The sequence below is a fragment of the Geothrix oryzisoli genome, assembly GCF_022808865.1.
In the GTDB taxonomy this organism is placed as follows: domain Bacteria; phylum Acidobacteriota; class Holophagae; order Holophagales; family Holophagaceae; genus Geothrix; species Geothrix oryzisoli.
The window spans coordinates 186,352-637,948 of the sequence record NZ_JAKZLB010000002.1; the positions used below are offsets into that span (position 1 = coordinate 186,352).

At 68.9% G+C, this 451,597-nt stretch carries 400 protein-coding genes, 6 tRNA genes, 1 pseudogene and 2 riboswitches (2 of these 409 running past the window's edge); of the genes and pseudogenes, 208 read left to right on the top strand and 199 right to left on the bottom strand.

What is annotated here, in order from left to right:
* From rrtA to MLE43_RS14805, 3 genes are all read left to right on the top strand, one after another.
* Positions 1-21, top strand: partial view of a rhombosortase gene (gene rrtA / locus MLE43_RS05585; protein WP_243302488.1) — the end only. 459 nt of this gene lie to the left of the window's left edge; 21 of the gene's 480 nt are visible here — the last part of the coding sequence; its start codon lies beyond the left edge, outside the window; the stop codon is at positions 19-21.
* Between the two features lie 131 nt (positions 22-152).
* Positions 153-929 (top strand): thiazole synthase, encoded by a 777-nt coding sequence (locus tag MLE43_RS05590; RefSeq protein WP_243302489.1) that lies wholly within the window; start codon positions 153-155, stop codon positions 927-929.
* A gap of 8 nt (positions 930-937) precedes the next feature.
* The gene (locus MLE43_RS14805; RefSeq protein ID WP_338029072.1) at positions 938-1,576 is read left to right on the top strand and encodes a YceH family protein; all 639 of its coding nucleotides are present in this window, start codon (positions 938-940) and stop codon (positions 1,574-1,576) included.
* Here MLE43_RS14805 and MLE43_RS05600 read toward each other — a convergent pair.
* Genes MLE43_RS05600 through MLE43_RS05610 form a run of 3 tightly spaced genes read right to left on the bottom strand, consistent with a single transcriptional unit; the run spans position 1,573 to position 3,795 of the window.
* Entirely contained in the window at positions 1,573-2,019 is a 447-nt protein-coding gene (locus tag MLE43_RS05600) for a barstar family protein (RefSeq protein ID WP_243302490.1), read from the bottom strand. The genes MLE43_RS14805 and MLE43_RS05600 overlap by 4 nt on opposite strands.
* Positions 2,019-2,423, bottom strand: a complete 405-nt coding sequence (locus tag MLE43_RS05605; RefSeq protein WP_243302491.1) for a guanyl-specific ribonuclease — start codon at positions 2,421-2,423, stop codon at positions 2,019-2,021. Before MLE43_RS05605 ends, MLE43_RS05600 begins: the two co-directional genes overlap by 1 nt.
* A gap of 49 nt (positions 2,424-2,472) precedes the next feature.
* A complete protein-coding gene (locus MLE43_RS05610) occupies positions 2,473-3,795 on the bottom strand; it encodes an MFS transporter (RefSeq protein ID WP_243302492.1) in 1,323 nt (440 codons plus the stop codon).
* A gap of 227 nt (positions 3,796-4,022) precedes the next feature.
* On the opposite strand from MLE43_RS05610, the gene MLE43_RS05615 reads away from it, so the two are divergent.
* Both MLE43_RS05615 and MLE43_RS05620 read left to right on the top strand, forming a co-directional pair.
* On the top strand, positions 4,023-5,693 hold the full coding sequence (locus MLE43_RS05615; protein ID WP_243302493.1) for a M4 family metallopeptidase: 1,671 nt from the start codon (positions 4,023-4,025) through the stop codon (positions 5,691-5,693).
* 98 nt (positions 5,694-5,791) lie between these two features.
* The gene (locus tag MLE43_RS05620) at positions 5,792-6,514 is read left to right on the top strand and encodes a hypothetical protein (protein ID WP_243302494.1); all 723 of its coding nucleotides are present in this window, start codon (positions 5,792-5,794) and stop codon (positions 6,512-6,514) included.
* 12 nt (positions 6,515-6,526) lie between these two features.
* On the opposite strand, the gene MLE43_RS05625 is transcribed toward MLE43_RS05620, so the two are convergent.
* The 3 genes from MLE43_RS05625 to MLE43_RS05635 are packed head-to-tail and all read right to left on the bottom strand — an operon-like array spanning position 6,527 to position 10,757.
* On the bottom strand, positions 6,527-8,458 hold the full coding sequence (locus tag MLE43_RS05625) for an APC family permease (protein ID WP_243302495.1): 1,932 nt from the start codon (positions 8,456-8,458) through the stop codon (positions 6,527-6,529).
* Between the two features lie 21 nt (positions 8,459-8,479).
* Positions 8,480-10,369 (bottom strand): APC family permease, encoded by a 1,890-nt coding sequence (locus MLE43_RS05630; RefSeq protein WP_243302496.1) that lies wholly within the window; start codon positions 10,367-10,369, stop codon positions 8,480-8,482.
* A gap of 16 nt (positions 10,370-10,385) precedes the next feature.
* Entirely contained in the window at positions 10,386-10,757 is a 372-nt protein-coding gene (locus tag MLE43_RS05635; RefSeq protein ID WP_243302497.1) for an EamA family transporter, read from the bottom strand.
* Positions 10,758-10,941: 184 nt separating this feature from the next.
* On the opposite strand from MLE43_RS05635, the gene lipA reads away from it, so the two are divergent.
* Entirely contained in the window at positions 10,942-11,868 is a 927-nt protein-coding gene (gene lipA / locus MLE43_RS05640; protein WP_243302498.1) for a lipoyl synthase, read from the top strand.
* 3 nt (positions 11,869-11,871) lie between these two features.
* Here the strand turns inward: lipA and MLE43_RS05645 are convergent, their stop codons facing one another.
* The 3 genes from MLE43_RS05645 to purB are packed head-to-tail and all read right to left on the bottom strand — an operon-like array spanning position 11,872 to position 14,831.
* Positions 11,872-12,519 carry a 4Fe-4S dicluster domain-containing protein gene (locus MLE43_RS05645; protein ID WP_243302499.1) on the bottom strand — a complete coding sequence of 216 codons (648 nt, stop codon included), beginning with the start codon at positions 12,517-12,519 and terminating at the stop codon, positions 11,872-11,874.
* A 7-nt stretch (positions 12,520-12,526) separates the two neighbouring features.
* Entirely contained in the window at positions 12,527-13,357 is an 831-nt protein-coding gene (locus MLE43_RS05650; RefSeq protein ID WP_243302500.1) for a hypothetical protein, read from the bottom strand.
* Between the two features lie 22 nt (positions 13,358-13,379).
* Complete coding sequence (purB, locus tag MLE43_RS05655) at positions 13,380-14,831, bottom strand: adenylosuccinate lyase (protein ID WP_243302501.1); 1,452 nt, start codon at positions 14,829-14,831, stop codon at positions 13,380-13,382.
* A 117-nt stretch (positions 14,832-14,948) separates the two neighbouring features.
* Here purB and MLE43_RS05660 point away from each other — a divergent pair, with 117 nt between their 5' ends.
* Positions 14,949-16,187: a serine hydroxymethyltransferase gene (locus MLE43_RS05660; protein WP_243302502.1), complete on the top strand. Its 1,239-nt coding sequence runs from the start codon at positions 14,949-14,951 to the stop codon at positions 16,185-16,187.
* Between the two features lie 74 nt (positions 16,188-16,261).
* Positions 16,262-16,693: a gamma-glutamylcyclotransferase family protein gene (locus MLE43_RS05665; RefSeq protein WP_243302503.1), complete on the top strand. Its 432-nt coding sequence runs from the start codon at positions 16,262-16,264 to the stop codon at positions 16,691-16,693.
* Positions 16,694-16,796: 103 nt separating this feature from the next.
* Here MLE43_RS05665 and gyrA read toward each other — a convergent pair whose 3' ends face one another.
* The 4 genes from gyrA to dnaA all read right to left on the bottom strand — a co-directional run bounded on the left by gyrA (position 16,797) and on the right by dnaA (position 24,798).
* Positions 16,797-19,403: a DNA gyrase subunit A gene (gene gyrA, locus MLE43_RS05670; RefSeq protein WP_243302504.1), complete on the bottom strand. Its 2,607-nt coding sequence runs from the start codon at positions 19,401-19,403 to the stop codon at positions 16,797-16,799.
* A gap of 54 nt (positions 19,404-19,457) precedes the next feature.
* Complete coding sequence (gene gyrB / locus MLE43_RS05675) at positions 19,458-22,019, bottom strand: DNA topoisomerase (ATP-hydrolyzing) subunit B (protein WP_243302505.1); 2,562 nt, start codon at positions 22,017-22,019, stop codon at positions 19,458-19,460.
* Positions 22,020-22,067: 48 nt separating this feature from the next.
* On the bottom strand, positions 22,068-23,201 hold the full coding sequence (gene dnaN / locus MLE43_RS05680) for a DNA polymerase III subunit beta (RefSeq protein WP_243302506.1): 1,134 nt from the start codon (positions 23,199-23,201) through the stop codon (positions 22,068-22,070).
* Positions 23,202-23,415: 214 nt separating this feature from the next.
* Positions 23,416-24,798 carry a chromosomal replication initiator protein DnaA gene (gene dnaA / locus MLE43_RS05685; RefSeq protein WP_243302507.1) on the bottom strand — a complete coding sequence of 461 codons (1,383 nt, stop codon included), beginning with the start codon at positions 24,796-24,798 and terminating at the stop codon, positions 23,416-23,418.
* A 232-nt stretch (positions 24,799-25,030) separates the two neighbouring features.
* Here dnaA and rpmH point away from each other — a divergent pair, with 232 nt between their 5' ends.
* The 9 genes from rpmH (at position 25,031) to thiS (MLE43_RS05735) (ending at position 32,139) form a co-directional block, all read left to right on the top strand.
* Positions 25,031-25,165: a 50S ribosomal protein L34 gene (gene rpmH, locus MLE43_RS05690; protein WP_026852422.1), complete on the top strand. Its 135-nt coding sequence runs from the start codon at positions 25,031-25,033 to the stop codon at positions 25,163-25,165.
* A gap of 10 nt (positions 25,166-25,175) precedes the next feature.
* Positions 25,176-25,544 (top strand): ribonuclease P protein component, encoded by a 369-nt coding sequence (locus tag MLE43_RS05695; RefSeq protein ID WP_243302508.1) that lies wholly within the window; start codon positions 25,176-25,178, stop codon positions 25,542-25,544.
* Positions 25,541-27,085 (top strand): membrane protein insertase YidC, encoded by a 1,545-nt coding sequence (gene yidC, locus MLE43_RS05700; RefSeq protein WP_243302509.1) that lies wholly within the window; start codon positions 25,541-25,543, stop codon positions 27,083-27,085. The genes MLE43_RS05695 and yidC overlap by 4 nt, the downstream gene beginning before the upstream one ends.
* Before the next feature lie 10 nt (positions 27,086-27,095).
* Positions 27,096-27,560, top strand: coding sequence for a hypothetical protein (locus tag MLE43_RS05705; protein WP_243302510.1), 465 nt, complete (start codon positions 27,096-27,098; stop codon positions 27,558-27,560).
* Positions 27,561-27,569: 9 nt separating this feature from the next.
* Positions 27,570-28,871, top strand: a complete 1,302-nt coding sequence (locus tag MLE43_RS05715) for a tRNA modification GTPase (RefSeq protein ID WP_338029073.1) — start codon at positions 27,570-27,572, stop codon at positions 28,869-28,871.
* A gap of 33 nt (positions 28,872-28,904) precedes the next feature.
* The gene (gene gatB / locus MLE43_RS05720) at positions 28,905-30,365 is read left to right on the top strand and encodes an Asp-tRNA(Asn)/Glu-tRNA(Gln) amidotransferase subunit GatB (RefSeq protein WP_243302511.1); all 1,461 of its coding nucleotides are present in this window, start codon (positions 28,905-28,907) and stop codon (positions 30,363-30,365) included.
* Positions 30,366-30,385: 20 nt separating this feature from the next.
* The gene (locus tag MLE43_RS05725) at positions 30,386-30,673 is read left to right on the top strand and encodes a hypothetical protein (RefSeq protein ID WP_243302512.1); all 288 of its coding nucleotides are present in this window, start codon (positions 30,386-30,388) and stop codon (positions 30,671-30,673) included.
* A 72-nt stretch (positions 30,674-30,745) separates the two neighbouring features.
* Positions 30,746-31,942 carry a trans-sulfuration enzyme family protein gene (locus MLE43_RS05730; protein ID WP_243302513.1) on the top strand — a complete coding sequence of 399 codons (1,197 nt, stop codon included), beginning with the start codon at positions 30,746-30,748 and terminating at the stop codon, positions 31,940-31,942.
* The gene (thiS, locus tag MLE43_RS05735; RefSeq protein ID WP_243302514.1) at positions 31,939-32,139 is read left to right on the top strand and encodes a sulfur carrier protein ThiS; all 201 of its coding nucleotides are present in this window, start codon (positions 31,939-31,941) and stop codon (positions 32,137-32,139) included. Before MLE43_RS05730 ends, thiS (MLE43_RS05735) begins: the two co-directional genes overlap by 4 nt.
* Positions 32,140-32,142: 3 nt before the next feature.
* Here thiS (MLE43_RS05735) and MLE43_RS05740 read toward each other — a convergent pair whose 3' ends face one another.
* The 8 genes from MLE43_RS05740 to MLE43_RS05775 form a co-directional block, all read right to left on the bottom strand.
* The gene (locus MLE43_RS05740) at positions 32,143-33,825 is read right to left on the bottom strand and encodes a hypothetical protein (RefSeq protein ID WP_243302515.1); all 1,683 of its coding nucleotides are present in this window, start codon (positions 33,823-33,825) and stop codon (positions 32,143-32,145) included.
* A gap of 121 nt (positions 33,826-33,946) precedes the next feature.
* Positions 33,947-35,074, bottom strand: a complete 1,128-nt coding sequence (ribD, locus tag MLE43_RS05745) for a bifunctional diaminohydroxyphosphoribosylaminopyrimidine deaminase/5-amino-6-(5-phosphoribosylamino)uracil reductase RibD (RefSeq protein ID WP_243302516.1) — start codon at positions 35,072-35,074, stop codon at positions 33,947-33,949.
* Positions 35,067-35,984, bottom strand: a complete 918-nt coding sequence (gene ftsY, locus MLE43_RS05750) for a signal recognition particle-docking protein FtsY (protein ID WP_243302517.1) — start codon at positions 35,982-35,984, stop codon at positions 35,067-35,069. The genes ribD and ftsY overlap by 8 nt, the downstream gene beginning before the upstream one ends.
* A 72-nt stretch (positions 35,985-36,056) precedes the next feature.
* Positions 36,057-36,428, bottom strand: coding sequence for a hypothetical protein (locus MLE43_RS05755; protein WP_243302518.1), 372 nt, complete (start codon positions 36,426-36,428; stop codon positions 36,057-36,059).
* A gap of 49 nt (positions 36,429-36,477) precedes the next feature.
* Positions 36,478-37,335 (bottom strand): tetratricopeptide repeat protein, encoded by an 858-nt coding sequence (locus tag MLE43_RS05760; protein ID WP_243302519.1) that lies wholly within the window; start codon positions 37,333-37,335, stop codon positions 36,478-36,480.
* A gap of 7 nt (positions 37,336-37,342) precedes the next feature.
* On the bottom strand, positions 37,343-39,772 hold the full coding sequence (lon, locus tag MLE43_RS05765) for an endopeptidase La (RefSeq protein WP_243302520.1): 2,430 nt from the start codon (positions 39,770-39,772) through the stop codon (positions 37,343-37,345).
* Between the two features lie 296 nt (positions 39,773-40,068).
* Positions 40,069-40,635 (bottom strand): transcriptional regulator NrdR, encoded by a 567-nt coding sequence (nrdR, locus tag MLE43_RS05770; RefSeq protein WP_243302521.1) that lies wholly within the window; start codon positions 40,633-40,635, stop codon positions 40,069-40,071.
* 5 nt (positions 40,636-40,640) lie between these two features.
* The gene (locus tag MLE43_RS05775) at positions 40,641-41,087 is read right to left on the bottom strand and encodes an OsmC family protein (RefSeq protein WP_243302522.1); all 447 of its coding nucleotides are present in this window, start codon (positions 41,085-41,087) and stop codon (positions 40,641-40,643) included.
* A gap of 119 nt (positions 41,088-41,206) precedes the next feature.
* On the opposite strand from MLE43_RS05775, the gene MLE43_RS05780 reads away from it, so the two are divergent.
* Positions 41,207-42,487 carry an RsmB/NOP family class I SAM-dependent RNA methyltransferase gene (locus MLE43_RS05780; RefSeq protein WP_243302523.1) on the top strand — a complete coding sequence of 427 codons (1,281 nt, stop codon included), beginning with the start codon at positions 41,207-41,209 and terminating at the stop codon, positions 42,485-42,487.
* A 100-nt stretch (positions 42,488-42,587) separates the two neighbouring features.
* On the top strand, positions 42,588-42,947 hold the full coding sequence (locus MLE43_RS05785; RefSeq protein ID WP_243302524.1) for a hypothetical protein: 360 nt from the start codon (positions 42,588-42,590) through the stop codon (positions 42,945-42,947).
* A 30-nt stretch (positions 42,948-42,977) separates the two neighbouring features.
* On the opposite strand, the gene MLE43_RS05790 is transcribed toward MLE43_RS05785, so the two are convergent.
* The 7 genes from MLE43_RS05790 to MLE43_RS05820 form a co-directional block, all read right to left on the bottom strand.
* The gene (locus tag MLE43_RS05790; RefSeq protein ID WP_243302525.1) at positions 42,978-43,544 is read right to left on the bottom strand and encodes a hypothetical protein; all 567 of its coding nucleotides are present in this window, start codon (positions 43,542-43,544) and stop codon (positions 42,978-42,980) included.
* 63 nt (positions 43,545-43,607) lie between these two features.
* Positions 43,608-43,958 carry a hypothetical protein gene (locus MLE43_RS05795; protein ID WP_243302526.1) on the bottom strand — a complete coding sequence of 117 codons (351 nt, stop codon included), beginning with the start codon at positions 43,956-43,958 and terminating at the stop codon, positions 43,608-43,610.
* Between the two features lie 73 nt (positions 43,959-44,031).
* Positions 44,032-44,454, bottom strand: a complete 423-nt coding sequence (locus MLE43_RS05800; protein WP_243302527.1) for a hypothetical protein — start codon at positions 44,452-44,454, stop codon at positions 44,032-44,034.
* Between the two features lie 143 nt (positions 44,455-44,597).
* Positions 44,598-45,659, bottom strand: a complete 1,062-nt coding sequence (locus MLE43_RS05805) for a medium chain dehydrogenase/reductase family protein (RefSeq protein ID WP_243302528.1) — start codon at positions 45,657-45,659, stop codon at positions 44,598-44,600.
* Positions 45,660-45,985: 326 nt separating this feature from the next.
* The gene (locus MLE43_RS05810) at positions 45,986-46,363 is read right to left on the bottom strand and encodes a VOC family protein (protein WP_243302529.1); all 378 of its coding nucleotides are present in this window, start codon (positions 46,361-46,363) and stop codon (positions 45,986-45,988) included.
* A 72-nt stretch (positions 46,364-46,435) separates the two neighbouring features.
* Positions 46,436-48,031 (bottom strand): M28 family peptidase, encoded by a 1,596-nt coding sequence (locus MLE43_RS05815; RefSeq protein ID WP_243302530.1) that lies wholly within the window; start codon positions 48,029-48,031, stop codon positions 46,436-46,438.
* 62 nt (positions 48,032-48,093) lie between these two features.
* Positions 48,094-48,828 (bottom strand): RsmE family RNA methyltransferase, encoded by a 735-nt coding sequence (locus MLE43_RS05820; RefSeq protein ID WP_243302531.1) that lies wholly within the window; start codon positions 48,826-48,828, stop codon positions 48,094-48,096.
* Positions 48,829-48,911: 83 nt separating this feature from the next.
* Here MLE43_RS05820 and MLE43_RS05825 point away from each other — a divergent pair, with 83 nt between their 5' ends.
* Positions 48,912-49,856 carry a TerC family protein gene (locus tag MLE43_RS05825; protein WP_243302532.1) on the top strand — a complete coding sequence of 315 codons (945 nt, stop codon included), beginning with the start codon at positions 48,912-48,914 and terminating at the stop codon, positions 49,854-49,856.
* On the top strand, positions 49,853-50,803 hold the full coding sequence (locus MLE43_RS05830; RefSeq protein WP_243302533.1) for a bifunctional riboflavin kinase/FAD synthetase: 951 nt from the start codon (positions 49,853-49,855) through the stop codon (positions 50,801-50,803). The genes MLE43_RS05825 and MLE43_RS05830 overlap by 4 nt, the downstream gene beginning before the upstream one ends.
* Before the next feature lie 7 nt (positions 50,804-50,810).
* Here MLE43_RS05830 and MLE43_RS05835 read toward each other — a convergent pair whose 3' ends face one another.
* The 3 genes from MLE43_RS05835 to MLE43_RS05845 all read right to left on the bottom strand — a co-directional run bounded on the left by MLE43_RS05835 (position 50,811) and on the right by MLE43_RS05845 (position 52,255).
* Positions 50,811-51,011: a hypothetical protein gene (locus tag MLE43_RS05835; RefSeq protein WP_243302534.1), complete on the bottom strand. Its 201-nt coding sequence runs from the start codon at positions 51,009-51,011 to the stop codon at positions 50,811-50,813.
* A 149-nt stretch (positions 51,012-51,160) separates the two neighbouring features.
* On the bottom strand, positions 51,161-51,472 hold the full coding sequence (locus MLE43_RS05840; RefSeq protein WP_243302535.1) for a hypothetical protein: 312 nt from the start codon (positions 51,470-51,472) through the stop codon (positions 51,161-51,163).
* A gap of 168 nt (positions 51,473-51,640) precedes the next feature.
* Positions 51,641-52,255 (bottom strand): acyltransferase, encoded by a 615-nt coding sequence (locus MLE43_RS05845; RefSeq protein ID WP_243302536.1) that lies wholly within the window; start codon positions 52,253-52,255, stop codon positions 51,641-51,643.
* A 28-nt stretch (positions 52,256-52,283) separates the two neighbouring features.
* Here MLE43_RS05845 and MLE43_RS05850 point away from each other — a divergent pair, with 28 nt between their 5' ends.
* Positions 52,284-52,970 (top strand): MarC family protein, encoded by a 687-nt coding sequence (locus MLE43_RS05850; protein WP_243302537.1) that lies wholly within the window; start codon positions 52,284-52,286, stop codon positions 52,968-52,970.
* Here the strand turns inward: MLE43_RS05850 and MLE43_RS05855 are convergent, their stop codons facing one another.
* On the bottom strand, positions 52,971-53,507 hold the full coding sequence (locus tag MLE43_RS05855; RefSeq protein ID WP_243302538.1) for a glutathione peroxidase: 537 nt from the start codon (positions 53,505-53,507) through the stop codon (positions 52,971-52,973).
* Between the two features lie 112 nt (positions 53,508-53,619).
* Here MLE43_RS05855 and MLE43_RS05860 point away from each other — a divergent pair, with 112 nt between their 5' ends.
* Both MLE43_RS05860 and MLE43_RS05865 read left to right on the top strand, forming a co-directional pair.
* Positions 53,620-55,008, top strand: a complete 1,389-nt coding sequence (locus MLE43_RS05860) for a two-component system sensor histidine kinase NtrB (protein WP_243302539.1) — start codon at positions 53,620-53,622, stop codon at positions 55,006-55,008.
* A 44-nt stretch (positions 55,009-55,052) separates the two neighbouring features.
* Entirely contained in the window at positions 55,053-57,938 is a 2,886-nt protein-coding gene (locus tag MLE43_RS05865; RefSeq protein WP_243302540.1) for a WD40/YVTN/BNR-like repeat-containing protein, read from the top strand.
* A 3-nt stretch (positions 57,939-57,941) separates the two neighbouring features.
* On the opposite strand, the gene MLE43_RS05870 is transcribed toward MLE43_RS05865, so the two are convergent.
* Genes MLE43_RS05870 through uppS form a run of 4 tightly spaced genes read right to left on the bottom strand, consistent with a single transcriptional unit; the run spans position 57,942 to position 61,819 of the window.
* Positions 57,942-59,078, bottom strand: a complete 1,137-nt coding sequence (locus tag MLE43_RS05870) for a M50 family metallopeptidase (RefSeq protein WP_243302541.1) — start codon at positions 59,076-59,078, stop codon at positions 57,942-57,944.
* Positions 59,079-59,092: 14 nt separating this feature from the next.
* Complete coding sequence (gene dxr / locus MLE43_RS05875; protein WP_243302542.1) at positions 59,093-60,247, bottom strand: 1-deoxy-D-xylulose-5-phosphate reductoisomerase; 1,155 nt, start codon at positions 60,245-60,247, stop codon at positions 59,093-59,095.
* Between the two features lies 1 nt (position 60,248).
* The gene (locus MLE43_RS05880; RefSeq protein ID WP_243302543.1) at positions 60,249-61,133 is read right to left on the bottom strand and encodes a phosphatidate cytidylyltransferase; all 885 of its coding nucleotides are present in this window, start codon (positions 61,131-61,133) and stop codon (positions 60,249-60,251) included.
* On the bottom strand, positions 61,133-61,819 hold the full coding sequence (gene uppS / locus MLE43_RS05885; RefSeq protein WP_243302544.1) for a polyprenyl diphosphate synthase: 687 nt from the start codon (positions 61,817-61,819) through the stop codon (positions 61,133-61,135). The genes MLE43_RS05880 and uppS overlap by 1 nt, the downstream gene beginning before the upstream one ends.
* Before the next feature lie 232 nt (positions 61,820-62,051).
* Between uppS and MLE43_RS05890 the strand changes: the two genes are divergently transcribed.
* Together MLE43_RS05890 and MLE43_RS05895 are read left to right on the top strand one after the other, a co-directional pair.
* Entirely contained in the window at positions 62,052-64,445 is a 2,394-nt protein-coding gene (locus MLE43_RS05890) for a response regulator (protein WP_243302545.1), read from the top strand.
* 57 nt (positions 64,446-64,502) lie between these two features.
* Positions 64,503-65,639 (top strand): hypothetical protein, encoded by a 1,137-nt coding sequence (locus MLE43_RS05895; RefSeq protein WP_243302546.1) that lies wholly within the window; start codon positions 64,503-64,505, stop codon positions 65,637-65,639.
* Positions 65,640-65,681: 42 nt separating this feature from the next.
* On the opposite strand, the gene MLE43_RS05900 is transcribed toward MLE43_RS05895, so the two are convergent.
* Positions 65,682-66,401, bottom strand: a complete 720-nt coding sequence (locus MLE43_RS05900) for a response regulator transcription factor (RefSeq protein WP_243302547.1) — start codon at positions 66,399-66,401, stop codon at positions 65,682-65,684.
* A 52-nt stretch (positions 66,402-66,453) separates the two neighbouring features.
* Here MLE43_RS05900 and MLE43_RS05905 point away from each other — a divergent pair, with 52 nt between their 5' ends.
* Positions 66,454-67,404, top strand: a complete 951-nt coding sequence (locus tag MLE43_RS05905; RefSeq protein WP_243302548.1) for a glycosyltransferase — start codon at positions 66,454-66,456, stop codon at positions 67,402-67,404.
* A gap of 14 nt (positions 67,405-67,418) precedes the next feature.
* On the opposite strand, the gene MLE43_RS05910 is transcribed toward MLE43_RS05905, so the two are convergent.
* The 3 genes from MLE43_RS05910 to MLE43_RS05920 are packed head-to-tail and all read right to left on the bottom strand — an operon-like array spanning position 67,419 to position 70,516.
* Entirely contained in the window at positions 67,419-68,831 is a 1,413-nt protein-coding gene (locus tag MLE43_RS05910; RefSeq protein ID WP_243302549.1) for a sensor histidine kinase, read from the bottom strand.
* A complete protein-coding gene (locus MLE43_RS05915; protein ID WP_243302550.1) occupies positions 68,821-69,495 on the bottom strand; it encodes a response regulator in 675 nt (224 codons plus the stop codon). The genes MLE43_RS05910 and MLE43_RS05915 overlap by 11 nt, the downstream gene beginning before the upstream one ends.
* Before the next feature lie 22 nt (positions 69,496-69,517).
* Entirely contained in the window at positions 69,518-70,516 is a 999-nt protein-coding gene (locus MLE43_RS05920) for an ABC transporter substrate-binding protein (RefSeq protein ID WP_243302551.1), read from the bottom strand.
* Between the two features lie 232 nt (positions 70,517-70,748).
* Between MLE43_RS05920 and MLE43_RS05925 the strand changes: the two genes are divergently transcribed.
* The 6 genes from MLE43_RS05925 to MLE43_RS05950 all read left to right on the top strand — a co-directional run bounded on the left by MLE43_RS05925 (position 70,749) and on the right by MLE43_RS05950 (position 77,391).
* Positions 70,749-72,026 carry a porin gene (locus MLE43_RS05925; RefSeq protein WP_243302552.1) on the top strand — a complete coding sequence of 426 codons (1,278 nt, stop codon included), beginning with the start codon at positions 70,749-70,751 and terminating at the stop codon, positions 72,024-72,026.
* Between the two features lie 171 nt (positions 72,027-72,197).
* Positions 72,198-73,964 carry an anion permease gene (locus MLE43_RS05930; RefSeq protein ID WP_243302553.1) on the top strand — a complete coding sequence of 589 codons (1,767 nt, stop codon included), beginning with the start codon at positions 72,198-72,200 and terminating at the stop codon, positions 73,962-73,964.
* A 69-nt stretch (positions 73,965-74,033) separates the two neighbouring features.
* The gene (locus tag MLE43_RS05935) at positions 74,034-74,615 is read left to right on the top strand and encodes a chromate transporter (protein WP_243302554.1); all 582 of its coding nucleotides are present in this window, start codon (positions 74,034-74,036) and stop codon (positions 74,613-74,615) included.
* A complete protein-coding gene (locus MLE43_RS05940) occupies positions 74,615-75,199 on the top strand; it encodes a chromate transporter (RefSeq protein WP_243302555.1) in 585 nt (194 codons plus the stop codon). Before MLE43_RS05935 ends, MLE43_RS05940 begins: the two co-directional genes overlap by 1 nt.
* Before the next feature lie 25 nt (positions 75,200-75,224).
* A complete protein-coding gene (locus tag MLE43_RS05945; RefSeq protein ID WP_243302556.1) occupies positions 75,225-76,418 on the top strand; it encodes a CaiB/BaiF CoA transferase family protein in 1,194 nt (397 codons plus the stop codon).
* A gap of 10 nt (positions 76,419-76,428) precedes the next feature.
* Positions 76,429-77,391, top strand: coding sequence for a hydroxymethylglutaryl-CoA lyase (locus MLE43_RS05950; protein ID WP_243302557.1), 963 nt, complete (start codon positions 76,429-76,431; stop codon positions 77,389-77,391).
* Positions 77,392-77,398: 7 nt separating this feature from the next.
* Here MLE43_RS05950 and MLE43_RS05955 read toward each other — a convergent pair whose 3' ends face one another.
* Entirely contained in the window at positions 77,399-77,587 is a 189-nt protein-coding gene (locus MLE43_RS05955; RefSeq protein WP_243302558.1) for a DNA gyrase inhibitor YacG, read from the bottom strand.
* A gap of 162 nt (positions 77,588-77,749) precedes the next feature.
* Here MLE43_RS05955 and dnaK point away from each other — a divergent pair, with 162 nt between their 5' ends.
* From dnaK to MLE43_RS05995, 8 genes are all read left to right on the top strand, one after another.
* Positions 77,750-79,648, top strand: a complete 1,899-nt coding sequence (dnaK, locus tag MLE43_RS05960) for a molecular chaperone DnaK (protein WP_243302559.1) — start codon at positions 77,750-77,752, stop codon at positions 79,646-79,648.
* Positions 79,649-79,891: 243 nt separating this feature from the next.
* Entirely contained in the window at positions 79,892-80,431 is a 540-nt protein-coding gene (locus MLE43_RS05965) for a hypothetical protein (protein WP_243302560.1), read from the top strand.
* Between the two features lie 211 nt (positions 80,432-80,642).
* Positions 80,643-81,710 (top strand): molecular chaperone DnaJ, encoded by a 1,068-nt coding sequence (dnaJ, locus tag MLE43_RS05970; RefSeq protein ID WP_243302561.1) that lies wholly within the window; start codon positions 80,643-80,645, stop codon positions 81,708-81,710.
* On the top strand, positions 81,703-82,077 hold the full coding sequence (locus MLE43_RS05975; protein WP_243302562.1) for a MerR family transcriptional regulator: 375 nt from the start codon (positions 81,703-81,705) through the stop codon (positions 82,075-82,077). The genes dnaJ and MLE43_RS05975 overlap by 8 nt, the downstream gene beginning before the upstream one ends.
* A 66-nt stretch (positions 82,078-82,143) precedes the next feature.
* Complete coding sequence (locus tag MLE43_RS05980; RefSeq protein ID WP_243302563.1) at positions 82,144-83,010, top strand: sigma-70 family RNA polymerase sigma factor; 867 nt, start codon at positions 82,144-82,146, stop codon at positions 83,008-83,010.
* Positions 83,007-83,894 carry a P-loop NTPase family protein gene (locus MLE43_RS05985; protein WP_243302564.1) on the top strand — a complete coding sequence of 296 codons (888 nt, stop codon included), beginning with the start codon at positions 83,007-83,009 and terminating at the stop codon, positions 83,892-83,894. Before MLE43_RS05980 ends, MLE43_RS05985 begins: the two co-directional genes overlap by 4 nt.
* 4 nt (positions 83,895-83,898) lie before the next feature.
* Complete coding sequence (locus MLE43_RS14810; RefSeq protein WP_275976086.1) at positions 83,899-86,466, top strand: MMPL family transporter; 2,568 nt, start codon at positions 83,899-83,901, stop codon at positions 86,464-86,466.
* Positions 86,463-87,518: an SAM-dependent methyltransferase gene (locus tag MLE43_RS05995; protein WP_243302565.1), complete on the top strand. Its 1,056-nt coding sequence runs from the start codon at positions 86,463-86,465 to the stop codon at positions 87,516-87,518. The genes MLE43_RS14810 and MLE43_RS05995 overlap by 4 nt, the downstream gene beginning before the upstream one ends.
* Here MLE43_RS05995 and MLE43_RS06000 read toward each other — a convergent pair.
* Positions 87,515-89,404: a CocE/NonD family hydrolase gene (locus tag MLE43_RS06000; RefSeq protein ID WP_243302566.1), complete on the bottom strand. Its 1,890-nt coding sequence runs from the start codon at positions 89,402-89,404 to the stop codon at positions 87,515-87,517. The two genes, MLE43_RS05995 and MLE43_RS06000, sit on opposite strands and share 4 nt — an antisense overlap.
* Before the next feature lie 178 nt (positions 89,405-89,582).
* Between MLE43_RS06000 and MLE43_RS06005 the strand changes: the two genes are divergently transcribed.
* Together MLE43_RS06005 and aguB are read left to right on the top strand one after the other, a co-directional pair.
* Positions 89,583-90,608, top strand: coding sequence for an agmatine deiminase family protein (locus tag MLE43_RS06005; protein ID WP_243302567.1), 1,026 nt, complete (start codon positions 89,583-89,585; stop codon positions 90,606-90,608).
* Positions 90,605-91,474 (top strand): N-carbamoylputrescine amidase, encoded by an 870-nt coding sequence (gene aguB / locus MLE43_RS06010; RefSeq protein ID WP_243302568.1) that lies wholly within the window; start codon positions 90,605-90,607, stop codon positions 91,472-91,474. Before MLE43_RS06005 ends, aguB begins: the two co-directional genes overlap by 4 nt.
* A gap of 23 nt (positions 91,475-91,497) precedes the next feature.
* On the opposite strand, the gene meaB is transcribed toward aguB, so the two are convergent.
* On the bottom strand, positions 91,498-92,436 hold the full coding sequence (meaB, locus tag MLE43_RS06015) for a methylmalonyl Co-A mutase-associated GTPase MeaB (RefSeq protein WP_243302569.1): 939 nt from the start codon (positions 92,434-92,436) through the stop codon (positions 91,498-91,500).
* Between the two features lie 102 nt (positions 92,437-92,538).
* On the opposite strand from meaB, the gene MLE43_RS06020 reads away from it, so the two are divergent.
* The 4 genes from MLE43_RS06020 to MLE43_RS06035 all read left to right on the top strand — a co-directional run bounded on the left by MLE43_RS06020 (position 92,539) and on the right by MLE43_RS06035 (position 96,094).
* Complete coding sequence (locus MLE43_RS06020; protein WP_243302570.1) at positions 92,539-92,943, top strand: hypothetical protein; 405 nt, start codon at positions 92,539-92,541, stop codon at positions 92,941-92,943.
* Between the two features lie 13 nt (positions 92,944-92,956).
* Complete coding sequence (locus MLE43_RS06025; protein WP_243302571.1) at positions 92,957-94,069, top strand: hypothetical protein; 1,113 nt, start codon at positions 92,957-92,959, stop codon at positions 94,067-94,069.
* A gap of 15 nt (positions 94,070-94,084) precedes the next feature.
* Positions 94,085-94,161 (top strand) — tRNA-Pro (locus MLE43_RS06030).
* Positions 94,162-94,720: 559 nt separating this feature from the next.
* Positions 94,721-96,094: a tRNA wybutosine-synthesizing protein 4 beta-propeller domain-containing protein gene (locus tag MLE43_RS06035; RefSeq protein ID WP_275976087.1), complete on the top strand. Its 1,374-nt coding sequence runs from the start codon at positions 94,721-94,723 to the stop codon at positions 96,092-96,094.
* Between the two features lie 370 nt (positions 96,095-96,464).
* Here the strand turns inward: MLE43_RS06035 and MLE43_RS06040 are convergent, their stop codons facing one another.
* The 6 genes from MLE43_RS06040 to MLE43_RS06065 all read right to left on the bottom strand — a co-directional run bounded on the left by MLE43_RS06040 (position 96,465) and on the right by MLE43_RS06065 (position 102,011).
* Positions 96,465-97,448, bottom strand: a complete 984-nt coding sequence (locus MLE43_RS06040; RefSeq protein ID WP_243302573.1) for an alpha-ketoacid dehydrogenase subunit beta — start codon at positions 97,446-97,448, stop codon at positions 96,465-96,467.
* Between the two features lie 9 nt (positions 97,449-97,457).
* Positions 97,458-98,420, bottom strand: a complete 963-nt coding sequence (locus tag MLE43_RS06045; RefSeq protein WP_243302574.1) for a thiamine pyrophosphate-dependent dehydrogenase E1 component subunit alpha — start codon at positions 98,418-98,420, stop codon at positions 97,458-97,460.
* Between the two features lie 28 nt (positions 98,421-98,448).
* Positions 98,449-99,423, bottom strand: coding sequence for a c-type cytochrome domain-containing protein (locus MLE43_RS06050; protein WP_243302575.1), 975 nt, complete (start codon positions 99,421-99,423; stop codon positions 98,449-98,451).
* 13 nt (positions 99,424-99,436) lie between these two features.
* Positions 99,437-100,006 (bottom strand): hypothetical protein, encoded by a 570-nt coding sequence (locus MLE43_RS06055; RefSeq protein WP_243302576.1) that lies wholly within the window; start codon positions 100,004-100,006, stop codon positions 99,437-99,439.
* Positions 100,007-100,149: 143 nt separating this feature from the next.
* The gene (locus MLE43_RS06060; RefSeq protein ID WP_243302577.1) at positions 100,150-101,496 is read right to left on the bottom strand and encodes a GAF domain-containing protein; all 1,347 of its coding nucleotides are present in this window, start codon (positions 101,494-101,496) and stop codon (positions 100,150-100,152) included.
* Positions 101,493-102,011 carry a hypothetical protein gene (locus tag MLE43_RS06065; protein ID WP_243302578.1) on the bottom strand — a complete coding sequence of 173 codons (519 nt, stop codon included), beginning with the start codon at positions 102,009-102,011 and terminating at the stop codon, positions 101,493-101,495. Before MLE43_RS06065 ends, MLE43_RS06060 begins: the two co-directional genes overlap by 4 nt.
* 143 nt (positions 102,012-102,154) lie before the next feature.
* Between MLE43_RS06065 and MLE43_RS06070 the strand changes: the two genes are divergently transcribed.
* Entirely contained in the window at positions 102,155-102,550 is a 396-nt protein-coding gene (locus MLE43_RS06070) for a bacteriohemerythrin (protein WP_243302579.1), read from the top strand.
* Positions 102,551-102,745: 195 nt separating this feature from the next.
* Here MLE43_RS06070 and MLE43_RS06075 read toward each other — a convergent pair.
* Positions 102,746-102,822, bottom strand: a tRNA-Arg gene (locus tag MLE43_RS06075).
* A gap of 91 nt (positions 102,823-102,913) precedes the next feature.
* On the opposite strand from MLE43_RS06075, the gene MLE43_RS06080 reads away from it, so the two are divergent.
* Positions 102,914-103,516 carry a DUF4337 domain-containing protein gene (locus tag MLE43_RS06080; protein WP_243302580.1) on the top strand — a complete coding sequence of 201 codons (603 nt, stop codon included), beginning with the start codon at positions 102,914-102,916 and terminating at the stop codon, positions 103,514-103,516.
* Positions 103,517-103,579: 63 nt separating this feature from the next.
* Here the strand turns inward: MLE43_RS06080 and MLE43_RS06085 are convergent, their stop codons facing one another.
* The 6 genes from MLE43_RS06085 to MLE43_RS06110 form a co-directional block, all read right to left on the bottom strand.
* Complete coding sequence (locus MLE43_RS06085; protein ID WP_243302581.1) at positions 103,580-104,413, bottom strand: hypothetical protein; 834 nt, start codon at positions 104,411-104,413, stop codon at positions 103,580-103,582.
* A 29-nt stretch (positions 104,414-104,442) separates the two neighbouring features.
* Positions 104,443-105,861, bottom strand: coding sequence for an NCS2 family permease (locus tag MLE43_RS06090; protein ID WP_243302582.1), 1,419 nt, complete (start codon positions 105,859-105,861; stop codon positions 104,443-104,445).
* A 28-nt stretch (positions 105,862-105,889) separates the two neighbouring features.
* On the bottom strand, positions 105,890-107,170 hold the full coding sequence (gene uraA / locus MLE43_RS06095) for a uracil permease (protein WP_243302583.1): 1,281 nt from the start codon (positions 107,168-107,170) through the stop codon (positions 105,890-105,892).
* A gap of 199 nt (positions 107,171-107,369) precedes the next feature.
* A complete protein-coding gene (locus tag MLE43_RS06100; RefSeq protein ID WP_243302584.1) occupies positions 107,370-108,881 on the bottom strand; it encodes a putative bifunctional diguanylate cyclase/phosphodiesterase in 1,512 nt (503 codons plus the stop codon).
* A 141-nt stretch (positions 108,882-109,022) separates the two neighbouring features.
* Positions 109,023-110,501 carry an aminotransferase-like domain-containing protein gene (locus MLE43_RS06105; RefSeq protein WP_243302585.1) on the bottom strand — a complete coding sequence of 493 codons (1,479 nt, stop codon included), beginning with the start codon at positions 110,499-110,501 and terminating at the stop codon, positions 109,023-109,025.
* A 62-nt stretch (positions 110,502-110,563) separates the two neighbouring features.
* A complete protein-coding gene (locus tag MLE43_RS06110; RefSeq protein ID WP_243302586.1) occupies positions 110,564-111,727 on the bottom strand; it encodes a TIGR03118 family protein in 1,164 nt (387 codons plus the stop codon).
* A 217-nt stretch (positions 111,728-111,944) separates the two neighbouring features.
* Between MLE43_RS06110 and MLE43_RS06115 the strand changes: the two genes are divergently transcribed.
* A complete protein-coding gene (locus MLE43_RS06115; RefSeq protein WP_243303118.1) occupies positions 111,945-113,003 on the top strand; it encodes a hypothetical protein in 1,059 nt (352 codons plus the stop codon).
* Between the two features lie 9 nt (positions 113,004-113,012).
* Here the strand turns inward: MLE43_RS06115 and MLE43_RS06120 are convergent, their stop codons facing one another.
* Positions 113,013-113,705: a cupredoxin domain-containing protein gene (locus MLE43_RS06120; protein ID WP_243302587.1), complete on the bottom strand. Its 693-nt coding sequence runs from the start codon at positions 113,703-113,705 to the stop codon at positions 113,013-113,015.
* 55 nt (positions 113,706-113,760) lie between these two features.
* Here MLE43_RS06120 and MLE43_RS06125 point away from each other — a divergent pair, with 55 nt between their 5' ends.
* Positions 113,761-115,923, top strand: coding sequence for a serine/threonine-protein kinase (locus MLE43_RS06125; protein WP_243302588.1), 2,163 nt, complete (start codon positions 113,761-113,763; stop codon positions 115,921-115,923).
* A 204-nt stretch (positions 115,924-116,127) separates the two neighbouring features.
* Here the strand turns inward: MLE43_RS06125 and MLE43_RS06130 are convergent.
* Positions 116,128-116,204 (bottom strand) — tRNA-His (locus tag MLE43_RS06130).
* 109 nt (positions 116,205-116,313) lie between these two features.
* Between MLE43_RS06130 and MLE43_RS06135 the strand changes: the two genes are divergently transcribed.
* The 7 genes from MLE43_RS06135 (at position 116,314) to MLE43_RS06165 (ending at position 125,609) form a co-directional block, all read left to right on the top strand.
* Complete coding sequence (locus MLE43_RS06135) at positions 116,314-117,819, top strand: trypsin-like peptidase domain-containing protein (protein WP_243302589.1); 1,506 nt, start codon at positions 116,314-116,316, stop codon at positions 117,817-117,819.
* A 92-nt stretch (positions 117,820-117,911) separates the two neighbouring features.
* The gene (locus tag MLE43_RS06140) at positions 117,912-119,207 is read left to right on the top strand and encodes a response regulator (RefSeq protein ID WP_243302590.1); all 1,296 of its coding nucleotides are present in this window, start codon (positions 117,912-117,914) and stop codon (positions 119,205-119,207) included.
* Positions 119,208-119,215: 8 nt separating this feature from the next.
* On the top strand, positions 119,216-120,538 hold the full coding sequence (locus tag MLE43_RS06145; RefSeq protein WP_243302591.1) for a hemolysin family protein: 1,323 nt from the start codon (positions 119,216-119,218) through the stop codon (positions 120,536-120,538).
* 96 nt (positions 120,539-120,634) lie between these two features.
* Complete coding sequence (locus MLE43_RS06150; RefSeq protein ID WP_243302592.1) at positions 120,635-121,618, top strand: phosphotransferase; 984 nt, start codon at positions 120,635-120,637, stop codon at positions 121,616-121,618.
* A gap of 58 nt (positions 121,619-121,676) precedes the next feature.
* The gene (locus MLE43_RS06155) at positions 121,677-122,120 is read left to right on the top strand and encodes a GNAT family N-acetyltransferase (RefSeq protein ID WP_243302593.1); all 444 of its coding nucleotides are present in this window, start codon (positions 121,677-121,679) and stop codon (positions 122,118-122,120) included.
* A 124-nt stretch (positions 122,121-122,244) separates the two neighbouring features.
* The gene (locus tag MLE43_RS06160; RefSeq protein WP_243302594.1) at positions 122,245-123,549 is read left to right on the top strand and encodes a hypothetical protein; all 1,305 of its coding nucleotides are present in this window, start codon (positions 122,245-122,247) and stop codon (positions 123,547-123,549) included.
* A gap of 122 nt (positions 123,550-123,671) precedes the next feature.
* Complete coding sequence (locus MLE43_RS06165) at positions 123,672-125,609, top strand: CocE/NonD family hydrolase (protein WP_243302595.1); 1,938 nt, start codon at positions 123,672-123,674, stop codon at positions 125,607-125,609.
* 3 nt (positions 125,610-125,612) lie between these two features.
* Here MLE43_RS06165 and cobB read toward each other — a convergent pair whose 3' ends face one another.
* Genes cobB through MLE43_RS06190 form a run of 5 tightly spaced genes read right to left on the bottom strand, consistent with a single transcriptional unit; the run spans position 125,613 to position 129,681 of the window.
* Entirely contained in the window at positions 125,613-126,317 is a 705-nt protein-coding gene (gene cobB / locus MLE43_RS06170) for a Sir2 family NAD+-dependent deacetylase (RefSeq protein ID WP_243302596.1), read from the bottom strand.
* Positions 126,318-126,324: 7 nt separating this feature from the next.
* The gene (locus MLE43_RS06175) at positions 126,325-127,947 is read right to left on the bottom strand and encodes an alkaline phosphatase family protein (RefSeq protein ID WP_243302597.1); all 1,623 of its coding nucleotides are present in this window, start codon (positions 127,945-127,947) and stop codon (positions 126,325-126,327) included.
* Positions 127,947-128,591 (bottom strand): hypothetical protein, encoded by a 645-nt coding sequence (locus MLE43_RS06180; protein WP_243302598.1) that lies wholly within the window; start codon positions 128,589-128,591, stop codon positions 127,947-127,949. Before MLE43_RS06180 ends, MLE43_RS06175 begins: the two co-directional genes overlap by 1 nt.
* Before the next feature lie 23 nt (positions 128,592-128,614).
* A complete protein-coding gene (thpR, locus tag MLE43_RS06185; RefSeq protein WP_243302599.1) occupies positions 128,615-129,160 on the bottom strand; it encodes an RNA 2',3'-cyclic phosphodiesterase in 546 nt (181 codons plus the stop codon).
* Positions 129,130-129,681, bottom strand: a complete 552-nt coding sequence (locus tag MLE43_RS06190) for a thioredoxin family protein (RefSeq protein ID WP_243302600.1) — start codon at positions 129,679-129,681, stop codon at positions 129,130-129,132. Before MLE43_RS06190 ends, thpR begins: the two co-directional genes overlap by 31 nt.
* 118 nt (positions 129,682-129,799) lie before the next feature.
* Here MLE43_RS06190 and MLE43_RS06195 point away from each other — a divergent pair, with 118 nt between their 5' ends.
* From MLE43_RS06195 to murI, 3 genes are read left to right on the top strand one after another with little or no spacing between them, the layout of a single operon-like run.
* A complete protein-coding gene (locus MLE43_RS06195) occupies positions 129,800-131,272 on the top strand; it encodes a sigma-54 interaction domain-containing protein (RefSeq protein ID WP_243302601.1) in 1,473 nt (490 codons plus the stop codon).
* A 23-nt stretch (positions 131,273-131,295) separates the two neighbouring features.
* Positions 131,296-132,165: a 50S ribosomal protein L11 methyltransferase gene (locus tag MLE43_RS06200; protein WP_243302602.1), complete on the top strand. Its 870-nt coding sequence runs from the start codon at positions 131,296-131,298 to the stop codon at positions 132,163-132,165.
* Positions 132,162-132,953 (top strand): glutamate racemase, encoded by a 792-nt coding sequence (murI, locus tag MLE43_RS06205; RefSeq protein ID WP_243302603.1) that lies wholly within the window; start codon positions 132,162-132,164, stop codon positions 132,951-132,953. The genes MLE43_RS06200 and murI overlap by 4 nt, the downstream gene beginning before the upstream one ends.
* Positions 132,954-132,963: 10 nt before the next feature.
* On the opposite strand, the gene MLE43_RS06210 is transcribed toward murI, so the two are convergent.
* Entirely contained in the window at positions 132,964-134,586 is a 1,623-nt protein-coding gene (locus MLE43_RS06210) for a sensor histidine kinase (RefSeq protein WP_243302604.1), read from the bottom strand.
* Positions 134,583-135,494: a CHAD domain-containing protein gene (locus MLE43_RS06215; RefSeq protein ID WP_243302605.1), complete on the bottom strand. Its 912-nt coding sequence runs from the start codon at positions 135,492-135,494 to the stop codon at positions 134,583-134,585. Before MLE43_RS06215 ends, MLE43_RS06210 begins: the two co-directional genes overlap by 4 nt.
* Positions 135,495-135,551: 57 nt before the next feature.
* Here MLE43_RS06215 and uvrA point away from each other — a divergent pair, with 57 nt between their 5' ends.
* Entirely contained in the window at positions 135,552-138,383 is a 2,832-nt protein-coding gene (gene uvrA, locus MLE43_RS06220) for an excinuclease ABC subunit UvrA (protein ID WP_243302606.1), read from the top strand.
* Between the two features lie 10 nt (positions 138,384-138,393).
* On the opposite strand, the gene MLE43_RS06225 is transcribed toward uvrA, so the two are convergent.
* Positions 138,394-139,338: a ribonuclease D gene (locus tag MLE43_RS06225; RefSeq protein WP_243302607.1), complete on the bottom strand. Its 945-nt coding sequence runs from the start codon at positions 139,336-139,338 to the stop codon at positions 138,394-138,396.
* Positions 139,339-139,393: 55 nt separating this feature from the next.
* Between MLE43_RS06225 and MLE43_RS06230 the strand changes: the two genes are divergently transcribed.
* On the top strand, positions 139,394-139,663 hold the full coding sequence (locus tag MLE43_RS06230) for a TMEM165/GDT1 family protein (RefSeq protein WP_243302608.1): 270 nt from the start codon (positions 139,394-139,396) through the stop codon (positions 139,661-139,663).
* A gap of 140 nt (positions 139,664-139,803) precedes the next feature.
* A complete protein-coding gene (locus MLE43_RS06235; RefSeq protein WP_243302609.1) occupies positions 139,804-142,062 on the top strand; it encodes an aconitate hydratase in 2,259 nt (752 codons plus the stop codon).
* Between the two features lie 73 nt (positions 142,063-142,135).
* Here MLE43_RS06235 and MLE43_RS06240 read toward each other — a convergent pair whose 3' ends face one another.
* The 3 genes from MLE43_RS06240 to MLE43_RS06250 form a co-directional block, all read right to left on the bottom strand.
* Positions 142,136-142,771 carry a trimeric intracellular cation channel family protein gene (locus tag MLE43_RS06240; protein ID WP_243302610.1) on the bottom strand — a complete coding sequence of 212 codons (636 nt, stop codon included), beginning with the start codon at positions 142,769-142,771 and terminating at the stop codon, positions 142,136-142,138.
* Positions 142,764-144,038, bottom strand: coding sequence for an amidohydrolase (locus tag MLE43_RS06245; RefSeq protein ID WP_243302612.1), 1,275 nt, complete (start codon positions 144,036-144,038; stop codon positions 142,764-142,766). The genes MLE43_RS06240 and MLE43_RS06245 overlap by 8 nt, the downstream gene beginning before the upstream one ends.
* A 232-nt stretch (positions 144,039-144,270) precedes the next feature.
* Complete coding sequence (locus MLE43_RS06250; RefSeq protein ID WP_243302614.1) at positions 144,271-146,778, bottom strand: ABC transporter substrate-binding protein; 2,508 nt, start codon at positions 146,776-146,778, stop codon at positions 144,271-144,273.
* 200 nt (positions 146,779-146,978) lie between these two features.
* Here MLE43_RS06250 and leuS point away from each other — a divergent pair, with 200 nt between their 5' ends.
* The 4 genes from leuS (at position 146,979) to MLE43_RS06270 (ending at position 151,717) form a co-directional block, all read left to right on the top strand.
* Entirely contained in the window at positions 146,979-149,405 is a 2,427-nt protein-coding gene (leuS, locus tag MLE43_RS06255; RefSeq protein ID WP_243302615.1) for a leucine--tRNA ligase, read from the top strand.
* 4 nt (positions 149,406-149,409) lie between these two features.
* Positions 149,410-150,348 (top strand): PLP-dependent cysteine synthase family protein, encoded by a 939-nt coding sequence (locus MLE43_RS06260; RefSeq protein ID WP_243302617.1) that lies wholly within the window; start codon positions 149,410-149,412, stop codon positions 150,346-150,348.
* The gene (gene pyrE, locus MLE43_RS06265; RefSeq protein WP_243302619.1) at positions 150,348-150,989 is read left to right on the top strand and encodes an orotate phosphoribosyltransferase; all 642 of its coding nucleotides are present in this window, start codon (positions 150,348-150,350) and stop codon (positions 150,987-150,989) included. Before MLE43_RS06260 ends, pyrE begins: the two co-directional genes overlap by 1 nt.
* A 170-nt stretch (positions 150,990-151,159) precedes the next feature.
* Positions 151,160-151,717 carry a cob(I)yrinic acid a,c-diamide adenosyltransferase gene (locus MLE43_RS06270; RefSeq protein WP_243302620.1) on the top strand — a complete coding sequence of 186 codons (558 nt, stop codon included), beginning with the start codon at positions 151,160-151,162 and terminating at the stop codon, positions 151,715-151,717.
* 75 nt (positions 151,718-151,792) lie between these two features.
* On the opposite strand, the gene MLE43_RS06275 is transcribed toward MLE43_RS06270, so the two are convergent.
* The 6 genes from MLE43_RS06275 to MLE43_RS06300 form a co-directional block, all read right to left on the bottom strand.
* On the bottom strand, positions 151,793-154,921 hold the full coding sequence (locus MLE43_RS06275) for a TonB-dependent receptor (protein WP_243302621.1): 3,129 nt from the start codon (positions 154,919-154,921) through the stop codon (positions 151,793-151,795).
* A gap of 392 nt (positions 154,922-155,313) precedes the next feature.
* Entirely contained in the window at positions 155,314-158,499 is a 3,186-nt protein-coding gene (locus MLE43_RS06280; RefSeq protein ID WP_243302622.1) for a TonB-dependent receptor, read from the bottom strand.
* Positions 158,500-158,808: 309 nt separating this feature from the next.
* The gene (locus MLE43_RS06285; protein ID WP_243302623.1) at positions 158,809-161,781 is read right to left on the bottom strand and encodes a TonB-dependent receptor; all 2,973 of its coding nucleotides are present in this window, start codon (positions 161,779-161,781) and stop codon (positions 158,809-158,811) included.
* 327 nt (positions 161,782-162,108) lie between these two features.
* Entirely contained in the window at positions 162,109-165,144 is a 3,036-nt protein-coding gene (locus tag MLE43_RS06290) for a TonB-dependent receptor (protein ID WP_243302624.1), read from the bottom strand.
* Between the two features lie 241 nt (positions 165,145-165,385).
* Complete coding sequence (locus tag MLE43_RS06295; RefSeq protein ID WP_243302625.1) at positions 165,386-166,690, bottom strand: thymidine phosphorylase; 1,305 nt, start codon at positions 166,688-166,690, stop codon at positions 165,386-165,388.
* A gap of 25 nt (positions 166,691-166,715) precedes the next feature.
* A complete protein-coding gene (locus tag MLE43_RS06300; RefSeq protein ID WP_243302626.1) occupies positions 166,716-167,396 on the bottom strand; it encodes a hypothetical protein in 681 nt (226 codons plus the stop codon).
* 105 nt (positions 167,397-167,501) lie between these two features.
* Here MLE43_RS06300 and MLE43_RS06305 point away from each other — a divergent pair.
* The 3 genes from MLE43_RS06305 to MLE43_RS06315 all read left to right on the top strand — a co-directional run bounded on the left by MLE43_RS06305 (position 167,502) and on the right by MLE43_RS06315 (position 171,697).
* Positions 167,502-167,577 (top strand) — tRNA-Phe (locus tag MLE43_RS06305).
* Positions 167,578-168,053: 476 nt separating this feature from the next.
* Positions 168,054-169,097: a hypothetical protein gene (locus MLE43_RS06310; protein WP_243302627.1), complete on the top strand. Its 1,044-nt coding sequence runs from the start codon at positions 168,054-168,056 to the stop codon at positions 169,095-169,097.
* On the top strand, positions 169,034-171,697 hold the full coding sequence (locus MLE43_RS06315) for a tetratricopeptide repeat protein (RefSeq protein WP_243302629.1): 2,664 nt from the start codon (positions 169,034-169,036) through the stop codon (positions 171,695-171,697). The genes MLE43_RS06310 and MLE43_RS06315 overlap by 64 nt, the downstream gene beginning before the upstream one ends.
* A gap of 79 nt (positions 171,698-171,776) precedes the next feature.
* Here MLE43_RS06315 and MLE43_RS06320 read toward each other — a convergent pair whose 3' ends face one another.
* Complete coding sequence (locus MLE43_RS06320; RefSeq protein WP_243302631.1) at positions 171,777-172,385, bottom strand: hypothetical protein; 609 nt, start codon at positions 172,383-172,385, stop codon at positions 171,777-171,779.
* Positions 172,386-172,440: 55 nt separating this feature from the next.
* Here MLE43_RS06320 and MLE43_RS06325 point away from each other — a divergent pair, with 55 nt between their 5' ends.
* The 7 genes from MLE43_RS06325 (at position 172,441) to ligA (ending at position 180,341) form a co-directional block, all read left to right on the top strand.
* The gene (locus MLE43_RS06325; RefSeq protein WP_243302632.1) at positions 172,441-172,737 is read left to right on the top strand and encodes a glutaredoxin family protein; all 297 of its coding nucleotides are present in this window, start codon (positions 172,441-172,443) and stop codon (positions 172,735-172,737) included.
* 213 nt (positions 172,738-172,950) lie between these two features.
* Complete coding sequence (gene mreB / locus MLE43_RS06330) at positions 172,951-173,994, top strand: rod shape-determining protein (RefSeq protein ID WP_338029074.1); 1,044 nt, start codon at positions 172,951-172,953, stop codon at positions 173,992-173,994.
* A 6-nt stretch (positions 173,995-174,000) separates the two neighbouring features.
* A complete protein-coding gene (mreC, locus tag MLE43_RS06335) occupies positions 174,001-174,888 on the top strand; it encodes a rod shape-determining protein MreC (RefSeq protein ID WP_275976088.1) in 888 nt (295 codons plus the stop codon).
* Positions 174,885-175,373 (top strand): hypothetical protein, encoded by a 489-nt coding sequence (locus MLE43_RS06345; protein ID WP_243302633.1) that lies wholly within the window; start codon positions 174,885-174,887, stop codon positions 175,371-175,373. Before mreC ends, MLE43_RS06345 begins: the two co-directional genes overlap by 4 nt.
* Positions 175,373-177,259: a penicillin-binding protein 2 gene (mrdA, locus tag MLE43_RS06350; RefSeq protein WP_243302634.1), complete on the top strand. Its 1,887-nt coding sequence runs from the start codon at positions 175,373-175,375 to the stop codon at positions 177,257-177,259. Before MLE43_RS06345 ends, mrdA begins: the two co-directional genes overlap by 1 nt.
* Complete coding sequence (gene rodA / locus MLE43_RS06355; RefSeq protein ID WP_243302635.1) at positions 177,256-178,341, top strand: rod shape-determining protein RodA; 1,086 nt, start codon at positions 177,256-177,258, stop codon at positions 178,339-178,341. Before mrdA ends, rodA begins: the two co-directional genes overlap by 4 nt.
* Positions 178,341-180,341 carry an NAD-dependent DNA ligase LigA gene (gene ligA, locus MLE43_RS06360; protein ID WP_243302636.1) on the top strand — a complete coding sequence of 667 codons (2,001 nt, stop codon included), beginning with the start codon at positions 178,341-178,343 and terminating at the stop codon, positions 180,339-180,341. The genes rodA and ligA overlap by 1 nt, the downstream gene beginning before the upstream one ends.
* 12 nt (positions 180,342-180,353) lie before the next feature.
* Here the strand turns inward: ligA and MLE43_RS06365 are convergent, their stop codons facing one another.
* Complete coding sequence (locus MLE43_RS06365; protein WP_243302637.1) at positions 180,354-180,779, bottom strand: hypothetical protein; 426 nt, start codon at positions 180,777-180,779, stop codon at positions 180,354-180,356.
* A 42-nt stretch (positions 180,780-180,821) separates the two neighbouring features.
* Between MLE43_RS06365 and MLE43_RS06370 the strand changes: the two genes are divergently transcribed.
* Positions 180,822-181,976: a trans-sulfuration enzyme family protein gene (locus MLE43_RS06370; RefSeq protein ID WP_243302638.1), complete on the top strand. Its 1,155-nt coding sequence runs from the start codon at positions 180,822-180,824 to the stop codon at positions 181,974-181,976.
* On the opposite strand, the gene MLE43_RS06375 is transcribed toward MLE43_RS06370, so the two are convergent.
* Positions 181,973-182,497: a class IV adenylate cyclase gene (locus tag MLE43_RS06375; protein ID WP_243302640.1), complete on the bottom strand. Its 525-nt coding sequence runs from the start codon at positions 182,495-182,497 to the stop codon at positions 181,973-181,975. The two genes, MLE43_RS06370 and MLE43_RS06375, sit on opposite strands and share 4 nt — an antisense overlap.
* A 50-nt stretch (positions 182,498-182,547) precedes the next feature.
* Here MLE43_RS06375 and MLE43_RS06380 point away from each other — a divergent pair, with 50 nt between their 5' ends.
* The 3 genes from MLE43_RS06380 (at position 182,548) to MLE43_RS06390 (ending at position 185,940) form a co-directional block, all read left to right on the top strand.
* Positions 182,548-183,852, top strand: coding sequence for a hypothetical protein (locus MLE43_RS06380; protein WP_243302641.1), 1,305 nt, complete (start codon positions 182,548-182,550; stop codon positions 183,850-183,852).
* A gap of 111 nt (positions 183,853-183,963) precedes the next feature.
* The gene (locus MLE43_RS06385; RefSeq protein WP_243302643.1) at positions 183,964-185,253 is read left to right on the top strand and encodes a response regulator; all 1,290 of its coding nucleotides are present in this window, start codon (positions 183,964-183,966) and stop codon (positions 185,251-185,253) included.
* 42 nt (positions 185,254-185,295) lie between these two features.
* A complete protein-coding gene (locus MLE43_RS06390; RefSeq protein ID WP_243302644.1) occupies positions 185,296-185,940 on the top strand; it encodes a hypothetical protein in 645 nt (214 codons plus the stop codon).
* Positions 185,941-185,958: 18 nt separating this feature from the next.
* Here MLE43_RS06390 and MLE43_RS06395 read toward each other — a convergent pair whose 3' ends face one another.
* Positions 185,959-186,864, bottom strand: coding sequence for a YoaK family protein (locus MLE43_RS06395; protein WP_243302646.1), 906 nt, complete (start codon positions 186,862-186,864; stop codon positions 185,959-185,961).
* 126 nt (positions 186,865-186,990) lie between these two features.
* On the opposite strand from MLE43_RS06395, the gene MLE43_RS06400 reads away from it, so the two are divergent.
* The 6 genes from MLE43_RS06400 to MLE43_RS06425 all read left to right on the top strand — a co-directional run bounded on the left by MLE43_RS06400 (position 186,991) and on the right by MLE43_RS06425 (position 195,139).
* A complete protein-coding gene (locus MLE43_RS06400; protein ID WP_243302648.1) occupies positions 186,991-187,998 on the top strand; it encodes an asparaginase in 1,008 nt (335 codons plus the stop codon).
* A gap of 512 nt (positions 187,999-188,510) precedes the next feature.
* On the top strand, positions 188,511-189,233 hold the full coding sequence (locus MLE43_RS06405) for a hypothetical protein (RefSeq protein WP_243302649.1): 723 nt from the start codon (positions 188,511-188,513) through the stop codon (positions 189,231-189,233).
* Positions 189,234-189,278: 45 nt separating this feature from the next.
* Complete coding sequence (locus tag MLE43_RS06410; RefSeq protein ID WP_243302650.1) at positions 189,279-192,335, top strand: TonB-dependent receptor; 3,057 nt, start codon at positions 189,279-189,281, stop codon at positions 192,333-192,335.
* Positions 192,336-192,372: 37 nt separating this feature from the next.
* Positions 192,373-192,990, top strand: a complete 618-nt coding sequence (locus MLE43_RS06415; RefSeq protein ID WP_243302651.1) for an outer membrane beta-barrel protein — start codon at positions 192,373-192,375, stop codon at positions 192,988-192,990.
* A 113-nt stretch (positions 192,991-193,103) separates the two neighbouring features.
* Positions 193,104-194,372: a serine--tRNA ligase gene (gene serS, locus MLE43_RS06420; protein ID WP_243302652.1), complete on the top strand. Its 1,269-nt coding sequence runs from the start codon at positions 193,104-193,106 to the stop codon at positions 194,370-194,372.
* Positions 194,373-194,401: 29 nt separating this feature from the next.
* On the top strand, positions 194,402-195,139 hold the full coding sequence (locus tag MLE43_RS06425) for an ATP-binding cassette domain-containing protein (protein ID WP_243302653.1): 738 nt from the start codon (positions 194,402-194,404) through the stop codon (positions 195,137-195,139).
* A 17-nt stretch (positions 195,140-195,156) separates the two neighbouring features.
* Here the strand turns inward: MLE43_RS06425 and MLE43_RS06430 are convergent, their stop codons facing one another.
* Positions 195,157-197,061 carry a peptidylprolyl isomerase gene (locus MLE43_RS06430; RefSeq protein WP_275976089.1) on the bottom strand — a complete coding sequence of 635 codons (1,905 nt, stop codon included), beginning with the start codon at positions 197,059-197,061 and terminating at the stop codon, positions 195,157-195,159.
* 77 nt (positions 197,062-197,138) lie between these two features.
* Between MLE43_RS06430 and def the strand changes: the two genes are divergently transcribed.
* Together def and fmt are read left to right on the top strand one after the other, a co-directional pair.
* On the top strand, positions 197,139-197,642 hold the full coding sequence (gene def / locus MLE43_RS06435; RefSeq protein ID WP_243302654.1) for a peptide deformylase: 504 nt from the start codon (positions 197,139-197,141) through the stop codon (positions 197,640-197,642).
* Positions 197,639-198,559 (top strand): methionyl-tRNA formyltransferase, encoded by a 921-nt coding sequence (fmt, locus tag MLE43_RS06440; protein ID WP_243302655.1) that lies wholly within the window; start codon positions 197,639-197,641, stop codon positions 198,557-198,559. Before def ends, fmt begins: the two co-directional genes overlap by 4 nt.
* 36 nt (positions 198,560-198,595) lie before the next feature.
* Here fmt and MLE43_RS06445 read toward each other — a convergent pair whose 3' ends face one another.
* The 3 genes from MLE43_RS06445 to MLE43_RS06455 form a co-directional block, all read right to left on the bottom strand.
* Positions 198,596-201,292, bottom strand: a complete 2,697-nt coding sequence (locus MLE43_RS06445) for a tetratricopeptide repeat protein (protein WP_243302656.1) — start codon at positions 201,290-201,292, stop codon at positions 198,596-198,598.
* Positions 201,293-201,369: 77 nt separating this feature from the next.
* Positions 201,370-201,786, bottom strand: a complete 417-nt coding sequence (locus tag MLE43_RS06450; protein WP_243302657.1) for a cytidine deaminase — start codon at positions 201,784-201,786, stop codon at positions 201,370-201,372.
* 20 nt (positions 201,787-201,806) lie between these two features.
* Complete coding sequence (locus MLE43_RS06455; RefSeq protein WP_243302658.1) at positions 201,807-202,751, bottom strand: DUF58 domain-containing protein; 945 nt, start codon at positions 202,749-202,751, stop codon at positions 201,807-201,809.
* Positions 202,752-202,992: 241 nt separating this feature from the next.
* On the opposite strand from MLE43_RS06455, the gene MLE43_RS06460 reads away from it, so the two are divergent.
* The 5 genes from MLE43_RS06460 to MLE43_RS06480 all read left to right on the top strand — a co-directional run bounded on the left by MLE43_RS06460 (position 202,993) and on the right by MLE43_RS06480 (position 206,576).
* Positions 202,993-204,591: an amino acid permease gene (locus MLE43_RS06460; RefSeq protein WP_243302659.1), complete on the top strand. Its 1,599-nt coding sequence runs from the start codon at positions 202,993-202,995 to the stop codon at positions 204,589-204,591.
* 28 nt (positions 204,592-204,619) lie between these two features.
* Positions 204,620-205,270, top strand: a complete 651-nt coding sequence (locus MLE43_RS06465; protein ID WP_243302661.1) for a riboflavin synthase — start codon at positions 204,620-204,622, stop codon at positions 205,268-205,270.
* Between the two features lie 107 nt (positions 205,271-205,377).
* Positions 205,378-205,788, top strand: a complete 411-nt coding sequence (locus MLE43_RS06470) for a hypothetical protein (RefSeq protein ID WP_243302662.1) — start codon at positions 205,378-205,380, stop codon at positions 205,786-205,788.
* 18 nt (positions 205,789-205,806) lie between these two features.
* A complete protein-coding gene (locus MLE43_RS06475) occupies positions 205,807-206,175 on the top strand; it encodes a hypothetical protein (RefSeq protein WP_243302664.1) in 369 nt (122 codons plus the stop codon).
* The gene (locus MLE43_RS06480) at positions 206,172-206,576 is read left to right on the top strand and encodes a hypothetical protein (RefSeq protein ID WP_243302666.1); all 405 of its coding nucleotides are present in this window, start codon (positions 206,172-206,174) and stop codon (positions 206,574-206,576) included. The genes MLE43_RS06475 and MLE43_RS06480 overlap by 4 nt, the downstream gene beginning before the upstream one ends.
* Before the next feature lie 18 nt (positions 206,577-206,594).
* Here the strand turns inward: MLE43_RS06480 and smpB are convergent, their stop codons facing one another.
* Complete coding sequence (smpB, locus tag MLE43_RS06485; protein ID WP_243287266.1) at positions 206,595-207,050, bottom strand: SsrA-binding protein SmpB; 456 nt, start codon at positions 207,048-207,050, stop codon at positions 206,595-206,597.
* Between the two features lie 44 nt (positions 207,051-207,094).
* On the opposite strand from smpB, the gene MLE43_RS06490 reads away from it, so the two are divergent.
* Positions 207,095-207,751: a DedA family protein gene (locus MLE43_RS06490; protein WP_243302668.1), complete on the top strand. Its 657-nt coding sequence runs from the start codon at positions 207,095-207,097 to the stop codon at positions 207,749-207,751.
* Here the strand turns inward: MLE43_RS06490 and pip are convergent, their stop codons facing one another.
* The 6 genes from pip to gmhA form a co-directional block, all read right to left on the bottom strand.
* Positions 207,752-208,714 carry a prolyl aminopeptidase gene (gene pip / locus MLE43_RS06495; RefSeq protein ID WP_243302669.1) on the bottom strand — a complete coding sequence of 321 codons (963 nt, stop codon included), beginning with the start codon at positions 208,712-208,714 and terminating at the stop codon, positions 207,752-207,754. It abuts the gene before it with no gap.
* 11 nt (positions 208,715-208,725) lie between these two features.
* Complete coding sequence (locus tag MLE43_RS06500) at positions 208,726-209,613, bottom strand: DMT family transporter (protein ID WP_243302672.1); 888 nt, start codon at positions 209,611-209,613, stop codon at positions 208,726-208,728.
* A gap of 84 nt (positions 209,614-209,697) precedes the next feature.
* A complete protein-coding gene (locus MLE43_RS06505; RefSeq protein ID WP_243302674.1) occupies positions 209,698-210,510 on the bottom strand; it encodes a CPBP family intramembrane glutamic endopeptidase in 813 nt (270 codons plus the stop codon).
* Between the two features lie 118 nt (positions 210,511-210,628).
* Positions 210,629-211,819, bottom strand: coding sequence for a radical SAM family heme chaperone HemW (gene hemW / locus MLE43_RS06510; protein WP_243302676.1), 1,191 nt, complete (start codon positions 211,817-211,819; stop codon positions 210,629-210,631).
* Positions 211,809-212,540 (bottom strand): DUF4124 domain-containing protein, encoded by a 732-nt coding sequence (locus MLE43_RS06515; RefSeq protein WP_243302678.1) that lies wholly within the window; start codon positions 212,538-212,540, stop codon positions 211,809-211,811. The genes hemW and MLE43_RS06515 overlap by 11 nt, the downstream gene beginning before the upstream one ends.
* A gap of 6 nt (positions 212,541-212,546) precedes the next feature.
* A complete protein-coding gene (gene gmhA / locus MLE43_RS06520; protein WP_243302680.1) occupies positions 212,547-213,110 on the bottom strand; it encodes a D-sedoheptulose 7-phosphate isomerase in 564 nt (187 codons plus the stop codon).
* Positions 213,111-213,199: 89 nt separating this feature from the next.
* Here gmhA and MLE43_RS06525 point away from each other — a divergent pair, with 89 nt between their 5' ends.
* A complete protein-coding gene (locus tag MLE43_RS06525; protein WP_243302681.1) occupies positions 213,200-214,162 on the top strand; it encodes a hypothetical protein in 963 nt (320 codons plus the stop codon).
* Between the two features lie 45 nt (positions 214,163-214,207).
* Here the strand turns inward: MLE43_RS06525 and MLE43_RS06530 are convergent, their stop codons facing one another.
* The 6 genes from MLE43_RS06530 to MLE43_RS06555 form a co-directional block, all read right to left on the bottom strand.
* On the bottom strand, positions 214,208-214,627 hold the full coding sequence (locus tag MLE43_RS06530; protein WP_243302682.1) for a hemerythrin domain-containing protein: 420 nt from the start codon (positions 214,625-214,627) through the stop codon (positions 214,208-214,210).
* 108 nt (positions 214,628-214,735) lie between these two features.
* Entirely contained in the window at positions 214,736-216,112 is a 1,377-nt protein-coding gene (locus tag MLE43_RS06535) for a rhodanese-like domain-containing protein (RefSeq protein ID WP_243302683.1), read from the bottom strand.
* A gap of 138 nt (positions 216,113-216,250) precedes the next feature.
* Complete coding sequence (locus MLE43_RS06540) at positions 216,251-218,797, bottom strand: FtsK/SpoIIIE family DNA translocase (protein WP_243302684.1); 2,547 nt, start codon at positions 218,795-218,797, stop codon at positions 216,251-216,253.
* Positions 218,798-218,845: 48 nt separating this feature from the next.
* A complete protein-coding gene (locus tag MLE43_RS15080; RefSeq protein WP_275976122.1) occupies positions 218,846-219,598 on the bottom strand; it encodes a polysaccharide deacetylase family protein in 753 nt (250 codons plus the stop codon).
* A gap of 668 nt (positions 219,599-220,266) precedes the next feature.
* The gene (locus MLE43_RS06550) at positions 220,267-220,617 is read right to left on the bottom strand and encodes a 6-pyruvoyl trahydropterin synthase family protein (RefSeq protein ID WP_243302687.1); all 351 of its coding nucleotides are present in this window, start codon (positions 220,615-220,617) and stop codon (positions 220,267-220,269) included.
* Positions 220,618-220,653: 36 nt separating this feature from the next.
* On the bottom strand, positions 220,654-221,331 hold the full coding sequence (locus MLE43_RS06555) for an HD domain-containing protein (protein WP_243302689.1): 678 nt from the start codon (positions 221,329-221,331) through the stop codon (positions 220,654-220,656).
* A gap of 88 nt (positions 221,332-221,419) precedes the next feature.
* Between MLE43_RS06555 and MLE43_RS06560 the strand changes: the two genes are divergently transcribed.
* From MLE43_RS06560 to MLE43_RS06570, 3 genes are all read left to right on the top strand, one after another.
* Complete coding sequence (locus MLE43_RS06560; RefSeq protein WP_243302690.1) at positions 221,420-221,692, top strand: (2Fe-2S)-binding protein; 273 nt, start codon at positions 221,420-221,422, stop codon at positions 221,690-221,692.
* Between the two features lie 60 nt (positions 221,693-221,752).
* The gene (bfr, locus tag MLE43_RS06565) at positions 221,753-222,229 is read left to right on the top strand and encodes a bacterioferritin (RefSeq protein WP_243302692.1); all 477 of its coding nucleotides are present in this window, start codon (positions 221,753-221,755) and stop codon (positions 222,227-222,229) included.
* Between the two features lie 85 nt (positions 222,230-222,314).
* Entirely contained in the window at positions 222,315-224,066 is a 1,752-nt protein-coding gene (locus MLE43_RS06570) for a protein-disulfide reductase DsbD family protein (RefSeq protein ID WP_243302693.1), read from the top strand.
* Positions 224,067-224,079: 13 nt separating this feature from the next.
* On the opposite strand, the gene MLE43_RS06575 is transcribed toward MLE43_RS06570, so the two are convergent.
* From MLE43_RS06575 to nth, 4 genes are all read right to left on the bottom strand, one after another.
* Positions 224,080-224,676: an outer membrane beta-barrel protein gene (locus MLE43_RS06575; protein WP_243302694.1), complete on the bottom strand. Its 597-nt coding sequence runs from the start codon at positions 224,674-224,676 to the stop codon at positions 224,080-224,082.
* 91 nt (positions 224,677-224,767) lie between these two features.
* A complete protein-coding gene (locus MLE43_RS06580; protein WP_243302695.1) occupies positions 224,768-225,808 on the bottom strand; it encodes a TlpA family protein disulfide reductase in 1,041 nt (346 codons plus the stop codon).
* A gap of 54 nt (positions 225,809-225,862) precedes the next feature.
* Entirely contained in the window at positions 225,863-226,624 is a 762-nt protein-coding gene (locus MLE43_RS06585) for a TlpA family protein disulfide reductase (protein WP_243302696.1), read from the bottom strand.
* A gap of 31 nt (positions 226,625-226,655) precedes the next feature.
* Positions 226,656-228,116, bottom strand: coding sequence for an endonuclease III (gene nth, locus MLE43_RS06590; RefSeq protein WP_243302697.1), 1,461 nt, complete (start codon positions 228,114-228,116; stop codon positions 226,656-226,658).
* 68 nt (positions 228,117-228,184) lie between these two features.
* On the opposite strand from nth, the gene MLE43_RS06595 reads away from it, so the two are divergent.
* Positions 228,185-229,045, top strand: a complete 861-nt coding sequence (locus tag MLE43_RS06595; RefSeq protein ID WP_243302699.1) for a bifunctional 5,10-methylenetetrahydrofolate dehydrogenase/5,10-methenyltetrahydrofolate cyclohydrolase — start codon at positions 228,185-228,187, stop codon at positions 229,043-229,045.
* Between the two features lie 34 nt (positions 229,046-229,079).
* Complete coding sequence (locus MLE43_RS06600; protein ID WP_243302702.1) at positions 229,080-230,228, top strand: TonB family protein; 1,149 nt, start codon at positions 229,080-229,082, stop codon at positions 230,226-230,228.
* Between the two features lie 30 nt (positions 230,229-230,258).
* Here MLE43_RS06600 and MLE43_RS06605 read toward each other — a convergent pair whose 3' ends face one another.
* Positions 230,259-230,807 (bottom strand): GNAT family N-acetyltransferase, encoded by a 549-nt coding sequence (locus MLE43_RS06605; protein WP_243302703.1) that lies wholly within the window; start codon positions 230,805-230,807, stop codon positions 230,259-230,261.
* 8 nt (positions 230,808-230,815) lie between these two features.
* Positions 230,816-231,646 carry a 3-deoxy-8-phosphooctulonate synthase gene (gene kdsA / locus MLE43_RS06610; protein WP_243302704.1) on the bottom strand — a complete coding sequence of 277 codons (831 nt, stop codon included), beginning with the start codon at positions 231,644-231,646 and terminating at the stop codon, positions 230,816-230,818.
* A gap of 119 nt (positions 231,647-231,765) precedes the next feature.
* Between kdsA and MLE43_RS06615 the strand changes: the two genes are divergently transcribed.
* The 3 genes from MLE43_RS06615 to MLE43_RS06625 are packed head-to-tail and all read left to right on the top strand — an operon-like array spanning position 231,766 to position 233,470.
* On the top strand, positions 231,766-232,269 hold the full coding sequence (locus MLE43_RS06615) for an Lrp/AsnC family transcriptional regulator (RefSeq protein ID WP_243302706.1): 504 nt from the start codon (positions 231,766-231,768) through the stop codon (positions 232,267-232,269).
* Complete coding sequence (locus MLE43_RS06620) at positions 232,266-232,604, top strand: antibiotic biosynthesis monooxygenase family protein (protein WP_243302708.1); 339 nt, start codon at positions 232,266-232,268, stop codon at positions 232,602-232,604. Before MLE43_RS06615 ends, MLE43_RS06620 begins: the two co-directional genes overlap by 4 nt.
* A complete protein-coding gene (locus MLE43_RS06625; RefSeq protein ID WP_243302710.1) occupies positions 232,604-233,470 on the top strand; it encodes an EamA family transporter in 867 nt (288 codons plus the stop codon). The genes MLE43_RS06620 and MLE43_RS06625 overlap by 1 nt, the downstream gene beginning before the upstream one ends.
* Here the strand turns inward: MLE43_RS06625 and MLE43_RS06630 are convergent.
* The 4 genes from MLE43_RS06630 to MLE43_RS06645 all read right to left on the bottom strand — a co-directional run bounded on the left by MLE43_RS06630 (position 233,409) and on the right by MLE43_RS06645 (position 238,639).
* Complete coding sequence (locus MLE43_RS06630) at positions 233,409-234,170, bottom strand: hypothetical protein (protein WP_243302711.1); 762 nt, start codon at positions 234,168-234,170, stop codon at positions 233,409-233,411. The genes MLE43_RS06625 and MLE43_RS06630 overlap by 62 nt on opposite strands.
* A complete protein-coding gene (locus tag MLE43_RS06635) occupies positions 234,167-235,372 on the bottom strand; it encodes a hypothetical protein (protein WP_243302712.1) in 1,206 nt (401 codons plus the stop codon). Before MLE43_RS06635 ends, MLE43_RS06630 begins: the two co-directional genes overlap by 4 nt.
* Positions 235,369-237,093 carry a DUF2339 domain-containing protein gene (locus MLE43_RS06640; RefSeq protein ID WP_243302713.1) on the bottom strand — a complete coding sequence of 575 codons (1,725 nt, stop codon included), beginning with the start codon at positions 237,091-237,093 and terminating at the stop codon, positions 235,369-235,371. Before MLE43_RS06640 ends, MLE43_RS06635 begins: the two co-directional genes overlap by 4 nt.
* Positions 237,094-237,172: 79 nt before the next feature.
* Complete coding sequence (locus MLE43_RS06645) at positions 237,173-238,639, bottom strand: GGDEF domain-containing response regulator (RefSeq protein ID WP_243302714.1); 1,467 nt, start codon at positions 238,637-238,639, stop codon at positions 237,173-237,175.
* Between the two features lie 139 nt (positions 238,640-238,778).
* Here MLE43_RS06645 and MLE43_RS14985 point away from each other — a divergent pair, with 139 nt between their 5' ends.
* Entirely contained in the window at positions 238,779-240,245 is a 1,467-nt protein-coding gene (locus MLE43_RS14985; protein WP_243302716.1) for an NFACT RNA binding domain-containing protein, read from the top strand.
* Positions 240,246-240,353: 108 nt separating this feature from the next.
* Here MLE43_RS14985 and MLE43_RS06655 read toward each other — a convergent pair whose 3' ends face one another.
* Genes MLE43_RS06655 through MLE43_RS06675 form a run of 5 tightly spaced genes read right to left on the bottom strand, consistent with a single transcriptional unit; the run spans position 240,354 to position 243,808 of the window.
* A complete protein-coding gene (locus tag MLE43_RS06655; protein WP_243302719.1) occupies positions 240,354-240,872 on the bottom strand; it encodes an SPOR domain-containing protein in 519 nt (172 codons plus the stop codon).
* Complete coding sequence (locus tag MLE43_RS06660; protein ID WP_243302722.1) at positions 240,869-241,963, bottom strand: beta-ketoacyl synthase N-terminal-like domain-containing protein; 1,095 nt, start codon at positions 241,961-241,963, stop codon at positions 240,869-240,871. The genes MLE43_RS06655 and MLE43_RS06660 overlap by 4 nt, the downstream gene beginning before the upstream one ends.
* Positions 241,960-243,138 (bottom strand): beta-ketoacyl-[acyl-carrier-protein] synthase family protein, encoded by a 1,179-nt coding sequence (locus MLE43_RS06665; protein WP_243302723.1) that lies wholly within the window; start codon positions 243,136-243,138, stop codon positions 241,960-241,962. Before MLE43_RS06665 ends, MLE43_RS06660 begins: the two co-directional genes overlap by 4 nt.
* Positions 243,135-243,542: a 3-hydroxyacyl-ACP dehydratase FabZ gene (gene fabZ, locus MLE43_RS06670; protein ID WP_243302724.1), complete on the bottom strand. Its 408-nt coding sequence runs from the start codon at positions 243,540-243,542 to the stop codon at positions 243,135-243,137. The genes MLE43_RS06665 and fabZ overlap by 4 nt, the downstream gene beginning before the upstream one ends.
* Positions 243,543-243,550: 8 nt before the next feature.
* The gene (locus MLE43_RS06675; protein ID WP_243302725.1) at positions 243,551-243,808 is read right to left on the bottom strand and encodes a phosphopantetheine-binding protein; all 258 of its coding nucleotides are present in this window, start codon (positions 243,806-243,808) and stop codon (positions 243,551-243,553) included.
* 139 nt (positions 243,809-243,947) lie between these two features.
* Between MLE43_RS06675 and MLE43_RS06680 the strand changes: the two genes are divergently transcribed.
* Genes MLE43_RS06680 through nuoD form a run of 4 tightly spaced genes read left to right on the top strand, consistent with a single transcriptional unit; the run spans position 243,948 to position 246,681 of the window.
* The gene (locus MLE43_RS06680; protein WP_243302727.1) at positions 243,948-244,328 is read left to right on the top strand and encodes an NADH-quinone oxidoreductase subunit A; all 381 of its coding nucleotides are present in this window, start codon (positions 243,948-243,950) and stop codon (positions 244,326-244,328) included.
* A 1-nt stretch (position 244,329) separates the two neighbouring features.
* Positions 244,330-244,938, top strand: a complete 609-nt coding sequence (locus MLE43_RS06685; protein WP_243302729.1) for an NADH-quinone oxidoreductase subunit B — start codon at positions 244,330-244,332, stop codon at positions 244,936-244,938.
* Positions 244,939-244,950: 12 nt separating this feature from the next.
* On the top strand, positions 244,951-245,469 hold the full coding sequence (locus tag MLE43_RS06690; protein WP_243302730.1) for an NADH-quinone oxidoreductase subunit C: 519 nt from the start codon (positions 244,951-244,953) through the stop codon (positions 245,467-245,469).
* Between the two features lie 57 nt (positions 245,470-245,526).
* Entirely contained in the window at positions 245,527-246,681 is a 1,155-nt protein-coding gene (gene nuoD / locus MLE43_RS06695; protein ID WP_420843176.1) for an NADH dehydrogenase (quinone) subunit D, read from the top strand.
* A 60-nt stretch (positions 246,682-246,741) separates the two neighbouring features.
* On the opposite strand, the gene MLE43_RS06700 is transcribed toward nuoD, so the two are convergent.
* On the bottom strand, positions 246,742-247,230 hold the full coding sequence (locus tag MLE43_RS06700; protein WP_243302732.1) for a MarR family winged helix-turn-helix transcriptional regulator: 489 nt from the start codon (positions 247,228-247,230) through the stop codon (positions 246,742-246,744).
* Between the two features lie 114 nt (positions 247,231-247,344).
* Between MLE43_RS06700 and MLE43_RS06705 the strand changes: the two genes are divergently transcribed.
* The 4 genes from MLE43_RS06705 (at position 247,345) to MLE43_RS06720 (ending at position 251,400) form a co-directional block, all read left to right on the top strand.
* On the top strand, positions 247,345-247,938 hold the full coding sequence (locus tag MLE43_RS06705) for a YceI family protein (RefSeq protein WP_243302733.1): 594 nt from the start codon (positions 247,345-247,347) through the stop codon (positions 247,936-247,938).
* A gap of 93 nt (positions 247,939-248,031) precedes the next feature.
* On the top strand, positions 248,032-248,607 hold the full coding sequence (locus MLE43_RS06710) for an NADH-quinone oxidoreductase subunit NuoE family protein (RefSeq protein ID WP_243302734.1): 576 nt from the start codon (positions 248,032-248,034) through the stop codon (positions 248,605-248,607).
* A gap of 9 nt (positions 248,608-248,616) precedes the next feature.
* The gene (gene nuoF, locus MLE43_RS06715) at positions 248,617-249,987 is read left to right on the top strand and encodes an NADH-quinone oxidoreductase subunit NuoF (protein WP_243302735.1); all 1,371 of its coding nucleotides are present in this window, start codon (positions 248,617-248,619) and stop codon (positions 249,985-249,987) included.
* Positions 249,988-250,056: 69 nt separating this feature from the next.
* Positions 250,057-251,400, top strand: a complete 1,344-nt coding sequence (locus tag MLE43_RS06720) for a metallophosphoesterase (RefSeq protein ID WP_243302737.1) — start codon at positions 250,057-250,059, stop codon at positions 251,398-251,400.
* Here MLE43_RS06720 and MLE43_RS06725 read toward each other — a convergent pair.
* From MLE43_RS06725 to argF, 4 genes are all read right to left on the bottom strand, one after another.
* Positions 251,384-252,847 carry an MFS transporter gene (locus MLE43_RS06725; RefSeq protein WP_243302739.1) on the bottom strand — a complete coding sequence of 488 codons (1,464 nt, stop codon included), beginning with the start codon at positions 252,845-252,847 and terminating at the stop codon, positions 251,384-251,386. The two genes, MLE43_RS06720 and MLE43_RS06725, sit on opposite strands and share 17 nt — an antisense overlap.
* 25 nt (positions 252,848-252,872) lie before the next feature.
* Positions 252,873-253,286: a nuclear transport factor 2 family protein gene (locus MLE43_RS06730; RefSeq protein ID WP_243302741.1), complete on the bottom strand. Its 414-nt coding sequence runs from the start codon at positions 253,284-253,286 to the stop codon at positions 252,873-252,875.
* A 29-nt stretch (positions 253,287-253,315) separates the two neighbouring features.
* Positions 253,316-253,804 carry a hypothetical protein gene (locus MLE43_RS06735; protein WP_243302744.1) on the bottom strand — a complete coding sequence of 163 codons (489 nt, stop codon included), beginning with the start codon at positions 253,802-253,804 and terminating at the stop codon, positions 253,316-253,318.
* A 93-nt stretch (positions 253,805-253,897) separates the two neighbouring features.
* The gene (gene argF / locus MLE43_RS06740; RefSeq protein WP_243302746.1) at positions 253,898-254,890 is read right to left on the bottom strand and encodes an ornithine carbamoyltransferase; all 993 of its coding nucleotides are present in this window, start codon (positions 254,888-254,890) and stop codon (positions 253,898-253,900) included.
* 210 nt (positions 254,891-255,100) lie between these two features.
* On the opposite strand from argF, the gene MLE43_RS06745 reads away from it, so the two are divergent.
* A complete protein-coding gene (locus MLE43_RS06745) occupies positions 255,101-255,529 on the top strand; it encodes a CBS domain-containing protein (protein WP_243302747.1) in 429 nt (142 codons plus the stop codon).
* Between the two features lie 16 nt (positions 255,530-255,545).
* On the opposite strand, the gene MLE43_RS06750 is transcribed toward MLE43_RS06745, so the two are convergent.
* Both MLE43_RS06750 and MLE43_RS06755 read right to left on the bottom strand, forming a co-directional pair.
* The gene (locus tag MLE43_RS06750; RefSeq protein WP_243302748.1) at positions 255,546-256,112 is read right to left on the bottom strand and encodes a hypothetical protein; all 567 of its coding nucleotides are present in this window, start codon (positions 256,110-256,112) and stop codon (positions 255,546-255,548) included.
* 95 nt (positions 256,113-256,207) lie between these two features.
* Positions 256,208-257,335, bottom strand: a complete 1,128-nt coding sequence (locus tag MLE43_RS06755) for a twin-arginine translocation signal domain-containing protein (protein WP_243302749.1) — start codon at positions 257,333-257,335, stop codon at positions 256,208-256,210.
* A 91-nt stretch (positions 257,336-257,426) separates the two neighbouring features.
* Here MLE43_RS06755 and MLE43_RS06760 point away from each other — a divergent pair, with 91 nt between their 5' ends.
* The 4 genes from MLE43_RS06760 to thrC all read left to right on the top strand — a co-directional run bounded on the left by MLE43_RS06760 (position 257,427) and on the right by thrC (position 263,703).
* Entirely contained in the window at positions 257,427-258,719 is a 1,293-nt protein-coding gene (locus MLE43_RS06760; protein ID WP_243302750.1) for an NTP/NDP exchange transporter, read from the top strand.
* A 225-nt stretch (positions 258,720-258,944) separates the two neighbouring features.
* Positions 258,945-261,428 (top strand): bifunctional aspartate kinase/homoserine dehydrogenase I, encoded by a 2,484-nt coding sequence (gene thrA / locus MLE43_RS06765; RefSeq protein WP_243302751.1) that lies wholly within the window; start codon positions 258,945-258,947, stop codon positions 261,426-261,428.
* On the top strand, positions 261,425-262,438 hold the full coding sequence (locus MLE43_RS06770; protein WP_243302752.1) for a homoserine kinase: 1,014 nt from the start codon (positions 261,425-261,427) through the stop codon (positions 262,436-262,438). The genes thrA and MLE43_RS06770 overlap by 4 nt, the downstream gene beginning before the upstream one ends.
* Positions 262,435-263,703, top strand: a complete 1,269-nt coding sequence (gene thrC, locus MLE43_RS06775; RefSeq protein WP_243302753.1) for a threonine synthase — start codon at positions 262,435-262,437, stop codon at positions 263,701-263,703. The genes MLE43_RS06770 and thrC overlap by 4 nt, the downstream gene beginning before the upstream one ends.
* Positions 263,704-263,733: 30 nt before the next feature.
* Here thrC and MLE43_RS06780 read toward each other — a convergent pair whose 3' ends face one another.
* From MLE43_RS06780 to MLE43_RS06820, 9 genes are all read right to left on the bottom strand, one after another.
* Entirely contained in the window at positions 263,734-264,171 is a 438-nt protein-coding gene (locus tag MLE43_RS06780) for a c-type cytochrome (RefSeq protein WP_243302754.1), read from the bottom strand.
* A gap of 242 nt (positions 264,172-264,413) precedes the next feature.
* Positions 264,414-265,070, bottom strand: coding sequence for a glycerophosphodiester phosphodiesterase (locus MLE43_RS06785; RefSeq protein WP_243302756.1), 657 nt, complete (start codon positions 265,068-265,070; stop codon positions 264,414-264,416).
* An 11-nt stretch (positions 265,071-265,081) separates the two neighbouring features.
* Complete coding sequence (locus MLE43_RS06790) at positions 265,082-266,422, bottom strand: FAD-binding oxidoreductase (protein ID WP_243302759.1); 1,341 nt, start codon at positions 266,420-266,422, stop codon at positions 265,082-265,084.
* 13 nt (positions 266,423-266,435) lie between these two features.
* On the bottom strand, positions 266,436-267,140 hold the full coding sequence (pyrH, locus tag MLE43_RS06795; protein WP_243302761.1) for a UMP kinase: 705 nt from the start codon (positions 267,138-267,140) through the stop codon (positions 266,436-266,438).
* An 87-nt stretch (positions 267,141-267,227) separates the two neighbouring features.
* Positions 267,228-267,878 (bottom strand): translation elongation factor Ts, encoded by a 651-nt coding sequence (gene tsf / locus MLE43_RS06800; protein ID WP_243302763.1) that lies wholly within the window; start codon positions 267,876-267,878, stop codon positions 267,228-267,230.
* Between the two features lie 88 nt (positions 267,879-267,966).
* Positions 267,967-268,719 carry a 30S ribosomal protein S2 gene (gene rpsB / locus MLE43_RS06805; protein ID WP_243302765.1) on the bottom strand — a complete coding sequence of 251 codons (753 nt, stop codon included), beginning with the start codon at positions 268,717-268,719 and terminating at the stop codon, positions 267,967-267,969.
* Between the two features lie 157 nt (positions 268,720-268,876).
* Entirely contained in the window at positions 268,877-269,269 is a 393-nt protein-coding gene (rpsI, locus tag MLE43_RS06810) for a 30S ribosomal protein S9 (RefSeq protein WP_243302767.1), read from the bottom strand.
* Between the two features lie 13 nt (positions 269,270-269,282).
* Positions 269,283-269,717 (bottom strand): 50S ribosomal protein L13, encoded by a 435-nt coding sequence (rplM, locus tag MLE43_RS06815; protein WP_243302771.1) that lies wholly within the window; start codon positions 269,715-269,717, stop codon positions 269,283-269,285.
* 108 nt (positions 269,718-269,825) lie between these two features.
* Positions 269,826-270,902 carry a hypothetical protein gene (locus MLE43_RS06820; protein ID WP_243302772.1) on the bottom strand — a complete coding sequence of 359 codons (1,077 nt, stop codon included), beginning with the start codon at positions 270,900-270,902 and terminating at the stop codon, positions 269,826-269,828.
* Between the two features lie 101 nt (positions 270,903-271,003).
* On the opposite strand from MLE43_RS06820, the gene MLE43_RS06825 reads away from it, so the two are divergent.
* Positions 271,004-271,741, top strand: a complete 738-nt coding sequence (locus MLE43_RS06825; RefSeq protein ID WP_243302774.1) for a hypothetical protein — start codon at positions 271,004-271,006, stop codon at positions 271,739-271,741.
* A gap of 9 nt (positions 271,742-271,750) precedes the next feature.
* On the opposite strand, the gene MLE43_RS06830 is transcribed toward MLE43_RS06825, so the two are convergent.
* Together MLE43_RS06830 and MLE43_RS06835 are read right to left on the bottom strand one after the other, a co-directional pair.
* Positions 271,751-272,332: a gamma carbonic anhydrase family protein gene (locus MLE43_RS06830; RefSeq protein WP_243303115.1), complete on the bottom strand. Its 582-nt coding sequence runs from the start codon at positions 272,330-272,332 to the stop codon at positions 271,751-271,753.
* A 20-nt stretch (positions 272,333-272,352) separates the two neighbouring features.
* The gene (locus MLE43_RS06835) at positions 272,353-273,306 is read right to left on the bottom strand and encodes a YeiH family protein (protein WP_275976090.1); all 954 of its coding nucleotides are present in this window, start codon (positions 273,304-273,306) and stop codon (positions 272,353-272,355) included.
* Positions 273,307-273,387: 81 nt separating this feature from the next.
* On the opposite strand from MLE43_RS06835, the gene MLE43_RS06840 reads away from it, so the two are divergent.
* From MLE43_RS06840 to MLE43_RS06860, 5 genes are all read left to right on the top strand, one after another.
* Positions 273,388-274,311 (top strand): LysR family transcriptional regulator, encoded by a 924-nt coding sequence (locus MLE43_RS06840; protein WP_243302776.1) that lies wholly within the window; start codon positions 273,388-273,390, stop codon positions 274,309-274,311.
* A gap of 8 nt (positions 274,312-274,319) precedes the next feature.
* On the top strand, positions 274,320-275,534 hold the full coding sequence (locus tag MLE43_RS06845) for a pyridoxal phosphate-dependent aminotransferase (RefSeq protein WP_243302778.1): 1,215 nt from the start codon (positions 274,320-274,322) through the stop codon (positions 275,532-275,534).
* An 81-nt stretch (positions 275,535-275,615) separates the two neighbouring features.
* Positions 275,616-275,690: transfer RNA gene (locus MLE43_RS06850), tRNA-Val, on the top strand.
* 76 nt (positions 275,691-275,766) lie between these two features.
* On the top strand, positions 275,767-276,333 hold the full coding sequence (gene efp / locus MLE43_RS06855; protein WP_243302780.1) for an elongation factor P: 567 nt from the start codon (positions 275,767-275,769) through the stop codon (positions 276,331-276,333).
* 183 nt (positions 276,334-276,516) lie between these two features.
* The gene (locus tag MLE43_RS06860; RefSeq protein WP_243302782.1) at positions 276,517-277,191 is read left to right on the top strand and encodes a Crp/Fnr family transcriptional regulator; all 675 of its coding nucleotides are present in this window, start codon (positions 276,517-276,519) and stop codon (positions 277,189-277,191) included.
* 38 nt (positions 277,192-277,229) lie between these two features.
* Here the strand turns inward: MLE43_RS06860 and MLE43_RS06865 are convergent, their stop codons facing one another.
* The 4 genes from MLE43_RS06865 to MLE43_RS06880 form a co-directional block, all read right to left on the bottom strand.
* Positions 277,230-278,369 (bottom strand): molybdopterin molybdotransferase MoeA, encoded by a 1,140-nt coding sequence (locus tag MLE43_RS06865; RefSeq protein WP_243302783.1) that lies wholly within the window; start codon positions 278,367-278,369, stop codon positions 277,230-277,232.
* Between the two features lie 37 nt (positions 278,370-278,406).
* Complete coding sequence (locus MLE43_RS06870; protein WP_243302784.1) at positions 278,407-279,912, bottom strand: MFS transporter; 1,506 nt, start codon at positions 279,910-279,912, stop codon at positions 278,407-278,409.
* Positions 279,913-279,942: 30 nt separating this feature from the next.
* Positions 279,943-281,475: an MFS transporter gene (locus MLE43_RS06875; RefSeq protein ID WP_243302785.1), complete on the bottom strand. Its 1,533-nt coding sequence runs from the start codon at positions 281,473-281,475 to the stop codon at positions 279,943-279,945.
* A gap of 98 nt (positions 281,476-281,573) precedes the next feature.
* Entirely contained in the window at positions 281,574-282,059 is a 486-nt protein-coding gene (locus tag MLE43_RS06880) for an RrF2 family transcriptional regulator (protein ID WP_243302786.1), read from the bottom strand.
* Between the two features lie 338 nt (positions 282,060-282,397).
* On the opposite strand from MLE43_RS06880, the gene MLE43_RS06885 reads away from it, so the two are divergent.
* The 10 genes from MLE43_RS06885 (at position 282,398) to MLE43_RS06930 (ending at position 296,895) form a co-directional block, all read left to right on the top strand.
* Positions 282,398-283,219, top strand: a complete 822-nt coding sequence (locus MLE43_RS06885; protein ID WP_243302787.1) for a c-type cytochrome — start codon at positions 282,398-282,400, stop codon at positions 283,217-283,219.
* 18 nt (positions 283,220-283,237) lie between these two features.
* The gene (locus MLE43_RS06890; RefSeq protein ID WP_243302789.1) at positions 283,238-286,864 is read left to right on the top strand and encodes a nitrate reductase subunit alpha; all 3,627 of its coding nucleotides are present in this window, start codon (positions 283,238-283,240) and stop codon (positions 286,862-286,864) included.
* Between the two features lie 131 nt (positions 286,865-286,995).
* Positions 286,996-288,492: a nitrate reductase subunit beta gene (gene narH, locus MLE43_RS06895; protein WP_275976091.1), complete on the top strand. Its 1,497-nt coding sequence runs from the start codon at positions 286,996-286,998 to the stop codon at positions 288,490-288,492.
* Positions 288,493-288,494: 2 nt separating this feature from the next.
* Positions 288,495-289,028: a nitrate reductase molybdenum cofactor assembly chaperone gene (locus MLE43_RS06900; RefSeq protein ID WP_243302790.1), complete on the top strand. Its 534-nt coding sequence runs from the start codon at positions 288,495-288,497 to the stop codon at positions 289,026-289,028.
* On the top strand, positions 289,018-289,692 hold the full coding sequence (gene narI / locus MLE43_RS06905; RefSeq protein ID WP_243302793.1) for a respiratory nitrate reductase subunit gamma: 675 nt from the start codon (positions 289,018-289,020) through the stop codon (positions 289,690-289,692). Before MLE43_RS06900 ends, narI begins: the two co-directional genes overlap by 11 nt.
* A 2-nt stretch (positions 289,693-289,694) precedes the next feature.
* Positions 289,695-290,273, top strand: coding sequence for a cytochrome c3 family protein (locus tag MLE43_RS06910; RefSeq protein WP_243302794.1), 579 nt, complete (start codon positions 289,695-289,697; stop codon positions 290,271-290,273).
* A gap of 9 nt (positions 290,274-290,282) precedes the next feature.
* Positions 290,283-293,195, top strand: a complete 2,913-nt coding sequence (locus MLE43_RS06915) for a 4Fe-4S dicluster domain-containing protein (RefSeq protein ID WP_243302795.1) — start codon at positions 290,283-290,285, stop codon at positions 293,193-293,195.
* Positions 293,185-294,585, top strand: a complete 1,401-nt coding sequence (gene nrfD, locus MLE43_RS06920; protein ID WP_243302796.1) for an NrfD/PsrC family molybdoenzyme membrane anchor subunit — start codon at positions 293,185-293,187, stop codon at positions 294,583-294,585. The genes MLE43_RS06915 and nrfD overlap by 11 nt, the downstream gene beginning before the upstream one ends.
* A complete protein-coding gene (locus tag MLE43_RS06925) occupies positions 294,572-295,756 on the top strand; it encodes a quinol:electron acceptor oxidoreductase subunit ActD (protein WP_243302797.1) in 1,185 nt (394 codons plus the stop codon). Before nrfD ends, MLE43_RS06925 begins: the two co-directional genes overlap by 14 nt.
* Positions 295,753-296,895, top strand: coding sequence for a hypothetical protein (locus MLE43_RS06930; RefSeq protein ID WP_243302798.1), 1,143 nt, complete (start codon positions 295,753-295,755; stop codon positions 296,893-296,895). Before MLE43_RS06925 ends, MLE43_RS06930 begins: the two co-directional genes overlap by 4 nt.
* A 186-nt stretch (positions 296,896-297,081) precedes the next feature.
* Here the strand turns inward: MLE43_RS06930 and MLE43_RS06935 are convergent, their stop codons facing one another.
* The 10 genes from MLE43_RS06935 to MLE43_RS06980 form a co-directional block, all read right to left on the bottom strand.
* Entirely contained in the window at positions 297,082-297,297 is a 216-nt protein-coding gene (locus tag MLE43_RS06935) for a DUF6755 family protein (RefSeq protein ID WP_243287160.1), read from the bottom strand.
* Entirely contained in the window at positions 297,294-297,854 is a 561-nt protein-coding gene (locus MLE43_RS06940) for a QcrA and Rieske domain-containing protein (RefSeq protein WP_243302799.1), read from the bottom strand. The genes MLE43_RS06935 and MLE43_RS06940 overlap by 4 nt, the downstream gene beginning before the upstream one ends.
* Positions 297,854-298,435, bottom strand: a complete 582-nt coding sequence (locus MLE43_RS06945) for a 4Fe-4S dicluster domain-containing protein (protein WP_243302800.1) — start codon at positions 298,433-298,435, stop codon at positions 297,854-297,856. Before MLE43_RS06945 ends, MLE43_RS06940 begins: the two co-directional genes overlap by 1 nt.
* On the bottom strand, positions 298,435-300,696 hold the full coding sequence (locus tag MLE43_RS06950) for a molybdopterin oxidoreductase family protein (RefSeq protein WP_243302801.1): 2,262 nt from the start codon (positions 300,694-300,696) through the stop codon (positions 298,435-298,437). The genes MLE43_RS06945 and MLE43_RS06950 overlap by 1 nt, the downstream gene beginning before the upstream one ends.
* Positions 300,697-300,698: 2 nt before the next feature.
* Positions 300,699-301,811 (bottom strand): hypothetical protein, encoded by a 1,113-nt coding sequence (locus MLE43_RS06955; RefSeq protein WP_243302802.1) that lies wholly within the window; start codon positions 301,809-301,811, stop codon positions 300,699-300,701.
* 100 nt (positions 301,812-301,911) lie between these two features.
* Positions 301,912-302,358 carry an RrF2 family transcriptional regulator gene (locus MLE43_RS06960; protein WP_243302803.1) on the bottom strand — a complete coding sequence of 149 codons (447 nt, stop codon included), beginning with the start codon at positions 302,356-302,358 and terminating at the stop codon, positions 301,912-301,914.
* Between the two features lie 71 nt (positions 302,359-302,429).
* Positions 302,430-303,197, bottom strand: coding sequence for a YwiC-like family protein (locus MLE43_RS06965; protein WP_243302804.1), 768 nt, complete (start codon positions 303,195-303,197; stop codon positions 302,430-302,432).
* Positions 303,198-303,297: 100 nt separating this feature from the next.
* Complete coding sequence (locus tag MLE43_RS06970) at positions 303,298-305,436, bottom strand: acetate--CoA ligase family protein (RefSeq protein WP_243302805.1); 2,139 nt, start codon at positions 305,434-305,436, stop codon at positions 303,298-303,300.
* A 1-nt stretch (position 305,437) separates the two neighbouring features.
* Positions 305,438-306,037 (bottom strand): indolepyruvate oxidoreductase subunit beta, encoded by a 600-nt coding sequence (locus MLE43_RS06975; RefSeq protein ID WP_243302806.1) that lies wholly within the window; start codon positions 306,035-306,037, stop codon positions 305,438-305,440.
* Positions 306,034-307,680 (bottom strand): thiamine pyrophosphate-dependent enzyme, encoded by a 1,647-nt coding sequence (locus tag MLE43_RS06980; protein WP_243302809.1) that lies wholly within the window; start codon positions 307,678-307,680, stop codon positions 306,034-306,036. Before MLE43_RS06980 ends, MLE43_RS06975 begins: the two co-directional genes overlap by 4 nt.
* Before the next feature lie 539 nt (positions 307,681-308,219).
* On the opposite strand from MLE43_RS06980, the gene MLE43_RS06985 reads away from it, so the two are divergent.
* The 8 genes from MLE43_RS06985 to MLE43_RS07020 all read left to right on the top strand — a co-directional run bounded on the left by MLE43_RS06985 (position 308,220) and on the right by MLE43_RS07020 (position 320,758).
* The gene (locus MLE43_RS06985; protein WP_243302810.1) at positions 308,220-309,602 is read left to right on the top strand and encodes a hypothetical protein; all 1,383 of its coding nucleotides are present in this window, start codon (positions 308,220-308,222) and stop codon (positions 309,600-309,602) included.
* Positions 309,602-310,075, top strand: a complete 474-nt coding sequence (locus tag MLE43_RS06990) for a hypothetical protein (protein WP_243303119.1) — start codon at positions 309,602-309,604, stop codon at positions 310,073-310,075. The genes MLE43_RS06985 and MLE43_RS06990 overlap by 1 nt, the downstream gene beginning before the upstream one ends.
* A 68-nt stretch (positions 310,076-310,143) precedes the next feature.
* A complete protein-coding gene (locus MLE43_RS06995; protein ID WP_243302812.1) occupies positions 310,144-310,761 on the top strand; it encodes a hypothetical protein in 618 nt (205 codons plus the stop codon).
* Between the two features lie 85 nt (positions 310,762-310,846).
* Positions 310,847-313,507 (top strand): OmcA/MtrC family decaheme c-type cytochrome, encoded by a 2,661-nt coding sequence (locus tag MLE43_RS07000; RefSeq protein ID WP_243302814.1) that lies wholly within the window; start codon positions 310,847-310,849, stop codon positions 313,505-313,507.
* A 177-nt stretch (positions 313,508-313,684) separates the two neighbouring features.
* Positions 313,685-314,083, top strand: a complete 399-nt coding sequence (locus tag MLE43_RS07005; protein WP_243302816.1) for a ComEA family DNA-binding protein — start codon at positions 313,685-313,687, stop codon at positions 314,081-314,083.
* Between the two features lie 248 nt (positions 314,084-314,331).
* Positions 314,332-317,034 carry an OmcA/MtrC family decaheme c-type cytochrome gene (locus MLE43_RS07010; RefSeq protein WP_243302818.1) on the top strand — a complete coding sequence of 901 codons (2,703 nt, stop codon included), beginning with the start codon at positions 314,332-314,334 and terminating at the stop codon, positions 317,032-317,034.
* Between the two features lie 447 nt (positions 317,035-317,481).
* A complete protein-coding gene (locus MLE43_RS07015; RefSeq protein ID WP_243302820.1) occupies positions 317,482-320,061 on the top strand; it encodes an OmcA/MtrC family decaheme c-type cytochrome in 2,580 nt (859 codons plus the stop codon).
* A 250-nt stretch (positions 320,062-320,311) separates the two neighbouring features.
* Positions 320,312-320,758 carry an RrF2 family transcriptional regulator gene (locus MLE43_RS07020; protein WP_243302822.1) on the top strand — a complete coding sequence of 149 codons (447 nt, stop codon included), beginning with the start codon at positions 320,312-320,314 and terminating at the stop codon, positions 320,756-320,758.
* Positions 320,759-320,822: 64 nt separating this feature from the next.
* Here MLE43_RS07020 and MLE43_RS07025 read toward each other — a convergent pair whose 3' ends face one another.
* The 5 genes from MLE43_RS07025 to MLE43_RS07045 form a co-directional block, all read right to left on the bottom strand.
* A complete protein-coding gene (locus MLE43_RS07025; RefSeq protein WP_243302824.1) occupies positions 320,823-321,368 on the bottom strand; it encodes an RrF2 family transcriptional regulator in 546 nt (181 codons plus the stop codon).
* Between the two features lie 140 nt (positions 321,369-321,508).
* The gene (locus tag MLE43_RS07030; RefSeq protein ID WP_243302825.1) at positions 321,509-322,501 is read right to left on the bottom strand and encodes a dihydroorotate dehydrogenase-like protein; all 993 of its coding nucleotides are present in this window, start codon (positions 322,499-322,501) and stop codon (positions 321,509-321,511) included.
* An 11-nt stretch (positions 322,502-322,512) separates the two neighbouring features.
* On the bottom strand, positions 322,513-326,073 hold the full coding sequence (gene nifJ / locus MLE43_RS07035) for a pyruvate:ferredoxin (flavodoxin) oxidoreductase (protein ID WP_243302826.1): 3,561 nt from the start codon (positions 326,071-326,073) through the stop codon (positions 322,513-322,515).
* Between the two features lie 142 nt (positions 326,074-326,215).
* On the bottom strand, positions 326,216-328,993 hold the full coding sequence (gene gltA, locus MLE43_RS07040; protein ID WP_243302827.1) for an NADPH-dependent glutamate synthase: 2,778 nt from the start codon (positions 328,991-328,993) through the stop codon (positions 326,216-326,218).
* 160 nt (positions 328,994-329,153) lie between these two features.
* The gene (locus MLE43_RS07045; protein WP_243302828.1) at positions 329,154-329,714 is read right to left on the bottom strand and encodes a response regulator; all 561 of its coding nucleotides are present in this window, start codon (positions 329,712-329,714) and stop codon (positions 329,154-329,156) included.
* 179 nt (positions 329,715-329,893) lie between these two features.
* On the opposite strand from MLE43_RS07045, the gene MLE43_RS07050 reads away from it, so the two are divergent.
* The 3 genes from MLE43_RS07050 (at position 329,894) to MLE43_RS07060 (ending at position 332,946) form a co-directional block, all read left to right on the top strand.
* The gene (locus MLE43_RS07050; RefSeq protein WP_243302829.1) at positions 329,894-330,340 is read left to right on the top strand and encodes a hypothetical protein; all 447 of its coding nucleotides are present in this window, start codon (positions 329,894-329,896) and stop codon (positions 330,338-330,340) included.
* A 183-nt stretch (positions 330,341-330,523) separates the two neighbouring features.
* On the top strand, positions 330,524-331,621 hold the full coding sequence (gene pheA, locus MLE43_RS07055; protein WP_243302833.1) for a prephenate dehydratase: 1,098 nt from the start codon (positions 330,524-330,526) through the stop codon (positions 331,619-331,621).
* A complete protein-coding gene (locus tag MLE43_RS07060; RefSeq protein ID WP_243302835.1) occupies positions 331,618-332,946 on the top strand; it encodes a 3-deoxy-7-phosphoheptulonate synthase class II in 1,329 nt (442 codons plus the stop codon). The genes pheA and MLE43_RS07060 overlap by 4 nt, the downstream gene beginning before the upstream one ends.
* A 54-nt stretch (positions 332,947-333,000) precedes the next feature.
* Here MLE43_RS07060 and moaA read toward each other — a convergent pair whose 3' ends face one another.
* On the bottom strand, positions 333,001-334,005 hold the full coding sequence (gene moaA, locus MLE43_RS07065) for a GTP 3',8-cyclase MoaA (protein WP_243302836.1): 1,005 nt from the start codon (positions 334,003-334,005) through the stop codon (positions 333,001-333,003).
* Between the two features lie 59 nt (positions 334,006-334,064).
* On the opposite strand from moaA, the gene MLE43_RS07070 reads away from it, so the two are divergent.
* The gene (locus tag MLE43_RS07070) at positions 334,065-335,294 is read left to right on the top strand and encodes a DUF1444 domain-containing protein (RefSeq protein WP_243302838.1); all 1,230 of its coding nucleotides are present in this window, start codon (positions 334,065-334,067) and stop codon (positions 335,292-335,294) included.
* 104 nt (positions 335,295-335,398) lie between these two features.
* On the opposite strand, the gene recA is transcribed toward MLE43_RS07070, so the two are convergent.
* Positions 335,399-336,457 (bottom strand): recombinase RecA, encoded by a 1,059-nt coding sequence (recA, locus tag MLE43_RS07075; protein WP_243302841.1) that lies wholly within the window; start codon positions 336,455-336,457, stop codon positions 335,399-335,401.
* Positions 336,458-336,553: 96 nt separating this feature from the next.
* On the bottom strand, positions 336,554-337,681 hold the full coding sequence (locus MLE43_RS07080) for a glycosyltransferase family 2 protein (protein ID WP_243302843.1): 1,128 nt from the start codon (positions 337,679-337,681) through the stop codon (positions 336,554-336,556).
* 69 nt (positions 337,682-337,750) lie between these two features.
* On the opposite strand from MLE43_RS07080, the gene MLE43_RS07085 reads away from it, so the two are divergent.
* A complete protein-coding gene (locus tag MLE43_RS07085; protein ID WP_243302844.1) occupies positions 337,751-338,383 on the top strand; it encodes a GNAT family N-acetyltransferase in 633 nt (210 codons plus the stop codon).
* A 12-nt stretch (positions 338,384-338,395) separates the two neighbouring features.
* On the top strand, positions 338,396-339,361 hold the full coding sequence (locus tag MLE43_RS07090) for a carbon-nitrogen hydrolase family protein (RefSeq protein WP_243302845.1): 966 nt from the start codon (positions 338,396-338,398) through the stop codon (positions 339,359-339,361).
* A gap of 3 nt (positions 339,362-339,364) precedes the next feature.
* Here MLE43_RS07090 and MLE43_RS07095 read toward each other — a convergent pair whose 3' ends face one another.
* Positions 339,365-340,750 carry a chloride channel protein gene (locus tag MLE43_RS07095; RefSeq protein WP_243302846.1) on the bottom strand — a complete coding sequence of 462 codons (1,386 nt, stop codon included), beginning with the start codon at positions 340,748-340,750 and terminating at the stop codon, positions 339,365-339,367.
* Positions 340,751-340,771: 21 nt separating this feature from the next.
* Here MLE43_RS07095 and MLE43_RS07100 point away from each other — a divergent pair, with 21 nt between their 5' ends.
* From MLE43_RS07100 to MLE43_RS07130, 8 genes and pseudogenes are all read left to right on the top strand, one after another.
* On the top strand, positions 340,772-342,001 hold the full coding sequence (locus tag MLE43_RS07100) for a cation:proton antiporter (protein WP_243302847.1): 1,230 nt from the start codon (positions 340,772-340,774) through the stop codon (positions 341,999-342,001).
* Positions 342,002-342,137: 136 nt separating this feature from the next.
* Entirely contained in the window at positions 342,138-342,785 is a 648-nt protein-coding gene (locus MLE43_RS07105) for a hypothetical protein (RefSeq protein ID WP_243302848.1), read from the top strand.
* Positions 342,786-342,999: 214 nt separating this feature from the next.
* On the top strand, positions 343,000-343,638 hold the full coding sequence (locus MLE43_RS07110) for a response regulator transcription factor (RefSeq protein WP_243302850.1): 639 nt from the start codon (positions 343,000-343,002) through the stop codon (positions 343,636-343,638).
* Positions 343,639-343,834: 196 nt separating this feature from the next.
* Complete coding sequence (locus MLE43_RS07115; protein WP_420843177.1) at positions 343,835-344,665, top strand: phosphate/phosphite/phosphonate ABC transporter substrate-binding protein; 831 nt, start codon at positions 343,835-343,837, stop codon at positions 344,663-344,665.
* A complete protein-coding gene (locus MLE43_RS07120) occupies positions 344,662-347,682 on the top strand; it encodes a PAS domain S-box protein (protein WP_243302854.1) in 3,021 nt (1,006 codons plus the stop codon). Before MLE43_RS07115 ends, MLE43_RS07120 begins: the two co-directional genes overlap by 4 nt.
* Before the next feature lie 3 nt (positions 347,683-347,685).
* Complete coding sequence (locus MLE43_RS07125) at positions 347,686-349,002, top strand: HDOD domain-containing protein (RefSeq protein ID WP_243302855.1); 1,317 nt, start codon at positions 347,686-347,688, stop codon at positions 349,000-349,002.
* 17 nt (positions 349,003-349,019) lie between these two features.
* A pseudogene (locus tag MLE43_RS15085) lies at positions 349,020-349,322 on the top strand (response regulator); the annotation flags it as partial.
* Between the two features lie 14 nt (positions 349,323-349,336).
* The gene (locus MLE43_RS07130; protein ID WP_243302856.1) at positions 349,337-350,020 is read left to right on the top strand and encodes an HD-GYP domain-containing protein; all 684 of its coding nucleotides are present in this window, start codon (positions 349,337-349,339) and stop codon (positions 350,018-350,020) included.
* Here MLE43_RS07130 and MLE43_RS07135 read toward each other — a convergent pair.
* The 4 genes from MLE43_RS07135 to MLE43_RS07150 are packed head-to-tail and all read right to left on the bottom strand — an operon-like array spanning position 349,950 to position 354,640.
* Complete coding sequence (locus MLE43_RS07135) at positions 349,950-350,675, bottom strand: ABC transporter ATP-binding protein (protein WP_243302857.1); 726 nt, start codon at positions 350,673-350,675, stop codon at positions 349,950-349,952. The two genes, MLE43_RS07130 and MLE43_RS07135, sit on opposite strands and share 71 nt — an antisense overlap.
* Before the next feature lie 55 nt (positions 350,676-350,730).
* Entirely contained in the window at positions 350,731-351,717 is a 987-nt protein-coding gene (locus tag MLE43_RS07140) for a FecCD family ABC transporter permease (RefSeq protein ID WP_243302859.1), read from the bottom strand.
* Entirely contained in the window at positions 351,714-352,568 is an 855-nt protein-coding gene (locus MLE43_RS07145; RefSeq protein WP_243302860.1) for an ABC transporter substrate-binding protein, read from the bottom strand. Before MLE43_RS07145 ends, MLE43_RS07140 begins: the two co-directional genes overlap by 4 nt.
* Positions 352,568-354,640: a TonB-dependent receptor plug domain-containing protein gene (locus MLE43_RS07150; RefSeq protein ID WP_243302862.1), complete on the bottom strand. Its 2,073-nt coding sequence runs from the start codon at positions 354,638-354,640 to the stop codon at positions 352,568-352,570. Before MLE43_RS07150 ends, MLE43_RS07145 begins: the two co-directional genes overlap by 1 nt.
* A 75-nt stretch (positions 354,641-354,715) precedes the next feature.
* A riboswitch (cobalamin riboswitch) is annotated at positions 354,716-354,914 on the bottom strand.
* A gap of 48 nt (positions 354,915-354,962) precedes the next feature.
* On the opposite strand from MLE43_RS07150, the gene mtnP reads away from it, so the two are divergent.
* Genes mtnP through MLE43_RS07165 form a run of 3 tightly spaced genes read left to right on the top strand, consistent with a single transcriptional unit; the run spans position 354,963 to position 357,099 of the window.
* Positions 354,963-355,835, top strand: a complete 873-nt coding sequence (gene mtnP / locus MLE43_RS07155) for an S-methyl-5'-thioadenosine phosphorylase (protein ID WP_243302864.1) — start codon at positions 354,963-354,965, stop codon at positions 355,833-355,835.
* Positions 355,835-356,281, top strand: a complete 447-nt coding sequence (locus MLE43_RS07160; RefSeq protein WP_243302868.1) for a hypothetical protein — start codon at positions 355,835-355,837, stop codon at positions 356,279-356,281. Before mtnP ends, MLE43_RS07160 begins: the two co-directional genes overlap by 1 nt.
* Entirely contained in the window at positions 356,278-357,099 is an 822-nt protein-coding gene (locus tag MLE43_RS07165) for a peptidoglycan DD-metalloendopeptidase family protein (RefSeq protein WP_243302870.1), read from the top strand. Before MLE43_RS07160 ends, MLE43_RS07165 begins: the two co-directional genes overlap by 4 nt.
* Here the strand turns inward: MLE43_RS07165 and MLE43_RS07170 are convergent.
* The 4 genes from MLE43_RS07170 to MLE43_RS07185 all read right to left on the bottom strand — a co-directional run bounded on the left by MLE43_RS07170 (position 357,096) and on the right by MLE43_RS07185 (position 360,385).
* The gene (locus MLE43_RS07170; protein ID WP_243302872.1) at positions 357,096-358,010 is read right to left on the bottom strand and encodes a DMT family transporter; all 915 of its coding nucleotides are present in this window, start codon (positions 358,008-358,010) and stop codon (positions 357,096-357,098) included. The two genes, MLE43_RS07165 and MLE43_RS07170, sit on opposite strands and share 4 nt — an antisense overlap.
* The gene (locus MLE43_RS07175) at positions 358,007-358,606 is read right to left on the bottom strand and encodes a non-canonical purine NTP pyrophosphatase (RefSeq protein WP_243302873.1); all 600 of its coding nucleotides are present in this window, start codon (positions 358,604-358,606) and stop codon (positions 358,007-358,009) included. The genes MLE43_RS07170 and MLE43_RS07175 overlap by 4 nt, the downstream gene beginning before the upstream one ends.
* A gap of 100 nt (positions 358,607-358,706) precedes the next feature.
* On the bottom strand, positions 358,707-359,711 hold the full coding sequence (locus MLE43_RS07180; protein ID WP_243302874.1) for a ThiF family adenylyltransferase: 1,005 nt from the start codon (positions 359,709-359,711) through the stop codon (positions 358,707-358,709).
* A 209-nt stretch (positions 359,712-359,920) separates the two neighbouring features.
* Positions 359,921-360,385 carry a DUF6941 family protein gene (locus MLE43_RS07185; RefSeq protein WP_243302875.1) on the bottom strand — a complete coding sequence of 155 codons (465 nt, stop codon included), beginning with the start codon at positions 360,383-360,385 and terminating at the stop codon, positions 359,921-359,923.
* 100 nt (positions 360,386-360,485) lie between these two features.
* Between MLE43_RS07185 and MLE43_RS07190 the strand changes: the two genes are divergently transcribed.
* A complete protein-coding gene (locus tag MLE43_RS07190; RefSeq protein WP_275976093.1) occupies positions 360,486-362,090 on the top strand; it encodes a bifunctional metallophosphatase/5'-nucleotidase in 1,605 nt (534 codons plus the stop codon).
* Between the two features lie 28 nt (positions 362,091-362,118).
* Here MLE43_RS07190 and MLE43_RS07195 read toward each other — a convergent pair whose 3' ends face one another.
* The 5 genes from MLE43_RS07195 to MLE43_RS07215 form a co-directional block, all read right to left on the bottom strand.
* Positions 362,119-363,018, bottom strand: a complete 900-nt coding sequence (locus MLE43_RS07195) for a hypothetical protein (RefSeq protein WP_243302878.1) — start codon at positions 363,016-363,018, stop codon at positions 362,119-362,121.
* A gap of 81 nt (positions 363,019-363,099) precedes the next feature.
* Complete coding sequence (gene dxs, locus MLE43_RS07200; protein WP_243302880.1) at positions 363,100-365,025, bottom strand: 1-deoxy-D-xylulose-5-phosphate synthase; 1,926 nt, start codon at positions 365,023-365,025, stop codon at positions 363,100-363,102.
* Between the two features lie 8 nt (positions 365,026-365,033).
* Complete coding sequence (locus MLE43_RS07205; protein WP_243302881.1) at positions 365,034-365,921, bottom strand: polyprenyl synthetase family protein; 888 nt, start codon at positions 365,919-365,921, stop codon at positions 365,034-365,036.
* Entirely contained in the window at positions 365,918-366,157 is a 240-nt protein-coding gene (xseB, locus tag MLE43_RS07210) for an exodeoxyribonuclease VII small subunit (RefSeq protein ID WP_243302882.1), read from the bottom strand. The genes MLE43_RS07205 and xseB overlap by 4 nt, the downstream gene beginning before the upstream one ends.
* Positions 366,158-366,199: 42 nt before the next feature.
* The gene (locus MLE43_RS07215; protein WP_243302883.1) at positions 366,200-366,934 is read right to left on the bottom strand and encodes a DUF4412 domain-containing protein; all 735 of its coding nucleotides are present in this window, start codon (positions 366,932-366,934) and stop codon (positions 366,200-366,202) included.
* 87 nt (positions 366,935-367,021) lie between these two features.
* Between MLE43_RS07215 and MLE43_RS07220 the strand changes: the two genes are divergently transcribed.
* From MLE43_RS07220 to MLE43_RS07250, 7 genes are all read left to right on the top strand, one after another.
* Positions 367,022-368,392, top strand: a complete 1,371-nt coding sequence (locus MLE43_RS07220; RefSeq protein ID WP_243302884.1) for a sigma-54-dependent transcriptional regulator — start codon at positions 367,022-367,024, stop codon at positions 368,390-368,392.
* 171 nt (positions 368,393-368,563) lie between these two features.
* A complete protein-coding gene (locus MLE43_RS07225; protein WP_243302885.1) occupies positions 368,564-369,538 on the top strand; it encodes a hypothetical protein in 975 nt (324 codons plus the stop codon).
* 92 nt (positions 369,539-369,630) lie between these two features.
* On the top strand, positions 369,631-370,467 hold the full coding sequence (gene deoC / locus MLE43_RS07230) for a deoxyribose-phosphate aldolase (RefSeq protein ID WP_243302886.1): 837 nt from the start codon (positions 369,631-369,633) through the stop codon (positions 370,465-370,467).
* A gap of 42 nt (positions 370,468-370,509) precedes the next feature.
* Complete coding sequence (locus MLE43_RS07235) at positions 370,510-371,007, top strand: roadblock/LC7 domain-containing protein (RefSeq protein WP_338029075.1); 498 nt, start codon at positions 370,510-370,512, stop codon at positions 371,005-371,007.
* 15 nt (positions 371,008-371,022) lie between these two features.
* The gene (locus MLE43_RS07240; RefSeq protein ID WP_243302887.1) at positions 371,023-371,607 is read left to right on the top strand and encodes a GTP-binding protein; all 585 of its coding nucleotides are present in this window, start codon (positions 371,023-371,025) and stop codon (positions 371,605-371,607) included.
* A gap of 80 nt (positions 371,608-371,687) precedes the next feature.
* Positions 371,688-371,763: transfer RNA gene (locus tag MLE43_RS07245), tRNA-Asn, on the top strand.
* Between the two features lie 284 nt (positions 371,764-372,047).
* On the top strand, positions 372,048-372,422 hold the full coding sequence (locus tag MLE43_RS07250) for a pyridoxamine 5'-phosphate oxidase family protein (RefSeq protein ID WP_243302888.1): 375 nt from the start codon (positions 372,048-372,050) through the stop codon (positions 372,420-372,422).
* A gap of 83 nt (positions 372,423-372,505) precedes the next feature.
* Here the strand turns inward: MLE43_RS07250 and MLE43_RS07255 are convergent, their stop codons facing one another.
* Positions 372,506-372,946 carry a helix-turn-helix domain-containing protein gene (locus MLE43_RS07255; protein ID WP_243302889.1) on the bottom strand — a complete coding sequence of 147 codons (441 nt, stop codon included), beginning with the start codon at positions 372,944-372,946 and terminating at the stop codon, positions 372,506-372,508.
* Positions 372,947-373,291: 345 nt separating this feature from the next.
* On the opposite strand from MLE43_RS07255, the gene MLE43_RS07260 reads away from it, so the two are divergent.
* From MLE43_RS07260 to MLE43_RS07275, 4 genes are read left to right on the top strand one after another with little or no spacing between them, the layout of a single operon-like run.
* The gene (locus MLE43_RS07260) at positions 373,292-373,624 is read left to right on the top strand and encodes a hypothetical protein (RefSeq protein ID WP_243302891.1); all 333 of its coding nucleotides are present in this window, start codon (positions 373,292-373,294) and stop codon (positions 373,622-373,624) included.
* A 13-nt stretch (positions 373,625-373,637) separates the two neighbouring features.
* Complete coding sequence (locus tag MLE43_RS07265; protein WP_243302894.1) at positions 373,638-374,492, top strand: MbnB/TglH/ChrH family RiPP precursor modification enzyme; 855 nt, start codon at positions 373,638-373,640, stop codon at positions 374,490-374,492.
* Entirely contained in the window at positions 374,485-375,261 is a 777-nt protein-coding gene (locus MLE43_RS07270) for an HvfC family peptide modification chaperone (protein ID WP_243302896.1), read from the top strand. Before MLE43_RS07265 ends, MLE43_RS07270 begins: the two co-directional genes overlap by 8 nt.
* Before the next feature lie 52 nt (positions 375,262-375,313).
* Entirely contained in the window at positions 375,314-375,799 is a 486-nt protein-coding gene (locus MLE43_RS07275) for an FKBP-type peptidyl-prolyl cis-trans isomerase (protein ID WP_420843168.1), read from the top strand.
* 3 nt (positions 375,800-375,802) lie between these two features.
* On the opposite strand, the gene MLE43_RS07280 is transcribed toward MLE43_RS07275, so the two are convergent.
* The 4 genes from MLE43_RS07280 to thiC all read right to left on the bottom strand — a co-directional run bounded on the left by MLE43_RS07280 (position 375,803) and on the right by thiC (position 380,737).
* Positions 375,803-377,071, bottom strand: a complete 1,269-nt coding sequence (locus MLE43_RS07280; RefSeq protein WP_243302897.1) for a trans-sulfuration enzyme family protein — start codon at positions 377,069-377,071, stop codon at positions 375,803-375,805.
* Between the two features lie 103 nt (positions 377,072-377,174).
* Positions 377,175-377,275, bottom strand: a riboswitch (SAM riboswitch).
* Positions 377,276-377,348: 73 nt separating this feature from the next.
* Positions 377,349-378,218 (bottom strand): diaminopimelate epimerase, encoded by an 870-nt coding sequence (gene dapF, locus MLE43_RS07285; protein WP_243302898.1) that lies wholly within the window; start codon positions 378,216-378,218, stop codon positions 377,349-377,351.
* Positions 378,219-378,231: 13 nt separating this feature from the next.
* Positions 378,232-378,813, bottom strand: a complete 582-nt coding sequence (locus MLE43_RS07290) for a DJ-1/PfpI family protein (RefSeq protein ID WP_243302899.1) — start codon at positions 378,811-378,813, stop codon at positions 378,232-378,234.
* A gap of 94 nt (positions 378,814-378,907) precedes the next feature.
* On the bottom strand, positions 378,908-380,737 hold the full coding sequence (thiC, locus tag MLE43_RS07295; RefSeq protein WP_338029076.1) for a phosphomethylpyrimidine synthase ThiC: 1,830 nt from the start codon (positions 380,735-380,737) through the stop codon (positions 378,908-378,910).
* Between the two features lie 156 nt (positions 380,738-380,893).
* Between thiC and MLE43_RS07300 the strand changes: the two genes are divergently transcribed.
* From MLE43_RS07300 to gluQRS, 7 genes are all read left to right on the top strand, one after another.
* Entirely contained in the window at positions 380,894-381,208 is a 315-nt protein-coding gene (locus tag MLE43_RS07300; protein WP_243302901.1) for a hypothetical protein, read from the top strand.
* Positions 381,205-382,173 (top strand): ATP-dependent 6-phosphofructokinase, encoded by a 969-nt coding sequence (locus tag MLE43_RS07305; protein ID WP_243302902.1) that lies wholly within the window; start codon positions 381,205-381,207, stop codon positions 382,171-382,173. The genes MLE43_RS07300 and MLE43_RS07305 overlap by 4 nt, the downstream gene beginning before the upstream one ends.
* A gap of 66 nt (positions 382,174-382,239) precedes the next feature.
* On the top strand, positions 382,240-383,307 hold the full coding sequence (locus tag MLE43_RS07310; protein ID WP_275976094.1) for a mannose-1-phosphate guanylyltransferase: 1,068 nt from the start codon (positions 382,240-382,242) through the stop codon (positions 383,305-383,307).
* A gap of 28 nt (positions 383,308-383,335) precedes the next feature.
* Positions 383,336-383,695 (top strand): phosphomannose isomerase type II C-terminal cupin domain, encoded by a 360-nt coding sequence (locus MLE43_RS14830; RefSeq protein WP_275976095.1) that lies wholly within the window; start codon positions 383,336-383,338, stop codon positions 383,693-383,695.
* The gene (locus MLE43_RS07315; RefSeq protein ID WP_243302903.1) at positions 383,695-384,384 is read left to right on the top strand and encodes an outer membrane lipoprotein-sorting protein; all 690 of its coding nucleotides are present in this window, start codon (positions 383,695-383,697) and stop codon (positions 384,382-384,384) included. Before MLE43_RS14830 ends, MLE43_RS07315 begins: the two co-directional genes overlap by 1 nt.
* A 236-nt stretch (positions 384,385-384,620) precedes the next feature.
* Positions 384,621-385,607, top strand: a complete 987-nt coding sequence (locus MLE43_RS07320; RefSeq protein WP_243302904.1) for a deoxyhypusine synthase family protein — start codon at positions 384,621-384,623, stop codon at positions 385,605-385,607.
* A 69-nt stretch (positions 385,608-385,676) separates the two neighbouring features.
* Positions 385,677-386,576 (top strand): tRNA glutamyl-Q(34) synthetase GluQRS, encoded by a 900-nt coding sequence (gene gluQRS / locus MLE43_RS07325; protein ID WP_243302905.1) that lies wholly within the window; start codon positions 385,677-385,679, stop codon positions 386,574-386,576.
* Between the two features lies 1 nt (position 386,577).
* On the opposite strand, the gene MLE43_RS07330 is transcribed toward gluQRS, so the two are convergent.
* Both MLE43_RS07330 and rpsT read right to left on the bottom strand, forming a co-directional pair.
* Positions 386,578-386,913, bottom strand: a complete 336-nt coding sequence (locus MLE43_RS07330) for a DUF5329 family protein (RefSeq protein ID WP_243302906.1) — start codon at positions 386,911-386,913, stop codon at positions 386,578-386,580.
* 60 nt (positions 386,914-386,973) lie between these two features.
* The gene (rpsT, locus tag MLE43_RS07335; RefSeq protein ID WP_243302907.1) at positions 386,974-387,237 is read right to left on the bottom strand and encodes a 30S ribosomal protein S20; all 264 of its coding nucleotides are present in this window, start codon (positions 387,235-387,237) and stop codon (positions 386,974-386,976) included.
* Positions 387,238-387,412: 175 nt separating this feature from the next.
* On the opposite strand from rpsT, the gene MLE43_RS07340 reads away from it, so the two are divergent.
* From MLE43_RS07340 to MLE43_RS07360, 5 genes are all read left to right on the top strand, one after another.
* Complete coding sequence (locus MLE43_RS07340) at positions 387,413-388,243, top strand: transketolase (protein WP_243302908.1); 831 nt, start codon at positions 387,413-387,415, stop codon at positions 388,241-388,243.
* A 19-nt stretch (positions 388,244-388,262) separates the two neighbouring features.
* Positions 388,263-390,062: an arginine--tRNA ligase gene (gene argS / locus MLE43_RS07345; RefSeq protein ID WP_243302909.1), complete on the top strand. Its 1,800-nt coding sequence runs from the start codon at positions 388,263-388,265 to the stop codon at positions 390,060-390,062.
* A 31-nt stretch (positions 390,063-390,093) separates the two neighbouring features.
* The gene (locus MLE43_RS07350) at positions 390,094-391,704 is read left to right on the top strand and encodes a CTP synthase (RefSeq protein WP_243302911.1); all 1,611 of its coding nucleotides are present in this window, start codon (positions 390,094-390,096) and stop codon (positions 391,702-391,704) included.
* A gap of 265 nt (positions 391,705-391,969) precedes the next feature.
* A complete protein-coding gene (locus tag MLE43_RS07355) occupies positions 391,970-393,247 on the top strand; it encodes an ATP citrate lyase citrate-binding domain-containing protein (RefSeq protein WP_243302913.1) in 1,278 nt (425 codons plus the stop codon).
* A gap of 9 nt (positions 393,248-393,256) precedes the next feature.
* Positions 393,257-395,983 (top strand): citrate/2-methylcitrate synthase, encoded by a 2,727-nt coding sequence (locus MLE43_RS07360; RefSeq protein WP_243302915.1) that lies wholly within the window; start codon positions 393,257-393,259, stop codon positions 395,981-395,983.
* 66 nt (positions 395,984-396,049) lie between these two features.
* Here MLE43_RS07360 and MLE43_RS07365 read toward each other — a convergent pair whose 3' ends face one another.
* Entirely contained in the window at positions 396,050-397,360 is a 1,311-nt protein-coding gene (locus MLE43_RS07365) for a citrate (Si)-synthase (RefSeq protein WP_243302917.1), read from the bottom strand.
* Between the two features lie 210 nt (positions 397,361-397,570).
* Between MLE43_RS07365 and MLE43_RS07370 the strand changes: the two genes are divergently transcribed.
* From MLE43_RS07370 to MLE43_RS07380, 3 genes are read left to right on the top strand one after another with little or no spacing between them, the layout of a single operon-like run.
* Entirely contained in the window at positions 397,571-398,509 is a 939-nt protein-coding gene (locus MLE43_RS07370) for a DUF3187 family protein (protein ID WP_243302919.1), read from the top strand.
* A gap of 37 nt (positions 398,510-398,546) precedes the next feature.
* Entirely contained in the window at positions 398,547-400,061 is a 1,515-nt protein-coding gene (lysS, locus tag MLE43_RS07375) for a lysine--tRNA ligase (RefSeq protein ID WP_243302920.1), read from the top strand.
* Between the two features lie 53 nt (positions 400,062-400,114).
* Entirely contained in the window at positions 400,115-401,242 is a 1,128-nt protein-coding gene (locus MLE43_RS07380; protein ID WP_243302922.1) for a DegT/DnrJ/EryC1/StrS family aminotransferase, read from the top strand.
* A gap of 16 nt (positions 401,243-401,258) precedes the next feature.
* On the opposite strand, the gene MLE43_RS07385 is transcribed toward MLE43_RS07380, so the two are convergent.
* Positions 401,259-401,642, bottom strand: coding sequence for a PilZ domain-containing protein (locus tag MLE43_RS07385; protein WP_243302923.1), 384 nt, complete (start codon positions 401,640-401,642; stop codon positions 401,259-401,261).
* Between the two features lie 214 nt (positions 401,643-401,856).
* On the opposite strand from MLE43_RS07385, the gene rplI reads away from it, so the two are divergent.
* From rplI to MLE43_RS07400, 3 genes are all read left to right on the top strand, one after another.
* Positions 401,857-402,306: a 50S ribosomal protein L9 gene (gene rplI, locus MLE43_RS07390; RefSeq protein WP_243302925.1), complete on the top strand. Its 450-nt coding sequence runs from the start codon at positions 401,857-401,859 to the stop codon at positions 402,304-402,306.
* A 108-nt stretch (positions 402,307-402,414) separates the two neighbouring features.
* On the top strand, positions 402,415-402,714 hold the full coding sequence (locus MLE43_RS07395) for an HU family DNA-binding protein (RefSeq protein WP_243302928.1): 300 nt from the start codon (positions 402,415-402,417) through the stop codon (positions 402,712-402,714).
* A gap of 421 nt (positions 402,715-403,135) precedes the next feature.
* On the top strand, positions 403,136-403,762 hold the full coding sequence (locus MLE43_RS07400) for a YqiA/YcfP family alpha/beta fold hydrolase (RefSeq protein WP_243302930.1): 627 nt from the start codon (positions 403,136-403,138) through the stop codon (positions 403,760-403,762).
* 1 nt (position 403,763) lies between these two features.
* Here the strand turns inward: MLE43_RS07400 and MLE43_RS07405 are convergent, their stop codons facing one another.
* Entirely contained in the window at positions 403,764-404,675 is a 912-nt protein-coding gene (locus tag MLE43_RS07405) for a LysR family transcriptional regulator (protein WP_243302931.1), read from the bottom strand.
* 83 nt (positions 404,676-404,758) lie between these two features.
* Between MLE43_RS07405 and amaB the strand changes: the two genes are divergently transcribed.
* Both amaB and MLE43_RS07415 read left to right on the top strand, forming a co-directional pair.
* Complete coding sequence (gene amaB / locus MLE43_RS07410) at positions 404,759-406,273, top strand: L-piperidine-6-carboxylate dehydrogenase (RefSeq protein ID WP_243302933.1); 1,515 nt, start codon at positions 404,759-404,761, stop codon at positions 406,271-406,273.
* A 56-nt stretch (positions 406,274-406,329) separates the two neighbouring features.
* Entirely contained in the window at positions 406,330-408,090 is a 1,761-nt protein-coding gene (locus MLE43_RS07415; RefSeq protein WP_243302935.1) for a sensor histidine kinase, read from the top strand.
* Here MLE43_RS07415 and thiS (MLE43_RS07420) read toward each other — a convergent pair.
* The 8 genes from thiS (MLE43_RS07420) to MLE43_RS07455 form a co-directional block, all read right to left on the bottom strand.
* Entirely contained in the window at positions 408,077-408,274 is a 198-nt protein-coding gene (gene thiS, locus MLE43_RS07420; RefSeq protein ID WP_243302937.1) for a sulfur carrier protein ThiS, read from the bottom strand. The genes MLE43_RS07415 and thiS (MLE43_RS07420) overlap by 14 nt on opposite strands.
* A gap of 59 nt (positions 408,275-408,333) precedes the next feature.
* Complete coding sequence (locus tag MLE43_RS07425) at positions 408,334-410,559, bottom strand: aldehyde ferredoxin oxidoreductase family protein (RefSeq protein ID WP_243302938.1); 2,226 nt, start codon at positions 410,557-410,559, stop codon at positions 408,334-408,336.
* 13 nt (positions 410,560-410,572) lie between these two features.
* Positions 410,573-410,995, bottom strand: coding sequence for a 4Fe-4S binding protein (locus MLE43_RS07430; RefSeq protein ID WP_243302939.1), 423 nt, complete (start codon positions 410,993-410,995; stop codon positions 410,573-410,575).
* Positions 410,996-411,105: 110 nt separating this feature from the next.
* The gene (locus MLE43_RS07435) at positions 411,106-412,224 is read right to left on the bottom strand and encodes an ABC transporter ATP-binding protein (RefSeq protein ID WP_243302940.1); all 1,119 of its coding nucleotides are present in this window, start codon (positions 412,222-412,224) and stop codon (positions 411,106-411,108) included.
* Positions 412,221-412,919, bottom strand: a complete 699-nt coding sequence (locus MLE43_RS07440; RefSeq protein ID WP_243302941.1) for an ABC transporter permease — start codon at positions 412,917-412,919, stop codon at positions 412,221-412,223. The genes MLE43_RS07435 and MLE43_RS07440 overlap by 4 nt, the downstream gene beginning before the upstream one ends.
* Before the next feature lie 6 nt (positions 412,920-412,925).
* Entirely contained in the window at positions 412,926-414,557 is a 1,632-nt protein-coding gene (gene pruA, locus MLE43_RS07445) for an L-glutamate gamma-semialdehyde dehydrogenase (protein ID WP_243302942.1), read from the bottom strand.
* 23 nt (positions 414,558-414,580) lie between these two features.
* Entirely contained in the window at positions 414,581-415,417 is an 837-nt protein-coding gene (locus MLE43_RS07450; protein WP_243302943.1) for an ABC transporter substrate-binding protein, read from the bottom strand.
* A 77-nt stretch (positions 415,418-415,494) separates the two neighbouring features.
* A complete protein-coding gene (locus MLE43_RS07455) occupies positions 415,495-415,854 on the bottom strand; it encodes a winged helix-turn-helix domain-containing protein (protein ID WP_243302945.1) in 360 nt (119 codons plus the stop codon).
* 63 nt (positions 415,855-415,917) lie between these two features.
* On the opposite strand from MLE43_RS07455, the gene MLE43_RS07460 reads away from it, so the two are divergent.
* The 3 genes from MLE43_RS07460 to MLE43_RS07470 are packed head-to-tail and all read left to right on the top strand — an operon-like array spanning position 415,918 to position 417,986.
* The gene (locus MLE43_RS07460) at positions 415,918-416,361 is read left to right on the top strand and encodes a hypothetical protein (RefSeq protein WP_243302947.1); all 444 of its coding nucleotides are present in this window, start codon (positions 415,918-415,920) and stop codon (positions 416,359-416,361) included.
* A complete protein-coding gene (locus MLE43_RS07465; RefSeq protein ID WP_243302950.1) occupies positions 416,361-417,587 on the top strand; it encodes a molybdopterin molybdotransferase MoeA in 1,227 nt (408 codons plus the stop codon). The genes MLE43_RS07460 and MLE43_RS07465 overlap by 1 nt, the downstream gene beginning before the upstream one ends.
* A gap of 12 nt (positions 417,588-417,599) precedes the next feature.
* Positions 417,600-417,986: a DUF488 domain-containing protein gene (locus tag MLE43_RS07470; RefSeq protein WP_243302952.1), complete on the top strand. Its 387-nt coding sequence runs from the start codon at positions 417,600-417,602 to the stop codon at positions 417,984-417,986.
* On the opposite strand, the gene MLE43_RS07475 is transcribed toward MLE43_RS07470, so the two are convergent.
* Positions 417,976-419,169 (bottom strand): amidohydrolase family protein, encoded by a 1,194-nt coding sequence (locus MLE43_RS07475; RefSeq protein WP_243302953.1) that lies wholly within the window; start codon positions 419,167-419,169, stop codon positions 417,976-417,978. The genes MLE43_RS07470 and MLE43_RS07475 overlap by 11 nt on opposite strands.
* 72 nt (positions 419,170-419,241) lie before the next feature.
* On the opposite strand from MLE43_RS07475, the gene MLE43_RS07480 reads away from it, so the two are divergent.
* From MLE43_RS07480 to MLE43_RS07490, 3 genes are all read left to right on the top strand, one after another.
* Complete coding sequence (locus MLE43_RS07480; RefSeq protein ID WP_243302954.1) at positions 419,242-420,606, top strand: MFS transporter; 1,365 nt, start codon at positions 419,242-419,244, stop codon at positions 420,604-420,606.
* Between the two features lie 154 nt (positions 420,607-420,760).
* Positions 420,761-421,903, top strand: a complete 1,143-nt coding sequence (locus MLE43_RS07485; RefSeq protein ID WP_243302955.1) for a homogentisate 1,2-dioxygenase — start codon at positions 420,761-420,763, stop codon at positions 421,901-421,903.
* A gap of 12 nt (positions 421,904-421,915) precedes the next feature.
* Positions 421,916-422,839 (top strand): mechanosensitive ion channel family protein, encoded by a 924-nt coding sequence (locus MLE43_RS07490; RefSeq protein WP_243302956.1) that lies wholly within the window; start codon positions 421,916-421,918, stop codon positions 422,837-422,839.
* Here the strand turns inward: MLE43_RS07490 and MLE43_RS07495 are convergent.
* The 4 genes from MLE43_RS07495 to MLE43_RS07510 are packed head-to-tail and all read right to left on the bottom strand — an operon-like array spanning position 422,836 to position 427,287.
* A complete protein-coding gene (locus MLE43_RS07495; protein WP_243302958.1) occupies positions 422,836-424,302 on the bottom strand; it encodes an amidohydrolase family protein in 1,467 nt (488 codons plus the stop codon). The two genes, MLE43_RS07490 and MLE43_RS07495, sit on opposite strands and share 4 nt — an antisense overlap.
* A 27-nt stretch (positions 424,303-424,329) precedes the next feature.
* On the bottom strand, positions 424,330-425,187 hold the full coding sequence (locus tag MLE43_RS07500; RefSeq protein ID WP_243302960.1) for a flavin reductase family protein: 858 nt from the start codon (positions 425,185-425,187) through the stop codon (positions 424,330-424,332).
* An 8-nt stretch (positions 425,188-425,195) separates the two neighbouring features.
* On the bottom strand, positions 425,196-426,233 hold the full coding sequence (locus MLE43_RS07505) for a proline iminopeptidase-family hydrolase (RefSeq protein WP_243302962.1): 1,038 nt from the start codon (positions 426,231-426,233) through the stop codon (positions 425,196-425,198).
* Between the two features lie 34 nt (positions 426,234-426,267).
* Positions 426,268-427,287: a fumarylacetoacetate hydrolase family protein gene (locus MLE43_RS07510; protein ID WP_243302963.1), complete on the bottom strand. Its 1,020-nt coding sequence runs from the start codon at positions 427,285-427,287 to the stop codon at positions 426,268-426,270.
* Between the two features lie 90 nt (positions 427,288-427,377).
* Between MLE43_RS07510 and MLE43_RS07515 the strand changes: the two genes are divergently transcribed.
* Positions 427,378-428,274 (top strand): MBL fold metallo-hydrolase, encoded by an 897-nt coding sequence (locus MLE43_RS07515; RefSeq protein WP_243302964.1) that lies wholly within the window; start codon positions 427,378-427,380, stop codon positions 428,272-428,274.
* Positions 428,275-428,279: 5 nt separating this feature from the next.
* On the opposite strand, the gene bioA is transcribed toward MLE43_RS07515, so the two are convergent.
* From bioA to MLE43_RS07535, 4 genes are all read right to left on the bottom strand, one after another.
* Positions 428,280-429,647 carry an adenosylmethionine--8-amino-7-oxononanoate transaminase gene (gene bioA, locus MLE43_RS07520; RefSeq protein ID WP_243302965.1) on the bottom strand — a complete coding sequence of 456 codons (1,368 nt, stop codon included), beginning with the start codon at positions 429,645-429,647 and terminating at the stop codon, positions 428,280-428,282.
* A gap of 24 nt (positions 429,648-429,671) precedes the next feature.
* Complete coding sequence (locus MLE43_RS07525; protein ID WP_243302966.1) at positions 429,672-431,537, bottom strand: hypothetical protein; 1,866 nt, start codon at positions 431,535-431,537, stop codon at positions 429,672-429,674.
* A gap of 143 nt (positions 431,538-431,680) precedes the next feature.
* The gene (gene bioD, locus MLE43_RS07530; RefSeq protein ID WP_243302967.1) at positions 431,681-432,289 is read right to left on the bottom strand and encodes a dethiobiotin synthase; all 609 of its coding nucleotides are present in this window, start codon (positions 432,287-432,289) and stop codon (positions 431,681-431,683) included.
* 16 nt (positions 432,290-432,305) lie between these two features.
* Entirely contained in the window at positions 432,306-432,953 is a 648-nt protein-coding gene (locus tag MLE43_RS07535; protein ID WP_243302968.1) for a tetratricopeptide repeat protein, read from the bottom strand.
* 151 nt (positions 432,954-433,104) lie between these two features.
* Here MLE43_RS07535 and MLE43_RS07540 point away from each other — a divergent pair, with 151 nt between their 5' ends.
* On the top strand, positions 433,105-435,705 hold the full coding sequence (locus tag MLE43_RS07540) for a CHASE domain-containing protein (protein ID WP_243302969.1): 2,601 nt from the start codon (positions 433,105-433,107) through the stop codon (positions 435,703-435,705).
* Position 435,706: 1 nt separating this feature from the next.
* On the opposite strand, the gene MLE43_RS07545 is transcribed toward MLE43_RS07540, so the two are convergent.
* Entirely contained in the window at positions 435,707-436,846 is a 1,140-nt protein-coding gene (locus MLE43_RS07545) for an aminotransferase class I/II-fold pyridoxal phosphate-dependent enzyme (protein WP_243302970.1), read from the bottom strand.
* A gap of 90 nt (positions 436,847-436,936) precedes the next feature.
* Between MLE43_RS07545 and MLE43_RS07550 the strand changes: the two genes are divergently transcribed.
* The 6 genes from MLE43_RS07550 to MLE43_RS07575 all read left to right on the top strand — a co-directional run bounded on the left by MLE43_RS07550 (position 436,937) and on the right by MLE43_RS07575 (position 441,706).
* Entirely contained in the window at positions 436,937-437,617 is a 681-nt protein-coding gene (locus tag MLE43_RS07550) for a Bax inhibitor-1/YccA family protein (protein WP_275976098.1), read from the top strand.
* 26 nt (positions 437,618-437,643) lie between these two features.
* Positions 437,644-438,678, top strand: coding sequence for a peptidylprolyl isomerase (locus MLE43_RS07555; RefSeq protein WP_243302976.1), 1,035 nt, complete (start codon positions 437,644-437,646; stop codon positions 438,676-438,678).
* Complete coding sequence (locus MLE43_RS07560; RefSeq protein ID WP_243302978.1) at positions 438,675-439,664, top strand: peptidylprolyl isomerase; 990 nt, start codon at positions 438,675-438,677, stop codon at positions 439,662-439,664. Before MLE43_RS07555 ends, MLE43_RS07560 begins: the two co-directional genes overlap by 4 nt.
* A 4-nt stretch (positions 439,665-439,668) precedes the next feature.
* The gene (locus MLE43_RS07565) at positions 439,669-439,992 is read left to right on the top strand and encodes an RNA-binding S4 domain-containing protein (protein ID WP_243302980.1); all 324 of its coding nucleotides are present in this window, start codon (positions 439,669-439,671) and stop codon (positions 439,990-439,992) included.
* A gap of 51 nt (positions 439,993-440,043) precedes the next feature.
* Positions 440,044-441,036: a 3'-5' exoribonuclease YhaM family protein gene (locus MLE43_RS07570; RefSeq protein ID WP_243302982.1), complete on the top strand. Its 993-nt coding sequence runs from the start codon at positions 440,044-440,046 to the stop codon at positions 441,034-441,036.
* Between the two features lie 184 nt (positions 441,037-441,220).
* Positions 441,221-441,706 carry a hypothetical protein gene (locus MLE43_RS07575; RefSeq protein ID WP_243302984.1) on the top strand — a complete coding sequence of 162 codons (486 nt, stop codon included), beginning with the start codon at positions 441,221-441,223 and terminating at the stop codon, positions 441,704-441,706.
* A gap of 92 nt (positions 441,707-441,798) precedes the next feature.
* On the opposite strand, the gene MLE43_RS07580 is transcribed toward MLE43_RS07575, so the two are convergent.
* Complete coding sequence (locus MLE43_RS07580; RefSeq protein ID WP_243302986.1) at positions 441,799-443,166, bottom strand: tetratricopeptide repeat protein; 1,368 nt, start codon at positions 443,164-443,166, stop codon at positions 441,799-441,801.
* A 64-nt stretch (positions 443,167-443,230) separates the two neighbouring features.
* Positions 443,231-444,046: a uracil-DNA glycosylase gene (locus tag MLE43_RS07585; RefSeq protein WP_243302987.1), complete on the bottom strand. Its 816-nt coding sequence runs from the start codon at positions 444,044-444,046 to the stop codon at positions 443,231-443,233.
* Positions 444,047-444,110: 64 nt separating this feature from the next.
* Here MLE43_RS07585 and MLE43_RS07590 point away from each other — a divergent pair, with 64 nt between their 5' ends.
* Both MLE43_RS07590 and MLE43_RS07595 read left to right on the top strand, forming a co-directional pair.
* A complete protein-coding gene (locus MLE43_RS07590; RefSeq protein ID WP_243302988.1) occupies positions 444,111-444,626 on the top strand; it encodes an RNA polymerase sigma factor in 516 nt (171 codons plus the stop codon).
* Positions 444,613-445,134, top strand: a complete 522-nt coding sequence (locus tag MLE43_RS07595) for a hypothetical protein (protein WP_243302989.1) — start codon at positions 444,613-444,615, stop codon at positions 445,132-445,134. The genes MLE43_RS07590 and MLE43_RS07595 overlap by 14 nt, the downstream gene beginning before the upstream one ends.
* 66 nt (positions 445,135-445,200) lie before the next feature.
* Here the strand turns inward: MLE43_RS07595 and MLE43_RS07600 are convergent, their stop codons facing one another.
* The 4 genes from MLE43_RS07600 to MLE43_RS07615 all read right to left on the bottom strand — a co-directional run.
* On the bottom strand, positions 445,201-447,111 hold the full coding sequence (locus MLE43_RS07600) for a helicase-associated domain-containing protein (protein ID WP_243302990.1): 1,911 nt from the start codon (positions 447,109-447,111) through the stop codon (positions 445,201-445,203).
* A gap of 84 nt (positions 447,112-447,195) precedes the next feature.
* The gene (locus tag MLE43_RS07605; protein WP_243302991.1) at positions 447,196-450,399 is read right to left on the bottom strand and encodes an IPT/TIG domain-containing protein; all 3,204 of its coding nucleotides are present in this window, start codon (positions 450,397-450,399) and stop codon (positions 447,196-447,198) included.
* A 98-nt stretch (positions 450,400-450,497) separates the two neighbouring features.
* Positions 450,498-451,094 carry a hypothetical protein gene (locus tag MLE43_RS07610; protein ID WP_243302992.1) on the bottom strand — a complete coding sequence of 199 codons (597 nt, stop codon included), beginning with the start codon at positions 451,092-451,094 and terminating at the stop codon, positions 450,498-450,500.
* A 10-nt stretch (positions 451,095-451,104) separates the two neighbouring features.
* A protein-coding gene (locus tag MLE43_RS07615; RefSeq protein ID WP_243302994.1) for a dockerin type I domain-containing protein crosses the window boundary here: on the bottom strand, positions 451,105-451,597 show its 3' portion. The gene runs 2,231 nt beyond the window's last position; the window shows 493 of its 2,724 coding nt (coding positions 2,232-2,724); its start codon lies beyond the right edge, outside the window — the gene reads right to left on this strand; the stop codon is at positions 451,105-451,107.

Genomic DNA, 451,597 nt, shown 5'->3' on the forward strand with positions numbered 1-451,597 from the left:
CCCCGTCCCCATCCCGCCTGACCGCGACGCCGGCTCTGCAGGTCATCGCCCGGAGCCACGACGGGAAGCGGACTCCGGCTTTGCCCGCCCGGGGGGGGTCCTCCGCTCTGAGCCGACCCGGCCGAGGCTAGACTGGAGCTCCGGAGCGCCCCATGTCCCTCGTCATCGCCGGCAAGACTTTCAGCAACCGCCTCGTCCTCGGCACAGGCAAGTACAAGGACTTCGCCACCATGCAGGCCTGCTACCGGGCGGCGCGGGTGGAAATGGTCACCCTGGCCGTGCGCCGCTTCGACCTGAGCGCCCAGGGCGAAGACAACATCCTGAACTGGATCCCCAAAGACATCACCCTGCTGCCCAACACGGCCGGCTGCTACACCCGCGACGAAGCCCTGCGCGTGGCGCGCCTGGCCCGGGAGGCCCTGGACACCCCCTGGGTGAAGCTGGAGGTCATCGGCGATCAGAAGAGCCTCTACCCCGACAACGAGGAGACCCTGGAGGCCGCGAAGATCCTCGTGAAGGAGGGCTTCACGGTGCTGCCCTACGTGAACGCCGATCCCATCCTCGCCAAGAAGCTCTGCGACGCGGGCTGCGCCGCGGTCATGCCCCTGGGCAGCGCCATCGGCTCGGGCCTGGGCGTGCAGAACCCCATGACCCTGCTCCTCATCAAGGAGGTCGTCGAGGGCTACCAGCTGCCCATGATCGTGGACGCCGGCGTGGGCACCGCCTCCGATGCCGCCCTGGCCATGGAGCTGGGGGCCGATGGCGTCCTGCTCAACACCGCCGTGGCCGAGGCCGGCGAGCCCACCAAGATGGCCCAGGCCATGGACCACGCCGTCCAGGCCGGCCGTCTCGCCTTCGAGAGCGGCCGCATGCCCAAGCGCCTCTATGCCAGCGCCAGCAGCCCCCTCGCGGGCGTGGTGGGGCGCTAGGCGCTTCCGTGTCCGGCTTCGACCTCGCCCCCCTGGAGCGCCGCGTCCTCGGCTGCCTGCTGGAGAAACAGCTCAGCACGCCGGATGTCTATCCCTTGTCGTTGAACGCCCTGGTGAACGCCTGCAACCAGTCCAGCAACCGGGATCCCGTGCTGGCGGTGACGGAAGCGGAGGTGCAGGCCGCGGTGGAGGCCCTGATCGGCTGCGGCCTTGCGGAGACCTGGCCGGGCCGCGTACTGAAGGTCGCCCACACCGCCAAGCCCACCTGGAACCTCTCGGTCCAGGAGGCGGCCCTGCTGGCGGAGCTTCTGTTGCGGGGTCCGCAGACTCCGGGCGAGCTCCGCACGAACACCCGCCGCATGTATGCCTTCCCGGATCTGGCGGAGCTGGAGGGCTGCCTGGGCAGCCTCCTGGAGGCCGAGCCGCCCCTGGTCCTGCGCCTGGCCCGGGCCCCCGGCGCGCGGGAAGCCCGGGTGACGCATCTGCTGGGCGGCCCCGTCGAGCCGTCCGGAGCACCCGATCCGGCCCCAGTCCGGTCCGCCCGCCAGGATCCCCGCGTCGACCAGCTGGAAGCGGACCTCTCCGCCCTGCGCGAGGAGTTCGAGCACCTCCGGCAGGCCTTCGAGGCCTTCAAGGCCCAGTTCTAGAGGTCCCCGTAGGCCACCTTCAGGGCCCGCAGGCCTTCCACCAGGTCCGCCCGCCGCGTGGGCTCCACCTGCATTACCAGGTGGAAGGGCTGGGGGGCCAGATCCTCGGCCGCATCGGCGAGGACCGCCATCAGCGTGGTCCCGTCCTCCGGAGGCGCGTCCCGGAGCAGCTGGTCCGCTTCCAGGATCAGGAAGGTGCCGCCTTCGGGCAGATCCGAGAGGCAGTCCCGCAGGCTGTCCCAGGTGCCGCCGAAGTGGGGTGGGAATTGGGCCGCGGCGGCCCACTCATCCATGAGTCCCTCGCGGGTCCGCATGCGGCTCCCCCGCAGCCAGCGGAACAGGCAGCCCGGCTCCGCCGGCGTCGCATCCACTAGGCCGGAAGGGGAACCCGACCACACGTGCACGCGCGGCCGCTGGGTCGAGGTCAGGAAGGACCAGTCCATCAGCGGACCTCGGTGAAGGTGCGGTAGTGGTCCGCGGTGTACCAGGCGCGCCCGTCGCTGCCGGTGACCAGCCGTTCGGCCCCGCGGTTGCGCCCCTCGGCCTTGGGCTGCACGTCCCATTCCCGGTACTCGATGCGCTTGCGGCGGGTGTCGTAGCGGGGCAGCACCCCTTCGTAGTTCCCGAAGATGCGCCCGCCCACATAGCCCGGGGGGGCGTAGCCATGCTGCCGGACATAGGCCAGGGTCTCGCGGGCATGCGCGGGGACCGCGTCCTTCGGGGCGGTCTGGGCCTGGGGCTGGGCCGGCGGAGGGGCCTCCGGACCGCAAGCCATGGGCGCCAGCAGGGTGGCCAGAACGAGGAGGCCGCCGGCCAGGGGCGCCAGGATTCTCCGCCAAAACACCATGCGGCCTCCGGAAATCGGTCCCCAGTCTACTCGCGCCGGTGTCACGGGATCAGCCCTGCGAGGAGGAGCCGGCCTCGAGCACCCCGCCGTGCCGCCGGTCCGCCCGCAGGAGCAGGAAGGCGAAGACGAGCCCCACCAGACCCAGCCCCGCGAACATGACCTGGGTGGACGTGTAGGTGCCCGTCTTGTCGCGCAGCCAGCCGTTGAGCAGCGGGAACAAACCCAGGCCGAGGTTCTGGATGGCGGTCATCAGGCCGAAGGCCGTGCCCACCCGGGACTCCTCCACCACGAGCGGAACCGAGGGCCACATGGCCGCGGGCACCAGCACGAACGCCGCCCCCAGGACCACCATCATGGGGATGGGGTTCCAGTGGGTGATGCCCAGGAGGAGGTGCGCGGGAATGAGCAGGAGGGAACCCAGGACCATGAGCGAAGCCCGCCGTCCGATCCGGTCCACGAGCCCCCCGGCGAAGGGCGCGAAGACCATCGAGGCGGCGATCACGATGCTGGTGATTCCAGGCGCCGTGGTGAACATGTGGGTGAAGTTGTAGAACACCTTGGTCAGGAAGCCGCCGGTCACGGCGCTCACGGAGGGCAGGCCCCATTTGTCGTGGAACATGTCCGCGGCGAGGTCGGTAAAGGGGAAGATGGCGCTGTAGAAGGTCACGCAGAGCAGCACCACGAACCAGTAGGACGAGGTGAACTTCTTGATGTCCGAGAGGACGATCTTGTCTCCGGCGCCCGCCTTGGGCAGAGCCAGCTCCTGTTCACCGTGACGGTCCATGACGATGAAAACGAGGTTGCAGACGACCGAGAACAGGCAGAGCAGGGCCGCGGCCCAGAGGGCCGTGCGGAAGCTGTGGAAGTGGTCCGCGATCAGCTCTTCGGTGTTGAAGGCGAAGAGGGTGCCCAGGCGGCTGATGGCCAGGGCGATGCCGAAGGCCATGGCCATCTCCTTGCCCTTGAACCAGCGGGCGATGATGGCGCTCTGGACCACGATGAGCGACTCCGAGCCGGCCCCGAAGATGAGCCGGCCCGTGAACAGCATCCACTTGGTCTTGGCCGCGGCCACGATGACCGCACCGAGAAACACGAGGCAGCTGAACAGAAGGCTGGCCCTGCGCGGCCCCAGCTTGTCGTAGAGCATGCCGCCGAAGAAGACGATGGCGATGGCGGCCACGGAATAGGCTGCATAGAGCTTCCCGATGGTGGCGCGATCGATGTGGAGTTCCTTGATCAGGGTCGTCGCCAAGGCCCCGATGCTGTCGTAGGCGAAGTAGCTGCCCACCACCAGCAGGCTGATGAAGATCAGGATGGTGAAGCGGTAGAGCCGGGTGCTCGGGTGGAAGGCACCGGGGATCGCGGTCGTCATCGGGGGTCCTTGTTTCAGCCGGGGCGTGGGCAGGGGCCAGGGCGCGTTGGCCCAAAGCCCGATGGTGACAGGGCTCCTGCCCGAGCTCTAAACAGAATTGATTCTCATAAAAATTCATAACTCTTAACAGGGGCGTTTTGCCTTCCAGCACCTAGGATTCATCCACGCACCTCAGTCCTTGTCATCCCCATCCACCCATCTGGAGCTCAGGCTCCCTGGAGGTCCCCTTGCCGTCCCGTCTCGCCCTTCGCCTTGCCGCCGCCGCGATCCTCGTGGTCCCGGCCTTCGCCGCGCGTCCCGTGGACAGCGCCGTCGCTGACGAGGCCCGCCGCCACCTGGATGCCCGCGTCTTCCAGCTCGGCCTGGACCGGAATGCCAGCTTCGCCACCAAGAACGTGTTCGAGGAGGCCACCGGCGAGGCCCACGTCCGCATGAACCAGTTCTACAAGGGCGTTCGCGTGTTCGAGGGCGAAGCCATCGTCCACCTGCGCGGTGGGGCGGTCACCGGCCGCACGGAGGCGCTGGTCCGGGGCCTCAACCTGAACGTGACTCCCACCCTCGGCGCCACCGAGGCCCTGGCCGTGGCCCACCAGTCGCTGGCCCCCCAGGGCGCCTACGCCCACACGCCCACCACCGAGCTGGTGGTCGCCACCGTCGGACAGCCCGTCCTGGCCTACCACATCCATACGGAGCTGGAGAACGGCGCCGCCGAGACCCGCCACACCGATTTCCTCGTGGACGCCCACAGCGGCGCCATCCTGGAGCAGTGGAGCACCCTCCACACCACCGCCGCCAGCGGCACCGGCAACAGCCAGTACTCCGGTGTGGTGACGCTGAACACCAACAGCCTGGCCAGCGGCTATGAGCTGCGCGACACGGTCCGCGGCATGAACTTCGACACCCGCGACCTGAACCACGCCACCACCGGCAACGGCACCACCTACACCGATGCCGACAACACCTGGGGCGATGGCGCCAACTACGTCTCCGGCGCGGTCACCACCTCCGCCAACGGCCAGACCGCGGCCGTGGACGCGCACTATGGCGTGGGCCTCACCTACGACTACTACAAGAACATCTTCGGCCGGAACGGCATCGACGGCATCGGCACCGCCACCTACAGCCGGGTGCACTACAGCAGCGCCTACGACAACGCCTTCTGGTCCGACAGCTGCTTCTGCATGACCTACGGCGACGGCTCCTCCTTCAAGTCCCTCGAGTCCATCGACGTGGCCGGCCACGAGATGAGCCACGGTGTCTGCGCCCGCACCGCCAACCTCACCTACCGCGGCGAGTCGGGCGGCCTGAACGAGGCCAACTCCGACATCATGGGCACCATGGTCGAGTTCATGGCCCACGGCGGCGGCACCACCACCGTGCCGAACTACTCCAACATCGCCTCCACCATCAATGTCTACTGGACGGGCACCACCACCCCCACCCCCTCCACCAGCAAGGCCGTGCCCGCCGCGAACTACCTGATCGGTGAACAGCTGGCCACGAGCAAGTTCACCCATCCCCTGCGCTTCATGTACAAGCCCAGCCTGGACGGCTCCAGCCCCGACGCCTGGTCCAAGACCCTCGGCCGCCTGGATGTGCACTACAGCTCGGGTGTGGCCAACCACTTCTACTTCCTGCTCTCCCACGGTAGCCAGATCGACAGCTTCTCTGATGGCATCCAGTCCCCCATGGCCAATGGCGTCACCAGCGTCGCCGGCCTGGGCAACGACAAGGCCGCCCGCATCTGGTTCCGTGCCCTCACGGTCTACATGACCAGCAGCACCAACTACGCCGGCGCCCGCACCGCCACCCTCAGCGCCGCCACGGACCTCTACGGGGCCGGTTCCGCCGAATACAACTCGGTCAACACCGCCTGGCTCGCAGTGAACGTAAAGTAGTTCTTCGTTCCACCCGCCCCGACGCCCCGGCCCCAGGCCGGGGCGTCGGCCGGTCCGGCCGGGCGTCCCACCCGAACGGGGCTGGGCGATAGTGGTGCATGATTAAACACTACACCCCGCGCATCTGCCCCAGTTGCCAGACCCGCCTCTCCCCGCTCGCGGCGGAGTGTCCGGAGTGCGGCCTGGCCCTGGCCCCGCCTCGGCAGGGGCGCCCCCTGCTCTTCCAGGCCTCGGCCCTGGCCAACATCTCCTTCGAGGTGCCCCCCCGGGCCCTCACGGCCCCCGCCCTGGGCCGCGTGGCGGCGGTGGCGGTGGAGGTGACCCCGGAAGAACTGGAGCGCCCCGGCGAGGGGGTCCCCCCGCCCTCCCCCGGGCCGCCTTCGCCCTCCGCCCTGGGCTTCCAGGAGCCCGTCTCCACCTTCTGGCCCCTGGTGAAGGTGGAAGCCGCCGAGGCTCTGCTGCTCTTCACCGCGCAGGGCATCGCCCTCGCCCTCCCCTCCTGGGTCCTGGGCGTCTCCCCCTCCCGCCTGCTGACGGGAGGCTGGTACCTGGTGGTGCCCTATCTGCTGGCGGTCTCCTGGGTCCTGTTCATGGCCCCCCTGGTGCTGACTGGGCAGTCGCCCCTCATGGTGACCTTCGGCGTGACCCTGCCGGAGAACTCCCCTGAGCGGCGGATGACCTTCTCGCTCGTCCACATGCTGTCGGTGCTCTGCTTCCCCCTCAGCTTCCTCTGCATGGTGCTGGACCCCCGTCACCGGACCCTGGGCGAGCTGCTCAGCGGCCAGGAGCTGCTGGCCCGCCCCACGGGCCGGATGCGCTGATTCCCCCTCCCGCTACTCGGGCAGGTGCATGGGCACGGAGGTGACGATCACGTCCTCCTTCACCAGCAGCGCCGCCTTGATGCGCAGGGCGCTCTGGTTGTGCAGGAACTGCTGCCACCACTTGTGCGTGATGAACTCCGGCAGGATGACCGTGATGGCCAGCTCCGGCTCGGCCAGGCGGAGGCGGTCGACCTCTTCCAGGATGGGCTCCACGATCTTGCGATAGGGACTGGGCACACAGCGCAGGGGGATGCCCATGCCATAGATGGTCCAGTCGGCCCGCAGCTTCTCGATGGCCGGGCTCTCCCGTGTGCCATCGGAACCCAGGTCCACGGTCAGGGCCTCCACCCGGTCCCCCGCGATGAGCCGACCGTAGAGGAGGGCCTGCACCACCCCCCGGTGGATCCCGTTCACCAGCACCAGGGCGTGATGCTTGGTGGGCAGGAAGGCGTCCGTGCGGCTCGCCGCCAGCTTGGACTTCACCCCCACGTAGTGGCGCCGGATGTTGAAGTGGATCACCACCAGCACGGGCACCAGCAGGATCACGATCCAGGCCCCGTGGATGAACTTGGTGATGGCGATGTCCAGCAGCACCACGCAGGCGGTGGCCGCGCCCAGACCATTGATGGCCGCCTTCAGGTGCCAGTGGGGTCCCCGAACCTTGCGCCAGTGCATCACCATGCCCGTCTGGCTGATGGTGAAGCCCATGAACACGCCCGCCGCGTAGAGGGGCAGCAGCACGTCCGTGTTGGCATGGAAGAGCCAGACCAGGAACCCGGAGAAGAAGAAGAGGATGAGGATGCCGTTGGAGAACACCAGCCGGTCGCCCTGGCTGGCGAACTGGCGGGGCAGGAAGCCGTCCCGGGCCTGGAGGGCCGCCAGGCGGGGGAAGTCGGCGAAGGCCGTGTTCGCGGCCACCACGAGGATGGCGAAGGTGAAGCCCTGGACCACGTAGTAGACCAGCTTGGAGAAGCCGTGGCTGACATCGCCGAGGATGGCCTTGTTCAGCTTGGACATGAGGGTTTCCGCCACCACGGACGGATCGGCGCTGTGCTGGTAGGTCACCCCCAGCCGGTGCGCCAGGAGGGTGATCCCCAGGAACATGACCGCCAGCAGCCCGACCATCCAGAGCATGGTCTTGGCGGCATTGGGACCGGCCGGATCCCGGAAGGCGGTGGTGCCGTTGCTGATGGCCTCCACGCCCGTCAGGGCCGTGCAACCGGCGCTGTAGGCCCGCATGAACACCCACACCATCGTGAGGCCCGCCAGGTGCGAGCCCTGCTGGGCGGCCTGCTGCACCTGAACGGGAGAGGGCCCCCCATGGAGGGCCAGCTTCAGCGTGCCGTAGCCCAGCATGAGGAACACGCAGAAGACGAACCCGTAGGTGGGGATCGCGAACACCGCGCCACTCTCCTTGACCCCCCGCAGGTTCATCAGGGCGATGAAGCCGATGGCCAGCAGGGTCAGGGAGACGTTGTGGCCCTCCAGGGCCGGCAGGGCCGCCGTGATGGCCGCCACTCCCGACGAGACGGATACCGCCACCGTCAGGATGTAGTCGAGCAGCAGGGAGGCGCCCGCGGTCAGCGCCGCCAGGTCGCCGAGGTTCTCCATGGCGACGATGTAGGCGCCCCCGCCGCCCGGGTAGGCCAGGATGGTCTGCCGGTAGCTCACCGCCAGGATGGCCAGCAGGCCCACGATCCCCAGGGCCACGGGGATGGACCAGCCGAACACCGCATAGCCCGCCACACCCGCCAGGGCCCCGACGCCGAGGGCCTGGCCCATGGTGCTGGAGAGGGAGGCCATGATCTCCTGGGTGGCATAGGCCACCGAGGACAGCGCGTCCGAGCTGAAGACCGCCAGGGCGATGGGGTTGCTGATCTTGGTGTGCTGCGTTTCTTCGCTGGACAGTCGCCGCCCCAGGAGGATCCGCCTCAAGCTCTGCATCCGTGTCTCCCGGACAGCAAGCTACTCCAGTATGGGCTCCAGGTGGTAGGGGATCGAGATCACCACGGTCTTGGGCTTCATGAGCAGGGTGCCCTTGATGCGCCAGGCCGTCTGGTTGTGCAGCAGGTTCGCCCACCAGTGGCCCGTCACGAATTCCGGCAGGATCACCGTGATGGTGTATTCCGGTTCCGCGCGCCGCATGCGGTCCAGCTCCTCCACGATGGGCTCCACGATCTTCCGGTAGGGGCTGCGGATGGACCGGAGGGGGATCCCCTCGCAGTAGCGGGGCCAGTCGGAGCGCAGCTTCTCCAGCGCCGCGCTGTCGCGCCCGTGCTCATCGGGGAAGTCCACGGTGAGGGCCTCGACTTCGCCGTGATCGGCGATCACCTTGGCGTAGTTCAGGGACTGAACCACGCCGGAGTGGATACCCGAAACCAGCACCACCACCCGGTTCTTGCGGGGGCTGATGAAGTCGGCGCGGCTGCCGGCCAGGATGGACTTCACGCGGATGTAGTGCCGGTGGATGTTGAAGAAGCCCATCACCATCAGGGGCAGGACCAGCACCACCACCCAGGCGCCATGGGCGAACTTGGTCACGATGATGACCGCCATCACGACCAGGGTCGTGAGGGCGCCGGCGCCGTTGATGGCGGACTTGAGGGCCCAGCGCCGCCCGCGCAGCTTGAGCCAGTGGCGCACCATGCCGGTCTGCGAGAGCGTGAAGCCCAGGAAGACGCCCACCGCGTACAGCGGCAGCAGGTGGTGCTCCCGGGCGTTGAAGATCCACAGCAGGACGCCCGACAGGAACGACAGGATGAAGATCCCGTTCGAGAACACCAGGCGGTCCCCCTGGCTGGAGAACTGGCGGGGCAGGAAGCCGTCCCGGGCCATCATGGCCGCCAGGCGCGGGAAGTCCGCGTAGGCCGTGTTCGCGGCCAGGCAGAGGATCAGCATGGTGAAGGCCTGCATGACCAGGTAGGTGACATGCGGAAGGCCGGGGCCGCTCCCGAGGATCCGGTGTTCCAGCATGGAGAGCAGGGATTCACCTTCGCCGGTGTACATGATGCCGAAATGGTTGGACAGCCAGGTGATCCCCAGGAACATGGCCCCGAGCATCATCACCATGGCCACCATGGTCTTGCCGGCGTTCCGTGCGGTGGGCTCCCGGAAGGCCGAGACACCATTGGAGATGGCCTCCACCCCGGTCAGGGCCGTGCAGCCCGCGCTGTAGGCCTTCATGAACACCCAGATGGCGATCCACCCGGGCAGGGGCGGGGCCGCCACCGCGTGATGTTCGCCGACGGTCACCCCTCCCGCGAAGTAGCGCCAGAAGCCCAGGCCGATGATCGCGAACATCGAGATCACGAAGCCATAGGTCGGCACCGAGAACACCGCGCCGCTCTCCTTGACGCCCCGCAGGTTGATCAGCCCGATGAGGGCCACCACGGCGAGCGCGAGGGCCACCCGATGGGCATCGGCCGCCGGAAAGGCGCTGGTGATGGCCGTGACGCCCGCGGAGACGCTCACCGCCACCGTCAGCACGTAATCCACCAGCAGGGAGGCGCCCGCCACCTGGGCCGGGACCTCGCCCAGATTCTCCTTTGCCACGATGTAGGCGCCCCCCCCGCTGGGGTAGGCGAAGATGGTCTGCCGGTAGCTGATGGTGAGGATCGTCAGCAGCAGGACGATGCCCACGGCCACGGGCCAGGACCAGGACAGCACCGCCGGCCCGAAGGCCGCCATGGCCATGTACGGCCCGAGGACGGCCATGATCTCGCCGGTGGCATAGGCCACCGAGGAAAGGGCGTCCGAGCTGAACACCGCCAGGGCCACCGGGTTGCTGATGCGGGCTTCGTGGCTTTCTTCGCTCGCGAGGCGGCGGCCCAGCAGGAAGCGTCGGACGTTGGCCATCTTCGGGGCTCCAGGTTCAGCGGGCCATCAGCCAGAGGCCAGATAGGGTCGCGGCAAGTCCCACCAGCTTGGAGGGCTGGAGCTGCTCGCGGAAAAGAAAAAAGGCCAACAGGGCGACCAGGGCGAAATTGGCGTTCATGACCCCGATGGCCACCGCCGCCTTGGCCCCGCGGAAGAAGCTCTCGTTCACAGCGATCAGGGCCGCCGCGGTGAAGAGTCCCGCCGCCAGTCCCCAGGCCGTACCGCCCGCGGTTCCGCCCGGGCGGCCCCGCCACAGCCAGTAGGTCAGGGCCAGGGGCACCTCGCCCATCACCACCCAGAAGAGCACGCCTGCCGGCGGGACCCCGTGCTGCCCCGCGGCCTTCATGCCCAGGTTGCCCAGGCCCATGAGGACCATCGATGCCAATGCCCAGCCAAACCACGCCATACCCATCACACTCCGAGGGAACTCATTATGGCGGTTGCTGCAGCCTGTGGGGACAAGGGTTGACGGAGGCCACAGCGGCCGGGGCCCCGGGGAAGCGGTTGGCGATCCGGGCCCCCTAAGGGAAACTGGAGGGCCAGGAGGCCTCATGGCCCGTTTCTCCAAGCGCGTGGGCCGCGAAGTGCTCGACGGGCACCCCCGGTTGCCCGAGTGGATCACCAAGGAGCGGGTGAAGCTGGGCGGCCTGCACGCCATGAAGAAGGATCTGCGGGATTCACATCTGCACACGGTCTGCGAGGAGGCCCGCTGCCCCAACCGGACCCACTGCTTCACCCATGGGACGGCCACCTTCCTGCTCATGGGCGAGGTCTGCACCCGGGCCTGCGGCTTCTGCAGCATCCAGAGCGGCAAGCCCCGCCTCCTGGACCCCCAGGAACCCCGGGAGACGGCCGAGCGCGTGGCGGCCCTCAACCTCCGCTTCGCCGTGCTCACCTCCGTGAACCGCGACGACCTGCCGGATGGCGGGGCCGCCCACTTCGCCGACACCGTGCTGGCCATCCGCCGCCGCAACCCCGGCGTCGGCGTGGAGGTGCTGGTGCCCGACTTCCTGGGGGACCTGGAGGCGGTGGCCCGGGTGGTGGCCAGCGGCCCCAGCGTGTTCAACCACAACACCGAGACCGTGCCCAGCCTCTACCCCGAGGTCCGGCCCGCGGGACGGTTTGAGCGCAGCCTTCGCGTGCTGGCGCACGCGAAGGAGATGGGAAAGGCCCTGTACGGCGAGGCCTTCCGCACCAAGAGCGGCCTCATGCTCGGCCTTGGCGAAACCGAGCCCGAGCTGATGCACACATTCGAGGCCCTGGCCAAAGCCCATGTGGACATCCTCACCCTGGGCCAGTACCTCCGCCCCACCCGCCACCAGCTGCCCGTGAAACGCTATGTCCCGCCCGAGGAATTCGCCGAGCTGGGCGCCAAGGCCAAGGCCTTCGGCTTCCAGACCGTCTACGCCGGCCCCCTTGTGCGCTCCAGCTTCAACGCCCATGAGGTGGCTGAGATGCAGGGGATCAGCATCGCCTGACCCTCAGCCCCGCCGTGGCTCCACGACGATGGCCGCGGGCTCGGCGGGGCAGGCGAAGACGCACAGTCCGCAGCCCGTGCAAACGTCTGCGTCCACCGCTGGGTGGCCCACGGTCTCGCCCTCCCGGGGCGCCGTGATCCGGATCGCCTCCTCGGGATAGGGACAGCGGTCCACGCAGACGCGGCAGGCGCGCGGTTCCCGGTCCAGATCGCCCCAGGTGACGCAGAGGCTGGGTTTCACGCGGGCCGTGCCCATGCGCACGGCCCTGGGCCCTTCGATCACGGTGCCATCCTTCCGCGTGAGCTGAGGCCAGACCAGGGCCTCGTCGTCGCACTCGGCGATGCAGGGCAGCGTGGTGCAGAGGAAGCAGGGGACGCTCCTCGGATCGAGGTAGGGGGTCTTCAGGCCCAGTCCGGCGCTGGGGCCGGCCCGGAGGATGGCGTTCTCGGGACAGGCCCGCATGCACTTGTCGCAGCGGGTGCACTTGGTGAGGAACTCCAGCTCGTCCAGGGCGCCCGGGGGCCGCAGCAGCTTGGGGCCCAGGTTCGTCACTGCCTCTTCCACGCGGTTCGCCACGAAACCCGCAAAGAGGGTCCCCAGGGACTTGAAGAAGTCGCCACGTTCCTGGGGTTCTTCGAGCTTCTTGGCCATGGTGCCTTCAGTCCATCAGGCCCAGCACCCGCATGGTGGGCCGCAGGGTCCCCCACAGCACCGGGTCGAAGCCCAGCGTGAGGACGGCGGCCTTCGCGTCACCGGTGAGGTCCAGGTGGGCCAGCAGATCGGCGCTGACGGCCACGTCCCGGGAGCTGGGGGCGGCCTCCACCCAGACGACACCGGCGGGGACCTCCTTCTTCACCAGGGACCGGCCCTCCTGGGCGCGGATCTGGAGGATCAGCAGGTCGCCGTGGAACGAGGGCACCCGGACCTCCATGAGGCGGCCCTTGCCCGCGGCGGGCGTCACGGGCACCACCTCGAAGGCCTGACGGTAGCCCAGCTTGGCCAGGTCAGGGTCCTCGCCGTTGAGGACGGCCAGGGTCTGCTCCACCAGCCCATCCAGACCCCGATCCCCCAGCCAGGCCACGGAACGGAGGTGGGTGCCGCCCACCTCGCCCAGGCCTTCGATCAGAGAGGGCAGAAGGGCCAGCACCTGCTCCAGGGCCGGGCGGGCCTTCAGGGACTTCGTCCCTTTGGGCCAGGGCCCCGCCAGGGGGATGGGATCGATCCGGGGCTCCGGTTCAGAGCGCAGGTCCAGGATGCGGCCCGGGAACCCCTCCAGCAGGGCCGGATCGGGGGTATCGGCCAGGATCACCGCGTCCAGGCCTTCCAGGAGGAGGCGGCTCGGGGCGAACACCACGAGGTCGCCGACTTCCTCCTCCACCGTGAGGGCGCCGATGGAAAGGGGCAGCACGGAGGCGTCGCGGGCTTCCAGGGCGCTCACGAGTTCGCGCCCCAGCAGGGTCTGGGCGCCGATGACGGCGAGTTTCAGCATGTCAAACCTTTCAGGGTCAATGTCAGACGCGGACAGCGGCTTCCTCCGCCGGGGCATGGTCCTTCAGGGCTGCGGCCACGGGGCCCGCCAGGAAGCCACGCACCTGGTCTCCGGCCCGGCCGGTGAAGCGGCGGGCATCCAGCAGGGCCGCCAGCTCGGCTTCGGTCATGGCCCAGGCGGGATCCGCCGCCAGCAGCTGGAGCAGGTCGTTGGGTCGTCCCTCGGCCTTGATGCGGCGACCCGCCTCGAGAGCCGCACCCCGGAAGCGTTCGTGCAGATCCTGGCGATCACCACCGCGCTTCACGGCCTCCATGAGCAGCACCTCGGCGGCCATGAAGGGCAGCTCCTGGGCCAGGCGCGCCTCGATCATCCTGGGGTACACGACGAGGCCCGACGCCACGTTGCGGAAGAGCACCAGAATGGCGTCCGCGGCCAGCAGGCCCTGGCTGATGGTGAGGCGGCGGTGGGCGCTGTCGTCCAGGGTGCGCTCCATCCACTGGCTGGCGCTGGTCTGGTAGCTGGAGGGCATGAGGCCCAGCACGAAGCGGGCGAGGCTGTTGATGCGCTCACTGCGCATGGGGTTGCGCTTGTAGGGCATGGCGCTGGAACCGATCTGCTTGGACTCGAAGGGCTCCTCGACCTCTTTCAGGTGCTGGAGCAGGCGCAGGTCGCAGGCGAACTTCGAGGCACTGGCCGCGATCCCGCAGAGCACCTGGCCGATGCGGTCCTCCAGCTTGCGGGTGGCCGTCTGGCCGCTGACGGGAATGGCCGGGAAGCCCACCTTCTCGCAGAAGCGCCGTTCCAGGGCCTCGACCTTGGCGCCGTCGCCCTCGAACAGCTCCAGGAAGCTGGCCTGGGTGCCGGTGGTGCCCTTCACGCCACGCACCGGCGTGGTCCGGATCAGGTGGTCCAGGTCCTCGAGGTCCAGCAGCAGGTCCTGGATCCAGAGCGTCGCCCGCTTGCCCACGGTGGTGGGCTGGGCCGGCTGGAAGTGGGTGAAGCCGAGGGTGGGCTGGTCCTTCCACTGGTCCGCAAACCCGGCCAGGGCCGCGATGACATCCTGGAGGCGGCGGCGGAGCAGGAGGAGGGCCTCCTGGGCGATGAGCAGGTCCCCGTTGTCGGTGACGAAGCAGCTGGTGGCGCCCAGGTGGAGGATGGGCCGGGCACTGGGCGCCTGGTCGCCCCAGGCGTGGATGGCGGCCATGACGTCGTGGCGCAGGGCGGATTCGTGCTTCGCGATGGCGTCCAGGTCCACGGCGTCCTGGGTGGCCTTCAGTTCCGCGATCTGGGCGGCCGTCACCGGCAGGCCCAGCTCGGCTTCGGCCTCTGCCAGGGCGACCCAGAGCCGGCGCCACACCCGCTGGCGGTACAGCGGCGACAGCAGGCGCACCATGGCCCGGCTGGCGTAGCGGCTGGCCAGGGGGTGCTCGAATCGCTCCAATTCGGAACCGTCGTGGGGCGGAAGGAAAGGCATGGGAACTCCGGCCCTTCAGTGTCTCACAGGCTCCGACCTGTGATCCGGCTCACGAAGTGGCTTCCATGGCCCCTGCGGACCGCGGCTAGGATAGGGCATTACCCGGGAGTCTCCACCATGTACGAAGTCATCCGAACCTCCGACCCCGCTGTGTTCCAGGCTCTGGAACTGGAGGTGCAGCGCCAGCGGCACCATCTGGAACTCATCGCGTCGGAAAACTACGCTTCGCGCGCGGTGATGCAGAGCATGGGCTCCCACTTCACCAACAAGTACGCGGAGGGCTACCCGGGCAAGCGCTACTACGGGGGCTGCAGCCAGGTCGACATCGTCGAGAACCTGGCCCGCGACCGCGCCAAGCAGATCTTCGGCGCCGAGCATGCCAACGTGCAGCCCCACAGCGGGGCCCAGGCCAACATGGCCGTCTACCTCGCCGCCCTGAAGCCCGGCGACACGGTCATGGGCCTGGACCTGGCCCACGGCGGCCACCTCACCCACGGCCATCCCCTGAACAGCTCGGGCATCCTCTACAAGTTCGTCCCCTACCACGTGCGCAAGGAAGACGAGCGGGTGGACATGGACGAGGTCCGCGACCTCGCCCGGCAGCACAAGCCGAAGATGATCGTGGTGGGCGCTTCGGCCTACAGCCGCACCTGGAACTTCCCCCTCTTCCGGGAGATCTGCGACGAGGTGGGCGCCATGCTCATGGTGGACATGGCCCACATCGCCGGCCTGGTGGCCACGGGCCACCACCCCAGCCCCGTGCCCCACGCGGATTTCGTCACCACCACCACCCACAAGACCCTGCGCGGCCCCCGCGGCGGCATGATCCTGTGCAAATCCCAATATGCCAAGGATTTGGACCGTGCCGTCTTCCCGGGCATCCAGGGCGGCCCCCTCATGCACGTCATCGCCGCCAAGGCCGTGGCCCTGCACGAGATCATGCAGCCCGAGTTCAAGGCCTACAGTGGCCAGGTGATCCGCAACGCCCACGCCCTGGCCAAGGGCCTCCAGGAGCGCGGCTGGCGCATCGTCAGCGGCGGCACGGACAACCACCTGTTCCTGGTGGACCTGCGCGACCACGACCTCCTGGGCCACGAAGCCGAGTCCTGCCTCCACCGGGCTGGTATGACCACCAACAAGAACGGCATCCCCTTCGATCCCAACCCACCCCTCAAGCCCTCGGGCGTGCGCCTGGGCAGCCCCGCCCTCACCACCCGCGGCATGAAGGAGGAGGAGATGGATCAGATCGCCCGCTTCTTCGACGTCACCCTGCGGCACCGGGGCGATGAGAGCACCTTCGCCCGCATCCGCCAGGAGGTCTTCCACCTGACGGATCAGTTCCCCATCCCTGAATAGTCCGTTCACGCCCGAGCGACTCGACCACCGCCAAAACGCCCTGCGTTTTGGCGGTATGTTTTTCGGGGGGTGCCATGCTCGCCGCAGATGGGTTGTTCGTGTACGGGACGCTTCGGGAAGGTGGGTCGCACCACGGCTGGCTGCTGCGGACCCATCCCGAGGGCCTGACCCGGGCCTGGGTGGCCGGGCGGCTCTTCCACCTGCCCTCGGGCTACCCGGCCCTGGTGCCCGGACCGGAACCCGCCGTGGCTCCGCCGGGTTCCGGCTGGGTGCGGGGGGACTTCGTGGGCTATGACGACGAGCCCGACCTGGACTCGGCCCTGGCCGACCTGGACCCCCTCGAGGGCGTGGAGGAGGGCCTCTTCACCCGCGCCATCCTGCCCGTGGTCCTCGAGGGGGGCCACCACTACCGCGCCTGGGTCTACGTGTTCCATGTGGAACGCCTGCCCAGACTGGAGCGGGAGGCCCTCGAATTGCCGGGCGGCGACTGGGCGGTGTACTTCTAGCGGCAAGGCCACCCGTCGACCGCGAACAAGCAAAGGACCGGCTTTGCCGGTCCTTTGCGCGGGGGTCCGGGGGTGTGCGCGCCAGCGCGGGACCCCTGGAGGATTACAGCCCCAATTTGGGTTGTTCGCCGCTCTCGTCGGGGCCCGGGTGGGCCGCTTCGGCCTCCAGGAGTTCGTCTTCTTCGTCCAGGGCCATGGCGCTGGCGTCGATCTTGGCCAGGCCCACCACGCGGTCCTCGGCGCTGGCCAGCTTGAGGAGGCCGACCCCCTGGGCGTTGCGGCCGGTCTTGCGGACCTCGTCGATGAGGAATCGGATGACCATGCCCTCCTGGCTGATGAGGAGGCACCCTTCCCCGGGCTTGACGAGCTTGAAGCCCACCACCTGGCCGTTGCGGACCCCGGCGCGGATGTTGATGACCCCCGTGCCGCCCCGGCCCTGGAGCCGGTAGTCCTGGAGGAGGCTCCGCTTGCCGTAGCCCTTCTCGCAGACCGTCAGCAACATGCCGTGATCCTCGGTGCTCTCGTCGGGCTCGACGCCTTCCGGCAGGTCCGGCAGGGGGTCGGCCACTTCCATGTCCACGATGTGGTCGCCCTTGGCCAGCTTCATGCCCCGCACGCCCGTGGTGGCTCGACCCGTGGCGCGGACGTCCTCTTCGGGGAAGCGGATGGCCTTGCCCTGGGCCGTGGCCAGGACGATCTGCTGGGCGCCCGTGGACCGCCGCACCGCCACCAGGCTGTTGCCATCCTCGATGTTGAGGGCGATGAGGCCATTGGTCCGGATGTTCGAATAGGCCGCCAGGCTGGACTTCTTCACGGTGCCGTCGCTGGTGGCGAAGACCAGGGTCTCGCCTTCGGGGAAGTCCCGCAGGGCCATGAGGGTCACCACGTTCTCCCCGTCCTTCAGGGAGATGAGGTTGCGGATGTGCTTGCCCCGGGTGGAGGCGGCGGCTTCCGGAAGGTCGTAAACCTTGAGGGCGTATACGATACCCTTGTCTGTGAAGGCCATGAGGGTGTCGTGGGCCTTGGTCATGAAGAGCTGCTCGACGAAGTCCTCGTCCTTGGTCTTCATGCCCACCTTGCCCTTGCCACCCCGCCGCTGACGGCGGTAGGCGGTGAGGTCCGTGCGCTTGATGTAGCCCGCCTTGGACATGGTGACGACCATGGGATCGTCGGGCACCACGTCCTCCATGCGGATCTCACCGGAGTAGCCCACGATCTCGGTGCGGCGGTCGTTGCCGAACTGCTCGGCCACCTGCTGGAGCTCTTCCTTGATGACCTTCAGGAGCAGGGACTCGTCCGCCAGGATGGCCTTGAGCCGGGCGATGAGCTTTTCGAGTTCGGCCAGCTCGTCGAGGATCTTCTCCCGCTCCAGGCCGGTGAGGCGCTGCAGCCGCATGTCCAGGATGGCCTGGGCCTGCAGGGCCGAGAGGCAGAGGCTGGGGTCCTTCTTGATCGCAGTGGCCGAGGCGAAGGCGCCCGCCATGAGGCCGGCCTTGGCCTCCTCGGGGGTCTTGGCGGCCCGGATGAGCTTGATGACCGCGTCCAGGTGATCCAGGGCGATCTTGAGGCCCATGAGGATGTGGTGGCGGTCCTCGGCCTTCCGCAGCTGGAACAGGGTCCGGCGGGTCACCACCTCGCGGCGGAACCCGATGAACTCCCGCAGCACCTCCCGCAGGGTGCAGATGCGGGGCTGGCCGTTCACGATGGCCAGCATGGTGATGGGGAAGCTGTTCTGGAGCTGGGTCAGCTGGTAGAGCTGGTTCAGCACGATGTCGCTGGGCTCGTTCTTCTTCAGCTCCACCACCAGACGGATGCCCTCGCGGTCGGACTCGTCCCGCAGGTCGCTGATGCCGTCGATCTTCTTCTCGCGGACCAGCTCGGCGATCTTCTCGATGAGGGTGGACTTGTTGACCTGGTAGGGCAGCTCCGTGAAGACCAGCTGCTCGCGGTCGCCCGCGCGCTTGATCTGCTCCACGTGGGACTTGGCGCGCACCACGCAGCGGCCGCGGCCCGTGCGGTAGGCCTCCACCACGCCCTCGGTGCCCAGCATGATGCCGCCGCCGGGGAAGTCGGGGGCCTTGATGTGGGCCATGAGGCCCTCGAGGTCGAGGCTCGGGTGATCGATCAGGTCGACCAGGGCGTGGCAGCACTCCCGCAGGTTGTGGGGGGGGATGCTGGTGGCCATGCCCACGGCGATGCCCTGGGAGCCATTCACGAGAAGGTTGGGGAAGCGGGCGGGCAGGGTCAGGGGTTCCTGCATGCTGCCGTCGTAGTTGGGGCCGAAATCCACCGTGTCCTGGTCGATGTCGCCCATCATCTCGTTGGCGAGCCGGGACAGGCGGGCCTCGGTGTAGCGCATGGCGGCGGCGGAATCGCCGTCGATGGAGCCGAAGTTGCCCTGGCCGTCCACCAGCACGTGGCGCATGGAGAAGGGCTGGGCCATGCGGACGAGGGTGTCGTAGATGGCCGAGTCGCCGTGGGGATGGTACTTACCCATCACGTCGCCCACGGTGCGGGCCGACTTCTTGTAGGCCCGGTTCCAGTCGTTGCCCGCCTCCTTCATGGCGAACAGCACCCGGCGGTGCACCGGCTTGAGGCCGTCGCGGACGTCGGGCAGGGCCCGGCCCACGATGACGCTCATGGCGTAGTCCAGGTAGGACTTCCGCATTTCCTTTTCAATTTCCAGGGGCTCGATTCGGTTCGGGTTCATGTGTCTTCCGGTGTTCTACGTGGAACTCTGCTCGACATCTTGCAAAAACAGAACTTAGATGTCGATGTTCTCCGCCAGGAGGGCGTTGGTCTCGATGAAGCGGCGTCGGGGTTCCACGGCATCGCCCATGAGGACCGTGAAGATCTCATCGGCCGCCACGGCGTCGTCCACCCGGACCTGGAGCAGCGTGCGGCGCTCGGGATCCATGGTCGTCTCCCAGAGCTGCTCGGGGTTCATTTCGCCCAGGCCCTTATACCGCTGGATGCCCAGGCCCCGCTTGCCCTCCTCGAGGACCATGGCCAGCATCTCCTCCGGGTCCGTGAACACCTGCTCCTTGCCGAGCTTGGGGGCGCCCTCCTCGGCCTCGTCGTCCCCGTCCTTGTCCTTGGGGACATCCTTGATGTCCTTGAGGCGGCGGAGCCGCAGCTCGCCCCCGCGGAACCCGGCCAACTCGACCTGCAGGGCGGCCAGGCGGCGGAATTCGCCCCAGTGGGCCACCTGGCTGTCGATCCAGAGGGTGATGGGGCGGCTCAGGTGCATGCGGACCAGGCGAAGGCGGTGGCTGGCAGGGGTGGTCACCGCGGGTTCGTCGCCTTCGGCCGGGCGCTCCTCGCCCTCGATGGTCTCGATCTCGCAGGTGCCGAGCTTCTGCTTCACGAGGGCGGCGGCCAGCTGCTCCAGCCCTTCCCGGTGTGTGAAGCGGTCCTCGTCCAGCAGGCCTTCGGCCAGTAGGGCGCGCACCAGGGGGCGGGCATAGCCGCGGCGCTCCAGCTTGCCGAAGAGCTGCTGCACCTCGCCCCACTTCTTCATCTCGCGCACCAGGGTGGCACCCTTGTGCTCCGTGCCGTCGGGCAGGCTGAGGGTCCAGCCGTCCAGGGCCTTCTGGAAGAGGAACTCCTCCAGGGCGCGCTCGTCCTTGAGGTATTTCTCCGTCTTGCCCTTCTTCACCTTGTAGAGGGGCGGCTGGGCGATGTAGAGGTGGCCGCGCTCCACCAGCTCCGGCATCTGCCGGTAGAAGAAGGTGAGCAGCAGGGTGCGGATGTGCGCGCCGTCCACGTCGGCGTCGGTCATCAGCACGATCTTGTGGTAGCGGAGGTTCTCGACCTTGAACTCCTCCTTGCCGATGCCGGTGCCCAGCGCCTGGATCAGGATCCGGAGCTCGACGGCGCCGATGATCCGGTCGAAGCGGGCCTTCTCCACGTTGAGCACCTTGCCCTTGAGGGGCAGGATGGCCTGGGTGGCGCGGTGGCGACCCTGCTTGGCGCTGCCGCCGGCGGAATCACCCTCCACCAGGAAGATCTCCGAAAGGGCCGGGTCCTTCTCCTGGCAATCCGCCAGCTTGCCCGGCAGGCCGCCCCCGTCGAGGGCACCCTTGCGGCGGGTCAGCTCGCGGGCCTTCCGGGCGGCCTCGCGGGCGCGGGCGGCCTCGATGGCCTTCTCCAGGATGGCCTTCGCCTCCCGGGGGTTCTCCTCGAAGAACGCGGAGAGCTTCTCGTAGACGATGGTCTGGACGATGCCCTTGACCTCGCTGGACACAAGACGGTCCTTGGTCTGGCTGGAAAACTTGGGATCAGGCACCTTGGCACTCAACACCGCCGTGAGGCCCTCGCGGACGTCCTCCCCGGAGAGGCTCACCTTGGCGCTCTTCAGCAGGTTGTTCTTCTCGGCGTAGGCGTTGATGACGCGGGTCATGGCGGCCCGGAAGCCCTCCAGGTGCGCGCCGCCGTCGCGGTTGCGGATGTTGTTCGTGAAGCAGTACAGGGTCTCCTGGTAGGAGTCGTTCCACTGGAGGGCCACCTCCACCGTGGTGTCCTGCTTCTCGTCCTTGATGTAGATCGGGGGCCTGTGGAGGACCGGCTTGTTGCGGTTCAGGTGCTCCACGAAGGAGCTGATGCCCCCGGCATTCATGAAGTCCTGGTTGTCTCCGGTGCGCTCGTCCGTGATGCGGATGTGGACGCCCTGGTTCAGGTAGCTCAGCTCCCGCAGGCGCTGGCTGAGGGTCTCGAAGCTGAAGTCGAGGACGTTGTTGAACACCTCGGGATCCGGCTGGAAGCGCACGCGGGTGCCGCGCCGGGCCGTGGGCCCGACGGGCTTCAGGGGGGCATCGGCCTTGCCCTGGGAGAAGGTCATGGCGTATTCCTGGCCATCCTTCCACACCGTGAGCCAGAGCTTGGAGGACAGGGCGTTCACGCAGGAGACGCCCACCCCGTGCAGGCCGCCGGACACCTTGTAGGCGTTCTTACCCTCGGTGCTGGTGTTGTCGAACTTCCCGCCCGCATGGAGCACCGTCATGATCACTTCGGCGGCGCTGCGGCCCTCCTCCTTGTGGATGTCCACGGGGATGCCGCGGCCGTTGTCTTCCACGCTGCAGCTGCCGTCGTTGTGGAGGATGACGTCCACCCGGGTGCAGAAGCCGGCGAGGGCCTCGTCGACGGAGTTGTCCACCACCTCGTAGACCATGTGGTGCAGGCCACTGCCGTCATCGGTGTCGCCGATGTACATGCCGGGCCGCTTGCGGACGGCCTCGAGATCCCTCAGGACCGTGATGTTGTCGGCGGTGTAGCTGTCGGTTTCCAGGGGGGTGTGAACACGGGCGCGGGAGACTTCTTCAGACATCAAAACTCACTTGGTTGGGTACGGTGGAATGCGGTGCTGCGGCGCCGATCAGGCGGTGGCGCTGGTGGCGAAACGGACGGGCATGAGGACATAGCGGAAGCTGAAATCCTCGAGGCTGGGGGACATGAAGACGCCCTGGCCGACTTCATCCTTGAACTGATAGACCACTTCGTCGCCCGGGAGGCGCTCCAGCAGCTCGGTGAGGTAGTCGATGTTGAAGGCCAGCTCGAAGGGCTGTTCCTCGCCCGTGAAGGGCAGCGTGGCCTGGTTCACGCCCTCGTCCGGATGCTGGAAGACGGTCCGCAGGCTGGGGAATTCGTAGAACAGGCGCACGTTCTTGTTGTAGTCGTCCTTCTTCAGCCCCACGAAGCGCAGGGTGCGCAGGAAGACCTCGCGGTCCATGATCACGCGCTTGGGCAGCTCCGCAGGCAGCACCTTCTCGTAGGCCGGGTAGTTGCCCGTGACGAGGCGGGTGCTGAACTTCAGGCCCGGCTGATCCAGGAAGAGCGTGGTGCCGTCCCAGCAGAGCTCCACCTCGCCCTCGTCGCCCAGCAGGGTGGGGATGAGGTCCAGGGCCCGCTTGGGGACGATGAGGCGCACTTCGTCCTTCAGGTTCGTGTCGCAGGGCACCTCGGCCACGGCGAGGCGGAATCCGTCCGTGGAGACCACACGCACGTGGTGCTTCGAAAGGTGCACCAGCACGGCCGACAGGGTGGGCTTGGTGGCGTCCTTGCTGACGGCAATGGAGCCCAGCTGGATGGCCCGCTTGAACCGGAGCACGGGGATCTTCACCACGGGAAGCTGTTTGCCGGGCCCTGGGAGCTCCGGGAAGCCCTCCCCGGGCTGGATGTTGTGCTCGGAGTTCATGCCCTTGGCGCGGAGCCACAGACGGCCCCCGGCGTCCGGGCATTCGAGGCTGAGGATCCCTTCGGGAAACACCCGCACCGTTTCGATGAACTTCTTGCCGGGTACGGCCATGGTCCACTCGCCCTGGCCTTCGCCCGGCACTGTGGCCTCAAAGGCCAGCTCCATGTCCGTGGCCTTGAGGATGACCTCCTTCGGCCGCACGTCCACGAGGATGTGCTGGAGGATGGGCAAGGTGACCCGGCGGTCCAAGGCGTGCTTCAGAATCCCCAGGGTGCGATCCAGACGATCCTTGGAAACCTGTAACTGAAGACTCATGAATCACCCTTGATGATGCTGAAGCCCAGGACAACCTGTGGAAAGACGTCTCAAAGCCCTATCCTACCGGAGTTTCCCTGCATGGGACAGGCTGTGGAGAACCCCTGGGGAGGTGTGGAACGAGGGGGTTTTGCGGGATTCCGGGAGGGGCTGGGGGGGGCCTGTGGATTCCCGGGGGTCCCTGCCTGTGGAAAAAGATGCAACCCTTTTTTAATCAATGAATGCTATTCAGGAGGGCCTGGACCATCCTGTGGAATTCGGAATCGCGCTTCATCCGTTCCCGCACGGAATCAATGGCGTTCATGACGGTGGAGTGGTGCATGCTAAACGACCGCCCGATGTCCGTGAACGGTGCGGAGGCGATCTCCCGGGCCAGGTACATGGCCACCTGGCGGGGCACGAGCACGGCCTGCTGCCGCGAGCGCTTCTTCATCAGGTCCTGGAAGGACAGGTTGAAGGTCTCGGCGGTCATGCGGTAGATCCGCTCCGGGGGGACGGCCGCCGTGGGCTCTTCGCCGCTCTGGCCCTGGAAGGCTGCATGGGCCACTTCCAGGGTGGGGGGGATGCCGATGAGGCTCGCCTGGAAGATGACGCGGGTGAGGAAGCCCTCCAGATCGCGCACACTGCCCTTGGCCTTGTGGGCGATGAAGGTGAGCACATCCTCGGGGATGGGGGGGACGTTCGTGAAGTCCGCATCCTCGAGCTTCTTCTTCAGGATGGCGATGCGCGTCTCGAAGTCCGGGGGCTGGATGTCCGCCGTGAGGCCCCACTTGAAGCGGGTGATGAGCCGCTCGTGGCAGCCCTCCAGGCGCTGGGGCGGCTTGTCCGACGTGAGGACAATCTGTTTCCCGTGCTGGAGCAGGTACTCCAGGATGTAGAAGATCTCCTCCTGCGTGCGCTCCATCTTGCCGAGGGTCTGCACGTCGTCCAGCAGCAGCACATCGTTCTGCTGGTACTTCTTCCGCATGGGCTCGGTGTTCTTGGCCTTGATGGCCACGGTGAGCTCGTTGAAGAAGTTGTCGACCTTGAGGTAGGCCACGCGGAGCTTGGGATTGCGCGCCAGCAGGCCCTTGCCGATACCCACCATGAGGTGGGTCTTACCGAGGCCCGCGCCGCCGTAGATGAACAGCGGGTTCATGCTGAGGGGCGTGGCGGCCTTGCCGTAGCTGTCCACCACCGCCTTGGCCGCCGCGAAGGCCAGCTGGCTGCCGGGCCCCACCACGAAACGATCCAGGGTGTAGCGGTTGAAGAGGTAGGGGAACGAGGTGTTGGGCGGCTCCACCAGGGCCGCATGGCCGCCGGATTCGCCCTTCCGGGGCGCCGCCTTCGGCTCCACCGCGGGAATGCCGGTCACCTGGAACACCAGCTGGAGGTCCGCAAGCCCGCCCTGCGCCAGGGCGTCGTTGAATTCCTCGGGCAGCTGCTGCTCGATCCAGAGTTTCGCGGCGGCGCTGGGGACCTGGATCCACAGCGTTCCGTCCTCGACCTTCAGGGGCGCGCAGGGGGCGATCCACTCCTTGAAGCTGGCTTCGGGAAGCTGCTTGGACAGCCCGAGTCGGATGGTGTCCCAGAGGGCGGCGGGATCGGCGGAGCGCATGAGTTCACCGGGTGCGGTGGTGGGGGCGGCTGTCGTGGCGGGGCGCGCAGGCGCGCAACATCGGGGGCGGGCATCGCACGCCACCGGCCACGGGAGACTCGCGGGGAGGACCCCAAATCTAGCACCCCGGGGGGTGGATGGGACGATGGAATTGGCCTTGAGCGGGAGCCCCACCGCTGATACCCTCGAAGGTTCGTCCTCCTCCCCGGGAGGGGACCCCCGAGGTGGAACCATGAAGCGCACCTTCCAGCCCAACAATCGCCGCCGCGCGAAGACGCACGGCTTCCTGAGCCGGATGAAGACCAAGAACGGCCGCCTGGTGCTCAAGCGCCGTCGCGCGAAGGGCCGCCACGTCCTGGCGGTCTGACGCCGGTCCCGTGATCTTCAAGGGCCGCTTCCGTACGGTCCGCCAGCGGGACCACGCGGTACCCACGCCCCTGCCCCGGCCGCTGCTGGGGCATGAGGCGTATCTGGACATCCGCGCCTGGCGCCGCTCCGGCGAACCCGGCCCACTCCTGCTCGTCACCTCGCCCCGGAAGACCGGTCCGGCCGTCCGCCGCAACCGCTTCCGCCGCCAGGTCCGCATGGCCTTCCTGTCGCTTTCCGGGCGACTCACCGGCCAGTCCTGGGTGGTCTGGGTGCGTCCCGCGCGGAACGCACCCCCCCTCGACCGGCTCACCTTCCGGGACATCGAGGACCAGCTCGGGCTGGCCCTGCGCCGTCTCCCCCCCACGGACACGCCATGAAAAACCGCAACGTCCTCTACTTCGTCATCGGCAGCGTGATCCTGCTGGCCGCCCAGTTCTGGCTCAGCTCGCGCTATGCCAAGCCGGTTCCGCAGGCCCAGGCCCAGCCGACGACGGCCGAGGCGCCCAAGCCCCAGGCGCCTGCGGCGCCCGCCCCGGCTCCGGCGGCCCAGGCCGCCCTGGAACCCGGCGTGAAGGCCGCGGACCCGGCCGCCACCCACACCCTGGCCACGGCGGACCTCCGCCTGACCTGGCAGGTGGCCACCGGGGCCCTGAAGCAGGCTATCTGGCTGCAGGACGGCACCCCGTTCTTCCCCGACGCCTTCCCGGGCCTGAGCGCCTTCCGGGGCGCGGGCTTCGAGACGGTGCGCGAGGAGAAGACCGCCGCGGGCACCCGGGTGATTTTCGAGAACGCCGCGGGCGACCGCCTGGGCTACCTCGTGCCCGAGAAGGGCCACGAGATCCGCGTGGAAGGGCTCTCCCCCCGGAACGCCGCCCTCCAGCTCATCACCAATCCCGGCACGGACGAGGCCGTGAAACACCTGGGCCGCGTCTTCACCCTGTCCGAGAAGTCCGTCGACGCCGTGACCTGGGCCGAGATGCTGCATGATCCCTTCTTCAGCTTCCTGGGCGCCAAGCGCAAGGAGTTGCCGCCGTCCGCCGCCCGCCTGGGCCTGGACGCGGGCGTGGAGAAGGACGCCAAGAGCCAGCGCAACCACTACTTCGCCGCACTCTGGAAGCTCCCCCGCCCGGCGGGCCGCGACGCCTCGGGCTACCAGCTGCTGCCCGAGAACGGTCGCCTGGATGCCGCTCTCTACCTGGGCCCCAAGCAGGCCGAGCCCCTCCTGGCGTTCGAGAAGCCCTTCACCCGGGTCATCGACTACGGATTCTTCGGCGCCGTGGCCCAGCTCCTCTTCTGGGTGCTGCGCATGGTCTACCGCGTGGTGGGCAACTGGGGCTGGGCCATCGTGCTCTTCACGGTGATCATCCGCCTGGCCACCTGGCACCTGAACACCAAGCAGACCATCTCCATGTTGCGCATGAAGGATTTCGAGCCGCACCAGAAGGCCCTCCAGGCCAAGTACGAGAAGTTCGGCGGCGACATGACCAAGAAGGCCGAGATGCAGAAGGAGCTCATGGCCCTCTACAAGAAGAACGGCCACAACCCCATGGGCGGCTGCCTGCCCATGCTGCTCCAGATGCCCATCTTCCTGGCCCTCTGGTCCATGCTGAACGCCGTCTTCGAGCTGCGCCACGCCCCCTTCTTCGGCTGGATCACGGACCTGTCGGCCAAGGACCCCTTCTACATCTTCCCGGTGCTCATGGGCGCGTCCATGTTCGCCCAGCAGGCCATGACGCCCGCCGTGGGCGATCCCGCCCAGCGCAAGATGATGCTGGTGCTCATGCCGGCGATGATGACCTTCTTCTTCGCGCAGAGCCCCGCCGGGCTTACGATCTACTACTTCGTGTTCAACATGATCGGCCTCGGCCAGACCTGGTGGATCATGCGCACCTATCAGCCCCAGCCCATCAAGGTCTAGGAGTCCAGCCATGCGGAAGAGCGGCGCCAGCCTGGAATCCGTACCCGAGCTCATCGCCCGCTGGACGGCCCACCTGGGCCTGTCCGTGGAGGCGAAGGCCGCGCCTTCGGGCGACGAGGAGGCCTTCCCCAACCGCCTGGCCGTGTCCGGCCCCGACGCCGGCTGGCTCGCGGCCGACCGGGGCGCGGCCCTGGATGCCCTCCAGTTCCTGGTCCACGAGGCCCAGGGCGAGCGCGATGACGCGAAGCTGGCCTACCTGGACGTGAAGGGCGCCCGCCTCTTCCGCATGCAGGAGGTCATGGCCATGGGCCGCTTCGCCGCCGACCGGGCCCGGGAGCTCGGCAGCCACACCCTCGGGGCGCTCAGCGCCCGCGAGCGCCGTTGGGTGCACCTTGTGGTGAGCCGTGAGGAGGGCCTGGGGACCGAAAGCGAAGGCATCGGCACCTTCAAGCCGGTCAAGGTGTTCCGGAAGTAGACTGGCCCGGTGGTCCCGGAACCGATCTGCGCCCCCGCCACTCCGCCGGTCCCTTCGGCGGTGGCTCTGGTGCGCGTGTCCGGGACCGGGTTGGCGGCCCGCCTCGCGCCCCTGCTGAGCCTGCCGGAGCCCCGCCGGGCCTCCCTGCGGACGCTCCGCTGGGAGGGGTTCCGAGAGCAGGCCTTGGTGTTGTTCTTCCCGGCCCCAGCCAGCTATACGGGGGAGGACCTGGTCGAGTTCCAGGTGCATGGCAACCCCCTGCTGGTGCGGCGCCTGGTGGAGCGCCTCGGTTCCCTGGGCGTCCGCCTGGCGGAACCCGGTGAGTTCACCCGCCGGGCGCTCCTGAACGGCAAACAGGGTCTGCTGGAGGCCGAGGCCCTCCGCGACCTGGTGGGGGCCGAGACCGACACCCAGATCCGGTTGGCCCAGGCCCGGGCCGGGGGCCTGCCCTCCTGGCTCCTGGAGTCCCGCCAGGCCCTGGCCCCCTGGGTGGCCCGGGCCGAGGCGGCCGTGGACTACGGGGAAGAGGAAGGCATCTTGCTGGATCTCTTGGTCTTGAACGGCGATCTCGCCCCCCTCCGAAGCCGGTTCCACGTGGAACAATCCCGCTCCCGGGCCGCGAGGCACCTCCAGGATGGCCTCCGCCTGGCCCTGGTGGGCCGCCCCAACGCCGGCAAGAGCACACTCTTCAACGCCCTGGCGGGGGAGGACCGCGCCATCGTCACCGAGATCCCCGGCACCACCCGGGACGTGCTGGAGGTCCGCTGCGAGTGGCGGGGCCTGCCCCTCCGCCTGTACGACACCGCCGGCCTGCGGGACACGGAGGATCCCGTAGAGCGCCTCGGCGTGGCCCGGGTGCACCCGGTTCTGGAGGGGGCGGACCTGGTGCTGCACCTCTGGCCCGCGCCGGACCCTGCGCCGGATCCGGTCCTCCAGGCGGCCCTGGCACCCTTCGCGGGCAAGGTCCTGGAGGTCCGCACCTTCGGGGACTTGGCCGGGGCCCCGGGCGTGGCCATCGCCGCCCACCAGGGGGACCTGGATGCCCTGGAGGTCGCCCTCCGGGACCGCATCCTGGGTGGACTGGCGCCCGATGCCTGCCTGGGGGCCCTGGCCACGGCCCGGCAGGTGGCGCTCCTGGACGACCTGGCCCGGCAGCTGGACCTCCTCGCCGGCCTGGCGCCCGGATGCCCTCCCGAGTTGCCGGCGTCCCTGCTCCAGGGGGCCTGGGGCCTTCTGGCCCGCCTCACGGGCGAGGATCGGGCCGAGCGCACCCTGGATGAACTCTTCAGCGGCTTCTGCCTCGGGAAATAGGCCCGGCGAAGTAGACTGGCCCGGGGAGGCTGCGTGAAGCCAGGGTTGGAAGCCATCATCGGTCTCGAGGTCCATGTCCAGCTGAGGACCCGGTCCAAGATGTTCTGTGCCTGCCGCACCACCTACGGGGCCCCCCCGAACACCCAGACCTGTCCCGTCTGCCTCGGACTTCCGGGCGCCCTGCCCGTCCTCAACCGCGAGGCCGTCCGCCTGGGCCTGGCCCTGGGCCTGGCGGTGGGGGCCCGGATCCGCGAGCACAGCACCTTCTACCGGAAGCAGTACTTCTACCCGGACCTGCCCAAGGGGTACCAGATCACCCAGGGGCCGGTCGCCCTGGTGGAGGGCGGGGCCCTGGAGATTCCCGGCGACCCGGTGGTTCGGGGCGCGGCCGGACCGGTGCGCATCGGCCTGGAGCGTGCGCACCTGGAGGAGGACGCCGGCAAGAGCAGCCATGACCAGCGGCCGGACGCCACCCTGGTGGATCTGAACCGGGCGGGCATCCCGTTATTGGAAGTGGTGGGATCACCAGACTTGAGAAGTCCCCAAGAGGCCTCTGACTTTCTGAAGGCCTTGCACCGCCTGGTGGTCTTCCTGGGCCTTGGCGAGGGCAACCTGGAGGAGGGTGGTTTCCGCTGCGACGCCAACGTCAGCCTGCGCCGGGTCGGGGAAGCCGCCTATGGCACCCGGGCGGAGGTGAAGAACCTCAACTCCTTCCGTTTCGTGAAGCAGGCCCTGGCCTTCGAGATCGAGCGGCAGGCGGCCCTGCTGCAGGCGGGTGGCCGCGTGGCCCAGGAGACCCGGGGCTGGGACGCCGAGAAGGGCGAGACCCGGGCCCAGCGGAGCAAGGAAGCGGCCATGGACTACCGCTATTTCCCGGAGCCGGACCTGCCGGCCCTGGCGGTGACCGAAGCCGAGATCACCGCCGTGCGGGCTGCCCTGCCGGAGCTGCCGGAGGCGCGGAGCCGCCGCTGGCGCGCGGCCTTCGATCTGGGCGAGGAGGAGATCGCCACCCTGCTCCAGGACCCCGCCTTCACCGGGTACTTCGAGGCGCTGGCCGTGGCCTGCGGCAACGGCAAGGCGGCCGCCACCTGGATGCTCGGGGAGGTGAGCCGAACCCTCAACGAACAGGGACGGGGCATCGGGGCCTTTCCCGTGCCGCCGGAGGCCCTCGGGGAGCTGGTGGGCCTCGTGGAGGCCCGCACGATCAGTTTCGGCACGGCCAAGGAGCAGGTCTTCCCCGCCCTCCTGGCGGGCGAAGGCAGCGCCGGGGCCATCGTGGCCAAGCGGGGGCTCGCCCAGGTCAGCGACCGGACAGCCATCGAAGCCCTGGTGGCCCAGGTGCTGGCGGCGAACCCCGGCCCCGTGGCGCAGTTCCGGTCCGGCAAGACGGGGCTCCAGGGCTTCCTCGTGGGCCAGGTCCTGAAGGCCGGCGGCGGCCGACTGGACCCCAAGGTGGTGAACGAAGTGTTGGTCGAGGGACTGGCCAAGGGCTGATCCGCACCGCATGCTGGGCCATGAGCAACGAGATCCCCCCCTCCCTCTCGGCCTGCCTCCCCGGCGTGGGTCACGTGTGCCAGGGCTGTGGGCGGATGATCGTGGACGCCGTGGAGGTGCCCGGCGAGGCCTTCCGCTGTCCTGACTGCCGGCACCTGGCCTCGGCCCCCGAGGAGGAGTTGACCCAGGCGGCCCTGTCCGACCAGGAGCCCACGGGTCAGTCCCACAGCCAGCCCACGGTGTGGCGGCTGGTGGCGGTCATCGCCTTCGCGGTGGTGGCCCTCGCCCTGGTCTTCTGGAAGTGGTAGGCCAGGCAGGGCTTCCGCGCCTATGCTGGGAGGCGGGAGCCCTGCTGCTCCGCCGAACCTGACGAGGCTGACATGCCCACGCCCTGGGGACCCACCACCACCGCCATCCATGCCGGGAGACACTTCAACCCCACCCGGGCCGTGACCACGCCGATCTTCCAGACCTCGGTGTTCCAGCTCATGGAGAACCGCGAGGGCGCGGAGTTCGCGGCCAGCATCGAGCCGCCGGCCTTCTATACCCGCTGGGGCAACCCCAACAGCAGCGAGGTCGAAGCCGTCCTGGCCGAGCTGGAAGGCGCCGAACGGGCCCTGGTGACCGCTTCGGGCATGGCGGCCTTCGCCCTCGTCTTCGAGGCCTTCCTGAAGAACGGCGACCACCTGGTGGCCCCCGCGGCCATCTACCTGGGCACCGAGCAGCTCATCCGCCGCTGGGAGGCCGAGCGGGGCCTCCAGGTCACCTGGGTGCAGAACACCCTGGACCTGGGCGAGTGGGAGGCGGCCCTCCGCCCCGAGTCGCGGATGATCTGGGTGGAGACGCCCTCCAACCCGACCCTGGCCCTCACGGACCTGGCCGGTGTGGCGGCCCTGGGCCGCCAGTACGGCGTCCGCACCGTGGCCGACAACACCTTCCCCAGCCCCATCCACACGAAGCCGGTGCGTCTGGGCATCGACCTCAGCGTGGCGTCCGCCACCAAGTACCTGGCCGGCCATTCGGATGTGGTGGCGGGAGTCATCGCCGGGCGGGACGCCGACGTGGTGGCCTGCTGGCACCTGACCAAGGTCATGGGCCCCACCCTGGACCCCATGGCCGCCTGGCTGCTGCACCGGGGCCTCAAGACCCTCGCCCTGCGCGTGCGCCGCGCCTCGGACAACGCCCAGGCCCTCGCCCAGTGGCTGCTCTGGCAGCCCCATGTGGCGCGGGTGGACTTCCCCGGCCTGCCCACCCATCCGGGCCACGAGATCGCCCTGCGCCAGATGGAGACGGGCTTCGGCGCCATGATCAGCTTCGAGCTCCGGGCGGGCCTGGAGGCCGGCCGCCGCTTCTGCGAGGCCCTGGAGATCATCACCCGGGGGGTGAGCCTCGGTGGCGTGGAAAGCCTCATCCAGCACCCCGCCAGCATGAGCCACCTGAAGACCCCCCCCGAGGTGAAGGCCCGCCTGGGCATCACGGACGGCCTGCTGCGGTTCTCCGTGGGCATCGAGGACCAGGCCGACCTTGTTGCGGACCTGGAGCAGGGCTTCCAGGCCGCCGCCCAGGGGGCCCCGTGAAGCTGCACCTCAACGGCGAGGTCCGGGAGGCGCCGGACCTGGCGACCCTGGCCGACCTGGCCGCCTGGCTGGACCTCCCGGCTTTCGGGAGCGCGGTGGAGCTGAATGGCGAAGTCATCCGCCGGGCCGACCACCCGGCCACGCCGCTCCGGGAGGGCGACCGGCTCGAGGTGGTGCGGCTGGTGGGCGGGGGCTGACGCTCAGTTCACCGTCAGGCCGAAGGAGATGGTGCCGCTCGTGTAGGTGCGGAGGGGATCCACACGCACGCGCACCACATAGGTCCCGGCGGGGAGGCTCGTCCGGTTGATGACGCCGTTGGCGCCGCTGGAGGCCTCGGCCCAGGTCAGCAGGCCGTAGGAGTCGAAGAGCTCCATCAGGAGGCCGCTGCCCGGGGTGGAGAGGGTCAGGGTCCGGGGGCCCGTGGAGCCCTGGACGAAGCGGAAGGCCTGTGCGGTGTCCCAGTCATAGAAGTAGCCCTGGGCGGGCCAGGTGGTGGAGAAGCTGCCGGAGGTGCCGATCGGGAGCGGAGACACGGTCCACAGGGTGGGCCCTTCCAGGTAGATGGACGAGGTGGGGTCCGTCCCGTTGCCCACGTTCTCCAGGTTCAGCTCGTTGGCGAGGGGCGTCGCGGCGGCCACGCCGGCGAGGCGCTTGAGGCCCGTGAGGTAGGTGGGATAGCAGGCCAGCGGGGTATTCCCGAATTCGTAGGGGTTCGGGGTGAAGGCGGGATTCGTGGCCTTCCACATCGTCTGCAGGCCCGCCTGGGTGCCGCTGAAGATGGCGGCATCCTTCCAGATGCCCCACAGGGTGCGGGCCACGGATCCCGGGTAGAACTCGCCACCGCCCGTGGGGGTGTAGCCCGTGTGCTGGTCCAGGCGGAAGACGGTCGGGAGGCCCCCGCCCGCCGGGATGTCATAGGACGCCGGATCGTTGCGGAAGGCGCTGGACAGGAAGCTGCTGAAGCCGCTCACGAAGGCGACGGCCGGCTCGGAGGGGTCGGCGGGAAGGACGAACGCGTTGTCGTTGTCGCGCCGGATGATGGTGCCGTAGCTGCCGTTGCTGTAGGCCAGGCTGTCATCGGAGAAGAGCAGGCGGGCGAAGGCCTCCTGCAGGACGCTGTCGTTGTAGGCGTCGGCGCCCCGATCCGCGGCGGCCGGAGCGGCGTACCGCACCTCGTGCTGGAAGATGGCGCGGCCGCCCAGGGTCGAGCTCTGCGTGAGCACGGCCGTCCCACCGGGGCCCGTGGCCGCGCTGGGATAGGTGGTGGCGGGGGTACCCGTATTCCAGAACGCGTAGAGCTCGGGGAGCTGAAGGGTCGGCTCGAGGCTGCGCATGCCCAGGGCGAAGGTCGTCATCTGGTCGGTGATGGCGAAGGCACCCGCTTCACCGGTGGACTCCAGGGCCCGCAGGGTGAGGTTGCCGCTGCTGTTGGCGGAGAGGTCGGCACTGGTGGTCGCCCAGGTCGTGATCTGGTTGAAGGCGTCCGCACTGGCGTAGGAGGCGGTGGGAACGGCCTTTTTGGCCTCTCCGTAGAAGTAGAAGCCAGTGCCGGAGGGGGCCGGGACCTCGGTACTGGCGTAGAGGGCCACATAGAAGGTGATGCCCTTGGGCACGCTGAACAGGCCCGTGCCGGCGGCATCGAGGACCCCCGAAGCCTCCACCCGGCCCGACGTGCTGTTCACCACCTGGGCATAGCTGTACCGCGTGGGGAGGGTGGCGACGGTCGTGCTGAAACCCGAGGCGGACAGGATCCGCTTCTCGTACTGCCCCTGGACCGTGACCGTGATCGTGTTGGAACCGCCGTTGCTGCCGCCCCCGCCACAGGCGGCCATGAGCAGGAGGCCAAGGAGGCCGGTGAGGACTCGCCAGGTGGGTCGACGCATGGAAACTCCAGGAGGGGGAACCCCAGTATGGATCAAGGGTCGTGCCAGGAGGGGGCGGGGGCCAGCCCAGGCACATCCAGACATTCCGGGTACGACCCTGGTCGACGGCTTGGACGCACCCCTAGCGCCAGACCTCCCAGCAGCCCTCCGCCCACCGGGCCTGGGCCCGCAGTCGCCAGGCGAGTGGGAGGGGCAGTTCCAGCGGGACGCCCCCCGCGGGAAGGTCGCTCTGGAAGCGGTGGAACTCATCGCCGAGCCCCTGGTCCAGGAAGGCCTGGACGAGGGTTCCCCCGCCCTCCACCAGCACCCGCCCGACCCCCCGGGCGGCGAGTTCGTGCAACAGATGGCGCAGACTGCAACCCCGGGGACCCGGAGGCAGGCGGAGGTCCTCCACCCCGCGCAGGGGTTCAGGATCGCCGGTGACGGCCCGCAGGGCGGGCTGCCCGGCCACGGGCTGCCAGACCCGCGCCCCGGCGGGCACTTGGCCGGCGTTGTCCATGACCACCCGGTGGAAGATCCGGTGGGGCGCCGTGGGCGCGGGCCAGCGGTCGGTGAGCTGGGGATCGTCCACCTCGGCCGTGTGGCGCCCCACGACGATGGCCTCCGCGGCCCGGCGCAGGGCGTGGCCCAGGCGCTGGACGGCGGGCGGCGTGATGGGGGTGGTCCGCCCCGCGGGGCCCAGGGACCCATCCGAACCCAGGGCCAGCTTGAGGCTCACCCAGGGCAGGCCCGTGCGGATGAGCTTGAAGAAGGGGGCATGGAACCGGGCGCAGGCCTCGCCGAGCACACCCTCTTCCACGGCGACCCCCTGGGCCCGCAGGATGGCCAGGCCACCGCCGTCCACCCGCGGATTGGGGTCGCGCACCCCCACCACCACCCGGGTTACGCCCGCCTGGAGGAGGGCCAGGGTGCAGGGGCCCGTGCGCCCCTGGTGGCAGCAGGGCTCCAGGGTCACGTAGGCGGTGGCGCCCCGCACGTCCTCGTCCCGGGCCTCGGCATCCCGCAGGGCCATGATTTCGCCGTGGGGATCCCCGGCCCGGGTGTGGACCCCGGCGCCGATCACCCGCCCCGCCTTCACCAGGACGCAGCCCACGGGAGGATTGGGGCTCGACAGACCCACGCCCTTGAGCCCCTCCCGCAGGGCCAGGGCCATGAAGCGGGCATCCCCGGAGAGGGCGTCTGGATCCGGCCAGGGGCCCCCTGTGGCCAGGGCCCAGGCCGTGTCCGGTGTGAGGGTCAGGTCAGGCATCCAGCAGCCCGTCCACGAAGGCCTCGGCCTCGAAGGGGATGAGGTCGTCCACGCCCTCGCCCACGCCCACGAAGGCGATGGGGAGCTTCAGGCGGTCCAGGATGGGCACCACCACCCCGCCCTTGGCGCTGCCGTCCAGCTTGGTGAGCACCAGGTCCGTGACTCCGGCCGTGCGGGCGAAGACCTCGGCCTGCTGCAGGCCGTTCTGGCCCGTGGTGGCGTCCAGCACCAGCAGCACCCGGTGGGGCGCATCCGGGATCACCTTCTGGAGGCTGCGGTGGATCTTGTCCAGCTCCTTCATGAGGTGGTCCTTGGTGTGCAGCCGCCCAGCGGTGTCGATGAGCACCCAGGGCGTCCCCTTGGCCTGGGCGCTGGTGGCCCCGTCGAAGGCGATGGCCGCGGGATCGCCGCCCATCTGGTTGCGGATCACCGGCACCCCGGCTCGCTCACCCCAGCGCTCCAGCTGGTCGATGGCGGCGGCCCGGAAGGTGTCGCCGGCCACCACCAGCACGCCCTCGCCCCGGGCCTTGAGGTGGGCCGCCAGCTTGCCCAGGGTGGTGGTCTTGCCCACGCCGTTGACGCCCACCAGGAGCACCACCTGGGTGCCAGAGGCCACGAAGGGGCGGGCCGGGCGCTGCCGGAGCTGCTTGAGCAGCTCGTCCTTCAGCACGGCCTTGGGGTCGATCTCGGACCCACCGCGCAGCTCGAAGCGGAGCCGGGCCATGAGCTGGTCCACGGCCCTCACTCCCAGGTCGGCCTGGAGGAGAAGATCCTCCAGCTCCTCCATCTGATCCTCGTCCAGGCGCCGCAGGCCCAGAAGGCGGCCCATGGGCGCCAGCACCAGGTCCTGGGTGCGTTTCAACCCCTGCTTGAATTTGTCGAACAGGCCACCCAGAAGACCCACGCCCACCTCGCCGCTCCAGTCTACCGAAGCGAGCTGGTTCCCGGGCCCGGATCGGGCGTTCCACGTGGAACAACCGGTCTAGAACCCCGGCTTTGCCCATGAACCCGAGGTCGGGGTGGGGGTGTACACGGGGGTGCGATCGGCCCAGGGCCAGGGATTGAAGTTCACGGTTCCCCCGGTACTCGAGGCCCATCCGGCCAGGGCGAAGAGCAGCAGGATGTCCGCCAGGGGGTTCACCAGGTGTGGCGGCTCGGGAGGGCGCAGGCTGCGTGGATCCACGGCGACCCGGGTGGACCACAGTGGCCGGGGTGCGGGGGGCGACCAGGGTCGTCCCAGCGCCTCGACCGGGCAGGTCAACTCCCGCGGCGGCCGGAAGGCTGGAACTGGCGGGGCCGCGTTGAAGGCCAGGGGCGGGAGCTGGAGGACGAGGGCGAAGGCTTCGGTGAGCATGGACCACCCCGCTGAAGCATGGGTTCCCCCGGCAAAGAGGACAAGGTTGTCAGCGTTCCTGGGGGTAGGCTGCCGCCATCTTCTCCGCCTGGCGGAGGTTCTCCTGGAGCACCGGATCGCCGGGCCGCAGGGCCAGGGCGGCCTTGAAGTCATCCCGGCTGGCGGCGTACTGCTTCAGGTTGAAGCGGGCGATCCCGCGGTTGAAGAGCGCCTCCATCTGGCCCGGGTCCAGCTTCAGGGCCTGGTCGAAGGCCGCCTGGGCCTCGGCCCAGGCTTTGTGCTGCAGCGCCGCGCGCCCCAGGTTATTCCAGGCATAGGCGGCCTTGGGGTTGGCCTGGACCGCCTGCTTGAGCACGGCAGTCGCCTCGTCGAACCGCCCCAGGTGGGAGAGCGCCTCGCCCTTCCAGCCCAGAGCCTCGGCGTCCTGGGGCTTCCGGGCGAGGAGCGTCCCAGCATGGGCGAGGAGGGCCTTCCAGTCCCCGGCCAGCCGTGCCTCGACGCAGGCGTTGGCATACCCTTCGACCTGGCCCAGCCGGCCGTTTTCCGCATGGGCCGCCATGGCCTCCCGGTGCCGCCCCAGCTGGCTGAGGGCCTGGGCTCGGTAGAGCCGGGCGGTGCTCAGGCGGGGCTTCCCCTTCCCTTCGAGCTGGGGGAGGAGGATCTTGCAGGCGTCTGCGAGGCGGGCCCAACGCTGGCTGCGGTTCAGGGCCTGGAGCCAGTACTCGTAGTGTTGGCGGCGGACCTTGGGAGGGGCCTTCTCGAACCAGTTGGCCAGGCCCGGCCAGTCGTCGGCCTGGATGAGTGCCTCCATGGCGGGCGGTAGGCCCTGGTTGGTGCTCATTTCCAGCACCTGGGTCTGGACGGCCGGGGGTTTGGGCGGAGGGACCGCGGCGAAGGGCATCAGCATGGGGATCTCAGCGCCTGGCCTTGGACTTGACCTTGGGCTTGACCTTGGGCTTGACCACCGGCGCCCCAGGCCGCTTCCAGCCCACCAGGGCCTGCTCGAAGACCTCCTCCACATGCTTCACGGGGTGGAAGCGCAGCTGCTTTCGCAGTTCGGGATCGATCTCCTCCAGGTCCTTCTGGTTGGCGTGGGGGATGAGGATGTCCTTGATGCCCAGCCGGAGGGCCGCCAGGGCCTTCTCCTTGAGCCCGCCGATGGCCAGGGCCTCGCCCCGCAGGTCGATCTCGCCGGTCATGGCCAGGGTGTTCTTCACCGGGATGTCCTTGAGCACGGACAGCAGCACGGTGGCGATGGCCAGGCCCGCGCTGGGGCCGTCCTTGGGGATGGCGCCCTCGGGGAAGTGGATGTGGAGATCCTGCTTCTGGAACACCTCGGGATCGATCTGGAAGGCCTCGCCCCGGCTGCGGATGTAGCTGAGAGCCGCCTGGGCGCTCTCCTTCATGACGTCGCCCAGCTGGCCCGTGAGGGTGAGCAGGCCCTTGCCCGGCATCTTCAGGGCCTCCACGAACAGCACGTCGCCGCCCACCGAGGTCCAGGCCAGGCCGGTCACGACGCCCACTCGGGGCGCCTTCAGCCGCTCGTCCTGGAGGAGCTTCACGGGGCCCAGCAACTCGTGGATGGCGTCGTCCGTGAGCACGAGCTTCTTCTTCAGGGCGTTCTCGGCCACCCGGCGGGCCACCTTGCGGCAGACGGCGCCGAGTTCGCGCTCCAGCTGGCGCAGGCCCGCCTCACGCGTGTAGCCCGTGATGATGGCCTTCAGGGCCTTCCTGGGGATGGACAGCTGCTGGCGCGTGACGCCGTGCTTCTCCAGCTGCTTGGGGATCAGATGCCGCTCAGCGATGCCCAGCTTCTCCTCCAGCGTGTAGCTGTTGAGGTAGATGATCTCCATGCGGTCCTTGAAGGCCGGGTGGATGGGCTCCAGTTCGTTGGCGTTGGCCAGGAAGAGCACCTGGCTGAGGTCCAGGGGCACGTTCAGGTAGTGGTCGCGGAAGGTGTGGTTCTGCTCGGGGTCCAGCACCTCCAGCAGGGCCGCGCTGGGGTCGCCGCGCTGGTCGCGGCCGATCTTGTCCACCTCGTCGAGCATGATCACGGGGTTCATGCTCTTCACCTGGTGCAGGGCCTGCACGATGCGACCGGGCATGGCGCCGACATAGGTGCGGCGGTGGCCCCGGATCTCGCTCTCATCGTGCACGCCGCCCAGCGAGATGCGCGAGTACTTGCGCCCCAGGGCCCGGGCAATGGACTTGCCGAGCGAGGTCTTGCCCACGCCCGGGGGGCCCACGAAGCAGAGGATGGTGCCGCGCAGATCCGGCTTCAGCTTGCGCACCGCCAGGAACTCCAGCAGGCGGTCCTTGATCTTGGCCAGGCCGAAGTGGTCCTCGTCCAGCACGGCCTGGGCCTGCGTGAGGTCCAGGTTGTCCTCGGTGAAGGTGCCCCAGGGCAGCTCCGTCATCCATTCCAGGTAGGTCCGCGTCACGGCGGTCTCGCTGGAGTCGGGATGCATGCGCTCCAGCTTCTTGAGGTTGCGCTCGATCTCGACCAGCGGCTCGTCGGGCACCTTCATCTTGGCCAGCTTGTCGCGGAAGGCCGTGACCTCCTCGGCCAGTTCCGACCCCTCGCCCAGTTCCTGCTGGATGGCCTTGAGCTGCTGGCGGAGGTAGTACTCCCGCTGGCTCTTGTCCATCTCGCCGCGGGCCTCCATGGTGATCTTCTGCTGGACCTCCAGGAGCTGGATCTCCCGCATGAGCAGCTCGTTCACGCGCTTGAGCCGCTGCCCGGGGTGGGCGATCTCCAGCACCTCCTGGGTCTGCTGCAGCTTGAGGTCCAGGTTGGAGGCCACCAGATCCGCCAGGCGACCCGGATTGTCCAGGTTGCCCGCGATGACGAGCACCTCCTGGGGCAGGGTCTTGCCCAGGGCCACGGCCTTCTCCAGCGTCTGCTTCACGCTGCGCAGGAGGGCGTCCTGCTCCAGATCCGGGGATTTCATCTCCGGTTCGGCCAGGGGCTCCACCCGGGCCTTGAAGAGGTTTTCCGTCTCGGTGAAGTACTCCACGCGGACCCGCTGCAGGCCCTGCACCAGGGCCCGGATGCGGCCGTCCGGCAGCTTCAGCACCCGCATGATGAGAGCCGCCGTACCCACCTGGTACAGGTCCTCGGGCTTGGGGTTGTCCATCTCCGTCTGCTTCTGCGACAGCAGCAGGATCATGCGGTTCTCCACCAGGGCCGTGTCCACGGCCCGGATGGACTTCTCCCGGCTGACGCTGAGGGGGAGGATCACGTAGGGATAGACCACCACGTCCCGCAGGGGCAGGACCGGCAGCTCTTCGGGCAGCTTGGGCTGTTCCTCGGTGGGAGTGGGCAAAAGAACGTCGTCGGCCACGGAAACCTCGGCCTTCAGGATACCCTCAGAGCGCCCAACAAGACCCGACGATGCCGCGAGTAAGCCAGGCGGGATGCACCGGAAGGAAGGGCCCGCAGGGCGATGCGGGACATCGTTCAAGGGCCCTGACCCCACGGGGCGCCCGCCTGGCTTTCTCCCTCCGGGCGAGGGGTGGCGGGCGTCGCGATGCTTCGTCACACTCGTCGCGCGTAGGGCCCGCTACGCATCGACCCGCGTTCCTCGCCGCCCTCGCCCGGCACCCCTCGCGCGGTGTCGTGGGGTCTTGTTGGGCGCTCTTACTTCTTGCGGGTCCTCAGGGTCGGAGCCTCGGCCTCGCCGGGGAACAGCGCGGGAGAGATGGGTTTGACGGGTTCCGGCGCCGCGCCCCGCTCCATGGCCTCTTTGTGGGCCTCCTTGTGCATGAGGCCCTCCAGGGCCTTCACGAAGTCGGGCAGGTCCTTGAAGTCGCGGTACACGCTGGCGAACCGCACATAGGCCACCTGGTCCAGGGCCTTCAGCTCGTCCATGACCAGCTCGCCCAGTTCGCGGCTGCGGATCTCGCGGTCCGGCCGCTCCATGAGCCGGGCCTGCACGTCGGCCACCAGCTCCTCGATGCGGGCCAGGGACACGGGCCGCTTCTGGCAGGCCAGCAGCAGGCCCTTCATGAGCTTCTGCCGGTCGAAGGGTTCGCGCCGCCCGTCCTTCTTGAGGATCACCAGGGGCACCTCCTCCACCCGCTCGTAGCTGGTGAAGCGGCGGGCACAGGACAGGCACTCCCGGCGGCGGCGGATGGAATCGCCCTCGCGGGACTCGCGCGAGTCCACCACCTTGTCCTCGATGTGCCCGCAGAAGGGACAGCGCACGGAACCTAGACCTCCACGACGCGGGGTTCCATGACCACCTCGCAGGTGACGGAATTCGCCACGAAGCAGTACTTGTGGGCCTTCTCGAAGAGTTCCACCACCTTGGCCATGCCGGTGCCGCGGGGCACGCGGATGGTCGGACGCAGATGCACCTGGGTGATGCGCGTGACCTTGTCCACCGTGTCGAGCACGGCCTCGGCGTGGTCCTCGTAGCCCACCACATCGACCTTGGCCTTCGCGCAGAGGGCCAGGAAGGTGAGCATGTGGCAGGTGGCGAGCGCCGAGCCGAGGAGGTCCTCGGGGTTCCAGCGGCCGCCGTCGCCGGCGTATTCCGGCGCGCTGCTCACGGCCAGGGGGTGCTTGCCGGGGGTGGTGACGGTGGCGTTGCGGGAATAGCTGGCGTCGTGGGTGTTGCCGGTCCAGGAGAGGGTGAGGGGATAGCGGTGGGCCATGGGGTTCTCCTCGGGGAAGCCTGCGCCCAGGATGCCACAGCCGGCGTGCCAGGCCGGATTCTCCCGGCCGGCGTTCGCGCCCTTCGCGGTTCCGGCCTTTCCAGCGATGATGGGACTCCATGCCGACCCCCGCCCGCCTCCACGTCGCCCACGCCCTTCACGAAGTGTTCGGAGAGAAGGGCCGCGTCCCGGACATCTGGGATCGCGACCTGGGGGAGGACGCCGCCCTGGCCCAGGCCCTGCTGGGGCTCTGCCTGCGCCGCTGGGGGCGGCTCCAGGCCTGGGTGAAGCCCAAGCTGAAAGATCCCGCCCGGGGCGTGCCTCTGGGCACCCAGGTCGCCCTGGCCATGGGGCTCGTGCAGCTGGCCTGGCTCCCCGGCGTCAGCGACCACGCGGCCGTGAACGAGGCCGTGGAGCTGGCCGCCACCCGCGACCTGGGTTTCGTGCCCCACAAGGGGCTCGTGAACGCCATCCTGCGCCGGGCCGCCAAGGACCGCGCCGGTCTTGCCGCCGAGCTGGAGGCCCTGCCCGCCACCCTGGACCGTCCGCCCGCCGCCGAGCGGGCCCTGCGGGCCGCGCTCGTCCCCCATGGCGCAGTGGCCGACCTGGAAGTCCTCTGGGCCCGGCTTCAGCAGCCCCCCCGGCCCAGCTTCCGGGTGCTGGCGGGCGAGCCCCCGGAGGGGCTGGTGCCGGATCCCCAGCTGCCGGATTGCCTCCGCCTGGCGGAAGGGCTGCCCTTCCCCCGCCCCTGGCTGGAGGCAGGCCACGGCATGGTGCAGGACCGCAGCTCCCAGGCCCTCCTGTCCTACCGCTGGGACCGTCCCGTGACCCGCATCCTCGACGCCTGCGCCGCTCCGGGCGGCAAGACCACGACCCTGGCCCGGCGCCACCCCGGGGCCCAGCTCACGGCCCTGGAGGTGCATCCCCGGCGGGTCGCCCGCCTGCGGCAGACCCTCCAGCAGCGGGGGATCGAGGCCCAGGTCGTCCAGGCCGACGCGGCCGAGTGGCTGGAGCGCAGCGAAGGGGCCTTCGACCTCATCCTCCTGGATGCCCCCTGCAGCGGCAGCGGCACGATCCAGAAGCATCCCGAGTGGCCCTGGCTGGTGCATGACGACCTGCCCCGCCTCACTGGCCTCCAGCGGCGCCTCCTGACCGCTGCCGCGGAGCGCCTCGCCCCCGGGGGCCTGATCATCTACGCCGTGTGCTCCTGGCTGCCCGAAGAGGGCATCGCCCACCGCGACTGGCTGGCGGAGGCCCGACCCGACCTGCGGCCCACGGCCGTGTGGCCCGCCGCCCTGGGGGCGCCCGCCGAGGTCGAAGGCGAACTCACCGCCTGCTTCCGGCCGCATCCCCTCCGCTGGGAAGGGGAGGGCTTTCAGGCGTTCGCCCTGACCCGCTGAGCGGCGGAAGCCGGACGGAAGGATCTTCGGGCCGCCCTCCTCATCCCGGGGCTATGATCGTTCCGTTTCTTCGTCCCGGACCTGCCCGGCAGGGGTTCCCATGTTGCGGATCAAGCGGATCGACGACCTGGATGAGCTGCGCGCCCAGTCTTTTCCCCCACCCTATGCCCTGGTGGAAACCCTCGAGGACACCCAGGAGCGGGGCGAGGCATGGTGGGTTCTCATGGCCTATGAGGAGGGCGCCTGCCGGGCCGGCTGGGTGGTCGGGTTCCCGGAATCCGGGGCCTCGCGGTTCTTCACGGAGGGGGATGAACTGATCGGCCACTGGGATGGGGAGCGCGAGCTCTTTCTCCCGGAGGATGGCCCGCCCCTGGATCTCCGGGGCCACCCGGTATCCCTGGCCGCCATCGAAGAGGACGAAGAAGAGGAGGATGCCGAGGAGGAGGAGCGGAGGCGCTAGGACGCAGGACCGGGCTCCTCCGCCGGGAGGTCAGTCCGCCGGCGGGCGCTTCAGCTCCGGCAGTCCGGGCTGGCGGCGCCAGAAGTGGTTGCGGCTGTAGACCGCATAGGGCCTGTCCGTCTGGGCGATTTCGAACGTCTCGATGAACTCGTGGTTCGAAATCAATTCGTAGGTCTCCCTGGCCTTCCACGAACTTGGAACATTTTCGAGTTGCTCGCTTTCGAACACCAGCTTTGAAGGCGTGCTCAAGGTGGAGTTCAGGGCATAGGTGACCACAAAGCCTTCCTGGTGGAATTGCCTGAAGAGAAAGGTCTTCCGCTTGCGGTCATAGCTGAAGAGGCTCCAGTGTTCATGCACTTCGCCCGTCTTGTTCTTGGCTTGAGGGGGAAAGGCGGAGGTGTTCCGCTCATGGAGGAAGCGGTGGTTCAGGATGAACTCATAGCGGCGGTCGGCCGTGCCCGCGCCGGGTTCACCGGTGGCCACGCCTTGCCACTCACCGACCAGGAACCGGAGGGGCGCCCAGGCATCCGGCTTCGGGTCCTGGGCCTGGGTGGTGGATCCGACCAGGCAGAACAAAGCCAGCGCGAAGGGGACCATGTGGACTCCGGGGTGATTGTTGAATGGCGGATGGCGTGAAGGATCAAGCCGCCGAGGAGGGCCTTAAAGGGAGGCTTCCAGGAAGGAGAGAACCCGCTCGACGATCACGAGTGGGTGGCCGGTCGGTTCCACTCCGATGGACACGTGCCCGCGGGACACCGGAATGACCAGTTCGTAGAAGTTGCCATACCGGATAATGACCCACCTGGCCCCGCCGCAATCAATGTTGCCTCGCTGGGTCACCAGCTTCAACAGGGTCGGATTCACGATCAGTTCTTCGTACTTGTCCGATTCCGAGCTGCTCGCGCCCGCGATCCCCGGCCGTTGCGCGGACAGATGGACCCCATCCAGGTAGGTGGCGACATACCGAATCTCGGGCGCCTGGGCGAACAGGCCTTCAATGAGGATGGACATGGCGCCTCCTTGATGGGGTGGCATCGCAAGGGAACCCGGGAGCGCCGGCCTCGAGGCGCGGAGCCAGGGGAGGTCAGGCTGCGATCCCCATTTTAAACAGGCGTCGCGTGTTTGGTAGAACGAGGTAGATAAATTGGAGCGTCAGGACCATTACCATGGACACCATGATCCATTTCATGGACCGCGGGGTGACCTCCACAAGAAGGTAGCTGAATATGAGATTTTCGCCCATAAGGGCTTCATTTTTAATAACAGAACTCAGGGCCCAGACGCACATGGCATTCTGCATGATCAAAGAAGCCAGGGTCAGCCATCGCACGATTTTGTTTAATTTTAACAACCCGAACCCAAACAATACGGAGGCAAGGGTCAGATCCATGCTGAAGCGATGCTGAACGACAGATAAGACGGTACCCGCAAGGCTCAAGACGCCTTGAAGGAGCAGGAACCAGGCCGTCAGTTTCAATGGCGGTGGAATGGGGGGATTCAGGAGCATGGGAGGCCGGAGGAACGGGGCCCCCCGGACCCACTGGCACGGGGTGCGGGGCGGAGCCGAGGCGGCGGGAGGACGAGAAAGAGCGGAGGGCACGCGGGCGGGTTTGGACTCGAGCGGACGATCGGGAAGGTCGGAAGCACGGCTCAGGCCCCCTTCCCAGAGGCATCCTGGCAGAGGAGCACGATCTTGCCGACCACGCCCCCCTTCTCCAGCAGCTCCTGCGCTTGTCTCGCCTCGGCCAGGGGGAACCGGCACGCGACGATCGGGGCGATCTGCTGCCGCTGGAGGAGGTCGAGCAAGGCGATCAGATCCTGGCGGAACAAGTCCGGCTTCAGCCGCTTGAGGGTCTGGATGCTGTAGGGGACCACCCGCTTCCGGCCCGGGAGGAGCCAGCCCCCGAGGATGTAGAGCCCGAAGATGGCCGTGCCCCGAAAGCGCTGACGGCGCCCCGGGCGGCTGGAGGTCAATCCTTCCCCGCGCAAGGAGGTGGCAAGGCCATAACCCACCACCCTCCCGCCCGGGCGAAGCGCCTGGCGGGATCTCCAGAGGTGGGCCCCCCCGATGGGGTCGAAGACGACATCCACGCCCCCGTCCGTCAGGCGGTGGATCTCTTTCACGAAGTCCTGGTGCCGGTAGTCGATCGGGGTGGCGCCCAGTCCGGACACAGTCGCCGCCCCTCGCGCCGAGCAGGTCCCGTACAGCTCCAGCCCGGCGAGGCGCCCCAGCTGCAGGAGCGCCGTGCCGACGCCGCCGGCCGCGCCGTGGATCAGCGCCCGCTGGCCCGCCTGGACCTTCGCGGCATGGCGCAGCATCTGATAGGCCGTGATGTAGTTGAGCACGAGGCTCACGGCTTCCGCGGCATCCAGTCCCGGCGGCACCGGGACGAGTTCCCGTTGCGGCAGGCAGACGAACTCCGCGTAGGCCCCGTGGATCGGCATCGCGGCCACCAGCTGGCCCGGCTCGAGGCCAGAGACACCATCGCCGAGCCGGTCCACCTCACCCACGAGATCCCACCCCGGCGTGAAGGGTGGCGTAGGCGTTTCGGGATGGATGCCCTCGCGTGCCAGCACGTCGGGCAGGGCCACACCTGCGGCGTGCACCCTCACCCGCACCTCACCGGGCCCGGGCTCGGGGCACGCCTCCTCAAGGACCTGGAGGACCTGGGGCCCACCGTACTGAGTCACCACGATGCGCGTGTGTCTCATAGACCCCCCCTCCTCCCTCGCCGGGTCGAAGCTCCTGCGGCCTGATGGGTGAAGATAGTCCGGTCAGGCGCCTGCGCCCGGATCCCTTTGAGCCCGAGGGGGATCAGGCCGCGGCCTTCCCCGGCTCAGCCAGGGGGGCTGGAACGGCCATCCAAACACGGTGGCGCAGGGCCGGCGGGTCACCTCCGCGTCGGGAGTGACGAGCTCCAGGTCGTGGATCGGGCTGGCGGTGGATTCCAGGAGAGAGGCTTCTTCAGTCCTGAATCCTGGCGATGATCCAGCCCTTCACGACGGCCTCGCGGACGAAGCCAAGCGCAAGGATGAATTCAGCCTCCGGGGGAGTCTGGAGGTTGCCACAGTTCAAGGCGATTCCCCTCGGGATCCATGACCCATCCGAATTTTCCGAACTCAGATTCATCAACCTTGGAATCAACCTCGCAACCTTCGGAGCGCAGGGCCGCGAGCACAGCGTGGAGGTCTTCGACCACATAATTCACCATGAAGGGCGCCTTGCTGGGGGCGAAGGCTTCGGATGAATCCGGGGAGATGCTCCAGACGGTGGCCCCGTTTGGACGGTTCCATGGGAAAGCCGCGCCGCCCCAGGCTTGAACCTCGATGCCCAGGTGGGCCTGGTACCAGGCCCGAAGCGCCTCTGGATCACGGGCCTTGAAGAAAATCCCACCAATTCCGACGACTCGTTTCATGAGGGCACCTGGATGGGTTGTGGCCTTGAGAACGGGCCTGGGTGGGCGGGGCCGCAAGACGGAAAGGGCGGGCTAGCGGGCGGCTTTGAAGGCGGGTCTGGTGGGGGCGCTGGCCACGGCCTGGCCGAGGTCGAAGGTGAATTGGGCCTGCTGTACCATGCCGCGCAGGTCCCAGGCGGGGTCGTACTCGTCGGTGACCTGGTGGTACCGCTGGCCGTAGGCGGCGGCCTTGGCCCTTAGGGCGGCGGGATCCTGACCCAGGAAATCCCGGCCGCCCCCCACGGACAGGGCGGGCACGCCGGCCTGCACGAAGCTGTAGTGGTCGGAGCGGAAGTAGCCGCCGCCGAGGTCGGGCCGGGGGGGCGCGACGGCGAGGCCCGAGGCCTTGGCCACGGCGAGGCCCAGGTCGCCCAGGGTGCTGCGGTTGGCGAAGGGCAGGCCGATGTCCCGGGTGGGGGCCACGAAGTTGAGGCTGTCCAGGTTGAGATCCGCCGCGGTCCTGGCGAGGGGCCAGAGGGGGGCGGCGGCATAGGCCTTGGAACCCAGGAGCCCCTGCTCTTCCCCGCACACAAAGAGGAACATCTGGCTGCGGCCCGCCGGGGCCTGGATGGCCGCCTGGGCCATGGCCAGCAGGGCCGCGCAGCCCGAGGCGTTGTCCACGGCGCCGTTGTAGATGCCGTCGGCCTCCTGGCCGGGATGGGTGTCGGGGGCCGGGGCCGCGCCTTTGCCCAGGTGATCCCAGTGGGCCGAGTAGATGACGACCTCCTCCTTCAGGGCCGGGTCGGAGCCGGGTACCACGCCCGCCACATTGAACTGCTCGACGGTGCGCACCGCGCTGGCGAGGGTGCCCTTGAGCCGCAGGTCCAGGGGGATGGGCCGGAAATCGCGCTGCTGGGCCTGGGCCCGCAGGGCATCGAGATCCTGTCCCCCCTGCTTCACGAGGGCCCGGGCGACGGCTTCGGTGACCCAGCCTTGGAGGGGGGTGCCCTCGGGGCCCCGGGCCAGTTGGAAGCGCTCGGCGTCCCAGCCGTTGCGCACCACGGGCCAGCCGTAGCTGGCGGAGGCCGTGGTGTGGACCAGCAGGATCCCGGCGGCCCCCTGACGGGCGGCCTCCTCGAATTTGTAGGTCCACCGGCCGAAGTAGCTGAGGTCGGGGCCCTCGAACAGGTTCGGCTCGGCCGCCGTGGGCGCCGGCTCGTTCACCAGCACCAGCAGGAGCTTGCCCTTGAGGTCCACACCCTTGAAGTCGTCCCAGTGGTCCGCGGGCGAGTGGATGCCGAAGCCCGCGAACACCACGGGCGCATCGAAGGCCTGGTCGGCCTTTGCGACGCCGGAGCCGTAGACGATCTCAGATCCGAAGGCGGGGGTGGCGCAGGCGCCTCCACCCAGGAAGCTAACGGTGCTGCGGCCCGTCAGCGTGCGGAGGCCCAGGAGGGCGACGGGCTGGCGGTACGAAGCGCCCCGGGCGGGCTTCAGCCCCAGGGCCTGCAGCTGGGTCTCCAGGTAGCGCACGGTCAGCTCGGCCCCGCGCTGGCCCGTGCCCCGGCCCTCGAGCAGGTCGTCGGCCAGGAAGGCCAGGTGGGCGCGCAGTGGGCCCTCCTGCACCGGAGGCGGCGCCGCCTGGGCGAAGAGAGGGAGGGCGGCCAGGAGGGTGGGCAGGGCGCGCATGGAGGCTCCGGGGATCCTCCCCAGTTTACCTCGCAACACGTGGTTTTATCCGGAAGAGAGCCCTAGAGGGTTTTTCCCAATTCGAACTGCACGGCTCCCAGCAGCGCCACGGGAGCCGTGACGGCCCGGAGGATGCTGCGACCCAGGCTGACGGGCTGCCAGCCCGCGGCGGCCAGGGCCGTGAACTCGGCCTCCGTGATGCCGCCCTCGGGGCCGCTGGTGAAGGCCAGGGGCTCCCGGCGCAGGACCGGGTTGGTCTGGCCGGTGGCCAGCTCGTAGGCGACCCACTTCTGGGGCGCCTCCCAGGCCGCCAGGGCGGCGAAGGGGACGGGCGGCCGGAGGTCGGGCCGGCGGCTGCGGTGGCTCTGCTCGCAGGCGGACTGGATGAGGCGGGCCCAGCGCTCCATGCGGGCGGCGGTCTTGGCGGAATCGTACTCGCTGCGGGCGTAGACGACGGGCTGGATGAGGGTGGCGCCCAGCTCCACGAGCGGGGGCAGCCACTCGTCGAAGAGGCTCAGCTGCGCGGGCAGGGGCAGGCAGGCCTGGAGGGCGATGGGCGGCTCCCGGTCCTCGTGCAGGGGCGCCACCAGGCGCGCCAGGGCCTGGCCCCGGTCCAGTTCGGCGAGGTCCGCCCGCCAGACCTGGTCCCCCAGCACCAGCTCCAGGGCATCGCCGGGCTTCAGGCGCAGGGCCTTGAGGTGCCGGGCGGCCTCGGCACCCAGGGGCACGGCGAGGTTCTCGACGGCGGGCGGCGAACCGGCAAGGGGCGCATCGAGGAAGAGGCGGGGGACGCTCACGGGGACCATCTTCCCACGAGGTCTGGCCCGCCCCCACCGCGGGGACTTCCCCCTCTCGATAAGCTGGATGTTCTGGAGGACCTTTGGTCGACGCTCTGCTGCAAGCCGCTCCCTGGTGGGCCTGGGGGGGCTTTACTGCCTTCGTGTTCCTGATGCTCACCCTCGACCTGGGCGTGTTCAACCGGAAGATCCACGCCCCCAGCATGCGCGAGGCGGGGATCTGGAGCGCGGTCTGGATCACCCTGGCCCTCGTCTTCAACGCGCTGATCTTCCAGGCGGAGGGCACCCAGAAGGGGCTGGAGTGGTTCACGGGCTACGTGCTGGAGAAGTCCCTCAGCGTGGACAACCTCTTCGTGTTCGTCCTGGTGTTCCAGAGCTTCCAGGTGGACCTGCGGCATCAGCACCGGGTGCTGTTCTGGGGCGTGCTGGGGGCTCTCGTCATGCGGGCCGTCATGATCCTGGCCGGCACGGCCCTGCTCAACCGCTTCGAATGGATGATGTATGTCTTCGGTGGCTTCCTCGTCTACACGGGGGTGAAGATGCTGCTGGTGAGGGGCGAGGACTCCGATCCCACGCAGAACCCGCTGGTGCGAGCCTTCCGCCGCTTCGTGCCCTATGACGAGAAGGGTGGCCACGAGCACTTCTGGTCGTACCGGAACGGCCACCGCTTCGCCACGCCCATGCTGCTGGTGCTCATCACCATCGAGGTGACGGACCTGGTCTTCGCCGTGGACTCCATCCCCGCCGTGCTGGCGGTGACCCGCGACCCCTTCGTGGTCTACACCTCGAACATCTTCGCCATCCTGGGTCTGCGGAGCCTCTACTTCCTGCTGGCCAAGATGATGGACCGCTTCCACCGCCTGAAGACGGGGCTGGCCGTGGTGCTGGCCTTCGTGGGCGTGAAGATGTGCATCGCGACCTGGGTGCACATCCCGGTGCAGTACAGCCTGCTGGTCATCGCCGCCGTGCTGGGGGGGAGCGTGGTGGCCAGCCTGGCCTGGCCCGTGGAGCAGGACGGCGCGGAATGATGGAGGTCTGGCGCCACACCCTGGAGGCGGCTCCGGTCGCGGGTCCCTTCGTGGTCACCCTCGGCACCTTCGACGGCGTCCATGCGGGCCATCGGGAGCTGCTCCGCACGGCCGCCCAGCGGGCCCGGGCCGCGGGCCGGCGCTCCGCGGTGGTGACCTTCGACCCGCATCCCACCGTGGTGGTGGCCCCCCAGCGCAAGCCCAAGCTGTTGATGACCCTGGAGCAGCGCCTGGAGGCCTTCGAATCCGAAGGCATGGACCTGGCCTGGGTCATCCCGTTCAGCCGCGCCTTCTCGGAGCTGAGTCCCGCGGCTTTCCTCGAGGGCATGCACCGGGCTCTCTCCCCCGTGGAGCTCCACGTGGGCAGCGCCTTCTGCTTCGGCCGCGACCGCAGCGGCACGGTGGCGACCCTCGAGGCCTGGGGTGCGGAGCACGGCTGCGCGGTGCACACCCTGGCCCTGCGGGCTCCCGATGGCGGGCGCCTCTCCAGCACCCGCATCCGCGAGGCCCTGGACCGGGGCGAGATCGAGGCTGCGGCGGAGCTGCTGGGTCACCCCTACACCCTGACCGGCGTGGTGGTGGAGGGGGACCGGCGGGGCCGCCACCTGGGTTTCCCCACGGCGAACCTCGCCTGGGAGCAGGAGCAGCTGCCGGCCTATGGCGTCTATGTCACGGAGGCCTTCCTTCCGCACCACCACCCTTCGCTGGGGGGCCCCCGCCTGGGGCTCACCAATGTGGGCGAGAAGCCCACCTTCGAGGGCCAGCGCCTCACCGTGGAAACCCACCTGCCGGAATTCGAGGGCGACCTCTACGGGGCCCGGCTGCAGCTGCGCTTTCTCCACCGCATCCGCGGCGAGGCCCGTTTCGCCTCCGTCGACGAACTCCGCGCCCAGATCACCCGGGACGTGGCGGCCGGACAGGCGTGGTGGGCGGCCCGGCGGACCTGAGCCACCCCTAGCTGGCGGTGGCCACCCGCCAGCGGGTGAGGGGCCGCTCCGCCAGGTCCCAGACCTGGAAGCCCAGGGGGAGGCGGCTCACGCCCAGGCGCTTGCGGATCTGGGCCTTGGCGGCTTCCAGGCTTTCGGCCTCGAGAGGGCCGTACTCCATGAAGTAGCCGCTGAACTTGTAGCCGAAACTATGAAGAGGGGTCCGCATGGGGGGCTCCGTCTGTCCCGTTTCGATAGTATTCGTCTTTTTTTCGCTCAAGTCAAGGTCTGCAGGCGAAAAAAAGAGCGGAGGTGGACCGGGCGGATTCCCCAGCTTCCCCCCGCCGCCTGGACAGGGGGTGTCGAATCCACCCGGGATCAGCGGAGCCAGAGTTCCACGCGGGCCTGGAAGGGGGGTGCCAGGGGCCGAGGCAGGGGGCAGGGCAGCGGCCGGAGGACCACGCGGCCCTCTCCGCAGTCGTCGTCGCGGTAGGACCGGACGTAGCCGGGATAGCAGCGGTCGTCGCGGTCGCGGCGCTCCCAGCGGTCGCCCTCCCAGCGTCGGTAGGTGTCACCGTAGACGTCCCGTTCCACCACCACCACGCGGCGGGAGGGACGGCGCCAGGGGCCGTGGGCGGAGAGGGGGAAGGCGGCGAGGGCCACGAAGGCGAGCAGGACCAGACGGCGCATGGGACCTCCTTGCGGGAGCGGGGTGGGTCCACCCCGCACGGAGGACATCTCACGAGCCGTGCCATATCCGGAAGTGAAGTCGTTAAATCGGTTGACTGTTGAAGGAGGCCGGAAGCGCCGCGCGAAATGCAACATCGGAGGCCACCGGCGTGGCAGGGGGCGACGCGCTCAGCGGTTCCGCCGGTCCCCCACCACGAGGGCGGGAACTCCCGCCACGATGGCCCACTCCGGCACATCCTTCGTGACCACGGCGCCCATGGCCACCACGGCGTGATCGCCAATGGTGACGCCATCGGTGATGCCCGCGTTGGCGCCGATCCAGACGTCGCGCCCGATGCGGATGCCGCGGGACCGCACGGGCTGGTCCCTGAGGTCGCGGTCCGGCTTCAGCCCGTGGTCGAAGGCGTAGATCGCCGTGCCGCTGGCGATGCGCGTGCCGTCGCCGATGGTGATGCCCTTGCGGCCGCCGTCCAGCCGCGCCCCGGCGTTCACGCTGACCTCGTCGCCCAGGGCGAGGGGGCCATGCAGGAAGGCCTGGGCGGCGATGGCGCAGTGGTCGCCCAGCCTCACGCCCCGGCCCGGCTCCCCGAAGATGGCCGCGTCCGGCGCGATGAAGCAGCCCGTCCCGAGGGTCACGGTCTCCTGGGCCACCAGCCGGGCCTGCACCTCGGCCTGCCAGGCCTCGGCCCAGGCCCGGTGCCGGGGCTTGAGGGCGAAGTAGAGCCAGGGCATCCAGGCCAGACGCCGCTTGTGCTGGTCCCGCAGGGCCTCGAGGTCGCGCATGGAAGAAGTCTAGCGGCTACAGTAGGCCATGCCCCACCTCGGCCCCCTGCCCACCTTATCGTTCGCCCTCGGTGTGGCGACCTCGCTGTTCTCGGTGCTCAACCCCATCAGCGCGGCGGCCATCTTCGCCAGCGCCACGGCGGGCATGGATCAGCCGGCCCTGCGCCGCAGCGCGAAGAAGGCGGCGCTCACCGCGGGCGCGGCCATGCTGGCCTTCGCCCTGGTGGGCCAGTTCATGTTCAGCCTCTTCGGCTTCACGGCGCTCGCCATGCGCTTCGTGGGCGGCGTGCTGGTGCTCTACCGCGCCATCGCCATGCTCTACGGCGAGGACCCCCGCGAGCGCAGCACCGAGGACGAGAAGGCCGAGGCCAGCCGCAAGCTGCCCGAGGACTTCGCCATCATCCCCTTCGGCATCCCGCTGGTGGCGGGGCCCGGCACGCTCTCCACGGTGATGGGTATGATCGCGGGCATCAGCTGGCTGGAATACGGTGTGGTGCTCCTCGCGATCCTGCTGAACACCTGGATCGTCTACCTCTTCCTCCGCAAGGCGCCGGCGGTGTTCGCCCGCCTGGGGGCCATCGGCACCAAGGTGGTGAACAAGCTCATGGGCCTCATCCTCGCCGCCGTGGCCATGCAGTTCCTCATCAACGGCGTGAAGGCCCTCTACCTCGAGATGCGCGAGACGCCGCCGGCGGCCATCGTCGCGACGAAGTAGCTACTTCAGCGCCGCGTCGAGGGCGGCCCGCAGCTCGGGGCTGTCGGGGGCGACCTTGCTGGGGAAGGCCTGGAGCACCTGGCCGTCCTTGCCCACGAGGTACTTGTGGAAGTTCCAGGCGGGCTCGCCGTGCTTGGCGGTGAGGAACTGGTACACGGGCGCCTGGTGTGCACCCTTCACGTCCAGCTTCTCGAACAGGGGAAAGGTCACGCCGTAGTTCGTCTGGCAGAACGACTCGATCTGGGCGGCGGTGCCGGGTTCCTGGGCGCCGAACTGGTTGCAGGGGAAGCCCAGGATCACCAGACCGCGATCCCGGTAGTCGGTGTAGAGCTTCTGCAGGCCCGCGTACTGGGGCGTGAACCCGCATTCGCTGGCCACGTTCACGGCCAGCACCACCTTGCCTTTGTAGGCCCCCAGGGACTGGGATTTGCCATCGAGGGTGCGGAGGGTGATCTCGTGCAGGGACATGGGGACCTTCCTTTCGGTGCCGGACAGGGCGAGGGCGGTGAGGAGGACGAGGGTGGACGCAGCGTGCATGGAGGCTCCCGGTGGGTAGTCCTTGGATGCTGCCCCCGCCCCGGCTGTTCCAGGCCCGGGGGGTCGGCCCGGCGGGGGAACTGCGCTAGCCTCTTGGGCGAACGGACGGTCCATGCCCGACCCCAGCCCGAAGCCAGCACCGCCCCCGAAAGCCGCCACCGCCGGGGCCGCGAAGGTCGCCCTGGGCTACGCGCTCCTCTCCGCGGTGTGGATCCTGCTCTCCGACCGCCTGGTGCAGGCCCTGGCGCCGAATCCCGCCTGGATGACCATCCTGAGCATCCTCAAGGGCTGGGCCTTCGTGGCCGTCACCGCCACCCTCCTGTTCGTCATGGTGAAGCGCCTCGTGGCCGGCCTGGCCAGCCGCGAGGCCCAGATGCGGACCTTGCTGTACGCCATTCCCGACCTGGTGTGGCTGAAGGATCCCGAGGGCGTCTACCGCGCCTGCAACCCGGCCTTCGAGCGCTTCTTCGGCGCCCGGGAGCCGGAGATCCTGGGCCGGACCGACTACGACTTCGTACCGAAGGACCAGGCGGACTTCTTCCGCCAGAAGGACCGCGAGGCCATGGCCGCGGGGGGCCCCCGGGTGAACGAGGAGTGGGTCACCCTGGCGGACAGCGGCGCCCGCGTCCTTCTCGAGACCCTGAAGACCCCCATGCTGGACCCGTCCGGCAGGTTCGTCGGCGTGCTGGGCATTGCGCGGGACATCACGGAGCAGGACAGCCACTCGCGGGAGCGGGCGAGGCTCCAGGCCCAGCTCTACGAGGCGCAGAAGCTGGAAGCCCTTGGCCGCTTCGCCGGCGGCGTGGCCCACGACTACAACAACATGCTGAGCGTGATCCTCTCGAACGCGGATCTGGCGCTCTTCCAGATGGCCGAGGGCCGCCCCGAGCGGAAGCACCTGGAGGAGATCGTCAAGGCCGCCCGGCATTCGGCGGATCTCACCGCCCGCATGCTGGGCTTCGCCCGCCGCCAGCCGATGGTGCCGGAGGCGGTGGACCTCAACCAGGTCGTGGCGCACCTCCTGCCGGTTCTGGGCCGGTTGGCGGGCGAAGCCATCGAGCTCACCTGGAGCCCCGGCGGGGAGCTGTGGACGGCCTGGGTGGACCGCATCCAGCTGGAGCAGGTGCTCACGAACCTGGTGGTCAATGCCCGGGACGCGATGCTGGGCCCGGGCCGGATCACCCTGGCCACGGCCAACTGGACGCTGGCCGACGGGGACTGCGGGGCCTGGACCGAGGCGGCGCCCGGCCAGTATGTGGGGATCCAGGTATCGGACACCGGGAAGGGCATGACCCCCGAGGTGGCGGCCCAGATCTTCGAGCCCTTCTTCACCACCAAGCCCTCGGGCCGCGGCACCGGGCTGGGGCTGGCCATGGTCCACGGCATCGTCCGCCAGCACCGGGGGGCCCTCCAGGTGGACACCGCCCCCGACCGGGGGACCACCTTCCGCATCCTGCTCCCCCGGGCCGGCGCTCAGGTGCCCGTGGAGGCACCCCGCTGAAGGGGCAGGATCCGGCTATGCTGGCCTCAACTCACGAGGCTTCCATGCGACCTGCCGGTTTGGCCCTGCTTCCCCTTCTGCTCACGGCCGGGGAGGCGCCCCTCACCAAAACCCAGGCTGCGGCAGCCTTCCATCCGAAGGTGGCGACGCCAGCCTCCGCCCGTCCGGGCGCCTTCGAGCAGCGCACCGCCCTGGAGGCGACCACGCCCTTTGCGGCGATCCCCCTCCGCAACGTGGGTCCCATGGGCCAGGGCGGCCGGGTGGTAGCTCTGGCGGTGGATGACCGGGCGCCCCAGCACTGGCTGGCCGCCTTCGCCACGGGGGGCCTGTGGTGGACCGACACCGAAGGGGCCACCTGGACGCCCCTCTTCGACCACGGCCCGGCCATCGCCCTGGGGGATGTGGCCGTGGTGTGGGGCGCGCCCGGGGTGCCCAAGGTGATCTGGCTGGGCACGGGCGAGGCCAACGCCAGCCGCAGTTCGTACGCCGGGGCGGGGGTGTTCCGTTCCCTCGACGGCGGCAAGACCTGGCAGGCGGCCGGCCTGGCGGACAGCCACCGCATCGCCCGGATCGCGCCCCATCCGACCAATTCGGACGTGGCCTACGCGGCGGCCCAGGGTCCGCTCTACACCGAAGGAGGGGAACGCGGTGTCTTCAAGACCACGGATGGCGGGAAGACCTGGGCCCAGGTGCTGAAGGCCCCGGCCCGCACCGGCGCCACGGACCTGCTCATGGATGCCGCCGACCCCGACACGCTCTACGCCGCCCTCTGGGAGAAGGACCGCAAACCCTGGGACTTCCTGGAGAGCGGGCCGGGCTCGGGCCTGTTCAAGACCACGGATGGCGGGAGGACCTGGGTTCGCCTCGAGGGCGGGCTGCCCGGGGGCGAAGGGCTGGGCCGCATGGGCCTGGCCCAGAGCCGGCAGGATCCGAAGAAGCTCTACGCCTTCGTGGACAACCAGACGCCGCGGCCCGAGGGGGAGCAGGATCCCTTCGAGGATCCGGAGCACCTCACGGCCAAGCGCCTGCGGGGCCTGGACGAGGCGGCGCTGGCCAAGGTGGAACCGAAGCGCCTGAAGGCCTTCCTCAAGGAGAACGGGTATCCCAAAGGCCTGACGGCCGAGGGCCTCCAGGCGGATCTGAAGGCCGGCAAGGTGAAGGTGAAGGACCTGCTGGACTGGCTCGGCGACGCGGACCAGGCCCTGTTCGACACGGACATCGTCGGGGCGGAGCTGTACGCCACCGAGGACGGCGGGGCCACCTGGAAGCGGACCCACTCGGGCCGCCTGGAGCAGTTCACCTACACCTACGGCTACTACTTCGGCCAGGTGCGGGTGGATCCCACCAACGACCGCAAGGTCTACCTGCTGGGCATGCCGGCCATCCAGAGCGAGGATGGGGGGCGCACCTTCAAGGGCATCAACGGCGAGGACTGGAGCGTCATGCACCCCGATCACCACGCCCTGTGGATCGATCCGCGGGACGGTCGCCGCCTGGTGCTGGGCAACGATGGTGGGCTGAACGTCTCCACGGACGGCGGCGGCACCTGGCGCAATGTGAAGAACCTGCCCGTGGGCCAGTTCTACGCCATCACCACCGATCGGGCGGAACCCTACAAGATCTACGGCGGCCTCCAGGACAACGGCGTGATGGCGGGTCCCGCCACGCCCTTAAAGCCGAGCCAGCAGACGGACACCTGGCGCGCCATCTACGGCGGCGACGGCGGCTTCGTGCAGGTGGACCCCCGGGACAACACCACGATCTACACCGAGAGCCAGTTCGGCCACATGAGCCGCCTGGAGAAGTCGGGCCGCACGGCCATCCGGCCCATCCACCAGCTGAAGGAGACGCCCCACCGCTTCAACTGGATGACGCCCATCCTGATGTCGCCCCACAGCCCGGACATCCTCTACACGGGCACCCAGAAGGTGCTGCGGAGCCTGGACCGGGGCGCCACCTGGACGGCCATCAGCGGAGACCTCACCAGCCATCCGAAGGCCGGGAACGTGCCCTTCGGAACGCTCACCACCCTGGCGGAAAGCCCCAAGCGCTTCGGCCTGCTCTACTCAGGCACGGACGACGGTCAAGTCCACGTGAGCCGGGATGGCGGCTTCACCTGGCACCGGGCCGACAAGGGCCTGCCCCGGGACCGCTGGGTGACGCGGGTGGAAGCCAGCGCCCACGAGGAGGGCACCGCCTACGCCACCTTCAGCGCCTACCGCCAGGACGCCAGCGAGGCGCTCGTCTTCCGGACCACGGACTACGGCGCGACCTGGAACTCCATCAAGGGCAACCTGCCGGCGGAAAACGTCAACGTCATCCGCGAGGATCCGGCCAACCCGAGGCTGCTGTTCCTGGGCTCGGACTTCGGCGTCTTCGCCTCCCTGGATGGCGGCCAGCGCTGGGAGGTGCTGGGGCGCGACCTGCCCCATGTGCCCGTGCACGACCTGGCCATCCAGCCCAAGGCGAAGGATCTAGTGGTGGGGACCCACGGCCGCAGCGCCTTCGTGGCGCCCATCGGGGCCCTGGAGCAACTCACGCCGGAGGTCCGCGCCCAGGCCGCCCACCTCTTCGAGCCCGCCAAGGTGAAGGGCCAGGCCTGGTGGAAGCAGGACCGCCCCGGCTGGTTCGGCACCCGTGAGCCCGAGCCCTGTGTCTTCTGGTTCCACCTGGCCCAGGCCGGCGCCGTCACCCTGACCCTGCGGGATGCCAAGGACGCCGTGCAGCGCACCTGGACCCTGCAGGCGGGCGCCGGGCTGGGCCGGGTGGACTGGGACCTCCTGGTGGACCCGGCCGCGCGGCCCGGCCTGCCCGCGGGCCGCCGTCCCTTCGTCCTGCCCGGTGAGTACGGCCTCACCCTTGAGGCCGCCGGACAGGCCCTCAAGGCCAAGGTCGTGGTGGAGGCGCCGAAGGAGCCGAAGGACGAATAGGCGTTATTTCCGCAGCTTCATCAGGTCCAGGAAGATCACCAAGGCCATGAGGGAGGCCAGCAGCAGGAAGCCGCCCGTGAGGATCTTCTCCTTCAGCTCGATGGTGAGGTCCTTCCGCCGCGCCTTCTCGAAGGCCAGCAGGGCCATGTGGCCGCCGTCCAGGGCGGGGATGGGCAGCGCGTTGAGGATGGCCAGCTGCAGGCTGATGGCGGCGCACATGAAGAGGAAGGTCTCCCAGCCGTGCTTGGCGGCCCGGCTGCCCTGCTTGATGATGCCGATGGGTCCCGCCACCTCGGCGCTCTTGGCCTGGAAGGTGACGAGCCGCTTGAGGAAGCTGAAGACCTGGCCCGTGAGACGCCAGGAGGTCTCCACGGCGTAGCGGCCGCCGGTCAGGAGGTCGCCCGCCTGGAAGGGGCGGAACGCCAGGGGCGTGGCCACGGGCAGGGGCATGAAGCCCAGGCGGCCCTTCCCGCCTTCGGCGCGGGGCGTGAGGGGGAATTCCATGGCCTTGCCGTCGCGGGTGAGGCGGAAGGGCACGGGCTGGTCCGGATGGGCCTGGATGTAGGCCACGGCGGCCTCCCACTCGGCGCCGGGGAAGCTCAGGTCGCCGATGCCCCGCAGCTCGTCACCCACCTTGAGGCCGCCCTGTTCCGCGGCGCCGCCGGGAACGAGCTCCACCACGGTCCAGGTCTCCTGCACCTTGGTGACGCGGGCCTGGTGGATGCCCACCGCCGCGAAGAGGACCAGCGTGGTGGCCAGGTTGGCCAAGATGCCGCCGCTGTAGAAGAGCATGCGCTTGCCGAAGGGCTGCTGGAGGAAGCCGTAGGGGTCGTCGGCTCCGGGCTCCTCGGGGTTGAAGCCCGCCAGCTTCACATAGCCGCCCAGGGGCAGCAGGGAGAGGCGCACATCGGTCTCCCGCCACTTGAAGCCGAACAGGCGCGGACCGAACCCCAGGGAGAAGACCTCCACGGGCATGCCCATCCACTTGGCGGCCAGGAAGTGCCCCCCCTCGTGGAGGAAGATGAGGCCCCCCAGCATGAGCACGGGGCCCCAGAATCCGGCCCCGGGCAGCTTGAAGGCGAAGAGGAAGGCGGCGGCGAAGGCGAAGCTGAAGGACAGGGACAAGCGGAAGCGGTTCATGGATGTCCGAAAGGTCAGGTCCGGGCTTGGACCCATCCTTCAGCATGACGCCTCGCGGCCCGATCTGCATCCAGCACCTGGGGCAGGGACTCCAGGGGCCGGGCGGGAATCCGGGCCAGGGTGTCCCGGTTGCAGGCCTGGATATCCCAGAAACCCAGCTGCCCTTGGAGGAAAGCGGCTACGGCCACCTCGTTGGCGGCATTCAGCAGGGCCGGGGCCGTGCCGCCCTCCCGCAGGGCCTCGAAGGCCAGGCCCAGGCAGGGGAAGCGGTCCAGGTCCGGGGCCTCGAAGGTCCAGGCGCGGGCGGCCTCCCAGGGGTACGGGGCCACCGGACCGGGCTGCTTGTCGGGGTAGAGCAGGCAGTACTGGATGGGGAGCTTCATGTCGTTGGCGCAGACCTGCAGCTGGTAGCTGCCGTCGTGGAAGCCCACCATGGCGTGCACCTGGCTCTGGGGGTGGACGGTCACGGCCACCTGGTCGGCGCTGAGCCCGAAGAGCACCGAGGCCTCGATGACCTCCAACCCCTTGTTCATGAGGGTGGCGCTGTCGATGGTGATCTTGGGCCCCATCTTCCAGGTGGGGTGGTTGAGGGCCTCCTCGATGGTGGCGGCCTGGATGCGGGCCAGGGGCCAATCGCGGAAGGGGCCGCCGCTGGCGGTGATGCGCACCTCGCGGATGGAGGCGGGATCGCGCCTGTCCAGCAGCTGGTGCAGGGCCGCGTGCTCGCTGTCCACGGGCAGCAGCTCGCCGCCGCCCGCGCGCGCCGCCTCGTGCATGAGCGCGCCGCCCACCACCAGCGATTCCTTGTTGGCCACGCAGACCCGGCGGCCGCCGCGTAGGGCGGCTTCCGTGCTGGCCAGCCCCGCGCTGCCCACGATGGCGGCGACCACGGTATCGGCGTCGGCCTGGAGGGCGCAGGCCAGGAGGCCGTCGTCACCCCAGTGGACCTCCGGCCGGTAGGAGAGGCTCGTCCGCAGCCACGCGGCATCGGCCTGGGTGCCCACGGAGACGCAGCGGGGCCGGAAGGCGTCGCACTGGGCCCGCAGCAGCTCCCGGTTCCGCCCCCCCGCCAGCGCCACGACCGAGAGACGGTCCGGATGCGCCCGCACCACGTCCAGAGTGGAGGTGCCGATGGAGCCGGTGCTCCCCAGGAGGGCGAGGTGCCTCACGTCAATTGAACCCGTGGACGAAGTGCACATAGGCGAACAGCACCGGCGCCGCGAACACCAGGCTGTCCACGCGGTCCAGCACGCCGCCGTGGCCGGGGATGCTCACGCCCATGCAGGAGTCCTTCACGCCGGCGCTGCGCTTCCAGGTGCTTTCCACCAGGTCGCCCAGCTGGCCCACGAGGCCCAGCAGCAGGCCCAGGGCCACCACGTCCACCCAGGTCCACCTCGGGCAGACCGTGGCCTGCATGAGGAAGGCGCCAAGCAGGTTGCCGCCCAGGTTGCCGAAGGCGCCCTCCCAGCTCTTCTTGGGGCTGACGCGGGGCGCGAGCTTGTGCCGGCCGAAGAAGGTGCCCACGAAGTAGGCGGCGCTGTCGCCGAACCACGTGATGATGAAGAGGGCGAGGATGAGCCGGCTGCCGGTCCGGGGCAGGGTGTCCTGCAGCATGAACAGCTTCTGCTGGAAGCCCAGGCCGAAGCCCAGGTAGAGGGCGCCGAGCCAGGTGATGGCCTGGCTCGGCAGCGCCTCCTCCAGCTTCCGGTCGAAGAACAGGGCGCCGAAGTGGATCACCAGGGACCCGACCGTGAAGACCAGCCAGAGCGGCAGGGGATCCTGCCCGCCTGTGGCCAGGAAGAAGTGGGCAAGGATGCCCCAGCCCACCAGGGTTCCCGCGGTCAGGGAGGGGTTGAAGCCCCGCACCCGGGCCATGAGGGTCATCTCGCGGACGCCCATGAGGATGGCGAGAGCCATGACGGCCAGGTAGGTCCAGGGGGCCCAAGGGCGGTCGCCGAACCAGAGGAGGCTGAAGAAGAAGACGCCGAAGACCAGGGCCGTGGTGATGCGCACGGACATGTTCTTCGTGTCCACCTTGGGCGTGGTCCGTTCCATCAGATCCCCCCGAAGCGGCGTTCGCGCTGGGCGTAGTCCTCAAGCGCATCGTTCAACTCCGCGGGGCCGAAGTCGGGCCACAGGAGGTCGGTCATGTAGAGCTCCGCGTAGGCGGACTGCCAGAGCAGGAAGTTGGAGATGCGATGTTCGCCGCTGGTGCGGATGAGGAGGTCCACGTCGGGCACCCCGGCGGTCCAGAGGCGGGCGCCCAGGGCGGCCTCATCGACCTGGTCCGGACCCAGGCCGTCCTCCACGCAGCGCCGGGCGGCCTGGGCCAGCTCCAGGCGCGAGCCGTAGTTCACCGCCAGGTGGAAGGTCATGCCGGCGTTCCCGGCCGTCGCCGCCTCCAGGGCCTTCATGTCGGCCTGGATGCCGGCGGGCATGCCCGCCAGGGCCCCCAAATGGTGGAAGCGGATGCCCTTCTTGGTGAGCTGGTGGACGAACATGCGGAGGTACATGCGGAGAAGGGCCATGAGGGCGGCCACTTCCTGGGGCGGGCGCTTCCAGTTCTCGGTGGAGAACGCGTAGAGGCTCAGGTGCCGGATGCCCGCGTCGGAGGCGGTCTCCAGGATGCGCTCCACGGCCTGCACGCCGGCCTTGTGCCCCTTGATCCGGGGCCAGCCCCGCTGGGCGGCCCAACGGCCGTTGCCGTCCATGATGATCGCGACGTGGGTCGGGATGCTCATCGCGTGCCTAGAGTCCAGTCCGGCCGGCTGGTTCCGCGTGGGTGGCCTCGCGCATCCCCAGCGGGGATGCCGAGATGATCACGGCGACATGGGTCGGGACGGTCATCGCGCCGGAAACCTCGGAAAGGTGTAAAAGGTCATGCTAGCACGGGGTCTGCCGTAAAGCTGGGGAGCGCCTTGTCTTCCAGGCCCCCATGCTAGGCTTGACTCCATCTTTTTCCCTGGCGAACCCATGGTTCAGTTCAATACCCGAGCCAACGAGATCCTGCTCAAGCTGGTCTACTATGGGCCGGGCCTGTCGGGCAAGACGACCAATCTGCAGTCCCTGCACGCCATGTGCTCCGACCGGCAGCGGGGGGAGTTGTTCTCCGTCAACACCCAGGAGGACCGCACCCTCTTCTTCGACCTGCTGCCCATCAACCTGGGCTACGTCTACGGGAACTCCATCCACCTGCAGATCTACACGGTGCCCGGTCAGGTGCAGTACGACGCCAGCCGCCGGGTGGTGCTGGGCGGGGCGGATGGGGTGGTCTTCGTGGCGGATTCCAGCGAGTCCAAGATGCAGGACAACGTGGACTCGCTGTCGAACCTGTACCACAACCTCAACGCCAACCGCTTGAACATCAAGCAGATCCCCTTCGTCCTCCAGTACAACAAGCGGGACCTGCCGGACGCCATGGCCGTGGGCGTCATGAACCGCCGGCTGAATTTCCGCAGCGTCCCCTACTTCGAATCCGTGGCCAACCGGGGCACGGGGGTGCTGGACACCTTTCTGGCCATCACCCGGGATACGGTGGCCTACACCTTCAAAAAGTACCACCTGGACAAGAAGATCAAGGACTTCGACGAGATGCTCGCGCTCATCGAGTCCAATGTGCGGACGACCCTGCACGAGCTCCCGCCCCCTCCGGAGCCTTCCGCGCAGCCCGAGGAGCCGTCCGCCCCGGCGCTGCGCACGACGGTGCTGAAGCATGGCAGCGTGAGCATCGACGACCTGCAGCCCGGCCGGGCGGCCGATCCCCAGGAACTGCTGGAGAACGCCCTCAAGTCGAACATGGAGACGGCCCGCCTCTATTCGGAGCTGAAAGAGGCCAAGGAGTCGCTGGAGCAGAAGAACGAGGAGCTGGGCAAGCTCTACGCGCAGCTGGAGCGCGTGAACCAGGACAACCAGAAGACCCGGAAGTACCTGGAGGGCCTCATCCAGAACATGGGCGAGGCGCTGATCTCCTTCGCGCCGGACGGGAAGATCCTCACCTGGAACGCGGCGGCCGAGCGCATCTTCGGCTACACGCGGCCTGAAATCGTGGGCCGCAACATCTCCCAGCTCGCGCCGAGCCACCTGGTGGGCGAGCTGGATCAGATCACCCACCAGGTCGGCCGCGGCCAGGTGGTCCGCGACAAGGAGACGATCCGCGTCCGCAAGGGGGGCGAGACCTTCTCGGCCAGCGTCACCTACGCTCCGGTGCGGGGCGCCGACGACCGCGTCATCGCCCTCTCGGCCCTGATGCGCGACACCAGCCAGACCCAGGCCCTGGAGGACCAACTGGTCCACTCCCAGAAGCACGAGGCCCTCGGGAGGCTGGTACCGACCCTCTTCCACGAGGCCGCAAACCGGCTGACCCCGGTGCTGCTGGAGGCCCGGCTCATTTCAGAATCCGCCCTGGACCCCTACCAGGCCGAGCAGGCGGCCCGCCTGGTGAAGGCCGTGGACTCGGTGCAGAGCCTGCTGGATCCCCTCCAGACGGTGTTGAATCCGCCCAAACCGGCCCGCGTTCCGACCCAGCTGAACCAGGTGATCCAGGAGGCCGTGGGCTTGGTGGACCTGAAGGCGCGGCGCATGGGCGCCACCCTGGACCTGAACCTGGACGCCAACCTGCCCGAGGCGCCCTTCGATCCGTGCCTGCTGCGCCAGGCCCTCACGAATCTGCTGCTGAACGGGCTCCAGGCCATGGCCACCAGTCCGGCCAAGCGCCTCCGCATCGCCACCCGGGTGGTGGACGGCCAGGCGCAGGTGGTGGTCCAGGATTCGGGAACCCCGATTCCCGAGGCCGTCCTGGCGGATCTCTTCGATCCCGTCTCGGCCGCCACGCCGGAGGCCCTGGGCCTGCCGGTGGCCCACATCATCGCGCGCCAGCATGGCGGCCGGCTGACGGTGCGGAGCCAGGAGGGCCTGGGGAATGCGTTCCTCCTAGAGCTCCCCCTCCAGACCACGCCTGCCGCCGTCGCCTCCGAGGCCACGGGCTTGCAGGGCCGCCGGGCCCTGGTGGTGGACGATGAAGCCTTCCTGCTCGAGTGCCTGGTGGACGCGCTCCAGATCTGGGGCATGGAGGTCGTCTCGGCCAGTCAGGGCGAGGAGGCCATCCAGCGCCTCGAGGCGGGGGAGTTCGACCTGATCGTCTCGGACATCCGCATGCCCGGGCTGTCGGGCGTGGACCTCTTCAAGTGGCTGCAGGCCCACCGTGCGTCCATGACGCGGCGGATCCTCTTCACCACGGGCGATTCCTTCGACGCGAAGACGCGCGACTTCCTGGAAACGAGCCAGGTGCCCTATCTGGGTAAGCCTTTCGATCTAGCGCCACTGAAACAAAGCCTTGAGCAACTGCTAGAGACTCCGATCGAGGCGTGAGACTTCCCCCTGCGTCATAATGGGGACTCTCATCGCACCCTCAACGAGGAGCCTCCTATGCAGCGCCGCTGGGTTTTGGCAGTCATCGTGGGATCGGGCCTCCTGGCCCAGACACCCCCTCCCGTACCTCCGCCCGCACCCGCCCCCGCGCCGGCCCCCGAGCCGACACCCGCTCCCGCGCCACCCCAGGCGCCCGAGCCCAAGCCCGTGGAGGTGAAGGCCGAGGCGCCCGTGGCGCCGCAGCCCGAGGCGAAGGCCTTCGATCAGCTCCGTCCCAGCCAGCGGAAGCTGGCCTACACCCTGCACCGGGCCGCCCTCTCCGCTCATGAGTTGGGCTACTACCGCAGCCACCCCAAGGCGGTGGAAGTGCGGGATGCGCTGGAGACCCTGGTGAAGGCCAAGGCCGAGCTCCCGGAAAAGGCCCAGGCCGCGCTGCCGGCCGTGGAGGCCTATCTGACGAAGGTGCACGCCAACCACGGCCTCTACGACGCCGAGGGGAAGAAACTCCTGCTGGAGGGGTCTTGGAAGGACCTCCAGATGGCGGCCCGGGCCGCCGCCAAGAGCGGCACCAAGGGCCTGGAGCCCCGGCTGCTCAAGCTCAAGGGCCTGCTCTTCGATGCGAAGGTCGACGCCACCGCCCCCACCTGGGCCGCGCCCGAGCCGCCCGCCAAGGGCAAGAAGGCCAAGGCCGCCAAGGGGCCGAAAGCACCCGAGGGCTTCGCCAACCAGAAGGCCATCACCGCCCTGTGGGTGAAGCGGGCCCAGGCCTGGGTCGACAACACCCGCCAGGAGGTGGAGGTCAAGGGCGAGAAGAAGCTGCGCAGCGTGCCGGATCCCGCGCAGACCAAGGCCCTGAATGCCCTGCTCATCTGGCTCGAGAACGAGGATCTCGACCTGCTGCGCGATCCCGGCTTCGGCTGGCTGGACCTGCGCCGGCTCGGCACCGCGCCCGGTACCGCCCTGCTGGCCCACGCCAATGACATCGCCACCTCCAAGGCCCCTGAAGGCCCTGCGGGCGAGCTGGCCCTGCTGCCGGTGCTGGAGCCCGTGATGGCGGAAAGCAAGTTCAGCAAGGGCGAGGAGAAGCGCCAGGTGCTGTCCAACGTCAAGCAGGGTGCCCCTGCCGCCAGCCTCGCCGAGCAGATGACCACCTTCGAGACGCTGGCCCGCAGCCGCGAGTTCGACGCCAAGTAGCTCTTTTTCCCGGAAAAACGGGGCGCGATGCGCCCCGTTTTTCTATTCCTCGCCCTTGCGCTGCTTCCCTTCCGGGTCGAACTGGTAGCCCACGCTGCGGATGGTGTGGACCCAGCGGGGATGGTGGGGATCCTGCTCCATCACCCGCCGGATGCGGACGATGAAGTTGTCGACGGTGCGGCTGGTGGGATAGGCGTCCTCGCCCCACACCTTGTCCAGGATGTCCGTGCGGCTCACCACCTGGCCCGGCCGCTCCATGAGCAGCCGGAGGATCATGCATTCCTTCATGCCCAGCTGGAAGGGGCCGTTGGGACCCTCGCCGCAGTAGTTGTCGAAGTCCACCCAGTGGGAGCCGTAGGCCTGCCGGCTGCTCATCTCCCGGCCCCGGTACCACGCCTCGCGCCGGAGGATGGCCCGCACCCGCAGGAGCAGCTCCCTCACCTGGAAGGGCTTGCCCAGGTAGTCGTCGGCGCCGGTCTCGAAGCCGTGCACCCGGTCGTCATCCGTGTTTTTGGCGGTGAGGAAGAGGACCGGGGTGAAGTTCTTGGCCTCCCGCACCTTCTCGCAGATGGTGAAGCCGTCCATGCCCGGCAGCATCACGTCGAGGATCACCAGGTCGAAGGTCTCCGCCAGGATCTGCTTGAGGGCCTGGTCGCCCCGGGGGATCCAGGTGCAGGCGAGGCCCTCCATCTCCAGGTTGAGCTTGATGCCCTCCGCGAGGCTGAGCTCGTCTTCCACCAGCAGGATCTTGGGCTCGGGCATGGGAAACTCCAGCAACCTGTTGATCCTACTAGAATGAGGGGTTGGAGCGCCCATGGACCCCTATCTGAGCATCGTCATCCCCATCTACAACGAGGAGGAGAACATCCCCACGCTGTGGGCGCGCCTGTCCAAGGTGCTGGCGGAGCACTTCGCAGACCCCGCGAAGCCCTGGGAGGTCGTCCTCACGGATGACGGCAGCCGGGACCGCAGCCTGGCCATGCTGGTGGACATCGCCAAGACGGAACCCCGCGTGAAGGTGGTGGAGTTCAACCGGAACTACGGCCAGCACAGCGCCATCTTCGGGGCCTTCGCCGAGGTGCAGGGCCGGATCGTGGTCACCCTGGATGCCGACCTCCAGAACCCTCCCGAGGAGATCCCCAAGCTCGTGGCCAAGGTGGAGGAGGGCTACGACGTGGTGGGCGGCTGGCGCCAGGGCCGGCAGGAGAACGACAGCTTCTTCCGGACCATGCCGAGCAAGATCGTCAATGCCGTCACCCGCAAGACCACCGGCGTGAAGCTCCACGACTACGGCTGCATGCTGCGGGCCTACAGTCGCGAAGTGGTGGACGCCATGCTGCTCTGCAAGGAGCGCTCGAGCTTCATCCCCGCGCTGGCCAACAGCTTCGCCAAGCGCATCACCGAAGTGCCCGTGGCCCACGCGGAGCGGGCCGCCGGCGAGAGCAAGTACGGCCTCTGGAAGCTCATCAACCTGCAGTTCGACCTGCTCACCAGCTTCAGCCTGATTCCCCTCCAGGCCCTCAGCGTGTTCGGTGTCATCACGGCGGGCTTCGGGTTCATCCTCTTCCTGGGCCTGGTGATCTACCGCTTCCTGCACCCGGAAGGCACGGCCCAGGGCGTGTTCACCCTGTTCGCCATCCTCTTCTTCTTCGTGGGCTGCCAGTTCATCGCCTTCGGCCTGCTGGGCGAGTACATCGGCCGCATCTACCAGGAGGTGCGTGACCGGCCCCGCTACATGGTGAAGAAGGTCCACCAGGCGAAGTAGGGCACGGACCCCGGCTATCCGGCCAGCCCGGCCGGGAAGGCCACCGTGACGACCAGGCCGGGGCCCGCGTCGGGATCCCCCAGCCGGACCTCGGCGCCCAGGGCGCGGGCCACTTCCTGGACGATGGACAGGCCCAGGCCGCACCCGGGCGTGTCGTCGCTGCCGAGCCGGCAGAACCGCTCGAACACCCGGAGGCGGTCGGCGGGGGGGATGCCCGGCCCATTGTCCTCGACGGTCAGGACAGGACCCCCCTCCGCCGTCCGGAGCGAGAGCGTGACCCGGCCGCCGGGGGGCGTGTAGCAGAGGGCGTTGTCCACGAGGTTGGCCACCAGCTCGTGGAGCATGGCGGACGGGGCGGCCAGAGTCAGGGGCCCCTCCGGGCGGTCGAAGCCGAGGTCGATGTTCCGCGACTGGGCCAGGGTCGCCTGCTCCTCGAGCACGCGCTGGGCGAGGTCCGCGAGGTCCACCCGCTCGCCGGAGCGGTGGGCCAGGGTCCCGGCCTCGGCCCGGGACAGGGTGAGCAGCTGGTTCACCAGGCGGGTGCCCTGGCGCACGCCGTCGGCCATGGCCCCCAGGGCTTCGTCCTTGAGGGCGGGATCGGCGCTGCGAAGGCCGTGGCTGGCCTGGGTCTGGAGTACGGCGAAGGGGGTGCGGAGCTGGTGGGAGGCGTTGGCGATGAAGCGGCTGCGGACCGCCATCTGGGCGTCCAGGCGCTGGATGTAGCCGTTGAGGGCCCCGACCAGGGGCTGGAGCTCCTGGGGCATGGGACCGGCCTGCAGCGGTTCGAGGGAGCCGGGCGTGCGCCGGCCCACCTCGTCCCGGAGCCGGAGGATGTCCTTCAGGCCCCGGCGCAGGGCGAACCAGATCAGGAGGCCGGCGAGGGCCAGCGTCCACAGGTCCTGGCGCAGGGTGGTGGTCCAGAGCTTGCGGACCAGCTGGTCGTGGTCCTGGAGGGTCTGGGCCACCTCGATGATCACCGGGCCCTCCGCGGGAGCTGCGAACACAGGCTGGGCGTAGGCCACCACCCGGACGGGTTCGCCCCGGACCTCCGCCTGGAAGTACACCGACTCCTCGGGCCGGGGCGCCTCGGCCGGGGACGGCAGCTCCGCATAACCCGAGAGGAGCACGCCCCTGGGCGAGGCGATGCGGTAGTACACCCGGTCCTGGGCCCTGGACTGGAACAGTTCGAGCGCCGCCGGGGGGATGGCCACGTCGAGGAGGCCATCCTCGAACTGGATCTGCTGCGCGATGATGCGCGCGGAGCCGAGCAGCAGGCGGTCCTGCACCATGTCGGCCGTGTACCGGGCCTCCCGCCGGGCCAGGGCGAGGTTCGCGAGGGCGAGGACGCCCAGGGGCACCAGCAGCCACAGCAGCAGGCGGGCCCGGAGGCTGAGGGTGGACTTGGAGTACGACCTCTTAGGCGTCATGGCGTGGCTTCAGAAGGTAGCCGAGGCCCCGGAGCGTCACGATCACCGCGTCGCCGGGTTCGAGCTTGCGGCGGAGCCGGTGGACGTAGATCTCGATGGCGTCCGGATTCACGTCCTGGTCCAGGGAGTACAGGCTCTCGGCGAGGGCCTTCTTGCTCACCGTCTTCCCGGCCTTCATCATCAGCACCTCCAGCACGGCGTGCTCCCGGGGCGTCACGGCCAGGGGCGCGCCCGCCAGGGTGAACTCGCGGCGGTTGCTGTCGTAGACCAGGGAGCCGCAGGCGAACACCGGGTCCTTCTGCTGGTTGACGCGCCGGAGCAGGGCCCGGATGCGGGCCTCCAGCTCATGCACTTCAAAGGGCTTGACCATGTAGTCGTCTGCCCCGAAATCGAGGCCCTCCACCCGGTCCCGGGTGGCGTCGAAGGCCGTGAGGATCAGCACCGGCACGGCATTGCGCCGGCTCCGGAGGCGCTTGAGGACCTCCCGGCCATCCAGGCCGGGGAGGGCCAGGTCCAGGACCACCAGGTCGTAGACCTCCGTACGGAGGAGTCCATCCGCCTCCAGGCCGTCCAGGGCGCACTCCACCGTGTACTTGTCCGCCCGCAGGGTCCGGGCCAGCCACTCGGAGAGGGCGCGGTTGTCCTCGACCAGCAGGAGTTTCATGGGCAGTGGGTTCCGGGGAGGGTCACTTGACGGCGTTCACGAATTCCAGGGTGTAGGTGCTGGCGAGATCCACGGCCTTCCCCTGCAGGGAGCGCTCCGTGTGGGTCAGGATGCGGAGGACATTGGCGGGGCCGTTGGCGGGCATCCGCCCGTCCGGGATGAAGATGGGTTTGCTGCGCGCCAGGGCCTTGATGTAGATGGCCTTATCCTGGCCGTAGTAGTCGGCGGGGACATGAGCCGCGAGCTCGGCCGCCGTGTGGCCCTGGATGTAGCGGAGGGCCTTCACCAGCGCGTTGACGAGCTTCTGCACCTCGGGCTTGTGGCGGTTCACCCAGGCCGTCTGCATGTAGAGGCAGGAGGCCGGATAGGGGCCACCCAGCGCCCTGGCCGTGTCTTCCGGCGTGCGGAGGTCCACCAGCACCCGCGCCCTGCCGCTGGCGAGCAGCCGCGAGGCCGTGGGTTCGGTGGTCATGCCGGCGCCGATGGCCCCGCCTGCCATCGCCTCGATGAACGAATCGCCCGTGCCCACGGGCTTGAAGGTCACCTGGTTCAGCCGCAGCCCCGCCGACAGGGCGAGGTAGCGGGAGAGGAACTGGGTGGACGAGCCGAGCCCGGTGACGCCGAGGGTCTGGCCGCCGAGGTCGGCCATGGTGCGCACCCTGGGCAGACGGGAGGACACCAGTTCCACTTCGCCGGGAGCCTGCGAGAACTGGACCACCGACACCACGGCCTTGCCCTGGGTCTGCATGTAGACGGTGTGATCGTAGAACCCGACCACGCCCTGGGCCCCGCCCACGAGGAGCATGTCCACCCCGCGGACGCCCGCCCATTCGCTGCGGACCTCCACCGTCAGGCCTTCCTGTTCGAAGTAGCCCAGCTGCTGGGCCAGCTTCACGGGCAGATAGATGATCTTCTCGATGCCGCCCACCATCAGGACGATGCGCTCGGCGGCGCGGCCGGGCCAAGCGGCTCCCGCCAGCAGGACAGCGGCAAGAGCAAGGGATCTGGATGGACGCGTCATGGCGGCTCCGGACCGGGTTCATGGGTCTTCCAGGATGATCGCACCGGGGCGGGTCGGAGGTCCCGCGTGACCGTACGCACATCCGGAGCCGCTGAAAGCGGGCTGAAAGGTTGGGCTCCTAGATTTCCAGTGAACCATCCCGCTTCGCCCCGATCCCTCCCCCGGGAGGCGGCCTCCGGCTGCCCATCCCTCTCGATCCCGCTGTACCCATCCCCCACACCAAGGAGTCCCCATGCACCTCCGCACTCTGGCCTGCCTGATCGCGGCCACCCTCCTCCCCGCCCAGGAGGTCGACGTTCAGGCCGAGCTGGCCCGGCAGAACGCGCGCATCGCCGAACTGGAGAAGAAGGGCAGCACCAAGGCCGAGGGCCCCGCCCTGGCCTTCCCCGAGGGCCTGACCCCCTATGTTCTGATCGACCTGACCCTGGTGGGCAAGTCCAACGCCACCGCCGATGGCCGGACCAAGGTGGACATCGGCGAGCCCTTCTTCAGCGGGAACCGGTGGGGCCTGAAGGGCCTGCTCAAGACCAACGTCGACGGACTGGACATCATCTACAAGCTGGAGAGCGAGTACTTCCTCTACGACGGTGAGCAGGGCAAGAGCAACGCCCTGTTCAACCGCGATGCCTGGGTGGGCATCAGCGGCAAGTCCTTCGGCAAGATCACCATCGGCCGCCAGAACACCCTGGCCCGGGACTTCGCCGTGATCTACTGCGACCCCTTCAACCACGCGGAAGTGAACTACGACGAGGGCGGCTGGACCAACAACTCCAACTTCAAGTCCCTGGTCTACTACGCCGGCGGCGTCAGTGTCAGCCCCGTCAACGGCGGCCCCGCCCAGACCCGCATGGACAAGGGCATCGTGTGGAAGAAGGCGAACGAGGAGGGCCTGTGCCTCGGCGCGGCCTTCGACCTGAACTACGAACCCAACACCTCGGTCCGCAACTCCACCGCCTCCTTCGCCCTGGGCTGGAACGCCCGCACCTGGCACCTGTCCGGCTTCTACACCCAGGCCAACAATGCCGGCAGCACCGCCACCAGCGCCACCTTCGCCACGGCCTCCACCGGCTACACCCAGAAGTCCATGTCCTTCGGAGGCAATGTCAACCTGACCCCCGCCCTGAAGATCAATGCGGGCTACTTCCACTACACCGCCGAGCAGGGTACGGGCCACCCGGACCGCTCCGACAATGCCTACACCTTGTCCGGTTCGTACAAGCTGAACCCGAAGTGGACCCTGTATGCCGGTCTCCAGTCCATCCGGGTCGAGAACGCGGGCATGGCCACGGCCACGGGCGGCATCCCCAATGCCTTCACCAACGGTGCCAACGCCGCCTTCTACACCATGGGCGGCAAGGACTCCATCTACGCCGCTGTGCGGCGCCACCTGAACAAGAAGATCGAGGCCTACGCCGTCTACGACTACATGAAGCTGAAGGACGCCTACTACATCAACACCCGCCAGGGCCAGGCCGAGTACGGCCTCGGCCTGCGGATCTCCGCGCTCTAGATGGCAGGGGGAGGCAGGGTCCCATGACGGGGACCCTGCCGGCCGCCGGGCCCGGCCCTGCCGGGTCCGGCGAGTTCCCCGCCACCGGGGGCGCCCACCTCAGCGCACCTACTGCACCACCGATCCCCAAACCCGGCGCCGGACCTCCGGCCCTTTCTCGCGGGCAGCAACATGTCGAACCCAGATCCCAAGGGCCGCGGCTGGCAGGGCGCCAAGCCCATGCAGCTCCTGGTCACCCTAGCCGTCGGATGTCTCCTCTACTTCGGCCTGCCGAAGATCGCCCGGATTCCCGACGCGAAGTTGTTCGCGGGCGCCGCCGCGGCCAAGGCCAAACCCGGCGACAAGGCCGCGAAGCCCGGCGAGAAGGCGGCCAAGCCCGCCGACAAGCCCAAGCCCGTGGAGGCCAGGACGGCCGAGCCCAAGGCTGAGCCCAAGCCGGCGGCCGCGGCCAAGAAGCCGAGCGCCAGGGAGCTCGAGGTCCAGCGCATCGAGGCCGAAGCCAAGCTCAAGTTCGAAGCCGCCGCCAAGGCCAAGGCGGACGCCGAGGCCAAGGTGAAGGCGGAAGCGGACGCCAAGGCAAAAGCCGAGGCCGAGAAGGTCCGCCAGGCGGACTGGATCCGCGGGCTGCACCTCTTCGCCATCTTCGTGGCCACCATCCTCGGCATCATCCTGAGGCCGCTGCCCATGGGCGCCGTGGCCATGGTGGGCGTGGGCCTCACGGCCATCACGGGGACCCTGCCCATCGGCGACAGTCTCAGCGGCTTCGCCGAGAAGACGCTCTGGCTCATCATCGTGGCCTTCATGTTCGCCCGGGGCTTCATCAAGACGGGCCTGGGCACGCGCATCGCCTACTTCTTCATGCGCCTGCTGGGCAAGCGCACCCTGGGCCTGGCCTACGGCTTCGCCGCCACCGAGTTCGTGCTGGCACCCGTGGTGCCCAGCAACACCGCCCGCACCGCCGGCATCATCATGCCCATCATGCGCTCCCTGGCCCGGGCCTACGGCAGCAACCCCGAGGACGGCACCGCCCGCAAGATCGGCGCCTACCTCACCATGACCTGCTTCAACCTGGACCTCATCGTCAGCGCCATGTTCCTCACGGCCATGGCCGCCAACCCCATGACCCAGAAGTTCGCCGCGGACTTCGGCATCAACATCACCTGGAACAGCTGGTTCGTGGCCGCCATCGTCCCTGGCCTCGTGGGCCTGCTGGTGATTCCCTTCTTCTTCTACAAGCTCTACAAGCCCGAGATCACCGAAACGCCCGAGGCGGTGGAGATGGCCACGGCCAAGCTGAAGGAGATGGGCCGGCCTTCCATGGCCGAGTGGCTGATGGTTGCCGTGTTCGGATTCGTGCTGGTGCTCTGGGTCATCGGCGAGAAGACCTTCGGCATCGACGGCACCACCGCGGCTCTGCTGGGCCTGGCCCTGCTGCTGCTCACGGGCGTGCTGACCTGGAAGGACGTCCTGGAGGAGCACAATGCCTGGGACGTGCTCATCTGGACCGGTGGTCTGATCATGATGGCGGGCTTCCTCAACAAGCTGGGCATGATCCCCTGGTTCAGCAAGGTGGTGGGCGCCTCCATGGCGGGCCACAGCTGGCAGTTCGGGTTCCTGGTCCTGGCCGTGACCTACTTCTACGCCCACTACTTCTTCGCCAGCATGACGGCCCACGCCGGCGCCATGTATGCGGCCTTCCTCGGCGTGGCCATCACGCTCGGCGCGCCGCCCATGCTCGCCGCGCTCGTGCTGTGCTTCTTCTCCAACCTGCACGCCAGCATGACCCACTACGGCACGGGCCCCGCCCCGGCCATGTTCGGTCTGGGCTACGTGCCCATCGGCACCTGGTGGCGCCTCGGCTTCATGGTCAGCGTCGTGAACATCCTCATCTGGGTGGTCGTCGGCGGTGCCTGGTGGAAGGTGCTGCACCTCTGGTAGGTTGCAGTCACCGAGAGGGGCCCGTCTGGCGCGGGTCCCTCTCACGCTTCCTGTTCCCAGCGGATGACCATGACCGAACGCGAGACCCTCCCCGAGGATCAACCAGGGCCCCGGTCCCTGACGGACCTCTTCCTCACCTTCACCTGGCTGGCCGTGCAGGGCTTCGGCGGCGTGATGGCCGTGGCGCACCGGGAGCTGGTCGAGCGGAAGCGGTGGCTCACCCAGGCCGCCTTCGTCGAGGAATGGGCCGTGGCCCAGATCATGCCCGGCCCCAACGTCATGAACCTCTCGCTGGTCATCGGCGGCCGGCGCTTCGGCTGGCGCGGCGCCCTCGCCGCCATGGCCGGGATGCTCGCGCTGCCGCTGGGGCTGGTCCTGCTGCTGGCCCTGGCCTACGGCCGGTTCGGCGGGCATCCCGCCGTGGCCCGGGCCCTGCGCGGGATGGGCGCCGTGGCCGCGGGGCTGATCCTGGCGGCGGGCCTGCGCCTCTTCGGGGCGCTGCGGGCCCATCCCCTCGGCGGGGCCACCTGCGGGGCCCTGGCCGTGGGCGCTTTCGGAGGGGTGGCGCTGCTGCACTGGCCCATGCCCTTCATCCTGCTCGGACTCGGCACCGTCGCGTGTGCGGCCACCTACGCCCGGCTGGATCCGTGATGGCCGGCCCGGGACCGCTCGCCCTCCATGGGTGGGACTGGCTGCAGCTGCTCGGCCACTTCCTCCTGCTCTCGCTGCTGTCCGTGGGCGGCGCCCTCACCACGGCGCCGGAGATGCACCGCTACCTGGTGCTCCAGCAGCGGTGGCTCAGCGAGACCCAGTTCAGCAGTTCCATCACGCTCGCGCAGGCCGCGCCGGGCCCGAACATCCTCTTCGTGGCCCTCCTGGGCTGGAACCTGGGCATGAACTCCGGCGGGCCGCTGCTGGCGCTGGCCGGGGTGGTCCTATCCCTCACGGGCATCCTCCTGCCCAGCACCGTCGTCACGCACCTGGCCTCCCAGTGGGGGCACCGGAACCGGCACCTCCGGGCGGTGCGGGCCTTCAAGCAGGGGATGGCCCCCGTCGTCATCGGCCTCATGCTGGCCACCGGCTGGATCCTCGCCCGCGCCTCCCAGGCGGGCGGCCGGGGCTGGCCCCTGTGGCTGCTCACCGCCACCACGGCGCTGCTGATCTGGCGCACGCGGCTCCACGTGCTCTGGCTCCTGGCCGCTGGCGCGCTCCTCGGCATCCTCGGCGTGGTCTAGACCCCGCCCCTCTCACGAGTCCTCCATGCAGCCCTCCGTCCTCAGCGGCATCCGCGTCCTCGAACTGGGCCAGCTCATCGCCGGACCCTTCGCGGCCAAGATCCTCGGCGAGTTCGGGGCCGAGGTCGTCAAGATCGAGCCGCCGGGCGCGGGCGACCCCCTGCGCAAGTGGCGCCTGCTGAAGGATGGCACCTCCGTCTGGTGGCAGGTGCAGTCGCGCAACAAACAGTCCGTGGCCCTGGACCTGCGGCAGCCCGAGGCCCAGGCCATCGTCCGCGACCTGGCGAAGGAGGCGGACGTCCTCATCGAGAACTTCCGCCCGGGCACCCTCGAAGGCTGGGGCCTGGGCTGGGAGGAGCTGCACGCCCTCAACCCCGGCCTCGTGATGCTGCGGATCTCCGGCTACGGCCAGACGGGGCCCTACCGCGACCGCCCGGGCTTCGGCGTCATCGGTGAGGCCATGGGCGGCCTGCGTCACCTCACGGCCGAGCCCGGCCGCACGCCCGTGCGGGTGGGCGTGTCCATCGGCGACTCCCTGGCGGGCCTGCACGGCGCCCTCGGCGTGCTGCTGGCGCTCTACCACCGCAAGGCGAATGGCGGCGAGGGGCAGGTCATCGACGTGGCTCTCTACGAGGCCGTCTTCCACATGATGGAGAGCCTGCTGCCCGAGTACAGCGCCTTCGGCGTGGTGCGGGAGCCCTCGGGCAGCGCCCTGCCGGGCATCGCACCCACCAACGCCTACCGCTGCGCGGACGGCGGCTTCGCCCTCATCGCGGGCAACGGCGACGGCATCTTCAAGCGCCTGATGGTCCGCATCGGCCGGGAGGATCTGGCCGAGGATCCCGGGCTGGCGGGCAACGAGGGTCGCGCCGCCCGGGCCGCGGAGCTGGATGCGGCCATCGGCGCCTGGTCGGCCACGCGGTCGCTCGACGAGGTGCTCGCGGCCCTGGACGAGGCCCGGGTGCCCGCGGGGCGCATCTACAACGCCCGGGACATTGCCGAGGATCCGCATTACCGGTCCCGGGACATGATCCTCCAGGCCCGCCTGCCCGACGGCCAGTCCCTCGAGGTCCCCGGCATCGTGCCCAAGCTGAGCCTCACGCCGGGCCGGGTGGAACGCCCCGCGCCGGCCCTGGGGGCCGATACGGAGGCCGTGCTGCGCCGGGCGGGCGTGTCGGACTCAGCCATGACGGAACTGCGCGCCAAGGGCGTGATCTGAGGAGGATCCGATGTTCGAGACACGCTCGTCCCAGCAGCTGTTCATCCAGGAAGTGGGACCCCGCGACGGGCTCCAGATCGAGGATCGCTTCGTCCCCACGGCCGACAAGATCGAGCTGATCGACGCCCTGAGCCTCTGCGGCCTGGCGAAGATCGAGGTCACCTCCTTCACCTCGCCCAAGGCCATCCCCGCCCTGGCGGACGCCGACGAGGTCATGCGCGGGATCCGCCGCGTCCCTGGCGTGGTCTACACGGCCCTGGTGCCGAACGCGCGGGGCGCCGAGCGGGCCCTCGCCGCGGGGACGGACGAGCTGAACCTGGTGATGTCTGCCAGCGAGACCCACAACCTGCTCAACCTCCGCATGACCCGGGAGCAGTCCGCGGCGCGGCTCCTGGAGGTGGTGGACCTGGCCAGGGGAACTGGCGCGGGCCTGAGCGTGTCGATCTCCACCAGTTTCGGCTGCCCCATGGAGGGCGCGGTTCCCGAAGCCACGGTGCTGGGCCTCGCCGAGCGGTTCCTGGCCCGGGGCGTGGCGGGCATCACCCTCTGCGACACCACGGGCATGGCCCATCCCGGCCAGGTGGCCGCCCTCTGCGGGGCCTTCCGGGCGCGGTTCCCGGAGGCCGAGCTGACGGTCCACCTCCATAACACCCGGGGCATGGGGCTGGCGAATGCCCTGGCCGCCGCGGAAGCGGGGGTGGTGTGCTTCGACGCCTCCCTGGGCGGGCTGGGGGGCTGCCCCTATGCCCCCGGCGCCACGGGGAACGTCTGCACCGAGGACCTGGTCCACATGTTCCAGGCCATGGGCCTCCCGGTGGCCGTGGACCTGCCGCGGCTCCTTGCGGCCGCCCGCAGCCTGCCGGAGCTGGTGGGCCACGATGTGCCCGGCCAGGTGCTGCACGCGGGGCGCAGTCGGGACCTGCATCCGGCGCCCGCCAGCCTGGAGGAGATCCGGGCCCGGGCCCTGGCCTGAGGCTGGATCAGTCGCCCTCGCCCTCGCCGCTCCAGCCTTCGCCGTCTTCCTCCTGGGGCTTTTCCGGGATGCGGTAGCTCTCGGTGGCCCAGGCCCCCAGATCGCGGAGCCGGCAGCGCTCCGAGCAGAAGGGCTTGAAGGGGTTCCCCTCCCAGGAGGTGGGGGTGCGGCAGGTGGGGCAGGGGCGAAGCGTCATGATGTCAGCATATCTCCCGATGGATTTTATTCAATCACGAAGAAAATATGAGTCAAAAATAGAAGATCGTATTGACGAGGGACTTCTTTCCTCTATCCTAGAGGGACAGGGTGGGCGCCGCCCGGCCTGTCCCCCACAGCCACCCTCAGAAGGAGCGACCCCATGGGCAAGATCATCGGCATTGACCTCGGCACCACCAACAGCTGCGTGGCCGTCATGGAAGGCGGGCAGCCCAAGGTGATCCCGAACCCCGAGGGTGCGGACACCACGCCCTCCGTGGTGGGCTTCAACCCCAAGACCAGCGAGCGGCTGGTGGGCGCCCCGGCCAAGCGCCAGGCCGTGGCCCAGCCCAAGAGCACCATCTATTCCATCAAGCGGTTCATGGGCCTCCCCTACGCCGACTCCGACAAGGAGCAGAAGCTCGTCCCCTACACGGTGGAGCGCGCCGACAAGGGCGGCTGCGCCGTGGTGGTGAACGGCAAGCACCTCAGCCCCGAGGAGATCAGCGCCGCGGTGCTGACCAAGATGAAGGAGGCCGCCGAGGCCTACCTGGGCGAGAAGGTCACCGAGGCCGTCATCACCGTGCCCGCCTACTTCAACGACGCCCAGCGGCAGGCCACCAAGGACGCCGGCGCCATCGCGGGCCTGGATGTGAAGCGCATCGTCAACGAGCCCACGGCCGCGGCCCTGGCCTACGGCCTGGACAAGAAGAAGGACGGCACCATCGCCGTGTTCGACTTCGGCGGCGGCACCTTCGACATCAGCATCCTCGAAGTCTCCGAAGGCGTGGTCGAGGTGAAGTCCACCAACGGCGACACGCACCTGGGCGGCGACAACGTGGACCAGGCCATCATCGATTGGCTGGCGGACGAGTTCCAGAAGGCCGAGGGCATCGACCTCCGCAAGCAGGCCGACGCCATGCAGCGCCTCAAGGAGGCCGCCGAGAAGGCCAAGATCGAGCTCTCCAGCACCACCCAGACCGACATCAGCCTGCCCTACATCACGGCGGACGCCAGCGGCCCCAAGCACGTCAACCAGACGCTCTCCCGCGCCAAGTTCGAGTTGATGATCGAGCCCATCCTGCAGAAGCTCAAGGGCCCCTGCGAGAACGCGGTGAAGGACGCCAAGCTGGCCCACCACGAGATCGACGAAGTGATCATGGTGGGCGGCTCCACCCGCATCCCCCGGGTGCTGGAGCTGGTGAAGCAGATCTTCGGCAAGGACCCCAACCACAGCGTGAACCCCGACGAGGTCGTGGCCCTGGGCGCCGCCGTGCAGGCGGGCGTGCTGGCGGGCGACGTGAAGGGCGTGCTGCTCCTGGACGTGACGCCGCTCAGCCTGGGCATCAACGCCAACGGCGGCCAGATGAGCGTCATCATCCCGCGCAACACCACCATCCCCACCAAGCGCAGCGAGATCTACACCACCGCCGTGGACAACCAGCCCGGCGTGGACATCGAAGTGTTCCAGGGTGAGCGCCCCGTGGTGGAGGGCAACAAGCTGCTGGGCCAGTTCCACCTCGGCAACATCGCGCCCGCGCCGCGCGGCATGCCGCAGATCGAGGTCACCTTCGACATCGACGCCAACGGCATCGTCCACGTCACGGCCAAGGACAAGGGCACGGGCAAGGACGCCAGCATCACGCTGACGGGCAGCACCGGCCTCTCCAAGGAGGAGATCGACGCCAAGGTGAAGGACGCCGAGGCCCACAAGGCCGACGACGAGGCCCGCAAGGCCCTGCTGGAGGAGAAGAACCACCTCGACCAGATGGTCTACCAGGTGGAGAAGCTCCTGAAGGACAGCGGCGACAAGCTGCCCGAGGCCGACAAGAAGGAGGCCGAGGAGGCCATCGTCGAGGCCAAGGCCGCCCTGGCCAGCCTGGACCAGGAGCGCATCAAGAAGGCCCTGGAGGGGCTCACCGCCAAGAGCCACAAGCTGGCGGAAAGCCTCTACAAGCAGGAGCCTCCCCAGGACGGCGGGGCCACCCCCGGCGCGCCCGGCGCCCAGCCCGGCGACAAGAAGGGCGACGACAACGTCATTGACGCTGAAGTGGTGAGTTGATTCTGTCCGGGGGGGCTGTGCAGCGCAGCCTCCCCGGCCCTTGCGCAGAGGTTCTGCGGAGCCCGGATTCCGGTATTTGACAGGTTGTAGCGCAAGCAGGCGGCTAACGTGTAGCCGACCGCCGAGTCGCCGCACGTGGTGCCAGGACCCAGCAAGAATCTGGTGTCCCAGGTTGTCCTTGAGCTCTTCGATATATGGGCAATAATGGCACCATCAAAACCATATAATACGGGGAGGTCGTGCATGCAACCGAGAGCCCGAATCACCTTTCTTGCACTCAGCGTTGTTCTGCTGCCTTCTTGCAAGCGCCCCGATCCAACGGGCTCAGAAGCCGCCTCAAGCCAGATGTACGTGATGAAGAAAGACGAAAAACCCTTCCTCCGGGAGTTTCCGCAATACGTGGTGTGTCAGCCCATCAAGCCGGATGTCAAATGGGAAGAACTCGAGGCCGAGGTGAAAGCGTCTGACGCTCGACACGCGGCCTTCCTCGAATTTCGGTCCCTGTACCAAGCGGGAGATGAGGTCCTCAGTTGGACAGACCAGAAGGGGTTCATCCAATCCAAGGCACCCGAATCGCTGGTCCATCTGGATCCAGACGACCCGTACGGCCATCGGTGGACCCCGTTGAGTGCGAAGTATCGCTCCAAGGAACCCACGTACGGTTCTGTGCCACCGGCCGGGACTGTGCTGACCTTTCGCAAGATCCCCCGCGGGGTCTGCCTCATGCGGAATCATGAAGTGGTGGCCATCCTGATCCTGGGTGTCCACGAGTCGTCCCGTTAATTCCCAGTCCGTTCACGCCCCGGCCCCGCTGAACCCACAGGCCCGGAACCTCCGACTGCGATGGTCCGCCCTGCGTCCGTCTTTCGCAGGTCGTGTCGCCCATCCGCGCAGCAATCCGAGCCGGGAACCTCGGATCAACAACTGCGGATGGAGGGAATCCGGCCTCTCCCTTTTTTTCGCGAATCAAATCTTAGTGCCTTAGACTAAACCCATGTCCCACCCCGACTACTACAAGATCCTGGGCGTCCCCCGAACGGCCTCGGAGGAGGACATCAAGAAGGCGTACCGGAAGCTGGCGCGGAAGCACCATCCGGATCTGAACCCCGGCGACGCCAAGGCGGAAGCGGAGTTCAAGAAGCTCACCGAGGCCAACGAGGTGCTGTCGGACGCCGAGAAGCGGAAGAACTACGACACCTACGGCGATCCCAACGGCCCCGGCGCCCAGGTCCCCCCGGGCTTCGAGCAGGGCGGAGGCATTTCCATCGAGGACATCTTCGCGGGGTTCGGGGGCCGGCCCATGCGGCACGGGCCCGAGCGCGGCGAGGACCTGGTCCACTCCGTGCGCCTGGGCTTCCGGGAGGCCTTCGAGGGCACGCGCCTGAGCCTGCGCGTGAACCGCTCCGAGCCCTGCATGGCCTGCCGCGGCACTGGCGAGGCCGCCAAGAAACAGGAGCTGTGCCGCACCTGCCACGGCAAGGGCAAGGTGGGCGGCGGTTCCGGCTTCCTGTCCTTCGGCCGCACCTGCCCCGACTGCCAGGGCCGGGGCACGCGCGCGCCGGTCTGCTCCGAGTGCGGCGGCGCCGGCCGGCATCCCCGCCAGGAGACCGTCACCATCGCCATCCCCCCGGGCGTGGAGGATGGCGCGCGGCTGCGCGTGGCGGGCAAGGGCGAGGCGGGCCGCCGCGGCGGCGGACCGGGCGACCTCTACCTGCAGATCAGCATGGAGCCCGATGCCCGCTTCGAGCGCAAGGGCCCGAACCTCTACGTGAAGCTGCCCGTCAGCTTCTCCGAGGCCGCCCTGGGCGCCAAGGTGGAGGTGCCCACGCCCGAAGGCCACCAGACCATCAAGGTCCCCCCGGGCACCCAGACCGGGGCCCGGCTGCGCCTCAAGGGCCAGGGCATGCCCATCCCCAGGGGCAGCCAGCGGGGCGACCTCATCGCGGAAGTCGCCGTGGTGACGCCCCAGATCCAGGATGAGCGCAGCAAGGAGCTCCTCCGCGAGCTGGCGGAGCTGAACGATGCGGACGTGCACAAGCAGCGAGGGCAGCATCATGGCTAAGGACCCAAGGCTCGGCGCCTACATGATCGGCGTGGTGTCCATGCGCTACGGCGTGCACCCCCAGACCCTGAGGCTCTACGAGCGGGAGGGCCTGCTCGCGCCCAGCCGCACCGAAGGCAAGACCCGCCTGTACAGCGACGAGGACCTGGAGCGCCTGGAGTTCATCCTCAACCTGACCCGCGACCTGGGGGTGAACCTGGCCGGCGTGGAGGTGGTGCTCACCCTGAGGGACCGCCTGAACCGCATGCAGGAGGATCTGGAGCGCCTGGCCCAGGCCCTGGAGGCCGCCGGCGTGAAGGACGTGCCCCGCCCGGCGTCGGGCACGGGTCTGGTGAAACTCACCCCCCACGGGCTGCGCAAGCGCTGAAGCAGGTCGCAGTTGCCCTTGGGGTGCGGATCGCTTGCTATGCTGATCCTTCTCCCTGGGTGATCTGTGCCCCTCCGGCATCTCGAAGAGCGTTCGCTCGACAAGTACTTCGACTCGATCCGCCACCTGCCGCTGCTCACGGCGGAGGAGGAGCGCATCAACGGCCGTCTGTGGCAGAACGACCGCAATCCGGAAGGCCTCCGCAAGCTGGTGGAGGGCAACCTCCGCTTCGTGGTGAAGGAGGCGCGGAAGTTCGAGGGCATGGGCCTGGACCTGCTGGACCTCATCAGTGAGGGCAACCTGGGACTCATCGAGGCCGCCAAGCGCTTCGATCCCGAGCGGGAGAACAAGTTCCTCACCTACGCATCCTGGTGGGTGCGGCAGGCCATCTTCCACGCCCTGGCCGAGCACGGGAACAAGATCCGCCTGCCGCAGAAGGTGGCAGGCCACCTGGTGCAGCTCAACCGGGTCACCCAGAAGCTCAGCCAGTCCCTGGGCCGGGTGCCCATGCTGCAGGAGATCGCCACCGCCGCGAACCTCACCGTGGAGGAGGTGGAGCGCCTGCAGCTGCTCCAGCAGACCACCTCCACGGTGTCCACCGAACAGGGCCTGGGCGATTCCGACCTCACCGTGGGCGACAGCCTGGAGCAGGAGGTGGAACCCTCCGCCATGCACACCCTCGACCAGGAGGCCTTCCTCGAGCAGATCGAGGCCAGCCTGGCCACCCTCAGCGAGAAGGAACGCAAGATCATCGCGCTGCACTTCGGGCTGGGCGGTCACGATCCGCTGACCCTCGAGCAGATCGGCAAGCAGTTCGACCCGCCCATCTCCCGGGAGCGGGTGCGGCAGCTGGAGGAGCGCGCCTTCTCCCGCATCCGCGAGCGGCGCCGCGAAGTGCTGGGCGGCTTCCTCCGCGGCGGAGACGGGCCATGAAAGGCCGTCCCGACTGCCCACGCTGCCAGGGGCAGGGCCTGATCTTCGATCCCGATCCCCAGAAGCCGGTGCTGGTCTGCGGCTGCACGGCCGAGGTGGCGCCGGATGCGGAGACGCTGGGCCTGCCCGCCCGCTACCGCGAAGCGGATTTCGCCCGGTTCTGGAAGTGGTGGAACAACGTCCAGGCCTGCCACGCCCGCGCCCTGCTGGATCGCGTGGCCGACCTGGAGGACCTGCTGGCCCGGCCCGCCGAGGAGGTGGGCGAGTTGGAGGGCCGCGAGGAGCTCGTGAAACTCCTGGCGGCCCTCAAGCGCCGCCCGGAGCACGGCATCCGTCCTGCCGGGGCGGACACCCTCTTCCACTGGGCCGCGAACGGCAAGCACAAGTTCCGCCACGGCTGGGAGCTGTGGTGGATCCACGGTCCCGCCCAGAGCGGCCGCAGCACCCTCGCCGCCGCGGCCCTGCGGGCCTGGACCGAGCGCACGGGTCGGGGGGGCCGCTTCGTGCCCGTGCGGACCCTCAGCCAGTCCATCAAGGATGTCTACCACGACATCCGGAGCTACCAGAACCAGACCTTCCAGAGCGTGCGGGACCTCATCGAGCCCCTCCAGGATCAGCCCCTGCTCGTCCTTGACGACTGGGACCGCATGGACTCGGACCTCCGGGTCGCCCAGGCCCTGGCCCAGCTGCTGGACCACCGGTACAGCGAAGAGCTGCCCACCATCCTGACCTCCGCCGGTCCCCCGGAAGCTCTGGACCGCCGGGAGAACCATCCCCTCGCCCGGCTGGAGGACAGCAGCCTCCTGGAGCGGCTCCGCGGCGCCGAGCGCGTGGAGATGGTGCCCGCCCTGAAACCCTGGATCGAGCGCATGGAGCGGGGCTAGGCGCATGAAAGCCCTGTTGCGCGGCCTTCTCCGCCTGCACCTGTCCCGGTCCTCGGGGCTCTGGCTCCTCACGGCCGGCCTCACCCTGCTGCTGGGGTGGGGGACCCTGCGCGTGGAGCGCGCCCTGGATCTCATGAGCCTGCTGCCGGCGGAGAACCCCGCCGTGCGGGCGAACCTGGAGGCGGGGGTCGGCCAGCAGGAGCTGCTCTGGCTGGTGGCCGAAGGGAACGAGGCCGACCTGGAGGCCCGCCGCGCCTGGGCCGAGGGCCTGGTGGACCGCCTGCTCACCGGTGGCAACCTTCCCCTCAACGGCCTGGCCGCCGAGGGCCGCCTGTCGGATCCCGTGCCTGTGCCGGGCCCCGGCGGGGTGAGCCCCTGGCCGGCCCTCCTGGCCGTGGGCGCCATCACCGAGGGTGACGCCGCCGTGAGCCGCCTCACCACCGAGACCCTCTACGCCCTGGCTCCGGCCTGGCTGGGGGACCGCCTGGCGCCGCTGAAGGATCCGGCGGAGGTCCGGCGGCGCCTGGTGGCCACGGCCCGGAGCCTGGCCTCGCCCGAGCCCCTGCCCGCGGCCCTGGCCCGGCTCGATCCCCTGGGCCTCCGCGATCTGGCCCCCCAGACCGGGGAGGGCATGGCCAAGGCCCAGGCCCTGGGCCGGGCCTTCTCCCTGCACATGCGGACCGGGTACCTGGAGACCAAGGACGGCCGCTTCGTCCTGCTGCCCCTGGTGGCGGGGTTTCCGGCGACCGAGGTAAAGGCCACCACCCGCGCCCTGACCTGGCTGGGCCGGGGTGCCGAGGGCCCCCTGCCCGGGGCCGCCACCCTGAAGGATGCCGAGGCTGCGCTCGGACCGCAGGCGGAGCGCCCGTTCCCCCTCCAGGTCACCGGCGCCCACGCCATCACCGCCTGGGAATCCCACCGGCTCACGATCGAGGTGCTCCTCAGCCTGGCCCTCAGCTTCGTCCTCATCGGCCTGGTGTACTGGCTGGGCTTCCGGACGCTCGCGGGCTACGGCTTCGTCATGGGACCGCTGCTCATCGGCATGGTGTGGGCCCTGGGCCTCACGGGCTGGATGCTGGGCCGGGTGAACCTCATGGCCGCGGGCTTCGGCGCCGTGCTGCTGGGCGTGGGCGATGACGTGGGGATCCTGCTCTTCAGCCGCTACCGGGAGGAGCGCCGGGCGGGCCGGATCAAGGCCCGGGCCCTGCGCGCGGCCCTGCTGGGCACGGGTCCGGGCGTGGTGGCCGGCGCCCTGGCCACGGCCCTGGCCTTCCTGGCGCTGGCCTTCGCCCCCTTCCCCGGGATCCGCGACCTGGGCCTCACCACGGGCCTGGGCCTGCTGGCCTGCCTCGCGGCCACCTTCCTGGTGATGCCCCCGCTGCTGCTCTGGCTGGATCACGGCAAGGGCACCTTTGCGCCGGGGCCGCCGCCGCCCCTGCCACACCGCCGAGCCTGGGCCCCCTGGGCGGCCCTGGGCCTGCTGGTCCTGGCCCTGCTGGGCGCGCCCCGCACCCGCTGGGAGGAGGACCTGCGCCGCTTCCGGGCCCAGGGCAACCCCGCCCTCACCCTCCAGACGCGGCTGACCAAGACCCTCGGCGCCAGCCTCCAGCCCCTGGCCCTCCAGATTCCCCTCGAAGATCCCGATCGCCTCCCGGCCCGCTGGAACCGGCTGAGCCCCATCCTCCGCGAGGCGGGCCTCCCGGTGCCGGACTGGCAGGCCATGGATCCGGAACTGCGCCACACCCTGGGCTCCGAGACCTGGCGCCGCCAGGTGCTGGAGGCCGCGGCCCGGGCGGGCCTGGATCCGGCGGGCCTGGAGGGGTCCCTGTCGGCCCTGGCCCTGGCGGCGGCTGATCCGGGCGAGCCAGTGCGGGCCCTCCAGGCCCTGCTGCCCCGGGCCGCCCAGCCGCCGGAGGCCGCACGCCGGTGGAACCTCTGGGACCACCTCCATCACGAGCGGGCACCGGTTTCCCTGGCCCCGGCCCTGACGGTGCCCATCCGGCTGGACGAGGCCTCCCTCCTCCGGCTCACCCCGGAGGTCGAGGCCGCGGGCGGGCGGTTCGTGGGCACCCAGCCCCTCTTCCGGGTGGTGAAGGGCATCGCCCGGGAGGCGGTCCAGCAGGCCGTGCTGCTGGCCCTGACGGGGATCTTCGCCGTCATCGCCATCTTCGGCCGCAGCCTGCGCTTCGCCTTGTTCGCCCTGGTGCCCCTGCTGGCCAGCCAGGCCGGCGCCCTGGGCGCCCTGGGCTGGGCCGGCGAACCCCTCACGTTCCTGTCCCTCATGGCCATCCCCATCGCCTTGGGCGTCAGCGTGGACACGGCCTTCAACCTTCTCCACCGCGCCCGGGGCGAGGTCGATGCCCCCCAGCGCGTGGCCCGGGTGAACGCCGTGTGCGCGGGGACCACCCTCGCGGGCTTCGGCGGCATGGTCTTCAGCGGGTACCGCGGGCTGCGGGGGCTGGGCCTCGCCTGCCTGGGCGGCGTGGCCCTGGCCCTGCTCCTCACCCAGTGGCTGCTGCCCGTGCTGCTGGAGCGGTGGCCCCTGGACAGGAAATCCCCGGAGAAGCCGTGAATCCACTGAACGACCTCCTGCAGACCCGCCTCCGGGAGGGTTCCGTGCCCGCCGCCGAGGTCATGGCGCTGGGCCTCTACCACCCGGAGCACGGCTACTACCGGCGGCAGGAAGGCCCCTGGGGCTTTGACGGGAAGGACTACTACACGGCCCTGGACCTGGGCCCCCTGCTGGGCCAGACCCTCGCCTTGCGTCTGGAGGCCGCATGGGAACGCCTGGGCCGGCCGGCGACCTTCACGGCCCTGGAGCCCGGTGCGGGCCGCGGCTGGCTGGGCCGCGACGTGCTGAACGCCGTGACGGGCCCCTTCGCGGAGGCCCTGATCTACGTCCACCGCGACGACAATCCCGCCGCCAGAAGGGCCGCGGAGGAATCCCTGGCGCCTTTCCTCGCGGCGAAGCGCGCACGCTTCGCCGCCGAAAGGGACACGCTGGAGCCGTTCACCGGCGCCGTGTTCAGCAACGAACTCTTCGATGCCCTGCCCGCCCAGCCCTGGCGCTGGGATGGTGAACGCTGGACTCGCGAGGTGCTGACGGCAGCCGGTCCCCAGTGGCAGGCCGCGGACCCCGGCGAGGCCGGGGCTTGGTTCGCGACGCAGACCGATGGCCTGGAGGTCCGGGACGGCAGCATCTGGTGCGAGGGCCTGCCGGGCCTCGTCCACGAGCTGGCGGCGCCCCTGGAGGCGGGCCTCTTCCTGGCGGTGGACTACGGCGAATCCGCCGACCGCCTGCTGGCCAAGGGCGCGGACCTGCGGCGCTTCAAGGCCCATAGCGTGGACGGCAACTGGCACGAGGACCTGGGCGAGGCCGACTTGACAGCGGATGTCGATTTCACCCGGCTGGCCGCCCTGCTCGAATGCGAAGGATTCTCCGGTCTCGGCCACATGGAGCTGAGCAAATGGATTCGCACCCACGCCCCCCTGGACCAGTGGGGCGCCGGGTGGATGGCTTTGCCCGCCCCGGAGCGCATGAAGCGCACCGAGAACCTGCTCCAACTCACCCTGCCCGACCTGATGGGCAGCCGGTTCCGGGTGCTGGAGGGGTGGAAGGGCTAGGGTTTCAGGACCCCCACCCCGAGGCTGCTGGGCCGGGCGGCGTCGTGGAAGACGGTGTGGGTGGCCTTCTGGTAGTCGGCGGCCTTGGCCTGGTTGATGTCCATGAAGACCTGGGGGTTGCGGTCCATGAGCGGGAACCAGGTGCTCTGGATCTGGATCATGACGCGGTGGCCCTTCTTGAACGTGTGGAAGATGTCGTTCATGGACCAGGCGACGCGCGTGGACTGGCCGGGGACGAAGGGCGCCGGGGTGGACAGGCTGTCGCGGAACTTGCCGCGCATGACCTCGCCGCGCACCAGCTGCTGGTAGCCGCCCATGGGGTTGGGCGTGCGGTCCCAGGGGGAACCGTCCTCCCTGAAATCCGGGTTCCGGAAGTCGTCCGGATAGACATCGATGAGCTTCACCACCCAGTCGGCGTCGGTGCCCGTGGTGGCCACGAAGAGCTCCGGGCGCAGGGGACCGGCGAAGGTCAGGTCCTCGGCCAGGGGTTCCGTCTGGTACACCAGCACATCCGGTCGGCGGCCGGCGAAGCGCTGGTCGGCCGTCATGTACTCCCGGGGCATGCCGATGGCGACCTGCTCGACGAAGGGCACGGGCTTGGCGGGGTCCGAGGGGAAGGCGTCGGCGCCGCCGTCGGCCGGCGGCGGCGTGAAGGCCAGGCGGCCGGCGGGTTCGAGGTAGAGCCGGGCGTCGCGGGCCTGCTTCGGCGGCCAGGCGTCCAGCTGGCGCCAGCGGTTGGCGCCGGTCTCGAAGACGGTGGCCTTGGGCAGGGCGGGTCCCTTGGCTTCCTTCAGGTGCTGCATGAAGAAGGGGAAGAGGACTTCGGTCTGGAACCAGGTGGAGGTGTCGGCGCCGAACTGCACGGGCCCCAGGTGGTCGCCCTTGCTGCGCTCCCAGCCGCCGTGGAACCAGGGGCCCATGACCAGGCGGCTGTCCGTGGCGGGGCTCTGGCGGCCCAGGGTCTGGAACACCTGGAGGGCGCCGTACAGGTTCTCGGCGTCGAACCAGCCGCCCACGGTGAGGATGGCGGGCTTCACCCCCTTGATCTGGGGACGGAGGTTGCGGGCCTGCCAGAAGGCGTCGTAGGTCGGGTGGTCCAGCATCTCGTTCCAGAAGGCCACGTCCTTGGTGTACTGCCGCGTGTCGCCCGTGGGGCCGAGGCGCAGGAACCACGCGTAGCCATCGGAGGTTCCGTGGTGGAAGGCCTTGGACCACTCCGCGGTGGGCTTCGGCCTCGGCTTTCCGAAATTCACCATGAAGTTGAAGGCGTGGGGCAGCCACAGGGCGCCGTTGCGGTGGAAGTCATCCCCCGCGAACCAGTCCACGATGGGGGCCTCCGGCGAGACGGCCTTGAGGGCCGGATGGCCCGACAGCATGCCCACGGCGGAGTAGAAGCCGGGGTAGCTGATGCCCCATTGGCCGGCGCGGCCGTTGTTCCCGTCGACATGCCTCAGCAGCCAGTCCAGGGTGTCGTAGGTGTCGGTACTCTCGTCCACGGCCGCCCCGCTGACGGCGCGCTGGGGGCGCATGTTCACGAACTCGCCCTCGGACATCATCCGGCCGCGCACATCCTGGTACACGAAGATGAAGCCTTCGGTCTGGAAGGGCTCCGAGGGGCCCAGGTGCTCCGGATAGGCGTCGGCGCCGTAGGGATGCACGCTGTAGGGGGTGCGCTGGAGAAGGATGGGGTAGGTCCGGCTGGTGTCCTTGGGCGCGTAGATGGCCGTGAAGAGCTTCACGCCATCGCGCATGGGGATCTGGACCTCGCGCTTCGTGTAGTGCGCGCGCACCGCCGCCTGCCCGAGGACCGCCTTCTCGGGCGGAGGAGGCCCCCCGAGGAGGGTGACCGTGACGAGCGCAGCGCGAAGGGCGCGGATCAGGGACATGGAGGCTCCGGGGGTGAGGCATCATGATAAGCGGCATGGAACCCCTCCGGGGAATTCCTGTCATCGCACCAAATAAGGCTTGGGGCCGAGCAATAAGCCTCGACGGGAGAAGGCCCTTTTGCTGAACTGGAGGGTGCTCCCACCGGGAGCCGCATCGTCCTCCCAGGGGTTTTCCGCCATGTCCCGACCGACCGACCGCCAACCTGCCGAGTGGGATCGCCACAGTGCCTGCTGGCTGGCCTGGCCCAGCCACGGCCACCTCTGGCGGGAGAACCTCGCCCTGGCCCAGGCGGAGTGGGGGGCCCTCGCCCTCGCCATCGCCGAGGAGGGTGGCGAGGCCCTCGAGGTCCTGGTGCAGGACGCCGCCGCCGAAGCCGAGGCGGGCGCGGCCCTGGCCCCGGTGCTCGGCCAGGTGCGCTTCCACCGGGTGCCCGTGGGCGACATCTGGCTGCGCGATACGGCGCCGATCTTCGTGAGGCAGGGCGCGGACACCCTGCGCGCGGCCTGCTTCGGCTTCAACGGCTGGGGGGGCAAGTACCTGCTGCCCGGCGACGACCGGGTGGCGGGCCGGGTGGCGGCGCTCAGCGGGGTGCCCCGCGTCGATCATGCCTGGATCCTCGAGGGCGGGTCCGTGGAGGTGGACGGTGAAGGCACCGTGCTGACCACCCGCCAGTGCCTGCTGAACCCCAACCGCAACCCCGGACTGGACCAGGCGGAGCTCGAGGCGGCCCTGGCCGACGGCCTCGGCGCCGAAAAGGTGCTGTGGCTGGATGAGGGGCTGCTCAATGACCACACCGATGGCCATATCGACACCCTGGCCCGCTTCGTGGCGCCGGGCGTGGTGGTCTGCATGGAGGCCCGGGAACCCAGCGATCCCAACGCGGCCACCCTGGACCGCCTCGCCGCGGATCTGGCGGCCATGACCGATGCCCGGGGCCGGCGGCTCCAAGTGGTGCGCATCCCCTCGCCGGGCGTGGTGCGGGACGAGGAGGGCGAGCTGATGCCCGCCAGCTTCGTGAACTTCTACATCGGCAACCGCAGCGTGGTGGTGCCCATCTACGGGACGGCGTACGATGACGGAGCCGTGGCCGCCCTGGCGCGGCTCTTCCCGAACCATCGCGTGGTGGGCCGCTCCGCCCGGGCCATCCTCAGCGGGGGCGGCGCCTTCCACTGCATCACCCAGCAGCAGCCGGAGGTACGATGAGCGAATCCAGGAGCCAGCCGGCGAACCTCGTCCGCATTGCCGCCCTCCAGTGCGCCTTCACAGACAGCCTCGAGCAGAATGTCGCCCAGGTGGAGGGCCTCGTGCGCGAAGCCGCGGCCACCGGCGCCCACGTCATCCTGCCTTCGGAATTGTTTGAGGGCCCCTACTTCTGCCGCGAGGAGAAGGATGCCTTCTTCGACTGGGCCCGGCCCGTGGCGGGTCATCCCACCATCACCCGGTTCCAGGCCCTGGCGAAGGAGCTGGGCGTGGTGCTCCCCGTCTCCTTCTTCGAGCGGGATGGCCACGCCTTCTACAACAGCCTGGCCATGGTGGACGCGGACGGCGCCCTGCTCGGCGTCTACCGCAAGAGCCATATCCCGGACGGCCCGGGCTACGAAGAGAAGTTCTACTTCCGCCCCGGGAACACGGGCTTCAAGGTGTGGGCGACCCGCTTCGGCAAGCTGGGCGTGGGCATCTGCTGGGACCAGTGGTACCCCGAGTGCGCCCGCGCCATGATGCTCATGGGGGCGGAGATCCTGCTCTATCCCACGGCCATCGGCACCGAGCCCGAGAACCCGGAGCTGGATACGAAGGACCTGTGGCAGCGGGCCATGATCGGCCACGCCGTGTCGAACGTGGTGCCTGTGGTGGCGGCCAACCGCATCGGCACCGAGGGGGGGCAGACCTTCTACGGCCATTCGTTCATCGCCAATCACCGCGGCGACAAGGTGGCGGAGCTGGGCCGCACGGACACCGGCCTCATCACGGCGGACCTGGATCTCGATGAGATCCGCCGGAACCGCGCCTCCTTCGGCTTCTTCCGGGACCGCCGGCCGGAACTCTACGGGATCATCACCCAGGCCTGAGCGGCAGGGATCCGCCGCCGGACTCAGCCCTCGCCGAGGATCTCGGCCACGGCCGTGTAGGGGTCCAGGCTGCGGTCGGCGATGGCCTGGATGGCGGCCTCCACGCGGGCGGGGCCGGCCTGGGCCCGGGCCCGGCGGAGGGCGGCCTCGGCCAGCAGGGACTCGAAGCGCAACCGGGCCCGCTCCCGGGCCTTCCGGGCCTGGCCCCCGTGGGCCCGGAGCCAGGCGCCGTGCGCCCGCACCTGGGCCAGCAGCTCCGCCACGCCCGCGCCCTGCTGGGCGATGGTGCGCAACACCGGCGGGTCCCAGGGCCGCGTGGCGGCCATGGACTTCATGGCCGTCAGCTCCTGCTCCACCTGGTCGGCCCCGTCGCGATCGGCCTTGTTGATCACGAAGAGGTCGGCCACTTCCATGATGCCGGCCTTGATGGCCTGGATCTCGTCGCCCATGCCCGGCACCAGCACCACGCAGCAGGTCTGGACGCAGCTCACCACGTCGACTTCATCCTGGCCCACCCCCACGGTCTCCACGAGGATGGTGGCGAAGCCCGCCGCATCCAGCAGGTCGATGGCGTCCTGGGTGGCCCGGGCCAGCCCGCCCAGGGCCCCGCGGGTGGCCATGCTGCGGATGAAGATGCCGGGGTCGGCCGCGATGCGCTGCATGCGGATGCGGTCGCCCAGGATCGCGCCGCCGCTGAAGGGCGAGGTGGGGTCCACCGCGAGGATGCCCACCTTCTGGCCTTCGGCCCGCAGGGCCCGGGCCAGCTGGTCCGTGAGGGTGCTCTTCCCGGCCCCCGGCGGGCCTGTGATGCCGATCACCGATGCCCCGCCCAGATGGGGCCAGAGCCGGGCCATGAGCGGCCGGGCCTCCGGGTGGCCATTTTCCATCCAGGAGATGGCCCGACCCAGGGCCCGCGGCTCACCGCGGCGCAGGGGCTCGAGGAGATCGGAACAAGAAGGCATGGGCCCAGGATGCCAGCACCCCGCCAGGACCGGAACTCGCAGGCGGGATCTGGTTGCGGTACCCTAAACCTTCCGGCCCGGGCCGCAGTAGGACTATCAACGATGATCAAAGGGCTGAAACCCTCCGACGACCCTGCCTCCGGGAGCCCGACGCCGGAGGTTTCCGCGGCCAAACCTGCCGTCCGCCTCACCAAGCGGGCCCCCGTCCCTCCCCCGGACCCCAAGGCCCCCCGGGAGAAGATCTGCGCCGAGTGCGGCCTGCACTTCAAGGTCGAAACCGGCCAGAAGTTCTACCTCTGCCCCGATTGCTACCGCCGCTCCTTCACCTACAAGCGGAAGGGGGGCAAGGATGCCGCCCGGGTCCTGACCCACATCACCTGTGCGGCCTGCGGGGCCCAGGAATACCTCCCCTTCATTCCTGAGGATCCCGCCAAGGCCCTCTGCCGGGCCTGCTTCGCCAAGGAACGGCCGGAACCCCGGCCCGCTCCCCGGCACTCCCGTTCATGACCAGGAGATTCTGATGCGTTCCACCCTCCTCCCCTTGCTGCTCAGTGCTTCCCTCCTGCCTGCCCAGGGTCCGTCCCCCAAGCCGGCGCCCCGGACCGCCAAGGTGGATCCGACCGCCGATTCGGCCCGGCAGGCCTTTCGGCAGGTGCTCGACGCGGTGGACGCGGGCTGGTTCGGCCAGCCCTACCAGGGCATCACCTCCGTGGAGATGCAGGGCACCCTCGGCATCGGCCTCAGCGGCGCCGCGGTGAACCAGAAGGTGGACAGCCTCAGCCAGGGCCAGGTCAAGGGCAACAGCCAGGGCGGCCAAGCCAACCTGCGGGTGAAGGGCACCTACTTCGCCAACGGCGACTTCCGCACGGACCTGGCCGGGGACTTCGGCACCCTGCTCTACACTCGCCGCGGCACCCGGGGCTTCCTCTACAGCAAGGAGCAGAACGCCTACACCACCCGCGTGGACCTGCCCCCCTCCGACGCGCCCCGGACCTACATGGCCTGGTTCCGCCAGACCCTGAATGACATCAAGGCCGTCTACATCGACGCCCCGACCTTCAAGGCGAGCCTGGCCGGGGAGGAGACCAGCGGCGGCCGGACCCTCCAGCGCCTCGTGTTCGACGCCCCCACCAAGCCCTGGGACGCCAAGCGGCGGGAGCAGAGCATGGCCCAGAGCCTCGGCTTCTGGAAGCGGGGCCGCCTGGAGATCCTGGTGGACAAGGCCACCCGGATGCCCCAGCGCGTGAACTTCCGCAACGACGAGCAGGGCGTCCAGACCCGCATGGACTTCAGCTACGGCGCCGGGAACAAACTCCAGGCCGTGAACCTCTCCAACAGCAGCCGGGGCATGGAGGGGCCGGGCTGGCTCCGCCTGGGCTATGGCGGTGACGGCCTCATGTCCCATGTGGCCGGCGAGCTGACCAGCCAGGACAAGAAGGTCTCGTTCGCCATGGATCTGGCCTGGTCCAGGACCCGCACCCCCAACGAGCTCATCGCCGTACCCCCCGCCGGCGCCACCAAGCGCGGCCGCGAGGACATGGAGATCCAGCTCATGGTGGGCCTCGCCTCCAAGATCTTCGACCTCCAGCGCGCCGGCCTCAACCTCCGCAGCGTCGCCATCGGCGGAAAGTAAGTAGACTGGACCCATCGGAGCGTGGCGCAGCCTGGTAGCGCATCTGCTTTGGGAGCAGAGGGTCGCGAGTTCGAATCTCGCCGCTCCGACCAAATAGAATCAATCATTTGACAATAAGGCCCGGCAAATGCCGGGCCTTATTCATACACTATTCATACGCTCGTGAACGACCTTGCATTACTTCGCCGAGCCAGGGCACGGAAAGGTTCGCTCGATCGATGCGCCAATCGAGTATTGGGTGAACCTCCTGGTTGTGGAGAATCCAGATTCCGCTCTGACAACGGCGCCTTGGCGGTTCAATTTGTTGCAGGTGTCACCTTGGGGGTCGCACCACTCTGCTACGGCGTGGGGCCCTCCTGGTCATTGGGGAGCCTGGAAAAGCTTCGGGCGGGCCTTGAACGAGACAGCACCAGAAGTCATCCGCGTGAACCGCCTTGTGGTGGAGACCTGCTAGGGCACCCCCCACCAAAAGATGAAGCCCTTCGAGAAGGCCACGAACGAAGTCCGATCTAAGGCTCGGATCTAGCCCGAGGTGGAAGCGCTGGACAGGGCGGGCTCCTGGAAGTAGCAGGCTCGGCAATTCGCATTGAAGACCCGCAGGGTGTTTGTTAGAATCCAGCCTTCACGACATGACTTCGAGGACTTCCCCTGATGAGATCAGTGTTCTTGTGCTCGCTTCTGGCTGTAAGCAGCCTCTTCCTGGGTTGTGGTGGTGGTGGGGGGGGAGGGCAGACCCCGGCGGTAGCCGCCCCCTCATCGCTCTCCTACTCCTCACCCACCCCGGTCTACCTCCAGGGCACTGCCGTACCGTCGAACACGCCAACCTGCGGTGGTGGGCCGGTGGCGAGTTACTCCGTCACGCCGACCCTCCCGGATGGTCTGAGCCTCAACACCTCCAGCGGCGTCATCACTGGCACTCCGAATCAGCCTGCCGCCGCTGCCGACTACGTGGTGACGGCCCGGAACGCATCCGGCATGACCCAGGCGACCCTGAGGATCACCGTGAACCAGGCCTCCGGGCATTGGGCGACCCTGCCCAGCATGGCCGCCCAGCGCAGCGTGGTAACCACGGCGGTTCTCCAGAACGGGAAGCTCCTGGTGGTCGGGTGCGATGGCTCCTGGGCCGCTATCGCGACTGCAGAGATTTACGACCCCGCAACGAACCAGTGGGGCCCTGCGGGCAGCATGGGTCTCGGCTTCCGCGATTTGGCCTCCACCGTGTTGCCAGATGGCAAGGTGATGGTTGGTGGGACGACGATCGCTGGGCCTACCAACATCCAGATTTTCGATCCGTCGAACCTGACTTGGACCCAGTCCGGGTACCAGGCTGTGTTCTTCTCGATACCCCTCAGCACGCTCGACGGGAGGGTCGTCGTGTTCTCGACTCAAGGCTTCGTGATCTATGATCCATCCACAAATTCTTGGGGCCCTATCCAGTTTGTATGGTCCGAGGGTATTGGCGCTTACACAGCCACCAGGTTGATGGATGGCCGAATCCTGGTCGCTGGCGGTGGCACAAATACGATGCTCGTGGGACAGATCAGTCCTCTGAAGACCTCCTACCTGATCGATCCCGCCACAAATGCCATGGTCCCTTCCGGTGACTTGCTGGGGTATAGGTCTCAGCACACAGCCACCCTGTTGCAGGACGGCAAGGTTTTGGTGGTGGGAGGCCGGAGCAATACACAGACAACCCTCGCGACGGCGGAACTCTACAACCCCTCGACGGGCACCTGGTCCACCACAGGGGCGATGGCCGCGCCCCGCTACGGACACACAGCCACCTTGCTGCCCGATGGGAAAGTCCTGGTCGTAGGCGGCTCAAGTCCCACCACTAGCGCGGAACTCTACGACCCGGCGACCGGGGCCTGGTCGAGCACGGGAGGCCTCAATACGGCTCGGGCGAAACAGGCTGCGGTTTTGGTGCCAGGCAAGGGCGTGCTTGCCCTAGGTGGCATCGAGCCCGTGCCGGGGAGCAATGGCGGGACTACCGACTCGAAGGCCGCCGAGAGTTACCTCCCCTAGGGATAGACTCGGCGCCACGCGCCGGGTCTCCCCGGCCCCGTGGGCCGTCCAACCTGCGGAGGTGGTTCCAGACTATGGAGGCCACACGCCCCCAAGGGACCTCATCCCTGAGGATGATGCCGAGGTCTTCGACGAGTACCACTAGCAGAAGGGGATTCGGTGCCCCTTCGGCCGCCTCCTGGCCCACTACAACCCCAAGACCAACGAGACGCGCGATTGCCACGGTGATCTGCTCGGAATCGGCAATCGGCTCTACCGGATCCTCCTGTCGCTGGGGCCCATCCTGCATCCTGGATCAGTGGATCACTGAGGCTGGCCTCCCGAGGCCCGCCGCCGGTGGAACGGCAGCGGGCACGAGCTCCGAACCTCCTCACCAGATGGGCGCCGCCTCCAGGGTCCGGGTGACCAGGTCCTTCGCCGCGGCCACGATGCCTGCCGCCTGGGGGGCGAAGGCCTGCTCCAGGGGGTAGCTGGCAGGGGCCGGGGCGTCGGGACCCGTGAGGCGGACGATGGGGGCCCGCAGGGCCTCGAAGGCCTGCTCGGAGATCAGGGCCGCGACCTCGGCGCCCACGCCGCAGAGGCGGCTGGCCTCGTGGACGATGACGGCGCGCCCGGTCTTGCGCACGGAGGCCAGGATGGTGGCCTCGTCCAGGGGCTTGAGGGTGCGCAGGTCGATCACCTCGGCGGAGACTCCCTGCTCCGCCAGGGTCTCGGCGGCGGCCAGGCAGGTGTGCACGGTCTTGGCGTAGGAGATGAGGGTGACCCCCGTCCCCTCGCGGCGGACGGCGGCCTGGCCCAGCGGGATCGTCGCCTCGCCCTCGGGCACCTCGCCGGGCGTGAAGGCCAGGCCGATGTCCACGAAGAAGAGGACGGGGTTCTCGTCGCGGATGGCGGCCTTCATGAGGCCCTTGGCGTCCGCGGGCGTGGACGGCATCACCACCTTGAGGCCCGGGGCGTGGACGAACCAGGCCTCCAGGTTGTGGTTGTGCTGGGCGCCCACGCTCCAGCCGCCGCCAGTCATGGCCAGCGCGACCATGGGGAAGGAAAACTGGCCGCCAGACATGTAGCGCAGCTTGCCCGCGCTGTTCACCAGCTCATCCATGGCGAAGCAGAGGAAGGGCGCGAAGAGCAGATCCACCACCGGGCGCAGGCCCGTGGCTGCCGCGCCGGCCGCGGTGCCGGCGATGATGCCCTCGGCCAGGGGCGTGTTGCGCACGCGCGCGGAGCCGAAGGACTTGAGCAGGCCCTTGCGCTTGGTGGCGGTGCCCTCGCCGAACATGAGCACGCGGGAGTCGCGGGCCATCTCCTCGTGGAGGGCCTGGTCGACGGCGTCGTGGAAGGTCATCTGGGTCATGTCGGCTCCTCAGGCGTAGACGCCGGTGGCGAGGTCGGAAGGGTCGGGATAGGGGGAGGCGGAGGCGAACCCGGCGGCCTCCTCGATGGCGCGGCGGGCCTCGGCGTGCAGGGTCTCGAGCTCGGCGGTGGTGCACTCGCCGTCGGCCAGGAGGCGGGCCTCGAGGCGGGCGATGGGATCCTTGGCCATCCAGGCCTCGAGCTCGGCGGGGTCCACGTAGGACTGGTCGTGGGGCTCCATGTGCCCGCGCTGGCGGTAGGTCCAGGCCTCCAGCAGGAAGGGCCGGCGGGTCTCGCGCACCTGGGCGGCGGCGTGCAGGGCGGCCTTGCGCACGGACTCCACGTCGTTGCCATCCACGGTGAGGCTGTCGATGCCGTAGGGCGCCGCCCAGGGGGCCACATGGTCGCCCACCATGGTCTCCTTCCGGTGGACGAAGGCCTGCCACTGGTTGTTCTCGCAGACGTAGAGTACGGGCAGGTTCCAGACCGAGGCCAGGTTCAGGGACTCGTGGAAGATGCCCTCGCAGGCGGCGCCGTCGCCGAAGAAGCAGACGACGATGCCCTCGCCGCCCAGCATGGCCCGCGACAGGGCGACGCCCGGGGCCAGGGACAGCTCGCCGCCCACGATGGTGGAGGTGAGCACCACGCCCAGCTCCTTCACGGAGATGTGCAGGGTGCCGCTGCGGCCCTGGCAGTAGCCTGTGCTGCGGCCCATGACCTCGGCGAGCATGCGGCCGGGGTCGGCGCCCCGGGCCAGCAGGTGGCCGGCGCTGCGGTGGTTGGTGAGGATCTGATCCTCGGCGCGCAGGGCGGAGACCACGCCCACGGCGGCGGCCTCCTGCCCCACGGAGGTGCAGACATTGGGGAAGGGGCCCGCGGCGTGGAAGGCCACGATCTTTTCTTCGTAGGCCCGGATGCGCAGCATGGCCGCGAGCAGGTCCAGGCGGGTGGACACGGTTCCAGAAGGGGTCATGGGACCTCGCAGGGAAGGGGGTTGAGGTTCAGTGGGACGGGGCGACAGGGAGGTCGGCGATCCAGCGGCGGAGGTGATCCACGGCGGCCTGGTCCACGCGCACGGTGCCCAGTGGGGGCATCTGGGCCACGGGGTTGCGCGAGGCCAGGCGGTGGAGCAGGGCGCTGCGCTCCGGGTGGCCGGGGCTGAGGATGCGGCTGTCCGGCTGGCCGGGCACGGGGAAGCTGCCGGGGACCAGGGCCGTGCGGAACACATGGGTGGGGCGCAGGTCCAGGCCCAGGCCCGGGATGGGCCGGTCCGCCCGGTGGCAGGTGGCGCAGTTGGCCTGGAGGTAGCCCAGGGCGGTGCGGGTGGCGGGATCGCCCTCGAGGCGGGGCGGCCGGGTGAGGAGGTCCGGCCGGGCGCCCCGCAGGAGGCGCCGGGCCACCAGGTCGTCCAGGGTGATCAGGCCGGGCCGCAGGGGTTCGCCGTGGAGGGCGTTCGGATCCCGGTCCGGGGAGAGCTGGAGGGCCGTGAAGCCCAGGACTTCCACCCGCTCCTGGCCGTGGCAATCCCGGCAGTCCATCCGCGAAGGGATGGCGTGGCGCAGGCCCGGGGCCACTTCGGCGGCGTCCGGCCGCCCGCCCTCGGGCACGAGGCCGGCGTCCGTCTGCGCCTCGTTCCAGGCGTAGCTGGCGAAGACCCAGGTCCTGGGCCCGGTCTTCCAGAGCAGGCGCGTCTCCACCTTGCGGCCCCCGAAAGCGAACTCCTTCCAGGCCTTGGTGCCCACGGGGAACACCCAGCCCGCCTCGTCGCGGCCGTCGATGGCCGCCGGCAGGTGGATCCACCGGGCCTTGGCCGCGCCATCGGTCCACAGCGGGTACTGGGGCGCATAGGCCAGGTTCCGGGCCGCCACCACGCCCGGTGCGGCGTAGAGGCCGGTCTGGGAGAGCAGGCGGGGCGGGGCCGGCGCCTTCGCCAGGAGGGGCATCAGGGCCAGGGCCGGAAGGAGAAGGGCGCGCATGGCGAGGTCCGGCTCAGTGCATGGGGATGGGCGTGGCGGCCGGCTCGACTGGCGCGGGCACGCGGTTGTGGACGGCGGGGATGGACTGCAGGTAGGCGAAGATGGCCCTCAGGTCCGGCTCGCTGACGAGCTGGAGGTTCTGGATGGGCATGGGGGGCAGGATGGGGCGGCCCTGGCCCAGGTGGCGGCGCGTGCGCACCATCCGGAGGAACTGGGCCTCGGTCCAGCTGCCCAGGCCGGTCTCCTTGTCCGGGGTGAGGTTGGCGGAGTAGCTCACGCCCCAGGGCCCGGTGAAGGCCGTCATGGTCAGGGAGCCGGCCCAGCCCCAGGGGCCCTCGGGCAGCTTCGGCGCCGGCGGCATCTTCAGGGAGTCGGGATGGCCGGACAGCAGGCGCGTCAGGTCCGGCTCGGGGCCCTTGGGGCCCATCTTCAGGGGCGTGTGGCAGTCGTGGCAGCCCGCGATCGAGACCAGGTAGGCGCCGCGCTGGATGAGCTTCGGCTGGGCGGGGGCCGCGGCCTGCGCCGGGCCGGCGCCGAAGAGGAGGCCGAGGACGGCCAGGGGGAGGAAGCGGTTCAGGGTCATGGTGTGCCTCATCAGGAAGGTCGGGACTCGAAACCCGATGAGGGATATATGCCACCGATGACGAACGGTTTATTTGTTTTTTCCACCCTTAAGAAAGAATTAGCAAGCCTTTAAGAAGGTTTTAAGAAATGGCAGGTCTGGGGTCAGGTCCCCGGGTCCATGTCCTCCAGCTCCAGGGGCCGGGCCACCAGCAGCCGGAAGCGGCCCCGGCCCGTCTTCTCCAGCTGCACGCAGGCCCGCCGCTCCGCCAGGCGGCGGTGGAGGAGGACGAGGCGGGCCTCCAGGTTGTCGCTCTGGTCCGGCAAGCGCACCCGGGGGTCGGCGCGCAGCTCCCGGTTGCTGAACTGGGTGCGTCCCAAGGCCTGGTGATCCTGCAGGAGCGTCCAGAGGATGTTCCCCGCCACCCCCTTGATGAGGTAGTCGTCCCCCAGGAAGACGCTGTCGTTGGCGGCGTAGTGCCGCACGCGCAGGGGGACCCCATCCGGCCGTGGTTCCCGGGCCGAGGCGGGCTGGCCCTCCTCACCCAGTTCCAGCTCCGCCAGGAAGAGGCGGAAGAGGCCTCCCACCTGGGTGGCCAGGGCCACCAGGGCGTCCTCATCGGCGTGGGTGAAGCGCATCTCCGTGGGGCTCTCCACGAAGAGCACGCCCAGGGGATCGTGGGCCCCGGGGATGGGCACGGCCAGCTGGCTGCCGGGGGCCGCCAGGCCCGGGAAGGGGATCTCCGTCTCCAGCCGGTCGCCGAGGCCCTGCCGCTCGGCCCCCTCGCGCATGGCCAGGCCGTAGGCGTACTCGGAGGTGACGTGCGAGATGCGGATGGGCACCCGCTCCCGGGCCGCCACACCGATGACGCCATCACCCACCGGGAGCTCCGATCCCACGCCCGAGGTCGGATAGCCGCGGCTGGCCACGGTGTAGAGTTGGCCCCGACCAGGATCCAGCATCATCACCAGGGCGTGCTCGATGGCGAAGTGGGCCTGCAGGCCGTCCAGCAGCGCATCGAGGAGGGACTCGGCATCGGGGCTCAGGGGCAGGCGCGCCATGCAGGTGCGCAGGGCCAGGAGCGGATCCACCGCCGGAGTCGGGGCGGGCAGCGTGCTCCCCGGCACCCCTTCCGATCCCTCGATGCGGTAGATGTCGGAGCCCAGCAGGCGGAACACCCCGCTCATCCCCGTGTGGGATGCGATGCCCGCCAGCTTGGCCTTCATGGATTCGAAGACGGGCCCATGGGTCTCTGTGCGCTCGTAGACCAGGTGGAGGCGGTACTGCTGGGCCGTCTGCGGATGGATGAGCCCCAGCGTGACCCGGGGGTTGGCCAGGAGGTTCTGGCGGGTGCGGTTGAAGAACTGGTAGGAGAGGGCCAGGTGCTGGTCGTCCAGGTACTGGCCCTGGGACATGTAGGCCACGTTGGGTGTGCCATCCGCCGCGCAGGTGGAGACCACGCCGGGGATGATGCCGTCCAGGCAGTCGCGGAGGGCGCGGACGGGGATCATGCGGCCCCCGGCGCCCGGGGTGGGGTCGGGATCAGGGGCGCTCCGGCCTGGGCCCCCGGCGTCACGTTGAACAGGGCCGAGGGCGTGAAGGTCAGGGCGACCAGCGCCTCGTCGGGGCAGTCGAGCAGGGTCCGGACCATGACTTCCGTGAAGCCCAGGAAGACCAGGCATTGGGCGAAGGCCGCGCGGTAGGCCTCGACGCAGGCGAGATCGCCCTCGCCAAGGGGGGCGAGCCGGGCGTCCCCACCCTTGATCTGGAGGGTGCGGTGGGTGGAGGGCTCGCTGAAGACCACGGCCAGGGCCCCGCTCCGCGTGGCGTCCCGGACTAGGTCCACGGCCTGGGGCGCGGCGAAGAAGAGGGTGAGGCGGTTCGTGCCGGAATCCACGCGGCAGCCGAAGGCCAGGCAGAGGCTGGGGAGGCCCTCCGCGCTGCCCGAACCCGCATTGATGGAGACGCCCCCCGTGATGAAGCGGGCCAGATCCGGATCCAGGAAGAGGGGTGGGGGGGCGGGCATGGGAGGATGATTTTATCCAATCTTCCCTGGCGGATGGGGCCGACGGGCGGAGGTTGGGCCCCCGTCCGGGCGCGGGCTTCACGATGCTCTGGTATTCTTTGCGGGTGGATCCCGCCCCTGCCCTTCGACGCGCGTGCCCGCTCGTGCGCTGGCGCCGACAGTTCGAAACCGGACTGGAGCCCATCGACCAGCAGCACCGGGAGCTCTTCGACGCGCTGGCCCGGCTGGGCGGCGAACTTGCCGCCGGAGCCCCGAAGGACCAGCTGGACGAGGGGCTGGCCTTCGTGGCGCGGCATCTCATCAAGCACTGCCAGACCGAAGAGACCCTCATGAAGGAGGCCGGGTTCCCTGGGCGCATCGTCCACGCAAACCAGCACCAGGACCTCGTCCTCCGGGTCCGCGACCTCCAGTACCGGCGGGCCAAGGGCCAGGAGCTGGGCCCGGAGGCGGTGGCCCTGGTCGGGGAGTGGCTGGACCACCACATCTGCGAGTCGGACCTGGCCATGGCGGGCTACCTGAAGAGCCTTCACACGGCCTGAGCTCGCAGGCCCGGATCCAGCTGGGCACTCGGGTGGGCGCCGACCCATTTAACGCTGGACTCGAACTGTGCTCGGCTGCACCGATCACCGGTCTCGTTCCGACAGCGCCCCGCGCTGTCTCCACGATCCCACTCGACGCTGGACCCCGGCCGCATCTGTGCGGCTGGGGCTGGTCCGAGTCCAGCTAGGCGCACTTGGTGCGCCTAGCTGGACTCGAACCAGCGACCTACGGCTTAGAAGGCCGTTGCTCTATCCACCTGAGCTATAGGCGCGCGAGGGATAGTCTAGCGGGTCGGGGTGGGGGTGGACGGGTTCGGCGGGCGGGAGGCCTTGCCCTAGACTGGGGGCCTCAAGGAGGCGGCCATGCCCGAGACCCTCGACCCGATCCAGGATGAGGTGCAGGACCACGCGCGGGACAGCCGCTTCAACGGGTTCATCGCCCTCTTCGTGGCGGTGGTGGCCACCTTCATGGCCCTGTGCAACGTGAAGGACGGCAATGTCGTCCAGGCCATGCAGCAGTCCCAGGCCAAGGCGGTGGACCAGTGGGCCTACTACCAGAGCAAGAGCACCAAGCAGCACATCGCCGAGAACGCGGTGGAGATGCTGAAGGTCCAGCTCGACATGAGCCCGGGGTTGAAGCCGGAGGCGCGCGCCAAGGTGGAGGCCCGGATCGCCGCTCAGGAAGCGGCCGGCAGGAAATACGAGCAGGAGAAGGAGCAGATCAAGGCGCAGGCGGAGCAGGCCGCCAAGGACTACGACGCCATGAACGTCCATGACGACCAGTTCGACCTCGCCGAGGCCTGCCTGAGCGTGGCCGTGGCGCTGGCGGGGGTCACCGCCCTGACCCGGAAGCGGTGGCTCTTCGCCGTGGCCGGAGTCTTCGCCGGCATCGGCTTTGTCTTCGGTCTGGCGGGCTTCCTCCACTGGAACCTGCACTCCGAGATGATGGCGAAGCTCCTGGGCTGAAGCCTGTCGCCTGAACGAAAAAGGGGGCCCGGCGGGGCCCCCTTTCCGTTGGTTCCGAATGGCTCAGAAGTGGATCTGAAGCTGGGCCATGGGCGCGGTGACGCGCTTGTTGGTGGCGGGAGCGGGGCCGTCGTTGTTCGGGCCGCCGAACTTGTTGTTCCAGTACTCGAAGCCGGGGCCCACGTAGACCTTCTTCTTGGTGCCGAAGAGGGGGCTGATGTCGAACATCAGCGTCAAGTTGGCGAGGGTCTCGGGCTTGGTCTCGATGCCGAAGCCGTCCTTGCCCTTGGCGCCCTCGTAGTTGGCGTAGCCCTTGAACTCGGCGCCCACCTCGCCCATCTGGAAGGGGATGCCCCAGGCGGCGGTGAGGTAGTAGGTGGTCTTGAAGTCCACGGACCGGCCCACGATGCCGTTGTAGTTCTGCTCGTGGCAGGCGAGGAGGCCCAGGTCGAAGAAGCCGGCCGGCACCTTGAAGTTGAAGGTGGGACCGGCGACCAGGAAGCGCTTCTTGGAGGCGAAGGCGTTGTCCTTGGAGTTGAAGTCGAAGCCGGCGGTGAGGGAGATGTCGCGCACGGGGCCGAAGCCGAGGTCGGTCTTCGTGAGCTTGCCGAGGCTCAGGGAGCCGCGGTAGAGCGCGTAGACCTCGTTGGCGCCGCTGTTCCCGCTGGCGGTGGGGTCGTTCCGGTCGGACATGAGCATGTCCACGTTGAAGAAGTTCGTGCCGTAGGCCCAGCCGCTGACGTGGCCGAGCTGGACGATGTTCTTCTTCACGGTGCCGTCGATGCCGGGCTCGCGGAACTGGGTGCCGGTGCGGTAGCCGATGAAGGTGTCGCTCCAGTCGGCGGCGGCGGCGGGCAGGGCCACCAGGGCCACGAGGGCGAGGGCGAATTTGGACATGGAAACTCCGTGGAAGGCAGCCACTGAGGCTAGGCGGACAGGAAGAGGAGCTTGAGCAGGAAGATGGCCGAGAGCACGAGGATGATCGGGTTGATCTCCTTGAAGCGCCCGGTGGCGGCCTTCAGCACGGTGTAGGCGATCATGCCGAGGGCGATGCCGTTCACGATGGAGAAGGTGAAGGGCATGACGATGACGGCCAGGTAGGCCGGGATGGCGTCGGTCACGTCGTCGAACTTGATCTCCTTGATCTCCGACAGCATGAAGAAGCCGATCATCATGAGCGCCGGGGCCGTGGCCTGGAGCGGCACCATGAGGAAGAGGGGCGAGAGGAAGAGAGCCAGGGCCAGCCAGCCCGCCACCACCAGGGCCGTGAGGCCCGTCTTGCCGCCCTCGGCCACGCCCGACGCGCTTTCGATGTAGGCGGTGATGGCCGTCGTGCCGAACATGGACGCGAAGGTGGTGCCCACGGCGTCGGCCATGAAGGCCTTGGACGCGCCGGGGAACTTGCCCTCCTTGTCCAGCAGCTTGCCCTGGGCGCCGATGCCCATGAGCGTGCCGATGGTGTCGAACATGTCCACGAAGAGCAGGGTGAACAGGATGATGAAGATGTTGATCATGCCGCCCAGGGACTTCGTCCAGGTCCAGTCGTACTGGAACATCTTCGGCCAGCTGGGAATCTGGAAGAGCGTGCCCTTGGGCAGGTGGGTGAAGCCGCCGCCGAAGCTCACGGGCAGCAGGCCCACCAGGGTGATGGCGAGGATGCCCAGGAGGATGGCGCCCTTCACGCGCTTGGCCACCAGCACGGCGATGAGGAAGAGGCCCACCACGGACCAGAAGGCGGGGGTGAGGTGGCCGTGGTCCCAGAACTTCGCGATGAAGAGGTTGTTCACGTCATGCAGGCCGAAGAGGGCCGCGGGGTCGTTCTTCAGGACCGGGAAGATCGTGTCGGGCTCGAACTTCAGGCCCACCTGGGTCACGCCGGAATCCACGAAGCCGATGATGGCGATGAAGAGGCCGATGCCCACGGAGATGCCCTTCTTCAGCGAGAAGGGGATGGCGTCCATGAAGGCCTCCCGCACCTTCATGGCGCTGAGGGCGATGAAGACGAGGCCCTCGAGCAGCAGGGCCGTGAGGGCCACCTGGATGGTGTAGCCCATGCCGCCCTGGTTGGCCGGGGCACAGACGGTGAATGCGAAGAAGGCCGAGAGGCCGATGCCCGACGCGAAGGCGATGGGCAGGTTCGCGTAGAAGGCGCCGATGAGGGTCGAGAGGATGGCGCACACCACGAAGGCCGTGAACCCCACATGGGGCGCGATGCCCGCCACCTTGAGGAAGGCGTTGGGGATCAGCGAGATCACGTAGGCCATCGAGATGAAGGTGGTGGTGCCCGCAAGCACCTCCGTGGCCACCGTGGTGCCCTTGGCCTTCAGACCAAAAAACCGTTCCATGCGGTACTCCTCGAAAGGGGTGAAGGGATCAGGATTGTGTTTCGGTGTCGTTGCTGAGGCCCAGGTGGTCGAGACCCCAGAAGAGCAGGCTGAGGGCGATGGCCACCACCGTGCCTAGGGCCATGCCCTTGAGCTCCACGGTGCCCAGCTTCACGGCCGCACCGCTGATGCCGCTGATGAGCACCACGGAGGTGAGGATCAGGTTGCGGGACTGGGTGTAGTCCACCTTCTTCTCGATGAGCATGCGGATGCCCGCGGCGGCGATGACGCCGAAGAGCAGGATGCAGACGCCGCCCATGACGGGCACGGGGATGCTCCGGATGAGGGCGGCCAGCTTGCCGGAGAAGGACACCAGGATGGCGATGACCGCCGTGCCGCCGATGACCCACACGCTGTAGACCTTGGTGATGGCCATGACGCCGATGTTCTCGCCGTAGGTGGTGTTGGGCGTGGCCCCGACGAGGCCCGACAGCACGTTGGAGAGGCCGTCGCCCAGCAGCGAGCGGTGCAGGCCGGGGTCCTTCATCAGGTCCTTGCCCACGATGTTGCCCGTCACCACCAGGTGCCCCACGTGCTCGGCCAGCACCACCAGCGCGGCGGGCAGGATGATGAGGATGGCCTGCAGGTTGTAGGTGGGCGCATAGAGGGTGGGCACCTGGAACCAGGGCGCCAGGCGTACGGACTCGAAGTTCACCACGCCGAGGCCGAGCGAGATCAGGTAGCCCGCGATGACGCCCAGCAGCACGGGGATCACCGCCAGGAACCCGCGCAGGAGGATGGAGGCCAGGATGGTCACCGCCAGGGTGGACAGCGACACCACCAGGGCCAGGCGCAGCGGCATGCCCAGCACCGCGGGGCCGGCGGTGAGCCCGGCCATGTTGGTGGCCACGGGGGCCAGCTCCAGGCCGATGATGGCGACGATGGCGCCCATGGCGGCCGGGGGGAAGATGACGTCGATCCACCGGGTGCCCGCAACGCGCACCACCTGGGAGAGCAGCATGAAGATGAGGCCGAAGACGATGAAGCCGCCCTGGGCGGCCGAGTAGCTCAGCCCCGCCGCCAGCACGGCGAAGACCGGCGAGAGGAAGGCGAAGCTCGAGCCCAGGTAGGCGGGGATGCGGCCCTTGGCCACGACCAGGTAGATCAGCGTGCCCACGCCGTTCATCAGCAGGCAGGTCGCGGGATTCACCTTGAAGAGGAAGGGCACCAGCACCGTGGCGCCGAACATGGCGAAGAGGTGCTGGAGGCTCAGGGGCGCGGTCTGCAGCAGGGGCAGGCGTTCGTCGACGTCGATGGTGCGGCGCTGCATGGGGGCCTCGGCAGGGTGGGTCCCTGCGAGGGCGCAAGAAGGATGCGCCGATCTCCGGGGGCCGGGGAGGGATCCGCCCGGTCCGGAAGCACAAGGACAGCTCAATTCTTCCGTGTCCGGGAGTTTGTGCGCATCACATTTTGTTTTTTACAAGGCTCATGGGCCGTGACCGGTGCCCGGTGGAGGGACGCCCGGGGGCCTACCGGGAGCCGCGGCTGCGACCCGCAGGGACCACCCGCTGGACTTTGACCTCTTCCTGGGCCCGCGCGGCCTTCTTCAGGAACTGCTTCGTGGACATGAACTCGAGCATGGCTTCGAAGGCATCTGCCGGCAGGGGCCGGCCCAGCAGGAAGCCCTGGAGGCAGTCGCAGCCCAGCAGCTCCAGCATGTCGCGCTGGCCCTCGGTCTCCACGCCTTCGGCCACCACCGTGAGGTTGAGGCTGTGGGCCAGCTGGATCACCGCCCGCACGATGGCCTCGGAGGAGAGGGCCGGGTCCTCGGACTGCAGCGCGGCAATGAAGGACTGGTCCAGCTTCAGGGTGGTGATGGGCAGGCGCTGGAGGTAGCCCAGGGAGCTGTAGCCCGTGCCGAAATCGTCGATGGCGATCCGGGTGCCGATCTCGCGCAGGCGGTGGAGCGGGGCCAGATCCTCATGCCCCTGGCGCATCACCAGGCTTTCGGTGAGCTCCAGCTCCAGGCAGCCGGGTTCCAGGCCGGTATCCGCCAGGGCCCGCGCCACACAGGTGTCCCAGTCCCCGTTGGCGAACTGGAGGACGGACACGTTCACGGCGAGGAGGAGCGGGGAGGGGGTGATGGCCTGCCACTTGGCCATCTGGCCGCAGGCCTCGCGGAGGGCCCATTCGCCGATGGGCAGGATGAGGCGGCTCTCCTCGGCCAGGGGGATGAACTTCACGGGAGGGACCGCGCCGAGGAGGGGGTGGTTCCAGCGCATGAGCGCCTCGGCCCCGGCGAGGCGGCCATCCATGAAGAACTGGGGCTGGTAGTACATCTGCAGCTCGCCGTTCTGGAGGGCGCTCCGCAGGCAGCTCTCCAGTTCCTGGCGCTCAAGGGAGACCTCGTTGAGCGTGCTGGTGAAGCACTCGATGCGGTTGCCGCCCCGTTCCCGGGCCCGGCACAGGGCGGACTCCGCGTGGGCCTCCAGCGCATGGGCGTCCATCCCGTCGTTGGGGTAGACGCAGACGCCGATGCTGGCGGTGAGGTCCAGCTCCCTGGATCCGGCGTGGAAGGGCGTCTGGAGGGCCTCCAGCAGCTTCTGCCCCACCCGGGCGGCGGCCACGACGTCCTTGATCTCCTGCAGCAGGACCATGTAGCGGTCACCGCCCATGCAGGCCAGCGTGTCGCCCTCGCGCAGGGTCTCCTTGAGCCGCTGCGCCACCTGCCTCAGCACCTCGTCGCCGCCCGAATGCCCCAGCAGGTCGTTGACGCGCTTGAAGCGGTCCAGGTCCAGGAAGAGGATGGCGACAATGTGCCCGTGGCGCTGGGCCATGAGCAGGGCCTGGGACAGCCGGTCCTCGAAATGCCGGTGGTTGGGCAGGCCGGTGACGTTATCCAGCAGGCTCAGTTCCGACACGCGCTGCTCGAGGGCGCCGATGCGCCGCTCCGCATTGCGGAGACGGCCGATCGCGTCGAGACGGTCGATCTTGAGCATGAAGCCCTTGAGATCCAGACCGTGGGGGCGCTCGTTCGGCAAATGCACTCCAGTTGCTGGAGGAATCCTAAGGGCGGATTGGGAATTTCGCCAGTCTTAATGACCAACTGAATGAGGAAAAATCGACCCATCGCGTGAACGCTGAATCTTTGATCCCCCGGGCCGGCGGCCTGCCTTCCGGGCTCAGGGGCGCCGGGCGCGGACCTCGGCGAGGGCCAGGGCCATGCGGGCGCACGCCTCATTCTGCTCCTCCACCGAGTGGGCCGCGAAGCCCAGGCAGATGTACGGAAGGGCCCGGCGGTGAAGGTCGTAGAGGCTCCCCGGGTAGAACACCACCCCATGGGCGAGGCACCGCTCCGTCCAGGCCTCCAGAGGCACGCCGTCGGCCACCCGGACCCAGAGGGACAGGCCTTCCCGTGGGTTCTTCACGGAGACGGCGGGGTGCAGGTGGAGGAGCAGGCGATCCACCATGGTCTCCCTCCGCTCATCCGTGAGTTTCCGCACCCGCCGCAGGTGGCGCACGATCTCGCCATCGCGGAGGGTCTCCTCGATGGTCGCCTCCTGGACGAGGTTCCCGGGCCAGTCGACCAGCTGGCGCTGCTGGGCGAGGGTCTTGATGAGGCCGGCCTCTCCGGCGAGGAAACCCACCTGGAGGCCGGGGGCGAGGATCTGCTCGAAGCTGCTGAAGTAGAGCACTCGGCCGTGGTGGTCTTCGCTGGCCAGGGGAAGGCGGGGATTTTTCTCCCGGTGGAAGCCCAGGCTGGGATCGCCCTCCAGGATCCGGAAGCCGTGGGCGACGGACAGCTCCAGCAGGCGCCTGCGGCGGGCGGGATCCAGGGCCGCCTGGGTCGGGAACTGGGGGCTGGCGGTGAGGTAGAGGAGCCGGATGGGCTCCTGGACGAGCAGGGCCTCCAGCGCCTCCACGTCCAGCCCCCGGGCATCGACGGGCACGGGGAACAGGCGGGCCCCGGCGGCGCGGAAGGCCTCGGCGACCCGGAACTGCCCCGGATTCTCCATGGCCACGGCATCCCCCGGGGCGAAGAGCACGCGGGAGACCAGGTTCAAGGTGCTCATCAGGCCCCGGGTGAGCAGGAGGTTTCCCGCCTCGACCGAGAGCCCCCGCATGTCCCGGAGCATCTTGCAGAGCGAATTCCGCAGATCGAGGAGCCCCCGGGGATCCCAGCCCGGCTGGAGGAGCCGCTCCGGGTGGAGCCGCAGGACCCGGCCGTAGGCCCGGTGGATGGCCTCGGTGGGGGCGAGCCTCAGGTCCGGCGTATCCGGGATGAGCTGGAAGGACTCCAGCGCCGGGGCCCCGGGCTGGAAGAAGACCTCGTTGGGGGGCGAGGCCCGCTTCCAGGAGGCGGAATCCTGGGCCGAGATGCCCGCGGGGACATCCAGGACGATGGGGAGCCGCCGGGCGACGAAGGTGCCGCGGTCGGGTGCCACCTCGATCCAGCCCTCGGCCTCCAGCTCCTTGTAGGCGGCCAGAGTGGTGTTCCGGTTGACCCCCAGCAGATCGGCCAGCGCCCGGGTGCCGGGAAGGGCATCCCCGGGCTTGAACCGCCCGTGACGGATGCCCTCCTCGAGCGCCCCCACCAGCTGGAGGTAGAGGGGCTCCGGATTGGATCGATCCAGCGCGATGGCGAGATCCCAGCTACCCAAGGAGAGGCTCCCTACTGAGAATCAGCATCCGGAATGGCGTGGGCCGCGTCAAGGCGCGGGGCTCAATAGCCGTACCCCCCGCCGCCCGTGCCGCCCCCGGTGCCCGCCGAGCCGTAGCTGATGATGCCGAACACCCCGTGCGCCTGCGCCTGGGGGCCCGCCGTCACATAGAGCAGGTTGGATTGGCCGGCCGAACCATCGTTGCCGAAGGTCATCCCCCAGAGCCCGCTGAGGGCCAGGGGGGCGCCACTGGGCCCCGAGAGCTGGCCCAGCTGGGCGCCCGTGGTGGCGTCGAAGGCCGTGATGCGCCCGTCGCCGAAGTTGCCCACGAGGAGGGCCCCGCCGTAGGTGCCGAAGGTGGCCGGCGCGAGCGCGAGGCCCCACGGCGCGTTGAGCAGGCCGCCGGCGGCCACGCGCCGGACGAAGGTGCCGTCGAGGTTGAAGACGTCCAGGACGCCGAGTCCCGCCCCCGTCGTTTCGCGCATGGCGGGCGGATCATGCTTGGCATAGGCCACGTAGAGCTTGCCGGCCAGCACCTGGACGTTGAATGGGGCGTAGCCGGCCGGGAGGGCCGGATCCACCCACGCCGCGGCCCCGAGGTTGACCGGAGCGTAGGAGGAGTCGAAGACCTCGATCGCGCCCCCGTTGAAGTTCGCGGCGAACAGGTAGGTGGCGGTTCCGTTGGTGCCGATGGCAAGCCCCGTGTAGACGGCCGCGCTGCCGGAGTGGTCCACGCGGCGGACCGCGGTCGCACCTGCGCTCCACCCGCTGAGGCTCCCATCCAGGGAGGCCAGGATGAAGGTATCGCCGGCAAACCCTGTGGTCCCGCTGAAGACGATGCCTGTGGGGCCGCCGAGCGCGGCTCCGGTCACGGGGGGATCGGAGACCACCAGGGGCGTGGTCAAGGGATGGCCCAGCCCGTCATACACGGTGGTCGTGGCCGTCCCCTGGTCGGCCACCCAGAAACGGGTGGTCGGCCCATAGGCCAGCCCCCAGGGGTTCACCAGGTTGGGATCCACCGTGGTGGCCCCCGCACTGGCCTGATCGGCGACCAGCGCGGTCCATTGGTAGGTTGGCGGGGCGGCGGGCATGGAGGAGCCGCCGCCAGAGCCGCCACCGCAGGCGGCCAGGCCCACCAGCAAGGATGCGGCACCCGCGAGGAAGAGCGGGCGGCGGCTCTGGCGCACCGAGGCGCATCGGGTGGATTCAGGAAGGGGTTGGAGCATGGGAACCTCCAGCTCGCTGGCGCGAGCGAAATCCGGGACGGAGCGGGTTCCGGGGTGGGGGAACGCGGGGCGAAGGCCGGTCTGTCCAGCTTCGGGCGGGAGGCGTCCGACACCAGATCCGGTTCGGAGATGGGGAGCCCTCCGGTGCCCAGAGATCGTTGGCCGGCGCGAGAACGGTGGGATACCATCCTCGGGATCCGCAGGCTCCCGGAGGGTGATGCCGATCCCACGCTGGTTCCTCTTCTTCGCCGCCCTGGCCGCTTCGGGCCAGGAGGCGGCCCCCTTCGCCCCGGAGCCGAGGGATCCGTGGCGTCCCGCCTGGGAGCTGACGGTGCGGGGGGACCGGCTGGCCGATCCCGGCGATGCCGCCGAGTCCTTCCGCCGTGCTGGCGTCCAGCTCAGGCTCCGCTGGGCCTGGGACCTGGACGCCCTCCACCTCGAAGCCGGGACGCGCTCGGCCATGGGCTCCGACGGGAACCAGTTCAATGCGCCCCGGTGGGACCAGCAGCCCTCCAACGGGACCCAGCTGGACCTCCTGCGGGGCGCCGTGTCCTGGGTGTCGGAGCGGGCCTTCGCCACCTTCAGCGTGGGCCTCCAGGAAAATGGCCTCCTGGGCTCCCAGGCCATCTGGGACCGGGATCTGCGCGTTCTCGGCGCGGAAGGACGGCTGGGGGTCCGGGATGCCTCGGGGTGGGTCCAGGAAGCGGGCCTGCGCGCCGTGGCCGGCCGGGTCCGGACCGTCCTGGGGGGAAGGGTGGACCTGGCCGCGGGCCAGGCCGTCCTGAAGCTGGATACGGGTCCCTGGTCCTGGACTGCGCACGCCGGCCGCTGGACCCTCGCCTGGGATCCGGCCGGGGAGCGCCTCCGCCGGCTGCCGGGGCACGACCCCTTGGCCCGGCAGCGCCTGGTGCTGGACACGGCAGGGGCCGCCGGGCAGTGGAACCGGGTCTTCCCGCTGGAAGCCCGGTGGTTCGGGGCCCGGAACCGGGAGACCGGCGAGTCGAGCGAAGAGGTCCAGGCCGTGGCCGGGAGCCGCGAGCGGGTCTACTGGCCCCAGCTGACCTTCACCTGGCAGCGCCTCTCCTCCACGGGCACCCTCTACCCGGTGAACGGCGACGAGTGGTGGTTCTACCGCCGGGCGCGCGGGCCCCGGCTCGACCTGGCCCTGCCCCTGCCGGGCCACTGGGTCGCCACCCTCGTCCATCTGCGGCAGACCGCCGACGGTGAGGACTACCGCATCACCCGGACCATGGTGGTCCTCCAGAAGCGGTTCTGAAACACACTCTCAGTAGTTCCGCTCGTCGGCCGGGGGCGGGTAGTCCCTTCCGAACTTGTTCTTGTGAGGCTCGAGGGCCGGCAGGGAGAGGTCCAGGTTCCAGGTGCCCGTGGTGACGCCCGCGCCGACATTCAGGGTCCAGGCCTTCTCCCCGGCTTCCGGATGCCAGAGGACGAGCCGGTAGGTGCCCGGGGGGACCTGGTCGAACGCCACGCCGGTCCGGCCGTCGAGCAGCTCCGCGAAGGGGGTCGTCACCACCCACAGGAAGGCGTTCATCTGGTGGTGGATGTTGCAGTAGAGCTTCACCAGCCCGGCATGGGCCACCTTCACCCGGGGAGCGTCGCCGGGCTGGTACTGGCCGGTGTCGAACCGGTTGCCCTGGGTCACGCTGAACACGTTGTGGACGAGGTGGTCCAGGTTGGGGAAGGCCACCTCCGTTCCCGGCGTGGCGATGGAGACGCGGGGCAGGAACTGCTTTCCGACCGTGCGGATGGAGACGGGCTTCGAGGGGCCCACGGCCGGGACGACGGCATCGAGGGGCTCGAGGATGGCCACGCAGTCCTTCAGCGAGGCCCGGATCCGGCCATCCTTCTCCCGGAGGCGCACGGTCCCCCGAACGCTTCCCGCCTGCGCCGGCAGGGCCGCGGCCAAGGTGGCGACCAGGGCGACGACCGGCAGACCGCGTGCAATCGCTCGAATCATGCTTGGCTTCCGGGGTAGATTCGTGGCCAGTATACCGGTGGATGAGGGAAGGCCCATGCAGCCAACCATGAGGTGGTACCAGACCCTGGCCTGGACCCTGTTCATCCGCCAGGCGGCGGCCGTGCTGGGGATCCTTGCCGTGATCCTGTGGGTGGCCTACAGCGAGGCCGAGCGGGGGGCCCGGGCCACGGCGGCCACGAGCCTCTCTGCCGGCGGGTATGTCCTCGAGCGGGCCTTCGAGCAGCAGGGCCATTCCCTGGATGCGGGCCTGGATGTCTTCACCCAGTACTCCGGGAACGTCGCGCTCGTGGAGCAGACCCTCGAGTCGGGCGCCGCCTCCAGCCTCACCGACACCCTGGTCGACAACCTCCCCCGGCTGAACGCGGAGATCGCGCTCGTGGTGAAGCCGGACGGGTCGCTCCTGGCCTCCAGCGCCAAGGGTGCCGGGCCGGCGTTCCTCGACGTGGGGATCCTGCAGATGGCGCTGGCGCCAGAAGATGCCCAGGTCGCGGGCCACCCGGGCCCCTCGTACCGGGGCTTCCTCCGGGTGAACTGGGGGGACCGTCCCGGGGTGTACCACGCCGTGGCCCGGCCCCTGCGGTCGCCGGGGGGCCGACCATTGGGGGCCATGCTCGTGGGGGTGCGGGTGGACGATCGCGCGGCCACGGACCTCCGGAGGCTGGCTGTCGCCGGGCCCCAGCGTGACGATCCCTCCCCCCACCTGGCGCTGCTGAGCCAGTTCCAGACCCTGGGCGCCACCCTTCCGGAGGCGGACGCCCTCGACCGCCTGCTGGCCCGGGATCCGGCCCTCCTCGCGGTCCGCTACCGCGTGCTCGACGGCCAGCGTTCCCCCGTCGTGCCCTTCCGCGTGGGCGGCCTGACCTACCTGGGGATGATCTCCCCGCTCCGGGGCGTGAACGCGCTGGACCTGCAGATGGCCGACGTGCTGCTGATGCCCGTGGACCCGCTGTTGGCACCCTTCCGCAACCTGCAGCGGGCCATCCTGGCCGTGGGTGCGGCCGGCCTGCTCGCGGCCCTGGCCCTCAGCCTCCGGTCCGCCCGGAAGGTGACGGCCCCGCTCAAGACCCTCGCGGATGCCGCGGAAGCCCTGGCCGGAGGGGATCGGCCCGAGACCCTGGCCCTCGTGCCGTCCCAGGACGAGGTGGGAGTGCTGGCCCGCATCTTCAAATCCATGCTGGCCGAGCTGCGGGCCAAGGATGATCTGTTGGCCCTGCTCGAGGGCCTTCACCGGAGTCCCGGCGGGGCGGCCGCGGGCCCCGGCCCCAAGGACGTCCCGGGGGTCCTGTCGCCTCCGGACGACGCCACCCGGCGCCTCGACCCGGCGGCTCCGCGGCGGGAGGAGGACCCCCTGCCGTCCACCCTCCAGGAGGGCAGGGTCTTCGCCGCCCGCTATCGGGTGGAGGGGGTGCTGGGACGCGGCGGGATGGGCGTCGTCCTGAAGGTCCGGGACCTGCAACTGGACGAAGAGGTCGCCCTGAAGGTCATCCGCGCGGGCCTGGCCTCGAATCCGGACTTCCTGGCCCTCCTCAAGCAGGAGATCCGCCTGGCCCGGAGGATCACCCACCGGTACGTGCTCAGGACCCACGATTTCGGGGAGTTCGATGGCATCCCCTACGTGACGATGGAGTACCTGAAGGGCATCACCCTCCGGAGCCTGCTGGACGGCCGGGGGCGCCTGCCCCTCCCGCTCGTGCTGCGCATCGCCCGGCAGGTGGCCGAGGGTCTGGAGGCGGCCCACGCGGTCGGCGTGGTCCACCGGGACATCAAGCCCGCGAACGTCCTGTTCGATGTGCGCGGCGACGCCAAGATCATGGACTTCGGCCTCGCCGCTCCCGCCACCACGGTGGGGCAGGCGGGCCTCCTCCTGGGCTCCCCCCGGTACATGGCGCCGGAGCAGATCCGGGGCGAGGGCGTGGATGCGCGGACCGACCTGTACTCCCTGGGCGTGATGCTGTTCGAGCTGTGCTCCGGTGTTCCGCCCTTCGACAGTCCCCGCATCGACGACCTCCTGGCCCTGCACCTCGAGGCGCGGCCGCCGGCCCTGGCCGCCCTGGTGCCGGACCTCCCCGCGGATGTGGGGGCCCTGGTGGGCCGGCTGCTGGAGAAGCGCCCCGACCACCGCCCGCAAACCGCCGCCGAGGTGTCCGAGATCCTGAAAATCCTCGCGACGGCGGGCGGGGAGAGCTCGCGGGTGTAAAGGGGGCACCGGGGATGTCGGGAGCGGCCGACCCATCATCCGCTTCGGCCCGCTCGGCCGGACTCGAACCGCATCCCGCTTTGCGGTCTGCCGGTCCCGCTCCCGACAGCCCACCGGGCTGTCTCCGCGGTCCCACTCGTGGGTTCGAGTCTCGTCAGAGGACTTCCCCAATAGCAAAGGGCCCCAGTTGGGGCCCTTTGCTATTGGGGCGGCTGATGGGACTCGAACCCACGACACCTGGAATCACAATCCAGTACTCTAACCAACTGAGCTACAGCCGCCGTCGGACCATCCAGACTATCCTGGGCGGCCCGGGAAGGCCAGTGGGAACCTTCAGGGGACTGCGGTCATCGAATGGCATGCCGGAGGATCCGGCGGAGTGAGGGTTGCATGAATCGTCAGGTAAAGCAGATCTTGGGGTTGTCGGCCTTCGCGGCCGGCTGCATGGCCCTGGGGATGGGGCTCAGCCACGGCTGGCAGGCCCAGGCGCAGGAAGAGAAGCCGGTGATGGTGGAGGCGAAGGGCTTCGACCGCCTGCCGCCCATCGCGGACGTGGCGGAGAAGCTGAATCCCACGGTGGTGGCCATCACCAACACGAGCTTCGTGAAAAACCAGCGCTTCCAGCATCCCCAGCTCGGCGGCGATGACTTCTTCGACTTCTTCTTCGGCCCCGGCGGGCCGCAGCAGCGGCGCACGCCCCGAGGCGGCAACGACGGCGAGCAGCGGGCCGTGTCCGGCGGCTCCGGCGTGATCATCAGCCCCCAGGGCGAGATCCTCACGAACTACCACGTCATCGCCAGCATGGGCGATGGCGACAACGCCCTGGAGGTGAAGACCTCCGACGGCCGGAGCTTCAAGGCCACGGTGCTGGGCAAGGACAAGGAGCTGGACATCGCCCTCATCAAGATCGATGCGGCCCACCTGCCCTTCGCCAAGCTGGGCGAGTCGGATTCCCTGCGCATCGGCGAGTGGGTGGTGGCCATCGGCAACCCCTTCGGCCTGGAGCACACCGTCACCCAGGGCATCATCAGCGCCAAGGGCCGCAAGCTGGATACGGGCGTGAGCTCCTTCCTCCAGACGGACGCCGCCATCAACCGCGGCAACTCCGGCGGCCCGCTGCTCAACCTGAAGGGCGAGGTGGTGGGCATCAACACCGCCATCAACCCCGCGGGGCAGAACATCGGCTTCGCCGTGCCCATCAGCCAGGTGAACCGCATCCTCAAGGACCTCCGCAGCGGCAAGCCCGTGAGCCGCGGCTACCTGGGGGTCGGCCCCACCGATCTGGACCAGGCCTACCAGGACGCGCTGGGCGTCAAGGAGGGGGTGGTGGTCAGCACGGTGGAGAAGGGCCAGGCGGCGGACAAGGCCGGCGTGCTGCGGCTGGACGTGATCACCGCGGTGGACGGCCACCCGGTGCGCAGCCAGGACGAGCTGGTGAGCGTGATCTCCAGTCGCCGGGCAGGCGAGACCATCAAGCTGTCCATTTGGCGCGACGGCAAGACCCTCACCCTCACCGTCACCCTGGGCGATCGCAAGGCCCTCGAGGCCCAGCGCCGGGGTGACTCCGGAGAGGATTCCGAGGACGAGGGCGGCCCGAAGCCCCAGGGGGATGTGAAGGGCGTCAACCTGGAGAAGCTCTACGGCTTCACGGTGGAACCCATGGACGTGAAGCACCGGCTCAAGGGCGTGGTGGTGACCTCCGTGGATCCCCGCTCCCCGGCCGCCGAGCGCGGCATGGCTCCCGGCCTGGTCATCACCGAGGTGGGGCGTCAGCCGGTGAACAGCCTGGCCGAGTTCAACGCCCAGGTGAAGAAGGCCGGCGGCAGGACCCTGCTGCTGTTCATCCAGAGTCCCAATGGCAGCCAGAAGGTCACCCTGGCGATCCCGCCGCGCTGACCGGGCCTGAAGTCCCGACCCGGAGCCCCGGCCTGCCGGGGCTCCGGCCGTTCAGGGTAAACTTCAAGGTTCAACCAGAGCAGGGATCAACCATGGGCCAACGCCTCCTTCTTGTGGACAGCGACCGGAGCTTCCTCAAGGAACACCAAGTCAGCCTGGAGGCGGCCTTCGATCTGGAGGTGGCAAGCTCGCCCGAAGGGGTGGTGTCCCGCCTGGAAGAGGGCGACTTCGCGGCGGCGCTCATCTGCGTCGAGGTGGCCGACAACAAAGGGTATGCGCTCTGCTCCACCCTGCGCCGGCACCCCTTCCTCGGGGGCCTGAAGATCGCCCTCATCAGCGCGAAGGCCACTGAGGAGGAGTACCGCCGCCACCGGAGCCTCAAGGGCCGGGCGGATCTCTACCTGAACAAGCCCATCGCCCCCAGCGCCCTGGTCGCCGCCCTGTCGCCCCTGGTGCCCGGCCGCGCCGTGGACCCCGACAACCCCCTGGGCGACCTGATGGATACAGAGCTGGGCGAAGACTGGCTCGATGGCATGAAGGGGGCCATGGAGGCCCCATCCTCCCGGCCGGTCCCGGAGTCCGTCCCGGTGCCCCCCGCCCCTCCGTTCCTGGCGCCTGAACCTGCCAGGGCTGTGGAGACCAGGGCCACGGCGCCGACCGACACCCCCCGGGCCCGCCTCCTGGAGGCCCAGATCGACGCCCTTCGCGAAGAGCTGCGCACCAAGGAGCTGCGCCTTCGGGAGGCCGAGAGCGAGGTGCAGAAGCGGACCAGCTCCGTCACGCTGAACCTGGACGAGGCGGCGGCCGCCAAGCGCGAGGCCCAGGCCCTGAAGGCCCGCCTGGCGGAGACCGAGGCGGCCCTGACCGCGCGGGACCGGGAACTGGCCGATCACAAGGAGAAGGGCCACGTCCTCCAGCTCAACCTGGCGGGCCTCGAGGTCGCCATGCGGGCCCAGGAGCGCGATCTGGCCGAGCTCGGGGATCGCCTGCGCCAGGCGGAGGCGGAGCTCGGGGCCAGCCAGGCCTCGCTCCGGGAGGCGGAAGCGCGCATCCAGACCCTGCACGAGCGGCTTCAGGAGCGCCAGGAGGAGATCACCCGGCTCACGGCCGAGGCCTCGGGGCTCCGCCAGCGCCTCGACGAGACCACCGTCCAGCACGACGGGGAGCGCCTGGAGCTCATGAACGGACTGGACCAGAAGGACGCCCAGCTGGCCCGCCTGACGGAGACGCTGGCGGAGCAGCGGGAGGCCTCCGCGGTCCTGGAACGGGAGAAGCAGGCCGCCTACGGTCAGCTCTCCGAGCACCGCGATCGCCTCCGGAACCTGGACACCCTGCTCCAGGAACTCCAGGAGCAGCTGCGGCGGGGATCCGACCTCGCCCGGGGCTGAGGACCGGCATGTCCCTCCTCGCAGTCCTCATCTGCATCGCCCTCCTGCTGGCGAGCGCCTTTTTCGTGATGGCCGAGTTCGCCGCCGTGCGGGTCCGGCCCACCCAGCTGGAGGCCCTGGCGGATACCGACCCCCGGGCGGCCACGGCCCTGGAGGTCCACCGCGGCCTGGGCCACCACCTCTCGGCCATCCAGGCCGGCATCGTGCTTTGCGCCCTGGCGCTGGGCGCCGTGGGCGAGGAACTGTTCAGCCACATCTTCCGGGGCCTGTTCGGCCACCTCCCCTGGCCGGCCCTGGTCGTGCCCGTGAGCTCCGGCCTTGCCCTGCTGGTGATGACCACCCTCGACGTGGTGCTGGCGGAGCTGGTGCCGCGCAGCCTGGCCATCCGGGCCGCCCTGCCCTGGGCGCTCCGCACCGCCGCCCCCCTGCTGGCCTGGTCCCGGCTGGTCCGCCCCCTGACCTGGGTCCTCATCCGCCTGAGCCGCCTGGTGCTGCGGGCCGTGGGGGTCCACCCCGAGGCGGAGAGCGAGGATCTGCTCCCGTCGGAGGCCGAGTTCCGGCGCATGCTCGAGCGCAGCCAGGCCGAAGGCCGCCTGGACCTCGACCGCAAGGAGCTCATCGAGAATCTGTTCGACTTCAGCCGCCGCACGGTGAAGGAGATCGCCGTGCCCCGGGCCCAGGTGGTGTCCTTCGACCTCCACCAGAGCCTGGAGGCGAACCTCGCCCTGGCCCGCACCACCACCCACACCCGCATCCCCCTGGTGGAGGGCGACCTCGACCGGGTGGTGGGCGTCATCCACCTCAAGGAGCTGCTCTGGGCCATGCAGGATGACCCGGCGCCGCTGGATCTGCGGGCCCTGGCCCGGCCCGCCTTCTTCGTGCCGGAGATGAAGCCCATCCAGGGCCTGCTCCTGGAGTTCCAGCAGCGCAAGCAGCACCTGGCCCTGGTGGTGAACGAGCACGGCGGCGTGGATGGGCTGGTGACGCTGGAGGACGTGCTGGAGGAGCTGGTGGGTGAGATCCAGGACGAGTTCGATCGCGAGGCCATCCAGCTCCGGCGCACCCGGGGCGGGGCTTGGCTCGCGCAGGGCGACGTCATGCTGGAGCAGCTGGTGGACCACCTGCAGCTGGACCTTCAGGCCGAAGCCGGCTCGGTGAGCCTCGGGGGCTTCTTCCAGGAGCGCCTGGGCCGGGTGTTGCGCCCCGGCGACGAGCTGCGTCTCCAGGGCTGGCGCATCCGCGTGCTCTCCATGCGCGGTCTGGCGCCCGGCCAGTTCCTGCTGAAGCCCCTGCCGCCGGAAGCCGCGACTCCGGAGGCCGACCAGGCCTGAGGGAAGCGACCGCGGCGGTGCGCCCGGGCTGCACCCGACGGCACGGCAGGGGAAGTCCCCGCCACCCGCCCGGGCTTCCGGGAGTACCCTTGAGGCATGGACTCCCGCCTTCAACGCGCCCTGGAGCGCTGGAACCTGTCCGATCCGCACCCGCTGGCGGGAGATGCGGGCGCGCGGCAGTGCGTCCGCGTGGCCCACCCCCAGCTGGGCACGGCCCTGGTGGTGCTCCACCCCCTGGACACGCCGGAGAAGGCCGACGACAGCTACTTCGAATTCCGGGCCCTGCAGGCCTACCTGGATCCCGTGCTGCGGGTGCCCACGATCCTCCAGTGCGAGGACGAGGACCGGTGCCTGCTCATGGAGGATCTGGGCGACACGCTGCTGGAGCACCGCCTGGTGGAGCATCCCGAAGAAGAGCGGGCCTGGGCCGAACGGGCCGGCTGGCTGCTGGCTACCCTGGCGGGTCCGCTCACCCTGGGCGCCCCGGCCCACGCCTTCTTCATGGGGCGGTCCTCCGACCAGGCCAAGTTCACCTTCGAGTGGGAGTACTGCCGCGTCAATTTCTTCCGGGAGTTCCTGCAGAAGGACCCGCCCCGGTGGCTGGACCGGATGATGGAGGAAGCCCACGCCAGCCTGGAGACCCGGGCCCACTTCTTCACCCATCGCAACTTCCACGTGCGCAACCTCATGGTCCACGGCGACCGGCTGGTGGTGATCGACTTCCAGGACGCCCGGCGCGGTGCGGCCACCTATGATCTGGCCAGCATCCTCTACGACGGCTACTGGGACTGGTCCCGGGAGGCGGGACGCGCCCTGACCGGGCCGCTCCAGGAGGAACTGGGCTGGAACCACGAGGCGCTGCTCGAGGAACTGAACCTCAGCGCCCTCCAGCGCAACCTCACGATCCTGGGGGCCTTCAGCCACCAGATCATCCACCGCCACAAGGCCCGGTCCGCCCCCGCCATCCCCCGCACCCTGCGCCACCTGCGCGGGCACTTCCAGCGCATGAACCACCAGGACGGCGTCCTGGCCACCGAACACATGCTGCGCCTGGCGGAGGACCGCCTGCTGAAGGGGTGAGGTCCGGCCGACCCAGAGCCCCATCCCGCCCAGGGGCAGCCATCCCCGCGAGAATCCCATGTCTCCTGTTTCCATCCGACCGGCCAGGCTCCAGGATGCGGCGCCGCTGGCCGACCTCGCCGGGCACCTGGGCTACCCGTCCACGGAGCGGGACCTGGTGGATCGCCTGACCACGATGCTGGCCCGGGAGGACCACCTGGTCCTCGTCGCGGAAAAGGAAGGAGAGGTCCTCGCCTGGCTCCACGCCTTCGTCGCGCTCCGGGTGGAGTCCCCGCCCTTCGCCGAGATCGGCGGGCTGGTGGTGGCCCCCGCCGCACGGGGCCAGGGGGTCGGCGGCAGGCTCGTGCGCGCGGCCCTGGCCTGGACCGACCAGCAGGGACTCGGGTCCCTCCGGGTGCGCTCCAACGAGGTGCGCCGGGAAACCCATGCGTTCTACCTGCATCTTGGCTTCACCGCCGCGAAGACGCAGAGGGTCTTCTCCCGGCCGGCTTCTGCGGAGTGAACCCCCCGCCGGCGGTCCAGAAGCATCTGGGCCCGCCGCTGCGATTGGAGGGGGGCAGGATCGGGCTCCTCGCGGTAGGATCGGGAGGCATTTCCGACCGAGTCCGGTTTTCACGAGGGCACCCATGTCGCTCCGTACGCTCTTGAACCGGTTGACCCATTCCCACGAGCCGGGTCCGGCGGGGGGCTGGGGCGCGCCCCGGGTGCTGGACCACGGCCGGGTCGGCCGGCCGCAGATCGCCGTGGACGACCACGGGAACGCGATGGCGGCCTGGCACCACCGGGGCGATGACCACGAGGGGGTCTACATCTGCCGCTACCACGCGGACCAGCGGTCCTGGGACGTGGTCCCCCGCCGCCTCGACAGCGCCCGCACCCAGGCCCACGCCCCCGAGATCGCCATGAACGTCCGGGGCGAGATGGCCGTCGTCTGGCAGGAGCAGGAGGGTCCCCAGGCCCGGATCTGCGCGCGGCACATGCTCGGCTCGGAGGACACCTGGGTGCCGTACCCCCTGACCCTCCAGGCCCTGCCCGGGGAGGTCCACAGCCTGCACACGGGAATGGACCTCGCCGGGAACATCCACGCGGTCTGGTGCCTGGGCCAGCCCGGGGAGTACCGCGTCTACACCTGCGGCTACCGGGCCGAGGCCGGCGCATGGGATCCCGAACCCACGCGCCTGGGCGATGCGTCGCCGGCCCCCCTCTTCCCCCAGCTCGCCGTGGATCGGGGCGGCCAGGGCCTGGTGGTCTGGAGCGAGGAGGTGGCCGATGGCGGGGACCACCGCATCGTGGCCTGCCACTACGATGTGGGCGGCCGATGCTGGAGTGACCGGCCGACGCTCGTGGCCCAGGGCCGCGCCTCGTACCTCCGCATGGCCCTGGATGGCCGGGGCAACGCGATTGTCCTCTGGGTGGAGGAAGGCGAGGCCGGGATCCGGTCCCTCCACGCCAGCCACCTGAACGGCCAGACCATCGAGTGGAAGCCGGCCCCCCGCCTCACCACGGGACTGGTCATCCTCTGGCCCCAGGTGGGCCTGGACGCCCAGGGCCGGGCCCATGCCGTGTGGCGGCAGGAATCGGCGGGCACCATGAAGCTCTTCGCCAAGCGCTTCGCCGCGGGCCTGTGGGACGAGCACCGCACGCCCCTGGTGGAGGACCTGGGCCAGAGCCGGGCCCACGCCCTATCCGTGAACGCCCAGGGACAGGCCCTGGTCATCTGGTCCCAGCTGCAGGAGGCCCAGTCCTCGGTGTGCCTGCGCCGCTTCGATGGCGCGACCTGGGGGTCCCACCCCATCCTGCTGGGCACCCCGGGCCGGAAGGAGATCGTGGACCCCGGCGCCGTGCTCTCGCCCGGCGGCCATGTCGCCGCCATCTGGCGCCAGGGCGGCGCCGCGGACGGCGTCATCGTCAGCGCCGTGGGCCAGGCCTAGCCCCCGCCCGGGACGATCGGCTTCCTGCGCTAGACTGGCAGCCATCCATCCCGCGGCAGGTCCGGTTCCCAGCGCCCCTCGCGCCAGAGTCCGTCCACCCCCGGGAAGGGCAGGAGGCGCTCATGGCATTCCGACGGACACTGGGTGTGGTGGCGACGCTGCTGGCGGCGGGATGCAGCCTCGGGGCCCAGGTGACGGTCCCGCCCGCGGGCCTGCCCGGCGAGATGCCCGCCGAGTTCAAGGTGGCCTCCGAAAGCTGGGACCATGCGCGCCGCGAGGTGATGATCCCCATGCGCGACGGCGTGAAGCTGCGGACGATCATCCTCGTGCCCAAGGGCGCCCGGGAGGCGCCGATCCTGCTCACCCGCACCCCCTACAACGCCGCCGAGCAGACGGGCCACGCGGCCAGTCCCCACCTGGGACCCGTGCTCCAGGGCTACGACAACGTGGCGGACCTCATCGTGGAGGGCGGCTACATCCGGGTGATCCAGGACATCCGCGGCAAGTACGGCTCCGAAGGGGAGTACGTGATGAACCGGCCGCTGCGCGGACCCCTCAACCCCAGCGCAGTGGACCACAGCACGGACACCTACGACACCATCGACTGGCTGGTGAAGCACCTGCCGGAAAGCAACGGCCGCGTGGGCATTCTCGGCATCTCGTACGACGGCTTCCTGCCCCTGATGGCGCTCGTGGATCCCCACCCGGCCCTGAAGGCGGCCGTGCCCATGAACCCCATGGTGGATGGCTGGCGGGGCGACGACTGGTTCCACCACGGCGCCTTCCGGGCCCAGAACCTCAGCTACATCTACGAGCAGCAGGCCACCCGGGGCAACGACCTGAAGTGGTGGAGCGGCTACCACGATGACTACGACCTGTTCCTGCAGGCCGGTTCCACGGGCGCCCTGGCGAAGAGCCACGGCATGGAGCAGCTGGGCTTCTGGCGGAAGCTCACGGAACACCCGGCCTACGATGCCTTCTGGCAGCAGCAGGCCATGGACCGCGTGCTCGCCGCCCGCACCCTGACGGTGCCCACCCTCCTGGTGCACAGCCTCTACGACGCCGAGGACATCTACGGCGCCCTGGCCGTGTGGAAGGCCCTGAAGCCGAAGGATGCGGGCCATCACCTGGTCTACCTCGCCATGGGCCCCTGGAGCCATGGTGGTGAGATCGGCGAGGGCAGCGGCCTTGGGCCCCTCCGGTTCGGCCAGGACACGGCCCTGCAGTTCCGCCGCGAGATCCTGAAGCCCTTCCTCGACCAGTACCTGAAGGGCGCGGGGAAGGCCGACCTGCCATCCGTGAGCGCATTTGAGACGGGCACCAACACCTGGAGAAGGCTTCCGGCCTGGCCCGTAGCCGGCGAAGGCACGGCCGTCCGCGCCACGCCCTTCTACCTGGAGGCGGGCTTGAAGGTGTCCACCACTGCGCCGAAGGCTGCGGACGCCCCGTACGAGGAGTACGTGTCCGACCCGGCCAAGCCGGTGCCCTTTCGGGCTCGCCCCATCCAGCCCGTCGGCTACGATCCTTCGCACACCTGGCCCCAGTGGCTCACCGACGACCAGCGGGAGCCCTCGGGCCGCACCGATGTGGTGGCGTTCGTGTCCGAGCCCCTGAAGGCGCCCCTCCGCATCGCCGGAGAGCCCGTCGCGAACCTGGTAGCTTCCACCAGCGGCACGGACTCCGACTGGGTGGTGAAGGTCATCGACGTCTACCCCGACGAGGTGGCGAACCAGCCCCCGATGGGTGGCTACCAGCTCATGGTTTCGGCGGACATCTTCCGGGGCCGGTACCGCGAAAGCGTGGAGACCCCCAAGGCCCTGAAGTCCGGCGAGCCCCTGGTCTACCGCTTCGCCCTGCCCGCTGCCAACCATGTCTTCCTGCCGGGCCATCGCGTCATGGTGCAGGTGCAGTCCAGCTGGTTCCCCCTCTACGACCGAAACCCCCAGACCTTCGTGCCCAACATCTTCTTCGCCCAACCCGGCGACTACCGTCCCGCCACCCAGCGCATCTACCACACCCCCGGCCAGGCCAGCTGCGTGGAGCTGCCGGTGGTGAAATAGGGCTCAGCTCCCCAGCAGCTCCGCCACGAAAGCCGGCACCAGGTCCGTGGCCCGGCCGGCCCGATGCTCCCGGAAGGCGTCCGCCACGCGGCTGGGCTCGAGGTTGAGCTCCACCGTGCGGGTCTCGGGGCCCACGGCCCCCACGAAGCCGGCGGCGGGATAGACGTGGCCGCTGGTGCCGATGGCGGCGAAGAGGGCGCAGCGCTCCAGGGTGCGGTAGATGCTCTCCATCTCCAGGGGCACCTCCCCGAACCAGACGATGTGGGGCCGCACCCGGCCGCGGCCACAGGCGGGGCAGCGGCTGTCGGAGTCCATGTCGCCGGGCCAGTCCAGCACCGCGTGGCAGCCCAAGCAGCGGCCCTTGAGCAGTTCGCCGTGCATGTGCAGGAGGTTCCGCGAACCCGCGCGGTCGTGGAGGTCGTCCACGTTCTGCGTCACCAGCAGCACCTCGCCGGCCCATTCGCGCTCCAGCCGGGCCAGGGCCAGGTGGGCGGCGTTCGGCTGCACGCCCGGGAGGCTGCGCCGCCGCTCGTTGTAGAAGCGGTACACCAGGGCCGGGTTCCGGTGGAAGGCCTCGGGCGTGGCCACATCCTCGACCCGGTGGTTCTCCCAGAGCCCGTTCGCGTCCCGGAAGGTGCGCAGCCCGCTCTCCGCAGAGATGCCCGCGCCGGTGAGGATCACGAGGGTGGCCTCGCGGGGGAGGGTCATGGAGCATCTACCTCGGAGGCTGGAGATCGAGCACCTTCCCGTCCACAGGGCCAGGCCTGAGGCCCAGCTCCCGGGCGAGGGTCGGGGCCAGGTCCACGGTGCGGACAGGCTCGGGGCGCTCACCCCCCTTCCAGGGGCCCCAGAAGATCAGGGGCACGCGGCGGTCGTAGGCGTAGGGCGTGCCGTGGCCCGTGGGCCAGTCCGTGGGAGGGACGCCGAAGACCGTCCAGGGCTTGAAGACCACGAGGACATCGCCGCTGCGCTCGGGCTGGAAGCTGCGGCGCAGCAGCACGCGCAGGCTGCTGTCCCGGGGGCTGCCCGCGGCGGCGGGATCCGTGGCCAGCAGCTCCTCGGCGGTGAAGGCGTCGGCCACTTCGGGCCGGGAGCGGAGCCAGGTCTGGATCCGGGCGACCAGGGCCTTCCGGTCGAGCCCGGCGGCCTTCACGGCGGCGTCGCGGAGATAGACGGTGTTGGGATCAGCGCCCTCCCGCACGAGGTCCGCCTGGACCTTGAAGGCGGCCTTCAGGTCGGCGCGGAGCGCCTCGAAGAAGGGGCCGGTCGCGACCCGATGGGTGGGGAAGCCACTCTCGGCCAGGGCCTCGGGGAGGTCCATGCCGCCGTGGTCGGCGCTGAGCACCACCCAGGCCTGCGGATCGCGACGGCGGACATCGTCCAGCAGCCGGCCCACGGTGCGGTCCAGGCGGTGGAGCTGATCCCGCATCTCGGTGCCGAGGGTGCCGTAGCTGTGGCCGATGTAGTCCGTGGCGGAGAAGCTCACGGCCAGCAGATCGGTGGCGGGGCCCCGGCCCAGGTGCTCGCCTTCCAGCAGGGCCTCGGCGGCCTCCAGGGTGACCTCGTCCAGGAAGGGCGACTTGCGGAACCGGGCCTCGAAGGTCTTGTCGAGGGGCATCCCCGCGCCCTGCACGAGCCGGGGCAGCGCCCCATTACGCACCACCTGGCCGGGGAAGGTCCAGGTGGCCACGCGGCCCTCGGGCGTCGCGGGCTCCTTCGCCCACAGCCAGCTCCGGGTGGCGAAGCGGGTCTTCAGGCCGTCATCGAAGCGGACCAGCCACTCCGGGAGGCGGGCGGCATAGGCCGAGGAGGTGGTGAACCCGCTGGTGCCGGCGAACCAGAAGACCCCCGTGGGCTTGCGCCCGGCCATGAGGATGGCGGCCCGGTCCTTGCCCGAGACGGCGAAGGCGCGGCCACCCGGCACCTGGGCCTGGAGCCAGTCGCCCAGGCCCTCACCCAGGAACCGGAGGTTGGACGAACTGGCCTGCCCGGTGGCCTCCAGGGCCCTGGCGCCCGCATCCTCCACGCAGTACACGAACCGATCCGAGGCGCGGTCGTACCAGCGGTTCTCCACGATGCCGGTGTGCGCGGGGAAGCGCCCCGACAGCAGCACCGAATGGCCCGGGCCGGTCTCGGTGAAGCCGTGGTCGTGGTAGGCCTCGGTGAAGAAGACGCCCTCCCGGCGGAGGCGGGCGAGCCCGCCCGTCAGCTCGGGGCCGTAGGTCTGCATGAGCTCCGCGGAAAACTGGTCCACGGAGATCACCACCACCAGCCGGGGCCGCTCGGCGGCAGCGAGGCCCAGGGCCAGGGTCGCGGCGAGGATCGGGAGGGCACGCATCAGAACGTCACCCCCACGCCGAAGGTCCACAGCCGCTCGAACTCCTGGCCGCTACCCTGGGCCGAGAAGTAGGCGGCCAGGTCCGACGCGCTGTTGAGCTCCACGGGATGATCCTTGCTGGTGGGCTGCTGATAGCTGGCGGCCAGGTAGGGGTGCACCCCCACCGAGGGGATGCGCCAGCGGGCGCCCACCCGCAGCCAGGTGCGGCTCAGGTCCTTGGCGCTGGAGGCTCCGGCGGTGTCCACGGTATACCGCTGGAGGCGCTGGATGAGGCCGATCTCGCCGGCGATCCCCACGAAGGGGACCCAGAGCTGGGCGTTCAGGTCCAGGCCCAGGCCCTGCTGCTTCAGCTTCGTGCCCTGGGTGGCAGTGCCCGTGGCCAGGCTGCCGTCCGCCGTGAACTGCGAGTACTCGAGCCCGGCCTCGAACTTGAGCAGGGGGCCCACCTGGAAGAGCTGCCGGTTCGCGGTGGCGATGAAGCCCTTGCCGGTATCGAAGTCCCCGGCCACCAGCTGGTTCGTGCCGGAGAGGATCGTCTGGGGCAGGTTCTGGCCCGAGGGCCGCGGCAGCTCCAGGCGCAGGTCCCACTGGGCGCAGAGGGGGAGCGCGGTCGCGAGGCAGAGGGGTAGGAGGGCGAGACGCATCAGGGGCTCCGGCAAAACCTCGATCATACCCGTCGCAACGGCCAGGTCCGCACGGGCGCGTAACCACCGTGGGTCCGGCTTTCGAACAGCACGAGATCGCTTGCGGCGAAGGGGGTGGGCGGGGGCTCGGGGAAGGCGGCCAGAGGCCGGGGCTGACGCAGCCGGGCCAGCGTGATGTGGGCCCGGAAGGGCTTGGTGTCGAAGGCCTCGCCCGCGGTGGCCAAGGCGTCCCGAAGATCCTGGGCCAGGCTTTCGAGGGCCGGGGAGGGCGCCAGGCCCAGCCACAGGATCCGGACCCTGCCGTTTCCGGGGAACCCGCCCAGACCCGCCGTGCGCAGGGCGAAGGGGGCGTGCCTCGCCGCCACGGCGGCGGCCAGGGTGTCCAGGGCGAGCAGGGCCTCTGCGGACCGGTCGCCCAGGAAGGCCAGCGTCACATGCAACCCGTCCGTTCTCGACGGGCGCGCCAGGGGGCGGGCCGGCTGCCAGCGCCCCAGGGTCTCCCGCAGAGCCGGAGGCAGCGGCAGGGCGAAGAAGAGCCTCAGGCCCCCGCCTTCCACTTGATGCTGCATCCCATGCTCGGATGCTGGACCTTCAAGGGACCTTCGCCCGCCAGCACGCGCTCGATGGCGACCCTCAGCTCCTGCCGGGTGACATGGGCGGCGTCCTTCCAGTTGTCGTCCAGTCGGCCGCGGTAGGTGAGGCGGCGGTGGCCATCGAAGAGGAAGAAGTCCGGCGTGCAGACGGCGCCCAGGGCGCGGGCGACCGTCTGTTCCTCATCCCAGAGGTAGGGGAACGCATAGCCTTTGGCCTGGGCCCGGACCCGCATGGCCTCGAAGCTGTCGTCCGGATAGGTTTCCGCGTCGTTGGGGTTGATGGCCACCACCGCGCAGCGCCCGGTGTAGATCCGGGCCAGCGTGTTGATGCGGTCGTCCACGGCCTGCACGTAGGGGCAGTGGTTGCACATGACCACCACCAGCAGGGCCGGGCAGTGGAAGTCGTGCAGCGACCAGAGCCGGCCATCCACGCCGGGGAGGGTGAAATCCGGACAGGCCGTGCCGAGCGGGACCATGGTGGATTCCGTCAAGGCCATGGGAACCTCCGGAGGCTGCTTCCATCGTACGCCTGGGGGCAAGCGAGCGGGACCGAAGTCATTTTTTTGACTTGACCCATGCCAGCCTGCCCCTAGGCTGATCTCAACCTAGGAGCCCATGACCCAGCTGTTGCGCCTTCACTGGTCCACCCTCGGCGAGGACACGGGGGGGCTGGAGCATCGGTGGGCCGCCTTCTGGGAAGTGACTGTGGACCGCGGGCCCTCGCCAGCGCTGCCGCCGCGGGACGTGGACCTGTGGGTGATCAGCGCCCGGGGCGCCTGGCCGCCACCGGAGATGAACCGCATGATGGCGGAGGTGGCGGCCCTGCCCATCCTCCTGGGCCTGAAGGCCGATGCGCCGCCCATGGATGCCAAGGCCCTCACCGAGTGGGGCGCCCTGGGCAGCGTGCGCTGGGGCGTGCTGGGGCCCGAGCCGCCCATGCCGGGCCTGCGTCCGCGCTCGGGAACCACCACGCAGCTGAGCGCCTCCCAGGCCCTGGCCTTCGGCCTCATCGGGACCAGCCCCGCCATGCAGGAGGTGCTGGCCCGCGCCCGCAGCGCCGCCGCCACGCGGGCCACGGTGTTGCTGCTGGGCGAGAGCGGCACGGGCAAGGAGGTCATCGCCCGGGCCATCCACCGCATGAGCGCCGATGCCGCCGAGCCCTTCGTGGCCGTGCACTGCGGCGCCATCCCCGAGAACCTCCTGGAGTCGGAGCTCTTCGGCTACAACAAGGGCGCCTTCACGGACGCCCGCAAGGACACGCCGGGCAAGTTCCGCGAGGCCCAGGGCGGCACGATCTTCCTGGACGAGGTGGGCACCATGCCGCTGGGCGCCCAGGTGCGCCTGCTGCGCGTGCTCCAGGAGCGGGAAGTGCAGCCCCTGGGCGGCGGCGCGCCGGTGAAGGTCGACGTGCGGGTGGTGACCGCCTCCAACGTGGACCTGTGGCGGAAGGTGCAGGACGGCAGCTTCCGCGAGGACCTCTTCTACCGCCTGGAAGTCGTGCCCATCACCATGCCGCCCCTGCGGACACGACGGGAGGAAGTGCCCTTCCTGGCCCAGCACTTCCTCAACCGCAAAGCCCGGGAGCATGGCCTCTACCCCAAGGCCCTGCACCCCAGCGTGGATCCCCTGCTGATGTCCCTGCCCTGGCCCGGGAACGTGCGCCAGCTGGAGAACGCCATCGAGCGGGCCATCGTGCTCTCGGGCACGCGACCCGTGCTCACGCGGGAGGACTTCACCTTCCTTGCGGAGCGGATGGGAGAGTTGGAGCGCCTGGGCGAACCGGCGGGACGCGGGGCCGGAACGGCGGAGCGTGGGGCTGAACCGGCACCGATGCCCCCGGGCGCGATGGCCGCGGCCTTTGCGCCGCCGCCTCCCGCCGCCTTCGGCATGGATCTCCCGGCCGAGGGCATGGACCTGAACCAGGTGGTGTCGGACATGGAGAAGACGCTCATGCTCCAGAGCCTGGCCATCACGCGGGGCAACAAGAAGCGCGCTGCCGATCTGCTGGGCCTCAAGCGCACGACCTTCCTGGAGAAAATGAAGCGGCTGGACCTGGAGGATGCGGACAGCGCTGAAGCCGAGGCCTGATTCGCCCCTGTTAATCTGAGGGCATGGCGAATGCGACGCATCTGAGGTGGAAGCTGGAGGTCCCCGACCCCCAGGAAGAGGCGCTGTGCGCCTGGCTGGAGACGCGGGGCTCGTCCGCCTTCTACCGGGAGGCCGATCCGCCCCGGGCCTGCTACGCCTACTTCCCGCCGGACCAGCCGCCGCCGGAGACCACCGGCCTGGCCGCCTTCCCCGGCGTGCGCCTGATCGAGGCGGAGGCCTTCGGCGACGAGGACTGGCTGGCCAAGAGCCGCGAGGGGTTCGGGGCCTTCGAGGTGGGCACGCGCTTCCATGTGCGCCCCCTCTGGGATGAGACCCCCGGGCCCGCGGACCGCCTGGACCTGGTGGTGAATCCCGGCCTGGCCTTCGGCACCGGCGGCCACGAGACCACGCGGCTCTGCATGGAGCTGCTGGAGGAGCTGGCGGCCGCCGGCCGCCTCCGGGGCCCCATCCTCGACATCGGCGCGGGCACGGGCATCCTCTCCCTGGCCGCCTTCCTGCTGGGCGGGCGCGATCTCACGGCCTTCGACATCGATCCTGACTGCGGGCCCGCCATGACGGAGCTCATGGCGTTGAACGCGCACCTGCTCAAAGACTCCACACCTTACGACAGCTTCGTCGGCACCCTGGAGCACCCGAAGGCGCAGGGCCCCTACCGGGGACTGCTGGCCAACATCCTGCTGGAGACCATCCAGGAGCTGCTGCCCCGCATGGCCGAGGCGGCCGCCCCGGGCGGCTGGCTGGTGGCCAGCGGCATCCTGGCGGAGCGCACGGACGAGGCGCTGGTGAGTCTCGTCTCGCACGGGTTCAAGCCGGAGAAGGTGCTGAAGGAAGGCGAGTGGATCGCGGTGCTGGCGACGCGGGAACCCTCATGAGCCGTGCGGACCATCCGATCGGTGTCTTCGACTCGGGCATCGGGGGCCTCACGGTCATCCATGCCCTGCGCCAGATGCTGCCGCAGGAGGAACTGATCTACCTGGGTGACACGGCGCGTCTGCCCTACGGCAGCAAGAGCCACCACACCATCGAGCGCTACACGCTCCAGATGGGCGAGCTGCTCCAGCGCCACGACCCCAAGCTCATCGTCATCGCCTGCAACACGGCCAGCGCCCACGGGCTGCCGGCGCTCCAGGCGGTGAGCCCCTGCCCGGTCATCGGCGTCATCGAACCCGGCGCCGAAGCCGCCGCGGCGGTGCCGGGTCCCGTGGGGGTCATCGGAACCCTGGCCACCGTGGGCAGCGGAGCCTACGAGGCGGCCATCCTCCGCCGCGATCCGACCAAGGTCATCCACAGCGCGGCCTGTCCTCTGCTGGTGCCCCTGGCGGAAGAGGGCTGGTTCGACGATCCCGTCACCGACACCATCTGCCGCCGCTACCTCGACCTGCTGCCCGCCGAGGTGCAGACGGTGGTGCTGGGCTGCACCCACTATCCGACCCTGCTGCCCAGCCTGGAGCGCTGCCGGCCTGGCACCTGCTGGATCGACAGCGGCCGCGTCACGGCCAAGGCGGTGGACCGCATGCTGCAGGGGGCCCTGGGCTACCGGACCCGCAGCGCCCGCGGCACCCTCCGGGTCCAGCTCACCGACGCCAGCAGCCGCCTGAAGGAAGTGGGCAGCCGCTTCCTGGAGGAGGAACTGGGGGACGTGGAGGTCGTGGAGATCTAGGTCCGCGGCCCTAGGTGCGTGCGCCCGGCAGCGTGAACGCCACGCAGGTGCCCTTCCCCTCCGTGCTCTCAAGGCGGATCTCGCCGCCGTGGCTGCGGACGATCTCCCGGCAGATGCTGAGGCCCAGGCCGGTGCCCTTGCCCTCGGGCTTGGTGGTGAACATGGGACGGAAGACCTGGCCCATCAGGTCGGCGGGGATGCCTTGCCCCGAATCCTGGAACCGGACCTCCCACCAGAGGCCGCCGGGCGTGCTCTCCTCGGCGGGTCTCGCGGACAGGCGCACCGTGCCCCCCTCGGGCATGGCGTCCACGGCGTTCTTCATGAGGTTCAGGAAGAGCTGCTCCATCTGTTTGCGATCGACATTCAGAAGGCAGCCCGGAGGCACCTCGGCTTCCACGGTGATCCCGTGGGACGTGAGCGTGGGGGCCCAGAGCTCGCGGAGGTCCGCCAGGAGATCCGCGAAGGACTGGGCCTCCTGGTGCAGCTGGGGACGGCGGGTGAGGTCCAGCATGCGGCGCACGATGCCGCTCACCCGCTGGATCTGGGCCTGGATGACGCCGAGGCGCTCGCGCACCTTCTCGGGCAGATCCTTCCGCCCCTCCATGAGCTGGAGGTGCCCGTTCACCAGGTTCAGGGGGGTGCCCACCTCGTGGGCGAAGGTGGCTGCGAGCTGGCCCGCCACGGCGAGCCGTTCCTGGGCGCCCAGCTCCTCTCGCAGCAGCGCGTTGCGCTCGGCCATGGCCGCCAATTCTGCATTCTTTGCCTGGAGCTCCGCCAGGGCGGCGTCGATGCGGTCCTGGAGGTTGGTGTTGAGGCCGCGGATCTCGTGGATGAGGGCCTCGCGCTCCTCGCCGGCCCGCTGGAGCTGGACCGCCATGCCGTTGAACTGGGCCGCGATGAGGCCCAGCTCGTCGCTGCGCTTGACGGGGATGCGGGCCCCGGCCTCGCCCCGCTCCAACTGCTCCATGGCCAGCACCGTGGCCTCGATGGGATCGCTGATGAGCACCCGGAGGATGAGCCAGAGGAGGATGAACTCGCCCAGGAGGACGCCGGGCAGGGTGCGCAGGGTGCGCTTGAGGTTGTTGTCCCAGACCACCTCCCACCGCTCCAGGTCGCAGTAGACCCGGATGAGGCCCAGGGGCGGCTGGCCGGGCCGGTGGGGGCGGATGGGCTGGTAGACCTTCCAGGCCCGGCCGCCGGTGTTCAGGTCCACCAGTTCCGCCTGGGGCTTCGCGAGGGTCAGGTAGGAACCGATCTCCGGGCCCCACTCCACGGTGGCTTCGTCCCCGGAGGAGCGCACAAGCTCCACCTCGTTGGTCTTCCCCACGCGCTTGAAGACGTCGATCTGGAAGATGCTGCGGTCGGGGCCGGCGATGCTCTCCAGCAGCTGATCGAGCTTGTCGGGATCCTTGAAGGCGGGATCGCGCTCCACGACGTCGGTCTCCACCGTTCCCGCCGTGTCGATGGTGAGCTGGCGCGAATAGCTCTCCAGCTCGCGGCGGCTGTTGCGGACGATGTTGTAGGCCACGGCCACGGTGAGCACGCTGGTGACCAGGCCCAGCAGGAGGAACAGCTTGGCGTGCACGCTGCGCAGCCAGGCCAGGGGGCGGATCCGCACGCGCCAGAAGCTCATCGGGAATCCGCCTCCCCAGCCGGGAGGCCCAGGGCCGGCCGGACGGCCTGCGCGAAGGCGCCGGGGTCCTGGCCCACGGCGGCGGCCTGGAAGCGGCCGAAAGCGGCCCGCCGCGCCTCGGCCACCTCCCCCAGCAGGTCCAGGACGCCGGCGGCGAGGAGGGCCCGGTCCCGGCTGCGAAGCGGGCCTTCCTCCTCCCAGAGCAGGGCCTCCAGGGCGGCGAGGTCGTGGTGTTCGCCCAGGGCGGCCTGGAGCGCCTTCAACTGGGCCAGCACGGTCTCCGGCACCACCGGGAAGGCGCCTTCCAGGGCCTCCACGGCGTAGCGCAGCTTCTTGATCCGCACCCGGGCCTTGTGGAGGGCCGGGGCATCCTCCTGGGTGGCGAGGGCCGCCAGGTCGCCCAGGGCGTCCGCGGCGCGGGGTTCGAGGCAGGCCCAGGCGGCTTCCTGGAGCGAGGCGTGCTGGAAGGGGGCCGGCAGGCTGGGCACCTCCAGGAGCTTGTCCAGGTCGGGCAGGCGCAGCTCGTCCAGTTCCTTGTGCATGGCGCGTCGCGCCTTGGCCCGGGCCCGGTCGACGCGCTCCAGCAGGTGCTCCAGCACCGCGCCCTGGCCCGGGGTGGTCGCCGATCGCCGGTGCCGCTCCAGCTGTGCCACGTGGACATCAAGCTCCCGCGGCAGGCCGAGGACATCCACGAGCCGTTTCAGGGCCCGGCGCTGGCCCTTGTGGCCGGGATAGGCCCCAGGGTCCACGAGGTCCAGCACGGCGCCGAGGCGCCGGGCGGAGACGCGCACCTGATGCAGGGGTTCGTCCCCGTCAGCCCAGTCCTCCGTGGCCAGCAACGCCTGGAGCGCCGCCAGCCGCACCTCCAGGGCGCGGTGGAGCAGGATCGCCAGCTCGGCCGGATGCATCTGATGATTCTAAGCGCAATCCGCGAAGGCGAAAAAATGGCGTAAACTGGGAGACCTATGGAACACATTCACATCAAGGGCGCCCGCGAGCACAACCTCAAGAACTTCGACCTCAGCCTGCCGCGCAACCAGCTGGTGGTGATCACGGGGTTGTCCGGCTCCGGCAAGTCCAGCCTGGCCTTCGACACCCTTTACGCCGAGGGCCAGCGGCGCTACGTGGAGAGCCTGTCGGCCTACGCGCGGCAGTTCCTCGATCAGATGGAGAAGCCCGACGTCGATAGCATCGAGGGCCTCTCCCCGGCCATCTCCATCGAGCAGAAGACCACCAGCAAGAACCCCCGCTCCACCGTGGCCACGGTGACGGAGATCTACGACTACCTTCGCCTGCTCTTCGCCCGCACGGGCAAGCCCACCTGCGTGGCCTGCGGCGAGCCCATCGCCAGCCAGACCATCCAGGAGATGGCGGACCAGATCCTCGCGAAGCCCGAGGGCACGAAGCTGCAGATCCTGGCCCCCGTGGTGCGGGGCCGCAAGGGCGAGTACAAGAAGCTGCTCCAGGACCTCATGAAGCGCGGCTACATCCGGGCCCGCGTCAACGGCCAGATGCTGGACCTCACCGAGGGCGTCCCCGACCTGGACAAGCAGAAGAAGCACACGCTGGAGGTGGTCATCGACCGCCTGAAGGTGAGCCCCGCCATCCAGTCCCGGTTGGCGGACAGCCTGGAGATCGCCTGCAACCTGGCCGAGGGCTCGGCCCTCGTGGACCTGGACGGGGCGGAGCAGCTCTTCTCCAGCAAGCTCGCCTGCAACAACACGAAGTGCGGGAAATTCGGGCTGGGTCTGCCGGAGCTGGAGCCGCGCTCGTTCTCGTTCAACACCCCGTATGGCGCCTGTCCCGCCTGCGACGGCCTGGGCTTCAAGCGCCAGTTCGCGGAGGAGCTGATCATCCCGAACCCGGCCCTCTCCATCAACGAGGGCGCCATCCAGGCCAGCGGGTGGAAGAGCGTCTCGGACGATGGCTGGCGCTCCCAGATGCTGGACCAGCTGGCGCGAAAGGCGAAGTTCAGCCTGGACACTCCCTGGAAGAAGCTGCCCGCGGACATCCGGCGCCTGCTGCTGCACGGCACCGAGAAGGAGATGCGGTTCACCTACGAGAACAAGAAGAACCGCTACGACTTCGTCCACCACTTCGAGGGCATCGTCGGCAACCTCGAGCGCCGCTACCGCGAGACCACCAGCGAGGAGATCCGCGCGGAGCTCGAGGAATCCATGCAGATCATCCCCTGCGAGACCTGCGCCGGCCAGCGGCTCCGGCCCGAGGTGCTGGCGGTCTATGTGGGCGGGCTGAACATCGCCCAGGTGGTGGCCCAGAGTGTGCGCCTGGCGCGGACCTGGTTTGCGGACCTGGCCCTGGAAGGCAAGGATGCCGTCATCGCCGAGAAGGTGCTGAAGGAGATCCGCGAGCGCCTGGGCTTCCTGGACGATGTGGGCCTCGGCTACCTGACCCTGGATCGCAGCGCGGCCACGCTATCCGGCGGTGAGGGCCAGCGCATCCGCCTGGCCACCCAGATCGGCAGCAAGCTCCAGGGCGTGCTCTACGTCCTGGACGAGCCCAGCATCGGCCTCCACCAGCGGGACAACCTGCAGCTCATCCACACGCTGAAGGAGATGCGCGACCTGGGCAACACGGTGCTGGTGGTGGAGCATGACCTCGAGACCATCCTCGCCGCCGATCACGTGGTCGACATGGGTCCGGGCGCCGGCGAGCATGGCGGCTTCGTGGTGGCCCAGGGCACGCCCGACGAGATCGGCCGCATGCCAGGATCCATCACGGGCGACTTCCTCTCGGGCCGCGACGTCATCCCCGTGCCCCGCACCCGGCGCAAGGCCAAGCGCGGGCACCTCTCCGTGGTGGGCGCCGAGGAAAACAACCTCAAGAAGGTGGATGCGGACTTCCCCATCGGCCTCTTCACCTGCGTCACGGGCGTCTCGGGCTCCGGCAAGAGCACCCTGGTGAACGAGATCCTCTACAAGGCCCTGGCCAACCAGCTGCACCAGGGCGTCCACATCGTCGGCAAGCACAAGGCGATCAAGGGCCTCGAGGCCATCGACAAGGTCATCGACATCGACCAGGCCCCCATCGGCCGCACGCCCCGCAGCAACCCCGCCACCTACACGGGCCTCTTCACGCCCCTGCGGGAGCTCTTCGCCCAGCTGCCCGAAAGCAAGGCGCGCGGCTACGCGCCGGGCCGCTACAGCTTCAACGTGAAGGGCGGGCGCTGCGAGAAGTGCGAGGGCGACGGCGTCCTCAAGATCGAGATGCACTTCCTCCCGGATGTCTACGTCACCTGCGAGCAGTGCAAGGGCAAGCGCTACAACCGCGAGACCCTGGAGATCCACTACAAGGGCCACAGCATCTCCGAGGTGCTGGCCATGACCGTGGAGGAGGCCCTGGCGCTGTTCGCGCCCATCCCCGTGCTGGCCAACAAGCTGCAGACCCTCATGGACGTCGGGCTCGGCTACATCCGGCTGGGCCAGAGCGCCACGACGCTATCCGGCGGCGAGGCCCAGCGCGTGAAGCTGGCCAAGGAGCTGAGCAAGCGGGCCACGGGACGCACGGTCTACATCCTGGACGAACCCACCACGGGCCTGCACCTCAAGGACATCCAGAAGCTGCTGGAAGTCGTCAACCGGCTCGTGGAGACGGGGAACACCCTCATCGTCATCGAGCACAACCTGGACGTGATCAAGACCGCCGACTGGATCCTGGACCTGGGCCCGGAGGGCGGCGGCGAGGGCGGCCGCGTCATCGCTCTCGGCACGCCCGAAGAGGTGGCCCGGAAGAAGGCCAGCGTGACGGGACGGTACCTGGCGCCGTACCTGAAGTAGGTCCGGGCCTTCAGCGCCGTCCGCTCTCCCAGATGATCTCGTCGGCGGCATCGCCGTTGTCCACGGTCTCGTGGGCGCCCTCCTCGAACACCGCCCAGAGGGCATCCGCGCGCTTGCGCCGGAAGCGCGGGTTGGGGATGGTGCGCTCCAGGGCCTCCTTGGTGGCGGGGGGGTGCTCCAGGCGGGCCATGAGCCAGCGATTGCCCAGCTCCATCACGGCCCCCACATCACCCTCGTTGCCCCAGGCCCAGCGCAGGGCCGTGAGCTTCTTGGCCCGGTCCACGGCCAGGTCGCCCAGGTGCCTGACCTTGTCCACCACGGGGTCGTGCTTGGGCGGGACATAGGCCCGCACGCGCTTCAGGAGGTGGCGCATGTCCTTGGGCAGGGCGGCGAGGCGCGGACCGATCTCCGGATGGTCCCGCTTCGCATCGGCCTCGTCGGCCAGGATGCGCAGCAGGGGCAGCAGCAGGGCCGCATCGCGGCTGGCGTAGCTGATCTGCGTGTCGCGCAGCGGGCGCAACATCCAGTTGGAGTCCTGCTCCTCCTTGGGGATGTCCAGGCCCAGCTTGAGCTTGGCCATGGTCTTGAGACCGGGCTGGGGATAGCCGAGGGCGCGGGAGAGCAGCATGGTGTCGAAGATGCTGTCGGGCACCACGTCGTAGAGGCGCTTGAAGACGATGCCATCGCCGGAGAAGTCGTGGACGATCCAGGGCACCTGGGCCATGGCCTGCAAGGCCGGCCGCATGAGGCCCTCCAGGGCCAGCGGATCCACCAGCCAGGCCTGGTCGTGGGTGGCCACCTGCAGCAGCGCGAGCAGGCAGTGGTGCATGCCCGTAAGGCTGCATTCGATGTCCACCGACAGCACCCCCGCGGCGTGCCACAGGGGCAGCGCTTCCTGGAGTTTCTCGGGGGTGTCCACGTAGGTCGTGGGGAGGTCGAAGTGATCGAGCACCATCCCGCCAGTATGGCAGTCCGGTACCATGAACCTTCGTCACGATCTGCGAGGCCTCATGAACCGATCCCTTTTCTGGACCACCTTCGCCACCGTCTTCCTTGCGGAGGTGGGCGACAAGACGCAGCTGGCGGCCATGACGGCCACCGTTCGCAGCGGCCAGATCTGGACCGTGTTCCTCGCCGCCAGCGCGGCCCTGGTCTGCGCCACGGCCATCGGTGTGGCCGTGGGCGGGGTGCTGTTCCGCTACATCCCCGAGGCCGCCATCAAGTGGATCGCCGGGACGGCGTTCATCGCGGTGGGCCTGTGGGTGCTGATCAAGGGTTAGGCCGGACCGCCTGAAAGGACGGCTGCGCCGCCCCGGCCCCCCGGTGGGCCTGGATTCTTCGCGTCCATCCTCGGGTTTGTCCTAAGTCCGTGCCGCCCAGCGCGATCGGGACTACACTTCCCTCCCCGGAGGGTTCCGCCATGGCGCAGATCGAATCCACTCCCGCGTTCGTGAAGGCCGCCTACGACCGGATGGCCACCAACCTGAGGGCGGTGCGTCCGCGCCTGGGACGGCCGCTCTCCCTGGCGGAGAAGATCGTCTACGGCCACCTCGACCACCCCGATACGGCAGAGATCCTGCGGGGGAAGAGCTACCTGGAGCTGCGCCCCGACCGGGTAGCCATGCAGGACGCCACGGCCCAGATGGCCCTCCTCCAGTTCATGACCTCGGGCTTGTTCGAGGTCGCCGTGCCGTCCACCGTGCATTGCGACCACCTCATCCAGGCCGAGGTGGGCTCCAGCCCGGATCTGGCCCGGGCCAATGCGGAGAACAAGGAGGTCTACGACTTCCTCTCGTCGGTGTGCGACAAGTACGGGCTCGGCTTCTGGAGGCCCGGCAGCGGCATCATCCACCAGGTGGTGCTGGAGACCTACGCCTTCCCCGGCGGCCTCATGATCGGCACCGATTCGCACACGCCCAACGCGGGCGGCCTGGGCATGGTGGCCATCGGCGTGGGCGGCGCGGACGCCGTGGACGTCATGGCGGGGCTGCCCTGGGAGCTGAAGGCGCCCAAGCTCATCGGCGTGAAGCTCACGGGTGAGCTCAAGGGCTGGACCTCGCCCAAGGACGTCATCCTGAAGCTGGCGGGCATCCTCACCGTGAAGGGCGGCACCGGCGCCATCGTGGAGTACTTCGGACCCGGCGTGGATTCCATCTCGTGCACGGGCATGGGCACCATCTGCAACATGGGCGCCGAGATCGGCGCCACCACCAGCCTCTTCCCCTTCAACCACCGCATGGCGGACTACCTGCGGGCCACCTCCCGCGGCGAGATCGCGGCGCTGGCCGAGGGCTTCGCCGAGCACCTGAAGGCCGACGAAGGCTGCCAGTACGACCAGGTGATCGAGATCGACCTCGGCACGCTGGAACCCCACATCAACGGCCCCTTCACGCCGGACCTGGCCTGGCCCCTCTCCAGGTTCGCCGCCGCCGTGAAGGAGAAGGGCTACCCCGAGGAGTTGAAGGTGGGCCTCATCGGGAGCTGCACCAACTCCAGCTACGAGGACATGGAGCGGGCCGCCAGCGTGGCGAAGCAGGCCCTGGACCATGGGGTGAAGGCCAAGTCCACCTTCACCATCACGCCGGGCAGCGAACAGATCCGCGCCACCATCGAGCGCGATGGGCAGATGGCGGTCTTCACACAGGTGGGCGGCACGGTGCTCGCCAACGCCTGCGGCCCCTGCATCGGGCAGTGGAAGCGCCATGACATCCAGAAGGGCGAACGGAATTCCATCATCACGAGCTTCAACCGCAACTTCGCGGCGCGGAACGACGCCAATCCGGAGACCTGCGCCTTCGTGGCCTCGCCGGAGATCGTCACGGCTTTCGTCCTGGCGGGCCGTCTCACCTTCAACCCCGAGACGGACACCCTCCCGGGGGCCGACGGCAAGCCCTTCAAGCTGGCGCCTCCCAGCGGCGACAGCCTGCCGAAGAAGGGCTACGACCCCGGCCAGGCCACCTACCAGGCCCCGCCCCAGGATCGGCACCGCATCGAGGTGAAGGTCGATCCCGCCAGCCAGCGCCTCCAGAGGTTGGAGCCCTTCAAGGCCTGGGAGGGCACGGACCTGACGGACCTGCGCATCCTCATCAAGGCCCAGGGCAAGTGCACCACCGACCACATCTCCGCCGCCGGGCCCTGGCTCCGCTTCCGCGGACACCTGGACAACATCAGCAACAACCTCCTCATCGGCGCCACCAATGCCTTCAACGGCTCCGTCAACCGCGTGAAGAACCTGCTCACCGGCACCTACGACGAGGTGCCCAAGGTGGCCCGGGCCTACAAGGCCGCCGGCATCGGCTGGGTGGTCGTCGGCGACGAGAACTACGGGGAAGGTTCCAGCCGTGAGCACGCCGCCATGGAACCCCGGCATCTGGGGGGCCGCGCGATCATCGTGAAGAGCTTCGCCCGCATCCACGAGACCAACCTGAAGAAGCAGGGCATGCTGCCCTTGACCTTCGCGGATCCTGCCGACTACGACCGGCTGCAGGAGAGCGACCGGCTCACGATCCTCGGCCTGGCCACCTTCGCGCCCGGCCTGCCCCTGACGCTGGTGGCGAGGCACGCGGATGGCCACGAGGATCGGATCATGCTGAACCACACCTTCAACGAAGGCCAGATCGGCTGGTTCAAGGCTGGCTCGGCGCTCAACCTCATGGGCGGCCACGCGAAGAAGCCGTAAGGCACCGAGGCCTGCCCATGAGAGGGCGCCACCGCAAGTTCCATCGCCCCCCTGGGGCTTCGGTGCCTCCGGATCAGTCGCCGGGACCCGTCACCCGCCGGCCGAAGCGGGGCATGTTCCACCCGTACCGGAGCGACAGGTAGCGCAGGCCGAAGCAGGCCAGGAGGCCGGGCCAGGTGGTCCCGGCCGGGCCCCAGTGGAAGCGATCGCCCACCACCACCAGCAGCGACCCCAGCAGGGCCGCGGAGGCGTAGATCTCCCGCTCCAGCACCACGGCCACCCGGCTGAGCAGCATATCGCGGAGGATGCCGCCGCCCACGGCCGTCATCACCCCGAGGAGGATGGCGGTCTCGGCGTTGCGGCCCAGCCCCAGCGCCTTCTGGGTGCCAGCCACGGCGAACATGGCCATCCCCACCGCGTCGAAGAGGAGCACCGGATAGCGCAGGCGCCGCACCCAGCCGTAGGCGCCGAGGGTGGCCAGGGCGCCCAGCGTGGCGCAGGCCAGGTAGCGCCAGTCCGCCAGGCCCACGGGGGGTAGGGCGCCCAGGCAGAGGTCGCGCACGATGCCGCCGCCGCAGGCGGTGACGAAGGCCAGGGCCACGATGCCGAACAGGTCCAGGTCCCGCTCCCGGGCCGCCGCAGCGCCGCTGATGGCGAAGACGAAGATGCCCGCCAGGTCGAGGAACTCGAAGAGCGCGCGCTCAGGCATGGCTGGTGGGCTCCTCGGGGCCGAGCCAGGCGCCGGCCGCGGCCAGCATGGCCTGGAGGCCGGTCTTCAGGGTGGGATGCAGCACGGGGGCGTACCGCGACGAGTGGTTGCTGGGGAGGCGGTTGATCTGCCCCTCGGCCTTGGCCTTGGCGTAGACCTCCGGATCGGTGCCGCCCACGATCCAGAACACGTAGGGCGTCTTCCAGGCGCGGCCGAAGAGGCTGAAGTCCTCGCTGGCCGCGGCGGGCGCCGTCTCGTAGGCCCCCTCGCCGAACTGGGCCCGGAAGGCCTTCGCCACCCGTGCCGTGGCTTCCGCATCGTTCACGGTCATGGGGTAGCTGTTCAGGGGGGTGAACTCGGGATCCCGCGGGGCGTTCGAGGCCGCACACTCGGCGCAGCAGATGCGCTTCACCGCGGCCAGGACGTGGTCGCGGACACCCTCGTCATAGGTGCGGATGTTCAGCTTGAGGGTGGCGTCCTCGGGGATGATGTTCTCCTTGGTGCCGGCCTGGAGTGAGCCGATGGTCAGCACCACGCTGTCCAGGGGGCCGACCTCGCGGGAGACGATGGTCTGGAGCCGCAGCACGGTCGAGGCCGCCATGACCACGGGATCGATGGAGGTCTGGGGCTGGGAGCCGTGGGAGCCGCGCCCGAAGAGCCGGACCTTCAGGCTGTCCCCCGCCGAGAGGATGGTGCCGCTGCGGGTGCCCACGGTGCCTGCCGCCCCCACCATCACGTGCTGGCCCAGGATGACGTCGGGACGCGGGAAGCGCGTGGTCATGCCGTCGTCCACCATGGCCTGGGCGCCGCGGGCGACCTCCTCGCCGGGCTGGAACACGGCCAGGAGGGTGCCTTTCCAGAGATCCCGGTGCTCGCTGAGTGCCCGGGCCGCGCCCATGAGCCAGGTCACATGCAGGTCGTGGCCGCAGGCGTGGGACACGCCCACCTCCGCGCCCTCATCGCTCGTGGCCCGGAGGGTACTCGCGTAGGGCAGGCCCGTGGCCTCCACCACCGGCAGGGCGTCCATGTCCGCCCGCAGCATCACCGTGGGCCCGGCCCCGTTGCGCAGGAGCCCCACCACCCCCGTGCCGCCCACGCCGGGGGTCACCTCGAATCCGTGCCGGGCCAGATACTCTGCCGCCAGCTTCGCGGTGCGCACCTCCTGCATGGACAGTTCCGGGTGGCGGTGCAGGTCCATGTAGATGGCTTCCAGCTCCGGCAGGAGGACGTCCAAGTGGGGATCGAGCGCCTTGGCCAGTGGGTCCATGGATGTCCTCCCTCCAAGCTGGATGCGCATTCACGGCCGCCCCTTCGAGCCATGACCGGGCGGGGGCTGTTTCCCGCGCGACCTTCCGTGGGCAGATATCTTGCGCTGGATCCGGAAACGGGTGGGGGTTCTTCTGCGGCGATCGGCATCCCAGGGAGGTGGCCGTGACCTGGGCCCGGAGAGCCCTCGTGCGGGGCTTTGGCCCGGAGGGCCTGGGGCTGTACGGGAGCCTCTAGGTGGCCCCGATCAGGTCGAAGAACTCCCGGTCCTCCTTCAGCATGTGCACGGCCACCACATCCTGGGCGAGGAACTGGAAGAGGCGGCCGCTGGAGAGGGTTCCCGCGCGGAAGGCTCGCTCCACCTCGGTCGCCTCCGCAAGGAGGTCGGCATGCTTCCGGGCGTGGTCCGGGAGGCCCGGGAAGCCGAGTTCCCGGAGGATCTCCTCCTCGTCCCGGAAATGCTGGCCGACCTCTTCCAGCAGGCCGTTGACCAGGTGGGACAGCTCCTGGGGCGGCCGGGCGGCGAGGACGCTGTCGAGGAGGTCGTTCGCCACCTGGAAGAGGCGCTCGTGCTGGGCGTCGATCACCGGATGGCCGGACCGGTAGGCTTCCTTCCAGACCAGCTTCAGGAAGGATCCTTCGTCGGGCGCCACCGGCTCCTTGGTGTAGGTCGGGTCAGGCTGGACCTGGTTCCGGCCGCCCTGCTTGGCCAGATAGAGGGCCCGATCAGCCCGTTCCACCCACTCGTCCCGGGATGCGGGAGGCCGGTACGCGGCCAGGCCGACGCTCACGGTGACCTGCCCGATCCCCTCGAAGACATGGCTGGCGATGGCTTCCCGGAGGCGTTCCGCCAGGACCAGGGCGCTCGGGAAGGGGGTGTTGGGCATGAGGACGATGAATTCCTCGCCTCCCCAGCGGGTGAGGGAATCGGAAACCCGGATCACGCCCCGGACGCAGTCGGCGACCTCCCTCAGGACCCGGTCTCCCTCGGGATGCCCATGGGTGTCGTTGACCCGCTTGAAGTGATCGATGTCGAACAGCAGGAGGGCCAGAGGGTGCCCATGCCGCCTGGCCCGGTGCATCTCCCCCTCGACCGACGCCTCGAAATGCCGGCGGTTCCAGGCATTGGTCAGCGGATCCCGGCTGGCGAGCTGCTCCAGGGAGGCCAGGGTCTGGCGCAGCTTCTCCTCCGCGCGGCGGCGCTCGGTGATGTCCCGGCTCACGCCGAGGACCGAGACCGGCCGGCCAGCCGCGTTCGCATGAAGGGTCGTGACCACTTCGGTGGGGACGAGGTGGCCGTCCTTGTGCGGCTGGTCGACCTCGGTGACCTGAGGGGTGTGGGGACCCTCCGGCTTCCATTCGGCCAGGGTCTCCGCGAGCACCTGCTGCACCCGTACCATCGATTCGGGCGTCAGGGCCTCCGCTGCGGACTGGGCCATGACCTCCTCCGCGGTGTAGCCCCGGAGCTGGTAGACCGAGGGGCTGACATAGGTGAAGGTCCCCTTGAAGAGATCCATGGTCCAGATGACATCGGCGGAGTTTTCGGCCATGAAGCGGAACTTCTGCTCATTCTGCTGAAGCTCCCGGCTGAGCTCCTCTGCCGCCGCCAGGGCGTGGCTCAGGCGCCGATACTGCCGGAAGAACACCAGGGCCAGGACGGCGAGGAGGAGCACGATCGGCAGGATCACGGTCAGGATGACTTTCATGCGCTGCCGCGTCAGCCGGTCGCTGGCCTCCGGATCGTAGAGGAAACCCTCGAGGGTGAAGTCCTTGGGGAGCAGCCCCAGATCCGCGTAGGTTCCGGCGATGTGCTGCCACCGGCCGGTGTAGGTGTAGCCCATCTCCACCAGCCTGGGCTGGGCCAGATCCGCCATCTCCCGGGCTTCGTTGAGCAGGAAGTCCCGGTCGTGCCGCTGGCTGTACCGGGTGAGGATCAAGTCGGCGAGCTCCTCGGGATGCTGCAGGGCGTATTTCCAGCCCTTGAGGCTCGCCTCACGGAAGGCCTTCACCCGGGCGGGATGCGAACGGAGCTCCGCCTCCGAGGTGAAGAGGTTGTCGCCATAGAAATCGATGCCGCCGGAGCGGGGCGTGAACATCAGGTACCGGAAGCCCGCACGATCCAGGAAATAGGGCTCGTCGGTGCTGTAGGCGGCCATGGCGTCGACCTTGCCGCTCATCAGGTCCGCGATCTCGAAGCTGTGGTTCACCAGGTGGAGGGATTGGACGGGCGCCTGCTCATCCGCCAGGTAGGCCAGGAGCTCCTCGGAGTGCGGCTCGAGCATCACGCGCCGGCCGGCCAGATCCTGGACGGACCGGATGCCCGCATCGGCGCGGGCGATGAGGACCAGGGGCGAGTGCTGGAGAATCACCGCCAGCACGACGACGGGGTAGCCCTGGTGGCGCGCGAGGAGGAGGGCGCTGTTGCTGGTGCCGAACTGGGCCCGGCCCGTGGCCACTTCCTGCACGGGGTCCACGGCCGGATCGCCTTCGACGAGCTTCACGTCCAGGCCCGCATCCCGGTAGTAGCCCTTCTCCTGGGCGGCATAGTAGCCGGCGAACTGGAACTGATGCCGCCACTTGAGCTGGAGGGTGACCCGCTCGGGGGGAGCGGCTTGCAGCGCGGCGCCCAGGCTGAGGGTGAGGCAGAGGAGGAGGCGATGGGGCCAACCGCCGGGGCCAGTGGGTCGGAAGCCCGGAGCGGGTGGGACTCGCTGGCAGCTGCCGAGGGGCTCGGGGTTCATGGGATCCGTGGTCGAAAGAGGGTCTTCGGTTGTGCCAGCATAAGCGCGGTCCGGCACCATGTCTTTGCATCGGCAGGACGAAGGGCCAGGCTGAGATCCACGCAGGGCCGGCCCTCCGGCGAGGAGGCGGGGTCCTTGAGGCAAAGGCTGGAGGGGGGCCGGTTTCCTTGTAGAATCAAGGGTTCTACCGGAGTTTCGCCATGCCCTTCCAGCCCCTGACCCAGGAACCCGAGATCCAGCGCCGCTGGCTCGAGTCCGGCGCCTTCCGCGCCAAGCGGTCAGGGGAGCTGCTGCCCGGGTCGAAGACCTTCTACATGCTGGTGATGCTGCCCTACCCCAGCGGCCGCATCCACATGGGGCATGTGCGCAACTACACGCTCGGCGACGTGACCGCCCGCTTCCGGCGAATGAAGGGCTACGAGGTCATGCATCCCCTGGGCTGGGACAGCTTCGGCCTCCCGGCGGAGAACGCCGCCATCAAGCACGGCATCCATCCCGCCATCTGGACCCGCAAGAACATCGAGGAGATGAAGGGCCAGATCCAGAAGATGGGCATCAGCTACGACTGGGACCGCGAGATCGCCAGCTTCCAGGACGACTACTACCGCTGGAACCAGTGGCTCTTCCTCAAGATGTGGGAAGCCGGCGACGTCTTCCGCGCCATGCGCACCGTGAACTGGTGCGAGGCGCTGGGCACCGTGCTGGCCAACGAGCAGGTGGTGGACGGCAAGGACGAGCGCACGGGGCATCCCGTCACCCAGAAGCCCCTGGAGCAGTACTTCTTCAAGACGACGAAGTACGCGGACGAGCTGCTCGAGTGCCTGGACGGCCTCGACTGGCCCGAGAACGTGAAGACCATGCAGCGCAACTGGATCGGCCGCTCCGAAGGCGCGCGCCTGGCCTTCGACCTCGAAGGTGATGGCCAGATCGAGGTCTTCACCACGCGCCTGGACACGCTCTTCGGCGTCACCTTCATGGCCCTCAGCACCGAGCATCCCGCCATCGAGAAGGCGAGCGAGACCGATGCAGCCCTGAAGGCCTTCTGCGACCAGGTGGCCGCCGTGAGCCGCGAGGAGCGCCTCACGAGCGATGTGAAGCTGGGCCACCGCACGGCCCTCTCCGTGATCCACCCCTTCACGGGCGAGAAGGTGCCCGTCTTTGCCGCCAACTACGTGCTCATGGACTACGGCACGGGCGCGGTCATGGGCGTGCCCGCCCACGACGAGCGGGACCATGAGTTCGCCCTGAAGTACGGCCTGCCCATTCCCCAGGTCATCGCGGCGGAGAGCGAGTGGGACCTCGGCACCCTGGTGAACAGCGGCGAATTCACGGGCATGAAGAGTGAGGATGCCGTCACCGCCATGGTGGCCAAACTCGACGGCCGCGCCGAGAAAACCACCACCTACAAGCTCAAGGACTGGGGCCTCAGCCGCCAGCGCTACTGGGGCACGCCCATTCCCACGGTGCATTGCGCTTCATGCGGTGTCGTCCCAGAGAAGGCCGAGAACCTGCCCGTGCGCCTGCCGGAGGATGTGGCATTCACGGGCCATGGCCCCTCGCCGCTGACGACCTCGAAGTCCTTCCTGGACTGCGCCTGCCCGTGCTGCGGCCAGCCCGCCCGGCGCGAGACCGACACCATGGACACCTTTGTAGACAGCAGCTGGTACTGGCTGCGCTACCTCGATCCCAAGAACACGGAGCTGCCTTTCGCCAAGGCCGAGAGCGACGCCTGGATGCCGGTGGATCTCTACGTGGGCGGCATCGAGCACGCGACCATGCACCTCATCTACGCCCGCTTCTTCTACAAGGTGCTGCGCGACTTGGGCCTGGCCTCGGGGCCCGAGCCGTTCCAGAAGCTCATCTGCCAGGGCATGGTGCTGAAGGACGGCTCGAAGATGAGCAAGTCCAAGGGCAACATCGTGGATCCCGACGAGGTCATCTCGAAGTACGGGGCCGACGCCCTGCGCCTGTTCATGATCTTCGCCGCCCCGATCGAGAAGGAGATCGACTGGACCGGCTTCGAGGGCATCGAAGGGGCCAGCCGCTTCCTCAAGCGCGTCACGCGCCTGGTCGAGGATCATGCCCTCACGGCCAAAGCCCTGCCGTCCAAGGACCAGCTCAGCGCCGAGGAGAAGACCCTCCTCATCAAGCTCAACCAGACCATCGCGCGCCTCACGGACGACCTGGAGCGCCGCTACCAGTTCAACACCGTGGTCTCAGGCCTCATGGAGCTGTCCAACGCGCTGGGCGACCTGCCCGCGGACGCGCCGCACCGCAGCGAGGTCCTGCAGCACGCGCTCGACGCCTTCGTGCGCATGCTGTCGCCCGTGGCGCCCCACCTGGCGGAGCAGCTCTGGAGCCAGCTCGGGAAGCCCGGCCTCTGCATGCAGGCCCCGTGGCCCGAGGCGGATCCCGCCTTCCTGGAGGCCGACGAGGTCCTGGTGGTGGTGCAGGTGAACGGCAAGGTGCGCGGCCGCATCACCGTGCCCGTCCACGCCGGCGAGGAGCAGCGCCGCGCGGCCGCCCTGGCCTGCGCGGAGGCCCAGCCCCACCTGGCGGGCAAGGAAATCGTGAAAGTGGTCCTTCCTCCGGGCGGCAAGCTCGTGAGCATCGTGGTGAAAGGCTGATCCTGTGGCAAAGACCCTCCCTCCCGTCGTCGATACCGTCCTGGACCTGGTGGGGAACACCCCCCTGCTGCGCCTGACCCGCTTCGCCCCGGACCTCCAGCTCTTCTCCAAGCTGGAGTACCTGAACCCCGGCGGCAGCGTGAAGGACCGCATCGGTGTGGGCATGATCAAGGCCGCCGAGGCCCTGGGCCAGATCCAGCCCGGCGTGAGCACCATCATCGAGCCCACCGCCGGCAACACCGGCGTGGGCCTGGCCATCGCGGCCAAAGCGCTGGGCTACCGTTGCATCCTCTGCGTGCCCACGAAGTACAGCCGCGAGAAGATGATGCTCATGAAGGCCCTGGGCGCGGAGCTGGTGCTGATCCCCAAGGAAAAGGGCATGGTGGGGGCCATCGAGAAGTGCAAGGAACTGGCCGCCAGCATCCCGCATGCCTTCGTGCCCCAGCAGTTCGACAACCCCAGCAACCCCGACAGCCACTACGCCACCACGGGCCCCGAGATCTGGACGCAGATGGAAGGCCGGGTGGACGCGGTGGTGCTGGGCGCAGGCAGCGGTGGCACCTTCACCGGCATCGCCCGCTACCTGAAGGAGAAGAACCCCGCCATCCAGGCCGTGGTGGTGCAGCCGGTGGGCTCGGTCTACTGCGGCGCCCCCCTGAAGGAGTGGGTGGTCGAGGGTGTGGGCAACGGGTTCATTCCCGCCAGCCTCGACCTCGCCCTGGCGGACCGCATCATCGATGTGGCCGACGCCGACAGCCTGGCCACGGCCCGGGAGCTCATCGCCACCGAGGGCTGCCTGGTGGGCGCTTCCGCCGGCGCCAACGCCTGGGCTGCCCGCGAGTTCGCCAGGACCCTGCCCGCCGGCGCCCGCGTGGTGACGCTCTTCCCCGATGGTGCCGAGCGCTACATGTCCAAGCAGCCCGTGGCCGATCTGGAGCTGTGATGGCCCTCACCCCCCGCGACCTGGCCGCCTGCCTGCTGGATGCGGGTGCCGTGCGCCTGCAGCCTCAGGATCCCTTCACCTGGGCCAGCGGCCTGAAGTCGCCCATCTACTGCGACAACCGCCAGCTGCTGGGCTTCCCCGAGGCCCGCGGCCAGATCGTGGCCGCCCTGGCGGCCAGGGCGATGACGCTGGGGCCCACCCTGATCACCGGGGCCGCCACGGCGGGCGTGCCCTGGGCGGCCATGGTCGCCGACCGCCTGGGCCTGCCCATGGCCTACGTGCGGCCCACGCCCAAGAACCACGGCATGGGGCGCCAGGTGGAGGGCCCCCTGGCGAAGGGCCACCGTGCCGTGCTCATCGAGGACCTGATCTCCACGGGCATGTCCAGCCTCAAGTGCGCGGATGCGCTCAAGGCCGAGGGCGCGGAGGTTTCCGCCGTGCTAGCCCTCTTCAGCTACGGCCTGCCCCAGGCGGAGCAGGCCTTCGCCTCGGCCCGCATCCCGTTCGAGGTGCTCGGTTCGTTCCAGGTGCTGTCCGAGGAAGCTGAACATCGCGGCCTCCTGGACGCCGCCGGGCTGGCGGCCCTGAAGGCCTGGCGGACCGACACCGTGGCCTGGAGCCGCGCCCACGGCGGGGCGTAGGCGCTGACCTATCCTGGCGAATAGCGTGGACAGGACTAACAGGGTGAAAAGATGGATTAACCGGATGAAAGCAGTAAAACGGTTCTGAGGCTGCTTCCGTGATTTGTGGTTGAAGCCTGCTCATCCTTCAAAATCCTGTTCATCCTGTCCCTGTTTTTCGAGGTCCGACCATGAAGCTCTACACGCGCACGGGTGATGATGGCTCCTCGGGCCTCTTCGGCGGGGACCGGGTCAGCAAGGCGCACCTGCGGTTGGTGGCCTACGGCACCCTGGACGAGCTGAACAGCGTCATGGGCCTGCTGCTCCTCCACGCCACGGCTCCCTGCGCCACGCCGGAGGCCCTGCAGCGGATCCAGCACGACCTCTTCGTGCTGGGGGCCATCCTGGCCACGCCGGCCCATCGCCAGGAGCTGCTGGGGGCCCGCATGAGCGCGCCCACCTGGGCCCTGGCGGACATGGAGGCCGACATCGACCGCCTGACGGCCCTCGCCCCGGCCATGACAGCCTTCGTGCTGCCCGGGGGCACGCCCGCCTCGGCCCATGCCCACCTGGCCCGCACGGTCTGCCGGCGGGCCGAGCGCGAGGTGGTGGCGCTCACCCGCGAAGAGGCCCTGAATCCGGCGGTGGTGGCCTATCTGAACCGCCTCAGCGACTGGCTCTTCGCCCTGGCCCGGGCCGAGAATGCCACCGCCGGCGTGCCCGACATCCAGTGGGTGCCGAAGGATTGATGGCGCCGTTCCGAAGCGGCTGTACATGGCTCGGCCCCCAGTTGGGGGCCGAGCTTTGCGGATCGGAGATCCGGGCTAGAAGGAGAACTTCACGCCGACGTTCCAGCGGCGGGGCGGAATCCAGGCATAGGACTGGCCGACGCTGAGGCCGCTGAAGGGGAAGTTCTGGGCCGCGGCCACGTCCGTGGCGAGCTGCCGGTTGAAGAAGTTGAACACATCCAGGGACACGGCACCCTTGGTCTGCTTCCAGACCTTGAAGTCGTACTGGAGGTGGACATCCATCGTGTCGTACCGGGGGCTCATGTTCTTGCCGAGGGTCTCGGTGTCGACCATGGCCGGGTCCTTCGGGGCGAGCAGCAGCAGGCGGCTGGAGAAGACCTGGCCGTCGCTGTAGTGGTAGCCGGAGACCACGTTGTAGGTGGCGCCGATCAGGAAGCCGTTGTCCCACTTGTAGTAGGCGTAGGCCTTGCCCATCCAGTCGAGGGAGCCCTCGAGGCTGCCGTTGTTGTAGCCCAGGCGCGGGTCGAAGCGGGCCAGATCGCCCTGGTAGTCGGCATTGCCCGAGCTGTTGGAGTTGCCGGTGGCGCGAATGCGGCTGAAGGTGGCGAAGCCGCCCCAGTGATCCTGGAGTCGGCGGGTGACGGTGAGGTCCACCGTGTTGTAGTAGCGGAAGCCGCCGGGCAGATTGGCCAGCACGAAGTTCAGCTTTCCAGTGGCCACCCGGTTGACGTTCTGGGCACCACTGTAGCCGCCGCCCGCGAAGTAGTTGGGGTCGATGACCAGGGAGCGGAACCGCATGATGGCATTCAGCTGCGCGGACGTCAGATCAGCATAAGGGATGGGTAGATCAATTTTCTGGGTGGCGGGATTGAATTTGTATAACCCATACTGTGACCGGGCTTCGCTTTCCAGGTTGTCGGCGCTCGTATAGAGGGTGGGATCCCAGTCCTCCACGAGGTCGTAGTCACGGCGGTAGGTGTAGGTGGCCTCGGCCGTCCAGGCATTGCCGAAGTCCTGCGCGAAGCCCAGGCGGAACTCATCGGTCTTGGGCAGCTTGAAGGTGTCGGCGAACACGGCGTCTACGACCTTTGGCCCGCCGCGGGTGTTCTCCGTGACCCACACGCCGGCGAGGCGGATGTCCTCGGTCTGCACGGAGCTGGTGAGGCTGCCGGTGAACCGGACCATGTCCAGCTTGATGGGATCGATGTAGCGGCCGAAGTACGCGTAGGCCTTGGAGCGGCCATTGCCCTTCACGTCCCAGGTGATGCCGAAGCGGGGCGCCCAGTTGGCGCCGGTCTTGAAGAGGGACTGGCCGTTGTCGGCCTTGTACTCGTAGGTGTCGACGCGGACGCCGGGGCTGAAGGTCCAGGTCCCGAGCTGCCACTGGTCCTGGATGTAGCCGCCCTGGGTCTCCATGCGGGGAGAGGAGGTGTTCTTGCTGGCCAGGTTGCGGCGGTAGCCGAAGTAGCCGAGGTAGGGTCGGGCGGGATCGAAGAGCTCGTTGAACTGATAGGCATTCAACTCGCTCGAAGAGACCGTGCCATCTCCATTGGAATCCAGCGCGCTGCGGACGCTGTTGTAGTTGCCGCTGTTGATGGCAGCCAAAAGGCGGCTGCTCGTGCCGGGCACGAACCCGCCGTAGGGGGGGATCTTGGGGTCCACGGTTTTGTCGCCCTGATCCACCAAGCCGAAGGTCGGACCGTTGCTGCCTGTCGCGGCCGCGTTCTGCGAGGCCGTCAGGTTGTCGTACCAGGTGTTGTTGACGATGAAGATGGTCTGCGTCAGTTCGGACTTGCCCTTCTGGATGCCCAGCTTGAGGGTGTGGCTGCCGGCGGCCTCGAAGAGGTAGGTGAAGTCCACGCGGCCGTTGTCCACCTGGTACTTGCGGGCGGTGCCGGCGGAGCCGCCACCGAAGGTCCGCTGGATGGAGGGGATGGCCACATTGGATTCCAGGATGATCTGGGGGCCCAGATCCGCACGGAGGGCCTGGGTGGTGTCCGCCTCTTCATGCCGCAGGAAGCGGGCGTCGAGGATGAACTTGGACTCCTGCCAGGTGTAGGACAGGTTGTAGTTGTTGCCGCCCCGCTCGGTTCGCGTGGACTGGCTGCTCACCACCAGGGGGCTGGCGAGGTTGTCGAAGGTGCCGGGGTTCCGACTGAAGCCGCCCACCAGGGTGTGGCCTGGGGCGATGGCGTAGGTCAGCTTGAAGAAGTAGCGGGACTCGTCATTGATGACCGTGCCGCGGGTCTCGCCGGGCGTCAGGGTGGCGGAGGGATCCACCGTGGCGATGCCGTCTTCCTTGACCTTCTGGCCGGAGGCGACGATCCACAGCTTGTCCTTGAGGATGGGGCCGGAGAAGTAGAGCGTGGTGTCGTTCAGCTGGGAAGGCACCACGGACAGGCGGTAGCGGCCGACCGCGTTCCACCAGTCCGAGGAGCGGTGGTAGTAGTTGATGCCGCCGGACCACTCGTTGGAGCCGGAGATGGTGGTGGTGTTGGAGAACAGGCCGGCGCGGGCCGTGTACTCGGCCGTGATGGCGCCGGTCTTGATGTCCTGGGCGGCCACGAGCTCGGGGGCGATGGTCGTGCGGTACAGCCCCGTCTCGGGGCTGGTCACGTCGATGCCGTCGATGAGGTAGGTGTTGTTGCGGGCGCCGTTGTTGCCGAAGTTGTCGCGGTTGAGGCCGGCGGCCAGCGCGGGGTTGCCGCCAACGCTGACGACGCCGGGAGCGAGGTTGATGGTGGCCATCTGGTTGCGGGCTACGGGCAGGCTGGTCAGCTCTTCCTGGGTCAGCTGGGTGCCGGCGGTCACCGTGGTGACGTCCACAGCGCTGATGGTGCTGACGACCTCGACCACCGCAGCCCCGGCGGGCGCCAGGCGGGCGTTCACGCTCTGGGTCTGGTCCACCAGCACGTCCACCTTGTCGATGGTCGCCGTCTGGTACTCCTTGGCCGAAACCAGGACGCGGAAGCGGCCAGGGATCAGGCGGAGGAAGCGGGCCTTCCCGTCATGATCCGTGACTTCGGTGCGCGCGCCGCCGATCTGGGTGGGGCTCGAGATGATCACCGTGGCGCCGGCGACCGGGGCACCGGCGGTATTGGTCACGGTGACGGTGATGCCGCCATCGCCAGCCGCACTCAGCGTGGCGCCCATGGCCACGAGGAGGGCCGTGGTTCGGGCCATCCGAAGGGGTGAAGGGTACATGCAGGACTCCTGATGGGTGCGGAAAGCCGCACGGGGGAAGGGAGATCGACACCCCGTCTTCCCTCATCTGAGTCGCGGCCAGCCTCCCTCCGGGATTCATGGAGGTGGGTCGGCGGGGCCCTGAAGGAAGGGGACGGCGGTGTCCAAAGAGCGGAGAGTGCGTAAAGGATAGGCGAGGTTCGGAGAAAGTTTCATTTTTTTATAGACCTTTTGGCGCGTTGCATCGCAACACGATATCGATTTCAGTCAGGGGGCACATGCCCAGGAAAGACAAGGGGATTGGCGCGGTCTTGGTGAAACAATTGACGATTAATAGATCGCGTATGAGTGAAGTTTTTTCAATGAAAACGGGCCCCGAAGGGCCCGTTTCTTGAGTGGTCGCGAGGTTCTGATTAGAACTGGAACTTCACGCCAAACCGGTAGCGACGGCCGATCTGCCAGGCATTGGCGGAGCCGAAGCGGATGTCGCCGTTGCCGCTCTGGTCAGCAGCCTGCTGGAGCTGGCTGGTGGCGAAGCGGGTGTTGAACACGTTGAAGATGTCCACGCTGGGGATCAGCTTGTACTTCTTGCCGATCTTGTAGGCCCAGTCGAGGTGCAGGTCCACGTTGTTGAGGGCGGGGGTGCGGCCGTAGTCCCCCTGGGCGCCCTTGGTGGGCACACCGTCGCCGTAGAAGCCGATGTCCAGGAACTTGTAGGTCTTGTCCATGGAGCCGATCCACTGCGTGCCGATGCCGTAGCCCGGGCCGGACTGCCAGTTGGCGGGGTTGTTGTACTCGGCATCCGACGCCACGACGATGGGATTGCCGCTCAGGGTCGTGTTGTTGTCGTAGTCCAGGTAGCCCAGGTGGGCGGTGTCGTAACCCGCGGGCTTGCCGTGGGTCAGGGAGCCGTCATCCCAGGCGCTGTTGGGGGTGCCGCTCTGGTAGGTCCAGTTGAAGCCCACGTTCAGGTCGCCGCCGAAGAAGTCGAAGCGGTGGCTGGCGTAGAGCTTGACCACGTGGGTGCGGTCGTTGGGCAGGAGGCCGTAGCCCACATAGGGGAAGTAGTCGAAGCTGGCGGTGATGTTGCCGTCAGACTGGCCGTTGGAGCCGGACACCACGCCCTCGTAGTTGCCCTCCAGGCGGCTCCAGGTGTAGCTGAAGCTCAGGGTGTCGCGGTCGGTCTTCTTGTCCAGGGTGAAGTCCACGCTGGAGTACTTGTTGCCGGCCTTGGGGAAGCCCGTGTCCTGGACCGTGAAGAGGCCCGTGGCGGCGTTGTAGTAGTCCGAGATCTTGACGCCGTAGTTGTTGTAGCCGGTCGGGTAGCCGTAGTACGAGCCATTCGCCAGGATGATGTTGGTCATGCTCTTGGGATTGGGACGCCACTGCTGGAAGGCCCCGGGGTTGCCGATGACCGCCGCGCCGGCGCCGTACTTGGGCGTGCCGCTGCCGGTGTAGGAGATGGCCGGACCCTCATCGTAGGGATTGCCGTAGGCGTCCGTGAACACCATGTCTTCCATGGGGTTCTTCAGCTCGCGGTACTTGGCGTGGATGCCGGCGGTCCAGCCGCTGGCGAAGGTGTGGTCCACACCCAGGATGTACTCACTGCGCTGGGGGAGCTTGGTGCCCTCGGCGATGGGATCGAAGCTGAAGGGCGTGCCGTAGTCGGTGATGCTGCTCGGGGCGGCGCCGTAGGTGTACGCGCCCGTCGTCGTGTCGTAGGTGGAGTTGTTGGGCTTGTAGTTGTAGCGCAGATAGGTCTCATTGGCGTAGACGCGAATGGCCATGCGCTGGGGGATCTGCTCGAAGTAGCGGGCGTAGTTGCCGCTGATCTTCGTCTTGCCATCCTGGTTCACGTCCCAGGTGAAGCCCAGGCGGGGCTGGACGTAGTCGCTGAACTTGTCGAACTTCATGAAGGACTTGTCGTGGAGGTCCCGCTGGTCCTGGGTCTCGAAGCGGAAGCCATACATCGCCTTGAAGCCGGCGCCCATGTCCCAGGTGTCCTGCACGTAGGCGGCGTTGATGATCGCCTTCACGGTGGCGTTGGTGTGCAGGAACTGGCGGATGATCTGGTTGGTGGACCCGGTCGGATTGATCGACACGCGCTCACCACCGGAGGTGGCGGCGATCTCGCTGTACTTGGAGACGAGCTGGGACAGGCCGAACTTCATGTTGTGGTTGCCCACGAACCAGCTCAGGTCCACGCGGGCCTGGGTGGTCTGGGTCTTCTCCTCGGCGGAGTAGTAGCCGGCGCCGCCGCGGACGAAGGCCAAGCCGTTCAGCGGGTTGTTGCCCGTATTGTTATGGATCGGGTCCGCAGCGATCCAGGCGTTCATGCCAGGGCCCGTCTCCTCCCACAGGTAGTCGGTGACGCGGATGTGGCTGGTGTCCGTGGGGTCGTTGGTGGTCTTGTACTGGCTGGTGCCCAGCTTGGCGCTGAGGAACAGGCTGGGGCTGATGTTCCAGTCGTAGTTGAGGACGAAGTTCTGGACCGTGTCCTTGCGGTTGTAGCCCAGCTGGGCGTCGCCCAGGGTGCCGGGGTAGACCTTCGGGAAGTCGTCCTTGTGGCTGTTCACGTTCGCCGAGAAGGTGAACTGCTGGTCCTGGGTGAGGTACCAGTTGATCTTGCCGATGACCTGGAACTCGTCGATGGTCTCATCGCCATTGCGGAGGCCATTGGCATTGGGAAGGTTGTTCTTCTCGGGGGACTCGGTCTTGCTGCCGTCCACGCCCACGAAGAAGAAGAGCTTGTCCTTGATGATGGGACCGCTCACTTCGCCGCCGAGGTCGTAGCGGCTGCTGGGGGCGGTCTGCTTGAAGTAATCGTTGTGCTTGGGCAGGGCCTGGATGCCGATGGCGTCCCAGGTCGCCCAGGCGGAACCCTTGAAGGCGTTGGTGCCGGACTTGGTGATGGCGTTGATCACGCCGCCGAGGGCGCTGAACTCGGGCTTGAAGCCGCCGGTCTGGATCTCCACCTGGTCGATGAAGTCGGTGACGAGGGAGGCGCCCTGGAAGCCGCGGGCCAGGTTGGTGGTGGACAGGCCGTCCACGACGTAGCTGTTCTCAGCCGCGGAACCGCCGCCGATGGAGGGGTCGTTGCCGAAGCCGCCGGTGACCACGCCAGGAGCCAGCATGGCCACGGTGCTCATGTCGCGGCCCTTGGGAATGGCCGAGAGGTTGTCCATGGAGGTCACGAGGCCGGTCTGGGTGGTGGTGGTGTCCACCGTGGCCGTGGTGCCGAGCACTTCGACCACCGTCGAGGCCTCGGAGGCCATCTTGAAGGTCACGGGCTGGGTCTGGTTCACCAGCACGGAGACGTTCTGGGTGATCTTCTGGAAGCCGCTCTTCGTGACTTCGATGGTCCAGGCGCCCGGATTCAGGAGGCCGAGACGGAAGGCGCCATCGGCGCCCGTCACCGCCTGGCGGGTGGTCTGGGCGGAGGTCAGGCGGACGGTCGCGCCTGCGACCGGGGCGCCCTTGCCATCCGTCACCGCCCCGTTGACGGCACCTGTGGTGGCCGTCTGCGCGTGAGCGACAATGCCGCTCCCGGCAACGATGGCGGCGGCTGTGAAGCCCAGCCGGGTCAAGATTCGATTCATAGAAACTCCTTTGGGGGGGAAGGCGGCCGAAGCCGCATGGTGCAGGTGCGGACTGCGGAATGACGAAAGCAAACCCGCCGCAGGACTCTGCGGCGGAGGGGGTCGTCATCAGAAGGGACTACCAAAGACCGGGGAGAAGTGTGGAAAGAATAGGCCAGGTTCCAAGGTCTTTACAAATATTTTTGACTCTGGATCTCAAATGATGCATCGAATCATGATGATTGGGCGTTTTTAGCCCATTTCTAAAAAGGTTCCCTTTCCCAAAAAGAAAGAGGCCCTTGCGGGCCTCTTTCTTTGGAGCGGCGTTCCTTAGAAGCGGAAGCCGGCGGATGCGGTGATCGTACGGGCCGAGCCGTAATAACTCGAAGAAGCGGGGACCGTGCCGTACGTGGAGAGGGGGATCCAGGGGGAATTCAGGCCCTGGTTGGCAACACCGTAGCTGCCAGCCGCCGCGTTGTAGCTGGCGCTGTAGTTAATAATCTGCTGGTGGTTCAGCACGTTGCTGATGTACAGCTTGCCGAAGGCGGTGACATCCTTGCCCGAGACCTTGAAGAGCGGGAAGTCGTGGGTGAGGGCCAGGTCAAGGTAGGCCGCGCCGGGAAGGACGCCCTGGCCGCGCTGCTGGTCCTTGTACTGGGTGAAGGAGGTACCCGCCTGGTCGGGAAGGCCGGGGTTGAGCTGAGAGACATCGAGGCTACGGGTGTAGCTGAAGTGGGAGCCGGTATCAAAGCGGTAGACCCAGCCCACGGTGCTCTTGCCGAACTCGTTGATGAAGGTCTTGCTGGCGTTGAAGCGCATGCGCGTAGCCACGTGGCCCGAGAGGTAGCCCTCGGGGTGCAGGTCGTTCTTGTCGAACATGGCCACCCCGTCGGTTACGTTCCAGGAATTGATGGACTCACCGCGGGCGGGGGTGGAGGAGCCTTCACCCTCGTAGTTACCCTTCAGGCTGCTCCAGGTGATGTTGCCACCGATGGTCCAGCCGTTGCGGTTGAGCTGGCCCTCAAGTTCCAGGCCCTTGTACTTGCGGGTGGCATCCGGGTTGTTGTCCCAGACCTTCACGTAGAGGTCGTCGCCAGCGGGGCTGATCACGTGACCGCTGTTGCCGACGGTGACGTCGATGAGGTTCTTCCAGTTCTTGTAGACGCCGGTGACCTTCACGAAGCCTTCACCCAGGCCGGCCACGTTGTAGGTGAGGGCGTAGCTGCCCTGAACCTCGTCCACGGTGGGGGCCTTCATCTTGTCGTTCAGCTTCACGTTGAGGCTGGGATCGTTGTAGCCCACCATGACAGTGTAGAGGGCCGGGTTTTGCAGGGCTGCGAATGAAATACGGTCGGCGTTCGTGCGGCCATGAGCCGCGTAGGTGGTGGCAAGGTAGTCGATCTCGGTGGGGTTGCCCTGGCCGGTGACCGAGTTGGTGATGCCTTCCAGCACCTTGGCGTTGTAGCGGGCGTAGCTCAGGCCGAAGATGTGCTTGCTATCGCCGAACAGGTCGTACTTGAGACCCAGGCGGGGGGACAGGCCGTTGGCGCCGGCAGTCTTGCTGCCTGACTCGTTCTCGGCCTTGTAGCTGTCAAAGCGCAGACCGACCTGGAGGTTCCAGTGCTGGTCGATGCTCCACTTGTCGTTGACGTAGAGGCCCGTGGAGAAGTTGCTCGCCTCGCCGGCCTTGCTAATGTAGGTCTCCATGACATACGGGATAGCGGTGCGGCCCGGAATAGTGATGGCCCCGAGCGGGTTGGTGGCGGGCAGGGTGGTGTCGACCAGGACGGCACCGTACGCATCGAAGATGTACCCGGTGGGGCTCTGGTCGTTGCGGGCGCGGCGGATGCCCTTGTAGTAGTCGATGCCGAAGTCCGTCTGGTGGCTGCCAGCGGCATTCCAGAAGAGGCTGGCCTTGAGGTTCAAGGTGCGGTTGTCGCGGTTGTCACCGCCGTCCGCGCTGTTGAAGATGCCGTTGTTGTAGAAGCCGCCCGACTCCATGGAGTAGATGGGGCTCTGGCCGTTGGCGGCGCCGCCGGCGGAGAGGTTCTGGTGCTTCTTGCCGAAGCGCAGTTCCGTGGTGAAGTTGGAGGACCAAGCCGACCGCAGGGCGATGTTGAGGAAGTCGGACACGGACACCTGGGGCACCAGGGCTTCCAGTTCGCCAGCATAGTAGTTGCGGTTGGTCTGGTTGACGGCGTTCTTCATGTACGAAGCCACCAGGGTGTGGTCCTGGTTGATGGACCAAGTCAGCTTGGCCTGGCGCCGAATCTCGTTGTTGTGACGGGTATAGCCCGCACCAAGGCCCTCAGGACCGTTCGCGATGGGAACGCCACGGGAGCCGTTGCCGTTCGCGCCGGGGGTGAGGTTGGCGGAAGTGCCGGAGCTGCCTTCACCGATGGTCCCGAACACGTCAGATTTGGTGGTGAAGTAGGACGCCGCGAACCAGAGACGGTCCTTGAGAATGGGGCCGCTCAACTGCAGAGTCTTGGTCTCGCCCAGAACGTTCTGAACGGCCGTGCGGTTCGTGAAGGGCTGGGTGGCGTTCCAGGAGGGATCGGACAGTTCCCAGCGGAGGGAGCCGCTGAACTCGTTGCCGCCGGAGCGGGTGATGGAGTTGATGATGCCGCCTTCCACGTCGCCGTACTCGGCGGACATGGCACCGGTGATGACCTGGGTCTCTTCGATGGAGTCATCGATGAGGGCCACACCGCGGTTGTTGTAGGCGTTGTCAGCGATGTTCTGGCCGTCCAGCAGGTAGAGGTTGCCGGAGGTCATGGCGCCGCGGATCTGGACGCGGCCGCCCACGCCGACGGTGACACCGGGGGTGAGGAGGGCCACGCCTTCCTGCGTGCGGGCGTTGGGCAACATGTCGACAGCGTCGGCGCGGTAGTTCGTCGCGGTCTTGACGTCGGTCTTGTCGACGGCGGGGGCGGCGGCGACGACTTCAACCACAGCGCCACCGACCTTGGTCAGGGTGACCTTGGGGGTGAAGGTCTGGTCGATGCCGAGCTGTTCGGTGATCTTGCGGGTTTCGAGACCGTCCTTGGTGTACTGGATGGAGTACAGGCCGGGAGGCAGCAGGCGGGCAATGAACTTGCCGTTCGCGTCCGTCACGTAGGTGCGCACGCCCTGCAGCGCGGGCGAGGTCAGGCGGACGGTGACGCCGGCGAGGGGAGCGCCGGCAGCGTCGACCACCAATCCGGTGACGTTCGCGGTCTGAGTGCCCTGTGAGTACAGAGCAGCCCCGCCCAGGGCGATGAGGGCCGTAAGGCGGCCCAGGCGGTTGTTCAAGAGATGCATAGCATCCTCCAGGAAACCAGAGCCGGACAGGTGCGGCTCCGTGGTGAAAAAAGCATCTGTGGCCCCGGGTGGCGCGCGCAGAATTGCTCGAGCTTGGGGTGTGACAGAAGGAACGATGGGGAGAAAGATCCGAGACTGATGATGCAACCATTGTATTGCGAGGGGCGTTAATTTTTGTGAAGTTCCCAAAAAACAAAGGAACCGATCCGGCAAAAGCGGCATCTTCCCTCGCGCTTGAGAAACAGTTGCAATACGGGGCAGTTTCATGGAGGGGCATGGAAAAGGGGGAGGGTCGCCCCTCCCCCTTTTCCTGGTGCCTGGCGGAATCTAGAAGCTGAACTTCACGCCGAGGCGCACGCGGCGACCGGCATCATAGGCGGGCGTTCCGCCGACCACGCCAGTGGGTCGCATGTAGTTGGGATTGACGGTGTTGATGCCCAGGTCGACGTTGGTGTCCAGGGCGGTGACCTTCTGCTGGTTGAAGGTGTTGAAGACATTCGCGATGAAGATCAGGCGCTTGGCCTTGCCCACCTTGAAGGTGTACTGGGCGGCCAGGTCGAGGAGGAACCGGGAGGGCAGGCGGCCTTCCACGCCGCGGCCGTAGACCGGAATCTCACCCGCGTTCTCATACACGGGGTGGGCCAGGTATGAGGTGATGGGGGTGCCGGTCAGATAGCGGGCGGTGAAGCCGACGTTGAGCCCCATGTCCCAGTTGTAGCTGCCCCCGGTGTTGATTACGAGGGTGCGGTCGGAGGGCAGGGCGCCGATGAGGAACTGTTCCTGGCCCGTCAGGCCACGGGCGGGATCCGCCAGCAGTTCCACCGGCAGGTCATAGAGGCTGGAGATGTTGGGGTCGGACTGCCCGTTGTCGTTGCGGAACAGGCCCTCGTAGTTGCCCTCCAGCTTGGAAAGGCGCATGTTCATGAAGGCGCTGTACTTGACCGTGTTCTTGCGCATCTCGAACTCGAAGGCGTAGTAATTGCGGGTCGGCGCCGGGAAGGTGGCCGTGCCGGTGAACCCGGTCAGGGCGGCAATGGCCCCGTTGTTCTCGCCGGGGTTGGCGATGAAGTAGCTGTCGCCATCCAGGGACATGTCCTCCAGGATCCGGCCCAGCTTGCGGTAGATGAACCGGTTGCTGAGGGCGACGCCGTTCGTGAGCTCGACGTCGAAGCCGAAGACCATCTCATCCTGATACATGGACTTCGTGCCGGGGATGACGAGGGTCGTCTGGTCGCCGGTGGTGCGGAAGTGGGTTGTGGTCACACCGGTCGGATTCGCCGAACTGATCCCCACCTTTTCACCTGTGAGCGGATTCACGTCATAGGTCGATGTGCCATTCACGATGGGATTGGAAAGGCCATTAAATCCGGGGGCCAGGGTCATGAAGTCGGACCGGTTCACGCCTCTTTCGTTGGAGAAGGCGCGGACGCAGATGTCGTTGGGGACCTTCTCGAAGTAGCGGCCCCAGAAGGCGTAGAGCTTCGACTTGCCGTCGCCGCTCATGTCATAGGTGACCCCGAGGCGGGGGGCGATGTTGTCACTGGCCTTGAACTTGTAGGTCTGATCCTGGCCGATCATCTCCTGGCCTTCCATGCGGACGCCCAGCTTGAAGTTGAGCCGGTCCAGCTTGATGGCGGTCTGCAGGAAGTAGGCGTCGTACTTGGTCTTCGTTTTGATCTGGGGGCTCGAGATGTCGCCCCGGACGATGCGGTAGTAGGGGGTGATGTTGTTGGGTCCCTCCGGCTGCGTGGGATCGGCCATCATGTAGCGTTTCTGGATGGAAAGACCCTGGGAGAAGACGATCCCGGTGGCGTGGGGGTCCACGAAGCCCAGCGGGCCGGACCGCTGCAGGTTGGACTTGTAGTCCACATCCTCATGGAGGTAGCCGATCTTGAAGTCGAAGCGGCCCCAGGTCCGGGACAGCTTGATGTCGAACTGCTTGTTCTCGCCCTTCAGCTTTTGTTCATAGAGGCCGGCCGAGTTGGGGGAGATGGTGGCGCCACCTCGGGTATCGACCACCGACCATTCGGTGTTGCCCAAGGCTGAAATCGAGGTCTCGAAGGTGTTCTCAGTGGAGGTGGCGCGGGCTTCCAGGAAATACTCATTGGCGAAGGTGGCGTTGTACTTCAACGTCAGGGTCTGGCTGCCGAACTTCAGCTCGGTGTCCTTGCCCTCGGTGCCCCGGAAGGCGCTGAAGAGCTGGGGACCCAGGTCCCGCTTGCCGGGATCGCCGAACGCGCTGAATTCCAGGATCTGATCCGTCGCCACCACCCACTGCAGCTTGCCGTAGTAGGAGTCGGTCTTGTTCTTGTTTTCGAGGGTCTGACCCGTCCTCGGCCAAAGGTAGGTTCCGGGAACCCTGGGGTCGTCCACAGTGGCCGGAGTGGTCTTGATGTTGTAGGGCGCGATCCGCTTCTGGGTTTCCGAAACAGGGTTGTAGCCCACGAAATAGAACAGCTTGTCCTTGATGATGGGGCCGGAGACAAAGAAGCCCAACTCCGCGCGGTCGTACGATTTCCAGGTGGGCTGTTCTGTGCCGTCCGTACGGAAGACCTGCCGGTCCGCAGCCTGGAGGCTATCGATGTCCAGGAAGGCGAAGACGCTGCCCTGGAAGGTGTTGGAGCCTGATTTGGTGACGGCGTTGATGATGCCGCCCGTGCTCTGGCCGTACTCGGCCTCCATGGCGAAGCTCTTGACCTGGACTTCCTGGATGAAGTCCGAGTTGATGCCCGTGCCGAGGGAGCCATAGATGATGGAGAAGGAGCCGCTGCCGCCGAAACCGGTGTTGGTGGTGTTGGCGCCGTCGATCACGTACTGGTTCTCGAGGCCGGTGCCACCCGAGATGGAGGGGTTGTTGGCTCCGGTGCCGCCGCCGTCGACCACGCCGGGCGCCATCGAGGCGATGGCGGTGAAGGAGCGACCGAGGGGCATGGTGCTGAACTCGTCGGAGCTGAAGGAGGTGCCACTGGTCACCGCGGTGGTGTCCAGAGCCTGGGTGGTGGCCACCACCTCGACCACCGCGCCCGCGGCGCGGGTCATGGTGATCCGCAGGGGCGTCAGGGTGTTGATGGAGGCGGTGGCGGTGAGCTTCGTGGCCGTCTCATAGCCGGCCGCCGTCACCGTGAGGTGATACTGGCCGGGAATCAGGGCGGACGCCTTGAAGGTGCCGTTGGCATCGGTCACGCGAACGACCTGGCCGCGGCCACCGTCGAGGATGACCTTCGCGCCGGCGACCGGGGTGCCGTTCGGGGCGGTCACCGTCCCGGAGATGGCGCCTGTCGTGGCGTCCTGCGCACACAGCATCACCCCGCCGAGGGCGATGAGGGCCGTCAGGCGGCCGATGGAAGAGATGGTTCCATGCATACAACCTCCGAATGAAATCGGGGCCATGCACAACAGGTCCCGAGGATGAACACGGGTCCTTCATCAGAGGTCGCTTCGTCAGAGCCCGCCCGGGCTCACATTGATGACCTCTGAGACATCTGCTTAGAAAAGATCGGGGTTCTCGGGCCGGATTTTAGCTGAAGTCCCCAAAAAGGGAAATTTTTTTGAATGGGTCGGGAACCCTTTGTGGTACGGGCGCACTTCGAATGGTTTTTGAGACTCAGCAGCCGATGGTATCCAACAGCCAGGATCCCTGGCTGGGCGGGCCTTCCATGAGTTCCAGGGTGGCTCGGTAGGCTTCGTCATGAAGCCGGTACCCGGCCTTGGCGTAGGCCGTGAACACCTTGTCGCCCTTCTCGAGCCGCTGGCCCACCCGGGCATGCACCCGGATGCCCACACCCAGATCGAGGACATCGTTCCGGTCCTTGCGCCCGGCCCCCAGCTCCATGGCGAGGAGCCCCAGGGCGCGGCCGTCGATGGCGGCCACCACCCCGGCCCGGTCGGCCAGGACGTCGATGGTCTGGCCGGCCTGGGGCAGGCGGCTGAAGTCGTCCAGGGCCCGGGCGTCGCCCCCGTTGAGACTGGTGAAGCGCCGCAGGGTCTCCAGGGCGGAGCCATCCCGGATGCTGGCCTGCACCTTGGCCAGGGCCTCGGGCAGGGTCTGGGCGGCGCCGCCCATGATCAGCATCTCGGCGGCCAGGCGGAAGCTCATCTGGGCCAGCTCGGAATCCGCGTGCTCGCCACGGAGGATCTCGACGGATTCCATGACCTCCAGGGCGTTGCCGATGGCCCAGCCCAGGGGGGCGTCCATGCGGGTGATGAGGGCGCGGATCTGCATGCCGTGGGCCGTGCCCACGGCCACCATGCTCCGGGCCAGGGTGCGGGCGTCTTCCAGGGTCTTCATGAAGGCGGTGGGGCCGCACTTCACGTCGAGGACCAGGGCGTCAGCGCCGCCCGCCAGCTTCTTGGACATGATGCTGGCGGTGATGAGGGGGATGCTCTCCACCGTGGCGGTGACATCGCGGAGCGCGTAGAGCTTCTTGTCCGCCGGGGCGATGTCGCCGGTCGGAGCGGAATTGGCGAAGCGGGTTTCCTTCAGGCTGCGGAGGAACTCGGCATCGGTGAGCTCCACCTTGAGCCCCGGGATGGCGGCGAACTTGTCCACGGTGCCGCCGGTGTGGCCCAGGCCACGGCCGCTGAACATGGGACAGGGCACCCCGCAGGCGGCCACGATGGGGCCGAGGATGAGGGTGGTCTTGTCGCCGACGCCGCCGGTGCTGTGCTTGTCGACCTTGGTGCCGGGCACCGAGGAGAGATCCATGCGCTTGCCGGAATCCCGCATGGCCAGGGTGAGGGCCAGGGTTTCGTCCGTGGTCATGCCGCGCCAGCAGGTGGCCATCAGCAGCGAAGCGCTCTGCTCATCGGGGATGCTGCCGTCGGCGGCCCCCTTCACCCAGAAGGCGATCTGTTCGGGCGACAGGGCGCCGCCCAGCTTCTTGGTGTAGATCAGGTCGTACATCCGCATGGGATGACTCCTCGTCGGGAAGGCCTCAGATGCTCTGGATCAGCCCTTCAAAGGCGCTGGCATCGCCGCGCCCCTTGAAGCGGGCTTTGTACTCGGCCAGATCCTTGAGGGCCTGGGCCCGGTCCCCGGCCAGGCGGTCGGCGTCCAGCTGGCTGGCCCAGAAGGCCTCGGCCCAGGGCTCGCCGGGCGCGGCCTTGGCCCGCAGGCCGTCCAGCTGGGTCCGGGCGGCCTGGGCCTGGCCCAGGGCCAGGGCCCGCTGGGCGAGACGGATCTTGCCCCAGGCATCCTTGGCTTCGGCGGGGGCCTGCTCCTTGCCGCCCAGAGCCAGGCGCCAGCTGGCCAGCAGCCCGGCGGTGGCAGCCTTGCGCGACGAAGGCGCCTGGTTCACCAGGGCCTCCAGGCGACCCAGCCGCTCACGCATGCGCTTCTCGACGTCGGCAGGCGCGACGGGCGTAATGCCATCCCCCTCGACTTCCATCTGCAGGGCCGAAAGGGCCGCTTCGTGCTTCTCGGCGGCCTGGGTCTGGTAGGCGCTCCAGCCGCCGTAGATCACTCCCACCATGACCACCGCGGCGACCCCGATGAGGACGGGTTTCAGCAGCCCGCCATCCTCCTCCTCGCCCTTGCCCAGTTTGGTCTGGAAGTGGGCGAGACTCTGCGCGGGCTTCTGGACCTGGATCTCACGGTTCTTGGTGGGCTGGGCCATGACGGACCTCTCTGATGGAGCATCACTCAAACCATTGAGGATGCACCAATCTCCTCCGTTCCGGCACTTGAAAATGCGCCTGCGCCTGATATCCTGGACCTTCCTGCCTGGGTAGCTCAGTTGGTAGAGCAATGGATTGAAAATCCATGTGTCGGCGGTTCGATTCCGTCTCCAGGCACCAGTGAAACCCCCATGCCTTCTAGGTTTGGGGGTTTTTCGCGTGCGGGGGATGCTGTCTCAAAGAGCCTGATTTCCTGCCTCAATTCTAGCATTTAGGGGTGTGATTCCCTACAAAATCCCTACATCGGACCGGACCCCAAACCCGCACCGATGCTGACAAAAGGTAGCCCGGGCAGGGGTTCGCCGGAGCGTGGTCACCGAAGTCAGGAGGACCGGGGTGGTCCGCCTAGATTCCGCTTTCCGTCACCTTGGGACCCCGGGAGGGGTTTTCCTAGCTGGTCTGACTGCATCTGCCAGGGGCACCGGGTGTTCGACCTATGAACCGGGGTCATGACCAGAGACGAGTTCGGGCTTTACCAGGAAGGGTGGATAAGTAGGGAGCGGAGTTTCTGGCAGAAAGGAACCCAGTGGTGAGCATCGAGTAACCTTCAAGCCCCCCTTTCTTAGCAGGTGATGGGTCCCAGCCAGAGCTTGACCGTGCTTATGCTCGCGATATTGCTCGGTGTTGTGGGGGGCTGCTCGAAAAAACCCCTCCCGCCACCGAACGGATGGAAGGTTGCCCAGTTTCCCGTCTGGGACGACCTGCGTCACGCGGACACCTACCTTGAAGATCGTTCCCTCTGTTGGGCTGTCTCAATGCGCAACGGCACCTTGGAGGTTCGTGACTACAGTGACCACTTACGCGGCGAGGAATCTGCATCCTGGGAGAAGTCGGGAATCGATCCTGCTGCAAAGGCGATGGCACTCAATTTTGGGAAATACTTGGTCGAGGTCCCACCTCAGCACGCCCTGAGCCAGCTTGTGCGTGTGAGTGACGGTTGGCTTGTGGGCTTCAATGCTGGCGAGTGGTCGGGTGGACTCTGCTGGGTGAGCAGCGATGGCAGCAAGGGGAAGTTCTTAATGACCGACTCGCATTTGAGTCCACCTCCTCCACCTCCCCCACCCCCTTGGGCGAAACTTCAAAAGGTCGATAAAGAGGCAGAGGGATGGCGTAGAACTGACCCGAACCTCCCCGGTTGGATTCCTAGAAAACAGTTCCGGGTGGGTGTCAGTTCTTCAGAAAATGTTCGCATCCTCCTGAAGCACCAAGATGACTACTTGGCATTTGAGGGACTCGCGCACATGAGCCTGGATATGGGCAAGGTGGTGAAAATCTCAAGGGATTCTCATGGAGAGTGGTTTGCCAGTGATCTGATCAGGCTTGGAAGCGAGCCCAAAGCTGTCTCGAATGACGGTCCCGATGCCTGGATCGTCATCACCAACAAAACCCTGACCCGATTTGATGCCTCGGGGAAGGTGACGGTTCAGTTAACGCTTCCCGATGCTCTATCTCATGGTCCTGTCGCTGCGGTGGTCCCGGAATTTGCTGGAAGCTGGTTGGTGTTGACGACTTCAAACCTCTACCGAGTCTCGGAGCATGGAACATCCCGCCTGCTGATGTCGGGGACCCGACCCGGTTGCGGGAAAACCTCAAGGAATACGTCAAGACGACCTACCGGGCTGAAGCCCTCGGAGAGCTGACCATCTCGGACACCCTGGAGCTGGGAAGCCCCTTCCAGCTCAGGCTGGAAGCCAAGCAGGCCGCCAATGCCTACACCTCGGCGAAGGATGCCCGGGTTGCCATGAACCCGTGGTCGCTGATGACCGCCTTGAATCAGTATCTCAAGCCTGGCGAGCAGGATCCCCGAGACTCGCACGCGGAGGAGGGGGCCAAGGCCGACCCAAGGTCGCGGCGTACGCAGCTGCAGCTGCCCCATCCCTGGTCGGGCGAGCTGAACTGGATCCTCCACGCACCCGATGGTTACGCGATTGAGGTCCTGCCGGAGCCCCGCACCTGGACCTTCGGGCCCGCGGCGCTGCGCGCGATCTGGCGGAGGGGGAAGAACGGGACCGTGGAGGTGAACTTCCGTTTCGAATGTGACCAATTGCGCTGGACCCCCCGTGAAGTGGACGAGGCCCGCGCCGCGCTGAAGACCTTTGGAGAGGAGTCCATCCCCGTCCTCGTCTTCCAGAACCTGGGTGAGGCCCACTTGGAGGCGGGAAGGCTCAAGGAGGCCATGGCGGAGTTCCGGAAACTTTCCACGCGGCAGCCCCAAGCGCCCGCTCCGCTCGTCCGTCTGGCGCAGGCTCAGCTATCGGCCGGACTCGCGGAGGCGTCCAGGATGACCCTCCTTAAAGCCATCTCCCTGGATCCGAATGCGGAGCACCCGCACCGGCAGCTCGGATGGACCCTGCAGCACGACGCCATGGGCCGGAGGTTCAAGGGGGACTGGGACCGGGCCGGGGGCGCCGCCGAACTGCGGAAGTCCATGGAGTTGGCCCCAGACCTCCGGATGGCCCGGCTGGACCTCGCCATCCTCCTCGGTCACGACGAGCACGGGGATTGGTGGGCTTCCCGGGATATGGACACCGTGATCCAGCTCTATCGAGATCAGCTCGTTCGCGGGAAGGATGAGCGAGCTCAGGAACACCTCACCATCGCCTTGGCCCGCAAGGGGAAGCTCCCCGAAGCCCGGGTTTCCGCCCAGCTTCTTGAGACCGTGGTCGACCGGAATGGCTGGACCATCACCCTGGATGCCTGCTTGAAGGGGCCGGACTTCGCCCTCCAGGAAGCGAAACGGTCCATCCAGGATCCCGAAGCCCGCCGGAAGGCCCTGCAGGAGGCTTCGGACCTGCTGATGTCCCTCCGGCGCTACCCTGAGGCTGGCGTCGTGTCCCGCGAATGCATTGTCGGAACAGAGGCGGCCAAGTATCAGGCCCGCGCTGGCCTGGCTCCGAGGATGAAGCTGTACGAGAGCCTGCCGGTCGACCTGAAAACACCTGTGGGTGCTGTGCTGGCGCTGGCCCGAGCCACCGCCGAGCAGGGCTTCGACCCGGACAAGGCCCTGGCCCTCCTCAGTCCCGCCCAGCGCCCGGACACCCGGGACGAGGCGACGCTCCTGAAGGTCATGGCTGGATTCCATTACTTCCGAACTAACTCAAGGAATTGGCGGCTGCAGAAGCTCGACGAGATCCACTCGGCCGTCGAGTTCGGCATTGAGGGCACCGAACGGACGGGCTATCGCATCAAGGTTCCAAGGCCGAACCCCATTCCCGGGACCGTGTTCGTGAGCAGCCAGGACGGCACCTGCCGTGTGGTCGGCTGGGGCGTCCAGCCCGCGAGGCTCGGGAAGGAGGCACTCTGGGAGGCTGAGCGCGGCAACCTCGAGGCCGCCAGGGCCTGGCTGGACCGCGCCATGGATCTGGTGATCCTGCCCACCGTCCAGGATCCCCTGAGCGGGCACCCTGTGGGTCATGTCTGGACCAGGGGCAGCGCAGGCGACCTGGGGAAGATCCGGCTTGCCGCAGCCCTCCTGATCCTGGATGAAGAAGAGCATGGGCCCGCCCGGAAGATCGCAGAGGAAGCCCTCGGAAAGACCTCCGACCCGGCCCTGCGGGGCGCCCTGCTGAGGGTTCTCCCGCTTCGCCGAATCGCGGATCGGAACGCTGCCGACCACTACACATCCGAGTTGCTGAACCTCTTCCCCGACAAGCCGAGGGCGGGGCTCTTCCGGACGATGATCCTGAAGGAGGACAAGCGCTTCGATGAAGCCCTGACGGTCATCCGCGCCGCCCGGAAGCTCCATTCCACTGACGAGTCGCTGTTCCTGGATGAAGCGAACACCCTCTCCCGAATGGGCCGTCTGGGGGAAGCCCGGGATCTCCTCCTGCAGGCGGTTCGCGAAGGGAAGGACTCGGCTCCCGTTCTGAACAACCTGGCCTGGTACGAGTTCTGTCTGGGGCAAGTGACCGAGCAGACTGCAGGCTGGGCTGACCGGGCGGTGCAGCTTGGCAAGAACAAGACCCACTACCACACATTGGCTTGCATCCAGGCCGGACTCGGCCGCTACGCCCTGGCCCGGGAGGCGCTCCTGGAATCCATTCCGGAGGAGGGGGCGATCGGTCCCGCGACCTGGTTCGCCTTGGGCCTCATCGCACAGTCCATGGATGAGCTGGATTCCGCCCGGATCTACTTCGGCCGTGTGGACACCCCCGAGAACGAGGAGGATCCGGCCAATCCGCTGACCTGCAAGGCCATGGCCCGGAAGCACCTCGCGGCGCTGGGGAAGGGACGCTCCTGACCGGAGGCTTCCGTCTCGAGGCCTCCCGGATAGAGGAAGGGCCCCCTTGGGGGCCCTTCCTTGAAGGTCGAGTCGAGGACTACTCGGCGCCGGCGGGACGGTAGTCGTCGGCGAGGGTCACGGGGACCTTCTGCTTGACCTCGTTCTGGATCTGGTCGCTGAGAGTCTGCATCTGCTGCTGCTTCCAGAGTTCCGGCAGCTGGGCCTTGACGGTCTCGAAGGGGGGCACGCCCTGGGCGCGGCCCTGGGCCTGGAGAGCGGCCACGCGCTCCTTGTAGAAGGCCTGGAGCTGCTCGTCGGTGGGGGTCATTCCCGCCATGCGCTTCTTCATGAGGGCCTGGAAGTAGATGTTGGCCTGCTGCTGCTCCAGCTGGCGCCGCACCGAGGGCTCTTTGTCGAGGCCGGTCTGGGCCGCGTAGGTCGTGATGGCCCTGGACATGGCGATCCGCTGGGCCAGCTGGGCGCGGTCGTTCCGGGCACTGGCATCCGTGAGGAAGGCCTGGGCCTCCTTGGGATCCGGGGAGAGGCTCTTCACGATGTCCTGGAACTCGGCCTCGGTGAGCTTGCTGCCCCCGATGTTGGCAATGACGCGGCTGGCGTCCGGCGTGCTCTTGCCGCAGCCCAGGGCGAAGACAAGGGTGAGGGCCGACCCGGCGAGGAGGGCGGCAGGATGGATCGGCTTGGACATGGAATCTCCCCGAAGAGCATCAAAGGATCCAGAATGACAGGTCCGGGAGGATCCCATGAGCCGAATTGAGGGACTGGAGGGCCTGGATCTGGCGGTCTACGGCGCCACCTGGTGCCCGGATTGCCGGCGGCTGGAAGCCTGGCTGACGGGGCATGGCGTGACCTACCGGAAGGTGGACATCGAGGTCGAGCCCGGGGCGGCGGAGAAGCTGGAGGCCGAGACCGGGAAGCGGGCCATACCGTATGTGCTGGTGAACGGGGGGCGCTGGGTCCGGGGCTACCACAAGGAGCTGCCCCAGCGGCTGGACGGGGATCTGTTGGTGGAGGAGTTGGCGGCGGCCGGGAAGGCGTAGGCGCGGGGCGCATCCGAGCCTGATTCCCTCCCTGTGGGGCCCCGCTCCGCAGGCTGCCCCGCAGCCTGCTCCGCGACCCACATGGTCGGGAGGTGGAGGAGCTGGTGGTGGCCGGGAAATAAGGCCGCCACGGGGCCACGGACCCCCGGGCCCACCTCGGCTGGCCGAGGGGGGCGGTTCGTGGCACCCTAAGAGGTTCCAGGGGAGCAGCCAGTGGCCAGCATTTTTTCCAGTCAGTTCTGGTCCAATATCTTCAATTCGGACCTCGCCATCGACCTCGGTACGGCTTCGACCCTGATCCATACCAAGCAGGCGGGCCGCATCGTCATCTATGAACCCTCCATCGTGGCGGTGAACACCGTCACCCACGAGGTCGAGGCGGTGGGCGACGAAGCCAAGCAGCTGCTGGGTCGCGCCCCCCAGGGCGTCCGGACCATCCGCCCCATGAAGGACGGCATGATCTACGAGGTGGATGCCGCCGAGAAGATGCTGGCCCAGTTCATCTCCAAGGCCCGCCCGAACCGCGGCATCGCCCGCACCCGCATCGTGGTGAGCGTCCCCCCCCGGGCGCATCAGGTGGCCCGCCGGGCGGTGAAGCAGGTCTGCTATGACGCCAAGGCCGGTGAGGTCTTCCTGGTGGACCAGACCATGGTCGCCGCCATCGGAGCTGGGCTGGCCATCAACGAGAAGCGCGGCTGCATGATCGTCGACATCGGCGGCGGCACCACCGACGTGGCCGTCATCAGCTACAACGGCAAGGTGTTCTCGGATTCCATCCTCATCGCCGGCGACGAGATGGATGAGGCCGTCATCAAGTACATCCGCGAAAAGTACAACGTGCTCATCTCCGAGGCCTCGGCCGAGGAGGTGAAGTGGACGCTGGGCTCCGCGTTCCCCTCCGAGCTGACCCGCACCATGGAAGTCAGCGGCCGCGACCAGTTCGAGGGCCTGCCCAAGACCCTCACCCTCAACGATGCGGAGATCCGCGAGGCGCTGGCCGAGCCCATCAACGCCATCATCGACCTGGTCCGCAAGGCGCTGAACGAGACCCCGCCCCAGCTGGCGGCGGACCTCATCGACCGGGGCATCTGCCTCACCGGCGGCGGCTCGCTCATCCAGGGCCTCGACGAGCGGCTGCGCAAGGAGACCCACCTGCCGGTCTTCCGCGCCGAGGATCCCCAGACCGCCGTGGTGCGGGGCACCGCGCTCCTTCTGGAGAATATCCCGCTCCTGCGCCGCATCCAGATCCTGGACTAGCGGGCCATGCCCATCCGCGCCGCCAAGTGGGGATGGAGCCGCGCGAGGGGGCAGCGCTTCCTCATCGTCGTCCTCTGGTTGGGCCATGGGATCTGGGTCCTGCTCGGACCCGCGCCCGGCCGCCACTGGACGCGAGTGGCCGATGCGGTCTCGCGCCCTTCCCAGAGCCTGGCCTCCCGCTGGGCCCAGTGGCGGGTCAACCGGCGGGAAGCGGCTCGCAGCTTCACGGAGACCCGCGCGGAGAACGCCCGGCTGGTCGCCGAGCTCGCCCAGGTCCGGACCCAGGCGGCCCAGGAGGCACCCCGGTTGGCGGAAGCGGACGAGGCCGTGCGGCTCCTGGGCCTGAAGCGGCAGATCCCCCTGGACCTGAAGGCCGCCCGGGTGCTCTTCAGCACGCGGCCCGCCGCGTTCGGCGGGCTCATCCTCGACCGGGGCCAGGACCTCGGGCTGGTGCCCGACCAGGGCGTGCTGGTGCCCGAGGGCATCGTGGGCCGGCTCTGGTCCGTGGGGCCCACCCAGGCCAAGGTGCTGCCCGTGGACGCCCCCAATGCCTCCGTGGCCGTGATGCTCATGCGCAGCCGGGCGACAGGGGTGCTCCAGGGCCTGGGCTCCGGGCGGGCCCTGATCCGCTACATCAGCAACCAGGAAGTGGTGCAGGTGGGTGAGGCCGTGCTGACCTCGGGCCTGGACCGCGTATTCCCCCGGGGTCTCCTGGTGGGCTATGTGGCCGAGGTGACCAAGGGGGATCTGGAGCTGAGGGTGCAGGTCAACCTGTCCGCGCCCCTCGACCGGCTGTCCACGGTGCTGCTGCTGCCGTCCCAGCCGCCCCTGGAGGTGCAGCCGCCCTTCGTGGCGCCGGAGCAGAAACCGCAGCGCAAGCGGGGTACGCCATGAGGATCTCGCCACCGTCCCTGCTCCGGCAGAACCTGCTGTGCGCCGCGGCCCTGGGCCTGGTGTTCCTCAGCGCGCCCTTCCCGCGCCTCCAGGCCGTGGTGCACATCCTGCTGGTGCTGGCCCTGGCGCCCCGGGCCGGCTCCCCCCTCACGGGCGTCCTCTGGGCCGCGGCCGCGGGCTGGGCCCTGGAAGGCTCCTTGCGGCTCTATCCCCACATGGGCGGCACGGCCTGGGCGGACATGACCCTGGCCCTGGTGGCGGGCGGGCTCGCCGGCCGCTGGCCCCTGGAGGGCGTGAAGGGCTGGCTGGCCCGGCTGGCGGGGCTGCTGGTGGCGCACACCCTGCTGGTCCACCTGGCCGTGCGTCTCGCCTCGGGTCCGCACGCCTGGGGCTCCGGCTGGTTCTGGGCCCTGCTCAGCCTGCCCCTCTGGGGCTGGGCCATCTGGCGCGCGATGTACACCGGGCCCTCCCCTCGGCTGGGCTGATGGATCCCCGGCAGCGCCCCCTCCTCCACCGCCGCCTCGGGGTGTTCAAGGCTCTGGCCTGGAGCCTGGTGACGGTGCTGATCCTGATCTATGCCTGGCTCCAGTTGGTGCGGCATGGCGAGTTCCAGCAGCTGGCCATGCAGCAGGCGGTCAAGGTGCGGCCCATCGCCGCCCCCCGGGGGCTGGTGCTGGACCGCAACGGCCATCGCCTGGTGGACAATCGCCGGGCCCTCCACCTCGTCATCCAGCGGGAGGACCTGCCCACCCGGCCCGAGGTGATCGAGTCGCTGGCCCTGGCCCTGGAACTGGAGCCCGCCGCCCTCGCCCGGAAGATCCAGAGCTACCGCTTCGCCGGCAAGGGGCGCCCCCTGGTGCTGAAGGAGAACCTGGACGACGCGGGCATCGCCCTGGCGGAGCGGGTCCGGGCCCGCTTCCCCTTCCTCAGCGTGGATGTGGCCCCCCGGCGGGTCTACCTCGGCGACGAGCTGGCGGGCCATGTGCTGGGCTATGTGGGGGAAGTGGACGAAGAGCTGATGAAGGCCAAGCCGGGCGTCTTCCGATTGGGAGAGACCATCGGCAAGGAAGGGTTCGAGGCGAGCGGCAACGACAAGCTCAAGGGGGTGGACGGCCAGAGGCGCATCCTGGTGGACCAGCTGGGCACCGAGGTCGCCCACTTCGGCCAGACCGATGCGGCCCCGGGCCGCAGCCTCTACCTCACCCTGGACGCGGGCCTCCAGAAGGTGATGCAGGACGCCTACGGCGAGGAAGCCGGTGCGGCCGTGGTGCTGGACCTGCGCGACGGGGGCATCCTGGCCATGTACTCCAGCCCCTCGTACGACCCGAACCTGTTCCTCAACCGCCTCAGCCAGGAGATGGTGGACCGCTACCTGAACAACCCGACCCGGCCGATGCTGAACCGGGCCATCCAGGGCATCTACGCGCCGGGCTCCACCTTCAAGCTGCTGGTGGCGCTGGCCGGCCTGGAGAAGGGCGTGATCACGCCCCAGACCGTCATCTACTGCGCGGGGAAGAAGAACTTCTACGGCCGCGATTTCCGCTGCGACAAGCCCTCGGGCCACGGCGGCCTGAACCTGGTGCAGGCCATCGCCCAGAGCTGCGACGTCTACTTCTACGAAGTGGCCTCGCGCCTGGATATCGATGATATCTATGCCACGGCCGAAAAGTACGGGTTCACGGACCGCACGGGGGTGGACCTGCCCCAGGAGAAGCGGACCCGCATCCCCAGCCGCGCCTGGAAACGCAAGGCCGCCCCCCGGGATCCGAAGTGGTATGCCGGCGAAACCATCAGCGTGGGGATCGGCCAGGGGGCCGTGGGCGTCACGCCCATCGGCCTGGCGCGGTTCTACGCGACGCTGGCCACGCGGGGGAAGGCGCTGACGCCCCATCTCTTCTACGGCTTCCGCAACGATCAGAGCAACGAACTGGAACCAGCGCCACCGCCGGCGCCCCGGGACACGCCCCTGGACCCCCGGATCTGGGCGGTCCTGGATGAGGGGCTCTACGAGGTGGTCCAGAGCGGAACGGCCGCGGCCAACCCCTTCATCCGGGAGATCGCGCGGGAAGCCCCCTTCGTCGGCAAGACCGGCACGGCCCAGGTGGCCACCTTCGTGGACAAGAGCCACTACGCCCGCCAGGCCAAGCACCTGAAGGACCACGCCCTCTTCGCGGGCTACGCGCCCCGCGACAAGCCGCAGATCGCCTTCGCCGTGGTGGTGGAGAATGCGGGCTTCGGCTCCACCGCCGCCGCGCCCATCGCGGCCAAGCTCGTGAAGTACTGGTTCGTGGACCGCGTGAAGAATCCCCTGCCGCCGCCCCGCGGCCGCATGGTGGATCCCTTCGCCCCTCCGGTGGAGGCGGCGGAATGAAGGATCGCGTCCGGGCCCTGGATTCGCGGCTGCTGTGGGTCATCCTGGCCCTGGTGGTCCTGGGCACCCTGACCCTCTACTCCGCCGGGCGGAATACGCCCCAGGCCACCATCTGGCTCAAGCAGAGCGTCTGGAACCTCATGGGCCTGACGCTGATGCTGCTGCTGGCGGCCACGGATCCGCGCCGCATCTTCCGCTACAGCTTCCCCGCCTACCTGCTGGGCCTGGTGGCGCTGGCGGCCGTGCTGGTGGTGGGCAAGAAGATCGGCGGGGCCACGCGCTGGTTCGTCCTCGCCGGCCAGACCTTCCAGCCTTCGGAGCTCATGAAGTGGGTGACCCTGCTGTATGTGTCCCACCGCCTCGGCTCGCGGCCCGCGGACAGCATCGGCCGCCTCGAGTTGCTGGGCGCCTTGGGCCTGGTGGCCTTCCCCATGCTGCTGATCCAGCGCCAGCCGGATCTCGGCATGGCCCTGAGCTTCCTGCCCATCCTGCTGGTCATCCCCCTGATGAAGGGGCTGCGGGCCCGTTGGGTGATCGCGCTGCTCCTGCTGGTCACCGTGGGGGGGCTCGGCGCCTGGAAATTCGCGCTCAAGCCCTATCAGAAGCAGCGGGTGTTGATCTTCCTGGATCCCTCCGCCGACCTCCAGGGCAAGGGCTACCAGGTCAACCAGAGCCGCATCGCCATCGGCGCGGGCGGCCTCGTCGGCCGGGGCTTCACCAGCGGTTCCCAGACCCAGCTGAACTTCCTGCCCGTGAAGACCACGGACTTCGCCTTCAGCGTGTGGGCGGAGGAGCGGGGCTTCCTGGGGGTGCTCCTGGTCCTGGGGCTCTTCGGCCTTCTGCTGAGCCGGATCCTCGATGCCGCCAAGGCCGCCCACACGAACGTCGAGGCCTACTTCTGCGCCGGGGCCGCGGGCATCTTTGCCCTGCATCTGATGGTGAACGTGGGCATGGTGGCCGGCGCCCTGCCCAACAAGGGCATGGTGCTGCCCTTCTTCAGCGCCGGGGGCAGCAGCACGCTGAGCTTCTTCCTCGCGCTGGGCCTCATCATGGGCATCCTGTACCGGTCGAGGGTGAAGTGATGGATCTGCGAGCCCGCATGAAGCAGCTGGCCGACCAGGTGCGGAGGCACCGGCACCGGTACTACGTGCTGGACCAGCCCGTGGTCTCCGACGCCGAATACGACGCCCTGGAGCGCGAGCTGCGCGAGCTGGAGGCCGCCCACCCGGAGCTGGCGGATCCCAACAGCCCCACCCTGCGCGTGGGGGCCCCGCCCATCGACGCCTTCGAGAAACGGCGCCACGCCACGCCCATGCTCAGCCTCGACAACGCCTATTCCGAGGGCGACCTGCGCGAATGGGAGGCCAAGTGGCGCAAGCTCGCCCCGGAGGCCGGGCCCTGCTACGCCGCCGAGCTGAAGGTGGACGGTCTGTCGCTGTCGTTGCGCTACGAGGACCGCAAGCTGGTGGAGGCCCTCACCCGTGGCGACGGCGAGACCGGCGAGCTGGTGACGGAGAACGCCCGGACCATCGCGGACATCCCCATGCGGCTCCCCGCGGACGCTCCGGCCGCCCTCACGGTGCGCGGGGAGGTGTTCCTCTCCCGCAAGCGCTGGGAAGAGCTGAACCGGCAGCGGGACGGCCGGGGCGAAGCGCGCTTCGCCAATCCCCGCAACGCCGCCAGCGGCACCATGAAGCTGCTGGACAGCCGGGAGGTGGCCGCCCGCGGCCTCTCCTTCCTCCCCTGGCAGGCGCTCTGGGGCGAGGGCCGCGAGGAGGACCACGCCCGCTCCATGGCCCACCTGGGCGAGTGGGGCTTCGGAGTCATGCCCGGCCACGCCACCGGTGACCTGGAGGCCATGCTGGCCTTCATCTCGACGCAGGCGGAGGCCCGTCTGCAGCTGCCCTTCGACACGGACGGCGTGGTGATCAAGGTGCTCGACGCCGCCCTCCAGCAGCGGCTGGGCGCCACGGACCGGGTGCCGCGCTGGGCCATCGCCTTCAAGTACCCGGCCACCCAGGTGACCACGACGGTGCTGGGCATCACCTGGCAGGTGGGGCGCACGGGCAAGCTCACACCGGTGGCCGAGCTGGAGGCGGTGGAGGTGGCGGGCTCCACGGTCCGCCGCGCCACGCTGCACAACGCCGACGAGCTGGCCCGGCTGGGGCTTCGGGTGGGCCATCGCGTGTTCATCGAGAAGGGCGGCGAAGTCATCCCCAAGGTGGTGGCCCTGGTCCCCGGCGAGGCGGACCGGGATCTCCCGCAGTCCCCCATCCCGGCCAGGTGTCCCGTATGCGGAGGCGAGGTGGGCAAGGTGGATGACGCGGAAGTGGCCATCCGCTGCCTGAACCCCGAATGCCCCGCCAAGCTGGAGGCCCGCCTGCTCCATTTCGGAGGCCGGGCGGCCCTGGATATCGAGGGGATGGGCGAAGCGCTCGTGGAACAGCTCGTGGCCTCCGGCCGCTTCGAGCAGCCCTGGGAGGTCTTCACCCTGCTGGAAGATGCCCGCGGAGGCCTGGCCTACCTGTCGGGTCTGGAGCGCATGGCCGAGAAGTCGGCCCAGAACCTTCTGGACGCGCTGGCCGCCGCCCGCACGAAGCCGCTGTCGCGCTGGCTCCATGCCCTGGGCGTTCCCATGGTGGGCGCCCGCACGGCGGAGCTGCTGGCGGAGGCCTACCCGTCCCTGGATGCCCTGTGGGGGGCCGACGAAGGACGCCTCCAGGCGGTGGAGGAGGTGGGACCCAAGGTCGCCGCCGCCCTCCGGGCCTTCGCGGCGCTGCATCCGGAGCTGCCGGCCCGGCTGGCTGCGCTGGGGGTGCATCCCACGCCGCCGGAACCTCGCGACCGGGGCGGCCTGCCCCTCTCCGGCCAGGTCGCGGTGGTCACCGGCACCCTGCCCTCGCTCTCCCGGGAGGAGGCCGAAGGCCTGCTCAAGCAGCTGGGCGCGAAAGTCACCGGCAGTGTGAGCGCGAAGACCACTCTGCTCGTGGCCGGGGAGAAGGCCGGCTCCAAGCTCGCCAAGGCCGAGGCCCTGGGCATCCCCGTGCGGGACGAGGCCTGGCTCCGGGCGCACGGCGGCTGAGGCCGGGGCGGGTCAGCGCTCCTGGATCTCCACGATCCGCCAGTCCCCCTCGGTCTTCCGCCAGCGGAGCCCGAAGGAGCGGCGGGACGCATCCTGGGGCAGGAGGCCGCTGCTGCGGCCCGTGAGGAGCAGGTCCACCTCCTGGAAGGCCTCGCGGTCCCGCACGGTGACCTCGCTGCGGACCACGGTCACGCCCACCTTCTCCTGCCTCAGGAGGCCCAGGAGGAAGAGGCGCGCGGCGGCCTTGTCCATCCCCTCGGGGCCCCGGAAGGCGGGATCCAGCGGCGCGGCGGCGGCCGCGGCATCCCCGGCCTCCACGGCGGCCACGCAGGCGCCGAAGGCCTTCCGCACCTGGTCCTCCGGGTTGTCGGATCGGCAAGCCAACCCGGTCGCCAGCAGGGCCAGAACCATAGATGCCGAAGCGATGCTTTTCCTCATGGCCGCTCCCCCTCACACTGGTGGATCACGAAGGATGGTCCCATGAACCTCGAAGGCCGTTTCGACACCCGTTGCATCCATGCCGGCCAGTCGCCGGACCCCACCAGCGGCGCCATCATGACGCCGGTCTTCTTCACCAGCACCTATGTGCAGGAAGGGCTGGGGCAGAACAAGGGCTTCGACTACGCCCGCGTGCGCAACCCCACCCGTGACGCCCTGGAGGCCAACCTGGCGGCGCTGGAGGGCGGCGCCCACGGCATGGCCTTCGGCTCGGGCATGGCGGCCATCCAGGCCATCTTCGAGCAGCTCTCCAGCGGCGACCATGTGGTGCTGGGGGACAACGTGTACGGCGGCACCTTCCGCCTGCTGGACAAGGTGATGACCCGCTTCGGCCTCACCTACACCCAGGTGGACACGGGCGACCTGGCGGCCTTCAAGGCGGCGCTGCGGCCGAACACGAAGCTCGTGATGCTGGAGACGCCCACCAACCCGATGCTCGGCCTCACGGACATCGCCGGCGTGCGCCAGGTCATGACCCTGATGGGCTCGAAGGCCGTGCTGGCCGTGGACAACACCTTCGCCACGCCCTACAACCAGCGGCCCCTGGAATTGGGGGCCGACCTGGTCTTTCACTCCACCACCAAGTACCTGAACGGCCACAGCGACTCCATCGGCGGCATCGCCATCACTAACCGCGAGGACATCGCCGAGGGCCTGCGCTTCCACCAGAAAGCCGCCGGCGGCATCCTGTCGCCCATGGAGTCCTGGCTCATCCTGCGGGGCACCAAGACCCTGCACCTCCGCATGGAGCGCCACAACCAGAGCGCCCTTCAGATCGCCCGCTGGCTGGAGGGGCGCAAGGACCTGAAGGCCGTCTACTATCCCGGCCTGGAGTCCCATCCCCAGCATGCCCTGGCGAAGCAGCAGATGAAGGGCTTCTCGGGCATCGTGAGCTTCGATACGGGCGACGCCGAGCGCACCCGGCGCATGGCCTCCTCGTTCAAGGTGTTCTCCCTGGCCGAGAGCCTGGGCGGCGTGGAGAGCCTGGTCTGCCACCCCGCCAGCATGACCCACGGCAGCGTGCCCGAGGCCGACCGCCAGCGCCTCGGCATCAACGACAACCTCCTGCGCCTCAGCGTGGGTGTGGAAGATGTCCAGGATCTGATCGAGGATTTGGAGCAGGTGCTGAAGGTCTAGCCGAGGCCGTTCGCCTGGTACAGTTCGGGGTAGCTGCGGGGCTCGGCGCGGTCGGGGGCGAGGCCCAGGCCCTCCATGGCGGCGCGGATGGCCTGGGGTTCACCCTCCAGCTCCAGGTAGCAGCCGAAGGGCGTCTCGTCGAGGCAGGCCTCCAGCTCCTCCCGCTCCCACACGGCCCGCACCTTCTCCATGCGCAGGACCGGGGCGTAGCCCAGGGCGCGGAGGATGGCCTCCAGGGCTTCGCCATCCTCGATGCCGGTTTCGTGTTCGGGCCGGATCTTCAGCATGGCGTCGGGGACCTTGGGGCCCTTCCAGGTCAGGCGGAAGGCCCCGGCGAAGCGCCGCGTCCGCAGCGCCGAGCCTGCGGCCCGCAAGTCGCCGTCCCGGTCCCAGAGCAGGCTCAGCTCCGGCTGGGCGGGGATGGTCTCCCGGAAGCCCAGGGCCTCCAGCAGGGGCCGGTAGGGTCCTGTGGCGGGGATGCGCAGCTTCAGTTCGGTTTCCACGGCGGGTTTGTGCCTCATCGCGGTGCGTCTCCAATCAGTCATGATGGTTCTGTTTCTGCGGCCGCCACGTGATCCCCCAACGGTACATCATCGCCACCCTCTTCATTGCCGCCATGCTGCTGCTCTTCGCGGTGGTGCAGGCGCCGCGTCCCGTGAGCGCCGGCGGGGTCTCGGCGGTGGAGGTCCCGGCGGTCATGAACCTCGGGAGCTACGAATCCCTGGCCGAGCTGCGCCTGGACGACGGCTGGGCCCCCCGGTTCCAGGGGACCTTGGACCCTGACCAGTCCGAGCCCTGGCCCTTCGAAGGGGGCTTCGGCACGCCGTGGGAGCCCGCTTCGCCCTACCTGGGCGACCAGGGCTTGGCCTTGAACGGTCCCCAGGGACGCAGCGAGGTCGTTCTGTGGCGGGGGCTGGAGTGGCGCCGCTACCGCTTCGACGCCCCTCTCTGCTCGGCGCGGCTCGACCCGGTGAAGGGCAGCCGCCTGCTGGTGACCCTGCAGATGGGGGACGGCCGGTTCGAAACCCGGCTGCTGGAGGTGCCCGAGGGCCGCGTGATCTGGTCCACGGAATCCGGCCCGTGGAGCCGCTTCAGCTGGGACGGGAAGGCCGTGCTGCTGGGGTTCTTCGAGAAGGCGGAACCCCATGGGGAAGCTCACCTGCTGGTCAGCACCCTGCCCCTGGAGGCGGACCCGGGCGAGGCCACCCTCGCCGCCTGGGACGAACCGGGCCTTCCGGCGCCGCCCCGCGGCCTGGCCACCAAGCCCGAGGCCCTGTCGGACGATGGCCGGGACCTGCCGGGCGCCCGCCTCGAGCTGCCCTGGCACGCCGGGGACCAGCTCTGGTTCCCCCGGGCGGATCACCTCTGGCACGGCGGGAGCCAGGGCTGGACGGCCTGGGCCCTGCAGGGCGGCCGCTGGCGGCGGGCCGCCGCGGGGCCCGGACTGCTGACGGCCCATCCCCCTGAGCGCATGGCACTGGTGTCCCCGCTCCCCGAGGAGGGCATGGCCCGGCGCACCAGCCCGCTGACGGCCGTCGAGTGGACTCCGGTGCCCGACGAGACCCTGCCCTGGCCCGCCTGGGACGCGGCCTGGGCCTGGCGGGGAAACGGGGCCTTCGATGCCTGGGACCAGCGCTGGAACGAAAGCACCCTCCCGCCGGAACGCCAGCGCCAGGCCCTGCTCGAGGTCTACCGGCCGGAGTGGCGCACGGCCACGAACCTGCGGGCCTCCGTGAAGGGCTGGCTGCCGGGGGGGCCCGAGGTCGCCCTGCGGGAGCCCCTGGGCGCCGCGTGGATCTGGGTGGGCGACCGCGTGCTGCTGGTGCGGTTGGTGGAGGCGGAACGGGTGCGCCTCCTGAGGAAACTGCTGCACTAGAGGCCAGATTGAATCTGGGTCGGGATCCATTCACTTGCGTTGGAAGTGCGCATTTCTGGTAGCGTTGTGCCCAGCCACTCTTTCTTCCTCCCGGCCTCCCGAGGTACCCAGATGCCGCGCCTCCTCCTCGTGGACGACAATCCCAGCATCCACCGCATCGCCGAATCCCTGTTGGCTCCCACGGATGTGGAACTGGTCTGTGTCGATTCCGCCGCGGAGGCCCTGGACCGCTTCACGCGGGGAGAGCGCTTCGACGTGGCCCTGATCGACACCACCATGCCGGGCATGGATGGCTGGACGCTGCTGGCCCGCCTGAGGGACATGGCGGCGACGGCCAACCTCCCCATCGCCCTGATGGCCGGGGTGCTGGACCCCGTGGACCCCAACCGGCTGGCCAAGGCGCCGATCCAGGGTTTCCTGAAGAAGCCCATCGAGCTGCGCGAGCTGGGCGACCGGGTGAGGGCCCTGCTGGCCACGCCGGTCACGCTTGCCGCCGAACCTGGTCCGGCCGCCGCGAGTCCCGCGCAGACCGCCGAGTTCACCCTGCCTGAGATCCTGTCGGACTTCCCGTCCGCTGGAGGAGGCGGGTCCCTGCCCCCGCTGGAACCGGCACCCGCTCCCGAGGTCGTGGCCCCGGAGCCCGAGGAGGACCTGCTGATCCTCACGGCCGAGGATCTCTGGCCCGAGGAAAGCGCGGCGGAGCCGGTTTCCGCCCTTGCCGCCCAGCCCGCGGTGCCGGAGGTGCACCTCGAACTGGAGGAGCTGGACCTGGACGGCATCCACGATTTGACCTCCACCTCGCTGTCCACCGAGCCGGTGGCCCTGTCGCCGTTCGCCGAGCCTCCGTCGGCCCCATCCGAACCGCCTCCGGTGGAGGCGATGGCCCCTCCTGCCGAGCCTCTGGCCGAGGAGAGCCTTTCCTTCACGGGCCTGGAATCCTTCGATGAGTTGGAAGGTGGTCTCGAGCTGCCGCCCCTGCCCGAACCTCCCGCCGCAATCGAGGCGCCCTCCGCGCTCGCCGAGGTGGGCGGCGTGGCCGCCCTCGCCGGCCTGGCCGCTGCCGCCCTCCCGGTTCTGGAGACGTCCCACACCACTCCTGTGGCCCCGGCCGAGGCCCTCGCCGCCCTTCCGGCTCCCGAGCCCGCGCACGAACCCACCGGAGGGCCGTGGACTGCGCCGGCAGCGGCACCCCAGGCCGAACCGGCTCCTGCCGCTCCTGGGCACGCGGATGCCGCACCGGGTCAGGCCGCCCTCACCCCGGACCAGGTTCAGGCGCTCCTGGCGGACCCGGCTCTGATGGATGCCCTGGTGAAGGCCGTGGTGGCGCGTATGGGCGATCAGGTGGTCCGGGAGATTGCCTGGGAAGTCATGCCCGAAGTGGCCGGAAGATTGCAAAGGTAGGCCCATGACCCGCCCTGCCTTCCCGCCCTCCAGGCGCTTCCCATGATCACCGGCTACAACACGGACGTCCGCCACGGCAACCGCGTCTACCACGTGCAGACGGAGGACAAGGGCCTGTCGAATCCCAGGATCGAGACCCTCATTTACGTGGGCGGCGAAATTCTCGACAGCTACCGGTCGTCCTATGAGGATCTGACGGCCGCTCCGCCCATTTCCGATGGCGCCATCCAGGGCCGCATGGACGAGCAGCACCGGGCGGTGATCCGGGACATCAAGAACGGCAAGTACGATCAGACGCCGCCTGACCTGCTGGAGCAGCAGGCCTTCAACGATCGGCCTCTGGACCAAGCCATCCTCGAGTTCCTCCAGCTGGAGGGCGATGTCGACACCCTGGAGCTGGTGGTGGACCAGCCCATGAAGCCGGCCTTCGGGGCACCCTTCCTGGTGCAGGTGCGGGCGCGCCTCTGCCAGAGCCAGAGCCCCGTGGCCGATGCGGAAGTCACCGTGAAGCTCGTGTCCAGCCTGAAGAAGGCGAGCAACCTCCTGACCGGACGCACCGCGGCCGATGGTCGCTTCGCCGGAGAGGTCCACCTGCCGCCCAGCCAGCCGGGCCAGTGCGCCGTGGTGGTCAGCTGCAACAGCGAGCAGGGGTTCGATGAGGTGAAAGCGGTGGTCGTCGCGGTCTAGGCGGCCCTTGGTCCGCCCTCAGGTGGCGGGGTGGTCGGGATCCCACTGGCGGCGCAGGCGGTGCAGCAGCAGGCGCACTTCCAGCAGCAGGGGACGCGTGGCCAGGAAGCAGAGGAAGCCCGCCAGCGGCACGGTGACCTTGAAGCCGATGTGCCGGAAGCCAAGAGCGCCCGTCACGCCGCCGGCCAGGAAGGCGATGAGGATCAGCAGCAGGAGGGTCAGCTTCTGGCGGTTGGCCACGATGCGTTCCCGGCCATGCCGATGGTGGACGTTCACGTAGGTGAGGCGGCTCAGCTCGATGCCGATGTCCGTGACCGTGCCCGTGAGGTGCGTGGTGCGCACGGCCGCCCCGGAGATGATGGAGGTGACCGTGTTGTGCATGCCCATGATGAAGCAGAGCAGCATGACGGTGGTGGGCAGGGTGAAGCTGATCTCCTGCTGGAGGCGGTTCCCCATGAAGCCGAAGACCATCATCAGGACGGCTTCCAGGACCAGGGTCAGCGCATAGCGGCTGCGCATGCGCCGGCGCTGGCCGAGGCTGATCAGGGTGGTGCAGACGAAGGCTCCGGCGAGGAAGCTCAACATCATGGAGAGGGCCGCGAGTGCGGTGGTGAGGTCGCCGTCGGCCAGTTCATCCGCCATGGAGGAGACCACGCCGGTCACGTGCGAGGTGTAGTGGCTGACCGCCAGGAAACCGCCGGCGTTGACCGCTCCGGCCACGAAGGCCATGGCCCAGGCCAGCTGGCGGTTCAGGCTTTCGGACCTCAGGGCCCCTTCGCGGACCAGGAGTTTCTCCTGGATGGGCAGGGTGGCCAGGGCCGTTTCGACCGCCGCCTGCAACTGATGGCCAGACAGGCGTTTCCTCAGCAGCCGCTGGAGGTAGCGGCCAGCGATCAGCTGGAAATAACGGGGAATGCGGCGCATGGGATGGCGAAGTGCCTGTTTCAGTTAACCATCCGGGAGCCCCGCAGGCCAACCGCAGGGCAGGCTCCAGGGCCCCGGCGGGCGCCTCGATGGAGAAGTCCGCCCCGTTTCGATTAGGGTGGAACCATGCGGACGATCCTCCTCCTCCACACCGGCGGTACTCTGGGCATGATGCCCAGTGGTGATCCGGCTGCCTTGGCCCCGGGGCGGTTCCTGGACCACCTGCTGGAGCAGGTCCCCGAGCTGGGCCAGATGGCGAAGCTGTCCGTGGAGGTCCCCTTCAACCAGGATTCCTCCTGTCTGGAGCCGGAGCACATCCTCGCGCTGGCCACCCGCGTGCGGGCCGAGGCGCAGGCGGTCGATGGGTTCGTGATCATCCATGGCACGGACACGATGGCCTTCACGGCCTCCTGCCTGGGGTTCCTCCTGGCGGATCTGGGCAAGCCCGTGGTGCTCACGGGCAGTCAGCGGCCCCTGGCCTTCGTGCGCAGCGATGCCCGCAGCAACCTCGTCAATGCGGTGGACCTGGCCTGCCGGGGCATCCCCGAGGTGGGGATCTGCTTCGGCACCCACTGGATCCGCGGCGTGGCGGCGGACAAGCTGAGCGTCCACCAGTTCGAGGCCTTCCAGAGCCCCAACCTGCCCCCGCTAGCCGAGATCGGGGCGGAGGTGCGGCTCCACCCCGAGGTGGGGCAGTTCGTCCGACAGGTGCCTCCGGATCTGGGCGACCGCCTGGACCTGGCCATCCACACCCTGACGCCCCACCCCGGCATGGCCTGGTACCCGGCCCCGCACGGGGCCCGGGCCATCCTGATCCAGGCCTTCGGAGCCGGCAACCTGCCCATGGGCCGGGAAGACCTCCGCGCCACCCTGGAGGACGCCCGGGAGCGGCGGTTGCCCGTGGTGGTGATCTCGCAGTGCCCCTATGGGGGCGTGGACCTCTCGGCCTACGAAATGGGGCGGCGGATCGAGGAGATGGGCGCCATCTCCGGCGGCCTGCACACCCGCTGGGCGGCGCTGGCCAAGCTGGGCCTCGTGCTGGGCGCCGGCGGCGGGATCAACGAGGTGCGGGAGGCCTTCGGGGTAAGGTGGGCCGGAGAGCCCATGCCAGAAGGAGCGTGGGCTCAAGCCTGAACGCCGCATGATTCCCTCCCTGTGGGGCCCCGCTCCACAGGTCCCCCGCAGCCTGTTCCGCGACCCACATGGTCGGGAGGGCCGGAGAGCCCATGCCATAAGGAGCGTGGGCTCAAGCCTGAACGCCGCGTGATTCCCTCCCTGTGGGGCCCTGCTCCACAGGCTGCCCCATAGCCTGTTCCGCGACCCACATGGCCAGAGGCTGCGAGGCCCCCCGCGCCTCCGGGGGGCTGTTCGCCCCGGCGGCACCCTTGGGCACAGCCCTGGATAGTATTGGCCGGAAGTATTGTTTTTTACCAATGACGAGTTGCAGGTCTTGATTTGATTGCTGGTTGTCAATTCGAAAGGCCCTTAGTGTGCCCAATTCCGAAAAGGTTTAATTTTTTTTGATGGACCGGTGGAAAATCCCTTTGCTCCAGGTGCATACTCTCGGGATTCCCAATTACACCTCATGAGTCGATGGCTCATGAACAGCCCAGTAATTCCCACCCATTCCACAGGAGGAAGGTTCCATGAAACTACCTTTCAAGCAGGCATCCCTGGTGGCTCTGCTGGCCATGGGCGTGGCGCTTCCCGTAGGCGCCCAGGACATCCAGTACGGCGTGAAGTTCGGTGGCGGCGCCGTGGTCGGGGCCATTGGACCCCAGGCTTCGCGCGCGACGATGAACGCGGCGTTTTTCGCGGAGCGCCCCTTCGGCAAGACCAGCGAGATCTTCGCTGAGTTCAACTACCGGGTCTATCGCTCGGTGGATCACGAAGTGACCCAGTTCATCACGGGATACAACATCAATGGGACGACGGGCGCCATCATTCCCGCCACGTCCGTGGACATCCGGAAGGACAACCTGGATGGGTATTCCCTGAGCGTGGGCTATCGCCAGCAGATCTTCGACTCCGTCTTCTGGTGGCACGGGGGTCTCTCCCTGAACAACCTGACCTCCCAGCAGGAGGTTACGGGCCAGCTCGCTCCCGGCGTGGCCACCACGGCCGGCGTGAACAATACGAACCGGGAAGGCCTCAATTTCACGCCGGGCAAGAGCTCCCTCCGTCCCGGGTTGTTCCTCGGCGCGCAGGCCAAGCTCACCCCGAACTTCTTCACCGAAGTGAACCTCACCGGCGTGGGCTACCAGTGGGTCAACTACGTGCCCTACGCCTACACCGGCCAGCCCGCCCATGTGGAGACCACCAACAAGTTCAAGGTGTCGATCGACATCAACGTCGGATTCCGGTTCTAGTCCAGCGCCCCAACCCATTTTTCGAAATGATTCGGAGGTAGGAACATGAAAACGTTGCAGCGACTGACGGCGCTGGGCGCGGTGCTCGTGGGCACGTCGCTCATGGCACAGGAAAGCGTCGGCACCATTGTGGGAATCGTCCGGGACGCCAATGGCGCCCCCATCGCCGGCGCCCATCTCGACTTGACCGGGCCCAAGCTGGTGGGCCAGCGGGCCGCGACCACCAATGAGCGGGGCGAGTATCGCATGCCGCTCGTTCTGCCGGGTGAATACCAGCTCTCCGTGAGGAAGGAGGGCTACATCGGCTCCAAGAGCGAGTTCCGCCTGGGGGCAGGCCAGACCCTGCGCCAGGAGTTCGGCCTCAAGGCCATCGCCACCGCCGGAACGCAAGTGGAAGTGGTGGCCGCCTTCGCCGCCGGGGTCGACAAGACCGAGACCAAGACCTCGACCAACATCTCCGCCGAGACCCTCCAGGCCCTCCCCACCGGATCGCTCAACTCCTATGGCGCGCTGTATACCGCGCCGGGTGTGGTGGGCAGTACTCAATACCCGGTGGTGCGCGGCGGTCTGACGGGTGAAACCCAGTTCACGGTGAACGGCATCAGCGTCCGCGACAGCGTGGTGCGCCAGGGCCGCCAGTTCGAGGTGGTGATCGACGACCTCATCGAGGACATCTCGGTCATCCAGAGTCCCCTGAACGCCAAGTACGGCAACGCCTCCGGCGGCATCGTCAACGCCGTCACCAAGACCGGCGGCAACGACTTCAGCGGCAGCCTCCGCGTGAAGCTCAGCAAGGGGTCCTGGGGCGCCCTCTCGGGTCCCGTCATCGGCCGCGGAGGAGCCACCTGGTTGTCCAACGGCAGTGTCCAGTCGGACGACCTATCCAAGACCTACGAGTACACGATCACGGGTCCCATCATCAAGGACGTGCTGACCTTCACCTATGCGGGCCGCATCAACCCCGTGACCTATCCGGTGGCCACCAGCACCAACATCGTGGACCTCGGCCGGAACTACCTTCCGGGACTGGGTGCGACGGCTTGGACCTATGGCGCCAGTTCCGGGAACCCGATGGTCGGCACCGGCCCCCGCAAGTCGTCCACCAACCAGTACAAGCTGTTCTGGCTGCCCGCCCAGGGCCACCAGGTGGAAGTCTTCTACACGGATGACAAGCTCGGTCCCTACTTCGACACGCAGTACGGCAACCTCGACCAGGCGAACCAGAGCCTCGCGGCCTCGAACCAGTCGTCGGAACGGCCTTTCTACGGCATCAACTACCGCGGCATCTTCGGCTCCAACAGCATCCTGGACGTGAAGTACGGCAAGAAACGGTCGGCCGTGCACTTCTCCTCGGGCCCGCTGGATCCGGTCACGGTGAGGGTCTGGACCAACGCCGCCACCAGCTTCTTCAGTACCACGGGTTCGTGGGGCACCTATGCCACCAATGGCGACTACCTCAGTCCCGCCGCCGAAGTGCGGCAGGCCGAGACGGCCAGCGCGAACTTCAACTGGTTCAGTGGCGCGCACAACGTGGATGTCGGCGTGGAGATGCTGAAGGAAACGGCCTTCCTGCCTGAGCAGAGCGGCCCCAACCGCCGCGTGTTCTACATGCCCGGCCGCGACCTGACCGGGAACTATGTGGTCTACAACTACGTCGGGTCCACGGCCCAGACCATGACCTCGGCCACCCTGCGCAACAGCAACGCCTACATCCCGGAGATGCGCACCTACCAGGACGGCGGATCCGGTGACACGCAGAACTACGACACCACCTGGTCCATCTACGCCAACGACCTCTGGACGCTCAGCAACCACTGGAGCGTGATGGGCGGCCTCCGCTTCGACCGCTGGGAGGACAAGGACCGGGCCGGCACCAACATCAAATCCAACGCCGTGTCCCCGCGCCTGGAGGTGAAGTACGACATCCAGGGGAACAATGTCCACCTGCTGAACCTGTCCTACGGAGAGTTCCGCGGCACCATCGGCCAGGGCAACCTGGGCGGTCTCTTCGCCCATCGGCCCGGCAACCAGATCGCGCGCCGCTTCTGGAGCGTGGGCTCCACCCTGCCCGCGGCCACGGCGACCCTGGCGGATATCACCAACCCCGCGAACTACGGCTACGTCTATACGGTCCAGGACGCTGATGCGCTGTATACGGTCAATCACGGTCTGAAGCCGGAAAACACCCATGAGATCCAGCTGGGCTACCGCCGGAATTTCGGCAACGGCGGGTTCTTCCGCTCCACGCTCGTCTACCGCTGGTTCACGGACCTCTGGTACCGCACGGGATTCGATGCCGTCGTCACCATCCCCGACTTCACGGGGCAGGCGGCCACGGTGCCCACGGGCTACCTGAGCAAGCTGGATACCGATCCGCAGGGCAAGCGCCGCTTCCGCAGCCTGGAAACTGAGTGGAAATACCCCATCGTCCGGGGCACCAGCTTCACCCTGGACTACGCCGGCAACTGGACCTTCAGCCGGCTCTATTCCACGGAGACCTGGCGTGAAGGCAACGTCGCCAGCTCGGGGACCCGCTTCATCGACAAGTACAACGCCTTCGGCATCTCCCAGGATTCCTACAACCCCTATGGCCCCCTCGAATACCTGAGCACCGCCAACGTGGTGAAGGGCTGGCTGTCGGCCGCCATCACCTCCAAGCGGGGCATCAAGAACGAAGTCACCCTCATGGGCAGCTACACCAGCGGCGCGCCGTACAGCATGGCGATGACGCAGAGCCTGCCGGCCGGATACTTCACCAGCGGCGCCACGGGACTCCCCACGACCATGCCGGAGTACCTGAACGGCCGGGGCCGGTTCACGAGCCCGGACTACTTCCAGTGCGACCTGCAGTGGAACGTCACCGTGCCCTTGAAGGGGAAGCTCCAGTTCTTCACCTACGTGAGCATGTACAACATTTTCAATACGATCATGCCGAACGGCGCCTACAACTATGCAGGGGTCTACCGCGACTCGAGCACGGCGATCCGGCCCTATCCCGACACGAACCCCACCCTGCAGGTGGGCACGCCGTCCGGGTTCGGCCTCCCCAACAGCCTGAGCGGCCGTCGGTCCTTCGGGATCGACATGGGCATCAAGTTCTGAGTCAACCAGCTGATATCACCAGGAGGATGATGTGAACATGAAACACGCTCGGTACCTGCTGGCCGGCCTCGTGGTCACCAGCGCCTTCGCTCAGGAGGCGAAGCCCAAGCCGCTGTATTTCGGCGCCACCTACGTCTTCAACGAAGGCGACCTCCGGAAGTACGCCGGCGGCAAAGCCTGGTCCTACGCCTTCGAGTTCGGCTACGAGATGATTCCCTCGAGCGAGGGGATTGGCGCCAACCTCTATGGACGCTACATGCGGACCTTCGGAGACCGCCGCTACTCCACGCCGACCCTGAACGTCTTCCCGGCCGGAGGCGTGAAGCTGCAGCTCGATACGGTGACCGTGGGCCTGGATCTCACCTTCGCCACGCCGATCAAGGGGCTGGTTCCCTACGCCGGACTGAACTTGAACTACTATGACGGCACCAAGACGGACTCCTTCCTCGCACCGAAGTACTCCTTCGAGGATTCCAAAGCGAAGGCTGGTGTCCGGATGGGCATCCAGTACCGGTTCAATGATTCCTGGTCGGCTGCCGTGGACTACAACTTCACGGAATGGCGCTCGGCCCGGACCGAGACCCGGATTCCCGGTGTGAACCCGATGAATCCAAGCTGGGTCGGGCTGACGGCCCGCTACAACTTCTCGTACTGATCCCGTCGGTTCTTGCAGGAGGGGGGCCTGGCAACAGGCCCCCTTTCCCTGTCGGCGGGCGTGCAGCGGGAGAGCCTGGAGCCCGGTAGAATGGAGGTTTCCGGGACACTTCCATGCTTGACGCCAACCTCCTGCGCAACGACCTCGACGCCGTGGCGGCGCGCCTGTCCGAACGCGGGTACACGCTGGACCGCGCCCGCTACCAGGACCTGGACCAGCGCCGCCGCGTCGCCTTGCAGGAGGCCGAGGCCCTGAAGGTGGAGCGCAACCGCGTGAGCGAGGAAGTGGGGCGCCTCAAGCGGGCGAAGGAGAACGCGGACCACCTCATCGCCCAGCAGCGGGAGGTGGGCGACCGGCTCAAGGCGCTGGAGGCCGCCGAACGGGAGATCGAGGCCGTTTTCAGGGACTTCCTGGCGGGCATTCCCAACCCCCCCCACGCCAGCGTGCCCTCGGGCCGTGATGAGCACGCGAACGTGGAGATCAAGCGCTGGGGCCGGGTTCCGGAGATCGCCGCCCCCCGGGATCACGTGGACCTGGGTACCGCTCTCGGCATCCTGGACCTGGACCGGGCGGCCAAGCTCAGCGGCGCGCGCTTCGCGGTGCTGAAGGGCCTGGGCGCCAAGCTGGAGCGGGCCCTCATCGCCTTCATGCTCGATCGCCAGACCGCCGCGGGCTACACCGAGGTCATCCCGCCCTACCTGGTGAACGCGGACAGCATGTACGGCACGGGCCAGCTGCCCAAGTTCGAGCAGGACCTCTTCAAGACCTCCCGCGGGGACGGGGCTGCGCTGTATCTCATCCCCACCGCGGAAGTGCCCGTCACCAACCTCTACCGCGATGAGATCCTGCCCGCCGAGGCGCTGCCCATGCGCCACTGCGCCTTCACGCCCTGCTTCCGCAGCGAGGCGGGCAGCTACGGCAAGGACACCAAGGGCATCATCCGCCAGCACCAGTTCCACAAGGTGGAGCTGGTGACGTTCACCGCCGCCGACCAGGCCGAGGCCGAACTGGAGCGCCTGACGGAGAATGCCGAGGCCATCCTCGAGGCCCTGGGCCTGCCGTACCGGCGCGTGCTGCTCTGCACGGGCGACATGGGCTTCAGCAGCCAGAAGACCTACGACCTGGAGGTGTGGCTGCCCTCGCAGAACACCTACCGGGAGATCAGCTCCTGCAGCTGGTTCGGGGATTTCCAGGCCCGGCGCGCCAACATCCGCATGAAGGGGAAGGAGGGCAAGCCCGCCTTCGTGAACACCCTGAACGGCAGCGGCCTGGCCGTGGGCCGCACCTGGGTGGCCATCCTGGAGAACTACCAGCAGCCCGATGGCAGCATCGTGGTTCCGGAGGCTCTACGGCCCTACCTCGGCGCTGAGGTGATCCGCTGAGGACCGGGCCCGTCCTTTGCGCTGAAGGCTTGTGCCTTCAGCGCCTGGGAAAGGATGTGCTCAAGGACCTGTCTTTCTCCATCGCCCAGGGCGAAGCCCTGGGCGTGGTGGGACCCAGCGGCGTGGGCAAGACCAGCCTGCTGAACCTGGTGCTGGGGTTGCTGGAACCCACCGGGGGTCGGATCCTCCTCGAGGGCGCCCCCTGGTCGCCCCTGCCGGAGCGCGAGCGCCGACGGCGCCGTCCGCGGATCCAGGCCGTGTTTCAGGACCCCCAGGCCAGCCTGCCGCCGCATCGCACGGGCTGGGAGATCCTCCAGGAACCCCTGGAGATCTGGCAGCGCGGAACACCGGGAGCGCGCCGCGAGGCCGCAGCCCGCATGGCAGCCCACGTGAAGTTCCCGGAGCCGGCCCTGGAGCAGCATCCCGCGGCCTGGTCCGGCGGGCTGGCCCAGCGGCTCTGCCTGGGCCGGGCCCTCATGCTGGAGCCCGCCCTGCTGGTGCTGGACGAGCCCTTCTCGGCCATGGACCCCACGCTGGCGGGCCACCTGCTGGCCCTGCTGCTGGACCTGAAGGCCCGTGGCACCGCCTTGCTCTGCGTGAGCCACGACCTGGCTTCGATCCAGGTCCTCTGCGACCGGATGCTCGTGCTGAGGGACGGCCAGTCCCTGAGCCAGGGCCCTGTCGGCCAGCTGCTGGCCGACCCGCCCCACCCGGATCTGGAACGGCTTGCGGCGGTCAGCTCCCGGCTATCCGTGCCTGAGAGCTGACCGCCGGGAGCTGGAGGCTACTCTTCCACCGAGACCTGGGTGGCGCCGGTGTTGATGTAGATGCCGTCGAAGTGGCCCCAGAAGCTGCTGAGGCCGGAACGCAGGCGGCCCTGCTGGTCCAGGGACTGGAGTTCGGCGGAGAGGAGCTTCTGGGCCTCGCTGGTCTGGACTTCCTGGATGAGGGCCCTACGGCCTTCAAAGTCGAGGGCCGGGGCGGGCTCCCGGGAGACGATGCGGGCGACCCAGAGCTTCCCGTCCTGGGCCCAGAGCAGGGGCGTGGTCTGGCCCACCGGCGTCTCGAGCAGGGCCTTGCGGATGCCGGGGTGGGCCACCAGGTCCCGCAGCCCGCTGAGGGGGGCGGCAGCCTGGTCCGTGACGGGCCCCACGGCCTGCAGGCCGCCGGAGGCCAGGGCCTGCTGCGCCTTGGCCAGGGCCTGCTTGCGGCCTTCTTCGAGGCGGTAGGCGGCCAGCACCTTGGCGCGGATCTCCTTGAAGGGCGGCACGGCCTCCGGCAGCTCCTCCTGCACCCGGAAGAGGAGGTGGCGATCGGCGAAGCGCAGGGGCTTGGAGACCTCGCCCACCTTCAGGCGGAAGGCCTCGGCGGCGATCTGGGGCAGCTCGGGCAGGCCCTCGGACTCGGCGCCCGCCTCGTTGCTGAACGGCTGGCTGAGCTGGGCCTGGCTGCCCAGGCTCTTGGCGGCCGCGGCGAGGTCGCCGCCGTTGGCACGCTTGCGGAGCTGCTCCAGGCGCTCCTGGGCCCGGGCGTTGAAGCGGTCGTCGGAGATCTCCTTGGCGAGCTGCTCCTTGACGTCCTCGAAGCGCTTCTCGCGGCGGCCTTCCAGCTTGATGAGGTGGATGCCGTAGATGGTCCGCACGGGCTGGCTGATCTCGCCGGGCTTCAGCGTGGCGGCGGCCTCGGAAAAGGGCTTCTGCATCTGGGGGAACCGGAACCAGCCCAGGTCGCCGCCGTTGCCCTTGGCGCTGGGATCCTCGCTCAGTTCCTCGGCGGCCTTGGCGAAGTCCTGGCCCTTGACGAGGCGCTCGCGCAGCAGCTGGGCCTTGGCCGTGGCCTCCTGGGCCTGGGTGTCGCCCTCGGCCTTGAAGAGGATGTGGCGGGCCTTGAACTCGATGAAGTCGTTCTTCCGGGCTTCAAAACCAGCCTTGAGGGTGGCGTCGTCCACCTGGACTTCCTTGCCCAGGGCGGCGCGGTCCACGGCCACGAACTGGATCACGCGACGGGGGGGCTGGAGGAAGCGGTCGCCGCCGGCCTTGTAGAAGGCCTCCAGGGGGCCGTCGCCGGGATCGGCCACGGCGGCGGGGGCCACGGCCAGGGTGGCCTGCTGGAAGGCGACCTTCTCGTTGCGCAGGCGGTTCTCCACCGCCAGCCAGGCCTCGTCCACGGGCACCTGGAAGGCCGCCTGCTGGATCAGCTTGGTGCGCAGCAGCTCACTGCGCAGGTTGCGCTCCTGGAGCGTCGGGTTGAAGCCGGTCTCCTGGAAGATCTGCTTCAGCTCCGCGGTGGACTTCAGGTTGCCCTGGGGGTCCAGGAGGATGGGGTACTGCTTCAGGTAGGCCCGCAGACGGGCGCCCACCTCCTCGTCCGTCACCACCACGTGGTGGCGCTCCGCCAGCTCCTCCATGAGCTTCTGGTTCATGAGGTCCTTCAGGGCCTGGGACTGGACGAAGGGTTTGAGGGCCTCGGGGCTGGCCTGCTTCCCGTAGCGCTGGTAGAGCTCCTGCATGTGCTCGGCCAGGTCGCGGAGCAGCACCTCGCGGCCATAGACCCGCGCCACGACGGTATCCGGCGTGTCCACCCGGCCGGATGGGGCCAGGTAGGCCACCAGGCCCAGGAGGACCACGATCATCACCGCCGCCATGGGCGTGCGGTTGGATTTGAAAACCTGACGGAAGGAACGCAGCATGCGGGGCTCCGGTGGACGGACCTCCCAGATTAACAAGGGATGGGCGATGGATTACACTGGAATGCTGGAGCGTTTGCATGGCCGTCCTGCCCGTACTGACCTGGGGCGATCCCCGACTGAAGAAGAACAGTGAGGATGTGGGGGCCTGGACCCCCGAGCTGGAGCAGCTCGTGGCCGACCTGTTCGAGACGACCCTCGACGAGGAGGGCGTGGGCCTCGCCGCGCCGCAGGTGGGGGTGAACCTGAACCTCGCGGTCATCGACTGCTCGGCCGGCGAGGACCCGGCCCAGAAGCTCATCCTCATCAACCCCGAGATCATCCGGGAGGAGGGCAGCCAGGTGGGACCGGAGGGCTGCCTGTCGATTCCCGGCATCCGGGAAGTGCTGGAGCGCCCCCAGAAGGTGACGATCCGCAACCGGGCCAAAGATGGAACCTGGCACGAACTGCAAGGCGAGGATCTGCTGGCCCGGGCCTTCTGCCATGAGATCGACCACCTGCGCGGGCGCCTCTTCGTGGAGTACTTCGGCCCCGTCAAGCGCCAGGTCATCCAGCGCAAGTACCAGAAGCAGGCCCGGGGATGACCCGCATCGCGTTCCTCGGCACCCCGCGCGCGGCCGTCCCGGCCCTGCGGGCTCTGGCCGAGGAGGGCGTCGAGGCGGTGTTCTGCAACCCGGACCGGCCGGCGGGCCGGGGGCGCCACCTGGAGGCCCCGCCGGTGAAGGCGGCGGCCCTGGAACTGGGCCTGCCCATCCACCAGCCCCTGAGCTGGAAGGCGCCGGAGACCCGGGTTCTCTGGGAATCCCTGAAGATCGACCTGGCGATCGTCGTGGCCTACGGGCACCTGCTGCCCCGCTGGATGCTGGAGTCCTGCCCCCAGGGGGTGTGGAACCTGCATTTCTCCCTGCTGCCCCGCTGGCGGGGCGCCGCCCCGGTGAACCACGCCCTCCTGGCGGGGGACGAGGAGACGGGCGTCAGCCTCATGAAACTCACGGAGGGACTGGACGAGGGTCCCATCCTGGCCCAGTCCCGCCGGCCCATCGGGCACGCGGATACGGCCGAAAGCCTGCTGGCGGTCCTCTCGGCGGATGCGGTCGACCTGCTGATGGACCAGCTGCCCCTGCTGCTCTGCGGCTGCGGCCGGCCGGTGGAACAGCCCCCCGAGGGGGCGACCTACGCGTCGAAGCTCCGCAAGGACATGGGCCATCTGGATTGGCGGCTCCCCGCGGCGGACCTGCACCGCCAGGTCCGCGCCCTCTGGCCCTGGCCCGGCTCTGAGCTGCAGCTCGAAGGCCAGCCCCTGAAGGTCTGCGGCGTGGGGGCCCTCCGGGCCTGCTACCGCGATCCGGGCCAGCTGGTCTGGAGCCGGGAGGGCGCCTGGCTCACCACCCCCGATGGCGCCCTGGAGCTCACCCAGCTCCAGCGCCCCGGCAAGCCCGTCCAGCCCGCCCTCCAGGCCCTCCAGCCCTGGGGCGCGAGCGGCAGTCGGACGATCGGATGATCTGAAGCCCTGATGGTCGCGGGCCCGGGGGGTCCGCTACGCGAGCCTGGCGGCCACGTCCCGGTAGTCGGGGTCCATGTCGTGGACGGTCTTGAACTCGGCGGCGGCGAGCGCGGTCTGGCCCTGCAGGAGGTAGGTTTCGGCCAGATCGTAGCGCAGGCCGATGCTGTCCTCGGGGGGGAAGCCCGGGGCCTCGATGCCCTGGCGCAGCCACTCGACGGCGGCCTTGAGGTCGCCCCGGGCCTGCTCGCAGATGCTGAGCATGGAGCAGCACTCCAGGGTCCGCTCAGGGTCGCCCATGGCGATCTTGAACTCCTCGATGGCGGGGTCGATGAGCATCATCTCCTTGTAGGCGATGCCCAGGTTGTAGTGGGTGTCATAGTCGTCGCCCTTGACCTGCTTCTCCACCCCCTCCCGGAAGGCGCTGAACAGCTCGTCGACGCTCTGGATCTTCTCGACCACATGGGTGGCGTCGTGCATCTCCTCGTCTTCGCCCGTATCCATGAGGGCGGTGCCCAGCACATCGGTGAGATCGAAGAAGGAGTTGGTGAAGTCGCCCTCGTTGAGGGCGCTGGCCTTGGCGCTGAGCCCCAGCTTCTGGAGGTCCCCCTTGGCGCGTTCCAGGCGGGCTTCGAGTTCGGGGTGGTCCGGGAACTGCTCGAGCGCGGCCTCGATTTCGGTCTTGGCCTCCTCCGGGCTGCCGTAATCCAGCTGGAAGTCGATGTCGCCGAGCAGGCTCATGAGCTCGTCGGGGATGGGTGCGGGCCCGGCTGCGGAAAGGGGCGGCAGGGCCTCGATCACCTCGGGCGGGAGGAACCCCGTGGGCATGGGGGGGAGCGGCGTCGTGGGGGCCGCGAAGGGCACCGGCTCCGTTTCCAGCTCCGTGAGGGTGTCGTCCATCCAGCTCAGGTCGGAGGCATCCAGGGCGGCCGGTTCGGGTTCCGGCGCAGGCAGGCTGGGGGCCGGGGCGGGGGCCTCCGGCAGGAGGGGCAGGCCCTCGCCCAGGGGGATGGCCTCCCGCGCGGGGGGAGCGGGGGCCTGGGCCGGGGGGGCCGCCATGGGAAGGTCGAGCGCGATGCTCGGCTCCGCCGGGCTGGGCGGGGCCGGCAGGGCGATGGGTGGCGCCGCGGCCATGGGCGGGGCCGGCGCCGGGGCGGGCGGGGTGGGCACCGGCGGGCGGGCGCCGGGCTCGGGCAGGCCCAGGGTCCGGCGGTGGATGCGGGTGGAGCCGGGGAAGAGCTGCTCCGCCATGTCCAGCAGGTGGGTGGCTTCGTACTTCTTGCCGAGCTGGACCAGGGCCTGGGCGCTCTGCACATACTGCATCTGCACCTTGGTCAGGTGGCCGGTGCTGCGGTGCACCGCGACGATGGCTTCGATGAGCGTCAGGTCGGAGGGCTCCAGCTCCAGGGCCTTCTTGTAGGTTTCCACGGCGCGGTCGGCGCTGCCGCTGCGGAGAAGGGCCTCGGCCTCCCGGGAGAGCTGGTCGATGCGCAGGCGCCGGATGGGGTCGAGTTCGGTCTCGCCGCCGCGCCAGGTGCCTTCCTGGACCGCCGGAGCCTCGAAGCCCCCCGAGAAGCTGGGCTGGGCGGGGATCGAGGAGGTCGAGGCGTCGGGCACCGCGCCCAGGGCCCGCAGCTGGCCGGAGAGGTGGCCGATCAGCGACTGGTCATTGGCCTGGTGGGCCAGTCCATAGGCGCTCTGGAGGGCGTGGATCTGGTCGGCCCGGTTGCCGCTCTGGTGGGCGATCTCCGCGAGGAGCGTCCAGGCCTCGACGCTCATGTGGTTCTGCATGGCGGCCCGGAGATTCCGGCCCACCGCGTCCCCGGAGCCCCGGCGGGCGAGCTCACGGGCAATGGGGGCGAACAGCCGGAGTCCCTCTTCGGCCCGATCCATGTTCACCAGGTTCCGGAGGGCCTTCTCGGCGAGCGGGAGCGATTTCTCCGGGATCTGCGCGATCTCGCCCAGCGCTTCCAGGGCGTGCTCCGGATGGCCGCTGCGGAGTTCGATCTCCGCCAGCGCCTCCAGCAGCTCCGTGTCCTTGGGATTCTTGGCCAGACCCTCGCGCAGGTGGTTGGCCGCCAGCGCGTAGTCGCCCTGGATCACCCCGAGCCGGCTCTGGGTGAGGAAGACCTGGGGCGTGGAGATCATCGACTTGGCGCGTTCGAGGATCAGGTTCGCCTCGCCGTGCATCTGCTCCATGGCGAAGGACTCGGCCACCTCGAGGTAGATGCCCGCCGCGCGGTCCTTCATGCCCTCCTTGTTGTAGAGGTCCGCGAGCTTGACCTTCATCTTCAGGTTCTTGGGGTCGAGGTCGACGACTTTGTTGAACTCCTCCAGGGCCCGCTTGATGAGGCCCTTCTTCTGGAAGTGCTCGGCCACCTGCAGGTGCACCTTCACCGCATCGGTGACCTTGTTCATCTGGCGGTAGAGGTCCGCCAGGCGCTGGGCCGCGTCGATGTCCTCCGGCGCGTTCCGCACGACTTTCTGGAAGATGGCCGCCGCCCGGGCGTGGAAGCCGTCCCGCTCGTAGGCGGTGCCCAGGCGCTTGTGGATCTCGACGCCCTCCCGCGTCCGGCCGATCTGCACGTAGAGGTCGCCGATCTGGTTGAGGGTCGAGTAGTCCTTGGGGTTGTCATCGACGAGTTTGTGGAACTCCTCGATGGCCCGGTCGACCTTTCCCGCCGTCAAGAGCTTGTCGGCTTCCTTCTTGACTTTGACGCGATCAATGGCCATTCACTGCCTCGGGATGCCTGGCTGGGTTCGGAAAGTGTAGGCGGGGGGGAGAGGCTTGGATAGATCCATGGACGTAGTTACAGGAAGTTGCGGCCCGTGAAACTGTGGGGCAGCAGCTCCTCCAGTCGGTGGAGCTCCCGGGAACTGCGGTTGGCGAGGAGGACCGGCAGGCCCTCGGCGAACTCGGCCAGGGCCTGCCGGCAGGCGCCGCAGGGCGGAGTCAGCGCGGGCACATCGGTCACCACCACCGCGGCCACCAGACCCCCGGGGCGCAGACCCGCGGCGACGGCCGCACTGAGGGCCCCCCGCTCGGCGCAGAGGGTGACGGGGTAGGCGGCGTTCTCCACATTGCAGCCGGCGACGATCTCGCCGGACGCGGTCAACAGCGCCGCCCCGACCTGGAAGTGGGAGTAGGGGGCGTGGGCGTGGGCCCGGGCCTTCCAGGCCGCCTCCAGCAGGGGGGTCCAGGCGGGGGATTGGGGATGGTCGAACACCGGCGCCTCCTGCGTCGCCTTCAGCTTAACGGAGGTTCCGCCGAGGCAGGCTGCTCCCGGGCCTCCTCCGCCTGGACCAGGGCCAGGGCCCGCCAGCAGGGCGTGTGCCCGCGGATCTCGCGCGCCTGGGTGGCGCCGTGCAGTTCCAGGCTGACCTCCCGCTTCTGGAGCCGGGCCTGGAGGACGGCGCCGGAGAGCCGCTCCAGCTCCCGCTCGAAGGGCCGGCCCGGGGCCCAGGCTGTGAGGTCGAGCCTCAGGTGCAGCCCCTGGGGTCGCTCCTCCTGGAACGTGCGCACCCATAGCTGGCCCCGCTGGGCTGTCCGCTTCCAGTGGACGCGGCCAGGAGGGTCCCCCGCCCGCCAGGGCCGCGCCCCCTCCGGGCTGCTGGTCCCCTCCTGGGTCACGGTGCGACGGCCCTCGCCCCGCCAGCCCGCGGGCGAGGCCGGGGGCGTGCGGGGATGGGGCAGGATGAGCAGTTCCTGGTCCAGGTCGAGGAACCGGGCCTTCTCCACGAGCCCGAAGGGGTAGCGGGTGCGCAGTTCGAGGCGGCGCGCCCGGCTCCACCCGCGGTGGCCGGCCCGGGCGTGGAGGACCACGAGGGTCTCCCCGTCGCCGGCGGTCCGGTCCAGGAAGCCGGGATCCACCTGGGCGTCGTCCAGCGAGAGGTGCAGTTCCAGGCCCCGGATCCGGGCCCGGCCCTGGTGCTGGAGGCGTAGCCGGAGGCCGCCGCGCACCCGGGCGAACAGGTTGCCCTCCTCCAGGCCCGCGACCCGGAGGCCCTGCAGGGCCCGGCGGCTCAGCACCCCGGACACCAGGAACAGGCCCAGCATCAGGGAGAACACCAGGTAGAGGAGGTTGTTGCCCGTGTTCACGGCGAAGGCCCCCACGGCCAGCAGAGCCAGCACACACTCCACGCCCAGCCCCGTGAGGGAGAGGCGCAGGCGGCGGTCGCTCCAGAGCCTCACGCGGCGCCTCCGCCTGATGCACGCCGCGCCAGCTCCGGCGCGCTCAGCTTGCCGGGGCGGAGCCCCCCTGCGCTGCGCCGTTCGGGCTTCGGCTTGACTCGGACCCTTGGCGCTCGACCCTTCGGGACCGCCTGCTTCGCGGCCGGTCCCATCCGCCTCCGGTGGATGGTTGCCCAAGTGGCACTTCGCTCCTGCTTCGTGCTCATGGTCTCCAGCCTACCCTCCGGAGCCGCCTGCTAGCATGGACCTTCTCCCCAAGGCTCCCATGTACAACCGTCTCTTCCGGACCAAGACTTTGGAACAGCTGCGCGCCAGCGCAGAGGAGCCGGAGCACCAGCTCAAGAAGAACCTCACGGCCTTCGACCTCACGATGTTCGGCATCGGCGCCATCATCGGCGCGGGCATCTTCTCGAGCATCGGCACCGCAGCCGCCGGGAACATGGCCGACGGCCGGCTGCCGGCCGGTCCCGGTCTCGTGCTCAGCATCCTCATCGTGGCCCTCATCTGCGGCTTCACGGCCCTGGCCTATGCGGAACTGGCCTCCATGATCCCCGTGTCCGGCAGCGCCTACACCTACGCCTACGCCACCCTGGGCGAGCTGATGGCCTGGATCATCGGCTGGGACCTGCTGCTGGAGTACGCCATCTCCAACGTGGCCGTGGCCATCTCCTGGGGCGACTACGCCCGCAGCTTCCTGTCCACGGTGCTGCACGTGGACATTCCCGGCTGGCTGGGCATGGACCCCCGGAGCGCCCTGAAGCTGGTCCAGGGCGTGCCCGCCATGGAACTCGGGACCAAGCTGCAGGTCCTGGCGCAGGCCAAGGCGGGGTTGGCCGACGGCGCCGCCATCTTCGCCAACTGGGAGGTGGTGAAGGTCGCGCCCGCGGTGGCGGGGTTCCCCATCACCATCAACCTCCTGGCGGTGATCATCACCATCCTGATCACCTGGCTCTGCTACATCGGCATCAAGGAAAGCGCCCGGGTGAACGGGGTCATGGTGGTCATCAAGGTGATCATCCTGCTGGCGGTGGTGGGTCTCGGCATCAAGTTCATCAGCCCCGCCAACTGGCATCCCTTCGTGCCCCACGGGTGGCGCGGCATCCAGGCCGGTGCCGCCATCATCTTCTTCGCCTTCATCGGCTTCGACGCCGTGAGCACCACCGCGGAGGAATGCCGGAACCCCGGGAAGGACCTCCCTCGGGGCATTCTCGGCTCCCTGGTCATCTGCACGGTCATCTACGCCGCCGTGGCGCTGGTGGTGACGGGGATGCTGCACTACACCAAGCTGGGCGGCATCGCGGATCCGCTGGCCTACATCTTCACCCAGCACAAGATGGCCGGCATCGCCGCCGTCATCAGCTTCGGGGCCGTCATCGCCACCACGGCCGCCCTCCTCGTCTACCAGGTGGGCCAGCCGCGCATCTTCCTGAGCATGAGCCGCGATGGCCTGCTGGGCTCCTGGTTCGGCAAGGTCCACGACCGCTACAAGACCCCTTCCCACGCCACGGTGCTCACGGGCTTCCTGGTGGCCATCCCGGCGGCCCTGCTCAACATCGACGAGGTGGTGGAGCTGGCCAACATCGGCACCCTCTTCGCCTTCGTCATCGTCTGCCTGGCAGTGCTGATCCTGCGGAAGCGCCGCCCGGAGGCGCCCCGGAAGTTCGTCATGCCCTTCGCCTGGATCGTGGCGCCCCTGGGCATCCTGGGCTGCTTCTGGATCGCCCGGGGCCTGCCCGCCCTCACCTGGTACCGGTTCTTCGCCTGGCTGGGCATCGGGCTGGTGATCTACTTCTTCTTCGGCTCGCGGAACAGCCGGCTCGCGACACCGGCCGGTTCCTGAGGACCAATTGCGGCATGATGGAAGGGTCATGTTCACTGGCCTGATCCGGCACCTCGGCACCCTTGAATCCCGCTCGGCCCGGCCGGGCGGGGCGCGGTTGCGGATCGGGGCCCCGGCGGACCTGCTGGCGCGCGCCGAGCTGGGTGCCAGCATCGCCGTGAACGGGGCCTGTCTCACCAGCGTGGCCGTGGATGGCCGGGCCTGGGAGGCGGACCTCAGCGAAGAGACTTTGGCGAAGACCACCCTGGGCCGCCTGCCCCTGGGCGCCGCGGTGCATCTGGAACCGGCCCTGCGGGTGGGCGATCCCCTGGACGGGCACCTCGTCTCGGGCCATGTGGATGGAGTCGGACAGCTGGTGTCCCGCCCGCAGGGCCAGCGGGGCGTGGACGAGGGTATCTGGCGCTTCTCGATGCCCCTGGACCTGGCGCCCATGACCGCCGCCAAGGGCTCCATCGCCGTGGACGGCATCTCCCTGACAGTGGTGGACTGCGGCACGGACTGGTTCACCGTGGCCCTCATCCCGGAGACCGTGAAGCGCACGGCCATGGATGGCCTGCGCCCCGGCGAGGCCGTGAATCTGGAGGCCGATCCCATCGGGCGCTTCGTGGCCCGCGCCCTGGCCCTCCACGGCAGCGGCGAGAAGCTGGCCCGCTTCGCCCAGGGTGGCTGGAACGGCTGACCCGCAGAGGCCGTGCTGGGCCACCCGCATGCCGGGCTGATTTTGACGGGGATGCCGCCGCGCAGTAGATTGACGGCAGCACGCCCATCCTCCTGCCCCGAGACCCCGTGTCCCCTCGAGCCCTCCTCCCGATGCTCTCCTTTGGTTTGGTCCTGGGGGTGGCCTGTGTCAGCCCCAGCGTGAGGCAGGAGAAGGCGCGGGCTTTCGAGACCGGGCTGCTGGGACCCATCGAGGATGGGCGGACCACCCGCCAGGAGGTTCTGCTGCGGCTCGGCTCGCCTTCCTCGGCCTTCGAGGGGGGCCGGATCCTCACCTACGATTTCGTGGTGGATCTGGATGGGGAGTGGCGCCGGGCCGGGAGCGGCCGGGCGAGCGACTGGGCCTATCCCCATCCGCGCACCGCAAGCCTGGTGCTGGTGTTCGGCCCGGATGACCGCCTGGTCCGGCACAGCCTGGTGAAGGATCTGCGCCAGCCTGATCCTCCCATCCAGGAGGCGGCGGCCCCGCCGCCCAGCTAGCTTCCCATGGAGTCTGCCTTGGGCCTCTCCCTTCCCCTCGGTCCCTGCCTGGGCCTGGCCCTCCTGGTGGGCTGCGCTCCGCCGCAGCTGAGGCAGGCGGCGCCGGCGGAGATCCAGGCGGAGTGGCTGGCCTTCCTGAGCGACGGGAAGACCACGCGGGAGGAGGTGCTGCTCCGGCTCGGAACGCCCAGCGCACAGCTCGAGGGGGAGCGGATCCTCACCTATGCCTTCGCGCGGAACGCGGCGGGCGCCCGGAACTCCGTGGGGCGGCGCTGGGGCCAGGCGCAGAAGATGCCCGTGTTCACCGATCCCCACATCGGCAGCCTGGTGCTGGTCTTCGCGGCGGACGGCCGGCTGGTCCGCCACAGCCTCGTGGTGTCCGAATGAGGCGCCCTCCGGGACTGCTCCTGGGCATCCTGGCCCTGTCCCTCCAGACCGGATGCCTGATCTGGCCCTTCCCGACCGGAGACATGCTCGCCGGACGGGGCCGGATCACCCCGCAGTATGTCTCCTCCCTCCAGGTGGGCCGGTCCACGCGGGAGGACGTGCTGCTCCACCTGGGGGAGCCGGACGAGGTGGTGGACGGCGGGAGGACCCTCGTCTACCGCTGGACCGAAGTGCGGGGCTTCCTCGCCGCAGGGGGCTATGGGGGAGCGGTGGCGATTCCCTTCTCCGGCCACCGGGCGCTGAGGCTCGAGTTCGGGCCCGACGCACGCCTGGCCCGCCTTGCCTTCGAGCATGGCGCGCCCGGATCGCCAGCCGGGCCGGTTCCCGCCGCGGAGCCCTGAGGCCGCGCCCGGTGCCGGCTACTCCCGGGCGCCCTTCCGGATGCGGTCCATCTCGCGCTTCTGCTCGCGCTGCTTCAGGGCTTCGCGCTTGTCGCCGACGGCCTTGCCTTCGGCCAGGGCGACCTTCACCTTGATCTTCCCCTGCTCGTTCAGGTAGATGGCCAGGGGGATGATGGTGAGCCCCTTGCGCACGACCTTGGCGGTCATCTTGGTGATCTCGGCCTTGTGCAGCAGCAGCTTGCGGGGCCGCAGCGGGTCATGGTTGGCGTAGGTGCCGAACTCGTAGGGCGAGATGTGGGCCTGCTTGAGCCACAGCTCCCCGGCCACCGCATCCACGTAGGCATCCTGCAGCTGGCCCAGGCCCGCCCGCAGGGCCTTCACCTCGGTGCCCTGGAGCGCGATCCCCGCCTCCCAGGTCTCCAGGACGTGGTAGTTGTGCAGGGCTTTGCGGTTGCGGACCAGATCCTCACTCATGGGTCCAGTGTATCCGCCGGTAGACTGGGGTTTTCGGATCGCCCATGCTCCAGAAGCTCCTCGCTCCCGTCATTGCCTGGATGGTGGCCCTCATGGCCGCCATGGGGCCCCTGGGCGTCATGCTGCTCATGGCCATCGAGAGCGCCTGCATCCCGCTGCCCAGCGAGGTGATCATGCCCTTCGCGGGCTACCTGGCCTACAAGGGGCAGCTCACCTTCTTCGGCCTCGGTGCGGGCAGCCCCGTGGCCCAGATCTGGATCGCCGGCGTCTTCGGGGCCCTGGGCTGCAACCTGGGCAGCATCCCGGCCTACGAGGTCGGCGCCTGGGGCGGCCGCCGCGCCATCGAGAAGTACGGCCGCTACATCTGGCTGCACACGGGCCACCTGGACCAGGCCCACCGCTTCTTCGAGCGCTTCGGCTCCGAGGCCATCATCATCGGCCGCCTGCTGCCCGTGGTGCGCACCTTCATCGCCCTGCCCGCCGGCATCGCCCGCATGGACCGCACCCGCTTCCACCTCTACACCTTCATCGGCAGCCTGCCCTGGTGCCTGGTCCTCGCCTGGATCGGCTACAAGCTTGGCGAGAAGTGGAACACCCTGGGCCAGTACTTCCACAAGCTGGATGCGGTCATCGGCGTGCTGATCGTGGCCGGCGTGGCGTGGTTCGTCTACGACCACCTTAAGCACAGAAGCAAGGGCTGATCAGCCGGCGAAGCGATCCGTGGCCGCCACGAGGGCCCGCGAGATGCCGGGCTCGTAGGCGCTGTGGCCAGCATCGGGGACGATGACGAGGTCGGCTTCGGGCCAGGCCTTCGACAGGGCCCAGGCGCTCTCGATGGGGCAGACCATGTCGTAGCGGCCCTGGATGATGGCGCCGGGGATGCCCTTCAGCTTTCCAGCGTCGCGCAGCAGCTGGGCCTCGTCCATCCAGCCCTTGTTCAGGAAGTAGCTGCACTCGATGCGGGCGAAGGCCAGCGTGGTGGCCTCGTCGCCGTACGAGGCGATGAAGTCGGGATCGGGGATGAGTTTGCTGGTGGCGCCCTCCCAGATGCTCCAGGCCTTGGCCGCGGGCAGGTTCACGGCCGGATCCTCGCTCAGCAACCGCTTCGCATAGGCCTGCAGGAAGTCGCCGCGCTCGGCCTCGGGGATGGCGTCGCGGTAGGGTTCCCAGGCGTCCGGGAAGATGCGGCTGGCGCCCTCCTGGTAGAGCCAGTCCACCTCGCGCTGGCGCAGCAGGAAGATGCCCCGGAGGATCAGCTCGGTGACGCGCTCGGGGTGGGCCTCCGCGTAGGCCAAGCCCAGCGTGGCGCCCCAGGAGCCGCCGAAGACCATCCAGCGGTCGATGCCCAGGTGCTCGCGGATGCGTTCGATGTCGGCCACCAGATCCCAGGTGGTGTTCTCGCGGACCTCGGCATAGGGCGTGCTCTGGCCGCAGCCCCGCTGATCGAAGAGGAGGATGCGGTAGACCGTCGGGTCGAAGTACCGCCGGTGCTTGGGGCTGGTGCCGCCGCCAGGCCCCCCATGAAGGAAGATGACGGGCTTCCCGGCCGGGTTGCCGCTCTCCTCGACATACAGCTCGTGCAGGTCCGACGCCTTCAAGCGCAGCACCCGGATGGGTTCGATGGGGGGGTAGAGCCAGCTGACGGGATCCTTGCGCAGAGACATGGGAACGCTCCTTACACGAAGAACAGCGCCGCCGCGCCCGCAAGGGCCAGCAGGGTGCCCAGGATCGCATGGCCGCCGACCTTCTCCTTGAAGATGAGGTGGGAGACGGGCAGCAGGATGACGGGGGAAAGCGACATCAAGGTGGCGGCGACGCCCATGGGTGCCCTGGCGATGGCCACCAGGGAGAGCACCACGCCCAGCACGGGGCCCGTGGCCGCGCCGAGGCCGATGAAGGCGGCGGCCCGGCCATCCCGGAGGCCGCCGAGGAGGCCGGGCAGCCGGCCGGCGGCGCCGAAGTAGACCAGGAGAGCCCCCAGGCCCGCCGTGACGCGGATGAGGTTGGCCGAGATGGGCGGGAAGCCGCCCGCCAGGCCCTTCATGCTGAAGACGAGGCCCACGGCCTGCCCCAGGGCGCCGCCTACGCCCAGCAGGACACCGCGCCAGAGGTGGGGATGGGCCTGATGGTCGCCGCCATCCCACACCACCCAGGCGATGCCGCCCAGGGTGACGGCCATGGCCAGGGTCTTGGCCAGGCTGAGGCTCTGACCCAGGAACAGCCAGGCCAGCAGGGCGCTGAAGACGGGGGAGAGGGTCATCAGGAGCATGGCGAGGCGGGGACCGATGAGCAGGAACGACTCGAACAGCACCGCGTCGCCCAGGGCGAAGCCGATGAGGCCCGAGGCGCCCAGCCAGCCCAGGCGCGCGGCTCCCGCGCCCAGAGGGAAGGGACTCCCGTAGAGGCCGAGGTGCAGGAGCGCCAACAGGCCCCAGGCCATGAGCAGGCGGGCCAGGTTCACGGAGGCCGAACCCACGCGGCGCCCCGCCACGGTGAAGCAGATGGAGTTGAGCGACCAGCAGAGGGAGGTGAGGAGGGCGGCGCTTTCGCCGAGATAGAGCAAGGGGACTCCGCGGCATTCCCCCGGGCGGCGGGGCCAACCTTCATCCTACCGTCCCAGACGGTGGCCCAGGCTGTCCGCGAGGGATCAGACCGCCTCGCCGGCGGCACTTTCCGGGGCCGGGAGGTCCGAGGTCACACGCGCCAGCGCCGCCAGCCCGAGCCCCAGCAGCAGGAAACCGAGAGCCCACATCCAGAAGGGCTGGAATCGATCGTCCGCGAGGTAGGGAATCCGGTAGGCCTGGGCGAGGGCGACGGTCAGGTTGTTCAGGGCATGGGCGAACACCGCCGGCCAGAGGGAACCCGTGCGCAGCGTGAGCCAGCCGAGGGCCATCCCCAACGCCAGGACCGTGGGGAACTGCCAGGGATTCAGGTGGACGAAGGCGAACAGCAAGGTCGAGTAGGCGATGGCCCTGCGCGCCCCGTAGCGCAGCACGAAGCCGCCGAGGATCAGCCCGCGGAAGAGCGATTCTTCGGCGAGGGGTGCGCCGAGCACGGCGCTGGGCCAACTCACTTTCGTTAGGGTTTGCCGAATCCAGGCCGAGGGAGGCATCAGGTGTGCAAGCCAACCATCTACGCCGCTGATGACCAGTATGAGCCCCGCCATGGTGACCAGGAGGACCGGCCAGACGCCAAGAGGTACAGAGGCGGTGGGGCAGGCGTCCTTCCAGGCCTTTTGGCCGAGGGGAAGGCAAACCTTCAACACCAGGAGGGTGCCCCCGAGCTGGCCTAGGAGCAGGGTCCAGGCCGCCCAGCCCGGATGGTTCAGGTCCGATAGCCTGAGCGAGGGGAGCGTGAGGAGCCAGGTGAGCAGGGTCCAGAGGAACACCACCAGCAGTGACTGGGCGAAGCCGGGATAGGGCCTTGGCGTCGGGACAGGGGAAGGTTCAGAGGGGTTCATGAAGACGTCCGCGAACAGTTGGACGGGCTGCGGGCTGAGGGAACGGGGCGTTCCGATTCCAATCCGTCGCCGTGGTTTCGCTGAGGGTGCGTGGCTCCAGCCTACCGGAAGGAGTGCCTCATACGAACATCTGCAAAATCCCGTTGCTCATGAGCATGCCGCGCGGGCTGAGGTGCACCCGGTCGCCCTCCCAGACTGTGAGGCCTTCCTTCGCAAGGGCCCGGAGCTGCGCCTCCCAGCCATCCGTCAGGGGCCGCAGGTTCAGGCTCTCTGCCTTCCGCCGCAGGGCCCCCCAGTCCACGCCGCGATGCAGGCGCAGGCCCAGCAGGGGGATTTCCGAAAGGGCCTCGGCCGCGTCCAGCTCCTGGATGTCCACCTCGCCGCGCCCTCCGGTCCAGGCGGGGATGACGGAGGATTCGGTCCACCGATAATCACCCAGCTGCGAGGCGGCGCTGGGGCCCAGGCCCAGGTAGGGGCGGCGCTCCCAGTAGCGGGTGTTGTGGATGGATTCACCGCCGGGCCGGGCGTAGTTGCTGATCTCGTAGGGTGCCAGTCCCAGGCGGGGAAGCTCCTCCTGGAGGGCCTCGAAGACATCCGCCACCTCGTCCTCCGAGGGCAGCGCCAGGCGGCCGGCGTCGATCTCGGCGCGCAGGGGGCAGGCCTTGTCCAGGTCCAGGAGGTAGATGCTGAGGTGGTCGATGCCCGTGGCCGTCAAGGTATGGGCATCGCCGACCACCTTGGACAGCGACTGTCCAGGAATGCCCACCATGAGGTCCGCGCTGCGGCGCCGGAACCCGGCCCGCTCAGCCAGATCCAGGGCTTGCAGGGCCTGGGCGGCTCCGTGGATGCGGCCGAGCCGGTCCAGCAGGGCATCGTCCAGGGCCTGCACGCCCAGGCTGACCCGGTCCCAGCCCAGGTCCCGGGCGCCCTGGAGCCAGGCCAGGTCCACGGTTCCGGGGTTGGCCTCGAAGGTGGCCTCGACGAGCGGACGGAGGTCGAAAGCCTCCCGGATCGCTCCGGTGAGATCGGCCAGCTCGCGCGGGGAAAGCAGTGAGGGCGTGCCGCCGCCCAGGTAGAGCGTGTCCACCGCGGGCCGCTCCAGGCCCGCGCCCCAGGCCCGCACCTGGGCGATGAGCCGGGCGGTGGTCTCCGGCTGCAGGCTCCGGTCCCGGGTGGTGGCGAAGGAGCAATAGGTGCAGCGATCCAGGCAGAAGGGGATGTGCAGGTAGAGCCCCAGGGGTTCCGCGTGGGCGGCGGCCCTGAGCGCCGGCAACCGCTCCGCCAGGGGGAGCGGCAGGTCAGGGATCAACCATCACCTGCTTCATGGCCTCGCGCAGGGCGCGGACCTCCCTCGGGAACCGCCAGGGGGCCTGGGTGGGCTCGGCGGCCTGCTCCAGGGCCTGGTAGTGCTGCTGCATCAGGGTGTGGCGCTCCGGGCGCGGGACCCGGCCCCCCATGTGGAGCTCGAGCAGTTCAAGGTTCTGCTGAAGGCGGACCGACTGGGGGTGGTAGAGGAAGACGTTCAGGAGCAGGTGCCCCAGGGCGAGGCCCAGGACGAGGAAGCCGCCCACCAGGGGGAGGCGGAGGCTGGAGTTCAGCCCCAGGGCCAGCCACCAGCCGAGGAGCCCCATGAGGGCCAGGGCGAGCAGCGGGGCCAGGGGCATGGCCCACAGGCCGCTGCCCCAGAGGCAGTCGTGGATGAGCGAGTCGGTCACCGCTTCGAGGGTGCGCTGGTCTCCGGCGGTCCGCGCCTTGATCAGGTGCTGGTCCAGGGCCTCCCAGGCCTGCTTCTGGACGGGATTGAGCACCACATGGCGGTAGCCGGGATTCTGGCTCTGGCGGACGGGCTGCACCCGGTGGGGTCGACCCGGTTCCACCGCGGGTGGGGGCGGAGGTTCCAGGATCTCGGCATCCGGCGGCGGCGGCGTGTTGGTGACATGGGTCTGCCCGCCGGCATCGCGCCAGTAGTAGGTCCGCCCCGGCTGGCCGAGGAGGGCCAGGACCAGCAGCCCCGCGGCGGCGGTCACCATGCGGACTCAGAACTGGGCATCGAGGGCCTCGCACCAGAAGTGGTAGATCATCTGGTGGATCTCCTGGATGCGCGCCGTCACGGTGGAGGGCACCACCAGCGCGTCATCCATCAACCCCGCCAGCTGGCCGCCGTCGCGGCCCAGGAGCCCCAGGGTGCGGACGCCCAGTTCCTTCGCGGAGGCCACGGCCCGGACGACGTTGGGGCTGTTGCCGCTGGTGCTGATCCCGATGAGGAGATCCCCCGGGCGGCCCAGAGCCTCGACCTGCCTTGAGAAGACCTGGTCGAAGCCGTAGTCGTTGCCGATGGCCGTGAGCGCCGAGGTGTCCGTGGTGAGGGCGATGCCCGCGAGGGCCCGGCGCTCCTTCAGGTAGCGCCCGCTCAGTTCGGCCGCCAGGTGCTGGGCGTCGGCGGCGCTGCCGCCGTTGCCGCAGATGAGGATGCGGCCCCCGCGCCTCAGCCGCTCGGCCATGTCGTCCGCCTGGGCGAGGATGTGCTCCAGCTCCTGGGCGAAGAAGGCCTGCTTCAGCTGGATGGACTCCTGGACGTGCTGGAGGAGGATCTGCTTCATGCCGGCGATTGTGACAGGAATTCCACTCCCGCAGGCTGCCAAGCCCTGGCAGACTGCGGGGAGCATTGCCCCTTACGAGTGTGGGTCCCATGGAATGGATTGCCCTCAAACACGCCCTGCTCTCCCACCTCCCGGTGGCGACCGGACTGTTGCTGCCCTGGGCGCTGTTCGCCTCCCAGCGGGCCGGCCGGGGCATGCGCCCGTGGTGGACCGTGTGCCGCTACCTGGGGTGGGTGGGCCTGCTGGGCCTGCTCGCCGCGCTCATCAGCGGCCCGGCTGCGGGTCGCCTGCACGGCCTGATCTCCGCCGGGCGGATCTTCCCCCTGCCGGCTTCCGGCTTCGGGGCCGATGCCCTGCTGTTCCGCCATGCGGTCACCGCCACCCTGGCGGCCCTGGCCTCGGTGCCGGCGCTCTGGGCCCTCAACCGGGCCCGCAAGGACCACCAGAGCCTGGGCCTCCTGGCCCTGGCGCTGGGCCTGCTCTGGTCGGCGGCGCTCCTGATGACCGGCTACACCGGCTACACGCTGGCCCACCCGAACCGGCCGGCCCCCATCCTGCCGGTGCCCGTGAAGGTCGCGGAGGCGCCCGCCCCGCCGGCGGATCCGGAAGCCCAGGCGCCCCTCCGGGCCCTGGACTACGCCGCGCTGGAGGCCCTCCACGCCGAGCCCGTGAAATCCCCGGCCCATGGCGGCCGCTGGATCCGGGTTTGGGCCAATCCCACTGCCGCCTCCGCCTACCGTGCAGGCCGGGCGCTGCCGCCAGGGGCCCTGGTGGTCATGAGCACCCTGGAGGACCGCTGGGGCCGTCCCGGCACGGAACCCGGCCCGCTATACGCGCTGGAAATGAAGGGGGAGGCGCCCTCGCTCACGTTCTACTGGCCTCAGGTCCCTCTGGACCGTCGCCGCGAGACCGGAGGCGAGACCCGGGCCTACTGGCGGGGGCAGGATACGCACCTGGAGGCTTGCCGGGCCTGCCATGCGGGCGGCATGGCCGACCCCGCCCAGCGCAGCCGCTGGCGAGTGCCGCGCGTCCGGGTCAGCCCGGCGGAATAGGGCGCCCGACCAGACGCCTGCTCGCCTCGCGTTCCGCTGGTGCGCTCAGGCCCGTTCCACCAGGGGGAACAGTCGGGTTTCCTCGAGGTCGATGCGCTGCCGGAGGACCTGCAGCAGGTCGTGGGAGGCGCTGATGAAGGCGTCGGGCGCCAGGTGGATGGTCTCCGCACTGGCCCAGTGATGGCTGAAGGCGCGCAGCCGGGACTTCAGGTCGGCCAGGCCGGCTTCCAGCCCCCGCGCGGCGGCCTGGATGTCGGCATCCGTGACTCCCAACAGGGCCGGGTACAGGACGGCGTTCTCCATGGACAGGTGGGCCTTGATCGAGGCGGCCAGGCGCTGGGCTCCGGCCAGGCACTGGTCCGGATGGTCCCGCACCAGGGTGGGGGCGAGCCGGGCCTCATGCTCGCGGGCCAGGCGCAGCAGTTCCTGGTGGCGGTGATGGTAGGGGGCGAGGCTGGCGTCCACGGCAGATCCTTCTGCCACGCGGTATCGGCACTTCCCGGCAGGGCTTGAATACCGATGGCGGAGAAAGGGCCGGCCCGGCGGCCGGCCCTTTCCCGGGCGAAGGCGCTCTCAATCGATGGTGAATTCCCCGCTGTCGATGATGGTGATCTCCGCGGGCAGGAACCGCACGTCGTAGCCCTTCTCCTTCAGCAGGTGGTAGGCCAGCTCGGCGCGGATCCCGGTGGAGCAATGGCAGAGGATCCTGGCGTCCCTGGGGAGCTCGGAGAGGCGGGCCTGGAGCTGCGGCTCGGGGATCGTCAGGGCTCCCTTGATGATGCCGTTCCGGGTCTCATCGGGGTTCCGCACATCCAGGATGATGACGCCGCGCTGGGCGGGCGGCAGCTCGGCGAGCTTCGTGAACTCGGCGGGCGAGATGGAGCCCGGGCGGGGCTTGGGCACGAAGGTGGCCTTGGCGGCGAGGGCGCCGGTCTCCACGGGGAGCGCCGCGGCCTGCCAGGCCCGGAAGCCGCCGGACAGGATGTTCACGCCCACGTAGCCGGCCTTCACGAGGTCCGTGGCCACGGCCTTCGCCGCGTCACCGCCGGTGGCGTCCACCACCACCACGGGGGGCTTGAGCCGCGCGAGGGGGAAGGTCTTGAGCAGGTCGGCGGTCTTGGCGGGATCGGCGGCCACGGCGCCCTTCAGGAAGCCCTTGGCGGCTTCGGCGGCGGGCCGGGCATCGAGGATCACGAGGGGGGTGCTGGTGTCCAGGTAGGCGGCCTTCAGGGAGGCCGGGCTCAGGACGCCGAAGTGCTTCTTCGTCCAGGCTGGCATGCCCTCCACGAACACCTTGGCATGGGTGTAGCCCAGCTTCTTGGCCTTGGCCAGCGAGCCGGGGCTCATGTTGCAGGTCTTCCCGCTGCAATAGAAGATCACCAGTGCACCCTTGTCGGCGGGCAGCTTGTCGAGGTTCTTGTCGAAGGCGGGGAAGGGCAGGTTCACGGCGGTGGGAATGGCGCCCTCCATGAAGCGGGGCGCGGGGCGGGAGTCGAAGAGGAAGTACTTCCCCTTCTCGGGTCCCAGGGCCACCAGCTTCTGGACCTCGTCCAGGGTGATGACCTCGTCCGCCGCAAGCTTGACGGGGGGTTTGACGAACACGCCCACGGCGGTCTTGATGCCGTCCTTCTCGGTGTACTCCACCCGCACTTCGTGGCCCTTGGCGATGGACTTCAGGGCCGCCTCGGCGTTGGCGGCGGGCTCGGGGGTGACCACCTTCACCTGGTCCTTGTCGAAGCGCAGCACCTCCGTGCGCTCGTCGATCTTCATCTGGAACGAGTTGTTCTTCAGGACGAGGTTGTCGAAGTGGCCGCGCAGGTTGTTGGCGGCGGTGGTGTGGCAGGTGGTGCAGAGCTTGGCGGAGGCGGGCTTCGGAGCCGGCGCGTCGGCGGCGGACACCAGGGTGCAGCTGGCCGCCAGGGGAAGGATGAAATGAGCTCGGAATGCCATAAACTCTCCCTTGGTCATGTACGATTGGAGTCTATGGTTGTTTGTCCATGAATGCAGACAGATTGTGACCATGGTCTACGGACACCATGCTGGAAGCTTCAGCCCACCTTGCGAGGGGGTGAAAATACAGGCGGTACCTTACTCGGCCTGGGCGAAGACTTCCCGCGGTTTCCCGGCGCCCCGGTCCGGACCCACGATGCCTTCTTCCTCCATGCGGTCGATCAACCGGGCGGCGCGGCCGTAGCCCAGGTTCAGCTTGCGCTGGAGCAGGCTCGTGCTGGCCTTGCGCTCGCGGGTGACCACGGCCACGGCGCGCACGTAGATGTCGTCGCCGCCGCCCAGCTCGGCCTCGTCCAGGAGGGCCGTCTCCTCCTCCGTCTCCATGGCGCTGATGAGGGCCTGGTTGTAGTCGGGTCGGCCGCGCTCCCGCAGCCAGGTGACGAGGCGGAGCGTCTCATCCTCGGTGAGGAAGGGCGCGTGGATGCGCTTCGGATGGCTGGCGCCGTTGGGCAGGAAGAGCGCGTCGCCCGCGCCCAGCAGCTGCTCGCCGCCGCCGGAATCCAGGATGGTGCGGCTGTCGATCTTGGTGCGCACGCGGTAGCTGAGGCGGCTGGGCAGGTTGGCCTTGATGACGCCCGTGACCACGTCCACGCTGGGCCGCTGGGTGGCGAGGATGAGGTGGATGCCCACGGCGCGGGCCTTCTGGGCGATGCGCGCGATGCTGTCCTCCACTTCGCTGCGGGCCACCATCATGAGGTCCGCCAGCTCGTCGATGACCACCACCACGTGGGGCATGGGCTCCAGCACCGCGGGACGGTCCGGCCAGCGCGGGTTCGGTGTGCGCTCCGAGATGTCCAGCGAGCCGCCGGCGTCGGCGATCTTCGTGTTGAAGCCCTTCACGTCGCGCACGCTGAGCAGGGCCAGGCGGCGGTAGCGGTCCTCCATCTGGGCCACCACCCACTTGAGCACGCGGCCCGCCTCCTTCATGTCCGTGACCACCGGCGCCCACAGGTGCGGGATGTCCTCGTAGACGCCCAGCTCCACCATCTTGGGATCGACGAGGATGAGCTTCACCTCGTCGGGCTGGGCGCGCACGAGGCAGGAGCAGATCATGGCGTTGACGCCCACGCTCTTGCCGCTGCCGGTGCTGCCGCCGATGAGCAGGTGGGGCATCTTGTTGAGGTCGGCCACCACGGGCTTGCCGGCGATGTCCTTGCCGAGGGCCAGCTGGAGCAGGCCCGGCGCGTCGCGGAAGGCCGGACTGTCGATGACCTCGCGGAAGGTGATGATCTCGCGCCTGGGGTTGGGCACTTCGATGCCCACCAGGTTCTTGCCGGGGATGCGGTCCATGCGGACGGCCTCGGCCTGGAGGGCCAGGGCCAGATCCTCCTCCATGCCCAGGATGCGGGACAGCGGGATGCCCGGATCGGGCTGGAACTCGAAGACCGTCACCACGGGGCCCGGCTGCATGCCGGTGACGGCGCCCTTGATCTTGAATTCGGACAGTTTCTGTCCAATCACATCCTTGATCGTTTCCAGCGCGGCCAAATCGGCCTTGGCGTGCTGGCCTGGCGGATCGAAGAGGCGGCGGGGCGGCAGGGTCTCCCGCGCCGCGAGGCCCGGCTCCGGGTCGGGCGGCACGGGGGGCAGCGGGCGCGAGGGCGTGGGCTCGGTGAGCGGCAGGGGCGGCTGGACGATCTCCCGGCCGTAGCGGTCCTTCGCCACCTGGGGCTTGGCGACGGTGGGCCTCGGCTTGGGTGGCGCCGGAGCCTCGGCGAGCAGCTTGGCCCGGAAGGGGGCATCGGACGCCAGGGCCGGGGTCGGCGCGGAGGTGGACGGAAGCGGCTGGGCCTCGAGCAGGGTCTGGGCGGCGTCGAGGTTGATGGATTGGATGGGCGGCAGCAGGTCCTCGGCCCGGATGACCGGTCGTTTCTTCCGGACCTCCGCCGTTTCCAGCTCGGCCTTCAGGAGGGCCTCGCGCTGGGCCTCCAGGGCATCCTGGCGCTGGGCCAGGGCCGCCAGGGCCGCGCCGTCCGCCGCGTCGAGGTCCGGCTGATTGGGGTTGCGGCCGCGGAGGAAGGGGCGCTTCACCATGCCGAGGAACCGCTGGATGCCCTTGGCCGGCATGGGCTTCATCCAGGGCCAGGCGGTCTCGCCCAGCCAGCGGTGGAGCAGCTTGCCGAGGGCCCGCGTGAGGGCCGGGGCCAGCACCAGGGCGCAGGTGAGCACCACCAGGGCCAGCAGCAGGGGCAGGCCCACGGGACCGAGGAAGCGGCGCTGCGTGGGCCAGAGGGCGCTGCCCAGCCAGCCGCCCCAGCGGAACTCCACGGTGCCTACGCCTTCCAGGCCCGTCCAGGTCCGGCTTCCGAAGGCGCCGAGGGCGGTCCACAGGGCCAGGGCCAGGAACAGCCAGGCCAGGCGGCCGGGCCAGCGATGGCCTTCCCCGGGCCAGGCCTCCCAGAGCAGGTAGGGCGGTATGACCCAGGCGCCCATGCCCATGAGGGTCTGCAGCAGGCCGGCCACGGCCGCGCCCACGATGCCGCAGAGGTTCTGCACGCCGGCCCCGGCGGTGCCCTGCATGAACGGATGCGGATCCAGCGGATGGAAGCTGGCCAGGGAAAGCAGCAGCACCAGGGCCACGAAGCCCAGCACCGCCCTCAGCATCCAACGGCCGATCCCCTGCAACGCGCCTCCACGGTGTCTGGGCATCAGTGTAGCCCAGCGCCGGGATCGTCAGCGGCCCTGGGAGGCGGAGACCGGGGGTTGCAGGAGCGCGAGGCGCCGCTGGGGGTCCCAGGCCGGCTTGCCCAGGTCGTGCAGGAAGGCGCCGACGGCCACGAAGGTCCAGCCCTCCCGGCTCGCCCGATCCATGAAGGCGCCCAGGCCGGCGGAGGGCCGGTCCTTTTCGAGCCGTTCCGAGCCCAGGTGCATGAGGACGATCAGGCCGTCGCCATCGCGGTCCAGCCGCTGCCGGAGCCGGCGGAGGATGGCATCGCCGCTGCGGTAGAGCCGCCGCTCCTTCGGCGTGGCCCAGTCCAGGGTGTCCGCCCCCTCGCTCCAGCCCACATGCCGGTAGCCCAGCTCCTCGGCCCAGCGGCGGATCTCGGCGGTGTGCTCCCCGTAGGGCGCCCGCCAGTAGGGATCCATGGGGCGGCCCAGGAGCCGCACCAGTGCCGCGTCGGCTTCCAGAAGCTCGCGCTGCACCCGCTCGCGGGTCCACTTGGGATCGCGCTTCATGCCCGGTGCGAAGTGCGGGTGGTTCATGGTGTGGTTGCCCAGCTCGTGGCCTTCGGCCGCCATGCGCTTCACCAGGGCCGGAAAGCGCTGGATGAAGGCGCCCGTGAGGAAGATGGTGGTGTGCACGCCCCGGGCCTTCAGGGTGTCGAGGATCTCGGTGGCGACCTCGGCCTTGGACCCGCCGTCGAAGCTGAGGAGCAGCCGCTTCTGCCCGCCGGGACCCCGGGTGAGGTTGAGGGCTTCGCCCATGCCGGGCCAGGCGAGGGCCTGGGGAAGGGCCGCGAGGCCTGGCTCCGTCTCAGGGGCGGGCGCGCTGGGGAGGATGGGGCTGCTGAACCGGCTGGAGGCCGCCGCCGGAGCGGGCGCCAGGGCCGGGGCCGGCGGCAGGGATGGGGGCCGGCGGTCGCCCAGGGGCCCCACCGGGGCGCTCCGGAGCCGGACTTCACTGCGGACGCGGGGCTCGGGCCGGACCGGAGTTGCGGGATCCGCGGGCGCCGGGTGCGTCGGCACCGGAGCGGGCTGCCGGGCCACTTTGGGGGCGTGCCCCCCCTTGGGCGTGGGGGCCTTGGCGAGTTTCCGGCTGAACTGGAACCGCGCCAGCTCACGGCCTTCCACCGTGCGCAGCACCGCGATCTCCCCCTCGGGAGGACGGAAGAACTCCCAGCGCACGGGGCCGGGCTCGGCGTGCCGGGCCTCGCGCACCGAGCGGCCCTCGAGCACCAGGCTCGTGGGCTCGGCAACCTCGCCCTCGATCACCGCCAGGCTGCCCACGGGGTGCCAGGTCCAGGCGGTCGCCGGGGCCGGAGCCTGCGCGGCCGGGGGTGCGGGCGGGGTGGTCTTGGAACAGCCTGCGAGGCCGAGGACGAGGCTGAGCGTCCCTCCGACGAGGGCCGCCAGCACCGTCGGCCGGGGATCCCTCACCGGGCCTCTCCGGCACGGCAGAGCGCCCAGTAGTTGGCCTTCTCGCGGATCCGCACCCACCGGGGGTTCAGGGTCGCACCCTGCAGGTGGTGGAAGGCATGCTCGGCGAGCAGTTCCGCGGTGGGATTGCGCCCGGCCAGGGAGGCGAGGTCGTTCAGCAGGTGGTAGTCGACCAGTTCCACCCAGGTGTCCAGGGCCTTGGCGAAGGCGGTTTCATCTGCCTCTGATGCGAGTTCCACGGCGGCCTCGACTTCCCAGTTATGCCCATGGCGATCTTCCTGGAAGCCTGGAAGATCGTGGAAATGATCGGCCACGAAGGGCCTGCGGAGAGAGACGGTGAAAGTCATGGCTGAGTATAGCTATCGGCCATTCGGGAACGGGGATTAGCTCTGGCTTCCAGGGGCCGGATCGAGCTCGCTGCGGAGCGCGTCGAGGTAGGCGGCCATGGTGCGCTGCCGGGCCTCGGCCCGGCGGCGCCCTGCGGCCGTGGTCATCCCGGTGGCCAGCTTGAGGAGCTTCCGCTCGAAGTGATCCAGGCTCCAGGCCTTGTCGTCCAGCTCCCGCCCCTCGGCCCAGGGGTCCTCCGGGTGCCACAGGCCCGCGCCGAAGCTGGCGCCCGTGGCGAAGACCCGGGCGATGCCGATGGCGCCCAGGGCCTCCAGGCGGTCGGCATCCTGGAGCACGGCGGCCTCCAGGCTGCCGGGGGCCTGCCCCCCACTCCAACTGTGGGTGGCCACGGCGGCGGCGACGGCTTCCGCCTTCGCCGCCAGACCCGGCGCCTCCCGGCACCAGAGGGGCACCAGCTCCGCGGCCAGGCGGGCCGTGAGGGGCGACTCGGGGTGGTTCTTGGGGCGGTAGACCAGGTCGTGGAGCAGGGCCGCGGCCACACAGACCTCGACCTCAGCCCCCTCCTCGGCGGCCAGCTCCCGCGCCAGGCGGGCCACGCGCAGGATGTGGCCCAGGTCGTGGGCCGCGTCCCGGGGGAAAGGCTCGCTGGCCAGGTGGGCGCGGAGCTTGGCCAGCAGCGGGTGGAACCAGGGGAAGGGGAGATCCGGCAGCATGGCTCCAGGCTACCGGTTGTGTCGGGGATCACGATATTTAATATTGAGACTCTATCTCTTTTGTCTAGACTGGAGATGGAGGTCGGGCATGTTCCTCTGCGTCTGCAACGCCATCACCGAGGACCAGGTCACCTGGGCCGTGCGGGAGCGCGGTGCGGAGTCGGTGGCGGCGGTCTTCGAGACCCTGGCCGCCAAGCCGGACTGCGGCCGCTGCCTGGGCGCCATGGCGGAGGCCGTCCTCGCCATCCGGGCCGGGGAGCCCGTCCGGGTGGGCCCGGATCCGCTGGCCACCCCCTGGGGTTGCCGGGGCCGCTGCCGGCCCACCTGGGGGGAAGCGGCTGGAATCGCCAAGGCCAGCTGAAAGTCGTTGTGAAGAACCGGCAAAGATGGCTATGGTGATGGCCTTTCCCGAGGAGGCCCCATGCAAGGCGACGCCACCCTCATCCAGCACCTGAACCGGCTGCTCCGCAACGAGCTCACGGCCATCAACCAGTACTTCCTCCACGCCCGCATGTGCCGGAACTGGGGCCTGAAGGAGATGGGGGAGCACGAGTACCGGGAATCCATCGATGAGATGAAGCACGCGGACCGCCTGATCGAACGGATCCTCTTCCTGGAGGGTCTGCCCAGCATGCAGGACCTGCACAAGCTCCGCATCGGACAGAACCCCAAGGAGGTCCTCGAGGGCGACCTGGCCCTGGAGATGGACGCCATGAAGGACCTGCGGGAGACCATCGCCTACGCAGAGGGCATCCGGGACTATGTGAGCCGCGACCTCGCCCGGGAGATCCTGGCCAGCGAGGAGGAGCATGTGGACTGGCTGGAGACCCAGCTGGACCTCATCGGCCAGATGGGGCTCCAGAACTTCGTCCAGCGGGCCGCCGGTGGGTTCTCCTGACGCCAGTCCCACCGGGGGTTCCATCCGGGTGGCCGGTGGAGCGGCTCGAATCCGGCCATGTAAGATGGGCCTTCCTGGAGGACCCATGCGGAGCCTGACCACGCTGCTGATGAGCCTGCTGTTGGCGACGGTCGCCTGGGCCCAGAGGGCGGATCCCACCTTCGATGCGGTGAGGAGCGTGAGCCTCGCCTTCCAGAATGGGGCCGTGGTGCTCACGGTGCCTGCGGGCGCCCACCTGAAGGCCTCGTTCATGGAGGTGGCGAAGAAGGGCGGGCCGGGCACCGTGAAGGTCGGGCCGCTGCCCGCCACGGATGCCAAGGACGAGATCGGCGACGGCATCTGGCACGGCACCGTGCGCATCCCCCTGCGCGGCGAGGGCCTCAGCGGCACCGTGAAGCTCGAGGTCACCTACCAGCCCTGCACCGAGGGCGACGGGGGCGTCTGCTTTCCGCCGACCACGCGGATGCTGGAGGTGAAGGCGGCGGAGATTCCGGCCGCCGCACCCACGCCCACTGCTGCGGAGAAACCTGCGGCTTCCCCGGTGGGAAAAGCGGCAGAGCCTGAGGCCTCTGTGGCTTCATCTTCTCCCACGGTACAGGCGGCCCCGCCTGCGCCTGCTCCGACTCCGAAACAGGACGGTCTGATCTGGTCCCTGCTGCTGGTGTTCCTGGCGGGCATGGGGGCCTCGCTCACGCCCTGCGTCTACCCGATGATCCCCATCACCATGGCCATCGTGGGGGCCAAGGGCAGCGGCAAGGCCAAGGGCTTCGCGCTGTCGGCCATGCTGGTGCTCGGCATGGCAGTCACCTACACGACGCTAGGCGTGCTGGCGGCCCGCAGTGGTGCGGCCTTCGGCGCGTTCGCGCAGAAGCCGGCCTTCCTGATCCCGGTGTCCCTGCTCTTCGCGGCCTTCGCGCTGTCGCTGTTCGGAGCCTTCGAGATCGCCCTGCCCCAGAGCCTCGCGCTGAAGCTGCAGGGGGATGGCACCCGCAAGGGCTTCGGCGGCGCCTTCCTAATGGGCCTGGTGCTGGGGCCGCTTTCGGCTCCTTGTGTGGGTCCCGTGATCGGCGCCGTGCTGGTGGGCATCGCCCAGCGGGGGGATGTCTTCCTGGGCGGGCTCCAGCTCTTCGTCTTCGCCCTGGGCATGGGCGTGCTGTTCCTGGCGGTGGGGACCTTCTCGGCGGCGCTGCCCAAGAGCGGTGACTGGCTCACGCGGTTCAAGCAGGGCATGGGCCTGGTGGTGCTGGGCTTCGCAGCCTGGAACGTGCGGCTCGTGGTGCCCGAGTGGGCGAACTTCGCCATGTGGACGGTGGTGATGCTGGCGGGGGCGGCGGTCTTCGGTGCCTTCGAGGTGGCCGGCGGCCTGGTGGGCCAGCTCCGGAAGGGCGTCGCCCTGCTGATGCTGGCGCTGGCGCTGCTGCTGGGCGTGCGGACCGTGGAGACCTACCTGAAGGTGGACCTGCTGCCGAAGGGTGGCAGTGCCGCGGCGGCCCAGGAGGAGCATGCGGGCTGGATGGAACAGGATCTCGAAGGGGCGCTCGCCAAGGCCAAGGCCGGGCACAAGGTCGTGCTGGTGGACATCTACGCCGACTGGTGCGCCCAGTGCAAGGAGCTGGACGAGAAGACCTGGCCCGACGCCGCGCTGAAGCAGTGGATCGCCGCGAACGCCGTCCCCATCCGCATCGACACCGACGCCAAGCGCAAAGACCTGGCGACGAAGCTCCAGATCCGCAGCTACCCGACGGTCCTCCTGCTGGACGCGGACGGCCGGGAGCTGCGCCGCATCCTGGGCTTCCAGAAGCCCGAGGCCATGAGGGCCTGGCTGGAAGGCAAGTGATGGGGGTCGGCGACTAGAAGCGCCAAGCCGCGCCCGCGTTCACCCGGACGAGGCGGTGATCCAGCACCCGGGGAAGCAGGTTCCCCTCCAGGCGCAGGATCCAGGCCCTCCCCATCGCCACCTCGATCCCGAGACCCAGATGGCCCGTGAGTCCTGAGACCTTGGTCCCGTTCGTGTCGACGAGGAAGGCGTAGCCTCCGTCGGTGGTGGCCGTCCAGTAGGCCACCCCCGCCCGGGCGTAGGCGGACGCGGAGACCCCAAGGGGAAGCCAGGCCATCCCCGTGAGGCTGGTGGTGCAGAGATCCCGGTCGCTGGGGACGCCCCCGGCATTCACCTTGAAGTCTCCGTAGAAGGTCTCGTCCAGTTCGAACCCCCAGGTCCTGCGCCAGCGCCCGCCGCCGTAGACCGTGAAGCCGGCTGTGGTGCGGGAAGCCGGCTCCCCGGCGACGGGGAAGGCGGGCCGGTAGTCCGCCCAGAGGAGGGAGAGCCCGGCGAACCCCTCCCAATCGGACGTCGGGGCCGGGGTCTGGGCGTGGAGCGGGGCCATCAGGGAGAGGAGAAGCCATCCGCACGACCAGCGAAGGATGGGCCTGGATGAGGGTACGGCCATGGAACCTCCCGGCTCTGGACCTCCAGATGCACGGAAAATAACCGATCGGTCGCTTTTGCGGAAGCCCCGGCCAGAGAGGTTCCGGAAGGACTCACTTCCCCAGGAACGCCTCCAGCGTTCTCTCCAGGCTCCCGCCGCGCAGCTGGGCGCCCTGGGCCACGATCTTCCCGTCGGGTCCGATGAGCAGGGCCTTGGGGATGCCCATCACGCCGTAGGCGTCGGCCAGGGGGCTCCGGAATCCGCCCTCGATGTAGGCGTGCTTCCAGGGCATGGGCGTGGCGGCCTGCAGGCGGAAGGGGGCCACGTGCTCGACGCGGCGGTCGAAGGAGAGCGACAGGAAGTCGATGGGCTTGCCGTGGAAACGCGCCCAGGCCGCGTGGAGGGCGGGCAGCTCGGCGCGGCAGTCCGGACACCAGGTGGCCCAGAAGTCGATGAGCACATACCTGCCCTTGAAGGTGTCCAGGGTGTAGGTGGTCTTCGGATCGTCCAGGGCCTTCAGGCTGAAGCCCGGCGCAGGGCGGCCCACGCCGGTCTTGGCCTCGGCGTCCAGGAAGGCCTGGGCCTTCTGCTGCAGGGGGCTGTCGGGGAACTGGGCCTGGATGGCGCCGAAGGCGGCCTTCCAGCCGGGCTCATCGCCGGCTTCCAGGCGCTCCAGGAAGTGATCGAGAAGGAGGATCCGGCGCAGGGCGGCATCGGGATGCTGGGCGCGGGCCTCGGCCACATAGGCGCCCCAGCCCTTGGGATCGGCCTGGGAACGGGCCGAGAGCAGGCCGGGATCCAGACTCCAGGCGGCGGCGACAGGCGGCACCTCCCGGCGCACCTGCTCGAGGAGGGCCGCATCCGGCTGGGTCTTGGCCAGCTGCAGGTGGAACAGCTTGCTGATGAGGAGGGCCTGGCGCAGGTCGGGCGCCCGTTCGACGGCGAGGCGGGCCTCCAGTTCGGCCAGCTCCCTCGAGCAGTCGCCCTTGAAGTCCTTGGTGTTGCCGCCGGCCCGCATGAAGGCGGTGCGGGCGTCCATCACCGACTTGGCCTTGGCCTGGGCCTTGGCCAGCACGGCCTGGGCACCGGCTCCGGGTGCCGGCGCCTGGAGGGCGGGCAGGGCCGTCATCAGGCAGATCAGGGGCAGGGACATGGCTCCTCCGGCAAGCGGTCTGGCGGACCGGACAGGATACCTCGATTCATGAGGTCAATGCTGGGCGGGCTCCGTGGCGGGGGCCGGGGCGGGGACTGGCGGCGCGGTCCGTTCACGGAGCGCTCGCATGAGGGCTTGGCCCACGAAGCCATCCTGGTAGCCGATGTGCAGCTCGGCGAGCTTCCCCTGGCGGTCCACCACGAAGAGCACGGGCACGGAGTAGACCATGTCCATGAAGGTGGAGGGGCCCTCCTTGCCGAGGCCCGGGGTGTAGACGGGCATCTTGCTGGCGTCGAAGAACTGCCGGTTCCTCAGGCGGAACTTGTTGATGGCGCGCCAGCCGCCTTCGATGGCCACGTCGACGTTGGGGGCGACCTCACCGCCCTGCTGATTCTCATCGAAGTTCACAGAGAGGATCTCGAAGCCGTACTGGACCCGCTTGGCGTAGAGGCTGGCGAACTCCATGAGCATCTTGGCGGAGGGGTCGCAGCGGGTGCTCCAGAGCCCCACCAGCACCACCTTGCCCTTGAGGCTGGCCACGGAGGTGCCCCTGCCCTTCTCGTCGTAGGCGGCGAAGGAGGAGACATCCTTGCGCTCCGCCGGCGGGAAGTACTGGTTCCCCCACTGGGAATAGCGCACCGCCGAGGCATCCGCCCCGTTCCGGCCGTACTGGCTCTTGTAGTTCAGCTCGGTCTTCTCCTGCATGATCCTGGGGCAGGTGGGATCGCTCGGGCTGTTGGCGTTGCCGAACACGCCCTGGGCGCCCAAGGCGAGGCCGGACAGGAGGCAGAGAAGGCTCGATTCCAGGCGGCTCATGGCGTTCCTCTCGGCGGGGATTGCCCACACCCTACCGGAAGCTCCGCACCAGGTCGAGGCCGGCTTCCGTGCGGCTGAGGTACCAGGTGAGGACCTGGCCATCCACGAGGTGCACGGCGGCCTGCGGGAAGCGTTTCTGCAGGTCGGCCTGGTGGCGGCGGTGGAAGCGGTAGGGCTCGGTGGGAAGCAGGATCACCTCCGGAGCCAGGACCTCCAGCTCCCCATCGGAGAGCACGGGGTAGCGGTCGGGTCCTATGGGGGTGAAACCACCCTGACGCAGCAGGTCGCCCAGGTAGGTGTCGGGGCCGGCGCTCATCCAGGGATCCTTCCAGATGAGGACCAGGGCCCGGGGACCCTTGAAGCGACGGCCCTTGAGCCGGGTCTCCAGCGCCAGGGCCCGGGCCTCGGCGGCCTCCGCGGCACCCACCCTGGCGCCCAGCTGGCGCAGGGCGCCGATGCAATCCTGGACTGTGCGGATCTCCAGGGCCAGCCAGGGGATGCCGAGGGCCGTCAGCGCCTCGGCCACCTCTTTCGGATTCTCGTCCCGCTCGAGGATCACGAGGTCCGGCGCCAGGTCCTTGATGCGGCCCAGGTCCGGATCCTTGGTGCCGCCCACGGCGGGCACGGTGTTGCGGATCCAGCGGGGCTCGATGCAGTAGCGGGTGCGCCCGGCCAGCCGCGCCGCCAGCCCCCACTGCACCAGCAGCTCCGTCACCGAAGGCACCAGGCTGACGATGCGTTGGGGGCCTTTGGCGGTGGGGAACTGCACATCGGGTGCGGCAGCCTGAAGACCAAGGACTGGATATCGGGGACTGGAGGCCGGCGGCGTCAGCCGGACTCCCAGGTGCGGGTCCTTGATCTGTCCGAGTCCCGTGGGGCAGAGGTCCAGCAGGGGGCAGGCCGCGCAGTCCGGACGGCGGGCGTCGCAGGTGCGGCGGCCGTGGAAGATGAGCTGATGGTGGAGCTCGATCCAGTCCTCGCGGGGGAAGAGCCGGCAAAGGTCCGCCTCGACCTTCTCGGGGGTGGGCGCCTTCGACAGGCCCAGGCGCCGGGCCACGCGGAAGATGTGGGTATCCACGGCCAGGGCCGGTACGCCGAAGGCGTTGGCGAGGACGACGTTGGCGGTCTTCTGGCCCACGCCGGGCAGGGCCCCCAGCTGGGCGGGGTCGGAGGGGACCCGGCCGCTGTGTCGCGCCAACAGAGCCTGTCCGAGTCCGATAAGGTTCTTCGCCTTGTTGCGGAAGAAGCCCGTGGACTTGATGAGGGTCTCCACCTCGTCCTGGCGTGCCTCCGCCAGGCTCGCGGCATCGGGGAACCGGGCGAAGAGGGCCGGGGTGGTGAGGTTCACCCGGGCATCCGTGCACTGGGCACTGAGGATCGTGGCCACCACCAGCTGGAAGGGGTCCCGGTGATCGAGGGCGCAGCGGGCGTCGGGATAGGCGGCGCGGAGCCGGGCTTGGAGCTCACGGGGCTGGGGCTTGGGGGCGCGCATGGCACCAGGATAGAGCCTCGTCCTGCGGAAGCGGGGCCGGACGGATAAACTGGAGGGTGAGGTGCCGCATGCCCACCACGCTCACGGGGAAACTCGACTGCCAGGAGACCGCCCGCCATTACCTGGAGCTGGTGCGCTCGAACGTGAAGAAGCTCGACTTCTCGCCGGGCCTGGGCGTCATCCTCGGCAGCGAGGATCCCGGCAGCGTCACCTACCAGCGCTGGCTCATGAAGGACTGCGAGGATCTGGGCATCAACGCCGCGGACCTGCGCGTGGAGAACGGCATGCAGCTGGTGAAGCTCATCGCCCGCCTCAACCAGGACGAGAAGACCCACGGCGTGTTCATCTTCTATCCCCTGCGCTACCCGGAGATCAAAGATGACGAGGTGATGGACCTGGTGGACCCCAGCAAGGACATCGAGGGCCTCCACTCCATCAACATCGGCTACCTGAACAAGTACCGGAAGCGCATGGACGACGGCACGCAGCACCGCTGCATGACGCCCTGCACGGCCCGGGCCATCGTGAAGACGCTCAAGCGCGGGTTCGGCGACCAGTGGCTGGCCGGCAAGACGGTGCTCGTCATCAACGACAGCCTGCGCATCGGCCGCCCCCTCACGGCCATGGTGGCCAACCTCAAGGCCACCCCCATCCTCTGCCACGCCGCCACCAACCAGTCGCACCTCGAAGGCTTCATCCGCATGGCCGATGTCATCGTGAGCGCCGTGCCGGCCCCCGGTTACCGCATCAACACGGACTGGATCAAGGACAGCGCCCTCTGCTTCGATCTCAGCGGCGAGGGCAACTTCGACTACGAGGCCCTGGACCGGCGCGGGATCCCCTACACCGACACCACCAAGAACAGCGTGGGCAAAGTGACCCGGGCCATGGCCCTGCTGAACCTCACCTACGCGGCGGGCGTGGAGTAGGCTCCTATACTGGCCGGTGCTCACCGAGGTTCCCATGCGTTCCGCCGCCGCCCTTCTGGCCTGCCTCTGCTCCTTGCCGGCCCTGGCCCAGCCCGCGTCGACGGTACCAAGCGGCTCGACGGCCCTCCTCGGCGGGTCCTCGGACCCCGTGCCCTACGACTTCCAGCGTCTGGTGGTCCGGAAACAGGCCGAGCCGCCGCCGTATCCTCCCCTGGCCCGCTTCGCGAACCTGGAGGGGGAGGTTCTGCTGCGGCTGACCATCTCGCGGCTCGGGTGGGTGGAGCGGGCGGAGGCCCTGGAGGGCCCCAGGTTGCTTCGAGAGGCCGCCGTGGCCTACCTCCGGGCCTGGACCTTCCAGCCCGTCCTCGTCGACGGGAAACCCGCGCGGGTGCAGTGTGACCTGCGGGTGCCCTTCCATCTCGACGGCGCGTCGGGCGTGCCCCAGCCCCCGCCCGCCAAGGTGGTGGTGGAGGTCGTGCAGAACCCGACGGACGGGCCGGCCCTCCTCGGGGCGGATCGCCTGGAGGCCGAGTTCGGGCGCTTCCTGGACCGGAGCGGCCTGACCCGGGTGGCCCCCATGGAAGCGGGGCCGAAGGACACCTTCCACCTCGGGCTGCAGATCCAGGTCGTGCGGGCGGAGGGTCTCGCCCTCTGCCAGGTCCGTGAGCGCTGCTCGCTCTGGGAGGACCGGGACCTGGTCGAGAACACACCCGGGAAACCGCCCCGCATCGCCTTCCTCAACCGGGTGGTGGGGCAGAAGGGTGACGACGGCCTCCAGGACCTGGTCGCCGGGGTGCTCAAGCAGAGCCTGGATGAAGTGCTGGCCCCCCCGCCCCGGATCCGGGAGGTCCGGCCCTCGGCGGCACCTGTGGCCTCCGATCCCGTTCAGAAGGCCAAGGGGGTGGTGGACTTCGACTTCAGCCAGATCCGCGTGAAGCGCCAGCCGCCCGCGCCGCGGTATCCGGCCGCGGCGAAGGAGGCCCGCGTGCAGGGCACGGTGGTCCTGGACCTGATCATCAACCCGCAGGGCGAGCCCATCCGGGCGGAGGCGCGGGAGGGGCCGGTGCCCCTCCTGCCCACCGCCATCAGCTACGCGCTGGCCTGGCAGTTCGAGCCAGCCAAGCTCAACGGGGTGCCGCAATATGCGCGGTTCCGCTTGACCATGCCTTTCCGGCTCCGCTGAAAGGCGGGCCGGAGTTCCGGGCCGGGCGGTCTACCGCGCCCGCCACTCCCCGGCCAGCATGCCGTACACCGCGTGGTCCACGAAGCGGCTGCCCAGGCGTTCGGACTGCCGCAGGGTGCCTTCGTGGCAGAACCCCAGGCGCTCTGGGATGGCGCGGCTGCGGCGGTTGCGGACGCCGGCCCGGATCTCGATGCGGTTGAGTTTCAGCGTGTGGAACCCGTGGCGCGTCAGGGCCGACACGGCCGCGGTCATCAGGCCATGCCCTTCGGCCTCCCGGGCCAGCCAGTAGCCGATGCCGGCGCTGCGGTTGGCGGGATCGATCCACACGAAGCCCGCCACGCCCACCAGGCTCCCCTTCCACCAGAGGCCGAAGGAGAGCGCGGTGCCCAGCTTCTCCTGGGCGCGCACCCGCAGGATGTAGGCGCGGGAATCCAGCAGGCTGCGGTTCGCATCGGGCCAGGGCAGCCAGCGCCGGAGGCGATCGCGGTTGGCGTCCACCAGGGCGAACAGCGGCCTGGCATCGCGCAGGCACAGGGGGCGCAGTTCCAGGGTCCGCCCGGCCTTGATCGCCTCGGTCATCGCCGCCCTCACTTGCCGGCAGGGTCCGACTGGGCTGCGCCCCGGCCGGCCCGCCACAGGACGAGCAGCTCGTCCAGCAGGGCGCCGAACTGCTCCAGCCGCATGGCATTGGGACCGTCGCTCCAGGCCTTTTCCGGGCAGTCATGCACCTCGAAGAAGAAGCCGTCCACGGCCGTGGCGGCGGCCCGGGCCAGGGTGGGGATCATCTCCCGCGCCCCGCCCGTGGCGTTGCCCAAGGCGCCCGGCTTCTGCACGCTGTGGGTGGCGTCGAAGATGACGGGACAGCCGGTCTTCCTCAGGTGGGGGAAGCTCTGGAAGTCCACCACGAGGTTGCCGTAGCCGAAGCTGGAGCCGCGCTCGGTCACCCACACGGGACCGTGGCCCGGCACGGACTGGAGCTTCTCCACGCCATGCTTGAGGTCCCAGGGGGCGAGGAACTGGCCCTTCTTCAGGTTCACCGTGCGGCCCGTGCCTGCGGCGGCCAGGAGCAGATCCGTCTGGCGGCAGAGGAAGGCCGGGATCTGAAGCACGTCCACGGCCTGGGCCGCCGGGGCGCACTGGTCGCTCTCGTGCACGTCCGTGAGCACAGGCACGCCGTAGCGGCTGCGGATCTCGGCCAGGATGTCCAGGCCCCCTTCCATGCCCGGTCCCCGGTGGCTGTCGCGGCTGGTCCGGTTGGCCTTGTCGAAGCTGGATTTGTAGATGAAGGGGATGCCCCGGGCCTCCGCCAGGTCCCGCAGGCTCGACGCCATCAGGTGGGCGTGCTCCCGGCTTTCGATGACGCAGGGCCCCGCGATCAGGAAGAAGCTCTGGCCAGTGAAGGGTCGGGTGAAGTCCATGTGCACCTCTGCCTGCATTTTACCTCTATCGATGCCATTTACGGGTTGTCATCCGTATTGCTGGGTAGTCTTGCACAGTGTTCAATGGATCCATCCAACCCCATTTTTCGGAGTCCAGCATGGCGAAGACGTTGATGGAAGACGATCTGAACCGGCGTCTGGTGGCCCTGCTCCAGCAGGAAGGCCGCATGAGCCACGCCGAACTGGCGGAGCGGCTCGGCGTGAGCCGTCCCACCATCATCGACCGCGTGAAGCGCCTGGAAGCGGAAGGCGTCCTGGCGGGCTACGCGGCCCGGGTGGCGCCGGCGGCGGTGAACAAGCCCAACGTGGCCTTCGTGGCGGTGCGCTACAAGGACAACAACGAGGCCATCGAGCAGCGCTTCATCAAGGCCCTGGAGGATGAGCCGGACATCCTGGAAGCCCACACGGTGGCCGGTGAGGACGCGCTCATGCTGAAGGTGGTGGCGGACACGCCGGCGGGCATCGCCGAGCGCCTGCGGCGCATCCGGGCGCTGGGCCCCATGGTCACCACCCGCACCACCATCGTCCTGGAAACCCACTGGGAGAAGGCCGGCCCAAGCCCCTTCCCTGCCGACGGCCAGGGGAAGAAGGCCAAGAAGTGATCGCGGCCACCCCCGAGCCGCCCTACCTCGCCGTGATCTTCAGCAGCCAGCGGACGGACGGCGATCAGGGCTATGGGGCCATGGCCGAGCGGATGGTGGAACTCGCCCGCACGCAGCCGGGCTTCCTCGGCGTGGAGAGCGCCCGGGACGCGGAGGGCTTCGGCATCACCGTGTCGTACTGGAAGGACGAGGCCTCCATCGCCGCCTGGAAGGCCCACGCGGAGCATGCCGTGGCCCAGCGCCTGGGCCGGGAGCGGTGGTATGGCGCCTTCCACCTGCGGGTCTGCCGCGTGGAGCGTGCCTCCGGTTCCGGATCCACTCCGGAGAGGGCCTGATGCTCGCCTGGCTCGCCTACCTCACCGTGGCCGTGGTGTGGGGCTCGACGTATTTCGCCATCGCCCTGGGGCTGGAGTCCTTCACGCCCTACGGCATGGTGGCGGCGCGGTTCTCCGTGGCCGCCGTGCTGGCCCTGGGCCTGGGGCGTTTGCGCCGCGAGTCCTGGCCTGCCGCCAAAGAGGTCGGCCACCTCATGATCGTGGGGGCCCTGCTGCTGGGCGGGTCCAACGCCCTGATTACCTGGGCCGAGCTGCAGGTCTCCTCCGGGCTGGCCGCGGTGCTGGCCGCCCTGGTGCCGCTCTGGCTGGCGGTCTTCTCCATGGCGAAGGATCCCCTGGGCCCGAAGGGCTGGGCCGGGCTCGCGCTGGGTCTGGCCGGCGTCTGTGTGCTGGTCTGGCCCACGGGCAGCGTGCATGTTCCCGCCGGCGGTCTGGCGGCCCTGGTGGCTGCGCCCATGATCTGGTCCTGGGGCACCCTGCACGGCAAGCGCTTCGTCCACGGGGGCGGCCTGCTCACCAACGTGGGCATCCAGATGGCCACGGCCGCCGTCATCGGCCTTGTGGCCGCGCCCCTGCTGGGCGGCTACCTGCGGGCCCCCCTCACGCACAAGGCCTTCCTGGCCGTCGCCTACCTGGCGCTCTTCGGCTCCATGCTGGCGTTCTCCGCCTACATCTACCTGGCCAAGGCCTGGCCGCCGGCGAAGATGGGCACCTACGCCTACCTGAACCCCCTGGTGGCCGTGCTGCTGGGCAGCCTCGTCCTGCGGGAGGCCTTCGGCCTGCGCCAGGTGCTGGGCATGGCCATCATCCTGGGTGCGGTGGCCCTGGTGCAGGTACGGGTGAGGACGGCGCCTGCGGAGGCCTGACCGCGGGGGGGAAGCCGGGAATGGCCTCGAGATCGTGGAAGAGTTTCCCCTCCACTTTCTGGAGGGAGGCCTGGAGCTGGCGTTCGCGCTTGGCCTGCTCGGCCGGGGGGAAGGCCGCCAGCTCCCGGCGGGCCCACAGCACATAGTAGGTCTCCTGCCACCGAGGCTTGTCCGAGGCGCCCTGGTAGAGGCGCGCCTCGACCACCGCCGGCGAGGACCATCGGCCCATGAGCATGGACCCGCCGATCCAGAAGGCGCTCTCCTCCGCCAGCTCATAGAGGCCGAGGCCCACCGCCAGTCGCGGATCGTGGGCCAGCAGGCCCACCCCCGCGCCCCAGCCCACACCGCTGGCGATGCCCCAGGCGATGTACTTGGTTCGGACCTCGCCCAGGCTGGTGATGGTCAGGTCCAGGCGGAGGTCCGCGGTTGGATCCAGGCGCAGGCCCCGGACCGCGGCTTCCGCGCGCAGGTCGGCCTCGAAGGCTGCGCGCTGGGCCTCCAGGGCGGTCCGGCGCGTGGCGGGCGTGTCCGGCTCCCCTTCAGAATCCTTGAGGTGCGCCAGCTTCCGGCTGTGGTCTTCGACCCGGACGCCCAAGTTCAGGGAGGGCGGGCCTTTCTCGCGCCTCAGGTCCACCAGGGGCGAACGGCAGGCGAGGCCCGCCAGCCCGAGGAGGACCAGCAGGTGGGAGCGGAGCCTCATGGGGCGGGCTGTCCCTTCACGAGCCTCCAGGCCACGGCGGCCAGGATCGCCGCGGCGAGCCCCGCCACCCAGGGCATCCAGGGACGGGCCCGCTCATCCGCGCCGATGCGGCGGGGAAGGCCCTGGGGATCGGGTTCGCTGGGCCCGAGGACCAGAGGCGCGGCCGAAGCGAGGGTGCGCAGGGATGGCAGGGCGCCCAGGCTGCCGGGAGCGGGCTTGGCCTCGCCGCCCAGATGCAGCGCGTAGGCCTGACCGGCCTCCATCGGAAGGATCAGAGTCTGCCGCCGGACCAGGACCCGCAGGCTCTGGGGCGTGGCTCCGTCCGGAAGGGTGAGGGTGATCGTCTTCGTCTGCACGGGCGTGAGGGCGATGCGGGTGGCGCGGGTGTGCAGGGCCGGGAGGTTCCACACCAGATCGCCGCCGGCCCAGGTCCGTCCAGCCTCCGGGTCGTCCCCCGTGCGGATCTCCGGCGCAAGCGGGGCCGCGGGCGGTGCCAGCACCAGGTCCAGGCCCACCAAGCGCTCCGTGTCCGGCAGCGTCAGGCGCCAGGTGCGGGGCTTTCCCGGCTCGGGGGCCAGGGCCCCCTCGAGTGCCAGCTCCGCCTCAAGCGCCTCAGGCCGGGTCTCCGCCCGGACGGAGAGCCCGCGGATCCGCGGGGCTTCGCCTTGTGCCGCCAGCAGCGTCAGACGGTACCGCTGGCCGTCCCAGGGCAGGTCGAGGGTGTGGCGACTGCCCGAAGGCGCCAGGTCGTAGAGGTGCAGGGGCGTGGCGGGATCGTAGGCGATGAAGGCCCCGCCATCCAGCTGGCGCTCGGCCTTCACCTGGGACACCCAGGGGGCGCGCCCGTCGAGGTCGAGGTCGAGCTTCAGCGTCTCGCGCTCGCCCACCTGCCAGCCCTCGGGGAGGCTCAGGGAGAACTCCACGGTGGGCCGGCCCTCGGCATCCCGGCCCGTCAGCAGGTGCTCCAGCGGCAGGGTGCGGGCTTCCCACAGGCCGTCGCGGGCTTCCAGGAAGGGGACGCTCCGGCCGGCGGCATCGCCGATCCAGGCGCCCTTCAGCTGTCGCTGGGCCTCCGCGTCGAGGGGCAGGCGCGCCCATCCGCTGGCGGCGGCTGGTGGGAGGTTGCGGCGATGCAGGGCGGCGGTGTCCTCGCGGGTGCAGGCGAGGCCGAGGATGGCCGTGAGGAGGAGGAGCGGTCTCATGCGTGTTCCTCGGGATGGTGCCGATGGGCGAGGATGGCCGCCGCCATGCCGATGGCGCCGACGCCGAGGAAGGCCAGGGCGCGCAGCGGCGTATCGGCGCGGTCCAGGTCGGACAGGATGAGCTTGATGCTGGCGATCCCCATCCAGGTGTAGCCGGCCGCGAGCAGGGCGCGGCGCGCCGTGTCGCGCTGGCCCAGACCGCGCATCCACTGCCAGGCTCCGGACAGGGCCCACACCAGCGTCATGGCGATGGAGGCGGCGCGGGAGGGCCCCCAGCCCATCGTGGGCCTGGGCGTCTGGAGCCACTGCACCAGCCGGGCCGCTTCGAAGGCCAGGGTCACGTTGGCCGTCAGTTGCAGGGCAAGGAAGCTGATCAGGCCGAGGGCGCCGCCCCGGCGGGTGAGCAGCCACCAGGCGCCCGCCGCCAGGGCGCCCTCGGCGAAGGCCGCGTTGAGGAACGGAGGCAGCACGGCATTCTGGAAGAAGAGCCCATCCAGACCGTGGAAGGCCCAGCGCAGGGTGGTGAGGAGGGCCAGACCCGCCGCCAGCCATCGCAGGGCGGCGGCCTCCTCGGCGAAGGCGCCGGCCTCGGCTTTCAGGGAGGCCCAGGCCATGCCCAGGGCGAAGGCGCCCCAGAGCGGGCCCACCCAGCGCCAGGCCAACGCCACGGGTACGGCCAGGGCCACGTGGCCGACGGCCAGGGCCAGCAGGCCCCAGTCCGCCTGTCGGCTGCCCAGGCGCTGGCGCAGGGGCTTCACCAGGCCCAGGTTCAGGGCCGCCAGGATGAGCACCGGCAGGGCGAAGGTTTCGGGGGCGAGGTCGAGGCGCTTCCAGAGGAGCCCGGCATAAGAGGTGCCCAGGATGGAGGCGATGAGCCAGAGCACCGTCGGCGTTCCGGGCTGCTCCTCCCGGCCCGGCAGCCAGGCCCAGCACCCGGCGAGCGCCAGGTGAAGCATCAGCAGGCCCGCCAGCCAGGGAGCGTCGGCCCTCGTCACCTCGGCGCAGGCGGTGAGCAGCAGGAACCAGGTGCCGAGGAGCGCCGTCCACCGGGCGCCATGCCAGACGTGGCCAGCGCCCGTGAGGTAGGGCACCGCGAGGGTCGCGGCCATGAGCACGGCCAGATAGAGGGTCAGAGCCACTTCGTGGTGGCCGCCCTGGCTGAAGACCAGGGGCGCGACCAGCCCCGAGACCAGCGCCACGGTCAAGGCTCCACCGCTGCGGCTTCGGGCTGCCAGCCCCCCGGCCACCAGGGTGACCAGGGCGACCGCAGCCAGGCCGAGCGGGGCCGGATAGAAGTGATAGGCCATGGCTCCGGCACGGAAGGTGAACTGGAGCGTCCCCAGGCCCGCCAGGAGCAGGGCCACCCCCAGGCGGCGGTTGCCCCCGAGGATGTACCTCCCCGCCACGGCGGCGATGGCGCCACCCGCCAGCAGGCCGAGGAGGAAGCGCAGCTCGGCCCCCAGCCAGCCCCGCTGGATGGCCCAGTGGAAGAAGAAGATGGCGCCCACGAGGAAGATCGAGGCCCCGGCCCCGGCGATCCAGACCACGGGGGACAGCTCCTTCCGCGGCGTGGCGACGGGAACGGGGCGTGGCCTCGAGGGCACCGGCGGCGGCGCGGGCGCCTGCTGCCGCTGGAGGAGCCAGGTCACCTGGGCTTCCAGACGGGCCACCCGGTCGGCGAGTTCCTGTGATCCGGCTTGATCCTGCGGAAGGTCGGTCATGCTGTCTCCATACGGATGCGTATGGAATCATGCAGCGGGATTCCAGGCCCTGTCAAGCGGCCCGAGGCGTTCCGAATGATCAGCCGATGACGCGGTTCCGGCCCTCGGTCTTGGCCTGGTACAGGGCTTTGTCCGCCCGGGCCAGGAGGCGCTCCAGGGAATCCCCGGTCCCCTCCCAGGTGGCCAGGCCGACGCTCAGGGTCACGCGGTCGTTCTGGGGAAGGCCCGGCAGGGGCTCCAGGATGACCTGTTCGCGCAGCCGCTCAGCCAGCGCCCGGATGCCCTCCAGCTCCGTCTGGGGGCCGTAGGCGAGGAACTCCTCGCCGCCGATGCGGCCGAGCTGATCCACCTTCCGCAGGGCGAACGACATGCGCTGGGCCATGACGCTGAGCACCTGGTCGCCGGTGGCGTGGCCGAAGCGGTCGTTCACGGCCTTGAAGTGGTCCAGGTCGATGAGCATCAGGGAGAGGCTCTGGCCGAAGCGCCCGCACTGGTCCACCTCGATCTTGAGCATGTCCAGGATGTGGCGGCGGTTGAAGAGGCCCGTCAGGGGATCCCGGATGGCCTGGTGGTACAGGCGGAGCCGGGAGTCCTCCAGGGTGAGGAGGCGGCCCAGCTCCTCGTTGGCGATCTCGAACAGGCGCTCGTATTCCTCGACGGAGCGGCGCTCGGCGAAGAAGCCGAGGGCCCCCACGGCCGGGTAGCCGGGCAGGAGGGCGGGCAGCACCCGCATCACGGGATCCCGCAAGGTGCGGCGGCGCTCATCGCCGTCATCCGTGGGGTGCCAGTGGCACTCGGTCGGGATCTCGGGGGACGCGAGCTGGAGCACGGCGGATTCGAGGGCCCTCCGGTCCTCCTCGCTGGTGGAGGCGCCGTGGACACCGTGGCAGACGGTCCCTTCCTCGCCCATGTACGCCACGAGGAGGGCGCCGGGCAGGACGAGCTCCTGGAGGATCTCGATGAAGCCCCGGATCAGCCGCAGGGTGTCGTGCTCCACGGTGTAGAGGCGGGAGATGGAGTCGCGCAGCGCGGTCTCCACCACCCGCTGCTCCAGGGCCTGGGCGAGGCGGCGCTGGATGGCGTCCACGCCGAAGTTCTCCTGGGCCAGCCGGGGCGTGCCGGGCAGGGGGCGCACCCGGTCGGTCTGCTCCACGAGGGACGTGGCGGCCTCCACCACATGGTCGAGATCCCGTCCCTTCACCAGGAAGCGGTCGGCTCCGCAGGTCTTGGCCCAGAAGCGGGCCAGGCCCACGCCCTGGGCGGTCAGCAGGAGCACGGGCAGGTTGCGGGTGGCCCGGTCGTCCTTGAGGAGGCGGCAGAGCTGGTAGCCGTCCAGCAGGGGCATGACGCAGTCGCTGACCACCACGTCCGGGCATTCCGTGGCGAGGACGATGAGGGCCTCGGCCCCGTTCTTGGCTTCGAGGGTGGTGTGGCCGTGACGCTGGAAGAGGTGGTGCAGGAGGCTCAACTGGATAGGGTTGTCGTCCACCAGTAGGACCTGGAGGGTCTTGGCGGCCTTGGGGGCCTTGGGGGCGGCAATCGTCATGGGGTCCAGTATCGGCGGAAGTGGTACCAACTGGGAACTGCGGGCCTGATCATCCCTGAGCCGGGCGTGGGATGCTGGGGCAGGGAGGATGCCCCATCATGGCCATCGTCGGGTGGAAAGAACAGGGAAAGGTGAGTTCGTGGATGCGCCCCTGATTCTAGCCCTGGGGCGGGCCTGGCTCCACGAACGGGGGGATGTCCCCCTGGAAGCGGTCTGGGCCTCGGGGCGGGCCCTGGGCCTGCGCTGGGCCGGGCGGAAGGCCGCCGAGGGCTGGGTGCTGCTGCTCCAGCCGAAGCCCGAGCTGTGGCTGCTGGGGGCGGGCCATCCCGCCTGGACGCGCCTCCAGGCCGAGGCGCCCAGGGACAGCGGGAGGGCCTGGGCCCCCTTTCTGACCGGGGCCCGCCTGAAGGCCGTGGAGGGGGATCCCCGGGAACGCTGGCTGGGCCTCGTGTTCCAGCGGCGGGCCATCACGGGTCGCCTGGAGACCCTGCGCCTCGCCTTCCAGGCCATTCCGGGCCGCGCCGGCATCCGGGTGGATGGCCTGGATGTGCAGCTCTCCCGGCTGGGGTTGGGCTCCCCCTTCCCCGCCGCGCCGCCGGAGCCACAGGAGGACCCGCCTCCCTTCCGCCGCTGGCGGGAGCGCTGGGGCGCCGACCTCGACCGCGCCCTGGCGGGGGAGATCCCGGCGGTCCTGGACGGCGAAGGCGGTCTGCTGGACCGCCACCGCGCGTGGTCCGAAGCCCGGGCGGAGGAACTCGTCCTCGGCCCCGCCAGGGCCGCGATCGAGCGCAAGCGGCAGGCCGAGGCCGCCCGCCTCGACCGCCTGGCCCAGGCCCTGGCCCGGGACCGTGCGAAGCATGAGGCGGTGGTGCCGCTGAAGATCCGGGCCCAGCGTCTGGCCGGTGAGCTCTATCGCCTCAAGGGCGCGACGGGCGAGGCGGTGCTGCTGGATGGCGACCGGATTCCGTTGCCCGAAGGCCGGAATGCCGAAGCCGCCGTCCAGGCCTGGTTCGCTGCCGCCAAGAAGGCCGAGCGGGGCCTGGCGCGGGTGGCCGACCTGGAAGCTGAGCTCGCGCGCGAGCGGGCCGCCTGGACCAAGCGGCTGGGGGCCGAGGGCGAGGGCCTTGCGCCGGAACCGCCCTCTGCGCGACAACCAAACGGTATGGGCGCGGCGAAGCCGAAGGGCGCCCCGAAGGACAAGGGGAAGGGACGGATGGGTGCAGCAGAGGCGAAACGCAAGGACGGCAAGGGCGTGGCCTTCCGCAGCGTCATGGTGGATGGCTTCGAGGTGCTCATCGGCAAGGGGGACGCGGAGAACGACCAGCTCACCTTCAAGGTGGCCGACAACACGGACTTCTGGCTGCATGTGGCCAGCGTGCCCGGCAGCCACGTGGTGATCCGCAATCCCGACAAGCTGAGCGAGCTGCCCCGCCACGTGCTGGAGCGCGCCGCCGAGTTGGCCGCCTACCATAGCAAGGCCCGGGATGGCGGCAAGGTGGAGGTCCACCTCGCCCGCATCGCCGACATCAGCAAGCCCCGCGGCTTCGCCCCGGGCAAGGTGATCCTCAAAAAGTGGATTGGCATCCGCGTCTATCCCAAGCCGTGACCTGAATCGGAGACGGGGGGATGGAGCGCGAGCGATGTCTCGCGTATCGCCGCAGGCGATACCGAGAAAAAGTGGATTGGCATCCGCGTCTATCCCAAGCCCTGAACGCTAATCCACCTTCACCGCAAAGGGCTTGAACCCGGCCTTCTTCAGCTTTTCTGCGGCCTTGTCGATGGCGGCGCGGTCCGCGGACTTCGCCAGGCGCACCTTCAGCTGGCCCTTGTCCTTCCGGGTGGTGGTGGGGAATCCTGCGGCCTTGGCCTTGTCGGCCACGCGCTTGGCTTCAGCCGCATCGGAGGTGGCCACCAGCTGGAGGGTCCAGGTTCCGGCTTCGGCGGGGGCGGGCTCTGCCTTGGGTTCCGCCGGGGGAAGGGTGGCATCCACCCGCGGCGTGGCCACGAGCTTGTCCGGGCCATCGCCCTCGAAGATCTTGAGCTGGTCCACCAGGGGCTCGGGGAGATCCTTCAGTTCCTCCTCCACGCCCCGCTGGGCCGGGCGCCGCAGGGCCGCCCCCTGCTTGCCCACCTGGACGCCGAGGACGAACGCCAGCGTCACCAGGCCCACACCCACACCCGCCACCCAGAGGATGGACTGGCTGCCGATGCTGATCTGATCGCGGGCATTCATGACGGGTCCAGCCTAACGCCTTCGAGGTGTGCCGCGAACTGGGCGCCGGAGCTGGCGGGGGCGGTGACGAGGATGCGGTGCCGGGGTTCAAGCAGGGCTGCGGCCAGGAGTTGGCCCCCGGAGCCGCCGAATTCCCCCCAGAGGTTTTTGGGGTGGCGCGGTCCCGGCCAGTCCGGGTGGGCCGCCGCCAGACTGGCCTCCAGCGCGTCTACGCGGGCCAGGCCATTGCTGCCGCCGATCCAGTGGTCGGGGCGGCCTTCGCCCAGGACCCGCGCCACCGCCAGGGCCAGGGCGCCGGTTCGTCCCTCCACGCTGGCGTCCGGTGCGGAGCGGTCTGCCAGGGCGCGGAGGAAGGCCCGGGGGCGGGCGCCCCGCGCCTCCGCGTGGTCCGCTGTCTCCAGCAGGAAGGCTTCGGCGCCTTCCCCCGGCAGGAAGCCCCGGCCCGATCCGACCTCCGGATCCGCATGGCGGACCAGCAGGCGGGCCCCGCCACAGATGTCGAGCAGCAGGGGGAAGAGGCCGTCTGCGCCCAGGACCAGGGCGACGTCCGCGAGGCCGGCGCGCAGCCAGCGGGCGGCCTGGTCCAGGGCCGCGAAGGTGGCGTTCTCCCGATCCACGAAGGTGGCGCTGGGGCCCTTGAGTCCGAAGGCCAGGGCCAGGTGGCCGCTGGCGGCATTGGCCACGGTGTTGGGGAAGATCAGGGGGGAGGCGCCTTCGGGTCCCCGCTGGAGGTAGGGCCGCATGAAGGCCTCGCTGGCCTCGCTGCCCCCGCTCATGGTGCCCACGGCCACGGCGATGCGGTCGCCCCCGATGCGTGCGTCGGTCCGGGGATCCAGGCCGGCGTCCCGGAAGGCCTGGTGGGCCGCCACCCAGGCGAAGCGCGAGGCCCGGTCCAGGCGGCGCAGCTGCATGGGCGGGATGATGCCCGCGGGATTGAACGCGCTGCAGGCGGCGCCCCGACCGTGGCCCAACGCTTCAGGCAGCGCTCCGAAGCAGGGGGTGCCCGACGCGAAGCTGGCCCGGGCAGCCTCGACGCCGTCGCCGCACGGCAGCACCAGTCCCAGACCCGTGATGGCCAGGGCGCCGCTCATCGCCCCTCCCAGCGCCGGAGCGCCAGCGACACGTTGTTGCCGCCGAAGGCGAACGCATTCACCAGGGCGGCGCGGATCCGGCGTTCCTTCGCCGCCAACGGCGTGCAGTCCAAATCGCAGATGGGATCCGGCTCCTCCAGGCGCAGGGTGGGGCTCACCGCCTGGTCGCGGAGGGCCAGCAGGGCGGCGGCGGCCCCGAAGGCGCCGGCGGCGCCCAGGGTATGGCCGAACTGGCTCTTGGTGCTGGTGACGGAGACGGTGTCGGCCGCCGCGCCCAGGGCCCGGCGGATGGCCAGGCACTCAGCGCCGTCGTTGGCGGGGGTGGCGGTGCCGTGGGCGGAGACGAGGTCCACCTCGACGGGCTCCAGCCGGCCCGAACGCAGGGCCATGGCCATGGCCCGGGCGGCGCCCTCGCCTTCGGGGTGGGGAGCCGTCGGGTGGTGGGCGTCCATGCTGGCGCCGTAGCCCAGCACCTCCCCATAGATGGGGGCGCCCCGGGCAAGGGCACGGTCCAGGGGTTCCAGCAGGAGCTGCACGGCCCCCTCGCCCAGGTTGAGGCCCGCCCGGTCGCGGCTGAAGGGGCGGCATTTCCGGGGATCCACGGCCTTCAGGGAGGAGAAGCCGGCGTAGGTGGTGCGGCAGAGCCCTTCGGCGCCTCCGGCCACGGCCAGGTCCAGCTCCCCGGCGGCCAGGCGCTCCCAGGCCTGACCCAGGGCCAGCAGACTGGAAGAGCAGGCGTTCATGATGGTGCTCCGGGGGCCTTCGGCGCCGAGTTCCCGGGCCAGGGCGTCGGTGACCGTGCAGGGGCTCTGGTAGGCGGGTTCGGCGGCCCGGCCACGACGCCCGGCCAGCCGGTCGGCCAGGTAGGCCTCTGCGACGGGCAGGCCGCTGGTGCTGGCGCCCTGGAAGACACCGATGCGGCCCGGATCGCCTCCCGGCTGGAATCCGTCCAGGGCCTCCGCCAGGGCCAGGAGGGCCATGCGCACGCAAAGCGACTGGTGCCGGAGGGGCGTGAGGGGCACCTGGCCGGCGATCTGGGCCGGTTCTGCGGGCAGGTCCAGTCGGGTGAGGGCCCCCAGGCCGTCGCGGCCCTCGAGCATGGCCGACCAGGTGTCCTCGCGGTCCAGGGCCAGCGAACTCACGATGCCCAGGCCCGACACGACGACGCGGATCATAGGCGCTTCACCAGCAGGGAGGCTGTGCAGATGGACCGGCCTTCGCAGGTCACGGCGCCGTTCAGCTTCATCAATCCGGCAAAGGCGCCTTCCGAGGTCACCTCCAGGCGCAGCCGGTCGCCGGGGAAGGCGGGGGCCTGGAACCGGGCATCCCGCACGCCGGCCAGGAAGATGCCGGCCCCATGGAGGGTCCCGGCCTCCAGGAAGCCGCCGGCCTGGGCCAGCATCTCCAGGAGCAGCACGCCGGGCACCAGCGGGCGGCCTTCGAAGTGCCCCTGGAGGTAGGGCTCCCCGTTGGTGACGAGCTTCTCCGCCACCACGCGCACGCCCGGTTCGCGCTCCAGCACCCGGTCCACCAGGAGAAAGGGGTAGCGGTGCGGCAGGTGGGCCGGGATGTCCGTCATGGGCGGTTTCACGCCTTGGCGTGCTCGGCGATGAACTCCGTGAGGGCCTGGACGGACTTGAAGGCCTTCAGGCCCGCGGCCTCGTCCTCGATCTTCACGCCGAACACCTGTTCGATGCCGAGGACGAGCTCCAGGGCGTCGATGGAGTCGAGCCCCAGCCCGTCCCCGAACAGGGGGGCCTGGTCCTCGATCTGGTCCGGGGTCATGCCTTCGAGCTTGAGGCGCTCGATGATCATCTCTTTGACGCGCAGCTTCAGGTCGCTCATGACAATCCCGGCAGGACGGTGGGGAGATTGATTCTATCCCTAACCGGAGGGCCCGGTGGGGTTGTGATATTGGCACGGTTTCGGGATCTGCAAAGGGCGCTAAGCTGGATTCTCGCGGAACCCTCCGCCCGAGAGCGCCATGGCCCATCCCGCATCGCCCTTCCTGCCGGTCCTGATCCTGCTGCTGGTCGCCGCCGTGACGGCCATCGCCATCCTCGTGCTGTCCGGCAAGGTGCTGCCCCTGCTCAAGCCCAACAACCCGCAGGAGGCCAAGCTGAGGCCCTACGAATGCGGCGTGCCGGCCCAGCAGGAGGGGGCCCGGCACAAGTACTCCGTGAAGTTCTACCTCACGGCCATGCTCTTCATCCTGTTCGACGTGGAAGCGGCGTTCCTGCTGCCCTGGGCCGTGAACTTCAAGCATGCCCTCTGGACCTTCGCCGCCATGCTCAGCTTCATGGCCACCCTGCTGGTGGGCTTCATCTACGCCTGGGGGAAGGGCGCCTTCGAGTGGGAGCGCTGACATGGCCGAGATGAACATCAACGACGCGGTGGTGACCACCCGCCTGGATGCGGTGGTCAACTGGGGTCGCAAGAACAGCCTCTGGCCGCTGCCCTTCGGCACCGCCTGCTGCGCCATCGAGTTCATGAGCATGATGGCGTCCAAGTACGACATGAGCCGGTTCGGCGCCGAGGCCATGCGCTTCAGCCCCCGGCAGAGCGACATGATGCTGATCCTCGGCACGGTCACCAACAAGATGGCCCCCGTGCTACGAACCATCTACGCCCAGATGGCCGAGCCCAAGTGGGTGATCAGCGTGGGCGTCTGCGCCTCCTCGGGCGGCATGTACCGCACCTACGCCACCCTGCAGGGCGTGGACCGGGTGATCCCCGTGGACGTCTACGTCCCCGGCTGCCCGCCCCGGCCCGAGAGCATGATCTACGGCGTGATGAAGCTGCAGGAGAAGATCGAGAAGGAATCGCTCTCCATGCGCAAGGAGCACATCGCGCGCTTCTACGAGAGCCTGGCCCGGCAGGACGCCCTCCAGGCGGAAACGGGCCTCACGGGTCAGCAGACCATCCGCAACATGCTGATGGATGCCGCGGAGCGCGGCGCGGGCACGATCTTCTAGGCGGGGCGGACCATGATCATCGAGCACATCGACGCACAGCTGCCGGGCGCCGTCACGGACCGCCACGACTTCCGGGGCGACCAGACCATCGTGGTGGCGAAGGCCAGCTTCCTGCCCCTGGTGGACCTGCTCCACCGCGAAGGCTTCCAGTTCCTGGTGGACATCACGGCGGTGGATTGGCCGGAGCGGCCGAATGCCGAAGGCGGCGCCGCCGCTGGGCGGTTCGACGTGGTCTACCACTGGCTGAACCTGGCCAGCCAGGAGCGCCTGCGGGTGAAAGTGCCCGTGGCCGACGGCGAGACCATGCCCACCCTGACCGGCCACTTCAAGACGGCCGACTGGTTCGAGCGCGAGGTCTTCGACCTCTTCGGCATCCGCTTCGACGGGCACCCGAACCTGAAGCGCCTGCTCACCTGGGACGACTTCCCGGGCCATGCGCTCCGCAAGGACTTCCCCCTGGATGGCGGCGATCCCTTCTGCATGGAAGGCTGCACCGCTCCCTACAACAACGGCGAACGGGCCCGGGGCTGAGGATTTATGACCATGGATTCCATCGCCCTTTCCCGGCAGCAGCTCGACGGCGATCACATGATCGTCAACCTGGGGCCTTCGCACCCCACCACCCATGGCACCTTGCGCATCATCCTCGAGCTCGAGGGCGAGACCATCCTAAAGGCCACCCCGGAGATGGGGTATCTCCACCGCGGCGTGGAGAAGCTGGGTGAGAACCTCAGCTACCAGCAGTTCATCCCCCTGACGGACCGGCTGAACTACTGCAGCTCCATCATGAACAACGTGGGCTACACCTGTGCCGTGGAGAAGCTGCTCGGCATCGAGATCCCCAAGCGGGCGCAGCAGATCCGCGTGCTCGTCTCCGAGCTGGCCCGCATCGCCGACCACATCGTCTGCGTGGGCGTGAACGCCGTGGACATCGGCGCCTTCACGGCCTTCCTCTACCTCTTCAAGCAGCGCGAGACGGTCTACGATCTCTTCGAGATGGCGGCCGGCCAGCGCCTGCACACCAGCTTCACCCGCATCGGCGGCCTCTTCCGGGACCTCCCCGAGGGGTTCGTGCCCCTCTGCGAGCGCTTCCTGGTGGAATGCGAAGCCTCCGTGGACGAGTGCGAGCGCCTGCTCACCCACAACCCCATCTGGCATGACCGCACCAAGGGCATCGGGGCCATCAGCGCCGAGGACGCCGTGAACTACGGCTACACGGGCCCCTGCCTCCGTGCCGCCGGCGTCCCCCAGGACCTCCGCAAGGCCCAGCCCTACCTGGGCTACGAGACCTACGACTTCGACATCCCCGTGGGCACCACCGGGGATGTGTTCGACCGCTACCTGGTCCGCATCGAGGAGATGCGCCAGAGCCTGCGCATCATCCGCCAGGTGCTCGACCGCCTCGAGCCCGGTCCCGTCAACGTGGACGACCCCAAGATCGCCTTGCCGTCCAAGGAGAAGGTCTACACCCGGATGGAAAGCCTCATCCACCACTTCAAGCTCATCATGCACGGCATGGAGATGCCCGTGGGCGAGGTCTACAGCGCCACCGAGGCCGCCAATGGCGAACTGGGCTTCTACATCGTCAGCGATGGCGGCAAGAACCCCTACCGCATCCGGGTCCGTCCCCCCTGCCTGCCCATCTTCAGCAGCTTCCACGACCAGGTGAAGGGCTGCCTGATCGCCGACGCCGTCGCCGTCCTTGGCGCCATGAATATTATTGCAGGGGAGCTGGACCGCTAAGGCGCCGAGTGAACATCATCGCCGGCGAACTCGACCGCTAAAGGGCCACCACCAGCCTGGCTACTTCCCCAGGGCTTCCAGCTGGGTCCGGTAGTCGTCCCGCAGACGCTCCAGCATGGCCAGGAGCTGGGCGCGCTCGTCCTCCGTGAGGCAGCGGTCCACCTGCTGGCTGAGGGCCTGGTGCCGGTCGTGCATCCGGGCCTCGAGGGCCAGGCCCTTCGGCGTGATCTGCACCCGGCTGCCCCGACGATCCGCCGGGTTCTCGCAACGCTTCACCAGACCCCGGGCCTCCAGGCGGTTCACGAGGCGAGGCACGTCGGCGAACCGGTAGATCATCCGGCAGCGGATGTCCTTCACCAGGTAGCCGTCCTTGCCGCCCCCCTTGAGGATGCGCAGCACATTGAACTGCTGGTCGGAGAGGTCCTCGGGCTCGTAGAGGGCCTGGTCGAAGAGGCGGGCCACGTACTCCCGGGTCAGGAGGAGCGCCAAGGCCACCTCGTGGCCCGGCTCGAGGGGCTTGGTGATCTGGAGTTCTTCCTGGATGTGCATGGTCCCGCTCCGGCTGGTCCAAGGTTGACAGATTTCTCAAAAAAAGGTGTTGCAACTTCTTAAAATTGGTCTAGATTGAATTGCATGGTGAAACACCTATTCCCTGGAGGTCACATGCGTCACCCCTTCCGCGTTCTGCTTGCCACCCTCGCCCTGGCGGCCGTGCCCGCCCTGGCCGGTCAGGACACCTACAAGATCGACCCGGTCCACAGCGAGGTGAGCTTCAAGGTCAGCCACCTGCTGGCCAAGGTCAGCGGCCGCTTCACGAAGTTCGAGGGGCTCATCCAGGTCGACACCGCCGACATCAGCAAGTCCAGCGTGGAGGTCACCATCGACGCCGCCAGCCTCACCACGGACAACGAGGCCCGGGACAAGCACCTGAAGTCCCCCGACTTCTTCGACGTGGCCAAGTTCCCGACCATCACCTTCAAGAGCACGGCCGTGAAGGAAGTGGCCAAGGGCAAGCTGGAGATCACCGGCGACTTCACCCTGCACGGCGTGACCCGGCGCATCACCTTCCCCATCACCAACGCGGGGACCCAGCCCGGCATGGCGCCCGGCACCGTGATCGCGGGCTTCATCGACGGCGCCCTGACCCTGAACCGCAATGAGTACGGCATCAAGACCTTCCCCGGCGTCATCGGCGAGACCGTCGCCGTCAGCCTGAACGCCGAGGCCGGCAAGGTCGCCCCCGCCGCCAAGAAGTAACCGGACCGTCCTGTTCGTGATGGGGGGCACCCGCATTGGCGGGGCGCCCCCCTGCTTCTTTGGGCTAAACTGGCCGTTCATGCGAGCGCGCCCATGAATCATCCTTTGCCTCCCGACACCGCGAACGAGCCTCTGGCCCCCGGCCAGCGGCTGCCGGACTCCGAGCGAAAGGAATTCAGCCCCGAGGCCCTGGTGGAGATCCAGGCCATCATGGCCAAATTCCCGGACAAACTCGCGGCCACGCTGCCGGCCCTGCACATCGCCCAGCGGGAGTTCGGCTTCGTGAGCCTCGCGGCCATGAAGGCCGTGGCCCAGGCCATCGGCATCCCCGAGGGCCACGTCTTCGGCGTGGCGACCTTCTACACGATGTACCAGAAGGCCCCGGTGGGCCGGTTCCACCTGCAGGTCTGCACCAACATCAGCTGCGCCCTGCGCGGCGCCGCCCAGCTGCTGGAGAAGGTCTGCGAGAAGACCGGGGTGAAACCCGGCCAGGGCCCCAGCGCCGACGGCCTGTGGAGCGTGGAGGAGGTCGAGTGCCTCGCCGGCTGCGGCAGCGGCCCCTGCGTGCAGGTGAACCACGATGTCTACGACGAGTTCGTGGACGAGAAGAAGCTCCTCGAAGTGATGGAAGCCTGCAAGCGGGGTGACTACCGCCCCTGGGCGAAGTAGGGGGAATCCATGGCCGCCATCCGCACCAAGCCCGATCCCCAGATCTACACCTTCCCCGGTTTCGGCACGGACAAGTTCCCGAACCTGATGCTCCGCGGCGCGGGGGATCTCGACAACTGGCACCTCAAGACCTACGAGCAGAAGCACGAGGGCTATGTGGCCCTGAAAGCCGCGCTGAAGCTGGAGCCCGTGGCCGTGGTCGAGGAGATGAAGACCTCCGGCATCCGGGGCCGCGGCGGCGCCGGCTTCCCCTGCGGCCTGAAGTGGTCCTTCATGCCCAAGGACACCGCCGACCGGAAGTTCACCCGCTACCTGGTCTGCAACGGGGACGAGGGCGAGCCCGGAACGTTCAAGGACCGTGCCATCCTCGAGTACAACCCCCACCAGCTCATCGAAGGCATGATCATCGGCGGCTGGGCCATGCAATGCGCCAAGGGCTTCGTCTACATCCGCGGCGAGTTCCTCTGGCTCGTCGAGAAGCTGGAAGCCGCCATCCAGCAGGCCCGCGATGCCGGCTACCTCGGCAAGAACATCCTGGGCACTGGGTGGGACTACGACATCCTGGTCTACCGCGGCGCCGGCGCCTACATCTGCGGCGAAGAGACGGCCCTGCTGAACTCGCTGGAAGGCCGCCGTGGCGAGCCCCGCGTGAAGCCGCCCTTCCCGGCGGCCAAGGGCGCCTTCGGCCAGCCCACCACCGTGAACAACGTGGAGACGCTCGCGGCCGTGCCCCCCATCCTCCGCATGGGCGGCGCCGAGTACGCCAAGCTGGGCACGCCCAAGAACACGGGCACCCGCATCTTCGGCGTCAGCGGCCACGTGAAGCGCCCCGGCCTCTTCGAGCTGCCCCTGGGCACGCCCATGGACTTCGTCGTGAACGAGCTGGCGGGCGGCTCCAGCACCGGCAGGAAGATCAAGGCCATCATCCCCGGCGGCGCGAGCGCCCCCATGTTTGACGAGAAGGACTTCGACTGCCCCCTGGACTTCGACACCGTGAAGGCCCGCGGCTCCATGGCCGGTTCCGGCGGCCTCATCTGCATGGACGAGGACACCTGCATGGTGCAGGCCACGCTCCGCCTCATCCGCTTCTACGCCCACGAGAGCTGCGGCCAGTGCACGCCCTGCCGCGAAGGCTGCAACTGGATGGAGATGGTGCTCCACCGCATCGAGCACGGCGAGGGCCGCATGGAGGATCTGGACCTGCTGGCGAGCCTCACGCCCCGCATCGGCCTCCGGACCCTGTGCCCCCTGGGCGATGCCGCCTGCGGCCCTATGGACTCGGCGCTCCAGAAGTTCCGCCACGAGTTCGAGCATCACATCACCCACAAGACCTGCTACGCCACGGGTTCGCGACTGCTCTCCACGGTCGGGGCGCACTAGTCCCTGCCCTGCCAGGCTACGGAAACGGGCGCCATGGGCGCCCGTTTCCGTAGATGGGGATAATGCTTCATGCGACTCCTGCTGCTGCTCCTCCTCACGGCCCTTCTCCCGGCCCAGGACGCCTTCCTGGTGAAGCCGTACCTCCAGCTGGGCGAGGCTCCGCGGGTGCTGGCGAACGAACGTCTGGATCTGCTGTGGCACACCGAGGACCGGGATGCGGCCTGGCTCGTGGAGGTGAAGGGCCCCAGGGGCTGGATCGCGCAGGCCGCGCCGACCTGGCGGCGCCTGGAGGCGCCGCCCCTGCCGGCCCATCGCATCTACCGGGCGACCCTGCGGAACCTCGCGCCTGGCGCGCAGGTGCCCTACCGCGTGAAGCGGGCCGGGGTGGTGGTGTTCGAAGCAGCGGCCCACGCCCGCAAGCCGGGCGCCCATCGGATGATCGTGTTCGGCGATGCGGCCAACGGTTCGAAGGAGCAGGGAGCCATTGCGAAGGCCGTGGCGGCCGCGGCGCCAGACGCCGTCTTCATCGTGGGGGATCTGGTCTACGGTCGGGGCCGGGCCTCGGAGTACCGCACCCGCTTCTTCCCCGCCTACAACGGGGAGGAGGTCCCCCTGATGCGGTCCGTACCCTTCCTGGGCGTGCCGGGCAACCATGACGTGCCCTTCAAGGGTCTGGGGGACGCGGCCGCCTACTTCGCCTACTGGTCCCAGCCCCTCAACGGCCCGGCCCTGAAGGCGGGCGATCCCGGCGCCGCGCCCGCGATCCCGGGTCTCCATGATGCGGTGGTCGCCGCGGCCGGCCCGGCCTTCCCGCGCATGGCCAGCTTCAGTTTCGACTATGGCAAGGTCCATTGGACCGTGCTGGATTCCAATGCCTACGCGGACTGGGAGAGTCCCGCGCTGAGGGCCTGGCTGGAGGCGGACCTGAAGGCCGCGCAGCACGCCACCTGGCGCATCGTGGCGCTGCACCATCCCCTGTTCCAGAGTTCACGCAGCCACATGGACGATCAGTGGATGCGCCCCCTCAGCCCGGTCCTCGAGAAGTACGGCGTGGATCTGGTGCTGGCGGGCCATGTCCACAACTACCAGCGCACGGCGCCCCTCCGCTTCAAGCCCGCGAAGGCCGGTCCCCGCGGCACACCCGTGCCTGGCACCTTCACCGTGGACGAAGCCTTCGACGGGAAGACGGTCACCCGCGCGAAGGGCATCATCCACCTCGTGACGGGTGCGGGCGGAGCCGAACTCTACGATCCCTGGCAGACCGACGCGAAGGCGAGCTGGCAGCCCTGGACCCGCACCTTCATCTCCGACCGGCACTCGTTCACGGTGCTGGATGTGGACGGGCGCACCTTGAAGCTGCGTCAGCTCGATGCGGAGGGCCGTGAGCTCGACCGCATCACGATGACGAAGTGACCTGGGTTGGGCCCGGGCGGGTGCCCCGGGCGAGGGAGGCCCAGGCCCCCAGGAGCGCGAGGCCGGCTCCCGTGGCCATGGCCGTGGCATAGCCCTGCGCGAAGGCGCCCGCGGCCTCCGGAGAGCCGCCGGCCCGGAGCAGCAGGCGCCAGCTGCCGGGGCCGAGATGGCTCGCCGCGATGCCGCCGAGGACGGCCACGCTGAGCGCCTGGCCCGTCACCCGCATGGTGCCGAGGAAGGCGCTCGCGAGGCTGAGCTGGGATGGGTCCACGCTGCCCATGATGGCGCTGGTATTGGGCGCGCTGAAGGCGGCCATGCCGATTCCCACGATGGCCAGCGCCGCCGCGATGGGGTACAGGTCCGCGCTGCGGCTCAGGAGGCTGAGCAGGAGCATGCCCAGGGCCACGAGCCCCATGCCGGAGGTGCTCAGGACGCGCGATCCCACCCGATCGCTGAGGCGGCCCGCCAGGGGGCTCAGGCAGGCCTGCATGAGCGGCTGGCTGAGCATGATCCAGCCGGTGACGCGGGCGGAGCGCCCCTGCACGAGCTGCAGCTGGACGGCGGTGAGGATGGCGATGGCGTAGAGCGCCATGTAGTTGAGCAGGGCCGCGAGGTTGGCCGCCGCGAAGAGCCGGTTCCTGCGCAGGAGCGCCAGGTCCACCAATGGGGTGCGGGCCCGGGATTCGCGGGCGAGGAAGGCGCCGAGGGCCAGCGCGGAGCATCCGAGCAGGAGCCAGACGCGGCGGGCACCCCAGCCCCATTCCGAGGCGAAGGTGAGGGGCAGCAGCAGGCCCACCAGCAGCAGGATCAGCAACCCCGCGCCGGGCAGGTCCAGGCCCGCGGTCCGCCCGGCCGCACCCGGGCGGCGCGGCAGGATCCGCCGTCCCCACAGGAAGACCGTCAGGCCGATGGGGAGGTTCACGAGGAAGATCCAGGGCCAGCCGAAATGGTCCACGAGGAAGCCGCCCAGGGGTGGCCCCACGCTGAGCCCCAGGTAGACGGCCATGACGTTGATGCCCAGGGCCCGCCCCCGCTCATGGGCGGGGAAGACCGCGGTGACGATGGCGGCGGAGGTGGCGAACAGCAGGGCGCCGCCCATGCCCTGGACGATCCGGCTGAGGATCAGCGTGGTGCCGTTCCAGCTGAGGGCCGCTCCCAGGGAGGCCAGGGTGAAGAGGGCGACTCCGGCCAGGTAGAAGTGGACCCGCCCATGCTGATCCGCCAGGCGGCCCAGGGGGATCAGGAGGGTGGCGATGCTCAGCAGGTAGGCGGCCTGCACCCACAGCGAGGCGGCGAAGCTCAGGTTGAGGAGGGGGCCCATCTTCGGCAGCGCCACGGCCACGATGGAGCCGTCCAGGGGCGTCATGAAGGCGCCCACGCTGGTCAGAGCCAGCAGGGCCCAGCGGTGGTCGCCCGCGCCGGCCTCCCGAACCGCTGATGAACCCATGGCGCCTCCGCGTCGAGACCGGCCCCTAGCGCCCGCCGGAGGCGAGCGAGTAGGCGCGGATCCTGTGGTCCCGCAGCTCGAAGATCCAGGTGTCCGTCCAGATGGCGTTGGTCTGGACCTTCACGCGGACATGGACGGCGCCCTGGACCACCGTCAGGGCCCCGACCTCCACCCGGAGCTCCGGGTTCTTGCGGAAGGTGCTCTGGAAGAACGCCCGGATCTGGGGCTTGGAGAGGGTTCCCCCCGAACCCCGGAACACGGCATCCTCGGTGAGGAGCCGCATCATGCCGTCCAGGTCCCGGTGGCCGTAGGCCTCGAGGAAGCCGAGCACGGCCCGGGTGTCGGGCGTGTCAGGGGCCGATGGGGCCAGGGTGGCCGGGCGGCAGGCGAGCAGGAGGGCAAGCACGGGAACCGCGAGGAGCGGTGCGGCGTGTTTCATGCGCGACCTCCCGGACCGTCGGGCGCCTCCTAGCGGCTGAACTGGATCGAGTAGGTCAGCGGCTTGGGCAGTTTGGGGCTCTTCACGGTGGCGGTCATGGTCAGGGACTTGCCGTCCGGACTCATGCGGAAGACGTTGGTGCGCTCACCCTCATCGTTCTTGAAGGTCTGGATCATCTGATCGTGGCCCACCTGGGCGGCCACCATGAACTTGTCGCCGTCCTCGCGGGTCCAGGGGGCGGCCTTGCCGCCGGGAGGCATGTGGATGGGCGCCCGCTCATCGAATTTCACGACCACTTCCTTGTCGGAGACCGTGATCATCACCTTCCTGTAGGCGGGGTTCACCTTGGTGAGCCGCCCCCGGGCGATGGGCCGCTTGATGAAGTTCATGTCCGCCACGGTGCTGTTGATGGCAGCGGCGATGTCATCGGCCTTGGTCTGGGTCCAGGTGCCGGACAGGGAGGGCTGCTGGGCCGCCAGAGAGAGGGCCGCGAATACGCAGGCGCATGGTGCCTCCATTGGATGGGATGAGTGGTCCCACCATAGCACTTCGCCAGGAGAATCGGCCCCGTTCGGGGCCGATTCTCCTGTGGGGAAACCTGGAACCGGGGCCTACCCGATGGTTGCCACCATGACCGCCTTGATGGTGTGCATGCGGTTCTCGGCCTCGTCGAAGACCACGCTGTGGCGGCTGCGGAAGACCTCGTCGGTGACTTCGCGGATGTCATGGCCGAGCGCCTTCTGCTCCTTGGCCAGCTTGGTCTCGAAGTCGTGGAAGGCGGGCAGGCAGTGGAGGAACTTCACATCGGGGTTGCCCGTCTTCTGGACCATCTCCAGGGTGACCTTGAAGGGCGTGAGCAGCTTCACGCGCTGGGGGATCTGGTCCTCCTCGCCCATGCTGGCCCAGACGTCGGTGTAGAGGACATCGGCGCCCTTCACGGCGGCGGCGACGTCATCGGTGACCTCGATGGTGGCGCCGGTCTCCTCGGCGGCCTTGCGGGCGGCGGCCAGCACGGCGGGGTCGGGGGCCAGCTCCTTGGGCCCCAGGGCCACCATGTGCATGCCGGTCTTGGCGGCGCCGTACATCAGGGCGTAGCTCATGTTGTTGCGGATGTCGCCGCAGAAGACCAGCTTCACCTTGTTCAGGGGCTTGGCCACGTGCTCCTCGATGGTGAGGAAGTCGGCGAGGATCTGCGTCGGGTGGTCCGTGTCGGTCAGGCCGTTCCACACCGGCACGCCGCTGTGCTGCGCGAGGGCCTCCACCACTTCCTGCTTGTAGCCGCGGTACTCGATGCCGTCGTAGAAGCGGCCCAGCACCTTGGCGCTGTCTTCGATGGATTCCTTCTTGCCCACCTGGGAGCTGGCGCTGTCCAGGAAGGTGACATGGGCGCCCTCCTCCAGCGCCCCGACCTCGAAGGCGCAGCGGGTGCGGGTGCTGGTCTTCTCGAAGAGCAGCACGATGTTCTTGCCCTTGAGCGCCTCGCCGTGGAGGCCCATGCGCTTCTTGGCCTTCAGGTCGCGCGAGAGGTCGAGGAGATAGCGCACCTCCAGCGGGGTGAAGTCCATCAGCGTGAGAAAGCTGCGTCCCTTGAGGTTGACGGCCATGAGGTCCTCCCGATCCGATTCAAAGGCATAGGGTAGCGCTGGGCCTGCGATGCGGCGGACCGAAAGGGGATTTGCCCATTTTGTTTGACACAATGTCGTAACCGACCCGAGGGTCGACCTTCGCATTCGCCCTCCCGCGGCTGCGGACTTGGTCTTATAGTCAGGGCCACGCGCCCCAACCCATCATCCAGCCGACGCCCGGGAGGCATCATGCGACCACTCGCCCAGTTGATCCAAGGCAAACCGCCCGTGGTGTCGGTGCGGCCGGACGACACGGTGCTCACGGCTCTGACGCTGCTGGCCCAGCACGAGATCGGGGCCCTGCTGGTGCTGGAAGGCGGCCGGCTGGTGGGGATCTTCTCGGAGCGGGACTATGCCCGGAAGATCGTCCTCAAGGGCAAGGCCTCCCGGGACACCCTGGTGCGGGAGGTGATGAGCGACCGGGTGAGCTGCGTGACCCTCGGCGAGACCGTGGAGGAGTGCATGGCCCTCATGACCGGCAAGCACATCCGCCACCTGCCCGTGCTCGGGGAGGACAACGAGGTGCTGGGCATCCTCTCCATCGGCGATCTGGTGAAGGAGACCATCTCCGACCAGAAGTTCACCATCGACCAGCTGGTGCACTACATCCAGAACTGAACCTGGCTGCGAGGGTCTAGGTCCTGGTCTTTTCCGGGACCTTGCTGTGCCGGTACGAGCCGAGCAGGAGGTTCGGCCCCTGCTGGGCCACGCCGTCTTCCAGGGGCTCCGCGCCGTAGTAGAACTGGTGCTGCATGTACACCAGGGAATGCCCGGCGAGCTCCGGGAGGCTGCGCAGCACGGCGAAGGCCAGGTGGATCAGGGCGTCCGTCGTCTGGTACTGGGTCATCGAGACGCGGTCCAGGAGCAGGTGGTCTTCGTACTTGTTCATCGGGCGGGAATAGAAGATGGTCTTCCCGTTGAACAGGATGTCCGTCCCATCCGTGGAGATGGCGTAGGTCTTGCCCTTGTCCGTGACCTCGAACTTGAAGGCCGTCCCCCGCTTGAAGGCGGTCATCAGGCTCTGGAACTTCGGGTGGTCCAGGTAGGCCGCCCCGTAGTTGACCTTCTTCACGGCGGGCTTCATCTCCTTCGCCGTGGGGCCGTACATCATGCGGTTGTAGCGCATGGCCTCGAGACGCTGCTCCGGCGTCTGCTTCTTCGCCTTTTCCTTCTTGGGGGCTTTCTCAGGCTTGGAAGTCATGGGGTCCCTTGTCACTCATCGGTGCTGGAGGCATTGTCGCACAGAGCCCCGGCGAGCGGCGGTTGCGCTGCTTCCGCGAGGGATGGCCAGGCCGGTCAGCCCTTGGATTTGACGGCCTCCCGCCAGGCGGCGATCAGCTTGACCTCCTGCTCGGCGGTGGGACCCGCGAGCTTGGTGCGGCCCTTCTCCGCCTTCTCCTGGGTCTTGTACCAGGCGAGGGTGTCCTTCACGGTGTCCAGGGCCGGGCGGAAGCGAAGGCCGGCCTTCACGGCCCGGTCGTTGCGCCAGGTGTGGAAGCCCTTCGTCTCGCCCGCATAGGGGGCCCAGATGGGGAACTCGAGGTCCTTCTGCTTGGCGAGGAAGTCCGTGGGGATCCACAGGGGCTTGGCGGTGGGGTTCCCGGCCTTCTGGAAGGCCGCCACCAGGGTGCCCCAGGCCAGGCGCTTCTCGGGGCCGCAGGCGTTGAAGGTGCCCACCGTGCCCTGCTCGACCAGGTGCACCAGCCAGGCGGCCAGGTCGCGCACATCGATGATCTCCACGGGATCGGAGGCGGTGCCGGGCACGGCCACCTCGCCGCCCCGGTCGAAGCGCACCGGCCAGTAGGTGAACCGGCCCGAGGGATCGTCCGGGCCCACGATGTAGCCGGGACGGATCACCGCCGTGCGTCCGGGCAGGGCCTTCTGGGCCGCCTGCTCGCAGAGCGCCTTGAGGCCGCCGTAGTTCTGGTATTCCTTCCCCATCTCCTCCACGGCGGGATCGGCGAGGGTGGCCAGGGGCGCGTCCTCGGTGCCGTTCTCGGGGTTGGGCTCCCGGTAGGCGCTGATGCTGGAGATGATCAGGTACTGCTTCACCCGCGGGGCCAGCAGGCCCGCCGAGGCGGCCACCATGCGCGGGTAGTAGGCGCTGTTGTCGATGACGGCGTCCCAGCTGCGGCCTTCGAGCGCCTTCAGCCCCTCGCCCTTCTTCGGGTCGCGGTCGCCGTGGAGCTTCTCCACCCCAGGGAAGAGGTCGGGCCGCGTCTTGCCCCGGTTGAACATGGTCACCTGATGGCCGCGGCTCTGGGCGATCTCGATGGTGGCGGGGCCGAGGAAGCCCGTGCCGCCGAGGATGAGGATCTTCTTCGGCGCGGCCTTGGCGGGGGCGGCGGACAGGTCGAGGCCCGTGGCGGCCAGGGCCGAGGCGGCGGCGGACCATTGGAGGAACTCGCGGCGGGAGACGGTCATGGGAAGCTCCGGCAGAAGGGCTGGCGTTGATGCATCGTGAATCGATATATACTCCTTCCATTCGCATCCGCAACATCTTTCCGGACTCCCCATGACGCCCGCCCGCCTGCTCCGCCGCCTCGTGATGATCGAGGAGGGCGAGACTCCGGCCCTGTTCTGGTCCGCGCTGTACTTCTTCCTGCTGCTCTTCGGCTACTACCTGCTGCGGCCCGTGCGCGAGGCCATGGGCATCGCCCGCGGGGCCGACAAGCTGCCGTGGCTCATGACCGGCACGCTGATCGCCATGGCCCTGGCGAATCCGGCCTTCGCCGCGCTGGTCTCGCGGCTGCCCCGCCGGCGCTTCATCCCCTGGGCCTACCGCTTCTTCGCCCTCAACATGCTGGCCTTCTTCCTGGCTTTCCGTCTGCTGCCGGGCCACGGCGGGGCGGCCCTGGGCTATGCCTTCTACATCTGGCTCAGCGTCTTCAACCTCTTCGTGGTGTCCGTGTTCTGGGGGCTGATGTCCGATGTGTGGTCCGAGGTGCAGGGCAAGCGGCTCTTCGGGTTCATCGCCATGGGCGGCAGCCTGGGGGCCATCGCGGGCGCAGCTGTGACGGGGGCCCTCACGAAGGGGATCGCCCTGGGCGGCCTCCCGCTGAAGGTGGAGCCGCTGTCTCTGCTGCTGCTCTCCGCCCTGACGCTGGAGCTGGCCGTGCAGTGCGTGAAGCGGCTGGCGGAGCTTTTCGCACTGGGCCACGAGGCCCACGGCGCGCGCGAGCCGGGCCCCGGCCTGCTGGAGGGCCTGCGCCTCATCGGCACCTCGCGCTACCTCCAGCTCATCTGCGCCTACATGCTGCTCTTCACCATCACCAGCACCTTCCTCTACCTCCAGCAGGGCGCCATCGTGGCCTATGCCTTCAGCGGTACCGCCGCGCGCACTGCGGCCTTCGCGCGCATCGACCTCTGGGTGAACGTCCTCACGCTGGCGACCCAGCTCTTCCTCACCGGCCGCCTCATCACAGCCCTGGGCATTCCCGTGGTGCTCGCCATCCTGCCGGTGTTGACCCTGGCCGGTTTCGGCGCGCTGTGGATCTGGCCCACCTTCGGCGTCATGGCGCTCTTCCAGGTGCTGCGGCGGGGGCTCCACTACGCCGTGGACCGGCCCGCCCGGGAGATCCTCTACATCCCGCTGGGACCCGAGGAACGCTACAAGTCGAAGCCCTTCATCGACACCTTCATCTACCGGGGGGGCGACCTGCTGGGCGTCTGGGCCCCCACGGCCTTCGCGGCGCTGGCGATCCCCGTGGGCCTGGCAGCAGTGGGCTGCTCGGGCCTGTGGCTGGGCAGCAGCGTGGCGCTGGGATCCCGCGTGGCATTAAAGCGGCAAACCAAGGATTCCCGTTGACTTTCCGCCGTCTTCCCGGATGATGTCGGACATGGTTCGACTGTCTGAACAGTTCCTCAGTGCCTCGCGGATCTCCGCGACGGGTACGGGCCTGTCCTGCCAGATGATGACCACCAACGGTACCATTACGCACCCGGTTTCCCGCGGCGCCTGACCTGACCCTTCCTTCAGATTCGGCCCCGCGCACCCCGCGGGGCTTTCTGTATAGATCCATACGGAGTCCCCATGCAGCCCACCCCCATCCGCGTCATGAAATTCGGCGGGACCAGTGTCGCCGGCGCCGCGCGCCTCCGCATCGTGGCGGACCTGGTGGCCGCGGCCCGGACCACCCACCGCGTCTGTGTCGTGGCCTCCGCCATGGCCGGGGTGACGAACCTCCTGGTGAACGAGGGCCGGGTGCCCGACCGGGCGGCCGCCGACCGGCTCCTGGACGCCTTCCGGGCCGTCCATGCCGAGGTGGTGGAGGCCCTGGCGGGGGATCTGGGCACCGGCGCGCAGGCGCTTCGCGATGAGCTGGGCGGACTGGAGGCCCTCGGCCGCAGGCTGCTCCACGGCATGGCCCTGCTGGAGGAGGGGCCGCCCTCGGTGCTGGCCCAGGTGGCGAGCCTGGGCGAGCGGGCCTCCTGCGCCATCCTGGTGGCTCTGCTGGCGGCCCGGGGGCTGAGGCCCCGCTACCTGGATCCCGTGGAGCATGTCCGCGTGGAGGGCGATCCCATCCAGGCCCGACCCTGCCTGGCGGAGACGGAGGCCCGGTTCGCCGCGGTGAAGGCCGGCGAAGGCGGCCTCTGGGTGCTGCCGGGCTTCTTCGGCGGCGATGCCCAGGGGCGCATCCTGTCCCTGGGGCGGGGCGGCTCCGACCACAGCGCGGCCCTGGCCGCCGCGGCCCTGGACGCGGACCTGCTGGAGATCTGGACCGACGTGGTCGGCCTCTACAGCGCCGACCCCCGCCTGGTGCCCGAGGCCTTCCCCCTGCCGGAGGCCAGCTTCGAGGAGGCCATGGAGCTCTCCTTCTTCGGCGCCAAGGTCCTCCACCCGAAGACCATCCCGCCCGTGCGCGAGCGGGGCATCCCCGTGCGGGTCTGCAGCAGCTTCGACCCCGCCCACCCCGGCACCGTGATCCGCGAGGCCGTGCCGCCCCCGCCCAGCGGCGTGCGGGGCATCTCCTTCCTGCGCGGGCTTTCGGTGGTCAACCTCACGGGGCCCGGCATGCTGGGCGTGCCGGGCATTGCGGGCCGCGTGTTCGGCGCCCTGGCCCGCAAGGGCATCTCGGTGGTGCTCATCACCCAGAGCTCGTCGGAGCTCTCCATCTGCTTCGCCGTGAGACAGGCCGACGGACCCGGCGCCGTGGCGGCCATCCAGGAGGCCTTCCCCGCGGAGCTGACGGCGGGCTTCCTGGATCCTGTGGACCTGCGCGAGGGGCTCTCCGTCCTCAGCATCGTGGGGGACGGCATGCGCACCCGGCCCGGCGTGGCGGGCACCTTCTTCGACGCCCTGGCAGAAGTGGGCTGCAACGTGGTGGCCATCGCCCAGGGGGCCAGCGAGCGCATCATCTCCGCCGTGGTGGAGGAGGGCGAGGGCGCCCGGGCCCTGCCGCACATCCACCGCCGGTTCTTCCAGACCCAGGTGGTGGTGGAGGTGCACCTCCTGGGCGCGGGCAACGTGGGCGGCAGCCTGCTGGGCCAGATCCAGCGGCAGCAGGCCAAGCTGGCGGCCCAGGGCCTCGACCTGCGGGTGGCGACCATCGCGACCAGCCGCCGCATGCGCCTGGATGCCAAGGGTCTCGACCTGGACCACTGGCGCGAGGACCTGGCCCAGGGCGAACCCATGGACCTGGATCGTCTGATGGCGGTGGTCCGCAACGGACCGCCGGCCCTGTCGGTGCTGGTGGACTGCACCACCAGCGGCGAGCTGGCGGGCCGCTACCCCGAGCTCTTCGACGCGGGCTTCCATGTGGTGACGGCCAACAAGAAGGCGAACAGCGCCTCCCAGGCCTTCTATCGCGAGCTGCGGCAGCGCTCCTCCCGCCGGGGGCTGCGCTTCCTCTACGAGGCCAACGTGGGCGCGGGCCTGCCCATCATCGACACCGTGAAGAACCTGGTGCTGACGGGCGACCGCGTGCTGCGCGCCGAGGGCATCCTCTCGGGCTCCATGTCGTACATCCTGGGCCTCCTGGGCGAGGGCGTGCCGCTCTCCGAGGCCGTGCGCTCCGCCAAGGAGAGCGGCTTCACCGAGCCCGACCCCCGGGACGACCTCAGCGGCATGGACGTGGCGCGCAAGCTCCTCATCCTGGCCCGGGAGCTGGGCATGGAGCTGGAGCTGGCCGATGTCGAGGTGGAGGGCCTGCTGCCGGAGTCCTTCGACGCCAGCGGCGACATTCCCACCTTCATGGCCCGGCTGCCGGAGCTGGACGCACCCTTCCGCGAGCGCCTGGCGGCGCTGAAGGCCGAGGGGAAGACCCTGCGCTATGTGGGCAGCCTTTCGGACAGTGGCTGTCGCGTCGGCCTGCTGCCGGTGGACGCGGAGCACCCCTTCATGGCCATCAAGGGCGGCGAGAACGCCCTGGCGCTGCTCACGGAGCGCTATCAGCCCCACCCCATGGTCATCCGCGGCTACGGCGCCGGGGCCGAGGTCACGGCGGCCGGTGTGCTGGCGGACGTGCTGAGGCTGGTGCCCGCAGGGGCCCGGCCTTCGCGACGGAGGCCCGCATGACGGATCGCGACTACCCGCCGGGGGGCGTCACGGCCTACGCTCCCGCCAGCATCGGCAACTTCGCCGCGGGCTTCGACCTGCTGGGCGCGGCCCTCCTGCCCCTGGACGGCAGCCTGCTGGGCGATCTGGTCCATGCCGCGCCGGCGGCGGAGGCCTCCTTCACCCTGGAAGGACCCTTCGCCCCGGCCCTGGCCGGTGAGACCCGGCCCAACCTGGCCCTCCGGGCCGCCGACCTCTTCCGGGAGGCGGCGGCGGCGAAGGGCCGGGCGGTGGGGCCCTTCGCCCTCCGGCTGGAGAAGCGGCTGCCGGTGGCCAGCGGCCTGGGGTCGAGCGCCAGTTCCATCGTGGCCACCCTGGCGGCCCTCCAGGCCCTCTGCGGCGATCCCCTCTCCGTTCCTGAGTTGCTCGAACTGGCGGGGCGGGCCGAGGGCTCCACCAGCGGCGGCATCCACCTGGACAATGTGGCGCCCTCCCTGCTGGGCGGTCTGCAGCTGACGGTGCCGGGCCGGGATGGGAAGCCCGCGGCGCGGCGCCTGCCCTGGCCGGCGGACCTGCTGCTGGTGGTGGCGCATCCCGAGTACCAGCTGCCCACCGCGAGGAGCCGGGCCGCCCTGCCGGAGCGTCCGGCCTGGGCCGACACCGTGGCGTTTGCGGGCAACCTCGCGGGCTTCGTCCACGCCCTGCACACCGGCGACCGGGCCCTGCTGGCCCGCTGCCTGCGCGATCCCCTGGTGGAGGCCCACCGCGCGCCCCTGGTGCCGGGCTTCCGCGCCGCCCAGGCCGGGGCCCTGGCCGCTGGCGCTCTGGGGTGCACGCTGTCGGGATCCGGTCCCTCGATCTTCGCCGTGGCCGGCGACGAGGCGGATGCCGGCACCGTGGCCGCGGCCCTCCAGGGGGGCTTCGCCCAGGCGGGCCTGCCTAGCCGGGCCTGGGTCTGCACCTTGGATCTGGAAGGCGCCCGCCTCCTGTCGCCTGTGTCCCGCCCCCTCTTCCTCGAGGCCCAGCCATGAAGCTCGCCAGCACCCGGAACGCCGCCTGCACCGCCACCTTCCTGGAGGCTGCCCGCGTGGGCCTGGCCCCGGATGGCGGCCTCTTCGCGCCGGTCGAGATCCCGCGCTTCGCTGATGCCGCAGATCTCCTGGGGCTCGACTTCCTCTCCCGCTCCTCGGAGATCCTGCACCGCTTCCTGGGGGATGAGCTGTCCCGGACGGCGGTGGAAGACCTGGCGCGCTCCGCCTTCACCTTCCCGGCGCCCCTGGTGCCGGTGCGGCCCGGGATCTCCGCCCTGGAGCTCTTCCACGGGCCCACCCTGGCCTTCAAGGACTTCGGCGCCCGCTTCCTGGCCCGGGTGCTGGCCCTCGATGCGGGAGAGCAGCCGCGCACGGTGCTGACCGCCACCTCCGGGGACACCGGCGCCGCCGTGGCGAGCGCCTTCCTCGGCCTGCAGGGCGTGCGCGTGGTCGTGCTCTACCCCGCGGGCCGCGTGTCACCCCTGCAGGAGCGCCAGTTCGCCACCTGCGGCGACAATGTGCTGGCCCTGGCGGTGGAGGGCGCCTTCGACGACTGCCAGCGGCTGGTGAAGGGGGCCTTCGAGGATCCCGACCTGGTCGGCGGCCTGGGGCTCACCTCCGCCAACAGCATCAACATCGCGCGCCTCCTGGCGCAGCTGCTGTACTACTACGAGGCGGCGGCACAGGCCCGGCGTGCCGCCCCGCTGACGGTGGCCGTGCCCAGCGGCAACTTCGGCAACCTCTACGCGGGCCTGCTGGCCCAGGCCACGGGCGCGCCCATCCACCGCTTCGTGGTGGCCACGAACGCCAACCGCGTGGTGCCGGACTACCTCGACACGGGCGAGTACCGTCCCCGGCCCTCCGTGGCCACGCTCTCCAACGCCATGGACGTGGGCGCCCCCAGCAACTGGGAGCGCATCCACGCCCTGTTCCACGGGGACCACGACGCCATGGCCGCGGCCCTGCGCTGGGGTGTCCGCAGCGACGCGGAGACGCGGCAGACGGTCCTGGACCTCGATCGCGAAGGCTACCTGGCGGATCCCCACGGCGCCGTGGCCTGCGGCGTGCTCCAGGCGCAACTGCGGGAGGGCGAAGAGGGCATCTTCCTCGCCACGGCCCACCCCGCCAAGTTCCGCGAGTCCCTGGAGCCGACCCTGGGCAGGGAGATTCCGCTGCCCCGGGTCCTCAGCGACCTGCTGGAGAAGCCGCTGCTGAGCGAGCCGCTCCCCGCCGACCAGGCCGCGCTGAAGCGGAGGCTGAGCTGACCGCCGGGTCAGCGCCGGGTCAGCGCCGGATCACTTGACCTGAAGGCTCTCGATGTATTTGGTCAGGTTGGTCACGCGCATGTGGACGACGGGTTCCTGGCTGCTGTTCAGGCTGCGGAAGACGGGCCTCCACTCCGGCATGTCCTCGGTGCCATGGCCCGTGGAGCCCGCCTCGCCCAGGATCACCCTGCCCACCTGGTCCCGGGGGAAGAGCCCCTGGCCGCGCCGGGCCAGGGTGGTCAGGTCCGGCACCGCATGCTTCAGGCTCTTGGCCGCAGGTCCGTCGCCCCGGCCCGTGGAGCCGTGGCAGGTGGCGCAATAGGCCTGGTACATCTCGGGTCCCGAGGCGGGTGAGGTGTAGCGTGCCGGGGCCATCTGGATCGCAGGGGGGTTGGCGGCCGGGCTTTGCGCCATGGCGGGCAAGACGAGTGCGGTGGCGAAGAGGATCGAGGCAATGCGGGAGGACATGGGCTTCTCCAGGGAAATGGGTGGAATGAATGGGTCCCGGCCCCCTTCGGGGCGAGCCAGGGCGCGGCTGCAGCCGCTTTGCAGCCCAGCCCAGGGACGAAGATAGATCCCACCCGGGATCAAACAATACCTATGCATCTTGTTTGATCTGGAATACCGCAAGATTCTTGATGGTGATTACAAAGTGTAAAGACTTTGGAACCATGGTGGATGTATCGGTGAGGTGGAGGCCCCGATTCCCTTCAGATGCCGTCCGCGATGAGGACGGCAGGTACGAACGGCAGATCCCTCGCCTCCGCGGGGACCTTCATGTCCCAGAGGGCCAGGCGGTCGGCATGGGGGGCCCACAGCTCGGGTCTGGCCTTCACGGCCTTGAGGGGCGGGTGGAACCACAGGGCCGCCGGGAGGTCGGCCAGTTCCTCGGGGGTGAGGTCCATGGCCTCGTCCAGCTCCCACAGGAAGCCGCAGCGGGCGGTTTCGCAGGCGGCCCAGAGCTGGAGGACCTCGCTGTGCTCGAAGCTGCTGAAGAGCACGCGGTCCAGGGCCTCGGCGGCCTCCACCGTGGCCAGGGCCTGCTGCCAGCCGGGCTCGCCCTTCAGCTCGACATTGATGAGCTTCGCCGGCAGCTCCAGCGCGTCCGCCAGACGCGGCAGGGGCTCGCCGTTCTTCAGGGCGGGCAGTTCGGCGGCCTTCATTTTGCGGAGGAGGCCCGAGCCGTTCGCGGTGCGGGCCAGATCCTCGTCGTGGAGGATGGTGCAGACGCCGTCGCGGGTGGGCTGCACGTCCAGCTCGAAGCCCGCCATGCCCGCCGCCAGGGCCGCGCGGAAGGCCTCCATGCTGTTCTCCAGGTGCGTCGCGGACAGGCCGCGGTGGCCGAGGACCAGAGACTGCTTGGACATGGGAACCCCCTTCAGAGTACTTTGCCTGGGTTGAAGATGCCCTGCGGATCCAGCGCCTGCTTGAGGGCCCGGAGCACCTGGATCTGGCCGGGGTCGGACAGGGCCAGGAAGGCGTCGCGCTTGGACAGGCCGATGCCGTGCTCGCCGCTGAGCGTGCCGCCGAGGCCGAGGGAGAGGCGGAAGAGGTCCATGAGCTGCTGGTCGAGCTCGGCGGGATCGGCCTCGCCGGCCCTCAGCAGGTTCACGTGCAGGTTGCCGTCGCCCAGGTGGCCGTAGGTCACGCTCGGGATGGCCAGGCGCTCCAGGCCCGCGAAGAACTCCCGCAGGCGGCTGCGGGGCACCACGATGTCCTCGCTCACCTTCTTCGGGTGGCGCTCCTTCAGGAAAGAGCTGGTCATGCGGCGCACGGCCCAGATGCCCGCCCGCTGGCGCGCATCCGAGGCGAGTTCCAGGTGCTCGGCCATGGGACCCAGCAGGTCCATGAGGCCTTCGAGGAAGGAGGCGGAGGCGCAGCCGCGGTCATCGAATTCCAGGATGGCCAGGGCCTCGCCGGGCAGGCGGCGGGCCTCGTCGGGGCCATGGGCGCGAAGCTCCGCCAGCACGGCGGGATCAAAGAACTCGAAGGCGCTGGGCAGGTAGCCCGCACCGACGAGGCGGCCCGGCAGGTCCAGCAGATCCTCCCAGCGCGTCGCCGGCAGCAGCAGGGTGGCGTGCTCCCGGGGCAGGGGCGTGAGCCGCAGCGTGGCGCCCACGATGAAGCCGAAGATGCCTTCGCTGCCGATGAAGAGCTGGCCCAGGGCAGGGCCCGCATTGGCCTTCACGCTATGGATGCCGAAGGTGTGCACCTCGCCGTCCTCCAGCAGCGCGTCCACCGACAGCACCCAGTGGCGGGTCATGCCGTACTTGCAGGCGTTGGGCCCGCCAGCGTTGGTGGCCAGGGTGCCGCCCAGAGCGCAGCTCTCCCACGAGTTCGGATCCGGCGGATAGAAGAGGCCCGCCGCCGCCGCCGTGGCCTTCACTTCGCGCAGGGGCGCGCTGGCGGGGGCGCTGAGGCAGAGGTCCTGGGGCGACAGCCGCAGCTCGCCGCGCCAGGCCGAGAAGTCCACCACCACGGACCGGTCGCCGGTGGGCACGCAACCCCCGGCCTTCCCCGTCCCCGCGCCCCGGGGCACCAGGCCGAAGCCCTCGGTCTTGGCGAGGCGCACCAGCTCCTTCAGGGCGGCGGGACCCTTGGGCAGGACCACGGCCAGGGGCAGGCTTCCCTGCACGTGGGATTCGTCGCGGCGAAAGGGCTCCAGCGCCTCCGGGTCCGTGAGGACCGCGGCATCAGGAAGATCCGGAAACCGGAGCATGGGCCGGGGGCGTTCAGGAAACCAGGGTGCCCACGGGCTCGCCCTGCACGGCGGCCACGAGGTTGCCGGGCTTGTTCATGTCGAAGACGAGGATGGGCAGCTTGTTTTCCATGCACAGGGCGATGGCGGAGGCGTCCATCACCCGGAGGCCCTTCTCCAGCACGTCCTGGAAGCAGATGCGGTCGAAGCGGGTGGCGCTGGGATCCTTCTTCGGATCCGCGGTGTAGATGCCATCCACATTGGTGGCCTTCATCACCACTTCGGCGCAGATCTCGTTGCCGCGCAGCGCGGCAGCGGTGTCGGTGCTGAAGTAGGGGTTGCCGGTGCCCGCGCCGAAGATCACCACGCGGCCCTTCTCCAGGTGGCGGGTGGCCCGGCGGCGGATGTAGCTCTCGGCCACCTTGGGCATCTCCAGGCCGGAGAGGGTGCGGGTGTGGACGCCCTTGTGCTCCAGGGCGTCCTGGAGGGCCAGCGCGTTGATCATGGTGGCCAGCATGCCCATGTGGTCCGCGGTGGTGCGGTCCATGCCCTTGGTGGCGCCTGCCACGCCCCGGAAGATGTTGCCGCCGCCGATGACGAGGCCCACCTCCACGCCCAGTTCCCGGATGGCCTTGACCTGGTCGGCGATCATGTTCACCACGGCCGGGTCGATGCCGTACTTCTGCTCGCCCATGAGGGCTTCGCCGGAGAGCTTGAGGAGGATGCGCTTGAATTTCATGGAGGCTCCAGACCGGATTCGGGTGCGTGGGGTCCTACCTACAAAAAGGGCGGCCCGGAGGCCGCCCTTTTTGTAGCAGAGAAAAGACTACTTGGCGGCGGCGACTTCGGCGGCGAAGTTCTCGCTGCGCTTCTCGAGGCCCTCGCCCATGACGTACTTGGTGAAGCGGCGGATGCTGAGCTTCTCGCCGATCTCCGCCGTCTTCTGGGACAGGTACTGCTGGATGGTGAGGTCGGGGTTCATGATGAAGGGCTGTTCGAGGAGGCAGACCTCCTTGAAGATGCTGTTCATCTTGCCTTCGACGATCTTCTCGACGATGTTCTGGGGCTTGCCGGTGGCCAGGGCCTGCTCCATGGCGATGCGCTTCTCGGTCTCCAGGAAGTCCTGGGTGACCTCGTCCTTGGTGACGAAGCGCGGCGCGGGATCGGCGGCCGCGATGTGCATCGCGATTTCCTTCACCAGGCGCTGGAAGGCCTCGTTGCGGGCCACGAAGTCGGTCTCGGAGTTCACTTCGACCAGCACGCCCACGCGGCCGCCGGGGTGGATGTAGGCCTCCACGATGCCTTCGGCGGCGATGCGGTCGGCCTTCTTGGCGGAGGCGGCCATGCCCTTCTTGCGGAGCCACTCGATGGCCTGCTCCATGTCGCCGTTGTTCTCTTCCAGGGCCTTCTTGCAGTCCATCATGCCGAGGCCGGTCTTCTCGCGCAGCGTCTTCACGTCATTGGCGGTGAATGCCATGGGTTATCTCCTGGATCGTGGGGGCTTCAGACCATCAGCCATCAGCGGGCGGACCCTCTGATGGCTGACGAAGGTAGTGGGGGAGGGTCTAGCCCTCGACTTCCATCTTTTCGGCCATCATCTTCTTCATGTCCTCGCTGTCGCCCTTGTCGCGGAAGGACTGGCGGCCCTCGAGGATGGAGTCGGCCACGCGCTCGGAGAAGAGCAGAATGGAGCGGATCGCATCGTCATTGGCGGGGATCACGTAGTCGACCATGTCGGGATCGCAGTTGGTGTCGACGATGCCGACGACCTTGATGCCGATCTTCTTGGCCTCGGTGACGGCGATGTCCTCGCGGTGCGGATCGATGACGAAGATGACGTCCGGCAGCGAACGCATGTCGCGGATGCCGTGGAAGCTGGCTTCCAGCTTCAGGCGGGTGCGGTTCAGGGTGAGGAGTTCCTTCTTGGAGAGCATGGCCGTGCGGGCGGGATCCGCCAGGGTGGCTTCGATCTCGCGGAACTTCTCGAGGCTCTTCTTGATGGTGGCGAAGTTGGTCAGCATGCCGCCCAGCCAGCGGTTGTTGACGTAGAAGGCGCCGCAGCGGGCGGCCTGCTCGGCGATCAGCTCCTGGGCCTGGGGCTTGGTGGCCACGAAGAGGAAGTTCTTCCCCTCGCCGGCGGCCTTGGTCAGGAAGTTGGCGGCCGTGTTCCAGAGGCGCAGGGTCTTCTGGAGGTCGATGATGTAGATGCTGTTGCGGGCCCCGAAGATGTACTTCTTCATCTTGGGGTTCCAACGCTTGGTCTGGTGTCCGAAGTGGGCACCGGCCTCGAGAAGTTCCTTCATCTGGATGGCAGCCATGCTGGCCTCCCTGGTCAAGCGGCGTGGGTGAAGGTGCCGCGGGTGGGATGAAAGGCGTTGGGTTGAATCCCTTCGCCCGAATCGTCCGCCGAGGGTGAGGTTCGGTCGGACCGGAAAAACGGAAGGGGGATCCGAGGATCCCCCTTCCAGAGACGAACTAGCGCTTGCTGAACTGGAAGCGACGACGGGCGGCCTTGCGACCGGGCTTCTTGCGTTCCTTCATGCGGGGGTCGCGGGTCAGGAGACCGGCGCCGCGCAGCAGGGACTTCAGCTGCTCGTTGTAGCCGAGCAGGGCGCGGGAGATGCCCATGCGGATGGCCGAGGCCTGGCCGGCGGGGCCGCCGCCGGTGACGCTGATGATCATGTCGAACTTGCCGTCGAGGTCGGCCAGCACCAGGGGCTGGTGGACCATCATGCGGAGCACGGCGTTCGGGAAGTAGCTCTCGAGGCTGCGGCCGTTGACGCTGATCTTGCCAGTGCCGGGACGGAGGAAGGCGCGAGCGGCCGCGCTCTTGCGGCGACCGGTTCCGTAGTTCTGCGAAATGGCCATGGGTTCCTCGCCTCTACTTCTGGATGGTCAGGATCTGGGGCTGCTGGGCGGCCTGCTCGTGGTCGGGGCCGGCATAGACCTTGAGCTTGCGGTACATCGCCCGGCCGAGGGGGCCCTTGGGCAGCATGCCCTTGACCGCGCTCTCGATGATGCGCTCGGGGAAGGTGGTCTTCATCACCTCGGCGCGGACTTCCTTCATGGAGCCGGGCTGGGTGGTGGTGCGGCGGTAGAACTTCTGCACGCCCTTCTTGCCGGTCAGCACCGCCTTCTCGGCGTTGATGACGATGACGTGGTCGCCGGTGTCGAGGAAGGGGGTCCAGGTCGGCTTGTTCTTGCCGGAGAGGACATCCGCCACCGCGGTGCTCAGGCGGCCCACGGGGATCCCGGTGGCATCCACCAGGAACCACTGGCGCTTCAGATCGTTGGCTTTCGGGAAGTACGTGCTCATGGCCTGCTCCGGAATCGGGATCGGGCTGCGGGGACACCACCCTACGGGCGGCGAGTCCACAGAAGGGAAAGCTTATCGTTGAGGGGCCGGGGGGTCAAGCCGGGATTTCTAGGCACCCCCGCCCAGCTTCCACAATTCCTGCGCGATGCGCGACGCCCCCAGGCCATCGACGAGGGCCATGCCGTCGCGGACCTGCTCCTGGCGGTTGTCCTGGCCCTCGGGCCCGAGCCATTGGGCCAGGGCCCCGCTCACGACGGTGAGGTCCGCCTCAGGGCCGACGCCCAGGTCGAAGCAGCCGTTGGCCATGGCCAGGTCCGCGAGAATGCTGTGCTGCCGCTCGTTCTGCCCCCAGACCGTGGCGGGGATGCCCATGCACAGGGCCTCGGCCAGGGTCACGCCGGCGGAGCACCAGATGGCGTCATGGTCCGGGATGCGGCGGGTGAGGCCGGGGAGGCTCTTCACCACGGTGCAGCCCGGGAAGGCCGTCCCCTGGAGGCCGTTCGGGGCCAGCAGGGTGCAGGCGCCGTGCCAGCGATCTTCGGCCACGAGGCGCGCGAGGGTGTCGAAGGCCTTCTGCGCCAGATTCGGACCATCGCTGCCACCGAAGGTGATGAGCAGCTTGTGGACCGCCAGCGGCTGGAGGGGCACCCGCTTGGGTCGCAGCTCCAGCGCCGCCTTGTCCACCACGATGAAGTTGGAGCCGCGCACCACGCGGCAGGCGCCGGAGGTCGTCTCGTAGGGGCGCACCTTGCGCCCGTCCACGACCTTCACGGGATGGTCCGGCCAGCGCACGCCCTCCAGGAAGGGCTGGAAGAGCAGGTCCGCGGTCTCGTGGGCGTCCGTGTCGTCCTCCATCACCGCCACCTTCAGGGGCCGCAGGGCCTGGAGGAAGTCGGCGCTGGTGTCCCACTGGTCCACGAGCACTGCCGCGGCGCGGGCCTTCAGTGGGGCCGGCAGCGGGGCGTGGATGGACTCGCCCAGGTAGGTGGCCTCGCAGGGCAGGGGCTGGTCCAGGAAGGGGTGCGTGCCGCCGCCCACGCGCCGGGCCCTGTCATCGCCCGACACGGCGATGCAGGCCTGGCCGCCCAGGGCACGCCAGGCTTCCTGGAGGGCGAGGGCGCGGGCCACATGGCCCAGCCCAAGGCGCAGATCGGCGTGGACGCGGAGGATCAGCAGGGGGGACATGATCCGGAGAGTCTAGCCCAGCCCGTCCACCAGCGGGAGGGTTGAACTTCCGGAAAGGGGCGCCTTCTGGGAAGCTGGGGCCACCCCCATTGGAGATCTCCATGTCCGACGCCTTCCCGACGTCCGCCCCCGTCCCGGCCCCGGGCGCCAAGGCCGCCAAGCTGTGCGGCATCCTCGCCATCGTCTTCGCGCTCACCTGCGTGGGCATCCCCGTGGCGATCATCCTGGGCATCGTCGCCCTGGTGCAGCAGGCCAAGGCCAAGCGCCTGGCCAAGGCGGAGCCGGGGCGGTACCAGCCCGTTCCGGCCACGGGACTCGTCACGGGGATCATCGGGCTGGTGCTCCCGCTGCTGATGCTCCCGTTCCTGGGCATCGTGGGCGCCATCGCCATCCCGGCCATGCTGGGCCAGCGGGAACGCGCCCGGGAGATCGCCGTCCAGGCCAACCTGGATGTGGCACGGATCCGCGCCGATGCAGAGGTGCAGGCGGCCCTGGCGAAGGCGCCAGGCCAGCCGCCCTCCCCGGAAGCCATCATCCAGCTCCTCGTCGCCGACCCGGCGGTCGTCGCCCTCAAAAACCCCGTGGTTCCCTCGGCTCCCGGCCTGCAGCGGGGCACCTCCGGTCCGCTGGGCACGGTGATGGTCCATCCGGCCCGGGAGCAGGAGGGCGGCGTCACCGTCTGGTCCGTGAAGTTCCGGGCCGTGGTCAAGCGGGGCGGGCAGGACCGCGTGCTCGAGGCGGAAGTCGTCACGCACACCCAGGAGCAGGTGCAGGGCCGCACCGAGGACGGCTGGGAGGTGGTCACCGCGCCGGCGGAAGGGGCGGCTCAGCGCCCCTAGCCAGGCCGGTCAGGGGAAGGGATGCCCCTCGGCGAATCCGGGCCGCGGGGCGTTGATCACCGGGGCCTCCGCGATGGGCCAGCCGTCGGCGAAGTAGGCCTCCTTGTAGCGCACATAGCGGGTCCAGACGCTCGCCACGAGCTCCCGCTGCTTCCCGCTGAGGGGCCCCTTCACCGTGGCGGGCCAGCCGGCCACCAGGCTGTGGGGCGGGGCCTGGAAGCCCTCGCGTACCAGGCTGCCCGCGGCCACGAGGCAGCCCTCGCCGATCTCCGCGCCGTCCATGATGGTGGTGCTCATGCCGATGAGCGCGTTCTTCCGGATGGTGCAGCCGTGGAGCATCACATGGTGCGCGAGGCTCACCTCCTCTTCGATGAGGAGCGGCCACTTCCCGTTGGTGACGTGCAGGCAGCAGGCATCCTGGATGTTGGTGCGGGCGCCGATGCGGATCCAGTTCACGTCCCCGCGGAGGATGCAGTTGAACCAGATGCTGGCGTCGTCGCCGATGGTCACGTCGCCCAGCGCCAGCGCGCTGTCCGCCAGGAACACGCGGCTGCCGATGCGGGGGACCATGCCTTGGAAAGGGCGGATCATGCGGCCTCCAGGCGGGAAGTCTAACCCACCGTCAGCCATCCCAGCTTCACGGCGCCGAGTCCCAGCGACCCCACGATCAGCCAGAGCGCCAGGCCCTGGAGGAAGGGGCGCAGGCCCACGGTGCGCAGGGCCTCGCGGCTGAGTCCGGCGCCGATGAGGAAGAGCGTGAGCACCAACACGCGCCGGGCGGCCGCCGCGACCAGATGGCCGGGCGTGTGCAGGGCCGGGACGAACGTGACGAGGGCGGCCATGGCCAGGAAGCCGGCGATGAACCAGGGTTTCTTCACCGGGGGCGCATCGGCGGCGGCAGGCCCGCGCCGGGCCAGGAACCAGCCGATGCCGAGGGTGAGGGGCACGATCCACAGGGCCCGGGCCAGCTTCACGGTGGTGGCCACCTCCAGGGCCCGGGGACCGTAGGCCAGCCCCGCGCCCACCACGGAGCTGGTGTCGTGGATGGCCAGGGCGGACCAGAGGCCGAAGGCGTCCTGGCCCAGTCCGGTGGCGTGGCCCAGGGGCGGGAAGATCACCAGGGCCGCGGCGTTCAGCAGGAAGACCGTGGCAAGGGCCACGGAGATGGCCTGGTCCCGGGCCCGGATCACCGGCGCCACCGCCGCGATGGCGCTGCCGCCGCAGATGGCCGTGCCGACGGAGATCAGCAGACCGGCCTCCCGGTCGACCTTCAGCAGCCGGGCCAGCCAGAGCCCCAGGGCGAGCACCAGGGTCAGGCTCAGGGCCGTATAGCCGAGGCCATGCAGGCCAGCCTTGGCCACGGCCCGCAGGTTCATGTCCGCCCCCAGTCCGATGACGGCCAGGGGCAGCAGGCGGTGCGTCCAGGTGCGGGTGAGGGCCAGCCGCGGATTCCCTGCGGTGAGGGCGATGGCCGCGCCGCCCACGAGGGCCGCCGCCGCCGGCGTGAAGGGGGCCAGGGCCAGGAGGGCGCCGAGGGGCAGGAGCAGGGAGGCGAGGGTCTTCATGGGGTTCAAAGGTAGACCCGTTCGATTCAAAAAAATAATAGTCATAATGGATGACCTATCAGAATAACGGATGGAGTCCGCATGCTTGACGACCTCGACCCCCGCCGGCTGGAGACCTTCCGCGTCGTGGCCCAGGCGGGGCGGATCTCAGCCGCCGCCAAGGCGCTCAACCTGTCACAGCCCGCCGTGACGGCCCAGATCCGGCAGCTGGAGGCGGACCTGGGCCGCCCGCTCTTCACCCGCCATGCCTCCGGCGTCCAGCTCACCGGGACCGGCCGCCTCCTGCTGGACTACGCCCGCCGGGTCCACCACCTGCTGGCGGAGGCGGCCGAACGCCTCCAGGCCGAGGAACCGCCCGCCGGGGAGCTGCGCCTGGGCGCCAGCACCACGGCGGCCGCCTACATCCTGCCGCCGGTGCTCCAGGCCTTCACCGCCGGGTGCGGGCCGGCCCCCCTGATCCTGGAGGTGGGCAACACGGACGAAGTGCTGGCCTGGGTCCGGGAGGGTCGGGTGCCCCTCGCCCTCGTGGAAGGACTGACGCGGGCCCCGGGCCTGTCGCTGCAGCCCTACCTGAGGGATGAGCTGGTGGCCGTCCGGGCGGTCCGTGCGCCGGAGGGGCTCCGGGCGGTGCGGACCGCCGCGGACCTGGCCGGGGTGCCGCTCATCTGGCGCGAGCCGGGCTCCGGAACCCGGGTGGTTTTGGAACGGGCCCTGCGCAGGATGCGGCTGGTCCATGGGCCCCGGGCCATGGACCTGGTGGTGGGCGATACCGAGGCCATCAAGTCCTGCGTCCTGCTGGGGCTGGGGATCGGCTTCCTGTCCCGCTGGAGCATCCAGCGGGAGCTGCTGCGGGGCACCCTGGAGCTGATCCCCCTGCCGGACCTGAGCATCCCCCGGACTTTTTCATGGGCCCAGGTCGGTGGAGGGCTCGCGGGCCGGCCTGCGGCCTTCCTGCGCCATGCCCTGGCACATCCTCCTGCGCCATCGGGGGGGCCGGGACGGTAGGCTAGAGCATGACTGAGCAGCTCATCCCCACTCGGCGCGACTTCCCGGCGGACGATCCCATCTTCGCCCTGAACACCGAGGCCCAGGCCCGGAAGGCGGCGGGCGAATCCATCCTCAATGCCACCGTGGGCGCCCTGCTGGATGAGGCGGGCCAGCTGGTGGTCCATGAGACGGTGATGGACCTGTGGCGGGAACTGGGCGCCATGGAGGTGGCCCCCTACGCGCCCATCGCCGGCGATCCCGCATTCCTGAAGGCGCTCGTGCAGCGGTACTGGCCCGGCCTCGAGGGGCCGGGGGCCGCCTGCGCCACGCCCGGAGGCAGCGGTGCGCTCTCCCTCTCCCTGCGGAACTTCCTGGAGCCGGGCCAGGCGCTCCTCACCACGGCCCCGTACTGGGGGCCCTACGCCACCATGGCGGGGGAGAACGGCATGCGGGTGGCGACGGCGCCCTGGCCGGCGGTCGGGCAGAGCCTGGACGCCGCCGCCTGGGATGCGGCGCTGCGGGCCCAGATGAAGGCCCAGGGCCGCGTCATGGTCTGGCTCAACGATCCCTGCCACAACCCCTCGGGGCGCAGCCTGTCCGCCGCGGACCGGGCGGCGCTCCTGGGCCTGCTGCGGGAGGTGGGGGCCCTGGGGCCCGTCACCCTGCTGCTGGATCTCGCCTACCTGGACTACACGAGGGAGCCGGAGGCCGTGGCCGCGGCCCTCAAGGACTACGCGGCCCTGGGTGCCGAAGGCCGGGTGCTGGTGGGCGCCTCCATGTCCCTGTCCAAGTCCCTGACCCTCTACGGAGGCCGCGGCGGGGCCCTGGCCTTCCCCTGGTGCGCCGATCCGGCCCTGCAGGCGGCGCTCACGCAGGCGTGCCGGGGCACCTGGTCCAACTGTCCCCGGGCCCCCCAGGCCCTGTTGCTGCGGCTGGCGAAGGATGGCAAGGCCCAGGCGCGCCTGGCGGCCGAGCACCGCCACTGGTCCGAGGTGCTGGCGGCCCGGGCCCGGGCCCTGGACGCGGCCATGGAGGCCGAGGGCATGGCCGCCTTCCGCTGGACGGGGGGGTTCTTCGTCACCGCTCCCGCGGCCGATCCCGAGGCCGCCTGCGAAGGCCTCAAGGCGGAGGGCGTCTTCACGGTGCCCCTGCCCGAGGGGCTGCGCGTGGGCCTCTGCGGCCTGCGGGCGGACGAGGCCCCGCGGTTCGCCCGGGCCCTGCGCAAGGTGACCGCCCGCTGATCTCCCGCCCACGCAGACGTGGTCCGGGATCCGACGTCGGGCTTGGAAACGGACGGATCCTGGGTTATTCTGGTCGACCGCGGGCGTATAACTCAGCGGTAGAGTGCTACCTTCACACGGTAGAAGTCCCAGGTTCGAATCCTGGTACGCCCACCACTCCAAGCTAAGGCCCTGATCGTGATCGGGGCCTTTTCTTCTTCCAGCCAGTTCCCATTACCCTCGGGAGTCTCCCATGCCTCTGATCCTCGCCACCCAGGTCCGCGCCGGGATGATCGTCAACTTCGAGAACGAGCTCTGCCGCGTCATCAGCGTCGAGCACCAGACCCCCGGAAACCTGCCGGCCCGGGTCCAGGTGAAGATGAAGCGCCTCAAGGACGGCATCAACCGCGAGAACCGCTTCGGCAGCTCCGACAAGGTGGACAAGGCCAGCCTCGAACAGCACATGCTGGAGTTCCTCTACGAGGACGGCAACAACCTCGTCTTCATGAACAACGAGACCTACGAGCAGCTGGAAGTGAGCAAGGAGATCCTCGGCGACGACATGGTCTTCCTCGAGCCGAACATGCAGGTGGAGATCGAGTTCTACGAAGGGCAGCCCATGGGCGCCACGCTGCCGCCCAGCGTCGTGCTGGAGATCGTCGAGACCGATCCCGTCATGAAGAACGCCAACGCCACCGGCTCCTACAAGCCCGCCAAGCTGGACAACGGCATCACCGTGGGCGTCCCTCCCTACATGGAGGCCGGACAGAAGATCCGCGTGAACACGGTGGATCGCACCTTCATGGAACGCGTGAAGTAGGCGCGATCTCATGGACAAGGCCCCGGTAGGCAGATGCCGCCGGGGCCTTGTCCTGTACGAATTCCACCAGACGAAATTCCCACCCCGCGGTAAAGTACTGGTCGCTTGGTTCCCGGAGGCGTGACCTGGATCACAATCCGATGGAAATGTGCGATAACTGATCTAGTGCCTTGGTGGAGCCCCATGCCTCAAGCAGTCCTCAATCTGAGAAGGATCGAGTTCCTGGCGGGGCTGCCCATGAACGCCGCCGAAGAACTGGCCAGCATCGCCGAGATGCGGCGGTTCCCCGATGGCGCCCGGGTCTATACGCAGGGAGACCACGTCCCCGGCGTCTATGTGGTGGTGAAGGGTGGCCTCAAGGTCTTCCGCACGGACGGCCGGGGCCGGGTCCAGGTGCTCCAGTTCCTCAAGGTCGGGGACTGCGTGGGCGAGGTGGCCGTGTTCGATGGCGCCTCCATCGCCTCCAGTGCCGAGTCCCATGGCGAGACCGAGTGCTGGCTCATCCCCTCCGCGCCCCTGCGCCAGATCGTCCACCGCCACCCCGAGGTGGCCGAGATGCTCATCCACCACTTCGCCGCCAAGGTGCGCCACCTGGTGACCCTGGTGGAGACCCTCAGCCTGCACAGCGTGCCCGAGCGCGTGGCCCAGCTGCTGCTGGAGGCCCACGAGTCCCACCCCATGCGGTCCCTGGTGGAGTTCCAGGAGACCCAGGAGGACCTGGCCCAGTGCATCGGCGCCAGCCGCGAGGCCTTCAGCCGAGCCCTGCGTCTGCTGACCGACCTCGGCCTCATCCAGAGCACCTTCCCCGTGGTGCGCATCCTGGATCTGGGGAAGCTGCAGCGGTACGCCAAGGGCTGAGCCGCGTTCCAAAACGCTTCGCGCTTTCTGAGCTGGGGCTACACCACCGCCAGATAGCGGACCTTGGCCCCCGGTTCCTCGCCGGGAGCCTCGATCCACGCGAAGGCATCGGCCTGGGCCAGGGTGACGAGGTCGGCGGAGCCCTTGCCTGGCAGGGGATGGAGCTGGCCGTCCACGAGGCGGCAGGGATGCAGGAGGGGCCGGTCCCCCTTGTGCCTGACCGCGGCAGCCAGGCGGGCCCGGCGCCAGGGATCGGGCTGGGCGCGGCCCTCCAGCTTGGCCAGGGCCACGGGCAGGAAGAGCAGGGCGTTGACATAGGCGGATACGGGGTTGCCCGGCAGGCCGAGCACCAGCAGGTCGCCCAGCTGGGCCGCCAGCATGGGCTTGCCGGGCTTGAGGCGGATCTTGTGGAAGAGGACCGTGGCGCCGAGGTCCCTCAGCACCGCCGGCAGGTGGTCGTGCTCGCCCATGCTCACGCCGCCGGAGGTGAGGAGGATGCGGACGCCGCCGGGATTCCGGAGGGCCGCCGCCAGGGTCGCCGGGTCATCGGGCAGGGCGGGGCGCCGCTCGACTTCGGCCCCCAAGGTGTGGGCCAGGGCGGCCAGCATGGGGCCGTTGGAATCGCGGATCTGGTGGGGCAGCGGATCGGCCACCAGCTCGTCGCCGGTGGAAGCCACGGCCACGCGGATCCGCGTGGGTGAAGGCAGGGGCCGGCCCACCCAGGCCCGCAGCGCGGCGCGGGCCACGTTCAGGGGCTGGTCCGCGGCCAGCAGCAGGTCCCCGGCGTGGGCCTGGCCCCCGCGGCGGCGGACATGGTCGCCGGCCTCCGGGGCCGCCTGGGGATGGATGAGGCCGTCGGCCTCATGCAGCTGTTCCACGGGCAGGATGGCGTCCGCGCCCGCGGGCAGGGCGGCGCCGGTCATGATGCGCACGGCGGTGCCGGGCGTGACGGTGAAGGCCGCCGGATCATCGCCCGCGTAGAGGGTGCCCAGGAGGCGGCGCGGGGCGCGTCCATCCTCCGAGCGCAGGGCCACGCCGTCCATGGCCGCCAGGTCCGTGGCCGGGTCGTCCCGGTCCGCCCGCACCTCAGACGAGGCCGGCGCGGGCAGGGCCGCCCAGAGCCGGTTCAGGGCCTCGTCCAGGGGCAGCAGGTCGGGATGGTCGCAGCTCATGGCCATGGGCGAAGGATACCGCCACGACCCCTGCAGGGCACTGTCAGCAGTGCACCTCGGCGCCCTTCCGCGTGTAGTACCACCAGTTGATGACGAGGCAGACCACGTAGAAGGCCGCGAAGCCGTAGAGGGCGTACTGCACCGTGCCCGCGGCGATCTGGGACTTGAAGACCGTGGGGATGACATAGCTGCCGTAGGCCGCGATGGCGCCGGTCCAGCCCAGCACGGGGCCCGCGAACTGGGGCTCGAAGATGAAGGGCACCATCTGGAAGGTGCTGCCGTTGCCGATGCCCGAACCCAGGAAGAGGAGCAGGAAGCTCAGGAGGAAGGGCATGAAGAGATGGGCGGGGTTGGGGTTCCCCTGGGCCTGCTTGATGACCACGGCCACGGCCAGGGCGCCGATGATCTGGATGACCGTGGACCACTGGGTGATGACGGAGCCCCGGAACTTGTCCGAGAGCCAGCCGCCCACGGGCCGGATGAGGCTGCCCACGAGGGGGCCCAGGAAGGCGTAGGTGGCGGGGTTGGTGACGCTCTTGCCGAAGAAGAGCTTGAGCAGCAGGGGGAAGGCGGCGGAATACCCGATGAAGCTGCCGAAGGTCATGATGTAGAGCAGGGTCATGAGCCAGGTGTGCTTCATGCGGAAGATGGCGAACTGCTTGTCGAGGCTCGTCTTCACCTTGCCGGGCAGGAGCTTGAGCAGGGCCAGGCAGACGGCGATGGCCAGCAGCACCAGGCCCAGCTGGGCGCCGAGGCCCAGCTTGGGGTAGCGCACCACGATCCAGGCCACCAGCCCCGCCGCGGCGAAGGCGGGCAGGTGCAGCCCCAGGATCTTGCCGAGGGCGGCCGGCGTGTGGTCGCTGTCGTGGTGGGGCAGGTTGTGCATGCCGAACCAGGAGGCCACCGCCAGCACCACCAGGAAGGGCAGCCACACGAGGGCGCCGTTCTGCACCCACATCTGCTTCCCGAGGGCCGTGATGTGCGGCGCGCCGGAGAGGGCGCCGAACAGGGCCGAGCCCATCACCGCAGGCACCACCAGCTGCATGACGCTCACGCCCAGGTTGCCGATGCCTGCGTTGATGCCCAGGGCCAGGCCCGCGGAGCGCTTGGGGAAGAAGCTGTTGATGTTGGACATGGAGGAGGAGAAATTGCCCCCGCCCACGCCGGAGAGCACCGCGAGGATCGCGAAGGTGGAGAAGGGCGTCGCCTTGTCCTGCAGGGCGATGCCCGCGCCCAGGGCCGGCGCGATGAGCATGGCCGTGGTGAGGGCCACCACGTTGCGTCCGCCCGCCAGGGCCACCATGAAGGAGTTGGGGATGCGCAGCGTGGCGCCGGAGAGGCCCGCGATGCTGATGAGGGTGAAGAGCTGGGCATCCGTGAAGGGGAAGCCCGCGTCCTTCATGCGGACGGTGAGGATGGACCAGAACATCCACACCGCGAAGGCGCAGAGGAGGCTGGGCACGGAGATGGCGAGGTTCCGGTGGGCGATGCGCTTGCCGCCGAGCCAGAAGGTCTCGTCCTCGACGTTCCATTCGGTGAGTTTGGCCATGGGATCTCCAGTGCGAAGGGCGGGTCGGACTCAGGCGGGTTCGGCGGCGTCGGCGCCGACGAGGGCAGGCGAGGGCGTGGGGTGTTCGAAGCGGGTGAAGAGGGTCTCATTCTGCTCGCGGGTGAGGCGGCGCACCACGGTGTGGAGCCAGACCAGGCAGACGACGGACAGGACCGTGAGGAACAGCCACATGGTGGTCCACAGACCCGTGGCCTTGAGCAGGTAGCCGAAGAGGATGGGGCCCACGAAGCCGCCCAGGCCGCCGATGACCCCCACGATGCCCCCCACCACGCCCACCTCGTCGGGGAAGTAGTCGGGAATGTAGCGGTAGACCGCCGCCTTCCCGATGCCCCACACGATGCCCACCACGAAGACCAGGAAGGTGAAGATCCACACATTGGCCTGGAAGAACACATGGGTGGTGCCGGCGGCCAGCAGCTGCTTCTTTTTCACGCGGTCGCCCACCTTGACTGCGGGCGTCTGCCAGAAGCGGCTCTGGGGGAGGACCAGCAGGCGCTCGTTCGGCATCTCCGGCTCACTTCCCTTCGTCCGGAAGGCATAGGCGGTATCTCCCACTACGATGCGGCCGGGGGCCACCTCCGTCACGACGCCGCCCACCTGGGCCAGCACGGAAGGCCCGGGGCTCTCGATGGACATGCGCGGCACCATGAGCGCCGCGCAGGCCACGATGCTGAGCCCGAAAGTCCAGTACATCACCGCCCTGGCGCCGAAGCGGTCGGACATCCAGCCTCCCGCGGCGCGGATGAGGCCCGAGGGCAGGCTGAAGAGGGAGGCCAGGAGGCCGGCCATGGCGAGGCTCATGCCGTAGACGCCCACATAGTAGGGGATCAGCCACTGGGCCAGGGCCACGAAGCAGCCGAACACCAGGAAGTAGTAGAGGCCGAAGCGCCACACACGGAGGTGGCGCAGGGGCGAGAGCATCTGGGCGAAGGTCTTGCCCCGGGCGCCCTCCGCCTTCTTCTCGTGGGTGAGCAGGAAGAAGGCCACGGCCATGACCAGCAGGACGGCGGCGTAGAGCTTCGGCAGCATGCGCCAGGCCTCCAGGTTCGCGCCGCCCGCCGTGAGCTTCTTCAGGAGGAAGGGCGCGCCCATGCTGGTGAGCGCCGAGCCCGCGTTGCCCGCGCCGAAGATGCCGAGCGCCGTGCCCTGGCGCGCCTTGCTGAACCAGACGCTGGAGTAGGCGATGCCCACGGCGAAGGCCGCGCCCGACAGGCCGAAGCCGAGCGAAGCCAGGAGGAAACCCCGGTAACTCTGGACGCTGCCCAGCAGCCAGGTGGGCAGGGCGGCCAGTAGGAGCAGGATGGTGTAGACCTTCCGCCCGCCGAAGCGGTCCGTGAGCAGGCCCACGGGCAGCCGCATGACCGAGCCCGTGAGCACTGGGATGCCGATGAGCCAGCCGATCTGGGCCGTGTCCCAGCGGAAGAGGCCGTTCTCCACCAGGAAGGTGACGAGGACGCCGTTCAGCGTCCACACGGCGAAGCAGAGGGTGAAGGCCAGGGTGCTCATGGCCAGGGCGGTGGCGGCTCGGGATCGATCCGACATGGGCGGCTCCGGGTGAGATGTAAAACAGATTTAAATATCCTAAAATAGATCGCGAGACGGGCCGGAGATCGTGATGGGGATCACGCGCTCTCGAATATCTATACGGGGGCGGCCACCGCGAGATCCGGGTCCTCCGGCCGGTTCGGCGCGGATTGGGCCGCCTGGAGGTCGCGGAGCGAGGTCTGGGCCAGGACCCGGGTGAGGAGGGTCTGCAGGACGTCCCAGGCGGGGCGGATGGGGCAGTGGCAGTCCTCGCCCACCGCGGCGTGGCCCAGCAGGCAGTCCTCGAAGGGCTCCGGGCCCTCCATGGCCAGCACCACCTCCCGCAGCGTGATGTGTTCCGGGGCGCGGGTCAGGCGGAACCCTCCCGTGGGGCCCCGGAGGGACTCGAGGAGCCCCGCGTGGCACAGGGCCTGGAGGATCTTGGCCAGGAAGGGGCCGGGCAGGCCCAGTTCTGCGGCCAGGTTCCGGGCCAGCCGGTAGGTCCCGTCCCCGGGCATCCGCACGAGGGCCTGCAGCGCATAGCGCGTGGGGGCGTGGAAGAGGCTGCGCGGATGCGGACAGCCGGGCTGGGGATGGTTCATGGACCTTCCGGAAGAAAAGTAAAAGGAATTTGTAGTCTGAATATAGATCGGCTACGGAAGGGCGCCATGCCTGAATTTTGCGATTTCCAAGGCGCTCCGGCCGGGGGTTCCTCCGGAGCTGGATCCAGGGGGAGATGGGACCTCAAGATGGCGACGAGTGTCAGTATATATCATTAATAATTGATAATAAATATGTTATTTAAAATAAAAAATTCAACCATTTCTGACATGAACCCCCTTGCGCAGGGGGCGGAGGGGGCGCCATACTTGGCCGAATTTCAGAATAATCATTCCTAAAATCGCCGTGCCCTTGCCGGCTGCTCCCCCGAGGAGGTGTTGTGTTCCCCAGGATCACGCCACGACAGGTGCTCGCCTGGGCCGTCCTCGCGGCCTTGGCCCCTATGTTGGCTCCAGGCCTGGCCGCCCAGGACGCCGAGGCCCAGTTCCGCAAGAGCTGCATGAGCTGCCACACCATCGGCGCAGGCCGGAAGGTGGGCCCCGACCTCAAGGGTCTGGGCCAGCGCCGGCCCCACGAGTGGTCCACCAAGTTCATCCAGATGCCCTCGGCCCAGCTGGACGGGGGCGATCCCACGGCCGCCGCCCTCCTCCGGGAGTTCAACGGCACCCGCATGCCGGATCTGGGCGTGACGGCCGCCGAGGCCCAGGCCCTCGTCAAGCTCATCGACGACATCACCGCCGCGGGGAAGACCCTCGGCACCGCGGCCATCGCCCGGGCCGCCACGGCCGCGGACATCCGCCAGGGCCAGCAGCTCTTCATGGGCCTCACCCGCTTCGCCTCCGGCGCGCCCGCCTGCCTGTCCTGCCACAGCGCCCAGGGCCTGGGCGGCTTCGGGGGAGGGCGCCTGGGCCCGGACCTCACGGGGGCCTCCGGGAAGCTGGGCGTGGGCCTGGTGTCGGCCATCGAGAACCCCGCCTTCCCCACCATGCAGGGGGTGTTCCAGAAGACACCCCTCACGGCGGAGGAGGCCTTCCAGGTGGGCAGCTTCATCAAGAGCCTCGCGGCCCAGCCCCCCGCCCGCACGGACATGGCCTTCCCCGTCCTGGGCATCGTGGGCCTCGTCTCCGGCATGTTGCTGGCCGGCCGCCTGGGCCGCCGACGATTCCGGGGCCTGCGCCGCAACCTCAAGCCACGCGCCTGATCCAGAAGGAACCGAGACATGACCGAGCGCAAGCAGAGCCACTGGATCACCGACATCGTCGACCCCGAGACCCGCTCCTGGGAGGAGTTCTACCGGAACCGCTGGGCCCACGACAAGGTCGTGCGCAGCACCCACGGCGTGAACTGCACGGGGAGCTGCGGCTGGAACATCTATGTGAAGGAAGGGATCGTCACCTGGGAGATGCAGGTGGTCGACTACCCGCTCCTGGATGAGAAGGTGCCGCCCTACGAGCCCCGCGGCTGCCAGCGCGGCATCAGCTTCAGCTGGTACCTCTACAGCCCCCTGCGGGTGAAGTTCCCCTACCTGAGGGGCGCCCTCATGGACCTCTGGGAGGAGGCCAAGGGCAAGCACCAGGATCCCGTGGCTGCCTGGGCCAGCATCCAGAACGACCCCGACAAGCGCTCGCGCTACCAGCGCGCCCGGGGCAAGGGCGGCTTCCGCCGGGCCTCCTGGGACCAGGTGGGCGAGCTCATCGCCGCCGCCAACATCCACACCATCAAGACCCACGGGCCGGATCGCATCGCGGGCTTCAGCCCCATCCCCGCCATGTCCATGCTGAGCTACGCCGCGGGCTCGCGGTTCATCCAGCTCATGGGCGGCACCAACCTCAGCTTCTACGACTGGTATTGCGACCTTCCCCCCAGCAGCCCCGAGATGTGGGGCGAGCAGACGGACGTGCAGGAGAGCGCGGACTGGTACAACGCCAAGTTCCTGGCCGTCATGGGCTCGAACCTGAACATGACCCGCACGCCGGATTGCCACTTCGCCGCCGAGAGCCGCCACAACGGCACGAAGATGGTGGTCTTCAGCCCCGACTTCAACCAGGTGGCCAAGTACGCGGACGAGTGGATGCCCGTCCACCAGGGCCAGGACGGCGCCTTCTGGATGGCGGTGAACCATGTGATCCTCACGGAGTTCCACCACCAGAAACAGGTGCCCTTCTTCCTGGACTACCAGAAGACCTACACGGACGGGCCGTTCCTGGTGGAACTGACGGAAATCGATGGCGGCTATCGCCCCGGCCAGCTGCTGCGCGCTGGGCGCCTCGCCAAGTACGCCGACGAGGAACACGGCGAGTGGAAGTTCCTCATGTGGGACGAGGGCAGCGGCGCGCCCAAGATGCCCAAGGGCTCCGTGGGCCACCGCTGGGGCACCAAGCAGGGCCAGTGGAACCTGCTGCTCCAGGACGGCAAGGATGACAGCCCCATCGCCCCGACGTTGACGTTCCTCGGCGAAGGAGCGGAGCAGGTGCAGTTCGACGACTTCGCCGATGGCAGCACCAGCTTCCGCGGCGTGCCCGTGCGGCGCATTCCCCTGGCGGACGGCGGCACGGCCCTCGTCACCACGGTCTATGACCTGCTCATGGCCCAGTTCGGCGTGGAGCGTGGCCTGGGCGGCGCCTATCCCAAGGACTACGACGACGCCGCCGGCGTCTACACGCCGGCCTGGCAGGAGCGCATCACGGGCCTGTCGCGGGAGAACGTGCTGCGCTTCGCCCGCGAGTGGGCCCGCACGGCGGAACTGACCAAGGGCAAGTGCACGGTCATCATCGGTGCCGGCATCAACCACTGGTACCACAACAACCTCATCTACCGCGCCGCCCAGCACGCGCTGGTCTTCTGCGGCTGCATCGGCACCAACGGCGGCGGCCTCGCCCACTACGTCGGCCAGGAGAAGCTGGCGCCCGTGGCCTCCTGGTCCGCCATCGCCATGGCCCGGGACTGGGTGCCCGTGAACCGCCTGCAGAACGGCCCCAGCTGGCACTACGTCAACTCGGACCAGTGGCGCTACGAGCGCGAGTTCAAGGCCTACAACACCGTGCCCGATGGCAGCAGCCTCGTGGAAGGCCACTGCATGAACATGCAGACCCGTGCCGTGCGCAGCGGCTGGCTGCCCTTCTACCCGCAGTACAACGAGAACCCCATGGCCGTGGTGGCCGACGCGCGCAAGGCCGGCGCCAGGGACGAGGCCGCCATCATCGCCAGCACCGTGGACCGCCTCAAGAAGAAGGACCTCCGCTTCTCCGTGGAGGATCCCGATGCCCAGGAGAACTGGCCCCGCGTCTGGTTCATCTGGCGCGGCAACGCCATCGGCACCAGCGCCAAGGGCCACGAGTTCTTCCTCAAGCACTACCTGGGCACCCACAGCAATGCCATCGCCGAAGAGGTGGCCGAAGGCACCCTCAAGGATGTGACCTGGCGCCCCTCGGTCACCGGGAAGATGGATCTGGTCGTCGACATCAACTTCCGCATGGACACCTCGGCCCTCTACAGCGACATCGTGCTGCCCACGGCCACCTGGTACGAGAAGACCGACCTCAACTCCACGGACATGCACAGCTTCATCAACCCGTTGTCCGCGGCCGTGCCGCCCTGCTGGGAATCGAAGAGCGACTGGGACATCTTCCGGGACATGGCCAAGCGGGTGAGCGAGCTGGCGGCCAAGCACCTTCCCGATCCCATCGAGGACCTCGTCTCCTCGCCCCTGGCCCATGACACCCCCGCCGAGATCGCCCAGCCTCACATCCGCGACTGGATGGCCGGCGAGTGCGAGGCCATCCCCGGCAAGACCATGCCCGGGCTGAAGGTGGTCATGCGGGACTACAAGACGGTCTACGAGAAGTTCATTTCCCTCGGCCCCATGGTGCGGGAGCAGGGCTTGGGCGCCCACGGCGTCAAATACCCCATCTCGGATGTCTACGACGACATGCTGAACACGCATCCCACGGTGATGGTGGAAGGCCAGAAGCGGCCCAGCCTGGAGGAGGACACCCACGCCGCCAACGCGCTGCTGCACCTAGCGCCGGAGACCAACGGCGAGCTGGCCTACCGGGCCTATCAATACATGGAAGGGCGCACGGGGCTGCCTTTGAAAGATCTGGCTGAGCCCTACCGGGGCGTGCGGCGCACTTTCAAGGATCTGCTGTCCCAGCCCCGCCGCGTCATCAACAGCCCCTGCTGGTCTGGCCTGGTGGATGACAAGCGCCCCTACTCGGCCTTCACCTACAACGTGGAGCGGATGGTGCCCTGGCGGACACTCACGGGTCGCCAGCACTGCTACCTGGATCATGAGGGCTACCTGGCCTTCGGCGAGCACCTGCCCACCTACAAGCCCACGCCACCCGCCCAGATCCTCGGCGACCTGAGTTGCTCCAAGCGCGAGGGGAACACGCTCCTCCTCAACTTCCTCACACCCCACGGAAAGTGGCACATCCACTCCACCTACGGCGACACCGAGCGCATGACCACTCTGTCGCGGGGCCAGGATCCCCTCTGGCTCAGCGAAGAGGACGCCGCCTCCATCGGCCTCAAGGACAACGACTGGGTGGAGATCCACAACGACAACGGCGTGGTGGTGGTCCGCTGCTGTGTCAGCGCCCGCATTCCGAAGGGCGCCTGCATCCAGTACCACGCCACGGAACGCACCTACAGCGTGCCCAAGTCCCCCCTGCGGGGCATGAAACGGGCCGGCATGAACAACAGCCTCACCCGGGCACGGCTCAAGCCGAACCTCATGGTGGGTGGCTACGGGCAGTTCAGCTACCACTTCAACTACTGGGGCCCCACCGGCGGGAACCGCGAAACGGTGGTCTACGTCCGCAAGCTCGGCCAGCTGGTCTGGTGAGGGGCGGCCATGACGCATTCACTGGAACAAAAAAGCAACCGCGAAAGGGTGCGAAAGCAAATCCCCGTTTCCCCTTTTCGCGTTTTTTCGCGTGATTTGGCGGTTTCAGATTTTTCGCTGAGAGGTCTCTGATGGATATCCGCTCTCAAGTGGCGATGGTGTTCCACCTGGACAAGTGCATCGGGTGCCACACCTGCTCCATCGCCTGCAAGAACGTGTGGACGGACCGCAAGGGTGCCGACTACATGTGGTGGAACAACGTGGAGACCAAGCCCGGCACCGGCTATCCCACCCAGTGGGAGAACCAGGAGGAGTACAAGGGCGGCTGGATGGTGAAGGACGGCAAGCTCCAGCTGCGTCTCACCTCCAAGGGCAAGTTCCTCCAGAAGATCTTCCACCAGCCGTCCCTGCCCACCATGGACGAGTACTACGAGCCCTGGACCTACCGCTACGAAGACCTCTTCAACGGCCCGGAGCAGGATGACCAGCCCACGGCCATCCCCGTCAGCAAGGTCACGGGCCAGTACATCGACATCGAGGCCGGTCCCAACTGGGACGACGACCTGGGCGGCTCGCCCCTCTACGCCCGCAACGACGTGAACCTCTCGGCCCTCAGCGAGGAACAGCGGCTCCAGCTGCTCTCCATCGAGACCCTTGTGATGTTCTACCTGCCACGCATCTGCAACCACTGCGCGAATCCCGCCTGCGTGGCAGCCTGCCCCAGCGGCGCGATCTACAAGCGCGGCGAGGACGGCATCGTCCTGATCAACCAGAATGTCTGCCGTGGCTGGCGCTACTGCGTGTCCGCCTGCCCCTACAAGAAGGTCTTCTACAACTGGAGCACGGGCAAGTCCGAGAAGTGCCTGCTCTGCTACCCCCGCGTGGAGACGGGCCAGGCGCCCGCCTGCTTCCACTCCTGCGTGGGCCGCATCCGCTACATGGGCGTGCTGCTCTACGATGCCGACAAGATCGAGGCCGCGGGTCTGAAGCCGGATGCCGAGCTGGTGACCGCCCACCGGGACCTGCTGGCGGATCCCAACGATCCCGCCGTCATCGAGTCCGCCCGGAAGAACGGCGTCACCGAACAGGTGCTCCAATCCGCGCGGAAGAGCCCCGTCTACCGCTTCGTGAAGGACTGGGGCCTGGCCCTGGCGCCCCATCCCGAGTACCGCACCTTCCCCAGCCTCTTCTACGTGCCGGCCCTGGGCCCCGTCACCTACTCCATGGAAAACGGCGTGGCCCTCAATCCCACCTCGACGGAGGAGATCTTCGCGCCCCTGGAGCAGGCCCGGCTGCCCATGTCGTACCTGGCCAGCCTCTTCGGGGCGGGGCAGGAGGCCCCCGTGCGCTACGCCATGAAGAAGATGCTGGCCATCCGCACCTGGAAGCGCGCCACGGAGGTGGGCGACGTGGACCTGAAGGTGGCCCTGGCGGGCCTCCGCGAGGCAGATTGTGACCCCGAGCAGGCAGAAGCCATCTACCGCCTCACCAGCCTATGCAGCTTCGAGGACCGCTTCGTCATCCCGGCCTCCCACCGCGAGCAGGCGGTGGAGGTGCTCACCAATCCGCTGGAACGGAAGGGGGCCGCGGGCTTCGGCTTCCGCGAGGCGCCCCAGAGGGGGTTCTGATCATGCGCATTCCGACTCACCTCATCCCCGGCATCAGTGCGTTGCTGCGCTATCCCGACGAGCGCACGCAGGCCTTGGCGGCCTCCCTGGCGGACGCGGCCATGGCTACGGGGCATCCCTGCCAGGAGCACTTGGAGGCCTTCGCCCTGGTGGCGCGGGACCTGGATCTGCGCGAGGTCCAGGAGCTCTACACCCGGGCCTTCGACCTCACCCCCGAGTGCACGCTGGACATCGGCTGGCACCTCTTCGGCGAGACCTACCAGCGGGGGCAGTTCATGGCCATGATGCGCCATCACCTGCAGGAGCATGGCATCGCGGAGGGCAAGAACCTGCCGGACCACCTGCCGAACGTGCTGGACCTGGGCATGCGGCTGGAGCGCCAGGATGCCATGGACCTGGTGGACGATTGCCTCCTGCCGGCCCTGGAGAAGGTGATCCCCGCCCTCAAGGAGAGCCCCTACCACCACGTGCTCCAGGCCCTCTTCCTCATCTTCACGGTCAATCGCAAACCGGCGGAGGCGGCCTGTGCTGACTAACTTCCTCTTCGTGGGCTTCCCCTACGTGGCGCTGGTGCTGGCCATCGTGGTGAGCATCCTGCGCTTCACCTGGCGGCCCTTCAGCTATTCCAGCCTCTCCAGCCAGTTCCTGGAGACCGAGTCCCTCTTCTGGGGCTCCAGCCTCTGGCACTGGGGCATCCTCTGGGTGCTGTCGGGGCACCTGTTCGCCTTCTTCCTGCCCGAGGCCATCCTGGCCTGGAACGCCCGCCCCCTGCGGCTCTACCTGCTGGAGCTCACCGGGCTCTCCATGGCGCTGCTGGCCCTGGTGGGCGTGGTGGCCCTCATCGTCCGCCGCTTCACGGACCGGCGGGTGAAGGTGGTGACCAGCCCCCTGGATGTCGTGCTGCTGGCCGTGCTGCTCTACCAGGTGGCCAGTGGCATCGACGTGGCCATTCGCTATCGCTGGGGCAGCGCCTGGTTCTCCACCAACGCCGCGCCCTACCTCTGGAGCCTCCTCAAACTCGCGCCCCGGCCCGAGCTCATCGCGCCCCTGCCCTGGATGGTGAAGCTCCACTTCCTGAGCGGCTTCCTGGTCATCCTCCTGCTGCCCTTCACGCGGCTCGTCCACTTCCTGGTGGTGCCCATCTTCTACTACTGGCGCAGGCCCCAGGTGGTGATCTGGAACCGGAAGGGGCTCCGGTGAGGATGCGGACCGTCGCCATCACGGGCGCGGTGGCCTTCGGCGCCTCGCTCATGATCTTCGCCCTGAGCCTGGACACGCGTCTGCTCGGGGACCAGAGCGGCTACAAGCCCGCCCAGCCCATCCCTTATTCGCATGCCCTCCACGCCGGTGAGCTGAAGATGGACTGTCTCTTCTGCCATACCTCGGCGGAGAACAGCCGCCACGCGGGCATCCCGCCCCTCAGCACCTGCATGAAGTGCCACGAGACCGTGCTGAACCGGGCCGGCACGCCCCTGGGCAAGTCGGACCCCAGCCCGGAGATCCAGAAGATGCGGGACGCCTACGCCAGCGGCCGGGGCTTCGAATGGGTCCGAATCCACCGCCTGCCCGCCCACGTCACCTTCCCCCACAGCCGCCATGTTCGGGCTGGCGTGGCCTGTCAGTCCTGCCACGGCGAAGTGCAGGGCATGGAGCGCGTGGAGCAGGCCATGGCCCTGACCATGGGTGAGTGCCTCGCCTGCCACCGCACCGAGAACCAGAAGCAGCTTTTGGCCGGTCGCCCACCCCAGGCTCCGACCGACTGCTCGGCCTGCCATCACTGAGGAGATCCCATGAAGACCTGGAAGAGCCTTGGGGAACGGCGCGGGATGGTGCGGGCGCGGAAGGCGGAGTTCGAGGACGAACTGCCCGTGGGCGAAAGCGTCCGGCAGATCAGCCGCCGGGACTTCTTCCGCTTCTCGGGGGTCGGCTTCGCGGCGGGCCTGGCCCTGGGCTGCAAGAGCAAGGTGGTCGAGAAGGCCATGCCCTACCTCAACGCCCGGGAGGGCCTGACGCCCGGCGTGGCCCAGTGGTACGCCACCACCTGCGGCGGCTGCACCGCGGGCTGCGGCGTCCTGGCCCGCAGCCGCGACGGCCGCCCCGTCAAGCTGGAGGGGAATCCGGAGCATCCCGTGAGCCGCGGCGGTCTCTGCGCCATGGGCCAGGCCCAGACCCGGGGCCTCTACGACGAGGACCGCCTGCGCGGGCCGAAGCTGGCCGGGAAGGCCGTGGACTGGGCCGCGCTGGACGCGGATCTCCAGCGCCGCTTCGCCGAGCTGAAGGCCTCCGGTGGTGCCGTCCGCGTGCTGGCGGGCACGATCCTCAGTCCGACCCTGCGCGCCGCCGTGCAGGGCTTCCTCGGCACCTTCAGGGATGGCCGCCTGGTGGAAGCGGACGCCCTCAGCACTGCGGCCCTGGCCGCGGCGTATGAGCGCACCCACGGCCAGCGCCTGGTGCCGCACTACCGCCTGGAGGAGGCGGACCTTGTCGTGGGCGTGGAGGCGGACTTCCTCGGCACCTGGATCGATCCCGTGGGCTTCACCCGCGCCTACGCCGAGCGCCGCGGGCCTGACAAGCCGCGATCCATGTCGAAGCACCTCCAGGTGGAGAGCGGCCTCTCGCTGACGGGCAGCAACGCCGACGAGCGGGTGCGCCTCGCGCCATCCGAGGCGGTGCCCTTCCTGGAGGCTCTGGCCCGGCACCTGGGCCTCGCCGTGGAGGGAGGCGCCCTCCCGACGGCCCTGGCGGCGAAGGCGCAGGCCCTCGCCCATGAGCTGGAGGCGCACCGGGGCCATGGCCTCCTGCTCTGCGGCCTCCATGATCTGCGCGCCCAGGAGCTCGTCGCCCGGATCAACCATGCCCTCGGCCACGAAGGCGCCACCGTGGATCTGGCCCGCCCCAGCCTCCAGAAGCGGGGGGACGACCGCGCCCTGGAAGCCCTGGTCCGCGAGATGGCCGAAGGCCGGGTCGCCGCCCTGATCCTGCTGGGCTGCAACCCCGTCTACGAGCAGCCTGCGGCCTTCGCCGGCGCCTTCGCCAAGGTGCCCCTGCGGGTGTCCCTGGCCCTGACCGAGGACGAGAGCGCGGCCGCCTGCACCCACCTGGCCCCGGACCACCACTGGCTGGAGGCCTGGCGGGACGCGGAGCCCGTGGCGGGCACCGCCTCCCTCGCCCAGCCCCTCCTCCAGCCCCTCTTCGCCACGCGTGATGCCGTGGAGAGCTTCACGGCCTGGGCCGGACGGCCGGTGCCGGCGCTCCAGGCCCTGCGCGAGCACTGGAAGGCGGCCGTGTTTCCAGGGCAGAAGGCCGTGGGCGACTTCGAGACGTTCTGGAACGCGGTGCTGCAGAAGGGTGCCTCACAGGTGGACGGCGGGCCCGCGCCCCGGTACCGCGAGGGCCGCGTGGAAGGCGCGCCGCGGGCCGCGCGCAAGGATGGCTACGAGCTGCTGCTCTACGCCAAGGTGGGCCTGGGAGACGGGCGCCACGCCCACCTCCCCTTCCTCCAGGAGTTGCCGGATCCCATCACCAAGGCCACCTGGGACAACTACGCCCAGGTGTCGCCCGCTGCGGCGGCAAAGCTTGGCCTGGAGCAGGGCGACCTGCTGCGCCTGCGGCCCGAGGGTCACGCCCTGGAGCTGGAGCTGCCCGTCGTCGTGCAGCCGGGCCAGGATGATCGCACCGTGGCCGTGGCCCTGGGCTATGGCCGCACGGCGGGTGGCAAGGCGGGGCTCGGCGTTGGGAAGAACGCCTATCCCTGGCGGGCCTACACCTCGGGCTTCCTGGCCGCCGAAGCCGCACCCCTCCAGGTTCGGCGGGGATCAGGCCGTGTGGACCTGGCCTGCACCCAGGACCACCACAGCCTGGAGGGCCGCGAGCTGGTGCGGGAGATGGCCCTGGCGCCCTACCTGCGGGATCCCGCATCGGCCCGTCCCCACCAGCAGCCGGGGCCTTCCGTCTACGGCGAGCATCCCCACGGCGCCCACCGCTGGGCCATGGTCATCGACCTCAGCGCCTGCACGGGCTGCTCCGGCTGCGTGATCGGCTGCCAGGTGGAGAACAACATCCCCGTGGTGGGCCGGGACGAGGTGCGGCGCAAGCGCGAGATGCACTGGCTGCGGATCGACCGCTACTACACCGGCTCCGAGGCGGAGCCCGGCGTCGTGCACCAGCCCATGCTGTGCCAGCAGTGTGACCAGGCCCCCTGCGAGAACGTGTGCCCCGTGCTGGCCACGGTGCACAGCGAGGAGGGGCTCAACCAGCAGGTCTACAACCGCTGCGTGGGCACCCGCTACTGCGCCAACAACTGCCCTTACAAGGTGCGCCGCTTCAACTGGTGGGAGTATCCCCACGCCAGCGAGCTGGAGCGCCTGGGCTTCAACCCGGATGTCACCGTGCGCAGCCGCGGCGTCATGGAGAAGTGCTCCTTCTGCGTGCAGCGCCTCATGGATGCCAAGACCACGGCGAAGAACGAGGGTCGCGAGCTCAAGGACGGCGAGGCCCTGCCCGCCTGCATGCAGAGCTGCCCGGCCCAGGCCATCGTCTTCGGTGATACACAGGACCCGGACAGCCGCATCAGCCAGGTGCTGCGCGATCCCAAGCGTTTCCTGGTGCTGGGCGAGCTGGGCATCGGACCCGCCGTGAGCTACCTGACGAAGATACGAAACATCACGCCAGAGGCGAACCAGGGAGGCCACCATGGCGCATGATGCCGACGTGCTGACCGCCAGCGGGATCCCCGCCGCCGAGGCCGAGCGCTACGGCCACAACCTGCCCCTCATCGACGGGAACAAGGGGTACCACCAGGTCACGGAGGAAGTCTTCGCGCCCACGGAGCAGCGCCCACCCCTGCGCTGGTGGCTGGCCCTGGCCGTCACCCTCTCCATGCTGACCCTGGGCGCCTGGGCCGTGGTCCAGACCCTCACCCGGGGCATCGGCACTTGGGGCCTCAACCGCACGGTGGGCTGGGCCTTCGACATCACGAACTTCGTGTTCTGGGTGGGCATCGGCCACGCGGGCACGCTGATCTCGGCCATCCTCTTCCTCTTCCGCCAGCGCTGGCGCACCTCCATCAACCGCGCCGCCGAGGCCATGACGCTCTTCGCCGTCATGTGCGCGGGCACCTTCCCCATCATCCACATGGGCCGGCCCTGGCTGGCCTTCTGGGCCACGCCCTACCCCAACACCCGAGGCTCCCTCTGGGTGAACTTCAAGAGCCCGCTGCTCTGGGATGTCGTCGCCATCTCGACCTACTTCATCATCTCGCTCACCTTCTGGTACATCGGCCTCATCCCCGACTTGGCCACCCAGCGGGACCGCGCGAAGACGAAGCTGAAGCGCACGATCCTCAGCATCTTCTCGCTGGGGTGGAACGGCTCGAACCGCACCTGGAGCCGCTACGAGACTGTGTACATGCTGCTGGCGGGCCTCAGCACGCCCCTGGTGGTCTCCGTGCACACCATCGTGTCCATGGACTTCGCCACCTCGGTGATCCCCGGCTGGCACGCGACGATCTTCCCGCCCTACTTCGTGGTGGGCGCCGTGTTCAGCGGCTTCGCCATGGTGCTCACCCTCATGATCATCGCCCGCTCGGTCATGGGCCTGGAGGAATACATCACCACCCGCCACCTGGAGGCCATGACCAAGGTGGTGCTGGCCACGGGGATGATCGTGGGCATGGCCTACGCCACGGAATTCTTCACGGCCTGGTACAGCGGGAATCCCTACGAGCGCTATGTCTTCCTGAACCGGGCCCTGGGGCCCTACCAGTGGGCCTACTGGACCATGGTGGGCTGCAATGTGCTCAGCCCCCAGTTCTTCTGGTTCAGGAAGGTGCGGACCACCCCCTGGATGATCTTCATCCTCACCATCTTCGTGAACATCGGCATGTGGTTCGAGCGCTTCGTCATCATCGTGACCAGCCTCCACCGCGACTACCTGCCCTCCAGCTGGGCCATGTACCGGCCCACCTTCATCGAGGTGGCCATCCTCATCGGCAGCTTCGGCCTCTTCTTCACGCTGTTCCTGGTGTTCACCCGGGTGCTGCCCATGATCGCGGCGAGCGAAGTGAAAGGAGTGCTGAAGCATGTCGAGCACTGAGCACCTCCATCGCAGCCGCTTCCGCGCCTCCTTCGCGGATCCGGAGCAGCTCCTCCACGCGGTGGCGCACCTGCGGGCCGCAGGGCACCGCGTGCTGGACGCCTACACGCCCTTCCCGGTGCATGGCATGGACGAGGCCATGGGCCTGCGGCCCTCGCGGCTGCCCCGGGCCTGCCTGGCTTTCGCCGCCCTGGGCCTGGCCCTCGCCGCGGGCCTCCAGATCTGGACCTCCGCCGTCGACTATCCCCTGATCACGGGCGGCAAGCCCCTCCTGGCCATCCCCGCCTTCATCCCCGTGGCCTTCGAGCTTACGGTGCTGCTGGCGGGTCTGGGCGTGGTGGCCAGCTTCTTCCTCGTGGCCCGCATGCGCCCCCGTCTCCACATCCCTGACCTCCACCCGGGGGCCAACGACGACCGCTTCATCCTCGCGGCGGAACTGGCCGCCGATGTCCAGTTCCCCGCCGTGGCCGGCGAGTTGGCGGCCCTGGGCGCCCTTGACGCCAGCCTGCTGGTGGAAGACCGCTTCCAGCGCCACGGATCCTTCTGGGACCGCCCTGCGGGCGTCGGCGCCCTGCTGTTGGCCTGCCTCCCGGCCTTCCTCCTCCTGCTTCTGGTGCCCCTGCTCAACCGGGACTTCCAGCGCCGGAACCTGGCCTGGGACGGCGGGATGGGCGCGCCCCTCTCGGCCCAGGCCTACGACGCCAGCGGCGTGCTGCCCGGTGGCAAGGTGCTGCAGGCGCCGCCCCCGGACACCCTATCGCGCCGCGGCGAGCCACCCCTGGCCTTCGGACCGGGCAAGGCCGAGGCGGAGCGCGCCGGCCGCGAGCTGCAGAACCCCTACCAGCCCACCCAGGCCCGCTTCAACCGCGGCAAGCTCGTCTTCGATCGGGTCTGCGCCACCTGCCACGGGCGAGAGGGCGACAACAACGGCAGCGTGATCGTCGCGCGGGGGGCCTTCGCGCCTACGCTGCTCGTCTCCCCCGTGGTGCGGGACATGCCGGACGGCCGCATCTTCCACGTCGCCACCTTCGGCGGCCCCACGAAGATGAAGGGCTACGGCGACCTCCTCAGCCGCGAGGACCGCTGGCAGGTGGTGCTCTACATCCGGGAGCTGCAGAAGGCCGCGAAGCCGATGGTCGCACCCGCCCAAGCCACGGGAGCCCAGCCATGAGCGAGACCTTCACCGTTCCCGCCCGCGACCTCACGAAATCCGGCATCCCCACCCTGGCCGACATCGGGGAGCGCCTCCGGGGCGGCGCCTGGGCCTTCGTGCTGCTCGGCGCCGGATTGCTGGGCCTGGGCCTCGTGCTCCAGGCGGAGCGGGGCTGGGGCAACCTGCTGCTCACGGCGTTCAACCTGGCCTGCGTGGGCCTGGGGGGCCTCTTCCTCCTGGCCATCCAGTCCATCACGGGGGCCCGCTGGAGCGATCCCATCCTCAAGGCCCACCGGGCCATGCCGGCCCTCCTGCCCGTGGCGGGCACCCTCATGCTGCTCCTGGCCTTCGGGGCCACCACCCTCTACCCCTGGGCCCGGCCGGACGCGGCCTCCCACGAGGCGCTGCAGGGCCGCCTGGGGTGGCTGAATCCGCCCTTCTTCTTCGGCCGGGTGGCGCTCATCTTCGCAGCCTGGATCTGGACGGGGCGCCGGCTCACCCGCCAGGGCCAGGGCGCGGCCCCCTTCATCCTGGTCTTCGGCCTCACCTTCTCCCTGGCCAACTTCGACTGGCTGATGTCGCTGGAGCCGGTGTGGTCCAGCACCATCCTGGCCATCTACGGGTTCTCGGGCATGTTCCTCCAGGGCATCGCCATCGTCACCTTCAGCGCCATCGTCCTGCGCCGCGTGGGCCTGCTCCCGGCGGTGTCGAAAGCCCAGAACCACGACCTGGGCAAGCTGCTGTTCGCCTTCAGCTGCTTCTGGGCCTACATCTTCCTCAGCCAGTTCCTGCTCATCTGGTACGCCAACCTGCCCGAAGAGACCGGCCCCATGCGCCTGCTGCTGCAGGGCCGCTGGATGCCCCTCTTCTACCTGAACCTGATCCTGAACTTCGGCGTGCCCTTCGTGCTGCTGCTCGGGCGGAAGGCCAAGACGAGCGAGACCGTGCTGCTGGCCACCTGCGCCATCCTCCTGGCGGGTCGCTGGCTCGACCTCTACCTCCAGATCATGCCGCCGGTCCTCCACGGCCTGCCCCCGGCCTTCGGACCCGCCGAGTTGGGCGGCATCCTCCTCCAGCTGGGCCTCGGCCACCTGGCCTGCTGGCCCGTCTTCATGAAGGACGCCAACCCGGCCCAGGAACTGCCCCAGGGAGGGTGAGGCCGCATCGTTCATCCGATGGAACCGGATTGAAGAAACCACTCACGCGGAGGGCGGCAGAGGGAGCAGACGATGCGGAGAAAGCGCCCCATTCAAGGCGTTCTTCTCTGCATCCTCCACCTTCCCTGCGCCCCTCCGCGTGAGCTTTTTTGTCTGCCTTCTCGCCTTTTGAGCCTTGGCCGGGGTCTACTCCTTCGGTCCGTATTCCACGGTGCTCCGGAAGGCCAGGAAGAGGCTGATGGCGCTGAGGGCCAGAGAGACGAAGAAGGCGCCGGGGAGGACGCTGCGCTGGCCGTCGAGGACGGCGCCGAGTACGGTCTCGAAGAGATAGAGCTGGATCACCAGCAGCACGAGGATGACGCCTAAAGCGGCGGGAGAGATGCGGACGCGGGGCGTGTTCATGCGGACACCTCCGCCTTCTCGCGGGGGCAGGCTGCGCGGTGGTCGAGGGATTCCAGGGTGGGCTTGGGCAGCTCGCCCACGGCCCAGAGGGTGCCGTCGGGGCGGGTCTCCAGGGCGATGGCGGCCAGGGGCCGGCTGGGCGGGCCCTGCACGGGGAAGCCGCGATCCGGCTCGAAGAAGCCCCGGTGGCAGGGGCACTCCAGGCGCTCGCCGGCGTAGCGCACCGCGCAGCCCAGGTGGGTGCAGGTCTGCCGGTAGGCCCGCAGCTCACCCTTGGGCGTGCGGAGCAGGATGCAGGCGTCGTGGGCATCGCGGAACTTGAAGAGGCGGCTCTGGCCGGGCAGCAGATCCGCGGCCAGGCCCAGGGCCACGGGCAGCTCTGCGTGCCGGGCCTCGGGGTCGGAGGCGCCCTCCAGGGGCTTCTTCCGCAGCCACAGGAAGCCGATGCCGGCGGTGAACCCGGCACTCACCACGGCCAGGAAGCGGGCGAACTCGCGGCGGGAGAAGTGGCCCTCCTCGGCGAGTTCCAGGGGGAAGGCGCGGCGCCACCAGGTCATCAGAGGCCTCCGTCGATGAGCAGGGCCGCATCCAGGTGCAGGGGCGTGTCCGGATCGGGCACCATGATGGCGTTCCTGGTCTTGACCCGCACGCTGCCGATGAGGAAGTCGCGCAGGGGTTTGTTGTGGCGCAGGTTGGCGACTTCATCCTTGCGGACGAAGAGCAGGGCCTGGCTGGGGCAGACCGTGGCGCACATGGGCTTGTGGCCCACGGAGGTGCGGTCGTAGCAGAGGTCGCACTTGAGCATCTGCTCCAGGCCCGAGAACACGATGGGCACGCCGAAGGGGCAGCTCAGTTCGCAGTTCTGGCAACCGATGCAGCGGGGCTTCTGGGCCGCGTGGACCACGCCGTCCTCGCTGCGCTTGATGGCGTCCGAGGGGCACACCTGGGCGCAGATGGGATCCTCGCAGTGCATGCAGACTGTGGGCACGGTCTGGGGGCTGTCGAAGCGGTCCATCTCGTCCAGGTGGATCATGGACCGGCCGCGGTGGGTGCCGCACTCGGCGCAGGCGCCCACGCAGGAGCGGCACCCGATGCAGCGCTGGGGATCGATGAAGAAGCCGTAGTCCTGGGGCACCATCAGAACACCTGCTCGGGCATCTGGGCCTGGCCGCTGCGGGCCTCGAAGGCCATCCGCTGCAGCTCTGCCAGCTCCGGGGAGAACTGGTCCCTGGTGGTCTTCTTGAGCCGCACGGCGCTCACCTTGAACTCGGGGATCTTCGACACGGGATCCAGGTGCCGGGCCGTGAGGCGGTTGGCGGAGAGGGCCCCGGCCCAGTGGTAGGGGATGAACACGGTGTCGGGACGGATGGTCCTCACCACCTTGGCGGGCAGCACCATGCTGCCGCGCCGGGAGGTGATCTCCACGGCGTCGCCTTCCGCCAGGCCGTACTTTTCCGCCAGGCGCGGGTGGATCTCCAGGTAGGGGTGCGGGCACTGCTCCACCAGGAATCCGATGCGCCGGGTCTGGGTGCCGCTCAGGTAGTGGAAGACCACGCGGCCCGAGGTGAGCCAGATGGGGTACTCGTCGTCGACCACCTCCATGGGCGGGCGCCAGGGCGTGGGGATGAACTTCGCCTTGCCATCCGGGTGGAAGAACTGGCCCCCTTCGAAGAGCCGCGGCGTGCCGGGATGGTCCTCCGTGGGGCAGGGCCAGAACACGCCCATGTTCTTGACGATCTTCTCGTAGGTGATGCCCGCGTAGTCGGCGGTGCCGCCCTTGGAAGCCACCCGCAGCTCGTTGAAGATGGCCTCGGGGCTGGTGAAGTGGTCGAAGTACTTCCCGCGGCCCAGGCGCCGGGCGAGCTCCACCATGATCTGCCAGTCGGGGCGGGCGTCGCCGGGGCAGTCCACGGCCTTGTTGATCTTGATGACGCGGCCCTCGGCGCTGGTGGTGGTGCCCTCGTCCTCCTCGTGCAGGGCCGAGGGCAGCACGATGTCGGCATGCTGGGCGCTCTCGCTGAGGAAGAAGTCCAGGCAGACGAAGAACTCCAGCTTGTTGAGGGCCTCGCGGGTGAACTGCGAATCCGGGAGGGAGACCAGCGGGTTGAAGCAGAGCAGCAGCAGGCCCTTGATCTCGCCGGCGTGGATGGCGTTCATGATCTCCTGGGCGCTCTGGCCCACGCCCGGCAGCTCCTCATCCGTGCAGCCCCAGACGCTGCAGATGTACCTCCGGTGCTCGGGGTTGCTGATGTCGCGGTTGCCCGGCAGCTGGTCGCACTTGTGGCCGTGCTCGCGGCCGCCCTGGCCGTTGCCCTGGCCGGTGATGGTGCCGTAACCGCAGCCGGGGCGCCCGATGCGGCCCGTGGCCAGCACCATGTTGATGCAGCCCAGCACGTTCTCCACGCCCTTGCTCTGGTGCTCGATGCCGCGGGCGTGGAGGAGGAAGCTGGTCTCGGCCTCGCCCCAGATGCGGGCGGCCTTCTCGATGGCCTCCACCGGCAGGCCCGTGATCTGGCTGGTCCACTCCGGCGTGCAGTCCTTCACCGCCTCGACGGCCTGCTCGAAGCCGCTGGTGTGGGCGTTCACGAAGTCCCAGTCGATGAGCTTCCACTTGTTCAGCAGGTGCAGGATGCCGTTGGTGAGGGCCGTGTCCGTGCCTGGCTTCAGGGGCAGCACCAGATCGGCGGTGCGCGCCAGCGGCGTGATGCGGGGATCCACCACGATGAGCAGGGCCCCCTTGTCCCGGGCCCGCCAGATGTAGTCCGTGGTGATGGGCGAGCACTCGGCCACGTTGGAACCGGCCACCCAGATCACCTTGGCCTGCTCGATGTCCGCCCAGGAGTTCGCCGCGCGGTCCACGCCAAAGGCCTTCTTGTTGCCCGCACCGGCGCTCACCATGCAGAGGCGGCCGTTGTAGTCGAGGTTCTTGGTCTGGAGGCCCAGGCGGGCGAACTTGCCGGCCAGGTAGCTCTTCTCGTTGGTGAGGGACACGCCGGACAGCACCGCGAAGGCATCCTTGCCGTGCTGCTGCTGGATGCGCTGGATCTCAGCCACCGTGCGGTCCATGGCCTCGCTCCAGTCCATGGGCTCGAAGCCGTGCTCGGTGCGCTTCATGGCCCGGGTGAGCCGATCCGGGTGGTTGCCCTGGAGGTAGCGCTTCACGCCTTTGGGGCAGAGCTTCCCCTGGTTGAAGGGGAACTCCTCCCAGGGATCGAAGCCGATGACCTTGTTGTCCTTCACCTTGAGCTTGATGCCGCACTGCTGGCCACAGAAGCAGCAGTGGGTCTCCACCACCTTGTCGGGCGTGGGGTCGGAGAGCCAGCCCCCCGGCGGGGCGAGGTTGAGGTGGGGGCCGAACTGGGCGCGGAGCTGGTCCTGGGAGAGGGGAAGCGTGCTCATGATCAGGCCTTCAGCGAGGTGGCGTCGGGAATGGGCTCGGCGTACACGGGGATCGTGGCGAAGGGATCGAAGGCCCCGTGGAGGCGCTCCCCCTGGGCCTTGGCCACCAGGCGCCGCTTGCACCTGGGGCACAGGTCCAGGTGGTGGACGGTGGCGCTGTGCCGGGCGCCGTCCAGCTCGAGCACCTGCCACAGGGCCTCCAGGTCCCGGCGCTGGTTGGCCCGGATGAAGGGCGTGCCACAGCCCTTGCAGGCCAGGCGGCCCTCAGCTTCGCCTTCGGCCTTGTAGATCGTCACCCCCACCTGGGCGGGCCGCTGCACCACATGGAAGAGCTTGCCGAAGGGCAGGCCCAGCAGCAGGAGGATGACCGTCAGCTCGTGGAGGAAGGCCAGGGTGGCGAAGTTGCGGCCCTGGAGCCACTTCTCCGAGGCGGTGAGCATCAGGCCCGTCATGCTCACGGCGATGAGGAGCACCAGGGGCAGCAGGTCCAGATCGAAGCGCTGGGTGGCCGTGTCGCCCTCGTCCTGCTTGCGGCGGATGAGGCTCAGCACGCAGCCGGCGATGACCATGGCCGCCGCCAGATCCAGGACGTGGAAGCTGACGAAGGCCTGGAAGCTGTCGAGGGGGAAGGAACCCGCCGGGAAGCCGAGGACCCAGGCCTGGTAGCGGGTGGCGTCCAGGCCGTCGCTGGTGAAGCGCACCCAGCCGAAGACCAGGGGGATGGTGACGGCGAAGCCCAGCAGGCAGCCCCAGGCCAGGAGGGCGTGGGCGCCCCAGCGCTTGAGGGACCGCTTCTCGATGAACCGCTGGAGGAGGATCTGGTCCAGGGCCAGCAGGACCATCTTCGGCAGGGCCTTGATGACCCGGGGCGAGCGCAGGGTGCGCAGGGTGTGGCGGAAGTACATGCGCGTGGCGGGCCGCTCGATCCAGGAGATGTAGCGGTAGGCGACCCCGAAGCAGGCGAAGAGGGTGGCCAGCAGGTAGCCCAGGAGGGCCGGGTCCAGCCAGCGCCCGCCCCGGCTGCCCAGGGTCACGGCGACACCGAGGGCCGTCGTGGCCAGGGCGGCTCCCAGGAGGGGACGGGGCTCAAGATCGAGTTCGGCGAAGACACTCATGACGGGCTCCGGAGAGGCGGGCGGCCGGTTGAAACGGACCAATGAGTCCTAATCTAGGGCAAAACAAAAGCGGTTCAAGGCTTGACGTCCGGGGCGGGGGTCAGGGCCTTTCGCAGGGCGGGCGGTCCTTGGCTTCCTTCTGGTGCCGCAGGTCCATGAGCTGCAGATCCCGGATGGTGGCCTCGGTCATGGAGGTGGCCACCTGGGCCTTCACGGCCCCCCAGGCCTCGTGCAGGGGACAGGGGTGGTCGCCGCCGCAGGTGGGAAAGCCCATGATGCAGCCGTCCATGGAATTCGGGCCCTCCAGGGCGATGACGACTTCGCCCACGGTGATCCGGTGGGAAGGCCGCAGTAGGCGGAAGCCCCCCTTGGGGCCCCGCACGGACTCGAGGATCTCGGCCTGCACCAGACCCTGGAGGATCTTGGCGAGGTAGGGGCCGGGCAGCTCCAGGCGGGCCGACAGATCCTTGGCCAGGCAGAAGCTCCCATCCTCGGGCAGGGCGGCGAGGGCACGGAGGGCGTAGCCGGTGGCGGTCGAGAAGATCATTCCGGAATATTACTTCCGATTTGGAGGGGAGGAGCGGAGATTCCGGAGTCCAGCCCCATTTGTGATTCAGGTCAGAGCAGGGCCCGCCAGAGGAGCAGAAGCCCCAGGGCGCTCAGACCCCCCTCCCGCCAGCCGAGGGTGCGGGCCGGAATGGGCCGGTAGGGGACCAGGGCCCGGAGGTAGAGCAGGCCCGCCCAGCCCGTCCAGACGAGCCCGGCCGTCCCCCGGGGGGCCAGCAGCAGGGCGGAGACGGCGATCAGCAGCAGGTGGAGGGCATGAACTGGGATCCGGCGCCGGTCCAGCTCCTCCTGGGCCAGGTGGTGGGCATGCCCCAGGAGCCGCCGCACGTGGGCCAGGTTGGCGCCGCCCAACAGGGTCACCAGCAGCCAGGTCCGGCCGGCCCCGGGCAGCGAGCCCCCGCCGGCCACGACGATGGCGGCGGCCAGGCCGGCGAAGGCGCCCTGGGCCGCCAGCTCCACGGCGAGGGAGCGCACCGCCCGCTGGAGATCGGCCCGGAGGGCGAGGATCACCAGCGGGGCCGTGAAGACGAGGGGAATCAGGAACCGCAGGCCCGAAAGCCAGAGAGCCAGGGCTCCGAAGGTACCCGCCAGGCAGCCAAACATCAGGAGGGCGCGAACCTGGAGTGGATCCCGCTGCCCGGTGAGTACCCGCCGCAACGGGGGCCGGGCCAGGAAGAAGGCCAGGGCGGCGACCCCCAGACTGAGTCCCGGCCAGCTGGGCCGGAGCAGGAGTCCCAGCACCAGCGGGAATCCGAGCATGAACCAGCTGCCATGCTCGGCGGGTAGGAGGGTGCGGATGGGGGGAAAGGATCGGGACATTTCGGTCCTCATGGGTCCGAAATAGAGTCTGACCCCAGATCGGGCTCCCGGCCATGCCGAAGGTCACAGGGGCCGGGAAAGAAAGGCGCGCTCGGCTGCCCTAGGGCTCCGATGCGATCAGACGCAGTCCCTCCAGGGCCTCCTCCATGGTCAGGAAGACGGGAAGGCCGGCCTCGCGGAGGCCCTGGCGGTAGGCATCGTAGATCGCCCCGCCCTCCACGGCCACGCCGACCCACTTGCCGCTCTCCCGGGCCAGGTCCCGCAGCGCCTTGGCGAAGGGGCCGAAGGCGGCGGGATCGGCGGTGCCCAGGCGGCGGGTGAGGGGCACGAGGCCCACGACGACGGCATCCGCTTCGGAGGCCAGGAGCAGGCGCGTGCCGGCCAGATAGGCCGCCTCGTCGGCCATGGGGGTGAGGTCCAGGGGCAGGCGGGCGCTCACGAGGCCCGTGAGGCCATGGGCCTCGATGAGCCCTGCCAGGGCGCTGGTTTCCGCCTCGGTGAGCCTGGCGCCCCGGAAGGGACCCGTCAGCAGGTCGGCGGAGGCCACGGACTCGAAGCCCGCGTTGGTCACGATGGCCACGCGGCGGGGCGTCCCCTCGGCGTAGGTGACCAGCCAGGTGAGGGCGGCGTCGAAGGCCTCGATGCGCTCGGCGAGCATGGCGCCCGCCCGGCGCAGCACGCCGGCCTGCAGGGCGTGGTCCCCCGCCAGGGCGCCGGTGTGGCTGCTGGCGGCGGCCATGCCCTCCTGGCTGCGGCCGCCCTTGTAGAGCACCACGCGGCGGCCCGTCTTCCGGAGCTGCCGGGTGGCTTCGGAGGTGGCCTTGAGGTCGCCGGGGGCGAAGCCCTCCAGGTAGGCGCCCACCACCTTCACGGCCGGATCCGAGCCGAAGCCCGCCAGGAAGTCCGAGCAGCGCAGGTCCATCTGGTTGCCGATGGCCACCGCGGCGCGAAGACCCAGTTCGGGGCGGCGGCTCAGGCGCGTGATGAGGAAGGCCCCGCTCTGGCTCACCAGGGCCGCGTGGCCGGAGTGGGGCCGCAGGGGCAGCTTCTCGTCGGGGATGAAGAGGGTGTTCAGGTCCAGGTCCGGGCTGTAGAGCCCCAGGCCGTTGGGGCCCACGAGGGCGGGAGTCCACTTCCCGGCGCGGCGGTGCTCGTCAAGGCAGGCCACCAGCCGCTGGCCGAGGCCCTCGCAGTCGGCGCCGTCGCCCAGGCCGCCGGCGACCACATAGACGACCGTGGCGCCCCCGCCCTGGCGGCAGAGCTGCTCCACCACCTCCAGGGTCAGGGGCGCGGGCAGGGAGACGATGAGCTGGTCCGTGGGGGCTGCGGCCAGGTCGGCGACCGAGCCCAGGCAGGGCAGGCCCAGGAACTCCGTGGCGCCGGGCTTGATGAGGCGGATGGCCCCGGGGGGGAGGGAGGAGCGCTGGACATTGTCCAGGATGATGCGTCCCACCGTGCCTTCGCGGCTGGACACGCCGGCGATGACGAGGTCGCGCGGGGCCACCAGGGCCCGGTACCAGGCGGGATCGGGCACCGCGGGCGGCTCCACCCCGGCGGCGTCGAGGGTGCCCACCCCATCCAGGGCCGTGGGCAGGCCTTCGCTGTCCAGCACCACGGGGTTGAGCTCCAGCAGGGTGACGCCTTCGCGTTCCAGGCCTTCGGCCGCCCGCCACAGACCCTGCAGGAAGGCCTGGAGCCTGGCTTCATCCGTGAGGGCCTCGGTGCCCCGCTGGCGGCCCAGCCAGGTGCGGCCTAGCCAGTGCTCGCGCAGGTCCGCCAGGGCCTGTTCCGGCGTGCAGAGGGCCAGCGGCCAGATCAGGGGCGGGGCCAGGGCGGCCCAGGCATCCGCCTGAAGGCCCCCGATGCCGCAGATCACGAGCCAGCCGGCCTCGGGATCCCGCTTCAGGGAGACCAGGGCCTCGGTGGGCAGGCCCGCCAGGCGCTTGAAGGCCACCTTCTCGCACACCAGTCCGCCGATCCAGGGATGCTCGGGCACGCGGGCCTTCATGGCGGCGGCCTCGGCCTTCAGGGCCCCTTCGTCGAAGGGCCCGAAGTGGACGGCGCCCCGGTCCGACTTGTGCCAGAGCTGGTCCGCGATGCCCTTGAGGACGATGGGCTCGCCGGGGGCGAAGGGCAGGGGCCCGGCCTCCAGGAAGCCGTGGCGCGGCACCCGCAGGCCCGCGGCGGCGAGCAGGCCGTAGGCGCGCCCCTCGTGGAGGAATCCCGTCGTCTCGGTCATGTCAGGCTCCCACCGGTTCCTGGATCAGGCCGCGCCCCGCCTCGAAGGCTTCGAGGTTCTTCTCGGTGACCCGGGCGCCCTTGGCTTCGAAGCGCTGGGTGATGACGTCGCGCCAGATGTCGTCCTCGATGGGCAGGAAGCGGGAGGCCATGCCCAGCAGGGCCATGCCGCCGGCCTGGCGGTGGTTGAGGCGCCGGGCCAGGTCTTCGGTATCGATGAGGTGGGCGCCCCGCACGGCCTTGAGGGCCGCGTAGATATCGTCCAGGGGCGGGTAGCCCGCCATGTCCATCTGGGGCTCCTCGGAGACGATGAGGTGCCCGTTCATGCGGAGCATGGAGACATAGCGCAGGGCCTCCAGGGGCTCGAGGGCGATGAGGAGGTCGGCGCCGCCCTCGTCGAGGATGGGCGAGCTGAGGGGTACCTCCGAATAGCAGACCTGGGCGTGGACGCTGCCGCCCCGCTGGCTCATGCCGTGGATCTCGGACTGGAGGGCGTGGAGGCCGCTGCGGCGCAGGGCTTCCAGCAGGATCTGGGCGAGGGAGAGCACCCCCTGGCCGCCGACGCCGGACAGGACGATGCCGTGGATGCGGGAAGCGTTCATGAGCAGACCTCGGTGGTGCAGCGCTCGCGTTCCTGGCGGTCATGGTCCTTCAGGAGGCCGCGGCGGATGGACTGGATGCACTCCCGGCGGAACACCACCACCGAGGGGCCGGGATGCTGCAGGGCGGCCGCGACGGCCGCGACATTGGCATCGTGCTGTTTGGGCACGGGCAGGAGCACCTGGATCTGGTCGTCCGGGACACCCATGCCGCGCACCATGCGCTCCACCTGGTCGAGGGCCTGGCTGGGCTGCTGGCCCGTCATGCCCACCACCCGGTTGTCGAGGATCATCACGGTGACGTTCACGCCGGCGTCCGCCGCCGTCAACAGGGCGGGCAGGCCGCTGTGGCCGAAGGTGGAATCGCCGATGACGGCCACCGCGGGCGTCTGGCCCGCCAGGGCCGCACCCACCGCCATGCTGATGCTGGCGCCCATCTCCACCACCGCGTGGATGGCGGCCATGGGCTCCTGGGCCGCCAGGGTGTAGCAGCCGATGTCCCCGAAGACGCGTGTGGCCGGGGCGCCCACGCTGGCGAGGGCCTCCTGCAGGGCCTCGTAGGCATCCACGTGGCCGCAGCCATCGCAGAACCGGGGCCCGCGGATCGGCAGGTCGAGGCTGGTGGCGGCCTTTCCGGCTGGAGTCGCCAGACCCAGGGCGTCCTTCAGAAGACGGGGGGACAGCTCGCCCGTGCGGGGCAGGGCGCCGTCCAGGCGGCCGCGGACCTTGGCGCTGCCGCGCAGGCCCAGGCGTTCCTCCAGAACGGGATAGTCCTCCTCGAAGACCACGACCTCGTCCACCTGCGCGAGGAAGGCCTGCTCCAGCGCGGGATCCACGGGGTAGGCGGCGATCTCCAGTCGGGGCAGCTCCGCCAGGGCGGGGTGCTCGTGGATCAGCTGCCCGAAGTAGGCCCGGCCCATGCCCGACAGGGCCACGCCGCGGCGCTTCGTCCCGGGGACGAGGCGGTTGAGGGGGGTGGTCTCGGCCATCAGGCGGGGCTGCTTCTCCAGCAGGTCCACATAACGGCGGCGCGCATTGGCGGGGATCAGCACCCAGTCCTGGATGGCGGCTTCCGGGACCGGGCCCAGGCCGGTGGGGGCCAGGGGCGCCCGGCGGGCCAGGGCAGCGCGGCAGTGGGCGAGGCGGGTGACGATGCGCAACATGACAGGCACCTGGAGGGCCTCGGACAGCTCGAAGGCCCGGAAGGTGAGGTCGTAGCACTCCTGGACGGTGCTGGGCTCCAGGCAGGGCAGCCAGGCGAATTCCGCCAGACGGCGGCTGTCCTGCTCGTTCTGGCTGCTGTGCATGCCGGGATCATCGGCCACCAGCAGCACCAGACCACCCCGGACTCCGGTGAGGGCCGAGTTGGCGTAGGCATCCATGGCCACGTTCAAGCCCACATGCTTCATGGTGACCAGGGTGCGGAAGCCCGAGTAGCTCACTCCCAGGGCCAGGTCGTAGGCCACCTTCTCATTGGCGGCCCACTGGGCCACGCGGCCGTCTTGGGCCTGGCGGATGAGTTGTTCGACCGCCTCGAACCCCTCTGTGGATGGCGTGCCCGGATAGCCGAACGCGCCCTTGATGCCGGCATCGAAGGCGGCGCATCCCACCGCTTCAACCCCCAGCGCGAGGGTGCTCTGAACCATGAAAACCTCCAACCTTTTCCAAGCGGGAAGTATGCAGAGCCAGCGTAGTGCCGGGGGTCACAGGGAGGCCGGTCCGACCATGCGACCAGCTGGACCGTAGACCGGACCGGTGCCGGATCCCCTTTTGCCCGGATGGGGTCCACCGGCATCCGGAATCTGCATGAAAAAGGGGGAACCTTCCCCCAGTGGCAAAGGTCACAACTTTGTCCCAACCAAGAAAACACGTGATGACTGCTTTATTTCGAGGACCTGTATTTTACATGTCTTGTTTTATGTAACTTATTTATTTAAAAATATTTATCTAATTATGGCTACACAAGAAACCATTTTTATGTCGTCACACATAACCATACATTCATGCGCGAATTGAGCATTTACACCCTTGAGGTAGCCAGAGTGGGGGATATAGTTTTGTTTCTGACGCCAGCATCAGCTTTCACCCGCGTCAGGCCCGCAATGGCAAGGCTTTCCAAAGATCACGGTCCTGTTCCTTCTGCTATTCCACCCCGGTCCAATCACGCCACCGCATGAGGCGAATCATGAAGCCACGAATCCAAGTGGTCCTGCTTGCCACACTGATGTCAGCCACGGCCTGGGGCCAGGAGGTGAGCCTGTACGGCACCACCATGGCCCAGATGTGGAAGCAGGAGACACCGGGCTTTGACAAGAGCACCTTCACCCCGGCCACCCAGTACCTCGGCATCGATGCCACCAAGCTGGGCACCGACAACCTCTCCCTGCACCTCTTCGGCTGGGGCCGGACCGACCTGAGCGACGCCAGCAATTTCGATGGCTCGAAGTCCGGCGGCTACCTGAACTACGGCTACCTGCAGTACCGCTTCGACCAGGCCAATGCCGAGATCAAGGCGGGCCGCTTCACGACCAACCAGGCCACCGGCTTCGAACAGGTCGATGGCGTCAGCGTCCGGACGGACCTGCGCGGCGGCTTCTCCTTCTCAGCCTTCGGCGGGAAGCCGGTCTACTACAAGACGGTGGATCCCCGGAACCAGGCGGACTACGACTTCCAGCGGGACTTCATCTTCGGCACCCGGTTCGCCTGGCGCATGCCCAAGGTCGGCGAGATCGGCGTCTCCTACCTCCAGGACGGCACCAAGGCGGCGAAGGATCTCGACATCCCCTCTCCCATCGACTACACGCGGAAGCAGCTGGGCGTGGACGTCCGGATCACCCCCGCCACCGTCTTCGACCTCCGCGGCCGGACCGTCTTCGACGTGGCCAGCCACCCGGATCAGGCGCCCGGCGCCCCCGAGCGGTCCCGCATCGCCGAGCATGACTACACCGCCACCGTGAAGCTCGGCGAGCAGGTCACCATGACCGGCAACTATGCGGAACGGAACTTCTACGCCTTCTTCGCCGGCACGAACCTCCCGTCCCTCTTCCGCCAGGACGAGAACGACATGTTCCGCGGCTTCGGGGGAAGCATCACCTGGAACGCCCCCACGGGCGTGCAGCTGGTGGGCGACTACCGCCACATGCACCGCGAGGCCTTCGGCGATGTGAACCGGGCCGGTGGCGAGATCCGCTGGGCCACCAGCGAGCGGACCTTCCTCGCCGGCGTCGGCGCCCACTGGGTGAATGCCGGGAACACCAAGTTCGTCGATCCCGCGACTCCGTACCGCAGCCTGAGCCACATGGAGAGCCGCCTGTGGGCCATGGTCACCCGGGGCAAGCTCACCGCGAGCCTGGATGGCATCCTCCAGAGGTACGAGGAGAACAATCCCTACCTCGTCGGGATCCGGAACGTCTATGAGGTGGTGGGCTCGCTCGGATACCAGGCCACCACGAACGTGAAGGTGTCCGGAGATATCAGCTACGGCAGCACCCCGGTCGCGAAGCACGAGACCCGGGGGCTCCTGCGGGCCGAGTATCGGTTCGGCTTTGCTAAGAAGGGAGGTCGCTAATGGCCCGGAAGTCCATTTTCCAGATCATCGGCATCGCGCTGGGCCTTGGCGTCCTGATGGCGTGCAGTCTCATCTCGCCCGAGGCGAGCTTCGCGGCGACCCACCCCCAGGAACTGGGCGCGGGCCGGCCCATCTGCTCCGAGTGCCACAGCAACGACGTGGCCAAGGGCGCCCTCAAGCCGTACGCCTCCTTCGACCACACGCCCACCTTCGTGAAGGATCACCGCTTCCAGGCCAACCAGGACTCCAACACCTGCGCCGCCTGCCACGCCCAGTCCTTCTGCGCGGACTGCCACGGCGGCAAGGTCCCCATGAAGCCCGCCACCCGCCTCAGCGATCGGCCCGATCGGGAGTCGCCGCACCGGGGTGACTTCATGACCCAGCACCGCATCGAAGGAAAGATGGATCCGTCCAGCTGCTACGCCTGCCACGGCCGGGCCAACAACGAGAAGTGCGCGGCTTGCCACCGGTAGGAACTGAACACGTGTCCAAGGGGAACACCATGAGCCGAATTAAGTTGATGGTAGGAAGCTGTTTCGCGATGGTCCTCGCGCTTCTTGCCTGGGGATGCGCCGGAACCGCCGGGAAGGGGGCTCCGTTCAATGCCACCACCGGGCAGCACCCGACGAACTGGATCCAGGTCCACTACATCGATTACGTCAAGGCGCCCGACCAGTGCCGCACCTGCCACGGATCGACCTCCGATCCCGCCGCGGCCGGCGGCATCTCCAAGGTGAGTTGCTTCAGCTGCCACACCAGCGGCGTGGACCACCCCGCGGGCTGGGCCGACGCCAGCCAGCACGGCCGCATGGGCGCCCAGGCCGTCCCGGCCAGCACCCAGCTGATCGGCGGCACGGTGGTCGACGGCTCCGGCTTCGCCTACTGCACCAAGTGCCATGGGGCGAACTACACCGATGGCATCGCCGTGTCCTGCAAGTCCTGCCACACCAAGGCGCCGCACCCCGACGCCCCCTGGCGCGGCGCCACCTTCACCTCGCCCAGCCACGTCAACACGAACAGCGGGAACGCTCCCGCCTGCGCCCAGTGCCACACCAACGGGGCGAACTCCTCCCTCAAGCCCGTGACCCCGGCCCCCGCCGGAACCGCGCCTGGCTGCTTCAACAACACCCTGTGCCACGGCACGAGCTTCCCTGGTTAGGAGGTGCCCATCCGGTCCATCAGCCTGACGTCTTCCCCCACCGCCCACTCAACAGCAGTTTGACTCCCCTTAAGGAGAATGAAGCATGCAACACCGACCTCTGAAACAGCTCTGCGGCCTCATCGCCACCGCAGCCGTCGCCCTGGTGCTGATCGGCTGTAACGGCAAGACGGGCCCCGCCGGTGCGAACGGCACCAACGGTACCAACGGTACCAATGGCACCAACGGCACCAACGGTACCAACGCGGTCATCACTGTGAACGCTGCCCAGCTCACCCCCGACCAGTGGGGCCAGATGAGCCTGAACGGCACCGTGACCAGCGTGACCATGGGCACCAAGCCCGTCGTCAACTTCACCGTCACCGACAGCAAGGGAACCCCCGTCAGCGGCCTTGGCTTCACCACCAAGACCTCGACCAACATCGTCCCCAGCTACCCCAACTTCGCCTTCAGCATCGCGAAGCTGGTGCCCGCCGGCACCGATGGCAGCCCCAGCAAGTGGGTGAACTACATCGTCACCACGATGCCCAGCACCACCACCGCCGCGGCGCCCTCCAAGCCCAGCACCGACAACACGGGCACCCTGGTCGACAACGGCGACGGCTCCTACAAGTACACCTTCTACCGTGACATCACGGCGGCCCAGGCCTTCCTGGATGGCTACACCTACACGGGCAACAACCTCCGCGCCGACCTCGGCGACGTGAGCTACCAGCCCACCTTGACCCACCGCGTCAGCATCCAGATCGGCGGCAACGCCCGCGGCACCAGCACCAACACGCCCGACGGCTCCAACACCGGCATCACCGGCGTGCCCATCCTGAACCCCGCCAACATCACCTACGATTTCGTCCCTGCCACCGGTGCCGCTCCGGCCGCCACGGCGCAGCGCAACATCGTGGACATGACGTCCTGCAACACCTGCCACACCCGCCTGGTGGTCCACGGCGGCAACCGTGTCGATCCCCGCTACTGCGTGGTCTGCCACACCGACCAGCGCAAGTACGGCAACCCCGAAGCCACCACCACGGCCACGGGCTACACCGGCAACACCTACAAGATCAACGGCCTGGGCGTCGCCGACTTCCCGGCCTTCATCCACCGCCTCCACGCGGGTGAGTTCCTCCAGAAGACCGGCTACCTCTACGCCGGGATCGCCTTCAACGAGACCACCTACCCGCAGGACCTGCGCAACTGCAGCAAGTGCCACACCGCTTCCATCGCCGCCACCCCCCAGGGTGATGCCTGGAAGACCAACCCCAGCCGCATGGCCTGTGGCGCCTGCCACGACGGCATCGACTGGGTGGCCGGCACCAACCACGCTGGCGGCCCCCAGACCAGCGACCTGAACTGCACCGGCTGCCACGGCGCCTCGCAGATGCAGGTCATCCACACCCCGATGCTCGCGCCCAACCCGGGCTACGTCGCCGGCAGCCACACCAACGGCTCCTACATCGCCGACTACAAGAGCATCCTGCCCGCCGGCGCCCACCAGATCACCTATGATCTGAAGAGCGTCACCCTGACCGCGACCGGCCAGCCGGTCCTCACCTTCCGCTTCCTGCAGGACGGCACCGCGGTGGCCTTCAACGCCGCCCCCGCCGCCGCCGACGCCACCGCCGAGCTGATGCCCGGCTACATCGGCAGCCCCAACGCCTATGTCGCCTTCGGCGTACTCCAGGACGGCATTGCCGCTCCCGCCGACTGGAACGCCACCCTCAGCGCCACCATCCGGAACGTCTGGAACAAGACCGTCACGTCCGCGACCATGACCGGCCCCGACGCGAACGGCTACTACGCCCTGACCTTCGCGGCCTCCGTCCCGGCAGGCGCCACCCAGATCACGGCTGGCATCGGCTACAACTACAGCTACGGCAATCCTCCGCTCACCCAGATCGACCTGCCCGCCTTCCCGTACTCCGGGGGCATCACCGGCACCGGCGGTCTGAGCGTGCCCGCGCCCAACGTGGCCAAGCTCGTCAGCGGCACCCTGCCCACCGGCTTCGCGGCCCAGACGGCCCGCCGCTCCATCGTCAGCAATCAGAAGTGCAACGACTGCCACGCCGTCCTTGGCGTGTTCACCGACAAGACCTACCACGCCGGTGAGCGCAACGACGCCCCGACCTGCACCTTCTGCCACAACGTCAACCGCGTCAACAGCGGCTGGGGCGTGAACATCAAGGATGCGATCCACTCCATCCACGCCGCCGACAAGCGGGTGAACAAGTTCTCGTGGGAAGTCTCCGCGGGCGACACCTACTGGAATGTCACCTACCCGGCCATCCTGAACAACTGCGAAGCCTGCCACGTGCCCGGCTCGTACGACTTCAGCAACAGCACCAACGCGGCCGCCATTCCCAACCTGCTTTGGACCACCGTCGCCACCGGCACGACCCCGACCCCCGTCAATGCCATCGTGACGGGCAACGAGACCGTTCCCGGCGTCTACTGGTCGCCCTTCACGGCCGCCTACGGTTCCGCTTACGCCTTCGGCAGCGGCTTCGGCTACAACGGCACGACCCAGGCGATCACCCAGGCCGCTTCCACCACCCTGGTGAACAGCCCGATCACCTCTGCCTGCTCCAACTGCCACGACACCCCGGCTGCCATCGCCCACTTCAAGGGCAACGGCGGTGCGTTCTACGAGGCTCGCGCCACCGCGCTCCTCAAGGTCGAGCAGTGCATGGTCTGCCACGGCTCCGGCCGCACGGCTGACATCAAGGCCGTCCACATGAACTTCAAGTAATGTCCCCCGCCAGGGCGCGGTTCGCCGCGCCCTGGCGACCAGCAACCGCCACGACCGAGAGGACCCGGATGCCTTCCAGCGCCGGGTCCTCTTTCTGATGCACCCACCAGGACATGGGCCGATTGACAATCCAGCCGCCCCGGCCGGAAAATCGGCGGTCCGCCTCATGAGGTCCCCATGAAGAACCCCCTGATGAACCTTGCACTGGCCGCTTCCACCCTCCTGGCCCCGGCGTTCCCGGCCCGGGCCCAGGAAGAGGCCGCGGCGCCCCGGAAGGCCGAGTCCCAGGCCGCCAAGGCCGCCAAGGCCAAGAGCGGGGCCGCCAAGGTCAAAGAGCGGGCCAAGGCGAAGGCCGCGGCCGACGCCAAGGCCGTCGATATCAACAGCGCCACCAAGGAGCAGTTGAAGAAGCTGCCGGGCATCACGGACGCCTACGCCGACAAGATCATCGCCGGCCGTCCCTACCTCTCCAAGGCCTTCCTGGTGACGAAGAACATCCTGCCCAACGACCTCTTCCAGACCCTGCGGAAGCAGATCGTGGCCCGGCAGCCCGCGCCGAAACCCCAGGCCCGGTAGAAGACCACCGCACCCTCGCAGAAGCCCCCGGGAACGGGGGCTTCTGTTGTACGGACGCCAAGGTCCTTTGTGTTGAAGGCTTTCCGGAATGTCACGGGTTCCGTGACACAGGTCACAAGGGCGGTTGACTCGTTAGATTACCGGAAGATCATCATTGGCGAAATCATGCGGAGGCCGTGCTCCTTGAAGGTCGATGCTTCCTTATCGCCTGAAGGCCGGCAGTCCAAGTCCCCAAAGGAGGATGAACCATGCACCATCGACCTTTGAAACAGCTCTGCGGCCTCGTGGCAGGCGCCGCCGTCATCCTGATGCTGGTCGCCTGCGACGGCAAGACGGGCGCGGCCGGAGCCAACGGGACGAACGGCACCAATGGCACGAACGGCACCAACGGCACGAACGGCACCAATGCCGTCATCACCGTGAATGCCGCCCAGCTGACCAGCGACCAGTGGGCCCAGCTGACCCTCAAGGGCGCGGTCAACAGCGTCACCATGGGCGGCGCGCCCGTCGTGACCTTCACCCTCACTGACGGCGTGGGCACGCCGGTGAGCGGCCTCGCCGCCAAGTCGGCGAGCGGGAACTACGCCAACTTCGCCTTCGCGATCTCCAAGCTGGTGCCAGGGACCAACGGCAGCCCCAGCCGCTGGGTCTGCTACAACGTGGTGACCACCCCGGCCGCGGGCCAGGCGGCCGTGCCCGGCTTCACCGAGCCCGAGAACAACGGCACCCTGAAGGACAACCTCGACGGCACCTACACCTACACCTTCGCCCTGGACCTCACCAAGGCCAAGGGCTACGTGGACGGGGCCACCTACGACGCCAGCCACCTCAAGTCCGATCTCGACGACCTGACCTATGATCCGACCCTGACCCACCGCTTGATGGTGGCCGTGGGCGGGAACCAGCCCGGCACCACCACCCAGCTGCTCACCTCCGCGAACCTCTACTACGACTTCATTCCCACCACCGGGAAGCCCGTCGTGGCCACCGATACGGAGCGGGTGATCGTGGATACCGCCTCCTGCAACACCTGCCACACCAAGCTGTCCATGCACGCCGACTTCTTCCCGGCCATCAACGACACCCACCTGTGCGTGGTGTGCCACACGGATCAGCTGAAGTACGCCAGCGGCGATTCCCTGCCTGCCTCCGGCAACGTCCTGCTGGCCAACGGCGTCTACGGCAGCACCCAGAAGCTCCAGGGCATGGCCCTGGCCAACTTCCCCAACATGGTCCACCACATCCACACGGGTGAGCTCCTCTACTACCAGGGCTACAACCAGTTCCTGCCCTACAACGAAGTCACCTACCCGCAGGATCTGCGGAACTGCACGAAGTGCCACACCCAGTCGGCCAGCGCCCCCCAGGGCGACAACTGGAAGGCCGTGCCGAGCCGCCTCGCCTGCGGCGGATGCCACGATTCCATCGTTTGGATCAGCGGCGCGAACCACGCGGGCGGCGCCCAGATCAGCGACAAGGACTGCACCAGCTGCCACGGGGCCTCGCAGATGCAGGTCATCCATACGCCCGTGGTGGCGCCCAACGCCAGCAACGGCTGGCTGGTCTCCGGCGGCAACAACAACACCAACGCCTCCTACGTGGCCGGCTACACCGGCATCCTGCCCAACGGCGCCCACCTCGTGACCTGGGATCTCAAGTCCGTCAGCCTGAACGCCAGCAGCCAGCCGGTCTTCGTCTTCCGGTTCCTGGAAGACGGCCTCCGGAAGGACTTCAAGACGTTCGTGGACACCACCACCACGCCGGAATTCTGGGACAACTACGTGGGCGGACCGAGCGTCTACCTGGCCTTCTCCGTGCCCCAGGACGGCATCGCGGCCCCGGCCGACTGGAACGCCACGGTCAGCACCTACGTCAAAAACCTCTGGCGGGGAGACGGCAAGGACCAGTACGGGAACACCCTCGCGGCCACCCAGGCCGGAACGCTCAGTGGACCCGACACCAATGGCTACTACACCCTGACCATGACGGGCGTGGCCATCCCCGCCACCGCCACCAATCTCACGGGCGGCATCGGCTACACCTACGGCCTGAGCTCCACCCAGCCCCTGACCCAGATCAACGTGGCGGGCTACGCCTACTCGCCCCTGCAGGTGACCTTCAACACGACCACCAGCAAGTGGGTCCAGGTGTTGGGGACCGGCCAGGGCGGCGTGAGCGTCCCGGCGCCCAACGTCATCAAGGTGATGAGCGGTAGCGCGGCCCGCCGCGCCATTGTCAGCAACCAGAAGTGCAACGACTGCCACGCCACGCTGGGCATCTTCACCGAGAAGGTGTACCACGCGGGCCAGCGCAACGACGCGCCGACCTGCACCTTCTGCCACAACGTGAACCGCGTGAACGCCGGCTGGGGCGTGAACATCAAGGACGCGGTGCATGCCATCCACGCCGCCGGCAAGCGGGCCAACAAGTACTCGTGGGAAGTCTCCGCGGGCGACTACTACTGGGAGGTCACCTACCCGGCCATCCTGAACAACTGCGAAGCTTGCCATGTGCCCGGCTCCTACGATTTCAGGAACAGCGCCAGCCAGGCGGCCCTGCCCAACCTGCTGTGGACGACCGTCGCCACCGGCACCACGCCTGCGACGATCAACTACGTGAAGGGTGACGGCACGGATGTGCTTCCGGGCACCTACTACTCGCCGTTCGTGACGGCCGGCACCGCCTACGGCTCCGGTTTCGCGACCAACTTCGCGACCGGCAGCGCCACGCCGTACGCCGACGCGGCCTCGACCACCCTGGTGAGCTCGCCGATCACCGCGGCCTGCTCCAACTGTCACGACTCCGCCGCGGGGATCGCCCACTTCCAGGGCAACGGCGGCGCGTTCTACGAGCCCCGCGCCACGGCGCTTCTCAAGGTCGAACAGTGCCTGGTCTGCCATGGCCCCGGCCGTACGGCGGACATCAAGACCGTCCACATGACGTTCAAGTAAGGTTTCCGCCAGGGCGCGGCTCGCTGCGCCCTGGCGGCCTTTCACGCCCCCAGACGAGGATCCGGATGCCTTCCAGCGCCGGGTCCTCGTTCGGTTCTGCCGCGCGGATTGCCCGGCGGAACGACCGTGCAGTTTCCAGGATGAAGGAGACTTTTTGAGGCGATTTCGAGATGGGAAATGATTCGCAACATCAAAAAGACATGGTGGGTTTTTACAATTTATGACCAGTAGGTGACAAACGTCACAAGGGTGGTTGACTCATTAAATTACCGATAGATCATCATTGACGAATCCCCGATGGAACTCTCCTCCCGGGAGGTGCGTGTGCTTTCAATGTCACGGGTCACCGCTCGTTCTGGATCCCGCGCGCAGCCACGTTTCCCCCGGACCCCAGGCGAGTCCCCTACCCCCACCCCCAAGCTTGACTCTCCAGAAGGAGAACGAAGCATGCAACACCGACCCTTGAAACAACTCTGCGGCGCCCTCGCCGCAGCCGCCGTGCTGCTGGCCCTGGTGGCCTGCGACGGGAAGACCGGCCCCGCGGGCGCGAACGGGACCAACGGCACGAACGGAACCAACGGCACCAACGGGACCAACGGCACCAACGCCACCCCCAAGGTCGACCTGGCGAAGCTGTCGACGGACCAGTGGGCCGCCCTCCAGCCCACGGGCACGATCACTTCAGTCACCATGGGCGCCGCCCCGGTCGTGAACTTCAAGCTCACCGACGCCGCCGGAACCCCCATCGTGGGCCTCGGCGCCTTCACGTCGAAGAGCTCCACCGCCGTGGCCGCCAGCTATCCCAACCTGGCCTTCGCCATCGCGAAGCTGGTGCCCGAGGACGCCACCACCAAGGCTCCCAGCAAGTGGGTCAGCTACATCGTGACGAGCACCCCGACCACCACCGCCGCCGCGGCCCCCACCCGGCCCACGACCGACAACACCGGCACCCTGGTGGACAACGGCGACGGCACCTACAAGTACACCTTCTACCGTGACATCACCAAGGTCCAGGCGGCCCTGGACGCGGCGACCTACACGGCCCCCAGCGTCAAGACCGACCTGGGTGACGCGACCTACGCGCCCGCGCTCGTGCATCGCATCGCCCTGCAGTTCTCGGGCAATGCGCGCGGCACCGGCAGCAACACGGCCGATGGCACGACGCTCGTCCCGGGCGTGGCCATGGCGAACCCCATCAACGTGATCTACGACTTCGTGCCCGCCACCGGCGCCCCCGTGGCCGCCGGCACGGACATCCGCGACGTCGTCTCCATCAACCGCTGCAACGAGTGCCACGACAAGCTGGCCTTCCACGGCGGCGGCCGCGTCGAGACCCGCTACTGCGTGGTCTGCCACACGGACCAGCGCAAGTTCGGCCGCGCCGAGGCCACGACCACAGCCACCGGCTTCTCCGGTAGCACCTACAAGGTCAACGGCCTGGCCGCTGGCGACTTCCCGACCATGGTGCACCAGATCCACCAGGGCAAGGAGCTGACGAAGACCGGCTACAACTACGCGAACGTGCTCTACAACAACATCGGCTACTCGATCCTCGATGGCGGCCAGAAGATGTGCCTGAAGTGCCACTCGAATGTCCCGCAGTCGACCAACTGGAACACCAAGCCCACCCGCCTCGCCTGCGGCTCCTGCCACGACGCGGTGGACTTCGCCACGGGCGTGAACCACATGCCGGGCAACAATGTCCCCCAGACGGACGACAAGGCCTGCACCATCTGCCATGACTCCACGGCCATCACGACCTACCACATGGCCAACAACGTGACGCCCAACAACCCGGCGATCCCCGCCGGCCTCAAGAACGTCACCTACGAGATCAAGTCGGCTGACGCCACCTCCACCGCCGTGACCGTCGTCTTCAAGATCAAGGTCGACGGCACCGCCGCCACCTTCAAGGCCCCCGCGGCCAGCATGGCGGATCCCCTGGACGGCTTCACGGGCGGACCCAGCTTCCTGCTCGCATACGCCCAGCCCCAGGACGGCGTGGCCGCCCCCGCCGACTACAACAACCTCGGCAGCGGCTCGTCCAATTTCCAGCCGATCAGCGTCTCCATCGCCAACCTGCTGGATACCGGCAAGACCACCAGCGTCGGCACCCTGAGCGGCCCGGACGCCAACGGCTACTACACCGCCAACATCGTCGGTGCGACCAAGATCTTCCCCGCCGGCGCCAAGCTGCGCTCGGTGTCCCTGCAGGGCTACTTCACCCAGATCATCAGCACCGGTAATGTCGCCCGCCACGCCATCGCGGTCATCAAGACCGTGACCGGCGATGCCGCCCGCCGCACCGTCATCGATTCCGCCAAGTGCGCCAAGTGCCACGAGTGGTTCGAAGGCCACGGCGGCAACCGCGTCTATGAAGTCCAGGTCTGCGTCCAGTGCCACGTGCCGGGCCTGACCACCAGCGGCCGCGGCATCTCGGACACCGCCATCCAGGCTTATGCCTTCACGGCTTCCGACCAGGCCATCCTGACCGCCTGGCAGTTCGACAAGACCCTGCCGAACGCCGCCCTGGCGCTTCCCCAGGTGACGAACAACTTCAAGGACATGATCCACGGCCTCCACGCCGGGAAGGATCGCACCACGTCCATCAAGATCGCCCGCGACCGGACGCCTTCCGCGATCAACCTGATCGACGGCGCCAACATCGGCTTCCCGGGCATCCTGAACCACTGCCAGAGCTGCCATACCCCCACCGGCTACAGCGGTGTGCCCGCCAACACCCTGGCCTCCCGCCAGGAAGCGGACAATGGCGTGTTCCTCAACGGCACCAACCGGACCCCGGCGGACGCCAAGGCCGCGCTCGCGACCCTCAATGCCAGTGACCTGTTGACCACGCCGTTCACGGCCGCCTGCGTCAGCTGCCACGACAGCGCGATCGCCAAGGCCCACATGAACCAGCAGGGCGGGCAGGTCCTGACGCCCCGCAGCGCGCTCAACGTCGCCGCGGAATCCTGCGGCACCTGCCACGGCGCGGGCACCGCCTTCGACCCCGTCAAGGTGCACTAGCAAGCCACAACAGCCTGGAAGGGGCGGGGCCTCCCCGTCCCTTCCACCAACCTCACGACCCGGGTGCCTGACCGCACCCGGGTCGTTTTCATCGGGAGCCTGCTGCGGCGGTGACCGGGGATGGTTTTGTGTTTTTTTACAATCGACATGCAGATGGTGACGCAGATCACAAGGGTGGTTGACTCGTTAGATTACCGGATGATCCTCATTGAAGAGGCTCCGCAAAAACCCCGTTCTCATGGAGGTGCCCGTGCTTCCCCTTTCACAGACGACCGGTTATGCGCTGCGCGCCATGCGCTGCCTCCAGGAGCCCGGCGGGCAGCCGGTCCTGGTGGAGTCCGTGGCGGACTACACGGGAATCCCCCGCTCCTACCTCTCCAAGCTCGTCCACAAGCTGGCCAAGAAGGGGCTGGTCACGGCCCGGAGGGGACACCATGGCGGCGTCGTCCTGGCCAAGCCGGCGACGGAGATCACCCTGGAGGACCTGTCGGAGGCCATCGACGGGGTGTCCTGGCGGAAGCGCTGCCTGGTGGGGCTGGCGGGCTGCTCCGAAGAGACGCCCTGCGTCCTCCACGAATACTGGAAGGACACCCTGGCTGAGATCCTGGTCCGGCTGCGTTCGGTCACCCTGGCCGACATGGCCCGGCACCATGACCCCGGGGTGGAGCGGTTCCGCGCGGACCACGGCCTGGCCTGAGCGCGGGGAGGCCCCACGGAAAGGGCCCCGCTCCGGCGGGGCCCTTTGCTGCCTTCGCGTCGCGCTAGGCCTTCTTGGCGGGGGCCTTTGCGGCGGGCCTGCGGGTGGGGACCTTCGCGCCGGCGGCCGGCTTGGCGGCCTTCTTGGGCCGGGGCTTGAGCTTCTTTTCGGGCAGGGCATCGGCCAGGCGCCAGGTGCGGCTCTGCTGCTCGAAGGTGCGGATCTCCTCCAGGGAGATGTCCTTCAGGCAGCGGTGGATGTGGTCGCGCTCGGACTTCCAGAAGGTGTGGGCGGGGCAGGCCCGCTCGTCGCTGCACTCCTTGAAGCCCAGCAGGCACTGGTTCCGCCACTCGGCGCCGTCGACGGCCTCGGCGATGAGGTCGAGGGTGATCTCCTTGGCGGCCAGGGCCAGCACCACGCCGCCCTTGTTGCCGCGCTTGGCCATCACGAGGCCCACCTTGGCGAGCTTGTGGATCATCTTGGAGAGGTAGGGGCGGGGGAAGCCCGTGCGGGCGGCCACATCGACCACCAGCGTCGGCTTTCCGCCCGGATCCTCGAGGCAGCTCATGGCCAGGACTGCATAACCGGAGGATTGGGACAGTGGGAGCATGGTCACCTACGCAGGAATGGAAGATGATTCGATCCTGAATGATAGACGATGTTCAGGTCAATCACATCCAAAGAGTGTGATTTCTTTCACAATGCACGGGGCCCCCGCCGAAACGGGGGCCCCGGGAGAAAAAACCGGAATCAGGCCTTCCAGCCGTTGAGGATGCGCATGTAGTTGGCGCGGGTGAAGGCCTGGGCATTCGGGCACTTCTGGAGGCTCATGCTGCCCCGGGCCTGGGCCAGGGACTCGTACTCATGCTCTTCCAGCCACTCGGCCAGGGTCGCGCGGGACTGGGCCAGGCGCTCGGGGCCGTGGATGAGGAGGGCGGAGACCATCTGGACCGCGTCGGCACCTGCCATGACGGCCTTGAGGGCACCGATGCCGTCATGGACGCCGCCGGTGGCCGCGAGGCTGCCCTTCACCTGGCTCCGGAGCACGGCCAGCCAGCGCAGGCGGAGCAGGAGCTCCTCGGGGCCGGACAGCTGGAGGCTGGGCTCGGCCTGCAGCTCTTCCACATTGATGTCGGGCTGGAAGAACCGGTTGAAGAGCACCAGTCCGTCGGCGCCCGCGGCCTCCAGCTCCACGGCGAAGTGCGCCAGGGAGGAGAAGAACGGGGAGAGCTTCACCGCGACGGGGATCTTCACTTCGGCTTTGACGGCCCGCACGATGTCCAGGGTGCGCTTCTCGACCGCCGCGGCGGTTTCCGCGGGATCGGTGGCCAGGTAGTAGACGTTCAGTTCCAGCGCGTCGGCCCCGGCTTCCTGCATGAGCTTGCCGTAGTGCAGCCAGCCCGCCGGCGTGGTGCCGTTCAGGGAGGCGATGACCGGGACGGCCACGGCCTGCTTGATGCGCTGGAGCTGCTCCAGGTACTTCTCGGGGCCGAGACGGAATTCGTCGGGCTGCGGGAAGAAGGAGATGGCCTCGGCGCTGGAATGCGCGCTGAGTTCCATGTCCATGATGGTGCCCTGCTCTTCGCGGGTGATCTGCTCTTCGAAGAGGGAGTGCATCACGATGGCCGAGGCGCCGGCATCTTCGAGGCGCTTGACCATGCCCATGTCGTCGACCATGGGCGAGGCGCCCGCCATCAACGGATGGGCCAGCTTGAGGCCGAGGTAGGTGGTGGAGAGGTTCATGGGAACTCCCTTCAGCTTTCCTTGGCCGTGACGGACAGCTTCGCGAGCTGTTCGTAGACGGAGTAGCGGTTGGTGGTGTCGAGCTGGGCCTGAGCCATGAGCTTCTGGAAGTGCTCGGGGTTCTGCTGCTCGATCATGCGGTAGCGGGTCTCATTGCGGACGTACTGGAGCATGGGGACCTTGGGGGCGCCGGAATCCATCTGCAGCGGCGCCTCGCCCTTCCCCAGGCGGCGGGGGTCGAAGCGGAACAGCGGCCAGTGCCCGGAGTCCACCGCCAGCTTCTGCTGATCGGCGCCGTGGGCCAGATCGTAGCCGTGGGCGATGCAGTGGCTGTAGGCCAGGATGAGGCTGGGGCCGTGGTAGGACTCGGCTTCCTGGAAGGCCTTCACCGTCTGCGCGTCGCGGAAGCCGAAGGCGACCTTGGCCACGTAGATGCCGCCGTAGGACATGGCGATCATGCCCAGGTCCTTCTTGGGCATGGCCTTGCCGGCCATGGCGAACTTGGCGCCGGCGCCCATGGGCGTGGACTTGGAGGCCTGGCCGCCGGTGTTGGAGTAGACCTCGGTGTCGAGCACCAGGACGTTCACGTTGCGGCCGGAGGCGAGGACGTGGTCGAGGCCGCCGTAGCCGATGTCATAGGCCCAGCCGTCGCCGCCCACGATCCAGACGCTCTTGTTGACCAGGTAGTCGGCCAGGTCGTGGAGCATCTTGGCCTCGGGCTCCTTGGCACCCGCCAGCTTCTGCTTGAGGCTCTCCACCCGTTCGCGCTGGGCCTTGATGCCGGCTTCCGTCGACTGGTCGGCGGTGGCGATGCCGGTGATGAGCTCGTCGCCGAGCTTGGCAGCCAGGCGGTGCATCAGTTCCAGGGCGAACTCCTGGTGCTTGTCCACCGAGAGGCGCATGCCCAGGCCGAATTCCGCGTTGTCCTCGAAGAGGCTGTTGGCCCAGGCGGGGCCGCGGCCGTCCTTGTTGACGGTGTAGGGCGTGGTGGGCAGGTTGCCGCCGTAGATGCTGGAGCAGCCCGTGGCGTTGGCGATCAGGGTGCGGTCGCCGAAGAGCTGGGTGAGCAGCTTGAGATAGGGCGTCTCGCCGCAGCCGGAACAGGCGCCGGAGAACTCGAAGAGCGGCTCGAGGAACTGCGAGCCCTTCACGTCCAGCTTGACCGTGGTGCGGTCGGCCTCGGGCAGGTCGAGGAAGAACTTGAAGTTGGCGGCCTCGGCTTCGCGGAGCGGGGCCTGGGCCACCATGTCGATGGCCTTGTGCTTCGGATTGCTCTTGTCCTTCGCGGGGCAGATCTCCACGCACAGCGTGCAGCCCGTGCAGTCCTCAGGAGCGACCTGGATGGTGTACTTCTGGCCCTTGTATTCGGGGCCCTTGTAGTCCACGCCCTTGAAGGTGGCGGGGGCGCCGGCCAGCTCGGAGGGATCGTAGACCTTGGCGCGGATGGCGGCGTGGGGGCAGGCCATCGCGCACTTGTTGCACTGGATGCAGATGGAGGCGTCCCACTCGGGGATCTCCAGCGCGATGTTGCGCTTCTCCCACTTGGTGGTGCCCACGGGCCAGGTGCCGTCCACGGGGAAGGCGCTCACGGGCAGCAGGTCGCCCTTGCCCTCCATCATCACGGCGGTGACGCGCTTGACGAAATCCGGAGCCTCGTCGGCCACCATCGGCGGACGCTTGCGGGTGGCGGTGACGGTGGTGGGGACGGTCACCTTGTGGAGATGGGCCAGGGTCTCGTCCACAGCCACGTAGTTCTTCTGGACGATGGCGTCGCCCTTCTTGCCGTAGGTCTTCTTGATGGCCTTCTTGATCTGCTCGATGGCCTCCTCGCGGGGCAGCACCCCGGAGATGGCGAAGAAGCAGGTCTGCATGATGGTGTTGATGCGCACACCCATGCCGGTGTTCTTGGCGACCTCGTAGGCGTCGATCACGTAGAGCTTGAGGTGCTTCTCGACGATGGCCGCCTGGACTTCGACGGGCAGGGTCTCCCAGACCGTTTCGGCGTTGTGGGGCGTGTTCAGCAGGAACGTGGCGCCCTCGACGGCGGTCTCCAGCATCTCGTATTTGTCGAGGAAGCTGGTCTGGTGGCAGGCGATGAAGTTGGCCTTGGTCACCAGGTAGGCGCTCTTGATGGGGCGGGGCCCGAAGCGCAGGTGGCTGATGGTGATGGCGCCGGACTTCTTGGAGTCGTAGACAAAGTAGCCCTGGCCGTAGTTGGGCGTCTCCTCGGCGATGATCTTGATGGAGTTCTTGTTGGCGCCCACCGTGCCATCGGCGCCCAGGCCGTAGAAGAGGGCGCGGGTCACGTCGCTGGGCTCGACGTCGAAGCTGGCGTCGTAGGTCAGCGAGGAGTGGCTGACATCGTCCACGATGCCGACGGTGAAGTGGTTCTTCGGAGTGTCCTTGGCCAGGTTCTCGAAGATGCCCTTGACCATGGCGGGCGTGAATTCCTTGGAGGAGAGGCCGTAGCGGCCGCCCACGACGATGGGATCGAGCTTGGTGTGGCCCTCCTCGCGGCCCTCGCGCAGGGCGGCGATCACGTCCAGGTGCATGGGGTCGGCAGGGGCGCCGGGCTCCTTGCAGCGGTCCATGACGGCGAGCTTCTTCACCGTGGCGGGCAGGGCGCGGACGAACTCTTCGATGGCGAAGGGCCTGAAGAGGCGGACCTTCAGGACGCCGACCTTCTCGCCCTGCTTCATGGCCCACTCGACGTACTCGTGGCTGACATCGCAGCCGGAGCCCATGATGACGATCACGCGCTCGGCCTCGGGGTGGCCGTAGTAGTCGTAGAGGCGGTAGTTGCGGCCGGTCAGCGCACCGAAGCGGTCCATCTCCTGCTGCACGATGGCCGGGAAGGCCTTGTAGTAGGGGGTGCAGGCTTCGCGGGCCTGGAAGAAGGTGTCGGGGTTCTGCGCGGTGCCGCGGATCATCGGGGCGTCCGGCGTCAGGGCCATCTTGCGGAAGTTGGCCACCAGCTCGTCGGGCACCATGTGGCGGAGGTCCTCGTCGTTGAGGATCTCGATCTTGGCGACCTCGTGGCTGGTGCGGAAGCCGTCGAAGAAGTGCAGGATGGGCACCCGGCTGCGCAGGGTGGCCGAGTGGCAGATGGCGGCGAAGTCGTGGGCCTGCTGCACGCTCTCGGAGCTGAGCATGGCGAAGCCGGTCTGGCGGCAGGCCATCACGTCCGAGTGGTCGCCGAAGATGCTCAGGGCGTGGGCAGCCAGCGTGCGGGCGGTGACATGCATGCAGAAGGGCGTCAGCTCGCCGGCGATCTTGTACATGTTCGGGATCATCAGCAGCAGACCCTGGGACGCCGTGAAGGTCGTCGTGAGGCTGCCGGCCTGGAGGGCACCGTGGACGGCACCGGCGGCGCCGCCTTCGGACTGCATCTCGATCACCGAGGGGATGGTCTTCCAGACGTTGGTCTTGCCCTGGGAGCTCCACTCGTCCGCCCACTCGCCCATGTTCGAAGAGGGCGTGATGGGATAGATGGCGATGACTTCGCTGAGGCGGTGGGCGACCGAGGCGGTGGCCTCGTTCCCATCCAGGGTCTTCATTACGCGCTGGCTCATAGCTCGCTCCTTCCGGGGGTGGTACGCGGGGCGCATCCGAGGATAGATCTCAGGACAGGTAATGGAATTTCAGATCAGGCAACACAGCACGCCCATCATATCTGATGGACGGGTCAATATTCATCACAACCCGGTCCGGTGGTCAGACCGCAGCCTGGGGCTCCCCGACGAGCCGGCGGTGGATGGCCGCGGCGGCCCGGCGGCCCTGGCCCATGGCCAGGATGACCGTGGCGCCGCCCGTGATGACATCGCCGCCGGCGAAGACGCCCGGGAGGGAGGTCTCGCCGGTTTCGTTGTCAACCACAACAACTCCGCCCTTGAGGGTCTTGAGGCCCTTGTCGGTCTGGGCGATGAGCGGGTTCACATCGAAGCCCAGGGCCACCACCAGGGTGTCGCAGGGGATCATGATGCGCTCGTCCGTCATCTTGGGGCTGCGGCGGCCGTCGGGGCCGGGCTCGCCCAGTTCCATGACGGCGCACTCGGCGTGGGTCATCCAGCCCTTGTCGTTGCCGTGGAGCTGCACGGGTGTGGTCAGGAACTTGAACTCCACGCCCTCTTCCTGGGCGTGTTCCAGCTCCTCCTTGCGGGCCGTGGATTCCTTCACCGTGCGGCGGTAGACCACCGTCACATGCTCAGCGCCCATGCGGCGGGCGGCGCGAGAGGCGTCCATGGCGGTGTTGCCCGCGCCCACGATGATCACGTGCTTCCCGACGGTCACCGGCGTGCCGTACTCCGGGAAGAGGTCGGCGCGCATGAGGTTGATGCGGGTGAGGAACTCGTTGGCGGTGTAGACGCCCTTGTACTCCTCGCCGGGGATGCCCATCATCTTGGGCAGGCCGGCGCCGGTGCCCATGAAGATGGCATCGTGGTCCCGGCGGAGATCATCGAGGGTCATGCTGCGGCCCACGAGGGTGTTCATGACGAACTTCACGCCCAGGCGGCGGAGCGTCTCCACCTCCTGATCCACGATCTTGTTGGGCAGGCGGAACTCGGGGATGCCGTAGAGCATCACGCCGCCCGGCTTGTGGAGGGCGTCGTAGACCGTGACGCGGTGGCCCTTCTTGATGAGCTCGCCGGCCACCGTGAGGCCCGCGGGGCCCGCGCCGATGACGGCCACCTTCTTGCCGGTGGCGGGTTCGACGGGGGGCAGCTCACCGGAGCCCAGCATGCTGTCGCTGGCAAAGCGCTCCAGGCGGCCGATGGAGACGGGCAGGCCCTTGATGCCCACGACGCACTTGATCTCGCACTGCTTCTCCTGCGGGCAGACCCGGCCACAGACCGAGCCGAGGGAGGAGCTTTCCTTGATGACGCGCGCGGCGGCCTGAGGATCCTCGTTGACGATCTGCTGGAGGAAGGCCGGGATGTTGATGCTCACCGGGCAGCCCTCGATGCAGGCGGGGTGCTTGCACATGATGCAGCGGGCGGCTTCGAGCTTCGCCTGCTCGGGCGAGAGGCCCAGGCTGACCTCGTCGAAGTTGCACACGCGGAGTTCCGGCGGCTGGCAGGCCATCTCCTGGCGGGGGATCTTCATCTTCTGGCTGGGCTTGATGCCGCGCAGGTCGAGGTTCTGCCAGTCCAGTTCGGTCACGGGCTCGTTCAGATACTTGGAGTAGTCCACGGGGCCGGCGGCGGCCACGCGGCCGATCTTGCACTCGGAGGGATCGCAGGCGTCGTGCTCCTCCGCCTTGTACCAGTCCTGGCGCATGCGGAGCATGTTGAAGTCCACCTTGTGGCCGTCGAAGTCGGGGCCGTCGAAGCAGGCGAACTTGGTCTCGCCGCCCACGCTGACGCGGCAGCCGCCGCACATGCCGGTGCCGTCCACCATGAGGGCGTTGAGGCTCACGAGGGTGAAGATGCCGTGGGGCTTCGTCAGGTCCGAGACGGCCCGCATCATCGGCAGGGGGCCCACGGCCACCACCTGGGCGACCGGCTCGCGGGCGATGATGTCCTTGAGGGCGTCGGTCACCAGGCCCTGGCGGCCCAGGGTGCCGTCATCGGTGGTGACGATCAGCTCGGCGGAGGCGGCGCCCAGCTCGTCGGCCAGGAGCACGCGCTCCTTGCTGCGGCCGCCCAGGATGGTGATGACCCGGCGGCCCTGGGCGTGGAGCTCCTCGGCGGCGGGCAGGATGGCGGCGGAACCGTAGCCGCCGGCCATCAGGACGATGGTGCCCTCCTCCACGAGTTCCGTCGGGGTGCCCATGGGGCCGGCCACGGCGTAGAGGCGGTCCCCGGCGCTGAGTCGGCCCATGGCCTTCGTGGTGGCGCCGACTTCCTGCATGATGAAGTGGATGTAGCCCTTCTTCGCGTCGCCACCGGCCAGGGTGAGCGGGATGCGCTCGCTCTCGGGGAAGGGGGCCACCATGAAGAACTGGCCGGGCTTGCGGCCGCGGGCCACCTGGGGCGCCTGGACGATGAAGGACCAGGTCTCGGGGGCGATGAGCTTCTTCTCGAGGATGAGGTAGCCGTCCTGGGTCTCGTCCTCGGACCAGTACAGCGACTTGCCCTTGAGGAGGGGCAGCATCAGCTGCTCTTCCGTCTCGATGTGGTCGCGGATCAGGTCCACCAGGCGCTGGCCCAGCAGGGTGAGGGAACGCGGGGCGCGGACCTGGCCCTCGCTGATTTCCGACAGCAACTGCAGGTTCAGATCCCACATCTGGCGGTGATCCTCCTGGAGGCGCTGGAGCAGGGCCTCGGCCCCGATCTCCTCCAACAGCGGGAACAGTTCCCGCTCTTCCGCTTCGTTGTGGGGCTTCAGCACTTCGAAGATCCACTTGGCGCCCAGGTCCACGGCCTTCCAGTCCCCGGAGCCCAGGGCCTCGGCCATGCGGGTCAGTCGTTCCTGGGCCTCCTGGTGGGTGGCATGCCAGTTCGGCGCGGGCAGGTTCTCGGCGGTGATCAGCTGATGGGCCGGGTCGGACATGGACGCCTCCAGATCCGTTCAGCATGCGATGAGAGTCTTGGTATTTCTGTGTCTAAAAACCTAATCGGGGACAGTTGTGACTCATGCCACAGGAGGCTTGAATCACAAGGACTTAGCTGGGGTATTGAACATTCTGCGTGGATTATTTGGTTGTAAAATATCAGCCCTCGGCCGCGAGGATCCCCTGGGCCCGGTCCAATAGCTGCTGCACCCGGAAGGGTTTCTGGAGGAAACCGTCCGGGGGCAGGTCCGCCAGCAGGTCGAGGGACTCCGCCTGGGTGTATCCGCTGGTGACCAGCACCCGGACCTCCGGGGCGAGGCTGCGGATCTGCCGGAAGGCCTCGGCGCCGTCCATGCGGGGCATGGTCAGGTCCAGCAGGATCAGGTCCACGGTTTCCTGCCCGGCCTGGAACAGCTCCACGGCCTCCTGGCCATCCCGGGCCTCGAGGACGCGGAAGCCGCCCCGTTCGAGGGCGATGCGGGCCAGGTCCCGGAGGATGGGCTCGTCATCCACCACCAGGACGGTCCTCGGCGCGACGGACCGGGAGGCCGGGGCGGGACTGAGGCCCGCGTTCCGACCACCCGCCCGCGGCCAGAGCAGGATGGCCAGGGGAAAGCCGAGCGCCGCGCCGCCCAGCGGCGGGAACCCGGGCCGAGGCTGTCCGGGCGCCCCCGGGTGGGTCAGCCCCCAGGCCAGGAACAGCAACCCGAGCGATGCCATCAGGAGCGCGGCCAGCCGCCGGACCCGCCATCGCAGGGGCCGTTCCGGGGCAGTCAGAGACGGGGCGGGGAGCATCGGAGTCAGGGGTGGGGGGCCCCTCATGGTAGCGGTGTTCATGCCGGAAGGGCGGCCCGGGCCTTCCCGGCCTGCGGTAGGGTGGAGGCCCCGGAGGCTTCCCTGTGGACCTGCTCGACGAATTCCTGCCCTATGCCCAGAGCTGCCTGAAGCACGCGTCCGAACGGGCCCGCCTGGCGGCCCTGCTGACCCTGTGGGTGGCCAAGTGGAACGGGAAGCACCGGGTCCTGGACTATGCCCGCAGCCACCACGGCGCCTTCCTCCACTTCAACCAGTTCATGGATGGCAAGTGGGTGCAGGCCTTCACCTTCGTGGCCACGCGCCGGGAGGGCGTCTGCCTGCGGGGGCCGGAGCCGGACCGCACCCGGAAGTCCCACAAGTTCCGCCACAACCCCCTGGACGCCGCGCCCCTGGATGCCCTCTTCGAGGCCTGGTCCCTCCACCCCGAGGCCCGGCCCGCCGGCCATGCCGTGGAGTTCTTCCTGGACGAGACCCCCGACGAGGTCTGGACCGCCTGCCTCGCCGAGGTGTTGGCGCACCTCGGAGCTTGAACCCCTTGCGGTTCCAGGCGCTTTCCGTCAAGGTGTCTAGACCGTGATGACCCTGTCCTGCTCCTTCTTCTTTAGCTTTCGCACCCCGGGTGCGAGGGTAGGCGGCGTCTAGAACCGGAACCGCTTCGAACCATCGCCCCCGAGACCGTCAGGCTCGGGGGTTTTCGCATTCCAGGAGTCCCCATGACCGAGCTCCCGTCCCTCCCCAGCCTGCGCCAGGCCATCGACGCCGTGGACGACCAGGTGCTGGCCCTGCTGAACCGCCGGGCGGCCCTGGCTTCCGAGGTGGGCCGCCTCAAGGCGGCCGCCGCGCCCGAGGCGCTCTTCCACGCTCCGGCCCGGGAGCGCGAGGTGCTCGCCCGCCTGGAGGCCGCCAGCGCCGGACCCTTCCCTGCGGCGGCCGTGCGCACGGTCTTCCAGGAGATCATGAGCGCCTGCCTCAGCCTGGAGAAGCCGCTGCGGGTGGCCTTCCTGGGGCCCGAAGGCACCTTCACCCACCTGGCGGCCCGGCACCAGTTCGGCGGCTCCGGCCAGGCCCTGCCCCAGGGCACCATCCAGGCCGTGTTCCAGGCCGTGGAGCGCCAGCGCGCCGACTACGGCGTGGTCCCCGTGGAGAACGCCACGGAGGGGGCCGTGGACTCCACGCTCGATGCCTTCCTGGACAGCCCCCTGGCCATCTGCGCCGAGATCCTGCTGCCCGTGGACCAGGCCCTGCTGCTGCGCCCCGGCCTGGCGCTGGGCGGCGTGCGGCGGGTCTACTCCCACCCCCAGGCCCTGGGCCAGTGCCGCCGCTGGCTGGAGGCGCACCTGCCCGGGGCGGACCGTATCGAGGCGCCTTCCACGTCAGAAGCCGCCCGCCTGGCCCGGGAGGACGCCGAGGGCGCCGCCGTGGCTTCGGAGTTGGCCGCGGACCTCTTCGGCCTGCAGGTGGCCGAGACCAAGATCCAGGACCTGGCCGCCAACGCCACGCGCTTCCTGGTGCTGGGGCCCAAGTCCGCCGAGCCCACGGGCCGCGACCGCACCACCCTGCTGGCCCTGGCCCAGGACGGCCCCGGCGCCCTGCTGCGCCTGCTGGAGCCGCTGGCCCGCCGCGGCCTGAACCTCAGCCGCATCCAGAGCCGGCCGACCCGACGCAAGCTCTGGGAGTACGCCTTCTTCCTGGATGTGGAGGGCCACGCCGCCGACGCCCCCATGGCCGAGGCCCTGGTGGAACTCCAGGCGGCCTGCGCCTCGCTCAAGGTGCTGGGCAGCTATCCGCGGGCGATGGAGGTGGCGCGATGACGGGGATGGCCTGGACACCCGATTCCTGGCGCGGCCTGCCCGCGGCCCAGCAGCCGCGCTACCGCGACGCCGCGGCCGTGGCGACCGTCCTGGCGGAGCTGCGGGAGCTGCCGCCCCTGGTGGTGGCCGAGGAGGTGGACCACCTGCGCAGCCTGGTGGCCGAGGCCGCCGCGGGCCGCCGCTTCCTCCTCCAGGGCGGCGACTGTGCCGAGGCCTTCGCGGATTGCCGCGGCCCGATCATCCAGGACAAGCTCCGGGTGCTGCTTCAGATGTCCGTGCTCATCACCCACGGGGGCCGCACGGGCGTCGTCCACCTGGGCCGCATCGCGGGTCAGTACGCCAAGCCCCGCAGCAGCGACACCGAGGTGGTGGACGGCCGCGAGGTGCCGGTCTACCGCGGCGACCTCATCAATGGCGTGGCCGTGGATCAGCGCGAGCCGGACCCCCAGCGCCTGCTGGGGGCCTACCACCGCGCCGCGGCCACCCTCAACCACCTGCGGGCCCTGGTGGATGGCGGCTTCGCGGACCTGCACAACCCCGAGCATTGGGACCTGCCCTGGAGCCGCGAGGACGCGGGCCACTACCTGGAGACGCTGGACCAGGTGCGGGCCTCCCTCGACTTCGTGAAGTGCCTGGGCGGCCTGCCCGAGCACCTCCGCACCGGCGAGCTGTTCACCAGCCACGAGGCCCTGCACCTGCCCTTCGAGACGGCCCTGACCCGCTGGGTGCCTGAGAAGGAGGCCCACTACAACCTGGGCGCCCACTTCCTCTGGATCGGCGAGCGCACCCGCCAGCTGGACGGCGCCCACCTGGAGTACATCCGCGGCCTGGCCAACCCCATCGGCCTGAAGGTGGGCGCTTCCATGACCCCGGAGCAGCTGCGGCAGGTCCTGTCCAAACTGGATCCCCAGCGCCAGCCGGGACGCCTCACCCTCATCACCCGCTTCGGTGCCGGCAAGGCCGGGCGGGTCCTCCCGGCGCTCATCGAAGCCGCCCGGGCCGAGGGCCATCCCGTGCTGTGGAGCTGCGACCCCATGCACGGCAACGGGCGCACGACCAAGGGCGGGCTCAAGACCCGGGCCTTCGGCGACATCCTGCAGGAGCTGCAGGAGGTGGCCGACCTCCACCGCGCCCACGGCTCGAGGTTGCGCGCCGTCCACTTCGAGCTCACCGGCGAGCCCGTCACCGAATGCACCGGTGGGGTCGAAGGCCTCATCGAGGCCGACCTGGAGCGCGCCTACCGCAGCGGCTGCGACCCCCGCCTCAACCGCAGCCAGAGCCTGGAGATGGCGTTCCTCATCGCCCAGATGATGCGGCGGGCCTGACGCGCCGGCAGGAACAGGCGGCGGCGGGGAGCCGCCGGGTGATCGTCTGGGGGCCTACCCCCCGATGCGCGACATCTCCACCCTGGGCAGGTTCGGGGTGGCGCCGTGCCGGATCTCGGAGTAGTGGTCCTCCCGGCGCTTCCAGTGGAAGGCGAGCAGGGAGGCGAGGTCGGCGTCGCTGTGGCCGCCCCGGAGGAAGTTCTTCAGGTCCAGGCTCTGGCCCGCGAAGAGGCAGGTGTAGAGGCGGCCTTCGGCGGACAGGCGGGCCCGGTCGCACCCCCGGCAGAAGGGGGCCGTGACGGAGGCGATGAGGCCGATCTCACCCTTGCCGTCCCGGTAGCGCCAGGTCCGGGCCACGGCGCCATCTCCGGACTCCAGGGGCTCGATGGGCCAGCGGGCATCGATCATCCGGCGCACCTGGGCCGCGGGGAGCACGGCCTCCATCTGCCAGCCATTGGTAGTGCCCACGTCCATGAACTCGATGAAGCGCAGGGTGTAGCCGCCCTCGCGGGCGAAGGCGGCGAGGTCCAAGATCTCGTCGTCGTTGAGGCCGCGCTTGAGGACACAGTTGAGCTTGATGGGGCCGAATCCGGCGGCGCGGGCGGCCTCCACCCCCGCGAGCACGCGGGCGAGGGGCAGGTCCGTGTCGCTGATGGCCCGAAAGCGCTCGGGGCGGAGGGTGTCGAGGCTCACGGTGAGCCGCCGCAGGCCGGCGGCCTTCAGCGCGGGCGCCAGGTCGGGCAGGAGGGCCCCGTTGGTGGTGAGGGCCAGGTCCTCCAGACCGGACACCCCGGCAAGCATCCGCACCAGGGTGGGCAGCTCGCGGCGCATGAGGGGTTCGCCGCCGGTGAGGCGGACCTTGGCCACCCCGAGGCCGGTGAAGATCCGCGTCAGCCGGGTGATCTCCTCGAAGCTGAGCAGGGCCTCCCGGGGGAGGAAGGTGTAGTCCGGTCCGAAGACTTCCTTGGGCATGCAGTAGGTGCAGCGGAAGTTGCAGCGGTCGGTGACCGAAATGCGCAGCGCCTTGAGGGGGCGGCCCAGGGTGTCGAGAGGCTCCATTCCTCAAGCATAATTTCATTTAATGCGTCAGAATGGATTGTTTGATTGGACTTCAGAACATGGGCTTTTTCGATCGTTTCCGTTCCCGTGCCGATGAGGCGCCCCTGCCTGGGCTGGAAGCCCTGCTCGAGGCCCGGGGCGTGCCGTCGATGCCGGGGCTGGAGGCCCTGCGGCCCGCCTTCGAGGCCCACCGCAAGGCCGAGGAGCGCGAGGCCTGGGCGGACGCCGTGGCCGAAGTCCACCGCCTGGGCCTGCCCCTGCCGGAACCCTGGATCGACGCCCAGGATCACCTGCTGCCCGAGCTGGTGCCGGCCTGGCAGGCCGAGCGCGAGGGCCGCTGGAGCCGAGGCTTCATCGACGGCCTGAGCCAGCGCATCCGAGTGGGCGCCGTGGTGATGCCCGCCGCCTGGCTGCGGCTCTGGGACCAGCCAGCCGACGATGTGCTGGACCTGGCCCTGGACCACCTGCGCCAGCGGAGCGAGGGCGCCTTCCTGCGGCTGCCCTCGGGCATCTACCGCGGTCCCTGGCGCGATGGGGCCGACGCGGCCCGGTTGCTGCTGCCGGAGGTCTGGCACGGCCTCTTCAAGGACCAGCACCCCTTCATCGCCATTCCGTCGGCCGACACCCTGCTGGCGGCGCCCCAGATCCTCCTGCCCAAGCTCATGGAGGAGGTGGGCCGCGTCATCCAGGCGGGCGCCCCGGCCCTTCAGCTGGCCGTGCTGGAGCGCATCGGCGACAAGCTCGTGACCGCCCGCCTCCAGGAGCCGCACCCCATGTCGGCGCCCCAGCGGGAGCTGAAGAACATGGACTTCCTGGAGGCCCTCCGGAACCAGGAGAAGGACCTGGATCCCGGCCTGGGGCGTCCGGCTCCGGTTCTCCTGCTGAAGACCGGCCAGGGCAAGCCGCTCACCATGGCCAGCTGGACCGACGGGGCCCCGACCCTGCTCCCGGAGGCCGACCTCATCGGCTTCGCCCGTCCGGATGGCGAGCCCCTGGGGATCTACTGGCGCCAGTCCCTGCCCCGCATGCACGAGGTTCGCGGGACTGCCGTGGACATCTGGGGGCCCAGGCGCGTCCGCTATGAGGGCTTCCCCACGGCCGAGCAGATCTCCCGCCTGGAGCCCTTCGCCACGGCGGAGCAGATGAAGGCCCTCCAGGCCCAGCCGGGCACCCGGCCCGCGGCCCCGAAGCCCGCCGCTCCGGCCGGCGCGCCCTTCAGCGCCCAGGGCGCCACGCCCCTGCCGCGGCACCTGCAGGGGGCCGGGTTGGGTGTGCAGGACCAGGACTAGCTTCCCGGTTTCGCTGGGTAGGTCCGGACCCAAAAAACGGCGGTGGCCTTTGGGGACCACCGCCGTCTGCCGACCCCTTCCAAGGGCGCGCAGCTGGATGTCGACTAGACCTCGGCGGCCACCTTCATGCCGAGGCGCTCGCGGATGAGGCCTTCCACCTCGTCCGCCAGTTCCGGGTTGTCGGTGAAGAGCTTCTTCACGTTCTCGGCGCCCTGGCCCAGGCGGCTGTCCTTGTAGCTGTACCAGGAGCCGCTCTTCTGGATGATCTCCAGCTGGGTGCCCAGCTCCACCAGCTCGCTGGTGCGGCTGATGCCCTCGCCGTACATGATGTCGAAGGTGGCGACCTTGAGGGGCGGGGCGACCTTGTTCTTGACGACCTTCACCTTGGTCTTCTTGCCGACCACGGAGGAGTCCTCGTCCTTGGCGGCCACCAGGGGGTCGCCGGTGTTGCCCTTGATGCTCTGGATGCTGCGGACGTCGAGGCGGACCGAGGCGTAGAACTTGAGCGCGTTGCCGCCCGTGGTGGTCTCGGGGTTGCCGAACATCACGCCGATCTTCATGCGGATCTGGTTGATGAAGACGACGCAGGTGTGGGTCTTGCTGATGGTGCCGGTCATCTTGCGGAGGGCCTGGCTCATGAGGCGGGCCTGGAGGCCCACGTGGCTGTCACCCATCTCGCCGTCGATCTCGGCCTTGGGCACCAGGGCGGCTACGGAGTCCACCACGATGATGTCCAGGGCGCCGCTGCGCACCAGCTGGTCACAGATCTCCAGGGCCTGCTCGCCGCTGTCGGGCTGGCTGATGAAGAGGTTGGCCACGTCCACGCCCAGCTTCTGGGCATATTCGGGGTCGAGGGCGTGCTCGGCGTCGATGTAGGCGGCCAGGCCGCCCTTCTTCTGGGCCTGGGCCACCATGTGCAGGGCCAGGGTGGTCTTGCCGCTGGCTTCCGGCCCGTAGACCTCCACGACGCGGCCCTTGGGCACGCCGCCCACGCCCAGGGCGGCATCCAGGGCGATGGAGCCGGTGCTGATGACCTCGATGCCCTCCGAGGGGCTCATGCGGTCGCCCAGCTTCATGATCGAGCCCTTGCCGAAGGCCCGCTCGATGTCGGCCACGGTGCGGGACAGGGCTTTCAGGCGGTCATCTTGCTCGGCTGCGGCCATGGGGTCCTCCGGAAGGGGTGCTTTCCAGAATGGATTCAAAAAGCGAAAAAAACAAGAAAATCTTTTCAGCCGCCGGCGAGGGCCGGGTCCACCAGCCTAGCGCAGCTTGACGTCCCGTCCGCGCCAGTGGTTCACCCCCCGGAGCCGGTCGGCGAAGGCCCAGGCGGTGCCCGCAGCGAAGACCAGGGCATTCAGGGGCCAGAGGGCCCAGAGCAGGTCCATGGGTCGGCCGGTCATGCGCTGCTGCACGTCCCCCGCCAGGGCGGGCACCAGCAGCCAGAGGATCAGCGCCAGTCCCGGGTGGCCCGCGAAGGGCAGCCAGAGGGGGGCCAGCGCGGCCAGGGCCACCGGTGGGAGCAGCAGGGGCAGGAGGCCCCAGGCGGGCATGGCGGCGGCGTTCTTCCGCATGGCCCGCACCAGCTCGCCCAGGCCGTGGTACATCCGCAGGTGCAGGTCCGGTCCGCCCCGGGCCACCCGGTTCACGAAGCCGGCCCGCTTCATGCGCCAGGCCAGCAGCATGTCATCGATGGCCTCCAGGGGCGCCGCCGCGTGGCCGCCGGTGGCCGCGTAGGCCGAGCGCCGGACCAAGGTGAACGCGCCCACACCGCAGAAGGCCGGGTGGCGGGGATTGGGCACCTGGTGGGGCGGCACCAGCACCTGGAAGGCCGAGGCCGCCAGGGGCAGCACCACCCGCTCCGCCGGGCCCACGGCATCCACGCCGGGGATCAGCGCCAGGATGTCCGTGGGCCGGGCCAGGGCGAAGGCCACGGCGCGCCGCAGTAGGCTCGGCGAGGCCTGCACATCGCCATCGGCGAAGAGCAGCCATTCGGCCGCCTGCGCTTCGGGCTGGCGGGAGGCCAGGTCCAGGGCGTGGTTCTTTCCCAGCCAGCCGGGCGGCAGGGCGTCGTTGCGGAGCACGCGGAGGCGGCCGGGCCAGGCGGCCTCCCGGGCCCGCAGGATCTCCGTACTGCCGTCCGTGGAGCCGTCATCCACCACGACGACGCGCAGAGCGGGATAGTCCTGGGCCAGCCAGGAATCGATGGCCGCGGGCAGCTCGAGGGCCTCGTCCCGGACGGGGATGCAGAGGCATACGGAAGGCGGATCGGCGGGCAGCGGGGGATCCGATTCCAGCGAGGGCAGGCGCGCCCAGTGGCGGCGCAGGAGGACCAGGCCCGCCAGGAGCAGGGAGGTGGCGGTCCAGGCGGCGAGGTCGGTCCAAAGCATGCCCCAGGCTAGCCCGAACGGACAGGCTGGCGGCGTGGGTTAACCTGGGATGGCTCTCCCGGGAGCGCCATGGACGACCTCGGCCCATCCACCCCCGTGCTGCGCCGCCTCCGGCGTCCGGAAGACGTGCCCGGGATCCGGAACCTGATGGTCCGGGTCTACCCGCCTCCCCACGGCCCGGAGGCAGTGTGGTCCGCCGAGAACCTCCTGAAGCACCTGGAGCGGTTCCCCGAGGGCCAGATGGTGGTCGAGGTGGGCGACCGCCTCATCGGAACCTCCACGGCCCAGCGGGTGCCCCTGGCCGCGGCCCTGGCCCCCCACACCTGGTCCGTGATCACGGGGCGCGGCAGCCTGTCCACCCACGACCCCGAGGGGGACACCCTCTACGGGGTGAACATCGCCGTGGATCCCGCCTGGCAGGACCGGGGCATCGGGCGGCTCCTCTACCAGGGGCGCATCGACCTGGCCCGGCGCCTGGGCTGCCGCGCCTTCGTGGCCGGGGCGCGGATCCCGGGCTACCACCTCGTGGCCCACGAGATGAGTCCCGAGGCCTACCTGGAGGCCGTGGTGGCCGGTCGGATCTTTGATCCCACCCTTTCCAAGCAGATCCGCGTAGGCTTCCAGGTCCGGGGGGTGCTCCGGGACTATGCTCCGGATCCGGAGACCCTGGGGCACGCGGCCCTCATCGTCATGGAGTTCTGAGGAGAAGACGGCATGCGCTTCAAGGCTCCCACCCCGTTCCTGTCCCGCCCGGTGCGCGTCTGCGGCATCCAGTACGCCCTGCGCCCTGTGGCGGACTTCGCCGCCTTCGCCGCCCAGGTGGAGAACTACGTGGACGTCGGCGATGACTACGACGCCGATGTCATCGTGTTCCCCGAGCTGCTGGCGGTCCAGCTGCTCAGCTGCCTACGGCCCGGCTTCCCGCCGCCGGAAGCGATGCGGGAACTGGCGGAGCGATTCACGGTCGACTACGAGGGCCTGTTCCTCCACCTGTCCCGGAAGTACGACCGCATCATCGTGGCGGGCACCCATCCGCGCTTCGTGGACGGGAAGCTGCAGAACGTGGCCTCCATCTTCGTGCCGGGCCACGGGCCCGTGCACCAGCCCAAGCTCCACCTCACCCCCACGGAGCGGAGCGTCTGGCACTTCGAGCCGGGCCAGGAGATCCACATCATCGACACGGATTTCGGCCGGATGGGTGTGTCGATCTGCTACGACGTGCAGTTCCCGGAAGTGGCCCGGGTGCAGGCCGAGCAGGGCGTCCAGCTCCTGGTGGTCCCCTACCTGACGGACGATCGGCGCGGCTACAGCCGCGTCACCACCTGCGCCCGGGCCCGGGCCGTGGAGAACCAGATCTACGTGGTCACCGCGGGCATGGTGGGCAGCCTGCCCCTGATCACGGACCTGACCGCCCAGTACGCCCAGAGCGGCGTCTACACGCCCTCGGATTTCCCCTTCCCCATGGACGGCATCGCCACCGAGGCGGCCGCGAACTCCGAGATGGTGCTGGTGGGCGATATCGACCTGGCCATCCTGGACCAGACCCGGGCCCGGGGCTCGGTGCTCAACCACCAGGATGCAGCCCAGGACGGCCTGCACGTGAGCTTCGACGGACGGATCCAGGTCCACCACCTGCCCTGGCTGAAGCAGACGGACGAGACCGGGACGGCGGAGGCCTGATCCCTATTCGGAGCCGGTGGCCTGGTAGGCGGCCACGGTGGCCACCAGGGCCGGCACCACCAGCGCCGCCTGGCCGGTGGTCTCCGCCAGGAAGACCACCGGCGTGAGGAGGCTGCGGTGGACCGCCCCCGTGAAGGCGCTGGTGCCCACGAGGACGAAGAGGCCCGGCTGGCCCAGGCCCGCCCAGGCTTCAAAGGCCGCGCCCAGGGCCGCCCCCATGGTGACGGACGGCAGCCAGGTGCCGCCCACGCCGCCCCCGGCGAAGGTGAGGGAGGTGGCCGCGAGCTTCAGGGCGAGGAAGGCCAGGGCCTGGGAGGACGGCGTACCGCCGCGCAGCAGGTGCTCCACCAGCTCGATGCCGCCGCCCTGGGTGACGGGCAGGCCCGGCCAGAGCCAGGCGCCGGGCAGGGCCAGCAGCAGCAGGCCCAGGCCCGCCAGGCCGCCGCGGACCGGTAGGGGCAGCCGCCCGAGGTGGTGGCGCCCGAACCGGAGCAGGCGCCGGTAGAAGGAGGCGGCCACTGCGCAGCCCAGGCCCAGGGGCAGGGCCCAGAAGATCTCCCGGGCCATCAGGTGGTACGAGTGCTGGGCGCCCAGGAGGGGCGTCGTGCCGCGGAGGGCGATGAAGGCCAGGAAGCCGGAGGCCGAGGCCGCCAGCGAGGGCGCCAGGCGGTCAGCGCTGAGGTCGCCCTCGTATTCCGTCGCCAGCAGGGCACCGGAGATCGGCGCGCGGAACACGGCGGCCAGGGCCGCCGCGGAGCCGGCCATCACGATGACGCCGGGCTGGGCTAGCAGGCGCCGGGCCCAGGGGAAGCGTCGGGCCAGCCGGCGGAAGAGCTGGTGGAACTGCGCGCCCACGGCGGCGCCGAGCCAGCGGGCGGGACCTTCCACCCCGGCGCTGCCGCCGAGGCCGATGGTGAGGGTGCAAGCCACGGCCTTCCCCAGGCTGGGGAGGAGCCGGAAGGTGGCCAGGGGATGGTGTCGGGCCTGGGCCAGATCCTTCGTCAGCGAGACCTCGCCCAAGCCGGAGAACCGGAGCCAGAGGCCCGTGAGCAGCAGCGCGAGCAGCGGCGTGGCCACCATGGCCCAGGTCCGGACGCCCTGACCCTGGAGCAGCGCCTCGAATCTTTCGATGCCCGTCAGCGCCAGGGCCGCCACGAGGCCGATGCTCGCGCCCAGGGGGAGCACCGCCAGGGCGAGCCGGCGCGTCTCCGCCAGGACCCGGAGGCTGCGCATCCGTGAGGGCAGGGTCAGGGGAGAAGGCGTAGAAGGGGGAGCGGGATCGCCGCCAGATTCCGTCTCGATCTCGATGGCCATGGGGCAGTGTGCGCCTCGCGCCTCCGCGTTGTCCAGGACGCCGCCGGGCCGGGGATGCTTGAATGAAGGTCGCACCCGCGGCGTCCCGAGGCTTCCATGCACCTGGCCTTCCTGGTCCACGACCCCCTGGCTGGCACCTTGATGCTGCTGGCCCTGCTGTGGCTCTCGGCCAAGGTCGGCGGTGAGCTGGCGGTGCGCCTGAAGCTGCCCGCCGTCACCGGGGAACTGGCCGTGGGCCTGGCGCTGACGGCCCTCCACCGGGCCTGGCCCCTGCTGCCGGATGTGGCGGCTTCCCCCGCGGCGGAGCTGCTCGGCGGCCTGGGTGTGGTGGTGCTCATGTTCGCCGTGGGCCTGGAATCCACGGTGCCGCAGATGCTGAAGGTGGGGGCGGCCTCGCTGCGCGTGGCCCTCGTCGGTGTGGCCGTGCCCATGGCGGCGGGCCTTGCGGGGGCCTGGCTCCTGCTGCCCGGGAGAACGCCCTTCGTGCTGGATCTCTTCATCGGCGCCTGCCTCTGCGCCACCAGCATCGGCATCTCCGCCCAGGTGCTGCGGGAGAAGGGAGCCGCGGATTCCATGGAGGGCCGCATCATCGTGGGCGCGGCCGTGGTGGATGACGTGCTGGGCCTGCTGGTGCTGGTCGCCGTCTCGGGCCTGGTGGGTGCGGCGCAGGGTGGGTCCCTGGGGCCCGAGCTGGCGCGGACCCTCCTCCTGGCCCTGGGTTTCCTTGCGGCGGCGCTGACCCTGGGCCGTCTTGCCACCCCGCGCCTCTTCCGGCTCGCCAGCCGCTTCCGGGGCGAGCAGGTGCTGCTCCCGCTGGGCCTCGGCTTCGCCTTTTTGCTGGCCTGGCTGGGCAGCCTCGCGGGGCTGGCCTCCATCGTCGGCGCCTATGCGGCCGGCCTCATCCTCGAACCCGCCCACATCGAGGATCTCGAACGCCGTGAGCGGCACACGCTGGAGGAGCTGGTGCACCCCCTGGTGACGGTGCTGTCGCCGCTGTTCTTCGTGCTCATGGGCGCGAAGGTGGATCCGACCGCCCTCTTCCAGCCCGCCACGCTGGGCTTCGCCGCCCTGCTGGCCGCGCTGGGCGTGGCCGGCAAGTTCGTGGCGGGCTATGCCGGAGGCCGGGGCACCCGTGCTGCCGTGGTGGGCTGGGGCATGGTGCCCCGGGGCGAGGTGGGCCTCATCTTCGTCGCCGCGGGCGCCCAGCTCCAGCTGAACGGCGTGCCCCTGCTGGCTCCCGATGTCCAGGCCGGCATCATCGGCGCCCTCCTGCTCACCACCGTGGCCGGGCCCGTGGGATTGGGGTGGGTGCTGCGCAAGCGGTAGCTCTGTCCACCTGCGGGCGCGGGTACGTGATCGAGCGTATGGAGACGGTGGGGTCGGGTCACCTAGCCTGGACAGGCGGGACGTCCGCCCCTGTGGGTGGGCCGGTGGCGAAGCATTTGTGCGGGAGGCGCCCAGCATGGTCGATACAAGGCATCTGGCCATACTGGAATTCCGTGGAGACGGGCGGCTGCTGGGCTTCAACCAGGAGGCCGCCCATTTGACCGGTCACGCCTTCGAAGGGGTGGCCGATCTGCGGGCGTGGTGTCGCCTCATGTTCGGTGGATTCGCGAATGAAGGGGCGATCGAAGGCGTGTTCGAACGGAGTCTCCGGGAAGGGGAGCGCGGATCCTGGCCGGGCGAGTTCTTCATGCCCTTCCGGACTGTGGAGGAGGACACCCGCATCGGCTGTTTCACCATCGTGCCGGTGGGGGACCCGCAGAGCCCTCCGGCCCGGTTCCTGATCGGCTTCTATGTTCCCTCGATGGATCCGGAGGTGCAGGCCGATCCCGAGGGGCCGGATCTGATCACCTACGCGCTGGCGCGGATCGAAGCGGCCAGCCGGGAGCTCCTCTCCATGCTGGAAGAGGAGCAGGAGCACCTCATGTCCTCGGCGCTCCGGATCGAGGATGACCCGGGGGCCAAGCCCTGGGCCTGGGATGAGCTGTTCCGGGGGGCCTTCCAGCGCGTCCAGATCTGGAACCTGGTGGGCCTGATCAGGAATTCGACGGCGGTGATGCAGTGGGCCCTGGATTCCAGCGCCGTCCGGGGGCGGCCTCCGGCCTGAAGCCGCCCCCGTCAGGTCCACGGGCTTGGTCCGGGATCGGGCCCTCAGCGCCTTGGTCCGCGATCTCACCGGCGCCTGGCGCTTTTCGCCGAAATCAACCGTCGCATGTGGATATAGTCGACCGAAAGAAGGAGCCACTCCGTTGTTTCACGAGGATCCCCCACCTCCCACCGGAGGACGCCAGGATGCCCCGGACTCCACGTGGATCCTCTTGGTGGACGACGACCTGCTCCTGCTGAAGAGCGTCCGGCGGGTCTTCTCCCAGCACCACCAGGTCCGCACCGCCTCCTCGGGACGGGAGGCCCTGGCGATCCTGGCAGGTCTCCCTCCGCCCGCCGTGGCGATGGTGGACTACCAGATGCCCGGCATGAGCGGGATCGAGCTCCTGAAGAAGCTCCGCGAGGCCTCTCCGGATACGGTCCGGATCATGCTGACGGGCCAGGCGGACCTCCCCACCGCGATCCAGGCCGTCAACCAGGGGCAGGTCTTCCGGTTCCTGACGAAGCCGGTGAATGTCCTCACGCTCCAGGAGGTGATCGTGGAGTCCCTGCGGACCTACGGTCAGCGGCTGGAGGAGAATCGCCTGATGGCCGAGGCAGTGGCCCGGCGGCAAGCCGAGGCCCCCGTGCCCGAGGCCGCTGCCCTGATGCAGTTGCTCGAAGCCAGGCTCACGCCCCGGGAGCAGGAGGTCCTCGGCCTCATCGGGCGGGGAAACTCCTCGAAGGAGATCGGACTCCGGCTGGGGATCAGCCATCGCACCGTGGATGTGCATCGGAGCCACATCCTCGAGAAGCTGGGGCTGCACAATTCCACCTCCCTGGTGCGGGTCGCCCTGAAAGCCGGCCTGATCTGAGGGGCTGAGGGGGGAGTGCGCCCGGCAGGTCATGCGCTCTAAGCAATTGTGCGTAGGGTTGTTCCCATCTGTGGCCGGGGCCCTCGCCCGTCGATACGGAGAGGGCCCCCTCTTCCGGGGGCGAATGGTGTGGGGCCCGATCTCCCGGGAACCCATGTCCCGCCGCAAGGTGCGCCAGCGAGGGTTGCCTGTGACCATGCCAGCTCGATTCCTGTTCCGGATGTGGGTCGCCCTCGGGCTGTCCCTGCTGGCCGTCGGCGCCCGGGCGCAGGAGGCGCCCTTCAAGGTGGGCGTGGCCCCGCACACGAGCGCCAGGGGCATCCTGGAACTGTACAGCCCCCTCAGGGTCCATCTGGAAAAGGCCCTGGGCCGTCCCGTGGAGATCCTGACGGCGCCCGATTTCACGGAGTTCGCCCGGCGGGCCGTGGCCCAGGAGTACGATCTCGCCATCACCACCGGCCACCAGGCCCGCCTGCTCGAGGTGGATGCCCGGTACGGCCCGCTCCTCACCTACAAGGCGAGCTTCAAGTCCCTGGTCATCGTGGCGGCCAACGGGAGGATCCGCCGGCCGCAGGATCTCAAGGGCACCACGGTGATCGGCCTGAGCGGGTCTTCCCTGGTCACGCTCTGGGGCCAGCACTGGCTCCGGCGCATGGGCCTCGGCGAGGTGCCGGTCCGGTACGTGAGCGCCGCCGACAGCGTGGCCCAGCTGCTCCTCCGGGGCGAAGGGAGTGCCGGGTTCGTGTCGCTTCCGAACTTCCAGCACCTGGATCCCGAGGTGCAGGCGGGATTGCGCATCCTGGTCGAAAGCGCGCCCCTCGCGGGGCGGGTGTATGTCCTGAACCATCGGAACCAGGCGGAGCGGGCCCGGATCGAGGGGGCGCTGTGGGCCTTCGCCGGCACCGCCGAGGGACGGGCCTATTTCGAAAAGAACAAGCTAGGGGGATACCGCCAGCTCCGCCGCGGGGAGCTGCGGGCGATGGATCCCTACGCGGAAGAGGTCCGCCAGAACCTGAGATCCAGATGAGGCTTCGCTTCCCGGTCCGTTCGATCCGTGGGCGCATGCTCCTGGCCGCGATCCTGGTCGAGGCGACCATGCTCACGCTCCTGGTGACCAACAGCCTCCGGCTGCTGCTCGGGCAGATGACGGAACAGGCCAGTCAGCACGCCGCCCAGCTGACGCCGGTCCTCAATGCGGCGCTGATCGCGCCCCTGGCGCAACGGGATTCGGCGACCGTCAAGGCCATCCTCGATGAATGCGCGGCCACCCAGGGCATCGCCTACCTGGCCGTGACGGACGGGACGGGCCGGCTGGTGGCCGTGAGCGGATGGGACCGCTCCAATCCCCTGCCACTTCCGGACCAGCGGTTCCACCTCTTCGAGGCTGACGGAACCCCCCAGTACAACGTGGCCTCCCCGGTGGCCGTGGCGGGGCAGAACCTGGGCACCGTGCATTTCGGGCTGGACCTCTCCCAGATCGTGGCGGCCCAGAAGAAGCTGCTGGCCCAGGGGACCCTGATCGCCATCGGCGAGCTGCTGCTGACGGCGGGGCTGCTCGCCCTGGTGGGGTTCTGGCTGACCCGCCACCTGACGGCCCTGACCCGCGCCAGCGAGGAGGTCGCCGGGGGCAACCTGGCCCCCCCGCAGGTCTGGGAAGGCGGGGACGATGTCGGGCGGCTGGGAGTGGCCTTCAATGCCATGTCCCGGGCCATCCGCGATCGCATCCACGAATTGACCGAGGCCCGGGACATGCAGGTCACGCTGGCCCGGGATATCGCCGAGGCCCATGCCCAGCTCGACGAGATCACCCACACGATGGGTGATGGCCTCTATGTCATCGATACCCAGGGGCGGATCACCTTCATGAACCCGAGGATGGAGGACATCCTGGGCTGGAGCCAGGAAGAGCTTCTGGGCCGGAGCGCCCATGACCTCTTCCACCAGCATCAGGGGCGGGGGGGGCCGGCCCTGGAGGGCTGTGAAACCTACCGGGTGCTGCAGAGCGGGCAGCCCTACCGCTCCACGGGGGAGTCCTACTGGCGGAAAGACGGGGAGGTCCTGCGGGTCTCCCTGGCCGTCACGCCGATCCTCCGGAAGGAGGGGATCGTCGGCGCGGTGATCTCGTTCCAGGATGTGACGGAGATCCACCGCAGCGCCCAGGCCCTGAGGACGAGCGAGGAGCGCCTGGCCTTCGCCATCGAGGGCAGCGGGGACGGCCTGTGGGACTGGGACATCCCCTCCGGGACCGTCTTCTTCTCCAGGCGCTGGAAGGAGATGCTCGGCTACCTCCCCCACGAGATCGGGTCGGACCTTTCGGAGTGGGACTCGCGGTTGCACCCCGATGATCGGGAGCGCGTCTCCCGCGAACTTCGTGAGCACCTGGATGGAGCCGCCCCCCAGTACCTGAGCGAGCACCGGGTGCGCCGGAAGGACGGTAGCTACAGCTGGATCCTCGACCGCGGCTGTGTGGTGGAGCGGGATTCCGAAGGGCGGGCGGTCCGGATGATCGGGACCCACTCGGACATCACCCTGCGGAAGGGCATGGAACGGTCCCTGGAGCAGAAGGACCGCATCCTCGAGGTCGTCAGCCGGTCGGTGGTCGGCCTGCTGGATTCGGAATGGTGGGAAGACGGGATTCCCGCCTTCCTCGCTGCGCTCGGGAATGCCTCGGCGGCCGACCGCGTCTACATCTTCAGGAAGCAGGCCGAGCCTCGCGAGAGTGGCGAGGTGCTGATGGACCAGGTGTTCGAGTGGTGCGCCGAAGGCATCCCCCCTCAGATCGACGCTCCGGAGCTCCAGGGCTTTCCGATGCGGGGCCGCGGGTACGGGCGGTGGCTGGACGACCTCCAGGCCCATCGGATGATCAGCGGCCGGGTGGCGGACCTCCCGCCAGGGGAGCGCCCCCTGCTGGAGGCCCAGGGGATCCAGTCCATCCTGGTGATGCCGATCCATGTCCGGGGCGAGTGGTGGGGCCTGATCGGTTTCGATGCGTGCGGCGGGAGACGGGGCTGGCCCCTCTCGGAGCAGGAGGTCCTGCGCCTGGCCGGCCGGGCGCTCGGAGCCAAGATCGAGCGGGCCGAGATCATGGTGGAGCTTGAGCGCAGGGTGGCCGAGCGCACCCGGGAACTGGACCAGAAGAACCTGGACCTGATCGCGGAGATGGATACCCGGCAGGACATCGAGGCTTCGAACCGGGCCGTCATGATCGAGCTGGAACAGTCCCGGAAGATGGAATCCATCGGCCGCCTGGCCGCCGGCATCGCGCACGAGATCAACACGCCGACCCAGTTCCTGGGAAACAACCTGGGCTTCCTCAAGAGTGCCTATCAGCGGATCGAACGGCTGCTGGATGCCTACGAGGCCGCCCAGGGGGGGCTGCCCCCCCGCGAGGCAGAGGCGCTGGCCGCGATCGCCCAGGAAGTGAAGCTGCCGTATCTCAAGGCCGAGATGCCTCAAGCCATCGACGAATCCCTGGAGGGGATCGAGCGGGTCACGAAGATCGTGCGGGCGATGAAGGAGTTCTCCCATCCCGGGGGCCGGGAGAAGGCCTCCCTGGACGTGAACCAGTGCCTGACCACGACCTCGACCGTGGCCCGCAACGAATGGAAATACGTGGCCGAGTTGAGGCTGGACCTGGATCCGACGATCCCGATGATCCAGGGCCTCTCCGCCGAACTCAACCAGGCCTTCCTCAACCTCATCGTGAACGCCGCGGATGCCATCGGCGAGCGACCCCGCGACGCCCACCCCAAGGGGCTGATCACCGTGTCGACCCGGAGCCTCGCGGGGGCCGTCGAAATCCGCGTGGAGGACAACGGGGTGGGCATGGATGACGACACCCGCAAGAAGATCTTCGAACCCTTCTTCACGACCAAGAAGATCGGCAAAGGCTCCGGCCAGGGCCTGACGGTCTGCTATCAGGTCATCGTCAATCGGCATGGGGGGACGATCCACTGCCTGTCTCAGCCCGGAACCGGCACCAGCTTCATCATCCGGCTCCCCATCGACGTGCCCCGGCACCTCCTGGCCGGGACGGGAGGGTAGGTCGTGCGCGTCCTCGTCGTCGACGACGATCCCCTGGTCTTGAAGGCCCTCGACCGGACCTTCCGCATGCGGCTGTCCGGGTGGGAGACCGTCCTGGCGGATTCCGGCGAGCGGGCCGTGGGCCTGCTGGAGCAGGCCCCCTTCGACCTCGTGCTGACCGACATGCAGATGCCGGGCCTGGATGGATCGATGGTCCTGAGGAGGGCCATGGACCTGCAGCCCGATGCCGTCCGGGTCGTCCTGTCCGGGCACGCTCCGCTGCGCCGGATCATGGAAGCGGAGGGCCATTACCACCGCTTCCTCACCAAGCCCATCGACCCGGAGGAGCTGATGGCCATCCTCGAGGCGTTCTGCCTGGATGGCTCCAAGGCCGGGACGATCAGGGCCCGCTCCTTCGTGACGGGACTGGAGCGGATCCCCAGCCTCCCCCGGCACCTCGATCGGCTGAGGGTCCTGCTGGACCAGCCGAAGCCGAACCTCGCCGAGGTGGTCGCGGAGATCGCGCAGGACATCGGGATGGCCTCCCGGGTCCTGAAGCTGGTCAATTCGGCCTTCCTCTCCTTCGGCCGGTCGATCACCGACCTGAACCAGGCCGCTGAGTACCTCGGGATGGACACCATCCAGGAGCTGTTGGCCCACCAGCACGCGCTTTCCTCCTTCGAGGACGTAACGCCCGAAGGGCTGGATCTGACGGCGCTGTGGACCCATTCCCGTCACGCCGGGCTGGTGGCGCGGGGCCTCGTCCTCCGCGCGACGGGCGACCGGGCCGCCGCGGCGGAGGCCTATTCCGTCGGGTTGCTCCACGATGTGGGGATGGTGGTGCTGGCGACCACACCGTCCTCCGGGTACCGGTCGATCCTGGAACGGCAGCTCATCGAGGGCGGGGAGATCACGGCCCTCGAACGGGCGAAGCTCGGAACGGATCATGTGCAGGTGGGTTCGGAGCTGGTATCGCTCTGGGGCCTGCCCGCATCCTTCAGCACGGTCATCCGGGAGCACCACGGGAGCCATCTGCGGGATTTCTCCTCGCTCAAGTCCCTGGCGCTGCAGCTGGCCCATTCCAACCTGGGCAGGGCCCAGGCGCCAGGCCGGCTATCCGAAGGCTCCTTCATCGAGAGCCCCGGCGTCCCCCAAGCTGGCTCGGTCGAGGAACTCTGGGACCTCCTGCTTCCGGCCTGGGAGTCCTGCCGCAGGAAGGCGAGGGCCCAGATCCCCCTGGCCTGTGGTGCCCTCCCCACGGGCCAGGATCAGGTGGATCGTGGCGGGCGGTTCGAGCCGCCGGCACCCGGGGAGCGTCCGTTCAAGAGGAGACGACTTTGACCCCGCGCATTCTCTTCGTGGATGACGATCCTCTGATCCTGCGCGGGATCCGCCGGGCGCTGGGCGACGATTTCGGGATCGTCACCGCCGAGGACGCCGAGGCAGGGCTCGCGGCCCTGGGCACGGCCCCGGCGTTCTCCGTGGTCGTGGCGGACCTGCAGATGCCGGGGATGGACGGCATCCATTTCCTCGAGCAGTGCGCCTCGCTGGCGCCCGATGCGACGCGGGTGATGCTCACCGGCAATGCCGATCTGGATGCGGCCGTGGATGCGGTGAACTGGGGGCATGTGTTCCGGTTCATCCGGAAGCCGATCCATGGAGACGATCTCCGCAGGTGCTCCTGGACGCCGTGGCCCGGCATGAACTCGTCCTGGAGGAACGGGCCCTCCTCGAGCAGGCGCTCACCGGGAGCACGCAGATCCTGGTCGAGCTCCTGTCCCGCCTCGACCCCCGGGCCTTCGGACGGGCGGAGGAGATCCGGCGGCTGGCCCTGGCCATTGCCCGACAGCTGGGCCTCGGAGCGGCCTGGGACATCGAGCTGTCGACGCTGCTGGGCCCCATCGGGCGGTTGGCCATCCCCGCGGAGGTGCAGGCCAAGATCGACCGGGGCCAGGGTCTGGATGAGCGGGACCGCGAACTGACCCTGCGCGCACCGGAGGCCTGTGCGCGGCTCATCAGCCGGATCCCACGGCTGGATCAGGTCGTGGACATCATCCGGTACAGCGCGAAGAACTACGACGGCTCCGGGTACCCCGACGATCTCCGGGCCGGCAAGGCCCTGCCCGTGGGATCCCGCATCCTCAAGGTGGCCCAGGACTTCGTGGACCATCTCAACATCCGGGACTCGAGCCCCCTGGCCTACAACGAAATCAGGTCCAAGGGCGCGCTCAATTACGATCCGGAGGTGGTCGCGGCCCTCGGCGAAGTGCTCGGCGCCGAGGCGGAACTCAGGCCCCAGGCAGCTCCGGCACGAGGCTTTCCACGAAGGTGGCCTCCACCCGGAAAACCTCGCGGATGAGGTCGGCGGTGAGGACGCCGTGGGGCGGACCATCGCCCACCAGGCGGCCGCGATCCAGCACCAGCACGCGGTCGAACCGGTAGGCGGCCCGCAGGTCGTGGAGGCTCACCACCACGGTGCCGCCGCCGTCCGCCAGGCGCCGGGCCAGCCGCATCACCTCAAGCGCATGCCGCACGTCGAGTTGGGCCACAGGCTCATCCCAGAGCTGGATGGGGGCCTGAGTGGCCAGGGCGCGGGCGAGGGCCACGCGGTGGCGCTCGCCGCCGGAAAGCCGGGTGACCGGGCGGTCGGCCAGGAAGCCCAGATCGACCTCCGCCAGGGCCTCGGCCACGCCGGAGGGATCGTCGCCCCAGGCGTAGCGGCCCTGGGCCACCACCTCGCGGACGGGGAAGGCGAACTCGAAGTGGGCCTCCTGGCCGACCCAGGCCAGGCGTCGGCCCCGCTCCGCGGCGGCAATGTGCGACAAGGGTTGTCCATTCCATTGGATGGTCCCGTGGGCCGGCAGCAGCCCCGCCAGCGCCTGGATCAGCGTGGATTTGCCCGCCCCGTTCGGCCCGACCATGGCCACCAGTTCGCCAGGGCCGAGGTCCAGCGTCACCGCCTCCAGCCGGCCCGGCACGGAGAGGTTGGAGGCATGGAGGGCGGGCGTGCTCATGACGCGGCCCCAGTGCCCGGACTGAAGACTGAAGCCTGAAGGCTGAGGGCTCGCTTCATCGCGGCCTCCGCAGCAGCCAGAGGAAGAAGGGGCCGCCCACCAGGGCGGTGACGACCCCCAGGCGGAGGCCGATGGGGAAGGTCCGGGTGACGAGGTCGCAGGCGAGGAGGAAGGCGGCGCCGCCGAGCATGGAGTAGGGCAGCAGGCGCCGGTGATCGGGGCCGAAGGCCAGGCGGAGCATGTGCGGCACCACCAGGCCCACGAAGCCGATGATGCCGCCCACCGCGGTGGCCAGGGCGGTGAGGACGGTGGAAAGCACGATGAGCTGGCGCCGGAGGCGCCGGACATCCACTCCCAGGCTCTGGGCGCTCTGCTCGCCGAGGCTCAGCAGGTCCATGGCCCGGCCCAGGGGCAGCAGCAGCAGGCAGCCGACCAGGATGGCCGGAACGCCCATCCACACATGCTCCCAGCTGCGGCTCTCCAGCCCGCCCATGAGCCAGAAGAGGATCTGGGCATTCACCTCGAAGTGGCCCGCCGTCGTGGTGAGCAGGAAACTCGTGCCGGCGCCCAGCAGCGCGTTGAGGGCCACGCCGGAAAGCAGCAGCCGCTCGGTGCCCGCCCCGCGCTGGGCCAGCATCAGCACCGCGCCCGTGGCCCCGAAGGCCCCCACCACTGAAGCAGCGGGCAGCGCCCACAACGTGGCCGCGGCGAAGCCCGTGGCCGGGGCCAGGGCCAGCACGGCCACGGCCCCCAGGGCACCGCCGCTGCTGACGCCCAGCAGGCCCGGGCTGGCCAGGGGATTGCGGAAGAAGGCCTGCATCACCACGCCGCTGGCGCCCAGGGCCGCCCCGGCGGCCATGCCCACCAGGGCGCGGGGCAGGCGGAAGTCGCGCACCACGGTGCGGGCGATGTCATCGCCGCCGCCCATCAGCGCCGAGACGACCTGGCCGAAGCTCAGCCTCAGTTCGCCGAAGGCCAGGGAGGCCAGGAAGGCCAGGGCCAGCAGCGCCACGAGGATGGGAACGGCCAGGCGCGGCTTCACCGGAACCGCTCGGGGTGGAGGGCCCGGGCGAGGCGCTCGTAGGCTTCGATGCGATGGTGGGAGACGCTGGACATGAGCGCCCCGGGGATGACCGCGAAGCGGCCGGCCTTGAAGGCGGGCAGGACGCGGTAGTGGGGGATCTCCGCCAGCCGTGCGCGGGTGTCCGAGGCGTCGGGCCGGTCCCCGGAGATCACCAGCACCTCGGCGTTCCAGGTGAGCAGCTTCTCCGAAGGCGTGGGCGCGTGGCCCTTCAGCCCGGCCTCGGCCGCCACGTTCAGGGCGCCTGCGTGATCACAGAGGTCCTGGAAGGTGGTGCCGGAACCGGCGGTGAAGGGGTAGGCCCCGGCGGTGAGCACGCGGACGGGGCGGGCCCCCTTGAGGCGCTCCACGAGAGCCTGAACCCGGGCGCGGCACTGGGCGATGAGGGCCTCGGCGCGAGCCTCCTGGCCCAGTTCGCGGCCCAGGATCCGGAGGCTGGCATAGACATCCTCCAGGCTGTCGAACCGGTCCAGCACCACGAGCCGGACCCCGGCCCGCCGGAGCAGGGCCAGGGTCTCGGGGCGGGTGAAGCTGGCGGCCAGCACCAGGTCGGGCCGGAAGCGCAGCACGCTTTCCGCGTCGCTGTCCTTGAGGGCCGGGAACCGCTGGGCCTCGGCGGCCGTGGCGCTGAAGCGCGCATCCCGGCCGATGTGGCTCAGGGCGGCGATCTGGCCGGGATCCGCCAAGGCCAGCAGCAGCTCATCCGTGCCCACGGACTGGCTCACCACCCGCTGCGGCCGCGCGGCGAGCAGGGGCAGGCCTGCCGCCGCCGAAAGGATGGCCAGCAGCAGGAAGGCAAGCCAGCGTCGCATCACCACCTCCAGGTCGCGGCCAGGGTCCACCGGGGGCCTGGGGCGGGGAAGCCGTAGACCAGGCTGGCATCACCCTCCTGATCGTAGCGGCCGCTGAGCCAATCCTGGACGCTCTGTTTCGGCTGGAGGAGGTGCTCGCCCCGGAGGGCCAGGGTGAGGTGTTTCACCGGCTCATGAGAGAGGCCCACGCTCAGGTCGCGGTAGGGCCGGCGGGTGCTGGTCACCTCGTAGGTGACATCGTTCAGGTCGTAGCGGGGACCCACGCGGTCGAAGCGCGCCTCGGCACGCCAGGTCTTCGACTGGACGAAGCCTCCGGCGGAGGCGGTGAAGAAGGGGTGCCGCAGGATGGCGGAGTTCTGCTGGCCGAAGCGGTCGGCCTCCGTGTTGTGGTCCAGGTCCCGGGTCTCCTGGCTGCGCAGGATCAGGTCCCAGCCGTAGGCCAGGGCCTCGCCCCCGCGCCAACCCAGGGCGCCCTCCACGCTCTGGGCCCGGATGGCGCCCTGGTTCGCGTAGTGGGAGGTGAAGAGCGGCGGAAAGGCGAAGCTGGTGTCATACAGGTAGGCCAGCAGCTCGGAGACGCGGGTGCGCTGGGCCTCCAGGCGGTACTCCCAGTGGCCTGCGACCTGGCCCGTGGCGCCGATCTGGAGGGTGCGGCTGCGCTCGGGCCGGATCGGGTAGGCCACGCCATCCTGACCTTCCGCCTGGGCGTTGAGGGCGAACTCGGTGGTGTTCGGCATGCGGAAGCCCTGGCCGAGGCTGGCATAGAGGCGCAGCTCCGGGGCCACCACCCAGTTGAGGCCCGTGCGCCAGGTGCCCGCCTCGGCGCTGCCGGCCCGGTTGCGCAGGCCCGTGTCCGAGCGGGTGAGGTCCCGGTGGCCGGCGTCGCGGCGCAGGCCCGCCACCCAGTCCAGGCCCTCGGCGAGGGTCCAGCGCAGCTCCAGGGCCCCGGCCAGATCGCGGCCCTCGCCGCGATACTGCACGGCGGCAAAGGTGTTCGGGTCGTAGTAGTTCCGGGCCTGGCTGGTGTCCTCGCGGCCTTCGAGGCGGCCGGAGAGGCGGAAGGTCGAAGTGGGTGACCAGTGCAGGGTGAGCTGGTCCTCCACGCGGCGGAAGGCGCGGTCCGTCTGCTCCCGCCGGGGGCCGCTGGGGTCGCCGGTGTCGCCCTCCAGGGCCTGGAGGGTGTTCTCCAGCACCAGGCTGGGCGCCAGAGTCCAGCGCAGGCTGGCGCCCCAGCTCTCCTGCCGGGCGCGCATCTCGCGCTGGGGCTCGTAGCTGCGGCCTGAACCCGGCCAGGCGAGGGTGGTGAAGGGCACCGAGGCGGTCTGGCCGCTGTTGCGGTAGAAGGCCGTCAGGTCCGCCCCGCCCAGGCGCGTGCCCAGGCGCAGGAAGCCACCGGCCTGGCGGAAGGCATCGTCGGGGAAGCCGCTCTCCTGCTTCTGGGCCTCGGCGCCGGCGGCGATCCAGCCCCTGGACCCCGTGATCTGTACCTGGGCCGTCCCGCCCAACAGCCCGTTCGTGCCCGTTTTCAACCCGGCCTGGCCCTCCAGCAGCCGGTCCACGCCCAGGCGCAATCCGGCCTGGCCATGGCAGCCCTCGGCGCCACGGCCCACGCTGGTGAGGGCGATGACACCGCCGATGGCGTCGCTGCCGTAGAGGACCGAGGCGGGGCCGAGGATCAGCTCCACGCGCTCGATGCCCACCAGGCTGAGGGCCCCCAGGTCGGGGCTCAGGGCGGTGGGATCGTTCAGGCGCAGACCGTCCAGCAGCACCACCACATTGCGACTGAGGGTGCCGTTGAGGAAGGCGGAGGCCTGCTTGCCGGTGCCGCCGGTGCCCATGACGGCGCCGGGCTGGAGGACGGCCAGCAGGTCCGCCAGGGTGCGGCTGCCCAGACGGGCCAGGTCCTCGGCTTCCAGGACGCGGACGGGGGCGGGGGTGCGGGTGACCGCCACCGGCTGGGCCTCGGCGCTGACCGTGACCGTGGCCTCGGCGGGCTTGCGCTCGGCCTCCGTGGCCGCGAGGGTGGCGGACACGGCCGCCAGGGAGAAGAGAATGCGGGCAGAACCCATCATGCCTCCACGCATGACGTCGCGGCGGCTGGGCGGATCCCCGGAGGTGGGAAGCCATGGCCCAGCCCGTTCCCACGACGGGGGGTGAAGTGCGGGACCGGTCTCCGGGCTCGCACGCGACAGGGGCCTTTCAGCTCCCTCCGAGCCTTCCCGGGACGATCCCAGTGACTCGGACTTGAGGTCTCACACCCGGTGGCGCGTGGGCGTGGTGCATACCGTTGCGGGGCAGCGCAGGAGTCTCACCTGCTTCCCGTGCATCCAGCACGAAATTGTCAGGCCTTCAGGGAAACACGGCATCCGTGGCATCCGCAAGTAGAATGGTCCCATGCGAGCACCCATCGGCATCATCGGCGGCAGTGGACTCTACCGGATGGAGGGCCTGTCCCTGGATCGGACGGAGCTGGTGCAGACGCCCTTCGGCGCGCCCTCGGGGCCGGTGCATCTGGGCACCCTGGACGGCGCCCCCGTGGCCTTCCTCGCCCGGCATGGCGAGGGGCATCGGTTCACGCCCAGCGAGGTGAACTACCGGGCCAACCTCTGGGCGCTGAAGTCCCTGGGGGTCGAGCGCTTGATCTCGGTGTCCGCCGTGGGCAGCCTCCAGGCCCGCCACCAGCCGGGGGAGCTGCGGCTCGTGAGCCAGTTCATCGACAAGACCCGCCAGCGCAAGGACACCTTCTTCGGCGAGGGCCTGGTGGCCCATGTGAGCTTCGCGGAACCCGTGTGCGCCCACCTGTCCGAGGCCCTGCTCTCGGCTGGACAGTCCCTGTCCATCCCCGTCGCGGGTGGCAGCACCTATGTCTGCATGGAGGGCCCGGCGTTCTCCACCCGCGCCGAGAGCCGCCTGCACCAGAGCTGGGGGGCGGACCTCATCGGCATGACCCAGGTGACGGAGGCGCGCCTGGCCCGCGAAGCCGAGCTCTGCTATGCCTGCATCGCCCTGGTGACGGACTACGACGCCTGGCGTGAGGAGGAGGCGGGCGTGGATGCCGCCTCCGTGCTGGAGGTCATGCACGCCAACGTGGACAAGGCCCAGCGCCTGCTCCGCCGGGCGGTGCCGCAGCTCTCGGACGTTCCGCGCCCCTGCGCCTGCGGCGAAGCCCTGAAGGCCGCCCTCTACACCGCTCCCGAGGCCGTGACCGAGGATGCCCGGAAGCGCCTCGACCTGCTCGTGGCCAAGTACGGATACGGAGGCCGCTGATGCCCGTCGCCGCCCCCAGCGCCAAACTCCAGGCCCTGCTCAAGGAGTTCCAGCAGGTGGCGGGCATGGCCGGATTCCTCAACCACGGCTTCGATCCCCCGCAGCTGCGGCTCCAGTTCACCCTATATGGCCGCGTCCGAACGGGAACCGAGGCCGAAGCGATGGGGGTCATTCCGCGCCTCCAGGCCTGGTCCGAGGCGGTGCTCCAGAAGCTGCGCGAGGACAGCGCCGGCGCCATCCTTCCCGGCCAGGTCCTCGTGGCCCCGATCCAGGCCTTCCAGGGCGGCGGCTACACCGTCGTGGTGAACGCCACCTTCGCCACCAAGGTCACGGACAGCGGCTACTTCAAAGTGAAGACCGCCGTGCTCGCGGCCTACCAGGAGGCCGTGCGACTGCGGGAGGCGGGGTTTGAGGCCGAAGCCCCGTCTGGCGAGCCCGCGGGATGACCATGGCCCGGTGCCGCAGGGCGGTTCTGCTGGGGGTCGCGGCGACCGGCGCCGCTCTGGTCGCGGCCGAATCGGGCCCGCTGCCCTTCAAGTCCTCGCCCGTTCCCGGAGGGGTGGTCGTCCTCGCCATCGCGGGTCAGGCTGCGGCGCCCAAGGCGACCTACCACGGGGAGCCGGTGCTGGTGCGGCGGAGCGCCCGCGGCTGGCAGGCCGTGGTGGGCATCCCGCTGAGCGCGAAGGTGGGCCAGGACGCCATCGAGGTGGCTGGCCATGCAGTCTCCTTCACCATCAAACCCAAGCGCTATCCCGAGCAGCGCATCCGCCTGAAGGACCAGCGGCTGGTGACGCCCAACCCCGAGGATGAGGCGCGCATCGCCCGGGAGCAGGCGCTGATGGCGCCGGCCTGGAAGGCCTGGCCGGAAGGGCTGGTTCCTTCCTTGCGGTTCCACCAGCCCACGCCGGGCGGCCTCACCAGCTCCTTCGGCCTGCGCCGGGTCTTCAACGGCGAGCCACGCGCCCCCCACGCGGGTCTCGACATCAAGGCTCCGGCGGGCCAGGCCGTGCGAGCGCCCGCCGCGGGGGTGGTGGTGCTCACGGGCGACTTCTTCTTCAGCGGCAACGCCGTGTTCCTGGCCCATGGTGAAGGCGTGGTGAGCCTCTTCGCGCATCTGTCCAAGGTCACCGTGAAACAGGGTCAGGTGGTGAAGGCCGGGGACCTGCTGGGGAGCGTGGGCATGACCGGCCGGGCCACGGGCCCCCACCTGCACTGGTCCCTCAGCCTCAACAACGCCCGGGTGGATCCGCGGCTCTTCCTCTAGGTGGCAGCGGGGCGGTGCCCCTTCGTCTGCACGAGGATGACGCCCACGATGGCGATGGCGCCGCCCAGGACCGTGAGCAGCGAGGGCACTTCGCCGAGCCAGATCCAGGCGATGACGCTGGCCAGCACCGGGGAGAGATACAGGAAGCTGGACAGCAGGGAGGCGGGCATGCGGGAGAGGGCGAGGTTCCAGAGCACGTAGGCGATGGCCCCGGGGAAGATGCCGAGGTAGATCACCGCCAGGGTCGCGGAGGGTGCGGCCAGCGGTGCCTTGTGGAGGAGGCCTGGCAGGAACACGAGCATGGGCAGGGTGCCGGCCCAGATGGAATAGCAGGTGAATGCGAGCGCGGAATGGCGCCGGAAGCTCCGCTTCGACAGGATGGAGTAGACGGCGGCGACGGCTGCGGACAGCAGGATGAGCAGGGCGCCGGGCGTGAAGCGCAGGCCGCGGCCGCTGCTGAGGGCGATGAGCGCGACCCCGGTGAATGCGACGAGGATGCCGCCCCAGCCGAGGCGCGTCAGGCGCTCCCCCAGGAAGAGGGCCGAGAGCAGGGCGGTGAACACGGGCCCGGCGGCGATGAGCAGGGAGGCCGCGCCCGCCTGGACTGTCACTTCGCCGAAATTGAGGGCTACGTGGTAGACGCTGATGCCCAGGAAACCCGCCAGGGCGATCATGGGCAGGTCACCCCGCTCCGGCAGCCGCATGCGCGTGGCCAGCGCGTAGCCAGCCAGCACGATGGACGCGGTGCCGAACCGCAGCAGGGCGAGCTCGCCGGGACCGTACCCATCCAGGCCGGGCAGGCCCGTGGCCGTGGCCCGCAGGCCCGCCCGGATGCCCGCGAAGGCCGAGGACCACAGCAGCAGCACACCGGCGATGGCCAGCCAGGTCCGGGGATCGCGCCTCCAGGTCATGGGTTCACGCCGAGGCGGAACCGCTCCCGCAGCGCCGCGCAGGCCCGGGCCCGGTGGCTGAGGGTGTGCTTGGTCTCCGCGGGCAGCTCGCCGAAGGTCTGGTCGAAGCCGTCGGGGATGAAGATGGGGTCGTAGCCGAAGCCGCCGTCGCCGCGATGGGCGAAGGCGAGGGAGCCCTCCACCGTGCCGCTGGCGGTGAAGGGCTCACCCTGAAGAGGCGCATAGGCCAGCACGCACACGAACCGGGCCGAGCGGTCCGCCCCATCGGGGACCATGGCCAGGAGGCGGTGGTTCTTGTCGCGATACGACGCCAGATCCGGCGCGAAGCGGGCGCTCAGCACGCCCGGGCCGCCCCAGAGCGCGTCCACGCAGAGGCCCGAATCGTCCGCCAGCACGCCATCGACGGGCTCGAGGCCGTGTTCGAGCCACCAGGCCCGGGCCCCCTCCGCCTTCTGCAGGGCGTTGTCCTGGAAGAAGGCGCCGGTCTCTGGCAAGGAGGGCGCGTCAGTGGGCCAGGGAACCATCTCGAAGCCATCGAGAAGCTGGCGGAATTCCGCCAGCTTCCCTTGATTCGAAGAAGCCAGAAGGATTTTCATGACGCGGCCGCGATGGAGGAGTCGAAAGGAATGATAGAAGGGCAAATGATTGAGCCCGAGGTCTCGCGTATCGCCGCAGGCGATACCAGGAGAAGGCGAGTCAGCACCCCACGACCTCTGTGTACCAGCCGCGGGCGCGCTCGGGGGTCATGGGGCCGTGGATGAGGGCGCGGCCGTCGGCGAAGAGGGTGATCTCGTCGGGACCCTCCTGGCCCTTGAGCATGAGCCCGGCCTGCTTCCAGGGGCTGCGGGTGCGGGCTTCCAGGCGGGTCTTCAGGACCGCCAGATCGAGCTTCCCGGGCGGGTTCACGCGGATCTGCACGCCCTCCAGGCCGCAGAGGGCGCTGGCCTTGAGCGTCCAGCGGGCGTCCAGGAACTCGGTGACCTTCTCCGTACAGAACCGGCAGCGGGCTTTCGGGGGCTTCAGGAACTGCCGTTCGTCATGCCAGAAGTCGAAGCGCACCAGGTCGGCATGGGGTGTCTTCCCGGTCAGCACCTTGAGGGCCTCCAGGGCCGCCCAGCTGGCGATGATGCCCACGGCCGGGCCCAGCACGCCGGCGCTGTCGCAGGTGTCCACATCGCCGCCCGCGGGGGGCTCCTCGATGAGGCAGCGCAGGCAGGGCGTATGGGGCGGGTGCAGGGGCCAGACGACCCCTTCGCCGCCGATGGCCCCGGCGTAGATCCAGGGCGTGCCCGTGAGGATGGCCACATCGTTGATGAGGAAGCGGGCCTCGAAGTTGTCAGTGCCGTCGCAGATGAGGTCGAAGCCTGAGAGCAGCTCCCGGGCGTTGCCGCTGGTGAGGTCGGCCACGACGGGAGTCACGTCGATGCTCGAATTGGCTTCCCGCAGCCGCTCCGCGGCCACTTCCGCCTTGGGGCGGCCCAGATCGGATTCGCCGTAGAGGAGCTGGCGCTGGAGGTTGCTCGCCTCCACCAGGTCCCGGTCGATGAGCGTCAGGTGCCCCACCCCTGCCCGGGCCAGCCAAGGCGCGATGACGGAGCCCAGGGCGCCCAGGCCCAGCACCGCCACCCGCCTGGAACGCAGACCTTCGTCCGCCCCACGGCCGAGGAAGATGCGTTGCTTGGCATACCGATCGATGGACATGCCTGGCGCCTAGGTGAGGGCTGGGTGGCTGGATGTGGAAGTCTCGCGCATCGCCCCAGGCGATGCCGAGAAGATGCGTTGCATGGCGTAGCGATCACTCATGGGGTCTCGGCTATCAGCTGTCAGCTGTCAGCTCTCAGTTTAAAAGCAACGGCGCCCCACCGGGGCGCCGCACTGAGAGCTGATAGCTGATGGCTGACAGCCAGATCCTAGTTTCCGGCCTGGGCGCCCTCGGCCATGGCCTTCTCGTACTCGGCCTGGAGGCGGCTGGCGTCGGAAATGGCGAACTTGTAGACGTACTCGAAGCGGTCGGCACCCTTGGTGAGGGCGATGATCACTTCATAGACGCCCTCGCCGCTCACTTCGAAGGGGGCCGCGATGACGTTGAAGGTGCCTTCCTTGGCGCCGTCGGGGATCTGCACGTCGCTGTCGCGGATCACGTCCTTGCGGTCGCCGGTGGGGCTCACGATGGAGAAGCCGAACTTGAACTGGCCGTCCATGCGGGAGAAGCGGGTGTAGAAGCACACCTTGGGCAGGGTGAAGGGCACCTGGGGCACCACGATGTGGTGGTCGTACAGGCCCATCAGCGAGGTCTTGCCGCCCATCTCCTGGCGGATGTCGTCGCAAAGCAGCGTGAATTCGTGCTTGGGGGCCTTGATCTGGACTTCTTGCATGGGGGCTCCGGAAAGAGGGGGCATCCTTGGGTGAAGGGAAAGTTTACCCTTGAAGTCGGTCCCATCCAACCTCGGGTTGGCGGCCGGCCCTGGAGGCTGCATGCGGCATTGGTTCTGGATCCTATTGATCGCTCTGGGCCTCCAGGCCCAAGAGGCCCGGATTCAGATTCTTGGGACGACCGACTTGCACGGACACGTGATGGCGGAGGACACCTTCAGCCTCCAGCCGGCGAACCTGGGCTGGGCGAAGCTCGCCACCCTGATCCGCCGTCAGAAGGCGCTGAATCCGGACACGATCCTGGTGGACTGCGGCGACACGATCCAGGGCGAGCCCCTCAACTACGTGCGGAACACGCTGCGCCGCGACCTGCCGGAGCCCAGCGTAGCGATCATGAACGCCCTGGGCTATGCGGCCATGGCCGTGGGCAACCATGAGTACGATTTCGGCCTCGACGTGCTGCGCGAGGTGGAGAGGCAGGCCCGCTTTCCCTTCCTGTCCGCCAACACGCTGTCCGCCAAGGGCCCCCACGCCTTCCCCACGCATGTCCTGCTGACCGTGGGGGGCGTGCGGGTGGCGCTGGTGGGCTTCACGACCCCGCGGACCGCGGCCCTGGCCGGCCGGAATGCATCCGACCTGGTCTTCCAGGACATCGTGGCTGCCGCCCGGGAGCTGGTGCCGCGCCTGCGGGAGAAGGAGAAGGCCGATGTGGTGGTGGCCCTGGTCCACTCGGGCCTGGGAACGGTGGATGGCCGGCCCGGCGACGAGAACGCGGCCCTGCGTCTGGCGGACCAGGTGCCGGGCCTGGATGCCATCCTCACGGGGCATACCCATCTGGCCATCCAGACCCAGCACAAGGGGATCCCCATCCTGCAGGCCCAGGCCCAGGGCCGGGCGCTCGCGGTGGTGGAGCTGACTGTCCGGAAGGAGAAGGGCCGCTGGCGCGTGACCGGGACCCAAGGCCACCTGCTGCACCCGGAGGCCGACACGCCGGCGGATCCGGAGGTGCTGAGCCTGACCACGGACCTGCGCGCCGCCACGGACCGCTACCTGGATACGGCCGCCACGACGCTGCTGGTGGACCTCGACAGCCGCTGGTCGCGGATGGAGGACACCCCACTGATGCAGCTGCTCCACCAGGTCCAGCGGCAGGCCACCGGGGCCCAGCTGTCCGCCGCGGCCAGCCCCGGCGCCAAGCTCTTCATCCCCAAGGGCCCGACGAGTGTGCGGCAGTTCTATGCCCTGGCCCCCTACGAGAACCAGGTGGCGCGCATCCGCATCACCGGGGCCCAGCTCAAGGCCTACCTCGAGCACGCGGCGCGGCACTACACCTACAGCTGGGAACCGGAACTCTACAACCGCGAGGTCCCGATCCACGACTTCGACATGGTGGATGGCGTGGCCTATGCGCTGAACCTGGGGCGGCCCGTCGGCAGCCGGGTGGTCAACCTCAGCTACCAGGGCCAGCCCGTGAAGCCGGAGCAGACCTTCACCCTCGCCCTCTCCACCTACCGGTTGGGAGGAGGCGGCGGCTACATGGAGGCCATCGGGTTCAAGGGCGCCCCGGAGCTGGTGACCGAGGCCTCGCAGCGCAACCTGCTGCTGGCCTATGTCCTCGCCCGGCCCACCCTGAATCCCCCCGTCACCAACGCCTGGCGGACCATTCCCTACCTGGACCGGGAGCGGGTGCTGAACCAGGCGCGGTGAGCGCCGGGGTCGCTGAAGGGCGCTTGGCCTACTTGATCCGGACCAGCATCAGCCCGCCCTTGGGGTTCACGAACACGGCATCGGAATCCAGGATCCCGACGAGGAGGTGGTTCTCGTCCAGGCCGGTGGGAAGGAAGTCCAGGTTGCTGTTCGGAAGGTCGAGTCGGGCGAGGACGAGCCCCTGAAGGGTTCCCCGCTGGGCCGCAGGCACCTGGGAGGCCTTCAGGGCGGCCAGGATCACTCCCTTGCCCACCCAGACGGCCAGGGGGCCGCGGGCCGCCGTGTCGCCCTCGAGGGCCGGGACGGGGGCCCCCTGGAACCGCAGGGCGGTCTCACCGAGCTTCCGCCCCGTGTTGGCGTCCAGGATGCTGAGGTTCAGGGCGTTGCCATCCGCCATCAGGACGTTCCCGCTGTCATCCAGGGCCAGGGTCCGCCGGTTCTGGGGGGCGGTGCCCTCCTTCTTGCCCGGCTTGGCGCCGAAGGACCAGATCACCTCCGCATTGCGGTAGTCGCGCTTCTCGACGTAGGGTTCCGGGGCGCGATAGGAGAGGATGATGCCGACCGCATCCCAGGAGACATCGCCGACCTCGGCGGGGAGCCGCACGCTGCCCATGGTGCGGCCGGTCCGGTCGATGTGGGAGAGCGTGGTGCCATGGGCCACCCACGCGGCATTCCGGGGGTCGATGACCCAGCGTTCGGGTTCCCCGTCGAGCTTCCCGAGCGGCAGGGTCCCGAGGAGGCCACCGTCCCGGGCCCAGGTGTGCAGGGACCGGCCGGAGGCGTCATAGAAGGTGAAGGAATCGTCCTTGTCCTGCTTGGCCCAGCTGGTGGCCCTGGTGGCAGCGTCCCAGGCCTGGGCGGATCCTGTCGCGGGCGTTAGGCATAGAAGGGCGCCCAGGATGGACGCGTAGATAGGGAATGACCTCACGAGAGCCTCTGGAAAGTGCGCGCTGCCACGGCGGGTTGGGACCAACCATAGGAATTCCCGGGGCCTTTCGCAAGGTTTTACTTAGATGTCACGGAAGAAATTCCGGATCCTGCTCTCGAGAGCCTGGGGGCTGAGGCCCTCTTCTTCCAGCAGGCGCTTGGGGTCGCCGTGGTGGACCAGATGGTCGGCAACGGCGCAGCGGAGCAGCGGGCGGGTCAGGCCCGCGTCCGCCAGCGACTCCGCCACGGCCCCGCCGAACCCGGCCGGCGCGCAACCCTCCTCGAGGGTGACCACGGCCTTGCAGCGGCCCGCCCAGGCGTGGATGAGGGCCTCGTCCAGAGGCTTCACGAACCGGGCATTGATGACCGCGCAGGAGATGCCCTCCGCCGTCAGGGATTCTGCGATGCGAAGGGCCGGGTCCACCATGGCGCCCAGGGCGCAGAGCAGCAGATCGCCACCTTCGCGGAGCAGCTCGGCCTTGCCCACGGGCAGGGCCGTGATGGGCTCTTCCAGGGCCACCCCCAGGCCATTCCCCCGGGGGTAGCGCAGGGCCGCGGGATGGCCGCAGTAGAGGGCGGTCATGAGCATGCGCCGCAGCTCGTTCTCGTCCTTGGGCGCCATCAGGATGATGTTGGGCAGGCAGCGCAGGTAGGCCAGGTCGTAGAGGCCGTGGTGCGTGGGGCCGTCGGCGCCGACGATGCCGGCCCGGTCCAGCGCGAAGGTCACGGGCAGATCCTGGATGCAGACGTCGTGGGCGACCTGGTCGAAGCCCCGCTGCAGGAAGGTGCTGTAGATGGCGCACACGGGCCGCATGCCCTGGGTGGCCAGGCCCGCGGCGAAGGTGACGGCGTGCTGCTCGGCGATGCCCACGTCGAAGCAGCGGTCCGGGAAGGCCTTCTGGAACAGGTTCAGGCCCGTGCCGTCCAGCATGGCGGCCGTGATGCCGACGATCTTGGCGTCGTTCTTCCCCAGTTCCACCAGGGCTTTCCCGAAGACGTTGGTGAAGCTGGGCGGGACGGGCTTCGCGGGATCCGCCTGGACCTTGATGATCTCGCCGGCCTCGGCGTCGAAGGCGGTGACGCCATGCCACTTCTGCGGGTCCTGCACGGCGGGCTCGTAGCCGTAGCCCTTTTTGGTCTGCACGTGGAGCAGCACCGGGCCATCCTTCATCTTCACCTTGGCCTCGGCGAGGGCCTTGGAGGTGGCGTTCACGTCATGGCCGTTCACGGGCCCGATGTAGCGGAAGCCCAGGTCCTCGAAGAGCAGCCCGGGCACCATGAGGCGCTTGAAGCTCTCCTCGCTCCACTTGGCGGCCTTGGCCACGCCCTTGCTCAGGCCTTCCAGCGGGATGGCCTTGATGGCGTGCTCGATGCGGTCCCGCCAGCGCTGGTAGTACTGGCCCGACATGATCTGGTTCAGGTAGCCCTGGAGCGAGCCCACGTTGGGGTTGATGCTCATGTCGTTGTCGTTGAGGATCACCAGGAAGTTCTTCGTCTCCAGGTAGCCCGCCTGGTTGAGGCCCTCGAAGGCCATGCCGGCGGTCATGGAGCCATCGCCGATGACGGCGATGCAGGCGTGCTCCTGCCTCTGGATGTCCCGCGCCTTGGCCATGCCCAGGGCGGCGGAGATGCTGGTGCTGGCGTGGCCCGCGCCGAAGTGGTCGTAGGGGCTCTCGTCCCGCTTCAGGAAGCCCGACAGGCCGTGGTGCTGGCGCAGGGTGGGGAAGCGGTCCTTGCGGCCCGTGAGGATCTTGTGCGGGTAGGCCTGGTGGCCCACGTCCCACACGATGCGGTCCTGGAGGAAGTCGAAGTGGTGGAAGAGGGCCACGGTCAATTCCACGGTGCCGAGGTTGGAGCTGAAGTGGCCTCCGGTTTCGGAGACGGAGGTGATGATGAAGGCCCGCACCTCGGCCGCCAGGCGTTCGAGCTGGTCCGGAGTGAAGTGGCGGATCTGCTGGGGGGCCGCCAGGGAATCGAGCAGGGGGTACGGGCTGGAAGAAGTCTCCACCTGGGTGCCTAATTCGCCCGCTGGGCCAGATAGCGGGCCCAGGCTGCCAAGGAATTGCGATGGGGAAGGGTTGCTAGGTGACATAGGGCGGTCTCGGTGGCTTCACTCAGGGCTTTGCGGGCGCCGTCCAGGCCCAGGAGCGAAGGGTAGGTGATCTTACCCCTGCCTGCATCTTTCCCGGTCCGTTTGCCCAGGTCCGCATCGGTGGCAGTGGCGTCCAGGATGTCGTCCTGGATCTGGAAGGCCAGGCCGATGGCCTCGCCGTAGGCCCGCAGGGCGGCCCGGTCCGCAGGGGTGGCGCCGCCCAGGACCGCGCCGATCTCCAGCGAGGCCCGCAGGAGGGCGCCGGTCTTGAGGCGATGGATGAGGCGCAGGTGGTCCAGGTCGTAGGTCGCGAGCGTCTCGCCCTCCAGATCCAGCGCCTGGCCCCCGGCCATGCCGCGCCAGCCGGCGCCTTCGGCCAGCAGCGCCAGGGCCTCGGCCCGCCGCCCGGGCTCGAGGCCCGCCGAGGCCAGCACGCCGAAGGCTTCCGTGAGCAGGGCGTCGCCCGCCAGGATGGCGTGACCCTCGCCGAAGACCTTGTGGTTGGTGGGCCGACCCCGCCGCAGGTCGTCGTCGTCCATGGCCGGCAGGTCGTCGTGGATGAGGGAGTAGGTGTGGACGTATTCCAGGGCCAGGGCGCCGGGTAGCGCCTGGGCGACCGTGCCGCCCACGGCTTCGGCGGCCAGCAGGCAGAGGACCGGGCGCACGCGCTTGCCGCCCGCCTCCAGGCTGTAGCGCATGGCCTCGCCCAGGCGGGCGGCCTCGCCCGCCCGGAACGGGGCGGTGAGGGAGGCGTCCAGCCACGGGAGCAGGCGGTCCAGGTCGGCCTGGACCTGCGAGGCGGCCCCGGTCATCGGCCGTCCTTTCCCTCGTCCAGGGGATCAGCCCGGTACTCGCCGCCCAGGCCGGCCTTCAGGACCTCGACCCGGCGCTGGGCCTCGGCCAGCTGCTTCTGGAGGGCCTGGCTCAGCTGGACGCCCTCCTCGAAGCGGGCGAGCGCCTCCTCCAGGCTGAGGTGGCCGGATTCCAGCTGCTGCACCAGGGCTTCCAGCCGGTCCAGGCCATCATCAAAGGAAGGTTGGGCGCTCATGGGGGGTCCGAAGGAAGGGGCCCGCGCGGGGCCCCGCTCAGTCTACCGCTTCCCCTTCAGGCTTTCCTTCATCTCCTTGCCGCCGTCCTTCAGGGTGTAGCCGGCGGGCAGGGCCCAGGCGCTCTCGGGGATGGCCGCGGAGGAGACGGCCGTGGCCACGGTGGTCACGTCCATGCCCATGAGCCCCGTGATGTGCGTGCGGAGGGGCACACCCTTGAGGCGGGCGGTCTCCTGGTAGACGCGCTTGAAGAGGGTGCCCATGGGGCCGGGGGCCCGGTTGAGCATGGCCATGGACTTGGCGTAGTCCTGGATCGGGAACTGGAGGGAGGGGTCGATGCTCAGCTCCTCCACCATCTTGCCGAGGGTGATCCGGACCTTCTTGCAGGGACGGCCGAGCACCGTGTCCGCGCCCAGCTGCTCGACCTTCACTTCGGAGACGTCGCCGAACATCATCTTCGTCACCATCGCGGGCATGCCGGCCATCTGGTCCTCCAGGGCCTGCATGGTCTCCTGCATGTCCTTGAACGTGAACTTGGTGATGACCTTCTTCGAGTGGTCGATGCTGTAGATGACCTCGTGGCCGTAGTCCACCAGGCTGTCGGTCTTCGACCCGGCGTGGTTGATGCGCATTCGCGTGGCGCTGAGGTACTGCACCTGGGAGCCGTCCTTGGCCATGGCCCCCTTGCCGGTCACTTCCGAGGTGATGGTGAGGTCGCCCGCGAGAAGGCTGACCGCGGAAAGGATCGCCACGAAGGCAGATGCCAGAAGGATGCGCATGGGAATTCTCCGGTGAAGGGGTGCCGAGATCATACGCCAGGAACAGAGCCGTGGCCAGGTGAGGTACCTTCAAGGGTGGGGGTGGCCATGGCCCGTGTCCTCGTGGTGGACGACAGCAAGGAGACCTGCGAGTTCCTGGAAGAGCTCCTGGGCGCGATGGGTCTGGAGGTGGCCAAGGCCACGCATCCGGATCGGGCCATCGAGCTGCTGCGAAAGGGGGGCTTCGACCTGCTGTTGTCCGACATCAATCTGGAGGCCAAGAAGGATGGGCTGGACCTGCTGCGGGAGGCCAAGCCGCTGGGTGTGGACACCATCCTGCTGTCGGGCTTCGGCACCCTGGAGACCGCCATCGAGGCCGTGCGGGAGGGCGCGTTCGACTTCCTCAGCAAGCCCTGGAACAACGAGGAGCTGAAGGCCCTGGTGACGCGGGCCCTCGCCCGCCGCCAGTCCGCGGGTCAGGGCGAGGTCCATGATGCCTCTCCCAAGGCCAGGCGCAGCCTCATGATCGGGTCCAGCCCGAAGATGATGGCGGTCTACAAGACCATCGCCAGCCTTCAGAACAGCCGCGTCACGGTGCTCATCACGGGCGAGAGCGGCACCGGCAAGGAGCTGGTGGCCCGCAGCATCCACCTCTCCAGCGACCGGCGGGACCGCGCCTTCGTGGCCGTGAACTGCGGCGCCCTGACGGAGACCCTGCTCGAATCCGAGCTCTTCGGGCACGTGCGGGGTTCCTTCACGGGGGCCGTGAATGAGAAGCCCGGCCTCTTCGAGGAGGCCTCCGGCGGCACCATCTTCCTGGACGAGATCGGGGAGACCAGCCCCAGCTTCCAGGTGCGCCTGCTGCGGGTGCTCCAGGAGCAGGAGATCCGCCGCGTGGGCGGCAACAAGACCATCAAGGTGGATTCCCGCGTCATCGCCGCGACCAACCGCGACCTTCAGCAGATGGTGAAGGCGGGGACCTTCCGCGAGGACCTCTACTACCGTCTCAGCGTGGTGGAGCTGGCGGTCCCGCCCCTCCGGGAGCGGGGCGACGATGTTGGGGCGCTGCTGGACCACTTCCTGACCGAGTTCGGCCAGAAGGATCAGCAGACCTACCGCCTGCATCCGGAGGCCCGCCAGGTGCTCGAGGCCTACTCCTGGCCGGGCAATGTGCGCGAGCTCAGCAACGCCGTGGAGAACCTGACCCAGCTGAGCCGGGGCCGGGAGATCACAGTGGACGACCTGCCGGCCAAGATCCAGGCCGACGTGCTCAAGCGGGCCCTCCTGCGGCCCGAGTCCGCCGAGGGGACCCCATCCCTGATCGAGGATTGGCCCTCCCTCGACGAACTGGAACGGCGGTACATCCAGATCCTGGTGGGGCGGCACAAGGAGAAGCAGCGCATCGCGGAGATCCTGGGCGTGGACCGGACCACCCTCTATCGGAAGCTCAAGCGCTACGGCTTCCACGACGGCGAGTAGGGCCGGCCCGGGCCGGGGCCGTCGCAGGCTGCGACAAGTTGCAGAACGCAACGCGAATTCATCCCGATTTGAAAATTTAAATGCTGTTTTAATTTAAATTATATTTTGGCCCCAAACGTGCTTCCTTGTGGCCACTTCCGGCCGTGCCGGATCAACCCAGGGAGAACCCCCATGAAGAAGCTTGCTGCGCTGCTCGTCGCCGCCGCTCTGATCAGCCCCGTGTTCGCGGAAGAGGCGAAGAAGCCTGAAGCGAAGAAGGTCGAGACCAAGAAGGTCGAGAAGAAGGCTGAGAAGAAGGCCGAGCCCAAGAAGGAAGAGGCCAAGAAGGCCCTGACCGTCGCCGAGGAGAAGAAGGCCGAGGCCGCTCCCAAGGCCGAGAAGAAGGCTGAAGCCGCCCCCAAGGCCGAGAAGAAGGCCAAGAAGCACCACAAGAAGGCCGAGAAGAAGGCCGAGGCCGCTCCTGCCGCCGAGAAGAAGGCTCTGACCGCCGAAGAGAAGAAGGCCGAGCCCAAGAAGGCTGAGAAGAAGGGCGAGAAGAAGGCCGAGCCCAAGAAGGAAGAGAAGAAGGCCGAGGCCAAGAAGGCCCTGACCGCCGAAGAGAAGAAGGCCGAGGCCGCTCCCAAGGCCGAGAAGAAGGCCAAGAAGGCGAAGAAGGCCGACAAGAAGGCCGAGCCCGCCGCTCCTGCCGCCGAGAAGAAGGCCCTGACCGCCGAAGAGAAGAAGGCTGAGGCCGCTCCCAAGGCTGAGAAGAAGGCTGCCAAGAAGGCGAAGAAGGCTGCCAAGAAGGCCGAGGCCGCTCCTGCCGCCGAGAAGAAGGCCCTGACCGCCGAAGAGAAGAAGGCTGAGGCCGCTCCCAAGGCTGAGAAGAAGGCCGCCAAGAAGGCGAAGAAGGCTGCCAAGAAGGCCGAGCCCGCCGCTCCCGCCGCCGAGAAGAAGGCCCTGACCGCCGAAGAGAAGAAGGCTGAGCCCAAGAAGGCTGAGAAGAAGGGCGAGAAGAAGGCCGAGGCGAAGAAGGACGAGAAGAAGGCCGAGGCCAAGAAGGCCCTGACCGCCGAAGAGAAGAAGGCTGAAGCCGCCCCCAAGGCCGAGAAGAAGGCCAAGAAGGCTGCCAAGAAGGCCGAGAAGAAGGAAGAGGCCAAGAAGTAATCAGGCTTCACCGGTTCACGGGAAAGCGGGCTTCGGCCCGCTTTTTCGCGTACGGCTTTCCGGCGCAGCCTCCCCGGGCCATGATGGAACCCATGATCGATCCGCTCCTCGACCTCACGGCTGAAGTCCGCGCCCGTCTCCAGGCCCTCCCCGAAGGGCACCGGCCCCAGCTCCTGGGCTGCGTGGAGGGGGCCTGCCTGCTGAGGGACCCCGCCGGGCTGCATCACCGGACCGCGGCCCAGGCGGCCCCTCCCGCAGGGCCCTGGGACCTGTCCCCCCTCATCGACCACACCCTGCTGAAGGCCGAGGCCACCGGAGCCCAGGTGGAAGCCCTCTGCGCCGAGGCCCTGAAGCACGGCTTCGCGTCGGTCTGCGTCAATCCCCTCTGGGTGCCCCTGGCCGCCTCCCTCCTGAAGGGCAGCGCGGTGCGGACCTGCACCGTGGTGGGCTTCCCCCTGGGGGCCTCCTCCCTGCGCGCCAAGGCCCACGAGGCAGAGTTGGCCGTGAAGGACGGGGCGCAGGAGGTGGACATGGTGCTGGCCATCGGCGCCGCCAAGGCCGGCGATTGGGACACGGTCCGCCAGGACCTGGCGGGCCTGAGGGCCGCGGTCCCCGCCCCCACCGTGCTGAAGGTCATCCTGGAGACCTGCCTGCTGACGGACGATGAGAAGGCGAGGGCTTCGACCCTAGCCCTGGAGGTGGGCCTCGATTTCGTCAAGACCTCGACAGGCTTCTCCACCGGGGGCGCCACGGAGGCCGACGTCGCCCTCATGCGCCGGACCGTGGGGACGGGCATGGGCGTGAAGGCGTCCGGCGGCATCCGGACCTACGAGGGCGCGCTGGCCATGGTCCTGGCCGGAGCCACGCGTCTGGGCCTCTCGGCCTCGGTGGCCGTGGTTCAGGGGGGGGCCGGATCGGGGGGCTACTGAAAAGTGCTATCCTCACAGATAGCAGTCCCGGCGGAGGTTCTTGTGGCGAAGCTTGATCTCATCATGTTCGAGGAGGAGTACAAGCTCCTCCACGAGATCATCGGCCGCCTCCAGAAGGATGCCTCCGCCAAGGTGGTGTTCCTGGTGGACAAGAACGGCCAGCAGATCGCCTCGGCCGGGGATGTGAAGAGCATCGATGCCACCAGCCTCGCCTCGCTTACCGCCGGCAACGTGGCCGCCACGGACGGCCTGGCCAAGCTCATCGGCGAGAAGGAGTTCAGCCTGCTCTTCCACGAAGGCGAGCGGGACAACCTGCACATCTCGATCGTGGGCAAGCGCGGGATCCTGGTGGTGATCTTCGACCAGAACTCGAGCCTCGCGCTGGTGCGCCTGCGGGTGAAGAAGGCCAGCAAGGAACTCCAGGAGATCTTCGACCAGGTCGAGCAGCGGGCGCAGAAGGAATCCGACGGCGGCAGCCGCTTCGAAAGCCCCTTCTCGGAGATCACGGACGAAGACATCGACCGCCTCTTCGGCGACTGAGCCAGGGACGGCGACATGACCTTCATCAACTACGCATCGCGCGAGATCAACTGCAAGATCGTCTACTACGGCCCCGGCCTCTGCGGGAAGACGACGAACATCCAGTGGATCTTCGAGCAGGCCAACCCCGACAAGCGGGGCAAGCTCGTCAGCCTGGCCACCGAGACGGACCGCACGCTCTTCTTCGACTTCCTGCCGCTGGACATGGGCATGGTCAAGGGCTTCAAGGTCCGCTTCCACCTCTACACCGTGCCCGGCCAGGTGTTCTATGACGCCAGCCGCAAGCTCATCCTCCGCGGCTGCGACGGCATCATCTTCGTGGCGGACAGTCAGAAGGCGCGCATGGAGGCCAACATCGAGTCCATCGCGAACCTGGCCACCAACCTCAAGGAGAACGGCTTCGACGTGCGGTCGATCCCCTATGTCCTCCAGCTGAACAAGCGGGACATGCCGTCCGCCGTGCCCGCCGCCGAGATGGAGCGCCTGCTCCGGTTCCGGGGCGAACCCATGATCGAAGCCGTGGCCAGCCAGGGCACCGGCGTCATCGAGACCCTCAAGGCCGCCGCCCGCCAGATCCTGATGGAACTGCAGAAGAACTAGCCGGAGCGACCGGGATCACAGGTCCCGCCCCTCCCCGCTTGAATCTGCGCCCACCTCAGGTAGAATGGACCCTTGCCCTTTCCGGAGTAGCTCAGGGGTCAGAGCGGGTGACTGTTAATCACTAGGTCGGGGGTTCAAATCCCTCCTCCGGAGCCAGAAAAGAACAGGGGTCCCACGGGACCCCTGTTCTTTTCTGCCTTAGGTTTGGTGGATTTGAACCCCCGAGTGGCAGCCGGCAACGGGTTCAAATTCCTCATTTGAAGCTGGCACGAAACCCTGGAAGCCCATGATTCCCGGGTGCCGCAGCGCGTGAAGGCCAAGGCGGCCCTGGGCTTCCACCCCCGCCGGCCGGAATGGCTCCATGCTTGATGGGAGGGATCGTCTGGAAGGCCGATCCGCCCGACCAGGCAAACCGACTCACCCCATGCCAGGAGGCAGCGATGGAGATCCCCGAGAAAATGACCCAGGTCCTGGCCGAGGATGGCGTGGTCGCGATCGCCACCCTCGGCGAGGAGGGGCCGCACCTGGTCAACACCTGGAACAGCTACGTCCGCGTGATGGAGGGTGGGCGGCTCCTGATCCCTGTGGGTGGCATGCAGCGCACCGAAGCCAATGTGGCCTTCAACGACCGCGTGCTCGTCACCCTGGGCAGCTCCAAGGTGGCGGGCCGGCACGGGGCTGGAACCGGCTTCTTGATCCAGGGGAGGGCGGCTTTCATCACCTCGGGGCCGGACTTCGAGGTGCTCAGGGCCAAGTTCGCCTGGGCCAGGGCCACGCTGGCGATCACCCCGGATGCCATCACCCAGACGCTCTGAGGTCTCTGGCGGGCCATCCCTGAATGGAGGGCCGGGCGGTTCTCAACGCAGGCCGGATGGGGTGGACGCGAGAGCTGGCCCCGTCACGGGGTCGCCAGCTCCTCGAGGCGCGCCTTGGCCTGCCGTTTTCCCATGCTTCTCACAGCGGCAATGGCAGCCAGCTGAGCCTGGCGGGGCTTCGATTTTTCCGCTTCCCAGTTGTAGATGGTCTGCGCGGAGACATTCAGGAGGGCTCCCATCTCGGCGGCGGACAGCCCCAGCTTGTGCCGTTTGCTGGCCAGGCCCTTGGCGCTGAACCGCGTGCGGGCGGCTCCTTCCTCGCCGGGCTGGGGAGTCGCCTGGCCTGGGGTTTTCTTCTCGAGACGGGCCAGCTGTTTCTCGAGGGAAGCCACCTTCCGCTTCAACGCGGAGAGGTCGGAGCGGGACTGGGCAGCGGCCTTCTTGAGGCCCTCCGTTTCCGTCCGCAGTTCCTTCCGGGCCAACCGCATGATCTCCATCTTCAGAATGGAAGCGATGTTTGGCATCTGGATTCTCCTCGGGAATCGACCGCATCCGTTTCCCCATGGTCATGTTAGGTCATGTGGATAGGTCCCCTTAAGCCCCTGATGTGAAAAAGACCTCCGGGTGGCTTCGGGGATCACCCCCGGGCCCGGCCGAGGTGCGGGGGAGCGTCCGGTGGCGCCCGGGGTCGGGAAAAAACGCGGGGCCCTGAAAAAAAGGTCGTCACACCTTTCCGGGTGGCTGCACCCCACAGGCTGACAACCTGGCCAGCTCTGTGATCCCGCCCGACCGCCGGGCAGGACGGGCCATGGGAGGCATTTCCGGGGCCGCAGGCGGCCCCCGCCGCGGCCCAGCCGCAGGAGGATTCCATGATCACGAAACTCGTCGGTGCCGCCACCCTCTTCGCCGCCGGTTCGCTGGTGGCGGGCGGTTCCACCACCGTCACGGCCACCCCCGTGAGCGCCTTCGGCTCGGAGGCGGCCCTGTCCCAGGCCGGAGACTGCGGTTCCAAGGACACCAAGCCCGATGCGAAGGCCCCCGCGAAGACCAAGGAGGCGAAGGACGCCAAGGGCAAGGCCAAGGAGGGCGGCTGCGGCGGTGGCGGCGGCTGCGGCAGCGCGGACATGAAGAAGGACAAGAAGGACAAGAAGGACAAGAAGGAAGGCAGCTGCGGCAAGGACAAGAAGGAAGAGAAGAAGTAGACGGGAGGCCCCCATGGCGCGAGGCCGCTTCATGGGCGTGGGCCTGGGCCTCCGCCGCCCCCATCTGGAGGCGGTGGTGGCCCGGCCGGACCACGGTGTGCCCTTCTGGGAGACCTGTCCCGAGAATGTGATCGGGGATGGCGGGCGGCCCCACCGGGACGCCTGCGCCATCCTCGACCGCGATCCCGTCCTCACCCATGGCCTGGCCATCTCCCTGGGGGGCTTCGATCCCTGGGACGGCGACTACCTGCGCGACCTGGGGCGCTTCCTCGTCCGCACGGGAACGCCCTGGCACTCCGAGCACCTCTGCTTCACCCGCGTGGACGGCAGCTGCCTCCACGAGCTGCTGCCCATCCCCTTCACGCGGGAGGCCGTCCGCCACACGGTGGCCCGGGCCCGGGACCTCCAGGCCCGCCTGCCCGTGCCGCTGCTCCTGGAGAACATCACCTACTACGCGGAACTGGGACGGGCCGAGATGGACGAGGCCACCTTCATCGCCGAGGTGCTGGAGGGCGCGGATGTGGGCTGGCTGCTCGACGTGAACAACATCTATGTGAACGCCCTGAACTTTGGCTTCGACCCCAAGGCCTGGCTGGCGCGCATGCCCCTGGAGCGCGTGGCCCAGCTGCACATCGCCGGGCACAAGCGCTTCGGCGCGCTCACGGTGGACACCCACGGAGCCGAGGTCATCGACCCCGTCATCGAGCTGATGCAGTGGACCCTCGCCCGCCTGGGCCGCCCCGTGCCGGTGCTGCTGGAGCGCGACAACCACATCCCGGACCTGGAGGACCTGCTGGCGGAGCGCTCTCGCCTCCAGGCGGCCTACGACGAGGTCCTGGCGGTGCCGGTGGGAGGTGGCCGTGGCTGAGCCCCTCGCCCTTCAGCGGGCCCTGGCGGCCCTGGTGCTCGATCCGGATGGGGCCACTTTCGAGGAGGATCCCGCCGGGTTTGCCCGGAGCCACGGGCTGCCCGAGGCGGACGCACAGAGCTTCCAGCAGTTCAGCGCCGGGCTGGCGGCCTACCGGGAGCTGGCCCGCCTGAGCCTGATGGATCCCATCGAGACCATGTTCCCCATCACCCGGGCCCTGCTCGAGCGGGAAGGCTCCTGGGAGCCCTGCGTCGAGGCCTTCATCCAGGCCCGCTGCGTGGCCAGCCCGCACTACCGGGACATCGCGCCGGCCTTCCTGGGCTGGCTGGCGGAGACGGGCTGGGGCCAGGCCACCTGGCCGTTCCTGCTGGAACTGGCCCATGCGGAACTCCTGGAGGTACTGGTGGCCCGGTTTCCGGAGGCCGACCGTCCGCCGGGGCTTCACAAGGTGCCGGGGCTCCCGGATCGGATCGTCCTGGACTCCGTTGCGCAAGTCGTGTCGTACCGCCACGCGGTCCACCGGGTGAGCGAGGCGGCGCCGGTACCCGAGGCCCGGCCCACCCACCTGCTGGCCTACCGGGACGGGGACGGCCAGCCGCAGCTCATGGACCTGACCCCCGCCGCCGCAGCCCTGTTGGTCCGGGCCCAGACGGAGAGCCTGGCCGAGGCCGCCGCGGCCCTGGGACTGGCGGATCCGGCGGCGACCCTGGCCCTGCTGGAAGAGCTGCGGGACCGGGGCGCCATCGCCGGGTTCCAGGCCGCCTCCTGATCCGGCTGCGCTCCGACCCCGCCTTCCCGTAGACTCGGAAGCTGGAGGCGCCATGACCCGCAGATTCCTCGCCCTGGCCGCGCTGCTGCTCGCGCTGCCCCATGTCGGCCCGGCCCTGGCCGCCCAGACTTCGGCCGCACCGGCCAAGAAGCGCGCCAAAACCCCCAAGAAGAAGGCTCCCGCCATGATCACGACCGCCAGCGGCCTCCAGTACCTCGACACCCAGATCGGCACGGGGGCCTCGCCCCAGCCTGGCCAGCGCTGCGCCGTCCACTACACGGGCTGGCTCTCGGACCACGGGAAGAAGGGCCGGAAGTTCGACAGCTCCGTGGACCGCGGCGAGCCGCTGGTCTTTCCCGTCGGCGTGGGCCGCGTCATCAAGGGCTGGGACGAGGGCCTGCTGACCATGAAGGTGGGCGGCAAGCGCACCCTCCACATCCCCGCGGCTCTGGGGTACGGTGCCCGCGGCGCGGGCGGCGGCGAGATCCCACCCAACGCCGACCTGATCTTCGATGTGGAGCTGCTGGGGATCCAGTAGGGGTCAGTCCAGGGCCTGGGCCAGGTCGGCGCGCAGATCCTGCACGTCCTCCAGGCCCACGGAGAGGCGGATGAGGTCGTCGCTGATCCCGGCCCGCTGCCGGGCCTGGGGCGTCATGGAGGCATGGGTCATGGAGGCGGGATGCGCCACCAGGGATTCCACGCCGCCCAGGCTTTCCGCCAGGGTGAACCAGCGCAGCCTCCGGAGCACGTGGTTCAGGCGCTCGGCGCCGCCCTCCGCCAGCTCGAAGCTCAGCATGGCGCCGAAGCCCCGCTGCTGGCGCTTCGCGAGTCCGTGCTGCGGATGGCCGGGCAGGCCCGGGAAGTGGACCTTCCCCACGGCGGGATGGGCCGCCAGGAACTCCGCCAGCACCTGGGCCGTGGCCTCGTGCTGACGCATGCGCAGGGGCAGGGTCTTCAGGCCGCGCAGCACCAGGAAGCAGTCGTGGGGCGCCTGCGAGGTGCCCAGCAGGTTGTTCGCGCTCTGGATCTGCTGGGTGAGGGCCAGGCGGCCGGGGCCCGCCACCACGGCACCGCCCACCACGTCGCTGTGGCCGTTGAGGTACTTCGTCGTGGAGTGGATGACGAGGTCGGCGCCCAGCTCGAAGGGGCGCTGGAGGTAGGGCGAGAGGAAGGTGTTGTCCACGGCCACGAGGCAATCCGGCTGGCGGTGGCCCAGCTCCGCCACAGCGGCGATGTCCGTGAGGCGCAGCAGGGGATTCGAAGGGGTCTCGATCCAGATCATGCGCGTGTTGGGTCGTATGGCCGCCTCGACGGCCTGGAGATCCGCCAGGTCCAGGTAGGTGACCTCCAGGCCGTAGAAGCGCTGGGCGTGCTCCAGCAGCCGGAAGGTGCCACCGTAGCAGTCCACGGTGGAGATGAGGTGGCTGCCGTGGGGCAGCAGGTTGAGGGCCACCAGGATGGCGCTCATGCCCGTGCTGGTGCAGGTGGCGCCATGGCCGCCTTCGAGCAGGGCGAGGGCCTCCTCCAGGGCCGCCCGTGTGGGATTGCCGCTGCGGGTGTAGTCGTAGCCCGCGTTGGTGCAGATGTCCTTGAAGGCGAACGTGGACGAAAGATACAGCGGCGGCATGACTGATCCGTAGGCCGGGTCGGGCTGCACCCCCGCATGCACGCACTGGGTGGCCAGACCCGCGTTCGGTACCAGCTCCGGCCGCTGGCTCCAGCCGGCCCGGCTCTCCCGCACGGGAGGCTGGATGCTGAAGTGGTAGGCCGGATTGCCCGGCACGTTGGTATCGAGGTACTGCTCGCTCAAGGGAGCCTCCGGAAGGGGAGGATCCTCGCCGTTTCACTGCGATCCAAAAAAACGAAGGGGGCCCGATTGCTCGGGCCCCCTTCGCATGTCAGCTTCTGACACGTCAGCATCTCTCCGCAATCGCTTGCGGCAGGAATTGGCACCTTGCTTTCGCAGGTTGCCAAGGTTTCACAGGGCCCGTCCCTCCACCTTTCTGGATATCGCGTGATGAAACTGACAAAGATCCTGTGAAACGACAGTATTCGGCAGGAAGATCCGCCTGCCAAGGGAAAGATTGTCATGAAAGGTTTCGGCTCCACCCGACATCCAGCCGGCCATGGAAGACCGGCTGGACGGGCCCGGAGGTGAGGATGTGGCCGCCCGGCTCGAACTCGACGCCGACCGTCCCTCCGGGCATCTGGACCGTGACACGCTCGTTGACCAGGCCCAGGCGGCGGCAGGCGGCGGCCGCGGCACTGCTGCTGCCCGAGGCGGGGGTGTACCCCGCTCCGCGCTCCCAGATCTCGATGCGGATGCGTTGCCGGTCCACCACCTCCACGAAGAGGACATTCACGCGCTCGGGGAATTCCGGGTGGCGCTCGATCTTGGGTCCGAGGCGGCAGGCGTTGGCCTGCGAGACTTCGCCGGGGAAGATGACGCAGTGGGGATTTCCCAGGCTGAGGGCCGTGATGGTGACGGGGCCGGTCGGCAGGAACAGCGGCGTTTCCAGGACCTCCAGGTGCGAGGCCATCCCGGTGAAGGGGATATCACCGGCCCGGAAACTGGGAACCCCCATTTCCACCTGGATCAGGCTGCCGTCGGGGGTCAGCGGCCGGGCCTTGAAGAGGCCGACGAGGGTGTGGATCTGGCACTCCCCGCCGGTCGCATGGCCCACTTCGAACAGGTAGCGGGCGAAGATGCGGAGGCCATCCCCGCTGGTTTCCGCTTCGGTGCCATCGGGATTGAAAATGCGCAGGCCGAAGGCCTCCGGATGATCCGGCACGGCCAGCGGGCCCAGCAGGAGGCCGTCCGAGCCGATGCCGAGGCGCCGGTCGCAGAGGGCCTGGACGCGCTTGGCGCTCGGTTCGAAGGCGGTCCGGGAGGGATCGACCACGATGTAGTCGTTCCCGAGCACGTGGAGTTTGGAGAAGAGGAATTCGCTCGCCATCGTCAGGATCGGATCAGAGGGTGATGTGGGTCCCCAGCACCTTCATGAACTGGGCCAGCCAGGCGGGATGGGCCGGCCAGGCCGGGGCGGTGACGAGGTTCCCATCCGTGACGGCGCCATCGATGGCGATGTCGGCGTACTTGCCCTTGGCGATCTCCACCTCGGCGCGGCAGGCGGGGTAGGCGGAGCAGGTACGGCCCTCCAGCACGCCCGCGGCGGAGAGGATCTGGGCGCCGTGGCAGATGGCCGCCACGGGCTTCTTCGCGGTGAAGAAGTGGCGGACGACCTCCAGCACCTTGGGGTTGAGGCGCAGATACTCGGGGGCGCGGCCGCCGGGGATCACCAGGGCGTCGTACTGGGCCGGCTGGATGTCCGCGAAGGTGGCGTTGAGGGCGAAGCGGTGGCCGGGCTTCTCGGAATAGGTCTGGTGGCCCTCGAAGTCGTGGATGGCCGTGGCGATGGAGTCGCCGGCCTTCTTGTCGGGGCAGACGGCATGCACCGTGTGGCCTACGGCCAGCAGAGCCTGGAAGGGCACCATGATTTCGTAGTCCTCCCCGAAATCGCCCACGAGCATGAGGATTTTCTTCGCGGCCATGACTGCCTCCTTGGGGTGGTGAGACCGCCCTGATGATACGCGTCCCGCTGCGGGTGGGGACGCAAGTCGCGAAAAAGCCCCGCTGGCGGGTGGATCAGGCCTTCTGGTAGACCTCAGCGCCCTTCTGCACGAACGTCTCCGCCATCTCCTCCATGCCCTTCTTCAGGGCCTCCTCCTCGTCGTACCCGTGGCTCTCGGCGTACTGCCTCACGTCATCGGAGATCTTCATCGAGCAGAAGTGCGGGCCGCACATGGAGCAGAAGTGGGCGGTCTTGGCGCCCTCGGCGGGCAGGGTCTCGTCGTGGAACTCGCGGGCGGTATCGGGATCCAGGGCCAGGTTGAACTGGTCCTCCCAGCGGAACTCGAAGCGGGCCTTGCTCATGGCGTCGTCCCAGATGCGGGCGCCGGGGTGGCCCTTGGCGAGATCCGCGGCGTGGGCGGCGATCTTGTAGGTGATGACGCCGTCCTTCACGTCCTTCTTGTTGGGCAGGCCCAGGTGCTCCTTGGGCGTCACGTAGCAGAGCATGGCGCAGCCGTACCAGCCGATCATGGCGGCGCCGATGGCCGAGGTGATGTGGTCGTAGCCCGGCGCGATGTCCGTGGTGAGGGGGCCCAGCGTGTAGAAGGGCGCCTCGTCGCAGACCTCGAGCTGCTTGGTCATGTTCTCCTGGATGAGGTGCATGGGCACGTGGCCGGGGCCCTCGATCATCACCTGCACATCGTGCTTCCAGGCGATCTTGGTGAGCTCGCCCAGGGTCTCCAGCTCACCGAACTGGGCCTCGTCGTTGGCATCCGCGGTGCTGCCAGGGCGCAGGCCGTCGCCCAGGGAGAAGGCCACGTCATAGGCCTTCATGATCTCGCAGATGTCCTCGAAGTGCGTGTAGAGGAAGTTCTCCTGGTGGTGGGCCAGGCACCACTTGGCGAGGATGGAGCCGCCGCGGCTCACGATGCCGGTGACGCGCTTGGCGGTGAGCGGCACGTAGCGCAGCCGCACGCCGGCGTGGATGGTGAAGTAGTCCACGCCCTGCTCGGCCTGCTCGATGAGCGTGTCGCGGAAGATCTCCCAGGTGAGGTCCTCGGCCTTGCCGTTCACCTTCTCCAGGGCCTGGTAGATGGGCACGGTGCCGATGGGCACGGGGCTGTTGCGCAGGATCCACTCGCGGGTCTCGTGGATGTTCTTGCCCGTGCTGAGGTCCATGACCGTGTCGGCGCCCCAGCGGATGGACCAGGCCATCTTTTCGACCTCCTCCTCGATGCTGGAGGCCACGGCCGAGTTGCCGATGTTGGCGTTGATCTTCACCAGGAAGTTCCGGCCGATGATCATGGGCTCGGTCTCCGGGTGGTTGATGTTGGCGGGGATGATGGCACGGCCCCGGGCCACCTCGTCCCGCACGAACTCGGGCGTGATGCGGCTCTTGATCCCGGCGGCCTCGCGGCCCAGGTTCTCGCGGATGGCGATGAACTCCATCTCGGGGGTGATGGTGCCCTGCCGGGCGTAGTGCAGCTGGGTGACGTTGCGGCCGGCCTTGGCGCGCAGGGGCTTGCGGTCCGCATGGAAGCGGATGGCGTCCAGCTCCTGGTCCCGCTCCCGGAGCTTGCGGTAGAGGCTGGTGGCGCCGGGCAGCGCCTCCACGTCGCCCCGGCCGAGGATCCAGTCCTGGCGCAGGGGCGTCAGGCCCTTGGCCACGTCGATGGCCACGGCGGGATCGGTGTAGGGACCGGAGGTGTCGTAGAGGACGACCGGCTCGTTCTCCGTGAGCTGATCCTTGAAGTCGCGGGTGGGATGGAGCGCAATCTGGCGGAAGGGCACCCGGACACCGGGCTGGGTGCCGGCCACGTGGATCTTGGTCGAGGCGGGAAAGGGCTGGAGGCAGGCCGCCAGGGCCGTGCCGTCCACAGGGGCAGAACCGGATTGCATGGTCATGAAAACTCCGGACTTGGGAAAATCGGGTGGGAATTGATCCCCGAATCAGCAAGTTTATCGCGGGGCGACGGGGGCGACGAATTCAAAGATTGTCACGGTCGTGTCGAAGGCCCGGTTGCTGGCCTGATGCGTGATAATCAAGTCCCCGGAGGGATCATGCCGCGACGCGCCCTGTTCATCAGCAGCCTGGCCCTGAGTCTGGTGGCCGCGCCCAGGCCCCAGGAGGATCCGGTCATGAAAGTCCGCGCCCAGCGGGCTTCGGCCCAGGGCATCTCCGAGGGGGACCTCCCGCCGGTGCCCAGGGGCATCATCGAGCCGCCCCCCCTGCCGCCCCCGGAAGCCCACGTGAAGGACACCCGGAAGGGCCGGAGGGCCGCGAGCAAGGCGAAGCACCGGAAGGGGAAGGCCGTGGCGAAGAAGGGGCGGAGTTCGAGGTCCAAGCCGAAGGCGCCCAAGGGGAAGGCGAAGTGAGGATCGGCGTCCTCACCTCTGGCGGGGACGCTCCGGGCATGAACGCCGCGATCCGCGCGGCCGTGCGCCAGGCTGATGCCCTGGGACACGAAGCCTGGGGCATCCGGCAGGGCTACCAGGGGCTGCTGGAGAAGGACTGGGCGCCCATGCCCACCCGGGCCTGCGCCAACATCCTCCAGCGGGGCGGCACGGTGCTGCACACGGCCCGCTGCCCGGATTTCCTCGAGGCGCACCGGCGGGCGGAGGCCGCCGCCAACCTGCGGGAGGCGGGGATCCAGGCCCTGGTGATCATCGGCGGGGATGGCAGCTTCCGGGGCGCCGAGGCGCTCCAGCGGGAGCAGGGCATCCTCTGTGCGGGCATCCCGGGCACCATCGACAACGACCTGCCGGGCACGGACCGAACCCTGGGTTTCGACACGGCCCTGAACACGGCCGTGGAGGCCATCGACCGCATCCGGGACACGGCCTCCAGCCATGGACGCCTCTTCCTGGTGGAGGTCATGGGGCGCAGCTCCGGCATGCTGGCGGTCCACACGGCCCTGGCCTGCGGGGCCGAGGCGGTGCTCTATCCCGAGTCCCCGGACGATTCCTACCAGGCCCTGGTGGCCCGGCTCCACGCCAACTGGCTCCGGGGCAAGCGCAGCTCCATCGTGGTGGTGGCCGAGGGGGATGATCTGGGCAACGCCATGGTCGTGGGGACGCGGCTCCGCCGCGACTACGGGTTGGACCTGCGGGTGGTGGTGCTCGGCCACATCCAGCGGGGCGGCAGCCCCTCGGCCCTGGACCGCATCTGGGGCAGCCGCTGGGGCGCCGAAGCCGTGCGCCGCCTGGCCGCGGGCGAAGGGGGCTTCTACCTGGGCGAGGTGGCCGGAACCCTGGCGGTCCAGCCCCTGGCCCGCATCCTGGATCCCCGGCCCTCTCCGCCGGGAGACATGAGTGAACTGGTGGACATCCTTTCACGCTAGGCAGCTTGTGACGGGTGCAGGGCCCGTGGTTCCCTGGAAGGGCCGCATGGCGGCAGGAGGTCAGTGATGCCGGATAGCCATAAGGAATCCCTGGTGGCGGTCGTGATGGCCGGGGGCCGCGGCACCCGGTTCTGGCCCCGCAGCCGCAACGCCCGGCCCAAGCAGTTCCTGGCCATCGTGGGTACGGAGACCCTGCTGCACCAGACCGTCCGCCGCCTGGACGGGCATGTGGCGCCGGAGCGCATCTTCGTGGTGACGACCGAGGATCTGGCCGCCGAGACCCGGCGCATGCTGCCGGAGCTGCCTCCCGAGAACGTGATCGTGGAGCCCGAGGGCCGTAACACGGCGCCCTGCCTGGCCCTGGCCCTGGTCCAGATCGAGCGGAAGTTCCCCCAGGGCGTCATGGCCGTGCTGTCGGCGGACCACTGGATCGGCGACCGCGAGCTCTTCCTCGAAGACCTGGACACGGCCGTGAAGCATGCCGCCTGGGAAGGGGAGCTGGTCACCTTCGGCATCAAGCCCACCTATCCCGAGACGGGCTACGGCTACATCGAATCCGAGGGCCACGGCCCCGTGCAGAAGGTCGTGGCCTTCCGCGAGAAGCCGCCCGTGGAGGTGGCCGTGCAGTATCTCGAATCCGGCCGCCACTACTGGAATGCCGGCATGTTCGTCTGGACCCTGGCCGACTTCCGGGAGGGCCTGAAGCAGCACGCCCCCGAAGTGCTGGCGCCCCTCGACGCCTGGGTGAAGGCCGGCGCGGATCCCGCGGCCCTGCCTGCCGCCTATCGTCAGCTGCCCAAGGTGGCCATCGATGTGGCGCTCATGGAGAAGGCGGAGACGGTCGCCGTGGTGCCCACGCGGTTCCGCTGGTCGGACGTGGGCTCATGGCCCGCCGCCATCGAGTTCCAGGAGACGGATCCCGAGGGCAATGTGAGCCAGGGGGAGACCTTGCTGCTGGACACCCGCAACAGCGCCTTCTTCGGCGGCAGGCGGCTCATCGCCGCCAGCGGCGTGGACGACCTCATCGTGGTGGACGACGACGATGCCCTCCTCATCTGCCACCGGGACCGCGCCCAGACCGTCAAGCAGATCGTCGAGCGGCTCAGGGCCGAAGGCCGCGAGGATCTGCTCTAAGCTGGGGACTGAAGACTGAGGACCGACCATGCAGCGACCCGACACCCTCCACGTGGACAAGCCCTGGGGCTGCTTTGATCAGTACGCCCTGAACACGCCCTGCACGGTGAAGATCCTCACCTGCCATCCGGGCCAGAAGCTGAGCCTCCAGCGCCATACGCACCGCGGCGAGCTGTGGGTGGCGCTCGATCCGGGCGTGGTGGTGGACCGCGACGGCGCGGAGCTCCGGCCGGCCGTGGGCGAGGAGATCTGGCTGCCCCAGGGAAGCACGCACCGCCTGCGTTGCGACGCGGCCACGGGCCACCCCGTGCGGGTGCTCGAGGTGAGCCTCGGCACCTTCGACGAGGCCGACATCGAGCGGCTCCAGGACGACTACGGGCGCCGCTGATGCGCCGCTTCAGCCTGCTGTTCCTGGCCGCCCTGCCGCTGCTGGCCCAGAGCGGGGAGGAGATCCTCGCGCGGGTGGACAAGCTGCGCCATCCCTGGCCCGTCTTCAGCGTGGAGCTGACGGTGAAGATCCCGAAGGCGGCCCAGCGCTGGAAGGTATCGGCCCGGGAGAACGGCGATGCGCGCCTGGACGGCCTCTCCGAGAAGGAGAAGGGCCGGGCCGTCCTGCTGCGGGGCGATGAGATGTGGCTGCTGCTGCCGGGCGCGAAGCGGCCCGTGAAGGTCACGCCCCAGCAGCGCCTGATGGGACCCGCGGCGGGCGGGGACGTGGCCCGGACCCGCTTCCGGGAGGACTACAACGTGCAGGCCGTGGCCGAGGAGCCCCTGGAGGGCCAGGCCTGCTGGCGGCTGGAGCTGGCGGCGAAGCGGCCGGCCCTCAGTGCCCGCCAGGTGGTCCTGTGGGTCGCGAAGGAGGGGGCGCTGCCCCAGAAGGCCGAGTTCCGGCTCGCCTCGGGGCGGTTGGCCCGCACGGCCCGCTTCGGCCCGCCGGTCCAGACCCACGGCCAGCCCGTGCTGTCGTGGCTGGAGATCGAGGAGGCTGGCGGAGCCGCGGTCAGGCTGACTTTCGGGAACTGGACCCGCGGCGGGGTGGCACCGGGAGCCTTCGACCTGCCTGGTGGCGACCGGTGATAGACTGGTCGGTGAGGTGCCCGCAAGGGCTTCCCGCCACCAACCATCCCACCAATCGATCCCAGTCCTGCTTGCGGGACTCCCGCTAAAAAACCCCACCACTCGAAATCCCGCCAAATCTACCCTCACGAAGCGCCCGCACCTCCGGGCGCTTCCTTTTTGGGGGCCCCCGGGAGCGCAATCAGCGCTCGGACCCGGCGGAACCCGCTGGCACAATGGAAGGATTCGGAGGATTTATGTCCACGCCCAAGCTCGGACCTGTCGGCAGCTATGTGAAGCATCATTTCCGGCACTTCAATGCCGCCGCCCTGATCGACGCCGCCGAGGGCTACCGGGTCTTCCTGGAGCAGGGCGGCAAGATGATGGTGACGCTGGGCGGGGCCATGAGCACCGCGGAACTGGGCCTCTCCTTCGCGGAGATGATCCGCCAGGACAAGGTGCATCTCATCGTCTGCACCGGCGCCAACCTGGAGGAGGACATCTTCAACCTGGTGGCTCACGACTTCTACGAGCGCGTGCCCCACTACCGCGACCTCACCCCCCAGGACGAGAAGGCCCTCCTGGACCGTCACATGAACCGCGTGACGGACACCTGCATCCCCGAGATGGAGGCCATGCGCCGCATGGAGAAGGCCATGTTGGAGGTGTGGATGGAGGCCGACGCCAAGGGCGAACGCTACTTCCCCCACGAGTTCTTCCAGAAGGTGCTGAAGAGCGGGCAATACGAGCAGTACTACCAGATCGACCCCAAGCACTCCTGGATGCTGGCCGCCCTTGAGAAGAACGTGCCCATCGTGGTGCCGGGCTGGGAAGACAGCACCCTGGGCAACATGTTTGCCGCCGCCGTCATCCGCGGGGATGTGAAGAACGTCCACACCGTGCGCACCGGCATCGAGTACATGACCTGGCTGGCCAAGCACTACCAGGACGTCACGAAAGCCTCGACCCTGGGCATGTTCCAGATCGCCGGCGGCATCTCCGGCGACTTCCCCATCTGCGTGGTGCCCATGCTGCACCAGGACCTGGAGCTGACCGAGGTTCCGCTCTGGGGCTACTTCTGCCAGATCAGCGACTCGACCACCAGCTACGGTTCGTATTCGGGCGCGGTGCCCAACGAGAAGATCACCTGGGGCAAGCTGGGCATCGACACCCCGAAGTTCATCATCGAAAGCGACGCCACCATCGTGGCCCCGCTGGTCTTCGCGTATCTGCTGGGGTGGTAGCTGTCAGCTGTCAGCCATCAGCTTTCAACTGAGAGCTGATGGCTGATAACCGATCGCTTGCCATCATCCATGACCCTCGGCCGCTTCGCTCCTTCGCCCACGGGCATCCTGCACCTGGGGAACCTGCGCACGGCGCTGGCTTCGTGGCTGTCGGCGCGGGCGGCGGGGGGACGCTGGCTCATCCGCCTGGAGGACGTGGACGGGCCCCGCTGCCGCCGGGACCTGGGCGAGGCCCAGCTGCGCGACCTCGCCGCCCTGGGGCTGGAATCCGATGCACCTGTGACCTGGCAGTCCGAATGCAGCGCGGCCTACCGCGCGGCCCTGGGGGCCCTGCACGCGGCAGGGCGGCTGTACCCCTGCGCCTGCACCCGCAAGGACCTGCAGCTGCTCGCCTCGGCGCCCCACGCGGAGGACAGCCTGCGGCCCTATCCCGGCCGCTGCCGGGAGCGGGCCTGGGAGGGCTTTGACCGGGCCCTGAGGCTGCGGCTGCCGGAAGGCCCGATCGCCTGGGAGGACCGGCTGTTGGGCTTCCAGATGGACGATCCCGCCGCTCTCACGGGCGATCCGCTCCTGTTCCGCCGGGATGGCTGCTTCGCCTACCACCTGGCCGTGGTGGTGGATGATGGGGCGCAGGGCGTGACCGAAGTGGTGCGGGGCGCGGACCTGCGGCCCGTCACCGCCACCCAGATCCGCCTCCAGGAGGCCCTGGGCCTGCCGCGCCCCGCCTACGCCCACCTGGGCCTGGTGGCCGCGCCGGACGGGAGTCGCCTGGGCAAGCGGGCCGGGGCCCTGGGCGTCGAAGCCCTGGCGGCTCGACGCGTGTCCCCCGCGGCCATCCTGGGCTGGCTGGGCTGGAGCCTGGGCTGCCTGGAACGACCGGAACCGTGCCGGGCCGGGGACCTGATCGCCTCGTTCGCCTGGAATCAGGTCCCGGCGGGCGAGGTGCGCGTTCCCGAAGCGTGGGCCTGACTCACGGGGCGGCTTCCATCCGTTTCAGCTCGGTCCACAGCCAGTCCCGGGCCAGAACCGTGCGGCCGTCCTTGAGACGGATCTCGTAGGGCCTGCCGCTCATGGAACTGCCCGTGGCGCAGTGCTGGATGAACTCCGGAGCCGTCTTCACCCGCTTTCCGGCATTCCGCCACTTCAGGCGGAGGTGCGCCGCAGCCTCCACCGGGGTGTGCTCGCTTCCATTCCGGATGAACACGGCGCCCTGAAGTCCCGCCACCGCCTGGATGAGCGCTTCGATCTTCTGGGCCTCGGGCATCGGGGCCGGGGCGGCGAGGAGCAGGAGCGGGACAGGAATCATGTCCCCAGCATGACAAAGGACCCGGCTCGCCGGGTCCTTTGTGCAAGATCGTAAGGCTCGTTAAGCCAGGTTGTTCACTTTCTGGGCCAGCCGGGACTTGGTCCGGTCGGCGGCGTTCTTGTGCATCACGCCCTTGCGGCAGGCCTTGTCGACCAGGCCCTGGGTCAGGGGCAGCACCTTGGCGGCCTCATCCTTCTTGCCGCCGGCGATCAGGGCCAGGAAGCTCTTGACGGCGGACTTCAGGGTCGAACGGTTGCTGCGGTTGCGGAGGCGGGCCTCGGCATCGCGGCGGGCCTTCTTGGCGGCGGACTTGTGATTGGCCATGAGTCGGATCTCCAGCTTCCCTGGGAACCCCGGAAGCGCGAAAGACCATCCTATCGCAAAATGCCTGAGGGTCAAGGGCAAAAGGCGGCACGAGAGGTCCATTCGCCCCTTCCGGAGCGGCCCTCCCCAGGGCATCCTAATCGGAGGCGAATGGCCTCCCGGGAAGGATGGGGTCATGCCTCAGCAGAAACTGGAGTCCGTCGAGGATCTGGCGGCGAAGGCGAAGGCCTTGCGGCGGGACGTGCTCCTGCAGGTCTACAAGGCCCAGAGCGGCCACCCTGGGGGCAGCCTCAGCTGGATCGACATCGGCGTGGCGCTCTACTACCACGAGATGGCCGTGTTCCCCGAGGACCCCGCGAACCCGGCCCGGGACCGCTTCGTGCTCTCCAAGGGTCACGCCTGCCCCGCCCAGTACGCCCTCCTCGCCGACCAGGGCTTCTTCCCGAAGGCCTGGCTCGAGACCTTCCGCCAGTACCCCACGAAGCTCCAGGGCCACGCGGAGAACCACTACACGCCCGGCGTGGAGGTCACCACCGGCAGCCTGGGCCAGGGGCTGCCCCAGGCCGTGGGCATCGCCCTCGGCCTGAAGGTGCAGAAGGCCGCCCAGCGCGTCTACTGTGTGATCGGCGACGGCGAAAGCCAGGAGGGCGTGATCTGGGAGGCGGCCATGGCCGCGCCCCACCACAAGCTGGACAACCTCTGCGTCTTCCACGACCTCAATGGCCTGCAGATCGACGGCGACGTGAAGAAGGTCATGAACATCAACCCCGTGCCCGACAAGTGGCGTGCCTTCGGGTGGGCCGTGAAGGAGATCGACGGCCACGACTTCACCCAGATCCTGGAGGCCCTGGCCTGGGCCCGGACGGTGAAGGGCCAGCCCGCCATGATCTGCGCCCGGACCGTGAAGGGGAAGGGCGTGAGCTTCATGGAGAACCAGGCCGGCTGGCACGGCGTGGCCCCCAAGACCGAGGACTACGAGAAGGCCCTGGCCGAGCTGGCCGATTAAGGACTGAGGACTGACCCTGATGGATGCTTTGCGACACACCTTCGAACAGCGGCTGGCGGCGGCCCTTCCCGGCGTGGAGATCGCGCTGGAGCGGCCGAAGTCCGGCGAGCTGGGGGACCTGGCCTTCCCCTGTTTCCGCGCCGCCAAGCAGGTGGGGAAGAACCCGGTGCAGCTGTCGCAGGAGCTGGCGGCCGCCATCGCCATCGAAGGCGCCACGCTCGTGGCCGCGGGGCCGTATCTGAACCTGAAGCTGGCGCCGGACACCCGCGCCAGGGCCGTGCTGGGGGCCATCCTCGAGGCGCCGGCGGCCCGGCCCTACGGCTCCCGCGCCGCCAACGGCAAGAAGGTCATCGTCGAGTACAGCTCGCCCAACATCGCGAAGCTCTTCACCATCGGACACCTGCGCTCCACCATGATCGGCCACACCCTGGCCCAGGCCCATCAGTTCCTCGGCTATGAGGTGATCCGCCTCAACCACCTGGGCGACTGGGGCACGCAGTTCGGCACGCTGCTGGCCGCCTACACCCGCTGGGCCCAGGCCGAGAACGCGGACCTGGAGCAGGACTTCGACTGGGCCGAGCCCGCGCCGGAGAAGCGCCGCACGCCGCTGTTCCGCCTCTTCCAGCTCTACGTGCGCTTCCACGCCGAGGAGGAGGGCGACCCGGCCATGCGCGACGAGGCCCGCGGCTGGTTCCGGCGCCTGGAGGAGGGCGACGCCGAGGCCCGCCGTCTCTGGAGCTGGTTCCGGAAGATCTCCCTGCGCGAGTTCCAGCGCATCTACGACCGCCTGGGCGTGAGCTTCGACACGCTGGAGCAGGGCGAGGCCTTCTACGAAAACCAGCTCGTTCCGACCATGCAGCGGCTGGAGGACGCGGGCCTGCTGGTGGAGGGCAACCACGGCGCCCGCATCGTGGACCTCGAGGATGTGGGCATCAGCACGCCCTGCCTGGTGCAGAAGGCGGACGGCACCAGCATCTACGCCACCCGCGATCTGGCGGCGGCCCTGTACCGCAAGCAGGCCTATGACTTCGACCGCTGCCTCTACGTGGTGGGCACGGACCAGGTGCTGCACTTCCAGCAGATCTTCGCGGTGCTCGACAAGCTGGATCCCTGGTTCAAGGGCCGCATGCTGCACACGCCCTTCGGCATGGTGAAGCTGCCCGAAGGGAAGATGAGCACCCGCAAGGGCAACGTCATCTTCCTGGAGGATGTGCTGGACGAGGCCCGGGAGCGCGTGGCTGCCATCATCGCGGAGAAGAACCCCGACCTGAAGGACAAGGACGCGGTGGCCGAGATGCTGGGCATGGGCGCGGTGGTGTTCTTCGACGCCATGAACGACCGCGTGAAGCCCATCACGTTCACCTGGGACCGCGTCATCGCCCTCGACGGCGACACGGGCCCCTACGTGCAGTATGCCCACGCCCGCATCATGAGCGTCCTGCGCAAGGCCGGTGGCGACTGGGCGGGCCGGGCCCAGGCGGGCGAAGCCAACGGACCCTTCCTCTCCTTCACGGATCTGGCCCTGCCCGCCGCGTTCGAGGGCTTGGCCGCGCCCGAAGCCCAGGCCCTGCTCTTCGAGCTGGCGGGCCTGCCCGGCGCCATCGCCGCCGTGGCGGACGGGTGCATGGCCACCCCCTTGGCGCGCCAGCTGGTGGCCCTGGCCCGTTCCTTCAGCGGCTACTACACCAACTGCCCCATCCTGGCCCCGGAGAACACGCCGGAGGTGCGCGAGGCCCGCCTCGCCCTCTGCGTCGCCACCGCCCGCGCCCTCCGCCAGGGTCTCCACCTCATGGGCATCCAGGCCCCGGAGGAGATGTGACCACCCCCCATTCCCGATTCCAGGAGCTCCCATGACCAAGTATGTGTTCGTCACCGGTGGTGTGCTGTCGAGCCTGGGCAAGGGGATCGCGGCGGCTTCGCTTGGCGCGCTGCTGGAGGCCCGGGGGCTGAAGGTCACGCTCATGAAGATGGATCCCTACCTCAACGTGGATCCGGGCACCATGTCGCCCTTCCAGCACGGCGAGGTCTTCGTCACGGACGACGGCGCGGAGACGGACCTGGACCTGGGCCACTACGAGCGCTTCACCTCGGTGCCCACCACGCAGAACCACACCATCACCACGGGCCGCATCTACAACACGGTGATCCAGAAGGAGCGCCGCGGCGACTACCTGGGCAAGACGGTGCAGGTGATTCCGCACATCACCGACGAGATCAAGGCCGTGATGAAGAAGGTCGCCAAGGACATGGACGTGGTGATCGTGGAGATCGGCGGGACGGTGGGCGACATCGAGAGCCAGCCGTTCCTGGAGGCCATCCGCCAGTTCAAGCTGGAGGCGGGTCTGGACTCCCAGATGAAGGCCAACGCCCTCAACATGCATCTCACCTACGTCCCCTTCATCAAGGCGGCGGGCGAACTGAAATCCAAGCCCACCCAGCACAGCGTGAAGGAACTGCGGGCCCTGGGCATCCAGCCGGATGTGCTGCTCTGCCGCGCGGAGCAGGACATCCCCCGCGACCTGAAGGACAAGATCGCCCTGTTCTGCTCGGTGACGCCCGACGCGGTGTTCAGCTGCCGGGACGCGCACTCCATCTATGAAGTGCCGCTGAACCTGCATCTGGAAGGCCTGGATACGAAGGCCGCGGCCCTGCTGGGCCTGGGCGAGAAGGAACCGGACCTCAGCGCCTGGCAGAACCTCCTTCAGCGCATCCGCAACCCCAAGGGCAACGTGCGCATTGGAGTGGTGGGCAAGTACGTGGAGTTCAAGGAGAGCTACAAGAGCCTCATCGAGGCCCTGCACCATGCGGGCTACGGCCTGGAGACCCACGTGGATCTCAAGTGGATCGAGGCCGAGGACCTGGAGAACCAGGACCCGGCCGCGTTCCTCCAGGACTGCCACGGCATCCTGGTGCCCGGCGGCTTCGGCGTGCGAGGCACCCGCGGCATGATCAAGTCCATCCAGTACGCCCGCGAGCACAAGATCCCGTTCTTCGGCATCTGCCTCGGCATGCAGATGGCTTCCGTGGAGTTCGCCCGCAACGTGGCGGGCCTCGAAGGCGCCGATTCGACCGAGTTCGACGACGCGCCCAAGCACCGCGTCATCTTCAAGCTGCGCGAGCTGGTGGACGTGGAGGAGCTGGGCGGGACCATGCGGCTGGGCGCCTATCCCTGCCGCCTCGCCCCGGACAGCCAGGCCGCGAAGGCCTACGGCGGCACCGAGATCAGCGAGCGCCACCGGCACCGCTACGAGTTCAACCACGAGTACCGGAAGGCCCTGGAGGACAAGGGCCTGCGGTTCACCGGCATGAGCCCCGACGGCGTGTTCGTGGAGATCGTGGAACTGAAGGACCACCCCTACTTCCTGGCCTGCCAGTTCCACCCCGAGTTCAAGAGCCGCCCCCTGAGCCCGCACCCCCTGTTCACCGCCTTCGTGAAGGCGAGCGCCGGCAACCGCGGCTGACCTTCAAGGAAACCGGGACGCTTGTCGCGACAGAGGACCATCCTCTGTCGCGACGGCGTTTGCAAGGAATCTGAAAGGTTGGCGGTGGTCCAATGGGTCTGCCGCGAAGATTATCGATGGGTAATCTAACGAGGTATTGAAATCTACCTACAAGTAATCTTTGATGAATCGTCAAAGGTGATCTTGATATCATTTATCTGGACCCGGTGCTCTCCAGACGGACCCGGCGCTCCAGTTCATTGCCAGAGTCGACCGAGGAGGGACCATGCAACTGTCGGGCTTGCGCTACGGCTCCAAGCTTTTGCAACTGGTTGAATTTCCCGTGGCGGATTTCATCGATGGGTCGGCTACCAACCCGGAGATCCAGCAGTTCCTCGAGAAGCACAGGAAGCTGGTGGTGAAGCCCGCTTTCAACGGCGGCGTCGGCAAGAAGGGGAAGGCCGGACTGGTGCGCGTCGTGAGCACGCTCCAGGAGGCCTTGCAGGCGAAGCGGGAGCTCTTTTTCGCCCAGCACACCTACGGCAACAAGCTGGTCACGGCCAACGGCGTGACCATGGAGGCCTTTGTCCCGTCCGATCTGGAGGTGTACTTCAGCATCATGAGCTCCAGCGAACACCGGGGCCCGGTGTTCACCATCACGCCCTGGGGCGGGGTGGACATCGAGGCCCTGCCGGCCGACAAGAAGCGGGTGGTGGAGATCGATCCCTTCATCGGGATCAACGCCTTCGAGATCACCAACGCCCTCACGGATACCGGCTGTCCCGAACCCTTCATCTCGGCCCTGGTCCAGCACCTCCCGAAGCTGTGGGAGCTCTATGACGGCTACGGCCTGACCACCATCGAGCTGAACCCCATCCGGGTCATGCGGAAGGGGAACCAGCTGCTTCCCGTCGCCTGCGACGTGAAGGCCAGCTTCGACCAGGACAACCCGGCCTGGAAGCGCATCGGGCTGCCGGATGCCCTCTTCCAGACGGAGACGACGGCCTTCGAGGCTGACATCAACGAGCTGCGGACCTATCAGGGGCAGAGCGACGTGCTGGAGATGAATCCCCACGGGAGCATCATCCCCTTCATGTTCGGCGGCGGCGCCAACAGTGCCGGCACGGAGACCCTCGGCGAGGCGGCCATCTTCTCGTCGGACTTCGGCGGCAACCCGCCCTACGAAAAGATCTACGAGATCAGCCGCATCACCTTCGAGCACTGGTACGACCAGGCCAGCATGCTGCTGCTCATCGGCGGCAAGGCGAACAACACGGATATCTACGTGACCTTCAAGGGCGTGTTCGACGCCCTGAGGGACCACGTGGCGAAGGCCGGGTGGAAGCCGCTGTATGTGGTGATCGGGCGGGGCGGACCGAACGTCGTGAAGGGGATGTTCTACGCCAAGGACATCCTCGACCGCCTGCGCCTCCCCTACAAGGTGTTCGGCCACGACACCTCCATGATCCTCACGCTGGAATACGCGAAGCGGGTCGATGCCTGGTGGCGCGCGGAGGGCGCCAACGCCTACCGGAAACAGATCGAAACGCAGGTCCGGGCCTAGGAGGGTGCCATGCGACGGTTGAAGACGAAGCCTTTCCCCTACTACGTGGGCCTTCATTCCCTCGAAGAGCTCGTGACCCGGGAGCACCGGGTCTGCGTGATGAACATCCTGGGCAGCGAGAGCCGCAAGGTCACGCCGGTCTCCCACGAGTACAGCGGCGGCAACGTGGTGGCCGGCGTGCAGTACGGGCGCCGCGGCAGCCTCGAGACGAAGCTCGGCGCCATCCCCGTCTACCGCAGCATCCGCGAGGTCATGGAGAAGGGGATCACCTTCGACATGGGCGTGGTCTACATTCCGCCGCTCGGCGTGTGCAAGGCCGTCTCGGAGCTGGTGACCCACAACGAGGCCCTCAAGCGCATCGTCATCGTCACGGAGAAGGTGCCGGCGCGCGACTCGCGGAACATCCGGGCCCTCTGCCAGGAGGCGGGCGTGGATGTCATCGGCGCCAACTGCCTCGGCATGGCCAACGCCTGGGACCAGGTGCGCATCGGCGGGAGCCTGGGGGGAGACCACCCTGAGGAGACGCTGGTGAAGGGTTCCATCGCCATCCACTCCAATTCCGGCAACTTCACCACCACCATGGCGGAGTATCTGCGCACGGCGGGCTTCGGCATCAGCACGGCGGTCTCCAGCGGCAAGGACGTCTACATCCACTTCGCCCTGCCCGAGTTCCTGTATGCCGCCCAGAACGACCCGCGCACCAAGGCCGTGGTCGTCTATGTGGAACCCGGCGGCTACTACGAGAAGATGGCCCTGGACTGGATCCGCGACCGCGCCTTCGGCTTCACCAAGCCGATCATCGCCTGCGTCACCGGCCGCTGGAAGAAGAACATCACCAGGGCCTGCGGCCACGCCGGAGCGCTGTCGGGCAGCGGGGACGACGCCGAAAGCAAGGAGCGCTGGTTCGACGAGTACTTCGGGGTCGAGGTCTTCGATCCGAGCACCTGCAAGGTCAGCAAGCGGGGGGTGCGCGTCTCCAGCATCCAGTACATCCCGGACGCGGTGAAGGCGGTCTTCGAGAAGATCGACGAGAAGCCGGATTTCCCGTCGACGGGGGACCTGTCGCTCAAGCTCTGGCTGGGCGACACAATGGTGAAGCTGCCGCCCTTCCTCGAGCTGCCCATCGTCCAGGCGCCCGCACCCTACGACCAGCAGATCGTGGAGGTGAACAAGCAGGTGGGGGCCCACTACCTCCGGCAGAACATGGCCTGCAAGTCAGGGGCGTCCAGGATGAGTCCCGAGACCCAGGTGGCCGAGCTGCACGGGATGACCGTGCTGGAGCTGTCCCGGCGCACCCTCGAGGAGAACCTGTACTTCGCGCTGGCCAAGGTGATGCCGGAGAAGGCGGACATCCCCACGCTGAACCTGATCCTGAACCTGTTCATGAAGATCGATGAGCGGCGCATGGAGCTCATCGACGTGGGCCGGGCGAACGGCTGCACGCCCAACGCCTACCTGGCCTCCCAGATCGCATTGGTGGGAGACAAGGATCTGCTGGCGAAATCGCGGGAGCATGCGCGATTCATCATCGACCTCATCCGGGAGTTCGGCCTGGATGAGCACACGAAGGCCTTTCCGCCCGAACTGGACGCCTTCGTCGAAACGCACCTCCTGCGGGCGGAGCCCTCCCGCAAGACGGACATCTCGGAGCTCCTCCTCAAGGAGGTGAAGCGCTCGAAGAAGTCCTGCGTGGCCCTGAAGGTCTGCCAGCACATCATCGACCTGGCGGAAAAGCGGGGACTGGAGATCCGGGACGCCTACGAGTTCCTGCTGTCCACCATCGCAGTCTGCGTGCTCTGGAACCCGATGCTGGAGAAGCGCATCACCCGCCAGCTCGTCGAGGACTCGGTCACCTATTTCTACCTCATGTCGCGCATCGTGGCCTATTCGGTGGTGGCCCGGGAGCACAACCCGCACTGGAAGAAGCTGGTGGACCAGAAGCTGTCGAACCTCAACCACAGCTTCACGGAGAACGCCTTCAAGGTCCTGTTCAGCCGGGTGCCCAATCCATCGGAGCTCGTCGAGTTCCAGACGCTGCTGGGGCTCACCATCACCAACGGCCCCGGAACGCTGTCGGCGAAGGGGGCCAAGGAAAGCGTCAGCGCCCGGAACGACATCTCCATGGCCTTCGTGGGCTTCCTGGCCAACACGGGGCGCGCCCACGGCGGGAACGGCTATGAGGCCATCGAGTTCCTCGTCGAGCAGTTCAAGGATGTGGCGCTACCCGATCCAGGCGATCCCGGCCACGGCCTGGATCTCAAGCAGATGGCGAACCGGGCGGCGAAGGCCTACAGGGCCTACAAGAAGCAGGCCGTGGAAGTGGAGGATGGGCATGTCAAACCCATCCCCTGCATCAACCATCCCATCTTCCGCGGCAACAAGATCAACGTGGATCCGCGGGAGCAGTTCGTGGCCGGGGTGATGGCGGAGAAGGGCGTCTACAACGCTTTCTGGGAGTTCTACCACTTGCTGGTCCACGAACTCTACGACGAGGGTGCCACGAAGAGCGTCTTCTGCGTGAACGTGGATGCGGTGCTCGCGGTCATCACCCTGAAGCTGGTGTGGAAGGACCTTCAGGCCGGGCGGATCACCCTGCGTCAGGTCCAGGAGCTGGCCTTCACGCTCTTCCTCTTCGGCCGGACCCTGGGCGTCAGCGCAGAGATCGCCGACCACCGGGACCGCGGCCTGGACATGGACTGCCGTACGCCTGAGCGGGACCTGGCCTTCGTCCTTTGATGGTTCCTGGGCAGAAAAGGGGCGGGCCAGCTGGCCCGCCCCTTTTCTGGTGAACGAAAGATCGGCCTACTTGCTTCCGCCCTTGGCGGCCCAATCCTCGAGCATGGCCGTGGTGACGGACTTCGGGCGTTCGAGCGCGTAACCCAGGGCGCGGTCCCAGGTGATGTTGGCCAGCACGCCGATGGCGCGGCCCACGCCGAAGAGCACGGTGTAGAAGTCGTACTCGGTGAGGCCGTAGTACCACTGGATGACACCGCTCTGGGCATCCACGTTGGGCCAGGGGTTCTTGGTCTTCCCCTGCTCGGTGAGCACGCCCGGGGCCACGTGGTAGATCATGTTGACCAGCTTGAAGAGCGGATCGTTGGGCAGATGCTTGAGGCAGAACTCCATCTGCGCGGTGTAGCGGGGGTCGGTCTTGCGCAGCACGGCGTGACCGTAGCCGGGGATGACGTGGCCGCTGTTCAGCGTGTCCCAGAGGGCGGCCTTGACGTTCTCCTCGGTGGGCTCGGCGCCGTTGAGCTTCTTCTGGAAGTCCATGATCCACTGCAGCACTTCCTGGTTGGCCAGACCGTGGAGGGGGCCCGCGAGGCCATTGAGGCCGGCGCTGAAGGCGTAGTAGGCGTCGGACAGCGCGGAGGCCACCAGGTGGGTGGTGTGGGCGCTGACGTTGCCGCTCTCGTGGTCGCTGTGCAGGATGAAATACATGCGGGCCACGTCGTCATAGGGCTTGGCGATGCCCATCATGTGGGCGAAGTTGGCTCCCATGTCGAGGCTGTAGTCAGGGGCGATGATGTCGCCGTTCTTGTACTTGTAGCGGTAGATGAAGGCGGCGATCTCCGGCAGCTTGGCCAGCAGATCGCAGGCATCCTCGTAGGTGGTGTCCCAGTAGTCGTTCTTCTTCAGGCTGTGGTAGGCCTTGTTGAACTTGCTCTCCTTCTGCATGGCGAGCACGGCGGTGGAGAGCATCACCATGGGGTGGCTGTCCTTGGGCAGGGTCTTCAGCACGTCGAAGACATAGCCCGGAACCTTGGCGCGGGACTTGAAGTCCAGGCGGATCTCGTCGGCCTCTTCGGCCGTGGGGATCTCGCCGGTGAGCATGAAGAACCAGAAGGACTCCACGGTGGGGTACTCGGCGCCGGGCAGCTTGGGCAGGGCGGCGAAGGTCTCGGGGATGAGCTTGCCGCGGAACCGGATGCCCTCCTGGGAGTCCAGGTAGGAGATGTCAGTGACGAGACACTTGATGTCCCGGGCGCCGCCGATGCACTGGTCGATGGTCACCTCGTCGATGACCACCTTGCCGAACTCTTTCAGGAGCCGGGTGGTTCGAGGGCGATGTTCCTCAATCTTCTGTTGAAGACGGGTTTTGAGGCGTGTCATGGCTGGCTCCATGAAATGGGGAAGGGTGGATGGGGTGGCTTAGGAAGGAACAGGGGTCCGATCATCATACGGGCATCATCTATCGATGCGATGCCTTTCATTCTGTTTGATGACCACGTGGGAATTAATCGATCTGACCATGACCCATAATCCAGAGTATGGATGGAGCTGATAGGAGTTGCCGTGACCTGCGTCAATCTGAAGGTATTGATGATCGCAATGGTGGCCGTGGGCCTCGTGGCGCAGGAGACGCCCCGGCCCAACCGTCTTGCCTGGTTTGAGGGCTTCCCCGAGCCCCTCCCGGAAGGCGTCACGGAGCTGGCGCTGGAGGCCACCAGCCAGATGCTGCGCCCCGATCTGGAGCACAGCGCCGATGGCCGCACCTGGGCCCGCCTGGACGGCGAGGAATGGCAGCTGACCTGGGACTGGGCCGTGAAGGCCGGCTCCTCGCGGTTCAACCTCCGGACCCGGGTCGCCTCCCGGTCCGGGGGCATCGCCGATCAGGCCATCTGGAACTGGCATCAGCTGTTCAACATGCCTCAGGGCGGCCGGGAGGATGCGCCCAAGAACCGGCTGGTCTACCACCTGGAGCGGGATGGTCATGTCATCGGCGACCTGACGCGACCCGGCGTGGCGCTCATGGACCTGGACGTGGCCTGGGTGAGGCCGTTCGGTACCGCGGACGCCGGCGGTCGCCTCGGGGCCTCGATCCAGTTGCCCACGGGCCGGCAGTCCGACTTCTCCGGCGATGGCGGCACGGACGGGCTGGTGGGGGCCGCAGGCTGGAAACGGTATGGCCGCTTCAAGGTCTTCGGCCAGGCCGAGCGCGTGATGCTGGGCCTGCCCCGGAACAGTCCCCTGCGGGAGGTCATGGATCGGACCTCCTTCAACCGCGCCTGGGGCTCCGTGGCCTGGTTGGGCCAGGGGCCGGGGCTCCTGGGCGGGCTGGGCCTGGAGATCAGCGTGGGCTACACCGGCAGCCCCTACCGCACGGGCCTCGCGCGCCTGGACCGGGCGGGCTGGCAGCAGCACTGGACCCTGCGCCACACGCGGCTGCCCCGCTGGCGGTTCGGCGTCAGCGAGGAGGCGGGGACCTTCACCGCGCCGGATATCACGGCCTATGTCGCCTACCGCTTCGGAGATCGCTGATCGTTCGGTAAACTAGATGGTTCGTGCCGGAGTTCCCATGCAACCCAACCAGTACCGCGACATCCGCCTCGAGAAGCTCGAGAAGCTCAAGGCCCTCGGACTGGACGTCTGGCCCCGGAAGGCGCTCCGCACCCACGGCATCGCCCAGCTGGCGGCGGCCTATGCGGACGCCGAGGCCTGGCCCAACGAGAAGCTGGAAGCCCTGGGCCTCACGGTGTCGGTCATGGGCCGCGTGCTCACCATCCGCGAGATGGGCAAGAGCGTCTTCGCCCATCTCACGGAGAATGGCGAGAGGATCCAGGCCTTCTTCCGCATGAACGACGTGGCCGAGCCCGGCTGGGACGTGCTCAAGCTCCTGGACATGGGTGATTTCATCAGCATCACGGGCCCGCTCATGCGCACCAAGACCGGCGAGCTGAGCGTGCGGGTGAAGGACGTGCAGTTCCTCTCCAAGGCCATCCTCCCGCTGCCGGAGAAGTGGCACGGCCTCCAGGACAAGGAGCAGCGCTACCGCCAGCGGTACCTCGATCTCATCTCCAACGGCGACGTGCTGAAGACCTTCCAGACCCGCTCGCGCATCGTGAGCGCGGTGCGGCGCTACATGGAAGGCCAGGGCTATCTGGAGGTGGAGACGCCCATGATGCAGCCCATCCCCGGCGGCGCCACGGCCCGGCCGTTCATCACGCACCACAATGCCCTGGACATGGCCCTCTACCTCCGCATCGCGCCGGAGCTGTACCTGAAGCGGCTCATCGTGGGCGGTTTCGAGAAGGTGTTCGAGATCAACCGCAACTTCCGGAACGAGGGCCTCAGCGTCCGCCACAACCCCGAATTCACCATGATGGAGATGTACGAGGCCGGCAGCGACCTCCGCGACATGATGGCCCTCACGGAGAACCTCCTCAGCACGGTGGCCCGCGAGGTCATGGGCTCCGAGCAGCTGCCCTGGGGCGAGCAGATGATCTCGTACGCCGCGCCCTTCCGCCGCCTCACCATGAAGGATGCCATCGCCCAGTACGGCGGCATCGATCGTCACCAGCTGGAGGATGGCGACAGCGTGCGCACCCTGGCCAAGGCCGTCCACATCGACGACGCCGACACCAAGACGGTGGGGACCCTCCTGGGCGATCTCTTCGAGCACCATGCCGAAAAGCAGCTCATCCAGCCCACCTTCATCACGGACTATCCCATCGAGCTGTCGCCGCTGACCAAGACGCTGGAAGGCGACGACCGCTTCGTGGACCGTTTCGAACTGTTCATCGGCGGCATGGAGCTGGCCAACGCCTACTCGGAGCTGAACGATCCCATCGACCAGATGGGCCGCTTCCAGGCCCAGATGGACGAGCGCGAGGCCGGCAACGACGAGGCCATGCTGCTGGACATGGACTTCGTCACCAGCCTGGAGCACGGGCTGCCCCCCACCGGCGGCGAAGGCATCGGCATCGACCGCCTGGTCATGTTGCTGACCAACAGCGCCAGCATCCGCGACGTCATCCTGTTCCCGCTCATGCGGCCGACGAAGCCCAGCGAGGCTCCCGAAGAGTCGATGTGACGGATACGCACACGCCCCGCTGCCATACTTGAAAACCCTGATTGGAGGCTCCCATGGCCGTCCCGATGCTTGAGCTCGCCCCGCAGAATGCCGCCGTGAAGGCCAAGGTGCTGGAGGGGCTCTCGGGCCTCATCGACCGGTCCGCGTTCATCCTGGGCGAGAACGTGAAGGGTCTGGAGGCCGAGATCTCCGCCTACGCGGGTGCCGCCCACGCCGTCGCCATGTCGAGCGGCACGGACGCCCTGCTGGCGGCCCTGATGGGCCTGGGCATCGGCCATGGCGACGAGGTGATCGTCCCCAGCTTCACCTTCTTCGCCTCCGCGGGGGTGGTCTCGCGCCTGGGCGCGAAGCCCGTCTTCATCGACCTCGACCCGGCCACCTTCAACGCCACCGGGGCCCTGGTGGAGGCCGCCATCACCCCCCGCACCAAGGCCATCATGCCCGTGCACCTCTTCGGCCAGCTGGCGGACATGCCCGGCATCATGGCCGTGGCGGCGAAGCACGGCATCCCCGTGGTGGAGGACGCCTGTCAGAGCCTGGGTGCCAAGGGCTGGGGCAAGTCCGCCGGCCAGTTCGGCGACCTGACGGCCTACAGCTTCTACCCCACCAAGAACCTCGGCGCCTTCGGCGATGCCGGCATGACCGCCATCCGCGGCGATGCGGCCCTGGCGGCCCGGGTGCGCCGCATCCGCGTCCATGGCATGGAGCCCGTCTACATGCACCACGAGGTGGGCATGAACGGGCGCATGGACGAGTTCCAGGCCCTGGTGCTGCGCGCCAAGCTGCCCATGCTGGATGGCTGGCACGAGGGCCGCCGGAAGCACGCCGCCTGGTACCTGGAGCGCATGAAGGGCCTGACCGCCGAGGAGGCCGTGCTGCCCCGCGAGGTGGTGCCCGACGGCCGCCACATCTACAACCAGTTCACCATCCGCGTGAAGGGCGGCAGGCGCGATGCGCTGCAGGCCCACCTGAAGGAGCGGGGCATCGGCAGTGCCATCTACTACCCCATCTGCCTCCACGAGCAGCCCTGCTTCGCCTCCCTGGGCTACAAGACCGGCCAGCTCCCCGAGTCCGAGCTTGCGGCCAAGGAAGTGCTCAGCCTGCCCGTCTACCCTGAAATGACCGGGGCCATGCTGGAGGAAGTGGCCAAGGCGATCCTGGGCTTCTTCGGGAAGCAGTAGCCCCCCTCGGCTTCGATCAGGCGTCCGTCCGTCCGGCCGCCGCGGCCGCGTCCACCCAGGCTTCCAGCGCCTGGCGGGTGGGGGCGTCCACTGAGAGAAACTGCAGGCCCATGCCCACCTGGTCCGTGGCCTCGCCGCCGAAGGCGTAGCCCAGGACATAGGTCACGGCCGCGCGGATGGAACCCCTGGGCAGGTCCGGATGGAGGAACACCAGGTCGTCCAGGGTCACCCCCGGCAGGAAGAAACGGGCCGTGCGGGCTCCCACCAGGGCGAAGCACCCGCCCACGCTCAGGTTCATGATGCGGACCTCCCGGAAGTCGTGTCCTTGGAGGGTGAAGGAGATGGCGAACTCCGGTCCGGTGACGATGCGGGTGTCCCGTGGGTTGGCGTGGTGGTTCATGGCTGGAGCGCCTCCGGTCGGAAATCCCTGCTTGGGTATCGGACGGACCGTGGATAAACTGGATTTTCTGATCGGCCTGAACCCACCGGGGGACAGGGCGGGTTCCCGGGAATCCGGCCCTGACGGCGCAGGACGCCGTCTCACCCAAGCGGAGACAACGCGAGTTCCACAGCGCTGGCCGAACCTTCAACCCATTCATCCTCCTGGAGTTCCCATGGAAATCCTCCTCATCGAGAACGTGCCCAGCCTCGGCGCCCGTGGCGACGTCGTGAACGTCAAGGACGGCTACGCCCGCAACTTCCTCCTGCCCCGCAAGATGGCCCTGCCCGTCACCGCCGGCAACAAGCGCCAGATCGAACTCGAGAAGATCCGCGCCGAGAAGCTCCGCGCCAAGGAACTGGCCGATGCCAAGAGCCTGGCCGAGAAGCTCGAGGCCATCAGTCTCGCCGTGGCCAAGAAGGCCGGCGAGAACGGCCACCTCTTCGGGTCCGTCACCAACGCCGACGTGGCCGAGCTCTTCAAGGGCAAGGGGTTCACCCTGGACCGCCGCGAGATCACCGTGCCCCACATCAAGGATGCCGGCACCTACGTCGTGGACGTGCGCCTCTACAGCGGTGTGCACGCCAAGGTCAACCTCGAAGTCACCGCCACCGCGGCCGAGTAGGCTCGCCCGAATCCATCCCCCCACCTGGCCGGCTCCTCGCGGAGGCGCTGGTCCTGCCGGGATTCCGCGCCGCCGGATCCCGCCCACCCCATCCCAAGGAGTCCATCCATGGCGAAGACCACTGCCAAGCCTGAAACCCTCGGCATCGCCGAGCTCGCAGCCACCCTGGCGGAGGCCCAGGACCTGTCCAAGGCCCGTGCCAAGTCCATCCTCGACGGCGTCCGCGACCACATCGTGGAGACCCTGCTCTCCGGCCAGCGCGTCAACCTCTTCGGTCTCGGCACCTTCGAAGTGCGCGCCACCAAGGAGAAGATGGGCCGCAACCCCAAGACCGGCGAGAGCATCCAGATCCCCGCCGGCCGGAAAGTCGTCTTCAAGACGGCCAAGGGACTCAAGGACCAGATGTAACCACCGGAAGAGAACGGTGCAGAAGGCCGCCGAAAGGCGGCCTTCGTCGTGTTGGAGAGACGACTTTCCGGCCGTGGAAAGGCGTCTTCACCATCCGACCGAAGGGCAGCGAAGGGAGGATAGGGCCGCATCGGCGCAGCCGATGGCGGGGGCGAAGCCCCGAGGGCCGGAGGCCCGAGCCAGGACGGCCAAGGGACTCAAGGACCAGATGTAACCGACCGCCGGGTGACGGAGAATGCGCCAGTGGCGCGTTCGGAGTCGGGACCCGGCGAGGAGGTTATGCCACAGATGAAGAAGGCCGCCGGAAGGCGGCCTTCTTCATTCGGGAAGATCCTCTTCTGCTGCCAGCCAAGCTGGCAGCCTGACGCCAGACCGCATCGCGGATTGGCGCAGAATCCCGACCTTGGCCCATGATCGAGTCATGGACCTGATCTACCTCCACGGCTTCTCCTCCGCGCCCGGCGGGAACAAGGGGTGCTTCACGCGTGCCTGGGCGGAGGCGCGCGGGATCGCCTTCCATGCGCCGGACCTGAACCTGCCCACCTTCGAGGGCCTCACGATCACGGACCAGGTCGAGGCCGTGGAGGCCCTGGTGCGCGGCCTGCCCGGGCCGCCGGTCCTGGTGGGCAGTTCCCTCGGCGGGTTCATCGCCACCGCCGTGGCCCACCGGGGGAGCCGGGTGAAGGCCATGCTCCTGCTGGCTCCGGCCATCCACTTCGCGGGGCGTCGCATGACGCATCCGGCCTGGGCTGCCTACCGCGAGCGCGGGGAGATGGAGGTCTTCCACCATGGCGCGGGGCGGGCGCTGCGGCTGGGGCCGGACCTGCTCCGGGACCTGCCGAACTGGCTGGGGGACGACACCTGGCGCCTGGCCGTGCCCACCGTGATCCTCCATGGCCGTGCCGACGAGTCCGTTCCACTGGCCGAGAGCGAAGCCTACGCGGCCCGGAACCCGGAGGCGATCCTCCATGTCCTCGACGATGATCACGGGCTGCTGGCCCCGGCCTCCCTCGCCCGCTTGGAGGCCGAGCTGGACGCGGCGCGGTGAATCAGGAGCCGAACTCCGCCGGGCTGAGCGACTGCAGGTACCGCGTGAGCAGCTTCTGCTTCTCCTGCGCGGCCTTCACCTTCTTCTGGTAGATGGAGAAGCGGTCCTCGGTGGGGCGGATGGACGGGAAGAGGGCCACGAGGTCACCCCGCTCCAGCTCCTCCAGCACGCTGTAGCGGGGCACCAGCAGGGCGCCCATGCCCTCGGCGGCGGCGTGGATCATGGCGCGGACGTGGTTCACGGCGATGAAGCGGTCCAGGTGGGGCTGGTCCCGGTCCGGCACGGCCACAAGGAAGCGGTTCCACCAGGCACCCGCCTTGTCCAGGGACAGGACGGGGCAGCGCGAGAGGTCGGCTGGCACGCGCAGTCGGTGGGCCTTGCGGAAGGCGGGCGCACAGGCCACCACGTAGGTCTCGCGGAAGAGGGGTGCCTTCTTCAGGACGGGCAGGGGGTGCTCCACGCAGTCGATGACGAGGTCGAGGTCGTCCCGCAGCAAGGGGGCCAGCAGGTCCTGGCTGAGGGTGAAGTCGATCTCCAAGTCGGGGTTCGCGGCCAGGAAGGGCTGCATGTGGCGCATGAGGATGCTGCTGCCGAACTCGACCGTGGCCCCCACCCGGAGGCGGCCCCGGGCCTGGGTCTGGTGGCGCTTGAGGTCCTCGGCGGCGGCGTCGAGGGTGGTGAAGGCCTGCTCGCAGGCCTGATAGAGGCGCCGGCCCTCTTCGGTCAGGTCCAGCCCCCGGCTCCGGCGATCCAGCAGGAGGACGCCGGCCAGGTCCTCCAGCTTGGCCATGGCGTGGCTGACGGCGGACTGGGTGCGGCCCAGGCGCCGGGCGCAGGCGGTGAAGCTGCCCACCTGGGCGAGGGTGTAGAAGGTCCGCAGCTGAGGGAGGTCAAGGAGGGCGTCCATAGCCATGAATTATATTCATGTCTCATGTGAATCGAATGAATTTTATAATTGAAACAAAAAAAGATACAAATGAATCCGGGAGGTGGGCCATGGAGAAAGTCCTGACATTGCTGGGCATTTCGGAGGTGAACCCGGGCGGGTTCGCGGGCGCGTGGCTGGGCAGCGGGAAGGCCCAGAAGGTCGTCTCCCCGATCGACGGCGAGGCCCTGGCCACGGTCACCAATGTCACTCCGCAGGAGTTCGAAGCGATCCTCGCGAAGAGCCACGCGGCCTTCGCCTCCTGGAAGCTGGTGCCCGCCCCCAAGCGCGGCGAGGTGGTGAAGGCGCTCGGCGACGAGCTGCGCCGGAACAAGGCCGCACTGGCCGAGCTGGTCACGCTGGAGATGGGCAAGACCCTGCGCGAGGGCCTGGGCGAGGTCCAGGAGATGATCGACATCTGCGACTTCGCCGTGGGCCTGTCCCGCCAGCTCTATGGCCTGACCATGCCCAGCGAGCGGCGCCTGCACCGGCTCCAGGAGCAGTGGCACCCCCTCGGCGTGGTGGGCGTCATCACGGCCTTCAACTTCCCCGTGGCCGTGTGGAGCTGGAATACCGCCCTGGCCCTGGTCTGCGGCGACACGGTGCTGTGGAAGCCCTCCTCCAAGACGCCCCTGACGGCCCTCGCCTGCACGAAGATCGCCGAGAAGGTGCTGCGCGACCTCGGCTACGACCCCGCCATCTGCAGCCTGGCCATCGGCAAGGGCAGCGAGATCGGCGATCTCATCAACACCGATCCGCGCGTGGCCCTGGTGTCGTACACGGGCTCGGTCCCGGGCGGCCGCCACGTCGGCAAGCTGGTGCAGGAGCGGTTCGGCCGCCACATCCTGGAGCTGGGCGGCAACGGCGCCGTGATCGCGAGCGACAAGGGCGACCTCGACATCGCCCTGCGCTCCATCTACTTCGGCGCCATCGGCACCTCGGGCCAGCGCTGCACCTCCACGCGCCGCGTCATCGTGCACGAGTCCATCTACGGCACTTTCCGGGACCGCCTGCTGGAGCTCTACAAGAAGACGCCCATCGGCGATCCCCGGAAGGGCGAGATGCTCATGGGGCCCCTGGTGGACGCCGGAGCCGTGGCCACCATGCTGGCCGCCATCGAGACGGTGAAAGCCCAGGGCGGGACGATCCTCGTCGGCGGCGAGCCGCTGCCGAACGCCGGCGGCTGCTACATCACGCCCTGCATCGCCGAAGTGTCCGGCAACCTGCCCATCGTGCAGGAGGAGACCTTCGCGCCGGTGCTCTACCTCATGCCCTACCGCACCATCGAGGAGGCCATCGCCCTCCAGAACGGCGTGCCCCAGGGCCTCTCCAGCGCCATCATCACCAACGATCTGGGCGAGAGCGAGCTGTTCCTCTCGGCGGCCGGCAGTGATTGCGGCCTGGCCAACGTCAACACGGGCACCAGCGGCGCGGAGATCGGCGGCGCGTTCGGTGGTGAAAAAGAGACCGGTGGCGGCCGCGAGAGCGGTTCCGACGCCTGGAAGGCCTACATGCGCCGCCAGACCAGCGCCATCAACTTCAGCGGTCAGGTGGAACTGGCCCAGGGCATCACGCTGGAACTCTGAGCGGTCCGGGGAAGGGGAGGATCCGCTAAGCTTTGGGGACCCACCCGTGAGGCCTCTTGTCTGGGCAACGCCTTCCCGCCCTCCGTCGGAGCGATCCGTCGGTCCAGTTCCTGCCGATGACCGCCCGGGCGGTCCTGGTGGGGGTCTGGGTCGCCGCAGCGCTGCTCCACAGGTTCCTGCCCGGGGACCAGCGTCCCCTGGCCTGGCCCCTGAGCTACGCCGCGCTGGAGCTCCTTGCCGCCGCCAGCCTGGGCTACCGCGCATGGCGGTCCCCCGGGGCGGGCCGCCTGGCCTGGTGGCTGCTGGCGATCTCGGCCACGCTGGAAATCCCGAACCTGATGATCGGCCTGCTCCTGAGCCGGGGTTGGACCGCGCCCTGGGCCGAGGGGCTGCCGAGCCTGCTGGGGCTGGGGACCGGGGTCCTGGTGCTGGCGGGGGTCCTGAGTTTTCCCCGTGCCCAGGAGCCCCGCGGGGTGCTCGGGCGGCGGGTCCAGGATGGCCTCATCTTCGCGGTGTCGGTCCTCTTCCTGCTCTGGGTGCTGGGCCTCCAGGGCAGCCTCCACCTCACGATCAGGGGCATGGGGCTGCGGGTCTTCGTGGCCTACCTCAATGCGGCCCTGCTGGGGGGCGGTGTGGTCTTCATGACGTCGTACGACCCGGGCCGGATCCGGGGGCCGCTCGGATGGCTGGGCGCCTCGGCCCTGGCCTGGCTGGCCGCCCTGTCCGCCTGGGCCCTGGCCGGCCTGCCCCCGGTGGTGGCCACCCAGGGATGGATCGTCCTGGCCGGGGCCATCCCGCTCTTCCAGGGACTGGCGGCCTGGTCCCCCCGTCCGGTGGAGGAGGTCCTGGCCGGTCCTGGATCCGAGCGGAGGGCCGTGGTCCTGCTGCCCTACCTTCCGGTCGCCGTCGCCATCGGCGTCCTGGCAGTGCTGCTCCTCTCCGCCCCCGGCAGCGTGACCCGGGGCGCGTTCTCGATCTTCCTCGTCATGGTGGCGCTCCTCCTGTTGCGGCAGTTCCAGTCCATCCAGGACCTTCTGGCGGCCCGGCGGACCCTGGAGGACCGCGTCCGGCAGCGGACCCGGGCCCTGGAGCAGGCGCAGGACACGCTGCTGAGGACGGAGCGGATGAACACGGTCGCCCTCATGGGCGCAGGCCTGGCCCATGACCTCAACAACCTGCTCTGCGCGATGAAGAGCTCGGCCGAGTTGGCGACCCTGCGGCTCGACGAGGGCGAGGTGCCGGGACGGGAAGATCTTCGCCGCATCGGCGTGGCGGCGGATCGGGCCGCGCACTTGACCGGCCGCCTGATGGGATTTGCCCGGCGGGAGGAAGAGGGCCTCTCCTTCCTGGATCTGGGCACGGCCGTGAAGGAGATGGAGGCGACCCTGCGACTGCTCCTTCCCCAGACCGTGGAGCTCCGCATCGAGGCGGCTCCGGGGGCGGGGCTGACCGTCCAGAGCTCCCGCCTCCGGGTGGAGCAGATGGTGGTGAACCTCGTGGCCAACGCCCGGGACGCCATGCCGGAGGGCGGCATCCTCCGGGTGCGGACCGGGGTGGGGGATTCGGAGCAGCCCATGGCGCTGCTGGAAGTGGCCGATACGGGAGTCGGCATGACCCCCGAGATCCAGGCGCGGATCTTCGACCCCTTCTTCACCACCAAGGCCCCCGGCCATGGGACGGGCCTGGGTCTGTCCTCCCTGAAGGCCCTGGTGGAGGAGGGTGGTGGCCAGCTGGAGGTTCGGAGCGCGCCCGGGCGCGGCTCCCGATTCAGGATCCTCCTGCCCCTGCTCCCGGTCGCGGGGGTCAGCCCCCGCTGATGAGGTGGATGACCTTCACCACCGCGCCATCGGGGACAGTGGTGGTGTCGTACTCCTTCTTCGGCACCAGCGTCTCGTTCACGTGGATGACGAGCATGGGGAAGCGGTAGTTCCGGGCGCGGAGGATGTCCCGGACCGTCATGCCCTCGTGCCACGCGAGCGGTTCCTCGTTGACCAGGATCATGCGCGTTTCCCACCTTTGCTGTTCAAAAAGAGAATCGGCCGCGGATGCGGCCGGTTCTCTCAGAGGTGCTGCTTGACGACCTCGACGACTTCCGGGAACGCATCGAGGCCCAGCTCCTTCAGGCGCGCCAGGGTCGGCACGCCGTCGAGCGTCCAGCCGCGGCGGGTGTAGACGCTGTCCATAAGCTGGGAGAAGCGGCCGGTGCGCCACTCGCGGTGCAGGGCCATCTTCTCCTCGGTGCTCTTGCCCGCGGGGTCGAGGCCCATCTCCGTGAGAATCTGCTGGTCGTAGCGCTCGGCGCGGGACTCGTACTCCTCCTTCGTCACGGGGCCCAGGGAGCGGTAGGGCGCCGCGTCGTGGAGGCGCAGGCCCTTGCCCATCCGGATGTTGAACACGCGCTGGAAGTTGTAGACCCGCGCGGACTGCATGATCAGGTCTTCCTTGTCGATCTTCACGCCCGTGGTGGCGCTGAAGAGGTCCACGTAGTTCTGCACGTGCTCGGGCACCTTGTGGGCCTCGGGCTGCTCGGAGTTGTTGGCGGGCACCACGTCGTTCCAGGGCAGCTTGCAGAAGCCGTTGAGGCCGAACCAGGTGCGGAAGAGGGGGAAGTAGTAGAGCGCCTCCGCCTTGTCCTCGAAGGTGGGGATCTGCTTGTTCACCATGTCCATAAAGATCAGCCAGGCCTCGTCGTGCTGGGGCCCCTTGTTGGTGAGGGCGTAGCCGCCCTGCTGGGCCAGGGACTCCTTGGACATGTACTGGGAGTATTCGAGGCCCTTGTTCTCCATGCCGATGTCGTTGATGAGCTGCGGGTCGCCCCAGCCCTTCGCGATGAAGTATTCCTTCATCTTCTTCACGCCCAGGCCGGCGATCTTGCCGAAGCCTTCGCCGCGGGCCATCTGGTGCATCATCTCGAGGTCGGCCTCGGCATTGCCCCAGGTCATCTCCAGGCCGCCCGTGCGCTCCTTGTTGAGGATGCCGCGCTGGTAGCACTCCATGACGAAGGCCGTGAGGGTGCCGTAGGTGATGGTGCAGATGCCGTAGGTGTCGCAGTAGAAGTTCAGCTCCAGCAGGTAGTCGGGATTGAAGACGCCGCAGTTGGAGCCCAGGCCCGCCGCATTCTCGTACTCGGGGCCGTCCACCGTGACCATGTCGCCCTGGTACGGGCCGGTCTTCAGGACGAGGCCGTCCGCGCCCTTGGCGCAGGCCATGGAGCAGCCGTACCAGCAGCCGTCCACGGTGTGCTGGGTGCAGCGCTGCTGCCAGTAGCTGCTGTCGATCTTGTGGACATCCGGGTGCGAGCCGTACTGGAAGTTGTGGACGGGCAGCAGGTCGTAGGCGTCCATGATCTCCACGATGTGCGCCGTGCCGTTGCGCCGCATCATGCACTGGCTGCCGTCGTTCTCGCGGATCTCCTTGTGGTACTTGATGCCGGTCTTGGCGATGGTCTCGGGATCGACTGGGTGGTTGAGGTCGCCCGCGACCTTGGGCCCGCGGACGACGAGCGCGCGGATGCGCTTGTCCCGGAACACGGTGCCGATGCCCCCCCGGCCGGCCTGCTTGAAGCGGACGCACTTGCGGCGGCGGTCGTAGAAGGAGAAGTTCAGCATGCCGATGAGGCTGTGCTCGGCCGCCGCACCCGTGGACACCACGGAGATGTTGGGCAGGTCCTTCTCGTTCTCGGCGTACATGTGGGTGAGGACCTCGGCCAGCACATGGCTGTCCACGGGATCCTTGGGCGCCTCCTCGATGCGGATGAGGCCCTTCACGCCGTCGATGAACAGGATGATGTCCTTGTCCGACTTGCCCTGCAGCTCCAGGGCGTCGAAGCCCGAGAACTTGAGCAGGGGACCGTAGAAGCCGCCCACGTTGGAATCGATGGGGATGTCCGTCTGGGGCGAGAGGCTCACCACCAGGGACTTGCCGGTGCCCGCGTACTGGGTCATGCCGGCCACGGGGCCGGGGCTGATGATGATCTCGTTCTCGGGGTCGTTCCACCGGGTGGTGGGCTTCACGGCGTTCCAGAGGTGGTAGAGGCCGAAGCCGCGGCCACCGATGAAGACGTCCTTCATCTGCTGGGTGACGGGCTTCTCCGTGATCTCCAGGGAGCCCACGTTCACGTAGAGCGTGCGGTTCGTGTAGCCCTTGTCCGGCAGGCTGGGCGTGTAGGTGATCTCCTTCAGCACCTTGTGGGCGGCCTGGATGGCCTCGAGGCCCTCCAGGTACTCGGTGCGCTGGGTGTAGTCGATGGCCATCACTTTGCTGGGATCGAAGACGAGCTGGCTCATGGGATTCCCTTTCTCAGATGATCCGGACGGCCGGCTCGGGGGCGTCCACGATGGAGAGGGCCCCATGGGGGCAGACCTTCACGCAGATGCCGCAGGAGGTGCACTTGTGGGGGACGATCCAGTCCGGGTTCCGCATGAAGGCGTCCTTCTCGCAGAAGCCGATGCACATGTAGCAGCCCACGCAGAGCTGCTTGTCGATCATCACCACGCCCAGCTTGTTGCGCTTGAGGGCCTCGGAGGGGCAGACCACCACGCAATCGCCGCACTGGTCGCAGAGGATGGCCTGGCCGCCGCCGTCCTCGTAGGCCTTGATCTGGAGCGCGGCCTGGGCGGGATCGTCCACCTTGAAGACCTTGATGGCGCACTCCAGCTCGCACTCGTGGTTGCAGTTGCGCCCTGCGTCGCACTTCTGGAAATCGATCACCAGCTGTTTCATGGCTCGGGCGCCTCCAACCTCTGACCTTTGACTACACGACAATCCGGAGTGGCCGGGACCACTCCAGATGCGAGGCTAGTCCGGGCCAGGACCCCGGGCAATGGACGCGGTCACACTTCGGCGTCGAGGCCCTCCCGCCGGATGAGGTGGGCTGCCGTGGCCTTGAAGGAGGCCACGATGGCGCCACCGGGCTCAAGGCCCAGTTCTGCCAGGGATTGCGCGGTCACGTAAGCCGCCAGGAAGAAGCCGCAATCCAGCTCGATCTTGAAGAAGGGACCCCTCGGAATGACCTTGGCGATGGTGCCGGGGAAGGCGTTCCGGGCGCTGCTGGATTTGTCGGTGTGTAAAGAAAGGGAGACATTTTCCGGACGGATGCCCACCAGGACGGTCTGACCGGGCCGGGCCTCTCCCATGGCCAGCACCTCATGGCCATCGGCCCCCTTGCCGAGCCGCAGGGTCAGCAGCCCCTCGCCGCTCGCGGCCACCTGCCCCTTGAGCAGGGTCTCCATGCCCACGAAGGCCGCCACGAAGGGATCCTGCGGGTGGTTCATGACCTCCCGCAGGCCCCCGGTCTGGAGGATGGCCCCGCCTTTCATCACGGAGAGCCGGTGCGCCAGACGCGCGGCCTCGCCCTGGTCGTGGGTGGAGATGACGGCGGTGCTGCCGGTCTCCGCCAGGATGCGGCCCAGGTCGTCGAGCAGGCCCTCCCGGGCGGGCGCGTCCAGGGAGGCGAAGGGCTCGTCCAGGAAGAGGATCTCCGGCCCCAGGACGAAGGCCCGGGCCAGGGCCGTGCGCTGGGCCTCGCCTCCGGACAGGTGCCGCGCGGACCGGTCGAGCAGGTGCCCGATGCCCAGGCGCTCGGCCCAGGCGCGCACGGCGGGCTCGCGCACGGCGGAAGGAAGGCCCCGGAGCCTTGGCCCGGTGGCGATGTTCTGGGCCACGGTGGCGTCGAAGAGGAGAGGGTCCTGGAAGACCATGGTCATGCGGCGGCGGTAGGCCTCGCGCTCCGACCGGACGCCCAGGTCCGCGCCTTTGAAGCGAAGATTCCCCCCGGACAGGGGCAGCAGGCCCGCCAGGGCCAGCATGAGCGTGCTCTTGCCGGCGCCGTTGGGGCCCATGAGGGCCAGCACCTCGCCGGCGCGGAGGTCCAGCGCGGGCACGTCGAGAACCTGGGTTCCGCCCCGGTGGACCTTGAGGTTCCGCGCCTCCAGGACGGTCGCGCGGCTCATCGGGGCCGGTTCCGCTGCTGGAGGTGCGTCAGCACGGCGTTCACCGAGAACGCCAGGACCAGCAGGAGGATGCTGAGGGCGAAGGCCACCTCGAAGTTGCCCTTGCTGGTCTCCATGACCGTGGCCGTGGTCAGCACCCGTGTCTGGCCCTTGATGTTGCCGCCCACCATGATGGAGGCGCCCACCTCGGAGATGACGCCGCCGAAGCCGGCCATCACGGCCGCCAGCAGGGGCAGGCGGGCCTCCTTCAGGAGCAGCCACACCATCTGGGGCCGCGAGGCGCCCAGGGCGAGGATCTGCAGCCGCAGGCCCGGCGGCAGATGCTGGAGGGCCGAGAGGCTGATGCCCGCGATGATGGGCGAGGCGATGACGGCCTGGGCCAGGATCATGGCCGAGGGCGTGTATAGGATCTCCAGGAAGCCGAGGGGTCCGTTCCGCCACAGCAGCACGGTGACGAAGAGGCCCACCACCACGGGCGGCAGGCCCATGCCTGTGTTGAGCAGGGCGATGACCAGCCGCTTGCCGGGAAACTCGTTCAGGGCCACAGGGATGGCCACGCCCAGGCCGATCACCAGGCTGATGAGGGTGGCCAGGCCCGACACCTCGAGGGAGAGCAGGGTGATCCGGAGGACCTCGGGATCCAGCGTGAGCAGCAACTCCAGCGCCTTCCGCAGGCCCTCCCAGATCAGGTCCATGGGCTCCTATTCTTGCTCGAGGAAGGGGAACTTGAGGTCCCGGGGCGGCGTGAAGCTCTCCTTGATGGTGCGGGGAGAGGTCCAGCGGATCAGGTTCAGGAAGCTGCCGGCCTTGTCGTTGGTGCCCGAGGCGCGGGCCCCGCCGAAGGGCTGGTGGCCGACCACGGCGCCGGTGGGCTTGTCGTTGATGTAGAAGTTCCCGGCGGTGTTGGCCAGGGCGTCCGTGAGGTGGTTGATCACGTAGCGGTCGCGGGCGAAGATGGCGCCGGTGAGGGCGTAGGGCGAGGTCTCGTCCAGCAGGCGCAGGGTCTCGTCCAGCTTCGCGTCGTCGTAGACGTAGAGGGTGACGACGGGGGCGAAGATCTCCTCCTGCATGGTCACGAACTTGGGGTCCGTGGTGAGGATGATGGTGGGCTCCACGAACCAGCCCTTGGCCTTGTCACCCTTGCCGCCCACGAGGATCTCCGCGTCCTTGGAGGCCTTCGCCAGCTCGATGTACTTCATGGCGTTGTCGAAGGAGGCCTCGTCGATCACGGCATTGAAGAAGTTGCGGAAGTCGCGCACGTCACCCATGCGGATCTCGCCCATCAGCTCCAGCAGGCGCGCTTTTAGCTCGGCCCAGCGGGAGGCGGGCGCATAGACGCGGGAGCAGGCCGAGCACTTCTGCCCCTGGTACTCGAAGCCCGCACGCACGATGGCCGCGGCGGTCTCGTCCACGTCCCCGGAGGCGTGCATGAAGACGTAGTCCTTGCCGCCGGTCTCGCCCACGATGCGCGGGTAGCTCCGGTAGCGCTCCAGGTTGCCGCTGATGGTCTTCCACATGCCGTTGAAGACGCCCGTGGAACCCGTGAAGTGGAGGCCCGCGAAGTTGCGGTCCTCGAGCGCGATCTTCCCGATCATGGAACCCCGGCCGGGGATGAAGTTGATGACGCCATCCGGCAGGCCGGCCTCCTTGTAGAGCTGCATGAGGTAGTGGTTCGACACCACGGAGGTGGAGGCGGGCTTCCACACCACGGTGTTGCCCATGACGGCCGGGGCCGTGGGCAGGTTCGCGGCGATGGCGGTGAAGTTGAAGGGGGTCACGGCGAAGACGAAGCCCTCGAGCGCACGGTAGTGCACGCGGTTCCACACGTGGGGATCGGAGATCGGCTGCTGCTTGTAGATCTCCTCCATGAACTTCGCGTTGTAGCGGAAGAAGTCGGCGGTCTCGCAAGTGCTGTCGATCTCCGCCTGGTAGGCGCTCTTCGACTGGCCCAGCATGGTGGCGGCATTCAGGATGTAGCGGTACTTCCCGGAGATGAGGCTGGCCACCTTGTGGAAGATGGCGGCGCGATCCTCCCAGGGCGTGGCCTCCCAGGCCTTCTTGGCCGCCATGGCCGCATCGATGGCCAGGCGGACCTCGGCCTCGCCGGCCTCGTGATACCGCGCCAGCACATGCTGGTGGTCGTGGGGGCAGACGGCCTTCTGCGTCTTCCCGGTGCGCACTTCCTTCCCGCCGATGATGAGCGGGATGTCCAGCTCCAGGGCGTACTGGCGCTCCAGCTCGGCCTTCAGGAGGGCGCGCTCCTTCGAGCCGGGCGCGTAGGGGAGGATGGGCTCATTGTGGGATTCGGGCAGGCTGAAGATGGCATTGGACATGGGGTTCCCTCCGTCCGGCCCGCCTATTCCGGCCTGCCGGCATCAGGAAAGAATAGCGGTGATCCAAAGGTTCCAATTCCGAATTCTTTGATGGTGGTCTGCACAGCTTTCGACACCAGGAAGTCAGCAAATGCGCGGGCTCCGGGGGTGTTCACCCTGGGATGCCGCGCCGGGTCGACTTCGATGACGTGGTAGACATTCAGGAGGGCCGCATCGCCTTCGCTCAGGATCTCCAGCCCGAGTTTTTTCCGCAGGGCCAGGTAGGTGCCCCGGTCTGACAATGTGTAAGCCCGCTTTTCGGCGGCCACGGCCAGGGTCTGGCCCATGCCGAGGCCGGTCTGCTGGTACCAGGCCTGGCCCTCGGGCTTGAGGCCCGCGGCGGCCCAGAGCTTCTTCTCCTGGGCGTGGGTGCCGGAGTTGTCGCCCCGGGACATGAAGACGGCGTGCCCCGCGGCGATGGCCTGGAGCGCTGCGGCCGCGGCCTTCCCGCGCACGCGGGCAGGATCCCCGGCGGGGCCGAGGAGGATGAAATCGTTGTGCATGACGAGGCGGCGGTTCACGCCGGAGCCCTCGGCCATGAGGGCCTTCTCAGCGTCCGGAGAGTGCACGAGGAGCACGTCCGCCTCGCCCTTCTTCCCCATGGCGATGGCCTGGCCGGACCCCACGGCGATGGTCTTCACCACATAGCCCGTCTGCTTCTCGAAGCGGGGAATGAGCTCGTCCAGCAGGCCGGAGTCCTGGGTGCTGGTGGTGGTGGCGAGGATCACCGTCTTCGCGGCGGGCTGGCCCGCCTGGAGGCCCGCGCAGGCCAGGGAGGCCGCCAGCAGCCAGGTCCATCCGGGGAATCTCGGGGTGCGCACGGTGCCTCCTGGGCGATGGCTTCGACAGGATACAACGGAAGTGGGAATCAGCCCGGCCTGGCAGCTGGAATGTGACCTCAGTCCAGCAGCCGCTTCCGGAAGGCCCGCACATCGGTGGCGATGGCTTCCGCCGCCTTGGCCTGGATCGCCCGGAAGCGGGCGAGGGCCTCCTGGCCGGTGGGGGTCAGGACCGCCCCACCCCCCCGGTGGCCGCCCTTGGCCGCGGCCACCACGGGCGCGTGGAAGCACTGGTTCATCTCGTCCACCAGCAGCCAGGCCTTGCGGTAGCTCATCTCCAGCCGCCGGGCGGCGGCGGAGATGGAGCCCGTCTCCCCGATGGCCTCCAGGAGATCGGCCTTGCCCTGGCCGATGGCGATATCGGCGCCGTAGGCGATGCGGATGCGGATGGAGGCGGCGGGAGAGGCGGCTTTGGCCATGGCGGGACCTCGGGGCGAACCCATTTCAGCACAGGGGGGAAGGGGATCTGCTAGAAGGGAAGCATGGATTCCAGCGACACGGGCCGTTCATCCCCCCGCACCCTCCGGACGCTGCTGTTCCCGGAGCGGCCCCGGTTCTTCCCCTGGGCGCGGCCGGTGCAGCTCTTCCTGCGGAGCGTGCACATCGCGGCCATGGCCCTGGTGGTGGGCGGCCTCCCCTTCGGCGCCGGGTTCGAGGCCCTGCGCGGCCCCATCCTGGTCACCATCGCCAGCGGCATCCTGCTCTTCGGCATCGACCTGGCGCGGGACCTGGGCATCCTCGTCCAGGGCAGCGGCGTGGCCGTGCTGGTAAAGCTGGCCCTGCTGGGCCTGGGCGCCTTCCAGCCCGCCCACCGCCTGCCCTGGTATCTGGCGGCCACGCTGGTCGCCTCGGTGGGCTCCCACATGACCGGCGCCTGGCGCCACTTCTCCTTCGTGCAATGGAAGGTCCTGAGGTACCCGGACTGATGCCCACGCCCGCCCAAGCCCTCGACCTGATCCTGGACCGCGTGGCGCCCCTGCCGCCCCGGTCCGTCCCGCTATCCGAGGCCCTGGGACTGGCCGCAGCCGAGGCCCTGGTCGCCGCTGAGCAGGTGCCCCCCTTCACCAACTCGGCCATGGACGGCTACGCCGTGCGGGCCGCGGACCTCGCCGCCGCCGCGCCGGACCACCCCATCCGCCTGCGGGTGCTGGGGGACCTCGCCGCCGGGGCCACGTCGGACCGGGCCGTGGAAACCGGTACGACTTGGCGCATCATGACCGGGGCGCCCCTGCCCGAAGGCGCCGATGCCGTGGTGCCGGTGGAGGATACCCAGCGGGGCGCCGACTGGATGGAGGCGCGGAAGCCCCTCCGCGCAGGCGCCCACATCCGCCACGCGGGCGAGGACATCCAGGCAGGCCTGGCCTTGGTGGCCCCCGGCCGCGTGCTGCGTCCGGGCGACTTGGGCGTCCTGGCCGCCGTGGGGAAGCCCGTCGTGCCGATCCATCCGCGGGCGCGGGTGGCCGTCCTCACCACCGGGGACGAGCTGGTGGATGCCGCGGAACGGCCCGGCCCCGGCCAGATCCGCGACGCGAACATCCACTCGATCTGCGCCCAGGTGGCCGCCTGCGGGGCCGTCCCCGTCCCCTTTCCGCGGGTGCGGGACGACCGGGCCACGCTGGCCGGCGTGCTGCGCGAGGCGCTGCAGGCCGACGCCATCCTCACCACTGGCGGCATCTCCGTGGGCGACTACGACTTCGTGAAGCCCATCCTGGAGGAGCTGGGCGCGCGCCGTGTCTTCTGGAAGGTGGCCCAGAAGCCGGGCGGGCCGCTGGGTTTCTGGATGATCGAAGGCAAGCCGGTCTTCGGCATTCCCGGCAATCCGGTGGCCGCCATGCTCATGGTGGAGGAGTATGTGCGGCCGGCCCTGCGGCGGCTCATGGGCTTCTCCGCGCTGCACCGCCCCGTGGCCGAGGCCGTGCTGGAGGATGGCTGGAGCGGGAAGGCCGGCGACCGGCGCACCACCTTCCTGCGGGTGGTGGCCCGCCGCGAAGGGGACCGGCTCCTGGCCCGGCTCACGGGCCCGCAAGGCTCCGCCATCCTCTCGTCCATGCTCCACGCCAATGCCCTGGCCGTGATCCCGCCCGGAGTGGACCGCGTGGAACCCGGGGGCACCCTCACGCTCCACCTCACGGAAGCGGCAGAGGATCACTGAAGGGAGGACGCCATGGCCATCCGCGTGGTGCGACTGGGAACACCGAGGGTGGCGGGCGAGGGTCTGCGGATCGGCACCGTGCGACGGCCGCCCCGGGGCGTGCCCAAGGCCGAGTTCGCCACCCGCGACTTCTACGACGTGTGGCTGCCGGAGGCGGCGCCCAGCGAGGAGCTGGTGAAGCAGGCCCAGGCCGCCGAAACCGACAAGGACTGGGCGGCCTTCAAGAAGAAGTACCGGACGGAGATGGGCCATCCCGAGAAGGCCCGCCTCCTGGACCTGCTGGCGGCCCTGTCCCACCGGATGGACCTGGCCGTGGGCTGCTACTGCGAGGACGAGGCGCGCTGCCACCGCTCCGTGCTGCGCGAGCTGCTAACCGAGCGCGGCGCCCTCATCCGCTGAGGGCGGCCGGATCCCGCTGGAAGACGCCGGCTGCGAACCGGCGCCCCGTGCGGGGATCCCGCAGGGTGCGCTTCAGCACGAAGTCGAAGAGGAGCGGGTTGGCCTTCCAGACCTCGTTGAGGGCCCTCCGCTCCGCGGGGGTGATGAACTTCAACTGCACGAGACCACGGGTCCAGATCACGAGGTCCACGCCGGGCAGGGGGTAGTCGCTGCCGTTGAGCAGCCGGCCGTCCAGGTCCCGGTTCAACAGCGTGCGAAGCGGACGGGGCAGCCGATTGACCTGGGTGATGGCGGAGAGATCGCCGTAAAGCTGGCCCCGGTACCTGGGCTCGTCCATGAGTCGGAGGAAGAGGTCGAAGTTCGAGGCCGTCTTCCCGGGATGATCCAGGTCCGCGTTCCGCCCCAGGCTGGCACCGTGGGCCACGATCACCGTGACACCCAGGTCCAGCGGCCGGCGCAGGCGCAGCGGGTTGCCCAGGGCCTGGGCATCCTTGACTGCCACGGCCTTCTCCTCGCCGGCATGGGTGAGCAGGACCACACCGAGCGCCTTCATGCGGCGGTAGAAGGGGTCGTAGCGGGGATCCGCGGGATCGATGGCCTGGGCGTTGGGCAGCCACTTGAGCAGCCGGATCCCCTTGGCCGCGCAGCGCTCCAGTTCCTCAAGGGCGTCCTTCCGGGCCGGGTGGATGGAGGCCACGGGGACGAAGACATCCGGGTACCGGGCGGCGGCCTCCAGCACATAGTCGTTCGGCACGTGGAACTCGGTTCGCGCGGGATCGGGGGTGCCGTCGGGATGGTAGGCCCGGTCCATGGCCAGCAGATGGACCTTCACGGGACGGGGGAAGGCCCGGGCGCGGGAGGCCAGGATCTCCAGGTAGTCGCGGTCGAAGTGGTCCAGCCCCTTCACGCCCGTGGCTTTCAGGTAGAGGTTCGTCCCCAGGCGCTTCATGGGATGACGGGTACTGAGCTTCTCGGGGTTCACCGAAGTCCCGTCACCGTCCTGCCCGAGGCCGATGGCATGCACGTGGACATCCATCACGGGGCGGGCCGGATCCAGGTCCGAGAAGGCGCGGTCGATCAGGGTCTGCGCGGCGGGGGAGAAGGGTGGCGCGGCGGATAGAGAGGTCAACCCCAGGGCCAGGGCCAGGGTCAGGCGGAACCGGCGGGAAGGGCGGGGGGACATCTGCCAGAGATACCAGAATCCGCGGGCCGGGGACACCTCGCCATGCGAGACTAATGCGACCTTGAGGTAGCCATGTCTGCAGAACCCTCCTTCCGCGAGAAGTACTCCTTCCCTGCCAGCTACTGGAACGCGAACCTCACCGAGCTCTTCGAGCGGGCCGCCTACTACTCCATGGCGAGCTTCATCGTCATCTACCTGGGGCGGCTGGGGCTCGGCGACTACTGGCCGAGCACGCTGAACGGGGTGCTCTGGTTCCTGGTCTACTTCCTGCCCATCCTCAGCGGCACCATCGCGGACCAGATCGGCTTCCGACGGAGCCTGCTCCTGGCCTGTGTGCTGCTGGTGGGCGGCTACTTCCTCATGGGCTATCCCGTCTGGTTCGGCGGACAGACCCTCGCCCTGCAGGCCGGGAAGGAGGTCACGGCCGGAATGGGCGTGATGGTGCCCGTGGCGGCGGCCATCGTGCTGGTCGGCATCGGCGGCTCCTTCGTGAAGCCCTGCATCGCCGGCACCGTGCAGCGCACGCACCTGGGCAAGGCCACCCTGGCCTTCGCCATCTTCTACATGGTCATCAACATCGGCAGCGTGTTCGGCCGCCTCACGGCCTTCTTCGTGCGCACGAAGCTCGGCAAGCTGGACACCATCTTCCTGGTCTCCATGGCGGCCTCGGTGCTGGCCTTCCTGGTGGTGGCCCTGCTCTACCGCGATCCCGAATCCACCGTGGACCCCGCCAAGCCCAAGCGGACGATCCCCGAGATCCTCCTGGGCATGGTCACGGTGCTGGGCAGCGGCCGCTTCGCCCTGTTCCTGCTGGTGAGCAGCGGCTTCTACTTCATCTACAACCAGGTCTACAACGTGCTGCCGCTCTACGTGAAGAAGACGGTGGAGCTGAGCCCGGCCATGGATCTCTACACCATGGCCAACCCCATCACCATCGTGCTGTTCCAGCTGCTCATCACCAAGCTGTTCGGTAAGCTGCCGCCCATCAAGTCCATCATCGTGGGCACCGTGATCATCGGCCTCGCCATGCTCATCAACGTGGCGCCACTCTTCATGGCGGGCGGCGTGACGGTCAGGCTGTGGCTTCCTCTGGGGAGCCTCTTCATCGTGATGACCGTGGCCCTCATCGCCTTCGGCGAACTGTTCGCCTCCAGCCGCCTCTACGAGTACATCGGCTCGCTGGCGCCCAAGGGCCAGGAGGGCCTCTACCTTGGCTATTCCAACCTGCCCATGGCCATCGGCAGCCTGGTGGGCGGCCCTGCCGGGGCCTGGCTCTTCAACCGCGTCATGTGTGCCGGCGCCGTGAAGCAGGCGGATGGCCTGCTGAAGCTCGACCCCAGGGCCGCCGCCACCGGCTGGATCATCCTCACCCTCTTCGGCCTGGGCAGCGCGCTCAGTCTGTGGATCTACAACCGATGGCTGCAGAAGCAGGCGTAGAAGATCTCGACGAAGGGCACGAAGGGAAGACCAGGGCACGAAGCGGGAGAGGCTTCGTGCCCTTCCTGCCTTTCTGGGCGATCTTGGTGGAGTCCTTGCTTTAGGCATTGAGCTTGAATTTGGAGATAATGGAACCCCGCTCCCCGAGGCTCCCATGTCGAAGAAGGAAACGCCGCTCTTCCCCCTGCGCAAGGGACTCCACACGCGCCAGGCGCACGTGGACCTGCCTGCGGGCACCTTCGAGGAGGAGCACGCACGAAACGGGTTCTTCGGCCGCACCACCCACCTCTACCGCCTGCATCCGGTGACGGACTGGACCCGCATCGAGGGCCCGCTGCGACCCCACAGCTACGACCTGAATGGGCTGAAGCCCTCGGCGGATGAGGCGGTGCGGGCCTCCATGTTCGGCTCGACGGAACCGGCCTTCGCGCCCATCTGCATCCTCCACAATGCCGACGTGGCCCTGCACTGGGTGGCGCCCGCGGCCATGGACTTCTTCTACCGCAATGCCGACGGCGACGACGTCTACTACATCCATGCGGGAGCCGGGAAGCTGGAGACCACCTTCGGCGTGATCCACTACGCCACCGGCGACTACCTGGTGATCCCCCGGGGCACGACCTACCGCTTTCTGCCGGACGCCTCGGAGCAGCGCCACCTGCTCATCGAGAGCTTCAGCGAGGTCACCATCCCCGACCGCAACCAGCTGGGGCCCAACGCCATCTTCGACCCGGCCATGGTGGACACGCCGGAGCTGGAGCCCTACGACGCCACCCCGCGGGAGTGGGCCGTCCACATCAAGCGCGAGAGCCAGATCACGAAGGTGTTCTACCCCTTCAATCCCCTGGACGTGGTGGGCTGGAAGGGCGACCTCACCGTGTGGCGCATCAATGTGAAGGACATCCGGCCCGTCGTCAGCGCCCGCTACCACCTGCCGCCCAGCGCGCACTCCACCTTCATCGCGGCCAACTTCGTCATCTGCTCCTTCCTGCCACGGCCCTTCGAGGAAGAAGAAGGCGCCATGCGCGTGCCCTTCTTCCACTCCAACATCGACTACGACGAGGTGCTGTTCTATTCGGCGGGGCACTTCTTCTCGCGCGATGGCATCGGCGCCGGCATGATGACCTGGCATCCCCAGGGCATCCACCACGGGCCGCACCCCAAGGCGATCCCCCTCAGCCGCACCAAGGACCGGACGGACGAGGTGGCCGTCATGGTGGACGCCTTCCGGCCGCTGAAGGCCACCCCTGCGGCGGAGCTGATGGAGAACGCCAACTACTGGGCCTCATGGAAGTAGACTGATGGCGTGATGCTTCTGACCCTTCAGCCTCTGATCAAGACCGAAGTCCGGCGCTTCGACCACTTCCTGGCGTGGATGGACCGCACGGGCTGGTCCCGGCTGGAGCACCTCCTCATGGTGGGGGTCGCCTGCCTGGCGATCCTGTGGAGCGTGAAGCTGGTGTCCCGCGCCGTGCGCAAGGCCGTGGACGACGGGAACGACCAGACGACCTCGGATGCCGAGCGGCGGGCGGAAACCCTGGGCTCCGTGCTCAACAACACGGCCCGGGTGCTGGCGATCATCTTCTTCCTGCTCATGACGCTCCAGGAATTCGGCGTCAACATCGGCCCTCTGGTGGCCGGCGCCGGCATCGCGGGCGTGGCCCTGGGCTTCGGGGCCCAGAGCCTGGTGAAGGACGTCATCAGCGGCTTCTTCCTCCTCATGGAGAACCAGTTCGGCGTGGGCGACATCATCAGCGTGGACGAGAAGCATGTGGGCACCGTGGAGCGCATGACGCTGCGGGTGACCCAGATCCGGGATGCCGAGGGCAAGGCCCACTTCATCCCCAACGGCTCTGTGGTGCGGGTGGTGGTGCTCTCCAAGGAGTTCGCCCGGGCCAAGGTCGAGGTGGGCGTCAGCTACGACACGGACATCGACGCGGCCATCGCGCTGCTGACGCGCATCGGGCAGGAGCTGGCGGAGGCCTGGCCCGACCGGGTGCTGGAGCCCACCCAGGTGCTGGGCGTGGAGGACCTGGGGGAGAGCGCCGTGACCCTGCGGACCTACACCAAGACAGCCCCCGCCAAGCAGTGGGAGGTGGCCCGGGAGCTGCGCCGCCGCATCCTCTTGGCCTTCCGCGAGGCTGGCATCGACATCCCCTATCCCCAGCGCGTCATCCATCACCGGGGAGAGGCGGTGCCGCCCGTACCGGAAACCGGGGACCGGAAGGCCTAGCGGATGCCCACGTGCCCGCGCACGGAGTCGAGGAGCTTCGCGGGGTCGTAGCCGAGGCCGTCCTTGAACACCGTCACCACGTTCTCGATGTCCTCGATCTTCTGCGTGGGGTCGCCCTTCACCACCACCAGGTCCGCCTGCTTGCCGGGCTCCAGGGTGCCGATGCGGTCCAGGCGGCCCAGGAAGGTGGCGCCGTTGGCGGTGTAGATGCGGATGGCCTCCAGGGGCGTGAAGCCGGCCTCCACCAGCAGCTCCAGCTCCCGGTGGTCGCCGAAGCCGGGCAGCACGCCGCCCATGCCCGTGGGATCGGGCCCCGCCAGCAGCAGTCCGCCGGCCCGGACGAAGGCCCGCTCGAAGGCCATCTCCTTCCGGAGCAGCTGCTCGGCACGGCTGTTCGAGACCGCGGGGACCCGCGCCCGGGCCGCCAAGTAGCTGGCCTTGGATTCCGCGGACATGGCCGCGAGCATCCGCGCCTGCAGGGGTGGGCGCCCGGGCACCCCCAGCTCGAAGACCGGCAGGGTGGAGGTGACCGCCACCCCCTTCGCCACCAGGTCCCGGATGAGGCCCTGCACCTCGGGGCCCGACACGTCCAGCTTCAGCCAGGAACCCCAGGAGGCGGCCACCGGGGGGCCCACGTCGGGCTTCTTGCCCGGCGTGAACTCGGTGTCCGTGAATACGGGACCGTGCTCGAAGTCGTCGATGCCCAGGGCCATGGCCTCGGGCCAGGTGACGGAGCCCAGATGCCCGGTCACCTTGAGGCCCCGGGCGTGGGCGGCCTGGATGGCGGCGCCGAGGTCGGCCCGGCGGACGTTCATGTAGGCCTTGAAGGAGGTCACGCCCGCATCGGCCCAGAAGTCCACGAAGCGGCGGGCGTCCTCGGGGCTCCGCAGGGCGTACATCTGCGGCGTCATGGGCTCGAGGCCCTCGAGGTAGGGGCCCGTCACGTCCATCTTCGGCCCGGGCATGAGGCCCGCATCGATCTGCCGCTTGAGGTTGAGGTCCGTGTAGGGCTCCAGGCTCCCCGTGGTGCGGATGGTGGTGACGCCGCAGGCCAGGTAGAGGCGCGGGGCCGAGTAGGCGATCTCGGCGAAGGTCCGCCCCGGCGCGGGGGCGCCGCCCTTGTCGTCGTTGTGGATGGAGTGGGTGTAGAACAGGTGGTTGTGCATGCCCACCAGGCCCGGGAGCACCGTGTGGCCCGTGAGGTCCAGCACCAGAGCCTCCTTGGGCGCCGGCAGGGCCGAGGCCGCACCCATGGCTTCGATGCGACCGTTCCGCAGGACCAGCGTCTGGTCCTCGCGGGCGGGTGAACCGGTGCCATCCACCACGCGCGCATGAACCAGGGCCACCACCGGCGCCTCGACCTTCAGGAACGCGCGCACCTCGGCGGAGGGCGTGGGGACCTGGGCCCCCAGCTGGAGCGCGAGGGCCGCGAGGAGGAGCGTGATGCAGCTTCGAGAGGACATGCAGCCTCCGGGTGGGTCTGTGCCAGCCTACGCGCGCAGGCGGAGCCCCGCCAGCCGCCAGGCCTCGTCCAGGTCGTTCCGCGCCAGGGCCGCCTGCAGGGCCCGCTCCAGGCCCTCGATGTCCAGGGGATCGCCCGCCCTGCGCACCATGGCCTCCAGGTCCGGCAGGCCGGGGCTGTTGGCCAACTGGCCCAGGTCGTTGGCGGTGAGGAGGCGGCTCTGCTTCAGGGGCGCGGGCAGGGCGTCGTAGCCCAGGGGCTTCCCGGCGGGCTTGGGCACCTGGAACACCGCCGCGCCGCTGGCCCGGGTGTAGAAGGCGCCCCCATTGCGGCCGATGAGGTCGAGGGCGTCCGGATGGAGGAGGCCGTCCACGAAGCAGTCCTCCCGCACATGGAAGGCCAGCACCTCGCCGATGAGCATGAGGCCGGAACCCGGACTCGTGCCCAGCTCCACCACCTGCTGCAGCCGGCACTCCATCTGGAAGGGGCTCTCCGCCACCAGGGCGGGCTGCACGAGCCGCGCAGGCAGGGGCGTGAGGCCGCTCTTGGGGAACTCGTCCACGCCGTCGGGCCACTCGGCGCTGGCCACGTTCATGGGATGCAGCATGGCGTGGCTCACAGCGGCGATGACGAACTCCCCCGTGGCCACGGCGTTCAGGTAGGTGTGCTTCACGGTGCCGTCGCGGCCCCGGCGGTTGGGCGCGAAGGCCACCGTGGGCGGGTTCGAGCCGAAGGCGTTGAAGAAGCTGAAGGGCGAGAGGTTCCGGATGCCGTCCTTCGAGAGGGTGCTGGCCAGGGCGATGGGCCTGGGCGCCACGCCGCCGCAGAGCAGGGCGTTGGTCTCGATGGGCGAGAGGTCCGCGGGGAGGATGGTGCGCAGGGACATACGCCGGCTCAGGGCTTCCCGAAGGTGACGGTCTTCCGGCCGGCGTCCGTTTCTTTCAGGAAGCGGATGAGGCCTTCGCAGTAGGTGCGCTGGTCATCCCACATCGACATGTGGCTGCCCTTCGGACAGAGCAGGAAGCTGCCGTGCTGCACCTGGGTGGAGACCCACTGCATGTGGGCGGGGTCCATGGTGTCGTAGGTGCCGCCGATGACCAGCGTGGGCATGGCCAGCTTCGGCAGGTCGGCCTTGCGGTCCCACGTCTCCAGCCGGCCCGAGGCGCCGAACTCGCTGGGGCCCTGCATGAGCACGTAGATGTCGTTGTTCGAGTGGGCCGAGGAGCGCTTGAAGGCGTCCGGCCACTCGGGCAGGCGGCAGAGGTGCAGGTTGTAGAAGTTCGGGACCAGCAGCTCCATGTAGCGGGGGTTCTCGTACTGGCCTCTGGCCTCCAGTTCCTTCACCTCCTTCACCACGGCAGGGTCCATCTGCCTGGCCAGCACCTCGGCGGCGTAGCGGTTGTAGTCGGTGATGCTCATCATCATGTTCGAGATGATCAGCCCCTTGAGGTTGGCACCGTACTTCAGGGCGTACTCCGCGGCCAGGATGCCGCCCCAGGAGTGGCCCAGCAGGTAGAAGTCGTCCTTGGTCAGGCCCAGGGCCTTCCGCACCTGTTCGACCTCTTCCACGAACCGCTCGGTGGTCCAGAGGTCGCGGTCCTTGGGCTGGTCCGAGTAGGCCGAGCCCAGCTGGTCGTAGTAGATGAACTCGATGCCCTCGGCGGGGAGGTAGCCCTCCAGCGACTCGAAGTACTCGTGGGTGGAGCCGGGTCCGCCGTGGAGCAGCAGCAGCTTGATGCGCGGGTTGTTCCCGAAGCGCTTGGTCCAGACCTTGAAGGTGCCCTTGGGTGTCTGGATGGGGATGACCTTCACGCCGCCCTCGCGCACGGCCGAAGCGTCCGCAAAATAGGCACGCAGGCTGGGTGCCTTCTGGGCGGAGGCCCCTGCCGGTCCGAGCAGCAGCGCGAGAAGAAGGACGAAGAGGCGTCGCATGGGGGCTCCGGACATGGGGGGTGTCCCAGTCTAGTCAGTCCCCGGCCTCGCCGGCGGGCGTGCCGGCATAGAGGTCGGGAAGGGTGCCGCCCACCAGGGACGCGGGCATGTCCGCCAGGCGCTCGGGCACATGGGTGATGGTGTTCATCAGGCGGCCCAGGCCCTCGATCTCGAGGACGACCTCGTCGCCGGCCTTGAGCCAGAGGTTGTCCGTGATCTTCGAGCCGTTCAGCTCCAGCAGGCAGCCCGTCCCCACGGTGCCGCTGCCGATGACCTCGCCGGGCTGCATCTGGATGCCGTAGCTGGTGCGCTGGAGGATCTGGGCGAAGGTCCAGTTCATGGCGTCGGCGTTCCCGTCGGACAGGCGATGGCCGTTCACCTCGCAGGTCATGCGGGCGTGGAGCAGCTCGCCTGCGGCGGTCTCCTCGAGGTTCAGCTCGTCCTTGGTCACCAGCCACGGGCCCAGGCTGGTGGCGAAGTCCTTCCCCTTGCAGGGGCCCAGGGAGAGCTTCATCTCCTCCATCTGGAGCATGCGGGCGCTCCAGTCGTTCATCACCAGGTAGCCGAAGATGGCCGCGTCCGCCTCCTCCAGCGTGGCGTTCTTCAGGGGACGACCCGTGACGATGGCCACCTCCAGCTCGAAGTCCAGGCGCGTCAGGTGGTGGTCCTGCACCCGCACCTCGCCGGGGCCCGTGACGGCCAGGTGGTTGGTGAAGTAGGTGACGGGGAAGAGGTCGAACTCGGGGATCATGTCCAGGCCGCGGTTGCGGCGCGCCGTGGCCACATGCTGGCGGAAGGCGTAGCCGTCGCGCATGGACACGGGGCGGGGCACGGGGGCCAGCAGGCGCACGGACGCGGCCTCGATCAGGGCTCCGGCCGGCGGGGCTGTGGCAAGGGCCCGGGCCAGGGGCATGAGCTCGTCCTGGCGGCGGATGAGCGTCAGCATGTCCACGGCCAGGCGGGCCTCGGCGGCGGCGAAGTCGAGGATGCGGCCACCCGCCACGACGGCGCCGATCCTCTCCGCGTCGGCCTGCAGGAACGTCACCAGCTTCATCGGATTCTCCGCAAAGACCCAGTGTAATGCCGGAAAAACACGACTTCGGCATCGTCATTCACGGCGGATGGGACGAGGTACACTTGGGCCATGCGCGCCCTCCTCCTCGCCACGATCCTTCTGCTGCCGGGAACCGCCATGATGTCCTCCGCCCCGACGACCGCCTCCCGCCTCGAGCCCCTGCGCCTGGGCCAGCTGCAGGTGTGGAAGCTGCAGGACGGGCGGATCCCTCTTGCCGCCTCGCTCCTCAAGGGCCTCGATCCTGCGGATGCGCGACGGATGCTGGGCGGGAAGGACGCGGCGGACACCCCCGTGAACGCCTTCCTCGTGCGGATGCCCGGCCGGACCGTCCTCGTGGATACGGGCATCGGCCAGGATCCCGAAGACGACTCGGGCCATCTGGTGGACCAGCTTGCCTCCGCAGGCGCCACGCCTGCGGACATCGACCTCATCCTCATCACCCACGACCACTTCGACCACATCGGCGGCCTGCTGAAGGCCGATGGGACCCGGGCCTTCCCCAATGCGATCCTGCGCGTGGCCCGCCGCGAGCACGCCTTCTGGACCGAGGACCCCTCGCGCCTGCCCGAGCGCCTGCGGGACCGGGCGCCGAAGCTGAAGGCCCTCTTCGAGGTCTACGCGAAAGCCGGCGCCTTCCGCCCCTTTGAGGACAGCGAGGAACTCGCCCCGGGCCTCCGCGCCATTCCCGCCCACGGCCATACGGGCGGCCACACCGTCTACGCCTTCACCTCGGAAGGCCGGGAGCTCTGGTGCATCGGCGACCTCATCCACTTCGGCGCGGTGCAGTTCCAGCGGCCGGAGATCGGCGTTGCCTTCGACCTGGACGGGGACCGCGCCGTGAAGGTCCGTCAGGAGCTCTTCCGCGAGGCCGCCCGCCGGCAGGTGGTGCTGGCGGGCGCCCACCTGCCTCAGATCGTGCGGATCATCCCGAAGGGCGCGGGCTACGACGCGGTGCCGGTGCCCTGACCCGTCTACCCGCGGGACAGCAGGTCCAGCAGCGTCTCCGCGGCCTCGCGGAGGCGCGCGGGGGGCGTGCTGAGGGGCGGCAGCAGGTAGAGGCAGTCGCCCATGGGGCGCACCAGGAGGCCGTGGTCCAGGGCGCGGCGGTGGAGCCGCCAGCCGAAGCGGTCGTTGGTGTCGTGGGCCACGCCGGTAGCGGGATCCACCAGCCGGCAGGCGCCGATGGTGCCCAGCACACGGGCCTGGCGCACGGTGGGATGCGCGGCCAGGGCCGTGAAGGCGTCCCTCATCGCTTCGTGGAGGGCCGCGGCGTTCGCCAGGACGGGCTCCTCGTCGAAGAGGGCCAGGCTGGCGCAGGCCACGGCGCAGGCGGCGGGGTTGGCAGTGTAGCTGTGGCCGTGGAGGAAGGCCCGACCCGAGGCCGGCGTGCCCCAGAAGTGGCCGTAGAGCTCCTCCGTGGCCCAGGTCATGGACAGGGGCAGGGTGCCGCCTGTGAGGCCCTTGGAGAGGCAGAGCAGGTCCGGGGCCACGCCTGCCTGTTCGCACGCGAGGAAGGTGCCCGTGCGGCCGAAGCCTGTGGCCACCTCGTCGAGGATCAGGTACACGCCGTGGGCGTCGCACTGGACCCGCAGCTCCTGCAGCAGCTCCGGCGGCCACATGCGCATGCCCCCGGCGCACTGGATGAGGGGCTCGGCGATGAAGGCGGCGAGGCGGTGGCCGTGCGTGGAGAAGAAGGCCCGGAGGCTGGAGTGGGCCGCTTCCAGGCGCTCGGGCCAACCTGCGAGATCCGGCGCCAGCTCGCAGCGGGGATCCTCGGGCACCTCCAGCCGCTCGCAGGCCAGGAGCAGGGGGCTGAAGAGGCCCGTCATGAAGTTCTCCAGCTCACCCACGCCCACGGCTCCGAGCGTATCGCCGTGGTAGCCGCCGCGCAGGGCGCCGAAGCGGTCGCGGCCTTGCTCGCCCCGCTGGAGCTGCGCCTGGAAGGCCATCTTGAGGCCCACTTCCACGGCCGTGCTGCCGTCGTCGGAGAAGAAGGCGCGGGTGAGGTTCGGCGGCAGCTTCGGCCGCAGCCGCACCACCAGCTCCAGGGCGGGCTCGTGGGTGAAGCCCGCGAACATCACGTGGTCGAGCTTCGCGGCCTGGCGCTCCAGGGCGCTCACCAGCTTCGGATGGCCATGGCCGTGCAGGCAGGTCCACCAGCTGGAGACGCCGTCCAGCACGCGCTCTCCATTGGCCAGCAGCAGGTCGCAGCCCTCGCCGCCGATCACGGGCACGGGCGGATCAGCCTCGTGCACCTTCATCTGGGTGAAGGGATGCCAGACGTGGGCGCGGTCCAGGGCGAGGCGGTCAGTCCAGTCGGGGGGCAGGGGCGTCGGCATGCCCACAGTCTAGATGAGCCCGGTTCACCCGTTGGGTTCCCGGTGGTGGAGGTCCGGATAGAGCCTCTTCGCGCAGTCGGGGCAGATGCCGTGCGTGAAGTCGGCGTCCGTGTGCTGGGAGATGTAGGTCTCGAGCTGGTTCCAGGAGCCCTGGTCATCCCGGATCTTCTTGCACGAGGCGCAGATGGGGAGGATCCCGTGCAGCGTCTTGATGGTGTCCAGGGCGGTCTGGAGTTCCTGGGTCCGGGTGGCGACGCGCAGCTCCAGCGTGTCCTTCAGGTCGTTCAGCTCGTGGAAGGAGCCACGGAGCGCATGGGTCATCTGCTGGAAGCGGTCGTTGAGGTGCTGGATTTCCGCGATGCGGCTGGGGGTCAGGGCCAGATCGGCAGCCGAGTCCCCGCCAAGGAGCTCGGGGAAGGTGCGGGTGGCCTCCTCCAGGTGGGCGATGGCCCCGGTGATCCTTCGGCTGAACGCGTGGGCCAGGGCGATGGTCAGCAGGATGAGGAACAGGAGGGTGCCGAGGCCCTGGATGGTGATCCGGGTCAGGTCCGCGATCAGCGGGGCCTGGGGGGATTCCACCACCAGTTTCCAGGGGAGCTGCGGGCTCAGGAGGTCTTCCTGGACGATGAAGGACTCGCTCCACCGCTGCAGGGCGCTGCGCCCCGGCCTGGCCGGAGGGATGGCGTGCCAGATCCCCTCGCCCAGCGGGCGGCGCTCGCCGGGCGGCGATGCGAAGGCTGACATCATGGCCAGGTCCTTCCGGGTGCTGGCGACCACGTGCCCGGAGCGGTCGAGGAGGGTCAGCCGGGCGTCGGTGGAACTGGCGACGATGGCGAGGACCTCCTGGATCAGCCCGGCATCCACGATGCCGATGCAGTAGCCGTCGTACCGTCCGTCGCGGACCACGGGGACCACGAGGGAGATGACCGGCTCCGGCCGGCCGATGCGGCCCATGACCACGTCGGCCACCCAGGGGCTGAGGGATTCTCGCAGGATCGGGATGTAGGGCCGATCGGAGAAGTTCCGTCCGAGGGTGGAATGCCCCAGGTTATCGACCAAGGGGCTGAAGACGATGACGTCCGCATGGACATCCAGCACGCCCGCCCGCTTGAAGGCCGGCATGGCCGTCCGGATGGCCTCCACCGTGTGCTGCAGGTCCTCCCGCCGCTGATTGGGCTGGGAGGCCAGGCTCGCCAGGGTGGCGATGCTCTGGTGGCGATCCTCGATCCAGGTCTGGAGCACCTGACTGGCCACCAGGCCGAGTCCAGTGGTTTGGCGAACCATCTCCCGCTCGCCCCGGCGGACTTCCTGGTGGACGAAGACCGTCAGGAAGAGAAGGGCCGGGAAGGTCACCAGCGACACCATCGTGACGAAGACCACGGAGCGGAAGGCCGGGCGGGCCGCCCCGTCCCCACGGACCCGCGCCCGCCATATCAGGTGGAGGATGCAGGCCAGCAGGGCGTTGATGACGCCGTTGATGGCCTGCTTCAGGAAGACCAGGGCCGTCGTCTGCACCGGGGTCCGCAGCACAAGGTGGTAGAACACCCAGATCAGGGGGATCCCCAGGGCACTCCAGAAGAGGAGGTCCGCCAGGAGGAGGTCCCACGACCGGCGCCACACGAGCCAGCCCACGAAGAGGGCCTCGCCCGCGAGGATCACCATGGCCCAGGGGTGGTTCCAGAGGATCCAGGTGGCGCTGCCCGCGATCAGGGCCGCCACCACACCGGGCCGCTCGCCGAGGTGGAGGATCGCGAGCATCACGAAGACCGACCCGAAGATCAAGTCCACGTTGAAGAAGATCTCGTAGCGCAGCAGGTTGACCAGCAGCCCGGCCAGCCCGAGGAGGAACGCGGGCAGCAGCTGGCGGCGGAACAACGCGGGAGCTGGCATGGGACCCGACTTCTGCAGGGTGGTGCGTTGGGACAACGGCCGGGCTGGATGGTCATTCCGCCCGGACACGACGATGGCAGCGGGCTCTGGCGGCTTGGCCGAGCAGAGGATAGCGCCTGGATCGGACGGATCCCCGCCGAAAGTTAGTTCAGGACATGGACCGGAATGGGAAGAAATCCTTGCAGGACGGTCGCATTCTCTTCTGCCGTTTCGAGCACGGTGCCGTCGGCCCCGGGATTGAGCAGGACGGCCTCGATCCGCCACCCGCGGAGCATGAGGGCCTCGGCGCTGAGCAGGGTGTGGTTGAGGGTGCCCAGGCCGCCCAGGGCCACCAGCACGCAGGGGATCTGGAGGTCCGTGGCCCAGGCCAGGAAGTGGATGCTCGGCGCCAGGGGCACCATGACGCCGCCCACGCCTTCAAGCAGGACCCGTCCCCCGGCGGGGCGGCGGCACCAGGCAGCGGTGGCTTCCAGGTCCAGCGTGCGGCCTTCCCGCAGGGCGGCGGCCAGGGGTGACAGCGGCGCCCGCAGGAGGACATGGCTTTCGGCGGTGATGGCCGGGCCCGCCACCGCGCTGGCGTCAGCTTCGGGATGGTCCGGCCGGTCCACCCCCGTCTGGAAGGGCTTGCGGTAGCTCACGGGACCCGAGGCCGCCCAGGCCCGGGCGATGCGCGAAGCCACGAAGGTCTTCCCCACGCCCGTTCCGGTTCCGAGGACCCAGAGCGGGCTGGGGAGGGCGTCGAGGTTCAGCATGGATTCGGGGGGCGGATCAGCGGGGGGCGCCGCCCTTGTTGAGTTGGGCGAGCAGCTGGCGGGCCTGGGTGGCCTGCTCGCTGTTCGGGGCGAGGACCAGCACCTTGTTCCAGGCCTTGGCGGCCTCGTCCGGCTTGTTGAGGTCGCCGGCGTACACGATGCCGAGGTTGAAGAGGCTGGGCACATGGGCGGGGTTGATCTTGCCGGCCTTCTGGAAGTTCGCGATGGCCTTGTCGAACTGGTTGAGCTGGCGGTACATAACGCCCTGGTCGGTGAGGATGTCCGGATCATCGGGCTTCAGGGCCAGGGCCTTGGCATAGGCGTCCACGGCCTTCTGGGGCTGGTGGCTGTCGAAGTAGTCGTTGCCGAGGCCCACCCAGGCGTCGCGGTTCTTGGGCTCGGCCTTCACGATGCCCTCCAGCTTCATGATGCGGGCCTGCATCTCGGCGTTCGGAAGGCCCATGCCCGGCGGGATCTGGCCAGGCGCGGCGATCCCCGGCGCCATGCCGCCACCCAGCGAGGGGGCAGGCAGGACCACGCCAGCCGTGGGGGCGGCGGTGGTGGGACCCGCGGTTTCCTTGGCGCTGCCGGTGCCGACGAAGTAGCCCGCCAGGAATCCGACGACGAGGCCTCCAGCCAGGGCGAACATGATGTTCCGGTTCAAATGCCACCTCCTGAAGACCTTCCGGTCTCTTGGAATTCTCCCACAGGTCCTGCCGGAGGCCAGGTTGCCGACAAAAAAAGGCGCAGAATCCCCCGAAGAGATTGGTCCATGCCAGGATAATTTCCACACCCAGCCCCCGACCGAGGTATCCGTGGCCGACCCTACGCCCAGCCCCGCCGCTCCGGGCCGATTTCGCGCTGCGGCTGTGCTGGTGGTCGGGCTCATCGTGTCCCTGGTGGGATTCTTCCTGGCCCGGGACGCCTACTTCCGCCAGGTGGAGGCGCAGTTCCGCGAGGCGGCCCGCGACCGTGCGGAGAGCGTGGCCCAGGGCCTCCGGCACGGCTTCGAGGATGTCCTCGTCCTCCGGAGCTACTTCGAATCCAGCGACGACGTGACCCGATCGGACTTCGACGCGTTCACCACGCCCACGCTGGCGATGCACCCCTACATCCAGGCCTTCCAGTGGCTGCCTGAAGTGGGCCCGGAGAATCGGAGCGTGCTGGAGGCGGAGGGCCGGCGCTTCCGGCCGGAATTCCGCTTCTTCAGGCGGGGCGAGGCTGGCGGGACGCAGCCCATTCCCCTCGAGGCCCGGTTCCACGCCATCCAGTATGTGGTGCCCTACCGGGGCAACGAAGTGACCCTGGGCTATTCCGCGGACCGGGTGCCCACCCGCCAGGAGACGCTGGCCCGGGCCCTGCGGACCGGCGAGGTCGCTGCCAGCGGCCGGATCCATCTGCTCCAGGAGGTGGGGACCCAATCCGGCCTCCTGGTCATGGCCGCCGTGCGGGACAAGCACGGCAAGGCCGTGGGCGTGGTCCAGGGCGTCCTCCGCGCCGGGGACCTCGTCCAGAAATCCCTCGCCATCCTGGAACCGCGGGGGGTGGACCTGCGCCTCCAGGATGGCAGCGCCCGGGAAGGCGAGGCCCTGTTGCACCTGGAACCTTCGCCGCTCGCGCCGCTGGGCGAGCGCGGCCCCTCCCGGTTGCGGCATGTCCTCGGGTTTGATCTGGGCGGTCGGCGCTGGGAGGTGATCGTGACCCCGACGCCAGGCTATTTCGTGCGGGAGGCGGGCTGGCGGGCCTGGAGCGTCCTGGCCGGGGGACTCGCGTTCAGCCTGGTGCTCGCGGCCTACGTGCAGGCCCTGCTGGCCGGCCAGGCCCAGATCCGCATCCAGGTGGAGGCCCGGACCCGCGAGTTGGCGCAGGAGACGGAGAGCCACCGCCGGGATGCCCTGGCCCTGCGGGAGAGCGAGGCGCGGTTCCGCCACCTGGTGGAGGTGATGGGCGAAGGCATGTGGGTGGTGGACCCCCAGGGGATCACCACGTTCGTCAACCGGCGCATGGCCGAGATGCTGGGATATGCCCCCGAGGAGATGCTGGCCCGGCCCCTGTCCGACTTCATGTTCGAGGAGGATTCGGCGACCTCGGACCGCAACCTGGCGCAGCGCCGGAATGGCATCGCGGCCCAGCACGACTTCCGGTTCCGGAAGAAGGATGGCTCGGAGGTCTGGACCATCGTGACCGGCAATCCCGTCCTGGATGAGGAGCGGCGCGTCGTGAGCGTGCTGGGCATCATCACGGACATCACCGAGCGGCGCCGGACCGAGCAGGCCCAGCTCCAGAGCCAGAAACTGGAGAGCCTCGGGGTGCTCGCCGGGGGCATCGCCCACGACTTCAACAACCTGCTCACGGCCATCCTCGGGAACATCAACCTGGTGCAGATGTGCACGGCCCCCCTGTCGCCCGCGCAGCCCTACCTGGAGAACCTGGAGAAGTCCGTCCAGCGCGCCACCGGCCTCACCCGCCAGCTGCTCGCCTATTCCGGGAAGGGCCGGTTCGTGGTCGCCCCCCTGGACCTCAACCAGGCCGTGGAGGAGATGTCGCACCTGCTGAGCGTGTCCATCTCCAAGAAGGTGGCGCTGCGGTTCCACCTGCAGCCCGGGCTCCCCGTCCTCATGGCCGAGGCCTCCCAGCTCCAGCAGGTGGTCATGAACCTCGTCACCAACGCCTCCGAGGCCATCGGCGACCGGGAGGGCATCGTCTCGATCCGCACGGGAGTGCAGGTCCACACGGAAGAGACCCTGAGCCGGGACTTCCCCGGGCAGCCCATCCAGCCTGGGACCTTCCTGTTCCTGGAAGTGTCCGACACGGGCCAGGGCATGAGCCCCGAGGTCCAGGCCCGCATCTTCGAACCCTTCTTCACCACCAAGTTCACGGGCCGGGGCCTGGGGCTCTCGGCAATGCAGGGCATCGTCCGGGGGCACCAGGGCGGCATCCGGGTGTACAGCGAGCCCGGGAAGGGCACCACCTTCAAGCTCATCTTCCCGGCGGGCCTGGCGGAGGCGCCGGCCCGGATGGAGGAGGATGCGCCCGCGGGCTGGAGGGGCTCGGGCACCGTCCTCGTGGTGGATGACGAGGACAGCGTGCGGGCGGTGGCCGAGGCGCTCCTGCGCGCCATGGGCTTCGACGTGATCCTCGCCCAGGACGGCCTGGAGGCCCTGGAGCAGTTCAAGGCGGGGCGCGACATCATCAAGGTCGTGCTCATGGACCTCACCATGCCGCACATGGACGGGGTCGAGACCTTCCGCGAGCTGCGCCGCATCGATCCGGCCTGCCGCGTGGTGCTCACCAGCGGGTACAACGAGCAGGATGCCATCCAGGATTTCCTCGGCAAGGGCCTGGCAGGCTTCGTGCAGAAGCCCTTCCACAGCTCCGACCTGATGCAGGCCCTGCGCAGGGCGCTGGGCGGCTGAATCAGGCCGGCTGCAGCTCCCGCAGGGCTTTGATCAGGGCCTCCACCTGGGCCTCCTCCAGGTGGGCGCCGGTGGTGATCCGCAGGCGCGCGGAGCCCTCGGGCACGGTCGGGGGGCGCACGGCGCGCACGTCGAACCCCAGGCCCTGCAGGCGGGAGGCCAGGCGCACGGCGGCGGCGTCCGGTCCCACCGGCACCGGGATGATGGCCGAGGGCAGGTCGGGCTGGCCCAGGGCGTTCCGCAGCCCGCGGGCGAAGGCCAGGGCCCGTTCCCGCCGCCAGGGTTCGGCTTGCGCGATCCGTGCGCCCGCCAGGGCCGCCCCCACCACCGGCGGCGGCAGGGCCGTGGAGAAGATGAAGCCCCGGGCCGTGTTGACCAGGTGGTCCCGCATCAGGGCGTCGCAGCCGACGAAGGCGCCGAAGGCGCCCAGGGCCTTGCCGAGGGTGCCCATGACCAGCGGTACCCGGCCATGGACGCCCTGGAGCTGGGCCAGGCCGGCGCCGTCGGCACCCAGCAGGCCCGTGGCGTGGGCCTCATCGATGAGCAGCAGCGCCTCGTGGCGGTCGCAGAGCTCCAGGAGGTCCGGGAGGTCCGCCGCATCGCCGTCCATGCTGAACACGGCATCCGTGGCCACCAGGGCCAGGGCCTCCGCGGGGGCCCTGGCCTGCCAGGCGGCGAGTTGGGCCGCCAGGTCCGCCAGGTCCAGGTGCCGGTAGATGCCCAGGTGGGCGCCCCCGGCCCGGGCCAGGCGGCAGCCGTCCACCAGGGAGGCGTGGTTGAGGGCGTCGGAGAAGACGGCGTCGCCGGCACCGACCAGGGCGGGGAGCAGGGTGGCATTGGCCTGGAAGCCGGTGTTGAAGAGGAGGCAGGCCTCGGTGCCCTTCCAGGCCGCGAGGGCGGCCTCCAGCTCCTCATGGAGGGGCGTGGTGCCCCGCAGGAGCCGCGCGCCGCCCGCGCCGGCCCCATGCTCGCGGGCGGCGGCCGTGGCGGCCTCGGCCAGGCGGGGATCCCGCCGCAGGCCCAGGTAGTCGTTGGAGCAGAAGTCCACGCCGGCGGGGGGGTGGATGGCCCGGTCCCGACCCAGGGTCACGCGGCCTTCCGCTTGGCGCTGAAGGCGTTGTCGCCAGGAGGAGGGGGTCATGGAACCTCGGGGTCCTTGGAGGCAGGGTAAGGGTGGGGGGAATGTTAGGATCTGAGGGGGATCCGCTGCGGATCCCCCTTGGAGCGTGGCATGGATTATCAGCAGTCGTGGCAGGGAGCTTCCACTGGAGCGCAATCCCGCGTCGATTTTGTCCGAAGCGTCTACTTGTGGCTCATGGGCGGGTTCGCCGTGGCGGCCCTGGGCGCCCTCACCGCACCCCTGGTCGGCAGCGCCCTGGTGGCGGTGGCCGGCCGGTTCTGGTTCTGGGTGCTCTTCGGCATCCAGTTCGGGAGCCTGATGTTCGCCTCCCGGGTCAGTCGCCGGAAGCCCCTCAACCGGGTGGCCTATGTGCTGTTCACATTCATCTCGGGCGTCATCGCCGGCATCGTGGCCCTGGCGCTGGCCCAGGGGGCGGGCTTCGTCCCGGTCTTCACGGCCTTCGGCCTCACGGGCGTGGTGTTCCTGACCCTGACGGTCACGGCCTTCGTCTCCAAGAAGGACTTCAGCTTCCTTCGGAACTTCGTCATCGTCGGCATCGCCGTGATGTTCTTCGGCAGCCTGGCGGCGGCGATCTTCCACCTGGAGACCTTCAGCCTGATCATCTCCGGCGTGGCGGTCATCGCCTGCTCGGCCAAGCTGCTCTGGGACACCTCCGCCATGCTCCGCACGAACGACTTCGGCGATCCCGCCGGCTTCGCCCTGGCCCTGTTCGTGAGCCTCTACAACATCCTGATCTCCCTGATGAACCTTCTCGGCGGACGACGCCGCTAGCGCCTTCCCGGCACCCAAGGAATCCCATGCTCCGTGCTTCCCTGATCTCCCTGATCGCCCTCGGCGTCGTCGCGCAGGAGCCCGCCAAGGCCCCCGCCCCCGCTCCGGCGCCAGCCCAGGCCCAGCCTGCGGCGCCCGCCCCGGCCCAGGCTCCGGCGCCCAAGCCTGAAGAGGTGGTGCTGGCCAAGGTGGGCGGCGAGCCCATCACCGAGGCCGACTTCCAGGCCGCCTTCCGCCTCCTGGGCCAGCAGGAGCAGATGCAGATCCTCATGGTCCAGGGCGGCAAAGAGGAATTCGTCAAGCGCATGGCCGAGAGCAAGCTCCTGGCCGTGAAGGCCAAGCGCCTGGACCTGGACAAGACGCCCGCCTTCCAGCGGGCCCTGGATCGCACCAAGGATGACCTCCTGGCCCGCGAGTTCCTGGCCAAGGAGGGCGAGGCCCTCCAGAAGAAGCTCGTGGTCTCCGAGGCCGATGTGCAGGCCTTCTATGAGAAGAACAAGGACCGCTTCAAGCAGCCCGAACTCGCCAGCGTTCGCCACATCCTGGTGTCCGTGAAGCGCGAGGGCCAGGCCGAGGGGCTGACGGAGGCCGAGGCCAAGGCCAAGGTCGCGAAGATCCAGGCTGAGCTGAAGAAGGGCGCCAAGTTCGAGGCCCTGGCGAAGAAGTACAGCGATGATCCGGGCAGCAAAGAGAATGGCGGCCTCTACGAAGACCAGGACCCCTCCAACTGGGTGCCCGAGTTCGGCACCGCCGCCCGCACCCAGCCCATCGGCAAGGTGGGGGCACCGGTGAAGACCCAGTTCGGGTACCACCTCATCAAGGTCGAGGGCCGCAAGGCCGCCCGGCAGGTTCCCTTCGAGGAGGCCAAGACCGTGGCAGAACAGGGGGCCCAGCGCGAGCGCCAGGCGGCGGTCTGGGATGAGCTGATGCAGGGGCTCCGCAAGGAGATCCCCTTCGAACTGACCAAGCCCGCACCCACGGATGCGCCCGCCCCGAAGGCCCCGGCAGTTCCGAAGGCCGCACCCAAGGCCGAGGAAGCCCCCAAGGGAGGTGCCCGTTGAAGGCGCTGAATTCCGCCCTGGCCCTGGCGCTGCTGGCGCCCGCAGGGCTGGTGGCCTCCGCAGAGGTGCGCGAGGAAATCCTCGTCATCGTCAACAACCACATCATCACCCGGCGCGACCTGAACCAGGCCGTGGAGCAGCAGCACGCGGCCCTCTACCGCCAGTTCTCCGGCAAGGAGCTGGACGAGAAGCTGAAGGATGCCCGGGAGAAGACGCTCCAGGGTCTGGTGGACGCCTACCTTCTGGAGGACAAGGGCGCTGAGCTCGGTTCGCCCGTGACGGACGACTATGTGCGCGCCAGCATCGACGGCATCAAGAAGGACAACAACTTCGCCACGGATGCCGATCTGGAGCGGGCCCTGCGCAGCAGCCTCGGCATCGGCCTGCCCGAGTTCATGAAGCGCCAGAAGCAGCAGGCCACCCAGCAGTTCGTCCTGCAGCGCGAGGTCTTCTCTAAAGTGGCGGTGGAGGACAACGAGCTGCGCGCCTACTACGAGGACCACAAGGAGGAGTACCGCCTCCCCTTCCGCTTCCGCATCCGCGAGCTGGTGCTGGCGAAGGGCGCCACGGCCGAGGAGCAGGCCGAGGCCCGGAAGAAGCTCGAGGCGATCCAGGCCGAGCTCAAGGCCGGCAAGTCCTTCGAGGACCTGGCGAAGCAGAACTCCGTCAGTCCCAGCAAGGCCACGGGCGGCGACCTCGGCTGGATGAACAAGGGCTTCCTCCGCGCCAGCATCGAGGACGCGGCGGTGAAGCTCAAGCCCGAGCAGGTCTCCGCTCCCATCGAAACCGACAAGGACCTTTACCTGATTCAGCTCATCGCTCTCGAGGATGCTCCCGTGAAGGACTTCTCCGAGGTGAAGGCCAAGATCCTCGAGAAGCTGCAGGAGCCCAAGGCCCAGAACGCCATCGAGCAGTACCTGTCGAACCTGCGGATGCGCGCCAACATCCGCTACCTGGTGCCCAAGGAACAGATCGTGAAAGGCTGATGCCGTGCGTCTCGATGCCTTCCTCAAGAAGAGCCTGCTCATCAAGCGCCGGGAGCTGGCCAACCAGCTCTGCGACGAGGGCATGGTGCGCGTGAACGGCGTGCCCCGGAAGGCCAGCCACGACCTGAAGGTGCAGGACGAGCTCGAGTTCCCGCTGTACAACCGGGTGCTGAAGGTGCGGGTGCTGAACCTGCCCGAAGGCAACGTGAAGAAGGCCGACCAGTGGTCCCTCTTCGAGGTGCTGGAGGACAAGCGGCTGCCTCTGGACCTGGGCTATGGCGACGAGGATCCCTTTGGCCCGCCCCCCAAGGTCCCGCGCAATCATTGACCGCCACTGTCGCATCAGCTGCCCGAGCCTGATGGGACAAAGGGAGTGCCCATGTCCGACCAGCCGATCCTCCGCAGTCTGAAGGAAGGCGCAGCCTTCCAGGGCTTCCTCCTCGCCCAGGAGGCCGCCTACAAGACCAGCGCCAAGGGCAGCGAGTACCTGGAGCTCAAGCTCTCGGATGCCTCCGGCGACCTCAAGGCCTTCCTGTGGGACCTGCGGGCCATCGAGGGCGACATGGAGGCCGTGTGCGCGGATGCCTTCCTCTGGGTGAAGGGCTCCGTGACCAGCTACAACGGCCGGCTCCAGATGAAGCTGGACAAGGTGCGCTTCGCGGCGGATGCGGAAGTGGGGGATCTCTCCCGGTTCTTCCCCGTCAGCCTCCGGCCGGTGCCCGACATGCTCGCGGAGCTGGATGGGTTCATCGGGTCCGTGCAGGATCCCTGGATCCGCCGCCTGCTGGAGGCGCTGTTCGTGGCGGACACGGACCTGCGCGCCGCCTTCGCCCAGGCTCCGGCCGCCAAGTCCATGCACCACGTCTACCTGGGGGGGCTGCTGGAGCACACCCTGTCGGTGGCGGGCATGGCGGAGCGCGCCTGCGGGCACTACCGGGACCTGAACCGCGACCTGGTGCTGGCCGGGGTCTTTCTGCACGACGTGGGCAAGACGGCGGAGCTGAGCTACCAGCGCAGCTTCGGGTACACGGACGCGGGCAACCTGCTGGGCCACATCGCCCTGGAAGCCGACTGGGTTAGCCGGGCAGTGGGCAAGATCCCCGGTTTCCCGGAAGACCTGCGCCTGCAGATCCTGCACATCGTCCTGAGCCACCACGGCCGTCTGGAATTCGGCTCGCCGGTGCTGCCCAAGACCCCCGAGGCCCTGCTCGTCCACTACCTGGACGACCTGGACGGCAAGCTGGAAGTGATGCTCCGCGCCACCAGCGACGAGTCGGACAGCGGCTCCTGGAGCCCCTACAGCCGCGCCCTGGACCGGATGATCTACCGGAGGCGGTGGCCGAAGGTGGAGGCCGTCGAAAACCGATCATAAGCCTTTTGAATGTGTTCACATGTGGACGCATTTGAGGAGGACGGCCTTCATCTGGGCAGGTCCGGCTCGGCAGAAGGTGAGAGGAAGTCCTGACAATTCAGGCGATGTGCTAAACCTGCCGTGACATGGCGGCCCTGGCACGGCTCTGGCCCTAGTGGGAGGTCCGATCCTCCCGAGGTGCGCCATGAAGCTGTCCCGCAAAGCCAAACGCTATGACGATTCCGTTCTGCCCGGCGAGTTCCATGGGTTCGAGCCCTTCCATCAGGCGGACCTGGAGCTGGACGGCACCCTGGAGGGCTTCCTCCGGCGCGGCGACGACGGGGTGCAGCTGGGGGAGATGGTCCTGGAGTGCCACGGGGCCAAGCGGCTCAGCTTCGCCAAGCTGAAGACCAAGGCTGAGATGCTGTCCGAAAATGTGAACTACCTGAAGGAGCGCCTGGAGATCGTGGACCACGACCGCCGGGGGATGTACATCCAGCTGCGTAGCCTGCCGCCCTACAAGGACGACACCCAGATCCAGTTCAACGAGATCAGCCTTGGCAAGAACAAGGTCGTGGTGAAGCGCATCGCCTTCTACCGCAAAGAGGAAGTGAAGCAGCAGGTGCCCCTCAACCTCACCGAGCTGGAGCTCAAGCGCCTCCTGTTCGATATTCGACAGGCAATTGCCTGATTGGCTATCTGCTGTCATGTCTCAGCTTTCAGTGAACGGGGCGCCGAAAGGCGCCCCGTTTCTTTTGCTGATAGCCGATAGCTGATAGCTCCTTACAGCATCGCCATCCAACTGCCGCTCTCGACTCCCCGGAGGGGCCCATCCGGCAGGTCGCTTTCCTTGAAGAGGAAGTGGTTGCTGTTCCAGCTGCCGCAGCTGTCGCAGCGGTCCACGTAGTCCTGGGTCTTGTGGCCGCAGACGGCGCACTCGAAGCGGAGCTTGAGGACGCCCAGGTTGCGGAGCAGCTGGCGATACTCGTTGAGGGCCGCGTCCAGGCGGCCGCGGCGGCTGTGGATCTTGGCCATGAAGAAGAAGAGGATGGGGCTGTAGACGACCTGGCTGCGGACTTCCTGGAACAGGTCCAGGGCCTCGTCCAGGATCTCCAGGCGGTAGAGCATCTTGCCCAGGAAGAACTTGGCGGTGGTGGCGTGCTTGGAGGTGGCGGCGACCCGGCGCATGAGGGCGAGCCCGTCCTCGGGCCGGCCCAGCTGGATGAAGTAGTCCTCGATCTCCTGGAGGAAGGTGCCCTCGCCGGTCTTGCGGAAGCCCTCCAGCCAGATCTCCTGGCCCTGGGCCTCCTGGTCCTGGAGGATCATGCAGCGGCCCAGGCTGAGGTAGGCGGGCACGAAATCCGGCTCGTCCTTGATGACCTGCTGGAAGATCTGGGCCGCATCCTTGAACTGGTCGGCCTCCACCTTGGTGATGCCCACCTGGTAGGCCAGGGCCGCGCCCTGGGCCTTCTCGCCCTGGGTGAGCTCGCCGGCGAAGTGGGTCTGCAGCTTCTTGTGGGCCTCCAGGGCCTCGTCCCAGCGCTGGGCGTCCATGTGGATGGCCCGCAGGCGGCGCCAGGCGCGCAGGGCCTTCTTGGGATGGCTGGAGGCGAGCTTGGCGAGCACCGCGACGGAGGCTTCGGGATGGCGGGTGGCCATGTGCGCCTCGGCCAGCTGATAGGCGGCCTCGACCAGATCCGGCTCGTCATCGCAGAGGGCCTGGAAGAGCTTCACGGCCTCGTCCGGGCTGCCGGTCTTCAGGAGGATCTCGCCCATGAGCAGGCGGGCGGGTACGTGCTCCTTGCGCTGATCAAGGATGCTTTCCAGGATCTCCTTGGCCTCCCGCGGCAGGCCGTGGGCCACGAGGTCGCGGGCGTCCTGCATGCGCTCGGAGATCCGCTTCACCAGCCGGGTGTCGGCGGAGGCATTCAGGCCGCGCACCAGCCGCACCAGCTCCATGATGCCGGTGTAGAGCACGTTCAGCAGGAAGCCCAGCAGGAAGGCCAGGAGGATGACGCTCTGGATCTTGATGTCTTCGCCGAAGATGACGACTTCGCGCACCAGCAGGTCGTGGTTGGTGAGGTACAGGTTGCCCAGCACGAAGAGCACGAAGGCCAGGAGCACGAAGAAAAACACGTTCACAAGACGCATGGGCCGACCTCGAAAGCTGGGCCTAGCATGACACAGGTGACCACGGGCTCTCAGCTGTCGGCTGTCAGCTTTCCGCGGGGCGGTCGATCCACTCCTTCGCCGCTTTCAAGTCCTCCCACACGGAGCGGCGCACGTCCTGGGTGTACTGGCGCAGCACGTAGGCGGGATGGAAGGTGGGCATGACGGGGATCTCGCGGCCGCCGACCCGCACGCGCTTCCACTGGCCCCGCGCCTTCGTGATGCCTTCGCTGAGGCCCACCAGCTCGCGCAGGGGGGTGGCGCCGAGGGTGACGATCACGGCGGGCTGGATCAGCTCGATCTGGCGATGGAGGTAGCCGAGGCAGGCTCGGGCCTCCTCGGGGCTGGGCGTGCGGTTGTCGGGGGGGCGGCACTTGACCACGTTCGCGATGTAGGTCTCCTCGCGCTTCAACCCGATGGCGCCGATCATCTTGTCCAGCAGCTCGCCGGCCTTGCCCACGAAGGGGCGGCCCTGCAGGTCCTCGTCCCGGCCCGGGCCCTCGCCCACGAACATCAGCCGGGCCCGGGGATCGCCCTCGCCGAAGACGAATTTCAGGCGGCCGGGGCCCAGGGGACAGGCCAGGCAGCCCTGGATGGCCTGCTCCAGGTCCGCCAGGGTGGCCGCGGCGGCCACGACCCCCGGCGGCGGGCAGCCGCGGGGATCCGCCGGTGGGACATAGGTCGGGGCGGGGGCGGGGGCCGCTCTCGGCGCAGGGCGGGCCGCCACGGCCGGGCGGGCCGGCGGACGGGCGGCGGCCGGCGGCAGGTCCGCCTCCGGGGCAGTGGCCACCGGTTCCCGGACGAGGCCCATCACCCCCAGCTCCTCGAGGGTGTCGCGCCAGGCTTGCAGGGGCGAATCCATAGCTTCCAGCCTAGCTCGGAACTTCCCCTCCGGATGGGGCATCCTAGAGCGTCGGAGTCCATGCATGGAGCAGTCCTCACAGGAAACCCCGTTCGGCAGCCAGGAGGCCTTCCACGGCGCCTTCGCCGAACTCTATCCCCGGCTGGTGAGTTATGCCCGCCGCTATGGGGCCACCTTCCCGGAAGACATTGCCCAGGAGGCCTTCGTCATCCTCATGCAGCGGGAGGTGCGCGTGGAACATCCCACCGCCTTCCTGTACGGGACGGTGAGAACCCTCTCCCTCACGGAGCGCCGTCCCATGAAGAACCAGAACCTCAGCCTGGAAGCGGTCTCCGAACCCGGTCTGGCCGGCGGTGCCGATGACCAGGTGCTGAACCAGGAGGTCCGGGAGCGCATGCGGCTGCTGTCGCCCACCTTCCGCGAGGCCCTGTGGCTCTTCGTGGTCGAGGGCCTCTCCATCCGGGAGATCGCGGATATCCTCGGCATCCCCGAGGCCACCGTGAAGACCCGCATCCACCGGGCCAAGGCCCAACTCAAAGATCAGCTCAATCCCACTGGAGGCGTGCATGTCCTGGTCTGATCCCGCCCGGCGTTTCGAACCCGCCGAAGATGTGCAGCTGCGGGCGGAGCTCCGCGATCTTCTGGGCCTCGGGCCCGTGGCCGCCCGCGCCCCCGAGGTTCCCACCGCCGAATTGACCGCCCTGGCCGAGGACCTGCGCCGGGAGGCCCTGCGCCGACGCCGCACGGAGCGCCGGCGTCCCACCTGGGGCCTGCTGGCCGCCGCGGCCCTGCCCCTGCTGGCCGTCCTGACCGGGCTGGGGGCCTGGGGCTTCCAGCAGAAGCACCGGGCGGACGGGCTCGCCCTCCAGGCCCAGCGCCAGGAGCAGGAACTCACCCGCATGGCCGCCACCCACGCCGCCGAGGTGGCCAAGGAGCGCCAGGCGAAGGAAGAAGTCCAGCAGCAGCTTCAGTTGGCCTCGAAGCAGGGCGGGCGCAAGGCCGAGCCCTACCTGGTCATCCCCGTGGAAAAGCCCATGAAGTTCCAGGGCGATGACTACCAGCGGGTGAAGGCCAAGCCCCAGCAGTAGCCGCAGCACCGCGCTTCCGGGGGGAAGAGGGAGGGGAAGAGCCGGCCACGCCGGCTCTTCCTTTCCTCATCCGGCTTGGCTGTGGTTCGCCGGGGTCCAGCCGCGCTCGTTCAGGAGCTTTACGCCCTGGATGCGGGTGAGCCGGAAGGCCATCTCCTCCTGGTGGAGGTGGCAGAAAGCCAGCAGGTGGTCCTCCTGGATGGTGCGGGGCGACACCCGCCGCAGCTGCGTGCGGTGGGCGGCCGGGGGCAGGTAGGTGAGTTCCACCATGAGGGTGTGGCCCGCGGCGTATTCGAGGATCCGCTGCACTTCCTCGGCCAGCTGGTCCTCGCCGCCCAGGTGGAGCATGGGGATGCGACGCTGCACTTCCTGGTAGAGGGCGGGGTCCTCGTCATGGAGCTTCTGGAGGGCCGAGCGCACCATCTGCTGTACGGGTTCCAGGTGGTGGTTCATGCCCTTCTCGTCCACGAAGGCCAGGGCGGCCAGGGCCCACAGGTAGAACTTCTCGTCCGAATCCACGCTCAGGGCCAGGAACCGCCCGGGTTTGGGCATGAAGCCCGCCTGCTTGAGCAGCGCATGGGCATTGCCGTCGCCCCGCACCTCCAGCACGGTGTCGGACAGAGTGGCCAGTTTCAGGGGGGCCAATTCCGGCCGCAGCTTCAGCTCATCCGCCAGGTGGGCCGTGCGGGCGCGCACCAGCCGGACGCCCTGGTGGACCTCCACCTCGCCCACGCGGCGGGAGAGATCCTCCAGCAGCTGGAGCAGGGGCTGGGGCAGGGTCTGGGTGGAGGCGCCCAGGCGCTGGCCGAGCTCCTCGAGGGGGACGCCGGCGTCCAGGGCGCGCACCAGGGTGGCGTGGCTCACGCGGAAGGTGCCCATGGCATCAAGGGCTTCCACGTCCGCCAGCTGGGCCAGCTGCAGCAGGCGATGGGGGTTCTGCAGCAGGGGGGTCAGCAATTCCAGCGTGGGCTGGAGGATCATGGGCTGATCGAACTCCAGGGGCTGCCAGTGGGCGGCGGTGGCCTTCAGGTCGCGCAGCAGGTACTCGTGGGCCAGGGCCTCGCCGTGCTCGGTGAGCCGCAGGTGCGCGTAGCCCCCGTCGGCCTGGATGATGCCCATGCGCCCCAGGAACGGCAGGAAGACGGCCCGGGTGCGCTCTTCGTCGAGGGGGTGCAGGGTCCTGAGGAAGGCCAGGAAGGGCTGGACGGCGAGGGTCTGGCCCCGGCGCTCCAGCAGGTGCTGCATGAGGAAGTGGCGGTCCTCCGCGGGCGGCATGCCCCAGGCCTTGAGGTCGTGCTCCAGCAGGCTGGCGAAGGCGCGCTCGGCCACCCAGCGGGGGGGATGGCTCGTGACGGCCGGCAGCAGGGTCTCCACGCGGCCCTCGCGGCTCCACAGCAGGCCCAGGCGGTGCAGCAGGGTGAAGAGCAGGGTGGCGTCCTGCTCCTCCTGCAGCATGGCATTGCGCTGCATGAGCTGGCCCAGCTCCTTCTTGGCGGGCAGGCCGCCCTTCAGGACGCGCAGGCCCGCCGCGCAGCGCAGGAGGACGCTGGTGAGGGCGAGGGAGAACCGGAAGGGCTCGGCGGCCCGCAGCTTCACGCCCTCGGGGGCCTGGAAGTTCAGGGCGCCATCGTCGAAGTCGTCGAGGGCGTCGGCCACGCGGTCGGCCACGGTCCAGCCCTTGCCATCCGGCAGGACCAGCCCCAATCCGCGGAGGGCCTCGAGCACCGGCGGGGCCGGCAGCGTGCCCTCGCCCGCGAGGTGCTTCAGGGCCACCAGGGAGCTGCTGTCCAGGTCGGCCAGGGTGTCGGACAGGCGCTTGTGGTCCTCCAGGTGGAAGACCATGGTCTTCAGCAGGCGCACCCGCCCTTCGGCCTCATCCTCCCAGCGGAGGGGGATGGGCAGACGGCGGCGCTCGCAGATGGTCCTGAGCTGCTCATCCGAGCAGTTCGAAAGGAGCTGATAGTGGGTGAACGCCATGGACACCTGGGTACAGATGATCCTCCAGTGTCCCATGGAATCCGGGAACGCTCACGCGGAAAAAACGCCCGGCATGCCTTCGCGCTATTCGAGGACCTTGATCTGGGGGCGGCGTCCCGTGGCGCCGCTGCTGAGGGCCAGGTCGAGGCGCTGCACCCGGGTCGTGAATGTCTGGCGACCGCCGGAGAGAATGGCGAGGACCTCGCCGGTATCCGCGTCGCGGACCAGGGCCGCCGGATGGACCATCGCGTCCCAGGTGAGCTGGACCTTATCCTCCGAGAGGCGCTGGACCTCGGGCGACGGGGCCGCACCGGCCGTGGTGCCAAGGCTGGCGAGGACCTTGCTGTCCTTGAGGAGCTTCACCTCCGCGACCGAATCGAGGACGGCCGCATCGATCGGAAGGGCCGCCACGAAGTGCCGCACGGGACCGTCGGGCGAGCAGCCCAGCTCCATCACCTCGAGGGCGGCGGTGAACACGGCCAGGCCGGCCGCGTCCACGCATTCCAGGGTGTAGTCCTTCGCGTGGGAGGCCGCGGAGGGCAGCGCCCGGGTCCGGAAGGACGGGAGGAACTCGGCCTTCCCATCCGCGTGGAGGATGCCCCGGACGATCAGGCATTCCCGGGCGGAGGTCGAGTTTGCCGCCGTGGGCGTGTCCTCCGCAGCGGCCTTGAGGAACCCGCCCGTGCCGCCCCGGAAATCGAGGATCTTCCGGTAGACGTAGTCGCTGACCCAGTTGGGGGAGCAGTAGCCCATGATGTCCTTGTTGCCCGTGGGGGACTTCAGCTGGCCGGTGGTGGTGTCGTAGCCCCAGACGCCGATCACCCCGCCGAGGTAGGGGTAGTAGGGGTCGGGATTGGCCGCGCTGCCGCAGGGGCTGTGCGGGCGGCCCATGTTGTGGCCCAACTCGTGGGCGAAGACTTCGGGGAAGTTGCCTCCGTCGCTGTAGCCCGTCTTGTCCCAGCCGATGGCGGTCCGGTACTGGTAGGAGTCCGACGGGGCGTTGGGGACATAGCCCATTCCCGAGATCCCGGAGGTGTAGCTGACGTTGACCGCCCCGTAGTAGTAACGATCCGACACGCCGTCAATCCGGTGCTTGGTCGCGAGTTCGTTCAGGAGGGTGCTCCATTGCGTGGAGTCGGAGGTGAGGGTGGCGCTCGAGGGGGTGAAGGTGGCCCCCACCACGACGTCGACCGAGGCCACCGGATACATCTTCGCCAGCCGGGCGACCCATGCGGCCTTGTTGGTGGCCGTGATGTTCCCGGTCCCGCTGGCCAGCGCGACCGGGAAGATCGTGGTCCGGAAGATCGGGACCGTGGTTCCGCCCAGGGCCGCGGTGGCGGAGTTGTTCGTCTCGTCGGCTTCGGGCACCGCGTCCGCGGGGTCCACCACGGCCTGGAGGCTGTAGCCGGTGCCCGTGGGGGTGGTGAGGTCGGTGCCGGGGACCGCCAGGTTCAGACTGCTGGAAAGCAGGCTCTCATCGAGGTACAGGGCCGCGGTGTAGCCCGATGAGGTGATGGTCTTCGGATAGCCGGCCACCGGCACGCCATTGTTCAAGAGGGTGACCTGCACGACCGGAAGCACGGAATTCGGCTTGTTGGCCAGGACGAAGACCCTGATCAGGCCGTCCTTGCCGGCCACGATGGGGACGGCGTTGTCGAGGGTCTGGGTGCTCTGGGTGAACTGCAGCTTCTCGATGTGGAGGTCCAGGGTGCTGCTGGCGGTGTTGACCGTGAAGGTCCTGACCACGGTCCCACCGGGAGTGCTGATGACCAGGTCGCCGGAAGTGGCGCCCGCCGGCACGGTGAAGGCGATCTGGCTGGCGCTGAGGCTGGTCGGCGTGAGGGCCGTGCCGTTCAGGGTCAGGGTTGTGCCGGGATAGCCCAGATAGGTGCCCGTGACGATGACGGGCGTCCCCACGGGGCCCTGGGTCGGATTCATGCCCGTAACGACAGGAACTCCGTAGATCACGGAGAAGTTCATCGTGGAGGTGCCCGTACCCTGGGCATTGGAAAGGCTGATGGGGGCGCTGCCGATGGCCGCGCCCGCGGGGACGCCAGCGGCCAGAGCCGTACCGTCCGTGAGCGTGATTCCCGGGCTGGCGCCTCCGATGCTCGCGCCGGTCAGCCCGAAGAAGTTCATTCCCGAGATCTGGACGGTGACTTCACCTGCGATGCCGGAGGTGGGCGTGAAGCTGGAGATGATCGGCTTGAGATCGGCGCTGGGCGCATCGATGGTGGCCACCACATCGTCCAGCAGGAAGCTGGTGGCGTTCTGGGCATCCTCCTGGCTCCGGAAGGACAGGCGGATGACCCTGCCCCGGTAGGCCAGCAGATCGACCGAATAGGCCCGGTAGTCGGCGGCGTCCAGGTTGGTCTTGGTGAGCAGGGGCCCCAGGACGGCCCCTGAGGTGTCCAGGGCCTCCACGAAGAGGGAATCCGTGGCGAGGGTCCCCGGCTCGGCGGTGACGATCTTCAGGTAGAAGGTGGCCGTGGCGGACAGGGCCGTGGCCGGAATGTAGAGGTCCTGGGTGACCTGGTCGGATTGGACATACCCGTACCCGCCCAGCCAGGCGAACTTGGTCCCCGTGTGCGGCACCGCATCCGGCTGGCGGGTCGAAGCCCCCTGGATGACGCCGATGTCCCCCTTCCAGATGATGGGCGAGGCCTGCTCGAAGCCCGTGTTCATGAGCACCTGGATGGTGTTGTTGACCGCATAGGGGGTCGCGGTGGTGGCGGTGCCCCCGGGGGTTGTCACGGAGATGCTCCCGGCCGTCAGCCCGGAGGGGGCGGTGGCCCGGATCTCGCTGTCCTTGGTGACGGTGAACGCGGTGGCATTGACGCCGTTGAACTGGACCTGGGTGGTTCCCACGAAATGCAGGCCCGTGAGGGTGACCACGGTCCCGGACGAGAGGAGGGCCGGGGCGAAGGAGGAGATCCTGGGCGCCTGGGGAGCGTCCACCGTGAAGGAGGGCGAGGTGGCCGAACCATTGGGCGTGGTGACTTGGAGGGCGCCGGTGGCGGCGGTCGCCGGGACCACGGCGTCGATCTCGGAGGCACTCACGACCAGGTAGGAGAAGGCGGGCTGCCCATTGAAGGAGACCGCCGTGGTCCCCAGCAGGTTCGTCCCCGCGAGGACCACGGTCGTACCGGGACTTCCATGAGTGGGAGTGACCGCGCTGATCGTGGGCGTCGGGGAAGGGGGTGGCGGTGCGGACGAGCCACCCCCGCCGCAGGCCACGAACAGGGCCAGGGCGGCGAAGGCGAGGGCGTGGATCGGGGTGGAAAACATGGCGGCTCCTGAATGCGGGCCCCATGAATCCAGGTGGTGAGGGATCCAGGAGATCCTTGAGTCGGGCTTGGCGGGTTAAGGATGCATCATTCTGCGCGTCACTGGGCGGCGAGGGTGCCGACGGAGACGGCCATGGGCCCGATGGTGCCCGTGCCGTCGAGCACCTGGCACTTGGTGCCGTCGGCGCTGAAGGGGACGGCGCCCACGGTCTGGGAGGCCTTGAGGTCGAGGGCGATGCGCAGCAGGGGGGCGTTCAGCGAGACCGGGCTGCCCGTGCCCTTCTGCGCGGCCGTGACCTGGAGGGTGCCGCTGGCGACCCTGCCCAGGAGGATCTGGGGTGAGGCGCCGAGGGTGAAGGCCGTGCCGTTCTGGACGAAGGTGTTGGCCGGATCGCTGGCGGCGACGTTCACCCAGGCCACCTTGGTCGCATCCACGGTGAACGAGGCGCTGACGCCGCTGCCCGTCGCGGAGGCCGGTCCCACGAGTTCCAGGACCAGGTGGGTGGGCGTGGAGAGTGCCGGGTTCTTCCTGAGCAGGAAGGTGCTGGAGGTCGGATCGGTGTAACTCAGGCTGGTGGCCGTGGCTGGAGTCACCGTCGCGGGGGCCGAGGAGCCGCCCCCGCCGCCGCCGCAGGCCAGGAGGCCCGCCAGGGCAAGAAGGGCACAGCCGGTGAGGAGTTTGTGGGTCGGGGTCATGTTCAGCTCCTCACAGGCCGGCGAGCAGGAGGGTGAGGTCCGCGTCGTTCACGGTCCCATCGCCGTTCAGATCGCAGGTGGCGTTGGTGGTCCCGTAGTACTTCGCGAAGAAGAGCAGGTCGCGCACGTCCTTGACGCCATCGGCGTTCAGGTCCAGCAGGCCGGCGGTCCTGAGTTCCCACACGCCCCGGCCGAAGGTGGCGGCGCGGAGGAAGCTGCCGTCCGGGGCGAGGTAGAGGTCCCGCACCGCCACCAGGGGCAGGTTGCTGCCGAAGCGGCTCCAGGTCGACCCGCCGTTGCTGCTCACATACACGCCGAAGTCCGTCCCGGCGTACACCTTCTGGGCGGTCACGGGATCGGCCTTCACCACGTGGACGGGAATGCCGAACGGCAGACCGTTGCTGGTGGTGGAGCTGCCGTCGATGGCAACCCAGCTGGCGCCGCCATTGATGCTCTTCCACAGGTGGTTGGCCGTAGCGCTGGGTGCCACCGACCCCACGTAG

Excerpts from the sequence above, each read along its gene's own strand:
- MLE43_RS05590 (WP_243302489.1), top strand. The coding sequence starts at position 153 with ATGTCCCTCGTCATCGCCGGCAAGACTTTCAGCAACCGCCTCGTCCTC.
- MLE43_RS05600 (WP_243302490.1), bottom strand. The coding sequence starts at position 2,019 with ATGGACTGGTCCTTCCTGACCTCGACCCAGCGGCCGCGCGTGCACGTG.
- MLE43_RS05605 (WP_243302491.1), bottom strand. The coding sequence starts at position 2,423 with ATGGTGTTTTGGCGGAGAATCCTGGCGCCCCTGGCCGGCGGCCTCCTC.
- MLE43_RS05610 (WP_243302492.1), bottom strand. The coding sequence starts at position 3,795 with ATGACGACCGCGATCCCCGGTGCCTTCCACCCGAGCACCCGGCTCTAC.
- MLE43_RS05620 (WP_243302494.1), top strand. The coding sequence starts at position 5,792 with ATGATTAAACACTACACCCCGCGCATCTGCCCCAGTTGCCAGACCCGC.
- MLE43_RS05625 (WP_243302495.1), bottom strand. The coding sequence starts at position 8,458 with ATGCAGAGCTTGAGGCGGATCCTCCTGGGGCGGCGACTGTCCAGCGAA.
- MLE43_RS05630 (WP_243302496.1), bottom strand. The coding sequence starts at position 10,369 with ATGGCCAACGTCCGACGCTTCCTGCTGGGCCGCCGCCTCGCGAGCGAA.
- MLE43_RS05635 (WP_243302497.1), bottom strand. The coding sequence starts at position 10,757 with ATGGGCCTGGGCAACCTGGGCATGAAGGCCGCGGGGCAGCACGGGGTC.
- lipA (WP_243302498.1), top strand. The coding sequence starts at position 10,942 with ATGGCCCGTTTCTCCAAGCGCGTGGGCCGCGAAGTGCTCGACGGGCAC.
- MLE43_RS05645 (WP_243302499.1), bottom strand. The coding sequence starts at position 12,519 with ATGGCCAAGAAGCTCGAAGAACCCCAGGAACGTGGCGACTTCTTCAAG.
- MLE43_RS05650 (WP_243302500.1), bottom strand. The coding sequence starts at position 13,357 with ATGCTGAAACTCGCCGTCATCGGCGCCCAGACCCTGCTGGGGCGCGAA.
- purB (WP_243302501.1), bottom strand. The coding sequence starts at position 14,831 with ATGCCTTTCCTTCCGCCCCACGACGGTTCCGAATTGGAGCGATTCGAG.
- MLE43_RS05660 (WP_243302502.1), top strand. The coding sequence starts at position 14,949 with ATGTACGAAGTCATCCGAACCTCCGACCCCGCTGTGTTCCAGGCTCTG.
- MLE43_RS05665 (WP_243302503.1), top strand. The coding sequence starts at position 16,262 with ATGCTCGCCGCAGATGGGTTGTTCGTGTACGGGACGCTTCGGGAAGGT.
- gyrA (WP_243302504.1), bottom strand. The coding sequence starts at position 19,403 with ATGAACCCGAACCGAATCGAGCCCCTGGAAATTGAAAAGGAAATGCGG.
- gyrB (WP_243302505.1), bottom strand. The coding sequence starts at position 22,019 with ATGTCTGAAGAAGTCTCCCGCGCCCGTGTTCACACCCCCCTGGAAACC.
- dnaN (WP_243302506.1), bottom strand. The coding sequence starts at position 23,201 with ATGAGTCTTCAGTTACAGGTTTCCAAGGATCGTCTGGATCGCACCCTG.
- dnaA (WP_243302507.1), bottom strand. The coding sequence starts at position 24,798 with ATGCGCTCCGCCGATCCCGCCGCCCTCTGGGACACCATCCGACTCGGG.
- rpmH (WP_026852422.1), top strand. The coding sequence starts at position 25,031 with ATGAAGCGCACCTTCCAGCCCAACAATCGCCGCCGCGCGAAGACGCAC.
- yidC (WP_243302509.1), top strand. The coding sequence starts at position 25,541 with ATGAAAAACCGCAACGTCCTCTACTTCGTCATCGGCAGCGTGATCCTG.
- MLE43_RS05705 (WP_243302510.1), top strand. The coding sequence starts at position 27,096 with ATGCGGAAGAGCGGCGCCAGCCTGGAATCCGTACCCGAGCTCATCGCC.
- MLE43_RS05725 (WP_243302512.1), top strand. The coding sequence starts at position 30,386 with ATGAGCAACGAGATCCCCCCCTCCCTCTCGGCCTGCCTCCCCGGCGTG.
- MLE43_RS05730 (WP_243302513.1), top strand. The coding sequence starts at position 30,746 with ATGCCCACGCCCTGGGGACCCACCACCACCGCCATCCATGCCGGGAGA.
- MLE43_RS05740 (WP_243302515.1), bottom strand. The coding sequence starts at position 33,825 with ATGCGTCGACCCACCTGGCGAGTCCTCACCGGCCTCCTTGGCCTCCTG.
- ribD (WP_243302516.1), bottom strand. The coding sequence starts at position 35,074 with ATGCCTGACCTGACCCTCACACCGGACACGGCCTGGGCCCTGGCCACA.
- MLE43_RS05755 (WP_243302518.1), bottom strand. The coding sequence starts at position 36,428 with ATGCTCACCGAAGCCTTCGCCCTCGTCCTCCAGCTCCCGCCCCTGGCC.
- MLE43_RS05760 (WP_243302519.1), bottom strand. The coding sequence starts at position 37,335 with ATGCTGATGCCCTTCGCCGCGGTCCCTCCGCCCAAACCCCCGGCCGTC.
- MLE43_RS05775 (WP_243302522.1), bottom strand. The coding sequence starts at position 41,087 with ATGGCCCACCGCTATCCCCTCACCCTCTCCTGGACCGGCAACACCCAC.
- MLE43_RS05780 (WP_243302523.1), top strand. The coding sequence starts at position 41,207 with ATGCCGACCCCCGCCCGCCTCCACGTCGCCCACGCCCTTCACGAAGTG.
- MLE43_RS05785 (WP_243302524.1), top strand. The coding sequence starts at position 42,588 with ATGTTGCGGATCAAGCGGATCGACGACCTGGATGAGCTGCGCGCCCAG.
- MLE43_RS05790 (WP_243302525.1), bottom strand. The coding sequence starts at position 43,544 with ATGGTCCCCTTCGCGCTGGCTTTGTTCTGCCTGGTCGGATCCACCACC.
- MLE43_RS05795 (WP_243302526.1), bottom strand. The coding sequence starts at position 43,958 with ATGTCCATCCTCATTGAAGGCCTGTTCGCCCAGGCGCCCGAGATTCGG.
- MLE43_RS05800 (WP_243302527.1), bottom strand. The coding sequence starts at position 44,454 with ATGCTCCTGAATCCCCCCATTCCACCGCCATTGAAACTGACGGCCTGG.
- MLE43_RS05805 (WP_243302528.1), bottom strand. The coding sequence starts at position 45,659 with ATGAGACACACGCGCATCGTGGTGACTCAGTACGGTGGGCCCCAGGTC.
- MLE43_RS05810 (WP_243302529.1), bottom strand. The coding sequence starts at position 46,363 with ATGAAACGAGTCGTCGGAATTGGTGGGATTTTCTTCAAGGCCCGTGAT.
- MLE43_RS05815 (WP_243302530.1), bottom strand. The coding sequence starts at position 48,031 with ATGCGCGCCCTGCCCACCCTCCTGGCCGCCCTCCCTCTCTTCGCCCAG.
- MLE43_RS05830 (WP_243302533.1), top strand. The coding sequence starts at position 49,853 with ATGATGGAGGTCTGGCGCCACACCCTGGAGGCGGCTCCGGTCGCGGGT.
- MLE43_RS05835 (WP_243302534.1), bottom strand. The coding sequence starts at position 51,011 with ATGCGGACCCCTCTTCATAGTTTCGGCTACAAGTTCAGCGGCTACTTC.
- MLE43_RS05840 (WP_243302535.1), bottom strand. The coding sequence starts at position 51,472 with ATGCGCCGTCTGGTCCTGCTCGCCTTCGTGGCCCTCGCCGCCTTCCCC.
- MLE43_RS05845 (WP_243302536.1), bottom strand. The coding sequence starts at position 52,255 with ATGCGCGACCTCGAGGCCCTGCGGGACCAGCACAAGCGGCGTCTGGCC.
- MLE43_RS05850 (WP_243302537.1), top strand. The coding sequence starts at position 52,284 with ATGCCCCACCTCGGCCCCCTGCCCACCTTATCGTTCGCCCTCGGTGTG.
- MLE43_RS05855 (WP_243302538.1), bottom strand. The coding sequence starts at position 53,507 with ATGCACGCTGCGTCCACCCTCGTCCTCCTCACCGCCCTCGCCCTGTCC.
- MLE43_RS05860 (WP_243302539.1), top strand. The coding sequence starts at position 53,620 with ATGCCCGACCCCAGCCCGAAGCCAGCACCGCCCCCGAAAGCCGCCACC.
- MLE43_RS05865 (WP_243302540.1), top strand. The coding sequence starts at position 55,053 with ATGCGACCTGCCGGTTTGGCCCTGCTTCCCCTTCTGCTCACGGCCGGG.
- MLE43_RS05870 (WP_243302541.1), bottom strand. The coding sequence starts at position 59,078 with ATGAACCGCTTCCGCTTGTCCCTGTCCTTCAGCTTCGCCTTCGCCGCC.
- MLE43_RS05880 (WP_243302543.1), bottom strand. The coding sequence starts at position 61,133 with ATGGAACGGACCACGCCCAAGGTGGACACGAAGAACATGTCCGTGCGC.
- uppS (WP_243302544.1), bottom strand. The coding sequence starts at position 61,819 with ATGAGCATCCCGACCCACGTCGCGATCATCATGGACGGCAACGGCCGT.
- MLE43_RS05890 (WP_243302545.1), top strand. The coding sequence starts at position 62,052 with ATGGTTCAGTTCAATACCCGAGCCAACGAGATCCTGCTCAAGCTGGTC.
- MLE43_RS05895 (WP_243302546.1), top strand. The coding sequence starts at position 64,503 with ATGCAGCGCCGCTGGGTTTTGGCAGTCATCGTGGGATCGGGCCTCCTG.
- MLE43_RS05900 (WP_243302547.1), bottom strand. The coding sequence starts at position 66,401 with ATGCCCGAGCCCAAGATCCTGCTGGTGGAAGACGAGCTCAGCCTCGCG.
- MLE43_RS05905 (WP_243302548.1), top strand. The coding sequence starts at position 66,454 with ATGGACCCCTATCTGAGCATCGTCATCCCCATCTACAACGAGGAGGAG.
- MLE43_RS05910 (WP_243302549.1), bottom strand. The coding sequence starts at position 68,831 with ATGACGCCTAAGAGGTCGTACTCCAAGTCCACCCTCAGCCTCCGGGCC.
- MLE43_RS05915 (WP_243302550.1), bottom strand. The coding sequence starts at position 69,495 with ATGAAACTCCTGCTGGTCGAGGACAACCGCGCCCTCTCCGAGTGGCTG.
- MLE43_RS05920 (WP_243302551.1), bottom strand. The coding sequence starts at position 70,516 with ATGACGCGTCCATCCAGATCCCTTGCTCTTGCCGCTGTCCTGCTGGCG.
- MLE43_RS05925 (WP_243302552.1), top strand. The coding sequence starts at position 70,749 with ATGCACCTCCGCACTCTGGCCTGCCTGATCGCGGCCACCCTCCTCCCC.
- MLE43_RS05930 (WP_243302553.1), top strand. The coding sequence starts at position 72,198 with ATGTCGAACCCAGATCCCAAGGGCCGCGGCTGGCAGGGCGCCAAGCCC.
- MLE43_RS05935 (WP_243302554.1), top strand. The coding sequence starts at position 74,034 with ATGACCGAACGCGAGACCCTCCCCGAGGATCAACCAGGGCCCCGGTCC.
- MLE43_RS05940 (WP_243302555.1), top strand. The coding sequence starts at position 74,615 with ATGGCCGGCCCGGGACCGCTCGCCCTCCATGGGTGGGACTGGCTGCAG.
- MLE43_RS05945 (WP_243302556.1), top strand. The coding sequence starts at position 75,225 with ATGCAGCCCTCCGTCCTCAGCGGCATCCGCGTCCTCGAACTGGGCCAG.
- MLE43_RS05950 (WP_243302557.1), top strand. The coding sequence starts at position 76,429 with ATGTTCGAGACACGCTCGTCCCAGCAGCTGTTCATCCAGGAAGTGGGA.
- MLE43_RS05955 (WP_243302558.1), bottom strand. The coding sequence starts at position 77,587 with ATGACGCTTCGCCCCTGCCCCACCTGCCGCACCCCCACCTCCTGGGAG.
- dnaK (WP_243302559.1), top strand. The coding sequence starts at position 77,750 with ATGGGCAAGATCATCGGCATTGACCTCGGCACCACCAACAGCTGCGTG.
- MLE43_RS05965 (WP_243302560.1), top strand. The coding sequence starts at position 79,892 with ATGCAACCGAGAGCCCGAATCACCTTTCTTGCACTCAGCGTTGTTCTG.
- dnaJ (WP_243302561.1), top strand. The coding sequence starts at position 80,643 with ATGTCCCACCCCGACTACTACAAGATCCTGGGCGTCCCCCGAACGGCC.
- MLE43_RS05975 (WP_243302562.1), top strand. The coding sequence starts at position 81,703 with ATGGCTAAGGACCCAAGGCTCGGCGCCTACATGATCGGCGTGGTGTCC.
- MLE43_RS05985 (WP_243302564.1), top strand. The coding sequence starts at position 83,007 with ATGAAAGGCCGTCCCGACTGCCCACGCTGCCAGGGGCAGGGCCTGATC.
- MLE43_RS14810 (WP_275976086.1), top strand. The coding sequence starts at position 83,899 with ATGAAAGCCCTGTTGCGCGGCCTTCTCCGCCTGCACCTGTCCCGGTCC.
- MLE43_RS06000 (WP_243302566.1), bottom strand. The coding sequence starts at position 89,404 with ATGTCCCTGATCCGCGCCCTTCGCGCTGCGCTCGTCACGGTCACCCTC.
- MLE43_RS06005 (WP_243302567.1), top strand. The coding sequence starts at position 89,583 with ATGTCCCGACCGACCGACCGCCAACCTGCCGAGTGGGATCGCCACAGT.
- aguB (WP_243302568.1), top strand. The coding sequence starts at position 90,605 with ATGAGCGAATCCAGGAGCCAGCCGGCGAACCTCGTCCGCATTGCCGCC.
- meaB (WP_243302569.1), bottom strand. The coding sequence starts at position 92,436 with ATGCCTTCTTGTTCCGATCTCCTCGAGCCCCTGCGCCGCGGTGAGCCG.
- MLE43_RS06020 (WP_243302570.1), top strand. The coding sequence starts at position 92,539 with ATGATCAAAGGGCTGAAACCCTCCGACGACCCTGCCTCCGGGAGCCCG.
- MLE43_RS06025 (WP_243302571.1), top strand. The coding sequence starts at position 92,957 with ATGCGTTCCACCCTCCTCCCCTTGCTGCTCAGTGCTTCCCTCCTGCCT.
- MLE43_RS06035 (WP_275976087.1), top strand. The coding sequence starts at position 94,721 with ATGAGATCAGTGTTCTTGTGCTCGCTTCTGGCTGTAAGCAGCCTCTTC.
- MLE43_RS06040 (WP_243302573.1), bottom strand. The coding sequence starts at position 97,448 with ATGACCCAGATGACCTTCCACGACGCCGTCGACCAGGCCCTCCACGAG.
- MLE43_RS06045 (WP_243302574.1), bottom strand. The coding sequence starts at position 98,420 with ATGACCCCTTCTGGAACCGTGTCCACCCGCCTGGACCTGCTCGCGGCC.
- MLE43_RS06050 (WP_243302575.1), bottom strand. The coding sequence starts at position 99,423 with ATGCGCGCCCTTCTCCTTCCGGCCCTGGCCCTGATGCCCCTCCTGGCG.
- MLE43_RS06055 (WP_243302576.1), bottom strand. The coding sequence starts at position 100,006 with ATGACCCTGAACCGCTTCCTCCCCCTGGCCGTCCTCGGCCTCCTCTTC.
- MLE43_RS06060 (WP_243302577.1), bottom strand. The coding sequence starts at position 101,496 with ATGATCCCCGTCCGCGCCCTCCGCGACTGCCTGGACGGCATCATCCCC.
- MLE43_RS06065 (WP_243302578.1), bottom strand. The coding sequence starts at position 102,011 with ATGCCCGCCCCCCCACCCCTCTTCCTGGATCCGGATCTGGCCCGCTTC.
- MLE43_RS06080 (WP_243302580.1), top strand. The coding sequence starts at position 102,914 with ATGCCCGAGACCCTCGACCCGATCCAGGATGAGGTGCAGGACCACGCG.
- MLE43_RS06085 (WP_243302581.1), bottom strand. The coding sequence starts at position 104,413 with ATGTCCAAATTCGCCCTCGCCCTCGTGGCCCTGGTGGCCCTGCCCGCC.
- MLE43_RS06090 (WP_243302582.1), bottom strand. The coding sequence starts at position 105,861 with ATGGAACGGTTTTTTGGTCTGAAGGCCAAGGGCACCACGGTGGCCACG.
- uraA (WP_243302583.1), bottom strand. The coding sequence starts at position 107,170 with ATGCAGCGCCGCACCATCGACGTCGACGAACGCCTGCCCCTGCTGCAG.
- MLE43_RS06110 (WP_243302586.1), bottom strand. The coding sequence starts at position 111,727 with ATGCTCCAACCCCTTCCTGAATCCACCCGATGCGCCTCGGTGCGCCAG.
- MLE43_RS06115 (WP_243303118.1), top strand. The coding sequence starts at position 111,945 with ATGCCGATCCCACGCTGGTTCCTCTTCTTCGCCGCCCTGGCCGCTTCG.
- MLE43_RS06120 (WP_243302587.1), bottom strand. The coding sequence starts at position 113,705 with ATGATTCGAGCGATTGCACGCGGTCTGCCGGTCGTCGCCCTGGTCGCC.
- MLE43_RS06125 (WP_243302588.1), top strand. The coding sequence starts at position 113,761 with ATGCAGCCAACCATGAGGTGGTACCAGACCCTGGCCTGGACCCTGTTC.
- MLE43_RS06135 (WP_243302589.1), top strand. The coding sequence starts at position 116,314 with ATGAATCGTCAGGTAAAGCAGATCTTGGGGTTGTCGGCCTTCGCGGCC.
- MLE43_RS06140 (WP_243302590.1), top strand. The coding sequence starts at position 117,912 with ATGGGCCAACGCCTCCTTCTTGTGGACAGCGACCGGAGCTTCCTCAAG.
- MLE43_RS06145 (WP_243302591.1), top strand. The coding sequence starts at position 119,216 with ATGTCCCTCCTCGCAGTCCTCATCTGCATCGCCCTCCTGCTGGCGAGC.
- MLE43_RS06150 (WP_243302592.1), top strand. The coding sequence starts at position 120,635 with ATGGACTCCCGCCTTCAACGCGCCCTGGAGCGCTGGAACCTGTCCGAT.
- MLE43_RS06155 (WP_243302593.1), top strand. The coding sequence starts at position 121,677 with ATGTCTCCTGTTTCCATCCGACCGGCCAGGCTCCAGGATGCGGCGCCG.
- MLE43_RS06160 (WP_243302594.1), top strand. The coding sequence starts at position 122,245 with ATGTCGCTCCGTACGCTCTTGAACCGGTTGACCCATTCCCACGAGCCG.
- MLE43_RS06165 (WP_243302595.1), top strand. The coding sequence starts at position 123,672 with ATGGCATTCCGACGGACACTGGGTGTGGTGGCGACGCTGCTGGCGGCG.
- cobB (WP_243302596.1), bottom strand. The coding sequence starts at position 126,317 with ATGACCCTCCCCCGCGAGGCCACCCTCGTGATCCTCACCGGCGCGGGC.
- MLE43_RS06175 (WP_243302597.1), bottom strand. The coding sequence starts at position 127,947 with ATGCGTGCCCTCCCGATCCTCGCCGCGACCCTGGCCCTGGGCCTCGCT.
- MLE43_RS06180 (WP_243302598.1), bottom strand. The coding sequence starts at position 128,591 with ATGCGTCTCGCCCTCCTACCCCTCTGCCTCGCGACCGCGCTCCCCCTC.
- thpR (WP_243302599.1), bottom strand. The coding sequence starts at position 129,160 with ATGCAGCATCAAGTGGAAGGCGGGGGCCTGAGGCTCTTCTTCGCCCTG.
- MLE43_RS06190 (WP_243302600.1), bottom strand. The coding sequence starts at position 129,681 with ATGGCCTTGACGGAATCCACCATGGTCCCGCTCGGCACGGCCTGTCCG.
- MLE43_RS06195 (WP_243302601.1), top strand. The coding sequence starts at position 129,800 with ATGACCCAGCTGTTGCGCCTTCACTGGTCCACCCTCGGCGAGGACACG.
- MLE43_RS06200 (WP_243302602.1), top strand. The coding sequence starts at position 131,296 with ATGGCGAATGCGACGCATCTGAGGTGGAAGCTGGAGGTCCCCGACCCC.
- murI (WP_243302603.1), top strand. The coding sequence starts at position 132,162 with ATGAGCCGTGCGGACCATCCGATCGGTGTCTTCGACTCGGGCATCGGG.
- MLE43_RS06210 (WP_243302604.1), bottom strand. The coding sequence starts at position 134,586 with ATGAGCTTCTGGCGCGTGCGGATCCGCCCCCTGGCCTGGCTGCGCAGC.
- MLE43_RS06215 (WP_243302605.1), bottom strand. The coding sequence starts at position 135,494 with ATGCATCCGGCCGAGCTGGCGATCCTGCTCCACCGCGCCCTGGAGGTG.
- uvrA (WP_243302606.1), top strand. The coding sequence starts at position 135,552 with ATGGAACACATTCACATCAAGGGCGCCCGCGAGCACAACCTCAAGAAC.
- MLE43_RS06225 (WP_243302607.1), bottom strand. The coding sequence starts at position 139,338 with ATGGTGCTCGATCACTTCGACCTCCCCACGACCTACGTGGACACCCCC.
- MLE43_RS06230 (WP_243302608.1), top strand. The coding sequence starts at position 139,394 with ATGAACCGATCCCTTTTCTGGACCACCTTCGCCACCGTCTTCCTTGCG.
- MLE43_RS06235 (WP_243302609.1), top strand. The coding sequence starts at position 139,804 with ATGGCGCAGATCGAATCCACTCCCGCGTTCGTGAAGGCCGCCTACGAC.
- MLE43_RS06240 (WP_243302610.1), bottom strand. The coding sequence starts at position 142,771 with ATGCCTGAGCGCGCGCTCTTCGAGTTCCTCGACCTGGCGGGCATCTTC.
- MLE43_RS06245 (WP_243302612.1), bottom strand. The coding sequence starts at position 144,038 with ATGGACCCACTGGCCAAGGCGCTCGATCCCCACTTGGACGTCCTCCTG.
- MLE43_RS06250 (WP_243302614.1), bottom strand. The coding sequence starts at position 146,778 with ATGAACCCCGAGCCCCTCGGCAGCTGCCAGCGAGTCCCACCCGCTCCG.
- leuS (WP_243302615.1), top strand. The coding sequence starts at position 146,979 with ATGCCCTTCCAGCCCCTGACCCAGGAACCCGAGATCCAGCGCCGCTGG.
- pyrE (WP_243302619.1), top strand. The coding sequence starts at position 150,348 with ATGGCCCTCACCCCCCGCGACCTGGCCGCCTGCCTGCTGGATGCGGGT.
- MLE43_RS06270 (WP_243302620.1), top strand. The coding sequence starts at position 151,160 with ATGAAGCTCTACACGCGCACGGGTGATGATGGCTCCTCGGGCCTCTTC.
- MLE43_RS06275 (WP_243302621.1), bottom strand. The coding sequence starts at position 154,921 with ATGTACCCTTCACCCCTTCGGATGGCCCGAACCACGGCCCTCCTCGTG.
- MLE43_RS06280 (WP_243302622.1), bottom strand. The coding sequence starts at position 158,499 with ATGAATCGAATCTTGACCCGGCTGGGCTTCACAGCCGCCGCCATCGTT.
- MLE43_RS06285 (WP_243302623.1), bottom strand. The coding sequence starts at position 161,781 with ATGCATCTCTTGAACAACCGCCTGGGCCGCCTTACGGCCCTCATCGCC.
- MLE43_RS06290 (WP_243302624.1), bottom strand. The coding sequence starts at position 165,144 with ATGCATGGAACCATCTCTTCCATCGGCCGCCTGACGGCCCTCATCGCC.
- MLE43_RS06295 (WP_243302625.1), bottom strand. The coding sequence starts at position 166,690 with ATGCGGATGTACGACCTGATCTACACCAAGAAGCTGGGCGGCGCCCTG.
- MLE43_RS06300 (WP_243302626.1), bottom strand. The coding sequence starts at position 167,396 with ATGGCCCAGCCCACCAAGAACCGTGAGATCCAGGTCCAGAAGCCCGCG.
- MLE43_RS06320 (WP_243302631.1), bottom strand. The coding sequence starts at position 172,385 with ATGTCCAAGCCGATCCATCCTGCCGCCCTCCTCGCCGGGTCGGCCCTC.
- MLE43_RS06325 (WP_243302632.1), top strand. The coding sequence starts at position 172,441 with ATGAGCCGAATTGAGGGACTGGAGGGCCTGGATCTGGCGGTCTACGGC.
- mreC (WP_275976088.1), top strand. The coding sequence starts at position 174,001 with ATGCCCATCCGCGCCGCCAAGTGGGGATGGAGCCGCGCGAGGGGGCAG.
- MLE43_RS06345 (WP_243302633.1), top strand. The coding sequence starts at position 174,885 with ATGAGGATCTCGCCACCGTCCCTGCTCCGGCAGAACCTGCTGTGCGCC.
- mrdA (WP_243302634.1), top strand. The coding sequence starts at position 175,373 with ATGGATCCCCGGCAGCGCCCCCTCCTCCACCGCCGCCTCGGGGTGTTC.
- rodA (WP_243302635.1), top strand. The coding sequence starts at position 177,256 with ATGAAGGATCGCGTCCGGGCCCTGGATTCGCGGCTGCTGTGGGTCATC.
- ligA (WP_243302636.1), top strand. The coding sequence starts at position 178,341 with ATGGATCTGCGAGCCCGCATGAAGCAGCTGGCCGACCAGGTGCGGAGG.
- MLE43_RS06365 (WP_243302637.1), bottom strand. The coding sequence starts at position 180,779 with ATGAGGAAAAGCATCGCTTCGGCATCTATGGTTCTGGCCCTGCTGGCG.
- MLE43_RS06370 (WP_243302638.1), top strand. The coding sequence starts at position 180,822 with ATGAACCTCGAAGGCCGTTTCGACACCCGTTGCATCCATGCCGGCCAG.
- MLE43_RS06375 (WP_243302640.1), bottom strand. The coding sequence starts at position 182,497 with ATGAGGCACAAACCCGCCGTGGAAACCGAACTGAAGCTGCGCATCCCC.
- MLE43_RS06385 (WP_243302643.1), top strand. The coding sequence starts at position 183,964 with ATGCCGCGCCTCCTCCTCGTGGACGACAATCCCAGCATCCACCGCATC.
- MLE43_RS06390 (WP_243302644.1), top strand. The coding sequence starts at position 185,296 with ATGATCACCGGCTACAACACGGACGTCCGCCACGGCAACCGCGTCTAC.
- MLE43_RS06395 (WP_243302646.1), bottom strand. The coding sequence starts at position 186,864 with ATGCGCCGCATTCCCCGTTATTTCCAGCTGATCGCTGGCCGCTACCTC.
- MLE43_RS06400 (WP_243302648.1), top strand. The coding sequence starts at position 186,991 with ATGCGGACGATCCTCCTCCTCCACACCGGCGGTACTCTGGGCATGATG.
- MLE43_RS06405 (WP_243302649.1), top strand. The coding sequence starts at position 188,511 with ATGAAACTACCTTTCAAGCAGGCATCCCTGGTGGCTCTGCTGGCCATG.
- MLE43_RS06410 (WP_243302650.1), top strand. The coding sequence starts at position 189,279 with ATGAAAACGTTGCAGCGACTGACGGCGCTGGGCGCGGTGCTCGTGGGC.
- MLE43_RS06415 (WP_243302651.1), top strand. The coding sequence starts at position 192,373 with ATGAAACACGCTCGGTACCTGCTGGCCGGCCTCGTGGTCACCAGCGCC.
- serS (WP_243302652.1), top strand. The coding sequence starts at position 193,104 with ATGCTTGACGCCAACCTCCTGCGCAACGACCTCGACGCCGTGGCGGCG.
- MLE43_RS06430 (WP_275976089.1), bottom strand. The coding sequence starts at position 197,061 with ATGCTGCGTTCCTTCCGTCAGGTTTTCAAATCCAACCGCACGCCCATG.
- def (WP_243302654.1), top strand. The coding sequence starts at position 197,139 with ATGGCCGTCCTGCCCGTACTGACCTGGGGCGATCCCCGACTGAAGAAG.
- fmt (WP_243302655.1), top strand. The coding sequence starts at position 197,639 with ATGACCCGCATCGCGTTCCTCGGCACCCCGCGCGCGGCCGTCCCGGCC.
- MLE43_RS06445 (WP_243302656.1), bottom strand. The coding sequence starts at position 201,292 with ATGGCCATTGATCGCGTCAAAGTCAAGAAGGAAGCCGACAAGCTCTTG.
- MLE43_RS06460 (WP_243302659.1), top strand. The coding sequence starts at position 202,993 with ATGGACCTTCTCCCCAAGGCTCCCATGTACAACCGTCTCTTCCGGACC.
- MLE43_RS06465 (WP_243302661.1), top strand. The coding sequence starts at position 204,620 with ATGTTCACTGGCCTGATCCGGCACCTCGGCACCCTTGAATCCCGCTCG.
- MLE43_RS06480 (WP_243302666.1), top strand. The coding sequence starts at position 206,172 with ATGAGGCGCCCTCCGGGACTGCTCCTGGGCATCCTGGCCCTGTCCCTC.
- smpB (WP_243287266.1), bottom strand. The coding sequence starts at position 207,050 with ATGAGTGAGGATCTGGTCCGCAACCGCAAAGCCCTGCACAACTACCAC.
- MLE43_RS06490 (WP_243302668.1), top strand. The coding sequence starts at position 207,095 with ATGCTCCAGAAGCTCCTCGCTCCCGTCATTGCCTGGATGGTGGCCCTC.
- pip (WP_243302669.1), bottom strand. The coding sequence starts at position 208,714 with ATGTCTCTGCGCAAGGATCCCGTCAGCTGGCTCTACCCCCCCATCGAA.
- MLE43_RS06505 (WP_243302674.1), bottom strand. The coding sequence starts at position 210,510 with ATGAACCCCTCTGAACCTTCCCCTGTCCCGACGCCAAGGCCCTATCCC.
- MLE43_RS06515 (WP_243302678.1), bottom strand. The coding sequence starts at position 212,540 with ATGGTGACCGCCGCCGCGGGGCTGCTGGTCCTGGCCCTCCTCGGCCAG.
- gmhA (WP_243302680.1), bottom strand. The coding sequence starts at position 213,110 with ATGAAGCAGATCCTCCTCCAGCACGTCCAGGAGTCCATCCAGCTGAAG.
- MLE43_RS06525 (WP_243302681.1), top strand. The coding sequence starts at position 213,200 with ATGGAATGGATTGCCCTCAAACACGCCCTGCTCTCCCACCTCCCGGTG.
- MLE43_RS06535 (WP_243302683.1), bottom strand. The coding sequence starts at position 216,112 with ATGGCATTCCGAGCTCATTTCATCCTTCCCCTGGCGGCCAGCTGCACC.
- MLE43_RS15080 (WP_275976122.1), bottom strand. The coding sequence starts at position 219,598 with ATGGGCGAAGCCCTCAACCTCACCCGGGGTCCCGGCGGGCAGAAGCGG.
- MLE43_RS06550 (WP_243302687.1), bottom strand. The coding sequence starts at position 220,617 with ATGACTTTCACCGTCTCTCTCCGCAGGCCCTTCGTGGCCGATCATTTC.
- MLE43_RS06555 (WP_243302689.1), bottom strand. The coding sequence starts at position 221,331 with ATGCTGCCGGATCTCCCCTTCCCCTGGTTCCACCCGCTGCTGGCCAAG.
- MLE43_RS06560 (WP_243302690.1), top strand. The coding sequence starts at position 221,420 with ATGTTCCTCTGCGTCTGCAACGCCATCACCGAGGACCAGGTCACCTGG.
- bfr (WP_243302692.1), top strand. The coding sequence starts at position 221,753 with ATGCAAGGCGACGCCACCCTCATCCAGCACCTGAACCGGCTGCTCCGC.
- MLE43_RS06570 (WP_243302693.1), top strand. The coding sequence starts at position 222,315 with ATGCGGAGCCTGACCACGCTGCTGATGAGCCTGCTGTTGGCGACGGTC.
- MLE43_RS06575 (WP_243302694.1), bottom strand. The coding sequence starts at position 224,676 with ATGGCCGTACCCTCATCCAGGCCCATCCTTCGCTGGTCGTGCGGATGG.
- MLE43_RS06580 (WP_243302695.1), bottom strand. The coding sequence starts at position 225,808 with ATGTCCCTGCCCCTGATCTGCCTGATGACGGCCCTGCCCGCCCTCCAG.
- MLE43_RS06585 (WP_243302696.1), bottom strand. The coding sequence starts at position 226,624 with ATGAGCCGCCTGGAATCGAGCCTTCTCTGCCTCCTGTCCGGCCTCGCC.
- nth (WP_243302697.1), bottom strand. The coding sequence starts at position 228,116 with ATGCGCGCCCCCAAGCCCCAGCCCCGTGAGCTCCAAGCCCGGCTCCGC.
- MLE43_RS06595 (WP_243302699.1), top strand. The coding sequence starts at position 228,185 with ATGCCCACCACGCTCACGGGGAAACTCGACTGCCAGGAGACCGCCCGC.
- MLE43_RS06600 (WP_243302702.1), top strand. The coding sequence starts at position 229,080 with ATGCGTTCCGCCGCCGCCCTTCTGGCCTGCCTCTGCTCCTTGCCGGCC.
- MLE43_RS06605 (WP_243302703.1), bottom strand. The coding sequence starts at position 230,807 with ATGACCGAGGCGATCAAGGCCGGGCGGACCCTGGAACTGCGCCCCCTG.
- kdsA (WP_243302704.1), bottom strand. The coding sequence starts at position 231,646 with ATGGACTTCACCCGACCCTTCACTGGCCAGAGCTTCTTCCTGATCGCG.
- MLE43_RS06615 (WP_243302706.1), top strand. The coding sequence starts at position 231,766 with ATGGCGAAGACGTTGATGGAAGACGATCTGAACCGGCGTCTGGTGGCC.
- MLE43_RS06625 (WP_243302710.1), top strand. The coding sequence starts at position 232,604 with ATGCTCGCCTGGCTCGCCTACCTCACCGTGGCCGTGGTGTGGGGCTCG.
- MLE43_RS06630 (WP_243302711.1), bottom strand. The coding sequence starts at position 234,170 with ATGAGGCTCCGCTCCCACCTGCTGGTCCTCCTCGGGCTGGCGGGCCTC.
- MLE43_RS06635 (WP_243302712.1), bottom strand. The coding sequence starts at position 235,372 with ATGAGACCGCTCCTCCTCCTCACGGCCATCCTCGGCCTCGCCTGCACC.
- MLE43_RS06640 (WP_243302713.1), bottom strand. The coding sequence starts at position 237,093 with ATGACCGACCTTCCGCAGGATCAAGCCGGATCACAGGAACTCGCCGAC.
- MLE43_RS06645 (WP_243302714.1), bottom strand. The coding sequence starts at position 238,639 with ATGACGATTGCCGCCCCCAAGGCCCCCAAGGCCGCCAAGACCCTCCAG.
- MLE43_RS06655 (WP_243302719.1), bottom strand. The coding sequence starts at position 240,872 with ATGAATGCCCGCGATCAGATCAGCATCGGCAGCCAGTCCATCCTCTGG.
- MLE43_RS06660 (WP_243302722.1), bottom strand. The coding sequence starts at position 241,963 with ATGAGCGGCGCCCTGGCCATCACGGGTCTGGGACTGGTGCTGCCGTGC.
- MLE43_RS06665 (WP_243302723.1), bottom strand. The coding sequence starts at position 243,138 with ATGATCCGCGTCGTCGTGTCGGGCCTGGGCATCGTGAGTTCGCTGGCC.
- fabZ (WP_243302724.1), bottom strand. The coding sequence starts at position 243,542 with ATGACGGACATCCCGGCCCACCTGCCGCACCGCTACCCCTTTCTCCTG.
- MLE43_RS06675 (WP_243302725.1), bottom strand. The coding sequence starts at position 243,808 with ATGAGCGACCTGAAGCTGCGCGTCAAAGAGATGATCATCGAGCGCCTC.
- MLE43_RS06680 (WP_243302727.1), top strand. The coding sequence starts at position 243,948 with ATGGCCCATCCCGCATCGCCCTTCCTGCCGGTCCTGATCCTGCTGCTG.
- MLE43_RS06685 (WP_243302729.1), top strand. The coding sequence starts at position 244,330 with ATGGCCGAGATGAACATCAACGACGCGGTGGTGACCACCCGCCTGGAT.
- MLE43_RS06690 (WP_243302730.1), top strand. The coding sequence starts at position 244,951 with ATGATCATCGAGCACATCGACGCACAGCTGCCGGGCGCCGTCACGGAC.
- nuoD (WP_420843176.1), top strand. The coding sequence starts at position 245,527 with ATGATCGTCAACCTGGGGCCTTCGCACCCCACCACCCATGGCACCTTG.
- MLE43_RS06700 (WP_243302732.1), bottom strand. The coding sequence starts at position 247,230 with ATGCACATCCAGGAAGAACTCCAGATCACCAAGCCCCTCGAGCCGGGC.
- MLE43_RS06705 (WP_243302733.1), top strand. The coding sequence starts at position 247,345 with ATGCGTCACCCCTTCCGCGTTCTGCTTGCCACCCTCGCCCTGGCGGCC.
- MLE43_RS06710 (WP_243302734.1), top strand. The coding sequence starts at position 248,032 with ATGAATCATCCTTTGCCTCCCGACACCGCGAACGAGCCTCTGGCCCCC.
- nuoF (WP_243302735.1), top strand. The coding sequence starts at position 248,617 with ATGGCCGCCATCCGCACCAAGCCCGATCCCCAGATCTACACCTTCCCC.
- MLE43_RS06720 (WP_243302737.1), top strand. The coding sequence starts at position 250,057 with ATGCGACTCCTGCTGCTGCTCCTCCTCACGGCCCTTCTCCCGGCCCAG.
- MLE43_RS06725 (WP_243302739.1), bottom strand. The coding sequence starts at position 252,847 with ATGGGTTCATCAGCGGTTCGGGAGGCCGGCGCGGGCGACCACCGCTGG.
- MLE43_RS06730 (WP_243302741.1), bottom strand. The coding sequence starts at position 253,286 with ATGAAACACGCCGCACCGCTCCTCGCGGTTCCCGTGCTTGCCCTCCTG.
- MLE43_RS06735 (WP_243302744.1), bottom strand. The coding sequence starts at position 253,804 with ATGGAGGCACCATGCGCCTGCGTATTCGCGGCCCTCTCTCTGGCGGCC.
- argF (WP_243302746.1), bottom strand. The coding sequence starts at position 254,890 with ATGGCCGTCAACCTCAAGGGACGCAGCTTTCTCACGCTGATGGACTTC.
- MLE43_RS06745 (WP_243302747.1), top strand. The coding sequence starts at position 255,101 with ATGCGACCACTCGCCCAGTTGATCCAAGGCAAACCGCCCGTGGTGTCG.
- MLE43_RS06750 (WP_243302748.1), bottom strand. The coding sequence starts at position 256,112 with ATGACTTCCAAGCCTGAGAAAGCCCCCAAGAAGGAAAAGGCGAAGAAG.
- MLE43_RS06755 (WP_243302749.1), bottom strand. The coding sequence starts at position 257,335 with ATGACCGTCTCCCGCCGCGAGTTCCTCCAATGGTCCGCCGCCGCCTCG.
- MLE43_RS06760 (WP_243302750.1), top strand. The coding sequence starts at position 257,427 with ATGACGCCCGCCCGCCTGCTCCGCCGCCTCGTGATGATCGAGGAGGGC.
- thrA (WP_243302751.1), top strand. The coding sequence starts at position 258,945 with ATGCAGCCCACCCCCATCCGCGTCATGAAATTCGGCGGGACCAGTGTC.
- MLE43_RS06770 (WP_243302752.1), top strand. The coding sequence starts at position 261,425 with ATGACGGATCGCGACTACCCGCCGGGGGGCGTCACGGCCTACGCTCCC.
- thrC (WP_243302753.1), top strand. The coding sequence starts at position 262,435 with ATGAAGCTCGCCAGCACCCGGAACGCCGCCTGCACCGCCACCTTCCTG.
- MLE43_RS06780 (WP_243302754.1), bottom strand. The coding sequence starts at position 264,171 with ATGTCCTCCCGCATTGCCTCGATCCTCTTCGCCACCGCACTCGTCTTG.
- MLE43_RS06785 (WP_243302756.1), bottom strand. The coding sequence starts at position 265,070 with ATGTCCAAGCAGTCTCTGGTCCTCGGCCACCGCGGCCTGTCCGCGACG.
- MLE43_RS06790 (WP_243302759.1), bottom strand. The coding sequence starts at position 266,422 with ATGCTCCGGTTTCCGGATCTTCCTGATGCCGCGGTCCTCACGGACCCG.
- pyrH (WP_243302761.1), bottom strand. The coding sequence starts at position 267,140 with ATGAAATTCAAGCGCATCCTCCTCAAGCTCTCCGGCGAAGCCCTCATG.
- tsf (WP_243302763.1), bottom strand. The coding sequence starts at position 267,878 with ATGGCATTCACCGCCAATGACGTGAAGACGCTGCGCGAGAAGACCGGC.
- rpsB (WP_243302765.1), bottom strand. The coding sequence starts at position 268,719 with ATGGCTGCCATCCAGATGAAGGAACTTCTCGAGGCCGGTGCCCACTTC.
- rpsI (WP_243302767.1), bottom strand. The coding sequence starts at position 269,269 with ATGGCCATTTCGCAGAACTACGGAACCGGTCGCCGCAAGAGCGCGGCC.
- rplM (WP_243302771.1), bottom strand. The coding sequence starts at position 269,717 with ATGAGCACGTACTTCCCGAAAGCCAACGATCTGAAGCGCCAGTGGTTC.
- MLE43_RS06820 (WP_243302772.1), bottom strand. The coding sequence starts at position 270,902 with ATGTCCCCCCTGCTGATCCTCCGCGTCCACGCCGATCTGCGCCTTGGG.
- MLE43_RS06825 (WP_243302774.1), top strand. The coding sequence starts at position 271,004 with ATGTCCGACGCCTTCCCGACGTCCGCCCCCGTCCCGGCCCCGGGCGCC.
- MLE43_RS06830 (WP_243303115.1), bottom strand. The coding sequence starts at position 272,332 with ATGATCCGCCCTTTCCAAGGCATGGTCCCCCGCATCGGCAGCCGCGTG.
- MLE43_RS06835 (WP_275976090.1), bottom strand. The coding sequence starts at position 273,306 with ATGAAGACCCTCGCCTCCCTGCTCCTGCCCCTCGGCGCCCTCCTGGCC.
- MLE43_RS06840 (WP_243302776.1), top strand. The coding sequence starts at position 273,388 with ATGCTTGACGACCTCGACCCCCGCCGGCTGGAGACCTTCCGCGTCGTG.
- MLE43_RS06845 (WP_243302778.1), top strand. The coding sequence starts at position 274,320 with ATGACTGAGCAGCTCATCCCCACTCGGCGCGACTTCCCGGCGGACGAT.
- efp (WP_243302780.1), top strand. The coding sequence starts at position 275,767 with ATGCCTCTGATCCTCGCCACCCAGGTCCGCGCCGGGATGATCGTCAAC.
- MLE43_RS06860 (WP_243302782.1), top strand. The coding sequence starts at position 276,517 with ATGCCTCAAGCAGTCCTCAATCTGAGAAGGATCGAGTTCCTGGCGGGG.
- MLE43_RS06865 (WP_243302783.1), bottom strand. The coding sequence starts at position 278,369 with ATGGCCATGAGCTGCGACCATCCCGACCTGCTGCCCCTGGACGAGGCC.
- MLE43_RS06870 (WP_243302784.1), bottom strand. The coding sequence starts at position 279,912 with ATGGCCAAACTCACCGAATGGAACGTCGAGGACGAGACCTTCTGGCTC.
- MLE43_RS06875 (WP_243302785.1), bottom strand. The coding sequence starts at position 281,475 with ATGTCGGATCGATCCCGAGCCGCCACCGCCCTGGCCATGAGCACCCTG.
- MLE43_RS06880 (WP_243302786.1), bottom strand. The coding sequence starts at position 282,059 with ATGAACCATCCCCAGCCCGGCTGTCCGCATCCGCGCAGCCTCTTCCAC.
- MLE43_RS06890 (WP_243302789.1), top strand. The coding sequence starts at position 283,238 with ATGACCGAGCGCAAGCAGAGCCACTGGATCACCGACATCGTCGACCCC.
- narH (WP_275976091.1), top strand. The coding sequence starts at position 286,996 with ATGGATATCCGCTCTCAAGTGGCGATGGTGTTCCACCTGGACAAGTGC.
- MLE43_RS06900 (WP_243302790.1), top strand. The coding sequence starts at position 288,495 with ATGCGCATTCCGACTCACCTCATCCCCGGCATCAGTGCGTTGCTGCGC.
- MLE43_RS06910 (WP_243302794.1), top strand. The coding sequence starts at position 289,695 with ATGCGGACCGTCGCCATCACGGGCGCGGTGGCCTTCGGCGCCTCGCTC.
- MLE43_RS06915 (WP_243302795.1), top strand. The coding sequence starts at position 290,283 with ATGAAGACCTGGAAGAGCCTTGGGGAACGGCGCGGGATGGTGCGGGCG.
- nrfD (WP_243302796.1), top strand. The coding sequence starts at position 293,185 with ATGGCGCATGATGCCGACGTGCTGACCGCCAGCGGGATCCCCGCCGCC.
- MLE43_RS06925 (WP_243302797.1), top strand. The coding sequence starts at position 294,572 with ATGTCGAGCACTGAGCACCTCCATCGCAGCCGCTTCCGCGCCTCCTTC.
- MLE43_RS06930 (WP_243302798.1), top strand. The coding sequence starts at position 295,753 with ATGAGCGAGACCTTCACCGTTCCCGCCCGCGACCTCACGAAATCCGGC.
- MLE43_RS06935 (WP_243287160.1), bottom strand. The coding sequence starts at position 297,297 with ATGAACACGCCCCGCGTCCGCATCTCTCCCGCCGCTTTAGGCGTCATC.
- MLE43_RS06940 (WP_243302799.1), bottom strand. The coding sequence starts at position 297,854 with ATGACCTGGTGGCGCCGCGCCTTCCCCCTGGAACTCGCCGAGGAGGGC.
- MLE43_RS06945 (WP_243302800.1), bottom strand. The coding sequence starts at position 298,435 with ATGGTGCCCCAGGACTACGGCTTCTTCATCGATCCCCAGCGCTGCATC.
- MLE43_RS06950 (WP_243302801.1), bottom strand. The coding sequence starts at position 300,696 with ATGAGCACGCTTCCCCTCTCCCAGGACCAGCTCCGCGCCCAGTTCGGC.
- MLE43_RS06955 (WP_243302802.1), bottom strand. The coding sequence starts at position 301,811 with ATGAGTGTCTTCGCCGAACTCGATCTTGAGCCCCGTCCCCTCCTGGGA.
- MLE43_RS06960 (WP_243302803.1), bottom strand. The coding sequence starts at position 302,358 with ATGATCTTCTCGACCGCCACCGGCTACGCCCTCCGTGCCCTCGCCGCC.
- MLE43_RS06965 (WP_243302804.1), bottom strand. The coding sequence starts at position 303,197 with ATGTCCCGATCCTTTCCCCCCATCCGCACCCTCCTACCCGCCGAGCAT.
- MLE43_RS06970 (WP_243302805.1), bottom strand. The coding sequence starts at position 305,436 with ATGACCGAGACGACGGGATTCCTCCACGAGGGGCGCGCCTACGGCCTG.
- MLE43_RS06975 (WP_243302806.1), bottom strand. The coding sequence starts at position 306,037 with ATGAACGCTTCCCGCATCCACGGCATCGTCCTGTCCGGCGTCGGCGGC.
- MLE43_RS06980 (WP_243302809.1), bottom strand. The coding sequence starts at position 307,680 with ATGGTTCAGAGCACCCTCGCGCTGGGGGTTGAAGCGGTGGGATGCGCC.
- MLE43_RS06985 (WP_243302810.1), top strand. The coding sequence starts at position 308,220 with ATGAAGCCACGAATCCAAGTGGTCCTGCTTGCCACACTGATGTCAGCC.
- MLE43_RS06990 (WP_243303119.1), top strand. The coding sequence starts at position 309,602 with ATGGCCCGGAAGTCCATTTTCCAGATCATCGGCATCGCGCTGGGCCTT.
- MLE43_RS06995 (WP_243302812.1), top strand. The coding sequence starts at position 310,144 with ATGGTCCTCGCGCTTCTTGCCTGGGGATGCGCCGGAACCGCCGGGAAG.
- MLE43_RS07000 (WP_243302814.1), top strand. The coding sequence starts at position 310,847 with ATGCAACACCGACCTCTGAAACAGCTCTGCGGCCTCATCGCCACCGCA.
- MLE43_RS07005 (WP_243302816.1), top strand. The coding sequence starts at position 313,685 with ATGAAGAACCCCCTGATGAACCTTGCACTGGCCGCTTCCACCCTCCTG.
- MLE43_RS07010 (WP_243302818.1), top strand. The coding sequence starts at position 314,332 with ATGCACCATCGACCTTTGAAACAGCTCTGCGGCCTCGTGGCAGGCGCC.
- MLE43_RS07015 (WP_243302820.1), top strand. The coding sequence starts at position 317,482 with ATGCAACACCGACCCTTGAAACAACTCTGCGGCGCCCTCGCCGCAGCC.
- MLE43_RS07025 (WP_243302824.1), bottom strand. The coding sequence starts at position 321,368 with ATGCTCCCACTGTCCCAATCCTCCGGTTATGCAGTCCTGGCCATGAGC.
- MLE43_RS07030 (WP_243302825.1), bottom strand. The coding sequence starts at position 322,501 with ATGAACCTCTCCACCACCTACCTCGGCCTCAAGCTGGCCCATCCGTTG.
- nifJ (WP_243302826.1), bottom strand. The coding sequence starts at position 326,073 with ATGAGCCAGCGCGTAATGAAGACCCTGGATGGGAACGAGGCCACCGCC.
- gltA (WP_243302827.1), bottom strand. The coding sequence starts at position 328,993 with ATGTCCGACCCGGCCCATCAGCTGATCACCGCCGAGAACCTGCCCGCG.
- MLE43_RS07045 (WP_243302828.1), bottom strand. The coding sequence starts at position 329,714 with ATGGCATCGCTCGGGTTGCTGTTCCTGGCCTGGGGGCTGACCCACCCG.
- pheA (WP_243302833.1), top strand. The coding sequence starts at position 330,524 with ATGACCGAGCTCCCGTCCCTCCCCAGCCTGCGCCAGGCCATCGACGCC.
- MLE43_RS07060 (WP_243302835.1), top strand. The coding sequence starts at position 331,618 with ATGACGGGGATGGCCTGGACACCCGATTCCTGGCGCGGCCTGCCCGCG.
- moaA (WP_243302836.1), bottom strand. The coding sequence starts at position 334,005 with ATGGAGCCTCTCGACACCCTGGGCCGCCCCCTCAAGGCGCTGCGCATT.
- MLE43_RS07070 (WP_243302838.1), top strand. The coding sequence starts at position 334,065 with ATGGGCTTTTTCGATCGTTTCCGTTCCCGTGCCGATGAGGCGCCCCTG.
- recA (WP_243302841.1), bottom strand. The coding sequence starts at position 336,457 with ATGGCCGCAGCCGAGCAAGATGACCGCCTGAAAGCCCTGTCCCGCACC.
- MLE43_RS07080 (WP_243302843.1), bottom strand. The coding sequence starts at position 337,681 with ATGCTTTGGACCGACCTCGCCGCCTGGACCGCCACCTCCCTGCTCCTG.
- MLE43_RS07085 (WP_243302844.1), top strand. The coding sequence starts at position 337,751 with ATGGACGACCTCGGCCCATCCACCCCCGTGCTGCGCCGCCTCCGGCGT.
- MLE43_RS07090 (WP_243302845.1), top strand. The coding sequence starts at position 338,396 with ATGCGCTTCAAGGCTCCCACCCCGTTCCTGTCCCGCCCGGTGCGCGTC.
- MLE43_RS07100 (WP_243302847.1), top strand. The coding sequence starts at position 340,772 with ATGCACCTGGCCTTCCTGGTCCACGACCCCCTGGCTGGCACCTTGATG.
- MLE43_RS07105 (WP_243302848.1), top strand. The coding sequence starts at position 342,138 with ATGGTCGATACAAGGCATCTGGCCATACTGGAATTCCGTGGAGACGGG.
- MLE43_RS07115 (WP_420843177.1), top strand. The coding sequence starts at position 343,835 with ATGCCAGCTCGATTCCTGTTCCGGATGTGGGTCGCCCTCGGGCTGTCC.
- MLE43_RS07120 (WP_243302854.1), top strand. The coding sequence starts at position 344,662 with ATGAGGCTTCGCTTCCCGGTCCGTTCGATCCGTGGGCGCATGCTCCTG.
- MLE43_RS07135 (WP_243302857.1), bottom strand. The coding sequence starts at position 350,675 with ATGAGCACGCCCGCCCTCCATGCCTCCAACCTCTCCGTGCCGGGCCGG.
- MLE43_RS07145 (WP_243302860.1), bottom strand. The coding sequence starts at position 352,568 with ATGCGACGCTGGCTTGCCTTCCTGCTGCTGGCCATCCTTTCGGCGGCG.
- MLE43_RS07150 (WP_243302862.1), bottom strand. The coding sequence starts at position 354,640 with ATGATGGGTTCTGCCCGCATTCTCTTCTCCCTGGCGGCCGTGTCCGCC.
- mtnP (WP_243302864.1), top strand. The coding sequence starts at position 354,963 with ATGCGAGCACCCATCGGCATCATCGGCGGCAGTGGACTCTACCGGATG.
- MLE43_RS07160 (WP_243302868.1), top strand. The coding sequence starts at position 355,835 with ATGCCCGTCGCCGCCCCCAGCGCCAAACTCCAGGCCCTGCTCAAGGAG.
- MLE43_RS07165 (WP_243302870.1), top strand. The coding sequence starts at position 356,278 with ATGACCATGGCCCGGTGCCGCAGGGCGGTTCTGCTGGGGGTCGCGGCG.
- MLE43_RS07170 (WP_243302872.1), bottom strand. The coding sequence starts at position 358,010 with ATGACCTGGAGGCGCGATCCCCGGACCTGGCTGGCCATCGCCGGTGTG.
- MLE43_RS07175 (WP_243302873.1), bottom strand. The coding sequence starts at position 358,606 with ATGAAAATCCTTCTGGCTTCTTCGAATCAAGGGAAGCTGGCGGAATTC.
- MLE43_RS07180 (WP_243302874.1), bottom strand. The coding sequence starts at position 359,711 with ATGTCCATCGATCGGTATGCCAAGCAACGCATCTTCCTCGGCCGTGGG.
- MLE43_RS07185 (WP_243302875.1), bottom strand. The coding sequence starts at position 360,385 with ATGCAAGAAGTCCAGATCAAGGCCCCCAAGCACGAATTCACGCTGCTT.
- MLE43_RS07190 (WP_275976093.1), top strand. The coding sequence starts at position 360,486 with ATGCGGCATTGGTTCTGGATCCTATTGATCGCTCTGGGCCTCCAGGCC.
- MLE43_RS07205 (WP_243302881.1), bottom strand. The coding sequence starts at position 365,921 with ATGACCGGGGCCGCCTCGCAGGTCCAGGCCGACCTGGACCGCCTGCTC.
- xseB (WP_243302882.1), bottom strand. The coding sequence starts at position 366,157 with ATGAGCGCCCAACCTTCCTTTGATGATGGCCTGGACCGGCTGGAAGCC.
- MLE43_RS07215 (WP_243302883.1), bottom strand. The coding sequence starts at position 366,934 with ATGCGCATCCTTCTGGCATCTGCCTTCGTGGCGATCCTTTCCGCGGTC.
- MLE43_RS07220 (WP_243302884.1), top strand. The coding sequence starts at position 367,022 with ATGGCCCGTGTCCTCGTGGTGGACGACAGCAAGGAGACCTGCGAGTTC.
- MLE43_RS07225 (WP_243302885.1), top strand. The coding sequence starts at position 368,564 with ATGAAGAAGCTTGCTGCGCTGCTCGTCGCCGCCGCTCTGATCAGCCCC.
- deoC (WP_243302886.1), top strand. The coding sequence starts at position 369,631 with ATGATCGATCCGCTCCTCGACCTCACGGCTGAAGTCCGCGCCCGTCTC.
- MLE43_RS07240 (WP_243302887.1), top strand. The coding sequence starts at position 371,023 with ATGACCTTCATCAACTACGCATCGCGCGAGATCAACTGCAAGATCGTC.
- MLE43_RS07250 (WP_243302888.1), top strand. The coding sequence starts at position 372,048 with ATGGAGATCCCCGAGAAAATGACCCAGGTCCTGGCCGAGGATGGCGTG.
- MLE43_RS07255 (WP_243302889.1), bottom strand. The coding sequence starts at position 372,946 with ATGCCAAACATCGCTTCCATTCTGAAGATGGAGATCATGCGGTTGGCC.
- MLE43_RS07260 (WP_243302891.1), top strand. The coding sequence starts at position 373,292 with ATGATCACGAAACTCGTCGGTGCCGCCACCCTCTTCGCCGCCGGTTCG.
- MLE43_RS07265 (WP_243302894.1), top strand. The coding sequence starts at position 373,638 with ATGGCGCGAGGCCGCTTCATGGGCGTGGGCCTGGGCCTCCGCCGCCCC.
- MLE43_RS07275 (WP_420843168.1), top strand. The coding sequence starts at position 375,314 with ATGACCCGCAGATTCCTCGCCCTGGCCGCGCTGCTGCTCGCGCTGCCC.
- dapF (WP_243302898.1), bottom strand. The coding sequence starts at position 378,218 with ATGGCGAGCGAATTCCTCTTCTCCAAACTCCACGTGCTCGGGAACGAC.
- MLE43_RS07290 (WP_243302899.1), bottom strand. The coding sequence starts at position 378,813 with ATGGCCGCGAAGAAAATCCTCATGCTCGTGGGCGATTTCGGGGAGGAC.
- thiC (WP_338029076.1), bottom strand. The coding sequence starts at position 380,737 with ATGACCATGCAATCCGGTTCTGCCCCTGTGGACGGCACGGCCCTGGCG.
- MLE43_RS07300 (WP_243302901.1), top strand. The coding sequence starts at position 380,894 with ATGCCGCGACGCGCCCTGTTCATCAGCAGCCTGGCCCTGAGTCTGGTG.
- MLE43_RS07310 (WP_275976094.1), top strand. The coding sequence starts at position 382,240 with ATGCCGGATAGCCATAAGGAATCCCTGGTGGCGGTCGTGATGGCCGGG.
- MLE43_RS14830 (WP_275976095.1), top strand. The coding sequence starts at position 383,336 with ATGCAGCGACCCGACACCCTCCACGTGGACAAGCCCTGGGGCTGCTTT.
- MLE43_RS07315 (WP_243302903.1), top strand. The coding sequence starts at position 383,695 with ATGCGCCGCTTCAGCCTGCTGTTCCTGGCCGCCCTGCCGCTGCTGGCC.
- MLE43_RS07320 (WP_243302904.1), top strand. The coding sequence starts at position 384,621 with ATGTCCACGCCCAAGCTCGGACCTGTCGGCAGCTATGTGAAGCATCAT.
- gluQRS (WP_243302905.1), top strand. The coding sequence starts at position 385,677 with ATGACCCTCGGCCGCTTCGCTCCTTCGCCCACGGGCATCCTGCACCTG.
- MLE43_RS07330 (WP_243302906.1), bottom strand. The coding sequence starts at position 386,913 with ATGATTCCTGTCCCGCTCCTGCTCCTCGCCGCCCCGGCCCCGATGCCC.
- rpsT (WP_243302907.1), bottom strand. The coding sequence starts at position 387,237 with ATGGCCAATCACAAGTCCGCCGCCAAGAAGGCCCGCCGCGATGCCGAG.
- MLE43_RS07340 (WP_243302908.1), top strand. The coding sequence starts at position 387,413 with ATGCCTCAGCAGAAACTGGAGTCCGTCGAGGATCTGGCGGCGAAGGCG.
- argS (WP_243302909.1), top strand. The coding sequence starts at position 388,263 with ATGGATGCTTTGCGACACACCTTCGAACAGCGGCTGGCGGCGGCCCTT.
- MLE43_RS07350 (WP_243302911.1), top strand. The coding sequence starts at position 390,094 with ATGACCAAGTATGTGTTCGTCACCGGTGGTGTGCTGTCGAGCCTGGGC.
- MLE43_RS07355 (WP_243302913.1), top strand. The coding sequence starts at position 391,970 with ATGCAACTGTCGGGCTTGCGCTACGGCTCCAAGCTTTTGCAACTGGTT.
- MLE43_RS07360 (WP_243302915.1), top strand. The coding sequence starts at position 393,257 with ATGCGACGGTTGAAGACGAAGCCTTTCCCCTACTACGTGGGCCTTCAT.
- MLE43_RS07365 (WP_243302917.1), bottom strand. The coding sequence starts at position 397,360 with ATGACACGCCTCAAAACCCGTCTTCAACAGAAGATTGAGGAACATCGC.
- MLE43_RS07370 (WP_243302919.1), top strand. The coding sequence starts at position 397,571 with ATGATCGCAATGGTGGCCGTGGGCCTCGTGGCGCAGGAGACGCCCCGG.
- lysS (WP_243302920.1), top strand. The coding sequence starts at position 398,547 with ATGCAACCCAACCAGTACCGCGACATCCGCCTCGAGAAGCTCGAGAAG.
- MLE43_RS07380 (WP_243302922.1), top strand. The coding sequence starts at position 400,115 with ATGGCCGTCCCGATGCTTGAGCTCGCCCCGCAGAATGCCGCCGTGAAG.
- MLE43_RS07385 (WP_243302923.1), bottom strand. The coding sequence starts at position 401,642 with ATGAACCACCACGCCAACCCACGGGACACCCGCATCGTCACCGGACCG.
- rplI (WP_243302925.1), top strand. The coding sequence starts at position 401,857 with ATGGAAATCCTCCTCATCGAGAACGTGCCCAGCCTCGGCGCCCGTGGC.
- MLE43_RS07395 (WP_243302928.1), top strand. The coding sequence starts at position 402,415 with ATGGCGAAGACCACTGCCAAGCCTGAAACCCTCGGCATCGCCGAGCTC.
- MLE43_RS07400 (WP_243302930.1), top strand. The coding sequence starts at position 403,136 with ATGGACCTGATCTACCTCCACGGCTTCTCCTCCGCGCCCGGCGGGAAC.
- MLE43_RS07405 (WP_243302931.1), bottom strand. The coding sequence starts at position 404,675 with ATGGCTATGGACGCCCTCCTTGACCTCCCTCAGCTGCGGACCTTCTAC.
- amaB (WP_243302933.1), top strand. The coding sequence starts at position 404,759 with ATGGAGAAAGTCCTGACATTGCTGGGCATTTCGGAGGTGAACCCGGGC.
- thiS (WP_243302937.1), bottom strand. The coding sequence starts at position 408,274 with ATGATCCTGGTCAACGAGGAACCGCTCGCGTGGCACGAGGGCATGACG.
- MLE43_RS07425 (WP_243302938.1), bottom strand. The coding sequence starts at position 410,559 with ATGAGCCAGCTCGTCTTCGATCCCAGCAAAGTGATGGCCATCGACTAC.
- MLE43_RS07430 (WP_243302939.1), bottom strand. The coding sequence starts at position 410,995 with ATGAAACAGCTGGTGATCGATTTCCAGAAGTGCGACGCAGGGCGCAAC.
- MLE43_RS07435 (WP_243302940.1), bottom strand. The coding sequence starts at position 412,224 with ATGAGCCGCGCGACCGTCCTGGAGGCGCGGAACCTCAAGGTCCACCGG.
- MLE43_RS07440 (WP_243302941.1), bottom strand. The coding sequence starts at position 412,919 with ATGGACCTGATCTGGGAGGGCCTGCGGAAGGCGCTGGAGTTGCTGCTC.
- pruA (WP_243302942.1), bottom strand. The coding sequence starts at position 414,557 with ATGTCCAATGCCATCTTCAGCCTGCCCGAATCCCACAATGAGCCCATC.
- MLE43_RS07455 (WP_243302945.1), bottom strand. The coding sequence starts at position 415,854 with ATGGCCAAAGCCGCCTCTCCCGCCGCCTCCATCCGCATCCGCATCGCC.
- MLE43_RS07460 (WP_243302947.1), top strand. The coding sequence starts at position 415,918 with ATGGATTCCAGCGACACGGGCCGTTCATCCCCCCGCACCCTCCGGACG.
- MLE43_RS07465 (WP_243302950.1), top strand. The coding sequence starts at position 416,361 with ATGCCCACGCCCGCCCAAGCCCTCGACCTGATCCTGGACCGCGTGGCG.
- MLE43_RS07470 (WP_243302952.1), top strand. The coding sequence starts at position 417,600 with ATGGCCATCCGCGTGGTGCGACTGGGAACACCGAGGGTGGCGGGCGAG.
- MLE43_RS07475 (WP_243302953.1), bottom strand. The coding sequence starts at position 419,169 with ATGTCCCCCCGCCCTTCCCGCCGGTTCCGCCTGACCCTGGCCCTGGCC.
- MLE43_RS07480 (WP_243302954.1), top strand. The coding sequence starts at position 419,242 with ATGTCTGCAGAACCCTCCTTCCGCGAGAAGTACTCCTTCCCTGCCAGC.
- MLE43_RS07485 (WP_243302955.1), top strand. The coding sequence starts at position 420,761 with ATGTCGAAGAAGGAAACGCCGCTCTTCCCCCTGCGCAAGGGACTCCAC.
- MLE43_RS07490 (WP_243302956.1), top strand. The coding sequence starts at position 421,916 with ATGCTTCTGACCCTTCAGCCTCTGATCAAGACCGAAGTCCGGCGCTTC.
- MLE43_RS07495 (WP_243302958.1), bottom strand. The coding sequence starts at position 424,302 with ATGTCCTCTCGAAGCTGCATCACGCTCCTCCTCGCGGCCCTCGCGCTC.
- MLE43_RS07500 (WP_243302960.1), bottom strand. The coding sequence starts at position 425,187 with ATGTCCCTGCGCACCATCCTCCCCGCGGACCTCTCGCCCATCGAGACC.
- MLE43_RS07505 (WP_243302962.1), bottom strand. The coding sequence starts at position 426,233 with ATGCGACGCCTCTTCGTCCTTCTTCTCGCGCTGCTGCTCGGACCGGCA.
- MLE43_RS07510 (WP_243302963.1), bottom strand. The coding sequence starts at position 427,287 with ATGAAGCTGGTGACGTTCCTGCAGGCCGACGCGGAGAGGATCGGCGCC.
- MLE43_RS07515 (WP_243302964.1), top strand. The coding sequence starts at position 427,378 with ATGCGCGCCCTCCTCCTCGCCACGATCCTTCTGCTGCCGGGAACCGCC.
- bioA (WP_243302965.1), bottom strand. The coding sequence starts at position 429,647 with ATGCCGACGCCCCTGCCCCCCGACTGGACTGACCGCCTCGCCCTGGAC.
- MLE43_RS07525 (WP_243302966.1), bottom strand. The coding sequence starts at position 431,537 with ATGCCAGCTCCCGCGTTGTTCCGCCGCCAGCTGCTGCCCGCGTTCCTC.
- bioD (WP_243302967.1), bottom strand. The coding sequence starts at position 432,289 with ATGCTGAACCTCGACGCCCTCCCCAGCCCGCTCTGGGTCCTCGGAACC.
- MLE43_RS07545 (WP_243302970.1), bottom strand. The coding sequence starts at position 436,846 with ATGACCCCCTCCTCCTGGCGACAACGCCTTCAGCGCCAAGCGGAAGGC.
- MLE43_RS07550 (WP_275976098.1), top strand. The coding sequence starts at position 436,937 with ATGGATTATCAGCAGTCGTGGCAGGGAGCTTCCACTGGAGCGCAATCC.
- MLE43_RS07555 (WP_243302976.1), top strand. The coding sequence starts at position 437,644 with ATGCTCCGTGCTTCCCTGATCTCCCTGATCGCCCTCGGCGTCGTCGCG.
- MLE43_RS07570 (WP_243302982.1), top strand. The coding sequence starts at position 440,044 with ATGTCCGACCAGCCGATCCTCCGCAGTCTGAAGGAAGGCGCAGCCTTC.
- MLE43_RS07575 (WP_243302984.1), top strand. The coding sequence starts at position 441,221 with ATGAAGCTGTCCCGCAAAGCCAAACGCTATGACGATTCCGTTCTGCCC.
- MLE43_RS07580 (WP_243302986.1), bottom strand. The coding sequence starts at position 443,166 with ATGCGTCTTGTGAACGTGTTTTTCTTCGTGCTCCTGGCCTTCGTGCTC.
- MLE43_RS07585 (WP_243302987.1), bottom strand. The coding sequence starts at position 444,046 with ATGGATTCGCCCCTGCAAGCCTGGCGCGACACCCTCGAGGAGCTGGGG.
- MLE43_RS07590 (WP_243302988.1), top strand. The coding sequence starts at position 444,111 with ATGGAGCAGTCCTCACAGGAAACCCCGTTCGGCAGCCAGGAGGCCTTC.
- MLE43_RS07595 (WP_243302989.1), top strand. The coding sequence starts at position 444,613 with ATGTCCTGGTCTGATCCCGCCCGGCGTTTCGAACCCGCCGAAGATGTG.
- MLE43_RS07600 (WP_243302990.1), bottom strand. The coding sequence starts at position 447,111 with ATGGCGTTCACCCACTATCAGCTCCTTTCGAACTGCTCGGATGAGCAG.
- MLE43_RS07605 (WP_243302991.1), bottom strand. The coding sequence starts at position 450,399 with ATGTTTTCCACCCCGATCCACGCCCTCGCCTTCGCCGCCCTGGCCCTG.
- MLE43_RS07610 (WP_243302992.1), bottom strand. The coding sequence starts at position 451,094 with ATGACCCCGACCCACAAACTCCTCACCGGCTGTGCCCTTCTTGCCCTG.